The sequence below is a fragment of the Microlunatus soli genome (genome assembly GCF_900105385.1).
Lineage (GTDB): Bacteria > Actinomycetota > Actinomycetes > Propionibacteriales > Propionibacteriaceae > Microlunatus > Microlunatus soli.
This window is the reverse complement of the sequence record NZ_LT629772.1, coordinates 3,208,366-3,669,738: the sequence shown is the minus strand read 5'-3', so window position 1 is coordinate 3,669,738 and position 461,373 is coordinate 3,208,366. Positions and strand designations below refer to the sequence as shown.

The 461,373-nt window shown below is 67.7% G+C and carries 421 protein-coding genes, 1 tRNA gene, 3 pseudogenes and 1 riboswitch (2 of these 426 cut by a window edge); of the genes and pseudogenes, 195 read left to right on the top strand and 230 right to left on the bottom strand.

Annotated features, from left to right (window positions below):
• Positions 1–2,331, bottom strand: the 5' portion of a protein-coding gene (locus BLU38_RS16820; protein WP_172836171.1) for a non-ribosomal peptide synthetase. Its footprint begins 729 nt before the window's first position; only the first 2,331 of its 3,060 coding nucleotides appear in the window; it begins with the start codon at positions 2,329–2,331; its stop codon lies off the left edge, out of view.
• A 183-nt stretch (positions 2,332–2,514) separates the two neighbouring features.
• Here BLU38_RS16820 and BLU38_RS16815 point away from each other — a divergent pair, with 183 nt between their 5' ends.
• From BLU38_RS16815 to BLU38_RS16805, 3 genes are all read left to right on the top strand, one after another.
• Positions 2,515–3,696, top strand: a complete 1,182-nt coding sequence (locus BLU38_RS16815; RefSeq protein WP_172836170.1) for a winged helix DNA-binding domain-containing protein — start codon at positions 2,515–2,517, stop codon at positions 3,694–3,696.
• 127 nt (positions 3,697–3,823) lie between these two features.
• Positions 3,824–5,356 carry an alpha/beta hydrolase gene (locus BLU38_RS16810; RefSeq protein ID WP_091526648.1) on the top strand — a complete coding sequence of 511 codons (1,533 nt, stop codon included), beginning with the start codon at positions 3,824–3,826 and terminating at the stop codon, positions 5,354–5,356.
• Between the two features lie 8 nt (positions 5,357–5,364).
• A complete protein-coding gene (locus BLU38_RS16805; protein ID WP_172836169.1) occupies positions 5,365–6,609 on the top strand; it encodes a cytochrome P450 family protein in 1,245 nt (414 codons plus the stop codon).
• A 61-nt stretch (positions 6,610–6,670) separates the two neighbouring features.
• On the opposite strand, the gene BLU38_RS16800 is transcribed toward BLU38_RS16805, so the two are convergent.
• Genes BLU38_RS16800 through BLU38_RS16790 form a run of 3 tightly spaced genes read right to left on the bottom strand, consistent with a single transcriptional unit; the run spans position 6,671 to position 9,428 of the window.
• On the bottom strand, positions 6,671–7,393 hold the full coding sequence (locus BLU38_RS16800; protein WP_157683520.1) for a tryptophan 2,3-dioxygenase family protein: 723 nt from the start codon (positions 7,391–7,393) through the stop codon (positions 6,671–6,673).
• Positions 7,390–8,634, bottom strand: a complete 1,245-nt coding sequence (locus tag BLU38_RS16795; RefSeq protein ID WP_091526640.1) for a pyridoxal phosphate-dependent aminotransferase — start codon at positions 8,632–8,634, stop codon at positions 7,390–7,392. Before BLU38_RS16795 ends, BLU38_RS16800 begins: the two co-directional genes overlap by 4 nt.
• Before the next feature lie 35 nt (positions 8,635–8,669).
• Complete coding sequence (locus BLU38_RS16790) at positions 8,670–9,428, bottom strand: SDR family NAD(P)-dependent oxidoreductase (RefSeq protein ID WP_091526638.1); 759 nt, start codon at positions 9,426–9,428, stop codon at positions 8,670–8,672.
• A gap of 244 nt (positions 9,429–9,672) precedes the next feature.
• Between BLU38_RS16790 and BLU38_RS16785 the strand changes: the two genes are divergently transcribed.
• The 7 genes from BLU38_RS16785 to BLU38_RS16755 are packed head-to-tail and all read left to right on the top strand — an operon-like array spanning position 9,673 to position 18,176.
• Positions 9,673–11,481, top strand: coding sequence for a non-ribosomal peptide synthetase (locus tag BLU38_RS16785; protein WP_172836168.1), 1,809 nt, complete (start codon positions 9,673–9,675; stop codon positions 11,479–11,481).
• Positions 11,478–12,722: a cytochrome P450 gene (locus BLU38_RS16780; RefSeq protein WP_091526634.1), complete on the top strand. Its 1,245-nt coding sequence runs from the start codon at positions 11,478–11,480 to the stop codon at positions 12,720–12,722. Before BLU38_RS16785 ends, BLU38_RS16780 begins: the two co-directional genes overlap by 4 nt.
• A 9-nt stretch (positions 12,723–12,731) precedes the next feature.
• Complete coding sequence (locus tag BLU38_RS16775) at positions 12,732–13,814, top strand: cysteine synthase family protein (RefSeq protein ID WP_091526632.1); 1,083 nt, start codon at positions 12,732–12,734, stop codon at positions 13,812–13,814.
• Positions 13,804–15,051: an ATP-grasp domain-containing protein gene (locus BLU38_RS16770; RefSeq protein WP_091526630.1), complete on the top strand. Its 1,248-nt coding sequence runs from the start codon at positions 13,804–13,806 to the stop codon at positions 15,049–15,051. The genes BLU38_RS16775 and BLU38_RS16770 overlap by 11 nt, the downstream gene beginning before the upstream one ends.
• 1 nt (position 15,052) lies before the next feature.
• A complete protein-coding gene (locus BLU38_RS16765) occupies positions 15,053–16,561 on the top strand; it encodes a lyase family protein (RefSeq protein ID WP_091526628.1) in 1,509 nt (502 codons plus the stop codon).
• Positions 16,558–17,343: a thioesterase II family protein gene (locus tag BLU38_RS16760; protein WP_091526627.1), complete on the top strand. Its 786-nt coding sequence runs from the start codon at positions 16,558–16,560 to the stop codon at positions 17,341–17,343. Before BLU38_RS16765 ends, BLU38_RS16760 begins: the two co-directional genes overlap by 4 nt.
• 2 nt (positions 17,344–17,345) lie before the next feature.
• Positions 17,346–18,176, top strand: coding sequence for a sugar phosphate isomerase/epimerase family protein (locus BLU38_RS16755; RefSeq protein ID WP_157683519.1), 831 nt, complete (start codon positions 17,346–17,348; stop codon positions 18,174–18,176).
• Positions 18,177–18,275: 99 nt separating this feature from the next.
• Here the strand turns inward: BLU38_RS16755 and BLU38_RS16750 are convergent, their stop codons facing one another.
• The 4 genes from BLU38_RS16750 to BLU38_RS16735 form a co-directional block, all read right to left on the bottom strand.
• On the bottom strand, positions 18,276–19,106 hold the full coding sequence (locus BLU38_RS16750) for an ABC transporter permease (protein ID WP_091526623.1): 831 nt from the start codon (positions 19,104–19,106) through the stop codon (positions 18,276–18,278).
• Positions 19,103–20,125, bottom strand: a complete 1,023-nt coding sequence (locus BLU38_RS16745) for an ATP-binding cassette domain-containing protein (RefSeq protein ID WP_091526622.1) — start codon at positions 20,123–20,125, stop codon at positions 19,103–19,105. The genes BLU38_RS16750 and BLU38_RS16745 overlap by 4 nt, the downstream gene beginning before the upstream one ends.
• Before the next feature lie 90 nt (positions 20,126–20,215).
• The gene (locus BLU38_RS16740; RefSeq protein WP_091526620.1) at positions 20,216–21,391 is read right to left on the bottom strand and encodes a DNA glycosylase AlkZ-like family protein; all 1,176 of its coding nucleotides are present in this window, start codon (positions 21,389–21,391) and stop codon (positions 20,216–20,218) included.
• Positions 21,392–21,396: 5 nt separating this feature from the next.
• The gene (locus BLU38_RS16735) at positions 21,397–22,668 is read right to left on the bottom strand and encodes a sensor histidine kinase (RefSeq protein WP_157683518.1); all 1,272 of its coding nucleotides are present in this window, start codon (positions 22,666–22,668) and stop codon (positions 21,397–21,399) included.
• A 508-nt stretch (positions 22,669–23,176) separates the two neighbouring features.
• Here BLU38_RS16735 and BLU38_RS16730 point away from each other — a divergent pair.
• From BLU38_RS16730 to BLU38_RS16720, 3 genes are all read left to right on the top strand, one after another.
• On the top strand, positions 23,177–23,866 hold the full coding sequence (locus BLU38_RS16730; RefSeq protein WP_231919885.1) for a response regulator transcription factor: 690 nt from the start codon (positions 23,177–23,179) through the stop codon (positions 23,864–23,866).
• Positions 23,867–24,242: 376 nt separating this feature from the next.
• On the top strand, positions 24,243–24,734 hold the full coding sequence (locus BLU38_RS16725) for a winged helix-turn-helix domain-containing protein (RefSeq protein WP_091526615.1): 492 nt from the start codon (positions 24,243–24,245) through the stop codon (positions 24,732–24,734).
• A complete protein-coding gene (locus tag BLU38_RS16720) occupies positions 24,731–26,539 on the top strand; it encodes a non-ribosomal peptide synthetase (protein WP_091526614.1) in 1,809 nt (602 codons plus the stop codon). Before BLU38_RS16725 ends, BLU38_RS16720 begins: the two co-directional genes overlap by 4 nt.
• Here the strand turns inward: BLU38_RS16720 and BLU38_RS16715 are convergent.
• A complete protein-coding gene (locus BLU38_RS16715) occupies positions 26,506–27,738 on the bottom strand; it encodes a cytochrome P450 (RefSeq protein WP_091526612.1) in 1,233 nt (410 codons plus the stop codon). The genes BLU38_RS16720 and BLU38_RS16715 overlap by 34 nt on opposite strands.
• Positions 27,739–27,923: 185 nt before the next feature.
• Between BLU38_RS16715 and BLU38_RS16710 the strand changes: the two genes are divergently transcribed.
• Positions 27,924–28,679, top strand: coding sequence for a thioesterase II family protein (locus BLU38_RS16710; RefSeq protein ID WP_091526610.1), 756 nt, complete (start codon positions 27,924–27,926; stop codon positions 28,677–28,679).
• A gap of 30 nt (positions 28,680–28,709) precedes the next feature.
• Here BLU38_RS16710 and BLU38_RS16705 read toward each other — a convergent pair whose 3' ends face one another.
• Genes BLU38_RS16705 through BLU38_RS16680 form a run of 6 tightly spaced genes read right to left on the bottom strand, consistent with a single transcriptional unit; the run spans position 28,710 to position 36,276 of the window.
• Entirely contained in the window at positions 28,710–29,444 is a 735-nt protein-coding gene (locus BLU38_RS16705) for a class I SAM-dependent methyltransferase (protein WP_091526608.1), read from the bottom strand.
• Positions 29,441–30,730, bottom strand: coding sequence for a thioester reductase domain-containing protein (locus BLU38_RS16700; protein WP_091526606.1), 1,290 nt, complete (start codon positions 30,728–30,730; stop codon positions 29,441–29,443). The genes BLU38_RS16705 and BLU38_RS16700 overlap by 4 nt, the downstream gene beginning before the upstream one ends.
• On the bottom strand, positions 30,724–30,951 hold the full coding sequence (locus tag BLU38_RS16695) for a hypothetical protein (RefSeq protein ID WP_091526604.1): 228 nt from the start codon (positions 30,949–30,951) through the stop codon (positions 30,724–30,726). Before BLU38_RS16695 ends, BLU38_RS16700 begins: the two co-directional genes overlap by 7 nt.
• Positions 30,952–30,974: 23 nt before the next feature.
• Positions 30,975–31,904, bottom strand: coding sequence for a GHMP family kinase ATP-binding protein (locus BLU38_RS16690; RefSeq protein ID WP_091526603.1), 930 nt, complete (start codon positions 31,902–31,904; stop codon positions 30,975–30,977).
• Complete coding sequence (locus BLU38_RS16685) at positions 31,901–35,023, bottom strand: condensation domain-containing protein (protein ID WP_091526600.1); 3,123 nt, start codon at positions 35,021–35,023, stop codon at positions 31,901–31,903. Before BLU38_RS16685 ends, BLU38_RS16690 begins: the two co-directional genes overlap by 4 nt.
• Positions 35,020–36,276 carry a cytochrome P450 gene (locus BLU38_RS16680; RefSeq protein ID WP_091526598.1) on the bottom strand — a complete coding sequence of 419 codons (1,257 nt, stop codon included), beginning with the start codon at positions 36,274–36,276 and terminating at the stop codon, positions 35,020–35,022. The genes BLU38_RS16685 and BLU38_RS16680 overlap by 4 nt, the downstream gene beginning before the upstream one ends.
• 163 nt (positions 36,277–36,439) lie before the next feature.
• Here BLU38_RS16680 and BLU38_RS16675 point away from each other — a divergent pair, with 163 nt between their 5' ends.
• A complete protein-coding gene (locus BLU38_RS16675) occupies positions 36,440–37,210 on the top strand; it encodes a thioesterase II family protein (protein ID WP_197679746.1) in 771 nt (256 codons plus the stop codon).
• A 231-nt stretch (positions 37,211–37,441) separates the two neighbouring features.
• On the opposite strand, the gene BLU38_RS16670 is transcribed toward BLU38_RS16675, so the two are convergent.
• Positions 37,442–39,307, bottom strand: coding sequence for a non-ribosomal peptide synthetase (locus BLU38_RS16670; RefSeq protein WP_091526596.1), 1,866 nt, complete (start codon positions 39,305–39,307; stop codon positions 37,442–37,444).
• An 8-nt stretch (positions 39,308–39,315) separates the two neighbouring features.
• Positions 39,316–39,570 (bottom strand): MbtH family protein, encoded by a 255-nt coding sequence (locus tag BLU38_RS16665; protein ID WP_091526594.1) that lies wholly within the window; start codon positions 39,568–39,570, stop codon positions 39,316–39,318.
• A 256-nt stretch (positions 39,571–39,826) separates the two neighbouring features.
• Between BLU38_RS16665 and BLU38_RS16660 the strand changes: the two genes are divergently transcribed.
• The 7 genes from BLU38_RS16660 to BLU38_RS16625 are packed head-to-tail and all read left to right on the top strand — an operon-like array spanning position 39,827 to position 51,771.
• Positions 39,827–40,906: a threonine aldolase family protein gene (locus BLU38_RS16660; RefSeq protein WP_157683517.1), complete on the top strand. Its 1,080-nt coding sequence runs from the start codon at positions 39,827–39,829 to the stop codon at positions 40,904–40,906.
• On the top strand, positions 40,903–42,291 hold the full coding sequence (locus BLU38_RS16655; RefSeq protein ID WP_091526590.1) for a condensation domain-containing protein: 1,389 nt from the start codon (positions 40,903–40,905) through the stop codon (positions 42,289–42,291). The genes BLU38_RS16660 and BLU38_RS16655 overlap by 4 nt, the downstream gene beginning before the upstream one ends.
• Positions 42,288–45,131 (top strand): phosphopantetheine-binding protein, encoded by a 2,844-nt coding sequence (locus tag BLU38_RS16645; protein ID WP_157683516.1) that lies wholly within the window; start codon positions 42,288–42,290, stop codon positions 45,129–45,131. Before BLU38_RS16655 ends, BLU38_RS16645 begins: the two co-directional genes overlap by 4 nt.
• The gene (locus tag BLU38_RS16640; RefSeq protein ID WP_091526584.1) at positions 45,131–48,223 is read left to right on the top strand and encodes a non-ribosomal peptide synthetase; all 3,093 of its coding nucleotides are present in this window, start codon (positions 45,131–45,133) and stop codon (positions 48,221–48,223) included. Before BLU38_RS16645 ends, BLU38_RS16640 begins: the two co-directional genes overlap by 1 nt.
• Positions 48,207–49,607, top strand: a complete 1,401-nt coding sequence (locus tag BLU38_RS16635; protein ID WP_091526583.1) for a hypothetical protein — start codon at positions 48,207–48,209, stop codon at positions 49,605–49,607. The genes BLU38_RS16640 and BLU38_RS16635 overlap by 17 nt, the downstream gene beginning before the upstream one ends.
• A 28-nt stretch (positions 49,608–49,635) precedes the next feature.
• On the top strand, positions 49,636–50,352 hold the full coding sequence (locus BLU38_RS16630; protein ID WP_091526581.1) for a 4'-phosphopantetheinyl transferase family protein: 717 nt from the start codon (positions 49,636–49,638) through the stop codon (positions 50,350–50,352).
• A 30-nt stretch (positions 50,353–50,382) separates the two neighbouring features.
• On the top strand, positions 50,383–51,771 hold the full coding sequence (locus BLU38_RS16625) for a cation:dicarboxylate symporter family transporter (RefSeq protein WP_091526579.1): 1,389 nt from the start codon (positions 50,383–50,385) through the stop codon (positions 51,769–51,771).
• Positions 51,772–51,810: 39 nt separating this feature from the next.
• Here the strand turns inward: BLU38_RS16625 and BLU38_RS16620 are convergent, their stop codons facing one another.
• On the bottom strand, positions 51,811–51,999 hold the full coding sequence (locus BLU38_RS16620; protein ID WP_091526577.1) for a hypothetical protein: 189 nt from the start codon (positions 51,997–51,999) through the stop codon (positions 51,811–51,813).
• Positions 51,996–52,415: a hypothetical protein gene (locus BLU38_RS16615; RefSeq protein ID WP_157683515.1), complete on the bottom strand. Its 420-nt coding sequence runs from the start codon at positions 52,413–52,415 to the stop codon at positions 51,996–51,998. Before BLU38_RS16615 ends, BLU38_RS16620 begins: the two co-directional genes overlap by 4 nt.
• Between BLU38_RS16615 and BLU38_RS16610 the strand changes: the two genes are divergently transcribed.
• Positions 52,414–53,022, top strand: coding sequence for a TetR/AcrR family transcriptional regulator (locus tag BLU38_RS16610; protein ID WP_091526573.1), 609 nt, complete (start codon positions 52,414–52,416; stop codon positions 53,020–53,022). The two genes, BLU38_RS16615 and BLU38_RS16610, sit on opposite strands and share 2 nt — an antisense overlap.
• Here BLU38_RS16610 and BLU38_RS16605 read toward each other — a convergent pair.
• From BLU38_RS16605 to purL, 6 genes are all read right to left on the bottom strand, one after another.
• A complete protein-coding gene (locus BLU38_RS16605) occupies positions 53,012–54,376 on the bottom strand; it encodes a dipeptidase (protein ID WP_091526571.1) in 1,365 nt (454 codons plus the stop codon). The two genes, BLU38_RS16610 and BLU38_RS16605, sit on opposite strands and share 11 nt — an antisense overlap.
• A gap of 54 nt (positions 54,377–54,430) precedes the next feature.
• The gene (locus BLU38_RS16600; RefSeq protein WP_091526569.1) at positions 54,431–55,099 is read right to left on the bottom strand and encodes a response regulator; all 669 of its coding nucleotides are present in this window, start codon (positions 55,097–55,099) and stop codon (positions 54,431–54,433) included.
• Positions 55,100–55,171: 72 nt separating this feature from the next.
• Positions 55,172–56,377: a sensor histidine kinase gene (locus BLU38_RS16595; protein WP_091526567.1), complete on the bottom strand. Its 1,206-nt coding sequence runs from the start codon at positions 56,375–56,377 to the stop codon at positions 55,172–55,174.
• Between the two features lie 15 nt (positions 56,378–56,392).
• The gene (locus tag BLU38_RS16590) at positions 56,393–56,791 is read right to left on the bottom strand and encodes a hypothetical protein (protein ID WP_091526565.1); all 399 of its coding nucleotides are present in this window, start codon (positions 56,789–56,791) and stop codon (positions 56,393–56,395) included.
• Positions 56,792–57,210: 419 nt separating this feature from the next.
• Entirely contained in the window at positions 57,211–59,139 is a 1,929-nt protein-coding gene (locus BLU38_RS16585; RefSeq protein WP_091526563.1) for an alpha/beta fold hydrolase, read from the bottom strand.
• A gap of 191 nt (positions 59,140–59,330) precedes the next feature.
• Positions 59,331–61,592 (bottom strand): phosphoribosylformylglycinamidine synthase subunit PurL, encoded by a 2,262-nt coding sequence (gene purL / locus BLU38_RS16580; protein WP_231919884.1) that lies wholly within the window; start codon positions 61,590–61,592, stop codon positions 59,331–59,333.
• Positions 61,593–61,759: 167 nt separating this feature from the next.
• Here purL and BLU38_RS16575 point away from each other — a divergent pair, with 167 nt between their 5' ends.
• Positions 61,760–62,347 (top strand): SH3 domain-containing protein, encoded by a 588-nt coding sequence (locus BLU38_RS16575; RefSeq protein WP_091526562.1) that lies wholly within the window; start codon positions 61,760–61,762, stop codon positions 62,345–62,347.
• Here BLU38_RS16575 and BLU38_RS16570 read toward each other — a convergent pair whose 3' ends face one another.
• The 5 genes and pseudogenes from BLU38_RS16570 to BLU38_RS16545 form a co-directional block, all read right to left on the bottom strand.
• A complete protein-coding gene (locus BLU38_RS16570) occupies positions 62,348–64,495 on the bottom strand; it encodes a hypothetical protein (RefSeq protein ID WP_157683514.1) in 2,148 nt (715 codons plus the stop codon). It lies immediately after the preceding gene.
• A 141-nt stretch (positions 64,496–64,636) separates the two neighbouring features.
• Positions 64,637–65,314 carry a phosphoribosylformylglycinamidine synthase subunit PurQ gene (purQ, locus tag BLU38_RS16565; RefSeq protein ID WP_091526559.1) on the bottom strand — a complete coding sequence of 226 codons (678 nt, stop codon included), beginning with the start codon at positions 65,312–65,314 and terminating at the stop codon, positions 64,637–64,639.
• Positions 65,314–66,570 (bottom strand): annotated as a pseudogene (locus BLU38_RS16555) (phosphoribosylaminoimidazolesuccinocarboxamide synthase). The gene purQ and the pseudogene BLU38_RS16555 overlap by 1 nt, the downstream one beginning before the upstream one ends.
• A 43-nt stretch (positions 66,571–66,613) precedes the next feature.
• Positions 66,614–67,459 carry an ABC transporter permease gene (locus BLU38_RS16550; RefSeq protein ID WP_091526555.1) on the bottom strand — a complete coding sequence of 282 codons (846 nt, stop codon included), beginning with the start codon at positions 67,457–67,459 and terminating at the stop codon, positions 66,614–66,616.
• A complete protein-coding gene (locus tag BLU38_RS16545) occupies positions 67,456–68,451 on the bottom strand; it encodes an ABC transporter ATP-binding protein (RefSeq protein WP_091526553.1) in 996 nt (331 codons plus the stop codon). The genes BLU38_RS16550 and BLU38_RS16545 overlap by 4 nt, the downstream gene beginning before the upstream one ends.
• A gap of 271 nt (positions 68,452–68,722) precedes the next feature.
• Here BLU38_RS16545 and BLU38_RS16540 point away from each other — a divergent pair, with 271 nt between their 5' ends.
• A complete protein-coding gene (locus BLU38_RS16540) occupies positions 68,723–68,905 on the top strand; it encodes a PspC domain-containing protein (protein ID WP_091526551.1) in 183 nt (60 codons plus the stop codon).
• 114 nt (positions 68,906–69,019) lie between these two features.
• On the opposite strand, the gene BLU38_RS16535 is transcribed toward BLU38_RS16540, so the two are convergent.
• The 6 genes from BLU38_RS16535 to BLU38_RS30945 form a co-directional block, all read right to left on the bottom strand.
• Positions 69,020–69,997, bottom strand: a complete 978-nt coding sequence (locus BLU38_RS16535; RefSeq protein ID WP_091526549.1) for an ABC transporter ATP-binding protein — start codon at positions 69,995–69,997, stop codon at positions 69,020–69,022.
• Positions 69,998–69,999: 2 nt separating this feature from the next.
• A complete protein-coding gene (locus BLU38_RS16530; RefSeq protein ID WP_231919883.1) occupies positions 70,000–70,827 on the bottom strand; it encodes an ABC transporter permease in 828 nt (275 codons plus the stop codon).
• Positions 70,820–71,614 carry an ABC transporter permease gene (locus BLU38_RS16525; RefSeq protein ID WP_091526546.1) on the bottom strand — a complete coding sequence of 265 codons (795 nt, stop codon included), beginning with the start codon at positions 71,612–71,614 and terminating at the stop codon, positions 70,820–70,822. Before BLU38_RS16525 ends, BLU38_RS16530 begins: the two co-directional genes overlap by 8 nt.
• 172 nt (positions 71,615–71,786) lie before the next feature.
• Positions 71,787–73,220, bottom strand: coding sequence for an adenylosuccinate lyase (purB, locus tag BLU38_RS16520; protein WP_091526544.1), 1,434 nt, complete (start codon positions 73,218–73,220; stop codon positions 71,787–71,789).
• Positions 73,221–73,251: 31 nt separating this feature from the next.
• The gene (gene purD / locus BLU38_RS16515; RefSeq protein WP_091532597.1) at positions 73,252–74,511 is read right to left on the bottom strand and encodes a phosphoribosylamine--glycine ligase; all 1,260 of its coding nucleotides are present in this window, start codon (positions 74,509–74,511) and stop codon (positions 73,252–73,254) included.
• A gap of 36 nt (positions 74,512–74,547) precedes the next feature.
• Positions 74,548–74,874, bottom strand: coding sequence for a hypothetical protein (locus tag BLU38_RS30945; RefSeq protein ID WP_157683513.1), 327 nt, complete (start codon positions 74,872–74,874; stop codon positions 74,548–74,550).
• 268 nt (positions 74,875–75,142) lie between these two features.
• Here BLU38_RS30945 and BLU38_RS30940 point away from each other — a divergent pair, with 268 nt between their 5' ends.
• A complete protein-coding gene (locus tag BLU38_RS30940; RefSeq protein ID WP_157683512.1) occupies positions 75,143–75,304 on the top strand; it encodes a hypothetical protein in 162 nt (53 codons plus the stop codon).
• Between the two features lie 43 nt (positions 75,305–75,347).
• On the opposite strand, the gene BLU38_RS16510 is transcribed toward BLU38_RS30940, so the two are convergent.
• Entirely contained in the window at positions 75,348–76,097 is a 750-nt protein-coding gene (locus tag BLU38_RS16510; protein ID WP_091526543.1) for an SAM-dependent methyltransferase, read from the bottom strand.
• 96 nt (positions 76,098–76,193) lie between these two features.
• Between BLU38_RS16510 and BLU38_RS16505 the strand changes: the two genes are divergently transcribed.
• The gene (locus tag BLU38_RS16505) at positions 76,194–77,228 is read left to right on the top strand and encodes a hypothetical protein (RefSeq protein WP_091526541.1); all 1,035 of its coding nucleotides are present in this window, start codon (positions 76,194–76,196) and stop codon (positions 77,226–77,228) included.
• A gap of 227 nt (positions 77,229–77,455) precedes the next feature.
• Entirely contained in the window at positions 77,456–79,558 is a 2,103-nt protein-coding gene (locus BLU38_RS16500; protein ID WP_231919882.1) for an ABC transporter substrate-binding protein, read from the top strand.
• Between the two features lie 110 nt (positions 79,559–79,668).
• Here the strand turns inward: BLU38_RS16500 and BLU38_RS16495 are convergent, their stop codons facing one another.
• The 5 genes from BLU38_RS16495 to BLU38_RS16475 form a co-directional block, all read right to left on the bottom strand.
• Entirely contained in the window at positions 79,669–80,952 is a 1,284-nt protein-coding gene (locus BLU38_RS16495) for an adenylosuccinate synthase (protein ID WP_091526539.1), read from the bottom strand.
• 171 nt (positions 80,953–81,123) lie between these two features.
• Positions 81,124–83,577: a beta propeller repeat protein gene (locus tag BLU38_RS16490; RefSeq protein ID WP_091526537.1), complete on the bottom strand. Its 2,454-nt coding sequence runs from the start codon at positions 83,575–83,577 to the stop codon at positions 81,124–81,126.
• A gap of 212 nt (positions 83,578–83,789) precedes the next feature.
• Positions 83,790–85,784 carry an ABC transporter permease gene (locus BLU38_RS16485; RefSeq protein WP_091526535.1) on the bottom strand — a complete coding sequence of 665 codons (1,995 nt, stop codon included), beginning with the start codon at positions 85,782–85,784 and terminating at the stop codon, positions 83,790–83,792.
• Positions 85,781–87,223, bottom strand: a complete 1,443-nt coding sequence (locus BLU38_RS16480; RefSeq protein WP_091526533.1) for an extracellular solute-binding protein — start codon at positions 87,221–87,223, stop codon at positions 85,781–85,783. The genes BLU38_RS16485 and BLU38_RS16480 overlap by 4 nt, the downstream gene beginning before the upstream one ends.
• A 104-nt stretch (positions 87,224–87,327) precedes the next feature.
• A complete protein-coding gene (locus tag BLU38_RS16475) occupies positions 87,328–88,482 on the bottom strand; it encodes a mandelate racemase/muconate lactonizing enzyme family protein (protein ID WP_091526532.1) in 1,155 nt (384 codons plus the stop codon).
• A 124-nt stretch (positions 88,483–88,606) separates the two neighbouring features.
• Between BLU38_RS16475 and BLU38_RS16470 the strand changes: the two genes are divergently transcribed.
• Positions 88,607–89,368: a FadR/GntR family transcriptional regulator gene (locus BLU38_RS16470; protein ID WP_197679745.1), complete on the top strand. Its 762-nt coding sequence runs from the start codon at positions 88,607–88,609 to the stop codon at positions 89,366–89,368.
• A gap of 24 nt (positions 89,369–89,392) precedes the next feature.
• Here BLU38_RS16470 and BLU38_RS16465 read toward each other — a convergent pair whose 3' ends face one another.
• On the bottom strand, positions 89,393–89,998 hold the full coding sequence (locus tag BLU38_RS16465; RefSeq protein ID WP_091526530.1) for a TetR/AcrR family transcriptional regulator: 606 nt from the start codon (positions 89,996–89,998) through the stop codon (positions 89,393–89,395).
• An 88-nt stretch (positions 89,999–90,086) separates the two neighbouring features.
• On the opposite strand from BLU38_RS16465, the gene BLU38_RS16460 reads away from it, so the two are divergent.
• On the top strand, positions 90,087–90,707 hold the full coding sequence (locus BLU38_RS16460) for a hypothetical protein (protein WP_091526528.1): 621 nt from the start codon (positions 90,087–90,089) through the stop codon (positions 90,705–90,707).
• Between the two features lie 43 nt (positions 90,708–90,750).
• Here BLU38_RS16460 and BLU38_RS16455 read toward each other — a convergent pair whose 3' ends face one another.
• Together BLU38_RS16455 and BLU38_RS16450 are read right to left on the bottom strand one after the other, a co-directional pair.
• Positions 90,751–91,194 (bottom strand): DUF3151 domain-containing protein, encoded by a 444-nt coding sequence (locus BLU38_RS16455; RefSeq protein ID WP_231919881.1) that lies wholly within the window; start codon positions 91,192–91,194, stop codon positions 90,751–90,753.
• A 64-nt stretch (positions 91,195–91,258) separates the two neighbouring features.
• Entirely contained in the window at positions 91,259–91,897 is a 639-nt protein-coding gene (locus BLU38_RS16450; RefSeq protein ID WP_091532592.1) for a GNAT family N-acetyltransferase, read from the bottom strand.
• A 246-nt stretch (positions 91,898–92,143) separates the two neighbouring features.
• On the opposite strand from BLU38_RS16450, the gene BLU38_RS16445 reads away from it, so the two are divergent.
• Positions 92,144–92,404: a hypothetical protein gene (locus tag BLU38_RS16445; protein ID WP_091526523.1), complete on the top strand. Its 261-nt coding sequence runs from the start codon at positions 92,144–92,146 to the stop codon at positions 92,402–92,404.
• Positions 92,405–92,464: 60 nt separating this feature from the next.
• Here BLU38_RS16445 and BLU38_RS16440 read toward each other — a convergent pair whose 3' ends face one another.
• The 5 genes from BLU38_RS16440 to BLU38_RS16420 all read right to left on the bottom strand — a co-directional run bounded on the left by BLU38_RS16440 (position 92,465) and on the right by BLU38_RS16420 (position 97,709).
• The gene (locus BLU38_RS16440) at positions 92,465–93,463 is read right to left on the bottom strand and encodes a magnesium transporter CorA family protein (protein WP_157683511.1); all 999 of its coding nucleotides are present in this window, start codon (positions 93,461–93,463) and stop codon (positions 92,465–92,467) included.
• Positions 93,464–93,477: 14 nt separating this feature from the next.
• The gene (fbaA, locus tag BLU38_RS16435; protein ID WP_091526520.1) at positions 93,478–94,503 is read right to left on the bottom strand and encodes a class II fructose-bisphosphate aldolase; all 1,026 of its coding nucleotides are present in this window, start codon (positions 94,501–94,503) and stop codon (positions 93,478–93,480) included.
• A 243-nt stretch (positions 94,504–94,746) separates the two neighbouring features.
• Positions 94,747–95,568 carry a peptidoglycan-binding domain-containing protein gene (locus BLU38_RS16430; protein WP_091526518.1) on the bottom strand — a complete coding sequence of 274 codons (822 nt, stop codon included), beginning with the start codon at positions 95,566–95,568 and terminating at the stop codon, positions 94,747–94,749.
• A gap of 46 nt (positions 95,569–95,614) precedes the next feature.
• Entirely contained in the window at positions 95,615–96,640 is a 1,026-nt protein-coding gene (locus BLU38_RS16425; RefSeq protein WP_091526516.1) for a peptidoglycan-binding domain-containing protein, read from the bottom strand.
• Positions 96,641–96,698: 58 nt separating this feature from the next.
• The gene (locus BLU38_RS16420) at positions 96,699–97,709 is read right to left on the bottom strand and encodes a peptidoglycan-binding protein (RefSeq protein ID WP_091526514.1); all 1,011 of its coding nucleotides are present in this window, start codon (positions 97,707–97,709) and stop codon (positions 96,699–96,701) included.
• Between the two features lie 273 nt (positions 97,710–97,982).
• Between BLU38_RS16420 and BLU38_RS31775 the strand changes: the two genes are divergently transcribed.
• The gene (locus BLU38_RS31775) at positions 97,983–98,972 is read left to right on the top strand and encodes a LuxR C-terminal-related transcriptional regulator (protein ID WP_231919880.1); all 990 of its coding nucleotides are present in this window, start codon (positions 97,983–97,985) and stop codon (positions 98,970–98,972) included.
• Between the two features lie 4 nt (positions 98,973–98,976).
• Here the strand turns inward: BLU38_RS31775 and BLU38_RS16410 are convergent, their stop codons facing one another.
• From BLU38_RS16410 to BLU38_RS16400, 3 genes are read right to left on the bottom strand one after another with little or no spacing between them, the layout of a single operon-like run.
• Entirely contained in the window at positions 98,977–99,921 is a 945-nt protein-coding gene (locus BLU38_RS16410; protein WP_091526512.1) for a hypothetical protein, read from the bottom strand.
• Between the two features lie 52 nt (positions 99,922–99,973).
• Positions 99,974–100,513 carry a hypothetical protein gene (locus BLU38_RS16405; RefSeq protein ID WP_157683510.1) on the bottom strand — a complete coding sequence of 180 codons (540 nt, stop codon included), beginning with the start codon at positions 100,511–100,513 and terminating at the stop codon, positions 99,974–99,976.
• Positions 100,514–100,535: 22 nt separating this feature from the next.
• Positions 100,536–100,955 (bottom strand): MarR family winged helix-turn-helix transcriptional regulator, encoded by a 420-nt coding sequence (locus BLU38_RS16400; protein ID WP_197679744.1) that lies wholly within the window; start codon positions 100,953–100,955, stop codon positions 100,536–100,538.
• A gap of 107 nt (positions 100,956–101,062) precedes the next feature.
• Between BLU38_RS16400 and BLU38_RS16395 the strand changes: the two genes are divergently transcribed.
• On the top strand, positions 101,063–101,713 hold the full coding sequence (locus BLU38_RS16395; RefSeq protein ID WP_091526508.1) for an MBL fold metallo-hydrolase: 651 nt from the start codon (positions 101,063–101,065) through the stop codon (positions 101,711–101,713).
• A gap of 19 nt (positions 101,714–101,732) precedes the next feature.
• Here the strand turns inward: BLU38_RS16395 and BLU38_RS16390 are convergent, their stop codons facing one another.
• Positions 101,733–102,782: an SAM-dependent methyltransferase gene (locus tag BLU38_RS16390; protein ID WP_091526505.1), complete on the bottom strand. Its 1,050-nt coding sequence runs from the start codon at positions 102,780–102,782 to the stop codon at positions 101,733–101,735.
• A 189-nt stretch (positions 102,783–102,971) separates the two neighbouring features.
• Between BLU38_RS16390 and BLU38_RS16385 the strand changes: the two genes are divergently transcribed.
• Together BLU38_RS16385 and BLU38_RS16380 are read left to right on the top strand one after the other, a co-directional pair.
• A complete protein-coding gene (locus tag BLU38_RS16385; protein WP_091526503.1) occupies positions 102,972–103,781 on the top strand; it encodes a phytanoyl-CoA dioxygenase family protein in 810 nt (269 codons plus the stop codon).
• Between the two features lie 47 nt (positions 103,782–103,828).
• Positions 103,829–104,749 carry an AraC family transcriptional regulator gene (locus BLU38_RS16380; protein ID WP_091526501.1) on the top strand — a complete coding sequence of 307 codons (921 nt, stop codon included), beginning with the start codon at positions 103,829–103,831 and terminating at the stop codon, positions 104,747–104,749.
• Between the two features lie 54 nt (positions 104,750–104,803).
• Here the strand turns inward: BLU38_RS16380 and BLU38_RS16375 are convergent, their stop codons facing one another.
• Both BLU38_RS16375 and BLU38_RS16370 read right to left on the bottom strand, forming a co-directional pair.
• Positions 104,804–105,457 carry an FMN-binding negative transcriptional regulator gene (locus BLU38_RS16375; RefSeq protein WP_091526499.1) on the bottom strand — a complete coding sequence of 218 codons (654 nt, stop codon included), beginning with the start codon at positions 105,455–105,457 and terminating at the stop codon, positions 104,804–104,806.
• Complete coding sequence (locus tag BLU38_RS16370; protein WP_231919879.1) at positions 105,457–106,242, bottom strand: GntR family transcriptional regulator; 786 nt, start codon at positions 106,240–106,242, stop codon at positions 105,457–105,459. The genes BLU38_RS16375 and BLU38_RS16370 overlap by 1 nt, the downstream gene beginning before the upstream one ends.
• 220 nt (positions 106,243–106,462) lie before the next feature.
• Between BLU38_RS16370 and BLU38_RS16365 the strand changes: the two genes are divergently transcribed.
• Together BLU38_RS16365 and BLU38_RS16360 are read left to right on the top strand one after the other, a co-directional pair.
• Complete coding sequence (locus BLU38_RS16365) at positions 106,463–107,551, top strand: SIS domain-containing protein (protein WP_231919878.1); 1,089 nt, start codon at positions 106,463–106,465, stop codon at positions 107,549–107,551.
• 113 nt (positions 107,552–107,664) lie between these two features.
• Positions 107,665–110,130, top strand: a complete 2,466-nt coding sequence (locus BLU38_RS16360; protein WP_091526497.1) for a PEP/pyruvate-binding domain-containing protein — start codon at positions 107,665–107,667, stop codon at positions 110,128–110,130.
• Between the two features lie 77 nt (positions 110,131–110,207).
• On the opposite strand, the gene BLU38_RS31770 is transcribed toward BLU38_RS16360, so the two are convergent.
• The 6 genes from BLU38_RS31770 to BLU38_RS16335 form a co-directional block, all read right to left on the bottom strand.
• Entirely contained in the window at positions 110,208–111,254 is a 1,047-nt protein-coding gene (locus BLU38_RS31770) for an ATP-binding cassette domain-containing protein (protein WP_231919877.1), read from the bottom strand.
• Positions 111,224–111,931 carry an ATP-binding cassette domain-containing protein gene (locus BLU38_RS31765; RefSeq protein WP_231919876.1) on the bottom strand — a complete coding sequence of 236 codons (708 nt, stop codon included), beginning with the start codon at positions 111,929–111,931 and terminating at the stop codon, positions 111,224–111,226. The genes BLU38_RS31770 and BLU38_RS31765 overlap by 31 nt, the downstream gene beginning before the upstream one ends.
• 2 nt (positions 111,932–111,933) lie before the next feature.
• Positions 111,934–113,613 carry an ABC transporter substrate-binding protein gene (locus BLU38_RS16350; protein ID WP_091526495.1) on the bottom strand — a complete coding sequence of 560 codons (1,680 nt, stop codon included), beginning with the start codon at positions 113,611–113,613 and terminating at the stop codon, positions 111,934–111,936.
• A 56-nt stretch (positions 113,614–113,669) separates the two neighbouring features.
• Entirely contained in the window at positions 113,670–114,719 is a 1,050-nt protein-coding gene (locus tag BLU38_RS16345; protein WP_172836164.1) for an ABC transporter permease, read from the bottom strand.
• Positions 114,716–115,663 carry an ABC transporter permease gene (locus tag BLU38_RS16340; RefSeq protein WP_231919875.1) on the bottom strand — a complete coding sequence of 316 codons (948 nt, stop codon included), beginning with the start codon at positions 115,661–115,663 and terminating at the stop codon, positions 114,716–114,718. Before BLU38_RS16340 ends, BLU38_RS16345 begins: the two co-directional genes overlap by 4 nt.
• A gap of 197 nt (positions 115,664–115,860) precedes the next feature.
• Entirely contained in the window at positions 115,861–117,189 is a 1,329-nt protein-coding gene (locus tag BLU38_RS16335) for an MFS transporter (protein WP_091526493.1), read from the bottom strand.
• 88 nt (positions 117,190–117,277) lie between these two features.
• Here BLU38_RS16335 and BLU38_RS16330 point away from each other — a divergent pair, with 88 nt between their 5' ends.
• A complete protein-coding gene (locus BLU38_RS16330) occupies positions 117,278–118,522 on the top strand; it encodes a MalY/PatB family protein (RefSeq protein ID WP_197679743.1) in 1,245 nt (414 codons plus the stop codon).
• Between the two features lie 87 nt (positions 118,523–118,609).
• Here BLU38_RS16330 and BLU38_RS16325 read toward each other — a convergent pair whose 3' ends face one another.
• Positions 118,610–119,251 carry a TrmH family RNA methyltransferase gene (locus BLU38_RS16325; RefSeq protein ID WP_407939596.1) on the bottom strand — a complete coding sequence of 214 codons (642 nt, stop codon included), beginning with the start codon at positions 119,249–119,251 and terminating at the stop codon, positions 118,610–118,612.
• Between the two features lie 76 nt (positions 119,252–119,327).
• Here BLU38_RS16325 and BLU38_RS16320 point away from each other — a divergent pair, with 76 nt between their 5' ends.
• Entirely contained in the window at positions 119,328–119,975 is a 648-nt protein-coding gene (locus BLU38_RS16320; protein ID WP_091532578.1) for a DedA family protein, read from the top strand.
• A 176-nt stretch (positions 119,976–120,151) separates the two neighbouring features.
• Positions 120,152–121,036 (top strand): endonuclease domain-containing protein, encoded by an 885-nt coding sequence (locus tag BLU38_RS16315; protein ID WP_157683509.1) that lies wholly within the window; start codon positions 120,152–120,154, stop codon positions 121,034–121,036.
• Between the two features lie 95 nt (positions 121,037–121,131).
• Here BLU38_RS16315 and BLU38_RS16310 read toward each other — a convergent pair whose 3' ends face one another.
• Complete coding sequence (locus BLU38_RS16310; RefSeq protein ID WP_197679742.1) at positions 121,132–122,076, bottom strand: aldo/keto reductase; 945 nt, start codon at positions 122,074–122,076, stop codon at positions 121,132–121,134.
• A 360-nt stretch (positions 122,077–122,436) separates the two neighbouring features.
• Between BLU38_RS16310 and BLU38_RS16305 the strand changes: the two genes are divergently transcribed.
• Positions 122,437–122,952, top strand: a complete 516-nt coding sequence (locus tag BLU38_RS16305) for a GyrI-like domain-containing protein (RefSeq protein ID WP_091526487.1) — start codon at positions 122,437–122,439, stop codon at positions 122,950–122,952.
• Here the strand turns inward: BLU38_RS16305 and BLU38_RS16300 are convergent, their stop codons facing one another.
• The 7 genes from BLU38_RS16300 to BLU38_RS16270 all read right to left on the bottom strand — a co-directional run bounded on the left by BLU38_RS16300 (position 122,953) and on the right by BLU38_RS16270 (position 129,775).
• On the bottom strand, positions 122,953–123,849 hold the full coding sequence (locus tag BLU38_RS16300; protein ID WP_091526484.1) for a LemA family protein: 897 nt from the start codon (positions 123,847–123,849) through the stop codon (positions 122,953–122,955).
• Between the two features lie 85 nt (positions 123,850–123,934).
• Complete coding sequence (gene pyrE, locus BLU38_RS16295; RefSeq protein ID WP_091526482.1) at positions 123,935–124,486, bottom strand: orotate phosphoribosyltransferase; 552 nt, start codon at positions 124,484–124,486, stop codon at positions 123,935–123,937.
• A gap of 112 nt (positions 124,487–124,598) precedes the next feature.
• Entirely contained in the window at positions 124,599–125,324 is a 726-nt protein-coding gene (locus BLU38_RS16290) for a class E sortase (protein ID WP_091526481.1), read from the bottom strand.
• 39 nt (positions 125,325–125,363) lie between these two features.
• Positions 125,364–126,101 carry a hypothetical protein gene (locus tag BLU38_RS16285; protein ID WP_091526480.1) on the bottom strand — a complete coding sequence of 246 codons (738 nt, stop codon included), beginning with the start codon at positions 126,099–126,101 and terminating at the stop codon, positions 125,364–125,366.
• A gap of 87 nt (positions 126,102–126,188) precedes the next feature.
• On the bottom strand, positions 126,189–127,496 hold the full coding sequence (locus BLU38_RS16280; RefSeq protein ID WP_091532575.1) for a glycoside hydrolase family 125 protein: 1,308 nt from the start codon (positions 127,494–127,496) through the stop codon (positions 126,189–126,191).
• 20 nt (positions 127,497–127,516) lie between these two features.
• Positions 127,517–128,758 (bottom strand): ROK family transcriptional regulator, encoded by a 1,242-nt coding sequence (locus BLU38_RS16275; protein WP_157683508.1) that lies wholly within the window; start codon positions 128,756–128,758, stop codon positions 127,517–127,519.
• Between the two features lie 276 nt (positions 128,759–129,034).
• Complete coding sequence (locus BLU38_RS16270) at positions 129,035–129,775, bottom strand: spermidine synthase (RefSeq protein ID WP_091532574.1); 741 nt, start codon at positions 129,773–129,775, stop codon at positions 129,035–129,037.
• Between the two features lie 190 nt (positions 129,776–129,965).
• Between BLU38_RS16270 and BLU38_RS16265 the strand changes: the two genes are divergently transcribed.
• Complete coding sequence (locus BLU38_RS16265) at positions 129,966–130,652, top strand: gamma-glutamyl-gamma-aminobutyrate hydrolase family protein (RefSeq protein WP_157683507.1); 687 nt, start codon at positions 129,966–129,968, stop codon at positions 130,650–130,652.
• A gap of 22 nt (positions 130,653–130,674) precedes the next feature.
• Here the strand turns inward: BLU38_RS16265 and BLU38_RS16260 are convergent, their stop codons facing one another.
• The 5 genes from BLU38_RS16260 to BLU38_RS32070 all read right to left on the bottom strand — a co-directional run bounded on the left by BLU38_RS16260 (position 130,675) and on the right by BLU38_RS32070 (position 136,759).
• On the bottom strand, positions 130,675–131,520 hold the full coding sequence (locus BLU38_RS16260; protein WP_091526474.1) for a histidine phosphatase family protein: 846 nt from the start codon (positions 131,518–131,520) through the stop codon (positions 130,675–130,677).
• A gap of 104 nt (positions 131,521–131,624) precedes the next feature.
• Positions 131,625–134,255: an ATP-dependent chaperone ClpB gene (gene clpB / locus BLU38_RS16255; RefSeq protein WP_091526472.1), complete on the bottom strand. Its 2,631-nt coding sequence runs from the start codon at positions 134,253–134,255 to the stop codon at positions 131,625–131,627.
• Positions 134,256–134,404: 149 nt separating this feature from the next.
• Positions 134,405–135,790: a hypothetical protein gene (locus BLU38_RS16250; protein WP_091526469.1), complete on the bottom strand. Its 1,386-nt coding sequence runs from the start codon at positions 135,788–135,790 to the stop codon at positions 134,405–134,407.
• Positions 135,787–136,584 carry an HAD family hydrolase gene (locus BLU38_RS16245; protein ID WP_157683506.1) on the bottom strand — a complete coding sequence of 266 codons (798 nt, stop codon included), beginning with the start codon at positions 136,582–136,584 and terminating at the stop codon, positions 135,787–135,789. The genes BLU38_RS16250 and BLU38_RS16245 overlap by 4 nt, the downstream gene beginning before the upstream one ends.
• Positions 136,585–136,624: 40 nt before the next feature.
• Positions 136,625–136,759 carry a hypothetical protein gene (locus tag BLU38_RS32070; protein ID WP_269458118.1) on the bottom strand — a complete coding sequence of 45 codons (135 nt, stop codon included), beginning with the start codon at positions 136,757–136,759 and terminating at the stop codon, positions 136,625–136,627.
• Positions 136,760–136,804: 45 nt separating this feature from the next.
• Between BLU38_RS32070 and BLU38_RS16240 the strand changes: the two genes are divergently transcribed.
• Positions 136,805–137,311 carry an RICIN domain-containing protein gene (locus tag BLU38_RS16240; RefSeq protein ID WP_157683505.1) on the top strand — a complete coding sequence of 169 codons (507 nt, stop codon included), beginning with the start codon at positions 136,805–136,807 and terminating at the stop codon, positions 137,309–137,311.
• 14 nt (positions 137,312–137,325) lie between these two features.
• On the opposite strand, the gene BLU38_RS16235 is transcribed toward BLU38_RS16240, so the two are convergent.
• Genes BLU38_RS16235 through BLU38_RS16225 form a run of 3 tightly spaced genes read right to left on the bottom strand, consistent with a single transcriptional unit; the run spans position 137,326 to position 140,071 of the window.
• A complete protein-coding gene (locus tag BLU38_RS16235) occupies positions 137,326–138,315 on the bottom strand; it encodes an aldo/keto reductase (protein WP_091526462.1) in 990 nt (329 codons plus the stop codon).
• A gap of 2 nt (positions 138,316–138,317) precedes the next feature.
• Positions 138,318–139,058 carry a carboxymuconolactone decarboxylase family protein gene (locus BLU38_RS16230; protein WP_091526460.1) on the bottom strand — a complete coding sequence of 247 codons (741 nt, stop codon included), beginning with the start codon at positions 139,056–139,058 and terminating at the stop codon, positions 138,318–138,320.
• Positions 139,055–140,071, bottom strand: coding sequence for a zinc-dependent alcohol dehydrogenase family protein (locus BLU38_RS16225; protein WP_091526458.1), 1,017 nt, complete (start codon positions 140,069–140,071; stop codon positions 139,055–139,057). The genes BLU38_RS16230 and BLU38_RS16225 overlap by 4 nt, the downstream gene beginning before the upstream one ends.
• A gap of 198 nt (positions 140,072–140,269) precedes the next feature.
• Between BLU38_RS16225 and BLU38_RS16220 the strand changes: the two genes are divergently transcribed.
• Complete coding sequence (locus BLU38_RS16220) at positions 140,270–141,163, top strand: helix-turn-helix transcriptional regulator (protein WP_091526455.1); 894 nt, start codon at positions 140,270–140,272, stop codon at positions 141,161–141,163.
• A 33-nt stretch (positions 141,164–141,196) separates the two neighbouring features.
• On the opposite strand, the gene BLU38_RS16215 is transcribed toward BLU38_RS16220, so the two are convergent.
• Both BLU38_RS16215 and BLU38_RS16210 read right to left on the bottom strand, forming a co-directional pair.
• Positions 141,197–142,630, bottom strand: coding sequence for a sulfatase family protein (locus tag BLU38_RS16215; protein ID WP_091526453.1), 1,434 nt, complete (start codon positions 142,628–142,630; stop codon positions 141,197–141,199).
• Positions 142,620–144,050: a sugar porter family MFS transporter gene (locus BLU38_RS16210; RefSeq protein ID WP_197679741.1), complete on the bottom strand. Its 1,431-nt coding sequence runs from the start codon at positions 144,048–144,050 to the stop codon at positions 142,620–142,622. Before BLU38_RS16210 ends, BLU38_RS16215 begins: the two co-directional genes overlap by 11 nt.
• A 144-nt stretch (positions 144,051–144,194) precedes the next feature.
• Here BLU38_RS16210 and BLU38_RS16205 point away from each other — a divergent pair, with 144 nt between their 5' ends.
• Positions 144,195–145,166 (top strand): sugar-binding transcriptional regulator, encoded by a 972-nt coding sequence (locus BLU38_RS16205; RefSeq protein ID WP_157683504.1) that lies wholly within the window; start codon positions 144,195–144,197, stop codon positions 145,164–145,166.
• 84 nt (positions 145,167–145,250) lie between these two features.
• Positions 145,251–145,682, top strand: a complete 432-nt coding sequence (locus BLU38_RS16200; protein ID WP_091526447.1) for a hypothetical protein — start codon at positions 145,251–145,253, stop codon at positions 145,680–145,682.
• Positions 145,683–145,770: 88 nt separating this feature from the next.
• On the opposite strand, the gene BLU38_RS16195 is transcribed toward BLU38_RS16200, so the two are convergent.
• Both BLU38_RS16195 and BLU38_RS16190 read right to left on the bottom strand, forming a co-directional pair.
• Positions 145,771–146,448: a FadR/GntR family transcriptional regulator gene (locus tag BLU38_RS16195; protein ID WP_091526444.1), complete on the bottom strand. Its 678-nt coding sequence runs from the start codon at positions 146,446–146,448 to the stop codon at positions 145,771–145,773.
• An 11-nt stretch (positions 146,449–146,459) separates the two neighbouring features.
• Entirely contained in the window at positions 146,460–147,194 is a 735-nt protein-coding gene (locus tag BLU38_RS16190; RefSeq protein ID WP_091526442.1) for an SDR family oxidoreductase, read from the bottom strand.
• 77 nt (positions 147,195–147,271) lie between these two features.
• Here BLU38_RS16190 and BLU38_RS16185 point away from each other — a divergent pair, with 77 nt between their 5' ends.
• From BLU38_RS16185 to BLU38_RS16155, 7 genes are all read left to right on the top strand, one after another.
• Positions 147,272–148,051 carry an SDR family NAD(P)-dependent oxidoreductase gene (locus tag BLU38_RS16185; protein ID WP_231919874.1) on the top strand — a complete coding sequence of 260 codons (780 nt, stop codon included), beginning with the start codon at positions 147,272–147,274 and terminating at the stop codon, positions 148,049–148,051.
• A gap of 411 nt (positions 148,052–148,462) precedes the next feature.
• Positions 148,463–149,215: a GntR family transcriptional regulator gene (locus BLU38_RS16180; RefSeq protein ID WP_091526438.1), complete on the top strand. Its 753-nt coding sequence runs from the start codon at positions 148,463–148,465 to the stop codon at positions 149,213–149,215.
• A 132-nt stretch (positions 149,216–149,347) separates the two neighbouring features.
• Positions 149,348–150,343 (top strand): 4-hydroxythreonine-4-phosphate dehydrogenase PdxA, encoded by a 996-nt coding sequence (locus BLU38_RS16175; protein WP_091526435.1) that lies wholly within the window; start codon positions 149,348–149,350, stop codon positions 150,341–150,343.
• Between the two features lie 65 nt (positions 150,344–150,408).
• On the top strand, positions 150,409–151,755 hold the full coding sequence (locus BLU38_RS16170; protein WP_091526433.1) for an MFS transporter: 1,347 nt from the start codon (positions 150,409–150,411) through the stop codon (positions 151,753–151,755).
• A gap of 1 nt (position 151,756) precedes the next feature.
• Positions 151,757–152,716: an amidohydrolase family protein gene (locus BLU38_RS16165; protein WP_091526431.1), complete on the top strand. Its 960-nt coding sequence runs from the start codon at positions 151,757–151,759 to the stop codon at positions 152,714–152,716.
• A complete protein-coding gene (locus tag BLU38_RS16160; RefSeq protein WP_091526429.1) occupies positions 152,709–153,443 on the top strand; it encodes a cyclase family protein in 735 nt (244 codons plus the stop codon). The genes BLU38_RS16165 and BLU38_RS16160 overlap by 8 nt, the downstream gene beginning before the upstream one ends.
• 2 nt (positions 153,444–153,445) lie before the next feature.
• Positions 153,446–154,747: an MFS transporter gene (locus BLU38_RS16155; protein ID WP_091526427.1), complete on the top strand. Its 1,302-nt coding sequence runs from the start codon at positions 153,446–153,448 to the stop codon at positions 154,745–154,747.
• 105 nt (positions 154,748–154,852) lie between these two features.
• Here the strand turns inward: BLU38_RS16155 and BLU38_RS16150 are convergent, their stop codons facing one another.
• From BLU38_RS16150 to dnaK, 4 genes are read right to left on the bottom strand one after another with little or no spacing between them, the layout of a single operon-like run.
• Positions 154,853–155,293 (bottom strand): heat shock protein transcriptional repressor HspR, encoded by a 441-nt coding sequence (locus tag BLU38_RS16150; RefSeq protein WP_091526425.1) that lies wholly within the window; start codon positions 155,291–155,293, stop codon positions 154,853–154,855.
• Positions 155,293–156,486 (bottom strand): molecular chaperone DnaJ, encoded by a 1,194-nt coding sequence (gene dnaJ, locus BLU38_RS16145; protein ID WP_091526423.1) that lies wholly within the window; start codon positions 156,484–156,486, stop codon positions 155,293–155,295. The genes BLU38_RS16150 and dnaJ overlap by 1 nt, the downstream gene beginning before the upstream one ends.
• 36 nt (positions 156,487–156,522) lie before the next feature.
• Positions 156,523–157,266 carry a nucleotide exchange factor GrpE gene (gene grpE, locus BLU38_RS16140; protein WP_172836162.1) on the bottom strand — a complete coding sequence of 248 codons (744 nt, stop codon included), beginning with the start codon at positions 157,264–157,266 and terminating at the stop codon, positions 156,523–156,525.
• Positions 157,263–159,161, bottom strand: a complete 1,899-nt coding sequence (gene dnaK, locus BLU38_RS16135; RefSeq protein ID WP_091526420.1) for a molecular chaperone DnaK — start codon at positions 159,159–159,161, stop codon at positions 157,263–157,265. Before dnaK ends, grpE begins: the two co-directional genes overlap by 4 nt.
• Positions 159,162–159,479: 318 nt before the next feature.
• Between dnaK and BLU38_RS16130 the strand changes: the two genes are divergently transcribed.
• The 8 genes from BLU38_RS16130 to BLU38_RS16095 all read left to right on the top strand — a co-directional run bounded on the left by BLU38_RS16130 (position 159,480) and on the right by BLU38_RS16095 (position 166,091).
• Positions 159,480–160,070 carry a DoxX family protein gene (locus BLU38_RS16130; protein ID WP_091526418.1) on the top strand — a complete coding sequence of 197 codons (591 nt, stop codon included), beginning with the start codon at positions 159,480–159,482 and terminating at the stop codon, positions 160,068–160,070.
• A 109-nt stretch (positions 160,071–160,179) separates the two neighbouring features.
• The gene (locus BLU38_RS16125; protein WP_172836161.1) at positions 160,180–160,905 is read left to right on the top strand and encodes a response regulator transcription factor; all 726 of its coding nucleotides are present in this window, start codon (positions 160,180–160,182) and stop codon (positions 160,903–160,905) included.
• Positions 160,906–160,924: 19 nt separating this feature from the next.
• Positions 160,925–162,505, top strand: a complete 1,581-nt coding sequence (locus tag BLU38_RS16120; RefSeq protein WP_091532571.1) for a sensor histidine kinase — start codon at positions 160,925–160,927, stop codon at positions 162,503–162,505.
• Positions 162,506–162,611: 106 nt separating this feature from the next.
• Positions 162,612–163,136, top strand: a complete 525-nt coding sequence (locus tag BLU38_RS16115) for an alternate-type signal peptide domain-containing protein (protein WP_091526414.1) — start codon at positions 162,612–162,614, stop codon at positions 163,134–163,136.
• Positions 163,137–163,158: 22 nt separating this feature from the next.
• On the top strand, positions 163,159–163,725 hold the full coding sequence (locus BLU38_RS16110; RefSeq protein WP_197679740.1) for a signal peptidase I: 567 nt from the start codon (positions 163,159–163,161) through the stop codon (positions 163,723–163,725).
• Entirely contained in the window at positions 163,725–164,462 is a 738-nt protein-coding gene (locus tag BLU38_RS16105) for a hypothetical protein (protein WP_091526412.1), read from the top strand. The genes BLU38_RS16110 and BLU38_RS16105 overlap by 1 nt, the downstream gene beginning before the upstream one ends.
• Positions 164,455–165,036, top strand: a complete 582-nt coding sequence (locus BLU38_RS16100) for a TasA family protein (protein ID WP_091526410.1) — start codon at positions 164,455–164,457, stop codon at positions 165,034–165,036. Before BLU38_RS16105 ends, BLU38_RS16100 begins: the two co-directional genes overlap by 8 nt.
• A complete protein-coding gene (locus BLU38_RS16095) occupies positions 165,036–166,091 on the top strand; it encodes a signal peptidase I (RefSeq protein ID WP_091526408.1) in 1,056 nt (351 codons plus the stop codon). The genes BLU38_RS16100 and BLU38_RS16095 overlap by 1 nt, the downstream gene beginning before the upstream one ends.
• A 7-nt stretch (positions 166,092–166,098) precedes the next feature.
• On the opposite strand, the gene BLU38_RS16090 is transcribed toward BLU38_RS16095, so the two are convergent.
• Positions 166,099–167,991: an ABC transporter ATP-binding protein gene (locus BLU38_RS16090; protein ID WP_091526406.1), complete on the bottom strand. Its 1,893-nt coding sequence runs from the start codon at positions 167,989–167,991 to the stop codon at positions 166,099–166,101.
• A gap of 136 nt (positions 167,992–168,127) precedes the next feature.
• A riboswitch (FMN riboswitch) is annotated at positions 168,128–168,257 on the top strand.
• 152 nt (positions 168,258–168,409) lie between these two features.
• On the opposite strand from BLU38_RS16090, the gene ribD reads away from it, so the two are divergent.
• From ribD to ribH, 4 genes are read left to right on the top strand one after another with little or no spacing between them, the layout of a single operon-like run.
• Entirely contained in the window at positions 168,410–169,540 is a 1,131-nt protein-coding gene (gene ribD, locus BLU38_RS16085; RefSeq protein WP_091532567.1) for a bifunctional diaminohydroxyphosphoribosylaminopyrimidine deaminase/5-amino-6-(5-phosphoribosylamino)uracil reductase RibD, read from the top strand.
• Complete coding sequence (locus BLU38_RS16080) at positions 169,540–170,166, top strand: riboflavin synthase (RefSeq protein ID WP_091526404.1); 627 nt, start codon at positions 169,540–169,542, stop codon at positions 170,164–170,166. Before ribD ends, BLU38_RS16080 begins: the two co-directional genes overlap by 1 nt.
• Positions 170,163–171,506 carry a bifunctional 3,4-dihydroxy-2-butanone-4-phosphate synthase/GTP cyclohydrolase II gene (locus BLU38_RS16075; RefSeq protein ID WP_091526402.1) on the top strand — a complete coding sequence of 448 codons (1,344 nt, stop codon included), beginning with the start codon at positions 170,163–170,165 and terminating at the stop codon, positions 171,504–171,506. The genes BLU38_RS16080 and BLU38_RS16075 overlap by 4 nt, the downstream gene beginning before the upstream one ends.
• The gene (gene ribH, locus BLU38_RS16070; RefSeq protein WP_091526400.1) at positions 171,503–171,985 is read left to right on the top strand and encodes a 6,7-dimethyl-8-ribityllumazine synthase; all 483 of its coding nucleotides are present in this window, start codon (positions 171,503–171,505) and stop codon (positions 171,983–171,985) included. Before BLU38_RS16075 ends, ribH begins: the two co-directional genes overlap by 4 nt.
• 36 nt (positions 171,986–172,021) lie before the next feature.
• On the opposite strand, the gene BLU38_RS16065 is transcribed toward ribH, so the two are convergent.
• Positions 172,022–172,423: a type II toxin-antitoxin system VapC family toxin gene (locus tag BLU38_RS16065; RefSeq protein WP_091526398.1), complete on the bottom strand. Its 402-nt coding sequence runs from the start codon at positions 172,421–172,423 to the stop codon at positions 172,022–172,024.
• Positions 172,423–172,683, bottom strand: coding sequence for a type II toxin-antitoxin system Phd/YefM family antitoxin (locus tag BLU38_RS16060; RefSeq protein ID WP_091526396.1), 261 nt, complete (start codon positions 172,681–172,683; stop codon positions 172,423–172,425). The genes BLU38_RS16065 and BLU38_RS16060 overlap by 1 nt, the downstream gene beginning before the upstream one ends.
• A gap of 133 nt (positions 172,684–172,816) precedes the next feature.
• On the opposite strand from BLU38_RS16060, the gene BLU38_RS16055 reads away from it, so the two are divergent.
• Positions 172,817–174,205 (top strand): sensor histidine kinase, encoded by a 1,389-nt coding sequence (locus BLU38_RS16055; RefSeq protein ID WP_197679739.1) that lies wholly within the window; start codon positions 172,817–172,819, stop codon positions 174,203–174,205.
• A 115-nt stretch (positions 174,206–174,320) separates the two neighbouring features.
• A complete protein-coding gene (locus BLU38_RS16050; RefSeq protein WP_091532563.1) occupies positions 174,321–174,968 on the top strand; it encodes a response regulator in 648 nt (215 codons plus the stop codon).
• On the opposite strand, the gene BLU38_RS16045 is transcribed toward BLU38_RS16050, so the two are convergent.
• Positions 174,969–176,738: a bifunctional 3'-5' exonuclease/DNA polymerase gene (locus BLU38_RS16045; protein WP_091526394.1), complete on the bottom strand. Its 1,770-nt coding sequence runs from the start codon at positions 176,736–176,738 to the stop codon at positions 174,969–174,971. It abuts the gene before it with no gap.
• Positions 176,739–176,838: 100 nt separating this feature from the next.
• Between BLU38_RS16045 and BLU38_RS16040 the strand changes: the two genes are divergently transcribed.
• Positions 176,839–177,309 carry an NUDIX domain-containing protein gene (locus tag BLU38_RS16040; RefSeq protein WP_091526392.1) on the top strand — a complete coding sequence of 157 codons (471 nt, stop codon included), beginning with the start codon at positions 176,839–176,841 and terminating at the stop codon, positions 177,307–177,309.
• On the opposite strand, the gene BLU38_RS16035 is transcribed toward BLU38_RS16040, so the two are convergent.
• Together BLU38_RS16035 and BLU38_RS16030 are read right to left on the bottom strand one after the other, a co-directional pair.
• Positions 177,291–178,220, bottom strand: coding sequence for an NADP-dependent oxidoreductase (locus BLU38_RS16035; protein WP_091526390.1), 930 nt, complete (start codon positions 178,218–178,220; stop codon positions 177,291–177,293). The genes BLU38_RS16040 and BLU38_RS16035 overlap by 19 nt on opposite strands.
• A gap of 2 nt (positions 178,221–178,222) precedes the next feature.
• Complete coding sequence (locus BLU38_RS16030) at positions 178,223–180,076, bottom strand: S9 family peptidase (RefSeq protein ID WP_231919871.1); 1,854 nt, start codon at positions 180,074–180,076, stop codon at positions 178,223–178,225.
• 130 nt (positions 180,077–180,206) lie between these two features.
• Here BLU38_RS16030 and BLU38_RS16025 point away from each other — a divergent pair, with 130 nt between their 5' ends.
• Both BLU38_RS16025 and BLU38_RS16020 read left to right on the top strand, forming a co-directional pair.
• Positions 180,207–182,360: an ArnT family glycosyltransferase gene (locus BLU38_RS16025; protein WP_091526388.1), complete on the top strand. Its 2,154-nt coding sequence runs from the start codon at positions 180,207–180,209 to the stop codon at positions 182,358–182,360.
• Between the two features lie 5 nt (positions 182,361–182,365).
• Positions 182,366–183,700, top strand: a complete 1,335-nt coding sequence (locus BLU38_RS16020; RefSeq protein WP_091532560.1) for a bifunctional glycosyltransferase family 2/GtrA family protein — start codon at positions 182,366–182,368, stop codon at positions 183,698–183,700.
• Positions 183,701–183,765: 65 nt separating this feature from the next.
• Here the strand turns inward: BLU38_RS16020 and BLU38_RS16015 are convergent, their stop codons facing one another.
• Positions 183,766–184,698: an ABC transporter substrate-binding protein gene (locus tag BLU38_RS16015; protein ID WP_091526386.1), complete on the bottom strand. Its 933-nt coding sequence runs from the start codon at positions 184,696–184,698 to the stop codon at positions 183,766–183,768.
• Between the two features lie 233 nt (positions 184,699–184,931).
• Here BLU38_RS16015 and BLU38_RS16010 point away from each other — a divergent pair, with 233 nt between their 5' ends.
• The 3 genes from BLU38_RS16010 (at position 184,932) to BLU38_RS16000 (ending at position 186,867) form a co-directional block, all read left to right on the top strand.
• Positions 184,932–185,441: a cysteine dioxygenase gene (locus tag BLU38_RS16010; protein ID WP_091526384.1), complete on the top strand. Its 510-nt coding sequence runs from the start codon at positions 184,932–184,934 to the stop codon at positions 185,439–185,441.
• On the top strand, positions 185,438–185,857 hold the full coding sequence (locus tag BLU38_RS16005; RefSeq protein ID WP_091526381.1) for a rhodanese-like domain-containing protein: 420 nt from the start codon (positions 185,438–185,440) through the stop codon (positions 185,855–185,857). Before BLU38_RS16010 ends, BLU38_RS16005 begins: the two co-directional genes overlap by 4 nt.
• Before the next feature lie 137 nt (positions 185,858–185,994).
• Complete coding sequence (locus BLU38_RS16000; RefSeq protein WP_091526380.1) at positions 185,995–186,867, top strand: Vgb family protein; 873 nt, start codon at positions 185,995–185,997, stop codon at positions 186,865–186,867.
• A 25-nt stretch (positions 186,868–186,892) separates the two neighbouring features.
• Here the strand turns inward: BLU38_RS16000 and BLU38_RS15995 are convergent, their stop codons facing one another.
• The 3 genes from BLU38_RS15995 to BLU38_RS15985 are packed head-to-tail and all read right to left on the bottom strand — an operon-like array spanning position 186,893 to position 189,773.
• Positions 186,893–187,627 carry an ABC transporter permease gene (locus BLU38_RS15995; RefSeq protein ID WP_091526378.1) on the bottom strand — a complete coding sequence of 245 codons (735 nt, stop codon included), beginning with the start codon at positions 187,625–187,627 and terminating at the stop codon, positions 186,893–186,895.
• A complete protein-coding gene (locus BLU38_RS15990; protein ID WP_091526376.1) occupies positions 187,624–188,277 on the bottom strand; it encodes an ABC transporter permease in 654 nt (217 codons plus the stop codon). Before BLU38_RS15990 ends, BLU38_RS15995 begins: the two co-directional genes overlap by 4 nt.
• A complete protein-coding gene (locus BLU38_RS15985; RefSeq protein WP_231919870.1) occupies positions 188,274–189,773 on the bottom strand; it encodes an ABC transporter ATP-binding protein in 1,500 nt (499 codons plus the stop codon). The genes BLU38_RS15990 and BLU38_RS15985 overlap by 4 nt, the downstream gene beginning before the upstream one ends.
• Positions 189,774–189,940: 167 nt before the next feature.
• Here BLU38_RS15985 and BLU38_RS15980 point away from each other — a divergent pair, with 167 nt between their 5' ends.
• Both BLU38_RS15980 and BLU38_RS15975 read left to right on the top strand, forming a co-directional pair.
• Entirely contained in the window at positions 189,941–190,519 is a 579-nt protein-coding gene (locus BLU38_RS15980) for a DUF1203 domain-containing protein (RefSeq protein WP_091526374.1), read from the top strand.
• 170 nt (positions 190,520–190,689) lie between these two features.
• A complete protein-coding gene (locus tag BLU38_RS15975; protein ID WP_157683502.1) occupies positions 190,690–191,160 on the top strand; it encodes a GrpB family protein in 471 nt (156 codons plus the stop codon).
• Positions 191,161–191,220: 60 nt separating this feature from the next.
• Here BLU38_RS15975 and BLU38_RS15970 read toward each other — a convergent pair whose 3' ends face one another.
• The gene (locus BLU38_RS15970) at positions 191,221–192,414 is read right to left on the bottom strand and encodes an MFS transporter (protein WP_197679738.1); all 1,194 of its coding nucleotides are present in this window, start codon (positions 192,412–192,414) and stop codon (positions 191,221–191,223) included.
• Positions 192,415–192,646: 232 nt separating this feature from the next.
• Between BLU38_RS15970 and BLU38_RS15965 the strand changes: the two genes are divergently transcribed.
• Together BLU38_RS15965 and BLU38_RS15960 are read left to right on the top strand one after the other, a co-directional pair.
• Positions 192,647–192,856 (top strand): hypothetical protein, encoded by a 210-nt coding sequence (locus BLU38_RS15965; protein WP_091526370.1) that lies wholly within the window; start codon positions 192,647–192,649, stop codon positions 192,854–192,856.
• 25 nt (positions 192,857–192,881) lie between these two features.
• On the top strand, positions 192,882–193,319 hold the full coding sequence (locus BLU38_RS15960) for a GNAT family N-acetyltransferase (protein WP_091526368.1): 438 nt from the start codon (positions 192,882–192,884) through the stop codon (positions 193,317–193,319).
• Between the two features lie 112 nt (positions 193,320–193,431).
• Here BLU38_RS15960 and BLU38_RS15955 read toward each other — a convergent pair whose 3' ends face one another.
• Positions 193,432–194,928: a S10 family peptidase gene (locus tag BLU38_RS15955; protein ID WP_157683501.1), complete on the bottom strand. Its 1,497-nt coding sequence runs from the start codon at positions 194,926–194,928 to the stop codon at positions 193,432–193,434.
• Positions 194,929–195,004: 76 nt separating this feature from the next.
• Here BLU38_RS15955 and BLU38_RS15950 point away from each other — a divergent pair, with 76 nt between their 5' ends.
• Entirely contained in the window at positions 195,005–195,559 is a 555-nt protein-coding gene (locus BLU38_RS15950; protein WP_157683500.1) for an alpha/beta fold hydrolase, read from the top strand.
• A gap of 76 nt (positions 195,560–195,635) precedes the next feature.
• On the opposite strand, the gene BLU38_RS15945 is transcribed toward BLU38_RS15950, so the two are convergent.
• Complete coding sequence (locus BLU38_RS15945) at positions 195,636–196,574, bottom strand: phosphotransferase family protein (protein WP_157683499.1); 939 nt, start codon at positions 196,572–196,574, stop codon at positions 195,636–195,638.
• A 103-nt stretch (positions 196,575–196,677) separates the two neighbouring features.
• Between BLU38_RS15945 and BLU38_RS15940 the strand changes: the two genes are divergently transcribed.
• Positions 196,678–197,964, top strand: coding sequence for a lactate racemase domain-containing protein (locus BLU38_RS15940; RefSeq protein ID WP_091526362.1), 1,287 nt, complete (start codon positions 196,678–196,680; stop codon positions 197,962–197,964).
• A gap of 14 nt (positions 197,965–197,978) precedes the next feature.
• Here BLU38_RS15940 and BLU38_RS15935 read toward each other — a convergent pair whose 3' ends face one another.
• Entirely contained in the window at positions 197,979–198,320 is a 342-nt protein-coding gene (locus BLU38_RS15935; RefSeq protein WP_091526360.1) for a MerR family transcriptional regulator, read from the bottom strand.
• A 71-nt stretch (positions 198,321–198,391) separates the two neighbouring features.
• On the opposite strand from BLU38_RS15935, the gene BLU38_RS15930 reads away from it, so the two are divergent.
• Positions 198,392–199,492, top strand: a complete 1,101-nt coding sequence (locus tag BLU38_RS15930) for an oxidoreductase (RefSeq protein WP_091526358.1) — start codon at positions 198,392–198,394, stop codon at positions 199,490–199,492.
• A 15-nt stretch (positions 199,493–199,507) separates the two neighbouring features.
• Here BLU38_RS15930 and BLU38_RS15925 read toward each other — a convergent pair whose 3' ends face one another.
• A complete protein-coding gene (locus BLU38_RS15925) occupies positions 199,508–200,491 on the bottom strand; it encodes an aldo/keto reductase (protein ID WP_091526356.1) in 984 nt (327 codons plus the stop codon).
• Positions 200,492–200,557: 66 nt separating this feature from the next.
• Positions 200,558–201,418, bottom strand: coding sequence for an NAD-dependent epimerase/dehydratase family protein (locus BLU38_RS15920; protein ID WP_157683498.1), 861 nt, complete (start codon positions 201,416–201,418; stop codon positions 200,558–200,560).
• 99 nt (positions 201,419–201,517) lie between these two features.
• Here BLU38_RS15920 and BLU38_RS15915 point away from each other — a divergent pair, with 99 nt between their 5' ends.
• The 4 genes from BLU38_RS15915 to BLU38_RS15900 all read left to right on the top strand — a co-directional run bounded on the left by BLU38_RS15915 (position 201,518) and on the right by BLU38_RS15900 (position 205,813).
• Positions 201,518–203,791, top strand: coding sequence for a (Fe-S)-binding protein (locus tag BLU38_RS15915; RefSeq protein WP_091526351.1), 2,274 nt, complete (start codon positions 201,518–201,520; stop codon positions 203,789–203,791).
• 136 nt (positions 203,792–203,927) lie between these two features.
• Positions 203,928–204,611, top strand: a complete 684-nt coding sequence (locus tag BLU38_RS15910) for a hypothetical protein (RefSeq protein ID WP_157683497.1) — start codon at positions 203,928–203,930, stop codon at positions 204,609–204,611.
• Positions 204,608–205,399, top strand: a complete 792-nt coding sequence (locus tag BLU38_RS15905; RefSeq protein ID WP_157683496.1) for a DUF4097 family beta strand repeat-containing protein — start codon at positions 204,608–204,610, stop codon at positions 205,397–205,399. Before BLU38_RS15910 ends, BLU38_RS15905 begins: the two co-directional genes overlap by 4 nt.
• A gap of 150 nt (positions 205,400–205,549) precedes the next feature.
• Positions 205,550–205,813 carry a hypothetical protein gene (locus BLU38_RS15900; protein ID WP_091526345.1) on the top strand — a complete coding sequence of 88 codons (264 nt, stop codon included), beginning with the start codon at positions 205,550–205,552 and terminating at the stop codon, positions 205,811–205,813.
• A 43-nt stretch (positions 205,814–205,856) separates the two neighbouring features.
• Here the strand turns inward: BLU38_RS15900 and dcd are convergent, their stop codons facing one another.
• From dcd to BLU38_RS15865, 7 genes are all read right to left on the bottom strand, one after another.
• Entirely contained in the window at positions 205,857–206,432 is a 576-nt protein-coding gene (gene dcd, locus BLU38_RS15895) for a dCTP deaminase (RefSeq protein ID WP_091526343.1), read from the bottom strand.
• 49 nt (positions 206,433–206,481) lie between these two features.
• Complete coding sequence (locus BLU38_RS15890) at positions 206,482–207,534, bottom strand: RDD family protein (protein WP_172836159.1); 1,053 nt, start codon at positions 207,532–207,534, stop codon at positions 206,482–206,484.
• Between the two features lie 70 nt (positions 207,535–207,604).
• Positions 207,605–209,287 carry an FHA domain-containing protein gene (locus BLU38_RS15885; protein ID WP_091526339.1) on the bottom strand — a complete coding sequence of 561 codons (1,683 nt, stop codon included), beginning with the start codon at positions 209,285–209,287 and terminating at the stop codon, positions 207,605–207,607.
• Between the two features lie 117 nt (positions 209,288–209,404).
• On the bottom strand, positions 209,405–210,397 hold the full coding sequence (locus BLU38_RS15880; protein WP_091526336.1) for an IS481 family transposase: 993 nt from the start codon (positions 210,395–210,397) through the stop codon (positions 209,405–209,407).
• Positions 210,398–210,543: 146 nt separating this feature from the next.
• A complete protein-coding gene (locus BLU38_RS15875) occupies positions 210,544–211,362 on the bottom strand; it encodes a PP2C family protein-serine/threonine phosphatase (RefSeq protein ID WP_157683495.1) in 819 nt (272 codons plus the stop codon).
• A gap of 79 nt (positions 211,363–211,441) precedes the next feature.
• Positions 211,442–212,332 (bottom strand): siderophore-interacting protein, encoded by an 891-nt coding sequence (locus BLU38_RS15870; RefSeq protein ID WP_091526332.1) that lies wholly within the window; start codon positions 212,330–212,332, stop codon positions 211,442–211,444.
• A gap of 268 nt (positions 212,333–212,600) precedes the next feature.
• On the bottom strand, positions 212,601–213,686 hold the full coding sequence (locus tag BLU38_RS15865; protein WP_091526330.1) for a WD40/YVTN/BNR-like repeat-containing protein: 1,086 nt from the start codon (positions 213,684–213,686) through the stop codon (positions 212,601–212,603).
• 152 nt (positions 213,687–213,838) lie between these two features.
• Here BLU38_RS15865 and BLU38_RS15860 point away from each other — a divergent pair, with 152 nt between their 5' ends.
• Positions 213,839–214,270 (top strand): RidA family protein, encoded by a 432-nt coding sequence (locus BLU38_RS15860; protein WP_231919869.1) that lies wholly within the window; start codon positions 213,839–213,841, stop codon positions 214,268–214,270.
• A gap of 71 nt (positions 214,271–214,341) precedes the next feature.
• Here the strand turns inward: BLU38_RS15860 and BLU38_RS15855 are convergent, their stop codons facing one another.
• Complete coding sequence (locus BLU38_RS15855; RefSeq protein ID WP_091526326.1) at positions 214,342–214,692, bottom strand: SHOCT domain-containing protein; 351 nt, start codon at positions 214,690–214,692, stop codon at positions 214,342–214,344.
• A gap of 222 nt (positions 214,693–214,914) precedes the next feature.
• Here BLU38_RS15855 and BLU38_RS15850 point away from each other — a divergent pair, with 222 nt between their 5' ends.
• The 5 genes from BLU38_RS15850 (at position 214,915) to BLU38_RS15830 (ending at position 218,809) form a co-directional block, all read left to right on the top strand.
• On the top strand, positions 214,915–216,198 hold the full coding sequence (locus BLU38_RS15850; RefSeq protein ID WP_091526324.1) for a sensor histidine kinase: 1,284 nt from the start codon (positions 214,915–214,917) through the stop codon (positions 216,196–216,198).
• Entirely contained in the window at positions 216,195–216,851 is a 657-nt protein-coding gene (locus BLU38_RS15845; RefSeq protein WP_091526322.1) for a response regulator, read from the top strand. The genes BLU38_RS15850 and BLU38_RS15845 overlap by 4 nt, the downstream gene beginning before the upstream one ends.
• Before the next feature lie 101 nt (positions 216,852–216,952).
• Positions 216,953–217,720 (top strand): GNAT family N-acetyltransferase, encoded by a 768-nt coding sequence (locus BLU38_RS15840; protein ID WP_091526320.1) that lies wholly within the window; start codon positions 216,953–216,955, stop codon positions 217,718–217,720.
• 49 nt (positions 217,721–217,769) lie between these two features.
• On the top strand, positions 217,770–218,087 hold the full coding sequence (locus BLU38_RS15835) for a hypothetical protein (RefSeq protein WP_091526318.1): 318 nt from the start codon (positions 217,770–217,772) through the stop codon (positions 218,085–218,087).
• Positions 218,088–218,170: 83 nt separating this feature from the next.
• The gene (locus BLU38_RS15830; RefSeq protein ID WP_091526316.1) at positions 218,171–218,809 is read left to right on the top strand and encodes a class I SAM-dependent methyltransferase; all 639 of its coding nucleotides are present in this window, start codon (positions 218,171–218,173) and stop codon (positions 218,807–218,809) included.
• 52 nt (positions 218,810–218,861) lie between these two features.
• On the opposite strand, the gene BLU38_RS15825 is transcribed toward BLU38_RS15830, so the two are convergent.
• Positions 218,862–219,341 carry an HIT family protein gene (locus BLU38_RS15825; protein ID WP_091526314.1) on the bottom strand — a complete coding sequence of 160 codons (480 nt, stop codon included), beginning with the start codon at positions 219,339–219,341 and terminating at the stop codon, positions 218,862–218,864.
• A 109-nt stretch (positions 219,342–219,450) separates the two neighbouring features.
• Here BLU38_RS15825 and pyrH point away from each other — a divergent pair, with 109 nt between their 5' ends.
• Complete coding sequence (pyrH, locus tag BLU38_RS15820) at positions 219,451–220,194, top strand: UMP kinase (protein ID WP_091526312.1); 744 nt, start codon at positions 219,451–219,453, stop codon at positions 220,192–220,194.
• An 18-nt stretch (positions 220,195–220,212) separates the two neighbouring features.
• Here the strand turns inward: pyrH and BLU38_RS15815 are convergent, their stop codons facing one another.
• Positions 220,213–221,157, bottom strand: a complete 945-nt coding sequence (locus BLU38_RS15815; RefSeq protein ID WP_091526310.1) for a helix-turn-helix transcriptional regulator — start codon at positions 221,155–221,157, stop codon at positions 220,213–220,215.
• A gap of 63 nt (positions 221,158–221,220) precedes the next feature.
• On the opposite strand from BLU38_RS15815, the gene BLU38_RS15810 reads away from it, so the two are divergent.
• Positions 221,221–222,192: an SDR family oxidoreductase gene (locus BLU38_RS15810; RefSeq protein ID WP_091526308.1), complete on the top strand. Its 972-nt coding sequence runs from the start codon at positions 221,221–221,223 to the stop codon at positions 222,190–222,192.
• Here BLU38_RS15810 and BLU38_RS15805 read toward each other — a convergent pair.
• The 6 genes from BLU38_RS15805 to BLU38_RS15780 form a co-directional block, all read right to left on the bottom strand.
• Positions 222,183–224,240: an oxidoreductase gene (locus tag BLU38_RS15805; protein WP_197679737.1), complete on the bottom strand. Its 2,058-nt coding sequence runs from the start codon at positions 224,238–224,240 to the stop codon at positions 222,183–222,185. The two genes, BLU38_RS15810 and BLU38_RS15805, sit on opposite strands and share 10 nt — an antisense overlap.
• A gap of 19 nt (positions 224,241–224,259) precedes the next feature.
• Positions 224,260–225,078, bottom strand: coding sequence for a 1-cyclohexenylcarbonyl-CoA reductase (gene chcA / locus BLU38_RS15800; protein WP_091526304.1), 819 nt, complete (start codon positions 225,076–225,078; stop codon positions 224,260–224,262).
• Positions 225,079–225,178: 100 nt separating this feature from the next.
• Entirely contained in the window at positions 225,179–226,387 is a 1,209-nt protein-coding gene (locus tag BLU38_RS15795; protein WP_197679736.1) for an acyl-CoA dehydrogenase family protein, read from the bottom strand.
• 4 nt (positions 226,388–226,391) lie between these two features.
• Complete coding sequence (aroA, locus tag BLU38_RS15790) at positions 226,392–229,379, bottom strand: 3-phosphoshikimate 1-carboxyvinyltransferase (protein ID WP_091526302.1); 2,988 nt, start codon at positions 229,377–229,379, stop codon at positions 226,392–226,394.
• Between the two features lie 192 nt (positions 229,380–229,571).
• Positions 229,572–230,297: a GNAT family N-acetyltransferase gene (locus BLU38_RS15785; RefSeq protein ID WP_091526300.1), complete on the bottom strand. Its 726-nt coding sequence runs from the start codon at positions 230,295–230,297 to the stop codon at positions 229,572–229,574.
• Positions 230,298–230,359: 62 nt separating this feature from the next.
• Positions 230,360–230,433: transfer RNA gene (locus BLU38_RS15780), tRNA-Gly, on the bottom strand.
• A 108-nt stretch (positions 230,434–230,541) separates the two neighbouring features.
• Here BLU38_RS15780 and kynA point away from each other — a divergent pair.
• From kynA to ppgK, 6 genes are all read left to right on the top strand, one after another.
• Complete coding sequence (gene kynA / locus BLU38_RS15775; RefSeq protein WP_091526298.1) at positions 230,542–231,408, top strand: tryptophan 2,3-dioxygenase; 867 nt, start codon at positions 230,542–230,544, stop codon at positions 231,406–231,408.
• Between the two features lie 143 nt (positions 231,409–231,551).
• Positions 231,552–232,208, top strand: a complete 657-nt coding sequence (locus BLU38_RS15770) for a DUF1707 SHOCT-like domain-containing protein (RefSeq protein WP_197679735.1) — start codon at positions 231,552–231,554, stop codon at positions 232,206–232,208.
• A 35-nt stretch (positions 232,209–232,243) separates the two neighbouring features.
• Positions 232,244–232,735, top strand: coding sequence for a PH domain-containing protein (locus tag BLU38_RS15765; RefSeq protein WP_091526296.1), 492 nt, complete (start codon positions 232,244–232,246; stop codon positions 232,733–232,735).
• Positions 232,732–235,059, top strand: coding sequence for a PH domain-containing protein (locus BLU38_RS15760; RefSeq protein ID WP_091526294.1), 2,328 nt, complete (start codon positions 232,732–232,734; stop codon positions 235,057–235,059). The genes BLU38_RS15765 and BLU38_RS15760 overlap by 4 nt, the downstream gene beginning before the upstream one ends.
• A gap of 178 nt (positions 235,060–235,237) precedes the next feature.
• Positions 235,238–235,738 (top strand): hypothetical protein, encoded by a 501-nt coding sequence (locus BLU38_RS31410; protein ID WP_197679734.1) that lies wholly within the window; start codon positions 235,238–235,240, stop codon positions 235,736–235,738.
• A 175-nt stretch (positions 235,739–235,913) separates the two neighbouring features.
• Entirely contained in the window at positions 235,914–236,705 is a 792-nt protein-coding gene (gene ppgK, locus BLU38_RS15750; RefSeq protein WP_091526290.1) for a polyphosphate--glucose phosphotransferase, read from the top strand.
• Positions 236,706–236,717: 12 nt separating this feature from the next.
• Here the strand turns inward: ppgK and argS are convergent, their stop codons facing one another.
• The gene (argS, locus tag BLU38_RS15745) at positions 236,718–238,355 is read right to left on the bottom strand and encodes an arginine--tRNA ligase (protein WP_091526288.1); all 1,638 of its coding nucleotides are present in this window, start codon (positions 238,353–238,355) and stop codon (positions 236,718–236,720) included.
• 50 nt (positions 238,356–238,405) lie between these two features.
• Positions 238,406–238,855 (bottom strand): MarR family winged helix-turn-helix transcriptional regulator, encoded by a 450-nt coding sequence (locus tag BLU38_RS15740; RefSeq protein ID WP_091526287.1) that lies wholly within the window; start codon positions 238,853–238,855, stop codon positions 238,406–238,408.
• A gap of 246 nt (positions 238,856–239,101) precedes the next feature.
• Here BLU38_RS15740 and BLU38_RS15735 point away from each other — a divergent pair, with 246 nt between their 5' ends.
• From BLU38_RS15735 to BLU38_RS32385, 6 genes are all read left to right on the top strand, one after another.
• Entirely contained in the window at positions 239,102–240,295 is a 1,194-nt protein-coding gene (locus BLU38_RS15735) for an MFS transporter (RefSeq protein ID WP_091526285.1), read from the top strand.
• A gap of 176 nt (positions 240,296–240,471) precedes the next feature.
• Positions 240,472–241,296, top strand: coding sequence for an aldo/keto reductase (locus BLU38_RS15730; RefSeq protein WP_091526283.1), 825 nt, complete (start codon positions 240,472–240,474; stop codon positions 241,294–241,296).
• Between the two features lie 103 nt (positions 241,297–241,399).
• On the top strand, positions 241,400–242,377 hold the full coding sequence (locus tag BLU38_RS15725; RefSeq protein ID WP_091526281.1) for a proline racemase family protein: 978 nt from the start codon (positions 241,400–241,402) through the stop codon (positions 242,375–242,377).
• 168 nt (positions 242,378–242,545) lie between these two features.
• Entirely contained in the window at positions 242,546–242,803 is a 258-nt protein-coding gene (locus BLU38_RS15720) for a type II toxin-antitoxin system Phd/YefM family antitoxin (RefSeq protein ID WP_172836158.1), read from the top strand.
• Complete coding sequence (locus BLU38_RS15715) at positions 242,800–243,216, top strand: PIN domain-containing protein (protein WP_331715043.1); 417 nt, start codon at positions 242,800–242,802, stop codon at positions 243,214–243,216. Before BLU38_RS15720 ends, BLU38_RS15715 begins: the two co-directional genes overlap by 4 nt.
• Before the next feature lie 511 nt (positions 243,217–243,727).
• Positions 243,728–244,156 carry an NUDIX hydrolase gene (locus BLU38_RS32385; protein WP_091526279.1) on the top strand — a complete coding sequence of 143 codons (429 nt, stop codon included), beginning with the start codon at positions 243,728–243,730 and terminating at the stop codon, positions 244,154–244,156.
• Here BLU38_RS32385 and BLU38_RS15705 read toward each other — a convergent pair.
• Complete coding sequence (locus BLU38_RS15705; protein ID WP_091526277.1) at positions 244,093–245,025, bottom strand: LLM class flavin-dependent oxidoreductase; 933 nt, start codon at positions 245,023–245,025, stop codon at positions 244,093–244,095. The genes BLU38_RS32385 and BLU38_RS15705 overlap by 64 nt on opposite strands.
• A 127-nt stretch (positions 245,026–245,152) precedes the next feature.
• On the opposite strand from BLU38_RS15705, the gene BLU38_RS15700 reads away from it, so the two are divergent.
• The gene (locus tag BLU38_RS15700; RefSeq protein ID WP_091532541.1) at positions 245,153–245,905 is read left to right on the top strand and encodes a class I SAM-dependent methyltransferase; all 753 of its coding nucleotides are present in this window, start codon (positions 245,153–245,155) and stop codon (positions 245,903–245,905) included.
• Positions 245,906–245,911: 6 nt separating this feature from the next.
• Here the strand turns inward: BLU38_RS15700 and BLU38_RS15695 are convergent, their stop codons facing one another.
• Complete coding sequence (locus tag BLU38_RS15695; RefSeq protein ID WP_231919867.1) at positions 245,912–247,087, bottom strand: uroporphyrinogen-III synthase; 1,176 nt, start codon at positions 247,085–247,087, stop codon at positions 245,912–245,914.
• 65 nt (positions 247,088–247,152) lie between these two features.
• The gene (nirB, locus tag BLU38_RS15690; RefSeq protein ID WP_091526275.1) at positions 247,153–249,789 is read right to left on the bottom strand and encodes a nitrite reductase large subunit NirB; all 2,637 of its coding nucleotides are present in this window, start codon (positions 249,787–249,789) and stop codon (positions 247,153–247,155) included.
• A 293-nt stretch (positions 249,790–250,082) separates the two neighbouring features.
• On the opposite strand from nirB, the gene BLU38_RS15685 reads away from it, so the two are divergent.
• From BLU38_RS15685 to nirD, 4 genes are read left to right on the top strand one after another with little or no spacing between them, the layout of a single operon-like run.
• Positions 250,083–251,492, top strand: a complete 1,410-nt coding sequence (locus tag BLU38_RS15685) for an MFS transporter (RefSeq protein WP_091526272.1) — start codon at positions 250,083–250,085, stop codon at positions 251,490–251,492.
• A complete protein-coding gene (locus tag BLU38_RS15680) occupies positions 251,493–253,622 on the top strand; it encodes a molybdopterin oxidoreductase family protein (RefSeq protein ID WP_231919866.1) in 2,130 nt (709 codons plus the stop codon).
• Positions 253,622–255,169, top strand: a complete 1,548-nt coding sequence (locus tag BLU38_RS15675; RefSeq protein ID WP_091526270.1) for an FAD-dependent oxidoreductase — start codon at positions 253,622–253,624, stop codon at positions 255,167–255,169. The genes BLU38_RS15680 and BLU38_RS15675 overlap by 1 nt, the downstream gene beginning before the upstream one ends.
• A complete protein-coding gene (nirD, locus tag BLU38_RS15670) occupies positions 255,166–255,570 on the top strand; it encodes a nitrite reductase small subunit NirD (RefSeq protein WP_091526268.1) in 405 nt (134 codons plus the stop codon). Before BLU38_RS15675 ends, nirD begins: the two co-directional genes overlap by 4 nt.
• On the opposite strand, the gene BLU38_RS15665 is transcribed toward nirD, so the two are convergent.
• Positions 255,571–256,392: a DNA-formamidopyrimidine glycosylase family protein gene (locus BLU38_RS15665; protein ID WP_091526266.1), complete on the bottom strand. Its 822-nt coding sequence runs from the start codon at positions 256,390–256,392 to the stop codon at positions 255,571–255,573. It lies immediately after the preceding gene.
• An 89-nt stretch (positions 256,393–256,481) separates the two neighbouring features.
• Between BLU38_RS15665 and BLU38_RS15660 the strand changes: the two genes are divergently transcribed.
• Together BLU38_RS15660 and BLU38_RS32065 are read left to right on the top strand one after the other, a co-directional pair.
• A complete protein-coding gene (locus BLU38_RS15660) occupies positions 256,482–257,192 on the top strand; it encodes a SanA/YdcF family protein (protein ID WP_091526264.1) in 711 nt (236 codons plus the stop codon).
• Between the two features lie 105 nt (positions 257,193–257,297).
• Positions 257,298–258,260 (top strand): hypothetical protein, encoded by a 963-nt coding sequence (locus tag BLU38_RS32065; RefSeq protein ID WP_269458116.1) that lies wholly within the window; start codon positions 257,298–257,300, stop codon positions 258,258–258,260.
• A 12-nt stretch (positions 258,261–258,272) separates the two neighbouring features.
• Here the strand turns inward: BLU38_RS32065 and BLU38_RS15650 are convergent, their stop codons facing one another.
• The 3 genes from BLU38_RS15650 to pgi all read right to left on the bottom strand — a co-directional run bounded on the left by BLU38_RS15650 (position 258,273) and on the right by pgi (position 260,961).
• Positions 258,273–258,740, bottom strand: a complete 468-nt coding sequence (locus tag BLU38_RS15650; RefSeq protein ID WP_091526262.1) for a DUF4395 domain-containing protein — start codon at positions 258,738–258,740, stop codon at positions 258,273–258,275.
• A 22-nt stretch (positions 258,741–258,762) separates the two neighbouring features.
• Complete coding sequence (locus tag BLU38_RS15645; protein WP_231919865.1) at positions 258,763–259,218, bottom strand: thioredoxin family protein; 456 nt, start codon at positions 259,216–259,218, stop codon at positions 258,763–258,765.
• A gap of 69 nt (positions 259,219–259,287) precedes the next feature.
• Entirely contained in the window at positions 259,288–260,961 is a 1,674-nt protein-coding gene (gene pgi / locus BLU38_RS15640; RefSeq protein WP_091526260.1) for a glucose-6-phosphate isomerase, read from the bottom strand.
• Between the two features lie 177 nt (positions 260,962–261,138).
• Here pgi and BLU38_RS15635 point away from each other — a divergent pair, with 177 nt between their 5' ends.
• Both BLU38_RS15635 and BLU38_RS15630 read left to right on the top strand, forming a co-directional pair.
• Positions 261,139–261,774 carry a hypothetical protein gene (locus BLU38_RS15635; protein WP_091526258.1) on the top strand — a complete coding sequence of 212 codons (636 nt, stop codon included), beginning with the start codon at positions 261,139–261,141 and terminating at the stop codon, positions 261,772–261,774.
• A gap of 42 nt (positions 261,775–261,816) precedes the next feature.
• Complete coding sequence (locus BLU38_RS15630) at positions 261,817–262,557, top strand: M50 family metallopeptidase (RefSeq protein ID WP_091526256.1); 741 nt, start codon at positions 261,817–261,819, stop codon at positions 262,555–262,557.
• Positions 262,558–262,571: 14 nt separating this feature from the next.
• On the opposite strand, the gene BLU38_RS15625 is transcribed toward BLU38_RS15630, so the two are convergent.
• From BLU38_RS15625 to BLU38_RS15620, 3 genes are all read right to left on the bottom strand, one after another.
• A complete protein-coding gene (locus tag BLU38_RS15625; RefSeq protein WP_091532531.1) occupies positions 262,572–263,828 on the bottom strand; it encodes an RNA polymerase sigma factor in 1,257 nt (418 codons plus the stop codon).
• A 101-nt stretch (positions 263,829–263,929) separates the two neighbouring features.
• A complete protein-coding gene (locus BLU38_RS31230) occupies positions 263,930–264,082 on the bottom strand; it encodes a hypothetical protein (protein ID WP_172836157.1) in 153 nt (50 codons plus the stop codon).
• 198 nt (positions 264,083–264,280) lie between these two features.
• On the bottom strand, positions 264,281–264,748 hold the full coding sequence (locus tag BLU38_RS15620) for a hypothetical protein (protein ID WP_157683494.1): 468 nt from the start codon (positions 264,746–264,748) through the stop codon (positions 264,281–264,283).
• A 202-nt stretch (positions 264,749–264,950) separates the two neighbouring features.
• Here BLU38_RS15620 and BLU38_RS15615 point away from each other — a divergent pair, with 202 nt between their 5' ends.
• Positions 264,951–266,294, top strand: coding sequence for a mercuric reductase (locus BLU38_RS15615; RefSeq protein WP_091526252.1), 1,344 nt, complete (start codon positions 264,951–264,953; stop codon positions 266,292–266,294).
• Here BLU38_RS15615 and BLU38_RS15610 read toward each other — a convergent pair.
• A complete protein-coding gene (locus BLU38_RS15610; protein ID WP_231919864.1) occupies positions 266,257–266,883 on the bottom strand; it encodes a DNA-3-methyladenine glycosylase in 627 nt (208 codons plus the stop codon). The two genes, BLU38_RS15615 and BLU38_RS15610, sit on opposite strands and share 38 nt — an antisense overlap.
• Positions 266,884–267,143: 260 nt before the next feature.
• On the opposite strand from BLU38_RS15610, the gene BLU38_RS15605 reads away from it, so the two are divergent.
• Entirely contained in the window at positions 267,144–268,670 is a 1,527-nt protein-coding gene (locus BLU38_RS15605; RefSeq protein WP_091526248.1) for a glycoside hydrolase family 140 protein, read from the top strand.
• 44 nt (positions 268,671–268,714) lie between these two features.
• Positions 268,715–269,695 (top strand): acetylxylan esterase, encoded by a 981-nt coding sequence (locus BLU38_RS15600; protein ID WP_091526246.1) that lies wholly within the window; start codon positions 268,715–268,717, stop codon positions 269,693–269,695.
• 46 nt (positions 269,696–269,741) lie between these two features.
• Here the strand turns inward: BLU38_RS15600 and BLU38_RS15595 are convergent, their stop codons facing one another.
• Positions 269,742–270,878 (bottom strand): Gfo/Idh/MocA family protein, encoded by a 1,137-nt coding sequence (locus BLU38_RS15595; protein ID WP_091526244.1) that lies wholly within the window; start codon positions 270,876–270,878, stop codon positions 269,742–269,744.
• 234 nt (positions 270,879–271,112) lie between these two features.
• Here BLU38_RS15595 and BLU38_RS15590 point away from each other — a divergent pair, with 234 nt between their 5' ends.
• Entirely contained in the window at positions 271,113–272,012 is a 900-nt protein-coding gene (locus tag BLU38_RS15590) for a VanW family protein (protein ID WP_091526240.1), read from the top strand.
• 9 nt (positions 272,013–272,021) lie between these two features.
• Here BLU38_RS15590 and BLU38_RS15585 read toward each other — a convergent pair whose 3' ends face one another.
• A complete protein-coding gene (locus BLU38_RS15585) occupies positions 272,022–272,750 on the bottom strand; it encodes an SDR family oxidoreductase (protein ID WP_091526239.1) in 729 nt (242 codons plus the stop codon).
• Between the two features lie 159 nt (positions 272,751–272,909).
• Here BLU38_RS15585 and BLU38_RS32380 point away from each other — a divergent pair.
• From BLU38_RS32380 to BLU38_RS15570, 3 genes and pseudogenes are all read left to right on the top strand, one after another.
• Positions 272,910–273,122 (top strand): annotated as a pseudogene (locus BLU38_RS32380) (helix-turn-helix domain-containing protein); the annotation flags it as partial.
• Between the two features lie 14 nt (positions 273,123–273,136).
• A complete protein-coding gene (locus BLU38_RS15575; protein ID WP_231919863.1) occupies positions 273,137–273,739 on the top strand; it encodes an MmyB family transcriptional regulator in 603 nt (200 codons plus the stop codon).
• Between the two features lie 44 nt (positions 273,740–273,783).
• On the top strand, positions 273,784–274,668 hold the full coding sequence (locus BLU38_RS15570) for a hypothetical protein (protein WP_091526232.1): 885 nt from the start codon (positions 273,784–273,786) through the stop codon (positions 274,666–274,668).
• Between the two features lie 22 nt (positions 274,669–274,690).
• On the opposite strand, the gene BLU38_RS15565 is transcribed toward BLU38_RS15570, so the two are convergent.
• Together BLU38_RS15565 and BLU38_RS15560 are read right to left on the bottom strand one after the other, a co-directional pair.
• The gene (locus tag BLU38_RS15565) at positions 274,691–275,488 is read right to left on the bottom strand and encodes an ABC transporter permease (protein ID WP_091526230.1); all 798 of its coding nucleotides are present in this window, start codon (positions 275,486–275,488) and stop codon (positions 274,691–274,693) included.
• Positions 275,485–276,588: an ABC transporter ATP-binding protein gene (locus BLU38_RS15560; RefSeq protein WP_091526228.1), complete on the bottom strand. Its 1,104-nt coding sequence runs from the start codon at positions 276,586–276,588 to the stop codon at positions 275,485–275,487. Before BLU38_RS15560 ends, BLU38_RS15565 begins: the two co-directional genes overlap by 4 nt.
• A 62-nt stretch (positions 276,589–276,650) precedes the next feature.
• Here BLU38_RS15560 and BLU38_RS15555 point away from each other — a divergent pair, with 62 nt between their 5' ends.
• Positions 276,651–277,607 carry a helix-turn-helix transcriptional regulator gene (locus BLU38_RS15555; RefSeq protein ID WP_091526227.1) on the top strand — a complete coding sequence of 319 codons (957 nt, stop codon included), beginning with the start codon at positions 276,651–276,653 and terminating at the stop codon, positions 277,605–277,607.
• Here BLU38_RS15555 and BLU38_RS15550 read toward each other — a convergent pair.
• Positions 277,579–278,976, bottom strand: coding sequence for an MFS transporter (locus tag BLU38_RS15550; RefSeq protein WP_091526223.1), 1,398 nt, complete (start codon positions 278,974–278,976; stop codon positions 277,579–277,581). The genes BLU38_RS15555 and BLU38_RS15550 overlap by 29 nt on opposite strands.
• 117 nt (positions 278,977–279,093) lie before the next feature.
• Here BLU38_RS15550 and BLU38_RS15545 point away from each other — a divergent pair, with 117 nt between their 5' ends.
• Positions 279,094–279,606, top strand: coding sequence for a winged helix-turn-helix transcriptional regulator (locus tag BLU38_RS15545; protein WP_091526221.1), 513 nt, complete (start codon positions 279,094–279,096; stop codon positions 279,604–279,606).
• Positions 279,607–279,627: 21 nt separating this feature from the next.
• Positions 279,628–280,560, top strand: coding sequence for an alpha/beta hydrolase family esterase (locus BLU38_RS15540; RefSeq protein ID WP_091526220.1), 933 nt, complete (start codon positions 279,628–279,630; stop codon positions 280,558–280,560).
• Here the strand turns inward: BLU38_RS15540 and secA2 are convergent.
• On the bottom strand, positions 280,515–282,821 hold the full coding sequence (gene secA2 / locus BLU38_RS15535; protein WP_197679732.1) for an accessory Sec system translocase SecA2: 2,307 nt from the start codon (positions 282,819–282,821) through the stop codon (positions 280,515–280,517). The two genes, BLU38_RS15540 and secA2, sit on opposite strands and share 46 nt — an antisense overlap.
• Positions 282,822–282,920: 99 nt before the next feature.
• Here secA2 and BLU38_RS15530 point away from each other — a divergent pair, with 99 nt between their 5' ends.
• Positions 282,921–283,328 carry a DUF4282 domain-containing protein gene (locus BLU38_RS15530; protein WP_157683492.1) on the top strand — a complete coding sequence of 136 codons (408 nt, stop codon included), beginning with the start codon at positions 282,921–282,923 and terminating at the stop codon, positions 283,326–283,328.
• Between the two features lie 121 nt (positions 283,329–283,449).
• Positions 283,450–284,166 (top strand): pyridoxamine 5'-phosphate oxidase family protein, encoded by a 717-nt coding sequence (locus BLU38_RS15525; protein WP_091526214.1) that lies wholly within the window; start codon positions 283,450–283,452, stop codon positions 284,164–284,166.
• Positions 284,167–284,240: 74 nt separating this feature from the next.
• Here BLU38_RS15525 and BLU38_RS15520 read toward each other — a convergent pair whose 3' ends face one another.
• On the bottom strand, positions 284,241–286,100 hold the full coding sequence (locus BLU38_RS15520; protein ID WP_091526212.1) for an acyl-CoA dehydrogenase: 1,860 nt from the start codon (positions 286,098–286,100) through the stop codon (positions 284,241–284,243).
• Positions 286,101–286,305: 205 nt separating this feature from the next.
• Between BLU38_RS15520 and BLU38_RS15515 the strand changes: the two genes are divergently transcribed.
• Entirely contained in the window at positions 286,306–287,415 is a 1,110-nt protein-coding gene (locus BLU38_RS15515) for a DUF4282 domain-containing protein (RefSeq protein ID WP_157683491.1), read from the top strand.
• Between the two features lie 12 nt (positions 287,416–287,427).
• On the opposite strand, the gene BLU38_RS15510 is transcribed toward BLU38_RS15515, so the two are convergent.
• Positions 287,428–288,969 carry an MFS transporter gene (locus tag BLU38_RS15510; protein WP_157683490.1) on the bottom strand — a complete coding sequence of 514 codons (1,542 nt, stop codon included), beginning with the start codon at positions 288,967–288,969 and terminating at the stop codon, positions 287,428–287,430.
• A 111-nt stretch (positions 288,970–289,080) separates the two neighbouring features.
• On the opposite strand from BLU38_RS15510, the gene BLU38_RS15505 reads away from it, so the two are divergent.
• The 6 genes from BLU38_RS15505 (at position 289,081) to BLU38_RS31750 (ending at position 294,266) form a co-directional block, all read left to right on the top strand.
• The gene (locus BLU38_RS15505) at positions 289,081–289,980 is read left to right on the top strand and encodes a helix-turn-helix transcriptional regulator (RefSeq protein WP_157683489.1); all 900 of its coding nucleotides are present in this window, start codon (positions 289,081–289,083) and stop codon (positions 289,978–289,980) included.
• Between the two features lie 124 nt (positions 289,981–290,104).
• Positions 290,105–290,575 carry a hemerythrin domain-containing protein gene (locus tag BLU38_RS15500; protein ID WP_091526205.1) on the top strand — a complete coding sequence of 157 codons (471 nt, stop codon included), beginning with the start codon at positions 290,105–290,107 and terminating at the stop codon, positions 290,573–290,575.
• A 94-nt stretch (positions 290,576–290,669) separates the two neighbouring features.
• On the top strand, positions 290,670–291,611 hold the full coding sequence (locus tag BLU38_RS15495) for a phosphotransferase (RefSeq protein WP_157683488.1): 942 nt from the start codon (positions 290,670–290,672) through the stop codon (positions 291,609–291,611).
• Positions 291,612–291,864: 253 nt separating this feature from the next.
• Positions 291,865–293,538, top strand: a complete 1,674-nt coding sequence (locus BLU38_RS15490) for a hypothetical protein (protein WP_091526200.1) — start codon at positions 291,865–291,867, stop codon at positions 293,536–293,538.
• A 296-nt stretch (positions 293,539–293,834) separates the two neighbouring features.
• Positions 293,835–294,017 (top strand): hypothetical protein, encoded by a 183-nt coding sequence (locus BLU38_RS31755; RefSeq protein ID WP_231919862.1) that lies wholly within the window; start codon positions 293,835–293,837, stop codon positions 294,015–294,017.
• A 57-nt stretch (positions 294,018–294,074) separates the two neighbouring features.
• Positions 294,075–294,266 (top strand): VOC family protein, encoded by a 192-nt coding sequence (locus BLU38_RS31750; protein ID WP_231919861.1) that lies wholly within the window; start codon positions 294,075–294,077, stop codon positions 294,264–294,266.
• Between the two features lie 30 nt (positions 294,267–294,296).
• Here the strand turns inward: BLU38_RS31750 and BLU38_RS15480 are convergent, their stop codons facing one another.
• Positions 294,297–294,524 (bottom strand): cold-shock protein, encoded by a 228-nt coding sequence (locus tag BLU38_RS15480; RefSeq protein WP_091526198.1) that lies wholly within the window; start codon positions 294,522–294,524, stop codon positions 294,297–294,299.
• Between the two features lie 222 nt (positions 294,525–294,746).
• On the opposite strand from BLU38_RS15480, the gene BLU38_RS15475 reads away from it, so the two are divergent.
• Complete coding sequence (locus tag BLU38_RS15475) at positions 294,747–295,598, top strand: NAD-dependent epimerase/dehydratase family protein (RefSeq protein WP_091526196.1); 852 nt, start codon at positions 294,747–294,749, stop codon at positions 295,596–295,598.
• Between the two features lie 27 nt (positions 295,599–295,625).
• Here BLU38_RS15475 and BLU38_RS15470 read toward each other — a convergent pair whose 3' ends face one another.
• The 4 genes from BLU38_RS15470 to pdhA form a co-directional block, all read right to left on the bottom strand.
• Positions 295,626–296,183, bottom strand: coding sequence for a DUF1707 SHOCT-like domain-containing protein (locus tag BLU38_RS15470; RefSeq protein WP_091526194.1), 558 nt, complete (start codon positions 296,181–296,183; stop codon positions 295,626–295,628).
• Positions 296,184–296,369: 186 nt separating this feature from the next.
• Positions 296,370–297,806 (bottom strand): dihydrolipoamide acetyltransferase family protein, encoded by a 1,437-nt coding sequence (locus tag BLU38_RS15460; protein WP_091526190.1) that lies wholly within the window; start codon positions 297,804–297,806, stop codon positions 296,370–296,372.
• A 20-nt stretch (positions 297,807–297,826) separates the two neighbouring features.
• Positions 297,827–298,801 (bottom strand): alpha-ketoacid dehydrogenase subunit beta, encoded by a 975-nt coding sequence (locus tag BLU38_RS15455; protein WP_091526188.1) that lies wholly within the window; start codon positions 298,799–298,801, stop codon positions 297,827–297,829.
• Positions 298,798–299,916 (bottom strand): pyruvate dehydrogenase (acetyl-transferring) E1 component subunit alpha, encoded by a 1,119-nt coding sequence (gene pdhA, locus BLU38_RS15450; RefSeq protein ID WP_091526186.1) that lies wholly within the window; start codon positions 299,914–299,916, stop codon positions 298,798–298,800. The genes BLU38_RS15455 and pdhA overlap by 4 nt, the downstream gene beginning before the upstream one ends.
• A 381-nt stretch (positions 299,917–300,297) precedes the next feature.
• On the opposite strand from pdhA, the gene BLU38_RS15445 reads away from it, so the two are divergent.
• Together BLU38_RS15445 and BLU38_RS15440 are read left to right on the top strand one after the other, a co-directional pair.
• The gene (locus tag BLU38_RS15445) at positions 300,298–301,152 is read left to right on the top strand and encodes a serine protein kinase RIO (protein WP_091526184.1); all 855 of its coding nucleotides are present in this window, start codon (positions 300,298–300,300) and stop codon (positions 301,150–301,152) included.
• A 136-nt stretch (positions 301,153–301,288) separates the two neighbouring features.
• Positions 301,289–301,507, top strand: a complete 219-nt coding sequence (locus BLU38_RS15440) for a hypothetical protein (RefSeq protein WP_091526182.1) — start codon at positions 301,289–301,291, stop codon at positions 301,505–301,507.
• Here BLU38_RS15440 and BLU38_RS15435 read toward each other — a convergent pair.
• Positions 301,488–302,363: a class I SAM-dependent methyltransferase gene (locus tag BLU38_RS15435; RefSeq protein ID WP_091526180.1), complete on the bottom strand. Its 876-nt coding sequence runs from the start codon at positions 302,361–302,363 to the stop codon at positions 301,488–301,490. The genes BLU38_RS15440 and BLU38_RS15435 overlap by 20 nt on opposite strands.
• Before the next feature lie 37 nt (positions 302,364–302,400).
• Entirely contained in the window at positions 302,401–305,376 is a 2,976-nt protein-coding gene (locus BLU38_RS15430; RefSeq protein WP_172836155.1) for an AfsR/SARP family transcriptional regulator, read from the bottom strand.
• A 122-nt stretch (positions 305,377–305,498) separates the two neighbouring features.
• Here BLU38_RS15430 and BLU38_RS15425 point away from each other — a divergent pair, with 122 nt between their 5' ends.
• From BLU38_RS15425 to BLU38_RS15405, 5 genes are all read left to right on the top strand, one after another.
• Complete coding sequence (locus tag BLU38_RS15425; protein ID WP_231920364.1) at positions 305,499–306,230, top strand: FadR/GntR family transcriptional regulator; 732 nt, start codon at positions 305,499–305,501, stop codon at positions 306,228–306,230.
• Complete coding sequence (locus BLU38_RS15420) at positions 306,230–306,994, top strand: creatininase family protein (RefSeq protein ID WP_091526174.1); 765 nt, start codon at positions 306,230–306,232, stop codon at positions 306,992–306,994. The genes BLU38_RS15425 and BLU38_RS15420 overlap by 1 nt, the downstream gene beginning before the upstream one ends.
• Before the next feature lie 126 nt (positions 306,995–307,120).
• Positions 307,121–308,149 carry an alpha/beta hydrolase family esterase gene (locus tag BLU38_RS15415; protein ID WP_231920363.1) on the top strand — a complete coding sequence of 343 codons (1,029 nt, stop codon included), beginning with the start codon at positions 307,121–307,123 and terminating at the stop codon, positions 308,147–308,149.
• A 13-nt stretch (positions 308,150–308,162) separates the two neighbouring features.
• Positions 308,163–309,722, top strand: a complete 1,560-nt coding sequence (locus BLU38_RS15410; protein ID WP_091532526.1) for an AbgT family transporter — start codon at positions 308,163–308,165, stop codon at positions 309,720–309,722.
• Positions 309,723–309,739: 17 nt separating this feature from the next.
• Positions 309,740–310,009, top strand: coding sequence for a DUF1905 domain-containing protein (locus BLU38_RS15405; RefSeq protein ID WP_091526172.1), 270 nt, complete (start codon positions 309,740–309,742; stop codon positions 310,007–310,009).
• Here BLU38_RS15405 and BLU38_RS15400 read toward each other — a convergent pair.
• From BLU38_RS15400 to BLU38_RS15385, 4 genes are read right to left on the bottom strand one after another with little or no spacing between them, the layout of a single operon-like run.
• Complete coding sequence (locus BLU38_RS15400) at positions 309,928–311,022, bottom strand: LacI family DNA-binding transcriptional regulator (protein WP_197680135.1); 1,095 nt, start codon at positions 311,020–311,022, stop codon at positions 309,928–309,930. The genes BLU38_RS15405 and BLU38_RS15400 overlap by 82 nt on opposite strands.
• The gene (locus BLU38_RS15395; protein ID WP_091526169.1) at positions 311,009–311,884 is read right to left on the bottom strand and encodes a carbohydrate ABC transporter permease; all 876 of its coding nucleotides are present in this window, start codon (positions 311,882–311,884) and stop codon (positions 311,009–311,011) included. The genes BLU38_RS15400 and BLU38_RS15395 overlap by 14 nt, the downstream gene beginning before the upstream one ends.
• Positions 311,881–312,843 (bottom strand): carbohydrate ABC transporter permease, encoded by a 963-nt coding sequence (locus tag BLU38_RS15390; protein WP_091526167.1) that lies wholly within the window; start codon positions 312,841–312,843, stop codon positions 311,881–311,883. The genes BLU38_RS15395 and BLU38_RS15390 overlap by 4 nt, the downstream gene beginning before the upstream one ends.
• Complete coding sequence (locus BLU38_RS15385; RefSeq protein ID WP_091526165.1) at positions 312,843–314,186, bottom strand: ABC transporter substrate-binding protein; 1,344 nt, start codon at positions 314,184–314,186, stop codon at positions 312,843–312,845. The genes BLU38_RS15390 and BLU38_RS15385 overlap by 1 nt, the downstream gene beginning before the upstream one ends.
• Before the next feature lie 940 nt (positions 314,187–315,126).
• Here BLU38_RS15385 and cobA point away from each other — a divergent pair.
• Positions 315,127–315,843 carry a uroporphyrinogen-III C-methyltransferase gene (gene cobA, locus BLU38_RS32375; protein WP_407939706.1) on the top strand — a complete coding sequence of 239 codons (717 nt, stop codon included), beginning with the start codon at positions 315,127–315,129 and terminating at the stop codon, positions 315,841–315,843.
• A 338-nt stretch (positions 315,844–316,181) separates the two neighbouring features.
• Here the strand turns inward: cobA and BLU38_RS15375 are convergent, their stop codons facing one another.
• Positions 316,182–316,583, bottom strand: a complete 402-nt coding sequence (locus BLU38_RS15375; protein WP_091526163.1) for a VOC family protein — start codon at positions 316,581–316,583, stop codon at positions 316,182–316,184.
• 67 nt (positions 316,584–316,650) lie between these two features.
• Positions 316,651–317,205 carry a CGNR zinc finger domain-containing protein gene (locus BLU38_RS15370; protein ID WP_091526161.1) on the bottom strand — a complete coding sequence of 185 codons (555 nt, stop codon included), beginning with the start codon at positions 317,203–317,205 and terminating at the stop codon, positions 316,651–316,653.
• A gap of 117 nt (positions 317,206–317,322) precedes the next feature.
• Between BLU38_RS15370 and BLU38_RS15365 the strand changes: the two genes are divergently transcribed.
• From BLU38_RS15365 to BLU38_RS15355, 3 genes are all read left to right on the top strand, one after another.
• Entirely contained in the window at positions 317,323–318,306 is a 984-nt protein-coding gene (locus BLU38_RS15365; RefSeq protein ID WP_172836154.1) for an EamA family transporter, read from the top strand.
• 10 nt (positions 318,307–318,316) lie between these two features.
• A complete protein-coding gene (locus BLU38_RS15360; protein ID WP_157683486.1) occupies positions 318,317–319,132 on the top strand; it encodes a CPBP family intramembrane glutamic endopeptidase in 816 nt (271 codons plus the stop codon).
• A gap of 110 nt (positions 319,133–319,242) precedes the next feature.
• Positions 319,243–320,226: a type IV toxin-antitoxin system AbiEi family antitoxin domain-containing protein gene (locus tag BLU38_RS15355; RefSeq protein WP_091526154.1), complete on the top strand. Its 984-nt coding sequence runs from the start codon at positions 319,243–319,245 to the stop codon at positions 320,224–320,226.
• Between the two features lie 56 nt (positions 320,227–320,282).
• Here BLU38_RS15355 and BLU38_RS15350 read toward each other — a convergent pair whose 3' ends face one another.
• From BLU38_RS15350 to BLU38_RS15340, 3 genes are all read right to left on the bottom strand, one after another.
• Positions 320,283–322,184: an ABC transporter ATP-binding protein gene (locus BLU38_RS15350; RefSeq protein WP_091526152.1), complete on the bottom strand. Its 1,902-nt coding sequence runs from the start codon at positions 322,182–322,184 to the stop codon at positions 320,283–320,285.
• Positions 322,181–324,124 carry an ABC transporter ATP-binding protein gene (locus BLU38_RS15345; protein WP_091526150.1) on the bottom strand — a complete coding sequence of 648 codons (1,944 nt, stop codon included), beginning with the start codon at positions 324,122–324,124 and terminating at the stop codon, positions 322,181–322,183. The genes BLU38_RS15350 and BLU38_RS15345 overlap by 4 nt, the downstream gene beginning before the upstream one ends.
• Positions 324,125–324,481: 357 nt before the next feature.
• The gene (locus BLU38_RS15340; protein WP_091526148.1) at positions 324,482–325,918 is read right to left on the bottom strand and encodes a sulfatase family protein; all 1,437 of its coding nucleotides are present in this window, start codon (positions 325,916–325,918) and stop codon (positions 324,482–324,484) included.
• Positions 325,919–326,077: 159 nt separating this feature from the next.
• Here BLU38_RS15340 and BLU38_RS15335 point away from each other — a divergent pair, with 159 nt between their 5' ends.
• Positions 326,078–327,169, top strand: a complete 1,092-nt coding sequence (locus BLU38_RS15335; RefSeq protein WP_091526146.1) for an S-(hydroxymethyl)mycothiol dehydrogenase — start codon at positions 326,078–326,080, stop codon at positions 327,167–327,169.
• A complete protein-coding gene (locus BLU38_RS15330; RefSeq protein ID WP_091526144.1) occupies positions 327,169–327,855 on the top strand; it encodes an MBL fold metallo-hydrolase in 687 nt (228 codons plus the stop codon). Before BLU38_RS15335 ends, BLU38_RS15330 begins: the two co-directional genes overlap by 1 nt.
• Positions 327,856–328,219: 364 nt before the next feature.
• On the opposite strand, the gene BLU38_RS15325 is transcribed toward BLU38_RS15330, so the two are convergent.
• On the bottom strand, positions 328,220–329,191 hold the full coding sequence (locus tag BLU38_RS15325; RefSeq protein WP_091526143.1) for an aldo/keto reductase: 972 nt from the start codon (positions 329,189–329,191) through the stop codon (positions 328,220–328,222).
• 151 nt (positions 329,192–329,342) lie between these two features.
• Between BLU38_RS15325 and BLU38_RS15320 the strand changes: the two genes are divergently transcribed.
• From BLU38_RS15320 to BLU38_RS15310, 3 genes are read left to right on the top strand one after another with little or no spacing between them, the layout of a single operon-like run.
• Positions 329,343–329,732: a phage holin family protein gene (locus BLU38_RS15320; protein WP_091526141.1), complete on the top strand. Its 390-nt coding sequence runs from the start codon at positions 329,343–329,345 to the stop codon at positions 329,730–329,732.
• Positions 329,729–330,232 (top strand): low molecular weight protein-tyrosine-phosphatase, encoded by a 504-nt coding sequence (locus BLU38_RS15315; RefSeq protein WP_456238084.1) that lies wholly within the window; start codon positions 329,729–329,731, stop codon positions 330,230–330,232. Before BLU38_RS15320 ends, BLU38_RS15315 begins: the two co-directional genes overlap by 4 nt.
• On the top strand, positions 330,229–331,089 hold the full coding sequence (locus BLU38_RS15310) for a nucleotidyltransferase domain-containing protein (RefSeq protein WP_157683485.1): 861 nt from the start codon (positions 330,229–330,231) through the stop codon (positions 331,087–331,089). Before BLU38_RS15315 ends, BLU38_RS15310 begins: the two co-directional genes overlap by 4 nt.
• 90 nt (positions 331,090–331,179) lie before the next feature.
• On the opposite strand, the gene BLU38_RS15305 is transcribed toward BLU38_RS15310, so the two are convergent.
• The 4 genes from BLU38_RS15305 to BLU38_RS15290 form a co-directional block, all read right to left on the bottom strand.
• A complete protein-coding gene (locus BLU38_RS15305) occupies positions 331,180–332,028 on the bottom strand; it encodes a M56 family metallopeptidase (RefSeq protein WP_091526137.1) in 849 nt (282 codons plus the stop codon).
• Positions 332,025–332,381: a BlaI/MecI/CopY family transcriptional regulator gene (locus BLU38_RS15300; RefSeq protein WP_091526135.1), complete on the bottom strand. Its 357-nt coding sequence runs from the start codon at positions 332,379–332,381 to the stop codon at positions 332,025–332,027. Before BLU38_RS15300 ends, BLU38_RS15305 begins: the two co-directional genes overlap by 4 nt.
• Before the next feature lie 117 nt (positions 332,382–332,498).
• Complete coding sequence (locus tag BLU38_RS15295; protein WP_091526133.1) at positions 332,499–335,375, bottom strand: YhgE/Pip domain-containing protein; 2,877 nt, start codon at positions 335,373–335,375, stop codon at positions 332,499–332,501.
• Entirely contained in the window at positions 335,372–338,122 is a 2,751-nt protein-coding gene (locus tag BLU38_RS15290; RefSeq protein ID WP_091526131.1) for an MMPL family transporter, read from the bottom strand. The genes BLU38_RS15295 and BLU38_RS15290 overlap by 4 nt, the downstream gene beginning before the upstream one ends.
• 220 nt (positions 338,123–338,342) lie before the next feature.
• Here BLU38_RS15290 and BLU38_RS15285 point away from each other — a divergent pair, with 220 nt between their 5' ends.
• The 4 genes from BLU38_RS15285 (at position 338,343) to BLU38_RS15270 (ending at position 343,137) form a co-directional block, all read left to right on the top strand.
• Positions 338,343–339,002 (top strand): TetR/AcrR family transcriptional regulator, encoded by a 660-nt coding sequence (locus BLU38_RS15285; RefSeq protein WP_091526129.1) that lies wholly within the window; start codon positions 338,343–338,345, stop codon positions 339,000–339,002.
• Positions 339,003–339,063: 61 nt separating this feature from the next.
• On the top strand, positions 339,064–339,759 hold the full coding sequence (locus BLU38_RS15280) for a response regulator transcription factor (RefSeq protein WP_091532520.1): 696 nt from the start codon (positions 339,064–339,066) through the stop codon (positions 339,757–339,759).
• A gap of 35 nt (positions 339,760–339,794) precedes the next feature.
• Positions 339,795–341,369 carry a sensor histidine kinase gene (locus tag BLU38_RS15275; protein ID WP_091526127.1) on the top strand — a complete coding sequence of 525 codons (1,575 nt, stop codon included), beginning with the start codon at positions 339,795–339,797 and terminating at the stop codon, positions 341,367–341,369.
• A 46-nt stretch (positions 341,370–341,415) separates the two neighbouring features.
• On the top strand, positions 341,416–343,137 hold the full coding sequence (locus BLU38_RS15270; protein WP_091526124.1) for an outer membrane protein assembly factor BamB family protein: 1,722 nt from the start codon (positions 341,416–341,418) through the stop codon (positions 343,135–343,137).
• Here BLU38_RS15270 and BLU38_RS15265 read toward each other — a convergent pair.
• Positions 343,121–344,041, bottom strand: coding sequence for a DNA-3-methyladenine glycosylase family protein (locus BLU38_RS15265; RefSeq protein ID WP_231920362.1), 921 nt, complete (start codon positions 344,039–344,041; stop codon positions 343,121–343,123). The two genes, BLU38_RS15270 and BLU38_RS15265, sit on opposite strands and share 17 nt — an antisense overlap.
• A 174-nt stretch (positions 344,042–344,215) precedes the next feature.
• Complete coding sequence (locus tag BLU38_RS15260; protein WP_091532518.1) at positions 344,216–345,403, bottom strand: amino acid aminotransferase; 1,188 nt, start codon at positions 345,401–345,403, stop codon at positions 344,216–344,218.
• 225 nt (positions 345,404–345,628) lie between these two features.
• On the opposite strand from BLU38_RS15260, the gene BLU38_RS15255 reads away from it, so the two are divergent.
• The 4 genes from BLU38_RS15255 to BLU38_RS15240 all read left to right on the top strand — a co-directional run bounded on the left by BLU38_RS15255 (position 345,629) and on the right by BLU38_RS15240 (position 348,560).
• Entirely contained in the window at positions 345,629–346,897 is a 1,269-nt protein-coding gene (locus BLU38_RS15255; RefSeq protein ID WP_091526120.1) for an MFS transporter, read from the top strand.
• Between the two features lie 121 nt (positions 346,898–347,018).
• Positions 347,019–347,396: an HIT domain-containing protein gene (locus BLU38_RS15250; protein ID WP_091526118.1), complete on the top strand. Its 378-nt coding sequence runs from the start codon at positions 347,019–347,021 to the stop codon at positions 347,394–347,396.
• A gap of 14 nt (positions 347,397–347,410) precedes the next feature.
• Positions 347,411–348,103: a nucleoside/nucleotide kinase family protein gene (locus BLU38_RS15245; protein WP_091526116.1), complete on the top strand. Its 693-nt coding sequence runs from the start codon at positions 347,411–347,413 to the stop codon at positions 348,101–348,103.
• A gap of 28 nt (positions 348,104–348,131) precedes the next feature.
• On the top strand, positions 348,132–348,560 hold the full coding sequence (locus tag BLU38_RS15240; RefSeq protein WP_091532517.1) for a GNAT family N-acetyltransferase: 429 nt from the start codon (positions 348,132–348,134) through the stop codon (positions 348,558–348,560).
• Between the two features lie 41 nt (positions 348,561–348,601).
• On the opposite strand, the gene BLU38_RS15235 is transcribed toward BLU38_RS15240, so the two are convergent.
• Positions 348,602–350,344: a DUF222 domain-containing protein gene (locus BLU38_RS15235; RefSeq protein ID WP_091526114.1), complete on the bottom strand. Its 1,743-nt coding sequence runs from the start codon at positions 350,342–350,344 to the stop codon at positions 348,602–348,604.
• A 186-nt stretch (positions 350,345–350,530) separates the two neighbouring features.
• On the opposite strand from BLU38_RS15235, the gene BLU38_RS15230 reads away from it, so the two are divergent.
• Entirely contained in the window at positions 350,531–350,926 is a 396-nt protein-coding gene (locus tag BLU38_RS15230) for a hypothetical protein (RefSeq protein ID WP_091526112.1), read from the top strand.
• A 78-nt stretch (positions 350,927–351,004) separates the two neighbouring features.
• On the opposite strand, the gene BLU38_RS15225 is transcribed toward BLU38_RS15230, so the two are convergent.
• The 4 genes from BLU38_RS15225 to BLU38_RS15210 form a co-directional block, all read right to left on the bottom strand.
• Entirely contained in the window at positions 351,005–352,039 is a 1,035-nt protein-coding gene (locus BLU38_RS15225; RefSeq protein ID WP_157683484.1) for a phosphotransferase, read from the bottom strand.
• A gap of 53 nt (positions 352,040–352,092) precedes the next feature.
• Complete coding sequence (locus BLU38_RS15220; protein WP_091526108.1) at positions 352,093–352,677, bottom strand: dihydrofolate reductase family protein; 585 nt, start codon at positions 352,675–352,677, stop codon at positions 352,093–352,095.
• Positions 352,678–352,818: 141 nt separating this feature from the next.
• On the bottom strand, positions 352,819–353,604 hold the full coding sequence (locus tag BLU38_RS15215) for a YaaA family protein (RefSeq protein ID WP_091526106.1): 786 nt from the start codon (positions 353,602–353,604) through the stop codon (positions 352,819–352,821).
• Positions 353,605–353,653: 49 nt separating this feature from the next.
• Positions 353,654–354,358, bottom strand: coding sequence for a DUF3152 domain-containing protein (locus BLU38_RS15210; RefSeq protein ID WP_231920361.1), 705 nt, complete (start codon positions 354,356–354,358; stop codon positions 353,654–353,656).
• 161 nt (positions 354,359–354,519) lie between these two features.
• On the opposite strand from BLU38_RS15210, the gene BLU38_RS15205 reads away from it, so the two are divergent.
• Entirely contained in the window at positions 354,520–356,148 is a 1,629-nt protein-coding gene (locus tag BLU38_RS15205; RefSeq protein ID WP_157683483.1) for a YibE/F family protein, read from the top strand.
• Positions 356,149–356,207: 59 nt separating this feature from the next.
• On the opposite strand, the gene BLU38_RS15200 is transcribed toward BLU38_RS15205, so the two are convergent.
• Together BLU38_RS15200 and BLU38_RS15195 are read right to left on the bottom strand one after the other, a co-directional pair.
• On the bottom strand, positions 356,208–357,029 hold the full coding sequence (locus tag BLU38_RS15200; protein ID WP_091526102.1) for an SDR family NAD(P)-dependent oxidoreductase: 822 nt from the start codon (positions 357,027–357,029) through the stop codon (positions 356,208–356,210).
• Positions 357,026–357,466 carry a nuclear transport factor 2 family protein gene (locus tag BLU38_RS15195; RefSeq protein ID WP_197680132.1) on the bottom strand — a complete coding sequence of 147 codons (441 nt, stop codon included), beginning with the start codon at positions 357,464–357,466 and terminating at the stop codon, positions 357,026–357,028. Before BLU38_RS15195 ends, BLU38_RS15200 begins: the two co-directional genes overlap by 4 nt.
• Positions 357,467–357,612: 146 nt before the next feature.
• Between BLU38_RS15195 and BLU38_RS15190 the strand changes: the two genes are divergently transcribed.
• The gene (locus BLU38_RS15190) at positions 357,613–358,041 is read left to right on the top strand and encodes a MarR family winged helix-turn-helix transcriptional regulator (RefSeq protein ID WP_091526098.1); all 429 of its coding nucleotides are present in this window, start codon (positions 357,613–357,615) and stop codon (positions 358,039–358,041) included.
• A gap of 31 nt (positions 358,042–358,072) precedes the next feature.
• The gene (locus BLU38_RS15185; protein WP_091526096.1) at positions 358,073–359,227 is read left to right on the top strand and encodes a DUF2207 family protein; all 1,155 of its coding nucleotides are present in this window, start codon (positions 358,073–358,075) and stop codon (positions 359,225–359,227) included.
• 7 nt (positions 359,228–359,234) lie between these two features.
• On the opposite strand, the gene BLU38_RS15180 is transcribed toward BLU38_RS15185, so the two are convergent.
• The 4 genes from BLU38_RS15180 to lysS form a co-directional block, all read right to left on the bottom strand.
• A complete protein-coding gene (locus BLU38_RS15180; protein ID WP_091526094.1) occupies positions 359,235–362,633 on the bottom strand; it encodes a phosphodiester glycosidase family protein in 3,399 nt (1,132 codons plus the stop codon).
• 80 nt (positions 362,634–362,713) lie between these two features.
• The gene (locus BLU38_RS15175; protein ID WP_231920360.1) at positions 362,714–363,238 is read right to left on the bottom strand and encodes an NUDIX hydrolase; all 525 of its coding nucleotides are present in this window, start codon (positions 363,236–363,238) and stop codon (positions 362,714–362,716) included.
• 69 nt (positions 363,239–363,307) lie between these two features.
• Positions 363,308–363,739 carry an ankyrin repeat domain-containing protein gene (locus BLU38_RS15170; RefSeq protein ID WP_091526092.1) on the bottom strand — a complete coding sequence of 144 codons (432 nt, stop codon included), beginning with the start codon at positions 363,737–363,739 and terminating at the stop codon, positions 363,308–363,310.
• A gap of 15 nt (positions 363,740–363,754) precedes the next feature.
• Positions 363,755–365,275, bottom strand: a complete 1,521-nt coding sequence (lysS, locus tag BLU38_RS15165; RefSeq protein ID WP_197680131.1) for a lysine--tRNA ligase — start codon at positions 365,273–365,275, stop codon at positions 363,755–363,757.
• 114 nt (positions 365,276–365,389) lie between these two features.
• Between lysS and BLU38_RS15160 the strand changes: the two genes are divergently transcribed.
• Positions 365,390–365,605 carry a DUF5302 domain-containing protein gene (locus BLU38_RS15160; RefSeq protein ID WP_091526090.1) on the top strand — a complete coding sequence of 72 codons (216 nt, stop codon included), beginning with the start codon at positions 365,390–365,392 and terminating at the stop codon, positions 365,603–365,605.
• 23 nt (positions 365,606–365,628) lie between these two features.
• Here BLU38_RS15160 and BLU38_RS15155 read toward each other — a convergent pair whose 3' ends face one another.
• Complete coding sequence (locus BLU38_RS15155) at positions 365,629–366,111, bottom strand: MarR family winged helix-turn-helix transcriptional regulator (protein WP_091526087.1); 483 nt, start codon at positions 366,109–366,111, stop codon at positions 365,629–365,631.
• 80 nt (positions 366,112–366,191) lie between these two features.
• Here BLU38_RS15155 and BLU38_RS15150 point away from each other — a divergent pair, with 80 nt between their 5' ends.
• Positions 366,192–367,427 (top strand): FAD-dependent oxidoreductase, encoded by a 1,236-nt coding sequence (locus BLU38_RS15150; protein ID WP_091526084.1) that lies wholly within the window; start codon positions 366,192–366,194, stop codon positions 367,425–367,427.
• An 11-nt stretch (positions 367,428–367,438) separates the two neighbouring features.
• Positions 367,439–368,302 carry a nucleotidyltransferase domain-containing protein gene (locus BLU38_RS15145; protein ID WP_091526081.1) on the top strand — a complete coding sequence of 288 codons (864 nt, stop codon included), beginning with the start codon at positions 367,439–367,441 and terminating at the stop codon, positions 368,300–368,302.
• A 13-nt stretch (positions 368,303–368,315) separates the two neighbouring features.
• Here the strand turns inward: BLU38_RS15145 and BLU38_RS15140 are convergent, their stop codons facing one another.
• Genes BLU38_RS15140 through BLU38_RS32055 form a run of 3 tightly spaced genes read right to left on the bottom strand, consistent with a single transcriptional unit; the run spans position 368,316 to position 370,967 of the window.
• Complete coding sequence (locus BLU38_RS15140) at positions 368,316–368,990, bottom strand: HAD-IA family hydrolase (RefSeq protein WP_091526079.1); 675 nt, start codon at positions 368,988–368,990, stop codon at positions 368,316–368,318.
• Complete coding sequence (locus BLU38_RS32060; RefSeq protein ID WP_269458182.1) at positions 368,980–369,426, bottom strand: DUF5941 domain-containing protein; 447 nt, start codon at positions 369,424–369,426, stop codon at positions 368,980–368,982. The genes BLU38_RS15140 and BLU38_RS32060 overlap by 11 nt, the downstream gene beginning before the upstream one ends.
• The gene (locus BLU38_RS32055; protein ID WP_091526076.1) at positions 369,357–370,967 is read right to left on the bottom strand and encodes a CDP-alcohol phosphatidyltransferase family protein; all 1,611 of its coding nucleotides are present in this window, start codon (positions 370,965–370,967) and stop codon (positions 369,357–369,359) included. The genes BLU38_RS32060 and BLU38_RS32055 overlap by 70 nt, the downstream gene beginning before the upstream one ends.
• A gap of 1,714 nt (positions 370,968–372,681) precedes the next feature.
• On the opposite strand from BLU38_RS32055, the gene BLU38_RS15125 reads away from it, so the two are divergent.
• The 4 genes from BLU38_RS15125 to BLU38_RS15110 all read left to right on the top strand — a co-directional run bounded on the left by BLU38_RS15125 (position 372,682) and on the right by BLU38_RS15110 (position 377,845).
• Positions 372,682–373,362, top strand: coding sequence for a TetR/AcrR family transcriptional regulator (locus BLU38_RS15125; RefSeq protein ID WP_157683481.1), 681 nt, complete (start codon positions 372,682–372,684; stop codon positions 373,360–373,362).
• Between the two features lie 31 nt (positions 373,363–373,393).
• Complete coding sequence (locus BLU38_RS15120; RefSeq protein WP_091526072.1) at positions 373,394–375,133, top strand: ABC transporter ATP-binding protein; 1,740 nt, start codon at positions 373,394–373,396, stop codon at positions 375,131–375,133.
• Positions 375,130–377,211 (top strand): ABC transporter ATP-binding protein, encoded by a 2,082-nt coding sequence (locus BLU38_RS15115; protein WP_091526070.1) that lies wholly within the window; start codon positions 375,130–375,132, stop codon positions 377,209–377,211. The genes BLU38_RS15120 and BLU38_RS15115 overlap by 4 nt, the downstream gene beginning before the upstream one ends.
• 103 nt (positions 377,212–377,314) lie before the next feature.
• The gene (locus BLU38_RS15110) at positions 377,315–377,845 is read left to right on the top strand and encodes a hypothetical protein (RefSeq protein WP_091526068.1); all 531 of its coding nucleotides are present in this window, start codon (positions 377,315–377,317) and stop codon (positions 377,843–377,845) included.
• A 21-nt stretch (positions 377,846–377,866) separates the two neighbouring features.
• Here the strand turns inward: BLU38_RS15110 and BLU38_RS30930 are convergent, their stop codons facing one another.
• From BLU38_RS30930 to BLU38_RS15080, 4 genes are all read right to left on the bottom strand, one after another.
• Complete coding sequence (locus BLU38_RS30930; RefSeq protein WP_172836152.1) at positions 377,867–378,883, bottom strand: substrate-binding domain-containing protein; 1,017 nt, start codon at positions 378,881–378,883, stop codon at positions 377,867–377,869.
• Positions 378,884–378,932: 49 nt separating this feature from the next.
• Positions 378,933–380,303 (bottom strand): copper amine oxidase, encoded by a 1,371-nt coding sequence (locus BLU38_RS15090; protein WP_091526063.1) that lies wholly within the window; start codon positions 380,301–380,303, stop codon positions 378,933–378,935.
• Positions 380,304–380,415: 112 nt separating this feature from the next.
• Entirely contained in the window at positions 380,416–382,458 is a 2,043-nt protein-coding gene (locus BLU38_RS15085; protein WP_091526061.1) for a choice-of-anchor G family protein, read from the bottom strand.
• A 172-nt stretch (positions 382,459–382,630) separates the two neighbouring features.
• Complete coding sequence (locus BLU38_RS15080; protein ID WP_172836151.1) at positions 382,631–383,293, bottom strand: FadR/GntR family transcriptional regulator; 663 nt, start codon at positions 383,291–383,293, stop codon at positions 382,631–382,633.
• Positions 383,294–383,386: 93 nt separating this feature from the next.
• On the opposite strand from BLU38_RS15080, the gene BLU38_RS15075 reads away from it, so the two are divergent.
• Positions 383,387–384,685: a CynX/NimT family MFS transporter gene (locus BLU38_RS15075; protein WP_091526059.1), complete on the top strand. Its 1,299-nt coding sequence runs from the start codon at positions 383,387–383,389 to the stop codon at positions 384,683–384,685.
• On the opposite strand, the gene BLU38_RS15070 is transcribed toward BLU38_RS15075, so the two are convergent.
• On the bottom strand, positions 384,676–385,824 hold the full coding sequence (locus BLU38_RS15070; RefSeq protein ID WP_197680130.1) for a threonine synthase: 1,149 nt from the start codon (positions 385,822–385,824) through the stop codon (positions 384,676–384,678). The genes BLU38_RS15075 and BLU38_RS15070 overlap by 10 nt on opposite strands.
• A 226-nt stretch (positions 385,825–386,050) precedes the next feature.
• On the opposite strand from BLU38_RS15070, the gene BLU38_RS15065 reads away from it, so the two are divergent.
• From BLU38_RS15065 to BLU38_RS15055, 3 genes are all read left to right on the top strand, one after another.
• Positions 386,051–386,536 (top strand): (d)CMP kinase, encoded by a 486-nt coding sequence (locus BLU38_RS15065; RefSeq protein ID WP_091526057.1) that lies wholly within the window; start codon positions 386,051–386,053, stop codon positions 386,534–386,536.
• A 207-nt stretch (positions 386,537–386,743) separates the two neighbouring features.
• Positions 386,744–387,199, top strand: coding sequence for a TIGR03086 family metal-binding protein (locus BLU38_RS15060; protein WP_091526055.1), 456 nt, complete (start codon positions 386,744–386,746; stop codon positions 387,197–387,199).
• Between the two features lie 353 nt (positions 387,200–387,552).
• The gene (locus tag BLU38_RS15055; RefSeq protein WP_091518609.1) at positions 387,553–388,941 is read left to right on the top strand and encodes an IS30 family transposase; all 1,389 of its coding nucleotides are present in this window, start codon (positions 387,553–387,555) and stop codon (positions 388,939–388,941) included.
• A 46-nt stretch (positions 388,942–388,987) separates the two neighbouring features.
• Here BLU38_RS15055 and BLU38_RS15050 read toward each other — a convergent pair whose 3' ends face one another.
• On the bottom strand, positions 388,988–389,722 hold the full coding sequence (locus tag BLU38_RS15050) for a MerR family transcriptional regulator (protein ID WP_091526053.1): 735 nt from the start codon (positions 389,720–389,722) through the stop codon (positions 388,988–388,990).
• A gap of 81 nt (positions 389,723–389,803) precedes the next feature.
• Between BLU38_RS15050 and BLU38_RS15045 the strand changes: the two genes are divergently transcribed.
• Together BLU38_RS15045 and BLU38_RS15040 are read left to right on the top strand one after the other, a co-directional pair.
• Positions 389,804–390,478, top strand: a complete 675-nt coding sequence (locus BLU38_RS15045; protein ID WP_091526051.1) for a DUF3159 domain-containing protein — start codon at positions 389,804–389,806, stop codon at positions 390,476–390,478.
• Between the two features lie 14 nt (positions 390,479–390,492).
• The gene (locus BLU38_RS15040) at positions 390,493–392,361 is read left to right on the top strand and encodes a S9 family peptidase (protein WP_197680129.1); all 1,869 of its coding nucleotides are present in this window, start codon (positions 390,493–390,495) and stop codon (positions 392,359–392,361) included.
• Between the two features lie 106 nt (positions 392,362–392,467).
• On the opposite strand, the gene BLU38_RS15035 is transcribed toward BLU38_RS15040, so the two are convergent.
• Positions 392,468–393,073 (bottom strand): TetR/AcrR family transcriptional regulator, encoded by a 606-nt coding sequence (locus BLU38_RS15035; protein ID WP_091526047.1) that lies wholly within the window; start codon positions 393,071–393,073, stop codon positions 392,468–392,470.
• A gap of 89 nt (positions 393,074–393,162) precedes the next feature.
• Between BLU38_RS15035 and BLU38_RS15030 the strand changes: the two genes are divergently transcribed.
• Positions 393,163–394,650, top strand: a complete 1,488-nt coding sequence (locus tag BLU38_RS15030; protein ID WP_091532506.1) for an MFS transporter — start codon at positions 393,163–393,165, stop codon at positions 394,648–394,650.
• 86 nt (positions 394,651–394,736) lie between these two features.
• Here BLU38_RS15030 and BLU38_RS15025 read toward each other — a convergent pair whose 3' ends face one another.
• From BLU38_RS15025 to BLU38_RS15015, 3 genes are all read right to left on the bottom strand, one after another.
• Positions 394,737–395,624: an NAD-dependent epimerase/dehydratase family protein gene (locus BLU38_RS15025; RefSeq protein ID WP_091526045.1), complete on the bottom strand. Its 888-nt coding sequence runs from the start codon at positions 395,622–395,624 to the stop codon at positions 394,737–394,739.
• Complete coding sequence (locus BLU38_RS15020) at positions 395,624–397,894, bottom strand: glycoside hydrolase family 3 C-terminal domain-containing protein (RefSeq protein ID WP_091526043.1); 2,271 nt, start codon at positions 397,892–397,894, stop codon at positions 395,624–395,626. The genes BLU38_RS15025 and BLU38_RS15020 overlap by 1 nt, the downstream gene beginning before the upstream one ends.
• A gap of 70 nt (positions 397,895–397,964) precedes the next feature.
• Positions 397,965–398,558 carry an alpha-ketoglutarate-dependent dioxygenase AlkB family protein gene (locus BLU38_RS15015; protein ID WP_091526041.1) on the bottom strand — a complete coding sequence of 198 codons (594 nt, stop codon included), beginning with the start codon at positions 398,556–398,558 and terminating at the stop codon, positions 397,965–397,967.
• Between the two features lie 78 nt (positions 398,559–398,636).
• Here BLU38_RS15015 and BLU38_RS15010 point away from each other — a divergent pair, with 78 nt between their 5' ends.
• Positions 398,637–400,223, top strand: coding sequence for a molybdopterin-dependent oxidoreductase (locus BLU38_RS15010; protein ID WP_231920359.1), 1,587 nt, complete (start codon positions 398,637–398,639; stop codon positions 400,221–400,223).
• On the opposite strand, the gene BLU38_RS15005 is transcribed toward BLU38_RS15010, so the two are convergent.
• Positions 400,204–401,271 (bottom strand): hypothetical protein, encoded by a 1,068-nt coding sequence (locus BLU38_RS15005; protein ID WP_157683479.1) that lies wholly within the window; start codon positions 401,269–401,271, stop codon positions 400,204–400,206. The genes BLU38_RS15010 and BLU38_RS15005 overlap by 20 nt on opposite strands.
• A 4-nt stretch (positions 401,272–401,275) precedes the next feature.
• Positions 401,276–401,773, bottom strand: coding sequence for a MarR family winged helix-turn-helix transcriptional regulator (locus BLU38_RS15000; RefSeq protein ID WP_231920358.1), 498 nt, complete (start codon positions 401,771–401,773; stop codon positions 401,276–401,278).
• Positions 401,774–401,863: 90 nt separating this feature from the next.
• On the opposite strand from BLU38_RS15000, the gene BLU38_RS14995 reads away from it, so the two are divergent.
• Entirely contained in the window at positions 401,864–402,580 is a 717-nt protein-coding gene (locus tag BLU38_RS14995) for a VOC family protein (protein ID WP_091526034.1), read from the top strand.
• A gap of 12 nt (positions 402,581–402,592) precedes the next feature.
• On the opposite strand, the gene BLU38_RS14990 is transcribed toward BLU38_RS14995, so the two are convergent.
• Together BLU38_RS14990 and BLU38_RS14985 are read right to left on the bottom strand one after the other, a co-directional pair.
• The gene (locus BLU38_RS14990; protein ID WP_231920357.1) at positions 402,593–403,525 is read right to left on the bottom strand and encodes a phosphotransferase; all 933 of its coding nucleotides are present in this window, start codon (positions 403,523–403,525) and stop codon (positions 402,593–402,595) included.
• 31 nt (positions 403,526–403,556) lie between these two features.
• Positions 403,557–404,462 carry an aminoglycoside phosphotransferase family protein gene (locus BLU38_RS14985; RefSeq protein ID WP_091532502.1) on the bottom strand — a complete coding sequence of 302 codons (906 nt, stop codon included), beginning with the start codon at positions 404,460–404,462 and terminating at the stop codon, positions 403,557–403,559.
• Positions 404,463–404,535: 73 nt separating this feature from the next.
• On the opposite strand from BLU38_RS14985, the gene BLU38_RS14980 reads away from it, so the two are divergent.
• Positions 404,536–405,051: a pyridoxamine 5'-phosphate oxidase family protein gene (locus BLU38_RS14980; protein WP_091532500.1), complete on the top strand. Its 516-nt coding sequence runs from the start codon at positions 404,536–404,538 to the stop codon at positions 405,049–405,051.
• A 21-nt stretch (positions 405,052–405,072) separates the two neighbouring features.
• Here the strand turns inward: BLU38_RS14980 and BLU38_RS14975 are convergent, their stop codons facing one another.
• The 9 genes from BLU38_RS14975 to paaA are packed head-to-tail and all read right to left on the bottom strand — an operon-like array spanning position 405,073 to position 412,217.
• Complete coding sequence (locus BLU38_RS14975) at positions 405,073–405,861, bottom strand: enoyl-CoA hydratase/isomerase family protein (RefSeq protein ID WP_091526030.1); 789 nt, start codon at positions 405,859–405,861, stop codon at positions 405,073–405,075.
• Between the two features lie 2 nt (positions 405,862–405,863).
• Positions 405,864–406,289: a hydroxyphenylacetyl-CoA thioesterase PaaI gene (paaI, locus tag BLU38_RS14970; protein WP_231920356.1), complete on the bottom strand. Its 426-nt coding sequence runs from the start codon at positions 406,287–406,289 to the stop codon at positions 405,864–405,866.
• Positions 406,283–407,113: a 3-hydroxyacyl-CoA dehydrogenase family protein gene (locus tag BLU38_RS14965; protein ID WP_091526028.1), complete on the bottom strand. Its 831-nt coding sequence runs from the start codon at positions 407,111–407,113 to the stop codon at positions 406,283–406,285. The genes paaI and BLU38_RS14965 overlap by 7 nt, the downstream gene beginning before the upstream one ends.
• Positions 407,114–407,120: 7 nt before the next feature.
• Positions 407,121–408,287 (bottom strand): thiolase family protein, encoded by a 1,167-nt coding sequence (locus tag BLU38_RS14960; protein ID WP_091526026.1) that lies wholly within the window; start codon positions 408,285–408,287, stop codon positions 407,121–407,123.
• A gap of 51 nt (positions 408,288–408,338) precedes the next feature.
• Complete coding sequence (paaE, locus tag BLU38_RS14955) at positions 408,339–409,427, bottom strand: 1,2-phenylacetyl-CoA epoxidase subunit PaaE (protein WP_231920355.1); 1,089 nt, start codon at positions 409,425–409,427, stop codon at positions 408,339–408,341.
• 1 nt (position 409,428) lies between these two features.
• Complete coding sequence (paaD, locus tag BLU38_RS14950) at positions 409,429–409,986, bottom strand: 1,2-phenylacetyl-CoA epoxidase subunit PaaD (protein ID WP_091532497.1); 558 nt, start codon at positions 409,984–409,986, stop codon at positions 409,429–409,431.
• A 5-nt stretch (positions 409,987–409,991) separates the two neighbouring features.
• Positions 409,992–410,933 carry a 1,2-phenylacetyl-CoA epoxidase subunit PaaC gene (gene paaC, locus BLU38_RS14945; RefSeq protein WP_091532495.1) on the bottom strand — a complete coding sequence of 314 codons (942 nt, stop codon included), beginning with the start codon at positions 410,931–410,933 and terminating at the stop codon, positions 409,992–409,994.
• A gap of 10 nt (positions 410,934–410,943) precedes the next feature.
• A complete protein-coding gene (gene paaB, locus BLU38_RS14940; protein WP_091526022.1) occupies positions 410,944–411,255 on the bottom strand; it encodes a 1,2-phenylacetyl-CoA epoxidase subunit PaaB in 312 nt (103 codons plus the stop codon).
• Positions 411,252–412,217: a 1,2-phenylacetyl-CoA epoxidase subunit PaaA gene (gene paaA, locus BLU38_RS14935; RefSeq protein WP_091526020.1), complete on the bottom strand. Its 966-nt coding sequence runs from the start codon at positions 412,215–412,217 to the stop codon at positions 411,252–411,254. Before paaA ends, paaB begins: the two co-directional genes overlap by 4 nt.
• 160 nt (positions 412,218–412,377) lie before the next feature.
• Between paaA and paaZ the strand changes: the two genes are divergently transcribed.
• The 3 genes from paaZ to BLU38_RS14920 are packed head-to-tail and all read left to right on the top strand — an operon-like array spanning position 412,378 to position 415,593.
• Positions 412,378–414,402, top strand: a complete 2,025-nt coding sequence (gene paaZ / locus BLU38_RS14930) for a phenylacetic acid degradation bifunctional protein PaaZ (protein WP_091532493.1) — start codon at positions 412,378–412,380, stop codon at positions 414,400–414,402.
• A 13-nt stretch (positions 414,403–414,415) separates the two neighbouring features.
• Positions 414,416–414,979, top strand: coding sequence for a dihydrofolate reductase family protein (locus tag BLU38_RS14925; RefSeq protein WP_091526017.1), 564 nt, complete (start codon positions 414,416–414,418; stop codon positions 414,977–414,979).
• A gap of 2 nt (positions 414,980–414,981) precedes the next feature.
• Entirely contained in the window at positions 414,982–415,593 is a 612-nt protein-coding gene (locus BLU38_RS14920) for a TetR/AcrR family transcriptional regulator (protein WP_091526015.1), read from the top strand.
• A gap of 29 nt (positions 415,594–415,622) precedes the next feature.
• Here BLU38_RS14920 and paaK read toward each other — a convergent pair whose 3' ends face one another.
• On the bottom strand, positions 415,623–416,942 hold the full coding sequence (gene paaK, locus BLU38_RS14915) for a phenylacetate--CoA ligase PaaK (protein ID WP_091526013.1): 1,320 nt from the start codon (positions 416,940–416,942) through the stop codon (positions 415,623–415,625).
• 171 nt (positions 416,943–417,113) lie between these two features.
• Positions 417,114–417,464 carry a peptidoglycan-binding domain-containing protein gene (locus tag BLU38_RS14910; protein ID WP_091526011.1) on the bottom strand — a complete coding sequence of 117 codons (351 nt, stop codon included), beginning with the start codon at positions 417,462–417,464 and terminating at the stop codon, positions 417,114–417,116.
• A 181-nt stretch (positions 417,465–417,645) separates the two neighbouring features.
• On the opposite strand from BLU38_RS14910, the gene BLU38_RS31405 reads away from it, so the two are divergent.
• Entirely contained in the window at positions 417,646–418,593 is a 948-nt protein-coding gene (locus tag BLU38_RS31405) for a LuxR C-terminal-related transcriptional regulator (protein WP_197680127.1), read from the top strand.
• Here the strand turns inward: BLU38_RS31405 and BLU38_RS14900 are convergent.
• Positions 418,574–419,482, bottom strand: a complete 909-nt coding sequence (locus BLU38_RS14900) for a M56 family metallopeptidase (protein WP_091526009.1) — start codon at positions 419,480–419,482, stop codon at positions 418,574–418,576. The two genes, BLU38_RS31405 and BLU38_RS14900, sit on opposite strands and share 20 nt — an antisense overlap.
• A gap of 13 nt (positions 419,483–419,495) precedes the next feature.
• Entirely contained in the window at positions 419,496–419,864 is a 369-nt protein-coding gene (locus tag BLU38_RS14895) for a BlaI/MecI/CopY family transcriptional regulator (RefSeq protein WP_269458181.1), read from the bottom strand.
• Positions 419,865–419,941: 77 nt separating this feature from the next.
• Here BLU38_RS14895 and BLU38_RS14890 point away from each other — a divergent pair, with 77 nt between their 5' ends.
• The 4 genes from BLU38_RS14890 (at position 419,942) to cydC (ending at position 425,891) form a co-directional block, all read left to right on the top strand.
• Positions 419,942–421,471, top strand: a complete 1,530-nt coding sequence (locus tag BLU38_RS14890) for a cytochrome ubiquinol oxidase subunit I (protein ID WP_091526005.1) — start codon at positions 419,942–419,944, stop codon at positions 421,469–421,471.
• A gap of 18 nt (positions 421,472–421,489) precedes the next feature.
• Positions 421,490–422,509, top strand: coding sequence for a cytochrome d ubiquinol oxidase subunit II (gene cydB / locus BLU38_RS14885; protein ID WP_091526003.1), 1,020 nt, complete (start codon positions 421,490–421,492; stop codon positions 422,507–422,509).
• 107 nt (positions 422,510–422,616) lie between these two features.
• Entirely contained in the window at positions 422,617–424,260 is a 1,644-nt protein-coding gene (gene cydD / locus BLU38_RS14880; RefSeq protein ID WP_407939690.1) for a thiol reductant ABC exporter subunit CydD, read from the top strand.
• Positions 424,257–425,891, top strand: coding sequence for a thiol reductant ABC exporter subunit CydC (cydC, locus tag BLU38_RS14875; RefSeq protein ID WP_157683478.1), 1,635 nt, complete (start codon positions 424,257–424,259; stop codon positions 425,889–425,891). The genes cydD and cydC overlap by 4 nt, the downstream gene beginning before the upstream one ends.
• Before the next feature lie 37 nt (positions 425,892–425,928).
• Here cydC and map read toward each other — a convergent pair whose 3' ends face one another.
• The 5 genes from map to BLU38_RS14850 all read right to left on the bottom strand — a co-directional run bounded on the left by map (position 425,929) and on the right by BLU38_RS14850 (position 431,346).
• On the bottom strand, positions 425,929–426,696 hold the full coding sequence (gene map / locus BLU38_RS14870) for a type I methionyl aminopeptidase (protein WP_091525997.1): 768 nt from the start codon (positions 426,694–426,696) through the stop codon (positions 425,929–425,931).
• Between the two features lie 144 nt (positions 426,697–426,840).
• Entirely contained in the window at positions 426,841–427,617 is a 777-nt protein-coding gene (locus BLU38_RS14865) for a GolD/DthD family dehydrogenase (RefSeq protein ID WP_091525995.1), read from the bottom strand.
• The gene (locus tag BLU38_RS14860; RefSeq protein ID WP_091525993.1) at positions 427,614–428,702 is read right to left on the bottom strand and encodes a substrate-binding domain-containing protein; all 1,089 of its coding nucleotides are present in this window, start codon (positions 428,700–428,702) and stop codon (positions 427,614–427,616) included. Before BLU38_RS14860 ends, BLU38_RS14865 begins: the two co-directional genes overlap by 4 nt.
• Positions 428,703–428,752: 50 nt before the next feature.
• On the bottom strand, positions 428,753–429,796 hold the full coding sequence (locus BLU38_RS14855; RefSeq protein WP_197680126.1) for an ABC transporter permease: 1,044 nt from the start codon (positions 429,794–429,796) through the stop codon (positions 428,753–428,755).
• Positions 429,793–431,346 (bottom strand): sugar ABC transporter ATP-binding protein, encoded by a 1,554-nt coding sequence (locus BLU38_RS14850; RefSeq protein ID WP_091525991.1) that lies wholly within the window; start codon positions 431,344–431,346, stop codon positions 429,793–429,795. Before BLU38_RS14850 ends, BLU38_RS14855 begins: the two co-directional genes overlap by 4 nt.
• A 134-nt stretch (positions 431,347–431,480) precedes the next feature.
• On the opposite strand from BLU38_RS14850, the gene BLU38_RS14845 reads away from it, so the two are divergent.
• A complete protein-coding gene (locus tag BLU38_RS14845) occupies positions 431,481–432,503 on the top strand; it encodes a sugar-binding transcriptional regulator (RefSeq protein WP_091525988.1) in 1,023 nt (340 codons plus the stop codon).
• Here the strand turns inward: BLU38_RS14845 and BLU38_RS14840 are convergent.
• Positions 432,495–433,817, bottom strand: coding sequence for an MFS transporter (locus BLU38_RS14840; protein ID WP_157683477.1), 1,323 nt, complete (start codon positions 433,815–433,817; stop codon positions 432,495–432,497). The genes BLU38_RS14845 and BLU38_RS14840 overlap by 9 nt on opposite strands.
• A gap of 67 nt (positions 433,818–433,884) precedes the next feature.
• Positions 433,885–435,030 carry a M24 family metallopeptidase gene (locus BLU38_RS14835; protein ID WP_197680125.1) on the bottom strand — a complete coding sequence of 382 codons (1,146 nt, stop codon included), beginning with the start codon at positions 435,028–435,030 and terminating at the stop codon, positions 433,885–433,887.
• A 160-nt stretch (positions 435,031–435,190) separates the two neighbouring features.
• Between BLU38_RS14835 and BLU38_RS14830 the strand changes: the two genes are divergently transcribed.
• Complete coding sequence (locus BLU38_RS14830) at positions 435,191–436,186, top strand: LacI family DNA-binding transcriptional regulator (protein ID WP_091525984.1); 996 nt, start codon at positions 435,191–435,193, stop codon at positions 436,184–436,186.
• 46 nt (positions 436,187–436,232) lie between these two features.
• On the opposite strand, the gene BLU38_RS14825 is transcribed toward BLU38_RS14830, so the two are convergent.
• From BLU38_RS14825 to BLU38_RS14800, 6 genes and pseudogenes are all read right to left on the bottom strand, one after another.
• Complete coding sequence (locus BLU38_RS14825) at positions 436,233–437,354, bottom strand: ABC transporter ATP-binding protein (RefSeq protein WP_091525981.1); 1,122 nt, start codon at positions 437,352–437,354, stop codon at positions 436,233–436,235.
• The gene (locus BLU38_RS14820) at positions 437,351–438,502 is read right to left on the bottom strand and encodes an ABC transporter ATP-binding protein (RefSeq protein ID WP_091525979.1); all 1,152 of its coding nucleotides are present in this window, start codon (positions 438,500–438,502) and stop codon (positions 437,351–437,353) included. Before BLU38_RS14820 ends, BLU38_RS14825 begins: the two co-directional genes overlap by 4 nt.
• On the bottom strand, positions 438,502–439,371 hold the full coding sequence (locus BLU38_RS14815) for a carbohydrate ABC transporter permease (RefSeq protein WP_091525976.1): 870 nt from the start codon (positions 439,369–439,371) through the stop codon (positions 438,502–438,504). The genes BLU38_RS14820 and BLU38_RS14815 overlap by 1 nt, the downstream gene beginning before the upstream one ends.
• Before the next feature lies 1 nt (position 439,372).
• Positions 439,373–440,308 carry a carbohydrate ABC transporter permease gene (locus BLU38_RS14810; RefSeq protein WP_231920354.1) on the bottom strand — a complete coding sequence of 312 codons (936 nt, stop codon included), beginning with the start codon at positions 440,306–440,308 and terminating at the stop codon, positions 439,373–439,375.
• A 32-nt stretch (positions 440,309–440,340) separates the two neighbouring features.
• Entirely contained in the window at positions 440,341–441,825 is a 1,485-nt protein-coding gene (locus BLU38_RS14805; protein ID WP_091525972.1) for an ABC transporter substrate-binding protein, read from the bottom strand.
• Positions 441,826–441,979: 154 nt separating this feature from the next.
• Positions 441,980–443,063, bottom strand: a pseudogene (locus BLU38_RS14800) (zinc-binding dehydrogenase).
• 174 nt (positions 443,064–443,237) lie between these two features.
• On the opposite strand from BLU38_RS14800, the gene BLU38_RS14795 reads away from it, so the two are divergent.
• Positions 443,238–444,557 carry an IS256 family transposase gene (locus BLU38_RS14795; RefSeq protein WP_197680124.1) on the top strand — a complete coding sequence of 440 codons (1,320 nt, stop codon included), beginning with the start codon at positions 443,238–443,240 and terminating at the stop codon, positions 444,555–444,557.
• Between the two features lie 146 nt (positions 444,558–444,703).
• On the opposite strand, the gene BLU38_RS14790 is transcribed toward BLU38_RS14795, so the two are convergent.
• The 4 genes from BLU38_RS14790 to BLU38_RS14775 form a co-directional block, all read right to left on the bottom strand.
• The gene (locus BLU38_RS14790) at positions 444,704–445,753 is read right to left on the bottom strand and encodes a branched-chain amino acid aminotransferase (protein ID WP_157683476.1); all 1,050 of its coding nucleotides are present in this window, start codon (positions 445,751–445,753) and stop codon (positions 444,704–444,706) included.
• Positions 445,754–445,824: 71 nt separating this feature from the next.
• Positions 445,825–447,033, bottom strand: coding sequence for a L,D-transpeptidase family protein (locus BLU38_RS14785; RefSeq protein ID WP_157683475.1), 1,209 nt, complete (start codon positions 447,031–447,033; stop codon positions 445,825–445,827).
• 240 nt (positions 447,034–447,273) lie between these two features.
• Positions 447,274–448,599, bottom strand: coding sequence for an MFS transporter (locus tag BLU38_RS14780; protein WP_197680123.1), 1,326 nt, complete (start codon positions 448,597–448,599; stop codon positions 447,274–447,276).
• A 119-nt stretch (positions 448,600–448,718) separates the two neighbouring features.
• Positions 448,719–449,282 (bottom strand): TetR/AcrR family transcriptional regulator, encoded by a 564-nt coding sequence (locus BLU38_RS14775; RefSeq protein WP_091525966.1) that lies wholly within the window; start codon positions 449,280–449,282, stop codon positions 448,719–448,721.
• A gap of 90 nt (positions 449,283–449,372) precedes the next feature.
• Here BLU38_RS14775 and BLU38_RS14770 point away from each other — a divergent pair, with 90 nt between their 5' ends.
• From BLU38_RS14770 to BLU38_RS14750, 5 genes are all read left to right on the top strand, one after another.
• Positions 449,373–450,215, top strand: coding sequence for an alpha/beta fold hydrolase (locus BLU38_RS14770; RefSeq protein ID WP_091525964.1), 843 nt, complete (start codon positions 449,373–449,375; stop codon positions 450,213–450,215).
• A 117-nt stretch (positions 450,216–450,332) separates the two neighbouring features.
• Entirely contained in the window at positions 450,333–450,896 is a 564-nt protein-coding gene (locus BLU38_RS14765; RefSeq protein ID WP_091525962.1) for an LOG family protein, read from the top strand.
• A gap of 3 nt (positions 450,897–450,899) precedes the next feature.
• A complete protein-coding gene (locus tag BLU38_RS14760; RefSeq protein ID WP_091525960.1) occupies positions 450,900–451,697 on the top strand; it encodes a GNAT family N-acetyltransferase in 798 nt (265 codons plus the stop codon).
• A 2-nt stretch (positions 451,698–451,699) separates the two neighbouring features.
• Positions 451,700–452,104: a helix-turn-helix domain-containing protein gene (locus BLU38_RS14755; RefSeq protein ID WP_091525958.1), complete on the top strand. Its 405-nt coding sequence runs from the start codon at positions 451,700–451,702 to the stop codon at positions 452,102–452,104.
• A gap of 48 nt (positions 452,105–452,152) precedes the next feature.
• Positions 452,153–452,569 carry a VOC family protein gene (locus BLU38_RS14750; protein WP_091525956.1) on the top strand — a complete coding sequence of 139 codons (417 nt, stop codon included), beginning with the start codon at positions 452,153–452,155 and terminating at the stop codon, positions 452,567–452,569.
• Between the two features lie 62 nt (positions 452,570–452,631).
• Here the strand turns inward: BLU38_RS14750 and BLU38_RS14745 are convergent, their stop codons facing one another.
• Together BLU38_RS14745 and BLU38_RS14740 are read right to left on the bottom strand one after the other, a co-directional pair.
• The gene (locus tag BLU38_RS14745; protein ID WP_091525954.1) at positions 452,632–453,438 is read right to left on the bottom strand and encodes an SDR family NAD(P)-dependent oxidoreductase; all 807 of its coding nucleotides are present in this window, start codon (positions 453,436–453,438) and stop codon (positions 452,632–452,634) included.
• A gap of 2 nt (positions 453,439–453,440) precedes the next feature.
• Positions 453,441–454,925: an aldehyde dehydrogenase family protein gene (locus tag BLU38_RS14740; protein ID WP_091525952.1), complete on the bottom strand. Its 1,485-nt coding sequence runs from the start codon at positions 454,923–454,925 to the stop codon at positions 453,441–453,443.
• A 106-nt stretch (positions 454,926–455,031) separates the two neighbouring features.
• Between BLU38_RS14740 and BLU38_RS14735 the strand changes: the two genes are divergently transcribed.
• Positions 455,032–456,384 carry an MFS transporter gene (locus BLU38_RS14735; RefSeq protein WP_231920353.1) on the top strand — a complete coding sequence of 451 codons (1,353 nt, stop codon included), beginning with the start codon at positions 455,032–455,034 and terminating at the stop codon, positions 456,382–456,384.
• A 35-nt stretch (positions 456,385–456,419) separates the two neighbouring features.
• Here BLU38_RS14735 and BLU38_RS14730 read toward each other — a convergent pair whose 3' ends face one another.
• The 6 genes from BLU38_RS14730 to BLU38_RS14705 all read right to left on the bottom strand — a co-directional run.
• Entirely contained in the window at positions 456,420–456,974 is a 555-nt protein-coding gene (locus BLU38_RS14730; protein WP_091525950.1) for a dihydrofolate reductase family protein, read from the bottom strand.
• Positions 456,975–457,074: 100 nt separating this feature from the next.
• The gene (locus BLU38_RS14725; RefSeq protein ID WP_091525948.1) at positions 457,075–457,761 is read right to left on the bottom strand and encodes a helix-turn-helix transcriptional regulator; all 687 of its coding nucleotides are present in this window, start codon (positions 457,759–457,761) and stop codon (positions 457,075–457,077) included.
• A 10-nt stretch (positions 457,762–457,771) separates the two neighbouring features.
• On the bottom strand, positions 457,772–458,683 hold the full coding sequence (locus BLU38_RS14720; RefSeq protein WP_231920352.1) for a carbohydrate ABC transporter permease: 912 nt from the start codon (positions 458,681–458,683) through the stop codon (positions 457,772–457,774).
• On the bottom strand, positions 458,680–459,639 hold the full coding sequence (locus BLU38_RS14715) for a carbohydrate ABC transporter permease (RefSeq protein ID WP_091525946.1): 960 nt from the start codon (positions 459,637–459,639) through the stop codon (positions 458,680–458,682). Before BLU38_RS14715 ends, BLU38_RS14720 begins: the two co-directional genes overlap by 4 nt.
• Before the next feature lie 4 nt (positions 459,640–459,643).
• Positions 459,644–460,978, bottom strand: a complete 1,335-nt coding sequence (locus tag BLU38_RS14710; RefSeq protein ID WP_091525943.1) for an ABC transporter substrate-binding protein — start codon at positions 460,976–460,978, stop codon at positions 459,644–459,646.
• 176 nt (positions 460,979–461,154) lie between these two features.
• Positions 461,155–461,373 carry the 3' end of an MFS transporter gene (locus BLU38_RS14705; protein ID WP_091525941.1) on the bottom strand. The gene runs 1,137 nt beyond the window's last position, so only the last 219 of its 1,356 coding nucleotides appear in the window; its start codon lies beyond the right edge, outside the window; its stop codon occupies positions 461,155–461,157.

The following is a 461,373-nucleotide window of genomic DNA, read 5'->3' as shown; positions in this document are numbered from 1 at the left end:
CCGTTGCAGCTTGGAGAGGTCCAGCAGCGAGCTCGGACCGTCCTGCCCGTCGGCGGCGTCGATGCCTGCATAACGGTCCGCAAGCTCTTGCAGCATGATGACGGCGGACTGCCGGTCGCCGATCACATCGTGAAGATTCAGGTGGAGCGACCAGTGGCGGGCATCGGTGGGATCCGCGTTCTCGGTCAGCAGCACCCGGAACAGTGGTCCGGTGCTCAGATCGAACGGCTCGGCCGCCCACTGCTCGACGACGCGGTGCACTTCGTCGCGATCCCGGACGACCTGTTCGTCGAAGTCGAGATCGGCATATTGCTCGACGACCTGGAGGGAGTCCGCTCCGCGCAGGTCGATCCTGGTGCGCAGCGAGTCATGTCGTAACACCACGCTCTCCAGCGCGGCCAACAGGCGTCCGGTGTCTGGCTTCCCGGTCAGATCGGCCGAGGTCACGTAGCCGGGGCTGGTGCTCCCCGGTACCACCTGTTCGGCAACGCACAGCGCCGCTTGGACGAATGAGACCGGAGCGGTCCGCACCTGGTCGCCCTCGTCATCCGATCCGAGCGCCTGCTCCAGGGCCGCGGCCCAAGCCTGCACCGTCGGTTCGGCGAACAGTTCCCACACCGAGAGGTTGGTGCCCCAGGCAACCCGGATCCTGGCAACGATCTCCATCGCCAGCAGTGAATGCCCACCGAGATCGAAGAAGCTGTCGGTCAGCCCGACCCTCGGCTGCTCAAGGACTTCACACCACAGCGCCGCGATGCTGCGTTCGAGTTCCGACTCCGGCTCTGCCGATTCGACCGTACCGGACCGGTCGTCACGCAGTACCAATGCCGAGCGATCGAGTTTGCCGTTCACGGTCAGCGGGATGGCGGCCACCGATTGCAGCCGAGCCGGCACCATCGGCTCAGGAAGCCGCGCCCGCAAGCCCTCCCGGACCTCGGTCACGTCCGCTCCGCCGACGTAGCACCCGAGCAGCTCGGTGCCACCGGGTCCGTCGTCGGTGGTGATCACCGCTGCCTGCTCGACACCGTCCAGCGCAGCCAGCACGGCTTCCACCTCTCCGGGCTCGACCCGATGGCCGCGGATCTTGACCTGGGAGTCCTTCCGGCCAACGAAGATCACGTGCCCGCCGCCGTCGACCTTGATCATGTCGGCACTCAGATAGCAGCGCGAGCCCGGAACGGTCGCGTACGGATCCGGACGGAAACGATCGGCGGTCAGGGCCGCACGCCGGTGGTAGCCGGCCGAGACCAGGCTGCCACCGATACCGAGCTCCGCCCGGACATGCATCGGCTTGATCGAGAGTCGGTCGTCCAGCGGATAGAACCGCGCTCCGGGGATCGGCCGGCCGAGGGGGCGATGCCCGGTGTCGGTGATCTTGTGGAACGACGCATAGACCGTGGTCTCGGTCGGTCCGTAACCGTTGTACAGCTCCGAGGTGCGCCCGATCAGTTCATCGGCGAGGGATTCGCTGAAGGCTTCGCCGCCGGTGAGCACCCTGATCTTGCGACGCCCCTCGGAACCGAGCCCAGCCAGCACCAACATCTGCAGCAGGGATGGTGTTGCATACACCGTGGTCACCTGGTGATCCTCGATGGCAGCCAACAGAGCGTCCGGATCGCGTTGCCGGTCTCCCTCCGGCGGCAGCACCACCCGGGCACCGGCAGCCAGAGTCACGAAAATGTCGGTGACCATCATGTCGAACGCGAGGCTGGCTATCGAGAGCACCGTGTCACCGGTGGTGATCATCGGGTCGGCGGTGGTTCGCGCGATCACCAGATCGGCCAGCTGCTGATGCTGGACCATCACGCCCTTCGGCTGCCCGGTCGAGCCGGAGGTGTAGATCACATAGGCGACGTCGGCCGGGTCCGGCGAGATCGGGTCGGGCTCGTCGACCAGGACGACCTCGGCGGCGACCTCGTCCAACGACGCCTGGTCGCCCGTCCAGGAGGTGATCAGACCGGCCGGCGCGGTGTGATCATGGATCAGCAGCGCGGGTTCGGCATCGTCCAATGTGCTGCGCAGCCGCGGTACCGGGTGCGCCGGCTCCAGCGGGACCACCGCCCGACCGGCGAGCAACGCACCCATCACCAGACCGACGACCTCCGGACTGCGCTCGGCACAGATCGCCACCCATCCTCCGGCCGGGATCCGTTCGTCCAACAGCGTCGCATAGCGTCGACTGCGATCGGCCAGTCGGCCGAAGGTCCACGGCTCACCGGACCAGGACAGCGCGACTCGCTGCGGGTCGTCCTCCGCCTGCTGTAGGAAGCCGGCCGGTAACGGCACACAGGGCGCAATGGTCTCGGTGGCGAACATGTCAAGACTGGTCATGGAAGTCGCTCCCGGCGAACTCGGCGCGGCACGGATGCCCGATGAGTCGACGGTGCCCGTCAGCCGCCAGGACCGGCAAGAGTTCTTTCTCGGCTCTGTGCGCCGAACCGTTGTCTGGTTAAGGTCGACAGCGACCTGCCCGACAGGGCAGCTGACGCTGCTGCCGCCGACCTTGGAGGTCCCGTGACCGCCCGGACGAACATGAGGAGCAACACCAAGATCACAGCGGAGGAGGCGATCGGCTACCGGATGGCGGAGCACCATCTGACATCGCCGGCGCCGGATCTGGACACTGCGGCCGGAGCCGTAGCCGTGCAGAACACCCCACCGGGGACAGCGGCACTGGCCCTCCGCTGTCGGGTGCCGGAACTGACGCCGGACGCGTTCAGCACGGCCTTGGACGCCGACCGGTCGCTGCTGCAGCTGTGGAGTCTGCGGCAGGCGCCGTGCGTGTTCCCGACCCGAGATCTCGCGGTGTTCACCGAACCGCTGGTGCCCGATGACGAGGAGGCCAACCGGTTCGCCGTCGGCGGGCTGATCGCTGAATTCGACAAGCATGATCTCCGCGCCGGCGACATGGTCGCCACCATGCGGGAGGCGATCGAGACCGAATTGGACGGCAAGGAACTGTCCAAACGTGAGCTGGGCAGCGCGTTGGCTCCGCACTTCCCCAAGCAACTCGCTGCGCTGTTCGAGCCCGATCAGTTCAGTTCGTTCACCGCGGTGCTCGCCCGTCCGGTCGCGGTGACCGGCCTCTTCTGTTTCGCACCGCGGCGCGGCAACGAGGCGTCCTTCGTTCGTACGGATCAATGGTTGGCAGCGGCGCCGAAGCCGCAACCGAAGCCGAAGAAGTTGTCGCCCAAACAGGCCAGGATCGAGCTGCTGAACAGATATCTGCGCTGTTACGGGCCATCCACTCCGGAGCGGTTGGCCGAATGGGCGGGGGTTGCGCCCAGCGTCGCCCAGCGGATCTGGGACCAGGGCGACCTCGAGCAGGTCCGGTTCGAGGATCACGATGCCTGGGTGGTGGCCGGAGCCGCCAAGGACTACGTCGATGCCCCGGAACCCCCTGCGGTCCGGGTGATACCGCCGTACGACCCCTACCTCTATCAACGCGACCGAGCCACCATCGCCGACCCTGCTGTGCACAAACAGCTGTGGCGAGCGACGGGGAACCCGGGCGTTGTGTTGGAACGCGGCCGGGTGACCGGCACCTGCCGGCTGGAGAAGAAGGGCAAGAAGTTGACCGCGAAGGTCGCCGCCTTCGGCCGCTTCAGCAAGTCGACGTTGACAGCGATCGAGAAGGACCTGGCGGGCATCGAGCAGTTCAAGGGCTGTTCCTCGCTGTCGATCACCACCGATTGAACCTCCCGCGCTGAACTCACGCGACCGCACTCGGGAGCAGCAGACAGGATCGACACAGAACTGTCGAGCCACCGGCGCAGGTTTCCTAGCGTGGCGGGCGTCGAGACCGCCCAGCAACGGAGGAAACATGCGCTCCATCCGGTCGAAGCATTCGTTGTCGCCGTCGGTGTTCCCGGGAATCCCGGTCGCTGCCGCCATCGCCGCTCTGATCATCCCTGCCCTGTCCGCCACACCTCATGCCGACCAGGCATCGGCAGAACCGAGACCGGCGGCGCCGATCTCCTGGCAGAGTTGCCCTGCGACGGCCGGCACCGCCACCGATGCCGGGTCCACACCGCAATGTGCGAGGCTGCCGGTGCCGTTGGACCATGATCATCCGGAGGGTCGCACGATCGGCCTGGCGCTGGTGAGACATCCGGCAACTGGGGCGAGCCGCGGCACCATTGTGGTGAATGCGGGGACCCAGGCCGGCGGCGGGACCGCCTTCGTGTCGCAGTACGGGCAGCAGCTGTTCGGCCGGTTGAACAAACAGTTCGACATCGTCGGGGTCGACACCCGCGGCACCGGACAGAGCGTTCCGGCGGTTCGCTGCACGACGCACGAACAGGATCGTGCCATCGAAGCACCGATCCCGGCGTTCCAGTCCACGGCCGATCGGCCGACCAGGCTTGCCGAGGCGACCAAGATCACCCAGCGCTGTCAGGAGCGCAGCGGCTCGATCCTGCCGTACCTCAGCACAACCGCTGACGCGCGTGACCTGGATATCGTCCGGACCGCGCTCGGCGAGCAACGGTTGCGCTACATCGGGGTTTCGAACGGGACCTTGTTGGGCCAGGAGTACGCCGACCGGTTCCCCGACCGGGTCGGCGCGATGGTCCTGGACTCGCCGTTGGACATCTCCGAGTACATGAACCACCCGTTGCGATTCGATCGGGACCAGATGGTCGCGTCCGAGCACACACTCCAGACGTTCCTGAGCTGGTGTGCCGACAATCCGCAGTCCTGCAGTTTCGGCGGCGACGACCCGCGACAGGCGTTCGAGCGTCTGGTGATGCGGATGGAGGACAACCGGAAGGCTCATCCCGAGCGCGACGACATCGTCACCGGCGGCAATCTGCTGCAGTACGTGCTCGGCCAGTTGATCTTCCCCAGCGCGTGGCCCGACCTGGCGAAAACCCTTGCTGCGATGGAATCCCAACCGTTGCCGCTCGCTCCGTTGCAACACGGTGAGAACACCGTTCTGGCCGAGTTCCTGTCGCACGCCTGCCTGGACAAGAGGCTTCCGGAGGATCTGCGTGCCTACGACCGGCAGCTACGTGCCGCCTCCAGGGTGTCACCGCACTTCGGCTCGATGTTCGGCTACGGCCAGCTGAAGTGCCGGCAGTGGCCGGCCGAACCGGTCGACCGCAATGACGGACCGTGGACCCATACCGGCACCGGCCGGACACTGGTCGTGATCGGAACCGACGACCCGCTGGCGCCGGCCTCCGGAGCTGTACGGGTCCGCAACCGTGCGCACGCGGCGAGCATTCAGGTAGCGGGCTCGGGTCATATGCAGCTCGGAAAGACGCCGTGTGTGGACAGCGAGGTCGCCGACTTCTTCCTCGGTCGCGCCGTCCCCCGGCGTGCCAGCTGCAGCGTTCCCCTTCCGACGAAATGAGCCCCAGCATGACATTGACGACCGACGCGAAGAACGAGCCGATGACCACCGGGCAACAGCCGCCGGAATCCGCCTCGTTGTTCTCGCTGGACTTCATCCGTGATCCGTACCCGACCTACGCACAACTGCGCGCAAACACGCCGGTGACCAAGGTCCGGTCCCCGCATGGATTCGACATGTGGCTACTGGTCCGGTTCGACGATGTGTCGGCCGCACTCACCGATCGCAGGATGAGCAGGGACCTGCGGAACGCACCGGACGAGGTTCTGGCCTACACCGGCAGCACCGATATCGCCACCAACCAGAACCTGCTCACCCTCGACCCACCGGACCACACCCGGATGCGCAAGCTCGTGCAGTCGGCATTCACCAGCCGACGCGTCCGAGATCTGGAGGAGTCGGTCGCAGAACTGGTGCAGCGGCTGATGGACGCCATGACCGGTCGACCCCAGGTCGATCTCGTTCCGGCGCTCGGATTCGCGTTGCCGCTGACCGTGATCTGCCGACTGCTCGGCATCCCCAACCGGGAGCGACCGGAGTTCCGGCGCTGGATGGACGGGCTGATGATGTCGGGCGGCGGCCAAGCGGCCGCCGATCGGCTGCGGGAGTCCCAGCATCGCCTGGTGGAATACTTCCAGGGTCTCGTCCGCCGGAAGCGCATCGATCCGGGTGACGACCTGCTCTCGGCCATGATCGAAGCGACCGACAATGATCAACAGCTCTCCGCCGACGAACTCGTCGGACTCACGTTCAATCTGCTGGTTGCCGGGCACGAGACGACCGTCGGACTGCTGTCGACATCGATGATGCTGATGATCACCCATCCCGAGCAGCTGGCCGCGGTGCAGTCCGAGCCGGAACGCTGGGGTGACGCGATCGACGAGGTCCTGCGTTTCGAGGGCCCGGCCGGGATCTCGCTGGCGATCACCACCGAGGACGTCGAATATGCCGGTCAACTGATCCCTGCCCAGTCCGTGGTGGCCGCACTCCTGCAGTCGGCCAATCGGGATCCGGGACGTTTCGATCACCCGGACCGCTTCGACGTCGCGCGCGAAGGCCGGAGCCATCTCGGATTCGGTGCCGGGCTGCATCGCTGCATCGGCGCACCGTTGGCGAAGATGGAGGCCAGGATCGCGGTCCCGATGATGTTCGAGCGGTTCCCCGACATCGCCCTCGACACCGATCAATTGCAATGGATGCCCACTCCGTTCTTCCGGCAGCTGCGGACGCTGCCCGTCCGATTGGCAGGCTGACCGACCAAAGCCCTGCCGGTGTCGCTGTCGACCAGCGACCCGGCAGGGCTTCGCTTCGCCTTCAGGCCGGCTGCGAGGACGTCTCCAGGGTCGAACCCGGCCGTTGCACAGCGGACAGTGCCTCGAACAGCTCCGGGAAGGGAAGATCCAACCGGTTGCCGAGGTAACCGGTGCCGGAGGATCCACCGGTTCCGGTGCAGTCGGTGCCCAGCATGCCGGCGACCAACTGCAGGTGGCCGACCTTCCACTGCCAGATGCTGCGCGCCACGTCGACCATCAGTCGGGCGACCTCGCACAGTGCCGGCGGCGCACCGTCGGCACCGCCGGACAGCAGCCCGGTCAACGTCACCCGATGCCGGTCACAGGTGGACTGCAAGGCGATCATCAGCCGGCAGTGATCCCGCCGCAGCCCGAGCGCACTGTCGAGCTGACGAAACTGCCGGGACTGAGCACCGGAGGCGGTGCCGAGCTCGCCACGGAAGTCGGCGAACCGATGCCCCGGCATGGTGCCGAGGACATCGAGGTGCGCACGCAGAAGTCCTCCCACCGCAACCATCCGGCGCAGGAACTCCGCCGTCGTGTCGGGGTCGTCGCCCTCCAGTGCCGAGGCCGCATGCTCCAGGTCCGTCAACAGCTGTCGAACCCACAGCTCGGAGGCCTGATGAGCGACGATGAAGAGGTGTTCTGCGCCGCGCACCGCCGGCGACGCCGCTGCAGCCCGCAGCTGCTGCAACTCGAGCAATTCGGCCAGCCGCAGGTAGCTGGCGTAGGTCAGCGCGGTCACCGGACACCTCCGGCGCGATGCTGGGCGATGATCGCATCGACTCCCGCGGTCAGCTCGGCCCGATCGCCCGCCAGCGAGATCCGGATCAGTTTGCTCGACCGGTCGTCGCCGGGGAGGGCGAATGCTGCCGCCGGGGCAACCGCGACGCCCGCGTCCTCCAGCAGGCGTTCGGCGAACCGGCCGGCATCCAATCCGCTCTCGGTGACGTCGAGCAGCGCGTACCAGCCGCCGGCCGGGACGTTGTTCACCATGCCCGCCGCGCTGAGTCGGCCGGCGACCGCGGCGAGGTTGTCGTGGACGTGAGTGGCATTGGCCTCGACCTCACGGTCGGTGGCCAGTCCTGCCATCGCCCCCCGCTGGGCCGGCGTCGGCGGCGCGATGATGCAGGATTCCTGGACCCTTCGCAGGACATCGGCGCGGGTGCTGTCGGGGGCGGTGACGTAACCGACCCTGCACCCGGTCATGGCATGACTCTTGGAGAAGCTGAAGGTGGAGAACACCCGCCGAGCCGCCGGTTGCCGATCTGCCTCCAACGCCGCGGTGCTGCTGTGTCGGCCACGGTAGACGAAGTCCTGGTAAGCCTCGTCGCTGATCACGGCCCAGTCGTGACGATCGGCCAGTTCCAGGATCCGGGCCAGATCGTCGACCGGGGTGATCGCACCGGTCGGATTGGCCGGAGAGTTCACGATGATCGCCGCCACCCGAGTCGGCCGGTCGCCGTCCGTCCCGCCGCCCGGCGCGGCGATCGATGCCGCTGCCGCGGCGATCCCGTCGGGATCGGGGGTGTAGTCGGCCCGCAGCGGGTAGCCGATCGGCGTGAAGCCGGTCAGGATCGCCTGCTGTCGGTAGATCGGCCAATGCAACTCCGGGATCAGCACAGCGGCACCCGGAGTCACGATGGAGGTGAGCACTGCCCACAGCCCCTGGCAGGACCCTGGCGTGACGAAGACGCGCTCGGGGTCGGTGTCCAGGCCGTGCCCGTTCAGTCGGGCAGCAAGGGCGTCCCGCAGCGTCACGCTGCCTTCGGCACTGGTGTAGGCGCAGTCGCCGGCCCGGACAGCCGCTGCCATCGCCTCCCGGACCGCGGTAGGCATCGGATAGGCCGGTTCGCCGACCTGCAGCTTGATCGCCCGACGCCCGTGTCGGCTCTCCCACTGCTCGGCGCTGCGGAACGCCGCATGCAGGCTGGAAGCCGGCACTGCCGCGGCCGGTGGCCGACGCTCCGAGGTCTCGGTCAACATCACAGATCACCTTTCATCGGATCAGCTTTACGGGGTCAACTGCTGCGTCCGCCATCGACAGTGAGCAGGGCTCCGGTCATCCATCCCGAGCGATCGGGGTCCAGGATCAGGTCTGCCCACCGGGCGACCTCCTCCGGCGTGCCGAACCTGCCCATCGGCGTGCTGGACAGCAGGCCGGCCCGGAGCTCTTCGGTCTGTGGATCGTCCAGCCCGAGATCGTCGTACATCGGGGTGTCCACAGCACCGGGCACCAGGGCATTCACCCGGATCTGCGGTGCCAACTCATGGGCCAACGATCGGGTCAGCGAATTCAACGCCGCCTTCGTGGCGCCGTAGAGTGCACGTCCCGGCATCGCCAGGACGCCACCGATCGAGCTGACATTCAGGACACATCCGGTGGCGCGCCGCAGCGGAGTCAGCAACGCCTGCGTCAGTGCTACCGGGGCGCGCAGATTCACCGCGTACATCGCATCCAACTGGTCCAGCCCTGCGTCCGGCAGCGCTGCGAAGCGGGCAAGCCCCGCACAGTTCACCAGCCCGTCCAGCCGTCCCGGATCGGACCGTACGGCAGCAGCGAGCCGGCTCGGAGTCGCCGGGTCGGTGACATCGGCCGGCATCGGCACCACCGTGGGATGCTGAGCAGCGAGATCGGCCAACGGAGCGCGGCGGCGACCGACGGCGATCACCGTTGCCCCCGACTCGGCCAACCCGGCGGCGATGGCCCGGCCGATCCCGCTTCCCGCACCAGTGACGAGATAGCGTCGCGCGGACTCACTGGAGTATGCGGACTGCATGATCACCAGCAGACCTCGCCGCCGGCCACCGTGGGAGAACTCTTTCCCGAAGCTTCCAGGGCGTCAGGCATCGGACCGCGGCGATCCGCGCCGCCCTTCCGGAATCCTTCGGCCGGCCTTGCCGCCGGACGTCGCACTGGCTGACATTGACTCCACACCGACCGGCGCGATCGGCCAGCGCAACACCCGATCATCACGGTTGTGCCCGGTCACCGATGAGCACGGCAGCACGGGAGGCACAACAATGACCACGGAGCCAACAACCCCGATCCACCAGCAGTTCGCCGATTGGGCAGCCCGCTTCCCGGCCCGGGCAGCCGTCGTCGATGACGATCTGACCGAGATCAGCTACGCCGAGCTCGACGGGAGAGCCGAGGCACTCGCTGCCCGCTTGCGTGCCACCGGGATCGGGCCGGAGGACCGGGTCGCTGTCGAGCTGCCCCGCGGCGCCGCCGCGATCACCGCATTCCTGGCCGTGTTGAAGGCGGGCGGCTGCTATGTGCCGGTCGACCCGAGCTACCCCGATGCACGCAAGGACCTGCTCCGGACCGACGCCGGCTGCCGAGTCCGGATCGGTCCCGGACCGGACGAGCCGGCGGATGCGATCAGCCTCAGGTCGCTGGAGGCCGACGGTGCCGCAGCATCGGTACCCGACCGGCTGCGTGCCGACTGCGAAGCCGACCCGGACAATGCTGCCTACCTGATGTACACGTCGGGATCGACCGGGCGCCCCAAGGGTGTTGTCGTTTCGCATCGCAATATCGATGCGCTGCTGTCCGACCACAGGATCGCTGTCGGCCCCGGGGAGACCGTGGCGCACCTTGCGCCGACCGCATTCGATGCGGCGACCTTCGAGATCTGGGCTGCACTCACCGCCGGGGGTACGGTCGCTGTGCTCCCGGCCCGGTTGTCGGTCGCCGAGCTCGGATCGCGGCTGCGCAGGGTTCGACCGGACTGGCTGTTCCTCACCACCGGTCTGTTCCATCTGGTCGTCGACCAGGATCTGGATGCCCTGTCGGCTGTCGGCACGGTGATCACCGGTGGTGACGTGCTGTCGCCCAAATTGTTCGGCCGTGCTGCCGGCGTGCCACGACGACAGCTGTATGCGGCCTACGGACCGACGGAGACCACGACCTTCGCCTCGCTGTGCCCGACCGAACGCGTCGACCCCGCCGGCAGCGTCCCGATCGGGTCGCCGCTGGACAACGCCGCGATGGAGCTTGCCGAGACCTCCACCGGCACGCCCGGAGACGACGAGAAGGTTGCCGAGATCCTGATCGGCGGCGCCGGTGTCGCCCGCGGTTACCACAATCACCCGCGGCTGACCGCTGAACGGTTCGTCCCCGACCCGAGCGGCGCACCCGGTTCCCGGCGCTACCGCAGCGGCGACCGCGGCACGTTCCAGGACGGCATATTCGGCTTCCGCGGACGAATTGATCGGCAGCTGAAGATTCGCGGTCACCGGATCGAGCTCGCCGAGATCGAGTCGGTCCTCGCCGATCACGCCGATGTCGGCCAGGTCGCGGTCCAGGTGTTCGACCTGGGCAACGTCAAGCGGCTGGGTGCCTTCGTCACCGCCGCTGCCGACGGCACGGTCAACGCCTCAGTGCTCCGCGGCCACCTTCTGGAGCGGCTGCCCGAATACATGCTGCCGTCGGTGTTCACCGTGCTCGATGCGATGCCGCTGGATCCGAACGGCAAACCGGATCGATCGGCATTGCCGTACCCGTGGGCGAGTCGGGCCGCAATGGCCGAACTCGACGAGTACGTTGCGCCGGCCAGCCCGCTGGAGGAGCTGCTGTGCGAAGCCTGGGCAGACACTCTCGGACTGGATCAGGTCGGCACCGCCGACAACTACTACCTGCTCGGTGGCGATTCCTTGCGCAGCGTCGATCTCCTCGGCAAGCTTCGCAAACAGGGCGTCGACGTCGCCGCGCACGAATTCTTCAGTCATCAGACCGTCTCCGAACTGGCTGAGCTGGTCGAGTCCCGCCGCACCGAATCGTCCGACTCGGGCGTTGCGGTCCCACCGCTGCAGGTGAGCGCGGCATGACCGGGACCGCGGTCGAGCTCGACCTGTACTCACCGCAGGTCTTCGGTCAGGGTCCGCCGCACGACCTTTGGGCCGAGCTGCGACGCCACGAACCGGTGAGCCGGAGCCGGGCGGCCAACGGCACCCCGTTCTGGTCGGTCACCCGGCATGCCGATTGCGAGTTCGTACTCAAGAACCCCAAACTGTTCAGTTCCACCTCCGGAACGATCCTCGGTTCGGTCGGCGCCGACGATTCCGCCGGCGGGAGAACGATCACCCTGATGGATCCACCGGACCACGGGCAGTTGCGCAGGCCGGCGATCCGGGTGATCGGTCATTCCATCGTCCGTCGACGGATACAGGAGATGCGGCAGGACATCAGTACGCTGCTGGCCGGCTATCTGGACGGCGAGTCACACGATTTCGCCGAACTCACTCATCTGCTCCCGATGGCGATGAGCGGCCGGCTGCTGGGCATCCCGCCGGAGCACTGGTCGACCGTCGCTACCAACATGGCCGCCAGCATTGCGCCCGACGACCCGACGCACCGCAGGGGGCGGAGCGTCGAGGACACCCTGCGCGAGTCCCACCACGCGCTGTTCGCCTGCTTCCTGGAGGTGATCGAACGGCGACGTGCCGAGCCCGGCGATGATCTGATCTCTGCTCTGCTGACGATGACGGTCAACGGCAGTCGGCTGGAGGATCTGGACGTCATGCTGAACTGCTTCAGCCTGCTGATCGGTGCGAACTCGACGACACCGCACCTGGTCGCACAGATCCTGCAACTACTGACCGACCAGGACCTGGTCCGACGCCTGCTCGCCGGCAGCGGCCGGCCCGGCACGTCCGAAGTCGTCCCACTTGACGTCGACCGCTTCCTCGAGGAGGCAGCTCGCTGGGCAACCCCGACCCACCATCTGGTGCGCCGCTGCAGCAGCCGGATCGAACTGGCCGGCCGGACCATCGAGCCCGGCGACTGGGTCTGTCTGTGGATCGGCTCGGCCAACCGCGACGAACGGGTCTTCGAGGAAGCCGATGCGTTCCGTCCGGATCGCAGCCCGAATCCGCACCTCTCCTTCGGTGCGGGTCCGCACTACTGCATCGGTGCGCCGATCTCCCGCGCAGGACTGCGGATCGTGGTCGACGAACTGCTGACCCGTACGACATCGATCGAGTCGACCGGGGCAGCTTCGATCCTGTTGTCGAACTGGATCCATGGCTACACGGCGCTGCCGCTCCGAGCGATCCGACGGGAGGACTGATCCCAGATCATGATCACCGTCCGAACTCCCCGTGCGGATGCCCTGGATGCCACCCAATTGCCTGACCTGATCCGGTTGCAGTCGGGTGCGACGGCTGCCTGCTTCGCGTTGATGAAACTGCTACCAGCTCGGCACATGATCGATCTGGCAGTGGCCGACGGGGACCTGGTGCCTGGTCGAACCCGAGTCATGGAGACGACGTCGGGGACGTTCGGTCTCGGCCTGGCCATGGTGTGCGCCCTGCGCGGGCTCGATCTGACCCTGGTCACCGATCCCGTCGTCGATGTCCCCTTCCGCAACAAGCTGGAGGCGTTGGGTGCCACCGTCGATGTCGTGAGTAGTCCGGCTGCCCACGGTGGTTACCAGCAGGCCAGGCTGGATCGGCTGACCGAGCTCGCCGCGGCCGAGGACTGCTCCTGGGTGCCGCGTCAATACGACAACGGCAACAATCCCGACGCCTACGCGCCGGTGGCGGAGTTGCTGCTGGAGTCCCTGGGCAAGATCGACTTCCTGGTCGGCTGCGTCGGCTCCGGTGGCTCGATGTGCGGCATCGCCGGCGTACTTCGGTCGGTGCTGCCGGACCTGGTCGCGATCGGGGTCGACACCCACGGGAGTGTTCTGTTCGGCATGCCGGACCGGCCACGACTCCTGCGTGGGCTCGGCAACAGCCTGCTGCCGCCGAACGTCGATCACACGATCTTCGACGAGGTGCACTGGGTGAACGCCGCCGAGGCGTTCGGCGCGACCAGGCAACTCTTCCGTCGGGAGGCGTTGTTCCGCGGCCCGACGAGCGGCGCCGCGCATTTGGTGGCCGACTGGGTGCAGCGCCGACATCCGAATGCCACCGTCGCGGTGGTGATGGCCGATGAGGGGAGCCGCTACCTGGACACGGTCTACAACCTGAGCTGGTTGTCAGAGCAGGGTTGCCTACCGGCCGCCCTCCCGGACTCCCCGATCACCGTCACCGAGCCGGTCGCCGCGCTGGCCGCCGGCAGCTGGAGCAGGTTCGACTGGAACCGGCGCGGCTATCGCGACCTGGTCCCGGACGCGGAGTCCGTCCCGGTCGAGGAGGTGACCGTCGATGCCGCATGAACTCGCCGTCTTCATCGAGAGCAACACCACCGGCAACGGCGCCCGGATGCTCGACGCAGCGGTCGAGCTCGGTCATCGACCGGTGCTGATCGCAGCCGACCCCGGCCGATATCGGTTCGTACCGTCGACTGTCCAGCGGGTTCGCGCCGACACCTCCGATCCGGCCGCACTGGCCGACCTGATCCGTGGGTTGGCCGACGACATCGCCCTGGTCTGCTCCAGCTCCGACCACTTCCAGGCGACAGCAGCCAGGGTCGCCGCGACGCTGGACCTCCGGGGCCCGGATCCGGATGCGATCGCCTGCTGTCAGGACAAGGCACGGCAGCGCGCGGTGCTGGCCGATGCCGGGGTCGCCGTACCCGCGCACCTGGTGGTCGACAACTCCGCCGCGGCTCGCACCGCCGCGCAACGGATCGGCGGTCCGGTTGTCGTGAAGCCGATCGTCGGCACCGGTTCGGTCGGTGTCCGACTGTGCCACGATCCGGCCGCTGCTGCCGAGCATGCCGCTGTCCTGCTCGCGGACCGGACCGACGAACGTGGCAACGTCCGCCCCGCGCAGGTGCTGGTGGAGCAGTTCATCAGTGGCCGAGAATTCTCGGTCGAAGTGCTTCAGGGAGCGGTCCTCGGAGTGACCGAGACCCACCTCGGCGCTCCCCCGTCGTTCGTCGAGATCGGTCATGATCATCCGGCGACCATCACCGCCGAGGAACGAGCCGCCGTCGTCGGCGCGACAGCAGCGGCAGTCTCGTCGCTCGGCCTGGACCGGCAGACGGCACATGTCGAGATTCGGCTTGACGTCTCCCGCCCCTTCATCATCGAAGTGAACCCACGACTGCCCGGCGGGCACATCACCGACCTCGTCCGACTGGGGACCGGGGTCGACATGATCACCGAGTACCTGCGGTCGATGGCCGGCGCAGGTCCGCGGCTTCATCCGAACCGGCATCGGGCAGCGGCGATCCGACATCTGACCTCGTCGATGCTCTCGCTGCGCCCCGCCGGCGTCAGCGGCCACGGCAGCAGCAGCGACGACTGTTTCGTGCTGGCGTCCGGTTACCCAGGCGTGGTCCAGATCGGACAGGATGCGGCGAGTGGCGATGGCTCCAGGACCGAGTTCGGCGACTTCCGGGATCGAGTCGCGCACGTGATCACCGTCGGTGCGGATACTGCGACAGCGGCTGCTCGTGCCGAGGCAGCAGCACTCGCGGTCCAGGGTTGTTCGGCCGGCGGTGGTTGAGATGACTCTCCAGACACCGCCTGCGGAGTCGTCCGCCTCGACCGGTCGCCTCGCCGGCACGCTGCTGCCCGAAGCACAGCGGATCGCCCAGCAACCCGGTGTCGACGCCGCCCTGGGCGGCGACCTCCGGCTCGCCGTCGACGTCGATCGCGCCCATCTGGTGATGCTCTTCGAACAACGGATCGTGCCGCAATCGGCTGCACTCGCGTTGTTGGCGGAGATCGATGAGCTGCAACAGCTGGACTTCGCGCCACTACGGCATCGCCCGGCACCGCGCGGCTGGTACCTGATGTACGAGGGTTACCTGGCCGAGCGGCTCGGCCCGACGGTAGCCGGCTGGTTGCCCACAGGACGATCCCGCAACGACCTGTCCGCGACCCTGGCGCTGCTCAAACTCCGCGAGGTCTTCCGGACCCTGATCACCGCGACGCTGCGACTGCAGCTCACCCTGCTGCGCCGGGCGGGCGCCGAGCTGACCACCGTGCTGCCCGGCTTCACCCACGGGCAGCCGGCACTTCCGATCACCCTCGGCCACTACCTCGCCGGCGTCGCCCACGGCGTCGACGCCGACCTGGAACGGCTGGCCGGGCTGCTGCCGGAGCTCGATCGGTGTCCACTGGGCGCCGGGGCGATGGGCGGCACGACCCTGCCGATCGACCCGGACCGTACCGCGTCGTTGTTGGGCTTCACCGGGAACTGTCCCAATTCGTTGGCAGCGGTCGCGTCCCGGGACGGGATCGCCCGTCTGCTCGCCGACGCGGCCGTCCTCAGCACGCGGCTCAGTCGGGTGGCCACCGACCTCCGGGACTGGACCGGGTGCACACCGCCGCTGCTGCATCTACCGGACAGTTTGGTCGGCTCCAGTTCGATGATGCCGCAGAAGCGGAATGTCTATCTGCTCGAACACATCCAAGGGATGGCTGCTGCTCCCGTCGGCGCGTTCACCACGGTCACCAGCGGCGCCCAGAAGACTGCGTTCAGCAACTCCATCGCCGTACACACCGAGGGCCCGGCTTTCGCCGATCAGGCGATCCGACGCTGTGCCGACGCCGCCACCTTGCTGCGACTGCTGATCCAGCACGCCGAACCGGATCCGGGCGCGATGCGCCGGCGCGCCGAGGACGGCTTCACCAACGCCACGGAGCTGGCCAATCGGCTGGCGCTGGCGGACGGCCGCGGATTCCGGGCGGCCCATCAGGAGGTCGGTCGGGCCGCCCGCGCAGCACTGGAACGGGGCCACGGATTGCTGGCCGAGGTGCAGTTGCCGGCGGGCCTGACCGCCGACGACTTCGATGTCGCCCGCATCGCCGACGCCAGCCGGTACGGCGGTGGACCGGCACCGGCCGAGGTCGCCGGCAGTCTGCACGTCCTGCAGCACCGCTTAGGCCCGGTGCTGACCCGGGTGCGGGAAGCCACCGGTCGCTGGTCGGGGACCTCCGCACGGATCCGCACTGCAGTCGGCCAGACTCGTCTGGCCATCGGGAACAACACAACGGAAGGCTCGCGATGATCACCTCTGCTCTGAACCCGTGGGTGACCCGATCGGCGCCGCGACCGGACGCGACGACGCGCTTGTTCTGCCTCCCGTACGCCGGCGCCGGCGCCGGCGCCTTCCGTGGCTGGGCCGAGGCGCTCGGCAGACTCGCTGACGTCGAGGTGCTGCCGATCCGCCTGCCGGGACGGGAGTCCCGGCTCGCCGAACCGCCGCAGACCGACATCGGCGAGCTGACCGACGCCATCGCCGACTGCATGGATCGGACAACTGTGCTGTTCGGCCACAGTGTCGGGGCACGGATGGCCTTCGAAGTGAGCCGGGAGCTCCGGCGACGAGGCCGGCCGCTGCCCGCAGCATTGTTGGTCTCCGGCTGTCCTGCGCCGCAGCTGCCGGTCGAGTGCCGCGACGACTCCACGCTGGACGACGAAGCTTTCGCCCGTCGCGTGCTGGGGATGGGTGGGATACCCGAGGCGATCTTGGCCGATCCGGAGCTGCGGGACCTGCTGATGCCAGCCATCCGCGCTGACTTCGGCTACGTCGACCACTACCGGTACACCGCCGGCCCACCGTTGCCGATGCCGATCACCGCCTTCTCCGGTGACCGGGATCCCGAGGCCCCACCGCCGGCGGTGCAGCAGTGGTCGGAGCAGAGCAGCGCTGCGTTCCGGCATCACACGCTGCCGGGCAATCACTTCTTCCTGCACAGCTCTGTCGACCCGCTGCAGAGGATGATCAGCACCGCGATTGCCGAGGTGAACCGGAGCCGTTCGTCGAAGCCGACGGCGACCGCAGGATGACGGTGACCGGCTGCCTGTACGCCGGCACACTGCCCGGCGTTGATCTCGGCACCCGGATCGCCGTCGCCGGCGAGAGCGGGTTCGAGTCGGTATCGATCTCACCGCCCGAGGCGGCCGGTTTCCTTGATCACGGTCGCTCCGCCGAGCTGATCGAGTTGCTGGATCGACATCGGATGCGGCTCGGCTGTCTCGACCCGGTGGTCGGCTGGGTCCCGAATGTCCGACCGGCGCACCCGGCGCACGCACCGTTCGCCGCTTTCGGCACCGAGCGATGCCTCGAGCAGGCCGAACGGCTGGACATTCCGCTGCTCAATGTGATCGACGTCGGCTGGCAGCCGCTGCCGGAAGCCGCCCTGGCCGGACTCGCCGGACTGGTCGAACGAGCCGGCCGGAGCGGGGTCGCGGTCGCCGTCGAGTTCCAGGTCTACTCCGCTGTCCCGGACCTGGCGACCGCCGGCCGGTTGTGCAGGGGCAGCGGCGCGGATCTGATGATCGATGCGTGGCACTTCTTCCGCTCCGGCGCGGTGATCGACGATCTCCGGGGCGGGCCCGGAAGGGTGCGGGTTCGAGGAGTTCAACTGAGCGACGGCGCGGCGGTGCCCGGCGCAGATCCGGTGATCGAGAGCACCCAGGCCAGGCTGCTGCCCGGCAGCGGTGGCTTCGACCTGGCCGGGCTGTTGCGGGTGGTCGGCCCCGACCGACCGACCGTCGGCGTCGAGGTCTTCAACCGGGCGCACACCGCGGATCGGTCGCTACCGGTCGCCCGCGCGGCGCAGCACGGTCTGCGAGAGACCATCGCTGCCGCGCAGCCGCAGTGCCCGCCACAAAGATGATCATCGACCGGCGCGACCGGTACGCAGCAGGCACCTCGGTCGATGCGACCCCATGGGTGAGGATCGCACCGACCGAGGTCGGCCGAGGATCGCTACCGGTCACCGTTGGGCACGCGCGAACTTCCAGGTCGCCAGCGGCGCGAACACCACGATCAATCCGATCGACCACCCGAGCAGCTGCAGGATCGACGTACCGGGGTCGCTGCCGGTGAACAAGGCACGCAGGGAGTCGACCGCAACGGTCATCGGGCTGTGATCGGCATAGACGCGCAACCAGCCGGGCATCGAGGTCGACGGAACGAACGCCGAGGAGATGAAGCTGAACGGGAACAGCCAGATCGTCCCCGCCGATTGCGCGGCCTCCGGTGACTTGACCGACATCCCGATGAAGGCGGCCAGCCAGGTCAGCGCGTAGCCGAACAACAGCAACAGGGCGAATCCGGCGACCGCCGGCAGCAGGCCGGTCTCGAAGCGGAACCCGATCAACAGTCCGGCCACCACCATCACGACGATGGCGACCAGGCTTCGCGCGAGTTCGGACACCGTCCGACCGGCGAGCACCGGGGACCGATACATCGGCATCGACCGGAAGCGGTCCATCAGACCGCGCTGCATGTCCTGCGCCACTCCCGACGTCATCCCGGCGACCGAGCCGAACAACACCATCTGTACGAAGATGCCCGGCATCAGGAACTGGGCGTAATCGCCACCGGGAACCTTGATCGCGCCGCCGAACACGAAGTTGAACAGCAGGATGAACATCACCGGTTGGAACAGCGCGTACATGATCAATTCGGGACTGCGGACGATGTGCTTGACGTTGCGCACAGCGATCTGCCAGACGTCGGATGCCCACCATCCGAACCCTCCGGTCCGTCGATCGGTCGCGACCGCGGATTCTGCTCCGCCGATCGCCGTGGTCGTGGTCATGTCGCGTTCTCCTTCCGCTCCTTGCGGGACTGCTTCTTGGCTTTACGGGCAGCTTTGGCAGTTGCCGCGTCCGGCTCGTCGGCTACCTGCGCGGCATGCCCGGTCAGAGCGAGGAACACCTCGTCCAACGTCGGCTGGCGTACGGTGGCGCTGCCGACGGCAACACCGACCTCGGCCAGCGCCGCGGTCAGATCGGACAACGCCGCCTCGGCCGGCCAGGGAGCGCTGACCGTCAGCTGCTGCCGATCGGTCTGCGAAGTCCCCAGCTTGCGCTCCAGCACCATCGCCGCCAGGTCGAGGCCACCGGCGTGATTCACCGTGATCTCGATCCGCCGGCCACCGATCCGTTCCTTCAGCTCGGCAGGAGTCCCGGTCGCGATGTTGGCACCCTGATCGATCACCGACAGCCGATCAGCGAGCTGATCGGCCTCGTCGAGATACTGGGTGGTGAGCACGACCGTGACCCCGCCGGCGACGAGATCGCGAACCATGTCCCACACCTCGAGCCGGCTCCGCGGGTCCAGTCCCGTCGTCGGCTCGTCGAGGAAGATCAACTTGGGCTGACCCATCATCGATGCAGCCAGATCGAGTCGTCTCGCCATTCCGCCGGAATAGGTCTTGACCGCCCGGTCGGCGGCGTCCGCCAGGCCGAATCGCGCCAGCATCTGCTCGGCTCGTTGCTTGGCCTCCTGGCTGCTCAGACGGAACAGCCTGCCGATCATCCGCAGGTTCTCGCGGCCGGTGAGAAGATCGTCGAGTGCGGTGTGCTGACCGACCAACGCGATCATCGACCGGACCGCGTCCGGGGACTCGGCGACGTCGGCACCGAAGACCCTCACCGCGCCGGCGTCCGGGTGCAGCAGTGTGCTCAGCGTCCGGACCGTCGTCGTCTTGCCGGCACCGTTGGGTCCCAGCAGTCCGTGCACGGTTCCGGCCTCGATCTCGAGGTCGAGGCCGCTGACGGCCACGACATCGTTGAACGACTTGGTCAGGTCTGAGACTTCAACCGCCAGTGTCATGTCAACTCCTTCGACATTCGTTGTGCATCCACGTAACTACGAGCTGTCGGACCTGTCCGGTCCTCCTTCGGCTTTCTGTCTGCCCAACCGTCACCGCCGATCCGCCGGCACGAGCTCGACGTCCACCGCAGCTCCCGCTGCCCAACGGGAGAGTGGTTCGGCTGCCTGGTCGATCTCCGGCCGCCGCTCGGCGGGCACCCGCTCGAACGGAGTCACTTCGACCCGGAGTCGGGCACCGTCCGGGCTCCGTCGATGGCGCCAGACGCCAACGACCTCGCCATCGATCAGCAGGGCACCCGGCGGGGACAGCGGACGGAACAGCATCCGCCGGCGGTCAGCAGATTCCAGCAGCAGATGCTTGTCCACACCCTTGAGATACGGATCGTTCGGCGGGATCAATGCCACGCCATGCGGCTCCGGGGACCGGTCGAGCAACCCAACCACCGCCGGCGGCGCCAGCAGACTTCGATTCCCGACCTTGACCCGGATCACGCCGAGGTCTTCCAGCGTCGCGGCCAGGCCCCGCGAGTCGACGCCGAGCCAACCGCCGAGCAGCGGGCGGGAGGTCGGTCCGTTCGCTCGGAGAAAACTGGCAACCAGCTCGCCGCGGGCGCCGGCAACATCGGTACCGCTGCCCGCCGGTGGCGGCAGCAGTACGGTCGGAGCGCGCTGTTCCGGATCCAACGCCAGGCCCGCCCGGCCTCCCGCCAGCCGGAACAACGGATCCGGGACATGCCTGCTGCGGCACCGCCCGCACCACGCAGTCAGCTCGGCGGGTAGCTGCCTGCTGAGCGCGCGACTGAGAGCAGGCTTGCTGGTCGGCTCGGTGACGATCCGCAGCATCGCCTCGGCGACGACGTCCAGGTACGTCTCGGGGCGTCGGTGCGTCGGCAGTTCGGCGGCCCAGCCGCCGAGCAGGACGGCGGCGTCGGCAGCGTCCGCAGGCGCTACGGCGGAACGGACGAGTCCGGCCTCGGACGCTGCATGGACATGGGGCGCACCGCGCAGCGACCAGGTCGCGACCAGGCCGCCCGGTGTGCCGAACGCGTTCTCCACCGAACGCCGCCCGATTCGTGCGGTGCGGGACAGCAACGACAGCTGCGCGGTGCGATACGGAGTGTCCTGGACCCCGATCCGCAGTAGGTCGGCGAGATCACGCCGCGTGCTGTGCGAGGGGTCCGTCGCCAGCCGATGGCGATGCCATCGGTAGCCGACCCAGGCCGCACGGGACACCTGATGCGCCGCGGTCCCTGCCGTGCCGGACATTGTCGTCACCGCGCTTCCGCGCCGCTCGCGGACGACTCGGCGCCGCCCGTTGCGGCCAGAACGACAGGAAGTTCGGCCAACACTTCCCAGAATCCGTCACGTTCGCCGACACTGGACGTCCCCCGCAACATCGCGACCCGTTCTCGCATGCCCTGCAACCCGTAACCCCCGGCGGCCGGCGATCGACCGTCCCGACGCTCCCGATCGCCTGCACGCTCCCGCTCGGGACGATCGGGGCGCCGCGTCTCGTTGCGCACCGTGATCCGGACCCGGTCGTCGGTGATCACCATGCTGAGTTCGCAACCGGCACCGCTCGGGGCATGCTTGATGATGTTGGTCACCGATTCCTGGAAGATCCGCGCACAGGTGGTCAGCACGGTCACCGGAAGTCGGTCGGCCGCTGCGGCGACCTCTGCCCGGCGAACGCGGAAGCCGAGATCGTCGAGCCGCTCGCCCAGCCGCTCCACCAGTTCGCGCACCGACACCCCACCCGGTGGACCGGTCGGCTCCAACCCGGACCCGGTGGATCCGTCATTCGGTCGATCCTCCCGCAACACCTCCAGCAGCACCCGAAGTTCACCCAGCGCCGCCCTGGCTGCATCGTCGATCACGGCCAGGGTCTGCACCAGCTCGTCGGGTCGTCGGGAGCGCCATCGTCCGGTGACCTGCATGGTGATCAAGGTGAGCTGGTGGGCGACCACGTCATGAAGCTCACGCGCCAGCGCCTGCCGTTCATCGCGGCGGATCCGTTCGTTACGCCCCTCCAACTCCTTCAGGCGCCGCCGCTCGGCGCGTTGCCGGACGACGAAGAACCGCAACGCCAAGCCGAGCAGAGCTGCCCCGATCATGGGCAGCATCGCCTCCCACCAGAACTGGTCGTTGGTGCCGCCCACCAATCTGATGTTCATCGGCACCGCCCAGATCAGGTAGCCGCCGATGTGGACCAACCCGACGGCGATCCGGCAGACGGCCAAGGCGATCACGACAACCAGCCAGGCCGCGATGCATGCGATCCACGGACGCTCGGTGAACAACGCCGGCACCAGCGCCGCCCAACTGACAAGGACCGCGCCCGGTGGCCACCAACAGGCCAGCCCGATGGCGCAATAGGCCAGCAGAACCTCCAGAATGATCAACAGCCCCGTCGAGCCTGGATCTCGTTCGCCGGCGAGATAACTGATCTCGCTGACCAGACTCGCGGCCGCGACGACGGATAGCGCGATACTGAGCCAGCGTGGAATTCTGGTCTGTTGCAGTGTGGCGATCAGAGCAGACACTGGGATGTTTTCTCCCGTCTTTCGGGCGGTCGAGACGCCCCGAGACGTCGACAGCTGACGTCGATCAACAGATCTGGAAGATCTGACATAGACTGTAATGATCCCTGATGGTGTAGCTGTCGACCGTTGCCGTACGGCTCGCCGCGTCGGCGGTGACCATGAAGGTCGCGTTCGCCGCGACACCGCAGAGCACGCAGCAGACGCCGGTCCTGATCGGATGAGCCCCACGTACGGGCCGACGCCCGGTGTTGCCCTTGGCAGGTAGTTGAGTTGACAATTGTGCGGCCATGAGATCCCCCTCGATGGATGTGTCGTTGTCGACGCGTTTGACGCTAGAGAATCCGCCGGGGGAAGGTAAGTGGCCGTTTGTCCACTGTTGGCTGCCACGTCGACCAGGGCACCACCAACAGGAAACCGTTGTGTCGTGGGTATTTCGCCTGTCGGACGATCTGGTTGTTTCTCGTCGAATCGCCAGGACGTCGACACCCGCGGCATTATGCTCGGCGACATGCGTACGGTGCTGTTGGTCGACGATCAACCGCTGATGCTGCAGGCATTGACCAACTTCCTGACTGCCGAAGACGGGTTCACCGTCGTCGGCGAAGCCCATGACGGCCGGGAAGCGTACGAGAAAGCACACGAACTGAAGCCGGACCTGATCCTGATGGATCTGAAGATGCCACGACTCAGCGGCATCGAAGCCACCCGGTTGATCACGGCGGAACTGCCCGATATCCACGTCATCGCGTTGACGACGTTCTCGACACTCGACTTCGTCCTGCCCACGCTGCGAGCCGGCGCTGCCGGTTTCCTGGAGAAGGATGCCCGTCCGGAAGAGATCCTGGACGCGCTACGATCCGTCGACGATGACAACCTCGCTTTGTCCCCCTCCGTTGTGCGTCTGCTAGCGACGTACGCGACGAGTGGCGGCGTCGTCCAAGATCACGAGGAGTGGACCGGGAGCGACGACATCGCGCTCGCTCCTCGCGAACGCTCGGTCCTCCAACATCTGGCCAGCGGCCTGAGCAACAAGGAGATCGCGAGTGCCATGTCGGTCTCGCCGGGATCGGTGAAGGCCTATCTCGGGACGGCATGCACCAAGCTCGGGGCTCGTGACAGGCTGCAAGCCGTGGTCCGAGCCTACGAACTCGGGCTGGTGAAACCACGCCTCGGCGGACCGCATCCCGACCCAGCCTGACAATCCCGCGTTCAGCGATCACGCCGTCCCTGACCTGATCAGTTCGGCCGGAGATCGATCGATCCCAGCCGACGGACGGCAGTCGACGCTTTCGTCAGCTGTCCGCTGATCCGAGGTTGGCCAAAGGTCGATACCCAATTGGCGAACGAAGTCTCGCCACTCCGCGACTGTTATCGATCTTCGGTGCGCTCAACGATGAAGCAAGAACGAGATGGGGTCAGACGGCGCAGCGTCAGCCGGGGTCATACGGTCATCCATCGTCGGACAGCGGGGTTTGCACGCCCGACCCTGCTCGAAGGTGACGACTCTCCCGATGCATCGATGTTGATCGCAGCTCGGTCCACGAATCGATCAATCCGCCAAGAGGGGAGCGAGCATGGAAACCCAGGTGAAATTCCTGCGGTGGCCGCACGAGAACGACAAACGCCCGGAGTTCGAAGGGTCGAGGACACCGCGGCTGTGGATCGTCGAGGCGACGAATGAGCCACCGACCTGTACCGACCCACTCGAGGATTGGGTCCGCCCACCGCTGAGCCGAACCGATGTCGAGGCGAGAGTTGCGACTCTCGTCGAGCGCGTCCGGTCCGAGCGGGTGCCGACCATCGGACCCGACAATGTGCTCCATTCCGGCGGCAAACGGCTGCCGTTGTCGGAGTCCGAGACCGCGGTGATGATTCCACTCATCGAAAGCTTCCAATCGGTCGTGCCTCGATCGAAGCTGGCCTGGTATGCGTGGGGCAGCGACACCAGTGAACGACGCAACGCACTGGATCTGCGGATCCTCCGCCTGCGACGACGAATCACCGCACTGAACCTGGAGATCACGACGGTGTGGGGACGCGGATACCTGCTGGAGGCTGCATCATGATCACCTACGGAACCCTCCCCGACCTGTTCGGCAATGCGGTGGCTCAGCATCCGGACCGGATCGCTCTGGTCACCCCGACCGAGCAATTGGACTACGCGACGTTGGCAGATCGGGTGAACCGGGCGGCGCGGAAGTTGATGATGTCCGGAATCGGACCCGAGGACGTCGTCGCGGTGCTGGTCCGCCGGGATTCGGCGTCCTGGTTGACCACCGCACTCGGCATCGTCACTGCCGGAGCCGGCTACCTGTGCCTGGATCCGGACTACCCCGCTGATCGGCTGGCGTTCATGATCGACGACGCCCGACCGAAGATGATCATCGGCGACCGGGACCGGGACGGTCGGTTCGACCTACCGTTCCTGAGCTGGCACGACCTGGACGCCGGCACTGTTCCCGGCCACCCGATCACCGATGCTGATCGCCGGGCGCCGTTGCGGGTCGACAACCTGCTCTACCTGATCTACACCTCCGGCTCGACCGGGACGCCGAAGGGCGTGGCCGTCACACATCGCGGGCTGGTCGGACTGGTGGCCAGCCAAAGCCGCGTCATCGGCACCGGACCGGGCGACGCCGTCCTGCAGTGGGCTTCGCCGAGCTTCGATGCCGCGTTCTGGGACGTCAGCCTTGCGCTGCTGCACGGGGCGACGCTGCACCTGGCGGGATCGGCCGACCTGATGCCCGGCGAACCGCTCGCCGATCTGATCGCCGCTCGGGGCATCAGCCATGCGACGATCCCCCCGGTCGCTCTGAACGCACTGCCGACGGGTGTGGAGCGAACCCGGGTGCGCGGCGTCGGGACCATCATCACCACCGGCGACACCTGCACCGCCGGCCTGGTCCGGCGATGGGCACCCGGCCGCCGGCTGATCAACGGCTACGGGCCGACCGAGACCACGGTCGGTGCATCGCTGAGCACCCCCTTGGCCGTGCGAAACGCCATCGACATCGGTCGACCGTTCGACCGTACCCGGATCGACGTTCTGGACGACCAGCTCCGCGATGTCGGTACCGGCCGTTCGGGCCAGCTCGTGATCGGCGGCCCCGGAGTTGCTCGCGGCTATGTCGGCCGACCCGCCTTGACCGCTGACCGGTTCCGTCCCGATCCGTGCGGTCCGGCCGGTTCGCGTCGCTACCTGTCCGGAGACCTGGGACGGCGGGACGAGGACGGCCGCTACCACTTCGGGGGGCGCCGGGACGGACAGATCAAATTCCGCGGCTTCCGGATCGAACTCGGCGAGATCGAGGCGGTGCTGGCCGAACATCCTGCGGTGACCGGCGCAGTGGTCGTCGTCGGCGCCGGTTCGGACGGACCGGCACTGAACAGCTATCTGACCGTCGATCGGCGGGTGGAAGCCGACCCCGTACGGGAATTCGCCGGACGTCGGCTGCCGGCGCACATGGTGCCGTCGACCTTCACGGTGTTGGACACGTTCCCCCGGTCACCGAACGGCAAGCTGGACCGATCGGCGCTGCCCGAACCCGATCGCCCCGGTCTCGGAACCACGCCGCCGGCCGATGGCGATACCGAGCGCACCGACACCGAACAATATGTGTGCGACCTGTTCGGCGAACTCCTCCGGCATCCGACCGTCGATCCGGACGACGACTTCTTCGATATCGGCGGGCACTCCATCCTGCTCACCCGACTCGTCAGCAGGATCAAGGCCGAGCGGGCACCGGAGCTGTCCTTGCGCACGGCATTCGCGAGCCGAACGGCGCGCCGGCTGGCGATCGCGATCGACCAGTGCAGCGGGCCGGCCGATCCGGCCGATCAGCGGCTGAACCGTACCGGCAACGAGCTGTAGCCGAACAGGAAGTTCGAATAGACCCGTTTCGGTTCACCGGCCAGCTCGATCCGGCTCACCCGGCGCCGCAATTCGCCGAACAGGGCGCGCAACTCGGTACGGGCCAGGAAGGCCCCCAGACAGAAGTGCTGCCCGTGGCCGAAGGCCAGATGGGGATTGGGATGACGCGTCACATCGAACACGTCGGGCTCGGCGAAGACCGTCTCGTCGAAATCTGCGGAGCTGTTCCACAGCGTGATGATCTGGCCCGGTTCGATCACCTCGCTGCCGACCCGGATCGGCCGCACGGCGGTCCGTGCGAAATGCATCGACGGCGTGCTCCAGCGCAGGATCTCTTCGATTCCACGATCCACCGACGGTGCGGCTCGCAGCGTCTGCCACTGCTCCGGATGGTCGGCGAACGCCCGGATCCCGGTGATCGCCGACATCCGGCTCGACTCGTCGCCACCGAGGATCAGGCTGTAGCAGTTCAACGCGAGTTCGTCCTCAGCCAGCGGCACGCCGTCGACCTCGACCTGAGCGAGCGCGCTGACCACATCAAGACCGGGAGAACGACGCCGCCGCTCGCAGAGCTCGGCGAAGTAGTAGAGGATCTCCTGGCGAGCGATCAACGACTCGAACGCCTCGGTGTCGGCCTCATCGGCGGAGAGCGCGGCCTTGTTCCAGGAGAGCAGCTGCGGCCGATCGGCCGCCGGTACATCCATCAGGTCGCAGATCGCCTCGATCGGGAGCCGGTCGGCGATCCGGGTCGCGACGTCGATGCTGTCACCGTCGGCAGCGGTCAGCGCCTCGTCGACCACCGCGACCGTACGGTTCCGGATCCGTTCGGTCAGTTCGGCGAGGGCGCGCGGCGTGAACGAGCGGACCAGCTTCTTGCGGATCGTCCGATGCCGAGCGCCGTCGGTGACGGCCAGCATCTTGCGCGAGGCGGAATCGCCGCCGGACAGCAAGGTGTCCAGCACATTGCCGTTCTCCGAGGTGACGGCGTCGCCCGCTCGGTAGAGGTCGACGACGTCGTCGTAGCGAGTGACGACCCAGAATCCGGTATCACAGAACGCGCCCTTGCCGGCCTGCGACCCGGTGCCGCGCGCCGGGTGCCAGAACACCGGTCGCTCTGCCCGCTGCCGGCGCCAGTGCTCGGACAGATCGCGACGATGGAAGGTGCGGGGCTCGGTCAGGTCGAAGTCGGCAACGAGCACGGAATCCTCCTCAGCTTGGCAATCTCACCCCAGCCTGACCGGATCCGTCGGCTCGGCGGACGGAACTGTGGTCATTCCTTCGTCGGACCCCGGCCCGCGGCACCCGGCGCCGGTCCCGGCCGCGGCACGCAAGACTTCGGCAAGACTCCCCACTCGGTCAGCCGGTGCGGCGGCAGACTCACCCCATGACCGCTCTCCGCCAGACCACCCCGGTCTCCCTGTTGTGCTGCGCACATTCCGGCGGCAGCGCCAGCTTCTATCGACCATTGGCCGCGATCGACGTGGCCGGGCCGGTACCACTACTCGTCAATCCCCTGCAGTACCCCGGACGGGAGGACAGGATCGACGACCCGCTGCCCCGGCAGCTCACCGATCTTGCCGACGAGGTGGCCACAACGGCACTGCGCCACCGCGAACCGGTGGTGCTGTTCGGGCACAGCATGGGCGCGGCCGTCGCCTTCGAGGCAGCAATCGCGTTGACTGCGGCCGGCGTCGCTCCGCGTGCCCTGGTCGTGTCGGGCCGTACGCCGCCGATGTATCCGATCCGCAGCCGGATGCATGCCGAACCCGGTGTTCGGATGTGGCAACGCTTGTCCGCGCTCGGCGGTCTGCACCCGGAGATCCTGCACAACGACGACCTGCGTGAGCTGCTGGATCCGATCGTCCGCGAGGACCTGCGGGTCAGCGAGACCTACTGCTACCGCGGCCGACTTCCGGTGTTGGACTGTCCGGTGCTGGCCGCCAGCGGTCGGGACGACCCGGTCGCGTCGGGTACGGCGATGCAGGACTGGAACCACGTGACATCCGGGCCGGTCCGCCGTCGCGTCTTCGACGGTGACCACTTCTACGTCAAGCCGGCCGGCGAGCAGCTGCTTGCCTGGATCAGCGACGAACTGAGCACCCTCGGGGCGGAACCGTCGACAGCGGCTGATCACGCTTGATCGTTGATCAGGTCCGTCCTGACGATCATTTCACGAGGCCAGCTCGAACACGCTGATCTGTTGCTGGCTACCGCCGGCGAACCGCGACTTGTCCCAGTCGCCGTAGCGTGCCGTCAACCGGAACCCGGCGAGCCGCGCCATCAAGGTCAGTTCGCTCGGCCAGATATAGCGCAGCATCAACGGCATCAACTCGATGCCGTTCTCCGACAGGACGACGGTCTGAGACCGGACGCGTTGCTGAGCCGCGTCGTGGGTGGCGGCCTCCAGCATCACCCGGCGCCGTTCGATCGACGATGTGTTCAGGGTCCGGCCGGCACCGTCGGAGCGGCTCAGCTCCGGAAGATTCGTCTCGACGACGAATCGGCCTCCGACGTCCAGATGCACCGCTGCTCGCTCGAAGGCTGCCAGTTGCTCCTCCTGGGTGACCACACAGAAGAGCGAGTTGAACACCGTATAGATCAGCGAGTACCGCGATTCCAGGGCGAAGTCGGTGAAACTGCCCAGCACCACCGACACATCGCGACCGTCGGGACGGGCGCGGAGCTTGGCCAGCATCCCGGCCGAGTTGTCCAGACCGGTCACGTCGTAGCCCCGTTCGGCGAGCGGGCAGGCAATCCGGCCGGTACCGACACCGAGCTCGAGGATCTTGCCGTCGCCGGCATGCTCGGCCAGGAAGTCGACGGTCGCAGTGGTGTCCGGACGGGCACCGGTGAGCTCGTCGTAATGGGCTGCCGCCCGGTCGTAGTCGGGAGCTGAGGAGGTCATGCTGAGATCCGTTCTGTGTGCTGAGTGCTGACCTGCCCGTCATCGGGTCGACCGCCCGCGGTTCGACCGGGGGTCGGCTGATCAGGGGGCGGAATCTCGCCCCGTTCGGCACCGACCCGGAGCAGGCGGCCGAACACTTCCTCGGTCAGCGGTGCCGGTGCAAGCCCGAGTTCGTCGAGCAGCCGTTCGGTGCGCAACGACCGCAGATGTGCCTGCGCCTCACCGGGGAGTCCGTCGCTGGGAATCACCGATCCGATCGCCTGAACGGAGCGGTCCGCGCCGGATGGAGCGTTGATCAAGGTAGCGCGCCAGCGCGCGAACCCGATGGTGCGCAGCCGGTAGCCCGCCCGGCGGGTCCAGCTGAAGAGATCGGCATAACTGATCGCCGACCGCGGCACCACCTGGTACGGCTGGTAGTCGATCGGCGGTGTGCCGGCCAGCGCCACCACGGCCTCAGCGACATAGTCGACCGTCAGCCAGGTGGTCGGGGCTCGCAGAACCGGTGCCGACCCCAGGTGCAGACACGCGGCCATCAGCAGCCAGGCGTAGTCGTTGGGATTGGAGACACCGGTCCGCGCATGCCCGGCCAGTGCCCCGAGGCGGATCGTGATCACATCCATCCCGCGGTCGGCGGCCTGGACGATCAGCTTCTCGGCGACCCACTTCGACCGCGCGTAGCCGGTCGACATCAGCTCCAACGGCCCGAACGGAGCGGGATCGGCGAGTTCGCTGCCGCCGGCCGTCTCGGTGACTGCGGCGTCGATGGTGGACAGCGTCGAGATGTGACACAACCGCTTCGGGCGCCCCTGCGCCGCCAGTCTGATGATCTCCCTGGTGCCCAGCACATTCGGTCGGCGCAGTCTCCGGTACGGGTAGGCGAGGTGGACCTCGGCGCCGCTGTGGAAGATCAGCGACACATCGTCGGCGAGCCGGGTGTAGTCAGCCGGGGCCAGCCCGAGCCGGTCGGCGGCGAGATCGCCGGCGACGGCTGTCACCCGGTTCGCCCATTCCGGCCGCCAGACTCCGAACCAGGTCAGCCGTTCCTGCAGCCGAGACCTGGCGTCCAGCTCCGACGTCGGACGGACCAGGCAGACGATCGGTTGGTCGGTACTGCGGACCAACTGCTCGACCAACGCTGCTCCCAGGAAACCGGTGGCACCGGTGATCAGGATCGTTCCCGTCCCGGGAGTGCTGGCTCCGCCGGCCGGCTGTACCTCGTCGGGAAGCACGATGTCGGCATCCAGCTCCGGATCGGAGGTCAGAATGTCCGCGGTGTTCATCACCATGATCGGTCCGCCTCATCCCACGCGTCCGGGCCGCCCGGGCTGCCATCCCCGAGGTCGCCGGCTGCATCCGACACACCGCCGGGTGCGGTCTGGTCGGATCCGGTTCGTCCGCCCGGGACCGACCCGACGACGGCCGGTTCGACTTCGGCTGCGGACAGTGCGCGGCTCAGGAGTGCCGTGATGTCCTGTTCGCTGAACAGTGGCAGTAACGAGGTTCGCATCAGTTGCTCCTTCGATAAGCAGGTCAGGAACCGACCTGGTAGTGCCAATGACGGTGGATCCCTGCGGCGTCCAGCAACCGGATCGCCATCGCCTCGCGGAGAACGGTGTCCGGGTCGGTGGGGTCGAAGAGCAGTGACATCACCGTTCCGGTGTGGGCGACCTGAACGCCGATCGCTCCGACGCGTCGCTGGACGTCGACCATCAGGTCGTACAGCGGATTGGGAAGGTGACGCTGATTGATTTCTGCGCTGACGCTGGCAACGCGTGCGAGCAGGGTCGCCGAACGATCGATCAGTGCCCGCCGGAGCAGGCCGCGGAGCGCCCCGAAGGTGCTCAGCTCGAGCCTGCCGTAGACCGGGCTGGGTACTGCCAGGGTGTCGACTCCCGAGACGTCCAGGTCGACGGCCAGCACCTCCAGCCGCGGCACCGCGAGGACGAGGTCCTCGATCACGTGACCGTCGCGACTGGCGAACAACACCACCCGGTCGCCGAACATGATCGCGTCGGAGGCGCCTTCGGCGCGAACGGCCAGCTGAGCCGTCCGGGCGGCGGAGAGGGTGGTGCCGAAGCTGTCTGCCACGGCGCGGATGCTGGCCACCACGTCGGCGGTGGATGACCCGCATCCGCGGCCGGTCGGGATGGTGGTCGATACCTCGAGTACGCCTCCGGCCGTCACGCCGAGGGAACGCAGGCTCTCCCCGGCAGCCCGCCGTGCCTTGCTCCGCCAATGGGGTACGACGACCAGGGCCTCCTCGGCGTGCGCCCGGAAACGAGCGGTCGAGGACTTTCGCGGATACGGCAACGTGACGGTGCCGTGGGTGAGCCGGCCGTCATCATCGAATCGCCCCTGCAGGATCTCGCCGAGGTGAGCGATTCCCACGCCGTGGCCGACCCCGTTCGGGCAGTCGGTAACCGAACGGGAGGTCCGCCGGATCGGCGCCAGGACGGTCATCGTGGATCCAGCAGGTCTTTGCCGGAGCGATCGATCGCCCCGTGGACGAGCTGGGAGTCGTCGTCGATCAGCGCCCGCAGAATCTGCTCCAGATCGTCCAGCAACGCCTCCATCGACGATGCGTTCCACAAGGACGGCCGGTACTTCAGGTCCAGTGCCAGCCCGGCAGCGGATTCGGTCACCGACAGTTCGAGATCCGTACCGGCGGACGGATGCGGCACCACCGTTCCGGGCTCGATGGTGCAGCCGTCGAGCTGCAGCCCGGTATCGGCGGCGAACACATTCAGTACGCAGTATTGGCCCTGCCCACTGCTGATCACGTTCTCCAGCCCGACCGAACCCAGCGCCTCGGCGATCGGCACCGACTGATTGGCATACCCGCCGCGGACCACCGATCGGCTCTGCTGAACGAGCCCTGCCAGCGACAGATCATCGGCGAACGTGTACCGCAGAGCGATCAGATTGACAAAGGTGCCCATCACGCGGGTATCGACGATCTGTCGCCTGTTCTCGACCGGACACATCAGGACGGTCTCAGCACCATCGGCCCGCCGGTTCAGCGTCGCCGCGGTGACCGCACTCAGCACCGCGAACGAGGTCGTCCGATGGTCTCGGGCATAGCCGGCAACGGAGTCCCGGACGTCGGCCGCCAGCCGGCGGCCGACGGTCGCACCGGTGAACTCACTGACCTCCGGCCGCGGACGGTCGGTGCTCAGCGCCGGCGTCGCCATCCGGTCCAGCCGCTCACGCCAGTAGCGGCGTTGTGCGCGTGCCTCCGGTGACGCTCGCCAGGTTGCCTCCCGCAGGATCGCGCTGCGGTAGCCGTGCGGCGGATCGAGGTCGACCGCCGGTCCACCGAGGTGCTGCCGGTAGTAGGCGCTGAGCTCCGGCAGCATCACCTGCGTGACGCACCAGTAGTCCATCACCAGGTGATGACACGACAACAGGATTTCGAAGGCCTGATCATCGGTGTGCACGATGACGGTGCGGATCAACGGTGCGGTCGACACGTCGAAACCGGTTCGACATTCCCGCTCCGCGACCGCGTCGGCGGACTCGGAGCCCGCGACGACCTCTTCGACGGTGACATCGACGGTTTCGGCAACCGACCGCTGCGCGGCCGCCGCTTCGCCGGTTCGATAGCTGGTGCGCAGAATCTCGTGCCGGGCCACCACGTCCTTCAACGCAGCTGTGAAGGCGGCGACGTCGAGCGGGCCGCGGCCGGGGATTCGGAGGGTGAGCGTGTTCACCGCACTGCCCGGCGCAAACTGCTCCATCAGCCAGAACGGCTCTTCGTGCGGCGACACTGCGTCCACCTGTTGCTCCACGCGGCCGGGGCCGTCGCTGGACGATGGGGCCGCGTCGGCCGCCGTTTCATGATCATTCCCATGATCCGGGTCCAGCCGCTCCAGGTCAGCGATCTCCTCCGGGCTCAGTCCGGCGACCTGGGCCAGAACCTCGTCGAACTCCGGGAACTGCCTGTCCAACTCGGCTGCCAGATCTGCGATCACGGGGTTCTCGAACAACAGCAGCAGTGGCACCTCGGTGTCGAACTCCTCCGACAGTCTCTGGATCAGCCGGGCGGCGACCATCGAGTGGCCACCGACGGCGAAGAAGTCGTCTGTCGCGGCCACGGCCGGATCGGAGAGCAGGTCCCGGCAGTGCCCGAGCAGGTGTTCCTCCAGCCGGGTGCCGCGGGCCGAGCCGCCTTCGGTGATCGGATCGGAGTCCTGATCCGGAGCAGCCGCGGTATCGCCGGCGAACCGCGCCACCGAGCCCGGTGGCCGCTGACGCGCCGGCAACTGCACCGCGTCCAGCGGCAGCGCGGGAGCCGACATCGCGGCATCGATGAACACTCCGAGATCACTCAGGAAGCCGGTCACGGTGGAGTGATCGAACAGCGCGCTGTCGTATTCCGCGGTGCCGACGACGTCGGGGCCGTGCCATTCCAGATTGACCAGCAGATCGAAACGGGAACGGTTCCGCGGCACCCGAGCGGATGTCAACCGGCAGCCGTCCAGGACGTCAGGGGCGAACTGCAGCGGAGGGGCGTTGAAGACGATCTGGACCAGCGGCGTACGACTCGGGTCGCGGCCGTCGACCAGCTCGCTGACCACCCGGCTGAAGGGTACGAACTGATCGGTCTCCAACCGCAGTGCTGCATCCCGGGCATCGTCGACGACGTCGGCGAAGGTTGCCGATCCGGCGGCTCGGAGTCGGACCGGTGCGACGCAGGAGAACGGTCCGACGACCTCGGCATATTCCTGCGGCCGGCCACTGCTCCCGACGCCGAGCACCATGTCGGACTGCCCGCCGTAGCGATGGAGCAGCGATCCCATACCGGCCAACAACACCTGGAACGGTGTCACGCGGTGGCTCGCGGCGAAGGCCCGCAACCGCGGGACGATCCCTTCCGGGAACGGGGCCTCGGCGAGCCGACCGGCGGTGCTCTTCACCGCCGGCCGGTCCCGATCTCCCGGTATCTCGGCGCTGACCACGCCGGGTTGACGCAGCTTCTCCAGCACCGCAGGTAGCAGCGCCTCGACCCGTTCGGCGAATTGCGGTGTCTGTGACGCCGCGACGAAGTCGGTGTAGCCGACCGCCGTCGGCTCGATGGACGGTTCGAGGCCGAGCAGACGCTCCCGGTAGCGAGCGCCCAACTCCTCGAACAACAAGCCGATCGAGCCGGCATCCATCACGGCGTGATGGAAGCCGATCACGAAGAGGTGCCGGTTGTCGCCCACCGCGCCGAGACCGATCGCCGTCGGCGGGTCGGCGCTGATGTCGTACCGTCGTTCGACCAGCTGACCGCCCCAGCTCAGCGCGGGCTCGTCGCTGTCGAAGCGGGCATGCTCGAAGCGGCAGCGGTACTGCGGCCGTACCGCTTGATATAGCTCACCGTCGCGAACGGCGAAGACCAGCCGCAGCGCGTCGTGTGCGGCGACAAGATCGTTCCACGCGTTCTCCAGGACCGAGGCATCGAGCGCTCCGTCCAACCAGAACGCCAGGTGTTCGTTGTAGACACAAGAACTCGGATCCATCCGGTCCACGACCCACATCTGCCGTTGCACCGCGGCCGCGGGTGCGAAGTCGAGTTCGCGATCGAGTTCGACGGTCATGACGCCTCCTGCACGAGTTGCCGGGCCGGCCGAGCGATGAGCGGGAGCCGGGTGATGCCGTTGATGAAATTGGAACGCAGGTGCCGGACCTCACCGGTCACCTGTAGCGAATCGAAGTTGGTGAGCAGTTCGTCGAACAGCTCGATCAGAGCGACCCGGGCGGCCGGGCCACCGATGCAGTAATGCGGCCCCGAGCCGAACGCGATGTGCGGATTGGGCCGGCGCCACGGGTCGAAGGTGTACGGGTCGGCGAAGATGTCCTCATCCCGGTTCGCCGAGGCGATCCAAGCGACGATCAGCTCGCCGGCGTCGATGTCGACGCCGTCGATGACGACCGGCTCGGTACTGCGGCGCATCAGATGGTTGGTCGGCGTCGACCAACGCAATCCTTCGTCCAGCAGCGTTTCCAGCACTGGCCGGCCGGCGAACAGATCGCCGCGCAGTCGGTTCCAGATCTCCGGTCGCTCCGCCAGCGCGAGAATGGTGTGGTTCGCGGTGTGCGGGGTCGTCGTGCTCGCCCCCATCACAAAGCTGTAGCAGTTCAGCAAGATGGTCTGGTCGTCCAGCGGCTCCCCGTCGATCCGGAGGTCGATCAACATCGAGATCAGGTCGTCGCTCGGTTTGCGGCGCCGGTCGGCAATCAGTTCGCTGAACATGCCGAAGAGGTTGTGATGTGCCTGCTGCAGAGTGTCTCCGCTGGTGCCCCGGCTGTAGTCGGGATCCTCGGGGGCGACGCCGGCCATCGTCCATCCCGGGATCCACTGCCACAGCTCGGTCGGGATACCGAGCACCTCACCGATCGCCACCATCGGGATGTGCAACATCAGATCGGCGAAATCGACCTCGCCGTCGTAGCACGGCTCGATCAGGTGCCGAATGTGTTCGCGGACCCGAGGAGCGCGCTCCCGGACGACGTGGTTCGACATGGTCCGGATCGTCGGCACCCTGATCTGCCGATGCCGCGGGTTGTCCATCAGGTTGATCGTCCGACCGCCGGCGCTGTCGCCGCCGGCGACCGCGAGGATCGTCCCGTGCTGCGAGCTGTAGCTGTTGACGTTCTTCAGGAACGGACGGATGTCGCGATAGCGGGTGAGCGACCAGAAATGCCCGCCGTCGGGCAAGGTCTGCCGCCAGACCGGCGCCTCATCGCGCAGCGTCTTCCAGGCCGCGTGCTGGGAGTCGTGCTGGAAGCGGTCCAGGTCACACAGGTCGATGGCGTCCAACGGGACGTGTTCGGTGAGATTGGGAATCATGGGTCCTCCACCTCGGCTGATGCGCCGACGCTATGGATGCCTGTCCGATGCCGGCAACGACGGCGACACGACCGTGAAAGACCGGTCGGAGCGAGGTGTCGTTGCTGTCGCAATGCTGTCGACGTCGATGCCCCTGGCACAGCCGGCGCCATAGCGTGCGCGCATGGCACGCTCAGCAACCAGAGACCAACGCAAGTGGCTGCTCAAGCAGCCCGATCCTGAAGCGGAGTCGCTGATCTTCTGCTTCCCCTATGCCGGTGTCGGCGCCTCGTCCTACCGAGGCTGGCCGGCCATGATCGGCACCTCCGCACCGTGCGCGTTACAGCCGCCGGGTCGGGAGAATCGCTTCAACGAACCCCCGTACGAGAGCCACGCAGATTTCGCCGCCGACTGCGGTGCACTGATCGCCGAGCAGGTCGAGGACCGTCCTTTTGCGTTCTTCGCCCATTGCGGCGGCGTGCCGTTCGCATTGGAAACGGTGCTCTGGCTCGCGGCGCACGACCGGCCACTGCCGACCACCCTGATCGCTTCGGCCTGGGGGCCGCCGCACACCGATCTCTACGGGCACCTGAACAAAATCGATCTGGACAACCACGATCTGGTCACCGAGATCCAGCAACTTCAGGCGAGCATGGGCTTCGCCGACATGCCACGGGAACTCGCCGGCATCGGCGCGCGGGTGCTGCACCAGGAACTGGTCGTCCATCGCCCCTGGCGTTATGACCCGCAGCACCGGATCCCGGTCCCCGTGATCTCGCTGGCATGGTCGGAGGACGACACGGTTCCGACTGCGCAGGCACACGACCCGGCTTGGCGGGAGTGCGGCGAGGTCGGGTTCGTCCGACTTCCCGGTGATCACATGGCCTTCGTCGGCTGCCCGCCGGCACTGGCCGACGTGTTGTCGACCGCGGTCGATCACCGCGTGCTGACCTGAGCCTCGGCCTTCGACGACGACAACTCCCCGAGCAGCGCCGACATCGCTCGGGGAGTTTCTATGACGTGAAATTCGGCTACTTCACGGCGGAGGCGTACGGGCAATTGTGGCGAGTTGTGGCGGGCAGTTGTGGCGGGCAGTTGTGGCGGGACGGACGGAATGGGGGTCAGCATTCCGTCCGTCCCGCCAGGACGCCCGGGATCGCCGGGCGTCGGTCCGTCGGCCGCCGGGTCAGGCGGCTGCTTCCGCTCGTCGGATGATGCCGGCGAACTCGCGGCTGGTCGGATGCGTCAACACGTCACGTACCTCTACCTGAGTGCCGAACTCTGCCGTGATCAGTGCGGCGGCTCGGCTTGCCTGGAGCGAGTCGCCACCGAGCAGGAAGAAGTTGTCCTCGGCGCCACAGCTGTCCTGACCGAGTGCCTGTGCCCAGATCTCGGCGATCCTGCGTTCCAACCGGTCGGACGCCGGCACACTGTCCAAAGACGGGACGGGGAGCGCCCGTCGATCGATCTTGTCTCCGCGATTGCGTGGCAGTTCGGGCAGCTCGACGAAGGCGACCGGCACCATGTGGTTCGGGAGTTGTCCGGCCAACTGCTCGCGCAGGTCGGAATGATCCGCCGTGCCGGCGCGGTCGCGGACGATGTAGCCGACCAGCTGGGTCCGGCCGGATCCGTCCTCGACCGCAGCCGCGGCCGCTTCGAGCACCCCCGGGCAGCTGAGGAGACGCTGCTCGACCTCGGCCATCTCCACCCGCATGCCGTTGATCTTGACCTGTTCGTCGCAACGCCCACAGTGTTCCAGGACACCATCCGGCACCCCGTCGGCCAGTCGGTCGGCGATCGGTTCCGGTCGGATCCGGACCAGATCGCCGGTGCGATAGATCCGGCTCCCCGGCGGACCCGCTGGATCGGGAAGAAACTTCTCGGCGGTCTGCCGGGCCGAGAGGTAGCCCAGCGCGAGCTGTTCGCCGCCGACCCACAATTCGCCGATCCCGCTACCGACGACCGGCCGGCCGTCGGCGTCGAGCACCCGGTGCCGGGTCCCCGGCCAGAAACGACCGATCGGCGGCGGGCCGGCTCGGTCTGCAGATCGAGCCGTCAACGAGGTGATGCGATCCGACCACGGCAGGATCGAGGAGGTCACGATGTTGACTTCATTGGCCCCGTACCAGTTGCCGACCTCGAACGGCAGCCCGCGGTCACCCCACTCACGCACCCGATCGCTGCCGGTCAACATCAACCACAGCTCGCCGGGCGGCCAGTCCAGTCGGGCCAGTGCCTCGGCCAGCGCGGCGACCGCGAAGCATTGCGTCACCCGGTTCCGCCGCATCCATCGAGCCAGTTCCTCGGGGGCGCCGAGCAGGTCCTCCGACGGGATCAGCAGCTGTGCCCCGGCGGCGAGGAACGGCCAGACGACGACGCTGGCGGAGACGTTGGTGTGCGCCGGGAACAGCCACGCACCACGTTCGTCGGCATCGATGCGATGCAGTCGGCGCTGCGTTTGTGCCGAATAGCTCCAGGTCCGATGCGGCACCAGCACCAGCTTGGGTACGCCGGTGGTGCCGGAGGTCTGCACCAGGCAGGCCAGATCCTCCGGCCCCAGGTCGGCGTCGTCCGCCTCGTCCGCCTCGTCCGGCGACCGGACGTGATCGGACGGCTGTGGCCTCAGCACCGGACCGTCGAAGAACTCGGTACCCAGACCGTCGGACACCAGAACGGGATCGTCGGACACCAGAACGGCCGGCCGCGCCCGGTCCACGAACCCCGCAAGCCATTCCGCCGGTGCGGATCGGTCGAGCAGCAGCGACGCCGCGCCGATCCTGGCCACCGCCAGCATCGTGACCACCAGACGCGCGCTGCGCGGCAGGTGGACCGCGACGACGTCGCCGCGACCGACGCCGTGGGCTCGCAACTCGGCGGCGAACCGACCGCTCGCCGCACGCAACTGCCGGTAGCTCACGGTGCACTCACTGTCGGTGACGGCGGGCGCGTCAGGAGTTGTGGTGGCCCAGCCGTCGATCAGCGCATGCACCGGGCGGAAACGGGTCGCCTGGTCGGCGTCGGCCTGATGACCGGAGCGCAGCGTCGTCGTCATGTCGGACCTCAGGCTGCGGCGAGTCGCTTGCGGACGCTGAGCGGACGCATGTCGGTCCAGATCGCCTCGATGTGATCAAGACACTGCTCCTTCGAACCCGACGTCCCTTCCCGGTACCAGCCCGCGGGAACCGGCTGATCGCTCAGCCAGATGGAGTACTGCTCCTCGTCGTTGACAACCACCAGATAGGTCCAGTCGTCTGCTGTTTCGTCGTTGGCACCATCGACCGGCGCCGGCACCGGATCGGACTTCTGATCGGACATTACGAGCTTCCTTTCGGTGTGCCCGGCGGCCCGTCGGTCCGAGCCTGATGGGCAAGCGGTCTGGCGCCAAGCTAGGGCGAGCCGATGGTTGCCGTCGTCGGCCACGAAACAAGCCGGAAAGAGCCGGTGCCCCGGCCGCCTCCCGAGGAAACCTTCCTGAAAGAGCTGTCGCCGGTCGGCCGTTCCTCGCCCAAGCTCGATGCTCGAGTACCCCGATGCGGGAAGCCCGCAGCGAAAGACGAGGAGGGACGAGCCGATGGCTGATTTCCGCTCCGACACCGTGACGGTTGCCGACCGTGCCATGCGGACGGCGATGGCCGAGGCGGAAGTCGGGGACGACTTCTACGGCGAGGACCCGACAGTGCATCGGCTCGAACAACGCGCCGCGGAGCTCGTCGGCACCGAGGCATCGGTGCTGGTGACCAACCAGACGCTGGCCAACCTGCTGGCCGGGTCCGCTCTTGCGGTCGGTGATCAGGTGCTGTGTCATGTCGACTCCGATCTGCATCGGTGGGAGGCGCACAGCTTCGCTGCCGTCGCCGGCCAGCAGGTGCTCGGACTGCCCGGCGAGTCCGGGCTCCTCGATCTGGCCGCGCTGCGCAGCGCGCTGGCCGCAACCGACCCGGCGGCGCCACGACCCGGTCTGGTCTGCATCGAGAACAGTCACAGCGCCAGTGGCGGACGAGTCTGGACGATCGACCAGATCGCGGCGGTCGCCGACCTCGCGGATCGACATCACGTCCCGTTGCTGTGCGACGGTGCCCGGCTGTTCAACGCTGCGGTGGCCGCGGGTTATGCCCCGACCGAGGTCGCCCGGCACTGCGACGCGATCACCATCTCGCTCTACAAGGGGCTCGGCGCACCGATGGGTTCGTTGGTCTGTGCCGACGGCCCCACGATCGAGCGGGTCCGGGTCCTGAGGCGCCGCTTCGGCACCACATTCCGGCAGATCGGGCATCTGGCGGCGGCCGGCCTGGTCGCTCTGGACCGGACCGCCGAGTTGGCAGCCGATCACCGATTGGCGGCCGACCTGTACGCCGGCTTGGGTCGGGTCTTCGGCACGCAGGCTGTCGGCCCCGAGCCGACCACCAACATCGTCACGGTGCGACTCGGTCAGCGGGCGCCGGGATTCGTTGCAGAACTGGCGGTTCACGACGTTCTGGTGACCGAGATCGTGCCGGGGACCGTACGGTTCGTCACACACCGCGACATCGACGCCGCCGACGTCGCAGCGGCGGTGCGCGCCGCCGAGGTTGCAGACCGCGGAGGCGACAACCGGCCGTCGGATGCCGGCGGTCTGCACCCGGTCGGTCTTCTGGACGGTGCGCGTCCATGACCGGCGCGACAGCACATCGCGATGACATCGCTGACCGGAGCCCTGCACCGCTGTCCCCGGTGCAGGCCAGGATGTGGTTCCTGCATCAGCTGCGCCCGAACTCACCCGAGTACAACCTGCAGCTCGCCCTCCGGATCCGCGGCCCCCTGCACCGGGGTGCGTTGATCAACGCCATCGGTCTGGTGATCGCCCGGCACGAACCGCTGCGGACACAGTTCCTCACCGACGAGCGCGGCGTCCCGCAGCAGGACACCTTGCCGACCTGGCAGGCGCCGATCCGCACGCACCGTCCCGACAACGCACCGTCCGATGTCGATGCGCTGGCGCGAGCGGTCGTCCAGGACGAGGTGAACAGACCGTTCGACCTGACCGCGGCCCCGCCCCTGCGGGTGCGGCTGGTGCAACTCGGGACGGACGACCACGTCCTGACGCTGACCCTGCACCACATCCTGATCGACGGCTGGTCGATCGGGCTGCTCGCCGAGGAACTCGCCCTCAGTTATCGGGCCCTGACCCGTGGCACCCCGCTGCGACTACCCGAGCTGACGATCGGCTACCGCGACTACGCACGGTGGAGCGACCGACTCGACACCTCCGGGGTAGATTTCTGGCGGCGTGAGCTGGCCGGTGTACAGGAGCTCGAGCTTCCCGCAGATCGGGCCGGCCATGGCGTCGGCGCCGAGTTGATCACGTGCCGCCGGGTGCTGGCTGCGAGCACGGCCGGCGGGCTGGCGGCCACAGCACGGGAATGCGGCAGCAGTCTGTTCGCCGTCGGACTGGCCGGCTATCTGACCCTGCTGCACCGGTACGGCGGGCAACGCGACTTCGCGGTCGGCATGCCCGTGGCGAACAGGACCCAGAGTCGGCTGCAGCCGCTGATCGGGTGCTTCCTGAACACGATCTGCGTCCGAGCCAGAATCGACCCGCGACAACGGGTCAGCGATCTGGTCCGGCAGACCGGGGACGCGCTGGCTCGTTCGCTGGCGTACCAGCACGTGCCGTTCGAGCAGGTCGTCCGCGGCACGGGCGCGCAGCGTGGAAACGATCGCAACCCGCTGTTCTCCGCGTTCTGCTCGGCGCTGGACGCGGCACCTCCGACCTTCGATCTCGACGGCCTGGACACCGAACTCATCGTCGCTGACTACCCGCGCGCACGATTCGACCTGAATGCCACGTTCGCGCTCGCCGCCGACCCCGCCACGATCCAACTGGAATTCAGTGCGGCGCTGTTCGACCTCGACACGGCCGAGCGGATCGCCGACCAGCTGATCCGGATCCTGGATTGGTTCGCGGCGGGAATCGATCAACAGCTGGACGAGGTTCCGATCCTCGGCACGGTGGAGCGCTCCGATCTCCTCGAGATGATCAACGGTGATGCACGATGACACCGTCGGTTGCCCTGTTGCAGGCTGCGTCCCGCCGAGCCGCTGCCAGTCGGCGGACCCGGTACGCACCGCGCCCGGCCACGGCCTCGGTACACCTTCCTCCGAACGCGGAGGCGCAGTGGGAGGCGGGGCGGGTGCACCGCCTCCGGCTACACATCCCGGGCGTGGATCGCCGTCGGTTCCGGCGGGCGCTGCACCACGTCGCGCACGCCGTGGAGGCGTTGCAGTTCGCCGTTCGGGTGACCGACGGGCGATGCGAATTCGTATCTGCACCGGAGCCGGTCGTCGAAGTCGCCGAAGCGGCCGAACTGATGGTCGCCGATGATCAACATCCGGTTCGGTACGCACATCTGACGGCAGGCGATGTTGAGCGGGACGTGGAGCAGATCGAGCTCTCCATCGGAGCGCATCTGATCGACCGATCCTGCTGGGCGGCCATCCTGCGACTGTTGGAGACCGCGTACAACACTGACGGACCGGTCGACGATGCGGAGCGACCTGGGCTTCGCTACGGCGATCACTGCCACCGCCGGAGTGCGCCCGACGCCTCGCCGGCGTCCGGCACCTCGGTCGCCGACCGAGGCTCCGTCGCGAGTACGACGCAGCCACCGTCACCCGGTGATCAGCCGTTGGTGCGCGCCCATGCGGCAAGCCCGTACGGCGTGCTGGTAACCCCGGTGAGCGGTCCGGGCGAGTACAGCGATCCGGCGCCGCAAGCCATCCGTGCCCTGCGCAGCTGCGGTTGGAACTCCGACACCGTTTCCGTCGGCGGCTGGTCGACCGGCGAATCGGGGATGATCGGAGCTTCGGCGGAGTTCCGCGTGACCGGACACCTCGTCGATGATCACGCTCGGGCCGACGATCTTGCGCCGATCGCGGACCGGGCTGACTCGGCTGATCACCGAGCCGCGATCGCCGGACCACGCTGCGACCTGACGGTGAGCACGCTCGACCTCCCGTTGCTGCGGTTCGGCACGGCCGAAGCCGACGTCGTGGTACTGCCGTCCGGTACCGGCATCATCGACATCTGCCTGATGCGCTGCGGAGAGCAGCAGCAGTTGGTCGTCGGTGGACCGGAGACGCTGCTGAGCGGATACAGCCGGCTGCTGGTCGACGAGCTCAGCGGAACCCGGACAGCTGCCGCGGCGACGATCCCGAGCGTCTCGAGACCACCGAACGTGTCGATCGGGGACGTCTGCGATCTCTCGGCGCCGGGGGTCCAAACGGTCGCCCGCGCACTCTCGGCGGAGATCATCGGCACCGCGGTCCGGCGCCGAACCGCCGAACTCCGGGCGGCCGGGGCCGGCCCGGGCATCGCGGTCACCATCGAACTGCCGCCGGGACCGGAACTCGTCGCCAACCTCTTCGCAGCCGTTCACTGCGAAGCCTCTGTGCTGCTGCTGGACCCGGATGATCCGCCCGACTGGCGCGACGCGCTACGCAGCGAGACCGCCGCAGTGCGGGTCGATCAGGCCAATCGCGTGACCCCGCCGGACGCACCCGTCACCGCACAGACCCCTGGGCTCCGGATTGCCTTGTCGGCAACACCGGGTCGGCGGACGATCGCGATCATCGACTGGCATCAACTCGGTATCGCGGCAGCGACCTTGAGCGAGTTGTGGTCGGTGGCGGGCGAACCGATCGTGCTGAACACTCCCGTTGCCGGCGAGGACTTCGTCGTACGGTGCCTGGCCGCCGCAGCAGCCGATGTCGGTGTTCTGATACCGCGGGACGAAGCGGAACTGGTCGACCTCGTCGGCGCCGCCGGTTCGTCCTGTGTCGAACTCCATCCGGGTCAGGCCGCTCGGCTACCCCTCGCGCGGTTCGCACCTCGCGTCTGGTCCGCTCGATCCTGCGTTCATCGCGGTGCGCCATCGACGGCGGCGCGTTCGGTGACCCGCTGGTGGGTCGCCGAGGCACCCGAGTCGGTCTGCGTCGGTGCCGGCGACGAGCTCTACCCACTCACCCCCGGGTTCCGGATCGTCGGCACCGATGACCTGCCCCTGCCTTCCGGCGCTGTCGGCGAGTTGCGAGTCCCCACCGGGACGGGCACCGGTTACTGCCGGGATCCGCGACGGACGGCAGACCGGCTCCGGCCACGTCCCGGCGGTGGACGCGAACTGCGAACCGGCGTGATCGCGGTGCGGACAGACGACGGTTTCCGGGTCGTCGAGCCGGACCACGATCGCACGGTCGTCGAAGGCAGGACGATTCTGCTCGACCCGCTACGAGCCGCTGTCGGCGTCGGTGTCGTCGGTGTGCACGTACCCGATCTGCTCGGTGGCATCGGAACCGGATCCGACGAGGCGGAGCGCTGCTGGGCGGTCGTCCTCGACCCGCCGGCACCGCCGGCGCTGCAGGATCTGCCGGCTCCGCTTCGCAACCCGTGGCTCGTCTGCGACCCGCGAGCTGCCGACCTGCCTCCGGTCGCGGCACGAGCCCTGGTGGCGCAGGCGATCGGCCGGACGGCGACGGGCACACCGTCGGAGCCTGCGACGACGCCGACCGAACGCGCTGTTGCCGAACAGGCACTGCTGCCGGTGCTCGGAATGTCGGTCGGCCGGGACGACAACCTCTTCGCGCTCGGTGTGACGTCCCTGCAACTGGTCCGGATCAGCCTGCAGGTGCGGGAATCGATGGGAGCCGACGTACCGCTGGGGAGGCTGTTCGGTGACCCGACGCTGCGAACGCTGGCCGCGGTGGTCGACGAACACCGCGCAGGCTCGGCATCCGTGACGCCCGATAGCGGCCCGGAGAATCACCGCGCTGATTCCCTGGCCGCCGCGATGGACCTGCTGGACGAGGTGGACAGCACCGCATCGAATGAAGGAGACGACTGATGGAAACAACACTGACCCCAGGCCAGCACGACGCCCTCGTGGACAGCCTGCTGCGGCCGGATGATCCGATCCGGAACGGCGCGGTCCATCGGATCCTGGCAAGCCCGACGTCGACGGCGGCGGTCGACGCTGCCTGGCGCCACGTCGTCGCCGCCAACCCGTACCTGACGACGACCCCGGTCCGGCACGGCTCCTCGACCGTGCCGGAACTCACCCCCACCGGCCCGGTTCCGGAGTTCGTCGTCCATCCCACCGACGGCGGGTCGACGGACACCCCGGCGCGTCCGTCGATCACGCTGACTGATGGCCGGCCGCTGTGCCGACTCCGCGGCATCGGGTCGCCCCGGGTCCGGCGGCTCGTGCTGGAGTACCACGAGGTGCTCCTGGATTCGCATGCTGCGCACGCCCTGCTCGCCGAGGTGATCCGGGTCGCCGACGGCGGCGCAGCCGAGCCACTACCGGCGATCGGAGACTATTTCGGCTGGTACGCCGAACAGGACCAGTCCCGGGTGGACACCTTCTGGCAGCAGCGATTCAGTCTGCTGGACGGCGCGACTCCGCTGCTGGACGAAGCCAGAAGGGAGCCTCGACCGACCGCCCGGCTCCGGCACGGCCTGGCCAGCGAAGCGCAGGATCGACTCCGCGATCTGGCGCACCGGCTCGGGGTGCCGGAGCAGTGGCTCGCGCTCCTCGCCTGGTCAGTGATCGTGTGCCGTTTCCGCGGTGGCGAATCGTCGGCGATCGGTGTGCTCGCCGATGTCCGCCCGGACGGGCTGCCGTCCGTGCTCGGCAACTTCGAACTGGTGCTCCCCCATGTCGTCGAGTTCGATTCCGCTCCGACCGAGGACTGGCTCCGACGGCAGGTCACCGAGATTCGGGAGCTGATCCACCACGGTCACCTGTCGTCGGCTCGCCGCAACGATCTCTCCGGGACCGAACGCGGCACGACGCTGTTCGACTCCGTGGTCGACCTCCGATCCGATCCTCACGGATCACCATCGGGGCAGGGCGGCGCCGCCGTTCCGCTCCGGGTCCGTTCGACCGGCGACAGCCTGTTGCTCGACCACGATCCGACGATGATCACTACAGATCAGGCGGACCGTCTGCTGCGCTGCACCGTCGCCGTCCTGTCCGGGCTCGCCGACGGCCACCACAGCGGTGACATCCGATCCCTCTCACTGCTCGATGACCAACAGGCGGTGGACCTCGGCAGGCACAACGCGACCGCGGCCGACTACCCGACCGACCGGTGTCTGCACCAGCTCGTCGAAGCACAGGTGGACCAGCGGCCCGACGAGGTTGCCCTGGTCTATGAGAACAACACGCTCACCTACCGAGAACTGGACGAACGCGCCAACCGTCTTGCCCACGAACTGATCGCTCGTGGCGTACGCCCGGACAGCATCGTCGGATTGTGCTCCGAACCGTCGCTCGAGCTGTGTGTCGGGATCCTGGCGATCCACAAGGCCGGCGCGGGTTACGCCCCGCTCGACCCCTTCTTCCCCGAGGAACGGCTGAGCTATCTGTTCGGCGACCTGAACTGCTCGGTGGTGTTGTGTCAGCGTTCCCAGCTGGACCGGTTGCCGTCCGGTGGCCGGACCTTGGTGCTGGACGAACCGGAGCAGTGGGCAGCACGTCCGGCACACCGACCGGCGCCGGCGGTCGCACCGGACAATCTGGCCTACGTGATGTACACCTCGGGCTCCACCGGCCGTCCGAAGGGTGTGTTGATCGAACACGGTGGCGCCGTCAACTTCCTGTGGTGGATGCGGCAGCGATTCGAGCTCGGACCGGGTGAGGCAGCACTGCAGTGGACCGCCTACAGCTTCGACGCAGCAGTCTGGGAACTGTTCTGGCCGCTGGTCGTCGGCGGCCGGGCGGTGATCGCGCCGGCCAAGATCCATCTGGATCTGGAGCGCTTCATCGATCTGATCACCGACAACGAGGTGGTCACGCTGCACTTCGTACCGGCGATGTTGCAGACCTTCCTTTCCGCACCAAAGGTCAGCCGCTGTACCACGCTGCGGCACGTCTTCGTCTCCGGCGAACCGGTCCCGGTTTCCCTGATGGACCGGTTCCACGAGTTGCTGTCAGCCGACCTGATCAACCTCTACGGCGTCACCGAGGTGTCGATCGACTCGACCTACTACGTCTGTGAACGGGACGCCGACTTCGCCTTCGTGCGGTCCGGCACCCCGCTGTCCAACACCCAGACCTACGTTCTGGACGAATCCCTCCGGCGGCTGCCCTTCGGCGCTCGTGGCGAGGTCTTCATCGGTGGCGACTCGGTCACCCGTGGATACCTCGGGCGCCGCGGACTCACCGCCGAGCGTTTCGTCCCCGATCCGTTCGGGCCGCCCGGCAGACGGCTGTATCGGACCGGCGATGTCGCGCAACTCCTACCGGACGGCCATCTCCGGTTCCTGGGTCGCAGTGACCACCAGGTGAAGATCCGCGGGATCCGCGTCGAACTGCTCGAGGTGGCCGGCGAACTGAACGACTGTCCCGGAGTACGGGAGTCGCTGGTCGTGGCGTTCGGAGAGGGCAGCGAGCGCGGACTGGCTGCCTACGTGGTCGCCGAGACCGGCACCGAGATCGACCCCGACCAGATCCGCAGATTCATGGGCGGCCGGGTACCGCCGTACATGGTTCCGAATGCGATCATCGCGCTGCCGGAGTTCCCCTTGAACAACAACGGCAAGATCGACCGGAAGGCGCTACCGGCGCCGAATGAGCATCGCAGCTCCGCTCGCCACGACAAAAAGCCGGTCGGACGGGTACAGCTGACCATCGCGGAGATCTGGTGTCGGCTGCTGGAGTTGCCGCAGGTCAGTGTCGATCAGGAGTTCTTCGCGGTGGGTGGAAATTCGCTGCTGGCCACTCAGGTGATCGCCGACGTCCGCCGGGTCTTCGACATCAACCTGCCGCTGCGGGAGTGGTTGGAGGCCAGCACGATCGAGCAGCTGGCCGCCGCTGTCGAGCGGCGGCTGGCCGAAGGCTCGGATCAGGACGTCTCGAACGCAGCGTTGCAGCTGCTGGACGAACTGTCCGCCGACGCCGAACTGGTTGAGTCCGATGTCCGTGCAGGTTGATCAGGAGCAGGAGGTGCTGGACCGGCTCCGTTCACTGCCCCCGGCCAGGCTCCCGGTTGCGCTGGACGCACTGCAGCAACGGGGACTGCTGCCCACCCTCGATGCCGGACCCGCCCGCCGGGCCGGGTCCGCCGAGGACGGCAGGAAGGAAGACCCGCAGGATCGGCTGTCGGTCAAACAGCGAACGCTGCACCGAATCCTCCAGGATGAACGGCAGGCGGCCTTCTACCAGTGCGCGCAGCTGTGGTGGGTGCCGGAGGTCGATGCCGGAAGCCTCGTCGGCGCCTGGAACGCCGTCGCGCCTGGCTATGAGAGCCTGCGCACCGATGTTGATCTTGGTGCTGCCCCGGCGGTGCTGGCCGCGATCGAGGTGGTGCGGCCGGAGCTGCTGTCCGTCCCGGCCGCCGAGCGGGCAGCAGACGAGGGGCGGGCGTGGGTGACTGCCCACTCCGAACGGGCACTGCGGACGCCGCTGCCACGATCTGCGCGGTCGGTCCACGCGACGATCTTCGACGTCGGTCGCGCCGGCAGCTGGCTGCTGGTCCACGGGCGCGATCTGATGCTCGATCAACAAGGTCTGCAACAGGTCCTCGGACCGGCACTCGAGGACTGGCTCGCCGATCGGCCGGCACCGGTTGAGTCCGTAGCGCCGTCGGACATCGCGCGCTGGCAATCCGCCGGGCTGCGGGACGGGCTGCTGGCGCTGAGGATCGCGGCCCGAGCTCTGCGTCTGGCCGACACACCGGCCTGCCCGCTTCCCGTTCGAGGCGACCGATCCGGCCGCCGGGTTGCGGTTCCGATGCCGATCCCGATCGCCGACGTCCAGCAGGCCGCCGCCGACGCCGGGGTATCGATCGCCGCCTGGTCGCTGGCTGCGTGGCAACGCGCCATCGCGACCTGGAGTGGTACCGACGCCTTCGCCATCGGGTGTTGCAGCACGCTTCGGCTGCTCCCGGATCTGGGGGCTTCACTGGGCAACCTGACCAACACGGTGATCATCCCCCCGTCGAACCGACGTCCGGCGGCGGAATCGATCCGGAACGTCCAGCGTGCGTTCAGCACCGCGATCAGTGGCATCGACGAACCGTTCGAAGCGGTCCTGGCCGGCATCCCCGGACCGCTGTCCGGTGCCCGATCGGGCAGCCGGGACCGAACAGTGGAGGACGAGATGATCGGACTCCGTTTCACGTTCACAGAGGACGTCGACGACCATCCGCTGCTGCAGCCCAGACCCGTCCGCAGCGGGTACGCCAAGTCCGTTCTGTCGGCTGACGTCGAACGCCGGGAAGATCGGCTCGTCGCCTTCGTCGACCACCGGTCGACGGTGTCGCCGGTAGCTGCGGACCGATTGGCTGACCTGTTCGGCCGGTCGCTGGCGCCGTGATCCGACGAGGACCGGAGGGCGGCAGCCGATGAGCCTGAGATCGGTCGTACCTGCCGGCGTCCTGGTGGAGGAGTCCCGGCAGGATCTGACCACGACGGTGTTCCCCGCAGAGGAGGCGGGCATTGCCGGCGCCGTACCGAGCCGCCGTGCGGAGTTCGCGACGACGCGACTCTGCGCCCGGCGTGCTCTGGCCCGGCTCGGATTCGTGGCGTCGGCCATCCCCGTTGGACCGTCCCGGCAGCCTCTGCTGCCGCCGGGCATCGTCGGCAGCCTCACCCATTGTGACGGTTACCGGGGTAGCGCGCTGTGCCGTGCGCAGGTCGTGCCCGCGCTCGGCGTGGACGTGGAGCCGTGCCGTCAACTCCCGGCCGATCTGCGGCCGGTCGTTGCCCGGAGCGACGAGTTGACCGGACCGGCCTCGACCGGGCCCGACGACCTCGATCCGGCGTTGCTGTTGTTCAGCATCAAGGAGTCGGTCTACAAAGCATGGAATCCGATCACCGGGCGGTGGCTGGGCTTCCACGATGTCCGGGTCCGGACGAGGTGGCGGGGCAGACGTTCCGGCGACTTCCGAGCCGACGTGTTGATAGCGCGATCGGCCGAACCGGCTGGATTCGACGGCCGGTTCGCCGTTCAGGACGCGCTGCTGTTCACCGCCGCCTGGTCGACCGGAGGCATGGCGACACTCTGCTCGACGCTGTCACACAGCATGTCTCAAACCGGCTATCGTGCCGCTGCGCGATGATGCAGCAGTCCCCGTACGGCAGGAGTAACGATGTCCACAGCCACCGGCGGTTCGAACCCAGCAGCCAAGCGGCGTGATCGCAGCCACTGGCTGTACGTCGCGGTGATCATCGCGGTGATCCTCGGCATCGCGGTCGGGCTGATCTGGCCCGAGTTCGGCAAGTCGCTGGCGCCGCTGGGCACCGGCTTCGTCAACTTGATCAAGATGATGATCAGCCCGATCATCTTCTGCACGATCATCACCGGCATCGGCTCGGTGCGCAAGGCGGCGCAGGTCGGCCGGGTCGGCGGCATCGCGCTGACCTACTTCATCGTGATGTCGCTGGTGGCGCTGGTGATCGGGTTGATCGTCGGCAACGTCCTGCATCCCGGCGACGGCCTTCATCTGACCGACGCGATCCTCGACAAGGGCAAGGCACAGGTGAAGCCGCCGGAGGAGGGCGAGGAAGGCGGACTGACCGGCTTCATCCTCAGTGTCGTGCCCGACACCCTGGTGTCCTCGTTGACCTCGGGCTCGGTGTTGCAGACCCTGTTGGTGGCGTTGCTGGCCGGCTTCGGCGTCCAGGCACTGGGTGAGAAGGGCGAACCGATCACCCGCGGCGTCAGCCACATCCAGCGGTTGATCTTCAAGATCATGGCGATGGTGATGTGGGTCGCGCCGATCGGCGCATTCGGCGCAATGGCCTCCGTGGTCGGCGCAGCCGGCCCGGCCGTGCTCGGCAGCCTGCTGACCCTGATGGTCGGCTTCTACATCACCTGCATCCTGTTCGTCGGCGTGGTGCTCGGCCTGCTGCTCTGGTTCGTGGCCCGGGTGAACATCCTGCTGCTGTTGAAGTATCTGGCCCGTGAGTTCCTGTTGATCGTGTCCACCTCGTCGTCGGAGTCGGCACTCCCCCGCGCGCTGGCCAAGCTGGAGCATCTCGGCGTCGCTCGTCCGACGGTCGGCATCGTCATCCCGACCGGGTATTCCTTCAACCTGGACGGGACAGCGATCTATCTGACGATGGCGTCGCTGTTCGTCGCCGACGCGATGGGCAAGCCGTTCCAGCTCGGTGAACAGATCTCGTTGTTGATCTTCATGATGATCGCCTCCAAGGGCGCAGCCGGGGTCAGCGGTGCCGGGCTCGCAACGTTGGCCGGCGGACTGTCCACCCACCGGCCCGACCTGGTCGGCGGGGTCGGGCTGATCGTCGGCATCGACCGCTTCATGTCCGAGGCCAGGGCGCTGACCAACTTCGCCGGCAATTCCGTCGCGACCGTGGTGATCGGGACCTGGACCCACAGCATCGATCATGATCGGGTCCGCACCGTGCTGGCCGGCGATCTTCCGTTCGACGAGTCGACGATGACCGACGACCATGAACCCGTGACCGGCGAGACGACCGCGGCGGACGAGCAACAGCCGGCCAGCAGTCGGTGATCACACCGTGCTCCGGCGCTGGCACGACGAAGCGCGGGCTCAACCAGATCCGGTCCCGGATCGGCGCCAGATGATCACCATCCCGATCCCGACCACAACGACGGCCAGCAGCACGATGCCCATCTTGAGGAGCTTGTCCAGCAGCAGGTGGTGAACGAGATCGGAGCCGTCCAACGGGACCAGCAGACCGATCAGCAGCGCCGCGATCGAGGTCAGGGAGACGATCATCGGCGATCCACTCGATCGGTGTCGGACGATTCATCCGCCATCTGCTGCTGATCGCGCCGTGCCGTCGCGGCGCGGTCGGCGGCATATCTCATCGCCGCCCGGCCGACACTGCCGACGACCGAGCGCCGGCCGTCCGCAGAACCTCCTTGGAGGTTCGGGTCTGACCGTGTGTCGGTCAGCCCCTTGATGATCGGCAGCGCCGAGTCGACAACCCGATCCCTGGTCTGTTCCCAGCGCCCGCGTCGGCGCAGCCCGACCGCGATCGCGAACAGGATCAGCGCGACGACGACAACCACGGCGGCGATCACGGCGAACCTGATCAACAGCAGATTCAGGACGGTCTCCATCATTCCTCCTTTTATGTCATGTACGTGATATATAAATACCGTATCACGGCCGTGATAGAAAAGGGTCATGCCCAAGATCGTCGACCCGACCGCCCGCCGCGCCGAGGTGGTCGACGCCACCTTCGCCGTGATCGCCGAGAGCGGGTTCGCCGCGGCAACCCTGCAGCAGGTCGCCGATCGGGCCGGGATCAACATCGGCTCGGTCCGGCACTACTTCTCCGGCCACGGCGAGCTGTTGGAGTTTGCGATGGCGTCGATGATCGAACGCGTCTCCGGCCGGCTCCAGTCCCACGTCGATGCGGTGGTCACCGCCGACCAGGCGCAGCGCGCCGAACTGACGGTCAAGCTGCTGGAGGAGCTGCTGCCGCTGGACGACCGCCGACGGCTGGAGGTGGCGGTCTGGCTGGAATTCAGCATCGCCGCCCGGACCAGACCGCAGTTGGCCGAGCTCGCGACGAAGTCGGCGGCGGGCACCCGCCGGCTGATCGGGCACGTGCTGTCCTCGATGCAGCAGCGCGGCGCGCTGCGCGGCGATGCCGATATCACTGTCGAGACGGAACGACTGTGCTCACTGATCGACGGGCTCTCGATGGGTGCCCTGCTGCACCCGCGGACGGTTCCCCGGACCAGGGTCCGGGCCGTCCTGTCAGCACACCTGCGACAACTCAGGCCGTGATCGCGCTGCAGTTCAGCAGCAGCAACGCCTCGCCGACGGCGGCGCGGCCGAAGTCGCCCAGGTGCAACGACTCGTTGCTGCCGTGCGGCCGGGAGTCGGGGTCGCAGACTCCGGTGACCAGGATGGTGGCGTCGGGGTAGGCCTCGGCGAAGTCGGCGATCATCGGGATCGAGCCGCCTTGCCCCATGAAGACCGGTTCGGTGCCCCACGCATCGGTGAACGCCGATCGTGCCGCTTCTGCATACGGTCCGTCGAACGGGACCACCGACGGGTTGCCCGTCTCACCGCCGGTGACGGTGAGCTGCGCACCCCACGGCACATGATCTTCCAGGTGTTTGATCAACTTCTGCTGGGCATCGGCGGCGTCCTGACCGGGCGCCAGCCGCATGCTGATCTTGGCCTTCGCGACCGGCCACAGCGTGTTCGACGCCTTGTCCACCGGTGTCGCGTCGAGACCGACGACGGTGATCGACGGCTTCGCCCAGATCCGTTCTGTGTAAGGGCCTTCGCCGATCAACTGGACGCCGTCCAGGATCGCCGATTCGCGTCGTACACGATCCTCGGGGTAGTCGACATCCGGTGTCGGGGCGGTGTGCAGGCCTTCGACGGCGACGTTGCCCTGCTCGTCGTGCAGGGTCGCCAGCAGCCGGCAGATCGCCGTCAGGGCATCAGGCACCAGACCGCCGAACATGCCGGAGTGCAGGGCGTGATCGATGGTCCGCAGCTCGACGTAGGCCTCGGCGAGCCCGCGCAGGGTGTTGGTGAAGGCCGGGACGCCGACCTCCCAGTTGCCGGAGTCACCGATCACGAAAACGTCGGAGGCCAGCTCGTCGCGATGCTTGTCCAGCAGCGCCCGGAGTGTCGGCGAACCGACCTCCTCCTCGCCCTCGATGAAGAGCGTGACACCGACCGGCGGCTTGCCACCGAAGGCCCGCAGCGCCGCCAGATGCATCGCCAGACCGCCCTTGTCGTCGGCCACCCCGCGGCCGAAGACCCGCTCGCCGACCTGGGTCTGCACGAACGGGTCGCCGGTGTCCCACAACGAGCGGTCGCCCTCGGGCTGGACGTCGTGGTGGGCGTACAGGCAGACCGTCGGCTGGCCGGCGGGGGCCGGGAAGTGAGCGATAACGGCCGGCTTGCCACCGTCGACACTGGAGATCGTGACCTCGGCCGCCCCCAGCGAACGCAACTGCGCGGCGACGAAGTCCGCACTGGCCCGGACCTGATCATCACGTCCCGGGTCGGCACTCACCGACGGGATCGCGACGTGGTCCTTCAGCGTGGCCAGGACGCCGGGCAACTCTCGCTCGACGGCGGCGCGGACATCCTCGGCGGTGGTCGGTACGGCAGTCATGGCGGGAGCTTAACCAGCCCACCGGATCGCGTGGTGGCCGGCCGCACCTCGGGGTCAGGGGCGGGCGACACCGCTCTGATAGGCCAACGCCACCGCCTGCGCCCGATCATGGCTGTCGGTCTTGGCGATCACCCGGGCGACGTGCGTCTTGACCGTGGCCTCACTGAGCACCAGATGCTCGGCGATCTGTCGATTGGTCCTGCCCTGCGCCATCAACGCCAGCACCTCCAACTCGCGCGGCGTCAGCAACTCGGCCAGCCGACCGCCGTCGATCCGTGGCCGCGGCTGGCCGGCGGCCCGTTCCATCACGCCACCGGCGACCCGCGGGTCGAGCCAGGACTGTCCCGCGGCAACCGCCCGGATCGCGCTCGGCAGGTCCTGCGGTGCCGCATGCTTGAGCAGGTAGCCACTGGCACCGGCACGCAGCGCGGGATACAACACCTCGTCATCGGCGAAGGTGGTCAGGATCAGCACCCGGACCGGCGCGGCATGATCCTCGCCGCCGGCGCGGACGATCCGCTCGGTCGCCTCGATCCCGCTCAGCCCGGGCATCTGGACGTCCATCAGGACCACATCGGGATGCTCCCGCAGAGCGAACTCGACGGCACCCGGTCCGTCGGATACCTCGCCGACCACCGCGATGTCGGTCTGCGCCTCGAGCAACATCAACAATCCCGCACGAACCAGATCCTGATCATCTGCGACAACAACGGATATCGCCACCGCCCCGCCTCCCCCTGTCCGAGCGAAGCTTAGCCTCGATCCACCGAGGCGTAGCGGGCATTGACGTCGCGGTCAGGTTTCCGTTCTGTCCATGGACGGTCGGGTGACGGGCAGAGTTGCGGTGATCCGGAACCCGCCGTCGGGCAACGGTCCGGTCTCCAGCTCGCCGCCGACCAACTGGACCCGCTCGGCAAGTCCGATCAATCCGTGCCCGGTGGACAACCGCACGCCGGGCCGAGCGGCGCCCGCCCCGTTCACAACACTGGTCCGCAGTCGGGGCGGCAGCCATTCCAGCTGCACCCGGACCACCACGTCCGCGCCGGCATGGCGGCCGGCGTTGTCCAGCGCCTCCTGGATCACCCGGTAGCAGGTCATCTCAACACTCGGATCGAGATCGCACGGGTCACCGGAGACCACGAGTTCGACGCGCTGCCCGGCTCTGCGGGCCTGCTCGATCAGCTCGGGCAACCGGCTCAACCGCTCCCGGGTGGCGGCGCCGGTCGACTCGACGTAGTCGGCGTCCGAACGCAGCACCTGCAGCAGCCGCTGCAGTTCGCTCATGGCCTGGATGCCGGTCTGTTCGATGGCGTCCAGCGCCGGACGGACCCGCTGCGGCTGCTGCTGCATCACCGCCCTCGCGCCGGCCGCCTGCAGGGTCATCGCGCTCACCGAATGCGAGACGATGTCATGCAGGTCCCGGCTGACGGCGAGGCGTTCCTGCCGGACGGCGGTGCGGATCTCCTCCTCCCGCCGGCGTTCCAGGCCGGCGATCCGGTGCGCGAACCGATAACGCAGCCGCGCTGCGACCCAGACCAGGACGACCATCACCACGTCGAACACCAGCGTCGGAATGACCCAACTCCAGGTGTTGGCCCGCACACCCACCGGAGCGGTGTTGACGATCTCGATCCCGAAGACGACGAAGGTTGCCAACAGGCTCCACACCGCGGGCCGGCGGCCGAGCGTCGAGGACACCGTGAACATCGCCACCAGCAACACCATGAACGGTTGCAGCACCGGGAACGCTATCGGTGTCAGATAGAGCACCCAGATGATCAGGAACGTCCGGATCGGCCACCGCCGCCGGAACAACAGGACAGCACCGGCACTGCAGAACAAGATGATCACCAGCGGCGGCGGCAGCACCGGACCAGGGCGGATGCTACCGCTGGCGGTGAGCCGGGCGGCCAGACTGACCCAGGCGTCGAAGGAGCCGACAGCCAGCGCGATGACGACGTCCAGCAGCATCGCCCGGCGAGTCCGCCAGTGAGCAACCATGATCGTGGGGTCGATCTAACAGGTGCAGGACGACGTGCAGACGACGACGCACCACCACGGATCACCGACGCAGTCATCGTCGTCGTCATCATCGTCATCGGCTGCGATCTCGAGGAACACCAGATCACCGTCGACCGGCAGCAGGGTGATCCCCGGCACGTTGGCGGCGACGATCTGGCTGGTCTCGGCATAGGAGAGCAGTCCCGGCCGGATCCGCTGGACGGCTCGAGATGCGCCGACACCGTCGACCCGGAGCTCGAGCTGGTCGGCCTGGTGCGGCGTCGTCCGCAACAGGGCCGCGGCCTGCCCGTCGAGCTGCACGATGCGAGGCTGGATCAGCAGCCCCGATCCGATCAGTTCGCCGTCCACGCCGTCCTGGCGACGAAGGACGCTGAACTGGTTGCCGATGGTCATGACGCGATCATGCCGCAATCGGCCCTGGCGCGGGCCGCTGCCGGCTCGATTGCTTTGGCAGAACCGGCAGAATCATCCTCTGGCGTTACCTGGCGAATACCACCCCAGGCTGACGACACTGTCGGTGCCGAACGGCAGAATCATTCCTGCCATCGCAGCTGAGCCGTTCGCATCGGCCGGGTTGCGACAGCGCGTATTAGGGGGTCGGACGCAAGCTGGGGGGTTCGCGTCACCACTGACACGCGAGAGCGGTTGGAGCGTTCGCACCGACTCGGGGGACCGGTGCGAACGCTCCGCCGTCTGGCCGGCCTCCGTCGGGGCGACAGCACTGCCCCCATGATCATCTGCAACGGCCATGGGGCCGGCCCCGGGCGGGACCGGCCCCACGGCCGATTCAGGTAACCGTCAGCTGCGGACGATCACAGCACGCCCTGCTCGTGCAGAGCCCGTACGCCGTCGGCGCCGTAGATCTGCTGCACCCGCTGCCGGAGCAGTTGATCGGTGGTCGCCTTGGCCAACAGGTCGTCCCCGGCCGAGCTGGATGTGACGGTGGCTGCCTTGCCGTCGACCGGGATCCACGGCGAGGTGGCGTCCTTGCCGGTGTGCTTGGCCTTCTTGTTCAGCTTGGCCCACGATTCGTAGGTCTGCTTGTCCTCCGGCAACGGCTGCGCCTGGGTCACCTTGATGTTCTTGGGCTGCTTGCCGTCCAGGAAGTAGTTGTAGATCGGTCGGTCGACCGCTTCAGTGCCGTACGGGAAGTGCCCGTGCGATCCCTCGTTGTCGATCGCGATCAGGCTGGTGTTCGGCAGTTCGGTGCCCGCGGTGTAGCCGCCCTCCCAGCCGGTCTGGGAATCCAACTCGCCCTGCACCACGACGGTGTCGGGGAAGGAGTCGGTAGCCACCGGCATCAGGTTGGTGGTCCGCCAGTAGGCGCACACCGGCACATCCAGCAGACCCCAGGAATCACTGAGCGGAGCCTGCTTGGCCTGCTTCTTGTTGTGCTTCGCCCAGTACTTCTCGCCCTGGGTCCACTGGCCGTCGTTGCAGCGGATCATCTCGAACGGGTCCTCGAGGACGCCGGTCTCCAGCGCTGCCGCCTTGCCGGCCGACTGCTGCTCGGACTGCCGATGCTGGCTCTTGGTCTTCGTGTCGGCCAGCGGGGCGAGCTGCTGGCGGGCCTTCTTGATCTGAGCCTTGAGCTTCGGCGACGCCGACTTCTCGCCGCGGGCGAGCAGCTCATCGGTGGCGGCAGCAGGATTGGCTGCCGCCGAACGCTGTGCCACCGCACCGTCCTCGGCTGCCGAGTCGATCAGGAACTTGACCACCTCGGCGGCCAGCGGATAGTCGTCGTTGACGCTGAAGGCGCCGGCACCACCGAGGAAGATCCAGGCGAACAGCACCAGGGTCGGGTCGAGTTTCGCCGTGGCGGCGAAGTAGTCGTTGTAGATCTTCTGCGGATCCTCACCGAGCTTGTAGTCAGCGTCGTGGCGGGCGATCCAGTTCATCATGTGCAGCTCGAACTGGCGGTCGCGGGCGATCGGCTGCAGGTCCCAGGTCGACTGCAGCGTCGGCTCGGTGCTGTCGATCGAGGAGTCCAGCACGAACTTGTCACCGTACGTGGCGCCGAACACCTTCTCATACCAGGCGCCGAGCCAGGTGCCGTAGGAGTAGCCGACATAGCTCAGCTTGGGCGCCCCGAGCAGGAAGCGGATGAAGTCCATGTCGTAGCTGGTCTGCTCGGTGTTGATCGTCTTCACCTCGGCGTTGGCGGAACACGCCTCACCGGCGGCCTTGACCTCGGCGTACGGGTCGGTCGCCTCGGGATCGAACTCGTACTCGCAGGAGGCATGGCTGCTCTGCCCGACACCACGCGGATCGAAACCGACGTAGTTGTAGTACGGATTCATGTCCGGAGTGCGTTCCTGCAACGCCGGCCCCCAGACCAGGCCCTCACCGCCCGGACCGCCCGGATTGGCGAACACGGTGCCCTGGTAGCGGCCGTTGTCGACATCGATGTTCTTGGCCTGGGAGATCCGGATGTCCCAGGTCTTGCCGTTGGCCGGATCATGCCAGTCCTGCGGCACCTTGACGGTGGCACAGGAAACGTTGGGGACATTGAAGCGGTCGTTCAGCGCGGGATCGCCGAAGTCACAGGTCTCCCAGGTCAGTTGCTGGTCGGACAGCTCACCGGCGAGCTTCTGCACGTCGGGAACCTTCGCCGCGGCCGCCGCCTGCTGCGTCGGGGCGAGGACGCCGACAGCGGTGGTCAAGGCCAGCACCGGGGCGATCGTCAGGGCGACGACGCGCCGGGATCGCCGGCGCAGAGATATCAGTGGTGATCGATTCATCGGGACTTGAGTCCTCCTGTGGGGGATGTGTCACTGAGCCTGGATACAGGCTTGCTGTGCGGCCCCAATGAATCATGGTGCACCGACAATTGGCGAGAGTATTGCCGGTCAAAAGGCGCGATTGTCACAACTTCGACACCGAATGGTGATCATTCGTGATCACCATTCGATGCGCCGTGTCGGCCGCAGATTCAGGCGGTGGCCTCCACCGCATCGCGGATCGGCGCCTGCCAGGCCGCGCGCAGTACTTCGATCTCGAGACCGAACTGGCCCTCGACGTCCAGTGCTGTTCCGCCGACGGTGCCGAGTTGCTGCACCGACACCCGATGCTGCTCACACAGCGCCTCGAAGTCGTCGCGATGCCCGGCCGGCAGCGAGACCAGCACCCGACCGGCGCTCTCGGAGAACAGGGCGACGAACGGGTCGAGCTCGTTCGGCAGGGTGACCCGAGCACCGTGATCGTTCCGGAGGATCGCATCCACCAGGGCCTGGGCCAGGCCACCCTCGGAAAGGTCGTGTGCACTGGACAACAGTCCCTGCCGAGCGGCAGCGATCATCACCTCGGCCAACCGGATCTCATGATCAAGATCGACCTGCGGCGGCAGCCCTCCGAGATGATCATGAACGACACCGGCCCAGGCAGAACCGGCCAGCTCGTCCCGGGTGTCACCGAGCAGCAAGATCAGATCGCCGTCGGCTGCGAAGCCCATCGGCGTCCGCCGAGACACATCGTCGATCACGCCGAGCACGCCGACCACCGGCGTCGGCAGGATGGCCTGATCTCCGGTCTGGTTGTAGAAGCTGACGTTGCCGCCGGTGACCGGTGTGCCGAGCTGCTTGCAGCCGTCGACCAGGGCGGCGATCGCCCGCTCGAACTGCCACATCACCGCCGGATCCTCCGGCGAGCCGAAGTTGAGGCAGTCCGAGACCGCGAGCGGCCGGGCGCCGGTGACGGCGACATTGCGATAGGCCTCGGCCAACGCGAGCTGGGCGCCGGCGTACGGGTCCAGGTAGGCGAAGCGACCGTTGCAGTCGGTGGCCAACGCGACCCCGAGATTGGTGTCCTCGTCGATCCGCAGCATGCCGGAGTCCTCCGGCTGCGCCAGCACACTGTTGCCGCGGACGTAGCGATCGTACTGATCGGTGATCCAGGACTTGTCGGCCAGGTTGGCCGAGCCGATGATCCGCAACAAGGTCTCCTGCAGACCGACCGCGGAGCTGGGCCGTTCAAGATCATCGACGCCATCGGCCTGGACGCTGTCCTGCCAGGACGGCCGGGCGTAAGGACGCTCGTAGACCGGACCCTCGTCGGCCACGGTCCGCGGCTCGACGTCGACGATCGTCTCGCCGTGCCAGTCGATGATCAACCGGCCGGTGTCGGTGACCTCGCCGATCTCGGTGGCCAGCACGTCCCACTTCGTGCAGATCTCGAAGAAGCGGTCCAGATGCTGCGGTTCGACGACCGCCATCATCCGTTCCTGCGATTCGCTCATCAGGATCTCTTCGGGGCTCAACGTGTGGTCCCGCAACGGCGCCCGATCCAGGACGACGTGCATGCCGCCGTCGCCGGAACTGGCCAGCTCCGCGGTCGCGCAGCTCAAGCCGGCCGCGCCGAGATCGCTGATCCCGTTGATCACGCCGGCGGCGAAAAGCTCCAGCGTGCACTCGATCAGCAGCTTCTCCTGGAACGGATCGCCGACCTGGACACTGGGCCGCTTCGCCGGACCGTCTGCATCGAAGGTCTCGCTGGCCAGCACCGAGGCGCCGCCGATCCCGTCGCCGCCGGTGGCGGCGCCGTACAAGATCACTTTGTTGCCGGTGCCGGTCGCCCGGCCGAGCTGCAGGTCCTCGTGCTTGAGCACACCGACGCAGAGCGCGTTCACCAGCGGGTTGCCGAGGTAGGACGGGTCGAAGACGACCTCGCCGCCGATGTTCGGCAGTCCGAGGCAGTTGCCGTAGCCGCCGACACCGGCGACCACACCGGGCAGCACCCGATGGGTGTCGGGGGCGTCCAACGGGCCGAACCGCAGCGCATCCATCACGCCGACCGGTCGGGCACCCATCGCGAGGATGTCGCGGACGATGCCGCCGACGCCGGTCGCGGCGCCCTGGTACGGCTCGACATAGGACGGGTGGTTGTGGGATTCGATCTTGAAGGTGACGGCATAGTCGTTGCCGATGTCGATCACGCCGGCGTTCTCGCCGATGCCGGCCAGCAGCTTGCCGACCGGGGTCTCGGCCGGCACCTCACCGAACCGCCGCAGATGCACCTTGGAGGACTTGTAGGAGCAGTGCTCCGACCACATCACCGAGTACATCGCCAGCTCGCTGCCGGTCGGTCGCCGCCCCAGGATCTCCCGGATCCGGGTGTACTCGTCTTCCTTCAGCCCGAGTTCGCGCCACGGCTGGCTCTGCTCGGGGGTCTTCGCCGCCTGCTCAACGGTATCCGCCACGGCCGTAAGGCTAGTGCCTCCGCGGCGATCCACCGATTCCGCCCGCCGATCTGCGGATCCGTCCAACTTTTCGGCCGCATCCTGCATCTCCATGGATAGAACCGTCCGACTCCCCGTGGACGGGAGAGCCGCTCGCAGCACCGCGAGCCGACCGAAGGAGAAATCAGATGAGCGTCACTTCCTGGGCCAAGCGGGCCGCCGGCATCGTAGCCGCAGCCGCACTGGCGACCGGGGCGACCGCCGCCCTGGCCAGCACCCCGGCGCAGGCCGCCGGTGACGGCAAGGTCACCGCCAAGTCCTCGCTCACCGTCCGCTACGCCCCGACCCGGCAGGCGATGAAGGTCAGCACGATCCGGCCCGGCGCGACCGTGCCGTTGGTCTGCAAGATCGCCGGCGCATCGATCGAGGGCAACCGCACCTGGTATCAGCTGCCGGCCGGCGAGGGTGCCCAGTCCTGGATCTCCGGTCGTTACGTCAAGGAACTGCGCGGCTCGAAGATCGCCTGGTGTGGCACGACCAGCAAGCCGGCGGCGATCCGGACGACCGCGAAGCTCACGGTCCGGCACGGACCCAACACCCACGACACGTCGGTCGGCTCGTTGAAGAAGGGCACCCGCACCAAGGCCGTCTGCAAGCTGAAGGCCCAATCGGTCGGCGGCAACACCCTGTGGTACCAGCTGCCCGGATCGAACTGGGTCTCGGCGCGTTACGTCGACAACATCGGCGGTTCGCCGACGTGGTGCGTCGGTAACTGATCAGCTGGACCGACGACGGCCACGGATCGCGGGGTTGCCCGAACGCGACGGATCGCGTGGGCGGGTCGGCGCGGGTCCGGGGCCGTCGTCGGGTTCGAGCGGATCCTGAACATCCTCACCGTGAACGACGCCGGCCCACCCGAGGCGGCGGAAGCGGCCGTACAGCAGGCCGACCGTGGTCACCATGAAGGGGCCGGTGACGGTCAGGAAGACCGAGATGCCGGCGTCGTTCAGCAGGGTCCCGATGATCCCGGTCGCGCAGGCGGTGATCGCCGTCACGTGATAGGTCGAGAACTGCTGCTCGGTGATCGCGTGCCGGAGCCGGCGGAAGATCACGATCCAGATCGCGCCGCCGACGACGATGCCGATGATGCCGAGCGGCGCGATCAGGGTGCTGCCGGACGCGACCGCCTTGCGCAGCACGATCGGCCAGGCATCGCCGCTGATCACCCGCTGGACGAAGTCACCGAGATGACTGCGATGGCCGGCGCCGCGGGTCCAGTCGATCACCGACACCAGACCGACCGCAACGACCGCCGATGCCCCGATGATCAGGAGCCGGGGCCAGGTGATCTTGGCCGGGGAGACGGCCAACGCCAGGAACAACACCGTCGGCGTCAACGAGATCACCCCGCCGAAGTCGGCGCCCATCGACGGCCACCCCTCGCAGGCGACGGCCAGGCCGCCGATGATCAACACCGCGACCATCGGCAGCCATCGTCGACCCGCGCGGGCGAACCGATGCGCGACGTAGCCGGCGACGGTGATCGCCGAGACCGCATAGCTGCCGAAGGTGCTGTTGCCGAAGCCGTACCAGCGGCCACCGGCGACCGGGCGGGAGTTGAGCAGTGAGCCCGGCTGCATCACGCCACCGAGCGCGGCGTCGGTGGTGTAGGTCGCCATCACCAGGCCGGCGGCGACGATCGGCAGCGGCAGCTTCAGCCAGCGGGACAGGCCCAAGGTCGCAGCGGCCAACGCAGCCACCCAGAACACCAGCGTCAGCAGCAGTGCAGGCGTCGGATGCTGCTGGGCCTGCCATCCGAACGACCCGGTCAGCATCAGCGCGGCGGTCAGCGTCGCCAGGGCGGCCAGCGCGGGCCGGATCACCGCCCATCGGCGGCGCACAGCGGCGATCGCGATCGTCACCGCCAGCCCGACGCCGATCAGGCCGCCGACGACGTACCCGACGGGAGCGACGGAGGAGAGGTTGTGCAGCGTCGTCAGGTGTTTGCTGAGGATCGCTGTCGACACCGGTTGCGGTTGCACACCGATCGCGGTGCCGTCCAGCGGCAGCCCCGCGGGCAGCGGCTTGTTGTCGTGGGCGAAACCGACCAAGGTCCGCGTCAGGTCGATCAGGGTGACGATGCCCTCGCGGCGGGTCGACTCCGAGGTCATCAGCCCCGGCAACGTGGTGCCGAGCCGGTAGATGAGCTGCAGGTTCTCGTCGTGGGAGCCAGCAGCCGGACCGATGCCGGTGACGATCAACGTCACGTCTTCCCGGTCGGCCAGCCGGCTGATCACCCGATCGGAGTCCTGACCGGCATCGACCAGGGTGATCGGGCAGTCCGGACGATAGCCGCCGGCCGCGAACTGCTGGGCGGTCCGGTAGCGATCGAGGGTGCCGTCGGGATTGGCGGCTGCCAGCGCGGCACCGGCGCCAACGGCCTGGACACAGCCCTTGCTCTGGGCTGCCAGCGTGCCCAGCCGCGCATCGCCGGCGTTCGCCCCGGCCTTGGCCAGTCGCTGCTGCCAGTCGGGGATCGAGGCGGCCGTCCCGCTGCCGGACACCGCGGGGTCGCACAAGCCGCCGGCGGTGGTCCGTCGACCGGCACCGACGGTCAGCCAGCCGGCAGCGGCGCATTCGCCCTGGATCGCCGGTCGGGTGGAGATCGCACCGGCCTGGACGTCGTCGGTGTGGGCGGAGATGATCTTGTCGTCGGTTGCGGTGGGTTGGTAGCGGCCGGTGACGCCGACCACGACGACGTTGGGGGTGTAGATCTCGGTCTGTGACGTCGGCTCGGACAGCCCACTGACCAGCCGGAGCAGGCCGAAGACCAGCACCAGGCCGACCACCACCAGCGTTGACTTGACGGTCAGTGGCCAGCGACGAGACGTGCCGGACACGTAGTTGCTAGTGGCGCGCGTCATGAATTCGTGGAGGCAGTCGGCGCCTGAAGCGGTGAGCTGCAAGGCGGAGGAGGTGCGCATGCCGGGGCATGTCATCCGACGACAACGCAGCAGATCGCCGCTTCAGGCGTCGAATGGCCAACGAATTTATGACGCGCGTCACTACACGGCCTGCAGCTGCTGCAGCACGCTGCTGAAGAAGCCGACGCCGTCGAGTCCGGGAGCGGTCAGCGGATCGACGTTGTGCTCGGGGTGCGGCATCAGGCCGACCACATTGCCGCGTTCGTTGCTGACCCCGGCGATGTCGCGGTAGGAGCCGTTCGGGTTGCTGCCGGCGTAGCGGAAGACGACCTGACCCTCGCCTTCCAGCCGGTCCAGGGTCTCGGCGTCGGCGACGTAGCGGCCCTCACCGTTCTTCAGCACGATGGTGATCTGTTGACCCTGTTCGTACGCGTTGGTCCAGGCGGTCCGGTCGGACTCCACGGTCAGCGCCTGGTCGACACAGGTGAACACCTGGACGTCGTTGCCGATCAGTGCCCCGGGCAGCAGGTGCGCCTCGCAGAGCACCTGGAAACCGTTGCAGACACCGAGGACGGGCATCCCGGCCTCGGCCTGCTTGATCAGCTCGGTCATGATCGGAGCGAACCGGGAGATCGCACCACAGCGCAGGTAGTCGCCGTAGGAGAAACCACCGGGCAGGATCACCGCGGAGACTCCGTCCAGGGAGTCGCTGGCGTGCCACAGCGACACCGGTTCCGCGCCGCTCAGCCGGATCGCCCGCAGCGCATCATGATCATCAAGCGTGCCGGGGAAGGTGATCACACCGATCCGCGGAGCCATCAGGCAACCCCGGCCGAGGCGGCCTGCTCTTCCACGACGACGTCGAAGGATTCGATCACGGTGTTGGCCAGCAGCGTGTCGGCCGCCTTGCGGATCTCGTCCAGTCGGGCCTCGGTGACCTCACCGTCGACCTCGATCTCGAACCGCTTACCCTGTCGGACCGTCAGTCCGTCGAAGCCGAGCCGTTGCAGGGCCCCGGTCACCGCCTTGCCCTGCGGATCGAGGATCTCGGGCTTGGGCATCACATTCACCACGACACGCGCCATGGCCACGATCCTAGTTGAGCCCGCCCCATTCCCCAGATCAGCCCACCGCCGACCCGTCAGTTCTTCCCCGAAACACGCGGAAAACCCGGGAGGAAGTGCCGGGTCGGCGGGTTGGGGGCGGTTCTGATTCGGTCAGAAGGTGGTTTCGGTCAGGGTTTGGTAGGCGTCCAGGTAGCGCTGCCGGGTGGCTGCGACGATCTCGGCGGGCAGCGGCGGCGGGGCGACATCTGCGCTGCGGTCCCAGCCGGACTCGTTGACCAGCCAGTCCCGCAGGAATTGCTTGTCGTAGGAGTCGATCCGCTCCCCCGGCTGCCAGGTCGACGCGTCGACGAACCGCGAGGAGTCCGGGGTCAGGACCTCGTCGGCGAGCACGATGGTGCCATCGGCACGTCGTCCGAACTCGAATTTGGTGTCGGCCAGGATGATGCCGTGCTCGGTGGCGTAGGTCTCGGCGCGGCCGTAGATCTCCAGGGTCAGGGCGCGGAGCTGTTCGGCGGTCTCCCGACCGACCCGGTCGACCGTCTGATCGAAGTCGATGTTCTCGTCGTGCTCGCCGAGCTGCGCCTTGGACGCGGGGGTGAAGATCGGCTCCGGCAGCCGCGACCCGTTCTGCAGTCCGACCGGCAGCTCGATCCCGCAGACGGTCCGGGTCTGCTGGTACTCCGCCCAGCCCGAACCCATCAGATAGCCGCGGGCGACACACTCGATCTCGATCATCTCGAGCTTCTCGCAGATCACCGCCCGACCGGCGACGGCCTCCGGGACGTCGGTGCTGACGACGTGGTTGTCGACGTCGTCGAACAGCTCGAACCAGAACGACGACATCCGGGTGAGGATCTCGCCCTTGTCGTCGATCGGCGGTTCCAGGACGAAGTCGAAGGCGGAGATCTTGTCGGTGGCGACCATCAGCAGCCGGTCGTCACCCATCGCGTACAGCTCACGGATCTTGCCTGCGTGGAGCAGCGGCAGATCGAGCACTGACTCATACATTGCGCTCAGCCTAGTGTCCATCCCGTCGCGGGCGCGCGTCCGGTCAGTCGACGTCGCGGCGAACTGTGCTGACGTAGCCGATCACGGCCGGCAGCAGCGCCCAGCCGAGCAGCACCAGCAGCCCGGTCCAGGCCGCCGGTCCGTCGGTCGGCACGTGGCCGCGGATCAGGTCCATCGGGCTGATGCCGATCGCCGTGTCGGTCGCACCGCCGGGCAGCAGCCGACCGGGAACGGTCCACTGCTTGACGGTGAAGATCAGCGACAGAGTCGGTTCCAGGACGTAGCAGAAGACGACCGCGATCACCACCGAGGCAATCATCTGGCGGACCAGCAGGCCGAGCCCGTAGCCGATCATGGACCACAAGGCGATGGTGACCACGTTCATCAGCAGTGCCTGCCAGGTGGCGGCGCTGTCGAGAGCCAACGATCCGCCCTGGGACAGGATGAAGATCATCGAAACCACGAAGCTCAGACCCGTTGCCACGATGCCCAAGGCCAGCCCGTAGCCGAAGGTGACCGCCGCCTTGCCGAGCACCAGGTCGCGGCGCCGAGGTACGGCGAGATAGCTGGCGGCCAGCGTCTTGTGCCGGTACTCCGCGCCCATCGCCATCGCACCGGCAATGATCGCCACGATCCGGGACATCTGATTGGCAAACGTGTAGGCAGCAGCGACGAATCGCTGCTGGGTAAAGACTTTCTGCCCCTCTGCGGCGACCGCAAGGCCGATCCCGTTCATGATCAACGCGCCGACGATGCCGGCCGCGGCGACGATGCAGCTGAGCACGATCACCATCCGGGTGCTGGTGATCTTCTGGTACTCCGACCGCAGCAGGCGCTGCAGGTATCCGGGTGTGCCGGCCGGCCGGCTGTCGAGTGTCTCGATGCTCATGGCTGCCCTCCCAGCAGGGCGAAGAATTCCGACTCGAGATCGACCTCCTGCGGCGCCAACTCCAACACCGGCAGACCGGCTTCGAAGATCGCGGCGCCGACCGCGCCCGGATCCGTGGTCTGCACCTGCAGGAAGCCACCCTGCCTGTCATCGACCTGCTGCCAACTCAGCCGCATCCGATCCAGTACGGCGGTCGCCGTCCGCTGGTCCTGCACGCGGAGTCTGATCGATCGTCGCTCGGCGGCCAGGTCCTGCATCGGCGACTGCCGAAGCAACCGGCCGTTGCCGATCACCACGACGTCGTCGACGGTCGCCTCCACCTCGTTCAGGATGTGGGAGGACATCAGGACCACGTTGCCGCGAGCGGCGTAGGACTGCAGGAATCCGCGCAACCAGTGGATGCCCTCCGGGTCGAGCCCGTTGCCCGGCTCGTCCAGGATGAGATAGTCGGGTTCGCCGAGCAGGGCGGTGGCCAGCGCCAGCCGCTGCCGCATCCCCAGCGAGTAACCGCCGACCCGGCGGTCCGCCGCGTCGGCCAGCCCGACAAGGGCGAGCAGTTCGTTGATCCGGCGCGGGGTGGCACCGGCGGTTGCGGCCTGCACCGCCAGGTGGTCGCGGCCGGTCCGACCGGGGTGGAACGCCGGTTCGAGGACGGCACCGACCCGCTGTTGCGGCATCGGCAGGTCGCGGTAGCCGACCCCGCCGAAGGTGGCTCGCCCGCTGGTCGGTTCGGCAAGCCCCAGCAGCACCCGCAGGGTGGTCGACTTGCCGGCGCCGTTCGGCCCGAGGAACCCGGTGACGCGTCCGGGCGCAACGGTGAAACTGAGCGCGTCGACTGCTCGGACCCGGCCGAAGTCCTTGGTCAGGCCGTCGACGACGATCGGCGGTACGGCTGTCGCATCGGTCGGCGCCTGCTCGGAATCGGCGGCGGGTGCTGCGTGGCGTGGCCGTACCGGCGTCGCCTCGGCCTGGGACTCATCGACGGCATTCATCACCGACAGCCTGCCGTGCGGACGGCTCGGACGGCCGTCCAGACGCGGCTTCGAAGGGCTCGCCCGGGGAACAAGGGTCGACGGGACTAGTCCGATGACCCCGATGTCCTACCCAGGGGTGACGACTGCCCCGGGTGCGGCCCCGAACCGTCCCTGACCCCACCCGGGAAGGCCGCCAAAAGGGTCGTCGTCGGGCCGTTGATGCGGCACAGTGGAGTTGTCGCCGCGAACGGCGACACCGAACAGAAAACCAGACGTAAGGAATATCCCGATGGCCTCCCTCGCCCGTCCCCGCAACGACCGCATGATCGCCGGTGTCTGCTCAGCTCTGGGCCGGCGGTTCGGGTTGTCATCCAATGTCGTCCGGCTGATCTTCGTGCTGAGCTGCCTGCTCCCCGGCCCGCAGTTCCTGATCTACATCCTCGGCTGGATCCTGATCCCGAACGAGCACTGATCTCGGTCCGTACGGACTGACCCCGATCGTTCCTCCCCTTCCCGACAACCGGCCCTGCATCCTCGCGGATGCGGGGCCGTGTTGTTGGCCGGCGCCGTTGCACGAGCCCTCGGGTCAGGATCCTCCACCGGCGCGGCTGTAGAGGGTCCGCACGATGTCCTCGATCGCCGGCTCGGCGATGGTCAGGTCGCGGACCTCGGCAACACCGGCGACCTCGGCCAACACCTGCGCCGCGGTGGTCTGATCGGGTGAGAACGAGAGCCGCTGCCGGGCACCACCCAGCTCGATGCCGATATTGGTGGCGCCGTCGACCGTGATCGGGTCGCTGGGCTCGGCAAGATCCACGGTCAGCACCCGCTCCAACGCCACCCGGCGGGACAGCCCGTCCAAGGTGCCGTCGTAGGCGAGCTTGCCCTGGTCGACCACCAGCACCCGTTCACACAGTCGCTCGATGTCACTCATGTCGTGGGTGGTCAGCAACAGTGTGGTGCCCTGTTGGGCCCGTTCGGCGATCAGGAACTGCCGGAGACGTTCCTTGCTGATCATGTCCAGCCCGATCGTCGGCTCGTCCAAGATCAACAGGCGTGGCCGATGCACCAACGCCGCCGCCACCTCACCGCGCATCCGCTCGCCGAGGGAGAGCTGACGGACCGGGGTGTTCAGGAACGGTGCCAGTTCCAGACCGTCGATCAGCTGATCGATCCGTGGTTGGGCGGCTGCCGCGCCGATCCGATGGATCGCCGCCAGGATGGTGAACGACTCGCCCAGCGGCAGGTCCCACCACAGCTGGCTACGCTGCCCGAAGACCACGCCGATCTCCCGGGCCAGGGTCCGGCGTTGCGGCACCGGATCGAAACCGCAGGTCCGGACCCGTCCCGAACTGGGCACCAGGATCCCGGTCAGCATCTTGATCGTGGTGGACTTGCCGGCTCCGTTCGCACCGATGTAGCCGCAGGCCTCCCCCGCGGTGATCGAGGCGGTGATGCCGTCGACGGCATGGACGATCCGGCGTTCGCGGCGCAGTCCGCCGGCCTTGCTGCGGACCACGAACGTACGGCTGAGCTCGTCCAGTTCGATGATCGGGGAGTTCATGATCAGCCTCCAGCTCCGGTGTAGTGGCGGACGCCGTTGCGCCAGACGATCGTGGCCAACAGCCAGGCCCAGACGGCGAACAGCGGTGCGAACCAACCCAGCCAGGACGGCAGCCAGGGCGGCCCGTCCAGGCCGAGGATCAACAGACAGGGCAGGTAGGACGCGACGGTGGCCGGGAACACGAAGGTGAACAGCACCCGCAGCGGAAGCAGCAGCACGCTGCCCGGGACCTGGCCGGCGGTGGCGCCGCCGTACACGAAGGAGTTGGTGAATTCGGCACCGTTGATCAGCCAGAACTGCAGTCCGCCGGCCAGCACGAACAGGGCGCTGTAGATCGCCGCGCCGACGATCGGGGTGATGATCAACAGGTAGATCACGCCCGGGCTGTAGTGCACGTCTCCGGCGAGCAGCACGATGATCACGACGACCAGGCCGAGCGCCGCCCGGCCGACCCTGCGGAGCTGGAAGTCGGAGGTGATCATCTGCGCCAGCACCGGCATCGGCCGGACCAGGAACGCCTCCAGCTTGCCCTCGCGGATGTAGATCGGGATCTGATCGGTCTGGCCGAAGACCAGATCGCCCAGACTGAATCCGAGATTGGCCAGCCCGAACACCAACGCGGCCTGGGAGAACGACATCCCACCGAGGGTCGGAGTGTTGCTCAGCAACACGTAGATCTCGGTGAATTCGAGGATCCCGGTGAAGAACGAATTGACCACGTTGATCCAGAAGCTGGAGCGGTAGCTCATCTGGGCGCGGACCCGGGAGCCGAGCACGATCGCGTACGCCCGGCGCAGCCCGACCGGTGTGCTCATCGTCTGGTCAGCCACCCTGCACCACCAATCGTGCCGAAGCCCGCCACAGCATCACCCGGGTGATCACCACCAGGGCCGCGACCCAGAAGAGCTGGGTGCCGATCACCTGCAGCGCCTCGACACCGAGCACCCGTCCGGACAGCACGTCGATCGGACTCTGCAGCATCGACGGGAACGGCGAGGCGTGGGCGATCGTCTGCAGCCAGCCCGGGAAGATGTGCACCGGGACGTAGAAGCCGCTGAGCAGTGACATCAGCAGCAGGTAGAGATTGGTGTAGCCCTGGACGTCCAGGGTCCAGAAACTGATCAGGTTGACCCCGTAGCGGAGCAGGAAGCTGATCGACACGGCGAGGATCAGGCTGACGATGCCGTACGGCAGCGCGGTCCAGGAGTCCGGCAACACCAGTCCGGTGGTCAACGCTCCGACGATCACCGGGATGATCCCGCGAGCCGGCAACATCAGCGCTGCTCGCCCGAAATCCCTTGCCCAGTAGGAAAGTTGGAGATCCAGTGGTCGGGAGAGCTCGATCGCGATCTCGCCGGTGCGGACCTTCTGCGACACCTCGTGCTGGCTCATCAGCCCGACGCCGGCCAACAGCCCCTGGCCGAGCCAGACATAGGTCGAGGCCTCGGCCTTGTCATAGCCGGCGATCGTGCCGCCGGCCCCGATCAGCGCGGCATAGAAGACACTGAACCGGATGAATCCGAAGATGCTGTTGGTGAAGATCCCCGCGGCCAGAGCGAGCCGATAGGTGCTCTGCCGCCTGAACTCTGCCGAAGCGAGGAGGAAGTAGCGGCGCACAAACGCGAGAACTTACGACGCTGCGTACCGGCCGTCAACAGGTTTGGCGTGTCGCGCTCCGGATTCGGCGTGTCCTGCCACCACCCCAACCGCCGCACCCTTTGCGTACCTTCGCACCACGTACACCCGGTGCGAAGGTACGCAAAGGGTGCGGCGTGGTGCTGCTGTGGCGTCAGAGGATGTCGCCGGGGTGGTAGGCGGCTGCTTCGGGGTGTCGGGCGGCGATGGTCTCGGCCTCGGCGACCAGGGTGCGGATCTGGCTGACCGCGGTGCCGGCGAGTTCGAGCGGGTTGGCCAGTACGGTGTCCAGTTGCTGCCGGTCCAGGCCGAGCCGGGGGTCGGCGGCGAAGCGATCCAGCAGGTCGTTGTCGCGGCGGCCGGTCTCCCGCCTGTCCAGGGCGACGGCGACGGCGTGCTCCTTGATCGCCTCGTGGGCGGTCTCGCGGCCGGTGCCGTTGCGGACCGCGGCCATCAGCACCTTGGTGGTGGTCAGGAACGGCAGGTAGCGCTGCAGCTCGGCGTCGATCACCGCCGGGAACGGCCCGAAGTCACCGAGCACGGAAAGGAACGTCTCGAACAGCCCGTCCAGAGCGAAGAACGCGTCCGGCAGGGCAACCCTGCGAACCACCGAATCGGAGACGTCACCTTCGTTCCACTGATCGCCGGCCAGTTCGCCGAGCATCGACACGTGACCGCGGATGATCACCGCCAGCCCGTTGACCCGTTCACAGGACCGGGTGTTCATCTTGTGCGGCATCGCCGAGGATCCGACCTGCCCCGGCCGGAAGCCCTCGGTGACCAGTTCGTTGCCGGCCATCAGCCGGATGCTGGTGGCGACGTTGGACGGGGCTGCCGCGACCTGGGCCAGCGCGCTGACCACGTCGTAGTCCAGCGATCGCGGATAGACCTGTCCGGTGGAGGTGAAGACCTCACTGAAGCCGAGATGCTCGGCGATCCGTCGTTCCAGTTCGGCGACCTTGGCCTCGTCACCGTTCATCAGGTCGAGCATGTCCTGGCTGGTGCCGACCGGGCCCTTGATCCCCCGCAGCGGGTAGCGGCCCAGCAGGTCGGTGACCCGGGCGTAGCTGACCAACGCCTCGTCGGCTGCGGTGGCGAACCGCTTGCCCAGGGTGGTGACCTGGGCCGCGACGTTGTGCGACCTGCCGGCCATCGCCAGCTCGGCGTGCTCGGCGGCCAGTCTGGTCAGCTGCACCAAGGCGGTGACGATCCGGTCCCGGATGATCCGCAAGGCCGAGGTGATCTGCAGCTGTTCGACGTTCTCGGTCAGATCCCGGCTGGTCATCCCCTTGTGGATGTGTTCGAAGCCGGCGAGTGCGTTGAATTCCTCGATCCGCGCCTTGACGTCGTGCCGGGTGATCCGTTCCCGGTCGGCGATGCTGGCCAGGTCGACGGTGTCGATCACCCTCCGGTAGGCGGCGATCACCTTGTCCGGGTCGTCACCGCCGAAGTCGACGCCGAGGTCGCGCTGCGCGGTCAGTACGGCGATCCACAGCTCCCGCTCCAGGATGATCTTGTTCTCCGGCGACCAGAGCTGCTGCATCTGGGTGGAGGCGTAGCGATTGGCCAGCACGTTCGGAATGCTCATGATCAACTTCTTTCGGAGGGTGCCGGATCGCTCAGAGGGAGCTGGGTGTCGCGACCCGGCCGTCGGCGGCCGATCGGGCGATGTCGGTGCGGTAGAAGGAGCCATCGAGTTTGATCTTGGCGATTTCGGTGTAGGCCTGGTCCCGGGCCGCGGTGAGGTCGTCGGCCATCCCGACCACGGTCAGCACCCGGCCGCCGGAGCTGACCAGTCGGCCGTCGGCGTCGAGCGCGGTGCCGGCATGAATGACCGGTACGGCGACCTGGTCCAGACCGACGATCTGCTTACCCGTGATCGGCTTCTCCGGATACCCCTCCGAGGCCAGCACGACGCCGACCGCGGCGCCCGGCTTCCAGGCCAGCGGCGGCTGGTCGGCCAGCGCACCGGTAGCGGCGGCGTACAGCAGGGTGCCGAGCGGGGTGTCCAGTTTGGTCAACAGGGGTTGGGTTTCGGGGTCGCCGAAGCGGACGTTGAACTCGACGACCCGGACACCGTTCCGGGTCAGCGCCAGCCCGGCGTAGAGCAGTCCGTTGAACGGGGTACCGCGCCGGGCCAGTTCGTCGACGGTCGGCTGCAGCACCGTCTTCAGGACGGTCGGAACAAGATCATCGGGAGCCCACGTCAACGGCGTGTAGGCGCCCATCCCGCCGGTGTTCGGGCCGGCGTCGTCATCGCCGGCCCGCTTGAAGTCCTGAGCGGGTTGCAGCGGGCGGACCTCGGTGCCGTCGCAGATCGCGAACAGGCTGACCTCGGGGCCGTCCAGGAACTCCTCGACGATCACCCGGTCGCAGTGTGCGGCGTGGTCGATCGCGGCCTGCAGATCGTCAGTGACGATCACGCCCTTGCCGGCAGCGAGTCCGTCGTCCTTCACCACATACGGTGCTCCGAACCGTTCCAGCGCCCGCCGGACCTGCTCGGCGTCGGTGCAGGCGACCGCTTCGGCGGTCGGCACGCCGGCGGCGGTCATGATCTCCTTGGCGAAGGCCTTGCTGCCCTCCAGCCGGGCCGCCTCGATGCCGGGGCCGAAGCAGGCGATGCCGGCAGCACGGACGGCGTCGGCGACACCGGCGACCAGCGGCGCTTCGGGGCCGACGACCACCAGGTCGGCGGCCAGTTCGGTGGCCAGCGCTGCCACCGCTGGGCCGTCGTTCTGGTCGACGGGGTGGTTGGTGGCGATCGGCTCGGTTCCGGGGTTGCCGGGCGCGACGTGCAGCGCCGTGACGGCGGGGTCGCGGCTCAGGGCGAGTGCCAGGGCGTGCTCACGTGCCCCGTTGCCGACGACGAGAACGGTCAGGTCTGCTGCTTCTCCCACGGCCATGAAGCCTACCGATCAACTGGTGGTCGGCCCCAATGCGTCCGCTCGGCCGCCGCCAGTGCCGGTGCCGACATCCAGCGGGCTCACCGGACCCGACCGTGTCAGCACCGCGTCGCCGCCCAGCCGTCGATCCATGTGCGCAGGGTGGAAATCCCTGCCAGAGTCATTCCCATGCCGCAGCCTCGCACGATCCCACTGCTCCCCTGCGCCGACATCGACGAGATCGACACCTTCTTCTCTGCCATCGGTTTCCGGGTCACCTACCGACAGTTGCGCCCTTACGCCTGCCTGGCTCTCGCCGGCCACGGCTTCGATCTGCAGTACTACGGTCTCGACGGCCACACCCCCGAGTCCTCTCACAGCTCGTGCCTGGTGATCGTCGACGACACCGGGCCGATATGGGAACAGCTCGCAGCCGACTTGCGCCGCCGGTACGGCCGGCTACCGGTCTCCGGCTTCCCGCGAATCACCCGTCCACGAGCCAGGAAGAACGCCGACGGGCGCAGTGGTTTCAGCCTGGTCGACCCAGCCGGGAACTGGATCCGGTTCTTCCGGGGGAGGCGAGCCCGAGCCGCCGAGTGCAGCAGAGCCGAGCAGCACGACGAGCCGTTTGGGCAATGCGTTGCAGAACGCGGTCGTCCTCGCAGACAGCAAAGGCGACGACGCCCAGGCCGCCAAGATCCTCCGCGGCGCACTGACCCGGGCGGCTCCCGACGATCCGGCACTCACCGAGGCACAGGACTTCCTGAGCGAGCTGGACGAGCGGCTCTGAGGGCGCGGGTGCCGAGCTGCCGGTCGCCGGCCGGTCTCGATCGTCACCCGCCGGGCATCGCAGCCAGGGTCAGACAGGCGAAGCCGAGATAGCCGTGATGTCCGCGCAGCCACTCCGAACGGGACCGGTCCAGTCGTTGCCGCAGTTCGTCAGCATCGGGGTGATCGGGATGCTGCAGCAGCCATTCCTCCTGATTGCGGACCAGCCCGCATTCGTAGTCGTCCCATTCCTGCTGGGTGGTCTCCTGCAGGTCGAGCAGTCGCCAACCGGCTGCGGCCGCGGCGTCGACCACGTCCGGCAGCCAGCAGCTGTCCTGCAGATCGGCGCCTCCCCACATCGTGGCCAGCCGCTCCGGTGGCGGGGTGTGCAGCCAGTAATCGATGCCAAAGAGCAGCCGTCCGCCGTCCGCTGTCAACCGACGCAGCCGGGTCAGTGCTCGTCCCGGATCCTCATCGAGGGCGTGGTGCGCGCCGAGGCACAACACCAGGTCGTACGCTCCGGTGATCGTCTTGGCATCGCCGGCGATCAACCGCACCCGGTCGTCGAGACCGCGGGCGACGGCCGCCGACCGACCACGCTCGACGTCGACCGTCTCGAGATCGATTCCGGTCCCGACCGCGTCGGGGGACGCGGCCAGCACTCGCAGCAGCAGTTCGGCCCAACCGCATCCGACATCCAGGATGTCGGTCGGTTCGCCGGTGGCGAGCTCGGTGACAAGACGGTCCAGCCGTGGCCCGGAGATCGGCGAGTTGACAGTCAGGGCGAGCCCGTTGATCGGGACGGTGTCGGTCATCTGCTCATCCTGGTTCGCAACCGCTCTCGCGGTCGAACCGATATCGCGGTCCAATCCGCTGTCCGTTGACCTCGCCGGATCACTAATGTTCGGCGCATGGCCCGCCCCCTTTCGCCTCGTGCCCTGCAGTTCCGCCGGCCGAATGCGCTGGTCGCCGGCATCGTGCTGCTGGTGATCTGGTTCCTCGTCAGCAGGATCGTCGGATCGGCTGCCCACATCGGCTTCCTGCGCACCCAGCTCTACACCTCCCTGCTGTTGCTGATCGGTTTGATCGCACTCGCGGTCGGGATCGTCGGCGAGGTCCGGGCGCGTCGGTTCAACCGGGCCGACTGGGCGCTGGCCGATTCGCTGGGCGGAGCCTTGAACGAGTTGTGGCGCACCCCGGCACCGGCGGCGTACGAACCGCATCGCCAGCTGGCGCAGGTCCCCCGAGCACGGCTGGTCGAGATCGAACGGCACTTCGACCAGCAGACCGAGGGCGCGATCGCCGGCACGATGTCGCACAAGATGCGGATGTTCGGCACCTCGTTCAGCACCAGCTACGGTCAGGCCGTCGGCGATCGCGGCTTCGCCAGCAGCTCGTTCGGCGGATTCAGCGGCTCGATCAAGGGGCTCAGCACGGTCGACCTGTCGATCAGCACCACCACCCGGGACAACCTGATGGGCGACGCCCTGTTCTCGGTGTTCGAGGCACCGGGTCCGGCCGGGGCCCGCGACACCTGGCGGGTGATCAGCATGTCCCAACCCGGAGTACGGAGCTGGATCAACGACCTGGTGCAGCAGACCGCGCAGCAGTTCGGCGGCACCATGACCCACTCCGGGACGACGGTCAGCACCTGGGCCGGCAACCTGATGGCGCAGTTCCAGCCCGGTGACATCTCCTACGTGACCGACCGGTTGAAGGCCATCGCCAGCCGCCCGTACGAGACCCGTGAGCCGGTCGACATCATCGGAACTCCCACCGGCCGGAACGCGGTGATGGTGACCAGCGTGCGGATCGCCGGCGGTGAGGAACTGCGGCTGATGCCGTCAGCGTTCCCCGGTCTGTTCGGTACGGCGGTCGCCCGGGGTGTCGCCGGCGCCGAGCACGTCCTGTCCGGCGGCAAGCAGCGCGCCGCCATCAAGAGCTGATCCGCGCTGACACCGGTGATCGGCCCTTCACGCTGAAGATCAGGTCCGTCACGCTGGGCCTTCAGACACTTCGGAAACTCCTTGGACACGATTTCGGCAAACGTTTGCAGTAGCCGCGGTGTTGTCATTAGAGTGCGAACCGCCGGTATGTCCAGCGAGTCCGCAGTCCCCACATCGAGGTCCGGGACGGTAGCGCCTCACAACGACGACCAATGGGGGTCGAAATCATGGGTTTCAGTCGACGCACGCTGCTCTACTCCTCGGCCGTGATCGCCAGTACTGCAGCGCTGGCAGCCTGTTCGGGCGGTCAGAGCTCGAGCGAGGGCAGCGGCACCTCGAGCTCTGGTGCCTCCGGCGCCAAGGGCTCGGCCACCAAGCCACTGCCCAAGCCGAAGAAGTTCCAGCAGGCTCCCGGCCTGTCGGGTGATCTGCCGCCGGTCGCCGAGCGGCTGCCGGACAACCCGTACGTGATCCCGCACAAGTGGGTCAAGCCGGGCAAGTACGGCGGCAAGCTCAACATGAACGTGTTCAACAGCAGCGGGGCGACCACCGCCGAATCCGATCGCGAGTTCTTCTACGGCCATTCCGTGCTGCGGTGGCTGAACGACGGACTGGACGTCGGCCCGGGGCTCGCCGAGAGCTGGGAGACCAACGACGACGCCTCGGAGTGGACCTTCCACTTCCGCAAGGGATTGAAGTGGTCCGACGGCGAGCCGTGGTCGACCGAGGACATCCTGTGGTGGTGGAAGGAGTTCGTCCTCAAGCAGAAGATGGCCCAGACACCGCCGGACGAGACCCGTTCCGGCAAGGGCACGCTGGCCAAGTTCGAGGCGGTGGACGATCTCACCCTCAAACTGACCTTCGACACACCGGCACCGCTGACCGCCGACCGGATGGCTGCCTACGCCAACGGCAACATCGGCAAGAACGGCGCCACCTGGATGATGCCGAGCCACTATCTGAAGAAGTTCCATCCCGCCACCGGCAAGAACGTGCCGAAGGACTGGGACACCGTCGGCGGGTTGATGGAATCCAAGGCCGACTGGCACCGCAACCCGGACTGCCCGACCATGATCGGCTACGTCTGCAAGTCCTTCGACACCAACAAGGGTGTCGTGCTGGAACGCAATCCGTACTACTGGGCGGTGATGCCCAACGGTGATCAACTTCCCTACATCGACGAGATCCAGTTCACCGTCGTCACCGACCCCGAGGCCGGCAAACTCCAACTGCAACAGGGATCGGTGGACTACTGCCAGGGATCGTTCAACCAGATCTCGCTGGGCGACGTGCAGGGTCTGCGTGATGCCTCGGAGAAGGCCGACCTTGACATCATCCTGTGGGACACCGGCTCCGGGACCGGCTCGATCTTCTTCTTCAACTACGACTACATCGACGACGACATCCGCAAACTGATCCGGGAGCCGAAGTTCCGGCAGGCCATCTCGTACGCCTTCAACCGCCCGGCGATCCAGAAGTCGGTCTACTTCAACACCGGCGAACAGACCACCGGAACGCACGGCGCGAAGGCAGCTGAGTTCCTGGTCAACGAGACCGGCAAGCAGCTCTACAAACAGTGGCGGGACAAGTACGTCAAGCACGACCCGGCCAAGGCCAAGCAGCTCCTGGACGAGCTCGGGCTGAAGGAAGGCAGCGACGGGATGCGGACGCTGCCGAACGGCAAGAAGCTCGAGCTGCGGATCGACTACTCGGCCGACCAGTCCGCCGAGCACACCGCCAAGGACAACCAGCTGGTGTCCGACCTGAAGGCGGTCGGGTTGAAGATGACCCGCAACCCGGTGCCACCGCAGTCGTTCGACGACGAGTGGAAGACCGGCAAGCTGATGGCGCACAGCAACTGGGAGGTCGCCAACGTCGGGATCTCGCTGATCCAGCCGATGTGGCTGGTGCCGATCGAGCCGTCCCGGTGGGCGCCGCTGGAGGGTCAGTGGTTCACCCAGCTCGGCACCGGCGCCAACGAGAAGGAATCCGACGTCAATCCGTGGAAGCGTCACCCACCGCGGATGGAGCCGGAGGAGGGTGGCCCGGTCGCCAAGCTGTGGGATCTGTACAGCAAGGCCAGGGTCGAAGCGGACAAGACCAAGCAGTACGAGCTGGTCTGGGAGATCGAGAAGCTGCACATGGAGGAGGGCCCGTTCTACATGGGCTGTGTCGCCAACTATCCCTCGGTGATGGTGGTGAAGAAGGGTCTGCGCAACGTGCCGCGGAAGGAGAACCTCGCCACCGGCGGCCTGGTCAACCCGTGGGGTCACCCGACCCCCGCCGTCTACGACCCGGAGTGCTACTACTGGGACAAGCCCCAGAACTGACACACGGCACCCACCGGCTGACGCAACAGGCCCTTCGACGGGCTCCGGACCTTCCGGATGGAGGTCCGTGAGCTTGTCGAAGGGTCGCCTGCGTCAGTGAGCGTCGATGATCAGAGCAGGTCGTTGATCATGACGACCTCGCCGCGACCCGGGCCGACGCCGATGCCGGAGATCGGGGCGCCGACCAGTTCCTCCAGCCGCTTGACGTAGGCCTGAGCGGTGCCCGGCAGGTCACCGAATTTGCGGCAGCCGGAGATGTCCTCGGTCCAGCCGTCGGCATACTCGTAGATCGGTTTGGCGTGGTGGAACTCGGTCTGGCTCATCGGCATCGTGTCGTGCCGGACGCCGTCGACGTCGTAGGCGACACAGATCGGGATCTGCTCCCAGCCGGTCAGCACGTCCAGCTTGGTCAGGAAGATGTCGGTGAACGCGTTGATCTTGTGGGCGTGCTCGACCACCAGCGCGTCGAACCAGCCGCAGCGCCGGTTCCGGCCGGTGGTGGTGCCGAATTCGCCGCCGTCGTTGCGCAGCTTGTCACCGTCGGCGTCCAGCAGCTCGGTCGGCATCGGCCCCTCACCGACCCGGGTGGTGTAGGCCTTGGCGATGCCGATCACCCGGTCGATCCTGGTCGGCCCGACCCCGGCACCGACGCACGCACCGGCGGCCACCGGGTTGGACGAGGTCACATACGGGTAGGTCCCATGATCAACATCGAGGTGGTGGGCCTGCGCCCCCTCGAAGAGCACGACCTTGCCGTTGTCCAGCTCGTCGTTCAGCAGCCGAGCGGTGTCGGCGACATGCGGCTTGATCCGGTCGGCGAAGGACAACAAGTGTTCGGTCACCTCGGCCGGCTCGACGGACCGTCGGTTGTAGACCTTGACCAGCAGATGGTTCTTCTGATCGAGCGCCGCTTCGACCTTCTTGGCCAGGATCGATTCGTCGAACAGGTCCTGGATCCGGATGCCGAGCCGGTTGATCTTGTCCGAGTACGCCGGCCCGATGCCGCGTCCAGTGGTCCCGATCCGGGCCTTGCCGAGGAACCGCTCGGTCACCTTGTCCATGGTCTGGTGATAGCTGGTGATCACGTGCGCGTTGGCCGACACCAGGAGTCCGGAGCAGTCGACGCCGCGGGCCTCCAGGGCATCGATCTCGGAGAACAGGACGGCCAGGTCGACGACCACACCGTTGCCGATCACCGGTCGGCAACCCTCGTTGAGAGTGCCGGACGGCAGCAGATGCAGTGCGAACTTCTCGCCGTTGACCACGATCGTATGGCCGGCGTTGTTGCCGCCCGAATAGCGGACGCAGTAGTCGGTCCGGTCACCGAGCTGGTCGGTCGCCTTGCCCTTGCCTTCGTCCCCCCATTGGGACCCCACCACCACAATGCCCGGCATGTGATCGCCGCCCTAACTACGCAGATGCCTGCGTCTGTTTCCGAAAGCGTGAAGTCCCGCGAGACCAGGTCTCGGGGGACTCTTGCGGCATCACTCTACCGGAGCACGAACCGTGGGCTCATTCCCCACATCAATCACCGCCCGTCCCCGAGCAAGCGTTCCCCGGCGCGGTCATTGCGGCATCGGCACCCGCACGGTGTAGTCGCCGCCGCCGGCCGGTGGCACGTCCCAGCCCCACAGCAGCAGCCCATCGGCGGCGGGCAGCACCTTCTCGATCCGCTGCTCCCCGGCACCGGACGTCCGCCTGCGGGGCAACGGGACCTGCGACCAGCTGAGACCGTCCCGGCTGCGCCACCAGCGGGCGTCGGCCGCACCGTGGACCGTGGCCTTGCCGGTGCCGAGGAACCCGCCCTTGATCGGCAGGATCGACAGGATGGAGCTGCGTTCTGCCGCCTTCTTCCCGACCCGCCAGCGAGCCGTCCGGTCTGAGGCCGGAGCCCGATCGAGATCGAGCCGCCAGGAGACTCGGGCCTGTTCGTCGTCGGGCACCCGGCCGGAGGTCTGCCCGGCCGCGACCACGGAGGTCGGCGACCCGGCTGCGGCCTCGACGCCGACGTCGGAGACCCCCGCCGGGAGCGGCAGGGCCTCCCGCTCGGTCCAGGTCAGGCCGTCGTCGCTGCGCCAGCTGACCGGCACGGCCGTGGCGCCGTCGAAGGTGGCACCGACCGCGACGAACCCGCGGCCGACCGGGACGACCCGGGAGACGACGATGTCGCCGTTCGCCGGACCGTGGAACGTCGCCCACGGGGTCCGATGGTCACGTTCGGAGTCCTCATCGAGACGTGCCCGCACCGTCCCCTTCGCGCGGGTCCAGTGCTCTCCGTCGGAGCTGTGCAACAGCCAGATGTCGTTACGCCCGTTGGCCGAATGCACCGCGCCAATCACCCACCCTCCGGCACCGTGGGTGATCGTCCTCGCTTCCAGGTAGCCGTAGTCGTCGGCGACCGGGGAGACGAATTCGGGGGCGTTCAGCTGCTGCGGCCTGCCGGCTGCGTCGATCGACCAGACGCCGAGCCATGATCCGCGGTTGCGGGTCAGTGTCCCGACCGCGATGGCGGTCCCGTCGGTGTCGGCGGCGACATCGGTGGCCCGTGCCGAGATCACGCCGCCGTGGCCGCGGGCCGGCAACACCTGCGGGCGCCAGCTGAGGCCGTCCCGGCCGGTCCACAGCAGCGGGGTGCGGTTCAGGGTGCCGACGGCGCGGTATCCACCGGCGGTCTTGATCACGGCGTCGACGTCGGGAACCGCTGTACCGCCCAGATCCCCCAGGTCGACCCTACTGACCAGGTCCCCCTCGACCCGAAGGATCATCGGATCGTCGCTGCCGGTCCGGCCGTCGCTGCCGAGCAGGATCGCCGCACCGTCGGCCACCAGGCCGTCGGTCAGCTCCTGCGACCGGGTCCCGGTCAGTGCGTCCGAGCGCAGCCGCCGAAGCGTGCTGGCGGCAGAACCGACGGCGAGCAATCCGTCCGACGGGGATTTCCCGATCGACCCCGCGACCAGCCAGCCATGCCCCGTACCGTCCGTTGTGGGCATCGGCAACAGCACCTGGCCGTAGTCGTCGGCGCTGCTGCCGGTCGCCGTCGGCGAGGCCACCCGGCGCCACCTGGTGCCGTCGGGTCCGCCGGACAGCAGCACCGAGTCCCAGCTGCTGCCGTCCGAGTCCGCGCCGTCACCCAGGGCCAGCAGCAGGTAGCGGCCGTCGGCGAAGATCAGGTCCTGGGAGTAGGCGCGATAACCACCCGCGAGGTCGGCCGGGGTGTTGATCTTGGTCCAGTGTGATCCATTGTCGGTCGACCGAAGGATCAGGATCCGATTGGGCTGCTCGGTGTCGGCGGTGTTCTCGACGTCGCCGGTGATGATCATCTCGTCGTCGCCGATGGTCAGCCCGGTGGCCGAGGGAACCCCGACGACGCCGGACAGCACCCGCGACGCGATAACGTGCCGGGTCCAGGTGATGCCGTCCGGACTGGTCCAGGTGAGCAGCGAGCCGAGCGTCGAGCCGTGCCGGCCCCGGGTGTCGCCGACCATCATGTATCCGGTGCGGGTCGCGACCAGGTCACCGATCGAGTCGGCGCCTCGGAGGATCGACTTGTCCACCGGCGCCCGCTGCCAGCTGCGGCCGTCGGCACTGTGCCAGATGATGAACTCGCCGTCACCGCCGACGCCGAGGGCGACGAATCCCTTGCGGCCATGGGTGACCTGGCCGACCGACTCGTCCGGCCCCGGAGTCCGGCCGGCGGTGTCGATCGCCGCCCGCCGCCAACTGCGGCCGCCGTCGGCACTGCGGAGCAGCAGCGGACGGGTCACGTTGGCCGAGGTGTCCTGCCCGACGGCGACCACGGTCGAACCGTCGGCAGCCAGCTCCGACAGGCTCTGATCGATCTGATCACCGACCGGGACGTCGGTCTGGTCGGCGGGCGCGGCGGGAAAGCTGGTCGCGGCCGGTCCCGTGCTGCGGGTCGCAGGCCGAGGAGGATCGGCCGGTTTGCCGGTGCACGCTGCCGTGATGACCAAGATCAACAGCGTGCCCCAGCACGCGATCCGCCGCAGAGCCGCACCCATCGTGGTCCCTTCGTGAGCAGCCCCCGCCCAGCACGGGGACCGAACTCACGCTAGGCCGTCCGGGCCTCGACGCGGACGAGTTATCCACAGGCTGCCGCTCAGGCGGCTCTGCTCCCACCCTTGACCACCTTCCCGCACCCGTTACGACTTCCCGCACTCTGTGCAGCGGGTGCGGGAAGTTGTAACGGGTGCGGGAATGGTCGGCCGGCGGGTCAGCCCTTCACCGCGCCCGCCGTCAGTCCTTCGGTCAGGAAGCGTTGGCCGAAGGCATACATCAGCACCACCGGCAGGCTGATCAACAGTGAGGCGACCGCGAGTTCGCCCTGCGGCACGACGTCGCCGAAGATCATCGACTGCATCCCGACCGGGAGCGTCTTCAACTCGTCCTTGGTGATCAACACGAACGCGAACAGGAACTCGTTCCAGGCGTTGGTCAGGGTGAACAGCGCTACCGCGAGCAGCCCTGGCTTGGCCAGCGGCAGGACGATCTTGCGGAACGCCTGGAACCGCGAGCAGCCGTCGGTCAGAGCGGCCTCCTCCAGGTCGATCGGGATGGAGCGGAAGTAACCCATCAGCAGCCAGGTCGCGAACGGCAACGTGAAGGTCGGATAGGTCAGGAACAGCGACCACAACGAGTCGGTCAGGTGGACGCCGCTGAGCAACCGGTAGAGCGGGATGAACAGCAGCGCGCCGGGCATCACGTAGGTGAGCAGGATCGTCGTGGTGAAACTGTTCGCGCCACGGAATCGGAGCCGGGCCAGAGCGTAGCCGCCGAGCGAGGCGCAGACCAGGGTCAATGCGGTGGACGAGATCGAGACGATCAGCGTGTTGCGATACCAGATGCCGAACGGCTGATCGGTGAACAGGCCGATGAACTGCTCGGCACTCCAGGGCGTCGGCCACAGGTCACTCATCCTGCTGGTGATCTGCAGGTCGGACTTGAACGCGGTGACGACGATCCAGTAGAGCGGCGCCAGCACGAATCCCATCAGGACGGCCAGCACGACACCGGTCCCGGCACCCTGCAACAGTCGGGATGCTCGGCCACTGCCCCGCGCGGCCAGCCAGGAGATCAGCCACCCGACCACCAACACCAGCAACGCCGGCACGCCGAGCAGCACCGCGGCCCGCCAGAAGAAGGTCGGCCCGGCCAGCGCCAGCACGATCAGTCCGACGATCACGACGGCGATCATGATGCCCCGGCGTTGGGGCGCCGACAAGCGCTCCCGACGCGGCGCGGTTCGTTGATCGCCGGACCGCATCATCCGGACCAGCAGTACGACCAGGACGCCGACCACCGGCAGCAATACCAGAGTCGAGGCGGCACCGGGACCGAACTGCAGCTGTTGGATCGCCTTGGTATAGGCGACCAACACGTACGGTGCCGTCGCGTCACCCGGACCGCCCTGGGTCATCAACCAGACCAAATCGAAGTTGTTGAAGGTCCAGATCGAGGACAACAACGTGGTCACGATGATCACGTACCGAAGACCCGGCAGGGTCACGTGCACGAAGCGGCTCCAGACCGACGCACCGTCGACCATGGCCGCCTCGTACAGACCGGAGTCGATCGCCTTCAAGCCGGCCAGGAAATTCACCGCGAAGAAGGGAATGCCCTTCCACACGTTGACCATGATCACCGAGGGCATCGCCAGGGTCGGATCGGACAGCCAAGCGGCCGGCCAGGTGTTGATCAAGTTGATCGAGGCCAGGAACGGTCCGATCCCGGTCACCGTCAGCACGGTGTTGACACTGCCGAAGATCGGATCCAGCAGCGAGCGCCAGGTGAAGGCGGTGACGATGGTCGGCACCACCCAGGGCAGCAACAGGACGCCGGCGACGATCGCCCGGCCGCGCCGCAGATTGTGCAGCAACAGGGCAGCCACCAGACCCGCGGTCACCTTGAAGATCTCGGAGTAGACGGTGAAGACGAACGAGTTCTTCACCCCGGTGTAGAACAGCCGATCATGGACGAGTGCGGCGAAGTTCGCCAGTCCGACGAAGACGGTCTCGCTGCCATGCCGCTGGGTGGTGCTGAGCACCACCGAGTACACGATCGGGAACAGGATCAGTGCACCGACCAGCACCGCGGTCGGCGCCAGGAAGATCCATGCCAGCCGCCAGTCACCCCCGAGGCGGGCGCGACGTCGTGGCGGCGCCGCGCGGTCGGCAACAGCTGTCGTCGACGAGTCCTGGACCGCCGTCATTGCTTGAGACCCTGTTGTTCGAAGAGCTTGATCAACTGCTGCTGGGCCTGCTGGACCGACTCCTTCACCGAGGTGCCCTGGAGGATCCGCTGCATCATGTCGGTCAGCACGTAGGACTGGTTGGCCGCCTGCCGACCGGCACTCGGCACCGACGGGAAGGTGTAGCCGGTGGTGGTCTTGTGCGGCAGCGGCGCCTCCTGCATCTTCCGCATGACGCTGAAGGCCGGGTCTCCGTCGGTGTAGAAGGGATCGGAGTCCCAGACCTTCTCCCAGGCCGGCAGTACCAAGCCGGTCGAGTCACGGGCGATCCCCAGGAGCGGCGAGCCGTGCATCAGATAGCCGGCAAGCACCTTGGCCAGCTCGACGTTCTTGGCTCCCTTGAAGATCACCAGCGCGTTGCTGGCACCGGCCGACAGCGGCTTCTCCGTCGCCGGTCCGGTGCAGCCGATGAAGGCATGAGTGGCGTCGTACACGGGATTCTTGGTGGCCTTGGAGTCGGCGTACACACTGAACTGGTTGTTGATCACACCGATGATGCCGGCCAGCCAGTTCTCGTTGTTGCTGGAGTCGGTCCAGCTCTCGATCCCCGGCGGCAGCATCTTCTTGTACTTGTCCTTGGTGAAGATTTCGGCCAGGAAGTTGACCGCCTCCACGGTTTCCGGGCTGTCCAGCTCGACCTTGCGCCCGGTGTTGTCGGTCATCGCCCCGCCGTAGGCGTTGATCACCGATTCGATCATGCCGTTGGCGTCGCCGGACCGGTTGACCGTCATCCCCCACCCGAACCGCTTCTTGGAAGGATCGGAGATCTCCAGACAGATGTCGCGAAGCTCTTCGTAGGTGTAGTAGTCCTTGGTCTCGATACCCTTCTCGGCGAACCAGTCCTTGCGGCCGAAGTAGCCTTGCCCGATGAAGTAGTAGGGGATGCCGTACCACTTGCCGTCGAACACGCAGTTGAGCTGTGCCTCCTGCGCCGGTTCGCCGTAGGTCTTCTTCAGCTCGTCGACGATGTCGGTGACATCCTCGAGATCGCCGAGCTCGTGGAACTGGGCCAGGAACCGTCCGTCGTCGACGAAGGCCATGTCGCGAGCGTTGCCGGCCTTGATCGCCGCATCGGTCTTGGCCACCAGGTCACCGGTGTCGCCCTCGATCGTGCTGGAGGTCACCGTGGTCCCGGTCGCCTTGCTGAAGGCCGAGAGTGCATTGGTGAAGGCGGTGTTGGCCGAATCGGCGTACTGCTTCTGGGCCAGCATGCCGAGCTTGGTGCCCTTGTACTTCTTGGCCGCCTCGACGACGGCCGGTTCGACAGCGACGGACGAGGATGCGGCCGGCTTCTTGGTGGTCTGACATCCCACCAGACCGGCCAGTGCCGTTCCCCCACCGATGCCGAGCATCGTGCGACGTGACAGCCCGCCGCGAACGGATGCCGATGTTGCCTTCATGGTTCCTCCTGCTCCGCGCGACCTTCCGCGCCTGGGTACGACTCTGTCCCGTCGGCAGTCCTCGGATCCCGGGGAATGCCCTTATTTCACACACATATCGATCACTACTCGAATACTCCGAAGCCCTCGACGGCGTGCCGTCGTACGTTGTCCAGATCCAGCTCGACACCGATGCCGGGGACCTCGGGAAGGGTGATGTAACCGTCCTTGACGATGGAGGCACTGTCGGTCGGCGGGACCACGTAGCTGTCCCAGACGTCACGCTCCTCCAATGCGTGCCATTCCTGCACGTAGAAGTTCGGTACGGCGCTGCATTGGTGCGCCGCGGCCATCGTGCCCAGCGGGGTGGAGACCAGGTGCGGCGCGAACGGGATGTAGTACATCTCCGCCAGGTTGGCGATCTTCTTGCTCTCCGCCAGACCACCGCATTTGGGGATGTCGGGCTCGATCACATCCACCGCACCGGCGTCCAACAACTCCCGGAATCCCCAACGCAGATAGAGATTCTCGCCTGCGCAGATCGGTGTCTTCGTGCTCTGCCGGACCCGTGCCAGGGCCTGCGGATTTTCCGGCGGCACCGGCTCCTCCAGCCACATCAGGGCGAACGGTTCCAACTCGGCGGCGATCCGGCAGGCGCTGGGGACGTCGTAGCGGGCATGCATGTCGATGGCAAGATCGACGTCCGGGCCGATCGCCTCACGGATCGCGGCCACCCGATCCACCATGTCGCGGATCTCTCGGCCGCCCAACGTGTGGTTGTAGTGGTCGAACTTGGCCGGATGGTGGAGGTTGTCGATGTCGAACTTGATCGCGGTGAAACCCTCTTCGACCATGCGTTGCGCTCGGTCGGCGCAGCCGGAGGCCGAACCGTCCGGGTCGTCGCCGTCGCCACAGTCGGCATACACCCGGATCCGGTCGCGGAACTTGCCGCCGAGCAACCGGTAGACCGGCTGTTCCATCGCCTTGGCCGCCAGATCCCACAGTGCCAGCTCGATGCCGCTCATCGCGATCACGAACACGCCGGACTGGGAGCCGGCGAAGACCCGCCGGCGCAGCTTCTCCCAGCAGCGCTCGACGTTGCGCGGATCCTCGCCGATCAGGAGTTCGCGGACACTGTTGATCACGCCGACGACTCCGCCGGCGCCGGCGTCGGGATTGGCCTCGCCGTAACCGGAAAGTCCTTCGTCGGTGTCGATCCGGACCAGGGTTGCTTCACCGTGGTAGCGCACCACGGCAGTGGTGATGTTGACGATCTTCATCGATCCTCGTTCTCGGATTCAGCTGCTGCGGATGCCCGCGTGGCCGATGTGTGGAGTTGATCACCCCGAGATGCTCCGTGACGTCAGAACCCGTCACGGTCAACTTGTCATATAACCTGATGACATGGTCAGCAAACAGGAGTCGCGTGCCGATGTCAAGGTCCGGACGCTACCGATGCAGGTCGCGGGTCACCTGGTCCGCCAGATCATCGGCTCCGAGTTGGATCCGGACCGAGCGCCCTCGGAGTTGGACATCACCCGAGACTTCGGGGTGTCCCGGGTCGTTGCCCGGGAGACCTTGAAGATCCTGGCGTCGGTGGACATCGTGCGCATCGCGCAGGGCCGCCGGGTCAGCCTGCGGCCGCCCGAGGAGTGGGACTATCTCAGCGTTCAGCTGCTGGAGTGGCTGCCGGCCGAGGAGGTGGCTCAGCTGCTGCGCGAGCTGCAGGAGATGCGGCTGATGTTGGAGCCGGAACTGGCTGCCAAGGCCGCCGAGTCGGCAGATGAGGCCGCACTGCAGTCGATGAGTGAGTTGTTGCGTCGGATGCGGGAGACCGAGGAATCCCCGGAGGAGTACCTGGAGCTGGATATGGCCTTCCACCTGGAGATCTGCAAGGCGTCCCGCAACCGGATCCTGGATCGGATCATGTATTCGGCGCGCTGGCTGCTGGCCACCAGTCGCCGGGCGACGAACGATCAGCCGCACAGCCTGCACAACGCCACGCCCGTACACCAAGGGATCTACGACGCCATCGCGGCCGGCGACTCGGCCGGGGCGCGGGAGGCGATGCGAGCCCACCTGCAGGCCAACATCACGATCCTGACCAAGGCCACATCACGTCGCGGGAGCAGCACCCACCCGAAGCCGGCGAAGAAGGCCCGGTAGCAGCCCGGATCCACCAAGGCGGACTCAGTGTCGCCGACGATCCGGATTGGTTCGTCGCAGTTGATCGAGGTGGAAGTCCAGTACCTCCAACTGAAAGGCAGGAGTTGGGGGCGGCCGGTGTGTGATGCCGTTGAAGCCGAGGCCGTCGATCAGCGAGGCCAGTCGCTCGGTCTCGACCTCGACGTCGGCAATTCCGGCCCTGGTCAGGATCTCGTGGATCAGTCGTCGCGTGCCGTCATGGATCTCCGCCGACAGCTCGGCGTAGGCAGGCGTGAACCGGCCGCGCTCGGCCAAGGTGAACATCACCGTGGTCTCGTACCGGCGGGTCTCATCCAGCGGCAGCAACTCGCACAGCATCTTCCGCGCAGCCTCCGCTGGATCGGCTCCCGCCTCGAGTTCGGCCAGGTCGGCGTACAGCCGAGCCGATATCCGGTCGAGGATCTCCCGAGCGGCGGCCGTCATCAGTTCTTCGTGATTGTCGAAGTAGTTGCGGACCGCGCCGATGTTCAACCCGGCCTCGTCGGCGACCTTGCGCAGCGATGCCTGTTCTACGCCGCCGCGGACCAGCAATCGGAAGACTGCTTCATAGATCTCCTTGCGGCGGCGTCCCACATCGACCTGTCGAGGCATCCACCTTGTTTACCACACACCTGTGATGTTAAAGTTTAGATCACAGGTGTGATGTAACGGCATGCGCCAGTCCCGAGAGAGGTCCGGCATGGATAACGCTCTGCTGCTCGTGGTCGCAATTGCGGCGATCGGGTTCGTGATCATCCGGCGCTTCATGGGCACACCATTGGTAGCCAAGGACGTCTTCCTCGCACCGCTGTTGTTCCTCGGCATCGGCCTCTGGTCGATACGCAAGGTGGCGCACTGGGAGGTGATCGACGCCAGCATGCTCGCGATCGGGCTCGTTGCCGGCCTGATCTTCGGCGGCATTCGTGGGACCACCACGCTCATCTACACCAGGGATGGCCTGCTCCATCAGCGCTACCGACCCTCGACACTGCTCGTCTGGGGGCTCGGGCTGGCAGTCTCGGGCGGGCTCTATGTTATCGGCCACCAGTTCGGCGCCGGCGAGCACTCGCATTCGCCGATGCTGTCGCTCGGCGTCAGCCTGTTGGGCGAGATGGTCACCTGTGGCGTACGAGCGCTGTCGACCGGGAAGCCGTTCTCACCACCCAAGGACGGCAGGGAATACGACGGCTTGGTTCAGACCCTGAACAAGATCAAGGCACCCGAAAGTCCAGGCACACTGACCGAGTCCCCGACCTTCCGTCAGGCCGTCGACACCCTGGTCACCCATCACCGCAGGGACTCCACCGTGGCGCCGAAATGACCGCTGGGCGGTAGCCGAGAGGAAGGCTCGGGTAGCGGAGGGCTCAGTTGGCCAGCTCGCGGTAGCCCGCCTCGGAGGAATCCCGGAGGAACTGCGAGCAACGCTCCTGCTCGTCGGTCTCCCCGATCCGTCCGGCAGCGACCGACAGCGCCCAGAGGGCGCGCAGGAAGCCACGGTTCGGTTCGTGCTCCCACGGCACCGGACCGGACCCGCGCCAGCCCGCCTTGCGCAGCGCATCGAGCCCGCGGTGGTAGCCGGTGCGTGCGTAGGCGTAGGCCTGAATGGTGCCCTCCGCCGTGTCGGCGGCCAGCGCCCGCTCGGCCAGCAGAGCCCAGCCCAGGCTGGTGGCCGGATGACCACCGACGATCCCGATCAGCTGTTCCGGAGTCGCCGAGGCCAGCTCGGCCGCGGCCGGATCCGCCGGCAACTCGGTCTGCGGAGTCCCCGCGTTGTGGGCCAGCAGATTCCGATGGGTCGATTCACTCACGCCCCTATCCTGCCACCCGTCGGTCCGGCCCGGCCCGCGCGCGTCGGGCGTCTGGTGCGGATGCCTATCGGTGTCCGGCGAGTTCTGGACGCAGACCGGCATCGGCCGGCCGGACCTCCCGGTGCACGATCCAACGGTGCTTGCCGATCTGGCGGACCCGGTCGAAGCCATAGTCCTCGTACAGCTCGACACTCATCTCGAACAGGAAGCGACCATGAGCGACCCGGTCGGCCGTCACCTCCGGCAGCGCCTCGACCAGACCGCCTCCGGCCTGCGCGATCAGATCCAGGGACCCTTCGAGTGCGGCCCGTCCGATGCCTTCCCTGCGGTGCTTGGTGTCGGTGTAATAGCAGGTGATCCGCCAGTCCGGCTGCTGCGGCGGCTGCTGGTCATAGGCCCGCCGGCTGTGTTCGATGATCGGCAGCTCGGCCCGGCTGCCGTACTTGGCCCAGCCCTGGACCAGTCCGTCGGCGTCGTAGACCAGGGCGGCATGTGCCTGGCCGGCCCGGACCAGCTCTTCCTTCTTGGCGCGTTTGTCGTAGGTCTGGAAGCGGTAGGTCTCGCCGTTCTCCATCGCGTGGTGCCCCATGCACCAGCAACCACCGAACACACCGTTGTTGCGTTCGACCAACTCCGCGAAAGCGTCCCAGGTCGATTCGTCGAGCGCCCGGACCGTGTACGCGTCGGTTGTGCCCTGCGTCATCAGACAGCTCCTCGCCGTCCCCGCCAGATCCTCGGACTGCTTCAGATCGTCCACGAGTGACGGTAGCGGAGCGGTCGGGGCGCGTCCAGAACAGCCCGATCCCAGATGGGCCGTGCTGCTGGCCCGCGGGTCATCCGTCTTGCCTGACCCCGTTCAATGCGGAGCAGGTCGGCCCGGCAGCCGTTTCTGGTCCGCTGCAACGTTACGATCAGCCGTCCACCCAACAACACGGGACTCGGAGGACGAATGGTGAAGACGGTACGGAAGACGCTCGCGGCAGCCGGGATCGCGGCGGCTCTGGTCGCGGGCTCGTTGGTGTCGGCCCCTGCCGCGCACGCGTCGGCCAACAATGCCACCCCGATCTACTTCACCTCGTACCTCTGGTGCAAGATCAGTAAGAAGTCTCTCGAGGACGAGTACAGCTTCGCCAAGGACGTGACGGTCTCGCAGTGTTTCTACAGCTCCAAGAGGGGTCAGTACTACCGGGTCGTCGCCTACAACCTCTGATCCGCTCAACGGCAGCGCGCGGACACCGCATTCGGGACTCCACCAGCCGAGCGTCAGACTTCAGATCCAGGAGTTGCGGCGGAAGATCACGTACAGGATCGCGGCGGCGACGACCATGATCGCCAGGTAGATGTAGAAGCCGAGCTGGGTGTCGTTCAGCCAGAAGTGCACGTTCATCCCGACGAAACCGGTCACCAGCGTCGGAACGGCGATGATCCCCGCCCAGCCGGTGAGCTTCTTCATCACCTCGTCCATTCGAGCGTTGTCCAGCGACAGGCTGGTGTCGAAGATCGCGGTCAGGCTGTCACCGAGCATCGCCACCCCGCCGTTCACCCGGTTGGCGTGGTCGATGATCATCGACCAGCGGCGGGTGTCGCTGACATCCAGGTCGTCGCCGGCCTCGACCAGATCCTGCAGCACCTCGGCGGTGGGTTCGGTCACCCGGCGCAGGGCGGTCACCGCACGGCGCAGCCGGAAAGCGTCCAGTTTCAGTTCCCGGCTGAGCGGCGCGCCGCCGAACAGCGCGTCGGCCAGTTGATCACTGGCGGTTTCGATCTCAGTGGCGGCGTCGGCCGACGCGCCGACGACGTGGTCGATCACCAGCTCCGCGGCGCGATCGGCGCTGCCGCCGGCGAGCCGGTGACCGGAGCCGGACAGCAGCCGGGCCAGTTCGGAGCCGTACGGTTCGTCGACGAGCATGATCAACACCTGATCGGTGATGATCATCGACAGGTCGTCACCGACGATCTCCCGGCCCTGCAGCCGGATCGCTCGCAGCCGGACCACCCGGGTCCGCTCCAGGTCGACGAACTTGATCCGCTGCTCGGGCGCCAGGATGCCTTCCAGCACGGCATCATCGAGGTCGAGCATCCGACCGAAGCGATGCAGCTCGGCCGATGCGGTGCGCGGCGCGATCGCCCAGGCCGACGCGTTGCCGTTCTGCTGCAACACGTCGGCCAGGTCATCGCCGTGCAGATCATGGGCGATCACCTTGGAGCCGATCCAGACCTGGCTCCGGTCGACCGGCCCGTCGGTCGACCGGTCGACCAGCTGCGCCACGCGCCGCGCCATGATCAGGCGTTCGGCGACGTGCCCGTGCTGCGCAGATCCTCGCAGGCGGTCACGATCCGCTGAGCCATCCCGGCTTCGGCGAGCTTGCCCCAGGCGCGCGGGTCGTAGGCCTTCTTGTTGCCCACCTCACCGTCGATCTTGAGCACACCGTTGTACTGGCTGAACATGTGGTCGGCAGCCGGCCGGGTGAAGGCGTACTGGGTGTCGGTGTCGATGTTCATCTTGATCACGCCGTAGTCGACCGCTGCCCGGATCTCTTCCAGGGTGGAGCCGGAGCCGCCGTGGAAGACCAGGTCGAACGGCTTGTCCTTGCCGATCTTCTTGCCGACCTCGTCCTGGATGTCCTTCAGCACCTCGGGACGCAGCTTGACCGAGCCCGGCTTGTAGACGCCGTGCACGTTACCGAAGGTGAGGGCAGTGATGTAGCGCCCCTTCTCCCCGGCGCCGAGCACCTCGATGGTGCGCAGCCCGTCGGCAACGGTGGTGTAGAGCTTGTCGTTGATCTCGTTGCTGACGCCGTCCTCTTCGCCGCCGACGACGCCGACCTCGATCTCCAGGATGATCTTGGCTGCGGCGCTCAACTCGAGCAGCTCACCGGCGATCGACAGGTTTTCCTCCAGCGGCACCGCCGAGCCGTCCCACATGTGCGACTGGAACAGCGGATTCTGGCCGGCCTTGACCCTGTCGGCGGAGATCTTCAGCAGTGGCCGGACATAGCCGTCCAGCTTGTCCTTGGGGCAGTGGTCGGTGTGCACGGCGATGTTGACCGGGTAGTTCTCGGCAACCGTGTGGGCATACTCCGCGAGCGCGACCGCGCCGGTCACCATGTTCTTCACCGTCGGCCCGGAGGCGTATTCGGCACCACCGGTGGAAACCTGGATGATGCCGTCGGAGCCGGCCTCGGTGAATCCCTGCAGCGCGGCATTCACGGTCTGCGACGAGGTGACGTTGATCGCCGGGTAGGCGAACGAACCGGCCTTGGCCCGGTCGATCATCTCGCCGTAAACCTCGGGTGTTGCAATCGGCATGAAAGGTCCCTTCGGTGCTTTGCTACAACTCGGGCGTCGTCGACCCGAGTCCGACAGTGTTCCTGCGACGGTTCTGGTCGTCCCAGTCTTTCACTTCTTCTGCCCCGGACGCGATCCGGCCGCCCGCCGCGGACACCGGGCCGCCGAGGCGACCTGTCCACCACAGGCTCACCCGGCACCGGAGAACGATCACGCGCCCACCCCGAGGATGGGCGCGTGACCATCGGTGTGATTCCGGGGGTGCTACCCGGTGATGTTGCGGTAGCGGTAGGGCAGGTACCCGTCGCCGGTGTAGTGGCTGGTCGGGTAGGTCTTGACGTTGGCACCCTCGGCGCCGGAGTACAGGGACTGCTGATAGATCACCATCGAACTCTTGTCGGCCGTGGCCCACTTGATGAACATCACCACGTGACCGTACTGATGGCCGTTGACGCCGGCCTGCCGGATCAGGACGTCGCCCAGCTTCAGCTCCGAGGCCGAACCCAGCCGATTGCTCACACTCGGAAGTGATTTCGTGGTCAGCGAGCTGGACAGGTGCCACGACTGGGACACGAAGCCCGAGCAGTCGGTCCGATAGGACTTGCCGTACGCGTCCGGGTAGTACTTCGACATGCTGTACGGGACCCGGGCGTAGATCCAGTTCGCGCCCCGCGCGTAGGCCTCGTTGCGGCCGATCGCGCCGCCGACGGCCGAGTGGTCGGTCGGCACGGTCTCGCCGAGCGACTTCTTGGTCGCCGGCCCGACGACGCCGTCGGCGGTCAGCCCCTGCGACTTCTGCCAGTTGATCACCGCGGTCCTGGTGAGCGGGCCGAAGGAGCCGTCGACGGTCAGGGCGGCGCTCGCCTTGGTCTTCAGCAGATTCTGCAGCCGGACGACGCACCCGTTGACGTACGGCTCCATCTTCGAGTCCATGTTGTAGGGGCAACTCGGGGCGTTCAGGGAGACGCTCGGCGCGGGGGTCGCGGCCTGTGCCGCTGGTGTCTGGCCGGCGATCAGTAGTGCGCCGGCGATCAGGGTGACGCCGACGACGGCGACGGCCCGTTGCAAGGTTCGGATGAGGGACATGATCGTGGTTTCCTTGATCAGCTTCGGTGTCGGAGCGCGAGGTCGTTCAGAGGTGCATCGCGATCAGCGTGTTCCAGACCGCTGTGTCGACAATGGTTCCTGCCGGCAACCGGTAGTTCCTGCGGAAGGACGCAACGGCGTTCTTGGTGGTCTGGGTGTAGCGGCCGTCGGTGTTGACGGTGTAGCCGCTGGCCTTCAGCTGCACCTGGGCCGCCTTGACCGCCCAACTGTTGCCACCGGGCACGCCGATGATCAGCTTCTTCCAGGTGTTCGGGCCCACGACACCGTCGGCGGCCAGCCCGCTCTTCTTCTGAAAGGCCTGGACGGTGGACTTGGTTCCCGGGCCGAACGAGCCGTCGGCGGCCAGTGAGTAGCCGTGCGCCCGGAGCAGCAACTGGATGCCCATCACGCGGTCGTTCTTCTCCCCCGCCTGGACCATCGGCCAGTTGTAGCTGCCGGCCTTGACAGTGCCGTTGCGGATGCCGTCGGCACGGGCCACCAGCGCCTTCGCGGTGCCGGCCGCCTCCTGGTAGCGGGTCGGGAAGGCCGATCCCTGGACCTTCTGGGCGATCGTCCCGGACGGGTAGGAGGGGTGCCGCTGCTGGACCTTGATCGCGCCGGCGTGATCACTGGTCCCGTCGAGGAACTTGTTGGCGGCGTAGACCGGGTCCTGGACCTGGGCCGCCGAGCCCCAGCCCATCGACGGACGCTGCTGGAAGACACCGAGTGAGTCCCGGTCGCCCCAGGGCAGGTTGTTCGCCCGCGACTCGACCCAGGCCGTCTCGAACAGCGCGAGGCGGAGGGTGCCGTTGATCTTGCGAGCGTCGGCGACCCCGTCCAGCCGCTGCAGCACGCCGTCGTCGGCGACCGAGGCGTAGGTCCCGCCGGCGGCGGCGACCTGGGCCTTGGACATCTCGGTCGCCGGCACGTGCTTGGCCGACGAGGAAACCGATGCGGTGGATTTCGGCTCCGGAACCGGATCGGCCGTCGCGGTCCCGGCGGCCGATCCGAGGGCTGCACCGGCGAGCGTGATGCTGATCGCCGCGGTGATGAGACGTGAGTTCTTGATCATGATGAGTGAACCTTCCTGGCGTGGGTCTGGAGATGACAGGCGTCGATCGGGCGGACGGTCAGCCGTAGATCGAGCCGAGCGGCTTCTGCTTGGTGTCGAAGTGCCAGCGCTCGCTGGCGACCGTCCGGTAGAAGCCGTACTTCGGGCCGTTCTTGATCAGCCAGTTGTAGGTGGAGCTGCTGGACACGTTGAAGTCGATCGCCAGGCCGTACTCGTGGATCGACGTACCGGGAATGGCGGTGTTCGGGGAGCACTGCGATGCCGGCTTCTGGTAGATGTCGTAGTAGCTCGTCCCGCAGTTCTGTCGGCGCAGCGAGATCTGGCTCTGGTGGCTGCGGTAGGAACTGTTGGCGTGCAGGGAGATGCCAGCGCTACGGGCCGAGGCGATCATCGACCGGACACTCGGTGCCAGGCAGCTGGCGACCCGGATGTCGGACTGCACAGACGTGGTCTGCGAGGACGGCAGCCCCTTGCGGTTCGTGCTGTCGATCGAGTCCGAGCACTTCTTCCAGCTGCCCGGCGGAGGCGGCGGCGGGGAGAACAGGAACGCCCAGGTCGTCGCGTCGACCCGGCCGGTCTGTGACACCTTGATCTTGGACTGCCAGCTCTTCACCGCCGAGGTCGTCGCCGGACCGAACGAGCCGTCGACGCTGATCTTGTAACCGAGCTTGACCAACAACTGCTGGACCGCCTTGGTCGTGTTCACATTCGGCGATCCGGCGAAGCCGGTGGTCGAGGTCAGCGACGTCATGGTCTTCGGCCCGGCCGAGCCGTCGACGGCCAATCCGTGCTTGGCCTGATAGGACTTGATCGACGCCGTGGTCTTCGGGCCGAACTTGCCGTCGGCCGACGTCGGCACACCCCAGGCATTCAACAGGAACTGGGTCGCCCTGATGTTGGAGTACGGCGATGACGCGGTCACCGACATCGACGGGGCGGTGACCGCGGCGGCGGTGACCTGGTGGTCGGTCCGCACCGGCGCCGCGTTGTCGGCATGGGCGGCCGCGACAGGGGTCAGTGCACAGGCGGCGGCCGCGACGGCCGCAGTCACGAGTCTGCGAAGCTTCATGATCTTGGCTTTCCCTTCGGGTGACTTCGATGAGGTTGGTACGTGATCGTCAGTGGGGTCGAAGTCCTAGCAACGTCCGTTTAAGTCCTAGGACCTCAACCGAGAATCACGCTAAAGGCGTACGACAGGGACCCTGACTACGACTTAGTCGGAAGTTCTGAGGCTGAGAGTCCTAGGTCTAAGCGCCGATGATCTCCCCGCAATAGGCGTACCGTTGTGAGACAGACTCCGACGGCGCCATGACCGGCGGGCTGCAGTCGAAGGGACCCGACCGTGGAAGCAGAACTGACCGACCTGACCGCCGCGCTCCGCGAGGCCGACCGCCGGTTGCGCTCGGTGCCACCCGACGACGTCCACGAGATGTGCGCGGTCGTCCGACGTGCCCTGGCCGCACTGGCTCCGGTCGACACCTTCTACGTCGGCCTCTACCGGGGCGACACCACGCTGGTGATGCCGTACCTCTTCGACGATGGCGTCGACCGGATCGCCGACACCGTCGAATTCGGCGAGGGCCGATTGGCGCACTGGGTCCGGGCCACGGCCAAGCCCTACCGCTACGCCGAGGACGACGGCCGACTGCTGCATGCCGGTGTGCCGCTCGGCACCCAGGGGCAGAGCCAGGACGTCGTCGTGGTCCCGATGTTCGACAGCGACGACCGGACGGTGATCGGTCTGCTCAACGTCCAGTCCAAACAGCCGGACGCCTTCGACGACCAGTTCGTGACCGCGATGGAATGGCTGGCCGGCGCGCTGACAGTCTCACTCGGCGTCGGATCACACCCCGAGCCACGGTCCCGGCTCTACCGGGATCATCCGGAGCTGGACACCGGTCGCGCGAGCAGTCCGCTGGAGATCCTGACCGCGGCGATCGAACGACTGGAAGACGTCAGCGAGATCATCGGCCCGCTCATCGAACGGGCACCGGAGCTGACCAGCGAGCAGCTCGTCGCCGAGCTGCGGCGGATCAGAGCCGAATGCATGAGCGGCGGCGCGGAGCTGGCGGTGATGGTCGCCAAGTCCCCCGACCCGAACCTTGCGGCGGCCGTCGATCGCACCGACCCGCTGACGGCCCGCGAACGGGAGATCGCCGAGCTGATCGCTCAGGACTCGATGAGCAACGCCGCTCTGGCCCGCCATCTGATGATCTCGGAGAAGACGGTCAAGGCCCACGTCGGCAGCATCCTGCGCAAGCTCGGCATCCGCCAGCGGGCCGAACTGCCGTGGGTTCTCGGCTCCCGATCATTGGCCGACCGGGACGTCTGAGCGATCAGGTGCCGCCGACCGCCGACAGGGCCGCGGCGAGCTCGGCGTTGCGGCGGGTGAACTCCCGCCAGCGCATCGGGGTCGCCTCGATCGCCGGACGGCTCTGCTCGAGGGGACATTCCTGCGCAGTCCAGGACGTGATCCGACCGGCCCGCATCCCGAAGTGAACCTCCCGGCCACCGGCCCAGCCGACCAGGTCGTGGTCCTGCGGCTCCAGCAGGCAGACGTTCTGTTCGGCGCAGATCCATTCGATCGCCTCGAGTTCGGCCTGGACGCCGGCCGCCGCCTCGTAGGACTGCACGGCGGCCAGTTGATCACGCCGCGCGATCAGCGTCCGCCGCGCCCGCCGCACCGCTGCCGGTCGCCGCTGCAGAACGGCGGTCAGCGCGCGGACCATGCCGTCGCGATCACCCTGTCCGATCCCCAGTGCCTCGGCCATCCCGCGTTCGGTGCCGGCCGCCGCCGAGGCGTACCGGATCGGGAACAGCCGGTGCAGCCCGTCGACGGCGCAGCGGGTCCGGACACCGCCCAGGTAGGGACCGAACCGGCGGGCCCCGTCGGCCGGGTCCGGAGTGTGCACCACCTCCAGATCGCCGTCCCGCAACCGGAGATACACCTCCACCTCGGCGCCACCGAGCCCGCGATTCCAGGGCGGTTTGCGGGCAGCGATCAGATTGCGTTCCAGCCAGGCGCCCTCGTGCACGGAGGCGCAGACCACCGCTTCGATGCTGGCGATCCGGCGGACCATCGACGCCAGATGGGCACGGTCGCCCAGATCGCCCCAGTAGGAACGCACCCGGTTGCGCAGTTGGGTCGCCCGGCCGATGTAGAGCACCCGGCCGGAGCCGTCGGAGAAGCGGTAGACACCCGGCAACTGCGGCAGCACCGCGATCGCGGCGGCGACGGCATCCGACATCCCGCGACTCGTCCGGTCGCCGACGGCGGTCATGGGCTGGTCATGGGGAGGTCGCGGGAGCCCGGATCGCTCAAATCCGGGTCGATCAGATGTCGAGGGCTTCGAGGTCGACGCCGAACCGGCCGCCGGAGTAGGCACGCACCGTACCGTCCAACGTCGCCGGTCGGATCGCCAACTGCTCCAGTGGCACCGCGACCTCGGCGCCGTCGTTCCTCCGCACCCGCAGCTCCGGGCCGACCGGCCAGCTGCCCTTGGTGGTGCCGAGCGAAGCCAGCTGGTGCCAGCCGACCTGTTGGCCGGCGATCTCGACGCCGCGGCGGTTGACCCGCAGCGCCACACCGGACCCGACACCGGCCGCGGCCCGGCGAGCGGCTCGGAGCGCGATCAACGTCCCGACCAGCCAGCCGATCCCGATCAGCAACACCACCCCGTAGACGGCAAAGGTGGGGCCCGGATTGGCCATCAGCCGATCCCGCTGCCAAACGAAGATGACAATCAGCAGGACGACGCTGAGGCCGAGGCTGATCAGCCTGCTGCGCACCATCCGTTGCCACCGCTGCACCCGGTCCTGAGCGGCCTGGGCGTCATAGGGGACGACGAGTTCTTCACTGTCCTGCTGGCTCACGGTCCCCATTGTCCCGGCGCCGTCAACGGTTCAGGTGATCGGTGAGCCGATTCAGCAGCCGCGTGCATTCCCGCAGCTGTCGCTGCTCGCGAGCGGTCAGCACGTCGTCGATCGCCGTGTGCAGCGAAGCGCTGCGGTGATCACGCTGCTGGCGCAGCGTTCTGCGTCCGGCTGCGGTGATGCGGAGCAGCACCTTGCGGCCGTCCTCGGGATGTGCGGTTGCCGACACCAGCCCGGCGTCGATCAGATCCTTGACCGATTTCGCCACCGACTGGTGACTCACCCTGCGACGCTGCGCCAGGTCGGCGGTGGTCTGTGGCCCGTCGCGATCGAGGTAGCCCAGGACTGCCGCCTCACCGCCGGGCATCGAATCGACCGCACGGACCGCACGCACGAGAGCGCCGATCGCCTGCCGCAGATCCTCGGCCAGTGTGTCGTCCACATCATCAGCCTAACGTCGTGAGCAGCGCGGATGCCGGCTCGGGCAGGAATAGTTATACAGTTTAGTTGTACAGTTTAGTTACCTTGTTGACGACCTGAAAGTGAATCATGCAGCTCACGAAATACGGCCACGCCTGCGTCCGCATCGAGTCCTCGGACGGGGCCTTGGTGATCGATCCGGGAGGGCTGACCGACCCGCACGCACTCGACGATGCCGACGCGGCCCTGATCACCCACGAACACTTCGATCACTTCTCCGAAGGCGCCTTGCGAGAGGCCCTCGGACAGAATCCGCGACTGCAGGTCTGGACCAATGCCGCTGTGGCCGCCGAGCTCTCCGGCTCCGGCGGGCGGGTGCATGTCGTCGGCGACGGAGACGCCTTCGGCGTCGCCGGATTGGACATCACGGTGCACGGCACCTGGCACGCGGCCATTCACCCCGATATGCCGCGCATGATCAACATCGGATTTCTGATCGACGGCACGGTGTTCCATCCGGGCGACGCCCTGACCGTGCCCGACACTGCCGTCGACACGCTGCTGTTGCCGGTACACGGACCGTGGTCGACGACGGGGCAGTTGATCGACTACGTCCGCGCCGTGCACCCTCACCAGGTCATCGCCGTCCACGACGGCGCACTCAACGACGTCGGCACAACGATGGTCGCCGGGCTGTTGGACGCCAGCGGCCCCGGCACCGGCAGCCCGTACCGGAGGCTCGCCCCCGGCGCATCGACATCGATCGGTTCGGCCGGCTGACGCGACGGGCGCGGCGGCTTCACGGGCGCTGCAGGGTCACCAGCCGGCCCACCGGGCTGACGATGATCTCGGGACGGCCGAACCCGGCCGCCTGGGCCTCCTCGGCCAACTCTTTGGCGGACCGGCAGAAGACCGAACGCTGCTGCTCGAAGAACAGCCGATCGAGCGCGGCCCTCGTCGTCTGCTGCTCGGGCGGGAAGAGCTCCTGCATCAGGATCAGCCCACCCGGCTGCAGCGCACGAAAGAGCGCCGCGAGCGTCTCGGCTCGCGCCTCGGCGGCGAAGAACTCGTGGGCCCAGAAGGCGACCGCAAAGGTCTCCACGTCGCTCAGGCTGCGGGCGTCGACGGCCCGGATCTCGACCCGGTCACCGACACCTGCCGCCTCGGCCCGGGATCGGAGCTCGGCGGCGACCTCGGGCACGAACTCGACACCGACGGCGCGCAGGGTGTCGAACATGGTCAGCGTGGTCAGCAGCGCACCACCGACTCCGCTGCCCGCGTCGATCAGCGGTCCGCCGGCGGCCAGCCGCTCGCGATAAGCAGGCACTGCCTGGTAGACGAGGTCGTACAGCTGACGCGACCCGGCAGTCGCGCGCACGCCCCAGTCGCGCGCCAGTGCGAGAGCTTGTTCACCGTCGGGTTCGATGCTGTCGGTGCAGACCGCCCGCCCGGCCCGATCCCGTTCCAGGTCCACCGCGCCCAGCACTGCGGTCAGCTCGACACCCGATGCACCGGCGACCAGCGCGTCGAAGCCGGCGGCGAGCCGATACGGGTCGGATCCCTCCACGACACCGGCCGCGGTGAGCGTCCGCAGAACCGCCTCGACGCGAGCGGCCGGCGCAGTTACCGCCGCTGCCATCTCTGCGGCGGTGGTCTCGCGATGCAGCAGATCCAGCCATCCGGCCCGGTGCGACGCCCGGACGAGCTCGAGGATCTGCTGCCCTTCGGCCCAGCCGCGCACCGTGGCCCGGGCCGTCAACGCGGCCTGCAACCCGTCGATGCTCTGGTCGTACTCGTTGTCCTGGTGGATCCGCTCGCTCTGATTGTTCTGATCTTGATCGTTGGGCATCGGCAGCTCTTCACTCTGAGTTTTGTTGTCGGCCCAAAGTTACGCCGTGACGAGGCGAGGTCCGACCATCCGAAGATGTCCGTTTGGCGAACATCCTCGTCTGCCTGACGGATGCCCTGACGGCTCAGCAACAGTACTGTCGTCATCTGACGTCAGACCGCATATTCACTCCGACGAAGGACCGTGACGATGACCACCCGCACCGCTGACGAGCCGACCAGCACGGCAGCCGAACCGGCCGACCAGGCCCGACTTGATCAGCTCGCCGACGACTACCGACGTAACGGGTTCGTGCTGATCCCGGGGCTGCTGACCGCCGAGGAGGCCGCCTCCTATCGACAGACCAGCCACGATCTGCTGGCCCGGTTGAACCGGCCCGACGACCCGACCTGGGCCTCGGCCTCGGAGGTGTCGATGGGGCAGGCGACCAGCCTGAAACACCTGCATGACGCACAGTTCTACGACGCCGCCTACAGCCGGCTGCTGACCGACCCGCGCTTCACCAAGGTCGCCGCCGCGGTGCTCGGCACGCCGAATGTGCAACTGCACCACACCAAGCTCTTCGTCAAGCCGCCGGAGAACGGTTCGCCGTTCCCGTTGCACCAAGATCATCCGTTCTTCCCGCACACCCACAACCGGGTCGCGGCGGCGATCTTCCACTTCGACGACGCACCGGAGGAGAAGGGCTGCGTACGGGTCATCCCCGGCAGTCACGCCGACGGTCCGCGGGAACACGACCCGACGGGCAGCTTCCACCTGCCCGATGTGCCCTTCGACGACGCGATCCCGCAGCCGGCCAAGGCCGGGGACGTGTTGTTCTTCAGCTGCCTGACCGTGCACGGCTCCGGTGTGAACGTCAGCGACGAGGCCCGGACCACCTGGCTGGTGCAGTTCCGCGACCCGGCCGATCCGCCGCTCACCGATGCCCACAACCATTCCTTGGGACAAGGCATGATGTTGACCGGGATCGATCCGACCGGCCGCCAGGCCGCCCGATAGTCCGGTCCACCGACATCGTGTCACCGATCTCCCACCGCTGATCGACGGTGGGATCCGAAGCGGTCGCCGACGCCGCCCGGCTGGTTGAACTGGCCGGGCGGCTCGACCGTTGCACCGTCGACGGCTTCGGGGTCGACTTCGTCAGTTGGGGCTTCTACCGACCGAATGTCTGGCGCAACTACTGGCACACCCATTCGTTCTACGAGGTGTGTCTGGCCTATGCCGGAGCAGGCACCTTCGACGTCGGTGATCAACACTGGTCGATCGATGCCGGTACGGTCTTCGTCGCCCGGCCGGGCGACCTGCATCAGATCATCGCCGACCCGACGGCACCGCTGGGGATCGCCTTCTGGGGTTTTACTCTGGTCCCCGGTCGTGGTGCGACACCGGCCCGGCCCGGCTGGTGGAGCGGTCTGACCCGGACCGATCGCCCGTATGTCTCCGACCAACTGGGTCGGCTGCCCGCCGTGCTCACCGACCTCACCGCGGAACTGGACCGACCGCGTTCCGGCCAGCAGGCGACCCTGCAGTCCCTCGGCGCCCGGTTGGTGGTCGAGACCGCCCGGTCGTTCGCCGACGAAGATGATCTTGCGATCGAATCCCCGGCGGAGGATCGGCCGTCGGTGCTGGTCTCGGTGATGGAACGCTATCTGCTGGACAACCTTGCGCTGCCGATCTCGGTCCGCGACGTGGCAGCCGAGGTGCATCTGTCGCAGCGGCACGCCGAGCGGCTCTACTCCGCTCAGACCGGTGACACGTTGATGGGAGCGCTGCGTCGGTTCCGGTTGGAGCATGCGGCAGATCTGCTGCTGAACGGCGACCAGAGCGTGACCGAGATCGCCCGCCGGTGCGGCTATCCGCAGCCGCGCCCGTTCATCACCGCCTTCGGCCGACAGTACGGTCAACCGCCACGTTCGTTCCGCCGCAACGGTGGCACCCTGCACCTGCGCGACGACTCGGGCGCCTGACGGCGCAGGCCACTGCACGACGCGGGCGGTCCGGTTCCACCCGGACCGTTCCGGTCAGTGCCCGCGGGCATCCCGTACGGCGCCGGCGCTGTCCAGATCGCCGCGTTCGGTCAGCCCGGTGATCACGCCGTCGGCATCGGCGGCCGGCCGGTTCTGGCTGAGCTTGGCCTTGGCCTCGATCCGGGTGATGATCAACTCCACACCGACGATCGCCCGCAGCTGTCCGTTGACGAACTTCTCCGGGGCGTCGTCGACCCGCCACGGCTCGCCGGCGTCGTCGTGGCCGGCTTCGTGGACGTCACTGAGCCTGTGCACAAGATCATCGAGCCAGGACACCTCGTCGTGCACGACGAGGTTGCCGTACACGTGCGCGGTCAGGTAGTTCCAGGTCGGGACGACGCGGCCGTGCTCGGCCTTGCTGGCATACCAACGCGGCGAGATGTAGGCGTCCGGTCCCTTCAAGATCACCAGGGATTCACCGGCCGGCTCCAGCTGCCAGTGCGGGTTGTTGCGTGCCAGATGCCCTTGCAGGACACCGAATCCGCCACCCGTCCCGTCGGCCGGTTCGGTTCCGGGCAGGTGCAGCCAGGGCAGCAGGGTCGCCTGCAGGCCGTCGGCGGTCGGGGTGATCAGGTCACCGGCGATCGGTGCCGACAACAGGCCGCCGAGTTGATCATCGGTGGCGCCGAAATGGCGTGGGACGTACATCAGTTCTCTCGTGCGCCGCGGGGCGTGATGGCCATGTGGATCCGGTAGCGGTCGGCTCGGTAGGCCGAACTGGCCATCTCGATCACCCGTTCGCCGGCGTAGGTGACCCGTTCCTGGACCAACAGCGGTGCACGCTTGGCGATGCCCAGGATCCGAGCCTGGTTGGCATCGGCCGATTCGGCCCGGACCGTCTGTTCTCCACTGGTGACGACGACGCCGTACTCACTGGCGAAGACGTCATAGAGCGAACCGAGTTCGCGGTTCAGCAGGCCGGGGAACAGTGCCGACGGGTAGTAGCCGACCTCGTAGGCCATCGGGGTGCCGTCGGCGGTGCGCAACCGCTCGACCCGGACCACCGGACGATTGGGTCGGATCCGCAACGCATAGGCGACATCGTCGGAGGCCAGTTCCTCCGCAGCCGACAACACGACGGTCGCCGGTGACAGGCCGCGATCACGCATCTCGCGGGAGAACGAGGTCAGATGCAGCCGGGAGTCGACCTGCGGTCCGGTCACGTAGGTGCCCTTGCCGTGCACCCTTTCCAGGGCACCGGCTTCGACCAGGTCGGCGATCGCCTGTCGGATCGTGACCCGACTGACGCCGAGTCGGGTGACCAGGGCGCGTTCGGACGGGATGGCGTCACCGGGATGCAACTCGGCGTCGATCAGCTGCTCCAGGATCCCGCGGACCTGGGCGCGTTTGGTCGTCGCCGCACCGACCGGGCGGTCGATGCGATAACGCTCGACGAATCCACCCAGCCCGCTCACCTGAACGTCGTCCGGCACTCCACTCCTGCCCTGTCCGATTCCCTGCCGATTTCCCTGCCGATTGCCCTGCCGTGTGATCTGTCGGTCGATCCCGCATCCCGTCGATCACCCGCTCGTGTGTCGATCCGTCGTGGATCGGACGCACGGTCGCCAGCGGCCGGGCCCTGTCGGCGGATGATCGTGTGACCACTACGATAAGGGCGGCAGACCAGCCAATACCAGTATTGCGGAGGGATACGTGGCCGACAACACCGATGCTGAGGCGTCGATGAACGGAACACCGACGATGATGGCCGCCGAGGTTGCCGAGCAGCCCGTCGCCCTGGAAGCAACATTGGAGGCATTGCTGCCGCTGCGCTCGAAGATCGGCCAACTGGCGGCGGGCCGCAAACGGCTGCTGCTGGTGGCCCGCGGATCCAGCGACAACGCGGCGATCTACGGCCGCTACCTGGCTGAGCTGCATGCCGGGATCCCTGCGTCGTTGGCTGCCCCGTCGGTGGCAACGCTGTACGACGCCCGGGTGGACCTGTCCGACACGCTGGCGATCTGCGTCAGCCAGTCGGGTTCGACCGCCGAGATCGTCGACACCATGGCCTGGACCAAGCGTGGCGGCGCCGCCACGGTGGCCATCACCAACGTGGAGGATTCCCCGCTCGCTGCGGCCGCTGACCTGTCGCTGATCACCCAGGCGGGTAGCGAACGGGCGGTGCCGGCGACCAAGAGCTACACCACGCAGGTGGCGGCACTCGCCGTCGCGGTGGACGCGCTGGCCGCCCAGGCCGGAAAGAAGGGCACCCTGGACGACGAGTTCGCCCGGGTCGGCGACCAGGCTCGCGCCATGTTGGAGACGCCGGCCGAGACCCTGGACGCGATGGCCGGTGCGTTGGCCGAGGTCGACGAGGTACTCACCAGCGGACGCGGCATCGCCTTCGGTACGACGCTGGAGACCGCGCTCAAACTGGAGGAGACCTGCCTGCGCCCGGTCCGCGGCCTGTCCTACGCCGACCTCAAGCACGGCCCGATCGCGATCGTCGATCATGAACTGCTGACCGTCCTGGTCGCCGGTCCGGAGGGGCCGACCGTCGCCGGGCTCACCGAACTGGCCGGCACCGTACGGGAGAAGCACAGCCTGGTGCTCGGTGTCGGTGGCGATGAGGATTTCCGTGCGGCCTGCGATCTCGCCGTCCCGGGACCCGACGCCAGCGAATACCTCGCCCCGTTGACCTTGATCATTCCGCCGCAGCTGATCGTCGAACGGCTGGCCCGCAAACTCGGACTCAACCCCGATGCACCGCGCGGGTTGAAGAAGGTCACCCAGACCGACTGATCAGGCCCCCGGATCGCCGGCCGGCTCGGAACCCTGCGGGAGTACAGTGGGCCGCGGAGAGCCGGGAAGCCTGGTCGGCGCATGCGAGAGTCGCATGCTCTGAGGAGGCTGTTGTGCTCACCATCCCGCTGTCGGGAATCACCCCCGACCTGTCCCACCTGGTCGGCGGCAAGGCCGCCGGACTCGGCCGTCTGATCGCCGCCGGGGAACAGGTACCGGACGGCTTCTGCCTGACGACACACGCGTTTCGCCGACACGCGATCCCCCGCGACGAGGTCCTCGCCGCGTACCGGGCGATGGGTTCCGGACCGGTCGCCGTCCGATCCAGCGCGACCGTCGAGGACGGCGCCGACGCCAGCTTCGCCGGCCAGCTGGACACGCTCGTGAACGTGTCCGGCCCGGACGAGTTGATCAACGCCATCGACAGCTGTTGGGCATCCCTGGAGTCCGGCCGTGCGGTGGCCTATCGGTCCGCCGTCGGTCGCGCCGGCGTCGAGGACGACGCGCAGATGGCAGTCGTCGTGCAGCGGATGATCGACCCGGCGGCTGCCGGTGTCACGTTCACCGCCAATCCGATCACCGGGACCAGGACCGAGATGGTGATCGACGCCGTCGCCGGTCTCGGCACCGCCGTCGTGGACGGCTCGACCGACTCCGATCATTTTCTGATCAAGGACGGCGTCCCAGCGACCGGCCACGGCTGCCTGAGCACGGCCCAGCTGGCTTTGCTCCGTCGTAGCGCTCGCCGGATCGAGGCCGCACTCGGCGGCCCACAGGATCTGGAGTGGGCGTTCGACACCGACGGCGAGCTGTGGCTGCTGCAGGCCCGACCGATCACCACCCTGTTCCCGGTGCCGGAGCGGGCCGGCGACGATCTCCGGGTCTTCCTCGAGGTCGGCCATATGCAGGGCATGCTGCGGCCGGTGACCCCGATGGGAATGTCGGTGCTGACCACGGCCTCCGATCACTGGTTCACCGCCTTCGGACTCGGTGAAACCGCCGGCGGGTTGTGGCGTTCGATCGGGGGACGGATGTATATCGACCTCACCGGCATGTTCCACCATCCGCGACTGCGCGATCGGATCCCGGCGATCGCCGACACCTACGGCCCCGGTGTCGGGCGCGCGCTGACCAGATTGCTGGATGATCCACGGCTGGCAGCACGCCCCGGAGCCGGTCCCGATCGGCGGGTGGTGACGGGCATCGTCGCACGGCTGGCACGGTCGGCGGCCGCCGGGATCGGCGCTCTGGCCCGACCCGCCGCCGCGCGCCGGACGGCGTTCGCTGCGTTGCAACGGGTGATCGATCATCGAGAGTCTGATCATCGGGAGTGCGGCGGTGATGATCATCCTTCTGCCTCCGACCACCTGCGGGCGGCCCGGAACGGGCAGGACGATGTGCTGCTCGGCGCCATGATGGAGCTGTTGCCGCCGCTGTATGCCGGTCTGGCCTCGAGCCGGATCGCAGCGGCCCTGCTCGGGCCGATCCCCGAACCGGGCGAGATCGACACCACCCAACGCGGGATGCCGTACAACGTCACCAGCGAGATGGACCTCGAGCTGTGGCGGATCGCGGTGGCTGCCCGGCCCCATCGGGACCTGTTCATCTCCACCTCGCCGGTCGAGCTGGCCAGGATGTACGGCGACCGCGAACTGCCCGACATCGGCCTGGAGGCGTTCCTCGACCGGTACGGCGTCCGTGGTGCGGCCGAGATCGATGTCGGAGTACCGCGGTGGTCGGAGGATCCGTCCCCGGTCTTCGCCGCGTTGGCCGGCTACCTCCGGGTCGAGGACCCCGATCAGGCGCCGGACCGACGCTTCGAGGTTGCAGCGGCCGAGGCCGAGGTTGCGATCGACCGGCTGATCGGGCGGGCGGTCCGGAGCCGGCCGATCCGCGCCGCAGCGGCCGGCTTCCTGCTCCGCCGGTCCCGCGAGCTGGCCGGGCTGCGGGAACTACCGAAGTTCCTCTGGATCCACCCGCTCGCCGACATCCGCCGCCGACTCCTGGCGGCCGGTGCCGAGCTGGCCCGCGACGGGCGACTCAGCACGGGCGAGGACATCATGTTCCTGACCCTGGATGAGGCCGACCGGGCCGCCGCCGGCACCGATCAACGTGAACTGGCCGCAGAACGCCGGGCGGTCCATCAGCGCGAACTCCGCCGGCCGCGGGTGCCCGGGCTGCTGCTGTCGGACGGCACCATGCCCGAAGCACAGCCGGACGAGGAACTGGTTCTCGACGACTCGACCTGGGCCGGAGTTCCGGCCGCGGCCGGTCGGGTGACCGGCACCGTACGGGTACTGCACGATCCGGCGACCGCTCGGCTGGAGCCCGGCGACATCATCGTGGCCGCCACTACCGACCCGGGATGGACGCCGCTGTTCCTCACTGCCGGCGGATTGATCACCGAGACCGGGTCGCCGATGGCACACGGCCCGACGGTGGCCCGCGAATACGGCATCCCGGCGGTGATCTGCATCCCGGACGCCACCAGCAGACTGACCGACGGTCAACTGGTCACCGTGGACGGCAACTCCGGCACCGTCCACCTCGAAGCCGCCGATGCGGCACTCAGCAGCTGATCATGGTCGGTGATGATGGCCGATGATCACGACCGGGGATCACGGGCGGGGATCACGGCCTGGGATCGGACGCATCGTCAGCCGGTCACCTGGAGGTCGTTCCACAACTCGCGTCGACGACGCTGCTCCTCCGGGTCGGCCACCGGGACCGCGGCCAGCAGACGTCGGGTGTAGGCGTCGGCCGGATGCCGCAGCACCCGGTCGGTCGGGCCCGCTTCGACGATCGCACCGTCCTTGAGCACGATCACCCGGCGGGTCAGTTCGGAGACCACGGCCAGGTCATGGCTGATGAAGAGCCAAGCGAAGCCGTACTCGTCCTGCAGACCGCGGAACAGGCCGAGGACCTGATCTTGGACCGAGACGTCGAGGGCACTGGTCGGCTCGTCGGCGATCACCAGGCTCGGCCGTAACGCCAGGGCCCGGGCGATCGCCACCCGTTGCCGCTGGCCGCCGGACAGCTCGTGCGGATAGCGACCGGCCAGCCGGGAGCCGAGCTGGACGGCGTCCAGCAACTCCTCGACGCGACGGCGCCGATCGGCGGCGGTGCTGTCGGTGTGCAACCGGATCGGCTCGCCGATGCTGCGGCCGATCGTGTGCCGCGGGTTGAGGCTGGAGGTCGGGTCCTGGAAGACCATCCCGAGCCGGGTCCGCAACTGCCGCAGTCGACGACCGCGGAGCCCCGAGAGATCTTGCCCGTCGATCCGAACGGCTCCGGTCGCCGGTGCGATCAGGCCGGCCAACGTCCGGCCGATCGTCGACTTGCCCGAGCCCGATTCTCCAACCAGGCCGAGGGTTTCGCCGGGGGCGATCGTCAACGACACGTCCCGTACGGCGTGCAGCCCGGCACCCAGACCGCGGCCGTGGTAGACCACGCTGACCTGATCGAGTTCTGCTGCCGGGTTCGGGAGTTCCTGGCCCGGCTGATCGTGCCCTTCGACAGGCTCAGGGACCTGGTCCTGGCAATCCGACCGTTCGTCGATCCGCAACGCGGCCAGCCGCGGAACGGCGTCCAGCAGCCGCTTGGTGTAGTCGTGCCGCGGACGGGCGTAGAGGTCAGCGGCAGAGGCGGATTCGACGATCTCACCGGCTCGCATCACCGCGACGTCATCGGCGATGTCGGCCACCACCCCATGTCGTGGGTGATCAACAACACCGAGGTACCGAGCCGGGCCGTCAGCTCGCCGATCAGGGCCAGGATCTGGGCCTGCACCGTGACGTCCAGGGCGGTGGTCGGCTCGTCGGCTATCAACGCCAGTGGATCGTTGCCGATCGCCATCGCGATCATCGCCCGCTGCAGCTGACCGCCCGATGCCTCGTGCGGATAGGACCGGGCGATCCGGCGTGGATCTCGGACCTCGACCTGCTCCAACAGGTCGAGCACCCGGCTCCCGGCTGCCGCGGCGGTCAGGCTCCGATCATGGGTCCGGAGCGCTTCGGCGATCTGGTTGCCGATCGTGAACACCGGATTGAGCGCGTTCATCGGCTCCTGGAAGATCGTGCCGACCCGACCTCCCCTGACCTTCCGCAGTGTGTCGTTGTCGATGCCGAGCAACTCCTGGCCGCCGAGCCGGATGCTGCCCGACACCCTGGCCGTTCCGGGCAGCAGGCCGAGCACCGACATCGCGGTCACACTCTTGCCCGACCCGGACTCGCCGACCAGCGCCAGCACCCTGCCCGGGTGCAGGTCGAACCCGATCCCGTGCACCACCTCGCGGGGTCGCGCGGCGGCGCTGTCGGCGGTCGGCGCGAACGAGATCCGCAGATCCAACACCGACAGCGTCGGTTCCGCTGCAGGGGTCATGATCATCCTTGCTTCAGCGTGACCTTCAGATAGTTCGGGTAGGCGGGGAAGGAGCCGATGAAGAAGTTCTGCACCTGCGATCCGCGCAGGAACGAGTTCTTGGCATAACTGATCGGGATCACCGGGGCGTCACCCATGATCTTCTTGTCGATCGCCGCCCACTGCTGTTGGGCCTTGGCCTGGTCGACCTCGCCGGTCGCCTTGTCGATCAACGTGTCGACAGCCGGGTTGTCGTAGCGGGAGGTGTTGTACCCACCGTTGCCGATCTGGCTGGAGTCGTACAGCGGCTGGATGTTGGCGTTCGGGCTCGGGAAGTCCGGCTGCCAGCTGCCCAGGTACATGTCGTAGTCGTCGCCCTTGCCCTGGGTGACCTTCTCCGAGACCGCGTTGGAGTCCAGCGACTGGATCTTGACCTTCACCCCGGCCCGTTCCAGTCCCTGCTCGACGGCCTGGGCCTGAGCACTGGACATCGACGTGTTGGAGGTGACCAGGGTCAGACTCAGATCACTGGCGTGGCCGGCGGCCTTCAACAGCTGCTTGGCCTTGGCCACGTCCCCACTGTCACCGGCCGGGTAGAGATCGTATTCCTGCCGGCCCTCGATGCCGGGTGTGATCAGGGTGTGTGCCGGGGTCCCGGAGATCGCTCCGCCGGAGGCGGCGATGAACGCCTTCCGGTCGATGGCGTACTGCAACGCCCTGCGGACCTTGACGTCCTTCAACGCACCGTGCTGGGTGTTCAGCGCCACGAAGTTGACCGCACCCGGCTGGGAGGTGACCAGTCGGTCCTTCACCTGCGGATTGTTCTGTGCCTGCGCCAGTTGCGCGGCCGGCACGAAGTCCGAGCCGAAGGAGGTCTTCGCATCCCCGCTGTCGCCGATCAACGCCTGCGCCGCCACCGTGTCGTCCTGGCCCAGCTTGTAGATGATCTTGTCCGGCCCGCCGGTGCGGACGGTGTCGGTGGACTGCTGCCACTGCTTGTTGCGGACCAAGATCATCTGAACGCCCTGCCGGTAGGACTCGACCTTGTACGGGCCCGACGATGCGGGCTTCTTGCCGTAGTCGGCGGGCTTGGTGTCCTTGGACTTCTCCACCGGGGCGAAGGCCGGCATCGAGACGATCCACGGCCAGTCGCCGTACGGCACCTTGAGCTTGAAGACGATCGTCTGATCATCCGGGGTCTCGATCGAGTCGAGTTCCTTGCCCGAGTACGGCCCCTTGTAGCTGTCGCCGCCGACCAGCAGGCTCTTGTGATAGCCGAGGCCGCCGGACAGCTCGGGTGCGAACGACCGTTCGACGCCGTACTTGATCGCCGCGCTGGTGATCGGCGTCCCGTCGTCGAACTTCAGCCCGTCCTTCAGCTTGAAGGTCCAGGTCTTGCCGCCGTCGGTGGCCTTGCCGGTGTCGGCGGCCAGGTCGCTGACCACCGTCGCCGGCTTGCCGGGCCCGTTCTGCCAAGCGGTCAGCCGACGATTGACCAGGCCGTTGGAGGTGATCGCCAGGCTCTGGCTGGTCGCCGGATCGAAATCGAGCTCATCGGAGGAGGACAGGATGGTCAGGGTGCCACCCTTGGTCGCTGCTGCGGTCTGCCCGCCGGAGCCCGACGGCTGCTCGGGATTGGCATTACACGCGGCGACCGCCAGTACGGTTGCCGCGGCGGCGATACCGATGGCGATGCGTTTCATTCTGGTGTTCCTCTCGGATGGTTTCTCGACTGGAGTTGCTCACGAATCGATCATGGTCAAGTGACCTTCACCCGCGGGTCGAGCAATCCGTAGGTGACGTCGACGACGAAGTTGGCGACGATGATCAAGAAGGCGGAGAACAGGGTGACCCCGACCAGCACCTGCAGATCCAGATTGCCGACCGCGTCGATCAACAGGGAACCCAGGCCCTGCATGGAAAAGACCTTCTCGGTGATCACCGCACCACCGAGCAGACCGCCGAGGTCGAGGCCGAAGACGGTGCTGACCGGGATCAGCACGTTGCGCAGCGCGTGTCTGCCGATCACCCGGCGCTCGGTGAGACCCTTCGCCCGCGCCGTGCGGATGTAATCCTCGCCCATCACCTCGAGCATCTGCCCTCGGGTCAGCCTGGTGTAGATCGCGGCATTCAGTAACGCCAGTACGATCCACGGCAGTACCAGATGCCACAGCCAGTCGACCGGACTCTGGCTGAACGGCACGTAGCCGCTGACCGGCACCATGTTGAGGATGAAGCCGAAGATGAAGATGCCCAGCAGCCCGACCAGGTAGGACGGGGCGGAGACGCCGGCGATCGAGATCGTCATCAGGCTGCGGTCGATCAGCGTGCCTCGGCGCAGCGCCGACACCACCCCGGTCGAGACACCGAGCAGCAGCCACAGCACCGCGGCGCCGATGGCGATCGAGAAGGTGACCGGGATCCGGTCGGTGATCAGTTGGGTGACCGGTTCGTTGAGCCGGAAGGAGTAGCCGAAGCAGGGCGCGCTGCAGTGGATCGCTGCCGGCCCGGAGCCGAAGGTTCTGCCGGCCACGATGCCGCCGATGAAGAGGCCGAACTGTTGCCACCACGGTTTGTCGTAGCCCATGAAGGCGCGGGCCGTCTCCAACCGGTCCGGCGTGCACGGCCGGCCGCAGGACAACTGTGCCGGATCGGACGGCAACACGTAGAAGATCAGATAGCTGATCACCGCAATGATCAGCAGCACCAGCAGCATGCCACCGAAGCGGCCGGCCAGGAAGCGCAGGTAGTCCAGCACCCGTCGGGTCGACGCGGCGCGTGCTGCGGCGGCGCCAGTGGTCGTACTCATCGTTCCAACCCCTGGGTCCGCGGGTCCAGGACGTCGCGCAGCCCGTCACCGAAGACGTTGAAGCCGAGGGTGACCAGGAACAGTGCGGCGCCGGGGAACACCAGGAACATCGGATCGACCGAGATCCAGTTGATCGCCTCGCCGATCGAGCGGCCCCAGGCCGGAGTCGGCGGCGGCACGCCGACGCCGAGGAAGGACAATGCGGCCTCGGTGCCGATCTTGCCCGGGATCGAGATGGTGGCGAACACGATGATGGTGGCGACCAGATTGGGCAACAGCTGGACCAGCAGGATGTGGCCCGGGCCGGCACCGGAGGCCTCCGCCGCCACCACGTAGTTGCGTTCCTTCAGGCTGAGCGTCTGGCCACGGACCACTCGGGCGATCGACGGCCAGCCGAAGAAGCCGATCACGATGATGATCAACACCGGTTTGGGGAATGCGGCCGGCACCACCGCACCGAGGGTGATCATGAAGATCAGTCCGGGGAACCCGAACACCACATCGGTGACTCGGCTGATGATCCGGTCGGTCCAGCCGCCGAAGTAGCCGGCCACGATGCCGATCGCGACACCGAGGATCAGCGAGACGATCGTCGCCGCGACACCGACCAGTAGCGAGGTACGGGCGCCGTACACGACGATCGAGAACAGGTCACGTCCGGTCAACGGCTCGACCCCGAACCAGTGCTCGGCACTGATGCCACCACCGAAACCGGCCGGTGCGGTGTCCGCGCCCAGCTTGTCCAGGTGATAGGTGTACGGATCCTGCCCGGCGAGCTTGGCCAACAGCGGAGCGAAGATCGCGGCCAGCACGAAGACGACGATGATGATGCCGCCGACCAGCACCGAGGAGTCGGCCAGCAACCGGCGCACCAACGACCGGCGCGCCGGCTCGGTGTCAACGCCCTGGTTGGCCGACTGATCGTCCAGGCCGACTGTCGTCACGTACGCGGATCCTTCCACAGCTAGGTCACGGCGCGATGACGGTGCGCCGAGGGCCGCGGGAGGTCCCGGTGCCACCGGCGGACAACCACCGCGTACCGGACCACTATTCCCCGAGAACCCCGGAAATACTAAAACCCACCACAGGAGTAGGAGAACCGCATCTTGCTCCCCGAACGCGCCACCGGGGCTGGTGCGGGTCAGGAAACGGCAAGCCGACGCTCGGTGGCGACGGCGTAGCCGAGCAGCGGGACGGCCACCAGCACGGCCATGATCGACAGGCCGCCGAAGCCGACCGCGGCGAAGATCGGACCGGAGATCAGCGCAGCGAGCGCGGCGAAGGCGTTCATCGCGGTGTCCACCAGTCCCTGCGAGGACGGACGGATGTCGGCGGGCACCGATTCCGACAGCAGGATCGACCCGGGGACCGTACCGCAGCACCAGCCGAGCCCCAGCAGGAAGAGACTGATCATGGTCCAGGACTCCGCACCGCCGGAGATGACGGCGGTGATCGTGCTGCCGATGAAGATCAACTGACCGAGCATGATCACCCGGATCGGGCCGATCCGATCGCTGGCCCAGCCGACCAGCGGGGACAGCGCGAACATGCCCAGAACGTGAATGCTGATGGTGATTCCGACGATCATCAGGCTGGCGCCGTGGTGGTGCATCTGGACCGGCGTCATCGTCATCAGGCTGACCATCGACAGATGGGCGCCGATGGTGACGAGCAGCGCGAAGCGGGCGGTCCGGAGTCCCCACAGCACCCGCACCACCTGTCCGACCGAGCGTCGCTCGACCGGTCCCCGATGCCGGTCCTCGTGCTCGGTGGCGGTCAGCAGCGGGTCCGGGCGGAGCAACAGCACCATCATCAGCCCGGCCGCGATCAGCATCACCAGGGCGATCACGAACGCGCCGGCCAAGGGCGGCAACCCGAGCGGCCGCGCCACGACCGCTCCGGGATCGCCGAGGTTCGGCCCGAGAACGGCTCCCAGGGTGCCCGACCAGACCACGATCGACAGCGTTCGGCCGCGCCGAGCGGGCAACGCCAGATCGGCGGCGGCGAACCGCGCCTGCAGGCTGGCAGCAGTGCCGGCGCCGAACAGCAGCATGCCGCCGATCAGCAGTCCGACGCTGTCGGTGACCGCCGCCCCGATCAGTGCCACCGCACCGAAGGCCGCCAGGAACCAGCCGCAGCCGAGCGCCACCCGGCGGCCGCCGCGGGCGGCCAGCATCGCCAGCGGGATCCCCACCAGCGCCGCTCCCAGGGTCATCGAGGTCCTGGCCAGGCCAGCCATCGCCTCGCTGTTGGTGACCTCCTCGGCCAGCAACACCCCGACCGACGGGGAGGCTCCCATACCGAGTGTCCCGAGCACCTGGGCGACGATCAGCAACCGCACCGTACGCCGTTGGGTCGCCACGATCTCGGGAGCCTGTTGCCACGGCAGGAAGGTGCCGCTCGCGGCGGCAGTTCCGGCTGCGCTCTCGGCGGCGGTTTCGGCGGGACCCCGCCCGGCCGGATCGTTCACGATGACGGATCACCTGTTCTGTTCGCGAAGTATCGATGGCGGTCCGGGCAGCGTATCGGCTCACTCCCGCGGCCGATACGCTCGGTGGGTGGCTGCGTTGCGGAACACCCAGGACCCCGACCCCCGACCTGACTCGGTCCGACCCGGGATCATCGATCTCCGGCAGCAACTGGACGGCATCACCGCCGAGCAGTTGCGGGCGCTCGGCAGTGTCAAATGGTCCACCGGCGCCCAGCCCGACGGCACCGATACCATCGGCGCGTTCATCGCCGAGATGGACTTCGGCGCAGCACCGGAGATCACGCAGGCCCTGCACCGTTCGGTCGACGACGCCCTGTTCGGCTACCTGCCGCAACGGCTGTCCGACCAACTCGCCCAGGCGTGTGCGGATTGGCAGCGGGAGTCCTACGGCTGGCGACCACAGCCGGACCGGGTGAAGCTGATCCCGGACGTCCTGAAGGGCCTGGAGCTGGCGATCCTGCACTACTCCCGGCCGGGATCACCGGTGATCATGCCGGTACCGGCCTACATGCCGTTCCTGATCTTGCCCGAGCTGCTCGGTCGGGAAATCATCCGAGTGCCGCTGATCAACGACGAGGACGGCTATCGCCTCGACCCCGACGGGCTGGCCGCGGCCTATGCCGCCGGTGGCGACCTGTTGGTGTTGTGCAACCCGTACAACCCGGTGGGCCGGGTGTTCGACCGCGACGAACTGACCGCGATCAGTGCCGTGGTGGACGCCAACGGTGGCCGGGTCTTCGCCGACGAGATCCATGCCCCGTTGGTGTATCGGGGTCGCAGCCATCTCCCGTACGCGTCGATCTCGGAGGTGACCGCCGGACACACGATCACCGCGACGTCGGCCTCGAAGGCCTGGAACCTGCCCGGCCTGAAGTGTGCTCAGTTGATCATCAGTAACGATGCCGACCGGCAGACCTGGGACAGTCTCGGCCCGTTCGTCAGCCACGGGGTGAGCAATCCGGGAGTGATCGCCAACACCGTCGCCTACACCGAGGGCCGCCCCTGGCTGGACGGCGTGATCGACTATCTGGACGGAAACCGTCGGCTGTTGTCCGAGCTGCTGGACCAGGAGCTGCCGATGATCGGCTACACACCGCCGGAGGGCACCTACATCGGCTGGCTGGACTGCCGCGAACTTGATCTTGGTGGCCGCAGTGCGGCCGCCTTCTTCGCCGAGCACGCCGGCGTCGCGCTCACCGACGGCGCCGACTGCGGTACCCCCGGCTTCGCCAGGATGGTCTTCGCCACGCCCCGTCCGATCCTCACCGACGCCGTACGCCGGATGGGTCGAGCCGTCCGTCAAACAACCTGACCCAACCAAGGGGCCTGAGCATGTCGGGGGACCGAGAACCCGTACGACGCCCTGCGACAAGCTCAGGGAACTTCTCGAGGTCCCTGCTCAGTTCCACTGCAGTCCCCAGTGATACATGGCGATCGCCGCGGCGGCGCCGGCGTTGATCGACCTGGTCGAACCGTACTGACTGATCGCGACCAGTTGGGCACAGCGCTGCACCAACTCCGCGGTCAGACCGGGGCCCTCCGAACCGAAGATCAGACAACTGCGACGCGGTAGCTTGGCGGTCTCCAACGGCACCGAACCGGGCAGGTTGTCCACCCCGATCAACTGGTAGTCCTCGGCGGCCAGGGTCTGGGCGAAGTCGTCCTCCGACGGGTGATGCTGGACCCGCAGGTAGCGATCGGTCACCATCGCACCGCGGCGGTTCCAGCGGCGCCGACCGATGATGTGCACCGCCGACACGTTGAAGGCGTTCGCCGTCCGGACGATCGAACCGATGTTGAAGTCGTGCTCCCAGTTCTGGATCGCGATCCGCAGCGGGCGGCGGGTGGCATCCAGATCTTCGACGATCGCGTCGAGTCGCCAGTAGCGGTAGCGGTCGACGACGTTGCGACGATCCCCCGCCGCCAACAGTTCCGGGTCCAGCCGCGGATCGTCCGGCCAGGGTTGCGGATGCGGCCCGACCCCCGGCTCGTCGTCCGGATGGGCGGCACGCGCCAGATCGTCTTCGCTTAGGAAACCCACGGAATCCGACGGTACCCTCGCTGACGTGCTTCCCTCCATCGATGTCCCACTCCAGCAGGTCACCCTGTTGGCACCGATGTTGCTGCCGTCCTGGCTTGACCCCGAACACCTGATCAACGCATTCGGGCCGTGGGCGTTGTGGGGTGTGGCGTTCATCATCTTCGCCGAGTGCGGACTGTTCGCGATCCTGCCCGGTGATTCGCTGCTGTTCACCGTCGGTATGTTCACCGGCGCCGGAGTGATCCACCATCAGCTCTGGTTCGTGATCGTGATCCTCACCATCTGCGCTGTCCTCGGCAATGCCTGTGGCTACCTGATCGGCTATCTGGTCGGGCCGGCGTTGTTCAAGCCGCGCAAGGGTCTGGTCGGCAAGCTGTTCCATCCCAAGCACGTCGAACGCACCCACGACTTCATGGAGAAGTACGGCAACCGGGCACTGATCCTGGCCCGCTTCGTGCCGATCATCCGCACCTTCGTCACCTTCGCCGCCGGCGTCAGCAGGATGAGCTTCCGCAAGTTCATCATCTACACCGCGATCGGCGGGGTCATCTGGGCACCGGGAGTGACGATCCTCGGCTACTTCCTGGGCAACATCTCCTTCATCCGCGAGCACATCGACCTGGTGCTGGTCGCGGTCGTGGTGGTGTCGCTGATCCCGATGGGCCTGGAGTACCTCAACGCCCGCCGCAAGAACAAGCAGCAGCGGCAACGAGTCGCAGGCTGAGCCAGGCGAATCGCGATCTCATGACCCGTGACGCAGCCATCCACCGCTCAGCCGCCGGCGAGGTCGCTCGCTGAGATCGCGTTCTGCCTGGTACGAGTTGTCCACAGCCGAGTTCCGACTTCCAAGCGTCATCCACAGCCCGAACAGGTAGCGTCTGCCGGCCCCAGATTGTCGGTGTGAGACAAACCGCTCTGCAGCGGTCCGTGGCAACCGTCCTGCGCGACAACGGCGGCTTGATCAGCACCCGATCCCATCCCGAATTGCGCGGCAGCGTTCACTGGCTGGCCCAGACCGGGACTCTCCGGCCGATCCTGCCGGGGGTCTATACCGATGCGCCCGCACCGGTCGCGCCCGAGGTCCGGATCGCTGCAGCGGCGTGCTGGCTGCCGGACGGTGTCTTCACCGGCGCGGCCGCGGCTCGCCTGAGTTTTTGGCCGGACATCCGACTGGGCGAGATCTCGATGGCTCATCCGACCGGGCGTCGCGCCCGAAAGGGCTACCGCGTCGAGCGACGGACGATCCCACCGGAATGGGTGGTTCACCGGGACAAGCTGGCCATCACGATCCCGACCCTGACTGCGATCGACCTGGTCCGCGCCACCGGTGACGCCGAGGTGATCGACGTCGCGTTGCGGACCCGCGCTACCGACCTGCGCCGGCTGCGAGCCGTGTTCGCCGCATTGCCGCACCGCCGCGGAAACGATCTCTGCGGCCAGTTGATCGAGGACTCTCGGGATATCCCGTGGTCTCCTCCGGAGCGGGTCCTGCATCGGCTGCTGCGGGCGGCCGGGATCACCGGTTGGGTGGCCAACCAGCAGGCCAGCATCGGAACCGAGACTTACGCCGCGGACCTCCGGTTCGATCGTCTCAAGCTGGCGATCGAGGTCGACGGCTTCGATCCGCACACCCAGCGAGAGGTCTTCGAGAATGATCGACGGCGCGGCAATGCGTTCGCGCTCGACGGCTGGACCGTCCTGCACTTCACACCCCGGCAGATCTACGACGAGCCAGATCGGGTGTTGGCGCAGATCCGGTCCGCGATCACGATGTTGACCCGGTGATCCCGACAGATCGCGATCTCAGCGGAAGTCCGATCGGTCGGCTGAGCGTGGCTGAGCGACCGCGGTCCCGTTGAGATCGCGATTCGGCGGGAATGTCAGGCGGTGATCTTGACCAGCTCGTTGAGATCGTCGTCGGACGGTTGCCACAGGCCGGCCTCGACGTTGGCCCGGATCTGTTCGACCTTGGTCGCGCCGGCGATCACCGAGCCGACGGTCGGCATCGCTGCCAGACCACCGATCGCGACCTGGAGCAGCGTCACCCCGCGGTCGGCCGCGAACTTCTCCAGCGTTTCGATCTTGTCGAAGTCGGCCGCCGCCAGCCGATCCGGATTGCCGGCCAGCCGGGTGCCTTCCGGGGCTCCCTGACCGCGCTTGTACTTGCCGCTCAGCAGCCCGGAGGCCAGCGGGAAATACGGCAGCAGGCCCTGGCCGGTGTGGTCCAGCGCGGGGACCAACTCGGCCTCGATGCCGCGCTTCAGCCAGGAGTACTCGTTCTGGGCGGAGACGAACGGCTCGTAGCCGCCGGTCTGGGCCGTCCAGTCGGCATCGATCACCTGCCAGCCGGCGAAGTTGGACGAACCGACGTACCGGATCTTGCCCTCGGCGATCAGCTCGCTGAGCGCCGCCAGCGTCTCCTCGATCGGAGTGTTCGGATCCGGCTGGTGCATCTGATACAGATCGATCCAGTCGGTGTTCAACCGACGCAGGCTGTTCTCCACTGCGAGCCGGATGTAGCGCCGCGAACCGCGGACGCCCCAATCCGGCCCGTTGGCTCCGTGCATGTCGGCGCCGAACTTGGTGGCGACGATCACCTGATCCCGCTTGCCCTGCAGCGCCTTGCCCAACAAGGTCTCCGAGCCGCCCCTGTTGCCGTACACATCGGCAGTGTCGAACAGCGTGATGCCGGCGTCGATCGCGGCATCCACGACCGGCGGCACGGCCTCGTCGGGCATCCGGCCGCCGAAGTTGTTGCACCCCAGGCCGACCGTGGAAACGGTGAGACCGGAGTTACCGAGCTGCTGATAGGTCATCTCAGACATCAGGGACTCCTGACGGTAGTTGATCATGGTCGACCAAGATCAACGACGCTGTTGCCCGGTCGTGGCTCATCGTGATCGACACTAGTCCGCGCCCGCTGCGGTCGAGGACTCGGTGCCGGGATGCGGACAGCGCGATCAGGTTCGGCTGATGGACGAATGGCCCGAGGAGTGCGCTGGACAATTGGCTCGTCGCGAGCGCCGCGATGTGCGTGCACGGGCACGTCGCGGGAGCGAAGGCGGGCCGGGGCCCGTCGAGCGAGCGCGGCGCCGCCCGTGTGCGTACAGCGTGGCGCGCAGCAGAGCGAATTGTTCAGCGCCCTCCTTGACCCTGACCCAGGGTGAGGGTCGAAGCTTGTCTCCATGTGGAGCGAACCGACGCTGGTGCAGCGTGCCGAACAGCCCTACGTGGCGATCACGGTCCGGGTGCCGATGGACAAGCTGGGCGAGGTCGTACCGCCGCTGAACGGCGCCGTCTTCGAATGGATCGCCGACAACGGTGGACAGCCGAGCGGCCCACCCTTCTGGAAGTACAACGTGATCGACATGGAACGCGAACTGGAGATCGAGGCCGGCGTCGCGGTCCAGCAGCCGATGCCTGGATCCGGTCGGGTGTCGGCGGGTGTGCTGCCCGGTGGCACGTACGCCAGTCTGCTGCACACCGGACATCCGCAGGAATTGGTCGATGCGACCGGCGCGCTGCTGGACTGGGCCGCCGGTCGCGGCCTGGCCTGGGACGTGGTCGACGACCCGGCCGGCGAACGGTGGGCGGCCCGGTTGGAGCTGTATCGGACTGACCCGAGTGTCCAGCCGGACATGGCCAAGTGGGAGACCGAGCTGGCGTTCCGGGTCAAGGACTCCGACGGCAGCGAGGCCTGATCAGCCCTGCTGCGGAGGCTGCTGCTGGCCCGGACCCTGCTCGAACGGTCCCTGCTGCGAGGGCTGCTGCTGGAACGGGCCGGGTTGCCCCTGCTGCTGACCGGGCTGCTGCTGGAACTGACCGGGCTGCTGCTGGAACTGACCGGGCTGCTGCTGGAACTGACCGGGCTGCTGCTGGAACTGACCCTGCTGGGCCGGCTGCTGCTGGGCCGGTTGTTGTTGCGGCTGGAGGTTCGGAGCCGGATTGGACTGCTGCTGCGGCAGCTGCTGCTGCTGACCCTGTTGCTGACCGGGCTGCGGATCTCCGCGGTAGGCGATCTCACCGAAGTTGACGTCCGGCGCGACCCGGGCCTGCGGATCGGTGACCTCGAAGTAGGTCGCCTTCTGGAATTTGAACATGCCGGCGATCAGGTTGGACGGGACGCTCTCCACCCGGGTGTTGTACTGCCGGACGTTGGCGTTGTAGAAGCGCCGGCCGTTGGCGATCCGGTCCTCGGTCTCGGTCAGCTGCCGTTGCAGTTCCAGGAAGTTCTGGTTGCTCTTCAGGTCCGGGTAGGCCTCGACGTTGACCATCAGGCCGTGGACGGCGCCGGTCAGCTGATCCTCGACCTGGGCCCGCTGCTCGCTCGGTGCACCGCTACCGGCCAGCTGCTGGGCCTGGCTGCGCAGCCGGGTGATGTCGTCCAACGTGTTCCGCTCGTGCGCGGCGTAGGCCCGGACGGTCTCGACCAGGTTCGGCAGCAGCTCGTAGCGCCGGTTGAGCTCGACGTCGACCTGGCGCCAGGACTCCTGGATCTTGTTCCGGTCCCGGACGAAGCCGTTGTACGACCCGATCAGCAGCACGGCGATGATCGCCAGCACGATCAGGACGACGATCAAGATGATGATGGCACTCATCGGATATTGCTCCTCGCAGTCGGGCGTGGGTGTCGAGACTAGTGTCGCCAGGGGCCGATCAACGCCGGGCGATCAGCCGGGTCGATCATCCCAGGCCGAGGTCGGCGGCACTGATCGCGTACCGGTAGTCCAGTCCTTCGGCGGCGATCTTCTCCGCGGCACCGGTGTCCCGGTCGACGATCACCGCGACCCCGACCACCTCGGCCCCGGCCTCGCGGAGGGCCTGCACCGCGGTCAGCACCGATCCGCCGGTCGTACTGGTGTCCTCCACCGCGAGCACCCGGCGACCGGAGACCTCGGTGCCCTCGATCAGCCGCTGCAACCCGTGCGCCTTCTGCGCCTTGCGGACCACGAACGCGTCCAGCCGGTCACCGTCGGCGGCCGCCGCATGCAGCATCGCGGTCGCCACCGGATCCGCCCCCAGCGTCAGCCCGCCGACCGCCTCGAAGTCCAGATCCTTGGTCAACTCCCGCAGCACGCGACCGACCAGCGGTGCCGCGGCCCCGTCCAGGGTCACCCGCCGCATGTCGACGTAGTAGTCGGCCTCCCGACCCGAGGAGAGCGTGACTCGCTCGTGCACCACCGCGAGTTCCTTGATCGCCGAGATCAACCCGGCCCGGTCCTGCTCGATCGCCATACCCGAACCCTAGCGGCCCGATTGCGGTCAACCGCACTCGCACGATCGCGATATATCGAGGTTAGGCACGTTCCAGCAGCGCGGGAACGTGCCTAACCTTGATATATCGCTCTTAGCGATGGCCGGATTTCTGGGTGGTCTTGAGGAGGGTGCCGAAGCCTACGGAGCGGTCCGGGGAGTGGAAGAGGTCCTGGCAGGTGGTCAGGGTGATCAGTCGCTCGGTCGGTTCGGTTCCGGGTTTGCCGGGGACCGGGTCGAGCACCCAGCCTTCGGTGTCGTTGACGGTGAGTTTCCGCGGCGAGGTGTCGATCCGGTAGATGTAGATCGCCGAGCGGGTCTCCACGATCACCCGGTCGCCGGTGGTCAGGTCCAGCAGTTTTGCGAACGGTTCGCCGTGGGTGATCCGGTGGCCGGCCACGGCGAAGTTGCCGATCTGGCCCGGGTCGGCGGTCTTGGTGTAATGCCCGATACCGCGGGCCAGCACCTCGTCGTCGGTGCCTTCCAGCACCGGAACCTCGGTGACGCCGATCGCCGGGATGCTCAGCAGCGCGATCGCGTTGCCTCCGATGGTGGTGGCCGGCGTCCGGTCAACCGCGTCGGAGTCCTCGCCGTCGCTGTCGCCGACCTGCCACTGCTGCTTCAGCCGGTCCCGCTCGGACTGGTAGGACCGGTGGGACGCGGCGTTGGTGCCGAACAGCTGATAGCCGACGTAGCCGAAGCACCCCACTCCGAGGACCAGCAGCAGGACGCCGATCACGGTCAGCACCCGAGCGCCGGCGCTCCTCCGCCGCCCCGTGCCGCGGGGCGCGGGATCGGTCCGTCGAGCGGTGTCGGTCACGCCACCATTCTGCCCGCTGACCGGGCCGGTCGCCGAGGGTCAGCGGACGGCTCGGGACGAGGCCCCGTCGACGGCACACCAGCGACTCACCGCCGGGGTCCACAGGATCAAACAGGCGAAGGCGATGTACACCACGCCGGGGATCATCCAGTTGAGGTCACCGGCAAGCAGCACACCGCAGGCGACGATGGCGGCCACCCCCAGTGCACTGATCGCGATCCGGGGCCACTGCGCCCGCCGCAGCAGGAAGAAGGAGAGCACGACCGCCGCCCCCGGAGCACCGAACAGGACGACGGCCAAGCCCTGCAACATGCGCAGGTGGAAGCGTTCGAGCATGTGGTAAAACGCACCCTCGACGCCGCTGTAGCCGAAGCTGTCCCGCGCGACGTAGACGAAGATCCAGACGAAGCCGAGCAACGCCATCCAGCACAGCGATCCGGTCACGATCAAAACCAACGACAGCGTGATCATCGCCGGACGTTGTTCGACCGGACGTTGTTCGACCGGAGCGGGCCGCTGCTGGGCCGCCGGATCCGGGTACGGCGACGGTCCGGTCTGCTGCTGCCCCATCGGCGGTTGCCCACTCGGATAGAGCCCTCCGACCGGGTAGCTCTGCTCGGCGTACGGCTGGTCGGAGGAGCCCTGCTCCGGCGCGTACGGCGGCGCACTCGGGTAACCGCCCCGACCGTTGACCGGCGCTCCGGGCGCGGCGAAGTCGGGGTGTTGTGGCACCCCGGACCGGTCGCGGTCGGGCGGGCCACTGGTCTGGTCGCTCACCCGTCCAGGCTAGACGAGGCTGCTACCGAACGCCGCCGGCCGACAGCGTCGCGCACACCGGCTGCTCTCAGCAAGCAACGACCACGATCAGTCGCTGATGAGTTGATCGAGCCGGTGTCCGGCCAGGTCGAGCACCAACTCGCACATCATCGCGTTCGCCCAGGAGAACCACGGCCGGCTGAACTGGGTCGGGTCGTCGACGTCGAACGACTCGTGCATCTGCCCGGTACCGCCGGTGGTGTCGACCAGCAGCCGGAGCAGCCGGAGCTTCTCGGCCCGATCGGTCGCCGTCAGTCCCTGCACGGCCAGGGCGATCGGCCAGACGTAGCCGGGCCGGGTGTGCGGGCTACCGATCCCCGCCGCCGCACGACCGGAGAAGTAGAACGGGTTGATCTCGCTCAAGATCATCGAACGGGTCGCGAGGTAGGTGGGATCGTCGACCGGGCGGTAGCCGGACAGCGGCAGCGACAGCAGGCTCGGCATGTTGGCGTCGTCCATCAGCAGGTGATGTCCCAGGCCGTCGGTCTCGTAGCAGTAGACCCGACCGAAGTCCGGGTGATCGACGGCGCCGTACTGCTCGATGCCGTCCGTGATCGAGGCCTGCAGCGTTGCCGCCCGATCGGCGATCGCCGCATCCGACAGGATCTCCTTGGCGATGATCGCCAGGTAGCCCAAGGTCACCGCGGCGAACATGTTGCCCGGCACGTTGTAGTTGTAGGTGCAGGCATCGTCGCTGGGCCGGAAGCCGCTCCAGCTCATCCCGGTGCGGCCGACCGGCTCACCGCGTCCGTCGCGGGACAGGGTCTCGGTCGGCAACGGGGAATCACGCTCGAAGAAGTACGCCGACTGCTCATGATCGAGTTCGCGTTCCCACAGATCCAGGATCGTGGTCGCGACCTCGGCGAACCGATCGTCGAGATGATCATGACGACCGGTGATCCGCCACAACGCGTAGCCGAGCTCCAGCGGGAAGCAGAGCGAATCGATCTCGTACTTGCGCTCCCACACCTGCGGCGGCGCGTCGGAACGGTCACCGGCATGCGGGCTGGGCTCGGTGCCACGCTTGAAGGAGTTGGCGTACGGGTCGATCGCGATGAACTCCAACTGCCGCCGGAAGACACCGACCAGGGTCTCGGCCAGCGCCTCGTCACGGCCGCACAGGATCAGGTACGGGCGGACCTGAGCAGCCGAGTCCCGCAGCCACATCGCCGGGATGTCGCCGGTCAGCAGATAGGTGGTGCCGTCCGGCGCCAACTCGGCAACCGCCGGCAGGTTGTCCTTCATGATCGCGGTGAACGTCTCGCTGATCTGCCGATCATCGATAGCCGTCGCCACCTGTGCGGTGACCTCGTTCAGCAGGTCGGGGTCGATCCGGGCAGACGGGTGCGCCTTCATGATCATTTCTCGCTCTCGTCTCAGCTGGCCAGCAGAACGGCCGGGTTGGTGGAGAAGGTGTGGTCCAGGACCAGGGTCGCCGCACCGACGGCACCGACATCGTCGCCGGTCAGGGTGCCGGAAACCTCCAACGGGTGGGTGGATTGCGGCTGGTGCCGTCGTTGCAGGACCGCGACCCGTTCCTCGGTGAAGAAGGGCGCGAAGGTGTTCCAGTGTGGCCCGCCGAACACGACCCGATCAAGATCAAGAAGGAGCGCGATGTCTTCGGCGGCCTTGAGCACACCGCGGACCATACCGTCCATCACCTTCTCCGCGGCGCTGTTCCCTGCCGCCGCCCGGTCGGCGAGCTCGACCAGAGCGGTCTCGACCGCCCGCCGATCGTCCAGATCGACCGCGCGATCGAGACCACCGGTGGCCACGGCCTGATGCACCATCCGCCGCGGTTGACTGCCTTCTCCCAGGCAGCCGCGATAGCCGCACGGGCAGGGCAGCCCGTCGTTGTCGACGATGATGTTGCCGATCTGCCCCGAGTTGTGGGTGCGACCGCGGAAGACCTCGCCGCCGAGCACCAACCCGGCGCCCACTCCGGTGCCGAGATAGAAGAACAGGAAGTCGTCTCCGGCGCCGTGCCACTTCTCCGCTGTCGCGGCGGCCGTGACGTCCTTGTCCAGCAGTACCGGGAGTCCGGTGGCTTCACCGATCGCGTGCCGGATCGGTACCGACTGCCAGCCGGCGAGGTTGGGTGGATCGATGACCACGCCCCGATCGATGTCGATCGGTCCGGGCGCGGCGATCCCGACCCCGACGATCTTGCTCCGGCTGATCTCGGCCTTCTTGATCAACTTCTCGATCTGGGCAGCCGCGCCCGCGGTCAGCTTCGTCGGATCCGGATCGCCCGGGGTGATCTGCCGGACATGCGCCAGGGTCTCCCCGACCAGGTTCAGGATCACGTAGGTGATCACTGCCGGGTCGAGGTGCACACCGATCGCGTACTGGCCGTCGGGGTTCAGGTTGAGCATCGTCCGCGGCTTACCGCGCGCGATCGGTGCCCGGCGGCCCTCGGTGATCAGATCACCGGCGATCAATTGCCGGACGATGTTGGTCACCGCCTGCGCCGACAACCCCGTCGCCGCCGCGAGCTCGACCCGGCTGATCCCGTCCGCGCTGCGCCGCACCGCGTCCAGGATGACGGTCTGGTTGAAGTCGGCGATCAGGCCCTGCCGGGCGGCTCGCCGAGCCGGCACCGCGGCGGTCACTCGCACCTGCCCGACCGCTGCCCTGTCGTTCGCCGCCTGCCCACGTTCACTCTCATCGAAACCTTCCGTCGTGATGTCACACGGTCCGCACCGCCGACCGGGCGGACGCACACCACTGATTACTCAAGCGAGTTTATTAATGGCAGGGGCCATCAGCAAAGTCATTGTGGGCATGTCTCGCCCCTCGAGTGGGAGATTGAGCAAAACCGATGCCCCGTTGACTAGGCCAAACGTTTCGGCTGGCTGGTTCCCGGGGCGACCCGGCCGGATACGCCGGGTCGATCAGCGGAAATGCGTGTCCGGCGGGGCCGGTGAGGACTCGCTGTCGGCGTCGGTGAACGGGGCCGCGCCGGCGATCAGTTGATCCAGCCGGTCGCCGGTCACCACCCGGTAGGGGAACGCGGAGCGGGCCGATCGTCGAGCGAGTTCGTCGATGGGTAGCGGCCGATCCGCGGCCAGCAGCACGATGTTGCCGAACCGGCGGCCCTTCAGCGTCGAGCTCTCCGCGCTCAGGCAGAGTCGGCCGAAGGTCTTCTGCGCGGCGGCGGCCACCCGACGTGCGTACTGCAGGCCCTTGTCGGTGATGTTGATCATCAGCACGCCGTTGTCCACCACCCGCTGCACGTCGGCGAAGAACTCGGCGGTGGTCAGCTCGGGCGGCACCTGCGATCCGGCGAACGCGTCCACGATCACCGCATCGGCGTAGTCGTCGCGGAGCGCCTCGATCCCCTCCCGGCCGGCCACGCCGCGGACCTTGATCCCGCTGCGTTTGGGCAGCGGCACGTGCTCGCGGACGAACTCGGTCAGCTCGGTATCCGGCTCCAGCACGATCTGGGCCGAGTGCGGACGAGTATGGGCGACGTACCGCGGCAACGTCATCAACGCGCCACCGACGTGCACCACCCGGATCCGGTCTCCGGCCGGTGCGATCAGGTCGATGATCTCGGCGAGTCGTTGGACGTAGTCGAACTCCAGCCGGGTGGGGTCGGTGAGATCGACGTAGGACTGATCGGTCCGGCCCATCCGCAACGTGAACGATTCGGGATAGCCGGCATCGGGGATCAGGAACACGCCACCGGCACCACGCCGCAAGATCAACTCGTCCACTGCACACCCCTTTCTCGCCCAGACCCTACCGATCCTGCGACACCGGAAGGCCGGCAGATCGGGCTTCCACTCTGCCCCGATGGGCAGACCGGTAGGGTCCAGGGTCATGGCGCGACCGCTCGTTCTCATCGTCGGGCGTTGGTCCGAACGGATCAACGGCAGCTCTCGCGGGGTGTACGTCCCGCAGAAGATGCTGGATGCGGTGGCGCGCGCCGGTGGCGAGCCGATGATGGCCTGGCCGGACGACAGCGATCGCGCCGAACGATTGGTCGACCTGGCCGACGCTGTCATCCTGCCGGGCGGCAATGATCTTGATCTTCGTCCGTTCGGCGTCCCGGAGGTGCATCCGCGGGAGAAGCATTCGCCGCCGGCCCAGGACGCTGCCGACGTCACGATCAGTCGTGCGGCGCTGGGCCGGGAGCGGCCGATGCTGGCGATCTGTCGCGGCATGCAGGTGCTCAACGTCGTCATGGGCGGCACCATCCACGCCCACTTCGAGGAGACCACCGTCAAACACGACGGCGTCCCGCACGAGGTGGATGTGCGGTCCGGCACGCTCACCGAGTCGATGCTCGGCGGCACCAGGATCAGCGGTTGGAGCAGCCATCATCAGGCCTGCGATCGGTTGGCCGACGGGCTGCGGTTGAGCGCGACCGCTGACGACGGCATCGTCGAGGGGTTCGAGTCCGACGACGGTCGGATCCTCGGCCTGCAATGGCATCCGGAGGTCGACGCCGCCGACGACCCGATCCAGCAGGCCCCCTTCGACTGGCTGGTGCGGCAGGGCCGCTGACCGATGGGCCGGGCGCCCAGAGCTACGAGCACTCCGGGTCGGTGTCTGCGTCCGCCAGCGTGTCACCCAGATAGAGCCGGTACTCGATCCGCTGCCAATCGTCGACCTGCATCCGCCACCCCGTTCGATGATCACCGATCGGTCGTGAGCGCCGCAGCCATTCCAACCGATCACTGATCGCGCCGCTGCCCGGATCACGCCGGGTGTAGTGCACGATCTCGCAGTTGCCGATCCGTTGGCCGTCGTCATCGGTGAGCCGGACGAATTCGTCGTCGTCCAGCCGCTCCAGCACCAGCCGGGTGGCCCAGATGAACTCGCCGTGGGTCACCGCCAGGACCCGTCTGCCGGCCAGCTCGCGGTGCAGGGTGTCGAGAAAGTTGCGGACCCGGTTCTCCGCGACCTGGGCGATCGACTCGCCGCCGGGCGGCACCCAGTAGAGCGGATCGGTCCGCTGCCGCCGAGCGTTCAGTGCATACTCCGGCCGGTCGGTGAATTCCTTCCGTGGGATCGAGCCCACGTCACCCCAGTCCCGTTCCCGCAGGCTGCGGTTGAGATACCAGCGCGGCCGCCGGTCCTCACCCTGTCGATCGTCGGCAGGCCGGCTCAGGGCCAACCACGTCGCGGTCTGCGTGGTCCGGGTGAACGGTGAGGCGTAGTAGCGGTCGAAGCCGTCGAACACCGTCCGGATCCAGGCACCGGCACAGCGGGCCTGCTCCCGACCGTCGGCGGTCAGCTGCCACCGCCGACCCGGCGTGGTGACGAACCGCTCGGTGTAACCGGATTCGTCACCCTGCCGGGCCTGTTCCCGTACGACATTGCCCTCGGCCTCACCGTGCCGGACCAACACCAGATCGTTCGGCATCGCCATGCCTCAGGACACTAGCCCCGGGCGGCCGGACGCACGAAGGGCCCTGAGCTTGTCGAAGGGTTCCCATTCCCGGTCCTTCGACAAGCTCAGGACCTCTGATCCGGTCAGGCGGTGACCGGCTGGTCGCTTCCCACGATCACCAGACCGTCCTTGCCGTCGTCGACGTCGAAGGTGACGGTGTCACCCTCACCGAGTCGCCCGGCGAGCACATCGCGCGCAAGTTGATCTTCGACCGTGGTCTGGATCAACCGGCGCAACGGGCGAGCGCCGTAGACCGGATCGAAGCCGGTCAGGGCGAGCCAGTCCCGGGCCGCATCGGTCACCTCGACGGCGATCCGACGATCGGCCAGGCGGGCGTTCAGCCGGGTGATGTTGATGTCGACGATCTTGGACAGTTCCTCGGTGCCCAGCGCGTCGAACAACACGACCTCGTCCAGCCGGTTCAGGAACTCCGGCTTGAACGAGGCACGGACCACGTTCATCACCGCGTCCCGCTTGGCCTGAGCCTCCATGGTCTGGTCGGCCAGGAACTGCGACCCCAGGTTGGAGGTCAGGATCAAGATCACGTTGCGGAAGTCGACGGTCCGGCCCTGTCCGTCGGTCAGCCGACCGTCGTCCAGCACCTGCAACAGGATGTCGAAGATCTCCGGGTGCGCCTTCTCCACCTCGTCCAGCAACACCACCGCGTACGGCCGGCGCCGGACGGCTTCGGTCAGCTGACCGCCTTCCTCATAGCCGACGTAGCCCGGAGGAGCACCGACCAGCCGCGCCACCGAATGCTTCTCGGCGTACTCGCTCATGTCGATCCTGATCATGGCGTGCTCGTCGTCGAAGAGGAACTCGGCCAGCGACTTGGCCAGCTCCGTCTTGCCGACGCCGGTCGGACCGAGGAACAGGAACGATCCGGTCGGCCGGTTCGGGTCGGAGATCCCGGCTCGGGACCGCCGGACGGCATCGGACACCGCGCGAACGGCCGGCCGTTGGCCGATCAGCCGCTCACCGAGCCGGTCCTCCATCGACAACAGCTTCTCCGACTCGCCCTGCAGCAGCCGGCCGACCGGGATCCCGGTCCAGTTCGACACCACCTCGGCGACGTCGTTCGGACCGACCTCCTCGGAGACCATCGGGCCCGTGCCGGACTCCTCGGCCTCCTTCTCTTCCTCGTCGGCCTTCTCCAATTGCTGTTGCAGTGCAGGGATCTCGCCGTAGAGCAGCTCGCTGGCTCGACCAAGATCGCCTTCGCGCTGAGCTCGTTCGGCCTCACCGCGCAATTCGTCGATCTTCTCCTTCAGATCGCCGACCTGGTTCAGCCCCTCCTTCTCGGCCTGCCAGCGGGTTTCCAACCCACGCAGCGATTCCTCGGCGTCGGCCAGATCCTCGCGCAGTCTGGACAGCCGCTCGGCGCTGCCCGGATCGGTCTCCTTCTGCAGCGCGAACTCCTGCATCCGCATCCGCTCCACCTGACGCCGCAGCTGATCGATCTCCTCCGGCGAGGAGTCGATCTCCATCCGCAGCCGGGAGGCGGCCTCGTCGATCAGGTCGATGGCCTTGTCCGGCAGTTGCCGGGAGGTGATGTAGCGGTTGGACAGACTGGCCGCGGCCACCAGGGCGCCGTCGGTGATCGCCACCTTGTGATGCGCCTCGTAGCGCTCGCGCAGACCACGCAGGATCGCGATCGTGTCCTCGACGCTCGGCTCACCGACGAAGACCTGCTGGAAGCGTCGTTCCAACGCCGGATCCTTCTCGATCCGCTCCCGGTATTCATCCAGCGTGGTCGCGCCGATCATCCGCAGCTCACCGCGGGCCAACATCGGCTTCAGCATGTTGCCGGCATCCATCGCGCCCTCACCGGTGGCACCGGCACCGACGACCGTGTGCAGCTCGTCGATGAAGGTGATCACCTGGCCCTCGGCGTCCTTGATCTCGGTCAGCACGGCCTTCAGCCGCTCCTCGAACTCGCCGCGATACTTCGCGCCCGCGACCATCGAGGCAAGATCGAGAGAGATCAGCCGACGGCCCTTCAGCGAGTCCGGCACGTCACCGGCGACCAGCCGCTGGGCGAGACCTTCGACGACGGCGGTCTTGCCGACGCCCGGCTCACCGATCAGCACCGGGTTGTTCTTCGTCCGGCGGGCAAGCACCTGCACCACTCGGCGGATCTCGGTGTCCCGGCCGATCACCGGGTCCAGCTTGCCGTCCCGGGCCTGCTCGGTCAGGTCGACGCCGTACTGCTCCAGCGCCGAGGACGTGCCCTCGGCCTCTGCGGTGGTGACCCGCTTGGAGCCACGCGACGCATTGAACGCAGCCGTGATCTTCTCCGCATCGACGTCGGCACCGCTGAGAATCCGCTTGGCCGCGGAATCGACGGCGGACAATGCGATCAGCAGATGCTCGGTCGCCACGAAGGAGTCACCGAGCTGTTCGGCGCGCGCCTCACCGTCGGCCAGCACCCGCGCCAGCGAACCGGACAGGCCGGGCTGGGTCACCGAGCTACCCTTCGCCGACGGGAGCTTCGCGATCGCTTCCTGTGCTCCGGCGTTGATCGCGGCGGGATCGGCACCGACGGCAGACAGCAGTGGGCCGACCGTGTTCTCCGGCGTCGACAGCAACGCCGTCAGCAGATGCTCCGGCTCGGCATTGGGGTTGCCGGCGAGCAATGCGCTGCGCAATGCGGCCGAGACGGCGTCCCGGCTCTTCGTGGTGAGTTTCTCCGCTTCCACCCAGCACTCCTTCATTCAGGTCCAACAAACATTGAGTCTACTCCACTCAACCTTGCCTGAGGAGAGTGTATTCCAAGTTGAGTCCACTCGACTCAACTTCCGGGTAGGGTCCGGCTCCTCCCCGATCCGGCGGAGGTTCCCACTGGTCGACCGCGGGCCCCGCGCTATCCGCCGTCGCCGGCCGACGGCTCCTCAGGAACATCGGTCACGGAGTTGTCGCGGTGCGCCGTGCTGCCCGCCGCGAGGGCCTTCCGGGCGATCTGCTGGCCCCGCCAGGCGACATAGACCAACACCACGCCGACCGGGATCAAGGCGACGCCGATCCACCACAACACCTCGTCAGAATCTGTCGGAACCATCAGCGACGGGATGGCGAGCGCCAGGATCGCGATCACGCTCTGGGCACGGACCGAAGCAATGCTCGCGGCAAGGTCGCTGGGCCGTTGGCTCAGCTGTGCTTCGCGCAGCAGGGCTCTCGGCCGCAGGAAGGCGATCGCCGGCCAGATCACGAAGACGGTGATCACCAACCCGGCCAGCAAGGACAGCGCATATCCACCGAGCATCGAGATCAACAGGGTCTTGATCACCGACCCGTCGACGACGTTGATCGCACCGCTCTCCCCGGAGAACCAGTAGTGCCTGATGTAGCTGCCGTGGAACGAATGTTGCTCGACCCGATCGACGAAGACCGGCAGCCGGGTGAGCACGGTCTGCAGCACCGCGAACGGCAGCGAGGTGACCGCCGGCACGATCATCGTCCGGGCCAGCGCGGCGAAGATGTAGCCCAGCTCGGAGTCCGGCCGCCACAGAGTCTGCAGGACGGCCCAGGCCGTGATCGGCAGGCCGGGGAAGATGAACAGGAATCCGAGCACGACCAGATCGCCATCCGGATCGGCGGCCAGCACCCACAGGATCGGCATCGCGACCAGGACGTTCACGATCATCACGATGCGGGTCGACGGCGACAGCAGGCGCCGCCAGAAGCCGTCGGACGGTCGGGTCTTGGGCTCGAAGCCTCGCGGGTTCCGGGTCCTGACGGCCGCCGTCGCCGCAGCGGTCGCGACATCGGCCACCCCGTCGCTGAGCTCGTCCCAGCCGGCTCGCAGCCGGCGCCGGGCGAGGACCGCCACCAGCGTGACGGAACTGGCCAGCACGATGATGATCGCCAGCACCGAACCGACGTAGCCGAGGTCGGTGAGGAACAGGCTCCGGATCCCTTGGGTGAGCCGCGGCACAGCGCTGCCCCTGATCCCGTACTCATCGGCCCCCAGCATCACCAGTCCCAGTGCGAGGAGCCCGGCGACAGCGGGAGCAACCGCCAGCACGACGTCGCGACGACGGGCCCGAGCGCCGGACCGCAGCCAGGACACGGCGCGCGTCAGCAGCAGGCCGGCTGCCAGCAGATGAACGATCAGGGTCGCCCAGAACGGCCAGGACGGTTCGTCGTCGAGGACCGGGGCCGACAGCGGAGCGAGGATCGCCGCGACGCACAGCACCCAGGTCGGGGCGGCGGGCCCGCCGACTCTCCCCTCGGCCGATCGGCTGCTCATTCGGCCACACTGTCACGGGCCGGAGTCACCGCCTCGCGGAGCAACTCAGCGACACCGGCGCCCGACGCCCGGGTGGCGAGGCGGCCGCCTCCGGCTCGAACCACCCGCTGGATCTCCGGTACGGCATTGGCGACCGTTGCTGCGGCGAATCCGTACCGGCCGTCCAGCATCGGCAGGTCATTGATGTTGTCACCGAAGGCCAGCACCTGCGCCGGCGCGACCCCGAAGTGCTCCGCGATCGCCGCCAGCGCGCTTCCCTTGTCCCGGGCTGCGTCGTAGATGTGCAGGTAGCCGCCGTTGCAGTTGATCGCGATCCCGTCATCGCCGGCCCCCTGGTGCACCCAACGGAAGATCGCCAGTGCCTGCTCGGGGTCGGCCATCCGCACTGCCCACAGGCCGCGGCGTGCGACGTCGAGTCCATCGATCAGCTCCCCGGCCCAGCCGCGACGTCGGACCTCATCCTGCACCCGACCGGCGATCTCGGCTGCTCGCGGCTCGAGCAGTTGCCATCGGTGCCGGGTCTCGGTGTTCCACGGTTGCAGCGGACGGCGCTGTCCATCGGTATCGATCAGCTCGATCCAGCGCTCGTCGCCGACCAGGGCGTCGAAGCTGGACAGCAGTCCGAGGCGGGCCAGCAGCTCGGCCTGGAACTCGGTCGATCGTCCGGAGTTGATCACACACCTGACGCCGTGATCATGAACGCGACGGATCTGCTCGGCGCAGTCCGGGACAACGGTGTCGCCGCCGTCCAAGATCGTTCCGTCAAGATCGAATGCCACCAGACGTACGGTCACCAGCTGCTCCTCGGGGTTTCGACACTGCCTGGCCATCCTTTCATTCGGCGGCGGCCTGATCTTGATCGGCGGCCGACGTGGCGGGCAGGGCGACCTGTTCGGCCAGGCCCGAAATCGCGCGCTGCTGGCCCGCGACGTCCGAAGAATCGTTCAGGTCGCGGGCCGGATCGCCCATCAGGGGCGGTTCGCGATCCCCGCGTCACAACGAGAAGGAGCAACCGTGAGTATCTCCGCACGCCATGCCGGGACTGGCATCGCGACGCCGATCCGAGTGTTGGCCGGGGCATCGGCCGCCGCCGTGATCGGAACCGCGGTGACGATCGCCGGGACCGCGACAGCGCACGCCGATGCGATCGAGACCTACACCAACGAGGCCACCGGGCTCCGGATGGACGGCTCCGACGGTGGCGTCCGCACCGCACCGGTGTCCGGAACGAGCAGCCAACGCTGGTCGGTGCACAAGTGGCGGGATGGCACCGTCCAGTTCCGGAACATGCGAACCGACCAGTGCCTGTCGCACATGGGCGACCTGACCTACGCCACCAGCTACCCGTGCTTCGCCGGCAGCGACAGCCGCTCGGTCCAGCAGAGCTGGTACATCAAGCATTGGAACGACGGCACCATCCGCTTCCAGAATCAGAACTCCCAGCAGTGCCTGGACGGCTCCACCGCGGGCAGGATCTTCATGCGTCCGTGCAACAGCTCGGAGGCCCAGAGCTGGTACTGATCGGCTGGTACTGATCAGCGATCGATCATGGCCTGCATCTGCGCCGGATAGCGTTCGCCGTGGATGTCGATCGTCGCCGATGCTTGATCGAGTGCGGCGACGTCGGCCGGTGTCAGGGCAAGATCGGCGGCGGCCAGGTTCTCTTCGAGCCGCTCGACCCGGCGGGTGCCGGGGATCGGCACGATCCAGGGCGCTCTGGCCAGGATCCAGGCCAGGGCGACCTGGGCCGGGCTGGCGTCCTTCGCGGTGGCGATCCGGCGGATCAGGTCGACGACGGCCTGATTCGCCTCCCGTGCGTCGACGCTGAAGCGGGGGATCCGGGTCCGCACGTCGTCGTCGGTGAACTCGGTGCTGGCGTCGACCGTGCCGGTCAGGAATCCCCTGCCCAGTGGGCTGAACGGCACCAGGCCGATGCCGAGCTCGGCCAGCGTCGGCATGATCTCGGCCTCGGGCTCGCGCCACCACAGGGAGTACTCGTTCTGCAGAGCTGCGACCGGCTGCACCGCGTGCGCCCGACGGATCGTCCGCGTCCCGGCCTCGGAGAGCCCGAAGTGTCGCACCTTGCCGGCGTCGATGAGTTCCTTGACCGTGCCCGCCACGTCCTCGATCGGGGTCTCGGGGTCGACCCGATGCTGGTAGAGCAGATCGATCGCCTCGATTCCCAATCTCTGCAAGGATCCGTCGACGGCGCGGCGGATCGAGTCCGGGTGGCTCGACAGGCCGGTCTGCCGACCGTCGGCGTCGAAGGAGAAGCCGAACTTGGTGGCGATCACGACCTGATCCCGGACCGGGCGTAACGCCTCACCCACCAGCTCCTCGTTGACGAACGGGCCGTAGACCTCGGCGGTGTCGAAGAAGGTGACACCCCGATCGACCGCGGCCCGCAGCACAGCGATCATCTGGCTGCGATCGCCCGGGTTGGGGCCGAAACTCTGGCTCATCCCCATACAGCCGAAGCCGAGCGCGGAGACCGTCAGTCCGTCACCGAGGGTACGTTGTTCCATGATCACTTCTCCTTGGTGTGCGGTGCGGGTGTTCCGGCGGGTGCCACATCGTTGATCGCGGCGATCCCGTTCAGCGTGCGCGGGTAGCCGATCAGCGGCAGCAACTGGGTGACGACGTTGATCAACATCGAGCGATCGTTGCCGACGTTCAGATTGCCCTGGACATGGCCGCGGACCTGGGGATCGCAGCCACCCTGCGCGACCAGCAGCGAGAAGGTGATCAACTCCCGGGTGTCCAGCTCGAGGCCGGTCCTAGTGTAGTGATCGCCGAAGCAGTTGGCCGACAGCAGGTGCGGGATGTGCTGCAGGTCGGTGGGCCCGCCGGTCCGGAGGGATTCGAAGCGGTCGGCACCGACGATCTTCCGTTGGACGTCGGCACCGCTCTCCAGTCGATCGGCCGGCGTGGTCGTTGCCTGGCCGGGCAGCGGGAGAGCGATGCCATGCTCGGTCAGGATCTCGTTGGTGGCCAGTAGAAAGTCATAAACCTTGGCCATCCCGAGATACGGCACGGCCTGGTAGACGACCTCCTTGATCTGCACCGGTGCGACGTCGTCGGGCAATGCTGCGGTGAGCAGCTCGCGATAAGCACCGTCGGCCTGGCAGGCGATCAGTGCGGCCAGCTGACACAACAGGCGGGTCCGGCGATCGAGATCGTCATGCTCGGAGACCTCGCCGTCGGCGAACGCATCGAACCAGCCGACCAGTTCGGGGTCGGTGTCGATGAACGGTGTCGTCAGGGTCATGGCTTCAACAGCACCTTGATCGCGTCCCGGTCGTCCATCGCCCGGTAGGCGTCGGCCGCCTGCTCGAGCGGCAGGTGGAGATCGAAGACCTTGCCCGGCTCGATCCGTCCGGTCCAGACCCGCTGCATCAGATCGGGCAGGTACTGCGCGACCGAGGCCGGACCGCCCTTGATCCCGACGTTGGCGAAGAACAGTTCGCGTGCCGGCACCTCGACCCCGTGCGGGACGCCGACACAGCCGACGGTCCCGCCCGGCCGAACCGAGCGGATCGCCTGCAGCATGGACTCGTTCGTGCCGACCGCCTCGCAGACCGCATCGGCGCCGACGCCGTCAGTCAGCTCCTTGACCCGCGCGACACCCTCGGCGCCGCGCTCGGCGACGACGTCGGTGGCGCCGAACTCCCGGGCGACGTGCTGCCGAGAGGCGTGCCGGCTGATGGCGATGATCTTGGTGGCGCCGAGTTCGCGGGCGGCCAGCACCGCGGACAGTCCGACCGCCCCGTCGCCGACGACGGCGACCGTCGAGCCGGCCGTGACGCCGGCCTCGACCGCGGCATGCCAACCCGTGCTCATCACGTCGGACAGCGCGAGCAGGCTCGGGATCATCGTCTCGTCGGGCAGTTCCGGCGTCGCGAACAGGGTGCCGTCGGCCATCGGGATCCGGATGTACTCGGCCTGGCAGCCGTCGAAACCGGACTTGTTGACGCAGGAGAACTGGTAGCCGGCACGGCAGTGCGGGCAGCTGCCGTCGGAGGCGTAGAAGCCGCCGACGACGAACTGTCCCGGTTTGATCCGGTCGACCGCCGCACCGATCTCCTGCACGACGCCGACGTACTCGTGGCCGATCGCGGCCGGCTCGGTGACCGCGTCGACGCCACGGAAGCGCCACAGGTCCGAGCCGCAGACGCAGGCCGCCACCGTACGGATCACGGCGTCGGTCGGCTCGATGATCTTGGGGTCGTCGCGGTCCTCGACCCGGACATCGCCGGGCGCGTGAATGATCACTCCTCGCATCTACTTCCTTCACTCCTCACTCGGTGTGCGTGCCGGATGGCCTGACCGAGACGCTACGTCCACCGCCGCCGACTCTGGGAGGGTCTGTCATTACCCGTTCCGCCAGTCACTGCCACCCGCGGAGCGGAGTGCTGAGACTGGAGATCATGACCACTCCCGAACCCAGGCTCGACGACGACGTCGTCGTACGGTGGTGCCATGGTTGAACTGGATCGTCGCGCCGAGATCCGGGAGTTCCTGCGCACCCGGCGGGAGCGGATCACTCCCGAACAGGCCGGGCTGCCGGCCTACGGCGGCAACCGGCGGGTGAAGGGTCTGCGCCGCGAGGAAGTGGCGCTGCTGGCCGGGGTGTCGGTCGACTACTACGTCCGGATGGAACGCGGCAATCTCGGCGGCGCCAGCGACGGCGTCCTTGACGCGCTTGCTCGCGCGCTGGATCTCGATGAGGCCGAGCGCGACCATCTGTTCACGCTGGCCCGGCAGGGCAGGGCCGGCGGCCGCGGCAGGCGGCGGGCCGCGCCGCCACAGACCGTTCGGCCCGCCGTTCAGCAGATCCTCGATGCGATCACCGAGGCACCGGCCTGGGTCCGCAACGGCCGACACGATCTGATCGCGATGAACCCGCTCGGGCGTGCGCTGTATTCGCCCGTGTTGGCCGATCCCCGGCGACCTGCCAATACGATTCGGTTCACCTATCTCGATCCGGCGGCACGGGACTTCTTCGTCGACTGGGAACAGATCTCGCGAGATGCCGCAGCCATGTTGCGGCTCGAGGCCGGCGACAACCCCAACGACAAGGCGTTGATCGAACTGGTCGGCGAGCTGAGCACCCGCAGCGAGGTCTTCCGCCAGCATTGGGCGTCGCACGACGTGCGGTTCCATCGCTCCGGGATGAAGCGGCTCCGCCATCCGGTCGTCGGCCAGCTCGATCTGGACTACGAATCGATGGCGTTGCCGTCCGAACCGAGCCTGCGGCTCAACGTCTACACCGCGGCGGCGGGGACGCCCGCCGCCGACGGGTTGAAGCTGCTCGCGTCCTGGGCCGTCACCGAGGAGGCCGCCGCGATGACCAGGGACGGCACCGAGCGCTGACCCGGTGGCCGATGCCCGGGTCACTGCACCGGGTCAACGGAAGGCGGCTGTCCGGTCCGCGGTCCGCAAGGCGCTCTCCGCGCGCCAGTCGGCGATCAGCCGCGACATCCGCTCCCGCACCGCGGCGTGGTCCGGGTCGTCCCACAGGTTGTTCTCCTCGTGCGGATCGGTGTCCAGGTCGAACAGTTGACCATCGGCATGATCGACGAACTCGACGTGCTTGTAGCGGTGATCACGGACCATCGTCATCAGCGCGGTCTGCTGCAAAATCATGTCCCGCGCGTGTTCGGAGAACACGTACTCCCGGCCGGACCAGGATTCGCCGCGCAGCGCCGGCAGCAGTGACTCCGCCTCCATCCAGCTCGGCGGGGTGACCCCTGCGAGTTCGAGAATGGTCGGCCCGAGGTCCATCAGTGACGCCAGTCCGTCGCATTGTTGATCAGCGACGATCCCCGGACCGGCGACGATCGCCGGCACCCGCACACTCGGCTCGTACATCGACCACTTCTGGATGTGTCCGTGATCATTGAGGCAGTCACCGTGGTCGGAGGTGAAGATCAGCACCGTGTCCTCCAGCACGCCGCGGCGTTCGAGCGCATCGACGATCTGCCCGACCTGCTCATCGATCATCGACACGTTGGCCAGATAGTGCCGGCGCTGGCGGAGCACCTGATCCTCGGTCGGATGATCAAGATGGACCACCGCATCATGATCGACTTCGAGGTTGTCGCGGCGCAGATCCTGCAATGCGTACGGCTGGCCGGCGCGGTCCTGCTCGGAGTCGTACGGCAGCGGGATCTCGGCATCGGCGAGCCGGTCCAGGTGCTCCTGGGTCGGATCGTACGGCGGATGCGGTCCGGGAAATCCGACCTGTAGGAAGAACGGCTCCTCGCCGGGATAGCTGTCCAGCCAGTGGGTGGCCAGGCCGCCGACGAAGTTGTCGGCGTGCAGATCGTCGGGCGCATCCCAGACGAAGGCGCCGAGCCGCTCGCGATAGTCGGGAACCGCGCGATACTTCGTCGCCCGGTCCGGTTTGACCAGGCCGCGGGCGAAGAACGCCTTGTCCCATTGGTCCATCAGGTACGGCAGCTTCGGATTGCTGCGGTCCTTGTTCTCCACCACATGGCGTTCGTGGAAGCCGACCGACGTCTCGTACGGGAAGGTGTGCATCTTGCCGACATTCACACACCGATAGCCGGCTCCGGCCAGCAACTCGACCCAGGAGTGGTTCCACGGGTCGTTGTTCTTGAGCACGCCTGTCGTGTGCGGGTAGACGCCGGTGAACAGGCTCGCCCTGGACGGTGCGCACGACGGCGCTGTGACGAAGGTGTGGGTGAAGGCCGTGCCGCGCCGGGTGAGTCTGTCGAGATGCGGGGTCACCGCATGGTCGTACCCGAGAGCCGCAATGGTGTCGAAGCGTTGCTGATCGGTGATGACGAAGACGATGTTGGGACGCTTATCGGTCATGGGACTCCTCGGTCGTTGGGTGCTGGCTGGCGGGTGCGTCGCGCTGCCGACCGGCCCGCAGCGAGATCTCGATCTCCTCCAGGCTGCGACCCCGGGTCTCCGGCACGACGACGATCATGATCACAATGGCAACGACCGCCATCGCTGCGAAGAAGACGAACGCGAATCCTGCCCCACCCTGCAGCAGGATCGGGAACAGCAGCGTGACGACGAAGATGGCCGAGAAGTTGGCCATCTCGGCGACGCTGACCGCCGTACCTCTGATGGAGATCGGCAGGATCTCGGTCTCCACCACCCGAGAGACCGGCCCCCAGGTCGAGGAGAATCCTGCCTTGAAGGCGGTGAAGGCGACGATCGCGACGATGCCGGTGACGGCACTGGTCAGACCGGCCGACCAGGTGAACACGGCAGTGATCAACATCGCTGTGCCGGTGATCATCGCGCCGGTCACCAGGATGCGGCGGCGCCGGAACCGGTCGGCGAAGCGCACCGCCCAGACCGTCGCCAGCACCGACACCGAGCCGAACCCGATGGTGCTGATCAGCGATGCGCTGTCGCTGAAGCCGATCGTGGTCAACACGGTCGGGGCGTAGTAGGTGATCGCGTTGATCCCGAGGAACTGCGCCAGCACCGTCATCAGCACCGCAATCAGCAACGGCTTGCGTGCCCACGGCTGCAGCAACGAACGCCAGGCCCCGTGCGATGCCGCCACTCCGGCCTGGATCTCGCGCACCGTGAGGTCGGGATCGACATCGTCGCCGCGGGCGACCAACCCGGCGCGAGCCTCGGCGATCCGGCCGCGGGACACCAACCATCGTGGGCTGTCCGGCAGGACCAGGACGCCGAGCATCAGCAGCACGGCCGGCAGCACCGCGATCCCGATCATCAGCCGCCAGGCGGCAGTGGCCGAGAAGGCGTAGTTGGCAACGTAGGCCAACAGGATTCCGGAGGCGTTCATGAACTGGGTCAGCGAGACGATCCGCCCACGGGAGCGCGCCGGTGCGATCTCGGACAGATAGATCGGGATGTTGACCGACACGAAGCCGATGCCGATGCCGAGCACCGCGCGTCCGGCGATCACGCCGCCGGGCCCGGTCGCCAAGGCGGCCAGCAAGGTGCCGATGACGAAGACGATACCGGCCAGGAAGAGCAGCCGCTTGCGGCCGAGTCGATCGACGATCAACGCGGTCAGCAAGGCACCGACGATCGCTCCGATGGTGAACGAGGACGTGATCAGTCCCTGCTCGCCCGGGCTGACGTGGAAGTCCTTCTTGATGTACAGCAGGGCTCCGGAGACCACGCCGGTGTCGTATCCCCACAGGATCGCGCCGAGCGCTCCGAACAGGTAGATCAACCAGGACGGCACCCGACGGCCGGCCGCCGATCCGTTCGGGCCCTGCGACCTCTTCGATGTTGTCACCGACATGACCTCACTCCATCGTGTTGCACGGATGAGCACCTGGTTTCGCTCACTCGCGCACGCTAGATGGGTGCAACTCTGAGCACAAGCGTTTGCTCAGATGTGAGATCCTTGATCTGTTCCACCACACGACCGGAGGATCCGATGCCTGCTCGTCCCGCACGCTTGGCCGAAGCACAAGCAGAGAACGCCGCCCTGATCCTCGAGGTCGCGCAGGACTACTTTCTGCGCGATCGGTCCAAGGTCGCGATCGCCGAGCGGACCGGACTCAGCCGCTGGCAGATCGCCCGCCTGCTGGAGGAAGCGAAGGCGAAAGGCATCGTGTCCATCGAGGTCGGCGATCCGGGCCGGCTGGACGCCGAGCTCGCCGAGCGACTGGCCGACACACTCGGCATCGACGCCGCCGTTGTCGTCGGCCGCTCCCAACGGCTGCAGATCGCCCCGACCGTCGACACCCTGGCCGTCGCGTTGGCCGAACACCTCACCGATCGGATCCGGCCCGGCGATCGACTGGGCCTGGCCTGGAGCCAGGTGATCGAGGCGATGCCGCGACACCTGCATCGACTGTCACCCTGTGATGTGGTCCAACTGTGTGGCGCGATCACCTATCCGGGCGATCGACTCGGATCGGTCGAAGTGATCCGCGAGGTCGCCCGGACCGCGGAGGGCACGGCGTACCCGATCTACGCCCCGCTCTATGCGCCCGATCCGGCGACCGCCCGGGCGCTCAGCGATCAGCCGGACATCCGCGACGTCCTGGAGCGCGCGCGGCAGGTCGACGTCGCGGTGGTCGGGATCGGCACCTGGACACCGGAAGGCTCCTCGCTCTATCCGGTGTTGCCACCACCGTTGGCCCGGCGCGCGGCCGTCGCCGGAGCCTGTGGCGGCGTCGCCGGTCGAGTCTTCGACGCTGCCGGCCGACCGGTCTCGGACAAGATCGACGCCCGCGTGATCGGCCTCACCGCCGACGAGCTCCGTGCCATCCCGGCGGTGATCGCCACCAGCCACGGCGCCCATCGCGCCGACGCGGTGATCGCGGCGGTACGCGCCGGCTTCGTCCAGACCCTGTTGGTCGACGAGTCGCTGGCGACCGCGATCGTCGACCGGCTCCGGTGAGCACCGGCGGACCGCTTCGCTGACCCGGCCGCCGACGGAGTCATCATCATCGTCCGCGGCCCTCCCGACGGGTATCGTCGACTGGTGCGCCGATTGTTGATCATCGCAAGCCTGTGCTTGAGCCTGCTGGGCTGCTCCATCGGCAATGCCGACGATGAGCTCGTCAGCGCCGGCGAGGTGGAGTCGATCGCCAAGGTCGTGCTTCCTCCGGGCACCGTCCTGCTGAGCGCCGTGGAGGACGGCTTCCAGGACTGGCACCTGACGGCAGCGGCGAGAATGGCGAAGTCCGATCTGCCGGCGTTCCTGACCGACAGCGGGCTCGGCGAACCGACCGCGGGGCTGCGGTCAGTGCACACCAAGGACCGGCGGCACGACAGCGACAGCTGGGATCCGGATGCAGTGACGTCGTTCAGTGGGATCCGAAGTCAACTGCGCGACGACGCCTATCGCTCGGTGCTGATCGACACCAGCAGCGACACCGTTGTCGTGGTCTATCTCACGGCGTTCACCACCTGACACGACCGGACGGACGGGGCGCCGGGTCGGATTGGTCAGGGGTCAGATCGGTCAAGGGGGTCAGATCGGTCAAGGGGGTCGGATCGGTCTAGGGGGTCGGATCGGTCAGCTCGACGATCTCCCGCATCGCGGCTTCCGCGCCTTCGGCGTCGGCATCGGCGATCGCCGCAGCCATCAGCCCGTGCAGGGCGACGTCCCGGCTCGCGGGCCGGGCGATCGCCTGTTCACCTTCGGCGCGATCCCGCAGGGCCTCGTCGATCACCCCGCCGAGCCGGACGAAGAGGGCGTTACCGGACGCCCGGAGCATCGCCCGATGCAGCTGCCGGTCGGCCTCCAGGAACGCCGAGCCGCCGAGGCCGGCAGCGGCTCGTAGCTCGTCGGCAATACTCCGCAGCCGCTCGGCCTCGTCATCGGTACGACGTTCCGCCGCCTGCCGGGCGGCCGCGGGCTCGACCGCCCGGCGCAACTCGAGCAGCTCGAGAAGTTGATCTTCGCGATCGCTGCGTAGCCGCCACCGGATCACCCGCGGGTCCAGGACGTTCCACTGATCACGGGGGCAGACGGTGAGCCCGACCCGACGACCGGCCGTCAACAGGCCGAGCCCGACCAGCACCCGCACGGCCTCTCGAACGATGCTGCGGGAGGCACCCGTACGGCTCTCGATCCGGTCGACGGTGTCGACCGCACCCACCGGTAGTTCCCCGGCGACGACAGCCGAGCCGACCGCTTCCAGGACCCGCTCGTATGCGCTCGGGACGGCATCCATGGCGGGAGGTCTCAGACCTGGGAGACCGGTGAGATCACCAGTTCGTCGACCCGTACGTACGGCGGCGCGTCGAGCACGAACCCGACCGCCCTGCCGATGTCGTCGGCGGTCAGCATCACCTGCTGCGCCTGTGCGTCGGGAACCACCGGGCGCTGCTGCAGGAAGTCGGTGGCGACGTCGCCGGGACAGAAGTGACAGGCACGGATCCCGTGCCGCGCCTCCTGTTTGTTGAGGCTGACCGCGACCGCGGACAGCGCGCTCTTGCTGGCGCTGTACGCGACCCCGGCTCCGGGATTGAACTGCCAGCCGGCATAGGAGGAGATGATCACCACGACGCCGGCACTGTCGCGCAGCTGCGGCAACGCGGCGTCGATCACCCGGGCCACCGCGATCAGGTTGGTGTCCACGATGGCGGCGAAGTCGTCCAACTGCTGATCGGCCCAGGTGCGGCGCGGGTTGTTCAGCCCGGCCGACAGCACCAGCCCGTCGATCGCTCCCCACTCGGCGACCAGCGCATCGTGGACGGTTGCGATCTGCTCCGGGTCGGTGACGTCGAGCGGCAGCACGAGCGCCTGGCCGCCGTCATCGGTGATCGTCCGCGCGACCTCTTCCAGCGCCTCGACCCGCCGCCCACTCAACGCGACCCGCCATCCCGTACGCGCCGCCTGCCGGGCAGCAGCAGCGCCCATCCCACTGCCGGCGCCGGTCACCCAGAGCACCTTGTCGTTTCCTGCGCCCGCTGTCATCGAACTCCCTGCTGTCATCGATCTGCTTGCCCTGCCTCGGACCAGCTCGGATACACTTCTGCGCAATAGTATGACTTTTGATCCACGGTCCGGAAGGCAAGCACATGTTGATCGACCACACCGGCAAGATCGTCGTGGTGTCCGGCGGCGGCCGCGGCATCGGACGCTCGATCGTCGACCGCTTCGTCGCCGAGGGTTCCCGGGTGGTCGCGCTCGACCTCGCCTTCGAAGCCGACGCCGCTGACCATGATCAACTGGTCTGCGATGTCACCGACCCGGAATCGGTTCGGCAGGCCGTGGCCGCGATCGTCGAGCGGCATTCCCGGATCGACGTGTTGATCAACAACGCCGGGATCAACGTCGAGGGCAAGGTCGAGGATCTGGACTGGGCTCGTTTCCGCAGCTGTCTGGATGTCAACGTGGGCGGGGTCTTCCTGCTCAGCCAGGCCGTCATCCCGATCATGAAGTCGCAACACAGCGGCCGCATCATCAACGCCGCCTCGTTCGCCGCGATCGTGCCCAGCATCGGCAGCGCCGCCTACTCCGCCTCGAAGGCAGCGGTCGTCCAGTTCACCCGGGTGCTCGCCGGCGAGCTCGGCCCGTGGAACATCACCGTGAACGCCTACGCCCCGGGCATGGTGCCGACCGCCATGAACGGTTTCGCCGAGATGCCGCAGGCCGCGCAGGACCGGCTGCTGGACACGCTGTCGCTGCGGCGCTGGGAGAGCGCCGACGACGTCGCCGACCTCCTGGTCTTCCTGGCCGGTGATCAAGCCGGCTACATCACCGGCACCCTGGTCGACGTCAGCGGCGGCAAGCTCGCCACCCAGATCCCCAGCCGCGCGTACGGCTCCTGACCGATCCTCGACCGCAACCACCACACCCGCCTCGGATCACCACCCGCCGCGCCGGGTTCCTCGACGCACCCGAGGTAGCGGCCGTGCGTCACCGACGCGATACGGCACCACGTACTGCGCTCCGTCCCGGACGGGACCAGGTGCGAGGGGCGATTCCGCACCACGTACCGCCATCCACCCCGGCCGAGCACTGACCGGCACAGATCACCCCGCGTGTTGCCAGATCGCCCCGGTCCTGGCATTCACCAAGGGATGCATGGCACCTCGTGCTGCCATTTCGCCCGGGGAGGTCGGACGACGGGAGGCTGATGACCTTCGTTTGGCTCGTGGCGATCCCCGGGGGTTGCGGTTCACCGGCTGGATGGCTTAACTTCGTCTCTCGTATACGAAGCACGGAACACGGAGGCATCGATGGCGAGCTCAACCGACCAGACGACCGAACGGTCGCGCCGGCTGACGCTGCCGCCGAGCCTGGCCGAGCTGGCGACCGATCAACTCCGGGACATGATCTTCAGCGGCGAACTGCTGCCGGGCGAGCGGCTGGTCGAGGACCGGCTGGCCGAACGGATGGGTGTCTCCCGACCGCCGCTGCGGGAGGCCCTGAAGAACCTGCAGCACGACGGACTGGTCGAGCGGCTCCCGCGCGGCGGGACGGCGGTCCGATCGCTGAATCACCACGACGTGTACGAGATCTACACGCTGCGTGCCGATCTTGAGCGGCTGGCGCTGCAACTGGCCCTGCCCGATCCCGATCCGGACCGGCTGCAGGTCTGCCGGGACGCGATCGCGGCGATGCGGCGATCGGCCGAGCTCGGCGACCAGGCAGCGATGACCCGGACCGGCCTGCACTTCCACATCTGTCTGGTCGCCCTGGCCGGTCACCGCCGGATCGAGCTGACCTACCGTTCGATGGCGCTGCAGATGCAGCTCTGCATGGTGCTCAACAACGACGCGCGGCGGGGCCTGGAGGATCTGCATCAGCATGTCGACCGACATCAGCAGATCCTCGACGTGGTCGAGTCCGGCGACCTCGACGCGGCCGTGACGGCGCTGCGCAATCACGGTCACGACACGTTCCTCCTCGAACTGGTCGATCGCCTCGACGGAGCGACCGAGGACTCGACCGCCTGGTTCGCCGCGCTCCGCCGACGGCACGCCGGCTGAAACCCCGGCACCGGCTCCTGAGTCGGCCGAAGGACCTGAGCACACCGAAGAACCCGAGCCCGACCCACGTCCCGAGTCTGTCGAAGGACCGGCAATCCCCGCCCCTACAAGCGATATCCCGGATGGAGCCCCATGCCCGACAAGCCCCGCATCGCCCTCACCCTCGGTGACCCGGCCGGTGTCGGACCGGAACTGGCAGCCAAACTTCTGGCCGAGCCTGCTACCGCCGAACTGGCCGACCTCCGCGTCATCGCCAGTGTCGACGAGTTCGCCCGCGCGACCGAACAGGCCCAGGTCGAGGTTCCGGTCACCGCGGCGACCGAGAGCGGTTCGGTGATCTTGATCGATCCGCAGCGGACGGCGCCCCTGCCGACCGGCACCGCGGCGACGAGTGCCGAAGCCGGCCGGTGGGCGTTGGACGGCCTACGGTTCGCCCTCGACCTGGCAACCAGCGGCGAGGTCGACGGGATCTGCTTCACCCCACTCAACAAGACCTCGTTGCATCTGGCCGGGATGACCGAGGAGGACGAGCTGCGCTGGTTCGCCAACACCCTCGGCCACCAGGGGCGCACCTCGGAGTTCAACGTCCTGGACGCGCTCTGGACCGGACGGGTCACCTCACACATCTCGCTGGCCGAGGTGCCGGAGTTGATCACTGCCGACGCCGTCGCCGAGACCGTCGCCCTGCTCGATCGCGCGTTGCGCGACTCCGGCGTCGACCAGCCCCGGATCGCGGTCGCGGCGCTCAATCCGCACGCCGGCGAGAACGGCCACTTCGGTCGGCAGGAGATCGACGAAATCGCCCCCGGCGTGCTCCGGGCTCGCGCGGCCGGAGCCACCGTGGATGGCCCCTTCCCGTCCGACACGGTCTTCCTGAAGGCCAAGGCAGGCCTGTACGACGGCGTGGTCACGATGTATCACGACCAGGGCCAGATCGCGATGAAGCTGATCGGCTTCGACCGCGGCGTCACCGTCCAGGGTGGGCTGCCGGTGCCGATCACCACCCCGGCGCACGGCACCGCCTTCGACATCGTCGGCACCAACAGTGCGGATCTCGGGGCCACCCGCAACGCCTTCGGCCTGGCCGTCAAACTCGCTCGCCAACAGATCGCCCGATCTGCCGCCTGACCAGCCCGGGGCTCACCCGGCACCGCAGCCGCAACACCGCATCATCTCGGACAAGGGAGTCGCTCATGACAGCCGCGCAGCCACAGCAGAACACCGGCGGCCCGTCGATCACCGGTCGTCGCACCTCGGTCCGGATCCGGGTGTTCGCCCTGCTGTTCGCGCTGATCCTGATCAACTTCCTGGACCGGACCGCGCTGACGGTCGCGCTGCCGTACATCGGCGAGGACATCACCATCACACCCGCTGTCAAGGGCTGGATCCTCGGCGCGTTCTTCTGGACCTATCTGATCTTCCAGCTTCCCGGCGGCTGGCTGCTCGACCGCTTCGGTCCGCGCAAGATCATCGGCATCGTCGGCACCGCCTGGGGAATGGTCGCGCTGGTCAGCGGCTTCGCCACCGGTGCGATCTTCCTGCTGCTCACTCGGCTGGGACTGGGAGCCGCAGAGGCGCCGGTCTATCCGGCCGGCGCCAAGATCAACAGCGCCTGGCTGCCGGCCAAGGAACGGGCCCGCGGCGCCACCATCCTGGACGCCGCCTCACCACTCGGCGCAGCCTTCGGCGGCCTGTTGATCACATTTCTGATCGGCGTCTTCGGCAGTTGGCGGTGGGCCTTCTTCAGCACCGGCGCATTGACCATCGTCGCAGCGCTGCTCTGCTACCGGTACCTGCGCGATCAGCCGCATCAGCATCCTCGGGTGAACGATGCCGAGCTGGCCCACATCCGCAGCGATCGGACCACCGGGCCGACCGACGACGGGCCGTTGCCGTCGACGCGCGACTACCTCACCTCGGTGTCGTTCTGGGGAATGATGCTGGGCCGCCTCGGCTGGGCGTTCACCTGGTGGGGCATCATCTCCTGGACCCCGTCCTATCTCGTCGATGCCCTGCACTTCGATCTCGAGGCACTGGGTTGGGGCACTTTCTTCGTGTACGGGATGGGCTTCGTCGGCGAGATCAGCTCCGGCTTCCTGACCGACCATCTGCGCAAGCGGACCGGCCGGCTCAACCTGGTCACCAAGATCATGTTGGTCGGTTCCGGCGCTGCCGGGGCAGTGGCGATCTTCCTGATTCCGCTGGCCAGCAACGGTTATCTCGCTTTGGTGGCCCTCGGTGTCGCGGTGTTCTTCATCCTGTTCGGCGGCATCTACTGGGCCGTCCCGGCCTGGCTGGCTCCGCGCCCGCAGGTCGGCACCGTCGGCGGCGCGATGAACATCGCCTCGGCCGCCGGTGGCGCCCTGGCGCCGGTGGTGATGGGGTACGCGATCGCGGCAAGTTCCGGCAGCTACGCCGGGGCGTTCGGCTTCCTGGCCGGTGCCGCGGTGATCTACCTGATCGGATCGCTGTTGATCAACTTCGAGAAGCCGCTCGCCGGCGCCGCCGGCCGGGTCCGGGTCGGCTCCGAGGAGCTCTGAGATGGCGCGGTACAGCGGGCCGATCGTCGACGCCCATCAGCACTTCTGGCGTCCCGGCAACGGACGGATCCCCTGGCTGCGGCCGGAATCGCGGATCGACTTCCGGTACGGCGACTACTCCGCGATCAAGCGGGACTACCTGCCGCCGGACCTGCTCCGCGACGCCGGCGACCTCCGACTGGTCGGATCGGTCTGGATGGAGACCGAATGGGACCGGGGCGATCCGGTCGGGGAGATCCGCGACCTGCTCGGCACCCGGACCCGCTACGGCCTGCCCGATGCGGCCGTGGCGCACGCTGTGCTGGCCGACCCCGATGTCGACCGGACGCTGGCCGCGTTGCGCGCCGAGACCGATCTGGTCCGGGCGATCCGGAACAAGCCCGGCCAGGCTCCGATTCCGGAACTGGCGACCGCGCGGCCGACGCTGATGTCGGACCCACAATGGCAACGCGGCTATGCCCGACTGGCGGCCCACGGGCTGGGCTTCGAGCTGCAGACGGCCTGGTGGCACCTGGACGAGGCACTCGCACTGACCCGGTCGCATCCGGAGATCCCGATCATGATCAATCACGCCGGACTGCCCGCCGACCGCAGCCCCGAAGCACTGTCCGGCTGGGCAGCAGCATTGCGGCGGATCGCGGCCGCCGATCAGGTCGCGATCAAGATCTCCGGGATCGGCCTGCCGGGCCGTCGATGGACCGTCTCCGACAACCGGTTGATCGTCGACACAGTGGCCGAGATCTTCGGTACACAACGGATCCTGTTCGCCAGCAACTTCCCGGTGGACAGTCTGGTGGCGAGCTATCGGGAGATCTACGACGGCTTCCTGACCATCACCGAGTCCTGGTCACCGGACGAGCAACGAGCCGCGTTCATCGACAACGCGATCCGGCTCTACCGGCTGGATCCCGCCGTCGCCCAGCGCACCAACGAATTCCTCCGGAGGATGATCGATGCCTGAGCAGATCACCAGCCCCGCTTTCCTGCTGCAGAAGGGCACTCCTGCGATCGATCTCTCGATGCCGATCGAGCCGCACTGGCGGTTCGCGCCGACCATCGACTACACCGAGCAGCAGACGGCGGGCTGCGCGTTCCACTCGACCAGGTTCACGATGGGCGCCCATGCCTTCACCCATGTCGACGCACCCTGGCACGTCGACCCGGACGGCATCCCACTGGGACCCGATCACCTCGAACAACTCTGGGGGCCGGCGGTGATCGTCGACGTCTCCGGGCTCGGCGCCGATCAGCCGATCAGCGAAGCAGCACTACGAGCCGCGGCCCCGGAGATCACGCCGGGCGACATCGTGATCATCCGCAGCAGACACGAGGATCGGCACCCGACGACCTCCGCGGAGTACTGGACCCGGGCACCCTGGATGACAGCCGAGGCCGTCCGGTGGCTGGCCACAGCGAAGATCGCTGCCGTCGGTTTCGACTTCCCGCAGGATCGAGGCATCCGGGCGCCGTACGACACGGACTGGCAGCCGGCCGAGCTGGACGACGACTGGCCCTGCCACCGATTGCTGCTGCACAACGGCATCCCGCAGATCGAGTATCTCGCCGGGCTCGGCGCGATCAGCCTCGATCGCTGCCTGTTCTTCGCCGTGCCGCTCCGCTTCGCCCATTCCGACGGCTCGCCGATCCGGGCATTCGCCTTCGACGTACAGCCACAGGCAGGTCGCTGATCATGGACGGCTCGACCACGCCGGCCGGGACCGGGCGGCGCACCGGCCTGGGACGTCGCTGGACCCGGTTGATCCCGGTGATCCTGACCATCTACATCATCGCCTACATCGATCGGGTGAACATCGGATTCGCCCTTCCGTCGTTGACCACGGACCTCCAGCTGACCGGCGGCCAGGCCGGCTTCGCCGCCGGCATCTTCTTCATCGGCTACCTGTTCCTGCAGGTGCCCGGAGGTTGGCTGGCGCAACGCTGGAGTGCCAAGCGGCTGGTGATCATTCTGCTGATCTGCTGGGGCCTGCTGGCAACGGCGACCGGATTCGTCCAGAACTACGGCCAACTGCTGGCGATCCGGTTCGGACTCGGCGTGGTCGAGGGCGCGGTCCAACCGGCGATGATGGTGTTGATCAGCCGATGGTTCCCGGCAGCGGAGCGCGGACGCGCCTTCTCCTTGTTCATCATGCACAACCCGATCGCGGTGATCATCGCCGGTCCGTTGTCGGGTCTGATCCTGACCACCGGCGGTTGGCGGGAGATGTTCTGGATCGAGGGCATCGCCGGACTGCTGATCGGGGTGACCCTCTGGGCATGGATCGCCGCCGACTCCCCCGATTCCGCACGGTGGCTCCCTGCTGTCGAGCGTGCGGAAATCGCCGCACAACGAGCCGCCGATCCACCACCGCCGACGCAATCGAGCGGCGGGCTGGCCCTGCGGACCCCGATCGTCTGGCGGCTGGCCGCCGGCTCGCTGCTGCTGTGGTTGGGCTTCTACGGCCTGCAACTCTGGCTGCCGACGCTGCTCAAGCAGACCTTCACAGGCGACCTGACCATCGGACTGGTCTCGGCACTGCCGCCGATCGCAGCGGCGATCGCGATCTGGTTCAACGGACGGGGCGCCGACAGGGATCGTCGCCATGCGCTCCGCGTGATGGTGCCGTTGGCGCTCGGCGGCATCGTGCTGGCGGCGTCGCCGTTGATCACCGGCGAGCAACCGGTGCTGATCGTGCTGGCGCTCTGTGTCGCAACGGCCTGCCAACTGTCCTTCTTCGGCCCGTTCTGGTCGCTGGCGGCGCAACGCGTCCCGGCTGCCGCGATTGGTGTCGGGTTCGGGATGATCAACGGGATCGGCAACCTGGGTGGCGCTCTGGGCCCCTATCTCGGCGGAGCGCTGAAGGACCGCACCGGGAGTCTGGCGATATCGGCCGTCGCGTTCGGGCTGGCCGTGATCATCGCTGGCGTGATCGTCGGCACGATCGGCAGACCCCGAGCACCTGAGGTGGAGCCGGCATCCGCCGACATCCGCTGAACAGGCCCACCCCCACAACACCTTCGCACCGGTTCCGTACCTTCGCACCGGGTGTACCTGGTGCGAAGCTACGGAACTGGTGCGAAGGGTAGGTAGGCGGTGGGATCAGCGCGGCGGGCCGGGAAGGGCCCGGGGTGCCAGCGCCCAGCCGGGACGGGCCGAGCGGCCGAGGTGCACGTCGCCGCCGGGGTCAGCGGTGAAGACCCGGGACGACGGCGGCGCGGCGCGGCTGGCCGCCAGCAGGTCGGACAGCTCGTTGACCTGCCGACGGAGTTGCTCGATCTCGTTCTCCATGGCCATGATCCGGCGGATGCCTTCGAGGTTGATGCCCTCGTCCTGGCTGAGCCGCTGGATCAGCCGCAGCCGGGCCACGTCACGGCGGGAATAGCGCCGCCCGCGGCCGCGGGTGCGGCGGGGCGACACCAGTCCCATCCGGTCGTAGGTCCGCAGCGTCTGCGGATGCATCCCGGCCAACTGGGCCGCAACCGAGATCACGAACAACGGCGCATCGTTGTCGATCGGCTGCGGCAGCGGTACGCCGACCATCAGCCGGCCCCCGCACCGCTGGCGCTCCGCGCCTTGGCGAAGAGCGCCTGCCGCGGATCGGTCGTCCCGGCCGCCGCGGCGTAGCTGCCGAGCGCCTCCCGAGCCTGTTCACTCAACTGCTCGGGAACGACCACTTCGACCGTGACCAGCAGATCTCCGCGGCTGCCGTCGCGGCGCGCGACGCCCTTACCGCGAACACGCAGCGTCCGGCCGTTCGGCGTACCGGCGGCGATCTTGATCCGGACGGCCGGGCCGTCCAGCGTCGGCACCTCGATCTCGGCACCGAGCGCTGCCTCGTTGAAGGTGACCGGTGCGGTCAGCGTCAGGTTGTCGCCCTTGCGGCCGAACACCGGATGCGGGCGGACGTGCACCACGACATACAGGTCACCGGCCGCGCCGCCGTTCTCGCCGGCGCCGCCCTTGCCCTTCAGCCGGATCCGTTGGGCGTCGGTGACGCCGGCCGGGATCCGGACCTGCATGTTCTTGGTCGACTTGCCTCGTCCGGACCCGTGGCAGACCGGGCACGGATCGTCGACGATCATCCCGCGCCCACGGCAGTCGGTGCAGGGCTCGGTGACGGCGAACACGCCGCCGGAGGTCGAGGTCTGCATCCCGCTGCCCTGACAGGTCGGGCAGACCCGCGGTACGGTGCCGGCCTTCGCGCCGGTTCCGTGGCAAGCAGAGCACGCGGCGTCGGAGACCATCTGGATCGGCACCGTGACACCGTTCACCGATTGCACGAAGTCGATCGTGACCTCGCCCTCGATGTCGGTGCCGCGGCGGGGGCCGCGACCGTTCGACGAGGTCGTCCGTGAGCTGCGGCCGGCTCCGTTGAACAGTCCGCCGAAGAGATCGGAGAAGCTCTCCCCGCCACCGCCGGAGGCATTGCGGAAGAGATCGTCCATCGACCCGGCACCGGCGGTGTTGCCGCCGCGCGGGAATCGGAAGCCACCGCCACCGAACAGCTTGCGCGCGTCGTCGTACTCCTTGCGCTTGGACTGATCGGACAGTACGTCGTTGGCCTCGGAGACCTCCTTGAAGCGCTTCTCCGCCTCGGCGTTACCGGGGTTGGCGTCGGGATGGTTCTCCCGGGCCAACTTCCGATAGGCCTTCTTGATCTCCTCAGGCTTGGCAGAGGAGGAGACGCCCAGGACCTTGTAGTAGTCCTTCTCGAGCCAGTCCTTCGTACTCATCGACGCCTCCCCTCCTGAACCTGTTGTTGATCATGCTCACTGCTGCGAGCCGGCAGCACCTTGATCGCCTGTCTGATCGGCCGCCCCTTGATCGGGTGCGGGCTGATCGCTGACACCGTCCGCCGCGGCCTGCTGGTCGCCGGCCGCCGCTTCGTCCGGCTCGGCGACCGCAACTCGCGCCGGGCGCAGGATCCGATCCCCGATCCGATAACCCGGCTGCAGGATGGTCACGCAGGTCGGACCGGTCAGCCCTTCGCCCTGCGCATGCATCAACGCCTCATGGATCCGGGGATCAAACGGGTCACCGGCCTCACCGAAACTCTCCAAGCCGTACTTCGTGGCGATCTTGGTGACCTCGTCGGCGAAGGCCTTGAAGCCACCGCTGAGCTCCTCGTGTTCACGGGCGGTCTGCAGCCCGTCGAGCACCGGCATCAGTTCGGTGAGCACCTGCTCGACACCGGCCCGGCGGGACAGATCACGGTCCCGGTCGACCCGGCGCTTGTAGTTGACGTATTCGGCCTGGACCCGTTGCAGGTCCGCGGTCCGATCGGCCAGTTGCCCCTTGACCTGCTCGAGCTCGGCCGACGCGGCAGCCTCACCGGGCCCGGCCGCAGCGTCGGCCGGAGTGCCGGTGTCGGCACCCTCGGCCTGCTGCGGCTGAGCATCCGGCTCGGCCGTGGTCGCTTCGGGCTCGCGCAACTCGTAGGTCTGCGGGTCGATCCGACGCTTGTCGCGCACGGTGGGGCGGCCGCTGGTGTCTTCAGGGTCGCCCTGGGTCACTTCGCCTCACCCGCAGTCGACGGGTCGTCGGACTTGTCGGTCTTCTCCTCGTCGACGATCTCGGCGTCGACGACATCGTCGTCGGCAGCCGCCCCGTCGGTGCTGGCACCGTCGGTGGTCGGCTCACCGTCGGCAGCAGCAGCGGACTGCTCCTGCTGGGCGGCGGCGTACATCGCCTGGCCGAGCGTGGCGCTGGTGGTGTTCAGCTTCTCCACGGCAGCCTTGACGGCGTCGTTGTCCTCGCCCTCGAGAGCGGTCTTGACCTCGGCGAGCGCCTCTTCCACCGGCTTCTTGGTCTCGTCGGTGATCTTGTCGGCGTTCTCGCTGAGCAGCTTCTCGGTCCGGAAGACCAGGTTGTCGGCCTCGTTGCGGAGCTCGACGGCCTCACGCCGCTTCTTGTCCTCCTCGGCGTGTGCCTCGGCCTGCTTGACCATGTCGTTGATCTCGTCCTTGCCGAGAGCCGAACCGCCGGAGACGACGATCGAGTTCTCCTTGCCGGTGGCGAGATCCTTGGCGTTGACGTGCACGATGCCGTTGGCGTCGATGTCGAAGGACACCTCGACCTGCGGGACACCGCGTGGTGCCGGCGGCAGCCCGGTCAGCTCGAAGTTGGCCAGCGGCTTGTTGTCCCGGGCGAAGTCACGCTCGCCCTGGAAGACCTGGATCATCACCGACGGCTGGTTGTCGTCGGCGGTGGTGAACACCTCCGAGCGCTTGGTCGGGATGGTGGTGTTCCGCTCGATGATCTTGGTCATCACACCGCCCTTGGTCTCGATGCCGAGGCTCAGCGGGGTGACGTCCAGCAGCAGCACGTCCTTGACCTCGCCCTTCAGCACACCGGCCTGCAGGCTGGCGCCGAGAGCGACGACCTCGTCGGGGTTGACGCCCTTGTTGGGCTCCTTGCCGCCGGTCAGCTCCTTGACAAGATCAACAACGGCCGGCATCCGGGTCGAACCACCGACCAGGATGACGTGGTCGATCTGCCCGACGCTGATCTTGGCGTCCTCGATCACCGCGTTGAACGGTGCCCGGGTGCGGTCGAGCAGGTCGGAGGTCAGCCGCTGGAACTCCGAGCGGGTGAGCTTCTCCTCCAGGTGCAACGGGCCGGACTCACCGAGGGTGATGTAGGGCAGGTTGATCTGGGTCTCGCTGGCCGAGGACAGCTCGATCTTGGCCTTCTCGGCGGCTTCCTGCAGCCGCTGCTTGGCGATCTTGTCCGCAGACAGGTCGGTGCCGTTCTTGTTCTTGAACTGGGTGACCAGCCAGTCGACGATCCGGGAGTCCCAGTCGTCGCCACCGAGCCGGTTGTCGCCCTTGGTGGCCTTCACCTCGAAGACGCCGTCACCGATCTCCAGCAGGGACACGTCGAAGGTGCCACCACCGAGGTCGAAGACCAGGATGGTCTGGTCGGTCTCACCCTTGTCCAGGCCGTAGGCCAGTGCGGCCGCGGTCGGCTCGTTGATGATCCGGTCGACGGTCAGTCCGGCGATCTCGCCGGCTTCCTTGGTGGCCTGCCGCTCGGCATCGGAGAAGTAGGCCGGGACGGTGATCACCGCGTTGGTGACGTCCTCACCCAGGTAGGCCTCGGCGTCCCGCTTCAGCTTCTGCAGGACGAAGGCGCTGATCTGCTGCGGCCGGTAGTCCTTGCCATCGATGTCCACCTTCCAGTCGGTGCCCATGTGGCGCTTGACGGAGCGGATCGTCCGCTCGACGTTGGTGACGGCCTGGCGCTTGGCGACCTCGCCGACCAAGACCTCGCCGCCCTTGGCGAACGCGACCACCGACGGGGTCGTACGGGACCCTTCGGCGTTCGGGATGACGGTGGGCTCTCCACCTTCGAGAACGGCAACGACCGAGTTGGTCGTGCCCAGGTCGATACCGACTGCACGAGCCATAGTTGTGTTTCCTCCGATGTGCTTTGCGATGTCTGTTCGGGATTGCATCTCGTACAACCCGTTCAGCCTTGAGTGTATTCCGCTCAACTTCGTCCTTGAGCAACCTGCACTCAACTATGCCGGACGTCGAGTTCAAGTTCAACACGGGGTTGAGCCCGATTCGCTCAACCCCCGGATCAGGGCCTCCCCTGGTCCCCCACCCGGTGCGGGAAGGGGTACCGGCGCCGACGACGGCACGCTGAGCGTCACTTCCGGGGTCGAGTGCGGTCTGTCGCCTAATGTCAGGGGTACTTCCCCTTCGGTCGTCCAGGAGTTTCGATGGCTCGTTTTCTGCAGGTTGTCCGTGACCTCGCGCTACTGCTCGCCCGGGTCGGTCTCGGCTGGGTGCTGATCATGCACGGCATCCGCCGCTGGCAGGACCAGGGCATCGAGAGCCAGATCGCCTACCTCAAGCAGTTCGCCACACCGTTTGCGACCTATGCCGCCTGGGGTGGCACGCTGCTGGAGATCGTCGGCGGGATCTTCCTGATCGTCGGCGCACTGACGCCGCTCGTGGCTGCGGCGATCGTGGCCGAACAGGTCCTGATCGTGCTCTACACCAGCTGGTACAAGACCTTCTACGTCAACAAGGTCAGCGGCGAGACGGTGACCTGGCAGGGTGGCTACGAGTACAGCGTGGTGATCGCGCTGCTGGCCCTGCTGCTGGTCGTCCACGGCAGCGGTCGGATCGGCATCGACCGACTCTTCCGCCGGCGCAAGCCCGACGAGGACGAGGCCGACGCCCCGACCCCCGCCGCTTCCGGCGACACCGGCCGCACGACCGGGCCGACCGGCGCCAGCAGGTCCGGTGTGGGCAGGTCCGGTGTCGGCAGCTCTGGTGGGAGCAGCTCGGGGGCCGTCGGCCTGTAGCCCGCGCCCGGCCGCACTCACAGCGAACTCATAGTCGACGCCAAGTCGGCACGCAGAGATCCCTGGGATCGTTGCCGGTATGGCGCTAACAGAGGCAGAGGGGTCATCGATGGCACAGGCAGCACCGCTCACCAGACCGGACGGCACCCCGATCCGGGTGCTCGCGGTCGACGACGAACGGAGCCTGACCGAGTTGCTGTCGATGGCCATGCGGTACGAGGGCTGGCAGGTCACCACTGCCGGTTCCGGCACCGAGGCGGTCCGGGCCGCTCGGGCGATCCGACCCGACGTGATCGTGCTGGACATGATGTTGCCCGACTTCGACGGCCTGGAGGTGATGCGTCGGATCCGGACCGAGGACGCCGACGTACCGGTGATCTTCCTGACCGCCAAGGACGCCGTCGAGGACCGGATCGGCGGCCTGACCGCCGGCGGCGACGACTACGTCACCAAGCCGTTCAGCCTGGAGGAGCTGATCGCCCGGTTGCGCGGGCTGCTCCGCCGGACCGGCGCCGGTGCTGCCCGGGACGATTCTTCGCTGGTGGTCGGCGACCTGACCCTGAACGAGGACTCCCACGAGGTGTACCGGGCCGGCGAGGAGATCCACCTGACCGCCACCGAGTTCGAGTTGCTGCGCTATCTGATGCGCAACCCGCGCCGGGTGCTGTCCAAGGCACAGATCCTGGACCGGGTCTGGAACTACGACTTCGGCGGCCAGGCCAATGTGGTGGAGCTCTACATCTCCTACCTGCGCAAGAAGATCGACGCCAATCGATCGCCGATGATCCACACCATGCGCGGTGCCGGCTACGTCCTCCGACCGGCCGCGGACTGACGACTCAACAGGGCACACCGTGACCGAGAACGTCCCGCAGCCGACGGCGTCCGGCGTCCCGGCACCGACCGCCGCCCGTGAGCCCGGCCATGGCGCGTTCGGACGGGGCACCCTCGGCCGGCAGCTGCTGCTCCGCGTGGTCGCGATCGTCGCGGCGATCGCCATCCTGCTCAGCGGGGCCAGCCTGCTCGCCACCCAACAACTCCTGCTGCACAACGTCGACGGACAGTTCGGCGACGTGTTCGGTCGGCTGCGGGGCCCCGGCGCCACCACCGATCGACTGGTCCAGCCGGGCCAGCCGCAGGGCACCCTGTACGCGTTGTACGTCGACGGGGACGCGGTCGAGTCCGGCATGCTGGAGAAGCCCAAGTCCCAGGCGGTCCTGCGACGCACCTCGTTGAACGATCCCGCCATCGACGTGCTGTCCACGATGCAACCCGACGACTCCTATCGGACCGTCCATCTGGACGGGCTGGGCAGCTATCGGGTCACCGCCCGAACCGTCACCGCGCAGGACCCGACCGGCACCAGCGCCGTGCAAGCCACCCTGGTCGTCGGGCTCTCGCTCTCCGACGTCAACTCGGTGCTGAGGAAGATCATCCAGGTCGCGATTCCGCTGTCCCTGTTGGCAATCCTGGCCGCAACGGTTGCGGTCGGCATGGTCGTCCGGCGTAGCCTGCGGCCGCTGAACAGGGTGGCGACGACCGCCCAGCAGGTCTCCCAGCTGCAACTGGACCGCGGCGAGGTGGCGTTGGCGATGCGGGTGCCGCCGGCCGATTCCGATCCGGCCTCGGAGGTCGGCCGGGTCGGCCAGGCGCTGAACCACATGCTCGACAACGTCGACGGCGCCCTCGCCGCTCGGCAGGCCAGCGAGACCAAGCTCAAGCGTTTCATCGCCGACGCCTCCCACGAGCTGCGCAATCCGCTGGCCTCGATCCGCGGCTATGCTGAACTCACCCGACGGGGCCGTGATCAACTTCCCACCGACACCGCCTTCGCACTGGGTCGGGTCGAGTCCGAGGCGACCCGGATGTCCCGCCTGGTTGAGGATCTGCTGCTACTGGCCCGATTGGACTCCGGCCCCGGGATCGAGGTCGGACCGGTCGATCTGACCGAGTTGTTGATCAACGCGGTCAGCGACGCCCGGGTCGCCGGACGTGATCATCAATGGGTTCTTGATCTTGACGGCAGCACGCTGCCCGATCGGCCGGTGGTTGCGACCGGAGATCGCTACCGGCTCCACCAGGCCGTCCTCAACCTGCTGGCCAACGCCCGGACGCACACACCGGCCGGCACCACCGTACGGGTCGGGCTGCGGGTCGACGGCCCGACCGCGGTGATCACCGTTGCTGACGATGGACCGGGCATCGCGCCGCAGATCCAGGGCCAGGTCTTCGAACGCTTCACCCGGGCCGACAGCAGCCGTGCCCGTGCCGGTGACGGCAGCACCGGCAGCACCGGGCTCGGTCTGGCCATCGTCGCCGCCGTGGTCGAGGCGCACCACGGGACGGTCGGCGTCCGGAGTGTTCCCGGCGACACCCGGTTCGTGATCAACCTGCCGCTGGAGGTCCGCGATCTCCCGAGCACCGGTACGGACTGAACCGCGACAATTCTGAAACGGTTGTTCATAACCCTGGCTTTCGTCTCTCTTGATCCTTTATGGTCGGAACCACGCTCGGGGATCCGCACGATGTGGTGAGGGTCAGATGAGGAAGACTGCAAAGGGTGCGATCGCGGCGGCGGCCGCGGCGGTACTGCTGGTAGGTGGAGCCGGCTCGCTCGCCTATTGGACCGACAGCGCAAACGTGGACGGCGGCACGGTGAACTCCGGTCACCTGCAACTGCTGACCGACGACACCAATCCCGGATGTTCGGCCTGGACCCTGGACGGTGGCGATCCGTTCGACCCGGCGACCTCGTTGCTGGTGCCGGGCGACACCGTGACCGAGACCTGCACCTTCACCCTCGACGCCGAGGGCGATCACATGGAGGGCACGGTCGAGGCGTCGGCGGCCAATGTCAGTGGCGATCTGGCCGACGCACTGGAGGTGACGGTCAGCGGGATCACCTTGAACGGGACCGCGGCGACCACCTTCACCGAAGCCAACGACGGGCAGACGTTGGGGGTGAACGTCGCCGTCAACTTCCTGCCTGCCTCGGACAACACCACGATGGACCTGTCGGCCGTGCTGGACAACATCACCGTCACCGCCACCCAGGCCCACCCCTGATCGGTGAACGGGCTGCAACGCCGTGAAGCCGGCACTGGGCTGGGCAGGACGCATCCTGCTCTGGATGATCATCTTCGGTTGCTGCGCGATCCTCGCCCTGGCGGTGCTGATCCCGCGGATCGGCGGGGCGACGCCGTACACGATCATGACCGGCTCGATGCGGCCCTCGTTGCCGCCCGGGACGCTGGCCGTCATCCGGCCGACGCCGGTGACATCGATCGGCGTCGGAACGGTGATCACCTACCAGCTGCGCTCCGGCGACCCGACCGTCGCCACCCATCGGGTGGTCGCGCAAGGCGTGAACAGTCGACACCAGGTGCTGCTGCGGACCAAGGGCGACGCCAACGACACCGTCGACGCCGGCTGGGTGCAGCCGGTGCAGGTCAAAGGCACCCTCTGGTACGCGATCCCCTACCTCGGCTATCCCGCTCGGCTGCTCACCGGGCAGCAACACCGCTATCTGACCTACCTGGCCGCGGTGGTACTGCTCGGCTACGCCGGCTACATGTTCGGCTCGGCCGTTCGGGACCGGCGGCGAGCACGGCGCCAGCAGGAGCCGGCGGCGCGAACAGGACAGGATGTCACCTGATGTCCGGCCACAAGCCCGGCTGGTGGCTGTCCTTGGGTGCCATGATCATCGTCGCCGTCTCTGCTCTGACGCCCGCCTCAGCCGTGTCCCAGGACGAGGTCCAGGTCAGCTCCGACGCGCGGCACTGGCAATCGGATCTCGACCGGCCGCTCTTCGATCCCGACGCCCGCTGGGTTCCGGGCGATGTCGAGACGACCACACTGTGGATCCGCAACGCGGCGACAACAGCAGGGACTCTCCGGGTAGCGGTCGATCCGCTCGATCATGATCAATTCCTGCGGCACGGTCTGCACCTGCGAGCGCGGGCCTCGGGCAGCGACTGGGTCACGCTGGCACCCGACGGTTCGGCCCGTCGGATCACCGGGCGACTGCCCGCCGGCGCGACGACGCAACTCTGGATCACGGCTTCCTTCGACGCCGCCGCGGGCAACGTCAGCCAGGAACGCCGAGCCGACCTCCGGTTGCGGGTCACACTCAGCCAGCTGATCGATGACGGCCACCCACCACCAGCCGGACCGACAACCGGACCACCGACGCAACCACCAACGGCGGCCCCGCCGACCGGTGATCACTCCGGAGCACCGACCGCGTCGGCGGCACCCGGGCCCGGTGATCTGGCCGGCACCGGTCTCGACGCCCGTGCCGCCGTGGTGCTGATCGGCGCCGCCGCGGTCGGTGCCGGCGTCGCCCTCCTGCAGCGCCCACGACGTCGGAGCAGGGAGCACCACGATGACTGAGCGACACCGCTGGCATCGCCCCCGCTGGGTACGCCTCCGGGCCGCCCTCGCCCTCGGCGCGGTCGGCTGTCTCGGCGTTGCCGGGACGTTCGCCTACTGGACCGACTCGGTGCCGGTCAGCGGTACGACGATCACCACCGGAACCCTCGATCTGAAGGTCAACGGATCGGACTCCCTGCCGAGCTACACCTCGTTGTCGATCAGCAACATGGTGCCCGGCAACTCGACGGCAGCGGTGCTGACGGTCCGCAATGCCGGCACCGTCCCGCTCACCTACTACGCGACCTCGACCGCCAGCAGCAACCTCGGCAGTGCGTTGACCACCAAGGTGACCGGCGCCACGTCGACCGACGGCTCGGGCAATGCCAAGACCTGCTCGGGAACGACACTGCCCAACTCCGGCACGGCCTTCGGTGGCAACCTGGTCGGCACCAAATCCGATCAGCGTTCGCTGTCCGCCGGCTCCTCCGAGACCGTCTGCATCCAGGCGACGCTGCCCAGCACGGCGAGCTCGTCGTTGCAGGGTCTGACCAGCAACGTCACCCTCAGCTTCGAAGCCAGCCAGGTGATCTGATGACCGCCACAGCGCCGACCGAGCCGGCCACCCGGCGAGTAGCCGGCCGGACCTTGATCACCATCGGCGACGTCGCGCTCTGGGTGGTCGCCGTTCTCGGTGCCTGCTCGCTGCTGCTCACGCTGGCCGCCGTGCTGTTCGCCGTCCGTCCGCTGATCTTCCGTTCCGGATCGATGGCGCCGACGATCACCGCGGGGAGCCTGGCGCTGGCGCATCGGGTGCCGGCCGACGCGGTCCGGGTCGGCGACATCGTGTCGGTGACCACCGACGACACCCGAGTCACCCATCGTGTGATCAGCACTCGACCCGACGGCGATCGCACCCTGCTGCGACTGCGTGGTGACGCCAACTCGGCGCCGGACCGCGACCCCTATCGGGTCGCAACCGTCGACAAGGTCTGGTTCGCGGTGCCGGCGATGGGTTACGTGATCAGTTGGCTGTCGCGACCCCCCGGCGTCTTCGTGCTCGCCGGCTATGCGGCGGCGATGCTGGCACTGGTCCTCCGTCGCCGCCCCGCCGACGACCGCGACGATGATGATGATCATGACCACCGAGCCGTCGGACGTGACGACGAGGCGTCGGACCGGGCCGACGCCATCGCCGCCGAGGCCGGCGACACTCCTGATCAGCGTCCCGACCGGCCCCGGCGCGCTCGGCGGATCCGAGCCGCGTTCGGATCACTGCTGGTCGGCGGCGCGGCAGCACTGTCCCCGACACCGAGCTGGGCGACCTTCACCGACCGGGTCCCGATCTCGGGCAGCAGCATCGTCGGCTACACCGTGCCGACCACGTCGTTCAGCTGTGGCGCGCTCGGCGTCGCCTCCGTCACCTTCAACTGGACCGCGGTGTCCGGGGCGACCAGTTACACGTTGCACTACGGCAATGCCGGCGCCTCGACGCTGACCACCACCGCGACCAGCTACACCGTCGTCACCCTGATCAACGGCGGAACGGCCTGGGTGACGGTGAATCGCGACTTCGGCTCCGTCACCTGGAGCTCCGTCGCATCGACCAAACGCACCTACACGGTGGCGGTGGTCAGCCTGTGCAGTTGACCGGCGGTCAGGCCACGACGACCGGTTCGTCGTCCGGTGGCCCGCTGGCGAACTGCACCCGGTACAGGTCGGCGTAACGCCCACCGGCCGCCAACAGTTCGGTGTGGGTGCCGCGTTCGACCGCTCGGCCCTCCTCCAACACGATGATCTGATCGGCGGCATGGATCGTGGACAGGCGGTGTGCGATCACCAGTGAGGTCCGGCCCCGCAGGGCGTCGGCCAATGCGGCCTGGACGGCGGCCTCGGACGTCGCGTCGAGGTGGGCGGTGGCCTCGTCCAAGATCACCACCTGCGGCTCGGCCAGCAACAGCCGGGCGATCGTGAGACGCTGCCGCTCACCACCGGACAGCCGGTAGCCGCGCTCTCCGACGATGGTGTCCAGGCCATCGGGAAGATCGTTGATCAGCCGCTCCAGCCGAGCCCTGCGCAGTGCCTGCCACAGTTGATCATCGGATGCCGATTCGTCGGCCAGCAGGAGATTCTCCCGGATGCTGGCGTGGAACAGGTGACCGTCCTGGGTGACCATTCCGACCGTCTGTCGTAGCGATTCCGCGGTCAGATCCCGGACGTCCACTCCGGCCAGTCGGACGGCGCCGCTGTCCACGTCGTACAGCCGCGGCAACAGCTGGGCGGTCGTCGACTTGCCTGCGCCCGACGATCCGACCAGTGCCACCAACTGGCCCGGCTCGATCCGCAGATCCAGACCGTGCAGCACCTCCTCACCACCGCGGGTGTCCAGCGTCGCCACCTCTTCCAGCGACGCCAACGACACCTTGTCCGCCGACGGGTAGCCGAAGTGCACGGCGTCGAACTCGACCGACACCGGCCCGTCGGGGACGGTGACGGCATCGGGCTTCTCGGTGATCAACGGTTTCAGGTCCAGCACCTCGAAGACCCGCTCGAAGCTGACCAGCGCACTCATCACCTCGACCCGGGCACTGGCCAGCGCCGTCAACGGTGCGTACAACTGGGTCAGCAGCAGGGCCAGCGAGACGACCGTGCCCGCGTCGAGGGTTCCCTGCAGGGACAGGAATCCGCCGAGGCCGTAGACCAGGGCAAGGGCCAGCGCCGAGACCAGCGTCAGTGCGGTCACGAAGGTCATCTGCACCATCGCGGTCCGGACCCCGATGTCGCGGACCCGGCCGGCCCGATCGGCAAAGGCCGAGGACTCGCGTTCGGGTCGGGCGAACAGCTTGACCAGCGTCGCGCCGGGGGCGGAGAACCGTTCGGTCATCTGGGTGCTCATCACCGAGTTGTGGTTGGCGCCCTCCCGCTCGAGCCGGGCGAGTCGGCCGCCGAGCCGGCGGGCCGGGATGACGAAGATCGGCAACAGCACCAGTGCCAGCAGGGTGATCGGGATCGACAACGACAGCATCACGACCAGCGTCAGGATCAGCGCCACGATATTGGTGACCACCCCGGACAGTGTCTGGCTGAACGCGCGTTGGGCGCCGATCACATCGTTGTTCAGCCGGCTGACCAGGGCCCCGGTCCGAGTCCGGGTGAAGAACGCGATCGGCATCCGCTGGACGTGATCGAACACCTCACGCCGCAGGTCGAGGATCAACCCCTCGCCGATCCGCGCGGAGAGCCAGCGGGTGACCATCCCGAAGGCGGCCACGCCGACAGCGACCAGCGCGATGATCAGTGCCAGCCGCAACACCTCGGCGAACGGGCGCTGCCCGATGATCGCGTTCACCACCCGGCCGGCCAGCAGCGGCGTGACGACGCCGAGCACGGCGACCGCGACGCTGAGCACCAGGAACCACACCAGGTCGGCCCGATGCGGACGGGCGAAGGCCACGATCCGGCGCAGCGTGCGGCGGGAGAAGGGCCGGCGATCGGACTGGGCGTGCATCGCGTTGTACAGCGAATTCCACGCCGTGACTTCCATGCTCATGACCGGAAATCTAGAAGTTCAAGTGTGGATGAAGTCAACGGCGTTCGCTGTAGGGCGAATCGTTGCCGGTCCGACACCAGGCGAGACGGCGTCAGCCGGGCTTGACAGGCCGTGTCAGACTCGAGACAAGAACAATCTGCGTGCTCTGGGGTCGGTGAAACTCCGAGCCGGCGGTGACAGTCCGCGACCCGTTCACAACCAGTGAGCGGTTGACCAGGTGAAACTCCTGGACCGACGGTGAAAGTCCGGATGGGAAGCGCACGCGGAGATTCGATGTCGACCGACGGCTGATCGAAGGGTCACCGGTACGGTCCGGGCGTCGGCAGCCGCCGGCTGCGGCCACCGGACCCGGAGCCTGATCGCCCGGCGGCGACATCGTCCTCTCACACCCCGGAGCTCGCGCGAGCCGAGGGACATGATGATCGAGGAGCTTCACCCACAACCCGGGCCGGCGACGGTCCGTACTGCCGAGGGCAGTGCGATGCAGCGCGCGCTGGATCTGGCCGCGACCGGCGCGTTCCACCGCCGTGGCGGCAATCCGCGCGTCGGCTGCGTCATCCTGGACGCCACCGGCGCCGTGGTCGGACAGGGACATCACCGTGGCGCCGGCACCCCGCACGCCGAAGTCGCGGCGCTCGCCGTCGCCGGTCCGGCAGCACGCGGTGGCACCGCTGTGGTCACCCTCGAACCGTGCGCCCACCAGGGACGGACCGGGCCCTGCGCCGACGCGCTGATCGAGGCCGGGATCGCCCGGGTGATCTTCGCCCAGCCGGACCCGAATCCGCTCGCCGCAGGCGGTGCCGCCCGGCTCCGCGCCGCCGGCGTGACGGTGATCGGCAACGTCGGCGCCGATCGGGCGATCATGATCAACTCCGACTGGACCTTCGCCCAGCAGCACCGCCGCCCCTGGGTGCGGCTCAAGATCGCCAGCACCCTGGACGGTCGGGTCGCAGCAGCCGACGGCAGCAGCCAGTGGATCACCTCGACCGCTGCCCGTGCCGACGGGCACCTGCTACGAGCCCGGTCCGATGCGGTGCTGGCCGGCACCGGCACCGTTCTCGCCGACAATCCCCGGCTGACCGCTCGCACCGTTCCCGACAGCGCCGATCAGCAGCCCGATCAACCGCTGCGCGTCGTCTTCGGCACCACCGAGATCCCCGCCGACGCGGCGGTGCTGGACGATTCGGCGGAGACCGCCCTGCTGCGGACCCGGTCCGCGCCCGTTGCGCTGCGAACGCTGCGGGAACGCGGCGTCTCCTCGGTGCTGATCGAGGGCGGCCCAGGGGTCGCGGCAACCTTCCTGGAGGCCGGGCTGGTCGACGAGCTGATCAGCTACATCGCGCCGGTGCTGCTCGGCGCCGGACCGGCCGCCGTCGGCGACCTCGGCATCTGGAGGATCGATGACGCGCTACGGGGCGAGATCACCGACATCACCTCGATCGGCACCGGCACGGAACGCTGCGCCCGGATCACCACCCGGCTCCGGACTGCCGCCCCGACGCCCGACCCCCAACACCCGCACAGCCCACACCACGAAGGAGATCACTGATGTTCACCGGCATCATCGAGGACCTCGGCCAGGTCGAAGAGCTGGTCCGACTGACCGACTCGGCCCGGCTTCGGATCCGGACCGCCCTCCCGATCGGCGATGTCGCACTCGGCGCATCGATCGCGGTGAACGGCGTCTGCCTCACCCTCGTCGAGCACCACGAAACCGCAGCGTCGTCGCACAGCTTCACCGCCGACGTGATGGCCGAAACGTTGTCCCGCAGCAGCCTCGGCACTCTCACCCCGGGCGCCCCGGTCAATCTGGAACGCGCGATGCCGGCCGACGGCAGGCTGGACGGGCACATCGTGCAGGGCCACGTCGACGGCACCGGGACGATCATCGAACGGCAGCCCGGCGAACGCTGGGAGGTGGTGACCATCGCCCTGCCCGATGATCTTGCCCGCTACGTCGCCGAGAAGGGATCGATCGCGGTGGACGGCACGTCGCTGACCGTCACCGCCGTCACCGACGACCCCGCCAGCTTCAGCGTCGCCCTGATCCCCGAGACGCTGGCCCGGACCACGCTCGGCGCGGCCACTCCCGGCACCACGGTCAACCTCGAGGTCGACGTGATCGCCAAGTACGTCGAGCGGCTCACGACGGCGAAGATCGGGAGTCGAGCATGATCACCCCACCGAAGGGTCCTGAGCTTGTCGCCGCGACGCCATCTGCAGCTGGGCAGCCAACCTCACCTCGCGGCCCTTCGACAGGCTCGGGGCCCGCGGCCGACGACGCGGCCGTCGAGCGGGTGATCGCCGAGGTGGCCGCCGGACGACCGGTGGTGGTCGTCGATGATCATGATCGGGAGGACGAGGGCGATCTGATCTTCGCCGGCGCACACAGCACGACGGAGTTGATGGCGTTCATGATCAGGCACAGCTCCGGCGTGGTGTGCGTACCGATGCTCGGCGAGGATCTTGATCGGCTCGCGTTGCCCGCGATGGTTGCCGACAACGCCGACCCGAAGGGTACGGCGTACGCGATCAGTGTCGACGCTGCGACCGAGGTCAGCACCGGCATCTCGGCCGCCGACCGGTCCCGGACCGTACGAGCACTCACCGATCCGGGCACCACGACCACAGATCTGACCCGGCCCGGTCATGTCTTCCCGCTGCGGGCACGCCCCCGGGGCGTCCTGGAACGGCGTGGGCACACCGAGGCCGCAGTCGACCTGGCCCGGCTCGCCGGCCAGCCGCCGGTCGGGGTGATCGCCGAACTGGTCAACGACGACGGCACCATGACCCGCGGCCGGCAGCTGACCACCTTCGCCGAGCAGCATCGGTTGACCATGATCAGCATCGAGCAGCTGGCCGGCTACCGGTGGCGGCACGAACGGCTGATCGAGCCGGTGGCCGTCACCAACCTGCCCACCGCATACGGGATCTTCACCGCCCATGCCTATCGCTCGCTGATCACCGGCGCCGAGCACGTCGCACTCGTCGGCGGCACAGTGGATGTGGACACCCCGGTGCTCACCCGGGTGCATTCGGAATGCCTGACCGGCGACGCCTTCGGTTCGTTGCGTTGCGACTGCGGTCCGCAGCTCACCGACGCCCTGGCCACCATCGCCGAGCAGGGTGGGGTGCTGGTCTACCTGCGCGGTCAGGAGGGTCGCGGGATCGGACTGGCACCCAAGCTGCAGGCCTATCAGCTGCAGGAATCCGGTCGGGACACCGTCGACGCCAACCTCGATCTCGGGTTGCCGGCCGACGCGCGCAGCTACGACGACGCCGCCCAGATCCTGCGCGACCTCGGTGTCAGCGCCGTTCGGCTGATCACCAACAACCCCGCCAAACAACGAGGGCTGGAACGCGGCGGCATCGACGTGACCGAGCTGATCGCGACCGGCACCTTCGCCGGACCGGACAACATCAACTACCTGCGGACCAAACGGGACCGGATGGGACACCGGCTGGCCGACCTGGACACCCATCAACCGCACCATCATCGAGGAGCCGCATCATGAGCCGTACCGGAGCACCAACCCCGACCGCTGTCGACGCCGCCGGACTCCGGGTCGCGATCGTCGCCTCGCAGTGGCACGACACCGTGATGGACGGGCTGATCGCCGGCGCCCAGCGCGCGTGCGAGGCCAACAACACCGCGCCGCCGGAGCTGATCCGCGTCCCCGGCTCGTTCGAGCTGCCACTCGGCGCCGCTGCCGCCATCGACCGCGGCTTCGACGCCGTGGTCGCGCTCGGTGTGGTGATCCGCGGCGACACACCGCACTTCGACTACGTCTGCCGGGGCGCTACCGATCAGCTCGCCCGGCTGACGGTCGACACCCGGACTCCGATCGGCTTCGGCCTGCTGACCTGCGACACCGAGGATCAGGCGCTGGCCCGCGCCGGGCTACCCGACTCGAAAGAGGACAAGGGCTTCGAAGCCGCCTCGGCAGCGATCGAGTTGGCATTGTCGATCCGCGCCGTCGGCGCGAAGTCCTGAAGGCCGCGCCCGGGAACGATCGGCACTCGCACGGCTTCAGACGCGGATGATCTCCAGACCGGCGTCGTCGAGCGGAGCGAAGTCGTCGTCCTGGGTGACGACGGGGAGTCCATGGGCGACGGCGGTTGCCGCGATCCAGAGGTCGTTGACGTTGACCCGCCGGTTCTTCTCGGCCAGATAGACGCGCATCCGCGCCCACTCGGCGGCTACCTGGCCATCGATGACGAGTATCTCGATGTCGGCGGTGGACTCGAGAGTCGCCAGCCGTCGAGCGCGGGTGGTGACATCGGTCGTGATCAACACGCCGGCCTGCAGCTCGGCGATCGTCACCGGACAGACAACGCTCTCGTCAGGCAACAGCTCGACCTTCAGCGAGCGACCCGATTCTGCAGCGATGAAAACGCTCGTGTCGAGCAGGCCCCTCGGCGCCCGTGTCATCAACGGATCGGATCGAGATCATCAGTGGTGTCGCCCGCCAATGCCGCCAGGTCCCGACGCAGTCCGGAATCCGCCTGCTTCCGCGTCAGGCGGCCCGCAAGCTCTGCACGATCGATCGGACGGCGGCTGAGTGTGTGCACCGGCCTCAACTCCGCGACGGGACGACCACGGGACGTGATCGTCACGAGCTCGCCGGATTCGACTCGGCGAAGCACATCGGCGGTGTGGTTGCGCAGCTCCCTGGCCGCGATCTCGGTCATGCTACAACCGTAGCACCGGCGTAGCCGATTCCCGACGGTCGACCCGCCTGGGTCAGCGGTGGGGTTATCCCCCGTGCAGACTCGCGGGTCGCCCCGATACCGCAATCCGCCCCGATCGGGGAAGCTTGATGCCATGGTGGCCAAAGAACGCAGCGCGCTGGACGAACTCGGGAAACGGGGCGCCGCGGCAATGAATGCGCTGGACCGGACCTACTCCCAGGGTTCGCCCGAGGAGCAGCCCGGCGACGGCCCGAGCGGTCGGCCGGCGCGACGCGGTGTCGGCCAGGTGATCCGGCGGACCTGCGCCGACTTCGGCTTCCTGGTCGGCAGCTTCTTCATCTCGCTGGCCGCCTTCATCGTCTGCATCCCGCTGTTCGCCGTCGGCGTCGGGACCTCGCCGATCATCGTCGGTCTGGCCGTCCTGACACTCTGCCTCAGCGTTGCCGGTGGATTCGCCCGCTACCACCGTCGGATGCTCGGGCTGGTCGGGATCTCGATCACCCAGACCATCTACCCGCCGAAGACCCGTGGGCTACGCAGCCGGCTGCGTCGGCTCGGGCACGCCCAGTCCTGGCGGGAGTTGCTGCACGTCCTGATCAACTTCATCATCGCCACCGCCTGTTTCCCGATCGGCGCGGTCTGGTTCTTCGCCGGCCCGGGCGGCATCCTGTACGGGCTGTGGAGCGTCTGGCTGCCCGACCAGGGTGACGGCTCCGGCTTGGCCTACCTGCTCGGCTTCCCCGGCCGGATCGCCGACGTCGCGCTGAACACCGCGATCGGTGCACTGTTCCTGATCACCGCCCCCTTCGTGCTGCGCGGCCTGGTGCTGCTGCAGGCCGGCATCGCCCGCGGCCTGCTGGACGACGAGGCGAGCGCGCTGCGCCAGCAGGTCAGCCACCTGGCCACCAGCCGAGCCGCGGCCGGCGAGGCCGAGGCGCACACCCTACGCAAGCTCGAACGCGATCTGCACGACGGTCCGCAACAACGGCTGGTCCGGCTCGGGATGGACATCAGTGCCGCCGAACGCCGGGTCGGGACCAATCCCGACGAAGCCCGGACGATGCTCCGCGAAGCCTTCGAACAGTCCCAGGAAGCGCTGGCCGAGATCCGTACCCTGTCCCGCGGCATCGCGCCGCCGATCCTGTCCGATCAGGGGCTTCGAGCAGCCATCACCGCCCTGGCGGCTCGCTCCGGGGTGCCCACCACCGTCGACGTCGAGGACGTCCCACTCAGCGATGCCGCGCAGAATGCCGCCTACTTCGTCACCGCCGAGGCACTGACCAACATGGCCAAGCACAGCAGGGCCAAGAACTGCGGCGTCGAGTTGCGGCAGGTCGGCGCAATCGTGGTGATGACGATCAGCGACGACGGCGTCGGCGGCGCCTCGCTGGCCAAGGGTCACGGCCTGGCCGGCCTGGCAGAACGTCTCAGCGGGGTCGACGGAACGCTGACCGTGTCCTCTCCCCCCGGCGGTCCGACGCACCTGACCGCCACCATTCCGCTGCAGAGCAGCAACTCATGATCACGATCCCCGATGATCATGCCGACAGCACGGAGCGGCGGCGATGACCAGCACGATCCCGGTGTTGCCGGATGCCGCTGTCGAGATCGACCTCGGATACGACAGACTGTCCGGCATGCGCGTGCTGGTGGCCGACGATTCGGTATTGCTCAGGGAAGGTCTGATCCGGCTGTTGGCCGAGCTGGACTGTGAGGTGGTGGACGCCGTCGGCGACGCTCCGAGTCTGGTGGAGGCAGCGGCCAAGCACCGGCCCGAGGTTGCGGTGGTGGACATCCGGATGCCGCCGTCGAACACCGACGACGGGTTGCGAGCTGCGGTCGAGGCCCGCGCCCAGAATCCGCAACTCGGCGTGCTGATGCTCTCGGCCTACATCGAACTGTCCTACGCCGACGTGCTGCTCTCCGACGGTCGTGGCGGGACCGGCTATCTGCTCAAGGACCGGGTCACGTCCTTGGACACGCTGGGTGATGCGCTGCGGACCATCTCCGAGGGTGGCACCGTGCTCGACCCGGAGGTGGTGGCCCAGTTGTTGGTCGCTCGCCGGGCGGCCGATCCGCTGGCCAACCTGACGCCCAGGGAACGGGAGGTGCTCGCCCTAATGGCCGAGGGGCGCAGCAACTCCGCGATCGCGGAGAAACTGGTGGTCACCGGTGGCGCCGTGGAGAAGCACGTGTCGAACATCTTCGCCAAGATCAACTTGCCCGACATCGGCTCGGACAATCGCCGGGTGCTGGCGGTGCTGGCCTGGTTGAAGGCCCGCTGATCAGGAGACCTGTCCGTAGTTGTCGACGATGTCGAGGTCGAGGGCGAACTCGACACCGCTGTCCCCGAACAGCAACCGTCCGGCTGCGGCGGCCGATTCCTTGATCAGCTCCGCGACGCGATCGGCGCAGCCGGCAGGACTGTGCACGATCACCTCGTCGTGCAGGAAGTAGACCAGGTGTGCCCGATCATGATCAATTCGCGAGTGATCGAGCCGTCCATGATCACCGGGGCCGCTGTCACCGGCAGCCGGATCAAGATCGACAAGCCGCTGACGCAGCCCGGCCATCCAACACAGCGCCCACTCCGCTGCCGTTCCCTGAACGACGAAATTCCGGGTGAACCGGCCCCAGTCGCGGGCCTGTTGCCGGGACCGGCGGACGTCCTCGGCCGACGCGTCACCGCTGCCGGCGAAGTGCTGGAGCTCACGCCAGGATTCCGACGGCAGCGGTGACCGGCGGCCCAGGAAGGTGCTGACGACCTCGCCGCGTTCGCCGGCCCGGGCGGCGTCCTCGACCAGACCGGTGGCCCGCGGGTAGGCACTGATCAACCGCGGCATCAGTTGTCCGCTCTGCCCGGTGGTGGCGCCGTACAGGGCTCCGAGCATGGCGACCTTGGCATGCGGGCGGGTGTCCACCACCCCGGCGTCGACCAGGCCCTGATAGAGGTCGTTGCCGCGGGCCGCGGTCGCCAACCGATCATCGCGGGCCATCGCGGCGAGCACCCGCGGCTCCAGCTGGGAAGCATCGGCGACCACCAGCTTCCAGCCGGGATCGGCCTGCGCCGCCGCGCGCAGTTGCTTGGGCAGTTGCAGTGCTCCACCGCCGCTGGTGGCCCATCGTCCGGTGACCACACCCCCGACAACGTAGTCGGGCCGGAATCGTCCGTCCTTCACCCAGGCGTCGAGCCACAACCACCCGTTGGCCGACAGCAGCCGGGACATCTTCTTGAACCGCAGCAGCGGCTCGATCGCCGGATGGTCGATCTGCTCCAGCTCCCATTTGCGGGTGCTGGTGACGTCGATCCCGGCCCGATGCAGGGCCTGCAGCAGCTCCACCGGCGAGTCCGGATTGAACGCTCCCACCTCCAGCGCCGCGGTCAGCTGGTCGACTGCCTGCTGCATCTTCTGCGGCCGCCCGCCGTAACGCGGTCGGGGCCCGAGCAGCTCGGTGAGTTGCCGATCATGGACGTCGCGGTCCCAGGGCAGTCCGTGGAAGGCCATCTCGGCCGCGATCAGTGCGCCCGCCGACTCCGCCGACAGCAACAGCCGCAGCTTCGCCCGCCGGATCCGCTCGGCCTGATCGACGTGGCCCTGATCGTCGGGGCCGTGATCATTGGGGCCGTGATCATTGGGGCCGTGATCGGAGTCTGCCGGCAACGGATCCACCGCTGCACGCTGCCGACGGTACTCGGCGACCACCTCGGTGAACTCGATCCGGTCCTCGGTGAGTTGATCATCGAGCAGCGTCGGCTCCTGATCCGGCAGCGGGTGCCGTTGGCGCCATTGCTGATCCGCGGCGAGCATTTCGTCGTGGTCGGCAAGGATCGCGTGGCACAACCGCAGGTCATGGCATCGCTCGACCCGGACCCCTGCGGCCAGCAGCTGCGGGTAGAGGTCGCCGGTGTCGGCCCAGACCAACCGGACGCCGGCGCCGAAGGACGTGACCAGATCCTCGACCCGATCCGATCGGTGCAGTTGTTGCGGCTGCAGGTCGTCGCCCAACGCCGCAGCGACCAGACCGCTGCCGTCGTAGCCCACCGCAACATCCACGACAGCACCTTAGGCCTCGGCACCGACGGCAACGCGGCCGATCGTCGGCCGGCTGTCAGGATGTGAGCCCCGACAACCCGTAACGCGAAGGGGCGATCCGATGTATGTCAACGCGCGGGCGATCATCGAACGAATGACGCCGGACGGCGTACAGCTCCTGCTGCAGACCCGCGACAAACCCGGTCAGCGGCGGCAACTGGAGCTGCCTGGTGGCCAGGTGGAACCGTACGAGTCGCTGGTCGACGCGGTCCGTCGCGAGGTCGGCGAGGAGACCGGGCTGGAGATCGTCGAGATCGAGGGGCAGGACCTGCGAGTGATCAGCTCCGGGGAGCAGGCATCGGTGGAATGCGTCCGGCCGTTCGCCGCCTATCAGACCCTGGCCGGCCCGGTGGACTCGATGGGGGTCTACTTCCGGTGTGTGGCGCGCGGGCAGCTCCGATCACAGGCCGGTGAGAGCCGCGACGCCGGATGGTTCGGCCTGGACCGGATCCGTTCCTGGCTCGCCGACGATCCCGAACGGATCAGTTGGGTCGACCGGGCAGGCATCGCGTTCTACGTCGCCGGAGCCTGACGTTCCTGATCATCGACCAGCAGCACGATCTTGCCGCGCCGGTGCCCGTCCTCCCCGGCCTGATGTGCCTGGGCGATCTCGGCCAACGGGAACGTTGCGGCGACCGGGAGCGCGAAGCGTCCCGCCTCGATCAGCTCGCCGATCTCGTCGAGCACGTGTAGTGCGCGGCCGGAGTCACCGCGGCTGAACCGCACGCCGTACTGCTGGGCGCCGGCGAAGTCGGCGATCGTCACGACCCGATCGGGGCCGCCGGCGAGGTCGATCAGCTCGGGAAGGACACCGCTGCCGGCGACATCCAGGGCGGTGTCGACGCCATCGGGCGTCAGCGCACGGACCCGTCCCGACAAACCGGCCCCGTACGCGACCGGTTCGGCACCGAGCGAACGCAGGTAGTCGTGGTTGGCCGGTCCGGCGACGCCGATCACCCGCGCACCGCGCGCAACGGCGAACTGCACCGCGGCACGACCGACACTGCCCGACGCCCCGTTGATCAACAGCGTGCCGCCCGCGCCGACCCCCAACTGGTCGAGTGCCCGGGCGGCGGTCTCGATCGCCGCGGGCAACGCGGCGGCGCCGGCGAAGTCGAGCGAGGCAGGGATCGGCGCGTAGTGGACCAACACCGCCGACTCGGCCTGGGCTCCCTCCTCGGCGGTGAAGCCGAAGACCCGATCACCGATCGTCACGTCGTCGACGCCCTCGCCGAGCTCGTCGACGACGCCGGCCGCCTCATACCCCAACAGCTGCGGGAGATCCGGGTCCATCAGCCCCTGCCGCTTCTTCCAGTCGCTGGCGTTGACGCCGGCGGCACGGACCGCGATCCGGATCTGCCCCGGGCCCGGATGCGGATCGGGAAGCTCGACGATCCGGAGCACCTCGGCGCCGCCGAACCGGTCGAAGCGGGCTGCCAACATGTTCAGAGAATAGACGTCAGGAACGCGATCGCTGCCGGATAGGCGTCCTGCCGATTGGCCCGCTTGGCCAGCCCATGCCCCTCGTCGGCGTAGACCTTGAGCTCGTGCCTGATGCCTCGTTCGGCGAGCGCGGCGACGATCTGCTCGGCCTCGGACAGCGGCACCCGCGGGTCGTTGGCGCCGTGGATGACGAACAACGGCGCCGTCAGCTGATCGAGATAACTGATCGGCGAGGCGTTCACCAAGAACGCGCGGTCGGTGGCGAGCTTGCCGTACTCCCGTTCACGGTAGGCACGGCGATAGGCCGACGTGTTCTCCAGGAAGGTGACCAGCGACGAGATGCCGACGATGTCCACCCCGGCCGCCCATCGGTCGGGTTGCATCGTGACACCGGCCAACACCATGTAGCCGCCATAGGAGCCGCCCCACAGTGCACTGCGTTGTTGATCAAGCCCCAGCTCGGGCAGCCAGTCGTGCAGCGCACCGAGATCGGCCACCGAGTCCAGTCGCTTGTCGACATCGTCCAGGCTGACCCAGCGTTTGCCGTAGCCGTTGGAGCCGCGGACGTTGGGCACCAGCACGGTGAAGCCGACGCTGGTCAACGCCTGCACGACAGGATTGAAGATCCGCGTCGCCTCGGCTTCCGGTCCGCCGTGCACGTGCAGCACCGACGCGCCGGCCAGGTCCGGATCGGCATCGGGCACCGGCGGGTAGACGAAACAGGGGATCTGCTCGCCGTCGGGGGTCGGCACCCGATGCACGGTCGGCGCCGACAGCGGCAGGTCGTCGGGGAGCTGCTCGCGGCCGTCGACCACCGTGGTCAGCTCACCGGATCGGGCGTCGACGGAGAAGATCGATCCCGGGTCGGTCGGCGAACTGACCAACAGCGCGAACCGGGACGCATCCGGTGCCCAGACCGCCGCGGGGACGCCGGGCTCGGGAAGTGTGACCGCGGCGCGGAAGGTGCCGTCGATGTCATGGATGCTGATCTCGTCGGCGCCGTCCCGGTGATGACCGACCGCCATCACGGTCGCGTCCGGCGAGACACTGGCCCGCAGGTCGTGATCGTCCGAACCGAGCAGCGGCTGCCAGATCGCGCCGCCCTGGGAGACCCGATAGATCGCGGTGAACTCCCGATCATGGTTCGAGCTCATGATCAACGACTCGTCGTCGGCCGACCAGGCGACACCGTGATGGGACGCGTGTTCGGCCGGGTCGGTGATCTGTTGGGCTCGTCCGCCGGCGGTGAAGACGATCGTGCTGGCCGGCTGCAGCGCGAGCGTTGTGATCGCCACACTGTGTTGATCATGGGAGACCACCGTCTCGGCGACGTAGCCGCCACCGTCGTAGAGCACGGTCTCCGAACCGGAAGCCAGATCACGGACCACGACGTCCATGTCCACGTTGTTGCGCCGGTTGGTGGAGTAGATCAGCGACGTCGCGGTGACGTCCTGCAAGACATGCATGTAGCGCGGGTCCTGCAGCAGCGGAGTCAGATCATCCAACCCGTACGGTCCCGGTCGTGCCGGGTCGTCCAGGACGATCTCCGACAGTTGCATCAGTTCGTCGCCGCCGGCATCGTGCTGGACGATCACGCGGCGCGGGCTGCTACCCGGGACGTAGCGACCCGAACACCGCGACGGCAGCGCGGTCAGCGCAGTCCGGGTCCCGTCCGCAGCGATCTCGACCAGCTGCATGCTGCCCGATTCGTCGTGGCCGGCCAGGATCCGCCCGTCGGCGTCGATGTCGAACAGCGCCCAACTCCGCAGGTCCAACAACGCCGCAACGCGCTGTCCTGAGCTTGTCGAAGGATCGTGATCTTGGTCGGCCGGCGGATTCGAGGCATCTCGGGTCACGGCACCAACCTACTGCTCCGCCCGACGGGCGCCGTTGTGCACCCCGCGTCCTTCGAAGGCTCCGAGACCCACAGCTGAGCCATAGCGAGGTCGAACGACCGGCACAGCAGGTGCCGCGAAGGTCATTGCCATGACGACGACTTCGCTCGCACAGGGCCCGGCCGTGGCGCCACCCGACGATGATCTTGGCGGCGCCGAGCATGGCCAGGATTCGCCACCGGCGCAGCCATCGGGTCCCGATCCGGCCGCAGCCGTTCCCTGGCTGCGCCGGCTCTCGGTGATCGCCCTGCTGCTGATCACGGCGGTGCTGTACCTGTGGAGCCTCAATGAGTCCGGCTATGCCAACTCCTTCTACTCCGCAGCGGTCCAGGCCGGCTCGGAGAGCTGGAAGGCGTTCTTCTTCGGCTCCCTCGACGCCGGCAACTCGATCACCGTCGACAAACCGCCGGCATCGCTGTGGTTGATGGCGTTGTCGGTACGTCTCTTCGGGCTGAGTTCGTGGAGCATCCTGGTCCCCCAGGCGTTGCTCGGTGTCGCGACGGTGGGCGTGATGTACGCCGTCGTCAAGCGGATCTGTGACAACAAGGGCATCTCCGGGCACACCGCCGGACTGGCGGCCGGACTGGTCACGGCCCTGACACCGTCGGCGGCGTTGATGTTCCGCTTCAACAATCCCGACGCGCTGCTGCTGTTCCTGCTGGTGCTCGCAGGTTACTTCGTTCTTCGGGCCACCGAGCGGGCCGGTGCCGCATGGCTGATCGCGGCCGGTGCCCTGGTTGGGCTGGGTTTCCTGACCAAGATGATGCAGGCCTTCCTGGTGCTGCCGGCGTTCGCCCTGGTGTATCTGATCGCCGCACCCACCTCGGTACGCAAACGCCTGCTTCATCTGCTCGGTGCGCTCGCCTCCGTGATCGTCTCGCTCGGCTGGTGGGTCGCCATCGTCGAGCTCTGGCCGAAGTCGTCGCGGCCCTACATCGACGGCAGCACGGGCAACTCGGTGCTGGAGTTGGTGTTCGGCTACAACGGGCTCGGCCGACTCACCGGTAGCGAGAGCGGTCAGGTCGGCGGCGGTGCGGGCGGCGGACCGCGGATGTCGGATCTGCCGGCCGGGGCGGAGGTGTTCCGGGCCGGCGGCCCCGGTGGCGGTGGCGGATTCGGGGGCGAGACCAGCATCCTGCGGCTCTTCCAGGGTGTCTCCGGCGGCATGATCAGTTGGCTCATCCCGGCGGCCCTGCTGATCCTGGTGGTCGCGTTGATCATGATCGGCCGAGCCCCGCGGACCGACAAGGCCCGCACCGCGCTGCTGCTGTTCGGCGGATCCATGATCACCACCGGCCTGGTGTTCTCGTTCATGGCCGGCATCTACCACGACTACTACACGGTCGCCCTGGCGCCGTGGATCGCCGGCACCGTGATCATCGGCGGCACAGTGCTCTGGCGTCGCCGGCAGCGGCTGCTGGCCAGGATCACCCTGGCCGTCGCGGCCGCGGGCAGTACGGCGTGGGCGTTCGTGCTGCTCGGCCAGTCGGGCGAACAGCCGTACCAGACACTGCGCTGGGTGGTGCTCGGCGCCGGCCTGGTCGCGGCCGCCGGTTTCGTCCTGATCGAGCGGCTGCCGAAGGCGTTGGCGACGATCGTGCTCGGGTTGGCCGGGATCGCGGTACTCACCGGGCCGGCGGCGTACACCGTGGACACCGTCCTCACCCCGCACACCGGTTCGATCGTCACGGCCGGACCGGTCAGCTCGATGGGCGGCGGTCCCGGTGGCGGCACCCGCTTCCAGATGCCCGGTGGCGGCACCCGGGTCCAGGTGCCCGGCGGCGGCACACCACCGGGGATGCCCGGCCAGGCGGGCGGGCAGACCAGTCGACAGGGCGGCGGCCGGCCCGAGGGTGGTGCCGCCGGCGGCATCGGCGGACTGCTGAACGGCGCCCAGGTCAGCGACGCGTTGAAGGCTCTGCTGTCGGAGCACGCCGACGACTTCACCTGGGTGGCGGCAACGGCACGGGCGCAGAACGCCGCCAGCTATCAGTTGGCGACCGAGGACCCGGTGATGGCGATCGGCGGATTCAACGGCACCGCCGCCAGTCCGACCTTGGAACAGTTCAAGACCTACGTCGCCTCCGGCCGGATCCACTACTTCATCGGCAGCGACGGCGAAGGCCGGATGTCCGGCACCAGCGCCACCGACTCGGCCTCACAGATCCAGAGCTGGGTCGAGAAGAACTTCACGGCCAAGACCGTCGATGGCGTCACCGTCTACGACCTCACCGAAAGCAACTGATGATCATGACGGACTCTGTGCAGGATCTCGACCGGACCCCGATCCCCGATTCGGCCCAGCCCGGGAAACCCGACACCGGGCAACGCAACACCGAGCGGCCCGACGCCGGGCACCGAGAGCTCCCGGTCACGACCGCGGTCGAACTGGTGATCCCGGTCTACAACGAGGAAGCCGATCTTGCCGATTCGGTGCTGCGGCTGGACGGCTATCTGCGCGAGCAGTTCCCCTACGACTACCTGATCACTATCGCCGACAACGCCAGCACCGACAACACCATGATCATCGCCGAGCGGCTTGCCGGCACCCTGCCGGCGGTTCGGGTGCTACACCTCGATCAGAAGGGGCGCGGACGGGCGCTGAAGGCGGCGTGGTCGGCGTCCCGGGCGGCAGTCGTCGGCTACATGGACGTCGACCTGTCCACCGATCTGCGCGCCATCCTGCCGCTGGTCGCGCCGCTGGTCAGTAACCACTCCGATGTCGCAATCGGCTCCCGGTTGGCCCGCAGCAGCCGAGTGATCAGAGGTCCCAAACGGGAATTCATCTCCCGCTCCTACAACTTGTTGTTGCGGGGCAGCCTGTCTGCATCGTTCTCCGATGCCCAGTGCGGTTTCAAGGCGCTACGGCGCGACGTCGCCGAGCGACTGTTGCCGTTGATCGAGGACAACAACTGGTTCTTCGACACCGAGCTGCTGGTGATCGCCGAGCGGGTCGGCCTGAGGATCCACGAGGTGCCGGTCGACTGGGTCGACGACCCGGATTCGCGGGTCGACATCGTCGCCACCGCAACCGAGGATCTGCGCGGGATCGCCCGACTGGGCAAAGGTTTCCTGACCGGCAGCATCCCGATCACCCGGGTGCGCGACGAGTTCGTCCAGCGCAGTCGAGCGACGGGCACCGGCGACGGCGGGCCGCGCCCCTGGACCCTCCGTGGTCCGACCGGCGGCCTGCTCGGCCAGTTGATCAGGTTTGCCACCGTCGGTGTCCTCAGCACCCTGGCCTATCTGGTGCTCTACCTTGCACTGCGCGGAGTCATCGATGCTCAGGCGGCCAATCTGATCGCGTTGTTGATCACGGCCGTGGCCAACACGGCGGCCAATCGCCGGATGACGTTCGGTGTCCGTGGCCCGGAGAACATGATCAAGCACCATGCCGGCGGCCTGATCGCCTTCGGCATCGGGCTGGGATTGACCAGCGGCTCATTGTGGTCGTTGCATCACACCGTCAGCACACCGACACGATGGGTCGAGGTCGCCGTCCTGGTCACCGCCAATGCCGTCTCGACCTTGATCAGGTTCCTCGCCCTCCGCGGGATGATGCGGAACAAGCGAGCAGGGTCGTGAGCCTGTCGAAGGATCCCAGAGCCACGGCAGAGTCGAGGTGCCCTTCGACAGGCTCAGGGACCTTGTCAGACGAGGCCCTTGCTGGTCAGCCATTCCTTGGCGACGTCGCCGGGATCGGCGTGGTCGACGTCGACCTTCTTGTTGAGGGCGGCGAGTTCGTCGGTGGTCAACTGCTTGCCGACGGCGTTCATCGCGTCGACCGCCTTGGAGTTCTTCTTGACGTCGGGGCGGACCAGCGGCACGACGTTCTGCGGCAGGATCAGGGTCTGCGGATCCTCCAGCTTGACGAAGCCGTTGTCGGCGATCGCGGCGTCGGTGGTGAAGAAGTCGGCCGCCTGGATCTTGCCGTCCTTCAGATCCTTGACCTTGAGCGCCGGGGCGTCGTAGGCGACGAACTTGCTCACCTTGACCTTGTACATCCCCTGCAACCCGTCCGGACCGTACGGTCGCTCCTGCAACTCGGTCGGTCCGCCGACCTTCAGGTCCGGGACCTTGGTCAGATCGCCGAGCGTCTTGAGTTGATACTTGTCGGCCAGTGCTTTGGTGACGACGTAGACGTCCTGGTCGACGGCTTCCGTGGTGTCCAGCACGTCGAAGCCGCTGTCCTTGGCTGCCTTCGGCAGCTGCTCGTCGACCTCCTCGGGCGTACTGGCCGTCGCCTTCTTGTCCAGGTATTGCAGCAGGTTGCCGGTGTACTCCGGGACGACCGAGATCGACCCGTCCTTCAGGGCACGCAGATACAGCTCGCGAGAACCGATGTCGAGGTGGGTGGAGGCCTTGACCCCCTTGGCGGTCATGGCCTGGGCGTACAGCTCGGCCAGCACCTGATTCTCGGTGAAGTTGGCCGAGCCGACGACGACCTCGCCGCCCGCACCGCCGGCGCTGGGAGCGGCACTGTCGCCGGCCAACGGATCATTGTTGGCGCCACATCCGGCCAACGCGGTAGCGGCCACCACCACCAGCGCTGCCAACGCGGACATCCGGCTGCGAACGGACATATTCGGCCTCCTCGGTCGACTCGGGTCCAGCCTTCCATCAAGCACCGACAGCGCCCATCCGATTCCCGGATCGGCAGCGGAATCGTCGCCGGTTCGTAAGCAAACCACGTGCCGGCTCACCGTCGGGTGCCCGGATTCGGCTCACTGCGAGGCACCGAGTCCGCTGCCGACGGCGACCCGCCCACGATCCGAGACGTCCGGCACGCCGTGGGATTATTTCCTAGTATTCCAGCATGAATAGTGTGACCGATCGGCGCGAGACCGCGCTCAGTGCGGAGGAGCTGACGGCCTGGACCCAGCAGTACGCGGCCGAGGTGCGCGCCGGCCGGCACCCGGTGCATGCCGACTCCCAGCAGCGGTGGCACGTCCGGCTGCATGCCGATGACCGGGCCGACGTCTGGCTGATCAGCTGGACGACAGAGCAGGGCACCGAGCTGCATGACCACGGCGACAGCGCTGGGGCGTTCACCGTGGTGGACGGTGAACTGACCGAATCCCTGTGGACGCCGGACGGGCTGACCGACATCTTCCGCAGCCGGGGTGAGACAGTCGTCTTCGACCGGCGCTATGTTCACGACGTGCGCAACCATGCCGAACGGACCGCGGTCAGCGTTCACGTCTACTCTCCGCCGCTGACGCTGATGCACTACTACGAGGTCGCCGACGGTGAACTGGTCCGTCGCGACTCGCTGTGGACCGACGACCCCGAGGCTGCTGCACCCCGCCGCACCGCCGACCGATGACCTATCGCACCGTCGACGACCTGCTGGCGGCAGCGCGCCACGGGCTGCACCGTCTCGCTCCGGACGCAGCCGCCGAGGAGGTGCGCACCGGCGCGCTGATCGTCGACATCCGCCCGGAGTGGCAGCGCCGGCAGGACGGCGAGATTCCCGGATCGCTGATCGTCGAGCGAAATCACCTGGAGTGGCGATTGCATCCCGAGTCCGACGCCCGGGTCCCGCAGGCAACGTCCGGTCAGCGCTGGATCGTCGTCTGCACCGAGGGCTACAGCTCCTCGCTGGCCGCCGCGTCGTTGCAGTCGATCGGCGTGGATGCCACCGACATCGATGGCGGCATCCACGCCTGGCGCGCCGCCGGGCTGCCGGTCAGCGAAGGCGGCAGCACCGGAGTCGAGGAGTTCGTTCCCGAACACGGGTGAGTCCGCCACACCCGAGCCGCCGAAATGCGCGGGCAACTCGGCTCGATCGGCAGTATCGTCAACGGTCACTCCGCGCTGCCGCCACCGAACACCGCGATCGGCTGCCGTGCGCGGCGACAGAGAGGTGAAGGTGGAGGATGGCCCGAGCAGTCCACGAACATCCGGTGCCCGGCGGCCCGTACGGACTGACCACCGGCCCGGACGGCGCTCTCTGGTTCACCCTGGTCGACGCCGGCCAGATCGGCCGCTACACCCCAGGCACCGAGCCGACGATCCACCAGCTCGACCCGACCTCCGGGCCGACGATCATCACCTCCGGCCCCGACGAAGCACTCTGGTTCACCGAATACCGGGCCCACCGGATCGGCCGGATCGGCCTCGACGGGTCGGCCAGCACCACGACTCCGCCGACCCCGGAGTCCGGCCCGTACGGTCTCGCGGTCGGTCCCGACGACGCGCTCTGGTTCACCGAGATCGCAGCCGATCGGATCGGCCGGCTGACGACCGCCGGTGACTGCACCGAATTCGAGCTCCCGATCAGCGGGGCGTTTCCGTCGATGATCGTCGCCGGTCCCGACCAGGCGATGTGGTTCACGATGAATCAGGCGAACGCGATCGGCAGGATCACCCTCGACGGCACCGTTGCGGTCCACCCGTTGCCGACCGAGAACGCCGCCCCGGTCGGGCTGGCGCTCGGACCGGACGACGCGCTCTGGTTCGTCGAGATCGGCGCCGGACAGATCGGCCGGATCGACACCGGCGGGGTGATCACCGAGTTTGCGTTGCCGGATCGCCGCAGCCGGCCGCACGCCATCACCAGCGGTCCGGACGGGGCGTTGTGGTTCACCGAGTGGGGTGCGAACCGGGTCGGCCGGATCAGCGTGGACGGGAGGATCGAGCTGTCCGATCTACCGACCCCGAACTCCGAGCCGCACGGCATCGCCGTCGGACCGGACGGTGCGATCTGGACGGCGCTGGAGATCGGCGCGCTGGCGCGGGTGATTCCGTGAACCCGATCGGCCCGAACCCGGTCGGTCAGGCGGCTGCGTTCGATGCGTCGGCGTCGGCGTTCGCCGGGTCGGGCGTCGGCGCCGCGGTCAGTGCGGTCGTCTTCGGCGCCTTCAGCCGCAGGTGCCGACTGGTCGCCCGACCGGCGAGTGCGAGCAGGACGTCGATCACGATCGCCAGCAGTGCGACCAGCAGCGCGCCGGCCAGCACCTGCCCGTAGTCGCGAGCCGGGATGCCGTCCAGGATCGTCCGACCGAGTCCGCCGACCTGCGGCACATAGGCAGCGACCGTCGCGGTCGCGATCACCTGCAGGGTCGCACTCCGCAGGCCGGAGATGATCAACGGCATCGCCAGCGGCATCTCGACCCGGGTCAGCACCTGACCGCCGGACATGCCGAGCGCGCTGGCGGCGTGGACGGCCTGTTGATCGGCCTGCATGATGCCGGTCGCAGTGCCGGTCAGCAGCGGTGGCAGCGCCAGCACACCGAGGACGCAGACGACCGGGATCCAGCTGGTCTGGGTCAGCAACACAACCAAGATCAACAGACCGAAGGTCGGGATCGCTCGGAACGAGTTCGCCAGACCGACGAGTAGGAAGCTGCCGCGCCGGGTGTGACCGATCAGCTGTCCGGCAGGGATTCCGATCACTGCGGCGATGGCAACAGCGATCACGCTGTAGAGCAGATGCTCGCCCAGATGGAGGCCGAGCCCGTCCGGTCCGCCCCAGTTGGCGCCGTCCAGCAGATAGCCGAAAACGTTCATGCCGTACGCCCTCCTCGCGCCCAGGGCAAGGTGCCGCGCTGGATCAGGATGATCACCAGGTCAGCGAGCAGGGCGACCAGGATCGACAGCACCAGCCCGACCCATACGGGGGTGAGGAAGCCTTGGTTCAGCCCGCGGCTGAAGAGCGTTCCGAGCGACGGTACGCCGATCAGGATCGAGATGCTGGTCAGGGCGATGTTGGACACCGAAGCAACCCGCAGGCCGGCGAAGATCACCGGCATCGCCAACGGCAGTTCGACCCGGAAGAAGCGTCGTCCGCGCCCGAAGCCGATCGCATCGGCGGACTGCTTGACGTCGGCCGGCACATCCCGCAATCCGTCCACCACACTGCGGGACAGCAGCGCCGTGGTGTAGATGGTCAGCGCGACGATGACGTTGAGCGGATCGAGCACCTTGGTGCCGATCACCAACGGCAGCGCGACGAAGATCGCCAGCGACGGGATCGAGTAGATCGCTCCGAAGATCGCCAGGATGACGTTCGATCCGGCAGCGCCGCTGCGGAAGACCAGGTAGCCGATCGGGATCGACAGGATGAACGACGCCGCCACCGGGATCAGTGCCAGCAGGAGATGTTGGCCGAGCGAGGTGCCGATCAGTCCGACGTTGTCGGCGATCCAGGACCAGTTCATGGCTGCCTGATCTGGGTCGCGTCGCCCTGATCATCGCCGGCGACATCGCGCCGGGGTCGGATCTCGGTCGGCTGTTCCTGTTCCGCCTGTTCCTGTTGCTCCTGTTCCTGTTCCGGCCGTTCCGGCTCGGGTTGTTGCTCGGCCTGCTGCTGCTCGGCGTGCTCCTGCTCCGCCTGTTGCTGTTCGACCTGATCGGCCACGGCTTCCTTCTGCGCGGCAGCCTGCTCGGCAGCCGCCGCCTTGGCGTCGGCTTCGTCGGCCGCCCGGACGGCTTCCTCGACCCGGGCCGCCTCGTCTGCCTCGGCATCGGCCTCGGCAGCGATCCTGGACGCCTCGTTGCGTACGCCTTCGGCCTCCTGTCGGGCCGCCTCGGCTTCGCGTCGGGCCGCGTCGGCCTCGGCCCGTGCGGAGATGGCATCGGCGACCGACGCCTTCAGGTAGCGGACCTGATCAAGGATCTGGCTGGCGGTCACCACGCCGGCGAAACGGCCGTTCGCGGCGACCGCAACGGCCAGCCCGACCGGGGAGTTGAGCGCTGAGTCCAGCGCGACCCGCATGGTGTCGGTCTCCGGCAGGAAGGTCGATCCGAGCATCTGGGTCTGGCCCGGCCGAGTCAGGTCCGCCCAGCCCAGCGGGGTGGCGTCCTCATCGACGACCAACACCGGTTGATCACCATGAGCAGCAGCCGGATCACGGGTCAGCTGAACGTTCTCCAACGGAAGTCCGGAGGCGGCGACGAAGGACAGCCCGCGATAGCCGCGGTCCTTGCCCACGAAGCCGGCCACGAAGTCGTCGACCGGTTCCTCCAGCAACTGCTGCGGGCTGCCGACCTGGGCCAACACCCCGCCCTTGCGCATGATCGCGATCTGGTCACCGAGCTTGATCGCCTCGTCGATGTCGTGGGTGATCATCACGATGGTCTTGCCGATCTTCTTCTGCAGTTGAAGGAATTGCTCGTGCAGGTCGGCTCGGACCACCGGATCGACTGCCGAGAACGGCTCGTCCATCAACATCACGATCGGGTCGGCGGCCAGCGCGCGAGCGACTCCGACCCGCTGCTGCTGGCCACCGGACAGCTGGCTCGGGTAGCGCTGGGCGAGCTTGCGTTCCAGGCCGACCATCTCGAGCAGTTCATAGGCCCGGTTGCGGTTCTTGGTCTTGTCCCAGCCGATCAGGGTCGGCACCGTCTGGATGTTTTCGATCACGGTCCGGTGCGGGAACAGGCCGCCGCTCTGGATCACATACCCCATCTGTCGACGGAGCTGGGTCTTGCGCTTGGACTTCAGTGGTGCGCCGTCCCAGGAGATCGAACCGCTGGTCGGCTCCAGCATCCGGTTGATCATCCGCAGCGTCGTGGTCTTGCCGCAGCCGGACGGCCCGACGATGACGGTGATCTTGTCGGACGGAATCGTCAGACTCAGGTCCTGAACCGCGGTGGTCCCATCGCGATAGCGCTTGGTCACCGACTCGAACTCGATCACGACATCCCCATCCATGCAGCCCATCCCCCGAGCCGGCTGGCTCTGCGGACACGACCCTTCCACTGAACCACTCGACCGTAACGTTCGGCACCCCCAAATCACGGGAGATCGGCGGGCGCGCCACCGACGTGACGTCCGATTGCTGCCAGACACCGCCGATCGCAACGACCAGGATCGGTCGCATGACCAGCACAGCTGCCACTGGCACCGACACGACGACCAGATACCTCGCCCGCGCGATCCCCGCCGCCGCGCTCCGGCAGTTGCGTCGAACCGACGACTCCGGCCGGCCGCTGCGCCCCTTCGTCGCCGGGGCGGCCGACGCCCCGATCGACAGCGTCGGCAGCCCGTTGCGCTGCTGTCTGCGCGGGATCCGGTCCGGCGAGCGGGTTGCGCTGGTCTCCTACGCCCCGCTCCGCCGCTGGGCGGCAGCCACCGGAGCCGATCCGGGCGGCTACGACGAGGCCGGACCGGTCTTCATCCACACCGACGAGTGCGCCGGCCCACGGGACCTGGATGGCTACCCGCATGCCCGGACCGGTGCGCTGCGGGCGATCCGTCGCTACGACGCGAACGGTCACATCGTCGGCGGTCAACTGGTCGAGATCGGAGCGGACCCGACCGCATCGATCGATGAGGCGCTCGATGCCGCGTTCTCCGATCCCGAGGTGGCCCTGGTCCACGTCCGCGCCGTGGAGTACGGCTGCTTCCATTTCGAGGTCCGCCGTCTCGACCGCACGGGCGAACCGGTGAGTCGCTGACCGGCAACACCACCCGGGACCGATCCGCAGCGGCAGAGCTCCGAGTGACCACGATCTCGCCTGGGCAGTCACGTTGGGGAAACTGCTGCTGGATACTCCCAGCACAAGTTTCCCCAACGAGGCGAGCGTGTGGGACTCCCGCAAGACCCTGGGAAGCTACTGTGTCGGCCGTGATCCTGGTGGCACCGCGGCCGGCCGATTGGAATCTTCGGTTCGGCGAGCACACGACCCGGATCTCCACGGCTGCGCCAGACGCGCGGATCGAGCACATCGGCTCGACCGCGATCGGCGGGATCGCCAGCAAGGACGTCGTGGACATCCTGGTCGGCACCGCCCCACCGGCCCACAGCGGCATGGTCGAGACCCTCACCACGAACGGGTACGTCCTGGAAGGGGAACGAGACCGGCACGCGTGGCTCTGCTGGCCCGACGTCGCATGCCGCCAGGTGATCATCCACGTAGTGGATCTCGACGGTCGTGAGTGGCACCGGCGTCTGCTGTTCCGTGACCGGCTCCGGTCGGACCCTGCCCTCGCCGCGCGGTATCAGGCTCTCAAACTAGCCATCGCGGCAGACACCGACAACTGGGGCGAGTACACCGCCCGCAAGGCCGACTTCGTTCGCGAGGCCCTGTCCGGGTGACGAGTCCGAGACCGCCGGTCAGGTGTTGACTCGATCCGGCCGGCTCGACCCCCATCCGCATCAACTCGGCCGCATCACCCCGGCGGCGACGAAGCCGACGGCCAACAGGATGACGATCAGCCAGAGGGCGTTGAGCAGCCCGACCGAACCGGACAGGACGCCGACCGCTGGCGGGCCGGCGAGATTGGCGAGGTAGCCGATCGAGGCGACAACACTGACCCGGGCGGCCGGGTTCGGGCCGCTGTCGGCCGCGGCCGACATCCCCAACGGGAAGCCCATCGACACCCCGACCGACCACAGCACGATGCCGACCAAGATCAACGGCGAGGCGTCGGTGAGGATGAACAACACCACTCCGACAACGCCGAGCGCGGTGGTCGACCGGACGGCAGCGACCCGACCGATCCGGTCCACCAGCGGGCCACCGACGACCCGGGCGGTCGTCTCCCCGATGGCGAAAACGGTGAAGAAGGTCGCGGCGATCGCGTCTGACTTGCCGTGCCCGTCGCGGACGGCCAGGGTCAGCCAGTTGTTGGCCGATCCTTCTCCGAGCTCGACGCCCAACATCACCAGGCCGATCAGCAGCAGCCGCCAGTCGGCCCAACCGCGCAGCCAACTGCGGATCCGGTCAGCGACCGGCGGCTTGCCGCGGTCGGTGTCCTCGTCGAGTCGGACCGGCAACCAGCGACTGGCGACGGTGGCGACGCCGACGATGATCACGGCCTCGCCGAGGAACTGCCAGACGAAGTCGATACCGAGAGCGGCACAGGCCGCGCCCAACCCGGCACCGGCCACCGACCCGGCCGACCAACCGGCATGCATCAGCGGCATCAGGGTCCGGCCGGCGGCTCGTTCGACGGCCGCACCGTCGACATTGATCATCACGTCCAACGAGCCGATGCCGAAGCCGAGCAGCACGAACGCGATCGTGACGATCGGTACGCTGTGCAGCAGGCCCGCGCCGACGCCGATGACGGCAACCCCGGCCGCGATCAGCCACGACACGGATCGGATTGCCGCCCGAGAACCCAACCAGGACAGCAAAGCCGACGACGCGACCAGTCCCGCAATGGAGCCGACCGTGACGCCGGCCAGCACCAGCCCGATACCGGCATTGTCCAGCCCCAACGCGGCTCGCAGGCTCGGCAGTCGCGGCCCCCAGGTCGCCATGGTCAGTCCACCGAGTGCGAACGAGATCAGCACCGCGTTGCGCCAGCCGGCGACACTCGGCTGGGTGGCGGTCTCGTGATTCACCTGCGGAACGCTATCAATGCCACGACGCCGGAGTGCTGAGCCTGCCGGAGGATCGCCTCCAGCTGCCCGTTCGACAAGCTCAGGCACGGTCGACAAGCTCAGGACACGGTCGACCAACTCCAGGGATCTTCACCGGGCGTCGATCCAAGATCATCTTCAGCGAGCCGCGGTGATCGCGCGGATCGTCAGGACAAGATCATCGACGTCGGCGCCGTCTTCACCATACGAACGGGTGCCCGCCGACCAGCAGGCTCACGTCTTCGGGCTGAGCAGCGGACTCGGTCAGGTCGGGATGACCGTCGGTCCGCTGCTGGTCGGGGCCGCCGTCGACATCCTGCCGCTGACGGCGGTGTTGCTGGCCGTGATGATCATCGGGATGCTGGCCGCCGTCAATCTGGCCCTCACCCCCGGCCTCGCACGGCGACCGCCGGACCGGCTGTGATCAACTGGGGGCCATGTCGTCTGCGATGCAGTCTCCCGCGATCCGTCCCGCCGGGTCGGCGGATGCCGATCAGCTCTTCGGACTTGCGACCCAGCTGGCCACCTCCGCGGTCCCGCAGCGGCAAGCGTTCCAGCGATCACTGGAGCAGATCCTGAGCGATCCCGAGCGACACCTACTGGTCGCGGCCGATGGCGATCAGTTGCAGGGATATCTCTACGGGATGGTGCATCCCGCCTTCCACGCCAACGGGCCGATCGGCTGGGTCGAGGAGTTGATCGTCGACGAGACCATCCGTGGCGCCGGCATCGGTCGACAACTGGTCGTGGCGTACGAACACTGGGCGTTCGCCGAGCACGACGCTCGACACATCTCGTTGGCGACCCGGCGGGCCGGCGACTTCTATCGGGCCATCGGATACGAAGAGTCGGCCGTGTACTTCAAACGCCGCCGCCCCGCCGACTGATCCGCGCCCTGCCGCCGGCCCCAGCCCCGCCGCACTGCTTGCGTACCTTCGCACCGCGTGTGCGGGGTGCGACGGTAGGCAAACGGTGCGACGGTGTGGGTCCACGCGGCCGTCAGCGGTTGCTCCGGCGCCGGACGAAGTCGGCCAGCTGCTGACTCTGCTGCAGCCGACTCTCCTCGTGCACGTACATCATGTGGCCGGCCTCGTAGTAGTGGTGCTCCAGGTTGTCCCGCAACGAGGCCGGGATCTGCAAGTGGGCAACGGAATCCTCCGCCGCGTAGTAGGGCGTTGCGCCGTCGTAGTAGCCGTAACCGAAGTGCACGGCAAGATGCGGATTCTGTCGCATCGCGCGGGACAGCTTGTCGATCACATACACCGGAGCATTCTCGAACTCCTTGTAGCTCCACTTCTCGATCACACCCTTGCCGAAGACATGGAACTGGCTGCTGTCCCGCACCCCGAGATCGCTGTACAGGTAGTGCTGGAACGCGGCGGCGTACGGCCCCATGATCGCGTCCATCGACGGGTCGGCGTCCATCGATTCGGCGATCCCGCTGGCCGCCGGACCGGTGAAACGGGAGTCCAGCCGGCCGACCGTCAAACCCTCGCTACGGCGGAGTTCGCCGAAGTAGCGCCAGTGTTCCAACCGCAGGTCGGCGCGATCGACATAGTCTTCCGAGACCCCGGTCAGCCGAGCGATCGTCGCGACCGCTTCGGCCCGTTCGGCCGGGGTCAGCCTGCTGCCGCGGGCCAACACGTACGGATAGTCCCGTGCCGCGTACGCCTCGGCTTCGGCCAGCACGCTCTTCAACGTCCGGCGGCCGTGCTTGCCGTGGTAGTGCGCGGTGGCGGCGTAGAACGGCAGATAGAGGGCATGGGCGCGGTCGCCGCCGCGTTCGAAGTTGCCGGTTCCGAAGTCGAGCACGCTCGAGATCAACATCAGCCCGTTGAGGTACAGACCGTGCTCGCCCTGCAGATGCTCGGCCAACCCGGCGGCGCGGGTGGTGCCGTAGGACTCGCCGGCCAGGAACTTCGGCGATCCCCAACGCCCGTTGGCCGTCACCCACTGGCGGATGATCTCCCCTACCGAGGCGATGTCGGCGGTGAATCCGTGGAAGTCCTGCGCCTTCTCGCCCTCGACCACCCGCGAGCGCCCCGTCGACACCGGGTCGATGAAGACCAGATCGCTGACCGCCAGCAAGGATTGCGGATTGTCGGCGACGTCGTACGGCGGGGGCTGCAGGTTGCCGGCGTCGCCCATGATCACCCGCTTCGGTCCGAGCAGCCCCATGTGCAGCCAGACGCTGGACGAGCCTGGGCCGCCGTTGAATGCGAACGTCACAGGTCGGGTCTGTGGGTCGGTCTCGTCGGCGGTGTAGGCGGTGATGCTGACCTGGGCACGCGGCTTGCGGCCCTGCCAGACGTCATCCTTGATCGTTTCCTCCCACAGCACGACTCGTCCGGTCCGGGCGGTGTAGCGCAGGGTGCGCCTTCCGATCTTCAATTGATGCGTGCTGGACGTCAACTCATCGGAGACCTGCGGTGTCGAGCGTTCCTCGACCGAAGATTCCGGCCGCGCGGCGGAAGCGTCATTGCTGGAGTCAGTCACCCGCACAACCTAATACGATCCCCTTCGACCGGTGCGGTGGGTTGTGCTGATCGGGACAACGGTCGATGATCTTGTCATGGAGAGCCGACGCACCGCCGTCATCCTGCCGGGGCGAAGCTATGGCGCCTACGTGCCGCAACTGTTCTTCCCGATGCTCGCCGCGCAGCGCCGCGGTGCCGAGGTTCGAGCTCTGGACTGGAAGCGTCTCGAGGAACTCGACACCATCAAGCTCGACAAGATCGCCCGCTGGGTGTCGACCCAGGTCGCGCCGGTGTTGAAGGACTGCGACCCCGCGTCGACGGTGGTGATCGGGAAGTCGCTGGGCAGCTATGCGGCCCCGTTGGTGGCGCGCTACGGGCTGCCGGCGATCTGGGTGACGCCGGTGTTGATCAGCCAGGATGTGGTCGACGGCATCAAGGACTGCGCCGCACCACGGTTGATCGTCGGCGGATCGGCCGACCCGGTCTGGGACGCCGACCAAGCGTTTCAGCTGTCCGATCGGGTGGTCGAGATCCCCGATGCCGACCACGGACTGATGGTCGATGACCTGGCGCGATCCGCTGCCGGACTGGGCAAGCTGGCGACGGGCGCCGAGCACTTCCTGGACAGCATCGGCTGGACCACGAGCTGATCTGCTGTCGCCGATGATCACCCGCCGAAGATCGCCTCGGGCATGATCGACTCTGGCATGATCGAGGCGGGCACGATCACCGCACTCCGAGAGCCGATCGCACCTCTGGACGGTTCAGCATGGCGATGCACCACGCGAAGTGGCCGTCGGCACCGTCGGCACCGAAGGCGTTGGCCGTGATGATCGCCCAGGCTGCGCGATAGATCGCCAGCGTCGTCGACGGGTACCGGAACCGGTCGGCGATGTGTTCGTCCAGGATGGCTTCGGAACGGCGAGCGTTCTCGCCGTACATGTCGAAGATCGAGGACGTAACGGCGGCATCGAAGGCCGGGTCGCCCACCACCGTGAGGAATCCGAAATCGAGCACACCGGACAAGCGCGGCGCACCGTCGTGAGCCGACTCGACGATCATCAGATTCGACGGCACCAGGTCGCCGTGGATCAACGCCTGCATCGCAGGTTCGATCGACCGAACGGCCTCGGCCGTCGCGCCGACCAGCCTGCCGACGTCGGGCTGATGCGCCGTCAGCACGTCGGCGTGGGCCCGGTGCCGGCGGGCGATCAGATCGGCGAGTGATGCGCCGAATCCGGCCTCGGGATCAAACGGTTGCTCCCCCGGCAACGGCGGCAGCAGGGCCAGCTCAGCGCGTGGCTGGACGTCGGCCAGAGCCATCAGCGCGTCCATCAGGACATCCGCTTGCGCCTCGGTGACCACGGGGCGCGGGCCACCGGAGCCGAGGGGGACTCCCGGAACCGCCGATTCCACGGTCGCCACACCGTCGGTGGCCATGACGATCTGCTGGACCTGGGGGAAGGCGATCGCGAGGCCTGCCGAGGACAGACCCGAGGTGAACAACCGCAGTCGTTCCAGGTCGGCCGGATCGCGCCGCCGCCAGATCTTGATCACCAGATCCGGACGTTGCTGCACGGCGAAGACCTCGCCCTCCATCCCGGAACCGATCGGATCGCCGGGAATCAGACTCCTGCTGCGGAGTTCGTCGATGATGCCGTTCACCGGCCCAGCGTGACAGCCGCAGGCCGTAGCCCGCGACTCATCAGCCCCGACCGGCCCTGATCCGCGCGCCGTGCCCGGCTGCCCACGCCGTACAGTGAGAGACGTGACGACCACACCGCAGGCAGCATCGATCGGTTCGCTGGACCGGGCGCTCAGCACCGACCAGGTCCGCGATTTCATCACCGAACAGCTGGCCGGGCGGGACTTCGAGGGCCGCGACGTGGTGGTGATCGTCCCGGACAGCACCCGGTCCTGTCCGCTGCAGCTGTTGATGGACACCGTCTACGCCGCCCTCGCATCGCAGGTGTCGCGGCTGCGGGTGCTGGTCGCGCTCGGCACCCATCCGGAGATGTCACAGCAGCAGCTGGAGAAGATGTTCGAGGTCGGCCCCGGTGAGTTGGCCTCCCGTTATCCGCGGGCCGAGATCGCCAATCACGAATGGTGGCGGCCCAGCGAGCTGACCAGCATCGGCACCATCGGAGCGTCCCGGGTCGAGGAGCTGTCGGAGGGGCGACTCAGCCTCGACGTCGATGTCACGGTGAACAAGGCCGTCGTCGAGGCTGACGACGTGCTGATCGTCGGCCCGGTCTTCCCGCACGAGGTGGTCGGCTTCTCCGGCGGCACGAAGTATCTCTTCCCCGGCGTGTCCGGTCAGCAGATGATCGACGCGTCGCACTGGCTCGGTGCCCTGATCAGCAGTGTGGAGATCATCGGCACCCTCGGTGTCACCCCGGTCCGGGCGATGATCAACGAGGCGGCCAGCAAGATCGACTCGAATCTGCTGGCCTGTTGCGTGGTCGTCCAGTCGGGCACCCACGACCTGCACGGGGTCGCCGTCGGTGACGTCACGGCGGCCTGGGAGGCGGCGGCAGCATTGTCGGCCAACACTCACATCCGTTACCTGCAACGGCCCGTACGACGGGTGATCTCGATCATTCCCGATCGGTACGACGAGATCTGGACCGCCGCCAAGGGGATGTACAAGGTCGAGCCGGTGGTCGCCGACGGCGGCGAGGTGATCATCTATGCCCCGCACCTGTCGGTGGTCAGCCATACCCACGGCGCCGAGATCGCCAAGATCGGCTACCACTGCCGGGACTACTTCGCCAAGCAGTGGGATCGGTTCAAAGATCATCCGTGGGGGGTGCTGGCACACTCCACGCATCTGCGCGGTGCCGGCACCTGGACTCCCGAGGGCGGTGAACGGGACCGGGTCACGGTGACCCTGGCGACCGGCATCAGCGAGGACGAGACCCGCGCGCACGCGTTGAACTACACCGACCCGGCAACGCTGGACATCGACGCGGCCCGGCGGGATCCCGACACCCTGGTGGTGGACAACGCCGGCGAGGTGCTGTTCCGCCTCGGCGCGGCACCGACCACCGACTGAGCGCTGTTACCGGTTCAGACCCGGTAGCGGGCGACCACGTCGGACAGCACACCGCGGGTGGTCTGCAGGGCTGCGAGCTGTTCGTCGACCCGCTGCAACTCCTGCTGCAGCCGCTGCTCCAGCCAGGGGGTGCGAATCGACTCGTCGGAGATGCAGGGCAGCACGTCGGCGATCGTGGTGCTGGACAGCCCTGCCTGCAGCAGCGCCTTGATCAGATCGACCCGGTCGACGGCGGAATCCGGGAAATGGCGTTGACCGCTGGCGCTGCGTTCGCTGCGCAGCAGGCCCTGCTCCTCGTAGTAGCGCAGCGACCGAACGCTCGCGCCGGTGGCCGTGGCCAGCTCGCCGATCCGCATCCGACACCTCCGAGAATTCGTCCCCGAAAAGACTTGCCCCTGACGTCAATGTCAGGTTTTAGCGTACTCGTATGACGACGACAACACCACCGGTCGCGGGTCCGCTGACCGGCCTCTTCACGCCGAGGACGATCGCCGGACTGCGGCTGCCGAACGCTTTGGTGATGGCACCGATGACCCGGTCGCATTCGCCGTACGGTGTGCCGACCGCCGAGAACGCCGGCTACTACCGGCGCCGGGCCGCCGGTGGCATCGGCCTGATCGTGACCGAAGGCACCCTCGTCGACCATCCCAGCGCCGGCCACGAGACCGACATCCCTCGGATGAAGCGCGCCGCTGCGGCGGGCTGGGAATCCGTCGTCCGCGGCGTCCATGCCGAAGGCGCAGCGATCTTCTCCCAGCTCTGGCACGTCGGCAGCCGCCGGGACCCGGTGGACGGGCAGTCGGCCTGGACGCCGTCGGGTATCGACGAACACGGGACTCCGAACTCGCACGCAATGACCATGGCCGAGATCGACCGCATCCTGGCCGCGTTCGGCGAGGCCGGCCGGCTCGCGTACGAGATCGGCTTCGACGGTGTCGAGATCCACGCCGCACACGGCTATCTGCTGGACGAGTTCCTCTGGCCGGCGACCAACCGGCGGAGTGACCGGTACGGCGGCAGCCCGGCGAACCGTTCCCGGTTGGTGGCCGAGATCATCGCCGAGATCCGCAGCACCACCTCACCGGACTTCCCGATCGGCGTCCGCTACTCCCAGTTCAAAGAACTTGCCTTCACCGCCCGGCTGGCCGACACTCCGGCGGAGTTGGCGGAGCTGCTGACTCCGCTGGTACGGGCCGGCGCCTCCTTGTTCCACGCCTCGCAGCGGCGCTTCGCCGAGCCGGCGTTCGCTGGTTCGCCGCTCAATCTGGCCGGCTGGACGAAGAAGCTCACCGGGCTCCCCGCGATCACGGTCGGCTCGGTCGGCCTGACCCGGGATGCTCTGCGCGGCGACGCGACAGACCCGCACTCCTTGGCCGCCCTCGCCGACCGACTGGCAGCCGGCGAGTTCGACCTCGCCGCGGTCGGACGGCCGCTGCTCGGCAACCCGGAGTGGGCCGCGGCCGTTCGTACCGGCGATCTTGACTCTGTCGTCGACTACGTCAAGGAACACGAGGACGTCTACCGCTGATCAGTCGGCCACTGTTCAGTCGGCGGCCTGCAGGACGGTGTCGATCTCGGCCAGTTGATCACTGCTCAGCGGTCCGACGGCGAGCACGCCGGCGTTCTCCTCGGCCTGGGCGACGGTGCGGATGCCCGGGATCGGGACGAAGGCTGGGCTGCGTGCCAACAGCCAGCCCAGCGAGCCCTGAGCCAGCGTCCGCCCGTCGGCGGTCAGGATGTCCCGGATCCGTTCCAGCTTGCCGAGTTGATCACCGTGGGATCCGGAGAAGTCCCAGCCGCGCCGGACATCGGAGTCGCTGAACGTGGTGTCGCGATCCATCCGGCCGGTCAGCAGGCCCATCCCCAACGGGCCCCGGACGATGCTGGCCAGCCCGTCCCGTTCGGCGACAGCCAAGGTGTCCTCGTTGCCGCCGAGCACGTTGAAGGCCTGCTGGATCGCCTTGCAGTGCTCGCCTTCAGCGAAGAACGCGGCCCGCTCCGGGTCGTCGGTGCTCCAGCCGTACGCCTTGATCTTGCCCTCGCTCACCAGGTCCTCCAGGGTGTCCCGGACCGCAGCGGCACTGCTCAGATCCTCGCCGCCGAGGTGGAACTGGTAGAGATCGAGGACGTCGGCGTCGAGCCGGCGCAGGCTGGCCTCGCACGCCCGCCGGATGTAGTCGGGGGAGGCGTCGGTGCCCGGCGACTCGCGGCGTTCCTCGTCGTAGGTGTAGCCGAACTTGGTGGCGATCACGACCTCGTCGCGATGACCCTTCAGGGCGCGAGCCAGCACCCGTTCGCTGTGACCGCAGCCGTACACGTCGGCGGTGTCGAAGAAGGTGATGCCGGCGTCCAGCGCGGCCCGGACGGCAGCGATCGACTCGTCGTCGTCCACCTCGCCCCAGCCGATCGGGTCGCCGTTGCGCCAGTGGGGTCCACCGATGGCCCAGCACCCGAACCCGATGGCGCTGACCGGCGAACCCTCGGCACCGAGACTGCGCGGTGCCGTTGCAGGAGATGCAGTGTCCATGGAGGTGAACCTAAGGCCCCACCGTCAGCGGACCGTCAGCAGTTGATCAATATGGACGGGCTTTGATCAGTACGGACAGGTCAGGTCTCGCGCCTCGTCCGGCTGCAGCGCCATCAGCCGTTCCAGAAAGCTGCCGAAATGTCGCGACGGCGCATACCCGGTCTCGGCCCGGCCGGCGTCCGGAGCCACCGTCGGCCGTTGGGAGATGTCCAACCGATAGCGCTGGACGGCCTCGGCAGCGCCGGGGAAGATCGGCTCCAGCGTTCCTGCCGGATCGTGTTCCCAGCCCTGCAACTGATCAGCGGTGAAGACGTTCGGGCGGGTCGCATCCAACACCAGTTCCGCGTCGTCGGTCTGCTGCACGTGATCGATCGCTGCGAGCACGGCGTCGAGCACGTCGTCGCGATCGACGCCGCCGTGCAGTAGTCGGACGCCGTAGCGCTGCGGCCAGTTCTCCGACCAGGGCGTGAAATCGTGCGGCCGGACGGCGACGTAGGACAATCCGTGTCGGGCGTGGTGATAGGCCAGCAGTTCCTCGCCGATCCGCTTGGTGAATCCGTACTTCTCGTAGTGTCCGTGCCAGGACTGCGAGGACAGGAACACGCAACGTCGGATGCCGTTGGCCCGAGCGGCCTGCAAAGCCCAGAACGTGCCGTCGACGTTCAGCCGCCAGAAGTCGGTCTCGGTCTTGGTTCCGCTGTGCACACCGTGCCAGGCGGGCAGATGGACCAGCAGATCGCAGTCCCGGGCCGCTGTCTCCAATCCGGCACCGATCTGCAGGTCCAGCTGATGGAACTCCACCGTGTCGTCCAGACCGGGTGGTGGGACGAGGTCGCTCAGCACCAGCCGATGCCGACCTTGTCCGAGCAGACGGTCGGTGAGACCACGGCCGAGGTTGCCGGCTGCGCCGGTGATCAGGATCCGCACCTGTGTCACCCTACGGAGGAAGCGGTGACCGGTGGATGCGCCATCGGTTACTGGCGAGTAACCTCTGGGCATCGCTGCCGATAGGAAAGACTGAGGATCATGAGGATTCTGGCGATCGTGCTCAGCCTGGCCGCAAGCGTTGTCGGCTTCGGGCTCTTCAGCTACGGGATCACCCGGATCGTCGCCGTGCTGCGGACCGGGCGGTCGCTGGACGGTCGGCGTCGTGACGAGCCGGGCAAGCGCTGGGCACACCTGCTGACCGAGACGATCCTGCACACCCGGATGCTGCAGTGGAAGCCGATCGGGATCGCGCACTGGTTCGTCTTCGTTGCGTTCGCTGCGCTGCTGTTCAGCCTCGCCACGGCGTACGGACAGGTCTTCGACCCGGCATTCGCGCTGCCGATCATCGGCCACTGGGTGGTCTATGAGTGGCTCAGCGAGATCATCGCCTGGCTCAGCTTGCTGGGCATCATCTTCTTGATCATCTACCGGCAGGTCAATCTCCGGCGCGGCCGTAGCTCACGGTTCTTCGGCTCCAACCTCGGCCAGGCCTACTACATCGAGGCGACCGTACTGAGCGTGGTGGTCTGCGTCCTGCTGCTGCGGGCGTGCGAGTTCCAACTGCTCGGCGAGGAGACCTCGGTCTGGCACTTCCCGCTGACCAATTTCCTGCTGCCGGCAGGATTGTCGTACGACGGCCTGGCGATGGCGATCACGATCATCGCGACGATCAAGATCCTGATCTCGATGCTGATGCTGTCGATCTTCGGCCTGACCATCACGATGGGGGTCGGCTGGCACCGATTCGTTGCCTGGTTCAACATCTGGTTCAAGCGGGAGTCCAGCGGCAAGCCCGCCCTCGGCGCACTGCAGCCGATCATGATCAACGGCGCACCGCTGGACTTCGAGCAGCTGGAGGACATCGACGACGACACCCCGCTCGGGGTCGGCAAGGTCGAGGACTTCACCTGGAAGGGCCTGCTGGACTTCACCACCTGCACCGAGTGCGGCCGTTGCCAGAGCCAGTGCCCGGCCTGGAACACCGAGAAGCCGCTGTCACCCAAGTTGTTGATCACCGGACTCCGCGACCACAGCTACGCCAAGGCGCCCTACCTGCAGGCCGCCGAGGAGGCCCGCGGCGGGCTGGCCACCGCGGTCCAGGAGGAAGCTCAGCGGCCGCTGGTCGGCCCGATCCAGGTCGAGGAAGGCTTCGCCGGGATCGTCGACCCGGATGTGCTCTGGTCCTGCACGTCCTGCGGCGCCTGCGTGCAGCAGTGCCCGGTGGACATCGAGCACGTCGATCACATCATGGACATGCGCCGCTACCAGGTGATGATCGACTCGGAGTTCCCGACCGAGCTGAACGGGCTCTTCAAGGGCCTGGAGAAGAAGGGCAACCCGTGGAACATGAGTGCCCGCAAGCGGCTGGAGTGGGCCAAGGAGTTGGAGTTCGAGGTCCCGGTGGTCGGCGAGGACGTCGAGGACCTGACCGGGACCGAGTATCTGTTCTGGGTCGGCTGCGCGGGTGCGTACGAGGACCGGGCGAAGAAGACAACCCAGGCGGTCGCGGAGTTGCTGCACACCGCCGGCGTTTCCTTTGCCGTGTTGGGAAACGGCGAGACCTGCACCGGCGACCCAGCCCGGCGCGCCGGCAACGAGTTCGTCTTCCAGCAGCTGGCGATGGAGAACGCCGAGACCCTGCGCGAGGCGAAGGCACACAAGGTGCTGGTCACCTGCGCACACTGCCTGAACACATTGAAGAACGAGTACCCGCAGGTCGGTGTCGATCTTGAAGTGGTGCATCACACCCAGCTGCTGAACCGGCTGGTCCGGGAGGGCAAGCTGACCCCGGTGGCACCGCCGGCCGGCGAGGTCGCCGGCCGGACGATCACCTACCACGACCCCTGCTACCTGGGCCGACACAACCAGGTGTACGACCCACCGCGGGAGCTGCTCGGCGCGATCCCGGGGACCACCTATGCCGAGATGCCCCGCAACCGCGAACGGTCCTTCTGCTGCGGCGCCGGTGGCGCCCGGATGTGGATGGAGGAGAAGATCGGCACCCGGATCAACCTGAACCGGACCGACGAGGCACTTACTGCACTGAACAGTCAACTGACGATCGCCGACTCCGGCAGCACTGCCGCGACCAACGGCCACGCCCCCGCCGACGCGACTCCCGGCGCCGCAGCCGGCGGGAACGGGGCAATCGCCACCGGCTGCCCGTTCTGCCGGGTGATGCTCAGCGACGGACTCACCGCCCGCCAGTCCGAGGGCAGGGCCGCCGAATCGGTCGAGGTCCTCGACGTCGCCCAGCTGCTGCTGGAGTCGGTGCACCGTTCAAAGGGTCCTGAGCCTGCCGAAGGGTCCTGAGCCTGTCGAACTCGACATAGGACCGAGAGTTCGTACGAGCCCTTCGACAGGCTCAGGGCCCCTTGGGCTCCGCATGGCGCCACTGATGACGCCATAGGCCTTGTGTTTGACACCATGATGGTGCCATGATGGCGTCATGGATATTTCGAACCACGTCGAGACCATGCGTGGCGGCATCATCAATGCCGCCTCGTTGGCCGACGAGAACACCCAGGACGTCGCCCGACGCCTGGGCACTGCGGTCGATTCGTCGGCCCGACTGGCGCTTCTCGAGGCGATCTCCGAGGCCGGCGCCGAGATCAGCGCCGAATTGGCGCCAGGTTCGGTGGAGGTCCGGGTTGTCGAGGGCAACCCCAGCTTCATCGTTCATCTACCCCAGCCGACCGGTGAGCCGACCCTGCTCGTTCCCGAGCAGTCGGAGTCCGAGTCGGACGACGAGCCCGAGGAGATCGACGAGGATCAGCCGATGGTCCGGGTCAGCCTCCGGCTGCCGGCATCGGTCAAGCGCAAGGTCGATGTCGCCGCCGATGACGACGGCATCTCCACCAACGCCTGGCTGGTCAAGACGATCCAGAACGCACTGTCGTCGTCCCGGTTGGACCGCCGGATCGAAGAGCAGGTGACCGGCGCGATCTTCGGCCCCAACGGTCCGTTCGGGGACAACGGGCCGTTCGGCTCCGGAGGCGTCTTCGGCGAGCGCCGGGGACGGGAGCCGCGTCAGCCCCGGACCCCGCGTCCGCCGCGACCCCCTCGACCTCCCCGTCCACCCCGTGGACGCAACGGCGACGACGGCAACCAGGTGAAGGGATGGGTCCGATGAGCGAGATCCAGTTCAACTACGACGACGTGACGTCGGTGCGGGTGGCCGGCCTCGGCAGCGGCGATGTCACGGTCCACGAGTCGGCCGATGGTGACCGCTCGGTCAGCGGCCGGATCTCCGGTGCCCCCAACTACCTCGAACGCCTCCAGATCAACGAGTCCCAGGGCCGACTGAACATCGACTTCCCGCACGATCCGTTCGGTCAGAACGCCGACGCTGCCGTCGAACTGCTGATGCCGGCCGGCATCGACCTGGACGTCACGAGCGGATCGGCGGAGATCGTCGCTACGGTCGCGCTCGGCGCGACCAAGATCAGCAACGGGTCCGGCGGCGTCGATCTCACCGCGGCCACCGAGGCCCGGGTGACGACCGGTTCCGGGGACATCGTGATCGGCGACATCTCCGGAGCACCCGAGCCGCGCTGGCAGGTCTCGGTGATGAACAGCGGTTCCGGCGACATCTCTGTCGGATCGACCACCATGCCGCTCCAGACGAAGACCGCCTCCGGCAACGTGCACGTCCTGCAGATGACCAGCGCCCTGCGCGCCAACACCGCCTCCGGCGACATCGCCGTACCGCAAGCCTCGGGCTCACTCGAGCTGCGCAGCGCCTCCGGCGACATCAGCGTCGGCATTGCCGACGAACTGCCGGCCTGGCTCGACCTGAGCTCGGTCAGCGGCGAGGTCCGCATCGACCTGGACGCCTCCGAACAGCCCGCCGAAGGGGAGCCGTACGTCGCGATCAAGGCCAGCACGGCCAGCGGCGACGTCGCGGTGTACCGCGCCTGACGATCACGGACGCCCGAACATTCTCGTCGTGATCATGATCAACACCACCAGCAGCAGCTGATCACGCCGCGACCCGATTCCTCGGCTCGCGGCGGGGTCAACCGCCAGACCGCGATCCCGTACGCCCTGAATCAGGAACGAGGAATCATCATGATCAACAGCTATGACTACGTCCCGCAGACCATGATCAAGTCGGGACAGGACCCGTTTCTCAACAGCTACAGCGCCACCCAGCGGGTCAATGACCTGTACGAGGAGGCCCATCACGCCAGGCTCGCCAAGCAGTACCGGCTCGCCCACCCCGAACTCTCCCTGCGCTATCGCGCCGCCAGCACCCTGCGCCGGCTCGCCGACCGCATCGCACCGGCGCCGCAGTCGCACAGCGCACGGCCGCACCTGGTGAGGACGCTCTGAGCAACTCCACGGGCCGACCGCCCGAGTTCAGACCTCGCGGGGATCAGACCTTCGTGCGGTGGAAGTTGTTGCCGGAACGGCTCGGGGTCGGGCCGCGTTGGCCCTGGTAGCGCGAGCCGTAGGCGGCGGTGCCGTACGGATGTTCGGCCGGCGAGGACAACCGGAAGAAACAGAACTGCCCGATCTTCATGCCCGGCCAGAGCTTGATCGGCAACGTCGCCACATTGGACAACTCCAACGTCACGTGGCCGGAGAAGCCGGGATCGATGAAGCCGGCCGTGGAGTGGGTCAGCAGACCGAGCCGACCGAGGCTGGACTTCCCTTCCAGCCTGGCCGCGATCGCATCACCCAGGGTGATCACCTCGTAGGTCGAACCGAGGACGAACTCACCCGGGTGCAGGATGAACGGGTCGTCACCGTCCGGTTCGACCGCCCTGGTCAGCTCGGCCTGCTCCTCGGCCGGGTCGATGTGCGGATAGCGGTGGTTCTCGAAGACCCGGAAGATCCGATCCAGCCGGACGTCGATGCTGGCCGGCTGGATCATCTCCGCGGAGTACGGGTCGAGCGCGATCTGGCCGGACTCGATCTCGGCCTTGATGTCGCGATCCGAAAGCAGCATGGAGAGACCTTAGCCTCGTGCCCCGGAAGCGGCGAGTCCGGATGGGCCGTCAGGCCCGGCGGCCGATCCGGACGTGGTGTTTGCCGAAGGAGACCAGGTGCCCGGCATCGGTGATCCGGTACGGCTCGTCGGCGGTCAGCAGTTGATAGCCGCCGTCGGGATCGGTCACCGCTGAGCCGTTGGTCGAGCCACGGTCGGTGACCAGCAGGTCACTGCCGTCGACGGCGATCGCGAGATGGGTTTTGGACACCGTCCGTGCCTCGTCCCGGATCTTGATCAACCGCGCATCGTCCTCGCCGGATCCCGGTTGGGGATTCCTGCCGATCAGCACCAGCCGTCCGATCTCGATCTCCCGGCCGTCCTCGAGGATGATCATCCATGCCGGCTCGGCCGGTACGGCCGCCCGGCTGGGCACCGCTTCCTGCTGCTCCGGCTCCGATTCCGGCTCGGGTCCGCCCGCCGCAGCACCCGCAGCCGCCTCGGGTTCGGGGTCGGCCGCGTAGCGGGCACCGGCCGCCACCGGTTCCTCGGCGTCGTCCTCGACGAGGTCGACCCGCTCGCCGGTGCGGTCCGCCGTGGCTCCCGCTGCTTCAGCGTCGTCAGCGGCGGCCGGCGCGGGCCGCGGCCTGGGCGGTGCGAGCGGTCGCTCCTCGATCACCACCGAGTCGACGGCCCGGTCGTGCCAGCCCTGCCGCCGGGTCTGCACCACCATCAGCGCCGACAGCACGATCAGGCCGACAAAACTGAGCCCGAGCAGCGAAATGATCACCCCGCGGAGCAGGGCTCGACCGACACCGATCGGACGTCCGTCGTGCAGGCCGACGATCTGCAGACCCAGCTGTCGCATTCCCGGACCGGCCGCCTTCGTGCCGACCATCCAGCTCAGCAACACGGCCCAGCCGATGGCGAGCAGCAACATCACCACGGCCAGCACCGTCGGACCGTCGCCGACGGTGATCATCACGCCCAGCAGCACCAACGCGTACGGCACCAGAACGTCGATGGCGAAGGCGGCGAGCCGTCGTGTCAGCGGTGCGAGATAGACACCTTCGGGGAGGCCGACCGCGTGACCACCGACTCGTACCGGCTCTGCCGTACTCAACCGCCCGCCCTCCTGGATCATTCGCGTCACCGGTCCCGGTGTCGCGGTCGCTCTGCTGTTGTCGGCTCGTTCAGCCGTGGTCGACCGCGATCGTGATGCCGTCGCCGAGATCGATCACGCTGCCGAACTCGGCCGGCACCCCGACGCCTGGTCGCAGATCGGTCCGTCGACCGTCCGGCAACACCAGGATCGTCCCATTGGTGGAGTTCAGATCGGTGACGACCAGCCGGCCGTTCTCCGGCGCGATCTGGACGTGGGTGCGGCTGATGTCGTGGCTCGGGCTCGGCACGGTCAACAACCGCGGCAGCTGGTCGCTGCGGACCCGACTGGCCACCGGTGCACGTCCGATCACCACCGGCCGGTCGATGTCGACGGTTCCTCCGCTGGACGGGTGGAGCACGCCGAGCACCGGACGCTGCGCCGGTTCGTCGGTCCGCCCGCGGCCACCGAGCCCCGGCAGACTGTCGCCGATCATCGTGTGCCCGTCGTCTTCCTGATCGTCGTCGGCCCGACCGGCTGCATTCGATCCTGCTGCGACGGGCTCCGGACGATCCCCGCCACCCGATTGCCACGAGCTCGACTGACCCGGGCTCGACTGACCTGGGCTCGACTGGGGTGAATTCGGTGGACCGGATGGAGCGCCGCTGTCGGCCGATCCCGAACCCGGCGCTGCAGAACCTCCAGCCACGGAACCGCCAGTCGCGGCAGCGCCAGTCCCGGCGGCACCAGTCGCGGCAGCACCTGTCCCGGCGGCACCAGCCCCAGAAGCACCGGCAGCGGCGGCCCCTGCAGCACCGGCACCGGCGGCGCCCAGGGCCGCGGCACCCAGCGCAGCTCCGCCCGCTGCACCCGCGGGCGCCCCGTGCGAGGCGTGTTGCGGTCCCCGATCGTCGCGCTCACCGTCACCCGAGGATCCCGGGGCGCTGCCGTCGTCGGTACCCGGTCGTTCGGTGCCGGCCCGGTCAGCGTCGGACGGGGCAGAACCGGACGGGGCCGAACCGGACGGGGCAGAACCGGACGGGGCAGCATCGGGACGTACCGGCGGCTGGTCGACAAGAGTCTCCGCGCGGTCGGCGTCGTCCTCGGCGGCATGCGCCGGGCGACCCGGTTCGGCGTCCTCCACACCACCCGCCGGACCGGCGCCAGTGGGGGCAGCCGGTTCGGCGGCAGCCGGTTCGGCGGGGGCGTCCAACCGATCCAAACCGTCAACGTCACCGACGAACGTTCCCTGGGGCGAGCGGATCTGCATCTCGTCGCCGGCGTCCAGCAGCACGCGGGAGGCGTTCACCGCGCCGATCACCAGCGGCAGTTCGAGCTGTTCGGCGTCGGATTGGTCGCCGGCCTGCACCTCAACCTGTTGCAGGTCGCCGAGCCCGACCTCGGTCCAGGTCTGGACGCCATCGCCGGACGCCACCTGTCGTCCGGTGTCCGGGTCGACCAGCCGGACGGCGCCACGGACCAGCGAACGCATCTGGTCACGCTCCCAGAACAGCGCGGCGAAGTCTGGCATCCCGTCCAGCCGGAAGTCGGTCAGCCGGGTCGCCAGATCGGCCATCGAGCCGGCCGCGAGAACGTCTTCCCAGATGGCGTTGATCAGCTCCGACCACTGCGGGGCGGCAGGCTGCATCACCACCAGCGACGTCGGGCCGGAGAGCACCAGCCAGTCGCCCTGCCGATAGGTCGCCCGCCACCGACTGGTCCAGTGCGGTGCGTTCGCCGCCGGAGCCGTGCCGGTCGATTCCTTCTGTGTCATCGGTCCGCCCCTCGTCCTGTCTCCACCGAACATGCCTGCATCGTCCGGAGGCTTTGATGCGCGTTCCATCGTCCACCACAGTTCCGCTGCGTGTCGGGACGACGTTACAAGACGTTCCTAGGTGTGATGTCCAGGGAGGTTGGTCAGCCGGGTGAGTGGTGGTTTGCCTCCGATGGCGGAGTGGGCTCGGTGGTGATTGTAGAAGTGCAGCCAGCCCGGGAGTGCGGCGCGGCGTTCGGTTTCTGAGGTGTAGAGACGGGCGTAGGCCCAACCATCGGCCAGGGTGCGGTGGAAGCGTTCGATCTTGCCGTTGGTCTGGGGCCGGTACGGCCGAGTCCGTTTGTGGACGATGCCGAGCTCGCCGCACGCATTCCGCCAGGCACGGGAGACATAGGCCGACCCGTTGTCGGACAGCACTCGTTCTACCGTGACCCCGCAGTCGTTGAACCAGTCAACCGCCCGGCGGAGCACACCGATCGCGGTGATCGCCTTTTCGTCGGTGCAGATCTCGGCATAGGCGACGCGGGAATGATCGTCGATGACGGTGTGGAGATAACAGGTGCCCAGCAGTGGGTTGCGGTGCTTGCTCTGGGGCCTGTCTGGCGTGCCGGCACGGTTCTTCAGACCCTGTTGGCGCCCGACGAACCGGTGCCCGCCGCCGTCAGGGATGTTGCCGAACTTGGTCACATCGACATGGATCAACGACCCGGGATGATCATGCTCATAGCGGCGGAGGGGCTCACCGGTGACTCGGTCGATGTGGGAGAGCCGGTTAATCCGACAGCGGACCAGCACCGCGTGCACCGTCGAGGCTGGCATGTTGAGGCGGCCGGCGATCTGGACCGGTCCGAGCCGGTGCCGCCAACGCGCCCGCACGATCTGACGAACCGTGTCCGGGCTGGTCCGGGTCGGACTCTTGTGTGGACGAGAACTACGGTCCGACATCCCCGCGGTCCCCTCCGCCCGGTAGCGATCGGCCCACTTCTTCGCCGTCTTCGGGGCGACCATGAACATCTTGGCCGCCGTCGTATACGTCCAACCGGCATCGACAACGAGTCGGGCCAGCCGCAGACGAGCGCGCGGGGTCAAAGCAGCGTTAGCGTGGGACACGAAGGCCTCCTGGTCAGTGAAGCGGTGAACTAGACAGCTCCACTTCACAACCGGAGGCCTTCACTTGTCCCGCCGACTCACCGAACCAAAGCGGTACAACCTCCCTGGACATCACACCTAGGAGGGCGGCCGTGGAACCTCGAGGATCAGGAGGACTCGGCGGCCGCCGGATGGGGCTGAACGGACGTCAGCTCCTCCGACTGCGGCGTCGCAGTCCGGTCGGCGGTGCCCCTGGCCACGACGTCGATCACGATCACCGACACGTTGTCGGTGGTCTCGGCGGCCAGCGCCGCCTGCAGCAGGTCGGCCGCGGTCCGCTCCGCGCCGGCGTCGCCGGACAGGGCTCGCTGCAGGTCCGGATCCGACACCGCCAACAATCCGTCGGAGCAGATCAGCAGCCGGTCCCCCGGCACCATCGGGATCAACCAGAAGTCGGCCTCGACCTCCTCCTCGGCGCCGATCGCCCGAGTCACCAGGTTTCGGTCCGGATGGGTCGTGGCCTGATCGGCGGTGATCACCTCGGCGTCGACCAATTCCTGGACGTGGCTGTGGTCGACGCTGATCTGGCTCAGCGTCCGGTCCGAGGCCTCCGGCGTCGCGACCCCGAGTCGATAGATCCTGCTGTCGCCGACGTTGAAGACCACCCAGTACGGCTCGTCACCGGACAGCACGCCGACCGCACCGACGGCCGTACTGCTGGCACCGTGTGGGCGGCCGGCATTGTGTTCCCAGACTCGGGTGTGCGCGGCCTGGATCGTTGCGCTGACCCGGTCGGCGTCGATCACCGGCTGCTCGGCGAGCCGTCCGAACTCCTCGACGACGATCGCGCTGGCGACCTCGCCGTCCGCACTTCCCCCGACACCGTCGGCGACGACGAACACCGGCGGCGCGGCCAGGATGCTGTCCTCATTGACGCTTCGGACCGGGCCGCAATCCGTGACGGCCCCGAACTCGAGCAGATGCACGGCAGCAGAGCCTAATGCGCCCGGCACCGTTCCGTGACCACCGACCCTCAATTCGGCCCCACCCGGATCCGGCTGCCGGTCAGCGTCCGGTCAGGGCTGCTGCTTCCTCGGCCTCGACTCCGGCCATGAAGTCACGTTTGCCCGACTGCCAGGCATCCTCGTTCTGCCCGGTCCGCCAATAGCCGGAGATCGAGACCTGCCGGCGATCCACCCCGTTCTCCACGAACAGGTAACGCCGCAGATCCTTGATCATCCCGGCATTGCCGTGCACGAAGGTCTGGAAGCTGCCCTCCGGCAGACCGTGCTCGCGAACGGTCTGCGCCAGCGGTTCGCCGTACGGCCGGGCGTCACGATGCACCCAGACGACCTGCGCCTGATCGCCACCGGGCAACGGCTGCTCATGATCAGGGTCGGCGACCTCCAGGTACGCGATCGCCCGCGACCCCGCCGGCAACCGGTCCAGCGCCGCGGCGATTGCCGGGATCGCCGCCTCGTCACCGACCAGCAGATGGGTGTCGTAGCCGGATTCCGGCGCGTAGGCACCGCCGGGTCCACGGAAGCCGAGCTCTGCGCCCGGCTCGGCCTTCGCTGCCCACGGGCCGGCCAGTCCGGCGTCGCCGTGTACGACGAAATCGATCGCCATCTCCCCGACCGCTCGGTCGAAGGAACGGATCGTGTACGTCCTGGTCACCGGCCACTGCTCCCGCGGCAGCGTCTCCCGCAACGCCTCGGGATCGAACGGCCAGCTGTAGTCGGCTCCCTCCGGCGGGAACAGGATCTTGACGTAGTGATCGGTGAAGGTCAGCTCGGGAAGATCGGCCAGATCGGGACCGGTGAAATAGACCCGGACCATGTCGGGGGTCAACCATTCCTTGCGAACCACGGTCGCACTGCGCACCCTGCGTGGCTTGGCCGCCGGAGCGGCAGCGGGAGACTCAGCGACAGCGGGCTCGGCGGGTTGGGATGACATGCGGCTCCTTGCGAGATGGTATTTAGGTCACCCTAACCCGACACGACAAGCGCGCAACCGGGGCGTCCGGCAGATGGTGCCGACGACAAGAAGTCCGCCGGCCGCGATTCGGTTCGCCATGCCGGCCGACGGGGCCTCGTGATGATCCGTCCTGGTTGACCGCGGCGAGCGCCAAGAACGCAGCAGCACCGATCCCGACCCCGCGTCACGGCTCAGGGTCGCGGCCAGTGGTGCTGCGAAATCGGCGGCGCGGGCGCGCGGCAGCTGTTCAGGCAACCACTGCGCGGACGGAGTAGACATCCGGCAGGTGTGCGGCCAGCTGTTGCCAATGGTCGCCGTCATCGGCGCTGGCGTAGACCGTCCCGTCCCGGGCGCCGAGATAGAGCCCCGCCCGGTCGGCGTTGTCGGCACAGAACGCGTCCCGCATCACAGCCGCGTAGAAGCTGTCCGGCAGTCCGCCGGCCAGCGCTGTCCAGCTGGCGCCGGCGTCGGTCGACCGCCAGACCCGTGCCTTGCCCTCGGGCGGTATCCGGCGGCCGTCAGCGATCAACGGAAACACATAGACGGTGTCCGGATGCTGCGGATGCACCACAATCGGAAAACCGAAGTCACTGGGCAGCCCGTCGGCGATCGGGATCCAGTTCTCGCCGGCGTCGTCGGAACGGTAGACGCCGTGATGGTTCTGCGCGTACATCCGTTCGGGGTGGGCGGGATGCGCGGTGACCTTGTGCACGCACTGCCCGTACTCGGGCCACGGATCGGGCATGAAATAGGCCTTGATGCCGACATTGGCCGGCGACCAGCTCTGTCCGGAGTCGGCGGTCCGGTAGACGCCGCCGGTCGACATCGCCACGGTCAGGTGGGCGGGGTCCTTCGGGTCCGGGACGACGGTGTGGATCGCCTGCCCGCCGTAGCCGGCGTTCCAATGTTCGCGGTGCGGGTGATCCCACAACGCGGTGATCAACTGGAAGGACTCGCCACGATCGGCGGAGCGAAAGAGCGCCGACGGCTGGGTACCGGCGTAGATCACATCCGGCTCGGCCTCGGAGCCGGGTTGGATCTGCCACACCCGCTCGACGCTGGCGCCGATCTCCGGACTGAACCGCACCGCAGCTCCTTGCGTCTCGGTCCAGGTCCGACCGAGGTCGTCTGAGTAGTAGACGCCGGGACCCCAGTGCTCACTGGTGCCGCTGACGAAGATCCGGGGCGCCCCGCCCCGGGTGTCGACACCGATCCCGTAGACGGCTTCCATCAGGAACTCGGGCTCGCCGAAGGTCCAGGACGAGCGCCGTTCGTCGGAGCGGCCGATCCACAGCCCCTTGCGCGTGCCGACCAGCAGAACAGCTTCCGACATGACCCCTCCTCGGGCGCGACGTGATTACAGAGTCGCGCCATCCGGTGGCTGCGTCAAGGTGCCGATCCGCCCTGATCGGCACGAACGAACGATGGGGTCTGGCTACAACAAACCGATCGGCCCGGCGACCAAGATCATCTAGCCTTGGCGGCGTGTCCGGTATCCGAATGACCCGCGGCTCGACACTCTCCGATGTCGCGGAGTACGCCTACTCCTCCAAGATCGACTTCTCCGACGCGGAGCTGATCTTCACCGCGGGCGCCTGCCCACTGGCCCCGAACGGTACGACGGTCGCCGTCGGCGACGTCGCCGGGCAGGCAGCCCAGGTGATGGCCAATCTCGAGCAGGCCCTGGCCGATGCCGGTGCGGCGCTGACCGATGTCATGCAGACGACGGTCTATGTCGCTTCCGCAGACCGCCGTGACCTGGTCGCTGCCTGGACCGTCGTGCGGGACGGCTTCGGCGACCATGCCCCACCGAGCACACTGCTCGGCGTCGCCGCCCTCGGCTACCCCGACCAGCTCGTCGAGGTCACCGCAACAGCGGTCCGGACTAGCGCCGGGCAACCACGACACGCGTCCTGAGCTTGTCGAAGGACCGTCACCAGCCCTTCGACCAGCCCAGGGATCCCCGACCGACGGACCGGCGCCTGCCGTCAGTGCTTGTGCTTCTTGGTGGGCGCCGGGCGCGGATCGACGCCGGGCGTCCAGTTCAACGCCGAAGCACGTTCGAGGAACTCGTCACTGGCGATCTCGCCGTTGGCGAACCGATTCGCCAACGTCTTGCGCGCCTCGAATTCCGGGCTGAACGGGGTGACGCGATTGCCGCCGCCGACCCACGGTGGCGGACCGATCTTCCCGTTGCGGGCAAGGAAGAACAACACTGCTCCGATGAGCAGCAGGGTGAACAGGAACATACCGACTCCCAAGAACGGGGCGAAGAACGGCACTCCGCCGTGAAGATGATCGAAACCTGGGCCTCCGGGGCCCCAGCCGTGTGGATTCATGGCTCAACCGTCCCCGAGAACGACCGGGCGGACATCGTCCGTCAGGCGACATCTGTCGTACGTCGAGCTACGTAGACCGGCTACGCAGCCGAGGTGATGTCTGCGCACCATCCGGCGCAATAGGCTGCAATCGCGGCGTCCGGCGGCAGCACACAGCCGGCCGGCCCACCCGAGCAAACACCGGCACCCGGCCGATCAGCACCCGTCCCGGAAGGAGCAGCGATGACCGCACCGAGCGACCGCTTCCGGGCGTTGCTGCTCGACATCCCGTTGGGACTGCTGATCGGGGCCATCTCGTTGGCCTTCGCACGAGCAGCTGGCCAGTTCGCGGCGGTGCCCACCGACAACGACCGGCGCTGGCCGCGCTGGGGACCACCCGGCGGCGACGGCGGCGACTTCGGACCGCCGGACTTCGGGCCGGCAACCGGCGGGCCGGGGCTGGGTGAGCCGTACACCGGAGCCGCCCTGATCTGGGCTGGCCTGTTGGTGCTTGGGATCGCCATCCGCCGGCTGCGACCGCGCACCGGGTTTGCGATCACGGTCATCGCGGCGACCGGCTACCTCGGCGTCGGACTGCCGATCGGCCCGGTGGTGATCGGACCGGCAGTTGCCCTGGTCGCGATGGCTAATCGGATGAGCCCGCGTCGCTGGGCGCCCTGGGCGACGCTGCTGGCACCGCTGATCTGGGCCGGCTTCGTCTCCCAACCCGACCTCGGTCTCCTCGACCCGTCGCTCTACACCACCCTGATCCTGCTCGGTGCCGCGATGATCATTCCGGCACTGATCGCCACCCTGCGCCGCAGCCGGATCGATGCCGGCCGGCGGACCAGGGAGCTCGACCTGAGACGAGCGGCCTACCAGGAACGGCTACGGATCGCGCGGGACGTCCATGACTTGATCGGCCACAGCCTGTCGGTGATCAACATGCAGGCCGGCGTCGCACTGTACGTGCTGGACAAGGGCCGCGGATCGGACGCTACCGACACCGGCCGGGAGAAGGTCGAGGAATCCTTGCAGGCCATCAGATCGACCAGCAAGAACGCCTTGGACGAGTTGCGCGCAACGCTGGCCGTGTTCCGCGGCGAGACCGGGGAGCTGCGGGCGCCCGTGGGCGGCCTGGCCCGGCTCCCCGAACTGGTCGACGCCTTCGCCGCCGCCGGCCGGACAGTCAAGTTGATCATGGCCGAACCGGTCGATGGTCTTCCCGGGCCGATCGACTCGGCTGCCTATCGGATCGTCCAGGAGGCGTTGACCAACGTCGCCCGGCACACCCAGCACGCGACCGCCACCGTCACCATCGAACGCCGTCCGACGACTCTGACCATCGACGTCACCGATGACGGCCCACCGGCCCGGATTCCCGCCGATCATGACGGCAACGGCCTGCTCGGAATGGTCGAGCGCGCAGAGTCGGTCGGCGGGACCGTACGAGCCGGTCCCGATCCGGGCGGTGGCTTCGCCGTCCATGCAGAGTTCGGTTTGCAGCCCCCGAGGAGTACGCCATGACGATCACCGTCGCACTCGCCGATGATCAACCGCTGGTCCGGATGGGACTCCGGGTGCTGATGGAGGCCGAGGACGATCTGGAGTTGATCGGCGAGGCCGGCAACGGCCACGAGATCGTCGACCTGGTCAAACGACATCATCCCGACGTCGTGTTGATGGATGTCCGGATGCCCCTGGCCGACGGACTGCAGGCATTGGCGAAGATCAAGTCCGGAGCCGACACCGCGGAGACCAAGGTGGTGATGTTGACCACCTTCGAGCTGGACGAGTACGTGTTCGAGGCGTTGTCCAACGGCGCCAGCGGCTTCTTGATCAAGGACAGTGACCCGGTCGACTTCATCCGGGCGATCAGGATCGCCGCTTCCGGTGAGTCGCTGCTCAGTCCGTCGGTGACCCGGCGGGTGATCGCCTCGTTCACCGGCTCCCGGCCGGCCAGCCACAAGCCGCATCCGCTGCTCGGCGAGCTCACCGAGCGCGAACGGGAGGTGCTCGGCCTGGTCGGCGAGGGCTTGAGCAACGACGAGATCGCCGAGCGGCTGGTGGTCAGCCCGGCCACCGCTCGGACCCATGTCAGCCGGACGATGGTCAAGCTCCAGGCCAGGGATCGCGCCCAATTGGTGGTGTTCGCCTACCAGGCCGGACTGGTCGACTGACGGTGCAGGGCCGTCGTGCGGTGGGGCGCGACCGGGCAGCCCGCGTGGCGATGCCGATTCGGCGTGCATGAGGTGCCGACGAGTGCGAGAATCACCGCACCATGGACGAGCAACTCCCGCACGGCCCCTCGCACATCGACCTGCTCGAGGCCGAGATCGCAGTGATCTGGGGACCGGGACGCCGGACCACCGAGGCACCGCCCTCGGTGGTGATCGGCGACGCCGGCGACGGCGTCGTGATCGAGGCCCGCAACGATCTGGATCCCGCGGTGGTCAGAGAGATCCGATCGATGGCTCAGGACCAACAGCCGTCGGTCGTCGTCGGGTTGGTGCAGGGGCTGCTGCGCAAGGCGCTCGGCCCGCTGGAGATCACCGTCGGGCCCGGCTACGACTGCAGCGCACCGGCCGCACAGCCGGAGCCGTCGGTCGGCCGGCTGATCCGTTCCGACGTACCCGATCCGATGCTGGGCCGGCTGCAGGTGCCACCGACCTGGGACGAACCGGAATGGAGCGAACTGCTCGACGGCCGCCACGGCCCCTGGGCGATGGTCGTCGACGAGGACCGGATGCTGTCGCTGTGTCACTCCGCACGGTTGGCAGCAGCCGGAGTCGAGGCCGGCACCTGGACCGCTGTCGACGCCCGCGGGCACGGACTTGCAGCGGCCGCGACGGCGGCCTGGGCCGACGCCTGCCGTGACCTTCCGGGCCACATCTTCTACAGCACCGACGCCAACAACCTGTCCTCCCAACGGGTGGCCGCCCGGCTGAAGCTGCCCTTGCTGGGCCAGCTCTGGAAGCTCCGCCCCGCCGATGAGGGCGACGGACCGGCCGACGGCCGACTGTCGGTGATCTCCCGCTCCTCCCGCTGACCCGAGCCAAGAACTCGACGGTTTCGGTCGCCGCGTACCGTACTGAGGTATGGCATTTCGTCCTGCAGAGAGCGTTCACACCGCCCCGATCGTGGTCACCGGCCTGATCGGCGGCTACCTGGCGGCCCGGGAGACAGGGATCCGACCGCTCGGCGGCGTCCTGCTCGGTCTCGCCGGTGTCTTCGCCGGCCGGAGCTGGCTGGCCAAGAAGGGCCCGGCCACCACCGCGGCGCTGAGCGCGATCTACGTCGGCGGCTTCGGCCTGAGCCATCCACTGGCCAAGAGGATCGGCGCTTGGCCGGCCGTGCTGAGCGTCACCGCCCTGTCGGCCGGTGCGTCCTGGGCGCTGGTCGACCGGGATTCCTGACCGCCCCCGACCTCGGCATCAGTCCTCGGGACGGATGACAAAAGTCTGTCTGTCTGACCACCAACGTCACTACTGTCGTCGTCATGGCACCGGAGCATCTCTCGGAAGCTGACCGACAACAACGCGGCTATTGGGATGACCACGCCGACAGCTACGACCGCAGCATGGGGTTCATCGAACGGCGGGTGCTGCGCGACAGTCGCGGCTGGGCGTGTGGACAGGCCGAGGGCCGCACGCTCGAGGTCGCCATCGGGACCGGGCTGAACCTGCCGTGGTACCCCGCCGGCGTCGACCTGGTCGGTGTCGAGTTGAGCCCGCGGATGCTCCAGGTCGCTCGGCAGCGCGCCACCGCGCTCGGGTTGTCGGTCGACCTCCGCGAGGGCACCGCGGACGCTCTTGATCTTGCCGACAACAGCTTCGACACCGTGATCTGCACCATCGCCCTGTGCGCCATCCCCGATGATCAACGAGCGGTGCAGGAGATGATCAGAGTGCTGCGACCGGGCGGCAAGTTGATCCTGGTCGACCACGTCAGCTCGTCGCACGGAGGGTTGCGCTTCCTGCAACGGACACTCGAGCTGTGGTCGATCCGGCACGCCGGCGAACACTTCACCCGCCGGCCGATCAAGCACCTGTACGCCGCCGGCCTGCACATCGACCACCAGGACCGCTACCTGGCCGGCATCATCGAGCGGGTGGTCGCCAGCAAGCCGAACTGGTAGCCGTACAAGATCATTTTCGTCGGTGAACCGCCGGCCCGACGCCCGCAGACCGTTACGACGCGGACAGCTGGGACGGCGGCAGGTAGGACACGATGTCGTCGCGGAGCTGCTGGTGCTGCGGGCCGAGTGCAGTGGTCGTGTCGGACCACCGCTGCTTCGGATGCAGCCAGACCGGGCCATTGACGAGGTCGGCGGGTTCCCAGTCGTACCGCGGCCAGACATGGGCATGCAGGAACGGGTCGATGTTGCCGAGGATCTCCAGATTCACCCGGCGGAACTGCGGATCGCGGGCCCGGCAGGCCTGCTCGACGGCCTCACCGAGCGCATCCATGTCGGCAAGGAATCGGGTCCGATCGGCGCGCGGCAGGTCGCTCAGCCGCTCGATGCCGGGCCGGTCGACGAGAGCGACGGAGTAACCCGGTAGGAACTGGACGTCGCCGATCACGGCGAAGCTGGCCGTCATCCGCGCCATCACCGCGGGATTCTCACCGCGGCGTGCGCTGCCGATCCGATCTCGTTGCCAATCCTGCACACCGGCAACGTAACGTAGCCCGGGTCGCAGGTCGACGGCCCACGCCGGGCCAGCCGAACCGGCCGCGGTCTCCTATGCTCGACCGAGCCGACCGTCGAAGGAGCGTTCCGTGGACACCAGCGAATCCGACCGACCACCCCGTTTCAGACGGGTCGTGCTCAAGCTCAGTGGTGAAGCGCTCGCCGGTGACAATGGCTGGGGTGTGGACCCGCAGGCACTGGATCAGATGGCCGAGCAGATCCTTCAGGTGCATCGGCTCGGAGTCCAGATCGGCGTCGTCGTCGGCGGCGGCAACTATTTCCGCGGACGGATGGCCGACAGCTGGGGGATCGGCCGCGCCGAGGCCGACAACATCGGCATGCTCGGCACCGTGATGAACGCGCTGATGCTGCGTGGATCCCTGACCGGCAAGGACGACGGCGACATCCGGGTGATGACCGCAGTGCCGATGCAGAGCGTGGCCGAGCCGTTCATCCGGCTGCGGGCGATGAGCCACCTGGAGCGCGGTGCGATCGTGCTGCTGGCCGGCGGCATCGGCCAGCCGTACGTGACAACCGACTATCCATCGGTGCAGCGCGCCCTGGAACTCGATGCGGATGCGTTGTTGGTGGCCAAACGTGGTGTCGACGGCGTCTACGACAAGGATCCCAACGTGCACAGCGACGCCTCCCGCTATCGCCGGCTCACCTACACCGAAGCCATCAGCAAGGGGCTGCGGATCATGGACACCAACGCCTTCGTGCTGGCCGAGGAGCAACGGCTGGTGATGCACGTCTTCGACGTCGCCGGCGACGGACTGATGCGCGACTCCTGCCTCGGCCACGACGTCGGCACCACGATCACGTCCGGCTGACCGGATCCGCCCGTCGCTTCAGGCATTGGCGCGGAGCACCGACGCCGCGTGATCATGGAGCGCCCGGCGCAGGAAGATCGGCCGGACCACCTCGACCCCCGGGACACCGATCAGCATCGCGACCGCGATCGGTGTCTCCTCTACGCCGAGGTGTACCTCGAGTCGATCATGGTCGACCGGCCGAGCCGTCTCCACTGCCGCGATGGTGGCCGGGCCGGGAACGCTGTGTTGTAAGGCGATCGCCGCTCCGCGGGGGATCCGGATCACGGCATCGATCACCCGGATCATTCGGTCGATCTCGGTGCCGGCGTTCTCCCAGTAGCTGCCGAGCTGAAACCCCGCCGGGCGTACCGCCGGCTCGGTGCGCAGTGTCACCGAGCCGATCCGATCGACCCGATAGGTGCGTGGCTGTCGCCGATGAGCCGCAACCAGGTACCAGACGCCGGCCTTGACCACCAGACCCAGCGGATCGACCAGTCGGCGAGCCGAACGCTTCCCGTAGCGGAGGTCGATCCGGACACCGCGCCAGACCGCGTCGGCCAGCTCCGGCAGGGTGGTCGGCGTGGGTGCGTCGTCGAACCAGCGCCGCTGATCGGCCAGGAATCGCTCGCTGATCAGATCGATCTGGGACTGGACCGAGCTGGGCAGACCGGAGCGGACCTTGGACCGGGCCGTCGCCAGCACCGAGGCCAGTCCGAGGTCGGCGCCGGCCTGGCCGAGCAGCAGGGCCTGGGCCTCGTCGCCGGTCATCCCGTCGATCGGCGACCGCCACCCCTCGATCAGCCGGACCCCGCCACCGGGGCCGGCCGCCGTCCAGAGCGGCACTCCGGCGTCCTGCAGCGCAGCAAGATCCCGGTAGATCGTCCGCACCGAGACGCCGAGCTCGGCGGCCAACCGAGGTGCCGTGCTGTGCCCGCGCCGTTGGATCGCCATCAACAGCGCGAGCAGTCGAGAGCTCCGCATGTCGGTCAGCGTATTCTGCAAACGTGACAGGTTCTGTCAGTGACCGGCCGGCAAGGTTGTGCCATGAACAGCACAGCAGCAGACAATCCCGACCGGAAGCCGCTCACCGGCAGGGTCGCCCTGGTGGCCGGGGCGACCCGAGGGGCCGGCCGCGGCATCGCCGTCGCCCTCGGTGCGGCGGGCGCCACGGTCTACTGCACCGGGCGCAGCACCCGCACCGACGGCCCGTCGGAGTTCGGCCGGTCCGAGGTCATCGAGGACACCGCGCAGGCGGTGACCGACGCCGGCGGCATCGGCATCTGGCGGCGGGTCGACCACTCCGACCCCGAGCAGGTCGAGCACCTGGTCGCGTCGATCGATGCCGACCATGGACGACTCGACATCCTGATCAATGACGTCGGCGGCGAACACCTGCATATCGGGCACTGGGATCAGCCCGTCTGGGAGCACGACCTGCAGGCGGGGTTGAAGATTCTGCACGGGATGCTCGAGACCCATCTGATCACCAGCCACTACGCGCTCGGCCTGGTGCAACAGCAGCCCGGCGGATTGTTGGTCGAGCTGACCGACGGTCACAACGCCTACAACGAGAGTCGCTATCGGATCTCGGCGTTCTTCGACCTCGCGAAGACCGGTCTGAATCGGCTGGCCTTCTCCCAGGGGCACGAGCTCGCGGCGCGCGGTGGCACGGCGGTCGCGATCACGCCCGGGTGGCTGCGGTCGGAGGCGATGTTGGATGCCTTCGGGGTGACCGAGGACAACTGGATGCAGGCCTCGGCCGATTCCACGGGTGCCGAGGGCGAGCCGCCGCCCTCGTTCGTGATCTCGGAGTCACCCGCCTTCGTCGGACGAGCGATCGCAGCCCTGGCTGCCGATCCGGATCGGGCGCAGTGGAACCAACGGTCGGTGACCTCGTTCGACCTGGCCGATCATTACGGCGTCGACGACGTCGACGGCTCCCGGCCGGACGCCTGGCGGTTCATGATCGACAGCGAGGGAGCAGCCACACCGCCGGACGTCAGCAACTACCGCTGATTCGGTCCGGCGGTCACCCGGGCGGCCAGCTTGTGGGCGGCCTCGAGGCCCTGGCTGGTCGCCCGGACCGCGTTCAGCCCGGCGGTGTCCGCGGCACCGCCGATCACCTCGTACGGGATGCCGAGCGGGTCGATCAGCTTGATCAGCCGATCGTTCGGCTGTTGGCCGGCGGCGATGATCACGGTGTCGGCTTCGATCAGCTTCGGCCCGTCGTCGGTGTCGATCTGCACACCGTGCTCGGTGACGGATCGGTAGGCCACGCCGGTGATCATGGTTACCCCGTGGTGTCGAATCGCGCCGACGACCGCCCAGCGGGTCGTGATCCCCATCCCGGAGCCGATCTTGCCGGTGCGTCTCATCAGGGTGACCGTGCGGTCGGATTCGGACGTGACAGCCACACCGCCCAGCCCCCATTCGGCACCGAACGCCGCCTGTTCTGCAGCAAGATCATCGGACTCGGCCCCGGCCAGCAGCAGGTGCGCCAGGTCGACAGCGATCCCGCCGCCGCCGATGATCGCGACCCGTCGTCCGATCGCCGTCGGATCGGCAAAGGCCTGCTGGTAGTCGAGCACGCTTGCACCGTCGATCCCCGGCAGGTCGAGGCGTCGGGGCTCGACCCCGGTGGCCAGCACGATCCCGTGGTAGCCGGACAGTTGCTCTGTGGCGCTGATCGGCGACCGCAGCCGGACGTCGACGCCGAGCTCGTCAAGGATCTTGGTGTAGTAGCGGATCGTCTCGCCGAAGTCCCGTTTGCCCGGCACCTGCCTGGCCATCCGGAACTGCCCGCCGAGCTCGTCCTCCGCCTCATGGAGGGTCACCCGATGTCCCAGCGTGGCAAGGGATCGGGCGGCCTCGAGGCCGGCCGGTCCGGCACCGATCACCGCTATCCGGAGTGCCGAGTCGTCCGCCCCTTCGACAGGCTCAGGGGGCTTCTCAGGGAAGTCCAGTTCGCGGCCGGCGCGGGGGTTGACCAGACAGGAGACCTCGGCATCGCCGATCGACCGGTCGATACAGGCCTCGTTGCAGGCGATGCAGGTATTCACCAGGTCGAGTCGCCGGGTCCGGGACGTGGCGACGATCCGCGGGTCGGCCAGGAATGGCCGGGCCATCGAGATGAAGTCGATCGCCGTGTCGTTCAGGATCTGCTCGGCGTGATCGACGTGATTGATCCGGTTCGAGGCGATCACCGGCACGTCGACGCCGGCGTCGTGGACGGCGTCCTTGATCGACTCCGCATACGGCACCCAGACGCCTTGCGGGACCAGGGTCTGGACGGTGGGCACTCTGGCCTCGTGCCAACCGACCCCGACGTTGATCGCGTCGACACCGCCGCGGGCCAGAGCTACGGCGTAGTCGGCGATCTCGGCGGGTGTGCTGGAGTCGGGGACCAGGTCGGCGCCGGAGATCCGGAAGATCACCGGCAAGGAGCAGGCGTCCTTGATCATCCGCAGCAACTGCAGACCGAACGCCTGCCGTCGCCGGGCATCGCCACCCCAGTCATCGTCCCGCTGGTTGGTCACCGGCGACAGGAACTGGTTGACCAGGTAGCCCTCGGAGGCCATCACCTCGACGGCGTCGAAACCGAGCTCGGCCGATACTCGGGCGGCATCGGCGAAGTCCTGCAGGGTCTGCCGGATCCCGTCCTCGGTCAGCTCGGTCGGTGTGCTGCGGGAGAAGCTGCTGTAGACCGGCGATGGCGCGACCGGCGGCAGCCCGAAGGACGTCTCAAAGGCGTACCGTCCGGCGTGGAAGAGTTGCGCGGCGATCTTGCCGCCTTCGGCGTGCACCGCCTCGATCGACGGTCGGAGCGCCTGCTGGCCGGACGGCTCGTTGATCAACGCGTACATCCGTCCGCCGGCACCGACCCGGCTGACGGCCAGCCCGCCGGTGACGATCAGCGAAGCGCCACCCCGGGCCCGCTCCGCATAGAAGGCTGCCAATGCAGCCCCCTGATCGTCGCGCCCCTCCAGGTTGAGGTGCATCGACCCCATGATCAGCCGATGCTCGAGTTCCAGGGTTCCGATCCGGCCCGGCCTCCACACCTTCATGATCAACGCGACCCGATGATCAACGGGTCGGCCGCTCGGGCAGCGTCAGCGGAGCTTCCACGTCGGCGAAGAACGGTGGTGCGACGATGCTCAGTCCGCCGTCCACGATCAACGTCTGCCCGGTGATGTACTCGGCGGCCGGCGAGAGCAGGAAGGCGCAGCTGTCGGCGACTTCCTGGACCGTTCCCGGGCGCTTCTTCGGGATCCGGTCCAGCACGGACTGCATCGGCGCCATCCCCGGCACGTTGTAGAAGAACTCCAGCGAGTCGGAGTCGATCAGCCCGCCGTTCACCGCGTTCACGTTGATCCCGTACGGCGCGAACTCCAGCGCCATGTACCGCACCCAGGCCTCGACCGCGGCCTTCATCGCACCCAACGTCGCGTAGGTCGGGTAGGCGCTGTGACTGCCGTATGAGGTCAGGGTCAGGATCCGGCCGCCGTTGTCCATCAGCTTGATCGCCTGCTGGGCTCCGAGCACGAAGGACCGCATGTTCATCGCGTACGAGCGATCCAGGTGGTGCGGCTTGAGGTCGACGATGTTCTTGAACGCGCTCGCCGCAGCGTTGGCGACGAAATAGTCCAGCCGGCCGTACTCCTCGGCGACGGCATCGAAGAGCGCAGTGGTGCCCTCCTCGGTCTCGACGTCGGCCTGCACCGCGACCGCCCTGCCGCCGGCAGCCTCGACCTCGGTGACCACCTCGGCGGCGAGTTCGGCGTTCTTCTTGTAGTTGACGACGATCGCGCAACCGTCCTTGGCCAGTGTCAGGGCCAATGTGCGACCGATGCCCCGGGATGCCCCGGTGATCAACGCGATCTTGTCCTCGTGCAGCTTGCTCATCTATCCCTCACGGTCAGGGCCCTGAGCTTGTCGAAGCGCTGGGATGCTGACCTTCTCCGAGCTCGGGGCCTTGGATGCGGCTCACGGTCCTTCGACAGGCTCAGGACCCTTTGGATTTCTGTAGTTCACGGAAGACGACCATCTTCTGGATCTCGTTGGTGCCCTCCTCGAAGCGTTGGGCCCGGGCATCACGGTAGACCCGCTCGATGGTGCTGGTTTTCCAGTAGCCGAGGCCTCCGTGGATCTGCAGCGCGTTGTCGGTGACCCGTCCGAGCATGCTGACTGCGGTCATCTTGGCCATCGACGACAGCTGCTGGGCCCGCGGGCTGCCGGCCTCCCACTCCCGGGCCGCATGCAAGATCAGTTGCTTGGCCGCCTCGATGTCGGCCTCGTTCTCGGCGAGCAGGAACTGGATCGCCTGCCGGGAGGTCAGCGGTTGTGAGAAGGTCACCCGCTGTGTTGCGTACTCGTAGGCCAGTTCCTGGGCTCGCTGCGCGAGACCGACACAGCTCATCGCCACCGACACTCGGGACGGCAACAGGAAGCCGCCGAGCGCGACGGCCAGCCCGTCACCTTCGGCGCCGAGCCGGTTGGCCACCGGCACCGGCGCGCGGTCGAAGATCATGTGGGCGTGATCGGTCCCGGTCACCCCCATCGTCTGCGAGGTGTCCAGTACGGTTGCTCCGGTGACGTCGCGCGGCACCATCAGCGCCACCGTTCCCTGGTGTCCGGTGGATCCGGCGAGCCGGGCGGCCAGCAGCCAGTAGTCGCAGCGCACGCCGAACGTGATCAGGTGCTTCTCACCGGAGAGGTAGTAGGTGTCGCCGTCCCGCTCGACGGAACAGGTGATGTCGGCACCGGTGCCGTTGCCGGGCTCGGTGAGCGCAAAGGCGACCTTCTTGTGCCCCGCCACCGACGGCCGGACGAATTCGTCGACCTGGGCCTCGGTCGCAAACGGATCCATCGCCCGCCAGGTTCCGTTGACGACGTGCACGATCATCCGGACCGAGGCGTGGCTGCGGGAGAAGATCTCCATCAGGCCCAGCCATTGCTCGAAGCTCAATCCCCTGCCACCAAGGCGTCGGGGCGCGGCCATCGAGAGGTAGCCGCGTTCGCGCAGCTCGGTCCACAGTTCTTCCGGCACCTCGCCGGTGGCCTCGATCCGATCCGCCCACTCCTCGCCGGGGCCGACCACCCATTCGGTCACCTCGGCGACCAGTTTGTCGTAGCTGCCGGGCTCGACGGCTGACGACGACTCCGGTCCTTCGACAAGCTCAGGACCCTGATCGGCGCGACCCTGTGTGGTCACCGACTCACTTCCCTTCGACACGTTGGGGGCGTACCTGGATCGCCCGCTCCCGGAGGAGGAACTTCTGGATCTTACCGGCGGCGTTCCGGGGCAGGACGTCGATCCGCTCCAACGCCTCCGGCCAGTAGTACTTGGCCACCTGATGATCATCGAGGTAGTTGATCATGTCGGCGAAGGACAGCGAGGCGCCCGGCTTGTTCACCACGAAGGCACACGCCCGCTCACCGAGCCGTTCGTCCGGCATCGCTACCACGGCGACGTCATCGACAGCCGGGTGATCGTAGAGCAGGTTCTCGATCTCGGCGACCGGCACCTTCTCCCCGCCGCGGTTGATCACGTCCTTGACCCGGCCGGTGATCCGGATGAACCCGGAGTCGTCGATCACCCCGAGGTCGCCGGTCTTGTACCAGCCGTCGTCGGTGAACACCTCGGCAGTCAGGTCCGGCCGGTCGAGGTAACCCTCGAAATAGGTCGGCGAGTTGATCTCGAAGTTGCCCTCGGCGCCGGCCGGCAGCACCCGCCCGTCGTCGTCGGTGATCCGCAACTGGATCCCTTCCAGGGCACGGCCATCGGTGCCCCAGACCTTGACCGGCTCATCGGTCGGAGCGCTGAGCGCGCCGAGGCAGGTCTCGGTGGTGCCGAACGCCCCACAGACCGCCGTACCCAATACCCGGGTCGCCCGCTCGGCCAACCCGCGGGGCACGGCGGCGCCCGTGGCGACGAAGATCCGCAGCTTGGGCGGCGCTTCGGCGCCGGCTTCGACGGCCTTGACCAGGTCGGCCAGGAACGGGGTCGCCGCCTGGACGAAGCTTCCGCCGCCGTCGGTCAGTGCCTGCAACGCCCGGCGTGGATCCCAGACCGCCTGGATGATCTGCGGGACACCGAGTTCCATCGCCAGCCACATCCCGTACAGGAAGCCGGTCTGATGGGCCAACGGCGACGGGATGTAGACCGCCTCGTCGGCGTTCAGCCCGAGGTGCCGGATCTCCATCGAGGCGGCTCGGGAGAGGGTACCCGCGGTCATCAGCGAACCCTTCGGCTCGCCGGTGGTGCCGGAGGTGAAGAGCAGCTGCGCGGTCTGCTCCGGGCCGGGCTTGCGGGCTGCGATCCCGGCATGATCGACATCGCCGGCCAGCAGTTCGTTCCAGTCGTGCCAGGCGACCGCCCCGGGCGCCCAGTCGCCGCCGCCGTTGACGTCGCCGGGCAGCACCACGACGTGCTCCAGTGTGTCGGGCGCATCGTCACTGTCGTTCATGATGCCGGCGATCTCACTGGCGTGCTCGCGACCACGGAAGGTGTCGGGGACGAACAACACTCGAGCCTTGGCACGGCGCAGCATGAAGGCGATCTCCCGTTCCCGGAAGATCGGCATCAGCGGGCAGCAGACGGCACCGATCCGCATCGTCGCCAACGCGATGATCACGAACTCGGTCCAGTTGGGAAGCTGCAGCGCCACCGGTTCGCCGGGCTGGACGCCGAGCTCGAGCAATCGGGTGGCGATCACGTCGACCCGACGGTTCAGCTCGGCCCAGGTGATCTTGGTGGTGCCCCGCGGCCGGGCGTCCAGCACCGCGACATCGCCGGGACGTTCGGTGGCCCAGCGGCGCAGCCAGTCCGACAGCGTCGTGCCGCCTGCCAGATCGGGACGAGCCGCTTCGGCCGGTAGCGGCCGCGCGACCCGGGCTTCCGCGCTCGGCTTGCCTCCCTCGACCGACATCGACAGCCCGAAGCCGTTCATCGCCTCCAGGTAGGTCGGATAGGAGATCCGGTAGGCGTTGGGGTAGGTCAGGGTCGAGTTGCCGCGCGCCGCCGACGCAGCCACGGCCAGCGACATCAGCACCCGATGATCGTTGAACGAGGACAGCTTGGCGCCGGTCAGGCCGCCGACGCCGCGGACCCGGAGGATGTCCCCGTCAAGATCAAGATCGCCACCCATCTGATTGAGCTGCAGCATCGCCGAGACCCGGTCCGATTCCTTCAGCCGGACATGGGCGATGTTGGAGAAGGTGGTCTCGCCGTCGGCGAAGGATCCCATCACCGACAGGATCGGCAGCATGTCCGGGATGCCTCGACAGTCGATCTTGGTCGGCTTCAGCCGGATGCCGTCGTGCTGGATCCGGACGCCCCCGTCGGCGAGTTCCATCGGGACGCCCATCTCGCGGGCGATGTCGAGGAAATGCACCTCGGGATGGTCCGCGGCACCGCCGGACAGTTGGTGGATGCCGCGGAGCAGGATGTCGGAGGGATGGATCGTTGCAGCGGCGATCCCGAAGGCTGCCGAACCGATGTCGGGTGGCAGCGCGAGGTCACACGGCACGGCCTGTTGGTCAGGTTCGATCTCGAAGCGCCGCCAGTCCGCGCTGACTCCGACGGTCAGTCCGAACTGCTTCATCATCTCCACGGTCAGCTCGATGTAGGGCTGCTCGTTGAGCTCGCCCTCGACCTCGATGACGGTCTTCCCGGTGGCGAACGGGGCCAGCAGGATCAGACCGGAGATCCATTGCGAGAGCGTCCCGGCGATGGTCACGTGGCCGCCGGTCGGCCGCTTCGCGGCGACGCTGATCGGTGGGCAGTCGTCGGCGGACTCCAGCTGGACGCCCATCTGCTCCAGTGATCGCAGCAGCGGCCCGACCGGTCGCCGTTGGAAGTACTTCTGCCCGGTGACGACGACCGGCGTCTGTGCCAGCGATGCCAGCCCGATCATGAAATAGAGCGTGGTCCCGGAGCTTCCCGCCGAGACGCTGTCCCGGATCGGCCGGTACGGGCCGCCGTGCACGACGAAGGTGTCACCGTCGATGTCGATCTTGGTTCCGAGCCCGCGCAGCAGACCGACGGTGTACTGGACATGCCGGGCATCGGACAGTCCGGTGATCCTGCTGACCCCCGGTGCGAGCGACGCGAGGATCAAGGCACGATGAGCATGGTATTTGGAGTTGGGCACCAGAGCTTCGCCGGTGATCCGGTGATCGGTGCCTGAAACGAGCAGATGCATGAGAGTGACTCCCGTCCTCCTCGTAGGGCCAGGATGGCCGCCTGGCGCTTTTAGCGAACGACCGTACGCTAATCATCTCGAGTGAGATTACGCCTCCGATTCGACGACGTCACGGAGGGGTCGGTCACAGGCGGCCCTGAGCTCGGTCTCCCGCCGTGCACGGGCGGACCGACGAGGAGCGGTGGACGGCGGTCAGGACAGCCGGTGATGCATCCAGACGTTCGGCTCGACGTAGACGACATGATCATGATCGCGATCGACATGGACCGGCGTCAGGGCCCCGGGTACCTCGACCTCACCGGAGGCCGCGAACGGCAGCCCGGTCCATGATCGCCATTGCTCGACGGTGCCGGGAATGATCATCGACAGCGGGCAGATCCTGACGATGTCGGCACCGAGCCGGACGTGCACCCGCAGCCAGGCGTCGGCGGGTAGTCCGTCGGGTCGGCGACGCGCCACATACTCCGCCATCGGTGTCCGCGGCTCGACCGACTTCTGACTCGGTCGGACCGGGCCGACCAGATGGCGATACCCCAGGCCGGAGGCCCGTTCCCTGACGGCCTGCAACAGCTGGGAGCTGAGCCCTCTGCCGTTGTGGGCCGGATCGATCATCGCTTCGATCAGCGAGACGGCCGGTGTCGGCTCGGCGAGCCCGAGAGCACCCTCCATGGCCGCGTCCCAGCCCCGGTCGGGGAGCGCGTCGGCGCCCTGCCACGGAATCGGGACCGCATGCAGTCGGCCGATCGGCGTACCGTTGCTGTCGAGGATCAGGAACTGCAGCTCGGGGAAGTTCCGCAGCAACGGCCCGAAGCAGCGAGCAGCGACCGGCGACTGCTGCATGAAGGCCGGCCAGTTGTTGGGGATCTCGCCGAAACTGCCCGCGAGGTCGGGGCGATCGGTGAGCGAAACGATCTGCATCTGGCCATTATCGAGACCGTCGGCCGACGATCGTGCGGCCCGCCGCGGAAGACCGCTGACACTGGAGCGGGTGACGGGAGTCGAACCCGCCTCTCGACCTTGGGAAGGTCACGTTCTACCGATGAACTACACCCGCACAGCAGCGCTGGCTGCGGCAACGGAGTCTACACAATCGGCGACGCGTCGTGGCAATCGCCGGCACAGTGCGGCCCGGCCCGGCCGGCACGGATCGTAGATTGTGGTCATGGCCAGCTCACGACGGCTCGAGGACGGCATCGAGCGGGACTTCGACCGGCAACTCTCCTACGGTGACTACCTGCATCTGGACGAGATCCTTGGCGCCCAGCACCCCCGCTCGCGTCCGGTGCATCACGACGAGTTGCTGTTCATCATCCAGCACCAGACCAGTGAGCTGTGGCTGAAGCTGATGTTGCACGAGCTGGTCAGCGCGCGGGACGGATTCCGCAGCGACGAGGTGCCGCTGGCGCTGAAGCGGCTGGCCCGGGTCAAACACATCCAGCACACACTGACCGATCAGTGGTCGGTGCTGGCCACCCTGACGCCGAGTGAGTATCTGGAGTTCCGCGACTTCCTGGCGTCCTCGTCGGGTTTTCAGTCCTACCAGTACCGCGCGGTGGAGTTCATCCTCGGCAACAAGGACGCCGAGATGATCGAGGTACACCGGCACGACGACCGCGCTGCCGCGATGTTGACCGCGCTGCTGGACTCACCCACCCTGTACGACGAATTCCTCCGACACCTGGCGCGGCAGGGCTACCCGATCCCGGACGAGGTGCTGGCCCGCGACGTCAGGGCGGCCTACCAGCAGCGCGACGGGCTGCTCGAAGCGTTCAAGATCATCTACTCCGACCCGCAGCAGCATTGGGGCGCCTACGAGACCTGCGAGGAGCTGATCGACATCGAGGACAACTTCCAGCTCTGGCGCTTCCGGCATCTGAAGACCGTCGAACGGACCATCGGCCACAAGGTCGGCACCGGCGGCTCCAGCGGCGTCGACTTCCTGCACAAGGCCCTGGATCTGACCTTCTTCCCCGAGCTGTACGCGGTCCGTACCGTCCTGGATCCGCCGCGTCGGCGCGATCACGCCTGACACGTCCGGTCCTGGAAGGGAGTGCTGCACGGCTGCGCGGAGCCGACGGCTGACCTCAGGGACTGGCCCTATTCAGCCCCGAACCCTGGGCTTCACCGCCGAAAACCGTCGCCATCGCCTGTTCGCCGGATTACCGTGGCACGGTGAGCATCGAGCAACCCGAAGCGTCCGGCCCGGCCCGCCCGGACGCAGCGCCCGCCGGCGGCCTGCGCGCGTCGGACGCCGATCGCGATCAGGTCGCCACCGTGCTGAGCACCGCGTTCGCCGAGGGGCGGCTGACCCGCGAGGAGCACGATGACCGTCTGAACCAGGCGATGGCGGCCAAGACCTTCGCCGAGCTGGTCCCGCTGACCCAGGATCTGGTCTACACCGGAAGCCCGGCCGCGATCGTCGATCAGCCGCAGGATCAGTCCCGGCGGATCGACACCACCGGCGCGACGTCCGAGCCGGAACGGATGCTGGCCGTCTTCGGTGGCAACAGCCGGCAGGGACGCTGGCGGGTCCGCAAACACATTCAGGCCTACGCCCTGTTCGGCGGCCAGGACCTGGACATGCGGGAGGCGATCTTCGAGAGCCCGGTGGTCGAGATCTCCGGCTTCTGGTGCTTCGGCGGGATGGACATCAAGGTGCCGGAGGGCGTCGAGGTGCGCGATCAGACGATGGGGATCTTCGGCGGCTCCGAGGTGAAACATCTCGGCGAGCCGGAGCCCGGTGCCCCGGTGCTGGTGCTCAAGGGCGTCTGCCTGTTCGGTGGCGTCAGCGTCAAGGGCACCGCCAAGTCCAAACGCAAGTGGCACTGACCGCCGCACAGCACAGATCCCGTAGGGTCGGGAGCATGGAGTCGCTGTTCGCCCCACCGGGCCAGGACTGGCAACCGATCTCACCGAAGTACCGTTCGATGCGTCGCCTCTGGTCGACGATCTGGATCGCACTGATCTTCAGCGCGGCCGCGATCTACGTCGGCGCCGGATTCGGCCTGTGGTGGCTGGCCGCGATCATCTGGGTCGTCGCGATCGGGATCGGCATCGCCCGCTGGGTGGTGGTCGGCCGGAACTGGAAGTCCTGGGGGTATCTCGAACGCGAAGATGATCTCTACATCACCCACGGGGTGTTGTTCCGTCGACTGACCACCGTGCCGTACGGCCGGATGCAGGTGGTCGAGGTCCGCACCACCCCGCTGCAGCGCGCCTACGGCCTGGCCACGGTCCAGTTGGTCACCGCCAGCGCCGGCACCGATGCGGTCATTCCCGGACTGCTGCCGGACGAGGCGGCCCGGCTGCGGGACCGGTTGACCCAACTGGGTGAGGCACAGGCATCCGGCCTATGACCGATCAGCCACCCGCCGTCCCGCCGACCGACGATCAGGCGAGTCCTCCGCTGGACAGGCCACCGTTGAAACAGACCGAACGGCCGCATCCGCTGACCCCGTTGATCAGGGGCTGGATCGTCTTCGTGGTGATCTTGTTCGCGATCGGACGGCAGCTGATCCCCGACGAGAGCGGACGCTCCAATATCGGCCAGTTGGTGAAGCTGGGAGTCGGCTGGATCCTGCTCGGCGTCGGCGCCATCGTCGTCCTCGCCGCGGCCGCGGGCTTCCTGTCCTGGTACTTCACCCGCTACGTGATCGACGACGAGGAACTCCGGGTGGAGACCGGCTGGCTGGCCAAGAGGTCCCGCCGGATCGCGTTCCAGCGGGTGCAGTCGGTCGACATCATCCAACCGCTGGCCGCTCGGTTGTTCGGCCTGGTCGAGCTGAGGATCGAGGCCGGGGCCGGAGACAGCCGTACGGTGCTGCGCTATCTCACCCGCAAGCAGGCGACCCAGTTCCGGGACTATCTGCTGGCTCGGGCGCACGGCGATCAGGTGACCGTCGCCGGGTCCTCGCAGCTACCGGAGGCGAGCGCGTTCACCGATCTCAGCGCGGCCGAGCGGACCCTGGTCACGATCAACCCGGGCCTGCTGGTGCTGGGGCTGGTCCTGTCGACGGAGTTCGCGATCTCGGTCGCGGTATTGATCATCGTCGTGGTCGTCAGCAGCATCGCCGGCTCGCCGGTGGTCGGCTTGGCCGGGTTGATCCCGATGTTCCTGACCATCGTCAGTCTGATCGGCCGCCGGGTGACCGCACAGTTCAACTACACGCTGGCCGAGTCCTCACGCGGCCTGCGGATCAGCCGCGGTCTGACCAATCTGACCAGCCAGTCGTTGCCGCTGAACCGGATCCAAGGGGTCAGGATCGTCCAGCCACTGCTCTGGCGGCTGCTCGGGCTGACCCGGGTGGACGTCGACGTGCTCGGCTACGGGGCCAACAGCGAGCAGGGCGAGAACAACACCGACGTCTCCAACATCCTGCTGCCGATCGCCCGCGACGAGCAGGTCCGGACGGCACTCTCCCGGGTACTGCCGCGCGCCGATCTGGAGTCCATCGAGCTGCACCCCTCGCCCAAGCGAGCCCGCGCAATCCGCTGGTTCGACGGCTGGACGCTGCGCTACGGCTGGAACGATGCGGTGATCATCAGCCGGCACGGCTTCTTCGACCGCACCACCGACGTGGTGCCGCATGCCAAGACCCAGTCGGTGCGGATCACCCAGGGTCCGCTGCAGAAGGCATTGCAGTTGGCCAGCGTGCATGTGGACACGCCGAAGGGGCCGGTCAACCTGGTCGCCCTGCATCTGGATCCGCCGGATGCCCGCCGACTGGCACTGGAGCAACTCGATCGCGCGCGCAACGCGCGGCGAGCCGCGCTCCCCGGATCCGGCACCGTGGCCGACGAGGCGGTGCTGCAACGCTTCGGGCTGACCGGGGTGGCTCCGCTGGGGTCCGGCGGCGAGTCGATCGTCTATCCGCTCGGTGATGATCATGTGTTGCGGGTCTACCGCTCCGGCCACGAGTCCGCGACTCGGATGATCGAACAACTGGCACCGGCCTACCGGGCGTTCTCCCAGGTGTCGTTGGGGTTTCGGACCCCGGTGATCGTCGAGTCCGGTCAGGTCGCCGGGCGCACCTACTCCGTCGACCGTCGGATGCCCGGACAATCGCTGGACGGCTGGCTGCCGACGGCCCCTGCCGAGCAGCGCCAACCGGTGCTCGATCAATATCTGCGGGCCGCCGCGGCGATCCAGCGGCTACCGCTGCCTGCCCCGGAGTTCGCACGCCTGTTCGGCGACCGGCTGCGACGCTTCGACTCCCTCGGAGCGCTACTCGAAGATCAACTGCGGACCGCCGCACGGCAGACCGCCGAGACGATCGACCAGGAGTTGCCGGCCGCGGCCGTGGAGCAGGTGATCGGCGAGTTGCACCAGCGACGGGCCCAACCTGCGCTTGTGCATGGCGACTACTTCCCCGGCAATGTGATGGTCGGGGAGCAGAACGGGGCGATGATCGTCACCGGCGTCGCGGACTTCAGTCCGCACACGCTGGCCGCCGATCCGCTGATGGACGTCGCCGGCGCTATCTGGTTGATAGGCCTGGCAGGTCATCCTGGAGCCGATGATGATCAGCGATTCGTCTACGACCGAGCGATCACCCTGTACGGCGGCGAGCAGCCAGCTGACCTGATCCACTGGCTCGACGTGTACCGCCGCTACTACGCCGTCTATTACGCACCCGATCCGGCGATCTTCCCGATCTCGATGCGACACCTGGCGAGCTGATCGACCGGGCAGCTGATCACGTCCGGGAGCATGATCATCTCCGTCGCTCGCCGCGACACCAGGAACCGACAAGCCGATCTTGCCGGATGGAGGGAACCGAGCTCCCTATCCTGACGTCACACCCGCGCCGGACACTCCCGTCCGGATGACTGAGTGCCGAGATCAAGGAGTTTGGACCGTGTCAGGTCAAGCCTTCCGTCCCCCGTTCCGTTTCGCCTCCCTCAGGATGGCCCTGGCCGGCACCGCCGCCGCCGGCCTGCTCACACTGGCCGCCTGCACCGGCTCGACCGGTTCCGGCGAAGACGCCGCACCCGATTCCGGCTCGTCGGCCCCCGCATCGTCGGCACCGGCATCCTCGGCACCTGCTTCTTCGGCACCGGCATCGTCGGCCCCTGCCTCCTCGGACTCCGACGAGGGTGATTCGACAGGCAAGCCGACCAAGGACGAACTCGTCGCCGGGCTGGTGAAGTACTACGCGTCGACCGGCGTCACCGGTGCTGCGGCCGACAAGACGGCCGCCTGCCTGGCCGACAAGATCTACGGCACCATGAGCGCCGACGCCCTGAAGTCCTTGGCCGAGGGCAAGCTCGACGGCTCCGCACTCACCGGCGGCGACGCTCAGGCTTTCGCCAACGCTAGCGGCGCGTGCGTGAAGGAGATGACCGGCGGCGGCAGCTGATCGCCGGTGCGCCAGGAGATCCAGTAACGATCACCCACCGGCCGGTTCGTCGGCCGGCGACCAGCCGGCGCACCGGCCGGCGCACCAAGCAAGCACTGATCTCTTCGGGCTACTGTGGCCGACTGTGCCGTGCCCGTATAGATCAGCGCCTCCCGGGGCCCGCTAATCTGCACCCATGACCGCAAGCACAGCAGCTTCGAAGGACTCGTCCGATCGCCTGGTCCTCGGCATCGACATCGGCGGCTCCGGCATCAAGGGCGCACCTGTCGACCTGGACAAGGGTGCGTTCGCCGCCGAGCGGGTCCGGATCGACACACCGGCCAAGTCGACACCGGAGAATGTCGCCAAGGTCGTCTCCCAGATCGTCGGCGCCTTCGCCGACCAGATCGGTGACGGACCGATCGGGATCACCATCCCCGCAGTGGTAACCCACGGCACCACCCGTTCGGCGGCCAACATCGACAAGTCCTGGATCGACCATCCTGCGGAGAAGACCTTCGAGGACGTGCTCGAGCGTGATGTCGTGCTGGTCAACGACGCCGACGCTGCCGGCATCGCCGAGGTCCAGTACGGCGCCGCCAAGGGCCACGACGGGGTCGTCCTGTTGACCACGCTCGGCACCGGGATCGGCAGTGCGCTGATCATGGACGGCGTGCTGGTGCCGAACACCGAGTTCGGCCACATCGAGATCGACGGGCACGACGCAGAGTCACGCGCCTCGGCCAAGTACAAGGAGGACAAGGACCTCTCCTACAAGGTTTGGGCCAAGAAGCACCTGCAGCGCTATTACGAGGTCCTCGAAGCGTTGACCTGGCCCGACCTGTTCGTGGTCGGCGGCGGCGTGAGCAAGAAGGCCGACAAGTTCCTTCCACTGTTGGAACTGAATGCCGAGATCGTTCCGGCCAAGCTGGAGAACCGGGCCGGCATCATCGGCGCCGCCTACCTCGCCGACAACTGGAAGGGCTGATATCGGCGCGGCCTACATCCGGTCGGGCGCCTGGATGCCCAGCAGGTCCAGGCCGGTGGCCAGCACCCGCTGAGTGGCCACGCAGAGCGCCAGCCGGGACCCGCGGACGTCGCCCTCGGACTTCAGCACCGGACACTGCTCGTAGAAGGTCGAGTACGCAACCGCGACGTCGTGCAGGTAGCCGCAGAGTCGGTGCGGCTGCAGGGTCTCGGCGACCTCGTTCACGATCTCGGCAAGGCGCGGCAGCAGCAGCGCCAGGGTCTGCTCGGCCGGCTCGTCGAGCACGGTGATCTTGTCCGGCACCGGGATCTGGTCGGCCTCGGCCTTGCGCAGCACCTGGTGGGTCCGGGCGTGCGCATACTGCAGGTACGGTCCGGTGTTGCCGGTGGTGGCGACCATCCGGTCGATGTCGAAGACGTAGTCCTTGTTCAGACCGCTGGACAGATCGGCGTACTTGATCGCGGCCATCGCGACAGCGGGCGCGGCCTTCTCCTCGGCGGCGTCCAGCAGATCGACGAGCTTCATCGAACCGCCCTCGCGGGTCCGCAGCCGCTTGCCGCCCTCTCCCAGCACCATCCCGTACCGGACGTGTTCGGCCGACACGTCATCGGGCAGGAAGCCGGCCTTGCGGGCAACGGCGAACACCTGGTCGAAATGGAAGCTCTGCTCGGCGCCGACGACGTAGATGATCCGATCGGCATGCAGTTGGTTGACCCGCCGCCGGATCGCGGCCAGATCGGTTGTGGAGTAGCCGAAACCGCCGTCGGTCTTGCGGACGATCATCGGCGCGTTGAAGCCCTCGACGAAGACACAGAGTGCGCCCTGGTCGATCACCGCGGCACCGCTGGCCTCCAATTCGGCGACCACCTTGGCCAGATCGTCGTTGTAGCTGGACTCACCGGCAAGATCATCATCGGTCAGCTTGACGCCGAGCCGGGCGTAGACCTCGTTGAACGCGACCTTGGAGATCTCGATCAACTTCCGCCAGATGTCCAGCGTCTGTTCGTCGCCGGACTGCAGCAGCACGACCCGCTTCCGTGCCTTGTCTGCGAAGGCCGGATCCTCCTTGAAGTGCGCCGACGCCCGCTTGTAGAGCTCTTCGGCCGACACCAGATCCAGTGACATCGGGTCGACGCCTTCTTCGAGGATCTGCTCCACCAGCTGGCCGAACTGGGTGCCCCAGTCGCCGATGTGGTTCTGCGGGATCACCGTGTGTCCGAGCGCGCTGAGCACCCGATTCAGGCTGTCCCCGATGATCGTCGAACGCAGGTGCCCGACATGCATCTGCTTGGCGACATTGGGCGCGGAGTAGTCGATCACCACGGTCTGCGACTCTGCGGCCGGTTCGATGCCGATCCGCTCGTCGTTCAGCTGCTCGGTGACAGCAGCGGCGAGGGTCTCCGGCTTGAGCCGGAAATTGATGAAGCCGGGCCCGGCCAGCTCCGGGGGCTCACAGATGTCGGAGACGTCCAACTCGTCGACGATCCGCTGGGCGACCTCTCGCGGCGGCTTGCCTTCCTGCTTGGCCAGTCGCAGCGCGACGTTGGACTGGAAGTGGCCGAACTGAGGCTTGGTCGCCGGCCGCAGCTCCGGGTCGATTCCGGTGATCGACTGGAGCCGGGTGCTGAGCGTGGAAGGAAGGGACGTCATGATGCGCCCATTATCTCATCACGGTGATCAGCTGACGAACCGTTACCGGTTCAGCGCCCGGACTCCCGGACGGCACGGACGAACGGGGCCAACTCGGCCTCGTCGGACGCTTCCTGGAGCGCCTCGCGCAGCGCGCGGCTGTTGGTCGGTCTGGCCTGCTTGAGCAACGTCTTCCCCGCTGCGGTGACGTCGGTGTAGATGCCCCGCCGGTCGGTCGGGCAGAGATACCGCTCCAACAGCCCACGGTCCTCCAGTCGGCTGACCAGCCGGGTGGTCGCGCTCTGACTCAGCGCGACCGCGTCGGCGACCTGGGCCATCTGCAGGTGACCGCCGTCGCCGTTGTGCTGGCGACTGAGCACCTCCAGCAGCGAGAACTCCCGGACGCTCAGCTCGTGCTTCTTCTCCAGCTCCCTGCCGACGTGGGCGTCGATTCGATCATGGAGCAGACCCAGGGCTGACCATCGCTGGGCCAAGGTCGTCGACGGTGTCGACTCGGCCATCACTCTCACCGGTTCCTTCCCTACTCCAACAAACACCCGACTCGTCAGAACGGCCGGCTCGCCGTCCGTCGTGATCAGAACAACACCATCCGCCGGCCGCGCCTTCCGTCGTGTGCGGCAGATCACGTCATCCGACGCCATCCAGATTAGCGCGGCCGGAATATACCCGCGCCTGCAACTATTGCAGTGAGTGCGTATCCACCGTGGGACACGTCCGCACACTGTTCACTGTCTGCTAGGAATCCCATGCCTCTCGCATTGCTGGCGCTGGCCATCGGCGCCTTCGGAATCGGCACCACCGAGTTCGTCGCCATCGGCCTGCTCCCCGACGTCGCCGCCACTTTCGGCGTCTCCATCCCGACCGCCGGTTGGATGGTCAGCGGTTATGCCCTCGGCGTCCTGGTCGGCGCCCCACTGATGATGGCCCTGGGCACCCGCATCCCCCGTAAGCAGATGCTGATGCTGCTGATGGGCATCTTCGTCATCGGCAACATCGTCTCCGCGCTGGCACCCGCCTTCGGAGTGCTGGTGGTCGGCCGGCTGATCGCCTCGTTCACCCACGGTGCCTTCTTCGGCATCGGCGCGGTGGTCGCGGCCGAGATGGTCGCCAAGGAGAAGCGGGCCGCTGCGATCGCGTTCATGTTCACCGGCCTGACCGTCGCCAACGTGGTCGGTGTCCCGCTGGGCACCTTCGTCGGCGTGCATGCCGGCTGGCGGGCGACGTTCGGCATCGTCGCCGGTCTCGGCCTGGTCGGCCTGCTCGGCGTCGCCACCTTGGTTCCGCGACTGCCGCGACCGGAGGGCGTCCGGCTGCGCCAGGAGATTCGCGCCCTCGGCAACGTCCAGGTGATCTTGGCGATGCTGATGACGGTGCTCGGTTTCGGCGGGGTCTTCGCCGCCATCACTTACCTGGCACCGATGATGACGACGGTCGCGGGCTTCGCGCCGTCCTCGGTGAGCTGGCTGCTGATCGCGCTCGGGGCCGGGATGGTGATCGGCAATCTGATCGGCGGCCGGTTCGCCGATCGTGCACTGATGCCGATGCTCTACGTCACGCTCGGAGCGCTGACGCTGACGCTGGCCGTGTTCACCGTCACCGCACACTCCCAGGTGCTGGCCGCGGCGACGGTGCTGGTCATCGGTGCGCTCGGTTTCGCGACCGTGCCGCCGCTGCAGAAGCGGGTCCTCGATCAGGCCAAGCTGGCACCGACTCTGGCGTCGGCGATCAACATCGGCGCCTTCAACCTGGGCAACGCGCTCGCCGCCTGGCTGGCCGGACGGACGATCGCCGCAGGCTGGGGCTACACCTCCGCCAACGTCGTCGGCGCCGCGATGGCCGCCGCCGGACTCGGCGTCGCGGTCCTTGCCGGGGTCCTCGAATCCCGTCGGCCGGCCGTGGTCGACGTCGCTCCGGCCCAGATCCAGTCGCCGGTCGGCTGATCAACCAGCACGGGCCGGGATTTGCGCCAGACGAGACGCCTGAGCAGGTCCCGGACAGCACCCGTTACCGTGGGCGCACGGAAATCCGTGAGCCCGGAAACCGTTTGTACGACAGCTTCGCCCCGCGCCGCCCGCCGGAACGGGGTCGGAGCATCAACCCGAGGAGTCAGTTCTCTATGGCACAGGTCCCCACCATCACCCTGAACGACGGGCGCGCCATCCCGCAGCTCGGCATCGGGGTCTGGCAGGTGTCCGATGACGACATCGTCCCGACCGTCAGCAAGGCACTCGAGGTCGGCTACCGGCACGTCGACACGGCGCAGGGCTACCAGAACGAGGAAGGCGTCGGCAAGGCCATCGCCGCCTCTGGCATCGCCCGCGACGACCTCTGGGTCACCACCAAGCTGGCCAACGGCAAGCACGAACGCAGCGACGCCGTCGCCGAGCTGAAGGTCAGCCTGGAAAAGCTCGGTCTGGAATACGTCGACCTCTACCTGATCCACTGGCCGCAGCCGCTGAACGGCGACTACGTCGAGACCTGGAAGGGCATGATCGACGCCCTGGAACAGGGACTGACCAAGTCGATCGGCGTCTCCAACTTCCAGCCCGAGCATCTGGACAAGATCGTCGAGGCGACCGGCAAGATCCCGGCCGTCAACCAGATCGAGGTGCACCCGACCTTCGCCAACCAGGCAGCAGTGGACGGCAGCACCAAGCACGGCATCACCATCGAGTCCTGGAGCCCGCTCGGCCTCGGCTCCGATCTGAAGAACGAGACGCTCGGCGAGATCGCCGCTGCGGCCGGCAAGAGCCCGGCCCAGGTGATCCTGCGCTGGCATCTGCAGAAGGGCTACGTCGTCTTCCCGAAGTCGATCACCCCGTCCCGGATCGAAGAGAACTTCGACATTCTCGACTTCGAGCTGAGTGCCGACGACCTGGCCCGGATCGACGCCCTGGACGAGGACAACCGGACCGGTGGCCACCCGGACAAGATGAACTGATCACCGTCACGTCCCGTACTTCTCGCGCAGCCCCGGTCCGCTCCGGACCGGGGCTGCGTGCTGTCATGGGGCAGGAGTCGGGCACGATTTCGGGAGGGAGCCGATGCCGATCCTTGACGTCGTCGATGCCGAGGCCGGTGGTGATGTCGGTCGGGTGGTCGTCGCCGGATTCGACCCGCCACCGGGCAGATCGGTGGCCGACCAGGCCCGTTATCTGCGCGACGAGGCCGACGGGTTGCGGCGCGCGCTGATTGCGGCGCCGTACGGCGAGCCGTCCCAGAGCATCAACCTGGTGGTTCCCGCGCTGACTCCCGAAGCCGACGTCGGCCTGATCATCACCGGCACCATGGGCTATCCGGGCTTCAGCGGATCGAACGCGATGTGCACCGTGGCAGCGCTGATCGACCGCGGGATCATCGATCCGGCCGACGGCGTTCTGCGGCTGGAAACGCCGGCCGGTATCACCCCGGTGGACGTGCACGTCGCGGGCGCAGCACTGTCGGTGAGCTATCCGGCACCGGTCGCCTACGCCGAACCGGGCCAGCGCATCGCCGAGGTGCCCGGCTGGGGACGCGTCGCCTACACCCTGGCCTACAGCGGCACCTGCTATGTCGTCGTCGATTCCGCCGACGTCGGTCTGCGGCCGACCGCGGCCGCCGTACCGGAGATCCGTCGGTTGTTCGACGCGCTGCTCGACACGATCGGCCCCGAGGTACGCCTCGATCATCCCGACCTGGGTGTGCTTGCCGAACTGCGGTTGGGTCTGTTGGCCGATTCCACCGTTGCGGTGGATCCGACCACACCGGAGACGCCCTGCCCGGTTGCCGTCTACATGGCCGGTGGAGTGATCTGCGAGGGTCCGACCGGCACCGGCACCTCGGCCCTGTTGGCCTGGCTGGCCGGACTCGGCCGGATCGGACCGGGCACCCGACTGCTCACCACCGCGCCGTCGGGCAACAGCTTCACCGGCGAGTACACCGACGACACCATGGTCGGCCCGTATCCCGCGGCCCGAACCCGCGTCACCGGTCGTCCGCGACTGCTGGGCCGGACCACGATCGACCTGCGGACGGACGGCTGAAGCACCAGCAGCGCGGGACTGTGGTGGAACGCCCTGCGGGCCGCAGGCACGCCTGGCAGACATCGGCTGCGGCGCAAACCCACAGGGAATCGCCGGTCGCTCGGTGGAGGACCGCTCATGGCAATCTGGAACCCACTCGTGCGTATCACCGGTGATACATTTGTGGGCATGAGTACCGCAGCACGGCGGGACCACGAGGTTAGCGTGCGCGACCTACGCAACCATGGCGGGCAGGTTCTCGACCGCGTCGTCCGGGGCGAGACACTCACCGTCACGAAGGACGGCACGCCGGTTGCCGAGCTACGCCCGGTGTCTCGGCGCAGCCTTGCACCGACGGAGCTCATCGCACGTGCAAGACGAGCGCCGAAGGTGGACCCCGATCTGCTGCGCCACGACATCGACTCGGTGCTGGACCAGAGCCTGTGAGTCATGAAAAGGGTGTGCTCGACACATCCGCGGTGCTCCGATTGCACGAACTCGAGCCCGGCGACCTACCGATCGACTCCGCGATCACCGCCGTCACGCTCGCGGAGCTTTCCGTCGGACCGCTGCTGGCCCAGGACGATGAGGTGCGCGCTGCTCGTCTTTCCCAGGTGCAGCGCGCCGAGACCGACTATGGAGAGCCGATCCCCTTCGGGGTAGAAGCAGCCCGGGCGTTCGCCCAGGTCGCTGCGGACATCCGCCGATCCGGGCGCAAGCCAGCAGCGCGCGCCTTCGACGCACTGATCGCAGCAACCGCCAAAGCAGCAGGGCTTCCGCTCTACACCTTCAACGCCGCCGACCTCCGCGGAGTAACGGGCCTCGAAATCGTCGCACTGCCACCAGAGCACAACACATAGCCGAACGCGAGCGGTCCCCGACGCGACGGCCATAGGCCCGACCACAATGACCGGGTCGCGCCGCCCGGCGGAGGATCCGCCGCCGGCGGCTGGACTTGTGCTTCCAGGCGTTCCCGCGATGGGCAGATCTCCGGACTTCTGCCTGTACCGATCGGAGGATTCCTGCGACCGGACGATCGACGTTTGGGCGCGACTGGCACGGCCCTATCGGCGAGCAGATACCTCGTTACTCGAGGATCGAGTCCTCAGGCCGCGGATCGACAACTCCAAGCTCGAGTAGCCTGCCGCGACCCCATATTTGCCGGTGGAGGGGACCGGTGAGGCCTGACCGGTCCGAGGATCGACCGCGCCGAGCGCCAAGAACGTGACAGCACTGGGCCCAATCGCCCCGATCGCCCCGGGATGCGGCCACTGGTGATGCGAAATCGGCGCCCGCCCGATCGACCAGCCTCACCACAAGCGGCTCCTCGCCGAAGCACCGACCGTCAGAAGCCGGCAATAGCGTCGACGCGTGCAACACCGCACTGAAGAAGAGGTCGCGGCAGCCGTCCTTGTCCGAGACGGGAAGCTGCTGCTCGGTCACCGTCATCCTCAACGGCGGGCGTATCCGGACGTCTGGGATCTCATCGGAGGTCACATCGAGCCCGGCGAGACCGCGGACGACGCCGTCCGTCGAGAGTGCCGCGAAGAACTCGCGATCACGATCCACCGTGCACGGCCGATCGAGATTCCTTTCCAACCGTCTCAGGTGATCCTGCACGGATTCCTGATCACCACATGGGACGGCGACCCGGTCAACGCAGCGCTCGAAGAACACGACGCGATCGGATGGTTCACCGCCGCCCAACTGCGCGGGTTGCGGCTGGTCGATCACACCTACTCAGCGTGGCTCGCCGAGGTGATCGCGTCAGGGTCGCCAACGCCCCGAGCCGGGCGATGACATCTTGCCGGCCCATCTCGGCTACGTCGACCGGCGGCGGTCGGCGGGCCCTGGGCGATCCGTTCGAGCAGCGAGTCCGCGGTGACCTCGTCGCCCCAGCGACTCTCGATCCACCAGGTCGCGCCCGCCTCCCGGTACGGCTCCAGCCGGGTGTGCACCGCGGACGGGTCGGCGCCGTCGGTGACGCCCTCGACGACGATGTCGAAGTCGTCGATCGTGCGGCGGCGGCTCAGCCAGGCACGGATCTCTGCCACCCGCGGAGCCGCGATGGTCTCCATCGGCGCACCGTCCGGTGCCATGTCGACGGCGATGATGCCGTCCCAGCGGGCCGACCGGGCGAGCGACTGTTCGTGCGGCCATGCGCCGACCGTCCAGATCGGGATCCTGGGCTGTTGCACGGGCCGAGGGCGGAACACCAGATCCGTTGCCTGGTAGTGCTTCCCGCTGTAGTCGAAGCTCTGGCCAGACCAGGCCAGCGCCAGGATGTCCAGGCATTCGTCGAGCTTCTCCCTGCGCAGCTTCCGTTCCGGTCGGTCGGTGTTCACCCGGGCGTAGCCGCCGTCCCAGTCGCCGCCGAAACCGACCGGTACGACGAGCCGGCCGCCGGAGAGATTGTCGACCGTCAACGTCTCCCGGGCGACCTTCCAGGGCCGGCGCCGAGCAAGCGAGAAGACCATCGAGCCGAGCGTGATCCGTTCGGTCTGCACCGACATCGCGCCCAGCGCCACCCACGGATCGAACACCTCCTGCGGCCCGATGCAGATGTCGTCCCAGACGAACACGCCGTCCCAGCCGTACGCTTCGGCCGCGCGCGCCATCGCCACGTAGTCCTGAATGGTCCCCGCCGACGTCACGATCCCGGACTTCATCCCCCAGAACGTACTCCGGTTGCAGGTTGCCCGCACCGACGACCATCACGCTCACGCTCATTCCGGAACACCGCTCGGGGTCGAAATCGGGTCGCACGGAGCGGCGGCGGTGATCGATCATGCTGCGGTGAGATCGTTCGAGGAGTTGATCACCGAGGCCGAGGCGGCCGACGTCGACGGTTGGGGCTTCGGCTGGCTGGCCGGCCGGGCGACCGAGGAACGCCCGCCGTGGGGTTACGCGCGGCTGCTCGCGCAGCGGCTGGCAGCGGCGGATTCTGCGTTGGATCTGGACACCGGGGGCGGTGAGGTGGTCGACGAGGCCGGCACGCTGCCGTCGCGGATGTCGGTCACCGAATCCTGGCCGCCCAACGCCGCACGGGCGCGGAAGCGACTGGAGCCCCGCGGCGTACGGGTGGTCCAGACCGAGTCGGGCGCACCGCTGCCGTTTGCCGACGCGTCCTTCGCGCTGGTGTCCGCTCGACATCCGGTCGCACCGGACTGGCCGGAGATCCGCCGGGTGTTGAAGCCCGGTGGGCACTACTTCGCTCAGCATGTCGGGCCGGCGTCGGCGTTCGAGTTGATCGAGTACTTCCTCGGTCCGCTACCGGAGAACCGCAAGGGGCGTGACCCCGATCGCGAGGCCGAGGCTGCGGAGGCAGCCGGGCTGACAGTGCTGGACCTGCAGACCGCACGGTGTCGGATGGAGTTCTTCGACATCGGTGCGGTGGTCTGGATCCTGCGCAAATGTGTCTGGTGGGTGCCGGACTTCTCGGTGCCGCGTTACCGCGACCAGTTGATCAAGCTCGACGCGTCGCTGCGAGCGGGCACGCCGTTCGTCGCGCATTCGAGTCGACACCTGATCGACGCCGAGCGCCGCTGATCACGATCACCCCAATCGGTAGCCCCGCCGCACGACGGTAGCGACCAGACCGGGGAGATCGAGCGTGCTGCGCAGCCGAGCGATCGCCACCTCCAGTGCGTGATCATCGCCGCCGCCGGGAAGGACCTCGCGCAGCCGGTCTTTGGCCACCACGCTGCCGTCGGCCCGGATCAGCGCGGCCATGATCGCGCTGCCACTGGGCGACAAGGACACCGCCCGGTAACCGACGAGCAGCAAACGGCCCCGCAACTCGACCGGTCCGAGCAGACTGTCGGCCCGCAGTACTCGGTCGGCCAGCTCGTCGCATACCGTACGCACCAGGGCACCGAGCCGGAACCGGTCGGGATGGGCGGGGTCCAGGCCGACCTTACGCAGAGGTGCTGCGGTGACGTTGCCGACCACGACCGGGAGCACGTCGGATCCCAACGCAGCAACGAGTTCGTCCCGCTGCCCGGTGCTTTCGGCGGCCCGCAACAGCGCTTCGGCCGCCGGGGCACTGGTGAAGGTCACGGCGTCGATCTGTCTCGTCAGCACAGCCTCGATCAACCTCTCGACCGGGCGGCTGTCGACCGGGTCGGACCACCGATAAGGAGCGACGGTCAACAGCCGCGCACCGGCCGCGGTCAGCCGATCCAGTTGATCTTGGTCGACATAACCGTGCAGTTGGATCAGAACGGTCCGATCGGCAACGCCGAGTTGCAGCGCGAGATCCACCAGGCTGGCCGTGGTCTCCTCGACACCACTGCCCGCCTCGCTGAGCCCGGCCGCGCGGACCGCGCCACGCGCTTTGGGGCCCCGGACCAGAACGGTCGAACGGTCCAGCACCTCGTGCACCGCGGCACCGAGCCCGGCGGCGTCGGCGGCCTCCAGCCAGCCGTTGAAACCGTACGAGGTGGTGACCAGGGTCAGGTCGGGCTCGGCAGCGATCACCTCCCGGGTCGCCGACAACAGTTGATCATCTTCATCCAGGGTCAAGATCCGCAGCGTCGGCGCATGCAGCACCTCAGCCCCACGGCGGGTGAGGGCGGCGATCAGATCGTCGGACCGGCGATCGGCGGTCACGCCGACGGTGAAACCGGCCAGCGGCTTGTTGGCCGGCATGCTCGACGTCGGACCGGTCGCCCCGGTCCGGGTCCGGGCAGCGTCGCCACCCGGCGGGCTGTCATCCATCGGCTCGGTCACGGTGCAGAAGGTACTCCCTTCCCTCGAACCCGAGCGAGCACCGGTCCCGCCGTGGGGCCGCACGATCATCCCGGCCGACCGACCGGGATGGTCGGCCCACACGCCAACACCGCCTCGTACGGGACCGCCCGGGACTGCTCGTGGGCCAATGGTGGCCGCCACTGTCCGCGTTCGTTCACCCGGGTCAGCGAGGCATCGGCACCGGCCGGCGCGTTGACGAATCCGCGGAATCGTCGCAGCTTCTCCGGATCGGACAGCGTGACGGCCCATTCGTCGGCGTAGTTGTCGACATGGTCGGCCATCGCGGCCTCCAGATCGGCGCAGATGCCCAGAGCATCGTTCAGCACCACGTCGCGCAGATGATCAAGCCCACCGTCCAGGTCGGCGATCCAGGCCGCGGTGCGCTGCAGTCGGTCCGCGGTCCGGACGTAGTACATCACGAACCGGTCGATCACCTTGATCAACATCTCGTCGGAGAGGTCGCCGACCAGCAGTTCGGCGTGCCGCGGGGTGAAGCCGCCGTTGCCGCCGACATAGAGGTTCCATCCCTTGTCGGTGGCAATCACGCCGACGTCCTTGCTGCGCGCCTCCGCACATTCCCGGGCGCAGCCGGAGACGCCCAACTTGATCTTGTGTGGGGACCTCAGCCCGCGATATCGCAGCTCCAACTCGACGGCCATCCCGACCGAGTCCTGCACGCCGTAGCGACACCAGGTGCTGCCGACACAGGATTTCACCGTCCGAACCGCCTTGCCGTAGGCGTGTCCGGACTCCATGCCGGCCTCGACGAGTCGCTGCCAGATGTCGGGCAGTTGATCGAGCCGGGCGCCGAACAGGTCGATCCGCTGACCTCCGGTGATCTTGGTGTAGAGGCCGAAGTCCTCGGCGACCTCGGCGATCACCTTCAGTTTGGCCGGTGTGATCTCACCGCCGGGGATCCGTGGCACCACCGAGTAGGTGCCGTCCCGCTGCATGTTGGCCAGTGCCCGGTCGTTGGTGTCCTGCAGCGTTCCGCGGCCGTCGGCCAGCACGTAGTCACCGCGCTGGGAGGCGAGGATCGACGCCACCATCGGCTTGCAGATGTCGCAGCCACGGTTGATCGGCTTGTCGTCGCTGCGGCTACCGAACCGGTCGACGATCGCGGTGAACGAGGACAGCCCGGCAATCCGGACCGCCTCGAAGAGCTCGGAGCGAGACATCGCGAAGTGTTCGCAGACCGCCTTACCGATCTCGACGCCGGCGGCGGCCAGCTGGGCGTTCATCAGCTTCTGGACCAGCCCGACACAGGAGCCGCACTGGGTGCCGGCGCGGGTGCAGCTCTTCACGCCGGCCAGGTCTGTGCAGCCCTGCTCATGTACCGCTGCCTTGATCGTGCCGGCATCGACGGCGTTGCAGGAGCAGACCTGTGCGTCGTCAGGGAGGGCTGTCGCGCCGGGCAGTTCGGCACCCGCGGCCGCCAGGAAGCTCGCCGGTTCGCTACCGAGCTCGCGGCCGACCATCGGCCGCAACGACGCGTACGCCGCCGCGTCGCCGACCAGGATGCCGCCGAGCAGCGTCCGGCCGTCGTCGCTCATCACCAGCTTCTGGTAGACCCCGCGGGCCGGGTCGGCATAGACCACGTCGAGGCAGTCCGGGGTGCTGCTGAGCGCGTCGCCGAAGACGGCGACGTCGATGCCGGACAGCTTGAGCTTGGTTGAGTCGTCGACGCCGGGGAAGGTCGCCTCCCCGCCGAGCAGCCGATCCGCCACCACCTCGGCCATGGTGTTCGCCGGTGCGACCAGACCGACGCAGCCCCGGTCGGGCAGGCTGGCGACCTCACCGATCGCCCAGATCCGGCGGTCGCTGGTCCGACATGCCCGATCGACGGCGACGCCGCCCCGCGGGCCGATCTCCAACCCCGCCGCACGTGCCAGCTCGTCGCGAGGCCGGATCCCCACGGCGAAGATCACCAGATCCGCCGACAGCCGGAGGCCGTCACTCAGGGTGATCACGAAACCACCGGTCTCGGATCGCTCGATCAGCTCCGGTCGGACATCGCCGTGCACCGGCACGCCGAGGCGATTGATCAACCGGCCGAGCGCCTGACCGCCGCCCTCGTCGAGCTGGCTCGGCATCAGCCACGGCGCCGACTGCACCACCCGGACTCCGAGGCCCTGCTTGACCAGACCACCGGCCGCCTCCAGCCCGAGGAGGCCACCGCCGATGATCAACGCTTCCGGTTTTTCCTTGCCAGCAAGGGAATCCAGATGGTTGCGCATTCGATCGACGTCGGCGATCGTGCGATAGATGTGGACACCGTCGAGGTCTGATCCGGGCACCGGCGGCACCCAGGCCGACGACCCGGTAGCCAGCACCAGGTCGTCGTAGCCGAGCGTCTCGCCGCTCTCGGTGGTGACCGACCGGCGATCGGGGTCGATCGACGTCACCCGTTCGGCTGATCGGAGCTCGACACCGTCGGCCTGCCACAGCTCGGGCGCTCCGAGCTGCAGGTCGCTGTCGGGCTGCCAGCGCTGCGCCAGGTTGACCCGGTCGTACGGCGGCACCGGCTCCTCGCCGATCACAGTCACGGTCCGCCCGGCCAGGCCCCGACTGCTGAGCGCCTCGACCAGCCGGAATGCGGCCGGGCCGCCGCCGACAATGATCGTCCTGCCGGCGCCGGTCAAGGGCGTGCGGCGGTCTTGATCATCAAGCTGTGCGGCCATGTTTCCTCCGGCATCGGTGAGCTGTCAGAAGGCGGATGGCTGATCACCGCCCGGATCCTGACCGTAAGTGGCCGTCGTTTCCCGTCCGATTCACCGGCGTAACGGCGTTGTTGCACCGACCTCACCGGAGGTCGCCGATGCGGTGAGCCGGCCGGAACGGTCTTGTTACGCCGACGTCACGCGGCCCGAAGACCGCGCCCGTAGCGTCATCGCCCAGGGTCGCCGTCAGCGTCGCCAGCCCCCGAGCAGTACGCCCTCTTCCAGCATTGCCGATCTTGATCGGAGCGCCGACGATGAGCCTCACTCGAGAAGACGCCCCCCACGCATCGGGGAATCAACGCAGCTCGACGACCACCCGGCCGTCCAGGCCCCGCGGACGGTGGATCGACGACTGGCGGCCGGAAGACGCGACATTCTGGGAGCAGACCGGCCGGCGGATCGCCCAACGCAACCTGGGTTGGTCGATCTTCACCGAGTTCCTCGGCTTCGTGGTCTGGCAGCTGTGGAGCATCGTGGTGGTGATGCTGCCGAAGGCGGGCTTCACGTTGAGCACGGCCGAGACGTTCTGGTTGATCTCCTTGCCCAGCCTGGTCGGCGCCACGATGCGATTCCCCTACACCTTCATGGTGGGCCGGTTCGGTGGCCGCAACTGGACGATCGTCTCCGCCCTGCTGCTGCTGATCCCGACCACCGGGCTGGCGGTGTGCGTCGGCAATCCGCAGACTCCGTTCCCGGTGCTGCTGGTGATCGCCGGGTTCGCCGGATTCGGTGGTGGCAACTTCGCCAGTTCGATGGCCAACATCACGTTCTTCTACCCGGCCCGGGAGAAGGGCTGGGCGCTCGGTCTGAACGCCGCCGGCGGCAACCTGGGCGCGTCGGTCGCGCAGTTCGTGGTGCCGATCGCGGTGTCGGTCACCGCCGGTGTCGGGCTCAATCTGCCGATCGCCGGCTGGCTGTGGATCCCGTTGATCCTGCTGGCCGCCTTCGGCGCCTGGCGGTTCATGAACAATCTGACCACCGCGCGAAGCGATTTCGCCGGATCGCTGGCGGCGATCAAGGAACCGCACCTGTGGCTGATGGCGCTGCTCTACGTCGGCACCTTCGGTTCGTTCATCGGGTTTGCCGGTGTCTTCCCGAAGTTGATCATCGACACCTTCCCCGCCTACTCCAGCTTCACCGTCGGTTCGGCGGCACTGTCGCTGGCCTTCCTCGGTGCACTGGTCGGCTCGCTCGCCCGCCCGTACGGTGGCCGGCTCGCCGACCGTTTCGGTGGGTCCCGGATCACCGCCGGGGCATTCGTGGCGATGGCCGTCGGCGCGGTCGCGGTGGTGCTGGTGCTGCCGCTGGCGAACTTCGCGATCTTCCTGTCCTGCTTCCTGTTCATCTTCATCGCCACCGGTATCGGCAACGGCGCCACGTATCGGATGATCCCGGCGATCTTCGCCGCCCGAGCTGGCCGCAGCGGCGACGATGATCACCAAGTCAGTCACCAGCGCAAGGCGTCGGCCGCGCTCGGACTGATCGCGGCGATCGGCGCCTACGGCGGCTTCATCATCCCGCAGATCCTCAGCGCCTCGAAGCAGGCGACGGGCGGCTACACCGCCGCCTTCATCGGCTTCGCCGCCGGCTACCTGGTGATGTTGATCATCACGGTCGCGGTCTACGTCCGCGGCACGGCCGGACTCGACGGAGTGCGTGTCTAGATGGCGATCGATCCGGCCGGCTCGATCGCCGGCGAACCGCTCATGGTGGACACCCACTGCCCGTACTGTGCGCTGCAATGCGCCATGACCCTGACCCGTGACGCCGACGGTGAGATCTCCGTCGCCGGTCGGGACTTCCCCACCAACCGTGGTGGGCTGTGCCGCAAGGGCTGGACGTCGCCGGAGCTGCTGCACCGTAACGACCGGCTGACCCGGCCGCTGCTCCGCGACGCCGCAGGGATCCCGCGACCGGTCAGCTGGGATCGCGCCTACCAGGTGATCGTCGACAACATCTGCCGCACCCAGCAGCGGTACGGCAACGACGCGGTCGCTGTCTTCGGCGGCGGTGGGCTGACCAACGAGAAGGCCTATCTGCTCGGCAAGTTCGCCCGGGTCGCACTGCGGACGGCGATGGTCGACTACAACGGCCGGTTCTGCATGTCTTCGGCGGCCGCGGCAGCCAACCGGGCGTTCGGCGTCGACCGCGGATTGCCCTTCCCGGTCAGCGATCTGGACGACGCCAACACGATCATGCTGCTCGGGTCGAACGTCGCCGACACGATGCCGCCGTTCACCCAGCACCTGACCGGCGCCCAGCGGGCCGGCGGTCTGATCGTCGTCGACCCCAGGGTCTCGGCCACCGCCCGGCTGACCGCCGGCGGCTCCGGCGTGCACCTGCAGCCGGCGCCAGGGACCGACCTGGAGCTGCTGCTCGGCATCACCCATGTCGTCCTCACCGAGGGCTTGATCAACAACGACTACCTTGATCGACGCGCCAACGGGCTGGCCGGACTGCGCCGTAGCGTCGCCGACCTCTGGCCGGAACGTGTGCAGTCGATCACCGGCGTTCCGGCCGCGACCATCCGCGAGATCGCCCGGCGCCTGGCCTGGGCGGCTGACAACGGCGGCTGCTATCTGCTCACCGGCCGCGGCGTCGAGCAACACGTCAACGGCACCGACACCGCGACTGCGGCGATCAATCTGGCGCTGCTGCTCGGACTGCCCGGGTCGCCCGACTCCGGATACGGCACGCTCACCGGCCAGGGCAACGGTCAGGGCGGCCGCGAACACGGCCAGAAGTCCGATCAGCTGCCGGGCTACCGCAAGATCACCGATCCGGCTGCGCGACGCCACGTGGCCGCGGTCTGGGGTATCGACCCCGATCGGCTGCCGGGTCCGGGACTGCCGGCCGTGCAACTGCTCGACCGGCTGGGCCGGCCGGACGGCGTCCGGATGCTGATGGTGCACGGCTCCAATCTGGTGATCTCGGCGCCGGATTCGACTGCTCTGGAACGACGCCTGGATGATCTCGACTTCCTGGTGGTCAGCGACTTCTTCCTGTCCGAGACCGCCCGGCACGCCGATCTGATCCTGCCGGTCCTGCAGTGGGCCGAGGAGGACGGCACGATGACCACCCTCGAGGGGCGGGTGGTCCGTCGGCGCGCGGTCAGCCCACCGCCGGGCGAGGCCAAGAGCGAGCTGGAGATCCTGCACGACCTCAGCCGCCGTCTCGGTGCCCCGTCCCCCTTCCCGACCCGGCCGTCGGAGGTGTTCGACGAGCTGGCCCGGGCCAGCGCCGGCGGGGTCGCCGACTACTCCGGGATCGACTACCCGCTACTGGACAGCGGTGCCACCGCTCATTGGCCGTACGTCGACGCCGGCACCCCTCGCCTGTTCGGCGAACGGTTCGGTACCGCCGACGGCCGGGCCGAACTGGTACCGGTCAGACCGACCGAGCCGGTGGACCCAGTCGCCACCGGGACCGGGCTGACGTTGATCACCGGTCGGCTGCTGGAGCACTACCAGTCCGGGGCACAGACCCGCCGGGTCGACACCCTCAACGCCAGCGCCCCGCGGGCGCTGGTGCAGATCCATCCGACGACCGCGGCCGGGTTGGGCATCGGCGACGGCGACGAAGTGCTGGTCGACAGCGCTCGCGGCCGGGCCCGTTGTTGGGCCGAGCTGACCACCGGCATCCGACCGGACACGGTCTTCCTGCCGTTCCACTATCCCGATCGCTCGACGGCCAATCGGCTGACCCCGGCGGTCGCCGACCCGACCTCCGGGATGCCGGAGTTCAAGACGGCTCGGGTGACGGTCTTTCGGGTCGCAGCGATCGGTGCACTGTGATGGCGGCGGTACGCCACCGCCGAGCCCGTCGGCTGGTGATCATCGGCTTCGGGCCGGTCGCCGCCCGGCTGATCGACGACCTCCGTCCGGCCGTCCGGGATCGCAGGCTGCAGATCCTGATCATCGGCGCCGAGAGCGAGCCGGCCTACAACCGGATCATGATCGGCGAGGTGGCTCTCGGTCGGACCGATCCGGAGATGTTGATCATGTCCGACCCTGCCGAGCTGAGGTCCGACGGTGTCGACGTCCGACTCGGTACGGCGGTGATCGACATCGACCGCGGACGCCGGTACGTCACCCTCGGCGACGGCGATCAGTACGCCTACGATCAGCTGGTCTTCGCCACCGGTGCCGCGGCCCGGGCCCCGCGGCTGAACGGGTTGCGCGTCCAACCCGGCGGGACCGACCCGGTGCTGCCCGACGGCGTCGCGGTGCTCCGCGACCTTGCCGATGCGTCGCGGCTGCGCTCGATGACCGGGCCAGGCCGACGGCTGGTCGTGCTGGGCGGCGGTGTGTTGGGGATGGAGCTGGCCCTGACCGCAGCCGAGGAGGGTGCCGCGGTGTTCATGGTGCACACCGGGCGGGTCCCGATGGAACGCAATCTGGACGGCATCGCCGCCGGCCTCGTCGCACGGCATCTGCGACGTCGCCAGGTCACCGTGATCGCCGACGCGCAAGCGGCCGACGTACGACTGGAATCGGGCAGATTCGCCGCCCTCGCGCTGGCCGACGGCCGCCAGGTGGCCGGCGACGCGCTGCTGCTGTGCTGCGGCGCTGCACCGCGGACGACACTGGCCGAACGGATCGGACTGTCGGTCGACAACGGCATCGTCGTCGATCATGAACTCCGGTCGCCGACCGACGACGCGATCTTCGCCATCGGCGATTGCGCTCGGATCCGCTGCGCCGACCCGTCCTGCGATCGATGTGCACCGTACACCGGGCCGAGCGGACTGATCGGCCCCGGCTGGGCGCAGGCCGAGTGGCTGGCCCGCCGCTTGATGGCCGACAAGCCGACCGCGCCGCTGGATGCCGGTTCCGGCAACGCACCGGTGATGATCGTCAAGGCGCCGGGTCTGTCGATCGTCTCCGCCGGCCGGATCGACAGCGATCCGCTGGACGCGCTGCTGGACGACGATGCGAGCACTCCCGGGGTGGCTCAATGGAGCGACCCCGAGCACGGTCGCTACGCGAAGATGATCACGCGCGACGGTGCCCTGGAAGGGCTGATCTGCGTCGGGATGCCGCGAACGGCTGCCGAGTTGACTCTGCTCTACGAACGCCGGGCCGAACTACCCGGCGACCGCTCCGCCCTGCTCCGGCATGACGGCCCGGACCACGCGACCGTCGCCGATCCTGCCGGCCCGGAGGTGACGATCTGTCGCTGCAACGGTGTCACCGCCGGACAGATCGGTGCCGCTGTCGACGAGGGACACGACGACATCGCCGCGATCGGTCGGGCCACCCGCGCCGGCACCGGTTGCGGCACCTGCAAGGACCGCATCTGCGAACTCCTGAACAACCGAGCGAAGGTGGTAATGGCATGACCGCAACCGACCTGTTCATGATCAACAAGACCGCGCGCTGGGTCGACCTGTGTCGCTTCGCCGATCTGGAGCCGGAGTGGGGTGAGGCCGCTCTGGTCGACGGGATCCAGTTGGCGGTTTTCCGGCTCTGGGACGACCGGGTGGTGATCACCGCCAACCTCGATCCGCGGACCGGCGCCGCGGTGATCAGCCGAGGTATCGTCGGCTCCCGCGGGGGCTGCCCGACGATCGCTTCGCCGCTGCACAAGGAGAGTTACAGCCTGCTGACCGGCGACTGCTTCTCCGATCCCGATCTGCATCTGGACATCTTCGACTGCCGCGTCGTCGACGGTCGGGTCGAGGTCGACACCTCCTACGGCGCGGAGTTGGCGGATCGGCCGTATCAGCCGCTGTCCGCTTGATCACCGTCCTTCGACAAGCTCAGTGCCCGGGGTGTGCTGTTCGGCCGGCTGGCAGTGCGGGCACCAGTAGCTCAGCCGTTCCTGGTTGTCGGGACCGAACTCCTCGCTCCTGATCGGCGTGCCGCAGCGTCGGCAGGGGCGACCAGCACGGCCGTAGACCCAGTGCGTCCGACCGGGGCGGCGGTCTCCGGTCGTGCTCTGGTCGAAGCTGCCGCGATTGCTCATCATCAGCTGGTGTGCACGTTCGCAGAGTCGCTCCAGGTCGCCGACCCGGTCGACCGGCATCCGGGGATGGATCCCTTGCAGGAAAAGGACTTCGGCACGATAGATGGTGCCGATGCCGGCCAGGTTGCGCTGATCGAGCAGCGCCTCTCCGACGCTTCGCGCCGACTGCGTCCGGAGCCGTCGGACCGCCTCGCCGATGTCCCAGTCCGCGCCGAGCAGGTCCGGTCCGAGATGTCCGAGGACGGCACTCTCCTGGTCGGTCCTGATCATCTCCAGGACCGGTAGCCGATAGCCGACGGCGGTCGCGCCGGCAACGCCGAGGACGGCCCGGATCTCGTGGCTCGGGCCTGCCCAACGGCGGCCCTCGCGATAGATCCGCCAGGCGCCGTCCATCCGCAGATGGTTGTGCACGGTGTACCCGCCGGACAGTCGGATCAGGAGGTGTTTGCCACGCGGAACGACGGCCAGCACCGCGGCGCCGGTGAGGTCGGTCGTCGCCAGCGCCGGCGTCCGGAACTCCGACCGGGTGAGCGCGCGGCCGGCGAGCGCCAGGTGCAGCCGGCGACAGGTCAGCCAGACGATGTCACCTTCGGGCACCGCGGTCCCCTTCCGGTCACCTGAAAGGACTGTTGGATCCAGTGTCGATGATAGGACTGCCGTCACCGGACGGCACCTACCATGGAGGCATGCCTCGACACCGGGACCACGCCAGGCGTACGTTCTCCGGCTACCTCCCCCGGGTCGGACGGTCAGCTGCGCTGGCGACCGGTGTTGGGGTCACCGCGGTGGCTGTCGCGTCCGGCTACGTCCGGTCGATCGCGCGGGGACATCTCTTCGGTGTCACCGATGTGCCGTATGCGCCGGTCGGTCTGGTGCTCGGCGCCCAGGTGTACGCCGACGGCACACCGTCGTCGTTCCTGCGAGCCCGGCTGGACCTCGGACGGTTCCTGCTCGCTCAGGGCAAGGTCGGGATGCTGCTGGTCTCCGGCGATCATGCCGCGCCGGACTTCGACGAGACCGAGGCGATGCGGCGTTATCTGGTCGATCAGGGCGTTCCCGCGGATCTGATCGTCGTCGATCGGCACGGCTACGACACCTACGACTCCAGCGTCCGAGCTCGCGATGTGTTCGGGGCCACCAAGATCACTGTTATCACCCAGAGCTACCACCTGCCACGCGCGGTCGGCACCGCCCGGGCGGTCGGCCTGGACGCCGCCGGCGTGGGTGACGACTCGGTTCGCGATCGCCGCTTCGCCTGGACCAAGGGCGTGCTGCGCGACCAACTCGCCTGCCTGAAGACGTTGTCCGACCTCAGCACCGAACGACGCCCGGTGCTGGAGAACCCGACCGATGCCGTCCGCCGCGCGCTCGCGGTGTCGCGGGCGATGACCGCCTGACCCCGAATCAACCCCGACTCCACCGGTCCTCCCGGTCGACACCCTTGACGACCTCTGTAATCGTGTAATCATGTAATTGTCGTGTCACACGGAGAGAGGACGGACATGATGAGGAACACAGATTTCCCAGGGGGATTCGGGCCCGGCGCATTCGGACCCGGTGGATTCGGACCGGGTGGATTCGGACCGGGCGGCCGGCGCGGACCGGGCGCGGCCCGCGGACCGGAAGGGCATGGCGGAGGTCGCGGCCGGCACCACGGCTCCGACGACGAGCACGGCGGACATCCGCACGGCCCGTTCGACGGTCCCGAGGCGCTCCGAGCATGGCTGTCGGAGCCCGGCAACCTTCCCGACGCCGTACGGGAGTGGCTGTCCGACCCGGCGAATGTGCCGTGGGGTCCGGGCAGTCGCGGCCGCGGTGGTCGTGGACGCGGTCCGGGCGGCGGGCGCGGTCCGGGAGGCGGCCGGGGTGGTCGGCGCGGCCCGGGAGGCTTCGGGCGGCCCGGTGGCTGGCAACAGGGTGACCTGCCGTCGGTCGACGACGCCGAGTCCTGGTTCACCGGCCGACTGCCGCAGGACTGGTTCTCCCACGTCACAGTGACCGTCGACCGCGAAGAGATCATCGTCACCGGGACACTGGCCGACAGCGACGCCTTGACCGGCGCCGAGGCCGAAGGTCGGATCAGCCGGTTCCGCAGCGACAGCCGGGAAACCCGGATGGAGATCGCCGATGAGGCCCAGAGCCGCTATCGGCGGAAGGTTTCCTGGGCCGCTCGCGCCGGAGACGCCGAGGAGTTGTTCACCAACGTCTCGGTGCCGGTGATGACCAGGCTCCGCCAGCCGGAACGCCGGGTGCTGGACACGCTGGTCGACGCCGGCGTCGCCCGGTCCCGTTCAGAGGCGCTGTCCTGGGCGGTCAAGCTGGTCGGTCAGCACACCGAGACGTGGCTCACCGATCTGCGTTCGGCGATGGCCGAGGTCGACAAGCTCCGGGCCGAGGGGCCGGAGCTGGACGATCCCGAGCAGGACGAGCAGGGGTCGGATCAGGACGGGACCGAGGAGCGCTGACCGAACCGCCGGTCAGGCACGCGACGGCAGCAGTCGGCGACCGAGCAGATAGAGCTCACAGCCGAGGCAGAAGCCGATTACCGCGTTGAGCATCGCGGCCAGGAAGGCGCAGGCGGTGGCGATCGGCCCGACCAGCCCGAGGTCTGCGGTGAAGCCGACGAAACCGACGACGGCGAACACCAGTCCGACGGCCTGGGCGAAACGCGGCGGCCGCGGATCCTCCAACTCCTCCGGGGCGGAGATCCGCGGCCGGACCAGCCGCCGGTAGAGCAGCCCGTACGGTCCGCGGGCCGGGCCGACCAGCACCGTGATGGCGAAGACGACAACCTGGAACAGCAGCACCCACGGGTTCTGCAGCACCAGGGCGACGGCGAGCACGACCGAGGTGATCGCGGCGGCCAGCCGCTGGCCGCGCGGGTCGATCCAGCCCGCCGGGGACGCCGGCGGCGCCTGCGTACTGCTGCCTTCGGTTTGTTCCATGATGATCAGAACCCTAGTACGTCTATCGGGAATCGAGGCTGGGGATGACCGCCAGGAGAGACTGCTTGGTCGGCACCCCGGAGGTGCGAGCGATGATCCGGCCGTCGGCGTCGGCCACCAACACGGTCGGGGTGCGCAGGATCTTGAAGCGACGGGCCAGATCGAGGTGCCGCTCGGCGTCGAGGTCGACGTACCGCACGCCGGCCATCCCTCCGACGGCGTCCCGGATCACCCGCTCGGCCACCCGGCAGGGCGCGCAGAACGAGCTGGAGAACTGGACGACGGTGGCCTCCGGCCCGAGCCGGTCGCCCAGCTCCGCCCCGCTCAGGCGGTCATCGCTCGACGGTCGCGGCCGCTCGGCGACCCGCTCGGGAGCGCGCCGGAACCGACCGTCCACCCGGCGCCGATAGATCACCACAGCCACGGCGACGGCCGAGGCGATCAGCAATGCGATCAGGCCGGTCAACACATCGTTCACCGTAGATCGCCGAACGGCGCCGCAGCGGGCCGCTCACTGGGTGAGACGGGCTCGCCGCGACGACGCCCACTACTGGCGCTGTGACCGGTAGTAGTTGATCAACGACTGGGTCGAGGAATCCTGTTGGGCCAGGGCTTCGGCGTCCCCCTCGACAGCCGGGGTCACCTCGAGGGCGAGCTTCTTGCCCAGCTCGACACCCCACTGGTCGAAGCTGTCGATGCCCCAGACCGCACCCTCGGTGAAGGTGATGTGCTCGTACAGCGCGATCAGCTGGCCGAGCACCGACGGGGTCAGTGCCGGCGCCATGATCGAATTCGTCGGCCGATTGCCGGTGAAGACCCGGGCCGGCACGATCGCCTCCGCGGTCCCCTCGGCACGCACTTCGTCGGCGGTCTTGCCGAAGGCCAGCGCCCTGGTCTGGGCGAAGAAGTTGGCCAGGAACACCTCGTGCACGTCGGTATCGCCGTCCTGCAAGGGGTGGGACGGGTTGGCGATGCCGATGAAGTCGGCCGGGATCAGCCGAGTGCCCTGATGGATCAGCTGGTAGAAGGCGTGCTGACCGTTGGTGCCCGGCTCACCCCAGAACACTTCACCGGTCGAGGTGGTGACCGGCGTCCCGTCGTAGCGGACGCCCTTGCCGTTGGACTCCATCGTCAACTGCTGCAGGTAGGCCGGGAAGCGATGCAGATACTGCGCGTACGGCAGCACGGCGTGGGTCTCGGCGCCGAAGAAGTTGCTGTACCAGACGTTCAGCAGACCGATCAGGGCCGGCACGTTCTGTTCCAGCGGCGTGCGGCGGAAGTGCTCGTCGATGGCATGGAAGCCGGCCAGGAAGTCGGCGAAGTTCTCCGGGCCGATCGCCACCACCAGCGAGGTGCCGATCGCTGAATCGACGGAGTAGCGGCCGCCGACCCAGTCCCAGAAGCCGAACGCGTTGGCCGGGTCGATGCCGAAGTCGGCCACCTTGTCCAGCGCGGTCGAGACGGCGACGAAGTGCTTGGCGACGGCCTCCTTGCGGGAGTCGTCGTCACCGGAGATGGCTCCGGAGGCGGTCAGCCCGTCCAGCAGCCAGGTCCGGGCCAGCCGTGCGTTGGTCAGCGTCTCCAGCGTCCCGAACGTCTTGGAGCTGACGATGAACAGCGTCGTCTCCGGATCAAGATCATGAGTCTTCAGGTAATTGTCGGTCGGATCGATGTTGGAGATGAAGCGCGCCTCCAGGCCGTCCTGTTTGTACGGCAGCAAGGCCTCGTACGCCATCACCGGACCAAGATCAGATCCACCGATCCCGATGTTGACCACGGTCGCGATCGGCTTGCCGGTGACCCCGGTCCACTCTCCGCTGCGGACCTTCTCGGCAAAGGCATAGACCCGCTGCAACACCTCGTGCACCTCGGGGACGACGTTCTCACCGTCCACCTCGACCGTCGCGTCCTGCGGTGCCCGCAGCGCGGTGTGCAGGACCGCGCGATCCTCGGTGACGTTGATGTGTTGGCCACCGAACATCTGCTCGACCCGCTGGGTCAGCCCGACCTGCTCGGCGAGGTCGAGCAACGCCTGCTTGATCTCTTCGGTGATCAGGTTCTTGGACAGATCGACGAACAGGTCCGCTGCGGTGAAGGTGTAGCTCTTCGCGCGCTCCGGATCCTCGGCGAACCAGCTGCGGAGGTCCGGCTCGAGATTCTGCTGCAACTCGGTGAGCTTCGCCCAGGCCGGGGTGCCGGTGGGATCGACCGGAGATGTCATGACTACCGCCCTTGTTGAGTCGGGTAACGGGCTGATGCGTGTTGTTCTGGGGTCAACGGAGTTGTGGGTCGATACCTTCCCACCCCTCGTTCGGCACATTACTGACCACCGATGTCGGACCTCCACGGGGGCCGATCGTCCGCCGGCGAGACACCCGGCTGCTCTATCGTTGCCCCGATGCGCAACTCCGACCTCACCGAGCAGTTGCGGACCATCCGAGCCGGTGGCACCGTCGTCGTGACCGGTCGTCGGGCGCGGGTCGGGTGTGCCGTGATCGGTTGCGCGGCCTTCACCGCGATCGGTGTCACGATGATCACCATCGCACTCACCTCGATCCCGCGGGTCGGCCCGGTGCTGGCACTGCTGTCCAGGCCCTTCATCGGTGGCACTCTGGCCGTGCTGTTCTTCGGAGCGTGGGGGCTGCCGGTCGGCATTCGTGCTCTGCTGCGGCGACGACGGCTGTTGTTGGGGCCCGAGGATTTCACCGAGGAGGTCTGGCAGCACCGGCGCTGGCAGCAGGTCGGCCGGATCCCCTGGACCGACATCGCGGACTTCTTCTCCCGTGAGATCGGCGGTCGCTGGCCGCTTCACGGTCCACGCTTCTGCGGCTATCGGCTCACCCAGGACGCATCGATCGCCGCCGCAGCACTCCGATATCGCCGTCGGCTGCCCCGGCTCGTCGCTCCCGACGAGACAGCCGTCCCGCGCACGATGCTGCTCGGGACCGTCTTCCCCGCCGGACACGTCCTGGAGTTGCTCAGCGCCGTGCATCGTCAGCAGACCCAGCAGGTCGACCCGTCCAAGGGCCACTGACCTGATCGGGTCGGACTTGACCCGATCAGGCAGGGTTGCTGCGTGGAGGTCATCACCGAGATCTGGCGGCGCGCGACGGCCGTGCAGCCGCCACCGACCCCGGAGGTCGTCGGGGCGATCGCGATCCTCGGACTGGTCCTGGTGCTGTATCGCCGCAGCTGGCTGATCACTCGCCTGCTGGTCACCATCACCCACGAGGGCGCCCACGCGCTGGCGGCGCTGCTGGCCGGTCGTCGGCTCTCCGGTATCCGGTTGAACAGCGACACCTCGGGTCTGACCGTGTCCCGGGGAAAGACTCGCGGTCCGGGCATGGTGATCATGCTCGCCGCCGGCTACCTCGGTCCCGCCGCCGCCGGTCTCGGCGCCGCCGCGCTGCTCGCCGCCGGACACAGCGTCGGCCTGCTCTGGCTGTTGGTGTTGCTGCTGTCCCTGATGCTGCTGATGATCAGGAACGCCTACGGTGTCCTGGTCCTGGTGGTCGCCGGTGGTCTGGTGTTCGCGATCAGTTGGCTCCTGGCGCCGGCCTGGCAGTCGGCGGTGGCCTATCTGATCACCTGGCTGCTGCTGATCGCCGCGCCGAAGCCGGTGATCGAACTGATCGCGATGCGCCGTCAGCGACGCGACCGCGGCTCCGATGTTGATCAACTCGCTCGCCTGACCAGGGTGCCCGGTGGGCTCTGGGCCGTACTGTTCCTACTCTGCAATCTCGCCGGGCTCGCCCTCGGTACGGCGGTGCTGCTGCCGTCGCTGATCGCCCTCTTCCGCCCGATGTTCACTCCCTGACGAGAGGTGACTGCTCAGCTCGACGGGCCCGGTGCGCCGAGCTGGTCGCGTCGCCGGATGAGATGGTCCCGCTCGGCAGAGTTGCCGGCGAGCTCGACGGCGCGATCGTAGGCGACCCGCGCATCGGCGATCCGTCCGAGTCGTCGCAGCAGATCGGCCCGCGCGACATGAAAGGCGTGGTAGCCGGCCAACGGTTCGGTGAGTCGATCGACCTCGGCCAGCGCCGGCGACGGGCCGTCGACCTCGGCGATCGCGACCGCCCTGTTCAGCCGCACGATCGGTGACGGTTCGAGTCGGAGCAGTTGGTCGTAGAGCGCGACGATCCGTGACCAGTCGGTGTCCCGGGTCGATGCCGCAGTCGTGTGCACGACGTTGATCGCGGCCAACACCTGGTAGCGTCCGGGAGCCGCTCCGGCGGCGAAGGCTTCGGCCCTGCCACGGATCAGCTCCTGCCCTTCGGCCAGTAGTGTCCGGTCCCAAGCAGCACGATCCTGTTCGTCGAGGGTGACCAACTCGCCGCTGGGCGACAGCCGCGCCGGTCGCCGAGCATCGGTGAGCAGCATCAGCGCCAGCAGCCCCACCACCTCGCCATCGGCCGGCAGCAGCTGATGCAGCAGCCGTCCCAGCCGGATCGCCTCGTCACTCAGATCGACCCGCAGCGGATCGTCCCCGTCGGCGGCCAGGTAGCCCTCGTTGAAGACGAGATAGATCACGGCCAGCACGCCGGACCGACGTCGATCGATGTCGTCGGCCGACGGCATCCGGTACGGGATACCCGCGGACTTGATCTTGGCCTTGGCCCGGGTGATCCGTTGCGCCATCGCGGTCTCGCTGACCAGGAAGGCCCGGGCGATCTGGGAGACGGTGAGACCACCGAGCAGTCGCAGGGTGAGCGCGATCCGAGCCTCCATCGTCAACGCCGGATGGCAGCAGGTGAAGACCAGCCGGAGACGGTCGTCCCGGACCGGCCCGGTCGGCTCGGCAGGCGAGTCGTCGGACAACAACAACGCCGCCTGATGCTTGGCGTGGCGCTGACCCTCGCGCCGGATCCGATCGATCGCCTTGCGGGTCGCGGTGGTGGTCAGCCAGCCGCCGGGATTGGCCGGTACGCCGTCCGTCGGCCACCGCTCCACCGCGGTGACGAAGGCCTCGGACGCGGCTTCCTCGGCGAGGTCGAGATCGCCGAAGCGGCCGGCCAGGGCCGCCACTACACGGGCCCATTCCTCGTCATGGGCGCGACGCAGCACCTCATCGACGTCCCGGTCGGTCATCATCACTGCATCCTCGCCTACAAAGGGATCCACGGCTGCTGGGGGCAGCAAAAGGCTCCCACACCGAAGTGCAGGAGCCTTGGGTTTGCGAGAGCCGCCGGTCAGCGGACCGAGCGGAACAGTCCGTCGCGCTGGGCGACGATGATCAACTCGTCACGCATTGCGGGAGTGGGGGCATTAGCGATCGCGCGATCAAGAGCGCGGCGGCTACGAGCGACCTCACGGCGGCGGATGGCCTTACCGAGGCGGGACATGCGGGTTCCTGCTTTCTTTCGACGTCGGCACCGGCGGACGCGAACGTCGTTCCTGGCTGGGGATCGGTGCCTGATGGTGATGGGTGAGACCTAGGGACCTCACTGTCGAAAGGCTCACCAATCGTAACACGGCCGTTACGACTTCTATTCCTTCACCAGCAGGGATCGCGGACGATGCACTACGCCGGTGTCCCGGGGTCAGTGGTCCGCGTTCTGATCCCGGCGATGACCTCGGCTCAGCACGATGCCGCGGGACTCCAGCACTGCCTCGACCCGGACCCGTTCGATGTCGCGTTCCAGGCCGGCGGTCGGACGATCGAGCTCGTGCGGCACGTCGAGCATCCTGCAGGTGTCCATCAGGACGCCGTCGTAGGCCTGTCGCAGCGCGGACTGCTGGGTCGCCGAACCGTGGCTGTGCGCGATCAATTCGCGCAGCCGTCGCAGGTCGAAGCTGAGTCGCTCGATCGGGATCCCACACTGATTTTTCAGGGCCTTGATGTTGCGACGGTGCTCCAGCCGTTGCTCGACCGGGTGTCGAAGGCGTCCGCCGGTGAGCTCACTGATCGCCCGGTCCAACCGCCGAGCGGCTATGCCGAATCGGACCATGATCAACAACGTCAGGCCGATCACGGTCCCCAAGGCCAGCAGGCCTAATCCAGCAATCACGGGGCCGAGCACACTTTCAGGTTACGTCCGGGTACTGACACCGGACAAAGAACTATTCACATCCGCCGATGGAACTCATTGACATTCCTGCTGGATCGTGGTCAACGCTCACCCGCGTGCAACTCAAGTGGTTCTTGTGACCGGTGATGTCGGGACAGCGCTTCCCGCCCGTTGCTGCGACTCACGACATTAGAGTGACCGCATGGAACGCTTCGACGCGATCGTGATCGGCGCCGGCCAGGCCGGGCCGGGTGTGGCGGGGGAACTCGCCGGCAACGGCCGGAAGGTCGCCCTCATCGAGTACGAACAGGTCGGCGGCACCTGCCTCAATCATGGCTGCCGTCCGACCAAGGCATTGCGGGCCAGCGCGGTGGCCGCGCACAGCGCCCGCCGAGCGGCCGACTTCGGCGTCCGGACCGGTGAGGTGCGGGTCGACTTCCCGGCCGTCATGCAGCGGATGCATACCATGATCGACTCGATGCGGTCCGGGCTGTCGGACTGGCTGGACTCGTTACCGAGCCTGGAAGTGATCCATCAGACCGCGCGACTGATCAGCTCCACCACCGGTGATCATCGGGTCATCGCCGGCGACCGGGAACTCAGCACCCCGGAGGTGTATCTCGATCTCGGCGCGCGGGCGGCGGTTCCGCCGATCCCCGGTCTCGACGAGGTCGACCATCTGACCGAGGTGGAGTTGCTGCAACTGACCGAACTCCCCGCCGAGTTGATCGTGATCGGCGGCAGCTACATCGGCTGCGAGTTCGGCCAGATGTTCGGCCGGTTCGGCTCCCGGGTGACGATCATCGGTTCGATCGCGCCGCGCGAGGATCCGGACGTGTCGTCGGCGATCAAGGACCTGCTGACCGGCGAAGGCGTACGGGTCGTCGAGGCCCGGGCCGAGAAGGTCGCCCGGGACGGCGATCGGATCTCGGTCAGCTGCGACGACGGCAGCATCGTGACCGGCAGCCAGCTGTTGATCGCGGCCGGTCGACGGCCCAACATCGATCTGCTCGGCGAGGACCACGGGCTCGAGATCGACGACCGGGGTTTCATCGCCATCGACTCCCGGTTCGCCACCTCGGTGCCCGGCGTCTGGGCGCTCGGGGACATCAACGGACACGGCGCTTTCACCCACACCGCCTACCAGGACAGCCAGATCCTGCTCGATCCGGAGCGTACGGTCGACGGCCGGATCACCGCGTACGCGATGTTCACCGACCCGCCGCTGGGCAGGGTCGGGATGACGCAAGCCGAGGCCAGGTCGTCGGGGCGGCGGGTGCTGCAGGCCGAGGTGCCGATGTCGAGTGTCAGTCGCGCGGTGTTGGACAGCGAGACGATCGGGTTGATGCGGGTGTTGGTGGACGGCGACACCGAGGAGGTGCTCGGCGCCACCTTCTTCGGGATGCACGGAGATGATCTTGTCCAGCAGCTCGGACTGGCGATGCAGGCCGGGGTGCGCTACCCGCAACTGCGCGATGCGCTGCCGATCCATCCGACGGTGGCGGAATTCATTCCGACGCTGATGTCTTCGCTGACCGAGCTCTGATCACTCCGGGCCGATAGTCGGAGACGTACGGGTCGTCGGCGATCCAGAACCGCCAGGGTTTGTCTACCGCCTTGGTGATCCCTACCCGAGGGCCGGTGTTGATCTTGATCACCGGAGACTCCGAGGCGGTCAGCGTGATGGTCGGCTCCGGACCGGCGGCGAGCAGGTCGGTGCCGTTGTCGGGTCGGGTGATGCCGAGCGCCTGGGTCAGCCGGCCCGGGCCACGAGCAAGATCACGATCACTGATCCTCGGGCCCCGACGATCGCGGGCGATCCCGATGCCGTCGACCACCTCGCCGGACCTCAACAACACACCGCTACCGCGGCCGACCGGCCCGGCCGACACGTTGGCGGCGTGATGCATGCCGTAGCTGAAGTAGACGTACAGGTGTCCGGCCGGGCCGAACATCACCCAGTTGCGGTCGGTCTTTCCGTTGTGGGTATGGGCTGCCGGATCGGTCGGACCGTCGTACGCCTCCACCTCGGCGATCCGGACCGCCACCGGGCCGCGCCGGATCAGGCAGCCCAGCAGGGCCCGGGCTGCCGTCTCGACATCGCCGGACAGATCCCGTTCCCGCGACAATTCCACTGATCCACCCCTCGCCCTGGTCCACGCACCGACCGGCAAACCTCGTTGCCCGTCCCGCGCAGAATAGACGCCGGCCGATGACCGGCTCGGCCGGCCGCCGGGCAACACGCTATGCTGAACACGCATATCCACGCAGGACCGCTTGAATACCCGCTTCGGAGGGCTCCCAGCAGCGCGCCGCACATGTCAACTGGTCCAACATCTGCCGCTGCCGGGCCCGGCGGGCCTCGATCAGAGCAGATCAGAGTCACGGAGGAACCATGTCGGACGAATCTTCATCGACCAGCCCCGCGCCGGGCACCGGGATCTCGCGTCGGCGCGTGCTCGCCGCGAGCGTGGTGACCGGAGTCGGAGCCGCCACCGCCAGCACGACGTCTGCGGCCGCGGACACCGGCGGCGACGCGGCCGCGAACCTGCCCGGGCCGTGGCAGAACGGCAAGCTGCAGGTGTCGGAGAACAGCCGCTATCTGCAGCATCAGAACGGCACCCCGTTCTTCTGGACGGCCGACACCGCCTGGCTGCTGCACAAGCTCAACCGTCAGGAACTGCCGCGCTACTTCGGCAACCGCCAGGACAAGCAGTTCAACGTCGTGCTGCTGCAGGTCATCCCGGCCAGCCCCGATTTCGTCAACTACTACGGCGACAAGGCGTTCATCGGCGGCAACGTCCGCAAGCCCAATCCGCCCTACTGGAAGCACGTCACCGCGATGCTCGACGAGGCGGCCAGGCACGGCATCTATCTGGGGATGGACGCGGTCTGGCGGCAGTTCGTCAAGGGCGGTTACCTGACCGCCGAGGACGCCACCTGGTACGGCCAGTGGTTGGCGGCGCGGTACAAGAGCTACCCCAACATCGTCTGGCTGAACGGCGGCGACGCGATGGGCACCGAGAAGACCGAGGTCTGGCAGAACCTGGCCACGGCGATCCGGGCCGAGGATCCCGATCATCTGATGACGTTCCATCCCAACGGTCGCTTCTCCTCCTCCACCTGGTTCAACAACGAGTCCTGGCTGGACTTCAACATGTTCCAGTCCGGCCACGGCAACTACGACCAGATCTATTCCCGGCTCGGCCCGTCGAATGTCGGCGTCGACCTGGCGACCAACTGGAAGGCCGAGGACAACTGGATGTACGTCCAGGCCGACTACGGCTACTACCCGGCCAAGCCGACGCTGGACGGGGAGCCCAGCTACGAGCACATCCATCAAGGGATCTACGACTTCAACCTGCCGTTCTGGAACGACGCCGACGTCCGGCGCTATGCGTACTGGTCGGTGTTCGGCGGTTCCTGCGGGCACACCTACGGCAACGGTGGTGTGATGCCGATGCATGTGGAGACCGATCCGCCGGTCAACGGCTACGACGTCGCCGAGCTCTGGTACGAGACGATGGATGATCCGGGCGCCGGCCAGCTGCGGCATCTGCAGGATCTGATGCTGTCCCGGCCCTACTTCAAACGGATCCCCGACCCGACCGTGATCGACGGCAACCCCGGTCATCAACACGACCGGGTGTTGACCACCCGCGGTGAGGACTACCTGTTCGCCTACATCCACACCGGACGGGCGTTCTCGCTGAAGCTGGGCCACATCTCCGGCGATCAGGTGACGGCCTGGTGGTACGACCCGCGCACCGGCAAGGCGTCGTCGATCGGCAAGATCACCAACATCGGGACCCACACCTTCGATCCGCCGGGCAAGATCAAGGACGGCAACGACTGGGTGCTGGTCCTGGACGACAGCAGCAAGGGATTCGGCAAACCGGGCGAGTCGGCGTACAAGAACTGACCTGCCCGGCGACGTCCAGGGGCGATGACGCTAGGGTCCGACGGGTGCCTGATCACCGGTTTCCCGATGGCGAGGAATTCACCAGCTATCCGCTGGATGAGCTGCTCACCCCGCTGCCACCGTTGCGGCCGCCCGACGACTTCGCCGAGTTCTGGCGGGAGACCTACGTCGAACTCACCGCACCGGCCGGCGAGGTCCGGATCGAACGCGACTGCTCGGCCGGCGGTCGATCGATCGAGCTGATCAGTTTTCGATCATCGTCCGGTGGCCGGGTGCTCGGCTGGCTGGTCGGGCCCGGCGACCGGCAACCGGTCCGGCGCGGCCTGGTGATCAGCCACGGGTACGGCGGCCGGGAACTGCCCGACCCGCTGCAGGTGGCCGACAACGCGGCCGCGATCTTTCCGGTGGCGCCGTGGCTGCCGATCAATGCCGGTGGGCTGCCCGGGAGCGAGCACGTGCTGATCGGGATCGGCGACCGGTACCGGTATGCGCATCGTTTCAGCGCCGCCGACATCTGGCGGGCGGCGACGATCCTGCTGCAGCGCTATCCCGATGCCGCGGCCTGTCTGGACTACCGGGGCGGCAGCTTCGGCGGCGGGATCGGGGCCCTGGCCCTGCCGTGGGACGACCGGTTCCGGCGCGCGACGCTGCATGTCCCGAGTTTCGGGTATTTCCCGATCCGGCTGTCCCGGCGCTGCACCGGCAGCGGCGAGGCCGTCCGGCAGCATCTGCTCGGGCATCCCGAGCACCGGCCGATGCTGGACTACTTCGACAGCACCCTGGCGGCGGCCGAGATCAGCATCGACGTCCAGGTCAGCGCGGCCCGGACCGATCCGGCGGTCGATCCGCGCGGCCAGTTCGCCGTCTACCACGCGCTGGCCGGCACCAAGCGGCTGGTCGTCTGCACCGCCGGCCACGCCGAGTTCCCCGGTGAGGCGGAGCAGAACCTTGCCGTCGAATCGGCGGCCCGACGATTCCTGGCGGCCGACGACGTCGACGAACTTCCGCCGATCATCGAGCTGTGAGGGCTGATCGCCCGGACCACACCGCAGCACAACAACCGGTACCGGATCAGACGGTTTCCCAGGCGCGGGACTTGGTCGAACGCAGCATCGCGTCGCAGATCTCGGCGGCGCGCAGCCCGTCGGCGAAGGTCGGCAGCCCCTGCGGCGCCTCGCCCGATCCGTTGTGCGCGGCGATCGCGGCGTAACTGTCGGCGACATAGTTCTCGAAGCACTGGGCGTAACCCTGGGCGTGGCCGGCAGGCAGTTGGGACAGCCGGCGCTGCTCGGCCGAGCCGTTGTTCGGATCGCGGACGACGGTGATCGACTCCGCGTCGCCGCCGATCCACAGCTCCTCGGCGTGCTCCTGGTCGAAGACCGCGCTGTGCGCCGCTCCATCGACCTCCAACCACAGCCGGTTCTTGCGGCCCGCGGCCAACTGGCTGATCACCGCCGACCCGGAGGTCCCCTTGTCGGTCTTGAACAGGATCAGCGCGCTGTCCTCGGTCACCACGTCGACCAGCGGACCTTCGCCGGCGGCCGCGCTGAACGAGGCGGCCGTGCCCGAGGGTCGTTGCGGGATCGCGATCGAGGTGTCGGCGACCAGTTCGACGATTCGCTCACCGGTCACCCACTCGGCCAGGTCGCACCAGTGCGAACCGATGTCGCCGAACGCCCGCGACGGACCGCCGGCCTCCGGGTCGACCCGCCAGCCGCTGGCGTTCGGGTCCAACATCCAGTCCTGCAGGTACGACCCGTGGATCAGGTTGGGCGCACCGAACTCCTCGGAACGGACCCGGGCCTGCAGTTCGCGGGCGATCGGGTGGAACCGATAGGCGAACGGAATGGTGTTCACCAGTCCGGTCCGCTCCGCCACGGCCGCCGCCTTCTTGGCGTCGTCCAGGCTGACGCCGAGCGGCTTCTCGCACAGCACGTGCTTGCCCGCCTCCAGCGCCGCGATCGCGTACGGCACGTGGTAGGAGTTCGGCGTACAGATGTGGACGGCGTCGACGTCGGAGCCGATCACCTCGTCGATGTCGGCGTAAGCATGTTCGACACCCCATCGAGAGGCAACCTCTCGGGACCGTTCCGGGCTGGAGGCCAGCACCCCCGCCACCTGTGCGCCGGCGAGCACCGCCGCTCGGCGATGCACCTCGCCGATCATGCCCGCCCCGAGAATCGCCACCTTCTGCACGCCATTGGTCATGGGCCTCAATCTAGTGGAGCCGATTTGCGCAACCTCGAACCACCGTCCGGATCTGCCCGACGTCGGACTCCGGCGCGCCGTCGGAGCAGCGCAAGACTCACGGCGAGGCACCAGCTTGGTCACAGCCACGGCAAGAACGCTGTCGTGACCGGGTCCGGGCCCGATCTGCCAGTAACGTCGTCGCGACGCGTCCAGCCCGGAACGTCGAGGTGGCGTGCTTGGAGAAAGGTTCAGATGAGACCAGAGATCAGTCCGACCCTTGCTCCGAGGACCGACACCGAGGCCGCGTTCGAACTGCCGCCGGCACTGCGTGATCGACGGCCCCGGCTGTCCGAACGTTTCCCGGCGATCTACCCGTTGGCGGTCGAAGGACTCCGGCTCCGGCGGCGGGCGAAGTGGTGGCTGTGGAACATCGACTGGGCCACCGAGCATGATCGGACCGACTTGCCGATCCGGGTCAAGCAGCACAAGTCGCTGCTGCTGCGCACCCTCGGTGAATCGGACATGTGGATGCAGCACAACAAGGTGCACAACCTGCGGATCGTCGCCGACCGCCTGGACGGGATCCTGATCAAGCCCGGCGAGGAGTTCTCGTTCTGCCGGCTGGTCGGGAAAGCGACCCGGCGCAAGGGGTATCTGGACGGCATGCTGCTGGACAACGGCGAGGCCAAGGCCGGGCTCGGCGGCGGCATCTGCCAGATGGCCAACCTGTTGCACTGGATGGTGCTGCACAGCCCGTTGACGGTGACCGAACGTTCCGAGCACTCCTTCGATCCGTTCCCCGACAACGGACGGGTGCTGCCCTGGGGCGTCGGCTGCGCGGTCTACTACAACTACGTCGATCTGCGCTTCCGCAACGACACCTCGACCACCTTCCAGCTGCGGACCAAGGTCGGGCAACGTTATCTGGAAGGCGAGTTGCGGGCGGCGGAGGTGATCCCGCACTCCTACTCGGTCTATGCCCAGCGGGAAGGCTTCAGCCAACACGGCGACGACTGGTTCCGGCACAACGAGATCTGGCGCGACGTGATCGACCGCACCACCGGCAACCGGGTCAGCGCCGAGTTGATCAAGAAGAACTGCGCACTGGTCAAGTACGTCCCCGACCTGGGAGTCGACCAGGAGGATCTGTGATCGCCGGGTTCAGGCGATCAGCGCGCCACCGTCGACCATCAGCACCGCACCGTCGATGAAGTCGTTGATCATCACGTGCAGCACCGTTGCGCTGATGTCGGTCGGCCGTCCGATCCGTCCGACCGGCGTCTGCGCCGCCGCTGCTGCGTAGAACTGCTCCCGTTGTCCGGTCTCCATCCCCGACCACAGCGGGGTGTCGACCACGCCGGCGACCACCACATTGACCCGACGCGGCGCCAGTTCGAGGGCAAGGCTTTGGCCGAGGCCGCCGATGCCAGCGTTGGCGGCCGCGGTGACCGGCATCCCGCTGTAGGCGCGGAATCCGGCGGCTCCGGCGAGCAGCGTCATGGAACCGGTCGCGGTCAGTGACGGCAGTGCATGCCGGACGCACCACAACTGTCCGATGATCTTGGTGTTCAGGCAGCCGTCGATTGCGGACCGGGTAACGTCGGCCGCCGACCCGACCGCCATGTCGCCGGGGCAGACCACCACATGATCTGATTGTTCGGCGGCGGCGAAGAAGGCCCGTACGGAGTCCTCGTCGGTGACGTCGACGACCCCGGTCTTGACCCGATCACCGTGCTCAGCGGCGACCGCAGAGAGCTTCTCCGCCGACCGGCTGCCAACGGTCACGATGCTGCCGGCGCCGACCACGTCATCCACCACCGCCCGGCCGATGCCGGTGCTGCCGCCGATCACGATCACGTGCTGGCCCTGAAGCCGATTTCCTGTAGTCATGGAGATTCCTCACCTTCACCTCCCGACGGTCGATCCGTCGTTGCGTCGACTCTTGTGGAGACGATCGGCAACTGCCAGACGCCGCTGCTGCCGTCGGTCGTGGACCTGTCACCGAGAGCACCACCCAAGAGCAACCGCGGCGACGTAGGCTGATCGGCGATGACCACCCGAGTCGAGCGGGAGGAACTCGCCGCCTTCCTGCGCAGCCGCCGCCGACGTCGCTCACCCAGCGATGCCGGTCTGATCGCTGGACGTCGACGGACGCCGGGACTGCGGCGCGAGGATGTGGCGGCGCTGGCCGGGGTGAGCGTCACCTGGTATGCGTGGCTGGAGCAGGCCCGTGACATCCGACCGTCGGACCAGGTGCTGTCCAGCCTGGCCCGAGAATGGCGCTGGACGATGCCGAGACCGCCCACCTGTTCCGGCTCGCCGGTCAGCGGCCACCGAGCCGCGAGACGCCCCAGCCAGCCTTGCAACCCGGCTATCGGATGCTGCTTGATCAACTCCTGCCGTGCCCGGCGATGATCACCAACCACCGCTTCGATGTGATCGCCTGGAATCGTGCGAGCACCCTGCTGTTCGGAGACTTCGGCCGGTTCGAGGGCGATGAGCGCAACATGCTCTGGTACACCTTCAGCACACCACAGGCCCGCACGTTGGTCGTCGACTGGGAGGCCGATGCCGCGTTCATGGTCGCGTTGTTCCGGACCCAGGCCACCGAGCTGCTGCACACCGCACCATTCGTCTCCCTTGTCGACAGACTCCGTTCGACCTCGGCCGAATTCTCCGCGCTGTGGGAGCGACGTGACCTGGAGCAGTTCCGCCCCGTTGATCAACAGGTGCAGCATCCGCTGCTCGGACGGATCCGGCTGCGCCCCTTGAAGCTGTACGCCGTGGACCAGGATCGGACGGTCGTTGCCTATCTCACCGACCCGAGTGGCGACACTCATCGGCGCCTGGCACGGGCTCTGGACGCTGCGACCGACTGATCGGCCTGTCGCCCGATCGGGGATTCTTCGGCCAGGATGGGGTGATGGACCTCGACGCGATCGCCGCCGAACTGTACAACGGCCCACCCGAGGAGTTCACCGCGCTGCGCAAGCAGCGCGCGACCGAGGCGCGCGCCGCCGGTGACCGCGAGCTCGCCAAACAGGTACTGGCGTTGCGACGTCCGACCCGGTCGGCCTGGATCGTCAATCTGATCGCCGACCAGGCCGCCGATGATCTTGCTGCCCTGCTCGACCTCGGAGCGGCCCTGGCCGAGGCTCAACAGCGCCTTTCCGGCGCCGACCTGCGCCGGTTGTCCAGCCAGCGGCACGCCGCCATCGCGGCGCTGGCCCAACGCGGTGCGCAGTTGGCCGAGGTCCGGGGCCACACCGCCACCGAGGCCACCCGACGGGCGGTCTCGGAGACCCTGCAGGCTGCGTTGTCCGACCCCGGGATCGCCGATCGGGTCCGGGCCGGCCGGTTGCCCCAGGCCCAGGAGTACAGCGGCTTCGGCCCGGAGATGATCTTTGCGGCAGGCGCCGCTCCGGACCTGCCTGCTCCGGCCGCCGCCGCGGGTACCGACGATGATGATCATGACCGCGGCGGCTCCGGCACCGACGACGAGGATGCCGACGCGGCGGAGCACGAGCGACTGATCGAACGACTGAACACCGCCCAGGCAGCGCTGGACCGGATCCGGGTGCAGACCGAACGGGCAACCGAACGGGCGGCCAAGGCCGCCGACACCGCGGCCCAGCGCAGCACCAGGGTCGACGAGCTCCGTGAGCAACTGGATCGCGCCGAACGCGAGGCCGACGCGGCCGCCGCCGATCGGGACACCGCGAACGACGCCGTGGACGATCTCCGCGCGGCCGAGCGGGCCGCCGAGGACGCCGTGTCCGCCGCCCTGGCCGCCCTCGCCGACGGCTGACCCTGCTCCCGGGTCCGCGTGGTCAGATGCTGTGCCGGATCGCGCGGACGCCGACCAGCAGACCGATCGCCGCGACGATCACGGCGGCGATCATGCCTTGCCAGACCGTCGGATCGGCGAACCGGCCGTTGAACAGCGCCCGTTCGGCGTCGACCATGTAGGTCAACGGGTTGAAGCGGCTCAGCAGCTGCATCCAGGTCGGGCCCGATTCCAGCGGCAGCAGCATTCCCGACAGCAGCATCAGCGGGAAGAGCAGCCCCTGCTGGACGGCCCAGAACATCCAGTCCCGTTCCCGGGAGATGATGCCGAGCGAGTAGCTGAACGCCCCCAGACCGAGACCGAAGACCGCCAGCATCACCAGCCCGCTGATCATCCCCGGGATCGACGGCCGGAAGCCGAAGATCGCAGCCAGAGCGGAGATCACGACCGCCTGCAGCACCAGCGGAACCATCTCCTTGCAGGCCCGACCGATCAGCAGCGCCGGTCGGGAGACCGGGGCGACCAGCATCCGTTCGTGCGCGCCGGACTGGATCTCGAACAGCAGATTCGCCCCGGTCATCCCGGTGCCGAACAACGCGATCATCACCACGATGCCGGGCACGAACCACTGGAACGCCTCGCCGATCGGCCGACCGGACATCCCGCTCAGCAACGGGCCGAAGAAGGCCAGGAACATCAGCGGCTGCATCAGCGAGAAGACCAGGCTGAACGGGTCGCGGATCATCGGCTTGAGTTCGCGGACGAAGACCGTCGCGCAGTCGCGGACGAGTCCCGACGGCCGGCCGAACAGTCGTGCGTCGGGAGCGGTGATCGTGGTCATCGTTGTGCTCCTGCCATCTGCGATTCGGTTACGGGGGTCGATGCGGGTCCATTGGTCGATGCGGGGTCGTCGGCGCCCCGGTTGTCCTCCCGCAGGCTGCGGCCGGTCAGGTTCAGGAAGACGTCGTCCAGGGTCGGCCGATCGAGCTCGGCGGCGATCACGGTGTGCCCGGCGGCGTCCAACTCGCGGAGCAGTCGCGGCAGCACCCGATCGCCCTGATCGACCGCGATCACGTACCGCACCCCGTCGGCGGTCGGCGTACCGGTCCCGCTGTCGTCGGTGGCGCCGGCCTCGGCAGCGATCCGGCTGATGATCGCTGCCGCACCGGCCCGAACGTCGGCCGTCGAATCAGAGTCATCCTCGACGGTGACGGTCAGCCGGTCGCCGGCCAGTTCTGTCTTCAACGCTCGGGCGGTGTTGTCGGCGATCACCTTGCCGTGATCGATCACCAGGACCCGTTCGGCGAACTGGTCGGCCTCGTCCAGGTAGTGCGTGGTCAGGATCAACGTCATCCCGTAGCGCTGACGCAGGTTGAGGATGTGCTCCCACAGGTTGGCCCGGGACTGCGGATCCAGGCCGGTCGACGGCTCGTCCAGGAACAGCAGCCCGGGAGCCGGAATCAGTCCGAGCGCGATGTCGACCCGCCGACGTTGACCGCCGGACAGTTTCATCGTCTGCTGGCCGGCGACCTCGCCCAACTCGAGTGCATCAATCGCCTCGTCCACCCGTTGCCGGGCCTCGACCCGTCGCAGACCGTAGATCGCCGCCTGACTCATCAACTCGTCCCGCACCCGTTGATACTGGCTGGCGCCGTTCTTCTGACCGATGTAGCCGATCCGGGCGCGGACGGCGGCCGGTTCGGTAACGATGTCGTAGCCGCAGACCGTCGCGGAGCCGGCGCTCGGAGCCAGCAGTGTGGTCAACATCCGGAGTGAGGTGGACTTCCCGGCACCGTTGGGACCGAGAAAGGCGGTCAGCGAGCCGGCTTCGATGTCGACGGTGAGGTCCTCGACGGCCAGCACCGGTGGTTTTCCGCGACCGCGGCCGGGGAACTCCTTGCGCAGGCCGCGTGCTTCGATGATTGCTTCGGTTGTCGCCATGAACGAGAAGCTAATCCGCTTCGCGGACAGATCCTGTCCGCATACAAGCCTATTTTGGATCCATGACCGATCCGACGGCCCGAGCACTGCGGTTGCTCACCCTGCTGCAGACCCATCGCTTCTGGTCCGGCCCCGATCTGGCCGAGCGACTGGAGGTCTCCGAACGCACCCTGCGGCGTGACGTGGACCGGCTCCGCGAGCTCGGCTATCGGGTGGCCGCGCACCCGGGCGCGTACGGCGGCTATCAACTGGAGAGCGGGGATAATCTGCCACCGTTGTTGATCAACGACGACGAGGCGGTCGCGATCGCGGTCGGACTGCGGACTGCCGCCGTGCAGGGGGTCGGCGACGGCGAGCACACCTCGCTCAGCGCGATGGCCAAGCTGGAGCAGGTGCTGCCCCGCAACCTGCGCCGCCGGGTGTCGGCGTTGCAGCAGTACACGATCCCAGCTGTTCGGGCCGACGCCCAGGTGCAGGCCGACGTGCTCGCGACACTGGCGCTGGGTTGTCGTGATCATGAACGGCTCCGGTTCGGCTACACCTCTGCCCATGGCGTACAGAGTCGACGACTGGTCGAGCCGCATTCGTTGGTGCCCCGCGAACGTCGTTGGTATCTGATCGCCTGGGACGTCGACCGCGACGACTGGCGGACGTTTCGGATCGACCGGCTGGCCGACCTGGCCCCGACCGGTGTCCGGGTCGCACCGCGCGAGCTCTCACCCCAAGCGGCCGCCGAACTGGTCACGGTCAGCGTCGGCAGCGGACCGCAGCGCTTCAACGCCACGGTCCGGATGCGGGCAACGATGGAACAGGTGCTGAGCTACTTCGGCGTCTGGGCATCAGGGTCGTCCGCGGGCCCGGACGGCACCGTGGACTGGCCGATCGGTGGCAGCTCCATCCACGAGATGTTGATGGCGCTGCTCTGGATCCCGCCGGACTACAGCTGGACGCTGATCTGTGACGACGAGGTTGCCGAGTTTGCGCGGCAGTTCAGCGAGCGGCTGGCAGCCGCGGTCTGAGCAGCTCGGCCCGTACGGTCAGGGCAAGCACGGCGACCGCACCGGCGATCAAGATCATCGAAGCGACCAGCACCGCGACCGGCCAGCCGAGGGTGGTCAGCAGCAACGCGCTCAGGGCGATCCCGATTGCCGACCCGAGGTAGCGGGCGGAGTTGTTGACGCCGCTGCCGAGACCACCCCTGCCGGCCGGGGCGCTGGCGACCGTCTCGCGGCCGAGCCCGGCGTTGACGACCCCGACCCCGATACCGGCGATCAGCATGCCGGGCCAGAGACCGGTGACGGATTGCGGTGCCGTCATCAGCAGTTGCCCGAGCCCCGACAGCACCAGACCGGCGACCAGCTGCCGCCCACCGGCGATCCAGGCCGGCAGCCAACGCGAGGCCAGCGAGACCAGCACGCTGGTGATCGCCCAGATGCCGATCATGATCGCCGACAGCAGAACGCTCGAGTCGAGCACGGTGATCATGAAGGTCCCGGACAAGGACAACAGACCGACCGATCCGACGCCGGTGATGAAGGCCGCCAGATGCACCGCGGCAAACCGCGGTTCGGCGAAGAAGCGCGGGTCCAGCATCGGCTCGGCACGCCGCAGCTCGAGCCGGACGAATCCGGCGAACAGGCCGGCCGCGGCAATGATCATGATCCCGGCGACCCAACGCGGCGCCGTACTCCGCAGCTCGATCAGCCCGACCATGATCAACATCGCCGCGGCCAGGAAGATCAGCACGCCGAGGGCGTCCGAGCGACGGCGTTCACCGGTCGATTCGGTGACGGCCGCGGCGCAGAAGGCCGCGAGCGCGACGGCGGCGATCGCGATCAGCGCGTAGGCCAACCACCAGTGCCCGAGTCGGTCGGCCGCCGCAGCTGCGAACGGGCCGGCGGCGATCCCCGCCCCCAGCGCTGCGCCCCAGATACCGCTGGCGGTCGCCCGCTCGGCCGGCTGCCGGAAGCCGACGCCGATCAGCGCCAGGGCGGCGGCGATCGTGCCCGCCGCACCGGCACCCTGCACGATCCGCCCGACCACGAACAGCGCGGAGCGCAGCCCGGCCGGCGCCGCACCGGCCAGCAGGCAGATCACCGTACCGAGGATCAACACCGCCAGGCCGAGCTGGAAGATCCGGCGGCGGCCGTAGCGATCGGCGAGGGTTCCGGCGATGAGCATCGAGACGGTCAACCCGAGGCTCATCGATCCCAGGATCCAGGTCAGGGCGACCGGGCCGGCGGCAAACACCCGGCTGATGGTGCCGACGTCGGACAGCGGAAGCGTGTAGGTCATCAGCGCCAGGAAGGTGCCGACGGATGCAACCGCCAGCAGCGCCCGCCGGGACCGCTGTCCGGACAGCGGTACGGCTTCGGCGAGATCTGCCACGACGTCCTCCTCTGGGATCCTCGAACCACCATTTGGTCCTGTCACAAGACTCAATCGCCGTCGATTGTGTCAGCAAGATGGTTCTATGACAAGACCAAAAGGGGGTACGGTGGAGTCATGGCGTTGGGCAACGACTACGAACTGCAGGACTGCGGGGTGGCCAGGGCTCTGGAGGTCGTGGGTGAGCGGTGGACGATCCTGATCCTGCGCGACTGCCTGCTGGGGGTTCGCCGGTTCAGCGATCTCCAGGCCCACCTGGACATCGCCAAGGGCGTGCTCGCGCAGCGGCTGGCCGGCCTGGTCGAACACGGGCTGCTGGAGAAGCGCAGTGACGGCGGCCATCCGGAGTACCTGCTCACCGAGGCCGGCCTGGCGTTCGCACCGGTGCTCGCGACGCTGGCACATTGGGGCAAGACCTACGCCAATCCCGATGACCTACCGACCCGCCGCTGGCGACACCTCTGCGGAACCGACCTTGATCAACAGGGCCGCTGCCCGCGCTGCGACCTGGTGCCGCCGATCCGCGATGTGTTCAGCGCACCGGATCCGGACCGTCCGACCCGTCGCACCGATCCGGTGGCCCGCCGACTCGACACCGAGCATCGTTTCCTGGACCCGATCCGCCCCTGACCCCTCACACCGAAGGTCGCCATGAGCATTGTCAGCATCACCACCGAGACCCTCGACGTCCGCGGCAGGGCCCGCACCATGATCATCGCCCGGGACAACGACAACACCGGCGCCAGATCTGACGACAGGGCTCCGATCGTTCTGGTCTTCCACGGGTCCAATCAGACCGCACAGAAGTTCCGCGAGTTCACCGCGAATGCCTTCGACCGGCTCGCCGACGAGTCCGGCGCCGTGGTCGGCTACCTCGACGGTTATCGGAAGCACTGGAACGACGCCCGCCGTTCCCAGGACTTCGCGACCCGCCGCGAGGGCTATGACGATGTCGCGTTCGCCGAGGCCGCCGTCGACCTGTTGTCCAGCCACTACCACGGTGACGATCGACGCGTCTTCGCGGTCGGCTACTCCAACGGCGGCCAGTTGGTCATCCGCTTGATCCACGAGATCCCCACGGCGCTGACCGGGGCCGCCCTGATCTCGGCGACCCAGCCCGACCGGGAGAACTTCTGGCCCGACGCCACGGATGCCGCGCCAGTTCCTGTCGTCCTCTTCCACGGCACCAAGGACCCGCTTGTCCCGTACGAGGGCGGGATGGCCAGCCTGTGGGGGTTCCGGCCCCGCGGCCGCGGCCTGTCCGCTCCGGCGACCGCCCGCTACTACGCCGACCGCAACCGGATCACCACGGCGCCGACCACGATGATGATCCCGGGACGGGAACGCGGGATGTACGCCGAACGCACCGACTTCCGCGAGGACGGACACCAACCGGTGACGCTCTACACCGTCCACGGTTCCGGACACACGGTGCCCGGGACGAAGCGGGCCTTCCCGATCGTGGGTCACACCTTCCTCGCCCTGGACACCGTTGCCGAGATTCAGGACTTCTTCGGTCTGCCGGCGACCCCGACGGATCAGTCGGCGCGGACCGCGTGCCGGATGACACCGCCGAGCGCCTGAAGGAAGCGGTCCTCCGGTGAGCCGAAGGCCATGTCGTCGACCATATAGGTCCAGGTCGAGGTGGGCCGCTCCATCCCGGACGCCTCCTCGTCCAGCCCGTCGGCGGTGATCACCGCGTCGTCGAACGCGGCCGCGGCCCGGTCGAGTAGTCCGTCCCGCAGCTCCCGGTAGGCGTTGTCGCAGGCGGCATGGAACGCCATCAACGGAGTCTCCCGACCGAGTGCCCGGAGGTGGATGCCTTCCCGTAGCTCATCGGCGAAGGCGAGATGCTCGCTCCAGACCTTGTCCAGCTCGTGCAGCATCACCTGCCGGGCCGCCTCGTTCAGCACCTCGACGGGGACGTCCTCGGACAGCTCCTTCCAGCGATCTGCCCGGAGTCGGGCGAACTCGGTCGCCGCAAGGTCGTCTTTCAGCACCCGGTCGCGATAGCCGGCGACGTCATTGCGCTGTGATTCCAGTTGCTGGCTGTAATTCCAACTGTTCCGATGGGTGTCCAGCAAGGCGCCTTCGGTGATCCGCTGGGCGTGTTCGACCTCGTCGGCGACGCGGGCCGCGGAGATCTCCCCGGTGTCCTCGTCGACCTCGGTGCTCCGCACCTGGAACGCTGCCGTCGTCGGGTCGTCATCGAGGCTGACGAAGATCACCGAACTGCCCGGGTCGCCCTGCCGGCCGGATCGACCGCGAAGTTGATCATCGAGTCGCCGGGTGTGATAGTGCCCGTGCCCGATCACCAACAGGCCACCGAGCTCGACGACCTGATCATGCTCGTCGGCGTCGGCGCCGAGCTTGATGTCGACACCGCGGCCGGCCATCTGGGTCGAGACCGTCACCGCGCCGATCCGTCCGGCGCGGGCGATGATCTCGGCCTCCTCGGTGTCGTTCTTGGCGTTCAGAACGGCCGGTTCGATGCCGGCCTCGGTCAGCATCGCCGCGATCCGTTCCGATCCTGCGACGCTGTGCGTGCCGACCAGCACGGGCCGTTGTTGATCATGGACCTGCTTGATCAGCGCCACCATCGCGGCATCCCGGGAATCGTCGTCGACGAAGATCCGGTCGGGATCGTCGGTCCGGATGCACGGGGTGTTGTTGGCGATCTCGCCGGTCTCCAGATCGTAGAAGCCCCGGAACTGCTCGGCGGCCGACGTCGCCGTCCCGGTCATCCCGCCGACCAGGTCGTACTTCTTGATCAATGCCTGCACGGTGATGGTGTCCAGGATCTCGCCGCGGTCGGTGACCTCGAGCCCTTCCTTGGCCTCGACCGCGGCATGCAATCCGTCGGGCCAGCGTTGCCGTTGCGCCACCCGGCCCCGGTTGGCGTCGACCAGTTGGACGGCACCGTCGGTGACGATGTAGTCGATGTCGCGCTGCACCAGCGTCTCGGCGTAGAGCGCGACGTTGATCTTGGTCAGCAGCAGCTCGTTGCCCTCGGCGTACAGGTTGTCCACCCCGAGCAGCTTCTCGACCCGGGTCAGTCCGATGTCGGTCAGATTGACCTGCAGGCCGTCGTCGGAGGTCTGGTAGTCCTCGGTCTTGGTCAGCTGGCTGACGATCTCGGCCATACTGCCGCCGTCGTCGCCGACCGGCAGGCTGCCCGCCAGCACCAGCGGCACCTTCGCCTCGTCGATCATCACCGAGTCGGCCTCGTCGATGATCAGGGCGTCGGCGTCGGTCTGGACCCGCTCGTCGACGCTGGTCCGCATCCGGTCCCGCAGCAGATCGAAGCCGATCTCGCTGACCGATCCGTAGCAGATGTCCGCGGCGTAGCCGGCCTTGCGTTGATCATGGTCGATGCCGGCCGTGATCCAGCCGACCTCGACCCCGAGCAGTCGATAGAGCGGAGCCATCCATTCCGCATCCCGACGAGCCAGGTAGTCGTTCACGCTCATCACCCGGACCCGGCGGCCGCGGGCTGTCATCCCCAGGGCGGCGATCGCCCCGGCCAGCGTCTTGCCCTCGCCGGTGGCCATCTGCACCACGGTGCCGTCCAGGATGCCGAGCGCGCCCTGCAACTGGACGTCGAACGGCCGCTCGCCGATCGTCCGGCGAGCCGCCTCGCGGAGCACCGCACAGAATTCGCGCAGCTCGGCCTTGGTGTCCATCGGACCCCAGAGTGCGTCGTAACGGTCCCGCAGCGCGTCGTCGTCGAGCGCTTCGAGCTCGGCCTCCAACTCGCCGGCCGACGCGGCCAGCGACTGCTGCCTGCCCAGATTTGCCGTTCCCGGCTTGCCGATGAACCGGCGGAGCGATGCCTTCAAACCCACGCCGTTGACAGTACATGCACAGCCACACTGCGTTCGCTTGTCACCCCACTCCGGTCCACGTGCTGCCGTTCTGACCCCCGAGTCGGCAGGATGAGCGGCATGTCCCATCCCGGACCTCCTCCGCGAGGCAGAAGCTACGCCCACACCAACCCTGTGAAGGCGGCGTTCGACTTCAGCTTCGCCAGCTACGCAACGCCGGGGCTGGTGAAGATCATCTACATCCTGGCCGTGATCATCGCAGCGATCGGTTGGATCGGCAGCACGATCAGCTATTTCGTGCTGGCGGCCACGACGCACACCGCCGTCAGCAGGCTCGGCGGGCCACCGCAGACCGATACATCGGTCGCCATGTTCATCTCGCCGGTCCTCCTGCTGCTGTTCGGCTGGGTCCCTGGGCTGCTCTGGGTGCTGGTCGTCCGCGTGGTGCTGGAGGCAGCGTTGGCGCTGGTCCGGGCAGCGGAGGATGTCCGCGCGATGCGCGATAAGAATCTGGGCCCGGTGAGCTGACCCGGTTGCTGAATACCTCCGGCACCGGCGGGAGCGTGACCAGACGGTCCGAACGGGGATGGAAGAATCGGCATTTCGGTGACGGACAGCCAGAACGAAGCCAGAACCAAACGACGATTGGATGGCGATGGAGGACGAGCACCTCGACGTCGATCAACGCACCCGGATCGGCCGCCGGCCGGAGCGCCAGGCGACCGATCGGTCAGCGTTGTACGCGATCCTCGACGAAGCCCTGGTGGCGCACCTTGCCGTGGTCCGCGACGGCGAACCGCTGGTCGTGCCGATCGCCTGCGCGCGGGACGGCGACGCGGTGCTGCTGCACGGTTCGACCGGTGCCGGTGCGCTGCGGCTGGCCGCCTCGGGGGCGCCGGTCTCGGTCGCGGTGACCCTGATCGACGGCCTCGTCGTCGCCCGGTCGGCCTTCGACAATTCGATGAACTATCGCAGCGCGGTGATCTTCGGCACGCCGACCGTTCTGCAGGGCGATGACAAGATCGCGGCGCTGGCCACGCTGACCGATCGGCTGCTCCCCGACCGCTCGGCCGAGGTCCGACCGTCGACGGCCAAAGAACTGGCCGCTACCCTGATCCTCCGGCTCCCGCTGGACACCGCGAGCGTCAAGATCCGTGCCGCGACAGCCTCCACCGAGCCCGACGACGGCGAAGACCGTACCGCGTGGGCCGGGGTCATCCCGCTGGCGCTGCAGCCCAGCAGCGCGATCCCGACCTCAGACGTCCCGGACGGGACCGAACTTCCCGCCTCCGTGACGACGTTCATCGCGCGGGCAAGGTCCCAGGCCGTCGCGATCAGAGCGGCCCTGGAACCGCCGGAGCAGTAAGCCTGGCCCAGACTCGCAGCCCAGGCAGCCTCGCGAGCCCAGCCAGAGTCACCTGCCCTTCGGCTCAGGGGCCGTCAGAAGGCGTCCTCGGGGAGATCCATCGCAGCGAGGTCGGTGTTCTCGGCGATGACCCGCTCCGAGGCCAACTTGGGCAGGACGGTCCGGGCGAACCAGCGAGCGGAGGCGACCTTGCCCTCGTAGAACGACTTCTCCGATGCCGACAGCTCACCGTTCAGGGCGTCGAGAGCAACCTCGGCACCACGCAGCAGCAGCCACGCACAGATCACGTCACCCAGACCGAACAACAGCCGAGAGGTGTTCAGCCCGACCTTGTACAGGTTGCGCGGATCACCACCGGGCACCCGCGGATCGGCCGCCATCGCACTGGACGCCATCGCGGTGCCGATCGCCTCGATGTCCTCCAGGCCCTTGGCGAGCAGCTCGCGCTCGTCCTTCAACTGACCGTTGCCGGCCTGCGACTCGAGGAATGCTGTGACCTCACCCTGCAGCTGCCCCAGGGCCTGGCCCTGGTTGCGGATGATCTTGCGGAAGAACAGGTCCTGCCCCTGGATCGCGGTGGTGCCCTCGTACAGGGTGTCGATCTTGGCGTCGCGGACGTACTGCTCCAGCGGGTAGTCGGTGAGGAAGCCGGAACCGCCGAAGGTCTGCAGCGACTCGGTGCCGAGCAATGTCCAGGACTTCTCCGAACCGTAGCCCTTGACGATCGGCAACAGCAGATCGTTCAGCGCCTCGGCCTCGGCATCCGGTTCGCCACCGGCTGCGGCCAGGGCAACCTTGTCCTGGATGCTTGCCGTGTAGAGGACGAGCGCGCGCATCCCTTCCACGTAAGACTTCTGGGTCAACAGTGATCGGCGGACATCGGGGTGATGAGTGATCGTCACGCGCGGCGCGGTCCGGTCCCGGTTGTTGACCAGATCGGCTCCCTGCACCCGGCTCTTGGCGTATTCGAGAGCGTTCAGATATCCCGTGGAGAGGGTGGCGATCGCCTTGGTGCCGACCATCATCCGGGCGTCCTCGATCACCTGGAACATCTGCGCGATGCCGTCGTGCACCTCACCGAGCAAGTAGCCCTTGGCGGGCTGGTCGGCACCGAAGGTGAGCTCGCAGGTATTGGACACCTTGAGGCCCATCTTGTGCTCGACACCGGTGACATAGACACCGTTGCGCTCGCCGAGGTCGCCGGTGTCGACGTCGAACTCGTACTTGGGGACGATGAAGAGGCTGAGCCCCTTGGTGCCCGGTCCGCCGACGCCTTCGACGCCGACCGGACGGGCCAAGACCAGGTGGATGATCTGATCGGAAAGATCATGTTCGGCCGAGGTGATGAAACGCTTGACACCTTCGATGTGCCAGCTGCCGTCCTGCTGCGGAATCGCCCGGGTCCGGCCCGCACCGACGTCGGAGCCGGCGTCCGGCTCGGTCAGCACCATAGTGGCGACCCAGCGTTTGTCGTTCATCAGCTTGCCGATCTTCTGATCGCGTTCGGTGCCGTTGCGGAAGATCATCTCGCCGAACTTGGGACCGGAGGCGTACATGTAGATGGCCGGGTTGGAGCCGAGGATCAGCTCGTTCATCGCCCAGCGCAGCGACGGCGGAGCGGGCTGGCCGTCGACCTCGGCGGGCAAGCCGATCTTGTAGAACTCGGACTCCATCCACGCGTCGAACGACTTCTTGAACGCCGCCGGCAGCGGCGCCGTGTGGGTCTCGGGATCGAAGACCGGGGGTTCGCGGTCGGCGGCGGCGAAGGACTCGGCCAACTTGGTCCTGGCCAGATTGTCGACCTCGTCCAACACGGCCTCGGCGGTCTCGACATCCATGTCCTCATACGGACCGGAGCCCAGGACGGCGCCCCGTCCCAGCACCTCGAACAGGTTGAACTTGATGTCGCGAAGGTTGGACTTGTAATGGGTCATCGCGCCGCACACCTCGGGTCTTCGTCGAGCCTTGAACCGGCCGCGACTGCGCGCCGGCGTTGTTACCGATGAGTAACTTACCTCAAATACTACTTGGCGGTAACCTCCGCGCCAAGAGGCCATCGCCCCGCCGATCACCGATAATCTGCGAGATCGGCGGTCCGAGATCCACCGAATCGGGCTTCGGGTCGGCAGGATGGGAGGCATGACGCATCCCGATCCGCCTCATCCCGACCCGAGAGATCGTTCCTCCGACGAAAACCCGCCGCGTGACAGCCCGGGCCAGGAGAACAACCCCTGGCAGACCGGGCAGCCGTCATCGTCGGCACCCGGAGGACCGTCCGAACCCGATGACGCCACCCAGATCAGGCCGGCCGCTTCCGGCGACTGGCAGGGCGGCCAATGGAACGCACCGCAGGACGATCAGCCCGGCTGGCAGCATCAGTCGGGCCAGCAGGAACCGGCTGGCGACCGGCAGCCAGGCGGCCAGTGGCAGACCGAGCAGTCGCAGGGCGACCCGTATCAGAACCAGCCGCGGGGTCAAGACCAGCAGCAGGGCCAGGGCTACCCAGCCCAGGGTTACCAGAGTCAGGGCTATCAGGGTCAGGGCTACCAGGGTCAGGGCTCCCAAGGTCAGGGACAGTCCCAATGGCAGTCCGGCCAACAGGCGGATCCCTACACCCCGCAGGGCCAGTCCTCCGCCGGCTACCCTCAGGGCCAGTCCTCCGCCGGTTACCCCCAGGGCCAGTCCTCCGCCGGCTACCCCCAAGGTCAGTCCTCCGCCGGCTACCCCCAAGGTCAGTCCTCCGCCGGCTACCCCCAAGGTCAGTCCTCCGCCGGCTACCCCCAGGGCCAGCAGGGGCAGTACGGCGATCAGAACGCGGGCTACGGGCAGCAACCCGGCGCCGAGGCCTACCCCGGCTGGGAGCAGCAGCAGGTGGCGCCGCAGAAGCAGCGGAAGTTCGCCGACGCCAACCCGCTGAAGGCCGCGTTCGACTTCAGCTTCGGCAGCTATGCGACGCCCGGTCTGGTCAAGATCATCTACATCCTGGCCGTGGTGATCGCGGCCGTGTGGTGGATCGGTGGCACCATCAGCACCTTCGTGCTCGGAGCCGCGGCATCGAGCATCGGCAGCATGACCGGCAGTAGCGGCGGGGGCGGAGGCGGCATCGTGCTCGGCATCCTGACCCTGGTGCTGGGCTGGATCCCGGCACTGCTCTGGGTGCTCTTCGTCCGGGTCGTCCTGGAGGCCGCGATGGCGCTGGTCCGGGTCGCCGAGGATGCCCGCGGGATTCGCGAGAAGGTCGACGAGTAGCAGCCACATTTCTCAGGTAGGGCCGTCCATCCGAACCGTGGTGGACGGCCCTTCCTGATCTCGGGGGCTGCGCAACCGACGCAGCCGGAAGGCCAACACGACGAAGCACACTGCCGCGACGGCGTCGGTGATCACCCCGGTCGCAAAGCCGATCAACGCGCCGGAGCTCGCGGCGATCCACCGGTAGACGCCACCCAGGATCGCCACCCCGAGCCCGAAGGCGGTCTGCTGGACCGTGCTGATCAATCCGCCACTCAGCCCTGCCGCGGACACCGGGACCTCGACCATCACGGTCTGCATCATCGGACCGAACATGATCGCCTGCGCCGCCCCGGTGATCATGAACGGGATCTGGATCGCGACCGCGACCGTCAGCCGGTCGGCGTCGGCACCGGCCAGCAGGTAGCCGGTGATCGCCATCGCGACCAGGCCGACGATCTGCGCCAGCGCGCCGACGATCATGATCACGGACCCCAGTGCCGTCATCAGTCGACCGACCAGCATCGAGGCGATCACGTAGGCGATCACGAACGGAATCACCGTCACCCCGGAGAGCATCGCCGACAGCCCCAGGCCACCCTCGCCGGGCGCTGACTGACTCATCAACGCGAACACGTTCATCAGCCCGCCGTAACCGATGAAGAAGACTCCGGCCATGATCAATCCGAGTCGTAGTGCAGGCAGTCGGAGGATGGACGGCGGCGCGAGCGGGATCCGTCCGGACCGCTCGGTCCGTCGTTCATGTCGGTAGAAGATCACCGCCAACACCACCGCACCGCCGATCATGATCATCGACCAGGGTGGCCATGCTGCCGACGGACCGATGGAGAGGGCGTACACCAGAGCGGCGATGGACAACGCCATCATGATCGCGCCGGGCAGATCGGCGGACGACGGCGTCGCCGACCGGGTCTGCGGGACACGTACGGTCGCCAGCAACGCAACGCCCGCCAACAACACGCCGGACCACAACACCGGACGCCAACCGGTCCCACCGAGATCGAGGCCGATCAGCGCTCCGGCCAACACCTGCCCCACGCCGGTGCCGCAGCCGAGCACCGCGGCGTAGGCCGACACCGCCCGGACCCGTGCAGCGCCGGTGGTGGTGGCCTGGATGGTGGACAGCACCTGCGGCATGAACGCACCGGCGGCCAGCCCCTGCACCACCCGGAGCGCGATCAAGGTCTCGATCCCGGTGCTGAACCCCGCGGCCGCAGAGGCAACGGCGAAGGCGACGATGCCGATCCGGAAGACGGTCCGCCGACCGAAGCGATCGCCCAGCCGACCAGCGATGATCAACACCGCGGCGAAACCACAGGCAAAGCCGCCCAGCAGCAACGACAGTTCGGCTCCTGAGGCACCGAGATCGCGACCGATCACCGGCAATGCATCATTGATGCTGCCGAAGGTGTAGGTGGACAGCAGACCGCCGAGCAGCAACCCGGCCAGGCCGGAGGCGGTGAGGTCTGGCTGATCTGAATGTGGTGGCTGGGACGGTTCGCCGTGGCGGCCGGCTTGGGAACGCCGGGACGCATCGAGGTCGGTAGTGCTCACGTTCCCAGCCAACGCGCGGGCGAGTACCCGTACCAGAGCCTCCTCATCCTGGTATCGAGACCACCAGGCTGGCATTGTGAGCGGTGCAGCTGTCCCGGCAGACTGGGAGGCATGGTGGAGGCACGGCAAGCGCTGGGCGCATTCCTGCGCAGCAGGCGGGACCGGCTCAGCCCTGCGGCGGCCGGCATCGTGAGCACCGGCCGACGGCGGGCGCCGGGGCTGCGCCGCGAAGAGGTAGCGCAGCTCGCCGGAGTCGGAGTGACCTGGTACACCTGGCTCGAGCAGGGCCGCGATGTCCACCCGTCGGAGAGTGTCACCCGCGCGATCGGGCGGGCGCTGCAGCTGGACTGCGACGAGACGGCGTACCTGCTGGCGCTGACCGGCTATCCACGCCGCTTGGACCTGCTGGCTCGGGCAGAGATCCTGCCGGGCCATCTCGAACTGCTGGAGCGGATGCTGCCGAATCCGGTCTGCATCCACGACGCCCGCTTCGACTTCTACGCCTACAACCGCAGTTATCGTTTCCTGGTCTCGGACCTGAACGCGATCCCGGAAGCCGACCGCAACTACGCGTCGTTGTTCTTCACCGACGACGGCTGGCGCAGCCGGTTCGGCGACCGGGACACCCTCGGCCAATCGCTGGTCGGTCGGATCAGGTCCCGGATCGCGCATCAGCCCGGCGACCCGTCCTGGCAGGAGTTGATCACCTCGCTCCGCGACCGGTCGACGGAGTTCCGCCGGATCTGGCAGGGCCAGATCGTCACCGACGTGCAGGAAATGATCAAGGTGATCGACAATCCGCTGGTCGGGGAGCTGCGTCTGGAGCTGTCCCGGCTGCCGCTCGGCGAAACGTCCGGCAGCCGGATCGGCATGCTCACCGCCGCCGACCCGCAGACGACCGACCGGCTTGCCGAGCTGGACCGGCTGGTGGGCGACGAGCCCGCCGTGTGGGTTCGGGACGCCGAGGCTGTCGACCCTGCAACAACCGAACGTCTGGACCGGTCGGCCTGATCTGGTGCGACAACTGCGCTAGTCTGAGCGCAGCGTCGCGTGTCGGTGGCAGACCGTGTCAGGCATGGAGGCGCCGAAGCACGAAGGAGGCCGACGATGATCACGTCGCTCCCTTCGCCCTCACGTGACTGAGGGCGAGCACACCAGGTTGATCGCCTGGAGCCAGGAACTGCGCGCGGTCCATCAACGGCTGCGGACGGCGTTGCGGGTCACCCGCGACGCGCTGGAAGCGGGTGAGGCATCCGCCCCGGCCACCCGTGAGTTGTTGATGTTCTGCCACGGTTTCTGTACGGCGCTGACCGGACACCACCAGAGTGAGGACCGCGAACTCTTCCCCGCTGTCGCCGCTGCTCATCCGGAGTTGGCAGGCACCTTGCGGCAGCTGCGCCAAGATCATTCGATGATCGGCTATCTCGTCGCCGCCCTGCAGGATGCCGTCGGACGAAACGCATCCCCGGTAGAGATCGACCGGCATCTCGATGGCGTCGCGGCGATCATGGAGAATCACTTCCGTTACGAGGAGCAGCAATTGCTGACGATCCTCGACACCCTGGGCCTCGATGCCGATCCACACGACGTCCTGGGGCCGCTGTGACTCTGAGCTCCGCCGACCGTCCGGATTGCTCGTGGCACGTCCTTCGATGACGATGTCTGTCACGGACTCGGGCGCGGAGATGGGTCGATCATCGTTGATCGGCAAGGACGGTCGTGTCCGGGCTGATCCAGAGGCGATCGCGCGCATCCGTCAGCAGCTTCGCGCTGAACCTGCGTTGGGTGCCTTGACCGACCTTGCCGTCCTCGAAGCCGAGTGGGGCGCCAGCGGCCTCCACTTCGTCGGCACCTGGAATGCAACCGGCGCCGACGTCATCGTGAAGATCGGAGTGTCGCCCTCGCAACGGTGGTGGACCGAGGCGATCTCCAGGGAAGATCCTGCCCTGGCGCCGATCCTGTTCGCCAGCGGAGGCCGGCTCGGCGACATCGATCTTGGTTGGATGGTGTCCGAACGGCTGCCCGGCGGACTTCATGCGGGCTGGCATGGGCAGGAGTTCACCATGCTGATGGCGGCCGCGGCTCGTTTTCACCGCTTCGCCCGTCGTCACCCGAGCGGTCCTCATTCTGTCACGACAGCTGGTGACGTCGCTTCCTGGATCGACTCCGCGATCACACGCGGCGTTCCCGGTCCGGCGGCCGCGCTGCTCGGGAGCGTCGACCAGGACTGGGAACTTGTCAGTCAGGCCTGTCCGCCGGAGATCTGCCACGGCGACCTCCACATGGCGAATGTCCTCAGTCGCACACCGGCGCCGCAGCTCAGCGACGCACTCTTGATCGACTTCGAACCCTGCCTCATGCCCTGGGTGTTCGAGGCCGCCTACTGTCAGGTCCTGAACTCCGACCCGGCGCGAGTTGGCTGGCGGGAACTTATTCTACTCCTCGACGAGCAACGTGGTGCGCTCGGACTGCCCACGATCAGCAACATCGCCGACCTGCGGCGGGTCGAGACCATCGTTCTCGGCTGGTACGCGCTGCGGATGTGGTCGATCATCGGCCCCGATACCGATCCTGCCTGGCGTTCGCCGCAGATTTGGCGTGCAGCGATTGACGACTACGTCAGTCAAGCCGTGCAGTCTTGACGACAAAGCCTTGGCCACATTGCCGTGACTGAGCGAACGGTGCTGGTTGATGTGGACGACCGGATGGTGCGTGCGCGTACCCATCCCGATAGACCGACGAGTGAGCACTCGTGGTCGAAGATCGCACGGCCCCGGTCTTGTCGAAGGGCCATCAACGCGACCTACAGAATCTCCTTCAATCTGTGGATAACCGTTGCTGGCTTGGAATCCTGACCGGTCAAGACTGTCAGTGGCCACGTCTAGTGTTGATCACATGATCGATGGCAGCGGGCTGATGCACACAGTCCAGAGGGCGGCGGGTCTCGATCCGTCCTGCCTGGCCACCGACCAACTCCTCCACCAAGTAACAGCGATCGACTGGCTCGTCCGCGCCACCACCAACGCCAAACTCTGCCTCGCAGCAGCCTTCGCCGACCGCTTCCCCGCCGACACCATCGCCGCCTACCAGTTGGCGATCCCCGGCGGCGACCGCCCGATCCGACCCGGCGGCGACGGCACACCCGAGCTGACCCGATTCTGCGTCACCGACCTCGCCGCCAGCATGCACAAATCCACCGGCACCGCCGAACGGATCATCGCTGACGCTCTCGACCTGCGCCACCGCCTCCCCTACCTGTGGCACCGACTCTGCAACAACGAAGTCGACGCCCTCGACTGCCAAACCATCGCCCGCCAAACCCGGCACCTGACCCTGGAACAGGCGTTGGAGGTTGATCGGTCGATCGCACCGATGGTCGGGCGCTGGTCCTGGAACAAACTGCTCGCCCAACTCGAAGCCACCATCATCCGGGTCGACGCCGTCAACGTGAAGAAACGCGCCGAACAAGCGGCTCACGATGTGGGCGTCTTCATCAATCAGAGCAACGAGCATGGCATCAAAGGCATCTACATCCTGACCGATTCGCCAGCCGGGATCCGCTTCTATGCCCAGGTGACTCGGATCGCCGACATCCTGGCCCGCCGAGGCCACACCGGTACCAAGAACGAACGCATGGCCGCAGCGATCGACGTGTTGGGCAACCCCCTCGACGCGGTCCGGTTGATCGCCGAGGACACCGAACCCACCCTGTTCGATCCCGACCCTGATCCTGACGACGATTCCCTGTTCCCCAAGCCGACATCGAATGCTGCCGACGCCTGGACGGTGAGTCCCGACGCGTCCGCGTCGCCAGCCGCAGCCTCCGGCACGGATGCCGACCCAGACCAGCCCGCCGAGACCACGCCCGACAACCCAGGCCAGCAGCCGCACGATCACGACTCCGAGGACGAGCCGCCACCCGACCCGCTGGACGACGACCGTGCGACGGCACGGTTCCCCCGCGTTGATCAAGACCGGCGGCTGGCCGAGCTCACGATCCGCGCCATCGGCAAGATCGACCCGGCCAAGTTCCGCCCGAATGCCACCCTCTACGTCCACATCGCCAAGGAAACCCTCGACACCGGACTCGGCGTGACTAGGGTCGAAGACATCGGCCCCATGATCAGCAGCTTGGTCGCCGGCTGGCTCGGAGACTGCAACATCACCCTCAAACCCGTGATCGACCTCAACGTCGATATGACGCCGGTGGATTCCTATGAGATCCCGCAGGCGATGCGGGAACGGATGTTCCTGAAGTACCCCGGGAGTATGTTCCCGTTCTCCGGGTCCGTCGGGCGTCATCTTGATCTTGATCACAACATCCCCTACGTGGAAGGTGTCCCGGCGCAGACCCGGGAGAACAACCTCGCACCCGACGGCCGCCGCGAACACAACGTGATCACCCACGGACTCTGGAAACGGCGACGACCCGAGCCCGGAACGTTCCTGTTCCGGGCGCCGGAAGGCAGAGTGTTCCTGGTCGACGCGACCGGCAGCTACGACCTCGGTCGCGGCAACTACGCCCAACACATCTGGCAATCCGCCGCGCCCACACCACCCACCGCCTGACCCCGGGTCGGATTCCGGTGATCGCTCTTCTGTCCCCGGCGACGAGATCCGAAGCAGCACGAAGATTCCGCCACCAGCGCCCGGGATCACCACCAGAGCAGGATGAACCAGCAGGATCGCACCGGCGGCCGGGGATCACCACCAGAGCAGGATCGCACCGGCGGCCGCGTTCGCGTCCCTTCTCGAGCAGGCGGCACCGGACCACGATCGCGACGCTGAACCCGGGCGAGGGTCCAACCGTTCTGGCATGCCCCAGGCGTTAGTTTGGATCCCACCGCGAGGCGAGGAGACCGAGGATGTCTGGGTATCCCGTGCTGCTGCACACCGCCATCGACGCGAAGGACTGCCGTGGACTGGGCGAGTTCTATCGAGAGCTTCTCGGCCTGCACTACCGCGAGGGTGACGAACCGCCCACCGATGGCAGTCAGGACGACGCCGGCTGGCTGTCCTGGTCGACGACAACGGCGACAGAGTGCTGACCATCCAGGAGAAGAAGGACACCACGCCGCCCACCTGGCCGGCGGAGCGGGGTGCCGATGCAGATGCACATGGACTTCAGGGTCCGTAGCACCGAGGCGCTGGAGCGACACCGAGCACGGGCCGAATCGTTGGGTGCTCAACTGCTCTACGACCGTTCGCAGGATCAGGGTGAACCGCTCTACGTGCTCGCCGATCCGGCGGGACACCCGTTCTGCTTGCTCGTCCAAGAGGAACCGCGCGGTCTCTGATCGGAGGCAAAGCCTGCCCGGAGCCGGGAGCTAATCGATCACGCGAACGTCCACCGCTCGGTAGTCGTAGCCGTCCTGGCCGCCTGGGACGTGTTCGCATCCGAACCGTACGGCTTGTCCGGGCTGAACGGTTCGGTACCCGTCCAGGGCAAGCTCGGAGAAGTGGGCGAAGACGTCGGAGGTGACGTCGGCGGAGCGCAGCACACCCCAGCCTTCTTCGTCGTTCCAGTTGAGAACGGTACCGACCACGGACTTCATGATCGCGCATCGTAGTCCGACGCCCGGTCAGCATTCCTCGCGCGGATTGTGGATTCGCTCCAAGCCCGATGCATGGTGAAGTTGATCAAGCTTTCCCGATCATTGGACCCGGTTGGACCGAGGGCTGGGAAAGTGTCGCCCGGCAGTTGACAGTATCGTCGAAGTCGGCCCGGATACCCCTGTCCAGGCCGGAAACGTACTGATCGACGGAGGCATACAGCTATGCGGGTTGTCGTCACAGGAGGCAACGGCAAGGCGGGGCAATGGGTGGTCCGCGAACTCGCCGCCGCGGGGCACGAGGTGATCAACTTCGATCTCGGGCGGCGTCCGGATCTCGACCTCCCGGGAGAGTTCTGCCGTGTCGAGTTGACCGATGCCGGCCGGGTCTACGACGCGTTGGCGCAGTTCCGGCCGGATGCTGTCGCCCACCTCGCAGCCAACCCTGCTCCCAGCGGCCAGGCGCGGATCGATGTCTTCGACAACAACGTGATCAGCGCTCACAACGTGCTGCAGGCCGCCGGCGACCTCGGCGTACGCCGAGTGGTGTACGCGTCGAGCGAGATGGCAACCGGACTGCTCACCGAGGGCGTCGTTCCGGAGCAGATCCCGTTCGACGAGTCCGAGCGACGGCCGTCACCGAATGCCTATGCGTTGAGCAAGTACATCAGCGAGGTGATCGCCGAGTCGCTGGTGTTGGCGCATCCGGAGTCTGCGTGGGTCGGGCTCCGGATCAACAACGTCATCCCGCCCGACTCCTACGAAAGCTTCCGCGACGAATGGGCCGATCCCCGTCGCAACATGGCGAACTTCTGGAGCTACATCGACGCCCGAGACGTCGGAACCGCTTATCGGGCAGCGATCGAGGGCGACAGCACCGGTCATGAGGTGTGTCTGATCGCTGCCGCGGACACCCGGGCACGACGCGGCCTGCGTGAGCTGATGGCGGAGTACTACGACGGGTACGACGCGTTCGCCACCGACTACACCGACCCGCAATCCGCCTTCGACTGTACGAAGATGCGGACCCTGTTCGGTTGGACCCCGACCTACAGTTGGCGTGATCAGCTGGACTGAACGACGGGAGCCGCTGTTCGTCGGCTGCTACTCGTCGGCACGCCGCAACCGGAGGTGCCGCATCAGCAGATAGGTCCCGCTGGCGCCGCCGAGAGCGGCCGCGGTGCCGCCGAAGCAGGCGGCGACGAACAGGAACGGCTCGACCGCGCCGAGCACCATCAGCATCCCGCCGGCGACGACGAACGAGCCGATCAGGGCGAGGACAGCGAGCACGCTCAGCGCCGGCCAGGCCCGCTGGGTCGGCGGCGGTCGGTGCCCCGACGGCACGGGCTGGGATGCGGTCGGGAGATCGGCGGTCAGCCGGTAGAGATCATCGCGGGTCACCGCCTGGACGGCCATCGTCAGCCGATACTCCAGATCCTCGGCCCCCAATCGGCCGGCAGCGAAGTGGGTAGAGAGCGCGTCGCAGACTGCGGACCGTTCGGCATCCCCGACCCGTTCCGCGGCCGGCGCCCGCGGTACCGGCGCGAACGATGCCGTCGCACCGGAGTAGTCCCCGTGCACGACCGGAACGTTCGGCCGGTGCCGGTACGCACCCGCGGGATGCACGTCGTACGGACTGGTCTGCTGCCCGGGGATCTCCATGACCCGATCGTCACCGATCCGGCGACCGCACCCAAGGTTTCCGCGACGACCGTCGACCGGAGTCCGATCCGTACCGGCGACCTCAAGACCCAGGTCGTACCCGCCGGCTCGATCCACGACGAGGTTGCGCACGTCCCCGGCCCGCGGGAACGTGCGCAACCTTGATATATCGCGCTTAGTGCAGGGCTAGTAGAGGAGGGCGGTGGCGGGGTTGTTGAGCAGGGTGGCCAGGTCGGAGAGGAAGGTCGAGCCTTGCTCGCCGTCGACGATGCGGTGGTCGAAGGAGACGGCCAGGGTGGTCACCCAGCGGGGTTCGATGCGCTCGTCGGCTCCGCTGCCGACCACCCAGGGGCGGCGGTTGATGGCACCGACGGCGAGGATGCCGGACTCCCCCGGGTTGAGGATCGGGGTGCCGGCGTCGACACCGAAGACGCCGACGTTGGTGATCGTGAAGGTGCCGCCGGACATCTCGGCCGGCTGGGTCTTGCCGTCCCGGGCGACCGTGATCAACTGACCCAGTGCCGCGGCCAGCTGGAGCAGGTCGAGCTGGTCGGCAGACTTGATGTTGGGCACCACCAGACCCCGCGGGGTCGCGGCCGCGATGCCGAGATTCACCGCACCGTGCTGGATGATCTCCTGCGCGGACTCGTCCCAGGTCGCGTTCATCGCCCTGGTCCGGCGCAACGCCAGCAGGGCAGCCTTGGCGATGATCAACAACGGCGAGATCCGGACATCGGCGAATTCCTTGCGGGCCTTGAGATCCTCGACCAGTTGCATGGTTGCCGACACATCGCAGGTCACCCATTCGGTGACGTGCGGTGCGGTGAAGGCGGACGTCACCATCGCCTGCGCGGTCGCCTTCCGGACGCCCTTGATCGGGATCCGGGTATCGGTTGTGGGCTGCTGGTGCGCGATCGGTCCTTCGACAGGCTCGGGACCCCGAGCAGGCGCAGGGCTCTGCGCGGCTGCTTCGACGTCGTCGCGGGTGATCACACCACCCGCCCCGGTCCCGGTGATCGTCGCCAGATCGAGGCCGAGATCCTTGGCCAGCTTGCGAACCGGTGGCTTGGCCAGCACCGCTCCCCCGGCCGGGTGCGGCTCGGCGGGTGCTTGACCGGGCGGCGGCAACGGCGCGCCCACCGGCTCGGCCGGCACCGGCTGCAGCGGTGCCGGCTCCTCCGGTCGGTGCGAGACCGGGTGAGCGGTGGTGAAGGCGTCGGCGACGGCCTGGTGCGGTTCGGCCGGCGGAGTCGCCGCCGGTTTGCGGGCCCGGCGCTTGGTCTGCGCGGCGCGGGGGCCGTAGCCGACCAGATTCGCGACCCGTTCACCGCCCTCGTCGCCCTCCGCTGCCGGCGCTGCGGCCGATTCCGTCGGTGTGGCCGGACCGGTCCCGTCGTCGATGGAGATGATCGGCGTGCCGACCTCGACCGTGTCACCTTCGGCGACCATCAACTCGCCGACGGTACCCGCGTACGGGCTGGGCAACTCCACGATCGACTTACTGGTCTCGACCTCGAGCAGGATGTCGTTGATCTTGACCTGGTCGCCGGCCTTGACATGCCAGCTGACGATCTCGGCCTCGACCAGACCCTCGCCCGGATCCGGCAACAGGAACTGCTTCATCGCGTGATCCTCTCCTCGGGTCAGTAGGCCAACGAACGGTCGACGGCGTCCAGCACCCGATCAAGATCGGGAAGGTATTCGTCCTCCAACCGGCTGGCGGGGTACGGCATGTCGAAGCCTCCGACCCGGAGCACCGGAGCTTCCAGGGAGTAGAAACAACGCTCGGTCACGCGCGCCGCGATCTCGGCGCCGAGACCACCACTGGTCGCCGCCTCGTGGACCGCGACGACCCGGCCGGTACGCTGCGCCGACTCGATGATCACCGACATGTCCAGCGGGGACAGCGAACGCAGGTCGATGACTTCCAGGTTGCGATCCTCGTCCTCGGCGGCGGTCGCTGCGTCGACACAGACCTTGACCATCGGACCGTACGCCAACAACGTCAGATCGCTGCCTGGCTTGACGATCGTTGCACTGTGCAGTGGCTGGGGCCGGCCCGCCTCGTCGACCTCGCCCCGTTCGTGGTACCGCCGTTTTGGCTCGAAGAAGATCACCGGATCGTCCGACGCCACGGCCTGCTGGATCATCCAGTAGGCGTCGTTGGCGTTCGACACCGACACCACCTTCAGACCGGCGGTGTGGCAGAAGTAGGACTCCGGCGATTCGCTGTGATGCTCGACCGCGCCGATGCCGCCGCCGAACGGGATCCTGATCACCATCGGCATCCTGATCCGCCCCCGGGACCGGTTGTGCATCTTGGCGACCTGATTGACGATCTGATCGAACGCCGGCATCGTGAAGCCGTCGAACTGCATCTCGCAGACCGGCCGGTAGCCGCGCATCGCCATCCCGACGGCGGTCCCGATGATGCCGGACTCGGCCAGCGGCGAGTCGATCACCCGGGCCTCGCCGAAATCCTTCTGCAGGCCCTCGGTGACCCGGAAGACGCCGCCGAGCTTGCCGATGTCCTCACCGGCCAGGACGACCTTGGGATCGGCTTCCAACGCGCGCCGTAGGCCGGCGTTCAACGCCTTGCCGATGGTGATCCGACTCATCGTGCACCCCCGATGAAGCTGTCGAGATAGCTGGAATAGTCGGCCTTCTGTTCAGCCAGGTAAGGGGTCTGCTCGGCGTAGACGTCGTCGAAGGCATCCAGCAACTCCGGATCCGGCATCGCCAAGCAGCGACCCCGGACGTCGGCAGCAAGATCATTTGCCTCGGCCTCGACCTCGTCGAAAAAGGTCTCGCCGACCGCACCGTTGCGGGTCAGATAGGCACGGACCCGGGCGATCGGATCCTTCAACTGCCAATGCTGGACCTCGTCGTCCAACCGGTATTTGGTCGGATCGTCCGACGTGGTGTGTGCACCCATCCGGTAGGTGTAGGCCTCGATGAAGGTCGGACCGTTGCCGGACCGGGCCCGTTCCATCGCCTTGGTGGTGACGGCGTGCACGGCAAGCACATCGTTGCCGTCCACCCGGACGCCGGGGATGCCGAAGCCGGACGACCTTCTGTACAAGGGAATCCGGGACTGTCGCTCGATCGGCTCGGAGATCGCCCACTGGTTGTTCTGGCAGAAGAACACCACCGGGGCGTTGTAGGAACTGGAGAAGACGAACGCCTCGCTGACGTCGCCCTGGCTGGTGGCACCGTCTCCGAGATAGGCGATCACGGCGGCGTCGCGATCCGGGTCGCCGGTGCCGACGTTGCCGTCACGCTCCATCCCCATCGCGTAGCCGGTGGCGTGCAGTGTCTGGGCACCGATCACCACGGTGTAGAGGTTGAACCGGGTCTTCTCGGTGTCCCAACCGCCCAGGTCGACGCCCCGGAACAGCCGCAGCACATCGACCGGGTCGACGCCCATGGCCAGGGCGACACCGTGCTCGCGATAGCTGGGGAAGACGTGGTCCTGGCCGCCGATCGCCCGGCCGGACCCGACCTGCGCGGCCTCCTGACCCAGACAGGACGCCCACAGCCCCAGCTCACCCTGCCGTTGCAGGGCGGTGGCTTCGGTATCCACCCGGCGGGTCAGCACCATGTCGCGGTAGAAGCCGGCGATCTGCTCGTCGGTGCCGGCGAACTCGTACTCGTCATTGCTGACGCGCATACCCTCCGGCGTCAGCAACTGAATGAAGTCGACCTCCGCGGCCGACCCACTCTCCTCGCTCATCCTCGTGCATCCTCTCGCTCCGTTGCGGGATCACCGCAGCACCCGAAATCTGCCTCGATGTCGAGCACCGGCGTGGCGGGGGTGTGCAACGCCTAATGGCCCGACTCCGGCACCCACCTGATCGCTGAGCGTGGGCCCCGGCCAGGCAGTCGACTCGGCTCAGGGATGTCGACCTCGTCACCCGCCTGTGGCGCCCAACGTACCCCGGTAGGAGTCACGGAGGGAAAACAACTTGCGGGCCCGAGTTCTTTTGCTACAAGGTGGCCGGAACTGCTACAGCTGCGCCGCCCCGCTCGGGCGAGCGCCGGGAAGAAGGAGGTCGCGCCATGACTGCCGCACTGGATCGCGCCCACACCTCGATCCTCTTCCCAGGAGTAGAAGTTGCACCGTCACGATCTGCCCGACGAGCAGTTGCCTCGTCAGGCCCATCCCGACCCCTTTGATTTCACCTTCATCCCGACCGTCGACCTCGACGACGATCAACGCTGGTCCCGCTACGACGAGATCGGTGTCCTGACCGGTCCGGAGCCTGTCCCCGACTGGGTGATCACCGCGTCCGGCGCGATCGAGACCGAGCTGGGCATCCTGAAGACGGGCAAGGAGGCCGATGTCTTCCTGCTCGAACGTGCCACCGACGATGCTGCGACCGTGCTGGCCGCCAAACGTTATCGGGAAGCCGAGCATCGTCAGTTCCATCGTGACGCCGGCTACAGCGACGCCCGCAAGACCCGGAACACCCGCGACCGCCGAGCGATGGCCAAACACACCGCGCACGGCCGTTCGGTGCAGGCCGGGCAGTGGGCGGGCGCGGAGTTCGGCACCCTGTGCGAGCTCTGGGAGGCCGGCCTCCCGGTCCCCTACCCGATCCAGCTGGACGGCACCGAGATCCTGATGGAGTTGATCACCGACCGTGACGGCGAGGTCGCGCCACGGTTGGCCCAGACCCGGCCGGATCATGATCAACTCCGCAACTACTGGGACCAGCTGCACCAGGCGATGGCGGTGCTGGCCGGTCGTCAGCAGGCACACGGCGACCTGTCCCCGTTCAACATCCTGGCCGCCGGCGACCGGCTGGTGATCATCGACGTGCCGCAGGTGGTGGACATCGTCGGCAACTCCAACGGGATGGACTTCCTGGCCCGGGACTGCCGCAACGTCTGCAATTGGTTCGCGACCCGCGGGCTGCCGGTCGATGCCGAGGAGGTGTTGGCGGAGCTGATCTCCTACGCCTGGTGAGCAAGACCACAGCGCACCGAACTGACGTGTAACCGCTTCGCAAGCGATGTGTAACACCAGCAGCAGAGGATGGAATCAGTTGATGCCCTTTCGAGGAAGCAAGGCAAATTTCCCCGACCCTTCGACAGGACCTGCCATGCTCATGCATCATTCCGAACCCAATCAGCTCTATCAGGAGCGGCTGCGCCGAGCCGCCGACGGGCGCCTGGCCCGAGAGTTCCGCCGGCGAACCGGCCGGCCGCAGGACAAGGTAGCGTTCCGGCGATCGGTCGGAGAGCTGCTGATCAACGCCGGTCTGCGGATGTGCGGCGAGTTCCCCGGCGCGGTCGGACCGGTCAGCCGCCGCGCGGCCTGACCGGGTCGGACGGACGGGCTTGCGGTTTGCGACCACGGGTGTAGACGAGTTGGTAGAACCAGCTGCGGAAGCTCGGCTTCATCAACAGCCTCTGGTAGCGGTCCAGGTCCTCCTCCGACAGACCCGCCTTCCGCAGATGGGTCGCGCCCTGACGACTCAGGTTGAGGTGCAGCCGACAGCCGAGGTCGCCGCCCCGGGTGAGGAAGCTGAAGCGGTCGGCGTGGATGTCGGACAGTCCCGCGTCCTGCATCAGCGTGTGGGTGCCACCCGCCCAGGTCAGTGCCTGTCCGGCGGCAGGTGCCACCATCTCGTACGCCATCCGGGCGAACCGCTGGAACGCCTCCTCGTCCGCGGGATCCGGCCGGGCGGCAAGAGTGGGCGGAGCGGCTGAATCGCCCAGCAGCAGCCAGCCGCCGGGCGCGAGTGCATCGACCAACCGGGACAGCACCGCGTCGCGATCGGGTAGGTGGGTGAGCACCATCCGGGCATGGATCAGGTCGTACGGGCCGCCCGGGACGCCGTCGGTGATGTCGTGCTGGAGCACACTGACGCCGGCCATCGGGCTCAGGTAGGCGGTGTCCAGATCGGTCGCCAGCACCGATCCGACGGCCGGGTCCGGACGCTGCGCCAGCCAGCGGGCGATCGACCCGTTGCCGGCCCCGATCTCCAGACAGCGGGCGCGTTCGGGCAGGTCCAGCCGTTCCAGCTGCCCGATCGAGTACGGGTCGAGCACCAGCTCGAGCAACTCCAGATGCTCGGCGCCGAGGTCGGGCTCGTCGTCCCACAGATAGCGCGTCCCGTCACGACGCGTCGGGGTCGGCTCGGCCGGGACATGATTCGTCGACGAGACAGTCATGCCCGTGACGATTCACCGGGCCACTTTCCCCGCACTTTCACCCGGCGAGTCGGTCGCGGATCGCGACGACGGTCGTTGCCCGGGGGTCGTCGACCCGGGCGTAGATCCGTGCTGCTCGGGTGAGTTGGGCGACGGCCTGCGTCGGTTCGCCGCTGCCGGCCAGGATCTCGGCAAGTTCGGCGCGCAGACCGGCCTGGAATCCGTCGAACCCGTGTTCCGCGGCGTAGTCGATCGCGTCGGCGAAAAGCCTCAGCGCGCCTGGCCCGTCGGCCATCGCTCGCGCGGAGCCGTCCAACACCAGCATCGTGTCCTCCACCGTGCCGGTCCGACGGACCATCCGGGTGGCCTCCCGGAACAGTCGACGGCCGTCGGCGTGATCACCGAGTGCCGTCCGGGCCCGCCCCTGGATGACCAGGGCTCGGACAGCGCTGCTGATCGCGTGCCGCGCCCGTGCCTCGGCGACGACCTGCCGGGCCAGTTCATCGGCGCCGACCGGATCGCCGTCGACCAATGCCGTTTCGGCCAGACCGGTCAGCACATCGAGACGGCAGTAGGCCAGATCGTGCTGTTCGCAGAGCGACCGCGCGGCCAGGAAGTGCCGTTCAGCTACTCGTGGCTCTCCGGCGCGGAGTCCGATCACGCCGCGATAGTGCTGAGCCGTCGCGATCGCGATCGGCAGCGCCCGGTCCGACGCCCGGTAGCGCCGGATCGATTCGCAGAACAACGCCTCGGCTCGGGCCAGGTTTCCGCGCGTCAGCGCCACGATCCCCAGATAACCGTGAACGCCGCCGAGCGAGTCGGTGATCCCGTGCTGCTCGTGCAGCCCGCGGATCGCCTCGAACGCCGCTTCGGCGCCGTCGAAGTCTCCCTGGCTGAACCGGCAGCTGCCGATCCCGGACAACGCACGCATCTCCAGGTACCGGTTCCCGACCAGCCGCGCCAGCTCGAGCTCGCGGGTGTGCAGCCGCAACCCGTCGCCGACGAGTCCGCGACCGATCAGTCGCCAGCCGTACGCGGCGGCGATCACCAGCACGCTCTCGGCCTCCGCCGGGTCGGCGTCGTGCGCCGCCGCGAGCACGTTGCCCTGCTCCTGTTCCAGCCAGCGTTCGGCGGCTGCTGGCTGGTCGAAGATCATCGGATCGGCAGGACTCCGCGCCGGTACCGGACGGTTGTAGTCGTCGTCCGGTCGGACCATCGCCACCGCCGTCGCTGCGGCATGGGCGTAGAAGTGCAGCAGCCGGGCCCGGGCCGCGGACCGCGGAGCCTCGTCGATGCCTTCGGCAAGCTCGGCCGCGTAGGCACGCAGCAGATCGTGCTGGCGGTAGCGACCTCTCACCGACCGGTCGATCAGGTGGGCCCGGACCAGGACGTCGAGCCGGCGGCGCACCACCGACCGGGAGGTGCCGCTCAGGGCCGCCAGCGCCGGCACGTCGGCGTCGGCACCGGGTAGCAGTCCCAACTGCGCGAACAGTTCGGCGGCCTGCTCGGGCAGCGACCGGTAGGACCAGGAGAGGATCGCGCGGACATCGGTCGCCGGTCCGTCACCGGCATCCAGAAGATCGAGCCGGTCGTGCTGATCGCCGAGTTCGGCGACCAACTGGGCGATGGTCTGGTCGATCCGGTCGACGGCCTGTTGGGCCGCCACCCGCAGTGCCAGCGGCAGATCCCCGCACAGCTCGGCCAACGCATGGACCGCGTCGGTGTCGCCGCCGGCCCGGTTTCCGATCAGGTCGCCGAGCAGCTGCACCGATGCCGAGCGGGTCAGCGGCCGTACGGCTGTCACGACGGCACCGTCCCGAGCGACCAGCCCCGGTAACGCGTGCCGGCTGGTCACGATCACCGTCGCCGGACCGCTCCCGGGAAGCAGTGGCCGGACCTGGTCGGCCGATCCTGCGTTGTCCAACACGATCAGCACCCGCCGGGAGGACAGCAGACTGCGGAGCAGATTGCTCCGGTCCTGCAGTCCGGCCGGCACCCGTTCCGACGGCACCCCGACCGTCCGCAGGCAACTCTCCAGTGCCTCACCCGGGTCGACCGGCGGATCGTCGCTGAAGCCGCGGAGGTCGACGAACAGCTGACCGTCGGGGTAGGCGTCGGCGTGTCGGTGTGCCCAGGCCAACGCGATCGAGGTCTTGCCGACGCCGCCCATTCCGGTGATCAGCCGCAGCGCCGGGCCGTCAGCGTCGCCGACCGCGGACAGTTCACGAGTACGTCCGGTGAGCTCGACGGCGGGTGGCAGCTGCGCCGGACGGACGGCCGGTGCCGGCTCCGGTCGGTCCTCGACGTCATCGCGCTGTCCGGCGAGCACCGTCGCCTGCTCCTGCTGCAGCTCGCTACCCGGTTCGACGCCGAGCTCCTCCAACAGTGCGGACCGGGTCCGCCGGTAGACCGCCAGCGCATCGGCCGGACGCCCGCAGGAGTGCAGCGCGCGGATCAGCAGCACCGCATACCGCTCGTGCAGCGGTTCCTCGGTGCACCGCAGCCGCAATTCGGGGATCAGTGCCGTCCCGCGGCCACGGCCGAGCTCGGCCTCACACCAGAGGTCGAACACCCATCGTCGACGCTCCGCGCAGCGCGCCGCCTCCGGCAGTGTCGCCAGCTCATCGAAGTCCTCGAAGGCCGCGCCACGCCAGAGATCCAATGCCGTCCGCGCCGTGTCGGCGATCTGAGCCTGGGACAACTCCGGGCGGAGCAGACGATCGGCCAGCCGGTCGAACTCGGTGATGTCGCAGTCGCCGGCCGAGAGCTGCAGTCGATAGCCGGCCGGTTCCAACGTCAGCCGGCCGGGTTTGTCGAGTCGGGCGCGCAGCCGGTGGACGGCGAGCTGGAGCTTGGCCTGCCCACGACCCGATCGATCATCCGGCCACACGGTCTCGATCAGGACGTCGGCCGGAACCGGTCGGTTTGGGTGCACCAGAAGGATGGCCAGCAGCAGCCGCTGGACGCGTCCGTGCAGGCTGAGCTCGACACCGTCCCGACGGATCCGGAACGGTCCGAGAACATCGAACCTCAACACAACGCCTCCCACCCCAAGATCCCATGCCCCTTGCCCGTGCCGACAGTCGCGAAGGGGTTGACACCAAGGTGAGCAAGTGATTTAGTCACTTCACCAGTTCGAGCGTAAGGATGCCGCCGTTGTCGTCGATCACTCCGCCCCCCACGAGCCTCTCGCGAACCGACAGTCTGTCGGGACGGCTGGCCGACGCGATCCTGGACCTGATCCGGACCGACGGGCTGACCACTGGCGACGCGATCCCGTCGGCCCGGACGCTGGCCAGCCGATTCGAGGTCACCACCCCGACGATCCGGGAGGCGCTGCGTCAACTGGAAGCGACCGGCGCTGTCGAACTGCGCCACGGATCCGGCACCTATGTCGGCCCGACGATCGACCGGGCGGTGATGGTCAACCCGCACCGGGCGCCGCTGACCAAGGAGTCGGTGCTGGAGCTGATCGGCGCCCGCGAGCTGATCGAGCCGGACACCGCCGCGGCGGCCGCGCTGGCCCGTACCGATGATCAACTCCGACGACTCGAACTCGCCTCGGGCAACGCCCTCAATCCGCCGGGCGATCGACCGGTGGCCTACCACTTCCACATCGAGTTGGCCGCCGCCACCGGCAACCGGCTGATGCGTGAGCTGATCGAGTCCCTGATCCTGGTCCGCGGCCGTCAACAACGCGCGATCCGCAGGCTCTACGACGAACGCGAACGTGATCATCGCGAACATCTGGAGATCCTCGCCGCGGTTCATGATCGCGATCCCGCGCAGGCACGGCAGCTGACCCGTGATCATCTGGCGCACATCCGCGAGGCGATCAGCAGCGCCGACCTGCAGGCCGACGCGGCCGCAGCGGACGGTGATCGCTGATGGGCTTCCCGGAGCTGGCGACGATGACCACCGTCGAGGCGACCACAGCCGTGGCGGCCGCACCGTTGGTGGTGTTGCCGGTCGGCGCGCAGGAGCAACACGGCCCCGGGATGGCGATGTGCACCGACACCGTCCGGGCCGAGGGCGTGGCCAGCAGGGTGGTCGAGGGACTGGCCGGGCGGGCGGTGCTGGCGCCGGCGCTGCCGTACGGCGTCTCACCGCACCACGTGGCCTTCGCGGGCACCATGAGTCTGACCGCGGCGACCTTCCAGACCATGATCAACGAACTGATCGACAGCCTGTACGACGCCGGCTGGCGCAAGATCCTGATCATCACCGGGCACGGCGGCAACGCACCCGCACTCTCGGTCGTCGCTCAAGATCAACTTCAGCTGCACCCCGAGCTGTGGCTGGCCTGGTCGCCGATCACGGCGCTGGCCAAGCCGGAGATCGCGCAACTCGACGTCACGTCGGTGCACGGCCACTCGGGCCAGGCCGAAACGGCCCAGATGCAGTTCCTCGCACCCGAGCTGGTCCGCGACGCGGAACTGCAGCCGGGTACCACCGAGGTGTCCCAGTTGACCGGCCGCGCTCGGCTGTCCCGCTCCACCCTCGGGCCGAAGCTGGCCGTCGGCTTCGACTCCTACCACCAAGGCGTGCTGGGCGATCCCCGGCAGGTCACCGCCGAGGACGGCAAGTTGATCATCGATGCCGTCGTCGACAAGATCACCCGATTCGCCCAGGAAATGATCATGGGCGACTGAGGCTGCCTGTCCGATCCGGCGCGCTACCTCAGCACACCCACACGACGACCCCACCACGATGGACGCCGCGCGCTTCCGCGCCACCGGCGCCGGCCGCGCTGCGCCCATCACCCAGGAGCATGTCCGATGTCGCACACTCCCAGCCTGACCCGACCCGTCCGCCGATTGCTCGGCCTGATCGGCACCGCCGTCGTGATCACCGCCGTCTCCGCGATGCCGCCGGTGGCCGCAACCCCGACCGATCATGAGAGCCCGGTAACGCGGCATTCCAGCACCGGCTGCGGCCGAGAACCCGGACAACAACCGGGATCAAGTTCCCTGCAGCCGCTGCGGAGCGGCGGACTCGACCGCAGCTACCAGCTGCACGTGCCCGACGACTACTCGCCCGACCGCAGCTATCCGTTGATCATGGTCTTCCACGGTCGCGGCAAGACCGGGGCCCAGACCGAGCAGTTCACCGGCTTCGACCGACAGCCGGCGATCCTGGTCTACCCCAACGGTGTGATCGGCGAGGAGGACAAACAGGCCTGGCAGGGCGCCCCGTATGCCCGACAGGGCGTCGACGACGTCGCGTTCACCGCCGACCTGATGGACCAGGTGGAGTCGGACTATTGCATCGACCTGGATCGGGTCTTTGCCGCCGGCAAGTCCAACGGTGCCGGCTTCACCGCGATCCTGGCCTGCCGGATGGCCGATCGGATCGCGGCCGTCGCCCCGGTCGCCGGAGCGTTCTACATCACCGGCGAGCCGTGCCGTCCGAGCCGACCGATCGCGGTCCTGGAAGTGCACGGGACGGGCGACACCGTGGTGCCCTACGACGGTGACGGCACCAAGGACGAACCCGCGATCCGCACCTGGGTGCACGACTGGGCGGTCCGGGACGGCTGCCGACTTTCGCCTCGTCGGCAGACGATCGGCGACGACGTCAGCTCCTTCAGTTACCGCGGCTGTTCGGTGCCCGACAAGCCCGTCGGTTCGCAGCACCATCCGATCGACACCAGCGCCGACGTGCTGCATCTGGCCGTGACCGACGGCGGCCACACCTGGCCCGGCTCGGACTCCTCCTCCGGCCCCGGCTACGTGACCCAGACCTTTTCCGCCACCGAGGTGAGCTGGCAGTTCTTCGCCGATCACCCGTTGCCGAACCGCCGATGACTCGGGAGTGATCATGACCAACACCAGCGCGCGATTGCCGACCACCGAACCGCAGGACACCGAGCGACTGCCCCGGCTGCTCCGGGCGATGGGCGCTATCGAACGGGTCGGCAACGCCCTGCCGCATCCGTTCTGGCTGTTCTGGATCCTGGCCATCGCGCTGGGCCTCGCGAGCGCGATCCTGTCCTGGACCGATGTCTCGGTGACCTCGCCCGCCGACGGCAAGGTGGTCGAGATCCACAACCTGTTCTCCGGCGCTGGCCTGCAGATGGCGGTCTCGACGGCGATCGACAACTTCGCCGAGTTCCCTCCGATGGCGACCATCGTGGTAGTGATCATGGGTGTCGCGCTGGCCGAGCGGACCGGCTTCCTGCAGGCGGTGATGCGGGTCAGCATCTCCCGGGTACCGACCTCCATGATCGTTTTTGCGGTGGCCTTCGCCGGCACGATGGCGCACGTCGCGTCGGCCGCGGCGTACGTGATCCTGGTGCCGCTCGGCGGGCTCGCCTTTCGGGCCGTCGGTCGATCACCGATCCTCGGCATCGTCGTCGCCTACACCGCGATCGCCTCCGGCTATGACGCCAGCCCGATCCCGACCCCGAACGACGCGATCTTCGCCGGCATCACGACCGCCGCAGCGAAGACGATCGATCCCGAGGCTTACGTGTCGCCGCTGTCGAACTGGTTCTTCAACATCGCCTCGTCGATCGTGCTGGCGACGGTGATCACCGTGGTCACCAAGCTGGTGCTGAGCCGTCGCTCCGACCTCGAACCGGACGCCGACGCCGATCTCGGTGACATCAAGGATCTGCAGATCGACCGCAAGGAACGGCGGGCGCTCCGGATCGCGGGACTGTCCCTGCTGGCCGCGATCGCAGTGCTGGTGATCATCCTGATCCCGCAGTCCTCGCCGTTGCGTGGCGAGCACGGCAGTCTGACCGACTCACCGTTCCTGGACGGCATCGCGATGATCGTCGCCGCCCTGTTCGCGCTGACCGGAATCATCTACGGCGGGATGACCGGGTCCCTGCGTAAGCCCGGCGATGTGCCGAAGATGATGGCCGAGGGCATTCGGCAGATGGCGCCGGTGCTGGTGCTGTTCTTCGCGATCGCCCAGTTCCTGGCGTACTTCGACTGGACCGGCGTCGGGGATCTGGTGTCCGCTGCCTCAGCCCGCGCCCTCGGCGACCTCGGCGCACCGCCGGTGGTGTTGTTCCTCGGCATTCTGCTGGCCCTGACGATCATCAACCTGCTCGTCACCAGCGGATCGGCGATGTGGTCGCTGACCGCCCCGATCCTGGTGCCGATGATGTTGCTGCTGCACGTCCCGGCCGAGACCACCCAGGCGTTGTTCCGGATCGCCGACTCCGGCTCCACGGCGATCACGCCGATGAGCCCGTACTTCGTGATGGCGTTGGGCTTCCTGCAGCGTTACCGGAAGTCCGCAGGGGTCGGGACGCTGGCTTCGTACACGATCCCGTTGGCGATCAGCATGACCGTGACCTGGACAGTGTTGTTCCTGGTGTGGTGGGCGCTGGGCATCCCGCTCGGGCCGGGTGCACCGGTGCGTTGAGGTGAGATGATCGACCGATGCAGACGGTCGACGGAATCGTGGAGAGCGCCGGCGGTGGTGGGCACGCATTGCGGCTGCCGTTCCTGGCCAAGGACGTCTTCGGCCGGGCCCGGGCGACGGTACGGGTGGTCGCCGAGGGCAAGCTGGAATTCACCACCACCCTGGCCAGCTACGGCGGTGTCAGCTGGCTCGGCCTGCGCAAGGATCAGCTGGCCGAGCTCGGGCTCGGGGCCGGTGATCCGATCTCGGTGACGATCGAGGAGTCCGACCGCGGGGCGGCCGGCTGAGTCCGGTCAACCGCGGTCGCCGGTTCTGCGGTGCTGCTGCGGACGATCAGGTCGGTGGCCAGATCGACCCGAGGGGTCCGCTCGGCAAGATCGACATCGAGGATGATCTGGGTTGCCTGCTGCCCCATCTCCTTCAGCGGCTGCCGGACGGTGGTCAGCGGTGGGCCGAGCCAGCCGGCAACGTTCAGATCGTCGTAGCCGACGACGGAGAGATCATCGGGGATGGACAATCCGGCCAGCCGGGCGGCCTCGTACACGCCGAGCGCCATCAGGTCGTTGCAGGCGAAGATCGCGGTCGGTCGATCGAGCCGGTCGAGCAACCGGGTGGCCAGCTGCAGACCGCTGTCCCGTTCGAAATCCCCCTCCACGATCAGCTGCTCGTCGACGGCGATCCCGGCCTCGTCCAACGCCGATCGATAGCCGGCCAACCGGGCGCGCGAGCACATCAGTCGGGACGGGCCACCGATCACTGCGATCCGGCGGTGGCCGAGGGCCAGCAGATGCCGGGTCGCCAGCATCCCGCCGTTCCAGTTGGCCGACCCCACCGCCGGCACCCCAGGTGCCGGATCGCCGGCGGGATCCACCAGGACGTAGGGAATCCCGCGGGCATGCAGCTGCCGTTCCTGCGGTGAACTGATCCCCGACGACACCAGGATCACGCCGAGCGGATTGCGCTGGACGACACCGTCCAGCCACTCCGGCCCGGGCGACGACCGATTGCCGCCCTCGGTGACGACGACGCCGAGGCCTCGGGCCCGTGCCAGCTGCTGCACACCGAGCTGGATCTCCGGTGCCCAGGCGGTGGTGTAGCGGACGAACACCAGCTCGATCAGCGGCGCGGTGTCCCGCAGGCCGCGGCGCTGGTATCCGTGCCGGTGCAGCAGCGCTTCCACCCGGGCCCGGGTCGCGTCGGAGACTCCGGTGCGACCGTTGAGCACCTTCGAGACCGTCGAGGTGGACACCTCGGCGTCGGCCGCGATCCGGGATAGCGTGGAGCGCTCATCGACCGGCAAGAGCACCCCCGATGCCGCCGACGCTGAAGTACTTGTTCAGTGCAGCGAACAAGATCACCGGCGGCAACATCATGATCACCGCGACGGCCATCACCAGGCCCCAGTTGGTGGCGTTCTGCTGGAAGAAGGTCTCCAGGCCGACCGGCAGCGTGTAGTTCAACTCCGAACGCAGGAAGACCACCGCGATCAGGTAGTCGTTCCAGGCCAGCAGGAAGCAGAAGATCGCCGTCGACAGGATGCCCGGCAACGCGTTCCGCAGCACCACCCGGAGGAAACCGCCGAACAGCGAGCAGCCGTCCATCCAGGCCGCCTCCTCCAAGGAGATCGGGATCGAGTCGTAGTAGGCGGCCAACATCCAGGTCGCAACCGAGAGCGTCGAACCGACATAGACGATCGTGACGCCACCGAGGTTGTCGACCAGATTGAGCTTGGAGAACAGGATGAACAGCGGGATCACTGCTGTCACCACCGGCAGCGACTGGACGATGAACAACACCAGCGAGTAGCCCGAGACGAGCCTGTTGCGGACCCGGGACAGCACGTAGCCGGCCGGCGCGGCGACACCGACGGCGACGACCACCGTCACGATCGTGACACCCAGGCTGTTCTCCAGCCAGTAGTCGATGTGGGTCTGACTGAAGACGGTGGCGAAGTTCTCCAAGGTCGGGCCGGTCGCCGAACTGCCCAGACCCGGCCGCAGCGAGAGGTAGCCGACCGCGACGATCGGGATGATCACGATCGCGGTGATCACCAGGATCAGCACGAACCGCCACCACTTGCCGCGTTCGTCCATGGAGCGGGTCCGGGTCGGTGGGACCATCGGCTGTGCGGCCGGCGGAGCTTGCAGCATCGTGTCGGTCATTCGATGTTCACCTTCCGGATCTGGCGGTAGAGCACGACCGAGACGATCACCAGAACCAACGTCATCAGGAACGCGATGGCCACACCGGGTCCGGTCTGGAAATTCTGGAAGACGGTGCGATATGCCATCACCACAAGGGATGTGGTCGCGTTGACCGGACCGCCACCGGTGAGCAGGAAGATCGTCGGGAAGTCGTTCACGCAGAAGATCGTCATCAGGATCCAGCTGATGTAGGTGGATCGGGCGATCAACGGCATCGTGATCGAACGGAACGACTGCCAGCCGGTCGCACCGTCGACCTTGGCGGCCTCGTACACGTTGACATCGACCGAGGCCAGCGCCGAGCTCATCATCATCATCATGAACGGGAAGCTGATCCAGACCTTGAAGATGCAGACGGTGATCTTGGCCAGCGTCGGATCGGCCAGGAACAACACGTTGCCGAAGCCGATCGCCTCAGCCAGCCGTGGCAACGGGCTCTGCGGGGTCGCGACCAGCCAGTTCCAGGACGTCGCCGACACCACCACCGGGACAACCCAAGGCAGCAATAGCAGCACCTTGAACAGACCACCGGCCGGAATCCTGGTCCGCAACAGCATCGCCAGCGCCAGACCGACGGCCCAACTGCCGAAGACACCGGTCACGGTGAAGATCAACGTGAACAGTGCCGAGTTCCAGAACTCCGGTGTGCTCAACACGTCGACGTAGTTGGTCAGCCCGACGAACTTGCCCAGGTTGATCAGGTTGCCGGCGCGGACCGACTGCATGCCGGCGTACAGCAGCGGGTAGAGATTGATCAACAACAACAGGATCAACGATGGCAGCGCGAACAGCAGCAGGGTCAACGCGCCGCGATGATTCTTGCGCCGGGGTGTGGTCGGCAGCGGACGACCGCTACCGCGGACACCGACGCCCCGGCGGGCCTTCTGCAACCCACCGGGGAGAGCCTGTCCCGACATCAGCCCTGTGCCTTGATCGCCTTCGCGGTGGCGTCCTGCAGCTTGGTCAGGGCAGCCTTCGCGGTGGTCTTGCCGCCGAGCACGGACTGGGCGAAGGTGTCCATCGCCGGTGTGCCGTCAACGGTGGTGACGCCGAGGAACAGCGCATCCGAGCCGGGAGCGGCCCAGGTCTTGGAGATCGGCTGCCACTCCTCGATCGCCTTGACCGCATTGGCGTCCTTGCGGAATCCGTCGGTCTTGGTGATCGAGGTCAACGGCGGCAACCCGATGCCGGTGTTCTTGGTCCACAGCGGGGCCATGTTCTTGTAGTAGTAGGTGAGGAACGCCTCCGAACCCTTCTGGCTCGGGGTGTTGGTGTACATCATGATGTTGTTCGGGAAGTAGAGCGCGCCCTTCTTCCCGGCCGGGCTGGTCAGCGGGCTGCCGACCGTCAGGTCCTTGGCGACGGTGCCGCCGACGTTGTTGGCCAGTCCCGCGGTATCGAAGCCCATGCCGTACTTCTTGGCCTTCCACTGGGACTGTGCGTTGTCGCTGGTGTAGGTCGGGCTGGCCGGATCGACGTAACCCTTCTTGACACACTCCAGGACGAACTCGATCGCCTCGATGTTGGCCGGGGTGACCATCTCCGGCTGGTGTCCGGCGTCGAACAGGCCACCGCCGTTGTTGATCATCCAGCTGACCAGGATGTGGCTCCCGGTGAAGGCGCCGGCGCCAGCTGCAGTGCCGTAGCCGTACACGTTGATCTTCTTCAGCGCTGCGCAGGTGTCCAGGAAACCCTGCCAGTCCTTCGGCGGCTCGGCGTCGGCCTTCTTCAGCAGCGCGGTGTTGTACCAGAGCACGCGCATGTCGAGGTTGTACGGGACGGCCGCATACCCCTTCTCCACCTTCATGGTGTCGATCAGCCCGGGCAGGAAGTCGTCGTAGAGACCGTTCTTCTTCCAGGACTCCAGCAGGTCGTCGGCGTAGGCGATCTTGCCCTGCGCTTCGAACTGGAACGCCTGGGTGCCGCCACCGGAGCTGACCGCGGGACCGGTGTTGGAGGCGACCGCGGACGAGAACGTCTGGGTGAAGTTGGCCCACTGGATGATCTGGTAGGTGGCCGCACCGAGTCCGCCTGCGGGCTTGTAATCGGTGGTGATCTTCTTGTCCAGGACGTTGAACTCGGTATTGCCCCAGGGCATGTTCCAGAACTTGATCGGCTTGGCGCCGCCACCGGATCCGCCGGAGCTGCTGGCCGCGCGGTTGCACCCGGTCAGCACGCCGGCGCCGGCCAGGCCGACTCCTGCTGCCGCGCCGAGGAATCCCCGACGGGAGACTGAACGACCCGTGATCGGAGTTGTCATGATCTTCCTTCCGAACCCGCTGCACGAGGGCGGGTCGCTGCTCGACTCTGAACGAAACTTTGCGAACGTCGGTTGCTGCGAGAACCGAATCTGATCGCCAAGGACAAGAATGAGCCTCCTTCGTTGAGTTGTCAACGGGTGGGGTTCGGCGTCCAGCAGTCCGACTCAGGTTGTCGACACCCACCGGCCTCGCTGATCGGTCGCGACATCACCGCCGACTGCTCATATTCCCTCTGACTAGGAGTGTCAGTCTGCTTCTGGTCTGTAGGTGAATCGATTGACGCTGCCCCTCCGCCTTCGTCCGGGACGTCTCCGGGGCCCTCAGAAGCCCGCATTTCGACTCACCTGGAGCCCCGCCAGACATTTCGATCAGACAACGAAATAGTTCGAAATCATAAGCCGCAGGACGAGGGCACGGTGCCCGCGGAGGAGCAACCGTCGGATCACTGGGTCCGACTGAGCGGACAGTGGCCGGGATCGGCGACGTGGTACGGAACAATGTGCAGGGCCCGGCGACCGGTCCGGGCATGTCGACGTGGTGGAGCAGCAGATGGGCGCATGGCGCGGATTCGAGGTCGGTGGTCGGCGAGTCGCCGTGGTCGGGACCACCAGTGCAGGGATCCGAGGCAGTGGTTCCCTCGGCATCATCACCGCACTGCTCGAGGCCGGCGCCGACCTCCTGGTCGCCGCAGCGCAGGTGAGCAGCGCCGTCGTCGACCTGGCCGAACGTCGCCGACTGCGACTGATCACTGCCGGACTGGATCGCAGCGACCTGGACGGCACCGCTCTGGTGGTAGTCGTCGAGCCGGGCACACCGGACGCCGTCCTCGCGTCTCGGTGGGCCGATGATCATGGTGTGCTGCGCTGCGAGCCGGAGGGCAGCAGCACAGGTGCCACCTCCGCGTCGACCTCAACGCCCGGATCGACCGGCGAGGTCTTCCTGGTCGGCGGCGGCCCGGGTGACCCTGGCCTGCTGACGGTCGCCGGACTGCAGGCGATCAAGGAGGCCGATGTGATCGCGGCCGACCGGCTGGCTCCGCTCGCGGCTCTCGAGCAGGCCCGCGACGGCGTCGAGATCATCGATGTCGGCAAGATCCCTCGCGGTCCGGGAGCCGAGCAGCGGTCGATCGAGGACCTCTTGATCGACCGTGCCCGCGCCGGGAACAAGGTCGTCCGATTCAAGGGCGGCGACGGCTTCGTGTTCGGTCGGGGCGGGGAGGAGTGGCAGGCCTGCGCCGCCGCCGGCATCCCGGTAACGGTCATCCCTGGCGTCACATCGGCGACCGCCGCCCCCGCCGCCGCCGGGATCCCGATCACTCATCGCACCCTGTCCCAGGGATTCAGCGCGGTGACCGGCCACGTACCCCCGGGAGATCCCCGCTCGACCATCGACTGGCCGGCCCTCGCCCGCTCCGGCACCACGCTGGTGATCATGATGGGCATGGCCAACCTGGCGGCGATCGCCGAGACCTTGATCATCAACGGCCTGGAGCCGACCACGCCCGCCGCCGTGATCGCCGACGGCACCATGGCCTCGATGCGCGTCCTGCGCGCCGACCTCTCCGCCATCGCCGACGCCGCCACCCGAGAAGGTCTCGGCGCCCCCGCCACCGTCGTCATCGGCCGGGTCGCCGCCTTCGACCCCCACCGCACCTGACCCGAGACGGCCCAGGCCCTTCAACAACCCCTCGGCCCGGCGGGACGGGCAGCACTTCGAGACCGCCTCCCTGGAACTGACGCCGAAGGCGGGCCGCTTGGCCGGCACCGAAGACGGGGCGGCTAGGCGGGCAGTTTCAGCGACACCGAAGGTGGGCGGCCCAGCAGGCCTGCCGTTCGGTGCGGCCGAGAGGGCTCAGGGTGGGTCGGGGCGTTTGAAACTCAGCCCTGCGAGCTTGCGAGCAGGGGTGAGGCTTCGAGGGCGGGAGCCCTCTCGGCCGCACCGAACGGCAGCCACCCACCGAGTCCGCGCCAGCCAGCCAGCCAGCCAGCAGACTCCTACATCTTCCAGACCGTGAGGCAGAACGGATGCCCCGCCGGGTCGAGGAGCACCCGCCAGGTCTCTCCGGGCTGATGATCGGGGAGGGTGGCGCCGAGTTCTACCGCCTTCTTGGCTGCGACGTCGACGTCGTCGACCTTCAGATCGAGGTGGAACTGCTTGTCGCTGTTGTCGTCCGGCCAGGACGGCGCGGTGAAGTTGTCGACCTTGCCGAAGCCGATGGCGGGCCCGTTCGGACCGGTGAGCATGCCGACGTTCTCGTCCTGGTAGGCGATGGTCAGCCCGAGGAAGCGGGAGTAGAAGTCGAGCAACGGAGCCGGGTCGGCGCAGTCGATGGTGAACATCGCGACCGATGCCGCGGCGGCCCCTGCGGTCTGTTGTTCGTCGTGAGTCTGAGTCATGCAGCCAGTCAACCGGGGGATCCGGCAGCGGTCTTGGAATAATCCGACAGCCTCGGCCGGCACGGCCTCAGGACTCGTGGGCGGCTCGGCGGCGGCGCCGATAGGCGGCGACGTGGGCCCGATTGGCGCAGTTGCCCGTCTCACAGAACCGCCGCGACCTGTTCTTGGTCAGGTCGACGAACACCGCCGTACAGTCATCGGCGATGCAGCGCTGCAGTCGATCGAGCCCGTCCGCCCGGATCAGGTCGGTCAGTGCCAGGGCGGCCTCGGAACCGATCCGGCTGGCCACCGGCGCCTCGGAATCGGTGAGATGCAGGTGCCAGTCCTGCTGATCGTGCCGGGTCAGGCAGGGACGGCCGGCATGATCGGCGAAGAGCTCATTGGCGATCGCCGCCAGTTCGGCCGGCTCGGTCGCGTCCCAGGCGGTGGCGATGCGTGACCGGACGGCCCGGACCTCCGCCAGCTCGGCACGAGTGCCCAGCCGCCGACCCGACATCGACCAGGTGGTCAGGAGGTCATCCAGGTCCGCCGGCGTGTTCAGCTGCTCCTCGCCCTCGAGCTCGGTGTTCACCAGGGCCGCCAGCCAGGCCAGTGCCGTGGTGGTGTCATGGGCAAAAAGCACATTGACTCCTGTCAGCTCGTCCCGGTAGTGTCACGTCCAATCTATCCCTTTACCCCTGACATGTTCATCGTCGGTGATCCCGGCGGTCATCGAGGGCGCCCGTACGGAGGTGTGTCTGTGTCGCTCGACCTGCACCCGGCTGCGCACCTCCGCAGAGACGGCATCGTGCTCGCGGTGATCTCGGCGACGGCCTACGGAACGGCCGGGTCGCTGGCGCACCCGCTGCTCGATCTCGGCTGGTCCTCCGCAGCGGTGACGCTGCTCCGACTCGGCGGAGCGGGCCTGGTCCTGCTATTGCCGGCGGTGCTCGCCCTCCGCCGTTGGCACCCGACCGGGCGAGCGGTGCTGCGACTGATCGGCTACGGCGTGACGGCCACCGGCGGCGCGCAACTCTGCTACTTCAACGCCATCCGCTACCTGCCCGTCGGGACCGCCTCACTGTTGGAGTTCACCGCCCCGATCTGGCTGCTCGGCTGGTTCTGGATCCGGGATCGGCGACCGCCGAGCCGTGCACTGTTGATCTCCGCCGCCCTGGCCGTCGTCGGACTGGTCCTGGTCCTGGATCTTGGACACAGCACCTTCGGATCCGGCACCCTGCCCGGACTGGCGTGGGGATTGGGTTCGGCGTTCTGCCTGTGTGCCTACTTCCTGCTCTCCGACGATCATGCCGAGGCAGCGCCACCCGTGCTCACCGCCGGCGCGGGCATGATCATCGGCGCACTGATGGTCGGCGTCATCGGCCTGCTCGGCATCCTCCCGATGACCACCGCGACGGGTTCGGTCCGGCTCGGTGCCGCTCACCTGGCCTGGCCGCTGGCTGCCGCCGCGGTGATCTTGATCCCGACCGTTTTCGCCTACCTGGCGGGCATCCTGGCCGTACGACGACTGAGCTCCGGCCCGGCGTCGTTCGTAGCGCTGGCGGAAGTGATCTTCGCGGCACTGTTCGGTGCGCTGCTGCTCGGGCAGTTGCCGTCGCTGGTGCAGGTCGTCGGGATGCTGCTGGTGATCACCGGAATCGTGATCGCGCAGCGACGATCGGGGGACAACCCCACCGCCGATCAGCGGGTTGATCCCAGCGCGGAGACGCCGATCGCTCACTAGCGTCGTGATCATGACGACGTGCACCTCTACCGCGCCGCTGACGACCCGGGCACCGGTCCGTCGGTTCGGTCAGTTCGGCGCCCTCACGCTGGCGCTCAGTTGGCTGCCGTGGATCGTCCTCGGCGTCGCCGGCATCGACATCGGCAGTGGTCCGGGACAGATCGTCTTCGCGATCGCCGCCGCCGGCCCGTCACTGGCCGCCGGACTGCTCTGGCTCGGTCTGCCTGCGGAGCGGATCCGCGGCAGCGGCCGCCCCACCTGGTACGGCGTACTCGGCGGCCTGCTGCTCGGCCTCGCCGCCCCCGTCCTCACGGCACTGATCCTGAACGCGGGCCATCCAGCCGCGATCCCCGCCAATGCCGCGGCGGTGACTGCCGGCGTCGGCGGCCCGCTCGGTGTCATCGGCTACACCCTGATCGCCGGACCGCTGGCCGAGGAATTCGGCTGGCGCGGCTACGTCCAACCCCGACTGCGACAACGCTTCGGCACGATCACCACCACCCTCGTGCTGGGATTCGGCTGGGCGTGCTGGCACATCCCGCTGTTCTTCCTCCCCGGCACCGGTCAGCACGAGATCGGCCTGTTCACAGTCGGCGGCCTGGCCTTCTTCATCACCGTCATCGCCCTCAGCTACCTGATCCTGCTGGCGACCGAACGGCTCCGCGGTGGTGTCTGGGCCGCCGTGGCCGCGCATGCCACCTTCAACGCCGCCGACGCCCTGCTCCCACCGCACGGCACCACCGGCGCCCTCCTGGAGATGCTGATCATGGTCACGCTCGCCGTCCTCGCAGCCCTGTTCTGGCGGTCCGCTGTGGATTCAGGCTAAGGGGTGAGAATCAGCCGCGAGTATGCGGCTGAATCTCACCCCTTGTCAGGCGGCCGCAGTTATCCACAGGTGTCACGGCATGGGGACTGGTTCGACGGCAGGTTTGAGCGATGTACGCGCGCTATCAGCCGAGTGTCGAGGTCCGTCGCCTCGCCGAACTGCAGGACGGTGTTCTGACCCGGGAGCAGGCGCTGGGACTTGGAGTCAGCCGCCACGTCCTGCAGCGACTGGTCACACAGGGCCGCTGGCAACGACCGCTGCCTGGGGTGCTGCTGACCCATGATCAGGCGGCCAGCTGGAACGCCAACGCCTGGGCAGGAGTGCTGCACGCCGGCGCCGGCGCCCGGCTGGGCGGTTATGCGGCGGCCTATCTCGGCAAGCTTGTCGACGATCCGCCGGCGAAGATCACTGTGCTGTTGCCCCACGACCGAGGTCGGGCGAGCTGCCCACCCTGGCAGTTCGTGCGGGAACGGTCCGGAGTCCGGCAACCCGGAAGCATCGGCTCGCTGCCCCGGACCACGATCGACGACACGGTGTTGGACCTTGCCTCCGACCGGTTCCGCGATGGCCGGCGGCAGACACCCGTGCATTGGGTGACCACCGCAGTACAACGCAATCTCACCACGCCGGCGCGGCTGCGACGCGCGGTCAACGCTCGGGCTCGACTGGTCGGACGACACGAACTCATGGCATTGCTCGCCGACACCGACGCCGGGGCCGAGTCACCTCTGGAGGTGTGCTACCTCAACGACGTGGAACGGGCACACGGGCTCCCGGTCGGAGAGCGGCAGGTCCGGGTCGATCAACGAGGTGTCCGCCGCCGCCGAGACGTCCGGTACCGGAAGTACCGGCTGTTGGTTGAGCTGGACGGGGAGCTCGGGCATGCCGGAACTGCTCGGTTCCGGGACTTCATTCGGGACAACGCGGCCCTGCTCGACGGCGAGGCGACGCTCCGTTACGGCTGGCACGACGTCACTCAGCAGGGTTGTGCTGTCGCACTTCAGGTCGCCGAGATGCTGATCCGTGGCGGTTGGACCGGCACCCCCACCCGCTGTGCCCACTGCCCCACCGGCTCCGTACGGGCTAAGGGGTGAGATTCAGCCGCGAGTATGCGGCTGAATCTCACCCCTTCGGTGTTATCGGACCCGGATCAGGCCAGGGATTCCTCCCAGGCGTCGTAGAGAGCCGCGTAGCGGCCACCCTCGGCGTGCATCAGTTCGGCCGGGCTGCCGTCCTCGAGGATCCGACCGTGTTCGAGCACCAACACCCGGTCGGCGATCTCGACGGTACTCAGCCGGTGCGCGATGATCACCGCGGTCCGGCTGGCCAGGATGGTCTGCAAGGCCTGCTGGACCAGCCGTTCGCTCGGGATGTCCAAGCTCGAGGTGGCCTCGTCCAAGATCAACACCGCCGGGTCGGCAAGGAAGGCGCGGGCGAAGGCGACCAACTGTCGCTGACCGGCGGACAGCCGGCCGCCCCGCTTCTCCACGTCGGTGTCGTAGCCGTGCGGCAGTGCCGTGATGAACTCGTGCGCACCGACCGCCGACGCCGCCGCGACGATCTCGTCCCGACTGGCCTCCGGCTTGCCGAAGGCGATGTTGTCGGCGACCGTGCCGTCGAACATGAAGTTCTCCTGGGTCACCATCACCACGTTGCGACGAAGGTCGACATCGCTGAGCTCACGCAGATCGGTCCCGTCCAGCGTGATCCGGCCACCGGTCGGATCGTAGAACCGCGAGATCATCTTCGCGATCGTGGTCTTGCCCGCACCGGTGGTGCCGACCAGCGCGACGGTCTGTCCCGCCGGGATCGTCAGATCAAGATCAGGAAGGACCGGCCGGTCGTCGACATAGCCGAAGTCGACGTGCTCGAACTCGACGGTGCCCTTGGCCCGATCGATCGGGGTGGGCTCGGTCGGCTCCTCGACTTCGGGGTCCTGTTCCAGCACACCGGACAGCTTCTCCAACGCCGCCGAGGCGGATTGGAAGAGGTTGTAGAACTGACTGATGTCCTGCATCGGGTCGAAGAACATCCGCAGGTAGAGCAGGAACGCGGTCAGCACACCGACCGTCAGATCGCCTTCCAGGGCACGGAATCCGCCGTAGAGCACGACGATGCCGATGGTGACGTTGCCGATCAGTTTGACGCCGGGCATGAAGAGCGCAACCAGCCGGAACGCCTTGGTGTTGATGTCCCGGAAGCCGCGGGCCATGTCCTCGAAGATCTCGGCGTTCCGCGGTTCGCGGCGGTAGGCCTGGACGGCCCGGATGCCGGTCATCGTCTCCACGAACTGCACGATCACCATCGCCGAGAACTCCCGCACCTTGCGGTAGGTCTTGGACGAGTTCACCGAGAACCACCGGACCAACAGCATCAGCAGCGGGAAGCTGAGCAGACAGACGATGCCGAGCTTGGCGTCCATCGTGATCAACATGATGCCGACGCCGACCAGGGTCAGGACTGCCCTGATCAGACTGTCGAAGCCACCGTTCAACATCTCCTGGATGGCTTCCACATCGCTGGTCAGTCGGGAGACCACCCGACCCGAGGTGTAGCGATCATGGAACTTCACGTCGAGCTTCTGGAAGTGCTTGAAGACCCGGCGGCGTACCTCCAGCAGCACGTCCTGACCGACCCGGCCGGAGAGCCGCTGGAAGCCGATCCGGGTGACCGCCTGGAAGACGATCGTCACCAGCATCGCGATCACCACCTGGACCAGCACCGTGGGCGGCCCGTCGTTCATGATCGGCGGCACGCCCTTGTCGATCCCGAGACTGACCAGGTACGGGATCGCCAACCGGGCCGCGTTCTCGATCACCACCAGGACGATCATGAACACCACGGTCAGCTTGTACGGCGCCAGCAGGTCGCCGAGCAGCCGCCGGCTGCGGTGCTTGAGGAAGACGCTGCCCTTGGCGCTGAGCTCGGCGGAGTCCTCGGCACCGACACCGCGCCACTGCTGAATGCTGTCCTCGGCGACCTCGACGTCGGTTTTCTTCCGGCCGCGGCTGTCGTCCTGCTCGTCGCGGGTGGTCTGCACCTGGGTGGTCATCGGCGGGCCTCCTCTTCGAGCACGTCGAACTCCTCGGTCGGGTTGAAGTCCGCGCTGAGCAGCTCGCGATACTCCGGAACGGTCTCCAACAGCTCGGCGTGGGAACCGACGTGGGTGATCGTCCCGCCGGACAGCATCGCCACCCGATCGGCCAGGAGCACTGTCGAGGCCCGGTGGGCGACGACGATGCCGGTGACTCCCTTCAACACCCGCTTCAGTGCGGCCTCGACCAGCGCCTCGGTGTGGATGTCGAGCGCGGACAGGGTGTCGTCCAGGACCAGCACCGACGGCTTGGACAGCACAGCGCGGGCCAGCGCAAGGCGTTGCCGCTGACCGCCGGACAGGCTCATCCCCTGCTCGCCGATCCGGGTGTCCAGCCCCCAGGGCAGGTCGTAGACGAAGTGTGCCTGGGCGACGTCGATCGCTTCGTCGATGTCCTCCTGGCTGGCATCGGGCCGGCCGAGCGTCAGATTTTCCCGGGCCGACATCGAGAACAGCGTCGGGTCCTCGAAGGCGATGGCGACCACGCGCCGCAGTTCCGGCAGCCTGAGTTCGCGGATGTCGACGTCGTCGACGGTGATCCGGCCGGCCGTGACGTCGTAGAGCCGTGGGACGAGCCCGGTCAGGATCGATTTTCCGGCGCCGGTCGCACCGACCAACGCCACCGTCTCGCCGGGTGCCAGGTCCAGGTTGAGGTCGTGCAGCACCGGCTGGTCGGCGTCGGCGAAGGTGAAGCCGACGTTCTCCAGCTTGAGGTGGCCGCGGACCTGGTCGCCGAGCTCGACCGGACCGTCGGTGATGGTGTTCTCGGTGTCGAAGATGTCGGCCAGTCGGTCCGAGGCGGTCATCGCCTCCTGGGCCTGGGAGATCTGCATCCCGAGCATCGAGATCGGCCCGGTCAGCGAGGTCATCAGGGTGGCGAACGCGACCAGGGTCCCGAGCGTCACCTTGTCCTGACCGGCGGCGACCGCGCCGAGTGCCAGCACGATCACCAGCGTCGCGTTCGGGATCACCTCCAGGAAGGTCCAGAAGCTCGACTGCAGCTTGATCTTCTGCAATGAGGTTTTGTACAACTGCACGCTGCGCGCGTCGAACTTGGAGAACATGTACTCCGCGCGACCGAAGGACTTGATCACCCGCAGCCCATGGGCGCCCTCCTCGATGGTGGAGGCGACGTCACCGGTCTCGTCCTGGATCTTGCGGGACAGCCGGACGAACTCGCGGGCGACCCGGCGGCAGAGCAGCACCGTCGGCACGATCGAGATCAGCACGACGACACCGAGCGGCCAGTAGAGGTGGATCAGGATCCCGGTGACGACCAGGATCTGCGCAGAGTTGATGATCAGGAACAGCAGACCGAAACCGAGGAACCGACGGATCGTCGACAGGTCGCTCATCATCCGGGACAGCAACTGGCCGGACTGCCAGCGGTCGTGCACCGCCATCGGCAGCCGTTGCAGTTTGGCGTACAGGTCGACGCGGATGTCGTACTCCACGCCCAGGGTCGCCTTGGCGACGGTCCACCGGCGGCCGAAGACCAGGATCGCCTCGACGATCCCCAGTCCCATCGCGAAGAAGCCGAGGGCCCACAGGCCGGGCCGGTCGGCGTGAGCGATCGGCCCGTCGATCACCTGCCGGGTGACCAGCGGTACGACGATGGTGGCGCCGACGCTCAATCCGCCGAAGACGAACATCGCGATGAACCGCGGCAGGTACGGCAGCATGTAGCTGCGCAGTCGCCACAGTGAGGTGTAGGAGTGGCGCTTGGGTTCGCCGTTCTTGTCGTAACGGACCGGTGGCGGCGGCAGGATCGCCGCCGGCCGGTCAAGTGCGGTGGTGACGGGCCCGGATCCGGCCGGGCCCTGCTGTGTTCGAGTCGGTGTCTGGTCGTCCTTCTGCTGTGACGTCGATGACGTCGGTGCCGATAAATCGGCAGACATGGGGCATACCTCGGGTGGATCGTTGGGCGTCGAGCACGGGCGGGAGTGCTCCTGGATGCTGATGGGACCGACCGACGACTCAGCCCCTGTACGTGCCCACAGATCGAGGCGGCGGATCGGGCCCCGGCTGTGGGGCGGGATCGCCGGACGAGGTACGGACCGGACGGCAGGGGCGGCTGAGCATCGCTTCAGTGTGCAAGCTCAACAATGGTTGAGGTCAACCGGTAACCCACGAGCCTGGCGCGAATTGTGTTCTTCGCGGCCGGAAGGCCACTCTATCCGGTTCTGGGCCCGAAGAGGTGATCGATTAACCCAGAATCTCATCGGGTCGTCCGGATTGCTTCGCGTTGCTAACAGTTACCGCGGCAAAGCTTCTGGCTGCCTCAACATCTCCAGCGAGCGGCGGTGCAGCGGTGACGTGACTGCGCCGTCCAGCAGCGGGTCGCCGGTGTCGGTCATCCAGCGCGTCAGCCGGCCGAGCAGGTCGTCGCGCACCGTGGCGTGTTCGGGGTCGGCGGCCAGATCGGTCAGCTCCAGCGGGTCGGCGGCCAGATCGTAGAGCTCGACGGCGGGATGGGAGCCGAGATTGCCGCGGCCGTCCGGTTCGCCGGGCGCTGCGACCGGGACGCAGCGCCGTACCCAGCCCTGGCTCGGGTCCATGAAGGTCGGGGCGGAACTGAAGTTGACGATCAGCTTGTGCCGATCGGTCCGGATGCTGCGCCGCGGGTCGTAGTAGTCGTGGTAGGTGATCTCGCCGAAGATCTCGCTGCGCTCGTCGAGCGCGTCCCGGTCGCCGTCCAGCAACGGCCGGAAGCTGCGGCCCTGCAGCGGCGGGCCGGCCGATTGTTCGGGTTGTTCGGCGAGCCCGAGGGCATCCAGCAGGGTCGGCACGATGTCCAGGTTGAGCAACACCTCGTCCAGCCGGCCACCGGTCCAGCCGCGGTCCGGCCACCGGATCAGGAACGCGATCTCCATCCCGGGGTCGTACAAGGAGCACTTGGAGCGCGGCAACGCCAGGCCGTGGTCGGTGACGAAGATGGTGATCGTGTTGTCGGTCAGGCCGCGCCGATCGAGCTCGTCCAGCACCTGGCCGACGCAGTCGTCCATGTGGGCGATCGCGCCCTGCAGCTCGGCGATCTCCTCCCGCGCCGAGTCGGTGTCGGCCAGGTAGCGCGGCACCTCGACGCCGAGACTGTCGTCCGGCTCGATGTGGTTGCCGAGGAATCCCATCACCCCCGGCGCGTCGCGGGCACCCGGGGCCCGGTGCGGTGCGCTGAAACCCACTTGCAGATAGAAGGGCCCTGTCGAAGGGTCGGAACCTGTCGAGGAGGCGAGACGGTCCATCGCCTGCTTGGCCCGCTCGACCACCTCCCGGTCACTGCCGCCGGTCTGCACCCGGTCGAAGCCGAGCCGTTCGGCGACCTGCTGGTCGGAGATCCGCGCGCTCTCGTGATGCATCCCGATCAGTTCCGAGCGGTAGCCGGCAGCGCCGAGCCGGTCGGCGAGGTGCCGTTCGTCGGCGTTCAGATCCCAGCCGAAGCCGTCATGGGTCAGCCCGAGGACACCGTTGCTGTGCGGCCAGCGCCCGGTGAACATGCTGGCCCTGGACGGGCTGCACTGGGGCGCACTGCAGAACATCTGCTCGGCGACGACCGACTCCGCGGCGAGTGCATCGAGCCGCGGCGCGGACACCGTACGAGCTCCGTAGCAGCCGAGGTGCCGGCCGAGGTCGTGGCAGTGCAACAACAGGACATGGGGTTGCGCCGTAGAGGGCCGCGGCGTGCTCGACGTCATCGGTGACTATTCTCCTCAGGAACGTGCTCGTAGCGGGTGGAGGTTTCTGTCCTCGAAGGTTCCTTCTACGATGCTCGCATGGACGTCGGTACGACGTGACGTCGGCACCGGTCCTCTCGAGTTGGCCCCCTCGAGTCAGCACAGTTCGAAGGAGAAGGTATGCCGCAACAGGTCCGTGGCGTGATCGCCCGAGCGAAGGGCGCACCGACCGAGCTGGTGACGATCAACATCCCCGATCCCGGACCCGGTGAGGCGGTCGTCGCGATCAAGGCCTGCGGCGTCTGCCACACCGACCTGCACTATCGGGAGGGCGGCATCGGCGACGACTACCCCTACCTGCTGGGACACGAGGCGGCCGGGATCGTCGAGTCGGTCGGCGACGGCGTCACCGACCTCGAGCCCGGCGACTACGTGATCTTGAACTGGCGCGCCGTCTGCGGCAGCTGCCGGGCCTGCAAGCGCGGCCGGCCGTGGTATTGCTTCGCGACCTTCAACGCCGATCAGAAGATGACGCTCGAGGACGGCACCGAGCTGTCCCCGGCGCTGGGCATCGGCGCGTTCGCCGACAAGACGTTGGTCGCCGCCGGGCAATGCACCAAGGTCGATCCGGACGCTCGTCCCGCTGCCGCCGGTCTGCTCGGTTGCGGCATCATGGCCGGGCTCGGCGCGGCGATCAACACCGGCGGCGTGTCCCGCGGCGACTCCGTCGCGGTGATCGGCTGTGGCGGTGTCGGTTCGGCGGCGATCGCCGGTGCGCGGCTGGCCGGCGCGAGCAAGATCATCGCGATCGATGTCGACGACCGCAAGCTCGAGGGCGCCAAACAACTCGGCGCGACCGATGTGATCAATTCCCGCAATGCCGATCCGGTCGAGGCGGTGCAGGGACTGACCGGCGGTTTCGGCGCCGACGTGGTGATCGACGCCGTCGGCCGCCCGGAGACCTGGAAGCAGGCGTTCTACGCTCGTGATCTTGCCGGCACCGTTGTGCTGGTCGGCGTACCGACGCCGGAGATGCAGCTGGAGTTGCCGCTGCTCGACGTCTTCGGTCGGGGCGGATCACTGAAGTCCAGTTGGTACGGCGACTGTCTGCCCGAGCGGGATTTCCCGATGTTGATCGATCTGTACCTGCAGGGCAGGTTGCCGCTGGACAGCTTCGTCAGTGAGGAGATCGGCATCGACGGTGTCGATCAGGCATTCGAGACGATGGCTGCCGGCCAGGTGCTCCGGTCGGTGGTCGTGATGGAGGGCTGATGAGTGATCTCGATCCGGAGTACCAGGACTTCGAGGAGGACGAGGAGCCTGACTTCGGCCCGCACGGTGACGCGGGGATCGACCATGCCGTCGTCAGCGGCACCTTCTCCCTGGACGGCCAGACCTTCGATGTGGAGAACAACATCTGGGTGATCGGCGACGACGCCGAGTGTGTGGTGATCGATGCCCCGCACGATGTCGCCGAGATCTTGAAGGTGATCGACGACCGCCGGGTGATCGCGATCCTGTGCACCCACGGTCATGATGATCATGTGCGATTCGCTCCCGATCTCGGCCGGGCCACCGGCGCCCGGGTGCTGCTGCACGGCGACGATCTCCCGGTGTGGCGGTTGACCCACCGTAAGGATCCTGACGGTGCATTGCGTGACGGCCAACTGATCCCGATCGCCGGCATCGACCTGCGGGTGATCCACACCCCCGGCCACACCCCCGGCGCGGTCTGCTTCTACGCCGAGGAATTCCCCGGCTACGACAACGGCGTGCTGTTCACCGGCGACACCCTCTTCGAGGGCGGTCCCGGCGCCACCGGCCGCAGCTTCTCCGACCATGATCAGATCGTCGAGTCGATCCGCACCCGGCTGCTCACCCTCCCCGACGACACCGAAGTCCTGACCGGCCACGGCCCATCCACCACCATCGGCGCCGAACGAGCCAACGTCAACTAGCAAGAGTCCTGAGCCTGTCGAAGGACCATAGGCCAGACAAGCAGCCCTTCGACAGGCTCAGGACCTCAGGGCAGAGACACGCGCCCATCGACAAGCTCAGGGACCTCGGGGCAGACCGCGTGCGTCCCCCATCGACAAGCGCAACGACCGACACAGCCCCGTTGCGATCTGGCCGCGCACCCAAGGGTGAGCGGCCAGACCGACCTGCCGTTCGGTGTGGTTGAGGGGGCTCTGGGTGGGTCGGGCGTTTGAAACTCAGCTGGTCGAGCTTGCGAGACCAGGTGAGGCTTCGAGGGCGGGAGTCCCCTCAACCACACCGAACGGCCCACGCACCCAGGACCGCGCCAAACAAGGGCGAGCAAACTCAGCGGGGTAGTTCCGCAGCGAGTCGTGGAGCGTACGGGGCTTCGAGGCGGGCGATCTCGTCGTCGGTCAGGGTGATCGACAGCGAGGCGAGGGCGTCGTCGAGGTGCTGGGACTTGCTCATTCCCACGATCGGCGCGGTGACGACCGGGTTGGCGTTGACCCAGGCCAGGGCGACCTGGGCGGCGGGCACCCCACGCGCCTCGGCGATCTCGAGCACCGCGGCGACGATCTCCTTGTCCCCCTCGGAGTAGAGGTTGCGGCCGTACTGGTCGGTCTCCAACCGCTTGGTGGTGGCGTCCCAGGGTCGGGTCAGCCGGCCACGGGCCAGCGGACTCCACGGGATGACGCCGACACCGAGATCGTCACACAGCGGCAGCATCTCCCGTTCCTCCTCACGGGCCAGCAGGTTGTAGTGGTCCTGCATGCTGACGAACGGCGTCCAACCGTTGATCATCGCGGTGTACTGGGCCTTGGAGAACTGCCAGGCATACATCGAGGAGGCGCCGATGTAGCGGGCCTTGCCGGCCTGCACCACGTCGTGCAGAGCCTGCATGGTCTCCTCGATCGGCGTGATCGGATCCCAGCGGTGGATCTGGTAGAGGTCGACGTAGTCGGTGCCGAGCCGGCGCAGCGAGTTGTCGATCTCCTGCATGATCGCCTTGCGGGACAGTCCCTGCCCGTTCGGCCCGTCACTCATCCTGCCGTGCACCTTGGTGGCCAATACGATGTTGTCCCGTTGGCCGAAGTCACGCAGTGCTCGGCCGGTGATCTCCTCACTGGTTCCGGCGGCGTACACGTTGGCGGTGTCGAAGAAGTTGATCCCGGCCTCGATCGCCTGCTTGATCAGCGGTCGCGCCTCGTCCTCGGTCAGGGTCCAGGGCCGGCCCTTGCTGGGGTCTCCCCAGGACATGCAGCCGACACAGATCGGCGAGACCTGCAGACCGGTGTTTCCCAAACGTACGTAGTCCATGATCAACTCCTGTCGCCCGTCACGACCACTCGTCGTTGACGAGTGAACAACCTACGCCTGCTCCGATCACGGGCAGGGGTTGCCCCGTATGTTCCCCTGCACCTCACCGAATCGACTGGTCGGTGCGCGCTCCACGTGGCACGATCGAGGTATGAGATGGCTTCTGCGATTGCTGGCCAATGCCGCTGCCCTGGCGTTGGCGACCTGGCTGTTGAGTGGCATCACGCTGACCGCGACGGACACCGGCAAGAAGGTGCTGGTGATGCTGCTCGTGGCGTTGATCTTCGGCATCGTGAACGCGATCGTGAAGCCGATCTTCAAGCTGGTCTCGCTGCCGATCCTGATCATCACCCTGGGCATCTTCCTGGTCGTGATCAACGCCCTGATGCTGCTATTGACCTCCTGGCTGTCCGGCCTGTTCAATATCGGCTGGCACGTGGACGGATTCTGGACAGCGGTGCTCGGTGGTCTGATCGTGGCGGTGGTGAGTTGGGTGCTGAACGCGTTCGTGCCGGACAAGAACGAGGACCGTCGCCGGTGAGTTCGACCGCTGCCGTGCCCTCCGACCTGTCCGTGGTGTTCGTCTGCTGGGGCAACATCTGCCGGTCGCCGATCGCCGAGCGGGTAGCCGAGCGGGTGGCCGAGGAGGGGGGCTTGACCGGCGTCCGGTTCACCAGCGCGGCCACCAGCACCGAGGAGTTGGGCGAGCCGATGGATCCGCGGGCGGCCGACGTGCTGCGCCGGCACGGCTACCGTTCCACCGACCACGTCGCGCACCAGATCAGTCGCCGCGAGCTCGACGACGCCGACCTGGTGATCGCGATGGAGTCGTTGCACATCGACCGGATGCGGCGGATCGGCGACGTCTCCCGGGTCCGGTTGCTGACCGACTTCGACCCCGACGCCGAGCCCGGCGCCGGCGTACCGGATCCCTGGTACGGCGGCGCCGAAGGTTTCGAGGACACGCTCGCCGCGGTCGAGGCGGCGATGCCGGGAGTGCTGGACCGGGTCGGCGAGCTCGCAGCAAGCCGGACCCGGTGACCGTCCCGGACCGACATCACCCGGACTCCGCGGTCGACGTCATCCCGCGGCTCGACAACGGTCTGGACGCCGCCGGCCGGATCCGCCGCGAGGGCTCCCTGGAACGGATCGGTCCCGAGTTCGGCGACCTGGTCGCGGCCACCGAGCAGGCGATCCGGCAGGCTTGGACACCGGACCGGCTGCACAGCATCTACCTCTACGGCAGCGTGCCCCGCGGCACCGCCGTGCCGGGCCGTTCCGACCTCGATGTCAGCATCGTGCTGGCCGACCATGTCACCGACGACGATCGCGAACGGGCGGCCCGACTGGGTGCGGAACTGGCCACACCCGCGGTGTCGGAGGTCGGCATCACCGTCGACGACCTGCCGTTCCTGCTGTCGGCCGACCAGCGCTACGACATGGCGTTCCACATCTCGTGTCTGTGCACGCCGCTGTGGGGACCCGATCTCGCCGCCGATCTGCCCGACCAGTATCCGACCCGGCAACTGGCCCACGACATCGAACGCGGCTCCGAGCAGGCCTTCGTCCGGCTTCGGACCGGTCTGCTGCAGGGGGCAGATCGTCCGGAGAGGCTGCGGCAGCGGGTCGGCCGTCGGATCGCCCGGCTCGCCTTCGCCGCCGTACTCGCCCGTTGGCCCGGCTGGACCAGCGATCCGTTCACCATGACCGCAGTCCTCGCCGCCTTCTACCCTGACCGGGTCGACGAGATCGAACGCTGCGTCGACCTCGGCTGGGGCAGGCTGTCCGGCCGGCCACCGAGCACCGACGCCGACCACGAGGCCGCTCTTGAGCTGATCGACCGGAGTGCACCGTGGTGGCTGGCCGAGCACGAGCGGGTTACGGCCGCAGCAGTTTGAACGTCCAGGCCCGCGACCAGCCGGCGACCCGTCAGTTGCTCCGCGACACACCGCGAAAATCGGGGAGGAACTGACGGGTCGGCGGGTTGGTCAGGCCGCGAGGGCCAGCCGTTGTTCGATCCGGCGGGCCCGGAGACCGATCGTCGGATCGCCGTCGGCGTTCCCGATCTTGGTCAGCGCGGCGGCCAGATCGGCGCCACCGCAGCGGCGGGCGGCGGCGTCGTCGGCGATCAGTTCGATCAGCAATGCGGTGGCCCGCCGCAGCTCGCGAGCGGCCCGGGCCGAGGGCAGGCAGGCCTGGTTGAGCAGCGCGAGCCGGGACAGCAACTGGTGCGCGCCGCGCAGATGGGCTCGTTCGTGTTCGATCACCGCGCGCAGCTCACGCCGGCTCAGGGCCAGGTCGAGTTCGGCGGAGATGATCACCGCGCCGCGCGAACGGCCGGTCAGCCCGCAGGCGATCGGCTGCCGACTCGCGACGTAGGTGACCGGGGTGCCGGCGACGACCTCGCGCCGGTAGCCGGAGCGGGCGACGACCCGATCGACGTCGGCCCGCAGCCGACGCTGTGAACTGACCAGTGTCGCGGCCCGGGTCGCGACCAGGCCCGCCAGGCCACCGCCGATGGCCAGCGTCGACCAGCCGATCACGCCGCCGGCGATCTGTACGGTCCGGCCGACCCAGGGCTCGGCCGAGAAGCCGAAGGAGTCGGCCAGGATCTGGCCGTCGACACCGATCTGCCAGCCGTACCAGACGCCGATCGCTCCGGAACCGACGCCGGCACCGACGCCGGTCAGGAACGCGGCGTACCACAGCGTGAGGCAGAGCCGCGGGTAATGCACCCGCCAGCTGCCCCGGGTGAGCAGGTAGGGCGCGGCGACCAGACAAACCACCGCGTACGTCGCCAGCGCGACCGCGACGATCAGCCCCGGGGTGCTGATCATCGACCCCGGCCGGCCAGTGCTCGACGCAGCAGCTCCGCGTCCTCGTTGTCCAGGTCGCCGGCAAACCGAAGCAGGACGGCCTCCCGGTCTCCGGTGGCCTGCAGCGAGGTGAGCATCGCCTCCACGGCGTGATCGGATTCCGATCGGGTGGCGCTGAAGGTGATGTTGGTACGGGCATCGGAGCGCGCCACCAGCCCCTTGCGGCCGAGCCGGTCGAGCACGGTCAGCAGCGTCGTGATCGCCGGCGCATCGTCGCCGAAGTCGGCCTGCAGCTGCTTGGCGGTCCGGGGCGCGTCGGCAGCCCACAGCCGATGCATCACATCGGCCTCGAGCTGTCCTCGGTCCCGCGCCATCGTCCCTCCCTGTCTGCTGGCTTCCCAGCCAACCCTAACCCCTCGGTTGCCGCGCACTTTCGGTGTTCCGGCGCGGGCTGCAGCCTGCGCGGGGACACCGAAGGTGCGCGGGAACGGTCAGGGGGTGGCGGGGGCCGCGGATGGTGCCATCCGACGGCGGGCGACGGCGAGGATGCCGGCGGCCGCGCCGATCACCAGCCAGCCGATCAGCACGCCGACCTGGCTTCCGGCCGACGCCCCGGTGACGATCGCGCGGATCCCGTCGAGTGCCGGGGTCAGCGGCAGCCAGGGCCGGATCGTGTCGAAGAAGGCCGGCAACGCATTGGTCAGTGACGCCGCGGCCGACAGCACCACGACGGCCAGCGAGATGAAGCGGCCGACGCCGCCGAACCAGGCGACCAGGGCGTGGTTGAGGGCTGCGAACGCCGCGGCCGCCAGTAGCCCGAAGCCGAGCAGGCCCAGGAAGCGGCCGGCCGACAGGTCGAGCAAGGCGGTCAGCATGATCGACAACACCACGGCCTGGATCGCTCCGATGATCGCCCCCGGGGCAACGCCTTCGAGCGCGAGCCGGGCGGCGGACTTCGACGAACCGAACGCGTCCCGCGGCACCGCGCGGACCACCAGGTAGGTCGCGAGCCCGCCGATCCACAACGCCAGCGCCATCAGCAGGGTGGTGGTGACGACGTTGGAGAAGAGCTCATCGGTCTGGTCGGTGCTGACCGGTGCGCTGGCGACCTTGGACAGCTGGGTGCGGTCGTTCTTGGAGTACGACGGCAGCTGGTCCGCGCCCTTCTGCAGCCCGTCGGCCAGGTCGGCCGTCCCGTCGGACAGGGTCTTGCCGCCGTCGTCGAGCTTCTTCAGCCCGTCCGTCAGCTGCGCCGATCCCTTAGCCGACTGTGCGGTCCCGCTGGCAAGTTGATCACCGGCTTCGGCCAGCTTGCCGGTGCCGTCGGCCAGCTTCTGGGCGCCGGTGTTCAGTTGGGTTGCGCCGGTGGCCAGCTTGCCGGTCCCGTCGGCGAGCTTGCTGGTGCCGGTGTGCAGTCCGCTGATCCCGGTGCCGAGCTGCTTGGCGCCGTCGGCCAGTTTGGTGGCGCCGGTGCTGAGTTGATCACCGCCGGACACCAGTTGATCGGCGTTCTTGCCGGACAGCTGATCGGCGCCCTTCTTGATCTTGGGAGCGTTCTGCCCGAGCTGTTCGGCACCGCTGCTGAGCTTGTCGCCGCCAGTGATCAGCTGCTCGCCGCCTGTGGTCAGCTTGGCGGCGCCCCCGGAGAGCTGATCGGCGCCGCCGCTGATCTTGTCCGATCCCTCGATGATCTTGGTCGAGGACGTGCTCAGCTTGGACGCGCCGGACGTGAGCGGCTTGCCGCCGTCCTTCAGGTCCTTGCCACCGGCGCGCAGCTCCTTCCCGCCCGCGGTCGTCTTGTCAGCGCCGTCGAGGACACCGTCACTGCCGCTGCTGATCTTGTCCGAACCGTCCTGCAGATCGTCGGCGCCGGACCTGATCTTCTGGCCCGGCTCCTTGAGCGCCGAGGTGACACCGTCCGCCGTACCGTTGGCGCCGGCCTTCATCCCGTTCTGGAAGTTCACGCAGTCCTTGCCGGTCAGGCCGGCTTGCGCACAGGCGGCCTGGAGGGACTCCGGGCTGGTGACTCCGTCGGCGACCTGGTCCGGTGTCTGGTTGACACCCTTGACGTAGTCCCTGACTCCACCGGCGTATTGGTCGACGCCACCGGCGTAGTCCTTGACCCCGGTCACGTACGGGGCGACGCCTTCGGTGAGGTAGCTGTCGACACCGTTGCTGTACTTGTTGACGCCGCCGACGTAACCGCTGACGCCGTCGGTGTACTCGCTGATCCCGCCGGTGAACTTCTTCACCCCGGTCGCGTATTGATCAACACCGGAGGCGTACTGATCGACACCGTCGGCATACTGCCCGACACCGCCGAGCAACTGATTGGCGCCGCCGACGTAGGAGCTGACGCCGTCGACGTAGCCGGGCACTCCCCCGGCGAGCTGTTCGACGCCGCCGACGTAGGAGTTGACGCCGTCGGCGTACTGGCCGACGCCGTTGACGTACTTCTGCACCCCGCCGGTGTAGCTGTCGACGCCGTCGGCGGTCTGCTGGACGCCGTCGACGAAGGCGCCGGTGGACTTGTCCAAGGTGGCGACGCCGTTGTCGAGCTTCACCACGCCGGCATCGGTCTGCTTGATCCCGTCGGCCAGGCCGGACGTGCCGTCAGCCAGCTGCGATGCGCCGGAATCGGTCTGGTGCAGCCCCCCGGCCAACTGCTTGGTGCCCGTACCCAGTTGGTCCAGACCGTCGGTGAGCTTGGCCGAGCCGTCGGCGGACTTGCCGATGCCGTCGCTGAGTTGGCTGGAGCCGTCGGACAGCTTGGCGGCACCGTCGGCCGACTTCTTCATCCCGTCGGCGGTCTGGTTGAAGCCGAGATAGAGATTGCCCAGATACTGCTTGGTGAGCTCGGTGTTCATGGTCTGCACGGCGGTACTGGAGATCGCCTGCCCGATCGCGGAGTCGGTGATCCCGGACACCTTCGAGGTGGCGATGTCCAGGGTCGCCTGCTCGGCCTTGTCGCCGTCGTTGTGGGAGTAGGACGTCGCGTTCTTGGAGAAGTCCTTCGGGATCGTCACCACGGCCGCGTACTGTCCCGAGGCCAGCCCGTCGGCGGCGTCGTCGGCATCGGTGATCACCCAGTCGAAGTTGTTCACCGCCTTGTCGTCGCCGTCGGAGCCACCGTCGACCAGACCGCCGGACAGTTGCCGGCCCAATGGCACCAACTGCCCGTTGATCTTGGCACCGTCATCGTTGTTGACGATCGCCGCCTGCACCTTGTGCCAGCGCGAGCTGGAGTCCCAGGTGGCCGCCAGGAATCCGGCGGCGATCAGGATCGGTACCAGGAGCACTCCGACCAAGGACACCCAGGACAACCGACGACTTCCGGTCGTCCGCTCCAGTCCGAACACGGTCTTCATACCCTGACTCCTGACAACTCGTATTCGGGCGCTTCTACCGGCGCCAGCCGGAGCCGTAGGTAGCTCTCCGGCAGATTTCCTTCCACGGCAGCGAGATCGGCCACTGCGAGCACCAACCCACGGCCACCGGTGGCGCAATCGGTGATCAATTCCGACAGTGCCGCGGACGCCGGCCCGGCGGCGATCCGTTCGACGTGGTCGACCATGATCAACGGCGTCCGCCGATCACGCGCGGCGGACAGCGCACCGACCTGATCATCGGTCGTGGCCAGATCGATCAGCCGGCTGCGACGCCGTACGCCGCCGGCCTGCTGCGGCAGCACCAGACCGAGCGACTTGACCGAGCCGGTGCTCGGACGCATCCGTCCCGACAGTGTCCAGAGCAACGCCGAACGGGCCACGTCGCTGCCCTCGACAACCAGCAGCTGCCCGGGCTGCAGAGCGACGTCGGTGCGGTCGAAGATCAACTCGCTGCGTCCTTGGCGTTCGACCCGGACCGTCAGCCCTTCGGCGCTGATCAGTGCCGTGCTGTCCGGCTCCGGCCAGTCCCGCAACGCCACCAGATGCTCCAACTCGGCGCCCTCGACGTCGAACGACGGCAGCCGCTTGTCGATCCAGGCCGGCAGCCGCCAGGCGGTCTTGCCCAACAGGGCAAGCACGGCTGGCACCAGTGTCATTCGGACGATGAAGGCGTCGACGAAGACGCCGGTCGCCAGCCCGACGGCGATCGCCTTGATCGTCGAGTCGCCTTCGGGAATGAAGGCGGCGAACACCGCGAACATGATCACCGCGGCCGCGGTCACCACCCGGGCCGAGCTGATGAAGCCGGTCCGGATCGCCCGCTGCGCGTCGCCGCCGTGCACGTAGTCCTCGCGGATCCGGGAGACCAGGAAGACCTCGTAGTCCATCGCCAGCCCGAACAGGATGCCCATCAGGATGATCGGCAGGAAGCTGAGCACGGGCCCTTGTTTGTCCACGTTGAGCAGGTCGGCCAGGAAGCCGTGCTGGAAGACCAGCGACACGACCCCGAACGATGCTCCGACGCTGAGCAGGTAGCCGACGGCCGCCTTCAGCGGCACTGCGATCGAGCGGAACACCATCATCAGCAGCACCAGTGACAACCCGACGACCAGGATGCCGAACGGCAGCAGCGCCTTGCCGAGCTGATCGGAGACGTCGATCTGGATCGCCGTGGTGCCGGTGACGTTCACCGCGGTGCCGTGTTCGTCCTCGAACCCGGGGGCAAGATCACGGATCCGCTGGACGAGCTGCTTGGTCTGCTCGGAGTCACCGGCCGAGGTCGGCACCACCTGAACGATGCCGGTGTCGGCATTCTGGTTCGGCGTCGCCAGCGGCACCCGGGCCACGCCCGGCAGGTCCTCGATCTCGGACTTCAGGTCGTCCATCACACCGAGCGGATCGTCGGAGGTGACGATGTCGGCGGTCACGATCAACGGCGCGTTCTGTCCCGCACCGTAATACTTGGCGACCAGATCGTAGGTGACCCTGGCCGGTGAACCGGCTGCCGCACTGCCGTTGTCGGGCAGTGCCAGCTCCAGCCCGCGTGCCGGCAGCGCCAGGGCGCCGAGGCCACCGATCACCACCACGACGGTCAGGATCGGGATCTTGGTCGCGATCTTCACCCAGCCGGAGAAGAACCGCTGAGCACCTCGCAGCGCTGACGGGTCCTGTGCCTGTCGGGCGGCCTTCTGCTTGGCCCGGCGGGGCTTGGGTCGGAGCCGTTCACCGGCCAGGCCGAGCATGGCCGGCAGCAGGGTGAGGGCGATCGCGACGGCGACGGCGACGCCGATCGCCGCAGCAATGCCCATCGTGGTCAGGAACGGGATGCCGGCGACCGACAGGCCGGCCAGCGCGATCATCACCGTCAGCCCGGCAAAGACCACCGCCGATCCGGCGGTGGCGACCGAGCGGGCGGTCGACTCCTCGGCGTCCATCCCGTCGGCCAGCTGATCACGGTGCCGGGAGATGATGAAGAGCGCATAGTCGATGCCGACGGCCAGGCCGAGCATCAGGGCCAGCATCGGCGTGGAGGAGTTGATCTTGGCCACTCCGGTGGCAGCCATGATGCCGGCCATGGTGATGATGACACCGAGGATCGCGTTCAGCAGCGGCATTCCGGCGGCGACGAACGATCCGAGGGTGATCAGCAGCACCACCAGGGCGACGACGACGCCGACCACCTCGGTGATGCTCAGCTCGACCGAGTCCATGCTGAAGGCGTCGCCTCCGACCGAGGCCTGCGATCCCGGGACCGCTTGCTGGAGTTGCTCGGTGATCTTGGTCAGCTGTTCGGTGGTTTCTTCGGTGATGTCGGCCCGCTGGCCGTCGAGCTGGACACTGATCAGCGCCGCCTTGCCCCCCTCCGCGATCGCGTCGCCGGCGTTCTTGTCGAACGGCGATGCCGCCGCCGCGACCTGGTCCATCTTCTTGTAGTCGGCGACCGCGTCGTCGATCGCGTCTCGGACCTCGGCATCGCGGACCGACTCACCGTCGGGAGCGACCATGATCACTTGGGCCGAGGCACCGCTGACCTGGGGGAAGGTGTGCTCCAGCTGCGTCAACGCCTGCTGGGAGGAGGTCCCGGGCAGGGTGAACGCGTTGTCGAAGGTCTTGCCGAGACCGAGCGCGCCGAGACCGGCGAGCACCAGGATCGCCAGCCAGACCCCGAGGACGCGGAACCGGTGCCGGAAGGCAGCCCGGCCGAGGCCGTACAGAAATGAGGACATCTGAGCCTTCCGACGCACCCGCTCGTGATCGCAACTGTGCAGGCTCCCCCGTTGGACCCCGCGTCGTTTCGATACAGTACTGTATCCGGATACAGATGTGTATCCAACCGGAACGAGACGTGGCCCACATCTGCCGCTAAGGTCGTGCGACGAACGGGGCGGCGAGCCGGAAAGCCGCCGACTCGAGATGTCCGGCCTCGACACGGGTAGGAATGGGTAGATGACGAAGACGGCCGCCAGCACACCGGCACCGTCCGCTCGTCGTGCCCAGACTCGGGACCGTCTGATGGCCGGAGCGGTCGGTGTGTTCGCCGAACGCGGCATCATCGGCGCCAGCGTCGAGGAGATCTGCGAAGCAGCGGGCTTCACCCGGGGCGCGTTCTACTCGAACTTCACCGACAAGGACGACCTCGTGCTGGCGATGGTTCAGCGCGACGCCGAGGACGCCCGAGAGAAGGTCCGGGAGATCTCGGTGACCTTGGTGGACAACGCCGCCGAGCGCGGGAACCAGCCCGGGATGCTCATCAATCTGGCCTTGAGCACGATGTTCGGCGACGTCGCCAAGGAACCGGCCGAGGTGCTGGCTCGGCACGAGATGGATCTGTACGCCATCCGCCGTCCCGAGCTGCGGGCTCCGTACAGTGCCTACCTGAACCAGCTGTACGACAGCCTCGGTCATCTGGTCGAGCAGGCACTGACCGCGATCGGTATCGAGTTCACCGTCGACTACCGGACCGCGATCTCGATGCTGCACGCCTGCGCGTCCCGGATCGAGCTGACCGCTCTGCTGACCGAATCGGCGGTCGACCCGGGCCCGATGGAGGCGCTGCTCACCGCGATCAGCCGTCCGGTCGGGCAAGATGGGTGCACCGGAAGCTAGGCACAACAGGATCGGCCAACGGAAGCGGATCGGGAGTCAGATGTCGGGTCAGAACGCGGACATGCACGTACTGGTGGTCGACGACGATCAGTCGGTCCGGGAGTCACTGCGCCGTTCGCTGGCTTACAGCGGGTATCAGGTGACCACGGCCGGGGACGGTCTGGAGGCGATGGCCCGGCTCGGCGCGGTCCGCCCGGACGCGGTGATCATGGACGTGATGATGCCGAAGTTGGACGGGCTGGAGACCACTCGGATGCTGCGTTCGGCGGGCAACGACGTGCCGATCCTGGTGCTCACCGCGCGGGACGCGGTCGGCGATCGGGTCGACGGTCTGGATGCCGGCGCCGACGACTATCTGGTCAAGCCGTTCGCACTGGACGAGTTGCTGGCCCGGCTGCGGGCCCTGGTCCGGCGGGCCGGCACGGTCGCCGATTCGGCCGATCCGTCCGCCGACAGCCTGAGCTTCAGCGATCTGGCGCTGAACATCCAGACCCGTGAGGTGGTCCGTGGTGGCCGCGCGATCACCCTGACCCGGACCGAGTTCGCCCTGCTGGAAGCCTTCATGGAGCATCCGCGGCGGGTGCTGGAACGCTCCTGGCTGCTGAACGAGGTCTGGGGCTTCGACTTCCCGACCACCGCCAATTCGCTCGAGGTCTACATCGGCTATCTGCGGCGCAAGACCGAGGCCGAGGACGAGCCGAGGCTGATCCACACCGTCCGCGGGGTCGGCTACGTGCTCCGCGAGACGCCCCCGTGATCCGCAGCGACTTCACCGGCGGGTCGTGATCGGCGATGGCCGACAACGATCCGGGCCGCGAGGAACCGGGCCGGGAGACTGCGGGCCGGGACATCGCGGGCCGGGACGAACCCAGCCGCGACGACTCCACCGGGGACGATCTCGAACGGTGGGGCCCGCCGGAGCCGCGGGTGTTGCGGATCCGGGGTACTCAGCTGGTCATCCCGGGTTCGTTGATCCTGCGGTTCCGGTCCTTCCTGCGCACCTTCTCGCTGCAGACCCGGGTCACCGTGCTGACGGCGGTCGCGGTCGCCCTGGCGGTTGCGGTGACCGGTGCGGCAGCGTACCTGACGACCCGGGTTGCGCTGTATCAGCAACTCGACTCCGGGCTTCTTGATCTTGCCACCACGGTGGCCACCTCGGTCGGCGACGATCCGCAGAACCTGGACGAGACCACCGCGGCCGCGGTCCGCGCTGCCAACGCCAGCGCGGCCCTGATCCGGGCCGACGGGCAGGTCTATCAGCTGCCGCAGGAGCAGATCGCGTTGCAGCCGGGTCCGGAGGAGCTGTCGGTCGCCCGGCTGGGTAGTAGCCGTTCGGTGCGGTCGGCGACCGCGTCCAACGGCGAGCCGTATCGGGTGGTCGCCGTCCCGGTGCCGAATTCGGAACTGGCACTGGTGCTGGGTCGGCCGCTGCGGCCGACCAACCTGGTGCTCAGCTCGCTCTGGCTGGTGTTGGTGATCTTCGGTGCCGCCGGTGTGGTCTGGGCGGCGATCGCCGGATCGGCGGTGGCCAGGTCCGGGCTGCGTCCGGTGCGCCGGCTGACCGCGGCGACCGAGCACGTCGCCGACACCGACGATCTTGATCCGATCCCGGTCACCGGCAACGACGAGCTGTCCCGGCTGGCCGAGTCGTTCAACAAGATGCTGACGTCGCTGGAGCAGTCCCGGGAACGGCAGCGGCGGCTGATCGGTGATGCCGGGCATGAGCTGCGGACGCCGCTGACCAGCCTGCGGACCAACATCGAGCTGCTGCAGGCCGACCAGAAGCAGGGCCATCTGCCGGAGCAGGCGCGGGCCGAGATCCTGGCCGACGTCACCGCGCAGTTGGCCGAATTCACCAGTCTGATCGGCGATCTGGTCCAGCTGGCCCGTGACGATCAGGTCAAACCCGCGCCGGAGCCGATCGACTTCCGCGATGTCGTGAACGCCGCCCTGGAACGCGTACGGCGGCGCGGCCCGGGTCTGAAATTCGACGTCGAGCTGAACCCGTTCTATCTGGTCGGTGAGGCCGACACCCTGGAACGGGCGGTCACCAACCTGCTGGACAACGCGGTCAAGTGGAGCCCGCCGGGCGGCACCGTCCGGGTCCAGCTGGAGGGTGACCGGCTCCGGGTCGCCGATGAGGGTTCGGGCATCGCCGAGCAGGATCTGCCGCACATCTTCGACCGGTTCTATCGCGCCGACACCTCCCGCAACACCCCAGGCACCGGGCTCGGTCTGTCGATCGTCGCGCAGGCCGTCGCCCGGCACGGCGGCACTATCCGGGCCGGCCGGTCGGCACAGGGCGGTGCGGAGTTCACCGTACGGTTGCCCGGCTCGACCGACTTCGAGAGCCTGCGCGTCGACTGACGGCCCGGCGCCCACCGCTGAGCCGGATTTCACCCATAATCGGCGGATGCGCCAGCCGCTCCGGATCTCCGCCGCCACCCTGCAGATCGCCTGCGGGGCGCTCGCCGTGCTGGCCTGCGGCGCCGCGGTGGCCGGGTGGGCGGACGGTTCCGGCGTCGACGTCGACGGCGCGCGCAGCATCTTCTTCGGCATCGTCGCGGTGCTCGGCATCGGGTTGCTGATCGTCTGGAGCAGGGCCCGCAGTCGGCGCCGTTGGCTGGTCGCGCTGATGATCATCACGGGGGCGCTGGCGGCCGCCATGTTGTTGATCACCATCGTGATCATCCGACCGGCCCGGTTCGATGCGCATCGCGGATTGTGGACGACGGCCTGGACCGCAGCGCTGGACGTGCTGCTCTGGGTGATCATCGTCGCGGCCTGTGTCGTCGAACTCCGCGCCCTGGCCGGCCGTGGCGGCGAGGAGTCCGGTGATCGGCCCTGGTGGCACGCGGCGGCTGGCGTGGCCGCCCCGTTGGCGCTCCTCACTGTGCTGGTGATCCTGCTGGTCACGGCTGCGCCCGGCTGGATGGTGCGGGCCAACAGCACGGTCACCGCCGGTGCCGCGGCCGTACCGCAGCAACCGTCGACGTTGTCCGGCCGGACCCGCTGGCAGATCGACCTGGACACCGACCAGCCGCCGCTGCCGACCCGTTCCGGTCTGGCGGTCCCGGTTGCTGCCGATCAAGGCCACAACGCCGGCGTGGTGATGCTCGATCCGACCAGCGGCCGGGTCCGGTGGCGGTACCAGATCCGTGGCCTGTCAGCCGCGCCGTCACTGCAGTCGACCGAGGGTGGCCGGTCGGTCGTCGTCGGCGTGGATGGGCGTGACGCCGCGGATGACATGTCCGATCAGACCTTCACCCTGTCCGCCGACACCGGGCAGCTCCGTGCCTTCTGGCCGTCCGGCGGCGGCGACCCGCAGGGCAGCGATCCACCGGTGTATTTCGATCATGTGGCGCAGGGCACCAATTCCGCGGTTGCCGTCTCCCCGACCACCGGGCGCAGGCTCTGGCGATACCGGCCCGAACGCTGTGCCGACCCACGCGACGTGACCAGCACGCCGACCGTTGTGCTGGTCTATGCCTACCGCTGCGACGACGAGGGCGCCGACCTGATCGGTCTCGACCCGAAGACCGGCGACCGCCGCTGGGCCCAGCAGGTGGCGGACTCCGACCGGCCGGACCAGGTGCTGGTCCGGCCCGGCTACCAACTGGAAGGTGACCCGAAGGCGCTGCAGCGCCGGGACCTGACCACCGGCCGGATCAGCTGGACGACGCCGGCCAGGTCGGACTGCCTGGACGACTCCACCCTGGTCGGCAGCACCCGGACCGCGTTCGCCGCGACCTGCGTCGGCGACACCGACGGTCCGACGACGCTCACCGCGTACGACCTGGAGAGCGGCAGGGAACTCTGGCAGCGGCGCGGAGGTCAGCCCATGCCGTCGATGGTCGCCGTCGATGACGACCGGGTGTTGGCGCTGCAGCGCACCGACCGGACCTGTACGGTCTCGCTGCTGACCCGCTCGGCGGCGACCCCGCTGAAGACCTTCGCCGAGGACTTCCGCAACACCGGCTACAGCTCACCGTTCAAGCCTGGCAGCGTGCACTGCAACGGTTCGCAAGTGCTGCGCGTCGGCGACAGCTACCTGCTGGCGCTGCACCTCGTCCGGGACCCGAAGGCGTCCTCGGTCGCCGACGAGCCTCGCTACCGGTTCATCGGTCTGAGCTGAGCCCCATCGCGTACGGGGTGTGAGTGGGCAGTGTCATCCGCGGCGCCCGCCGCGGCCGGTGCAGCCCCATCATCCCGAGCAGCACCTGGACCCGGTAACGATGTCCGCGGTAGGGCTCAAGGATCTCGGTGCAGGCGTCGTCGTCGAGCACCTCCCCGGTCAACGCCCAGGTGATGTCCTTGCCGACGTGGTAGTCCCCGATGCTCCAGGCGTCGGCGTCGCCGTGGGTCCGCTGCCGCACCTCGGCCGAGGTCCAGGCACCGATCCCGGGCAAACTGCGCAGTCCTCGGTCGGCGTCGGCAGCAGATCGGCCCGCCAGCCGCTCCAGTGCGCTGCCGCGGCGAGCGGCACCGACCAACGCCCGGCTGCGGGTCGACTCCAGACCGAGCTGCAGGAACCGCCAGCTCGGGATCGTCGCCCAGGTCCGCGGATCGGGCGGTAGCCGCATCCCGTACGCCGCCGACCCCTGCTGCCGGGCCGGGCCGGGCGCCGGTTCGCCGTAGCGGGTGACCAGCCGGCGGAACGCGCCGTAGGCCTCGAGCCCGGTCACCTTCTGCTCGATGATCGACGGGGCGAGCGCCTCGAACACCAGCCCGGTGCTGCCGAGCCGGAGGTCGGGCAGCCGCCGCACCGCTTCCTGCAGCACCGAATGCCGGGGCCGGAAGCTGGTCGGATCGTCGTCGGCACCGAACAGCGCGGGCAGTTGGTCCAACGCCCATTCGGCTCCTGCTCCCCAGGCGCGGCCGTGCACTCCGTCGGCGGTCGGCGATACCCGGAGCAGCACCGGCCCTTCCGGCGTCCGGGAAGCCCGCAGCCAGCCGGAGCCGCATCGTTGATGCGTCGGATCATGCGACCCGCGCTGCAACCCGCCGAACACCGAACCGACCATCGGCCGATACGGCAACCGGACGCCCCTCGCCCGAGAGCTCGAACCAGTTGCCGTCACAGTCACCCCACCATCATGCCGCCGAGCACCGACAGCTCCGGCAACCCCACCCAACCCCCGTCGCACCATTTGCGTACCTTCGCACCAGGTGTACGTGGTGCGAAGGTACGCAAACGGTGCGACGGGGTGGTGTCAGTTGCTGACGGCGGCGATCGCGGTGATGACCCGGTCCAGGTTGGTCGGGTTCAGGGCGGCGACGCAGAGCCGGCCGGAGTCCAGACCGTAGACGGCGTGCTCCTCCCGCAACGCGATCATCTGCTCGGCGGTCAGGCCGGAGTAGCTGAACATGCCGTTCTGGGCGGTGATGTGCTCCCAGCCGGTCGCTCCGGCCGCGGTGAGTCCGTCGACGAGCGCCGTCCGCATCTGCTTGATCCGGTCCCGCATCCCGCCGAGTTCGCTCTCCCAGCCCGCCCGCTGGGCCGGATCGGTGAGGACTGCCGCGACGATCGCGGCGCCATGGGTGGGCGGGTTGGAGTAGGTGGTGCGGACGATGATCTTGAGTTGGCTGAGCACCCGACCGGCCTCGTCCGCGTCGGCGCAGACCACGCTGAGCGCCCCGACCCGCTCGCCGTACAGGCTGAAGGTCTTGGAGAAGGAGGTGGTCACCGCACCGTTGATTCCGGCGGCCGCGAAGGCCCGGACCGCTGCCCCGTCGGCCTCCAGTGACGTGGCGAAGCCCTGATAGGCCATGTCCAGGATCGGGAACAGGTCCCGCTCGACGACGACGGCCAGCACCCGTTCCCAGTCGGCCGGCGAGAGGTCGTAGCCGGTCGGGTTGTGGCAGCAGGCGTGCAGTACGACGACGGTGCCGGGTTCGGCGGACTGCAGCGCAGCCACCATCGCGTCGACGTCGACACCGCGCCGGTCGGCGTCGTAGTACGGATACTCGGCGACCTCGAAGCCGGCCCGGGTGAAGATCGCCCGGTGGTTCTCCCAGCTCGGGGCGGAGATCAAGACGCCCGCGTCGGGCCGGGTCTGGTGCAGGAAGTCGGCGATCACCTTCAGCGCGCCGGTGCCGCCGAGCGACTGGACGACGGCGACCCGGTCCCGCTCGACACTGTCGTCGAACACCAGGTCGGCGACGGCGTTGTCGTAGGCGGCCAGTCCGTCGATCGGCAGATAGCCGTACGGCTTGCCGCCGGCCGACAGGTCGGCGTCGGCGGCCCGGACGCACTCCAGCACCGGAACCTTTCCGGACGCGTCCTGGTAGACGCCGACCCCGAGGTTGACCTTGTGCTCGCGTTGGTCGGCGACGAACTGCTCGGTCAGGCCGAGGATCGGATCACGCGGGGCACGCTGGACTGTTGCGAAGATGCTCACGGTGTCCATCGTCTCAGGCCGCGTTCCGAGCACGAACTGACCTCACCGAAATCCGCTGCGGCGGCCCGAATTCCGCTGCGACGGCGACGTCGAGCCGCTACGGTCGGCTGCATGAACATCGCATCCTGAGCCAGGCATCCCCCGTAGTGACCGCGTACGGTCCGGACTCCGTACGCGTGTCGGGCGTGCCGCTACGCCTACCCTCTTCGCCTCAGGAACCGACGGATGTCACTTCTCGGTCGACGCCCGATCCGCGCGTCGCATGCCTACCTCTGGTTCGACGGCAGCTGGTCGTTGCTGCACGCCGTCTCGTTCACCCTGCTATTGGTCTATCAGGTCCAGACCGCTGATCTCACCCCGCTGCAACTGGTGCTGGTCGGCACCGTGATGGAGGCGACCTGCTTCCTGGCGGAGGTGCCGACCGGAATCGTCGCGGACCTCTACTCCCGTCGGCTCTCGATGCTGATCGGAGCGGTCGTGGTCGGCGTCGGCATCGGAGTCCAGGGTGTGTTCCCGGCGTTCGTCCCGATCCTGATCGGGAACGTGATCTGGGCCATCGGCTACACCTTCCTGTCCGGAGCCGGCGAGGCCTGGATCTCCGATGAGGTCGAGCCCGACGGCGTCCAACCGGTGTTCACCCGCGCCGAACAGATCAACCTCGGTGTCGGGGTCGGCGGAACGCTGCTGGCGGGCGCACTCGGACTGCTCGATCTGCGGTTGCCGATGATCATCGCCGGCTGCAGCTACATCGCTCTGGCGTTGATCATGGCGCCGCTGATGCCGGAGACCGGCTTCACCCCGACACCGCGCAACGAACGGGAATCCTTCCGACACCTGCGCCGGCTGATGGTCGAAGGACTGACCGCTGCACGACGCCGTGGCGTGGTCCGCTCGTTCTTGATCATCGCCCTACTCACCGGCATCTCCTCGGAAGTCTTCGATCGGCTGTGGACAGCGCATCTGCTGCAGACCTTCCGACTCCCGTCGCTGGCCGGCGTCAACGAAGCGGCACTCTGGTTCACCGCGTTCGCGCTGGCCGGCCGACTGATCGCCTTGATCTCCAGTCTGGCCGCCAACAGGTTCGCCGCCGAACGGATCAACGCCAGACATCCGGCCGGCGTGATGGCGCTGTTGATCTTGATCCAGCTGGCTGGAGTGATCGGCTTCGCCGTGTCCGGCTCGCTGTGGTTGGCTCTCGGCGCGATGTGGCTGCGTACCGCAGCCCAGACCGTCGCCGCACCGATCCGCTCGGCCTGGTTGGCGCGCAACGTCTCCTCGACGTCACGCGCCACGACGCTGTCCTTCGCCAATCAGGCCGATGCGATCGGCCAGGTGATCGGCGGGCCGCCGCTCGGCGCACTCGCGACCAGGACCTCGATTCCGGTCGCGTTGATCGTCTCCGCGATCCTGTTCGGTCCTGCAGCCGTGGTGTCCGCACGACTGCGGCCGAACGTCGACGAACGGCGCCGGCCCGTCACTCGGCAGCAGAGTTAGAACGAGTCAGCCGGATCATGGCCCGCAGGGTCGGCGAGCACGGCTGATTCGCCGATTTCCGAGCATTCCTCGTATCCCGCACCCGAAGTTCGGTCGCGAGATACTCGCTACGCTGGCGACCATGACGACCGAGGCCGAGAATCCCTCCGCCGATGCGCGAAACTCCGAATACGGCGGCGACGACTTCTACTGTGATGTGGCGATCCCGGACCCGTCCCGGCTGCAGGTCGTGCACGAAGATGATCTTGTTCTGGCGTTCCACCACACCCGGCCGTTCTGGCAGAACCACATCGTGGTCGTCCCGAAGCGACACATCGGCTCGTTGACGACGCTCACCGCGGCGGACGAACCGGACGCCCGCCGGCTGCTGGAGGTCGTCCAGTCCGTCGCCGCAGAGACCGAGCGGGCAACCGGCGCTGCGGCGGTGCTCACCAACCTGGGCGATTATCAGGACTCCAAGCACCTGCACATCCACGTGCACAGCGGTCCCCGGCGCTGACCTGCGGGACCACTATGGGGATCGAGTCCGACCGCGAACCCGTCATCGCCGAACTGCTCGCAGCCTTTCAGCAGGTGCGCCCGGGAGAACGGGCGATGATCGCCCTGGACGGACATGACGGAGTGGGCAAGACGCAGCTGTCGCACGAACTCGTCGACGCCGCGGGTCCGGCTTATCGGCCGATGGTGCCGGTGAGCATCGACGGTTTTCACCATCCGAGGGCGGTACGGAGAGCCGCTGGGCAGGACGCGGAGAGTTATTACCGCAGCTCCTACCGTTATCAGGAGTTTCGTCGGCGGGTGGTGGAGCCGATCCGCGCGGGGCGGCCGATCACGCCGGCGATCTGGGACGTCGCACTCGACCGACCGGTGCCGCACACGTCTGTCGAGGTCCCGCCGGAAGCGATCGTGCTCGTCGACGGGATCTTCCTGCAACGTCCCGAGCTCGCCGACGTGTGGGATGCCACCGTGTGGGTCGACGCACCGTTTGCGGTGACCGTGCCGCGCGGCAACGCGCGGTTTCCCGGTGATCACGATGCCGACCCCGAGGCGCCGAGCAACCAGCGCTACGTCGGAGGCCAACGGCTCTACCTCACCGAGGCCGACCCGGTGTCCCGCAGCACCTGGATGCTGGACAACACCGACCTTCGACGCCCCAGACTGACACGCGTCACGCCGCCCGTCGATCGGACGCCCAACCACTCGTGACACCGAGACGTTACGGAACAGGATGATCATGGCCGACTTCACGATCCGTCGCATCACCGATGTTGCCGATGTCCGGGCGGCAGCCGTGCTCTTCGATCACCCGCCACAGCCGGCGGCGTCCGAGCGGTTCGTCGCCTCTGCGGATCATCATCTGCTGATCGCCTATGTCGGGGAACAGCCGGCCGGGATGGTCACCGGGGTTGAGCTCACCCATCCGGACAAAGGAACCGAGATGTTCCTGTACGAGCTCGGGGTCGATCAGCGCTACCGACGTCGCGGGATCGGGTCGGCCCTGACCCGGGCTCTTTCTGATCTTGCCCGGGAGCACGGTTGCTATGGGATGTGGGTGCTCACCGACGCCGACAACGAAGCTGCGCTCGGCACCTACCGAAGCCTCGGATCCGTTGTCCAGGAGTCGAACGTCGGGTTCACCTGGTCCTTCGCCGAGGAGGAATGAACTGACCGGACCGAGTCAGTCGGGGACTGCGGCGCCGGTCATCATCCGCCGGCACTGCTTGCTCGTCGTGTCGGTCGAGTGTCCGGGTAACCGAGCCGGACGAGCTTGATCGTCTCGGCCAATCGTTCGTCCCCCGCAGGCACGCCGGTCGGATCGTCCACGCTGATGGCAGCCCGCCAGACCGCATCAGCGAATGGTCCTCCACCGAGGTCATGAGTCCCAGCGGGATTGGTGATGAGCACCCGACCGAATCGGGTCCGCCAGACAAAGGTGCCCGCATCGGGCTGCAGCACCGAGATCCGGCCGTGGGTCTTGAACCGATGCTCTCGGCGACTCAACGGTCCGAGCTTGCCCAAGCCGGTCTGGCCCGGCGGGCCACTGGGCGGAGGTCGATACGGGATGGTGTGATCATGATCAAGATGACGACCCGACGACCACGGGAACACACTGCCCGGTGACCGAGCCAGCAACGCCTCCGCCATCATGGCCGGCACTTCGTAGCGGTCCACCGACGGGATCCGGTCGGAGTCGATGATCGTCTGCACACTCACCCGACTGCCGTCCAGCCACTGCCGAACGGTGCTGATCAGGTGCGGCCCGAGCTGCTCCACCCGAGCGATCCGGACTTCGTCGGTCGAGCCGTCAATCGCATCCGGACTGATGTGGATATGCAGGACGGACCGCGGCGCAAGGCGGTTCGGATCGATCCGTCGCGCCAACTCCAGCAGCAGTCGCTCCCGATCGCGCGGCGCCCAGATCCCTGCGGGTTGAGGGTTCGGCGCGGTCCGGGACTGATTGCCGGATTCTGCCGCGGCTGGCTGCCTGGGTGCTCCAGGAGTCGTCGATGCGGCGTCAGGTTGCAGCCCTTCGACAAGCTCAGGACCCTTGTCCGAGTGGGCATGCTCCGGGACGTCGTCCGGATCGGCTTGCTCCCGGACATCACCGGTGGGGTCGTGGCCGAATTCAAGATCATCGAAGAGGTCCGGTTGCTCGTGGTCGGCGATCACCCGTGCCGCGATCAACGGCTTGCCGAGCAGGCCGGCGGCGACCGCGCGCCACTCGTCCTTGCTCTGCGCTGCACGATCAGGCACTCCGGCGGGCAAGGCATCGCGCTGACCGGCGAGGATGTCGGCCAACCGATCGACCGTCGCGTCGAGCGCGATCGCATCCGGGGTGTCCATCGTGGCGTAGATCGTCGTCAGACCCTCTTCGGTCGACCTGCCCATCCGGACCGAGCGCTGCTTGGCCGCTTCCTCGGCGCGCCGCGCGACATTCACATGATCAACACGCAGGATCGCTGCGTCCAGCCTCAGCTCCAGCCGATAGAACGACAACTGGCCCAACGTCGGCGCGATCTCGGCGTCAATCTCCGCAGCCTGCGCCGTTGTCAACGTCCGGGTCCGGAACGCGACCCGGCGGGCCAGCCTGGCTCGAACCGAACCGGACGTGACGCGTCGCCAGATCATCGGGAAGCGGTGCCGCAGATCCAACGCGTCGGCCAGCAGACTCGTTGCCTGATAGACGCTCTCGCCGATCTCGGGGGCCAATTCGGCCGGCGCGAACTCCGCGACATCCGGGGTCCCCTCGCCACCGAACTGCATGGTCCGTTCGCCGGCGACAGCGAGCGGCGTCCGCTGGTGGAAGATGCCGTCCGCAGGATGGTTGTCGGCCCAGATCGCGGCGATCTGGAGCAACCGGCATCCGGCGGCCATCTCGGCGCTGGCGCAGACCGACGCGGCGGCCGCGAGGCCGCCGAGATCGAGCTGCTCCAGATCCTCATCCATGATCAAAACTCTAGAGGGCGGTACTGACATTCTTCGGTCCACGCCGCTCTGTGTACCCAGCGGTGCCGGAGCAGGACAGTAGACTTCCCGATCATGATCAGCCGCCCCGAAAGCGTGTCGATGCTGCACAGCAACATCGCTTCCCCTGCCCACGATCAGGCGGACCGGCTGCCCAGGAGCTGATCGGTGTTCATCAGATTCCAGTCCCCGGTGCCGGGCAAGCGGGGCGTGCACACCGGCGTCTTCGGCCTGATGAACGGCCTCGGCCGCAGTGGACTGCTGACCGACGCCGAGCATCGGATCTGGCGCCGCGGCAACGACTGGTTCAACGCCGCCTACCCCGATCCGAGCGCAGCCGATCCCGACGTCTACAGCGAGACCGTCAACCCGCAGGCCACGGCGTGGTTCAAGGACACCGCCGTCCATCTGCTGGCTCGGGTGCCGCCCTACCTGGAGATCCTGCGCTCCCATCAGGTGCCCTGCCTCCGGGTCGAGTCCGACGATCCGGGCAGCGTGATCTACGAGGACGGGGTGCAGATCGTGGTCAACCCTCGCCCAGCCATGGCCTACCTACCTCGCTGAGCCCGGATCCGTGGACGGGCGCCGTACCGGACTGCACTACCCTCGCTGGGCCGTCCGGCGATCCGACAGAAGGTGCAGTCAACGCTGGTGATCGTTCGTCTGCTCGCTGATGATCCTGCTCTGCAGTTCGGTCCGCATCGCCAGCAGATCCAGGAACTGCTGTGCGCTGTAACTCTCCATCGGATCAAGATCGGTTCGACCGGCCGCCAGCCAGTTGGTGATCACCTCGACGGCTTCGGCTGCTGCGTGTATCGCCAGCAGGTCGGGCAGCAACCTGCACTCGTACGGCGTGAGCGAGCGGACCGCGTGGTAGGCAGTGATCAACATCTCGACTCGATCCGCGTCGATGCGGCGCTTCTGGTCCTTGCCGAAGTTGCTGATGATCGGACCGAGCTCGTAGCACAGACAGGTCTGAGCGCTGTCATCGAAGTCCAACAGGGCAACGATGCTGTCGTCGTCGCCGAGCAGCAGATTGGGCGGACTGATGTCGTTGTGGATCAGGCCGACCGGCAATTCTTCCTGATCATCGCTGAGCGATGCCATTCGGTCATTGAGGTCTCGCAGTGGTGCAATCAACGATCCGAAGACCGGTTGCTCGGCGAGATCGCCGTCGAGGAACGCCTGCACCCGATGCCGCGGATCGCGGACCGGCGATCTTGCGCCCGGCAACTGGTGGCCGGCCTGTTGATCTTGGGCGAGCAGCAGCTGCATCCGACCCGCCAGACCGGCTGCCGCCCGGCCGAGCTCGAGGTCCAGCGACCCGTATCCGCCGGGGCGCTGCACCGGATGCCGGCCGTCGACGAAGTCGAAGAGTGCCGTCGGACGCCCCTCGACCATTTCCCAGCGGCCGGCGAGGGACTCGCCACTCACGGCGATCGGTGCGGGGGTAGGAAATCCGGACCTCGCCAGAACGTCGGCGGCTGCCAACTCGCAATCGAGCTCCTCCGGCTCGACGGTCTGTCGGTATCGGCGCAGCACGACGGCCGACGCACCCGGCCGCTCGATCTTCCAGTTGTCGTTGACTTCTCCGCCGTACAGCCGGGTCACCGTGCCCGCAGCAAGATCAACATCACGACGACGGCAGAATTCGATCAGCTGCTGACTGAGGATCACGATCTCGCAGTCTGGCAAGGACGCCGACCGACTGTCCAGGCGTTATCGACCGGTCAGTGTCGGACCGGATAGCGCAGATGCAGCGCCCGACGACCTTCAACGACGGTCGGGTCGTCGAGCAGGATGTGCCCGCCGACCAGCTCCCCGAAGTAGCGGATGCCGGCACCGAACAGCACCGGCACCTGACTGACACAGAGCTCATCCACCAGGCCGAGATTGAGTGCCTGTTGGATGATGTCGGCGCTGGCGATGGTGACGTCCCGGTCGCCGGCGATCTCCCTCGCCCGCGCGACCGCCGCCTCGACACCGTTCACAAAGGTCGTCCGCGGCCACCGTTCCGCGTTGCTCGGTGGTTGGTGAGTGACCACGACGACCGGAGCCCCCACCGGGTGCACATCGTTCCAGCCGTCGGCGATGTCGAACAGTCGGCGCCCCGAGATCAGGGCGCCGACGTTGTCGGTCAGCTGATGCAGGACCTCCGCTCCGCCCTCGTCGACGGAGAACACGACATCGTCACTCGGATTGTCCACGGTGATGTCACCGGCCTGGTACCAGTCGAACAGCTCGCCGATCTGATCGTCGGGCTCGGCGATGAAGCCGTCCAGGGACATCGTCATGTGGGTCAGGATCTTGCCCATGCCGTCTCCTCCGCTTGCGGCACGTGTCGGATGTCGTGCCTGATGACAACGCGTCGAACATCCTGCAGTGGATTCGACAAGACTGTCGCAGACGACAGCCCCGCGCGAGACGTTTCGGCCTGTCCGGAAGACCGGTGTCGTTCAGGACGGTGCTGCCAGCCGGCCCAGCGAATCGGTGATCACGGTCAGCTCCCAGCCGCCACGGCCCGGTCCGGTCAGCTCACACTGGGCGCTCTCGGCGACGAGGGCGGCCACCCGGGCGGGGGTGCGCGGCGCCCGGGGTGCCTGCAGCAGGATCCTGGCGACCGCTCCGCGGGTGTGCTTGGCGAAGTGCGACACCACGCTGCGTCGACCGGCCTTCTCGGTGACCGCGGTGACCTTGATCAACTTCTCGGTGCGCTCCGGGCGCCAGGCGGCGTACCCGCTGGACCGGCAGTCGACGATCAGTTCGCTGCCCGCCTGCTCGTCGAACACCCCGGCCAGCTGTTCTCGCCAATAGCTCGCCAGCCCGCCGATCCCCGGCAGGGTCGTACCGATCGAGAGTCGATAGGACGGGATCCGGTCAGTGATCTTGATCGGTCCCCACAGCGCACTCTGGACCCTGATCGCCGCCCGAGCCCGGCGCCGGGCCGCCGGATCCAGCGTGCCCAGAGCGAGGGCGTCGTAGAGCACACCGGTGTAGACCTCGGCGGCCGGCCGGGCCGGCTGCTCGAGCAGGGTCCGGTTGCGCTGCAGTTCGTCCAGCTGACCGGCACTCAGGCCGAGGATCTCGGCCGCCTCCGGGAGCGAGCTGCTGGCCACCAACGCATCGGCCACCTTTCGCCGGGCGGCTCCCAGCTCCGGGGTGGACAACGCGTCGACCTCGACCGGCCGGCCGCGGCGCGGTGGGTCGGCTTTACCTTCCGACGGGGGCAGCAGGATCAGCATCGGTGGAACCGCACCTCACACTCTCTGATTCGACCTCAGGGATTCGGCCTCAGCCCTTCGGATTCGGCCACGGGTTGCGGCGGCAGCCGTCGAGACCCTTGGTCTGTTGCATCATGATCGGCGCCCGCTTGCCCTTGCCGGGGCAGGACACGTGCCCGTGACCGAGGCTGTGACCGAATTCATGATTGACGAGGTTGCGACGGTAGCCGATCAGGTCCTTGCCGTAGGACTTGGCACCGTAGGCCCAGCGGTCGGCGTTCAGCACCACCCTGCCGTTGTTGAAGCAGGACACCTTCCTTCGGGTCTGCAGCGGCGCGCACAGCCGGTCGGTGGTGGTCCGGGTGACCAGATAGATGTCGACGTCGGAGTCGGCGGTGGTCGGCACCAGCTTCAACCGCCACTGGCCGGACCGTCCCCAGCTGCGCTTGTCGTTCAGCACGCCGTGGATGAAGCGGGCCGTCTGCTTGGCGTCGTACGGCAGGCCGTGCTGCACTCGTACGGTGTAGGTGATCAGCGCGCCGCGCTTGCCCTTCGGCGCGCCCCACAGCTGGGCCGGGGTGTATTTGCGGGGGCCGTTGGTCGCCACCCGCTGCGGCGCGGTCCGCTTCGTGGACGGTTTCGTCGTCGGTTTGTGGCTCTTGGCCGCCTTGGACGGCTTCGCCGAGGCCTTCTCCGACACCGAAACGCTCCGGCTCGGGCTCGGCGACCCCTCCGGCGATCCGGCCAGCTCATCGGCCCAACCGAGCCGATTCACCGCGAGTCCCGCGGTCAGGACCACTACCAGGACCGCGACCGGGATGGCCAGTAGGCGCCGCGAATTGGACGATTTCGGTATGAAATCGTGCTCTTCTGGGCTCGGGTCTGTACCGTTCCCTTGTTCGCTGGATGGAACCACGTCTAGAAAGATTAGGTCCTGTGACCCACTCGCACGCTACCGACCACCCGACGACGGCCGAAAGCTCGGTGCGCCAGTTGAAGGCGTTGCGGCTGATGATCGTGATCCTGATCCCGATCGCGATCTGGACCGTTGTCGGGCTGATCTGGCTGTGGCCGCACGACGTCAGCGACCACATCCGGGAGGACACCTCGACCTATTCGGCCAAGGGCGTCACCCTCCCGAAGGCCGAGATCACCAAGGTCCAGCGCACCTCCTGCCAGGGTCAGGTCGGCTCGGTGTCAGGCTCCGGCGACCAGAAGTCCTGCGGCAACATCACCGCCAAACTGCTCGAGGGCCCGGAGCAGGGGCGCGAGGTCCAGGTCGTGCTGACCGAAGCCCAGTTCCGCTCCGGGGTCGAGGTGGGCCAGAAGGTCAAACTGGTCCGGGTGCCGGCCGGCACCCAGGGCGGAGCCCAGGCGTCGTACCAGTTCTCCGACTTCGACCGTACGGTGCCGCTGATCGTCCTGGCCGGTGCGTTCGCGCTCGCGGTGATCATCGTCGCCCGATGGCGAGGCTTCGCATCCTTGATCGGGTTGGGTTTCGCGGCGTTCATCCTGATCAAATTCATGTTCCCGGCGATGGTCAGCGGGTCCAATCCGATACTGGTCGGCCTGATCGGCTCGGTGGCGATCATGTTCGTCGTGCTCTACACCGCGCACGGATTCAGTGCCCGGACGACGACCGCCCTGCTCGGGACGTTGTTCGGGCTGCTGGTCACCGCCGGCCTCGGCTGGGCGATGAGTTCCTGGGCACATCTGACCGGGATCTCGGCCGAGGACGACTATCTGCTGGCCGCGTCGGCACCGGACATGGCGCTGACCTCGGTCGTGCTGTGCGGCATCATCGTCGCCGGCCTCGGCGTGTTGAACGACGTGACCATCACGCAGGCCTCCGCGGTCTGGGAGCTCGCCGAATCCGATCCGGACCAGAAGAAGCTGTTCTCCCGGGCGATGCGGATCGGCCGCGATCACATCGCCTCCAGCGTCTACACGATCGCGTTCGCGACCGCGGGCGCCGGGCTGGCGACGCTGCTGCTGATCACGGTCTACAACCGGCCGCTGGGTGAGGTGGCGCAGACCGAGGCGCTCAGCGAGGAGATCGTCCGGACCCTGGTCGGCGCGATCGGGCTGGTGCTGGCGATGCCGCTGACCACGGCCGTCGGCGTCGCGGTGGTGGCTGCAGGCAGGATCGGTCGGAAGCCGGCGGAGCAAGCGGCCGGTGGGTCCGGCTCCGGCGGCGCGGCCAAGCCGGCAGCGGCGAAGAAGACCTCCGGCAAGGGGGCGAAGGTGGCGGCCAGCAAGCGGACCGGCACGAAGGAACCGGCCGAGACCCCGGTGGGCGCCGTGACCGACAGCCAGCGGGTGCGTCCGACCGCCGCCACGACGGCACCCCTCGACGAACGCGAGACCACCCGGCTGCCGCGGATCCGGCGGGACGACGACAGCGCCGCCGGCCAACCTGCGGCCGACGGCACCGGGTCGGACGAAACGACCGAGACGAAGGTGCGTTCCCGACGCTCACGATCCGACGACGAGTCCTTCAACTTCGCCGATCTCCGCGAGGACGACGCGGAGGACGATCAGCCGCGGGGCCGTCGCTGGCGGTGACCACTTGCCGGGCGGACCGTGCTCCGACGGGGCCGGCTCCGTCGCGGGCCGGCACCGATTCAGTCCATCGGCTTGCCCTGGTCGTACATCGTGTGCGGCTTGCTGCCCGCGCTCTGGCCGCCGTCGATCGGGATCACGGTGCCGGTCACGTACGCCGACGCGGAGGAACACAACCAGAGAACGACGTCGCTGACGTCGGCCGGCAGTCCCATCCTGCGCATCGGCACCGATGCTGCCGCGAGCTGCTGGGCCCGTTCACCGGCCGCCTCGATGTGATGGGTCTTGATCGGCCCGGGCGCGACGACGTTGACCCGGATGCCCTGGTCGGCGTAGTCCAGGGCCGCGACCTGGCTGAGTCGGATGATGCCCGCCTTGGCCGCGACGTAGGCGGCCAGGTTGGCGATCGCGGTCAGCCCGGCTCCGGAGGCCATGTTGACGATCGAGCCGCCGCCAGAGGCCAGCAGCGCCGGGATCTGATACTTCATTCCCAGGAACGTGCCCCGAAGGTTGGTGGCGATCTCGGCGTCGAAGATGTCGATGTCCAGGTCGGCCAGCGGGCCGGGGCGGTTGACGCCGGCGGTGGCGTTGTTGAACGCGAAGTCGAGTCGGCCGTACGTCCGGGTCGCGGTCTCGACCAACTCCCGGGAGGAATCGGGATCGGCCACGTCGGTCCGCTGCGCGACCGCTCGGCCGCCGGCCTCGGTGATCTCGCCGACCAGCACGTCCAGCCGCGCGGTGTCGCGGGCACCGAGGACCACCTCGGCCCCCGCGCCGGCGAACGCGCGCGCGGCATCGGCCCCGATGCCGCGGCTGGCGCCGGCGATCAGTGCCACCCGACCCGTCAGGTCCGGCCGTCGACCGTCGGCCGAGGGTGCACTCATGACCGGTCGCCGGTCGGCGGCCCAGCCGGTGCGCCTCCCGGCGGAGCGACCATCTGACTCAGCTGGACGTGTGCGATCAGCCAACCGAAGCGAGCCTGCGGATCGCGGACGAACACGTGGCTGATCCGGAAATCGCCGTTGTTCGGTGTGCCACGGTAGGCGGCCTGCTGGTGCTGCCGTCCGATCGCGATCGCCACGTCACCGAAGGTCCTGATCTCGACCTGGTCCCAGGTCAGTTCGGTGGTCTCCAGATCACCGGTCGCGTAGCGATGCACCCAGGCGTTGCGGTCCAGGATGAAGCCGAGCGGGCCGACGAGCTTCAGCTCCGGATGCGCCATCGCGTCGAGGGTGTCGAGATCCTTGGCGACCTCGGCTTCGGCCCACCGTCGACCGAGGTCGCGCAGCGCAGCCTCGTCGGCTGTTGTCTGTTGTTCCATGATCATCTCCAGGGTTGGCGGCGGCCCGATTGCCGCTCGCGGTGCACGTGATCCACGCTAGGATCGCCGACCGTTAGACATCAAACGGTTTCGGCCCTGGCCGTACCCCGAACCCCGGCGTACGTCGAGCAACGTAGCGTTGAGAGGTGCCCGGACCACCCCGACAGATCCCGATCGGCCTTCGGACGACCCGATCGGCGCGGGTTCTCGAACGCGCCTTCAACGAAGCCATGGCCGCGGCCGGCGGCTCCGCTCCGGTGTGGTCGATCCTGATCGCCTGCAAGTCCCGCGGCGGCTGGAACCAGAACGAGCTCGCCGCCTCGATCGGCATCCGCGGGGCAACGCTGACCCATCACCTGTCGGCGATGGAGGACCAGCAGCTGATCTCCCGGCGCCGCGACCCGGACAATCGCAGGGTGCACATCGTCGAGCTGACCGAGGCCGGTGAACAGTTGTTCCTGCGGCTGCGCGACGTCGCCAGCGACTTCGACCGCCGGCTCCGCCGAGGCATCCCGGCCGCCGACCGCGAGACCTACGAACGCGTCCTGGACACCATGATCAACAACGTTCGATGATCACGACCTCCTCGCCCGGTAATCTGAGGACGTGTCCGACCCTTCCGCGATTGCTGGGTTCCTGCTCATCGGGGCCGGATTGGCCCTCATCGGAATGTTGATCGTCGGCATCGCGCGACTGGCCGCTCACCGGCTCGCACCGTCGATCGTCGTGGAGTACCTACCACCGCGCGGCGGCAGCATCGTCGAGCACGGTCTGGCCGTGCGTGCCGACCGTCGCGTGCTGACCGCCGCGATCATCGACCTGACCGTCCGCGGCAAGGCTCGGCTGCTCACGGTCCGGGGAGGTCGCCGACCCGTCGCGTTCCAGGTGGCGCCCGGGGCCCAGCTCACGGCCGAGGAACACGATCTGATCAGAGCTCTCCAGCCGGAACAGCTGCGGGGACGACGAGAACGCCGATATCTGCGGGCGTTGCGTGCCGTGGGCATCGTCGTCGGGTCCGCCGAGGAGGCCCCTGGGGTGATCTTCTTCCGCGGTCGCGGAGCTTTCCGTTGGCACCGCAGCCGCAACCTGCCGAAATTCCTCGACCGGGCGCGGAGCCGGCTCGCGGCCGACGGATGGACCCGTCCGCGGGCCAACTCGGTGCACCTGGTGCTGTTGTCGCTGCTGTTCCTGGCCGCCCTCGTCACCGGCCTGGTGTTGATCTTGGGCGCGATCATGAACGACGAATGGATCGGAGCCGTTGTGGTGCTGGTCGACATCGCCGTCCTGTTCGGGGTGCTGATGCTCGCACCTCCGCCGCTGCTGCGCTTCACCGACCAGGGTGTGGAATTGCGGCGACAGCTCTCGGGGCTGCGGGCCTACATCGGGATGGCCGAGCAGGATCGGCTCCGGATGCTGCAGTCTCCGCAGGGTGCGCTGCGGACGAGCGCCGGCGGACTCACCCCCGGTGGCGTAGCGCTCGGCCTCCAGTCCCGGCCGACCGCCGGTGATCCCGTCGCCCAGTCCGCGTTGGACCGCTACGTCCTCACCGAACGACTGCTGCCGTACGCGATCTTGTTCGGACAGGAAGGGACCTGGGCCCGCGAGTTCGAGCACCTGGGAGGCGCCGCCGATACTGCGCACAACCTGCGCAGCCTCGGCAGCACCCTGCAGGGCGTCATCGCCGTCCTGCAAGCCCTCGTGATCATCGTCCAGGTGTTGCGTGTGATCGGCGCCGTCGCGTCGCTGTTCGGCCGGGACTGATGCCGTCTCAGGCGACGGTGATCGTGGCGCTGCGGCGGACGCCGTTGACGAGGACCGAGAGGGTCGCTGTGCCGCGCCGCAGGGCGGTGACCTTTCCGCTGTCGGGGTCGAAGGCGATCACCGCCGGTCCGTGCTGATCACCGATCCGCACCTGCCGGCCGGACCACTGGGCGCTGACCGGCCAGCCGACCGGCACCGTACGGTCGGTGTCCTGGGTGATCTCGGCGGTCACCGTCCCGGTCTGTCCGCGCCGCAGGGTTGCCGGTGCCGTCAGGGTCAGCTCGTCGACCCGAGCCTTGGTCTCGATCCGTAGCCAGTCCAATCGGGCACCCGGCCGCGGCGCCCGACCGATCCGGCCCTCGGCCGGGTCGAGCCCGAGCATCGTCCAGCCGGTGAAGCCGCCCTGCGCCGCCGAGCCGCTCGGGCTCTTGCCGGAGTTGCCGTTGGTGGTCCGGGTGACGCCGCCGGCGGCGTCGGTGGAGAAGATGCCGACGTGGCCGTTGACCTGGGCGATCGCCTTGCCGCTCTCGGCGGTGAAGGCCGCCAACTGCCGCGCCAACGCCGCTGCTTCGTAGCGGTCGCCGAGCCGAGAGGCCTTGTCCGGCAGCGGATCGTCGACCGGGTGGTGGTTGAAGACCAGCACCCCGGTGATCGACGGATCGTCGGCGGCCTGCTCCAGTTGGTCACGCAGCATCTGCAACTGTTCGGTGGACCCGCCGGGATGCAGGTTGCCCGAGGAGGAGTCCAGCGTGATGATCTTGGTGCCGGCGAGATCGCGATGCGTGGCCGCCGGGCCGAAGACGTCGGTGAAGTTGTCGATGCTGCCGCCCATGATCTCGTGGTTGCCCGGGACATAGACGTACGGGATGGTGTCGCCGACCTCCTCGGTGAGGATCTTCTTGGCCAGTTGAAGATCGGCGGGCGACCCTTCGTCGACGAAGTCACCGTCGATCACCAGCAGATCCGGCTTCGCGGCGACGATCTCGCGCAGGGTCCGGCGACCGGCCGCGACGATCGGCGAATCGGGATCGCGGGCGACGAACTGGGTGTCGCTCATCACCGCGATCCGTTGCCGACTGTGTTCGGTGGTGCCGTTGGTGATCACGCTGCCATCCTGCGGCCAGGTCTGCTCCGGCTGCTCGGCGTCCAGCGGCACCTGCGCGGTCAGATCGGCAATTGCGACCTTGTCGGTGTAGGAGGCATCGGACCGAGTCTCCATGAATCTGATCTTGGTCAACGAGATCGGGTACGGGGTGCCGGCCGGCACCGGGAACCGAACCTGCTGCCAGCCGTTCCAGGTCATGATCGGGTTGCTGGCGCCCTGCTCGGGATCCAGGTTGGTGACGGTTCCGTCGCCCTTGTTGATCATCAGCCGCGGCCACTCGCCCTTGCCGGTGCTCTTGATCCACAAGGCCAACGCCTGCGGCTGTCCGGGCACCGCGATCGGCTCCGCCGGCACCGCGTAGCCGCCGCGGGTGGCGGTGGTGGTGCTGAAGTCGAAGTCCAGCCCGAGCCCCGGCTTGCCATCCGGACCGTCGGTCGCAGCGACCGACCCGGTGGCCCGGTCGGCGGCGAAGGTCCAGGAGCCGGCGTTGGCGAAGTCGGCCAGCTGCGACTCGTGGTAACCGACAGTGACCGGGACGGTGATCTTGCGTCCGGCCGCGGCGAAGGTGATCGTGGTGGACACCAGGTCGCTGCCCGTCGGTGTCACCAGGAACCCGGACAGGCCGTCCTGGTCGACCGTGATCCCGTCGCCGGCGTCGACGGTGACATCGGAGTTCTCCACCGGCACCCGGTAGCCGTCGCCGTCGACCGCGGTCAGCGTGAGCGAGCCGGTGGCATCAGCGGACGGGATCGAGAGCACCTGACTGGATGACTCCAGCCGTTCGGGGCGGCCGTGCACGGTGAGCGGGACCCGGACCCGGTCGCCGTCGGCGGTGTAGCTGACAGCGGTAGTGCCGGTGGACCGGCCACGGACCACCAGATCGTCGGTGGTCCGATGATGATCAAGGTCGACGGTGCGCAGTTCGGGGCCGGTGACGCCGAACCGGCCGCCCCCGGCGCGGGCGGCCAGATCGCCGTCCACCCGGGAACCGGTGACGGTGCGGGACAGGCCGATCAGCAGCTGGTCCGCGCCGTCGGCGGGCAGCCCGGCGGCCGGTTGCAGGGCCGGCCGCGCGGTCACACCGCCACAGGCTCCGGAGGATGCCGTGGAGCGGAACACCAGGGCGTTGGAGACCTTGCGTTGACCGCCGTCGGACGGCCGGTCGATCAGGGTCGGTTCGGTACCGCCCGCGGGCCGGGCGACGAGGGTGGTGGACCCGCCGCCGTCCAGGTTGAGCGCGTTCCAGGCGCCGAGATCGGCCATCAGCGCGGCAAGTTCCTGGATCGTCATCCCGTGGCTATCGCCCTGCCGGCCGTCGATGCTGACCACCCAGAGCCGGCTGCCGTCCTTGCTGACGCCGACCGCGGTGCGACCGGCGGTCACCTGGTCCTCGTCGGTCGGCTTGCCGTCGGTCAGTAGCCGTTGGCTGCCGCCGACCGCCAGATCGACATCGGCACTGGCCTTGACCGTCAGGTCGACCCGTCGTCCGACGGTCAGGTCGGCGAGCCTCGCTGCTCCGGCGCCGCGGCCGACCAGCACCGAGGTGCCCTGCGGGACCGGTTCGGCGGTACCGATGGTGCTGCGGTCGTCGGAGACGGCGGTGACGGCGCCGTCCTTGATCCGTACCACCCGGACCGGCTCGTCGGCGGGGAACAGCCGAGAGATCGGGTAGCTGCCCCAGACCGAGGTGAACAGGCCGACCGAGTCCGCCGCGAAGGTCGGCGAGTTGACCGATCCGACGTCGGTGCTGCTGTCGCCGACCCGGAACGAGGCACCCGACATCAACTGGCGGATCGCCGCCTTGCCTCCCGCGAGGGTGAGCGATTCGCGCGCTGTCGAACCGGCGGTCCGCAGCCCGGCGCTGGAGATGTCGGTGCCGATCGGCGCGTCGGAGGCGTTCATGTCGTAGTAGTCACCGTTCACCGCGGCCACCACCCTGCTGTCGGCTGTGGCGAAGTCGCCGACCGTCGCATTGGACCCCGAGACGGTGCCGCCGTCGGCCACGTCGAGGGACAGCGAGGGCGTCGACAGGTCCGCCGTCATCACGTGGCCGGTCACCCAGCCACCCGGCTGCAGCCGTTGGAACGAGGTCAGGTCGAGTCCGGGCGCGATCGAGGTCTGCCGCTGCTGGCGATAGACCGAGTCGGCGCGGTCCAGACCGGGCAGCTCCCGGGCGTCGGCAGTCGCCGGGTCGGCCCGGGCTGCCGGCGCCTGCAGCCAACCGGTCCCGAGAACGGTCAGCGCAAGCAGGGCGATGGTGAGCCGGCGAGCCGCCGGCCGTCGAGACGATGGCTGAGTCACCTGCTCACTGTGGCGTGCAGGTCAACAATTGACAAGACCGGATGGCGACCGGTGAGGAAAATCCGTGTGAACGGAGCCGATCACCAACCGTGGCTCATGATCCGCGGCACGTCGCCGCTGCCGTGGAACTCGGCCCGTAGCGCCATCAGCACCGCCAGTTCGTGCGGCACCACCGGTTCGGGCAACTCGTCCAGGGCGAACCAGTCCAGTCCGGCGGACTTCTCCGGCTCCATGGTCCGCGGCTTGCCCTTCCAGCGTTCGGTGCTGAAGAAGAAGTCGACGCGCTCGTCGATACCGTTGTTGCGCCGGTCGGCATCCCGGTTGGTCCGGTGCATCGCGGTGACCGGCTGCAGATTGGATTCCTCCACCTCGACGCCGAGTTCCTCGAATGCCTCTCGGCAGGCCGCCCGGAAGACCGACTCGCCTTGCTCGACGTGGCCGGCAGCGCCCATCGCCCAATGATCATCGCGGTAGCCGGTGTTACTGCGCAGTTGCAGCAGCACCTGATCGTCGCGCCTCAGGATCACGTACGCCGCCGGCACCACCCGGAAACGATCATGCTCCAATTGATCTTGATGTGCTGAACTCAGCTCACCGTTTCGCACCGTTGCGGGTCACGTTCCTTTTCCTGTTGGGATAGTACTTCTGAGCAGTCGGTGGCACCGACGCGATGATCAGTGCGGCTTGGCCGTCCGCAGCGTCTGCAACAGATCGGGCCGATCGAAGAAGGTGGCGGTGTCCCAGGCCGACGGGGTCCCCGCGCGAGGGTCGGCACCGGCGGCGATCAGGACCTCGACGACATCGCCATAGCCCTTGAACACCGCGCCGGCCAACGGCGTCTGGCCACGATCGTTGAGCGCATCGACGGTCGCGCCCCGCTCGATCAGGGTGGACACGGCCGCGGCGTGACCGTGGTACGCCGCCAACATCAGCAGCGTGTTGCCGTGGGCATCGGTCAGGTTGACCGGCATCCCGGCTTCGATGTAGGCGGCCAGCCGTTCGGCCTCGCCGGCCCGGGCCCGGTCGAAGAGCCAGTGCGCCAGCTCAACCGGGTCCGAACCGTCCGGCACCGGTCCGCCCGCTCCCGCTGTGTGCTCGCCGTCCATCGGTCAGCTACCCCGTCAGCCTTCCGGCTTCAGCAGTGGGAACAAGATAGTTTCCCGCAGCCCGACGCCGTAGAACAGGGCCAGCAGCCGATCGATGCCCAGACCGACGCCGCCCATCGGCGGGGCGCCGAACTCCAAGGCAGACAGGAAATCCTCGTCCAGTTGCATCGCTTCCGGATCGCCGTTGGCCGCCTCCAGTGACTGCTGGACGAGCCGTTCCCGTTGGATCACGGGGTCGATCAGTTCGCTGAATCCGGTGCCGCGTTCGACACCGCCGATGATCAGATCCCAGGCCTCGATCAGATCCGGATCACTGCGATGCGGGCGAGCCAGCGGCTGCGCGATCGGCGGATAGTCGCAGACGAAGGTGGGCTGCTGCAGATCGGGCTCGACCAGGTCGCCGAAGAGCTCCATCACCAACTTCTGCTCGCCCCAGGCCGGGTCGACCTCGACCTGGTTGGCCTCGGCGTACTTGATCAAGGTCTGCAGGTCGGTCCGGGGCGTGATCTCCTCGCCCAGCTTGGCCGACAGTCCGGGATAGACCGACAGCCAGGTCCACTCGCCGTCCAGGTCGATCACACCGTCGGCGGTCTCGATCTGTCGCTTGCCGACCGCATCAGCCGCATCGATGATGATCTTGCGGGTCAGCTCCGCCACCGAGGTCTGGTCGCCCCAGGCCTGGTAGAACTCCAGCATCGTGAACTCGGGCGCGTGGGTGTGATCGCTGCCCTCGTTGCGGTAGATCTTGCCCATCTCGTAGACCTGCTCGACGCCGCCGACGACGGCCCGCTTGAGGAACAGTTCGAGCGCGATCCGCAGCGTCATGTCGATGTCGAAGGCGTTCATGTGGGTCCCGAACGGCCGGGCGTGCGCGCCGCCGTGCACCAGTTGCAGCGCCGGCGTCTCGATCTCGACGAAACCGCTGCCGTGCAGGCTCTCTCGGACGCTCCGGGTCACCGCGGCTCGGTTGCGGACCATGTCCCGGGCCGCCTCCCGCACGGTCAGGTCGGCGTAACGCTGCCGGACCCGGGTCTCGTCGGACAGCTCCTTGTGCAGGTTCGGCATCGGCCGCAGCGCCTTGGAGGCCAGTCGCCAGTCGGCGGCCATCACCGAGAGCTCACCCCGACGGGACGAGATCACCCGACCCTCGACGAAGACGTAGTCGCCGAGGTCGACATCGGCCTTCCAGGCGGCGAGTGCGTCCTCGCCGACCTCGGCCAGCGACAGCATCACCTGCAGCCGGGTCACCGACGTGTCCTGGGTCAGACCCTCTTGCAGGGTGGCGAAGCACAGCTTGCCGGTGTTACGGATGAAGACCACCCGGCCGGTGACGCCGACCCGGTCCTGGGTCTCCTCGCCGGTCGTCAGATGGCCCCACTGCTGCCGGACCTGCTGCAGCGAGTGGGTCCGGGGCACCGACACCGGATAGGGCTGGGTGCCGCTCGCCAGCAAACGGGCGCGCTTTTCCTGCCGGATCCTGGTCTGCTCCGACACCTCGGCCTGATCCGCTTCGCTACCGAACTCCTCCTCGCTCACAGCGGGCAAGCCTATGCGATCGCACCGACGGGCACGCACTCCGATATCCGCGTCGGCATCCCGACCCGGGCATATCGCTGGCGTGCTGCCCCGCCGGTGGTCAACAATGGCCCCATGACTTCCGACACCGACAACGCCGCCGGCAACGGGCCAGAGAACGATGGCCGGAACGAATCAGCTCAGGAAGCCACCAAGCGTCGGTTCCGGGAGGCCCTGGAGGCCAAACAGGGCCGCCAGGGCGAGGACCATGTGGATTCCGACCCGCATCCGACCGAACACGGACACGGCCCGGTCAGCGAGAAGAGGGTGTTCCGCCGCAAGACCGGCTGACCCGTCCGGGACCCGGCACAGGTTCAGTCCGACCGGTCGGCGTCCGGTCGCACCCCGTCGACCTGCCCCAGCACGGTCTCGGTGATGTCGGCGAGCGCAGCCACCTGATCGGCGCTGAGCAGATCGAGCAGATGGCGGCGCACCGACCGAACATGCAGCGGAGCGGCCTGCCGGATCGCAGCCCAACCGGCTTCGGTGAGCTCGATCACGGTGGCCCGGCTGTTGGTCGGGAGCTGTCGGCGTAGCACCAGCCCGCGGGCGACCATCCGGTCCAGATGATGACCGAGTCGGCTCTTCGACCAGAGCATCACCTCGGCCAGTTCGACCAGTCGCAGCTGCCGGTCGGCGTCCTCGGAGACGCTGACCAGCACCATGTAGTCGGCCATCGACAGACCGGAGTCGCGGCTCAGGTCCCGGGAGATCCGCAGATCGACCAGCGGGTGCATCAGCATGTAGCCGCGCCACGCGCGCTCTTCGGCGGGGGTGAGCCACGGAGAGTCCGGCATCCCGCCACGCTAAACCGGGTTGACGTGTCAACTCAAGCGGGATCATTCTTGAGTTGACACGTCAACTGGAGTTGGTTCCCATGGTCCACACCGCCCTTCGTCCCCCGGGTGGGCACCCCTCGACCCCCCGACCGACTGCAACGGTCGTCGGCGGCGGGATCGCCGGACTGGCCGCCGCAGCGTCCCTGGCCCGAGCCGGCTGGACCGTGCGGGTGCTGGAGCGGGCCGCGGCGTTCTCCGAGGTCGGCGCGGGGCTCGGCGTGACCAACAGCGGGATGAACGCGCTGGCAGCGCTCGGGCTCGGCGAGCAAGCACGAGCGGCCGGCCATCGCGTCCGGCACGCCGGCTACCAGGATCCCGGTGGACGGTGGCTGGCGCGGTTTCCCGACCGCGCCGAGTTGGCGTCGTTGACGTCCTTCTGGGGAATGCATCGCCGGCGGCTGCACCGTGTCCTGCTCGACGGCACCGATGACCCGCGGATCGATCGCCTCACCGGGGCCGACGTGATCTCGGTCGCGCCGGGCCGACCCGGCAGCGAACCAGCGGTGGTGACGTGGCGCCGCCGATCCCGTACCGAGGCCGCGACGTGCGATCTGGTGGTGGCCGCCGACGGCATCTGGAGCACGATCCGCAGCCAGCTCTTCCCGACCGGTCGGCCGCAGTATGCCGGCGCCAGCAGCTGGCGGGCCGTGATCGAGGACGCCGATACCGACGACCGCTACATCGAGGTGTGGGGGCCGAGGACGTCGTTCGGAGCGCTGCGGATCAGCGACAACGAGACCTATTGGTACGGCGACGTCGTGCAGCCCGAGGGGACGACCGTCGACGACGAGGCCGAAGCCGCCCGTCGCCACTTCGCGACCTGGTCGCCGCGGATCCGTGCGCTGACGACGGCAACCAGCTCCGACCAGCTGATCCGCAACGACATCTACCACCTGCCCGGCGGGCTGCCCTGCTACATCTCGGGCCGCGTCGTCCTGATCGGTGACGCCGCGCACGCGATGGTGCCGAACAGTGGCTACGGTGCGGCCACCGCCCTCGAGGACGGCGTCCAGGTCGGACGGCTGATCGCTGCGCCGGTGGCAGCGGGACAGGACCTCGGCGACGCCATGACCGCGTTCGACCGCACTCGACGGCCACGGTGCCGACGGCTCGCCCGGCAAGGACTGCTGCTCGCCCGGATCGGCGATGCCGTACCCGGCGGCTGGCGGCAGATCGTTCGCAACACGCTGCTGCGAAGGGTCCCGGTCGCCCCGATGATCCGGGTCGGCGCGCGATTCATGAAGACCGAACAACCCGATGTCGACCATCGTTGACAGGAGTCACCATGCCATGGCCCGACCATCTCGCCCAGGCTCTCGCACCGATCGAGGCCGCCGTCCGCGCAGATCGCCGCTTCGTCGGGTTGGCCGCCGGCGGGTCGGTGCTGTCCGGCACCGCCGACGACAACTCCGATCTCGACCTCGTCGTGGTCAGCGAGGACGACGCGTACGACGATGTACTGCGCGACCGGCTGCGGCTCGCCGGCCAGTGGGGAGATCTGCTCGCCGCCTTCACCGGCGAACATGTCGGCGAACCACGGCTGATCATCGCCCTCTATGCCCCACTGGTCCATGTCGACCTGAAGTTCGTCCGGCTCGATGATCTTGAACCGCGGATCGAGGATCCGATGATCATCTGGGACCGTGACGGTCGGCTGGCCACCGGGCTGGCCCGGACGACGGCGACTCCGCTGACCGTGTCTCCGCAGTGGATCGAGGATCGGTTCTGGGTGTGGATCCACTACGCCACGACGAAACTGGACCGAGGCGAACTGTTCGAGGTGCTCGAATTCCTGGCCTTCATCAGGGCCCAGGTGCTGGTGCCGTTGGAGTGTGCGCGGCGTGGCATCGAGCCACGCGGAGTGCGCCGGGTCGAATTCTTCGCACCCGAACTCGCCGAGGAGCTCACCGGCACGCTGGCAACCCACGATCGCGCATCCTGCGGCGCGGCGATCGGCCGTTGTGTGGAGATCTACCGACGGCTACGCGACCAGCTGCCGCCGGTCCGGCAGCGGGATCGTGCGGCGGCCGCGGCCCGTGAACAGCTGCGGGTCGTCGTCGACGCGATGTCGGACGGCGGCGATCGGACCGGCGGGGTCGGTCCGCACCGGTCCGGTCTGAAGAACGCCTACCTGCCGAGGATCATCTGAGGCCGGCGGCCGATCACCGACGGCCGACGCTGATCGTCAGGTCATCGTTGATCAACCAGTCGACGGCGCTCAGGTCCGGTACGACGAGATCGGCCAGCAGTTCGTCCCTGGGTGACGTGGTGACCACCGCAAGCGTCGCGGCACCGGCGGCGTGGGCCGACTGCAAACCCTTCGGGGCGTCCTCGACGACCAGGCAGCTGGTCGGGTCGAAGCCGAGCAGTTCGGCCGCCTTCAGGTACGGGTCCGGTGCCGGCTTACCGCGTTCGACGTCGTCGACGGTCACCAGGACCTTCGGCGCGACCAGCCCGGAAGCCGCCAGCCGAGCAGCGGCCAACGGGGCCGTGCAGGAGGTCGCGATCGCGATCCGGTCCGGCGGCAACTCGGCCAGCGCACCAGTGGCACCGGGCAACGGCACGATGCCTTCGGTGTCGGTGAGTTCCAGCCGGTTGATCAGCTCGAGGCCGGCAGCCTGCCGGTCGGCCGGGAGCACGGCGGCCACCACCCCGGCCGACGGGACACCATGGAAGCCGTTCAGGGCCTCGGCCGGCACGTCCTGCTGTAGGGCCCACGTCGTCCAGGCGCGCAGCACCGCCGGCGTGGAGTCGATCAACGTGCCGTCCATGTCGAAGATGACGGCCTGGAACCGGCGTTCGGCCAGCCCGGCACCACGATCGGAATCAATGGCCATGGTTCTCCTGTCCTGCGGTCGGGGTAGGCCGCCAGCGTCGCACGGTGCCGATCACGGCCTCGGCCAGGGTCTCACCGGCCAGCAGCACCAGCCCCCAGCCGAGCACCGCATCGGGGCGGCCGATCAGACTCGCAACCGCGATCAGCAGTGCCAGCACGACGATCCGGCCGTCGAAGCCGAGCAGTGCGGTGGGCCCCGCCAGGCCGCGCAATCGGATCGAGTAGATCAGCTCGTAACGGCGGTAGGCGATGACGGCCAGGGTGACGAAGAGCAGCACCCCCGGCACCGACCAGGACAGCAGCGAGCCGATCACCGCCGATTCCGCCGCCCAGACCAACGGCAGCGTCAGCCAGGCCAGCCGATGGGTCAGTGGGGACGGAGCGCTCCCCCGGCGAGGACGACGGCGATCAGACCGGCAGCAACACTCAGCGGCCACAGCCGGGCACAGATGCCGAGGATGATCAGCAACCAGCAGCCGATCAGCAACACCGACCCGAGCAGGAACGGGATTCGTAGCCGACCGGACGCCCGAGCCAACCTGCCGAGATCGAGTTGTTGATCAAGCGTGTCGACCGGCGGTGGCGGCGCCGCCCGGAAGGCGCGCAGCAGCCTGCCGCCGAAGGTCCACAGCAATGCGAACGCCGACACCGCGATCGCCGCCACCAACACCCAGATCGGTCGTCCGGTGAGCAGCGCCAAACTCAAGATCAAATAGCGTTCGGCGATCGGGACGTGGGCGATCTTCTTGCCCCAGAAGGCGATCCGCTGCCGGGTCGACGGAACCGGCGGCAAGATCCCTGAGCTTGTCGGAGGCCCTGGATCCGCCGAGCTCCCTGAGCCTGTCGACGGGCCGTTCGCTGCCGTTGCCGCCGCTCGGACCGCCGCCGTCCGATCGCCGTAGGAGTAGTCCTCCAGGTGGCGCCCGGTGACGATCACCATCGCGATCATCGCCAGCAGCCAGCCCGACTCGTGGCCCTCTCGTACGGCGACCGCGCCGACGGCGGCGAAGACCAGGTACTCCTTGATCCGGTCGCCGATCCCGTCCAGCCAGCCGCCGAAGGCGGAGAAGCGCCGGGTGAAGCGGGCGATCTCGCCGTCCATGCAGTCGATCACGAGGGCGACTTGCAGCAACACCGCGGCGACGATCCACAGCGGCCGATTCCCGGTCAGGACCAACAATCCGGAGCCGATACCGACGAGCAGGCTGATCGCGGTGACCAGATTGGGGGTCAGGCCGACCGAGAGCGCCAGCCGGGTGCCGACCCGGGACAGCGGCCGGACCACGGCTGCCGAGTAGGCACCGTCGCCGAGCCGGGACGACGTCCGGAGCCGTTGTTTCCAGGGCGAGCCACCCAACCCGGTCTGTCCCACAGGGCCGCGGGACCAGGTGTAATAGCCCAGCGACTTCCCCATCACCGGCAGCCCGCCATCGACGAGGACCTGCAGCGCGAGATCGAAGAGCCGGCCGGGGTCCTCGCCGGGTTCTTTCGAGATCGACCCTGCCGCCTGTTGCCACAGTGTGGCCGCCCGGGCGCGGTCGTCGGCGTTGACTCTCAGGATGCCGACCACGATCCGGTTCGGCGCGGCACCACCAGACAGCAGACCATCGGCATCGACGCCGGCCGTCGTCGCTCGATCGAGGCCGTGTTCGGGTTGCCGCGGGGCTTCGACGTTGCGGGGGTCGGCCAGCAGCGCAGCGGTCGGGTCGGTCGGCACGTCGAGCAGATCCAAGGTGCCCGGCAGTTCCAACTGCAGTCCGCTGTCGACGACGACCAGCGGCCCGCCTGGCTCCGCGGCAGCCGCCGCCAAGCCGGCCAGGTTGTCCGCCGCCGTCACGGCCGTGGGCCGACAGACCTGCTGGAGGATCTCCGGCCAGCGCCCGCCGACTTCGGTGTTGCCGAGAACGACGCACCCGGCGCCCGCGCTGAAGCCACGGATACCCCGTGCGGCGGCATTCCCGATCAGCGAGTCGGACACCCGCAGATGCTATCCGCTACCGTCGTGCAAACCCTGCCTGGGCGCATTTCACCAAATCGCCGCGCAGCACCCCGTAGATCACGACGTCGACCCACCGTCCATAACGGAGCACGCTCTGCCGCAGGACGCCCTCGCGGACGAAGCCGACGTCTTCCAGGAGTCGGGCATCCGTGGGTTTGCGGGTACACCTCGGCGGTGATGCGTTCAAGATCGAGAGAACGCATATTCGACGCCCAGCGCGGCTGCTCAATGGCGTACCCGCGGCCCACATCTGCTTGTCGCCGATGACGATCGTCTTGCGGCGCCGGAACGTTCAGCTGGAGCCTCCCGCATTGAGCAGCCGCGCGTTCAGCTCAGACAGGGACCGGCCCGCGCCATCGATCGCGTAGCCGCTGGGGCGTTCTCGCTGGAACGTCCCAGCTTGAGGGGACCCGACCGGTGCAGGATCGTTGGCTCGGACAGTCTGGATCGGCAGCAACACGACCCCTGGGACGTTCCACCCGAACGTCTCTATTCACCCGCTCAGATCGGGTCGCGTCAGACTACTCGAGCTTTGAGTTGTCGATCCTCGGTCCTGAGAGTTCGATTCTCGAGTAGCTCGGCTGTGTCGGCGGCAACTGGAGCCCGAACAGACCCAGCCGCGCAAGTTGCCCGAGAAGGTCGCTGTGGTAGGGCCCGTTCGGCAGCAACTTCCTCGGTCAGGTTCCCCGGGGACGCAGGTAGCCCATAGCCGGTTCCGGTATCGGTCGGTCGCTCCGGGAGCGATGGCGCGGGCCGGTCCCGGTCCCAGCTGACCGCGCGGGTGCTCAATCCGGGAACGTTCCCGTTGGAACGTTCCCGGCCCGCAAGCCGATCCCTGACCGGCAGTGGGCAGGTCAGCACCCGCAGATGACGACGCCCGCGCGAGTTGGCCATCAAGCTTCCCTACCGCGCGGTCGAGATGGTGCAGGGGTCGTGGTGAAGTGGATGCCGATACGGCTCTGTGCGAAGAACGCAACAGCACCAGGGCCAACCCGGCCCAACACGAGGGGAGGCAGGCCCACTCGTGCTGCGTTATTGGCACCGCCAGCTCGCACCCTCCTCACGAGACATTTTTGAGGCATTCCCGCGCGAACACACCGAACGGCGACGCAACCGGCCTGCCGGCCCCGCCACGACCACTTCACGCCCGGCTTGCTCCTGAGAGCAGAAATCTGCCGCGCGGTCCGATCAAGCCGGGCGTGATTCTGGTCGCCGTGCCGTAGTGATGGTCACTCGACAGGCCGCCCGCAAACCGTTCCACCAACGGGCCAGTGGCGGCGGCTCCCGCAGGCGGCGCAGCGAGGTGCCCGCAGCACCCGCCCGGCTCCCCCGCCCCGGTGAACGGACGACCTACGGAGGCCCGAACTCGCACAACCTGGATACACGGGTGACCGGGTAGTCCCTCGGCCCAGCGGACTCGGTCGGGGTCGGTTTGTCCGTGTCGCACTCCGCGGCAGATGCTCGCGCAGACGGTGACCTGTCTAGAACATGATGACGGTTCTCCTCACTTTCGAACATGTGAATGGAACCCTCGTAAGCTGCTCTCGCGGGGTCGGGTGCGTGCCCTCGCCGGGAGGCCGGCGATGTCCGGGCCGTGACAGTTGTCATTGATCCGGGCGCAACCCTGAGACATTCTCAACCCTGGCAGTAAATCCCTTGAATGAGTGAGCGCTCACTCACTATCCTGTTCGTCGTGCCCCGTGCGACTGCCCTGCCACCCGAAGAACGCCGTGCCCAGATCCTGGACGCGGCCGATCCGCTGCTGCGTCAGTACGGGCGCAACGTCAGCACCCGCCAGATCGCTCAGGCTGCCGAGGTCGCCGAGGGAACGATCTTCCGGGTCTTCGACAGCAAGGCGGATCTGATCAACCACACCGTGGTGCGCTCACTGAGCGCCGAACGGACGGTCGAACAGTTGCAGCACATCGATACCGACCTGGAGCTGGAGGACAAGCTGGTGCAGATCACGATGGTCTTGCAGCAACGGTTGCGCGAGACCTTCGAACTGCTGCATGCTCTAGGTCCGCCCGCTGACGCGACCGAAGAGGATCGCAAGCAGTTCGGGCAGTACATGACCGAGCAGAACCAGCTGGTCACCGCCGCGGTCGCCCGCCTGATCGACTCGGATCAGGACAAACTTCTTCTCACCTCCGACCAGACCGTCCAACTGCTGGCGACCGTCACCCTGACGGTCTCCCATCCCATGATCGCCCGCACCCAAGGTGTCTCGCATCTCTCCGACGACCCCGAGGCGCTGGTCGACCTGATCCTGCACGGTGCTCTCGTCGACAGCGCTCGGACGACACAGCGTTTCGACCATCGTGCGGCCGACCCGTCCCCCCTCGACTTGTCCGCCTGCCCGGCAACTCCGTAGACCCGCAGCCACTTCCTAGAAGGGACGCTTCGTGCTCATCTCCCTGCTGCGCCGATATCTGGCGCCATACAAGGGATTCCTCGCGTTGGTGGTGCTGTTCCAACTGATCGGCACCCTCGCCAACCTCTACCTGCCCAGCCTGAACGCCAAGATCATCGACGACGGCGTCGCCAAGGCTGACATCGACTTCATCTGGCGGACCGGTGGCATCATGCTGGTGATCAGCCTGGTGCAGGTCGTCTGCACCATCACCGCGGTCTACTTCGGTGCCAAGACCGCGATGGCCTACGGCCGCGACGTCCGGGCCGGCATCTTCGACAAGGTGCTGTCCTTCTCCGCGCGCGAGGTCAACCACTTCGGTGCGCCGTCGCTCATCACCCGCAACACCAACGACGTCCAGCAGGTCCAGATGCTGGTGCTGATGTCCTGCACCATGCTGGTCGCTGCCCCGATCACCATGGTCGGCGGCGTGATCATGGCACTCCGGGAGAACGCCGGGCTGGCCTGGTTGATCCTGGTCTGTGTTCCGGTGCTGGCGATCTCGATCGGGCTGATCGTCTTCCGGCTCGGCCCGCTGTTCCGCAAGATGCAGGAGCGGATCGACAACGTCAACCGGGTGCTGCGGGAACAGATCACCGGCATTCGGGTGGTCCGCGCCTTCGTCCGCGAGCCGTACGAGGTGGATCGCTTCGCCAGCGCCAACAACGATCTGACCGACATCGCGTTGCGGGTCGGCAGACTGTTCGCGTTGATGTTCCCGGTCGTGATGTTGATCATGAATCTGTCGAGTGCGGCGGTGATCTGGTTCGGCGGACACCGGATCGACGCCGGCACCATGCAGATCGGCGAGATGACAGCATTCCTGACCTATCTGATCCAGATCCTGATGTCGGTGATGATGGCGACGTTCCTGTTGATGATCGCCCCGCGGGCCGCCGTGTCGGCAGAGCGGATCAGCGACGTGCTGAACACCGAATCCAGCGTCGTGCTGCCGGCACAGCCGGTGACTTCGACGTCCGGTGAGCACGGCGTGGTCCGGTTCACCGACGCGGAGTTCACCTACCCCGGCGCCGATGCGCCGGTGTTGCAGGACATCACCTTCAGCACCGAGCCGGGCAAGACCACGGCGGTGATCGGTTCGACGGGCGCCGGCAAGACGACCCTGATCTCGTTGATCCCCCGACTGTTCGACCGGACCGGCGGTTCGGTCACGGTCGACGGCGTCGAGGTCAGCGAGATGGACGCCGACCTGTTGTGGAGCAAGGTCGGCCTGGTACCGCAGCGACCGTTCCTGTTCTCCGGGACGGTGGCCAGCAACCTGCGTTACGGCGACCCCGATGCGACCGACGAGGAGTTGTGGCACGCACTGCGGGTCGCGCAGGCCGCGGACTTCGTGGCCGAGATGCCCGGCGGACTGGACGCGCCGATCTCGCAGGGCGGCACCAACGTCTCCGGCGGTCAGCGGCAGCGGCTGTCGATCGCCCGAGCACTGGTGAAGAAGCCGGAGATCTACGTCTTCGACGACTCGTTCTCCGCTCTCGACGTGACCACCGACGCGCGGCTGCGGGCGGCGCTGCATGCCGAGACGGCCGACGCTGCGGTGATCATCGTCGGTCAACGGGTGTCGACGATCGCCGACGCCGATCAGATCATCGTCCTGGAGGACGGCAAGATCGTCGGCATCGGCACCCATGATCAACTTCTGGAGTCCAGTCCGACCTACGCCGAGATCGTGGACTCCCAGCTCAGCGCAGAGGAGGCCTTGGCATGAGCGACCAGACCCGTACCGAGGTCGAGACGACCGAGAACGCACCCGACGACACGGGGTCGAGCAACACTCCGGCCAAGTCCAACGAGCGGCCCGACTACGCCAAGAATGTGCAGCGTGGACCGGGTGGCGGCCAGGTGCACGAGAAGGCGATGAACTTCTGGCCGTCGCTGAAGCGACTTCTGGGCCACCTCGCGCCGGAGCGGATCCGGCTGGTGCTGGTGATCCTGCTGGCGATCGCCGGCATCGTCGCCAGTGTTGTCGGCCCGAAGATCCTCGGCCGCGGCACCGACATCCTGTTCGCCGGCATCCTCGGCAAGCAGATCGGCGGCAGGTTCCCAGCCGGCACCACCAAGGAGCAGGTGATCGAGGCGCTCCGAGCGGCCGGTCAGGGCAAGATCGCCGACCTGATCGCCGGGATGAAGGACTTCGTGCCCGGCCAGGGCATCGACTTCACCCACCTGGCGCAGATCCTCGGGCTCGCGGTCGGACTGTTCGCGTTGTCCTCGGTGCTGTTGGCGATCCAGGGCCGGATCCTGAACGTGGTTGTGCAGCGGTCCATCTACCGGCTCCGTGGAGACGTGGAGTCCAAGATCAACCGGCTGCCGCTGAGCTACTTCGACAAGCAGACCCGCGGTGAGCTGCTCAGCCGGGTGACCAATGACATCGACAACATCTCCCAGTCGCTGCAGCAGACGCTGAGCCAGTTGCTCACCTCGCTGCTGACCGTGATCGGCGTGCTGTTCATGATGTTCTGGATCTCCCCGCTGCTGTCGGTGATCGCGTTGATCACGATCCCGGTGGCGATCGGTGTCACCACCATCATCGGCAAGCAGGCGCAGAAGCGTTTCGTCCAGATGTGGAAGAGCACCGGTGAGGTGAACAGCCATGTCGAGGAGGCCTACACCGGTCACGCGCTGGTCAAGGTCTTCGGTCGCCGCAGGGAGGTCGAGGAGGTCTTCAACGAAAAGAACGGCGAGCTCTACAAGGCCGGCTTCGGCGCCCAGTTCATCTCCGGGATGATGATGCCGATCATGATGTTCGTCGGCAACCTGAACTACGTCATCATCGCCGTCGTCGGTGGCCTTCGGGTCGCGAACGGGCAGATCAGCCTCGGCGACGTGCAGGCGTTCATCCAGTATTCCCGACAGTTCACCCAGCCGCTCACCCAGTTGGCGTCGATGGCGAACCTGCTGCAGTCCGGCGTCGCCTCGGCCGAACGCGTCTTCGAGGTGCTGGACGAGACCGAGCAGACCAAGGAGTCCGACGGCGAGCTCGGGCCGACCCGCGGTCGGATCGCCTTCGAGAACGTCGACTTCAGCTACAGCCCGGACAAGCCGCTGATCGAGGACCTCTCGCTGGTGGCCGAGCCCGGTCAGACGGTCGCGATCGTCGGACCGACCGGTGCCGGCAAGACCACGCTGGTCAACCTGATCATGCGGTTCTACGAGTTGGACGGCGGCCGAATCACCCTGGACGGGACCGACGTCTCCAGCGTTCCGCGGGCCGACCTGCGGTCCAAGATCGGGATGGTGCTCCAGGACACCTGGTTGTTCCACGGCACGATCCGGGACAACATCGGCTACGGCCGACCGGACGCCACCGACGAAGAGATCATCGCCGCCGCGGAGGCGACCTACGTCGATCGGTTCGTGCACTCGTTGCCGGACGGCTACGACACGGTGATCGACGAGGAGGGCAGCAACGTCTCCGCCGGTGAGAAGCAGTTGCTCACGATCGCCCGGGCGTTCCTGGCCGATCCGGCATTGTTGATCTTGGACGAGGCGACCAGCTCGGTGGACACCCGTACCGAATTGCTGGTGCAGCAGGCGATGGCCCGGCTGCGCAGCGACCGGACCAGCTTTGTGATCGCGCACCGGCTGTCGACCATTCGCGATGCCGATGTGATCTTGGTGATGGAGCACGGGTCGATCGTCGAGCAGGGCAATCACGAGACCCTGCTGGAAGCCCGCGGCGCCTACTACGAGCTCTACAACAGCCAGTTCAACGAGGCGCCGGAGGAGTTGGACGACGCCGCGCAGGAGACGCCGGCGATCCCGGGAGCAGTCCCGGCCGGCTGATCATCCGCAGGACTCACGGGCCCTGAGCCTGTCGAAGGGCCGCCACCCAGACCTTCGACAGACTCAGGGCCCTTCTTGCGCAGCCGAGCATTAGCCTCTTCATATGCAGATGCCGCCGTTGGACGATGTTCGAGCCGTGATCGAAGCTCTTGAGGCCAACGGTGCCGTGGCCGCCGTCGGCGGGTCCGGGCTGCTCGCTGCGATCGGGGTGGTTGACACCATCCGCGATTGGGACGTGACGACCGAAGCAGCCGACAAGGTAGTTGTCGACGCGCTGAGCAGTGTCGGTCTGCCGTACCGCGACGCCGCGATGCGCGACGGCGTGTATGCAACACGGCAGCGGTTCCTGGTCGACGCCGGTGATCACGAGATCGACGTACTGGTCGACTTCTCGGCTCACTCGCCCGACGGTGTCGTGCATTTTCCGACGCGGGTGACGCGACGGTGGCACGGTCTGCCGATCGCCGACCCGGAAGTATGGGCCGATGCCTACCGACGAATGGGCAGGCGGGAACGAGCCGAGCTGCTGGATCGCTGGCTGGCAGAGAATGTGCCGGTCTCCGCCGGACACGCCGATGACGAAGTCCGCCAGCACTGGCGAGGTGGCGCGAGGGTGTCCAACCGAGCCACCTGATGGCATTGGTTGTCGCCGGCATCAGACCCGCGACGGACCTCTATCGCCGACGGCGGCCGAGCTCTGTCGGACGACCAGTTCGGGTGTGATCGGCGGCGACGCGCCGGCGGACGGGTCGAGCAGCATCTGCAGCGCCGCCGCGGCGGCCGGTCCGGCCGGGATGGACAGCGTCGTCAGCGGCGGACTCATCAACCGCGCCTCCGGACGGTCGTCCAGGCCGACCACCGAGACATCGGCACCGACCCGCAGGCCACGCGCCGTGATCGCCCGATAGGCGCCGATGGCCAGCACGTCGGAGACGGTGATCACCGCGGTAGCCGGATCGGCCAGGTCCAGCAACGCCTCGGCGAAGACCTCACCGGCCCGTTCGTCCACCTCGCCCCAGCGGATCAGTCCGGTGTCCGGTTCGGCGCCGTGGTCGGCGAAGGCCCGGTGATATCCGTCCAGGCAGCGTTCGCTGGCCTGCAATCCGTACGGGCCGAGCACCAGGCCGATCCGTCGGTGGCCCAGGTCCAGCAGGTGCCGGGTGGCCTGCCGGATACCTGCGGTGTAGTCGATGTCGACCGTCCGATCCGCGGCCACCGCCGGCACGTCACCGTCCAGGATCGCGAACGGCAACCGGTGCGCCACCAGCCGGCTGTGCTGTGCGGCGGTGATCCGACTGGAGACCACCAACAATCCGCGACTGCCCCGGCCCAGCGCCCGGGTCAGGGTCTCGTCGGTCAGCACACCGGGCGCGGTGCCGAGCACGATGCTGAGTCCCTCACCGGTGGCGTGCTGGTCGAGCTCGGCCAGCACGCCGGTCGACCACGGGTCGTGCAGGCTCGGCACCACGACGTCCAGCCAGCCGGCACGTTCTGCACCGCCGTAGCCGTAGGCGTCCAGCAGCGCCTGCACCCGTCGACGGGTGTCCTCGCCGACGCCGGGCCGACCGTTCAGGACCTTGGAGACCGTCGCCTTGGAGACACCGGCCCGGCTGCCGATCGCCGTCAGCGTGACACCACGCTGTGGCGGATCGAACTGCTGAGCGGTCTGCATGGCACCAACCTGTTGTCGCCGGAACCCCCCGAGGACACGAAGATTGTAGTCACGAGTCGCCCGACGGCTTGCCGTTGGCCGACGCGTAGCCGCTCGGTGGCTGCGGGCGCTGAGCCAGCAGGTCACGCGGAGAGAGCGTGAATCCCTGCCAATGCAGGTCCATCGGACTCTGGTCCTCGTCCCGGACCACATGGTGGAATCCGACGGCGACCCAGCTGGTGACATCGGTCAGCTGCTGACGGTCGGAGAGGTAGTCGTCGACGCCCTCGCCGCAACTGGCGTTGTCGTTGTCGGAGGCGAACTTCTCGCAGCTGTCGTCCTGGGTGAAGGCGACGTCGTAGTCGGGTTCGGCCTCGACGCCGTGGTGATCGGCGCCGGCCTGATCGGCCGTCGCGTGGTAGGAGTCGGTGTGGTCGATCTCGATCTGGTAGGAGATCGGATGATCATCGGCGTTCCGGACACCGGGGTTGAGCACCCGCCACCAGCGCCGGTCGGCCTTGTCCCGCTTGGATTCTCGGGCGATGTCGGTGAGCTCGCCGTCGATCTCCAGCGACTGTTTGCCCTGCTTGCCGTTGAACCGGGCGTCGTATTCCTGGACTGCGAGCGGGCCGTGATCGCCGAGCGCCCAATGCACCCGCCAGACGGCGTTGTGCGAGTGACTTGACGCCTTGTCCTGGTGACCGTGGCCGACCGCGTTGCCCTGATGATCATCGTCGGTGTAGTCCTCCGGCGACAGCGTTCCGGTGGCACCGAGTTGCGGCTTGATCACGCCGTCGGCGGTGAAGCTGTACTGGTTGACGTACTCGTACCAGCCGACCTTGGAGATGGTGTTGAGCTGCAACGCCTCGCCCTGGGCCGCGACCACCTTGCCGCCGCCGTTGGCCCGGTAGGCGAGCCCGGTCTGCTCGATCTTCTGGCAGAGCACCGGTCGGCGTTCACCGCCGCCGACCTTGCCGCTGCCGAAGTTGGGGACGAAGATCGCCCTGACATCACCGGTGCATTCGGCCTGGCCGATCGACTGCAGGTTGCGGCCGCCGAAGCCCTGCTTGGTGATGTCCTTCGTGGTCCGGATCCCGGTGTCGTAGGGGACCTCGAGTTGTCCCAGCGACAGCTCGGCGATGATCTTGGTCGACTCGGCGCCCGGTGCCGCGTAGGAGATGTCGGACAGCACCAGTCCCTGGTACGGGTCGATCCCCCAGCACATCGTCCAGCGCGCGCCGTTGCTCAGCTCCCGGGTGATCGGCTGGGTGTCCTCGGCACAGGTGGTGCCGGCTCCGGCGCCCGGTCGGGCGGCTGCCTGCCCGGGGCCCTGGTGTTGTCTGACACTGACGACGGCGATCACCAGCCCCAAGATCACCACGAACGCGATCGCCGCTGCGATCATGGTCCGTCCGGTTCGTGTGTTGTCGCCCTCGGTCACCGTGCATCCCTTTCCGTGACCCCGAGTCGTACGCCATCCGGCCCTCCAGGACGCTGCCTGGAGGGCCGGATGTGCTGTACGTGGTGGGGATCCTATCCCACGACCGCTGCCGTCAGATCAGTCCGGAGACCGTCCCCAGCAGTGATCCCAGCAGACCGTCGCTGCTGCCGTCGACCGACACCTGCGAGTCGGCCGACTGCTGCTGATCAGTGGCTTCGCCGCTGACCTGCACGGTCGCGTTCGCGGTGCTGACGTTGCCGTCGACGTCCTCGACGACGATCTTGACCGGCTCGACGGTTCCGGTGAGATCACCGGCCGGTTCGAAGGTGACCGTCCCGTGCTCGGTGTCGACGGTCCAGGAGCCCTGATCGGTCGACAGTTCGGTGACCTTCTTGCCGTCCGGGCCGACCAGGCCGATGGTGGCCGGATCGATGTCGGCGTCGCTGTCGACGTTGACTCCGAAGGTCACCGGCTGACCCTGAACGGTGGTGACGGTGCCGCCGACGTTCACGTCGGCATTGCCGGTACCGGTCGGCTGCTCGGAATCGGCGTCGTCGCCGGTCACTCCGGTGCTGGCGCAGACGTCGGGCGAGACCCGGACGCCGGAGTTGCCGAAGTTGAGTCGTCCGGTGTCACCGGCCAGCCCCAGGCTGATCGCCGAGATCCCGACACCGGCCAGTGCCGGTTCGCTGCCGGTGCCCGGCGTGCAGGTGATCGCCTGCTGGTGGTTGGCCTGGACCGAGACGAATCCGTTCAGCGCGTCGAAGGCGGGCTTGATCGCGTTCACGATCGAGGTGGTGATACCCAGCTTGATGTCGTTGATCGCCAGATCGAAGATGTGATCGCCGTCATCGCTCAGGATGAAGTCGTACACCGGCTTGAAGATCGGCGCCGCGGTGACGCCGAGGGTGTTGATCACCGTGGTCAGCGAGTTGCCGAGGGTTCCGCCGGTCGGGCCGGAGCTGTTGTCGACCGCCGCCGGGAAGTCGCCGTTCACGGCCTGCCGCAGATTGACCGGCCAGGTCACGTCCAGCACGTCGTCGGGCCCGAAGGTCTTGGTGAACTGGAGATTCACCGTCACCGAGCCGAGCGCACCGTCCACCGAACCGACGATCCGGTTGGTGATGTCACGCATCATGTCGTGCACGGTCTCGGCGATCAGCGGGTAGGTCTTGGAGGTCAACAGCTCGCTGTTCGGGTCCATGTTGTTGATCCCGTTGTGCGCCAGTTGATCAAGGTGCACCTGCAGCTGACCGGTGGAGAAGTCGATGGTGATCAACTTGTTGGTCGAGGTGATCGGCTTGGCCAGCAGGTCGGCGAAGATCTCGTCCTGCATGTCGCTCTCGACGGTGATCTTCGGCTCCGGGACGCCGGGAACGGCGCCCAGCAGGCCGGTGACCGAACCCGGGTCGAGCTTGTCGGAGACGATCGACTCGACCTCGTCGTCCACCGAACCGACCGCACCATAAATGCCGTTCGCGGCGTCCTTGATGGCCGGCGACTGGACCAGCAGGTCCGCCTGACCGATCCGATACTGGCCGGCGCCGCCAACACCATCCGGATCGGAGATGGTGCCGTTCTCGGCGGTGACCTCGGAGCCGAAGGCGCCGAGCTGCAGTTCCAGCTGATCGATGGCTGCGTTGGTGATCGCGTTCTCGCCGGCCTTGTCGGCCAGCTTCAGCAGATCGACGGTGGCCGGAGCGAAGCTGGCGTCATCACCGCTGAGGGTGACCGAGCCGCCCTCGGCGACCAGCCCGGAGACGGCGTGCGCATCGCCCGGGGAGGAGACCTCGCTGGCGCTGCCGATCGCACCGCCCTTACCGAAGTCGACCAGTTCGGACACCGGTACCGAGACACCGCCGCCGAGGTCGATCGTCTTGTCGCCGAGCACGCCGGCATTCAAGGCGTCCTGGTCGGGTCCGGGATTCGACGTGGATGCCGCCGTGCTGCCGGCGCCGGCGAGGGCCTGCTGCAGGGTCGACACGTCGATCACGCTGGCCGCGGCCTGCGCCTCATCGGCCGGGTCGGGCTCGGCGCTGGCTCGGTCGAGGCCGCTGCAGCTCAGGGCGAGTACGGCGGCTGCGCTCACGGCGACCGGACGAAGCCACCGTCGTCGTCGGTCGGAGCGCCGCAACGGCGCGTCTTTGAACAGCATCTGTTCTCACTCCTCAGGAAGGGTTCACGGCATCAGCACAACATCGCTGTCACTCCCCCGAGGCAGTTCGAGAAGCTAATCGGGCCCGGCCGAACCGCGCCAGCAACGGCCCGCGAAACCTGTTTCGCAAGGTGTTTGTCCGGCTCCGGCAGGGCCCGACTGCGAGGTGCCGCTATCGCCGCAACAGCTCGTCGAGGAAGGCGGAGGCCTCGGTTGCGGCCCGGTCGGCATCGCCTGCCTCGATCGCGTCGACCAGACCCCGGTGCCTGATCACCTCGGCGTGCTCGGGCTGTCCCGCGGTCGAGGCGATGCTGGCGGTGATCGTTTCCATCAGGCCGCGATAGAGCTCCGACAACAAGGTGTTGTGGCTGCACCGGACGACCTCGACGTGGAATTCGGCGTCGGTGCGGGCGAAGTCGTCGAGCCGGCCGTGCTCCCAGTCGGCGTCGCGCTGATCGAGCAGCGCATGCAGTCGATCGAGGTCGTCGCCGGTGCGACGCACGGCTGCCGATCGTGCTGCCTCGACCTCCAACGCCCGGCGGACCTGCAGCACCTCTCGGAGTTCCACTCCGCAGAGGCGACCGATCGCTCCGGCGACCTCGCTGGTGGCCCGGACGTAGGTGCCGTCACCCTGGCGGACCTCGAGGATCCCCGAATGCGACAGGGCGCGGACCGCTTCCCGTACGGTGTTGCGGCCGACCCCGAGCTGATCGGCCAACTCCGGCTCGGTGGGGATCCGGGCCCCGATCGCCCACTCACCGGCAACGATCGCGTCCCGGAGTTGATCGATCACCTGGTCGACAAGCCCGGTGCGTCGGGCACTCGCCAAGGGCATCTGCTGCCGCCTCTCGTCATGAACAGGTTGCCAGCTGGACCGGACCTTGAACATCCTTTCGTCCAATCATCCTATGTATGCGATCATAGGGCAATGCCTTCCGAAACCCCCGATCTGCGCGCGCTCGACGACTACGCCGACCGCCTGGAACTCGAGATCGAGGGCAGTGTGGAGGAAGGCGTCGAGGTCGCGGAGACACCGGCAGCCGTCCGAGCCGGCGCCGGTGCGTTGGTGGCGGTCGCGGTCGTCCTGACGGCGATGAACTTGCGGCCGGTGATCACCGGCGTCGGACCGTTGCTCGCCGAGATGCGGGGCGATCTCGGGACCTCAGCACTGTGGGCCGGTGTGCTGACCACGCTGCCCGGATTCTGTTTTGCCGGTGCCGGCTTCGCCGCACCCGCCGTCGCCCGTCGGCTCGGCGTCGGCCGCGCGATCGCGGTGGCACTCGGCGTCCTCACCCTGGGCACATTGATCCGGGTGTTGGACGGGCCCGGCGTGGTGCTCGGCGGCACGCTGGTCGCCACCGCCGGCATCGCGGTGATCAACGTGCTGATCCCGGTGGTGATCCGACAGTCCTTCCCGGCCAGGATCGGCGTGATGACCGGCATCTACACCGCCGCGTTGCAGGGCGGCGGCGCCGCCGGATCGGCACTGACACCGATCCTCGACGGCGCCCTCGGCGGTTGGCGACAGGCCCTCGCCTCCTGGGCGGCGATGTCGGCGATCGCGTTGCTGACCTGGCTGCTGTCCGGTCGCGCCAAGGCCGGTCCCGTGGTCCAGCCGCAGCCGGCTGCCGGGCCGGGATCCGGCGCGACTGCGGGGCGCCGTTCGCTGCTGGGCAGCCCGCTGGCCTGGGTGGTGACGATCTTCTTCGGGCTGCAGTCCTTCATCGCCTACGTGATGATGGGCTGGCTGCCGCAGGTCTTCATCGACTCCGGTGTCGGCAAGGTCCAGGCCGGGCTGCTGATGGGCCTGGTCTCGGTGATCGCGGTCCCGATCAGCCTGGTCATCCCGCCGATGGCGGCCAAGCAGAAGAGCCAGAGCCCGTGGATCGTCGGACTCGGTCTGTCCGGCCTGGCCGGTGTCATCGGTCTGCTGATCGATCCGGGCGCCGTCCCGCTGCTGTGGAGTGCGCTGCTCGGAATCGGGATGAGCGTGTTCTCGCTCGCCCTGACCGTGATCGCACTGCGGGCGCGCAGCGATGCCGAGACCGCCCAACTGTCCGGGATGGCGCAGGGCTTCGGTTACCTGTTGGCTGGCGTCGGCCCGTTCGTCTTCGGCACGCTGCACGGTCTCACCGGCGGGTGGACGGTTCCGCTGGCGTTGCTGCTCGTCGTCTGGAGCGTCCAGATGGTGTTCGGTGCGCTGAGCGGCCGGAATCGCTACGTCTGAACCGAGGCCAGACCGGACTTGAGTCCGGCTCCGCAGAGCGGGACGACGACCTCTTGATCGGCGAGCAGTTGCCAGCCGAGTTGATCTTCGTCGGTCTCGGCGCGTTCGGCGTGCCGGACCGCGGCCCAGCAGGCGCCGGCGGTCGCCTCGACGTACAGCCCGCGAGCCGCCAGGTCCTGTTGCGCAGCAGCCACCTCGGCGTCGGCGACGGTGACGATGTCGCCGCCGCTGCGTTCGATCGCAGCCAGGATCTGCGGTGCCCGGGCGGGGTCGGCGATGGCGATACCTTCGGCGATCGTCTCAGCCGAGGTCGCATAGCCGGCCGGCAATTCGATCAGTCCTTCGCGGTGCGCTCGGGCCAGCGGAGCAACGACCTCGGTCTGCACCGCGACCAACCGCGGCCGCCGGTCGAGCAGGCCATGATCGACAAGTTCCTCGATCGCGAGGGCGACACCGAGCACCAGAGTGCCGTTGCCGACCGGCAGCGCGATCACCTCCGGCAGCCGACCACCGTAGCTCTCCCACAACTCATAGCCGTAGGTCTTCGTCCCGTGCAGGAAGTACGGGTTGTAGACGTGGCTGGCGTAGAACGTCCCCGGCTGATCGGCTCCCCACTGGGCGGCTCGGGCGGTCGTCTCCCGATCGCCGTCGATGATCATCACCTCGGCGCCGTGCGCGCGGACCTGTTCGATCTTCTTCGCCGACGTCGTCGCCGGCACGTAGATCGTGCACGACAACCCGGCCCGGGCGGCATAGGCCGCCACCGCGGTGCCGGCGTTCCCGCTGCTGTCGGCGATCACTCGCTCCGGCCGCAGCCGATTCGCAGCCTCGATCAACATCGCCGCGCCACGGTCCTTGAACGACAACGTCGGCATCAGGAAATCGAGCTTGGCGCTGACCCGTTCGTCCAGAGCGACCATCGGGGTGAACCCCTCGCCCAGACTGATCGACGGGTCGTTCAGCGGCAGCGCCTCTGCATAGCGCCACAGTGACGCCGGCCGGGACGCCAGTTGATCTTGGTCGACCCGGCCGGCCGAGTGGTCGAGGTCCCACGGCGAGCCGCAGTCCGGGCAATGCCAGTTGAGGTCCGCCGCCGGACTGGTCCGGCCGTCCCGCGGGCAGCGATATCCAGCGATCACCTGGCAATTGTCCCATCCGCCGCGTACCGGCGGATCCGGACTCAGCCTCGAGCCGCCGGGTGCATCGCCAAGTTGCCGCCGCGAGCTCCGCCGATCTCGTCACCTCTGATGCCGGTCGCGTCGGTGTACATCGGTGTTTATGGCCTGGGCACGCTCAGTGGGCCGATAGCAGCGCCGGACTAAAGGACTGGATGGCTCCTGACGATTCGGGCTAGCGTCGTTGACCATGATCAATTACGTCCTCGGCGCGCCCGGGTCGGGCAAGAGCCGGATCATCCCGAGACTGCGGGCGCTGCTGCCCGATCGGGTGGTGCTGGACTGGGATGCATTCATGGGGCCGGCCGGCGAACTCGCCGGCGCTCCGATCTCGCAAACTCCGCAGACCTGGGAACCGTACGGGCGACTTGTCCGAGCGATCGCAGATGTGGTTCTGCCTGTGGACGTGGTGCTGCTCGGGGTCTGCACTCCGGCCGAGTTGGCCGATTGGCCGGCTGGTCCGTGGCTGCTGTTGGACTGCTCCGACGAAGTGCGCCGGCAGCGTCTGACTGCGCGTGATGAACCCGACGACATCGAGGAAGTGCTGCGTGATGCTGCCAGCTACCGAGCACTCGCGTTACCGCTGGTCGACACAACCCGACTTTCGCCGGAGGAGGTCGCACAGAAGGTCGCCGACAAGATCACTGAGAACAACCGACTGAACTCAGCGAAATGACCTCATCGAAGAACTGAAATGGCCTCCCGGTTTGGATGGAGGTTTCAACTGGCACACCGATCTGGCGTCCAGATCGATGCCAGTTGCCGGCGTCGGTCGGTGCTGGAGTCCGCCAGGAACTTTCACCGGGTTGGGTAGTCGACCGGCGCGGCGGCCCGAGGTCAGGCGGTGTCGCGAATTGTCCGAGCTGGAGGACATCGTGGCCCGATGACCTATACATCGACTGATCCGCGACGACAGATTTGCGCAGCCCTCGACCAAACCCAGCGTCAGGTCGACGCGGTGCACCCGTCCCAGCTGGCCCTGCCCACGCCATGTGCCGAGTTTGATCTGAAGATGCTGTTGGCCCACCTCGTCGCAGTGCTCCGCAAGCTCACGCTCGTCGGCGACGGCCGCGACATGACTCTGGTCACCGATCCGGCCAACGACGTCGTCGAGGAGTGTGCCGATGTCTTCCGAAGTGCCCGCAGCGAGTTCGATCAGGTCTGGGCGGCGGATGGAAAGCTCGGCGAGGACTTCGCGTTGGTCTGGGGGACGATGACCAGGAATGAGCTGCTGGACGCCTACACCCACGAGTTCACCGTCCACGCGTGGGACCTCGCTCAGGTCACGGGCCGCAGGGTGGAGCTCGATCCGGTGTTGGCGCACGCTGCTTTGGACTGATTCTCCCGCAACATCGCAGAGGACGACCGCGTCGACGGCGGACCGTTCGCGTCAGCCGTTCCGGTAGCCGCTGACGCCGATATCTATACCCGACTCGCGGGCTTTGTCGGGCGACCGGTCTAGAGACACCAGCCGAGATCGTCAGCGAAGTCGTTGATCACTCTGCTCGTCTCGGCGAGCGCGGTCAGTGACCCGCTGGCGGTGGGACTGTTTGAACGTGATCTTGGTGTCTACGACGAACGTCTGTCCCCGAGCCGCTGTTTTCGTGCCACGAGCGGCTGCCACCTCGGGCGAATGGCGCGAGCAGACTCAAGAAATAGATGCAACACCTGATCCAGAGGAAGGTGTTGCATATGGCGGCGAGGTTCATGCCGACCGAGGAGTTCTGGGCTGCGTTGCGATCGGGCGCTTCGATCCTGGTCGCGTCCCGCGCGGTCGGGGTGTCGCCGGTGTGTGGTTATCGATGGCTGGCCGACGCAGGTGGTTGGGCAGGCCTGGGGCTGCCGGCCCCGGGGCATGGCCGTCTGGAGGCTTCGGTATCAGCGCGGTTGCGGCCGCTGTTTTGGGCCGAGCTCCGCAAGGGTGCGGGCGTCCGGGCTGCAGCCGCCGCGGCGGGCGTGTCTGATGTCACCGGCTATCGCTGGTTCCAGCAGGCTGGCGGTGTGCGTCCACCGACGGTGAATCCCGAGGTCGAGGCCCAGATCACGCCCGGCCATGGCATGGTGACCTTCACCGAGCGGTGTCGGGTCGAGGACCTGTTGAACCTTCACTACAAACCGAGCCGGATCGCTGACCTGTTGGGGAGACCGCGGTCCACGATCACCCGTGAGATCGCCCGCGGCACCGACCAGGTCGATGGATCCTATCGGGCCCGCATCGGCCAATCGAAGGTCGAGCAGCGCCGGCACCGGGCCGGCGCCCGGCCCCGGCTGGTGCCTGGCACTCGCTTGTTCGACGAAGTCGTGGAACGGTTGGTTGCCAAACACAGTCCGGAGCAGATCTCGCAGCGGCTGCGGCTGGACTTTCCCGCCGACCCGGAGATGCGTGTGTCCCACGAGACGATCTACCAGGCCCTCTACGTTCGCCCCAAGGGCGAGCTGGCACGAGAGGTCGAGCAACGGTTGGGCGAGGCCAAAGCACTACGCACCGGCCGCGTCCAACGCCGACACCAGGGGCGGCAATTGCGGCCAAAGTTGAAAGACATGTCCTCGATCCACGACCGCCCGGCCGAGGCCGACGATCGGCTGATGCCCGGCCACTGGGAAGGCGACCTGATCATCGGCGCCCACGGCAAGTCCGCAATCGGCACCCTGGTCGAGCGCACCACCCGATTCGTACTGTTGCTACACCTGCCCGACGACCACACCGCCCAGACCGTGGCCAAGGCGATGACGGCCAAGATCACCGAACTACCCGAACAGCTCAAACGGTCCTTGACCTGGGACCAGGGCAGCGAGATGGCCCTCCACACCAAGATCACCGCCGAGACCGGGATTCCGGTCTACTTCTGCGATCCACACTCACCCTGGCAACGTGGCACCAACGAGAACACCAACGGGCTCCTGCGGCAGTACTTCCCCAAAGGCGCCGACCTGTCCTTCTACGGGCCCGGGCTCCTCGACCAGGTCGCCGCCGAACTCAACACCCGACCCCGCAAAACACTGGAGTGGGCCACCCCAGCCGAAGCACTCCAACGACTACTCTCAAACGACGACGACCAATCTGTTGCATCGACAGCTTGAATCCGCCGCGGGGTTGGGCGCAGTGCTGTTACGTTCTTCGCCCTCGTTACTCGACCGAGCGATCATCACGCCTGAGTAGGGCGTTGAGCCGCACGAGTACGTCAAGCTGCGCGGGTCGGTAAAGCTCCTTGAGCGCAATACCGATAGCCGCGCGTGCAAGCGGCCGTTGGCGGCCCGGAGCGAAAACGGGATCAGCCAGTTCTGGATGATCGGCATAGAGCTGGCGGACCACGTCGGCCAGCCTCGTGGCCAGATCGGATCTGCTCGTGGGTGTCGACGATTCGTCAAGGTCTACGAACTCTGAGAGTGCTGCGTTCTCGGGCCTCGTTTCGAGCAGGCTGTTCCACGACGACAGGGTGTCGGCGTGCAGCAGCCGGGATAGCACCGTCATGAAGTCCTTGTCGGCACTTGGGGGTAGGAACACGCTTCGGGCGGCAGATTCCTCCGCGTCAAGCTCTTCTCTGATCCCGGCCCTGATTGTTTCCAGGCGCAGGATCGCACGTTCTGCTTCATCATCCAGGTGACGAAGCTTGTCCCGGTACTCGAGGGAGGCTTTCTCAGTGTCATCGACGAGACGCATCGAGCGAATTTCGCTCAGCGGTGCCCCGAAATCCACGAGCCGCCGAATGCGCAGCAGTTGGGTGAGGTGGCTGACGCCATAGTCCTTGTATCCGTTGGCTCCGCGGGGTGGTTCAGCCAGCACGCCGATCTCGTGATAGTGCCGCACAGTACGCAACGTCGTGCCAGCAAGGTCAGCGATCTGTTGCGTGCTCCATCCCATCAGTGACACTCCTGAATGCACGGTCGACTTGACTATGCCGTAACGGCATGACCTTTCCTCGGTCTCAACACCTTACGACCGATGGAGAAACTGATGAGTTCCACTCTGAAAGACCACCGCGACCACCGCGTGCTCGACCAGCTGGGTGGCCCGCTTGGCCTGATGTATTCCGTCGTGCCGGTGATCGTGTTCGTTGTCGCCGACGTCTTCCTGCCCCTCCCCTTGACGATCGGAGTATCGCTCGCGGCCGGCGTCGCGCTGTTCGTGATTCGTTTGGCGCGCCGAGAGCGGGTCGTCTCTGCGATCGGCAGCCTGGCGGGCGTTGCGGTGGCTGCCGGGATCGTGGCGTGGACGGGTTCCTCCCGTGACTTTTTCGTGCTGGGGATCTGGGGCTCGCTGGCCGGTTTCGTGCTGACGGCGGTGTCCGTGCTGGTGCGACGACCGGTGACTGGCGTCATCTGGAATGCCGTTCACGGCGGACGACATGCCTGGCGTACAGATCGCGGCGTGTTGCGGGCTCACGACCTCGCCACCGGTGCCGTGGCGCTGGTGTTCGGCGCCCGCTTCGTGATTCAACAGTGGCTTTATCTGGAGGAGAACACCGGTGGCCTGGGTATCGCGCATCTCGTGTTGGGCACGCCACTGACCGTTCTCGCCGTGGCCGCCGTGGTGTGGGCCATCCGCCGCAGCGCCGTACGCATGACGACTGCCGCCACTCCCGCCTCGACCAGTGACCTCAAGGGAACAGCCTCATGACCTCATCTGACCTGATGCCGATCAACGATTTGCTGCGCCATCCCGGGCGCACGGGTATCACGATCTCTCCGGACGGCACGCGCATCGCCTTCTTGGCACCCTGGCGTAATCGGCTGAACGTGTGGATCCAGGACCTCGACGGCAACTCAGCACCGCGGTGCGTCACCGCCGACGACACCCGCACGGTGTCTCGCTATCAGTGGACCGCGGACCCGCGATGGCTGCTCTATCAGCAGGATGGCGGCGGCGACGAGAACTGGCACGTGTTCCGCATCGATCTTGAGAACCCGGATGCTCCGGTCGTCGACCTCACCCCTTTCCCTGGTGCCACCGCCCAGCGGGTCGAGCTGCGACCAGGTCGCCCGGGCCGCGCCGTTCTCCAGCTCAATGCTCGTGACCCGGCAGAGTTCGACCTCTACGAGCTCGACATCGAGTCCGGTGCGCTGGCAGTGCTTGCGGAAAGCCCCGGGGCGGGGGCAACATCGATGATCGCCGGAGACACTGTGTTCACACAGACCCTGCATGCCGACGGGACATGGGAGCTGTGGCGGGGCAGCGATCGGATCGCCGCCTTCGACGGTGACGCGTATCCGATCGGTGTGTACCCGTTCGAGGCGACGCCGGACGGCACCGGAATCTGGTTCGGTTCCTACCGCGGCACGGACCAGATGCATCTGGGCCGGCTCGACCTGCGAACGGGAGTCGAGACCGAGGTCGACCGGCACCCCTCCTACGATCTGGACACCCGGGGGCAGGTCTTCACTAGCCTGCCCTCCCCGCTCATCCGCCACCGGCGAACCGGGGAGCTCCTGGGCGTGCGGTATCAAGGAATGCGGATGGTCGTGCACGCGCACGATCCGCACTTCGCCGAGGTCCTCACCGAGCTGCGTTCTCTTTGCGATGGCGATCTCGGCACGATCTCCAGTGATGTGGAAGGGCGTCGCTGGATCGTGTCGTTCCTCCATGATCGCGATCCGCAGACCTGGCTCTACGACCACGAGACAGGAGAGAGCCTGCTGCTGGCACGGACGACAGAGCATCTCGACCCGGACCTGCTGGTGCCGGTGAAAGACATCGTCATCCACGCCCGAGACGGTCGCTCTGTGCCGGCCTACCTCACATTGCCCCGTGGCGCATCGAACTCGGAGCGGCTGCCGATGATCCTGATGCCACACGGCGGCCCTTGGACCCGGGACTGGTGGGGCTTCGACCCGACGGTTCAGCTATGGGCAAATCGCGGGTACGCGGTATTGCAGCCGCAGTTCCGTGGCTCCGCCGGATTCGGGCGAGAACATATGGAGGCGGCGGTCGGCGAGTTCGCCGGGCGGATGCACGACGATCTGATCGACGCCGTGGAGTGGGCGATCAACAGCGGCCACGCCGATCCCGAACGCATCGGACTGTTCGGCGGCTCCTACGGCGGCTACGCCGCATTGGTCGGGATCGCGTTCACTCCGACCACGTTCGCGGCTGCGGTGGAGTACGTCGGCGTGTCGGACCTCGCCGACTTCATCCGCTCGGTGCCCGAGTATGCCAAGACCGGTCTGACGAACAACTGGCTCCGTTATGTGGGCGACCCATCGGACCCAGAGCAGGAAGCTGACATGCTCGCCCGTTCGCCGATCAGCCGGGTGGACGAGATCCGCAGCCCGTTGATGGTCGTCCAAGGGGCCAATGACATCCGTGCCCGGCGGACACATTCGGACTCGATTGTTGGGAAGCTACGACAGCGTGGAGTAGAGGTCGACTACTTGGTGTTCGACGACGAAGGACACTTCATCGTCAACCCAGAGAACCTGCTGACCATGTTCTGTGCAGCGGAACAGTTCTTCGCCACCCACCTCGGTGGTGCCGCCGCGCTGGAGGACAGTGCCGCCGGTTGAGTGCCGTGGAACGCGCCCGCCTCGATCGGTCGACCCGATCGAGGTGGGCGCGAGGCGTCCGGTTGGTCGTGACGTCAAGATCACCATCGCGGCGCCGATGTTGGCTTCAGGTGAGTTTCGCTGCCGCGACATTGCCGAGCGCTGTGAGATAGGCGTCGAGTAGGGGGCGCAGCTTCGAGCCGGGTGTGCGGGCCCATTCCTGCCAGGCGAGGTCCACGGCTGCGACCCCGGCGGCGGCGGCGGCGCGTGCGGTGCGGTCGTTGTCGAGCCGCCCGCGCAGCACGTCGGTAACAGCCGACTGATCGATACTGCGCTGGGAGGCCAACTGGCCCTTGAGTGCGGGCACGTCGGTGATCATGCGGATGCGCGCCCTCAGCGGGTCTCCACGCGTCTCGGCGGTGTCGATCATCGATTGGGTAGCTGTGCGGATGATCGCCCACACGGTCGTGCCGGGCTCGGCCGCATCGGCGACCTCGGCGACACGCTGCGCGAAGGTGCCAGCGCGCGCGGCGGAGCCGTGTGCAGCGGAGACAACCGCATCCTCCTTCGAGGTGAAGTAGCGGAAGAAGGTCGCGCGCGAGACGCCGATGCCACGGGCAATCTCGTCGGTCGTCACCTCGTCGAAGCCGTGCTCGGCACAAAAACTGGCCGCGGCATCCGCTAACTCGGCACGCAGGATCTCGCGGCTGCGATCGCGCACATCGTTAGGCATGACCTAAAGTCTATTAGATGATACGGTTTCTACTGATTGAGACTGTGTCTCACCATGACGATGAACAGATCGGAGCGGGTGAACGACCGATGAACCACACCCAGGTCCCGGGTGCTCCGAGGGCCACAACCGACAGCCACGGCACGCACGAAACCGAAAGCGCCCACCGCAGGCGCCAACACCGCTCGTGGGAGATCCTTGCTGTGCTGGCCTTCGCGGGTCTCGGTGCGTCGTTCATGCAGACCATCCTCATTCCGATCCAGGGCGAGCTGCCGAAGCTGCTGCACACCACGCGTGACAACACCGCATGGGCGATCACCACGACCCTCGTGGCTGCTGCGGTCTGCACGCCCGTCGCCGGACGGCTCGGCGACATGTTCGGCAAACGGCGCGTTGCCATGGCGCTCCTCCTACTGCAGGCGTTGGGCGCAGTTCTCGCCGCCCTCTCAGATGATGTGGTGACCATGATCATCGCGCGGATGCTGCAGGGCATGGCAGCTGGCGTCATCCCGTTGGGTATCTCGATCCTTCGCGACGTGCTGCCGCCGCAGAAGCTCGGCTCGGGTATCGCACTCGTCAGTGCCACCCTTGGCGTCGGCGGCGCGCTCGGCCTACCGCTCAGCGCGGTCGTCGCCGAGAATTTCGATTGGCATGTGCTGTTCTGGGTGGCGGCGGGGATTGCTGCGCTCGCGTTCATCGCCTATGCGGTCGTCGTGCCCCCGAGTAGCCAGCGTACGCGCGGACGCATCGACGTCGTCGGCATCATCGGGCTGGCACTCGGGCTCGTCGGCCTGCTCATCGCCGTCTCGCGTGGTGGTGAATGGGGGTGGGGGGATGCACGAACTCTGACCCTCCTGATCGGCGGCAGCGTCGTCCTGGTGATGTGGGGTGTGATCGAGTTGCATATGAAGGATCCACTCATCGACCTCCGGGTCAGCATGCGTGGACCCGTACTGCTCACCAATCTCGCCTCTGTCGCGTTGGGCTTCGCCCTGTTCGCATCGAATGTGGTGCTCCCGCAGCTACTTGCGCTGCCGCGAGCGACCGGCATTGGTCTGGGGCTGACGCTCACGGTCGCCGCACTCATCCTCGCACCATCAGGCCTGGCGATGATGGCCGTCTCGCCCCTCGCAGGCAGGGTCGAGCGGCGCTGGAGCGCTAAGTCGCTGCTCATCATCGGCGCTGCAGTCCTCGCGCTCGCCTACGGGCTTGCGTTGATCTTCCACGCTGACGCATGGCAGATCCTCGTCGTCAACATCGTGCTCGGCGTAGGAGTCGGCCTCGGCTACGCCGCGATGCCGGCACTCATCATGCAGGCTGTGCCGGCGCACGAGACCGGGGCGGCAAACGGCCTCAACGCACTCATGCGCTCACTCGGCACGACGATTGCCTCAGCCGTCACCGGCGCGATCCTCGCGCACTCCGTCACGACAGTCAACGGCGTGACCGGACCAAGCGAGGGTAGCTTCCTGCTCACGCTGATGCTCGGACTCGGCGCAGCGATCGTCAGCATGATCATCGCGGTATTCATCCCGCACCAACGCGCAGGCCAGGAAAACACGAACGATCGCTCCTGACCCGACAGCCCACCGTTGCGCGTCGACAACGCCGCCGGTGCACCCGTTCGGTGCCGCGCCGCAGGTGCGAATCGGTTGTGCCAGGCTCAGTCCAGCGACCGGGGCGTGACGTCGACCGGGTGCTCGGCGCGGAATCCGAGCAGCGTCCGGGCCCGGGTGAGATCGATCGGCACCTCCCGACCGACGAAGGTCCGGGTCCGCAGGATGCCGGGCGCGTAGCGGTCCAGCACCTGCTCGGTCGGATACGGCAGCAACGTGTCGTCGGCAGTGACGTAGACAGGGACGACGCCGGTGGTCTCGGCGACCAACGCCTTCTCCACCGCCAGCGCGGCGTCGCGGACATCCAGATACGACCAGGCCTCGACAACGGCACCGGACGGATCGTCGGCCAACGATTCCGCACGCCGGGCCACTTGCTCGGCCGGGACCGTGAACGGGAATCGCAGCGCGACCACATCGATACCGGTCCGCCGATGGACGGTGCCCGCGGTGACCTCGTCGACCACCTTGCTCAACGCGTACGGGTCGGTGAGCTGGGACGGCATCGCTTCGTCCACAGGGAAGTACGACGGGCGGGCGGTCGGATCGCTGTTGAACGGCAGCCCGGTGTGGTTGATGCTGCTGGCGATCACGGCCCGCCCGATCCCCCGCTCCGCTGCCTGCCAGAGCACGTTGAAGGTCGACTGCACGTTGGTCCCGAAGACCTTCGGCGCCGGGTTGCCGATCGGGTGCGGGATCGCGGCCAGGTGCACCACCAGTTCGATGCCGTCCAGGGCGTCGGCGACCACCTCGGGATCGGTGGTGTCACCGTACAGGGCCTGCACCATCGGCGGCGACTCATGATCATCCGTGGCAGCCAACGACAGCCCGGTGATCTTGGCACCCAGGGCCGACAATCGGCGGCAGACAGCACTGCCGATGTTGCCTTCGGCGCCGGTGACCAGGATCGATCGGCCGTCCAACGGGTGACTCATCACTCTGCCTCCATCTCGGTGAGGAAACGGTCCAGGTCGGCTGGTCCGAAGCCCGCGAACCCGAAGCCGGCGATGGTCGAGACCGGCATCTGCTCGACCATCTTGATCATGGTCGGCTCCGCGTGTTGCAGGATGGTCGCCACCTTCGGTTGTCGTTGCAGTACCGCACGGGCCGCCGGGTCGGCGAGCCACTCGGCCAGGGTCGCTTCGCGATTGATCGGGACCGCCACGCGTGGCGCCTCGATCGTGATCACCGTACTCGCCGCATGATCACGAGAAGATGAACCGACGGTGATCTCGAAGTCCCCGGACTCGACCAGCCAGCGGTCGAACCTGGTGGACCAGAAGGCGAACGCACGCTCGTCGAGTCGCAGTTCGACGGTGCCGGACTCCCCGGGGTCCAGAGCGATCTTGTCGAAGGCCTTCAGCTCCCGCAGCGGCCGAGGCACCGCGCTCTGCCGGTCACCCACATAGACCTGGACCACTTCGGCGCCCGCCCGGTCGCCGGTGTTGGTGACCGTCACGGCAACCGTGACCGCCAGGTCACCGTCGGCGATGCTGCCCGTGGTCGACACCTCGAGGCCGTCGATGGCGAAGGTGGTGTAGGACAGCCCGTGACCGAACGGGTAGCTGACCGCGAGCTCGGACTTGTCGTAGCCCCGGTAGCCGATGAAGACTCCCTCGCCGTAGCGGACCGTCCCGTCCCCGCCGGGGAAGTTGAGGTAGGACGAGTTGTCCTGCAGTCGGATCGGCAGGGTTTCGGCGAGCTTGCCGCTCGGGTTCGCGACGCCGAAGATCAGGTCCGCGACCGCGCCGCCGGCGGCCTGGCCGGACAGCCAGCATTCCATGATCGTGGCGGCATGGCGTTGCCAGCTCGCCACCTCGACGACGGACCCGCCCGCGATCAGCACCGCGATCCGATCGGTCTGCTCGGCCAGCTGCGCCAGCAGCTCGGTCTGGTTGGCCGGCAGGTCGATGTCGGTCCGGTCGAATCCTTCCGATTCGGCCGCGTCCGGCAAGCCGACGAAGGCCAGCACGACGTCGGCGCTCTGCGCCATCCGGACGGCTTCGTCACGAAGATCCGGATCGACGGTCGGTTCGTCCAGCCGGTAGCCGGGCGCGTAGTCGATGGTGATCGCGTCGCCGGCCAGCGCCCGCAGTTCCTCCAGCGGGATGTCGACCCGGGTCGGGTTGACCTGGGAGGAACCGGCCCCCTGGTAGCGCGGTGTCCGGGCCAGCTCACCGACCACCAGGACCCGGGTGGTTGCGGCGGGATCCAGCGGCAGCAGGTTGCCGTCGTTCTTCAACAGCACAGCCGATTCCCGGGCTGCGACCCGGGCGAACGCGTGCTGCTCGGCCTGGTCGACGGTGTGCTCGTCCTGCCGCGCCGGACGGGACTTGGCAACCAGATCCAGCACCCGCCGTACGGTCCGGTCGAGCAGCTTCTCGTCCAGCGTCCCGGCGCGGACCGCTTCGACGACGGCGACGTCGCTGTGTCCCAGCACCGGCGGCATCTCCAGATCGAGTCCGGCGGCCAGCGAGGCGACCCGATCATGGACCGCACCCCAGTCCGAGACCACCAGCCCGTCGAATCCCCATTCGTCGCGGAGGATCTCGGTGAGCAGCTGATGGTGTTCGGAACCGTAGCTGCCGTTGATCTTGTTGTAGGCGCACATCACGGTCCACGGCCGGGCGGTCTTCACCACCTTTTCGAAGGCCGGCAGGTAGATCTCCCGCAACGTCCGCTGATCGACTTCGGCGTCGACCCGCATCCGGTCGGTCTCCTGGTTGTTCGCCGCGAAGTGCTTCAGCGACGTCCCGATGCCCTGGCTCTGCACGCCCTGGACCAGCGCGGTCGCCAACTCACCGGCAAGATACGGGTCTTCCGACAGGTACTCGAAGTTGCGTCCACACAACGGGGACCGCTTCATGTTGACGCCCGGGCCGAGCAGCACCGACACCTGCCAGCGAAGGCATTCCCGGGCGACGGCCTCGCCGACCTGCCGCAGCAGCGTGCGATTCCAGGAGGAGGCCAGGCCGGCGGCGGTCGGGAAGCAGGTGGCCGGAACGCTGTCGCCGAGTCCGACGTTGTCGGTCTGCTGTTCGAACTGCGCCCGCAGTCCGTGCGGGCCGTCGGAGACCATGATCGACTCGACGCCGAGTCGCTCGATCGGCGCGGTGTGCCAGATGTCCGAGCCAAGGCTCAGCGAGGCCTTCTCCTCCAGGGTGAGCGCGGCCAGCACCGCATCGACATCCAGCTGATCGGACATGGATCCTCCCTGATCCCCGGCGACGGTCCTGCTGGCCCGATGCTAGTGCTCGGCCGACGTGCGTCACCGATCAGGTCGCGAACTGTCGGAAGGTGAGATTCATCCGCTGCCCGACCGGACGCATGGTCTTGGGCACCGCGTGTCGGTAGTCCGACTGTGATTCACCGGACATGATCAACAAGTCACCGGCGCCCAACTCGAGCTCCCAGCGTTCGCCGCTGTCCTGGTGCCGCAGCACGAACCGTCGCCGGTCGCCGAGACTGATCGACGCGATCGTCGGCCGCCGGCCGAGCTCCGGCTCGTCGTCGCTGTGGTAGGAGATCGAGTCGTGACCGTCGCGATAGAGGTTGGCCAGGCAGGAGTTGAAGGTCGCACCGGCTTCGACCTGCACCTGCTGCTGCAGTGCGGTCAGCGCGGCCGGGGTCGGTCGGGGTTCGTTGCGGACACCGGAGTAGACGTACTGCGAGGTCCCCATCCAACAGGTCAGCCGGGGGATCGGGATCGTCCGACCGGCGATGGTGATGTCGTTGCGTTCCCAGTCGATCACCTCCACCAGCTCGGCGAAGATCCGCCGGTGATCTGCGACCCAACCGGGGAGATATCGCACACAGCTCGGCAGCGCCCGGTCCAACGCCGCCCGGCCCCTCTGCTGCCCGCTGGTCATGGGACCACGGTAGGCCGCAACGATTACAGTTCTCTGACGGCCCTTCCCTGGACCGAGACCGGGGAGCAGGATGAATTGGTGACCGCCGTACGCACCCCCACCCTGCCGCCGACCCCGGACGTGGCGCCGGCACCGCATCGCGGGTCGGGCCTGGCCTGGTGGTCCGGGATCGTTGCCGGACTGGTCGGGCTGTCGGTGACCGAGCTGCTGGCCTGGCTGGTGTCACCGCTGGGGTCGCCGTTGTCGGCGGTCGGCGAGTTGGTGATCGACATCGCACCTGCCGGAGTGATCAACTTCGGCAAGGAGGTGCTCGGATTCGCCGACAAACCGATCCTGCTGGCCGTGGTCGGAGTGGTCGCCCTGCTGGTCGCCGGTGCGTCCGGTCGACTGGAGTACGCCCGCCGCAGCGCGGGCTTGATCGGCCCCGTCCTGCTGACGGCGTTCTCCGTGATCGCGATCGGCCGGCAACCCGACGTCACCGGCACTGCCTATGTGCCGGTGGTCATCGGACTGGCCGTCGCCTACCTCGTGCTACGGCCGTTGGTCAATCGCCTTCGGCTGTGGGATTCCCCTGCTGGGCTTGACGATTCGGGTCGACCGGTGGGCCGTCGAGGATTCCTGGTGCTGACCGGGACACTGGCCGCCGGCGCCGTTGTGGTCGGCGCCGCCAGCCGCGGTTTCTCGCACGGCAAGTCGATGGCGTTGCAGGCCCGTTCCAAGATCAAACTTCCGATCCCGCAACGGACCGCGCCGGCCGTCCCGGCCGGTGCCGATCTGCAGGTCCCCGGCATCACCCCGTACGTGACCGCCAACGACGGCTTCTACCGGATCGACACCGCCCTGCAGGTGCCCGTGGTCGATCCGGCGGACTGGTCGCTGACGATCACCGGGATGGTCGACCGGCCGATCACGATCAGCTGGGATCAGCTGCTGTCGCTGCCGCTGTCGGAGTTCTACGTGACGCTGACCTGCGTCTCCAACGAGGTGGGCGGAAACCTGGCCGGTAACGCGCGCTGGCTCGGCTACCCGATCCGGGAACTGCTGGAGCGGGCCGGGGTCAAGGCCGGCGCGGACATGGTGCTGTCCCGCAGCGTCGACGGCTTCACCGCCGGTTCACCGTTGTCGGCGCTGACCGACCCGGACCGGGATGCGATCGTCGCGATCGGGATGAACGGACAGCCGCTGCCTGCCGAGCACGGCTTCCCGGCCCGGCTGGTGGTGCCCGGTCTGTACGGCTACGTGTCGGCGACCAAGTGGGTCACCGAACTCAAGGTCACCAGCTACGCCGCCGACCATGGCTACTGGACCCCGCTCGGGTGGTCGGCCTACGGTCCGATCAAGCTCGCCTCCCGGATCGACACCCCGACCGGGAGCACGCAGGCCGGCCCGGTCGCCGTCGGTGGCGTGGCGTGGGCGCAGCACACCGGAGTCGAACGGGTCGAGTTGCGGATCGACGACGGTCCGTGGCAGCGGGCCAAGCTCGGCGATGCGGTCAGTGACGACACCTGGCGGCAGTGGAGCTATCGCTGGGATGCCGATCCCGGTGCTCATCGGCTGACGGTCCGGGCAACCGATAAGAAGGGGATGACGCAGACCGCGGCGACGGCAGCACCGGCTCCGGACGGCGCGACCGGCTGGCACACGGTCAACGTCCAGGTGCACTGACCGGCTGCCAGCCGAGGTCCGGGCCGTCGGCCGACTCGACGGATCGCCAGTGTTCCGCCGGACCGGCGAGCTGCAGCAGGTCGGCCAGCCACCAGGTCTGGTCGGGATCCCAGCCGGCCAACACGGTGGCATGACCGTCGACCACCGGCAGCGCCCGCAGCGCCGTACTCAGGTAGCCGGCAACCGTCAGGTGGATCGCGTCCCAGTCCGCGGCAACCGCAACGTAGTCGGGGATCAGCCAGCCGCCGTCGCGCCCGGTCGCGCGATACCAGTCGTGCCGCCGGGAGGCGCTGACGTCCAGCGGGTAGCGCCGGACCAGCTCGGTCCACGCCTGCGGACAGTCGATCTCATACACCCGGGGCGATCCGGTGACCGCCAGCGGCCGGACCAGGGCATCGCACTGGCCGAAGCTGTCCTCCTCCCAGACCAGCTTGATCGAGCCGAGCCCGTCCAATGTGCGGGTGCTGGTCGGGATCGGGTTGCGGCCGCTCGGCGATGACCACCAGACCCCGCTGTACGGCGCCGTCGGATCGTCCGGCAACTCCAGCTGATCGCGGTGGTTGCCGATCACCGCCGACCGTCGCCAGTCCCGGACCAAGTCGGCGGCGCCGGCCAGACCGGGCGGTTCCGGCGGATGCGCGTCGTCGTACTTGCTGGTGTGTCGCAGGGTCGAGAGATCGATCGGCGACTGCCACCAGCCGGCCGCCGGCGAGGCCAGGATCGCCTCGCCGATCGGCAGCAGAGCCTCGATCACGGCCGGGTCGGCGGCGACGACGTCCTCGGCCTCCGGCTCCTGCCAGGCCATCGCGAAGTCGACGGCATGCGCCACCGGTCCGATGAACACCAGCGGGTCGGTCCAGCCGCGGACGGCGGCCACGTCCAGCCGGTCGAGCACCCGGCCCAGCTCGTCGACCTTGGTCCGGTCCTCGGGCCGGAAGCCGGCGCCCATCCACGCAGCGGCGACCGACTCGTCGATGACTTCCGCGGTCGCCAGACAGAGACTGCGTCCGCGCGGCGCGGCGACCAGTTCCTGCGCTGTCAAGGACATCAGTTCATTGTGCATCGGGGCGTGCGTCGATGTGCCGATCGGGTGCATCATCACGGAGTTCGGTGATGGCGCGGTGGTAGGCCTCGGTGGCCCGCGCGAAGTAGTCGAACAGGGTCGCGAGCTGCTCCTCGGTGTAGGTCGCGAACAGCTCGCCGACCTCGCGGCGGGCCGGGTCGACAGCGGTGTCGACGTCCTCGGTGCCGGGACCGACCGGTTCCACCATGATCTTGCGCCGGTCCGCCGGATCGATCACCCGTCGGAGGTGACCGGTCTTCTCCAGGCGGTCGATCAGGCGGGTCGTGGCGCCGGTGGTCAGACCGGTACGGCGGGCCAGCGCCCCGGAGGTCATCGAGCCGCCGAGCGCGAGCAGGTTCATCGCGTACAGGTCGGTTGCGCCGAGCCCGACCGCGTTGGCGCTGGCCTGCCCGTGCAACACGACCGCGCTCAGATAACGCCGATAGACGTCGTGGGCGTCTGCGGGCATCCCGTTCGGTCTTGACATGCGCGAAGTACCTTCCCTAATCTAATAGCTGCACGTATGCAACTATTGTCTTGATGCAGCTAACTATACGACAAACCTCCGAGGAGCATCATGTCCACCATCGTCGGCCGCTTCATCCGGCACGAACTTCGCACCGTCGATCCGGCCACCGCAATCGCCTTCTACGAGGGCCTGTTCGGCTGGACCACCGAGCCCTACCCGATGGGCCGGATCATCCGCGCCGGCGCAACCGTGATCGGCGGGATCAGTGAGGTCAAGCCGGGACTCGGCGGCCATTGGACGCCGTACATCGGCGCCGCCGACGTGGACGCCGTCGCCACGGCCGCGGCGCAGGCCGGTGGCATCGTCACCACCGGTGAGCCTGCCGATGTGCCGGGTCTCGGGCGGCTCGCACCGATCTTGGATCGGGACATGTCGATCTTCTGCTCGTTCGCGCCGCTGGAGCCGTCGGAGCCTGCGACGAGCGGCTTCGTGTGGGATCGGCTGCGCACTCCCGATGTTGCCGCGGCTGCCGACTTCTACGCCGGCACGGTCGGCTGGCAGGCCACCGTGGCACCGGACGGTGCAGCGGCCGTCTTCGACGCGACCGACGGCACCCGGGTGGCGGAGGCGCTGGCTGTTGCCGACGGCGAACCCACCGGCTGGCTGCCGTTCGTGGGCGTCGCGGATCTGGAGACCGCCCGCGGCACCGCGACCCGGCTCGGCGGCACCGCGACCGAGTCGGCCGCGATCGCCGGCGTCGGTTCGTACGCCGTCGTCACCGATCCCGAGGGCGCGACGCTCGCCGTGTTCGAGCCTGAGCACTGACTGCCGGACGACTCAGGTGAGCAGCGACTGCAGCTCCGGGAGCCGGTCGAACATGATCGGCAGGCCGCGGACGCCGTCGGCCACGACCTGGTGCGACAGCGCGAGGTCGGGTCCGGTGCCTGCCTCGACACCGGCGAGGCAGCGCAGGATGTTCCACCGGGTGTGGCCGAGCCAGCCGCCGATCAAGAAGACGAACCAGCTCGGCCCGGGTGGTGGCAGCGCGCCACCGGCGGCGACGTAGCCGTCCAGGACGGTTCGGAAGACGGTCGGCTCGATGCTGTCCAGACCGGGTCCCTTCGCCAGGCTCAGCGCGGTCGACCCGAGCTCTCCGGACAGATCGAGCAGTCCGGAGAGCTCCCAGTCCAGCAGCACCGGACGGCCGTCGCGGGCCAGCAGGTTCCACGGCTGGATGTCCTTGTGGGTCAGCACGACCGGACCCGGCCGCACGCAGCCGGCGACCAGGTCGGCGATCGCCAGAAAGGTGTCCAGCCGGGCGGCGAGTTCGGCTGCCCACGGCTGCCCGCTCGCTGCGGCTCGTTCGGCGAGTTCGGGCCAGTCCCGCGGAGTCGGCTCCTCGATGAGCGGGTGCGGCCAGTCGACGTCGAGCGCGTGGATCCGAGCGAGGATCTCGCCGATCTCGAACGCGTACGCCGGCGAGACCGGCGCCACGGGCATCGTCTCGCCGTCGACCCAGCGATGGACGAGGATGTCGTCGTCGGCCAGCACCGGTTCCGGCATCGGGATGCCGGCCGCGAACGCGGCCCGTTCGAACCGGAACACGTCCTGGAGGTGGTAGGTCTCGCGGCGGTCGAGGAGGTTCATTTCCTTCACCGCAAAGGATCCCTGATCGGTGTCGAGCCGATGGAGTCGGTTGGCGAATCCGCCGCTGACCCGGACCATCGGCCGGACCGGGGTGCCGAGCTGCGAGAGATTCGTCCGATGCACGCCGCCCTGCTTCGATGGCGGACTGCCGGAGTCACTCATGGTCGTCCCAGGCCTCGACGATGCGGTCCAGGGTGCGCCGGCCCCACCGACTCATCGTCGGGTTGGACTCGAGGTAGTACCAGACCAGACCCATCGCCTGCTGGAACGCCCATTCCATCCCGCGCCGCCACTGAAGATCACCGGATCCGAGCCCGCGACGGAGGATCTCGCGCTGCGGCGCCGCCAGCAGATGCCAGGCCGCCACCAGATCCAGGGCCGGGTCTGCCGGGCCGAAGCCGCCGCAGTCCAGCACCCCGACAAGACGACCGTTGTCGATGAGCAGATTGGGCGGGATGAGATCGCGATGACACATCGCGTCGGCGTCGACCTCGGGCAGCGCGCGAAGGTCGGCCCAGATCCGCCGCAGCAGTGGCACGTCGAGCAGCTCTTCGCTGTTGTCGAAACACACCTCCAGCCAGTCGTCGTGATTCGGTAGGTGCCCGCCACGACCGATACCGGCGAAGCGCCGACCCCGTGTGTCCAGGGCGCGCATCCCGGCGATCAGTTCGACCAGGTCGTCGGCGAACGCGTCCGACTCCGCAGGGTCCTCGACCGTCGCATCGTGGCCGGACAACCAGGTCTGCACAGCCCATGGCAGCGGATAGTCCGGGCCCGGTTCGCCGATCACCACCGGCTCCGGGATCGGTACGCCGATGGCCGGGGCCAGTTCCAGCGAGGCGTCCGCCTCGGACATCAGGATCGTACGGGTCTGCGCAGGATCGTCGCCGACCAGCGGGAACCGGGCAGCCAGGTCGGTGCCGACGCGGAAGATCGCGTTCACCGTCCCCGGTGTCTCCAGTTGGCTGATCGGCAAACCACGCCACTGCGGAAACTGTGCATCGAGCAGACCCCGGACGATGCCCGGGTCGACATGAAGCTGGTCGGCGTGCATCGTCATGGCCGCCATTCTCACCGCAGCATCCGCGGATCCTCTCCTGATTTTCTGCCCGCTGTGCTGCGATCCTGGGGCGATGCCACTGACCAACCCCTGGCTCGCCGGTCCCGCGCCGGATCGAGAACTCCCACGTGATCGACTCGAGGAACGCATCCTCAACCTGCTCTCCACCCAGAACATGGCCGTGATCGCGACCGTCAACGCCGACGGCTCACCCGCGGCGACACCGGTGCGGTACTACAGCCTCGGCTTCGAGATCTTCTACACCAGTTGGAACGCGTCGCCGAAGTCGCGCAACCTCCGCCGCGATCCTCGCGTCTCCGCGGCTGTCTTCGCTCCCCTGGTCGGACAGGCCAGCAGTCGTGGCGCCCAGCTCTTCGGGACTGCGCGCACGATCGAGCGGGATCATCCCGACGCGGATCGTTACTGGGAGGCGTTCCGGTGGCAGTCCGAATACGCCGAACGCGGCCGTCCACTCGATCAGCCGCCGGCCGATCCGTTGACGATCATCGCCCCGCACCGGATCCTTTACACCGAACACTGGCTTCGTCGGGACGGATTCGCACCCCGGCAGACCTGGCGGCCGGCATGACCGAGCATTGTCTTGCGGTGTTCAGCGGCCGTTGAACGTCGGTTGCTCGCGGGCCAGGAAGGAGCGGACGGCGTTGTGATGATCTTCGGTCTCGCCGCAGCGGTTCTGGGCGGTTGATTCGGCGGCCAACGCCTGGGCGAGGGTGCCGTCCAGGCCGGCGGTGAGCAGGCGTTTGGACTCGGCGTAGGCGACGGTGGGGCCGGCGGCGAGTTGCTCGGCGAGCCGGGCCGCGGTCTCGGTGACGGCCGACGATGCGACGATCTCGCCGGTTATCCCCCAGCCGACGGCCTCGGCGGGGGTGAAGGTGCGGCCGAGCAGTACCAGTTCGCGTGCGCGGGCTTCGCCGACGGATCGCGGCAGGGTGGCCGACAGTCCGGAGTCGCAGGTCAGGCCGACGCCGGAGAAGGCGGTGCCGAGGGTGGCGTCCTCGGCGAAGATCCGTAGATCGCAGGACAGCGCGAAGCCGAGTCCGGCGCCGACGCAGGTCCCGTTGACCGCGGCGATGACCGGCTTGGCCATCCCGGACAGCAGTTCGACGATCGGGCCGTAATGCTCGGCGACCGTGCTGAACACCGAAGCGTGCGCGGACTGCAGCAGCTCGGCGTGCTCGGCCAGGTCCTGCCCGACGCAGAATCCCTTGCCCTCCCCGGTCAGCACCACGCAGCGGATCTCATGATCATCGGCGACAGTTCGGAGTGCGTCCAGCAGCGCGGTCTTCAGCTCCAGGGTCATCGCGTTGCGACGTTCCGGACGATTCAGCGTGACGGTGGCTACGGCTCCGGCACGTTCGATCCGTACGGCATCGGTCATGATCAACTCTCCTCGACGGGGCGTTGCAGCGAACGGCTGCGACCGCGGAACAGGGCGATCACCGTATCGCCACGGGTGACGGTGACGTCGTAGATCCCGGATCGACCACGCCGTACGCGCTCGTGGGCTTCGGCGGTCAGCCGATCACCCAGGTAGGCCGGTTCCAGGAAGTCGATCTCGAATCCGGAGGCGACGGTCACGGTGCCGTGGCTGTTGCAGGCCAGGGCGAAGGTGCTGTCGGCGAGACTGGCGATCAGCCCGCCGTGGCAGACGTCCCAGCCGTTGACCATGTCGGCTCGGACCGCCATGCTGACCCGCGCCGTACCGGGCCCGACGTGTTCGAGCTGCATCCCGAGCGCCGCACTGGCCGCGTCACCGGCCCACATGACGCCGGCGGAGCGGGACGCATCGGCGGAATCGGTCACCACCGGTAGAACCCCTGCCCGGTCTTGCGTCCCAGCTCGCCGCGGGCGACCTTGTCGCGGAGCAGTTGCGGTGGACTGAATCGCTGCCCCAGTTGACGTTCCAGGTGTTCGGCGATCGCCAGCCGGACGTCCAGTCCTACGATGTCGGTGGTCCGCAGCGGGCCGGTCGGATGCCGATAGCCCAGTGTCATGGCGGCGTCGATGTCCTCGGCCGAGGCGACGCCGTCGGCGAGCATCCGGATCGCCTCCAGGGCGAGGGCGACGCCGAGCCTGCTGCTGGCGAAGCCGGGGGAATCGGTGACCGTGATGGCCTGCTTCCCCAGGGCTTCGACCAGCCCCCGGGCGCGGGTCATCAGATCATGATCGGTCCGGCTGCCGACGACGACCTCCACCAATTGGCTGACCGGCACCGGGTTGAAGAAGTGCAGTCCGATCAGTCGGGACGGATCGGTCAGCGCATCGGCGAGTTCGTCGATCGGCAACGCGCTGGTGTTGCTGGCGATCATCGCCGACGGGGTCTGTTCGGCGATCGTCGCCAGCACCGATCGCTTCAGCTCGGCGACCTCCGGAACGGCCTCGATCACCAGCGGCAGCCCGGCCAGATCGGACGGGGCGCTGCTGACCTCGACGGTCCCGCCGGCGGTCACTCCGGCCTTCTCCGCCGAGGTGGCCAAGACCTTCTCGATCCGTTGCCGGGCGGCGATCCCGGCCTGGTCGTCGGCCTCGATGATGACGACGTCGGCGCCGGCGACCGCGAAGGCCTGGGCGATGCCGGCCCCCATCCGACCACCGCCGTAAACACCGATCTTCCGCGGCAGAACGGTCATCGTCGGATCACACCCGCTCCAGCAACAGTGCTGCGCCCTGGCCGACGCCGACACACATCGTGGCCAGTCCACGATCGACGCGTTCGCGCTCCATCCGCCCCAGCAGGGTGACCGTGATCCGGGTACCGGAGCAGCCGAGCGGATGGCCGAGGGCGATCGCGCCGCCGTCCTTGTTGATCACTTCCGGATCCAGACCGAGATCACGGATGCAGGCCAAGGACTGCGAGGCGAACGCCTCGTTCAGCTCGATCGCTCCAAGATCATCTGTGGTCCATCCGGTCCGGGACAGCACCTTCCGGGTGGCCGGTACCGGACCGATTCCCATGATCGCCGGTGGCACGCCGACGCTCGCGCCGGCGACCACCCGTGCCCGCGGCGTCAGCCCGTGTCGTTCGGCGTAGCGGTCACTGATCATGATCACTGCGGCCGCGCCGTCGTTCAGGGCACTCGAGTTGCCGGCCGTGATCACTCCACCGGCAGCGTGGATCGGGCGCAGCGCGGCCAGCCGTTCGGCACTGGTGTCCGGTCGCGGGCCCTCGTCGTCGGTCACCTCACCGACCGGAATGATCTCCGCGGCGAAGCGGCCGTTCTTGATTGCGTCGACGGCCCGCTGGTGCGAGCGCAGCGCAAAGGCGTCCAGCTCCTCGCGGGTCAGCTGCCATTCGGCGGCAACGCGTTCTGCGGTCTGCGGCATCGTCAGCGTGGTGTCGGTGTCGAAGGCAGGGTTGGTGAATCGCCAACCGATCGAGGTGTCGAAGCTGGCACCGGGACGGGACCACGGCTTCGCCGGCTTCTCGGTGACCCAGGGTGCTCTGGTCATCGACTCCACCCCGCCGGCGATCACCAGGTCGGCGTCGCCGGCGATGATCATCTGCCGGGCCACGGTGATCGAGGTCAGTCCCGACGCGCAGAGCCGGTTGACGGTGAAGCCGGGGACGCTGTCCGGCAGTCCGGCCAGCAGACTTGCCATCCGCGCCACGTTGCGGTTGTCCTCACCGGCCTGGTTGGCAGCCCCCAGGATCACCTCGTCGACCTCGGCAGGCTCGATCGCGGTCCGCCGGATCAGGGCGCCGATCACCAACGCGGCAAGGTCGTCGGGCCGGTGGCCGGACAGGGCACCGCCGTAACGGCCGATCGGTGTCCGGACCCCGTCCAGGATGAACGCCTCGGTCATCGTCGTCCCCTTCTCATCGTGTCGGTCCGGTCGTTGTCGGGTCGCGTCGGATCAGGCGTCGAAGTCGACGGTGACGGAATCGCTGAGCGGGTAGGACTGGCAGGTCAGGACGAAACCCTGATCCAGCTCGTCCGGCCCGAGGGCGTAGTTGCGGATCATGTCGACCTCACCGTCGCACAGCTTCGCCCGGCAGGTGCCGCAGACCCCACCCTTGCAGGCGAACGGGAGATCGGCCCGGGTCTGCTGGGCCGAGTCCAGGAGGCTGCGATCGCCGGCCATCGCCGTTGTGGTGCTGCGGCCGTCCAGGACCACGGTGACGGCACTGGTCTGTCCGCGGAGCTGCCGGTCCGGATGTCGCAGCTCCGGCGGTGGCTGGTCGACGTAGAACAACTCGACGTGCACTGCCGAGCCGGGCACACCGAGCTCGGCCAGGACCGTCCGGGCGTCGGTGAGCAGACCGAACGGGCCGCACAGCCAGACGTGATCCATGCCGGCCACCGGCACCAGTTCGGTGAGCAGTCTGCGCAGCCGGTCGGCGTCCAGCCGGCCGGAGAACAGATCGACGTCACGTGGTTCGCGGGACAGCACGTGGATCAGGTCGAACCGGCTCGGATGGCTGTTCTTCAGGTCGGCCAGGTCCTCGGCGAACATCACCGAGGTGCTGGTCCGGTTGCCGTAGAGGAGTGTCACCTCGGCGCCTCGCTCCAGCACCGACGACGCCACCGACAACATCGGCGTGATCCCGGACCCGGCGGCGATGCAGAGGTGCCGCTTGCCGGCGACCCGATCGGCCCGGAGATTGCCGCTGGGCGGCTGGACCTCGATCACGTCACCGGGTCTGACCTGGTGCACCAGCCAGCGGGAGAACAGCCCGTTGGGGATCTCCCGGACACCGATCCGTGGCCGGCTGCCGACCGGAGCACAGATCGAATAGGTCCGGCGTTCGTCCGTCCCGTCGACGATGCGGCGCAGAGTCAAGGACTGACCGGCGGCGAAGTCGTACCGGGCGGCCAACGCCGACGGCACATCGAAGGTGATCGCGACCGCGTCGTCGGTCAGCTGATCGATCTCGGCGACGGTCAGCGGATGGAACGTGGGCCTGCCCGAGTGCCCTTCGACAGGCTCAGGGACCTTGATCACCTCAGAACTCCTTGAAGTGGTCGAACGGTTCACGGCAGACCGAACAGCGGTAGTGCGCCGTGCAGGCGGTGGATCCGAATTCCGACACCGACTCGACAGCATTCGACCCGCACTGCGGGCAGGTCAACGCGCGGCGGGTCGGCCCGAGCCGGAGCGGGATCGGGTCCCTCGCGCTCGTCGGGGCCGGCGACCTCGGGGCCGGTGACGGCGGCGACATGCCGGCCTGACGGAGTGCGGCCCGGCCGTGTTCGGTGATCCAGTCCGAGCTCCACGGTGGGTCGAGGCTGATCTTCACCACGGCGTCGATGAATCCGGCACCGCGGAGCCGGTGGACCAGGTCGTCGGCCATGGTTGCCATGGCCGGGCAGCCTGAGTAGGTCGGCGTGATCGTCACCGTCACCCGTTCGCGGTCGACCTCGACACCGCGCAGGACGCCGAGGTCCTGCAGGGTGAGCATCGGCAGCTCGGGGTCGGTGACCGCCGCAGCGATGCGGCGCGCGCGCTGTACCGAGCGGGGACGCTCGGCCTGCCCCGGCGCGGTGTGGGTAGCACTGGCCATGATCATCACCAGCTGCCCGTCGGATGCGCACGGGCCACACTCTGCATCTCGGTCAGCATCGGACCCAACGCCTCGGTGTGCTGACCGTCACGACCGGACGGCGTCGCCTCCGGCGTGCTGATCGGCTCCTGGGGCCGCTGCAGTGTCGCCGCGGTGAACAGTTGATCAACAACGGTGTCAACCTCGGCTGCCGTTGACGACGGTGCAATCCCGAAGCCGTTTGCGACGGCGGCCGCTTCGACCGGATGATCGGTGAACAGTTCCGCCAGCTGAGGCCGGATCAGCTCGATGGCACCGACGATCCGCCGTCGGGACTCCTCGGTCCCGTCGGCCAGCGTGACGAACCAGCGACCGGCGAAGTCGCGGTGGTAGGCGACCTCCTTGACCCCCTTGGCCGCGATCGCCGCCAGCACCGGATCGCGACTGTCAACCAGTCGCTGCAGCAACGCCAGACGCCAACAGGAGAAGAACATCAGCCGCACGATGGTCGCCGCGAAATCACCCGACGACTGCTCGACCAGCCGAACGTTGCGGAACTGATGACCATCACGGAAGAAGGCCAGTGCGTCCTCGTCCGGCACCGGCGATCCGGCCGGAAGCGCAGGCCGTACCGACGGGTCCGCGGCCGCAGCCCGGGCCAGTAGCAGCCGGGCCTGGCCGAGCAGATCCAGCGCGATGTTGGCCAGCGCGATGTCGATCTCCAGGTCCGGGGCGTTGCTGCACCATTGCGACAACCGGTGTGACAGCACCAACGCATCGTCGCCGAGCATCAGGCAGTAGGCCGCCAATGCGGAGGGTTCGATACCGTCCGGGACTGCGGTGTCGACGCCGGCCAGCGGATCGGTGAAGTCGGTCCCGAAGGCCCAGTGCGTGTCGTTGACCAGCAGCCCGGCATAGGCGTTGTCGTGATCGGCGGGCTGATCATGCTCGGTCGACGGAGAGGTCATGATCATCACCTCACATGTGTGGCACGTTGTCGGGGATCTTGTAGAAGGTCGGGTGTCGGTAGACCTTGTCGCCGCTGGGCGCGAAGAGCGGGTCCTTCTCCTCCGGACTGGACGCGGTGATCGCGTCGGAGCGCACCACCCAGATGCTGACACCCTCGTTGCGTCGGGTGTAGACGTCCCGGGCGTGCCGCAGCGCGAGTTGATCATCGGGGGCATGCAAGGAGCCGACATGGACGTGGTTGAGCCCGCGCTTGCCGCGGACGAACACCTCGTACAGCGGCCATTCGGTAGCATTGGTCTGCTCCGATGCTTGGTCGGTCATCCCGCTCGCTCCCGTACCTTCGCCGCATGCGCGGTCGCCGCTTCCCGGACCCAGGCACCGTCGTCGTAGGCACGCTTGCGGTGCTCGATCCGCTGCTGGTTGCACGGCCCGTTGCCCTTCACCACCGACCAGAACTCCTCCCAGTCCGGCTCGCCGAAGTCGTAGTGATCACGGTCGGCGTTCCAGCGCAGGTCGGGATCGGGGAAGGTGACGCCGAGCGCCTCGGCCTGCGGCACCGACATGTCGACGAACTTCTGCCGCAACGCGTCATTGGTGTCCCGCTTGATCCCCCAGGCCATCGACTGCGCCGTGTTCGGCGAGTCGCCGTCCGGCGGACCGAACATCATCAGCGCCGGCCACCAGAACCGGTTCACCGATTCCTGCACCATGGCCTGCTGCTCGGCGGTGCCACGCATCATCGTCGCCAGCAGTTCGTAGCCCTGCCGTTGATGGAAGGACTCCTCCTTGCAGATCCTGATCATGGCCCGGCCGTACGGTCCGTACGAGGTGCGGCACAGCGGCACCTGATTGCAGATCGCCGCGCCGTCGACCAACCAGCCGATGGTGCCGACATCGGCGTAGCTCGGCGTCGGATAGTTGAAGATCGACGAGTACTTCTGCCTGCCCATGATCAACATCCGGGTCAGGTCGTCGCGGGAGGTGCCGAGGGTCTCGGTCGCCGAGTAGAGGTAGAGCCCGTGACCGGCCTCGTCCTGCACCTTGGCCAGCAGGATCGCCTTGCGGCGCAGCGACGGCGCCCGGGTGATCCAGGCACCCTCGGGCTGCATCCCGATGATCTCCGAATGCGCATGCTGGGCGATCTGCCGAATCAACGTCTTGCGATAGGCCGCCGGCATCCAGTCCCGCGGCTCGATCCGGTCGTTGCGGGCGATGATCGCCTCGAACTCCTCGGTCTGCGCGGGCTCCTCCGACGGCGCTGTGTCGTGCAGCGGCGTCGTCATCGAGCCTCCTGATGCCTCCGGATCCGATCCTCGACAGACCGAACGTTCGGTACTAGCCTGGCACGGGAGTCTGAGCTCCGCAACGGATGTGCCCTTCGACAAGCTCAGGGATCTTGTCGGCGACGGGCTCAGGGACCTGGTGGATCGGGAGGACGGCGTGGTGAGCGCAGTGTTGCAGAGCTACATCGCGGGTCGCTGGGTCAGCGGCGACGGTGAGGGCGAGCCGGTGTTCGACGCCGGCACCGGCGAGGAGGTCACTCGCGTCTCCAGCCATGGACTGGACCTGTCGGCGATGGTCCAGCATGCTCGGCGGGCGGGCCCGGCGATCGTCGAGCTCACTTTCCACCAACGCGCCCTGCTGTTGAAGGAGATTGCCCAGCAACTGACCGCGGCCAAGGACGAACTGTATGAGCTGTCGTTCCGCACCGGCGCCACCCGCCGGGACTCCGCGGTCGACATCGACGGCGGCTTCGGCACCTTGTTCAGCCTCTCCAGCAAGGCGCGGCGCGAGCTGCCGAACGACACCGTCCACCTCGACGGCGGCCTGGAACGTCTGGGCCGCGCGGGTCAGTTCGTCGGGCAGCACGTCTACACCTCCCGGCCCGGTGTCGCGGTCCAGATCAACGCGTTCAACTTCCCCGTCTGGGGGATGCTGGAAAAGCTGGCGCCGGCCTTCCTCGCCGGCCTGCCGAGCATCGTCAAACCCGCGAGCCAGACCGGCTATCTGACCGAGGCCGTGGTGCGCAAGATCATCGACTCCGGCGTGCTGCCGGAAGGGTCGCTGCAACTGCTCAGCGGTGGCGCCGGTGCCTTGCTGGACGAGCTCGGCCCGCAGGACTCGGTCGCCTTCACCGGCTCCGCGCACACCGCCGGTCTGCTGCGCCGACACCCGTCGGTGCTGACCGACGGCGTCCGGCTCGGGGTCGAGGCCGACTCGCTGAACTGTTCGGTGCTCGGCCCCGACGTCGCACCGGACGATCCCGAGTTCGACCTGTTCATCAAGGGCGTCGTCGCCGAGATGACGGTCAAGGCCGGCCAGAAGTGCACGGCGATCCGGCGGGTGATCGTCCCCCGGGAACGTGCCGACGAGATCGTCGAAGCGCTGACCGCACGGCTGACCAAGATCACCGTCGGCGACCCGTCCGATCCCGATGTCCGGATGGGCCCGTTGGCCAGCCTCGGCCAGCGGGTCGAGGTCCGGAAGGCGATCGAGGCACTGCGGAGTTCGGCCGAGATCGTCTACGGCGACCCGGATCGGGTGTCGACGGTCGGCGCCGATGCCGAACGCGGTGCCTTCCTGTCGCCGGTGCTGCTGCGAGCCCGGGACGGCGCGGTCGAGCCGCACGACGTCGAGCCGTTCGGCCCGGTGTCCACGGTGTTGACCTATTCCTCGCTGCCGCAGGCCGTCGAGTTGGCGGCCCGCGGTCGCGGCAGCCTGGTCGGTTCGGTGATCACCAACGATCCGCGGGTCGCTCGCGATGTCACCATCGGGCTGGCTCCGTGGCACGGCCGGATCCTGGTGCTCAACCGGGAGGATGCGGCCGAGTCGACCGGGCACGGCAGCCCGTTGCCGATGCTGGTGCACGGTGGCCCGGGCCGGGCCGGCGGCGGCGAGGAGCTCGGCGGTGTCCGGGCCGTGCTGTCCCACATGCAACGGACCGCGGTCCAGGCCTCGCCGAACATGATGACCGCGATCACCGGTCGCTGGACGACCGGCTCGGATCGCGTCCCGTCCGAGGAGCACCCGTTCCGCAAATCCCTTGCCCGGTTGCGGATCGGCGACACGATCTCCACCGACAGCCGGACCGTCAGCCAGTCCGACATCGATCGGTTCGCCGACTTCACCGGCGACACCTTCTACGCCCACACCGATCCCGAGGCTGCGGCGGCGAACCCGTTCTTCGGCGGGCTGGTCGCACACGGCTACCTGGTGGTCTCGCTGGCCGCCGGACTGTTCGTCGATCCGGCGCCGGGGCCGGTGCTGGCCAACTTCGGCATCGACAACCTGCGCTTCCTGACGCCGGTCAAGCCCGGCGACAGCATCCGGGTCGAGCTGACCGTCAAGCAGCTCACCCCACGGGCCACCGCCGACTACGGCGAAGTCCGGTGGGACGCGGAGGTCCGCAACCAGCGCGACGAGATCGCGGCGTCGTACGATGTGCTGACCCTGGTCGCCAAGGAGTAGAGGACTCACCCGGATGGCACGTTTGATCTATTCCTACATCGCGTCCTTGGACGGTTTCGTCGAGGACGAGAACGGCGGCTTCGGCTGGGCCGCTCCCGACGCCGAGGTGCACGCCTTCGTCAACGACCTCGAGCGGCCGATCGGCAGCTATCTCTACGGCCGCCGGATGTACGAGACGATGGCGGTCTGGGAGACCGACCCCGAGCTGGCCACCGGGTCACCGGAGACGGCCGACTTCGCCAAGATCTGGAAGGCAGCGACCAAGATCGTCTTCTCCCGGAGCCTGGACGCGGTGTGGACCGCCGACACCCGACTGGCCGGCGAGTTCAGCGCGGCCGCCGTCCACCAGCTGAAGGAATCGGCCGATCGCGATCTCTCGGTCGGCGGCGCCGATCTTGCCGCCTCGGCCATCCGGGCCGGTCTGGTCGACGAGATCCACGCGATCCTGGTGCCCGAGGTGGTCGGCGGTGGCAAGCGAGCCCTGCCCAAGCACCGGCTGGGACTCGAACTGCTGGACCACAAGGGATTCGGCAACGGCACCGCCTTCCTGCGCTACGCCGTCCGGCCTCCGGTCTGATCATGACCGTCCGTGCCCGTACGCTGCCGTCCGGTGAACCACGACCGCAGTACAACCTCGACCGGTTGCTGGCAGTGGCGGTCGAGGTCTTCACCGAACGCGGCTATGACGGCACCAGTTTCCAGCACCTGTCACGGGCCTCGGGACTGAGCAAGTCCTCGATCTACCACCACATCGACAGCAAGGAGCAACTGCTCCGGCTGGCTCTGGAGTATGCCCTCGATCCGTTGATGTCGATCATGAAGGACGAGGCTGCGACCACCGGCCGGGCGCTTGATCAATTGACCTACGTGATCCGTCGGGCGATCGAGATCCTGGCCGACCGACTGCCGTACGTCGCTCTGCTGTTGAGTGTGCACGGCAACACCGACACCGAGCGTTGGGCGCTCGAACAGCGACGGACCTTCGACCGGTTCGTCGCCGACATCGTGCGCCGCGCCGTCGACGACGGTGATCTGCGATCCGAACTCGATCCCAAGATCACCGCCCGGCTGATCCTGGGCACGATCAACTCGTTGACCGAGTGGTATCGGCCCAACGAGCACCACTCCCCCGCCGAGCTCGCAGCCCAGATCAGCTCACTGATCCTCGACGGGCTCCGACCCAACCGCTAGTTGCCGCAGGTCGGCGCGGCAGCACCTCGCTACGTTGTGACGCCTCGCGGCGGGCGGTGGTCGACGATGCGGCGCATCTTTCCCATCGACCGTTCGATCGTGCCGGGATCGACGACCTCCACGGCGACGGAGACCCCGATCCGGTTCTTGATCAATCGGCCCAGTTGATCTCGAGCGTCCGGACCTGCGGCATCGGCGACGTCGGCTCGCCGTTCGACCCGTACGGTCATCTCGTCCAGCGTCCCGGTGCGCGCCAGGACGCATTGGAAGTGCGGCGACAACTGCTCCAGGCTCAAGATCAACTCTTCGATCTGGGTCGGGAAGAGGTTGACTCCGCGCAGGATGATCATGTCGTCGGTGCGGCCGGTGATCTTTTCGATCCGCCGCATCGTCCGCGCGGTGCCGGGCAGCAGCCGGGTCAGGTCCCTGGTCCGGTAGCGGATCACCGGCATCGCCTGCTTGGTCAGCGAGGTGATCACCAGTTCGCCCTCTTCGCCGTCGGGCAGCACCTGGTGAGTGACCGGGTCGATGATCTCGGGATAGAAATGATCTTCCCAGATGTGCAGACCGTCCTTGGTCTCGACACATTCGCTGGCCACCCCCGGACCGATCACTTCCGACAGTCCGTAGATGTCGACGGCGTGCAGGTCCAGCCGTTGCTCCAGCTCGGCGCGCATGTCGTCGGTCCACGGCTCGGCACCGAAGATGCCCACCTTCAGCGAGGTCGACCGCGGGTCGATCCCCTGGCGCTCCAGCTCATCGACGATCGCCAGCATGTAGGACGGGGTGACGGTGATGATGTCCGGCCGGAAATCGGTGATCAACTGCACCTGCCGCTCGGTCATCCCACCGGACACCGGGACCACCGTGCAGCCGAGTTTCTCCGCACCACCGTGGATGCCGAGCCCGCCGGTGAACAGCCCGTAACCGTACGCGTTGTGCAAGATGTCGCCGGCGCGACCACCGGCGGCCCGGATGCTGCGAGCGATCACCGTCGCCCAGACCTCCAGGTCGTCGCGGGTGTAGCCGACGACAGTCGGCCGACCGGTGGTGCCCGACGAGGCATGCACCCGGGCCACCTGCTCACGGGGCACCGCGAACATGCCGAACGGGTAGTTGTCCCGCAGGTCGGCCTTGGTCGTCAGCGGCAGCTTCGCAAGATCGTCCAGAGACGTGACGTCATCCGGCACCAGGCCGGCGGCGTCGAAGGCCGCACGATAGTGCAGAACATTCTCGTACGCCTGTGCCACGGTCCATTGCAATCGCTGCAGCTGCAACGATCGCAGTTCATCGACCGACGCGGTCTCGATCGGCTCCAGGTCCCCCGGCTGCGGACTCAGCTGCACCATCGGCGCACTCCTCCTCGAGTAGCCGACGCGAACCCGTCGCTGCCGCGCCGCTGCATCGGCAGCCTACCGAAAAGGAGCCAGTAGCCGGGAGGCGGAAGGGCCCTGATCAAGCCGGTCGGACACCAGTTCGAACGACTACCCTCAGGTCCCTTCGGTCGTGTCACCCCTCGATCAGGAAGACGTGTTGTACCTGTAGAGCTGCGCCCAGGTCCGAGGACCGATGTAACCGTCCACTTCCAGGTGGTCACGGGCTTGGAACGCCCGGACGGTTGCCCGGGTGCGGTACCCGAAGCTCCCATCAACCACCACGTTGCCGCCGGCCTTGTTCAACAGGCACTGAGCCTGTTTGACCGCGGTTCCCTTCGACCCCAGGTGCAGCACCGGCCTCGCGCTCGTGAGTTCGCACCCGCCGATGGGGATGGGCTTTGCGGTGGCCTCCGGCGCAGCGGCCAGTGCGAGGCCGCTACCGAGGACCGATGCTGCCAGGACGGCGCCTGCGATGCGCCGACGAATCGTTGACATGGACCTTCTCCTGTGTGCGTTGACAAATCGGACGACTGTGACGCTAGATCAGTCCTGAGGCGGGCAACAGGTTCGACTTTTGGCCCCCTGGTCGTACCGGATCGGCAGTACCGTGGCCCCTCCTTCGGTTTGACTACTGCCCGGCGATGATCGCCGATGCGGATGAGTCGGAGGGGGAAGTATGGGGTTCTCGGACCGCACGACAGCAGTGCTGCAGGCGGCGGACCGGCGGATCAGCAGTTCGCGACCGGAGTCGCCGACGCAACGATTCGAGGCCTGCCTGCACGCGGTGCAGGCATTGGCGCCGGTCGACAGCTTCTACGGTGGCTGGTTCATCGAACCGGGCGTGCTGTCGGTCGAATACGTGACCGACCGGGGCGTGCCGCACGGCGGCGACGTCATCCCGTTCGGTCCGCGTGGGCTCTCGGCCCACCTGATCAACACCGGCCGGACCTATCTGTGGCGGCACGACGACGGTCATCTGATCCACCTCGGGGTGAAATTCGGCGCGCTCGACGAGGCCAGCCGGGACGCGGTGGTGACTCCGATGTTGGCCGCAAACGGCAGCGTGCTGGGCATCCTCGCTGCACTCAGCTATCGGGCCGGAGCGTTCGATGCGGAGGTCGTCGCCGCGCTGGGGTGGCTGGCCACCGCCGTGGCGATCAGTCAGGACCACCACGCTTCGCTGACCCAGCGGCTCGACCTGGAGGCGATCTACCCCGACAGCCCGCGGGACCAGGCCGCCGAGCAGGTGTTGCTCAGCCTGGCGCAGGATCTGACCCAGCTCGACCATCAGTTGCGGGTGGTCGCGGGTCGCTGTCAGGACGCGACGCTCGACGACGCTCGCGCGGTCGTCCAGCACGCCCAGCGGCAGCTGACCGCGGCCAGCCGGCCCGGCCTGCGTCCGTCCACCCACCACGATCTGCGATTGCTGACCAGCAGGGAGCGCGAGATCGTGGAGCACCTGCTGACACACGGCAGCATGACCAACCGCCAACTCGCCACCCGCCTCGGGATCAGCGAATTCACCGTCAAGGGACACATGACCCGGATCCTGGCCAAGCTCCAGGTCGGCAGCCGGGCGGAACTGCTCCGGCCGGCACCCGAACTCAGTACCAGCCGAAGTTGAGGCCGGTCAGGTGCAGCCAACCGAAGAGGGTCGGCGCGCCGAAGATCACCACCGGCATCGCGATCAATGCCAGCGCCAGCAGGTAGATCGCCACACTCAGCAGCCGGTGCGGTTTGGGTTCGTCGGCCAATCGGGCGACCCGGACGGCGGTGCCGTAGCTGACCCCCATCGCAAAGCCGGGCACCGGCGCCGCCGCCATCGCGACCAGGGCACGGGCCAACGGGATCGGACCGGTCCGACGCCGGGCTGCGTCATCGGCGAGCAGTTCGACCAGCAGCCGGGCTTCCTTCAGCGGCACGTCGCTGCGGACCGCGATCGGGAAGGCGCGGTGCAATGCGGCGAAGGTGTCCAGCACCAGGTCGTGCCGGGCCCGGAGGTGGGCCTCCTCGTGGGCCAGGACGGCGGCGACCTCGTCGGACTTCAACGTCTGCAGGGCTCCCTCGCTGACCACCACCCGGGAGTGCCGGACGGCCGGCAGGCAGTACGCGAGCGGGATGGTCTCACTCATCACCCGCAGACTCGGCAGCTCCGGACGCCGATCGGCCTGCCCGAGCAGATCGACGGCCTGCCGATGCCGGGTCCGCCGCATCCCCGAGATCCGGACCACGGTGATCAGAGACCAGATCAACCGGAGCACGACGACCAGTGTGAACAGCAGGATGATGCCGTAGACCAGCACCTCGGCCACCGACGGGTTGGGGCGGCGGAACAGGCCGAGACTGAGGGCCAGCCCGGCACCGATCACCGACACCAACGCTGCCACCGAGCCTGCCTGCCAGAGCACCACAGCGGCCCGGGGGACCCGATGCAGGAACTGCCAGCGGCCGACCCAGATCGACCCCGGTCCGACCAGAATCACGGCAAGGATGCCGAGTGCGACGCCGATCATGTCTTCGGGAGGTTCAGCTCTTGCTCTCGAGCCGGGAGAGTGCCTCGCGCATCGTGGCCGCCTCCTCCGGGGTGACCCGATCGACGAACGCGACCAGCGCCGCGGTCCGGTCCTGGCCGGTGCCCTCAAGGGCTTCGTGCATCACGTCGGCGGCCATCTCTTCACGGGTCTGCACTGCTGCGTAGAGATAGGCACGCCCGGAGCTCTCACGGTTGACCAGGCCCTTCTTGGCCAGTCGATCCAACACCGTCATCACGGTCGTGTACGCCAGATCACGCTCACGGGTCAGCGCAGCGTGCACATCACGAACCGAACGCGGGGCGGCGGAGCTCCACAGCTCCTCCATCACCCGGCGTTCCAGATCTCCCAGAGAACTCACCACGTAGCCATCCTAGCTCAGGTACTACAAATCAACGTACTACCTTGGCTAGTACGACAGTGCGTAGTAGATTGCTGCACATGGACACGGAGCTGCTGTCCCGGATCCAATTCGGGACCACGACCGTCTATCACTTCTTCTTCGTCCCGGTCACGATCGGACTGGCCGGCCTGGTCGCCGGCATCCAGACAGCCTGGCTACGGACGGGCAACCCGCGCTACCTCCGACTGACCAAGCTGTACGGCAAACTGTTCTTGATCAACTTCGCGGTCGGTGTCGCCACCGGTCTGGTGCAGGAGTTCCAGTTCGGCATGAACTGGAGTCAGTTCTCCCGGTTCGTCGGCGACATCTTCGGCGCTCCGCTGGCCCTGGAGGGTCTGCTCGCGTTCTTCCTCGAGTCGACCTTCCTCGGTCTGTGGATCTTCGGCTGGGACCGGCTGCCGAAGAAGCTGCATCTGGCCTGCATCTGGATCGTCGCGGTCGCCACCCTGTTCAGTGCGTTCTTCATCCTGGCAGCGAACTCGTTCATGCAGAACCCGGTCGGGTACGCCATCCGCGACGGTCGCGCCGAGTTGACCGACTTCGGTGCCCTACTCACCAATCCGGTGCTGCTGACCACCATCCCGCACCAGATCTTCGCCTGCTACCTGGTCGGCGCCGGCATCGTCACCGCGGTCGCTGCCTGGCACCTGGTCCGGATCGCCAAGGGTCCTGAGCCCGTCGAAGGACCACGGCCCAGCCAGCAGGGTCCTGAGCCCGCCGAAGGACCGCAGACCCAATCCGCGAGTCACACTCACAGCCCTTCGACAAGCTCAGGGCCCTCGGAGGAGCGGGCGACCTTCCGATCGGCGCTGCGGATCGGTGCGGTGGCGATGTTGATCGCGGCGGCCGGGACGTTCGTGTCCGGCGACTTCCAGGGCAAGGTGATGACCGACGTCCAGCCGATGAAGATGGCCGCCGCCGAAGCCCTGTACAACACCGAACAACCGGCGTCGTTCTCGATCGTCACCATCGGGACCCTGGACGGCAAGCACGAGGTGTGGGCGCTCAAGGTGCCGCACCTGCTCTCCTTCCTGGCCGAGAACAACTTCTCCGCCGAAGTGCTCGGGATCAACGACCTGCAACGGGACTACCAGGCCAAGTACGGTCCGGGCGACTATGCGCCGGTCATCCCGCTCACCTACTGGAGCTTCCGGGCGATGATGGGACTCGGCATCGTGTCCTTCGGCGCCGCGGTGTTGATCTTGTGGTTCACCCGTAAGGGTCGCGATCCGGCCACCACCGGACTGTTCGGCTTGGTCTGGCGACTCGGCCCGCCGCTGCTGCCGTTCCTGCCGGTGCTGGCCAACTCGTTCGGTTGGATCTTCACCGAGACCGGGCGTCAGCCGTGGCTGGTCTTCGGCCTGCTGCAGACCAGGGCCGGCGTGTCACCCGGGGTCAGCGTCGCCGAAGTGATCGTCTCGCTCACCATCTTCACGATCTTGTACGCCGTACTCGCCGTCATCGAGCTCCGACTGTTCACCCGAACCATCTCCTCCGGCCTGCCCGCCGTCGAGTCCGCACCGGACGACGACGAGGTCGAGGACCAGCCGCTCAGCTACGCCTTCTGACCAAGAACGGATCTGATCATGGAACTGACAACACTCTGGTTCGGTGTCGTGACGTTCTTCTGGCTCGGCTACTTCGTGCTGGAAGGCTTCGACTTCGGGGTCGGGATGTGGCAGACCCTGCTCGGACGTGAGGAACGAGATCGGCGAGCGATCATCAGCACCATCGGCCCGGTCTGGGACGGCAACGAGGTCTGGGTGATCGTGGCCGGCGGTGCGATGTTCGCGGCCTTCCCGGGTTGGTACGCGACCACCTTCAGCGCCTTCTACCTGCCCCTGTTGGCGATCCTGGTCGCGTTGATCATCCGGGTGGTGGCCTTCGAGTACCGCGATCACCACGACGATCCGCGCTGGCGCCGCCGCTGGGACACCTGCATGCTGATCGGCTCCGCACTGCCGGCATTCCTGTGGGGACTGGTGTTCGGCAACATCGTCGCCGGGCTGCCGTTGAACAGCAACGGGGACTACACCGGCTCGCCTTTAGGGTTGCTGAACCCGTTCGCGGTGTTGATCGGTGTCACCACGCTCAGCCTGTTCCTGACCCACGGTGGTGTGTTCCTGGCACTGCGGACGACCGGCGAACTGCGGCTCCGGGCCAAGCGAGCCGCCGGCGTCTCCGGGATGTTCAGCGCCGTCCTCGGCATCGCCGCATTGCTCTGGTTGAACCTGTTGCCGACGACCGGCAATCGTCCGGTGGTGCTGGCACTGTCGGTGATTGCCGTTGTGGCGTTGGTGTTCGCGCTGGTGATGCATCGCGCCGATCGGGACGGCTGGTCCTTCGCCGGCACCGCGCTCACCGTCGCAGCTGTCGTGCTGTCGTTGTTCGCCGCGCTCTTTCCGCGGCTGCTGCCGAGCAGCACCGATCCGCGCTGGACGCTGACGATCACCAACGCCGCGGCCGGTGACTACTCGCTGACGATCATGAGCTGGTCGGCGCTGGTGCTGATCCCGTTGGTGATCGGCTACCAGGCGTGGACCTACTGGGTCTTCCGGAAGCGGGTCGTCGTCGAACCCGCACCGGAGAACGCCGGCGCACGATGACCGGGCGCAAGAACCCTGAGCTTGTCGACAAGGGCCCTGAGCTTGTCGAAGGGTCGGAACATGCGGGCGGCGATCAAGAACACAGTCCTTCGACAAGCTCAGGCCCCTTGGATCCGCGACTGCTGCGGCGGGCGGCAGCGGTTCGTCGGCTGCTGGTCGGGCAGACCGTGATCGGCACGCTGAGCGCGCTCAGCGTGGTGGCGATCGCATACTGCATCGGGTCCGGGGTCGGCACGGCGTTCACAACGCATACAGTGCAACCGTTGCTGAGCGTGACACCCTGGCTGGCCGGCGCCTTCCTGGCCCGCGGGCTGCTGTCCTGGCTGGCGGACCTGGTTGCTGTCCGGGCGGCGATCGCGGTGAAGTCGCAGCTGCGCCGCGAGATCACCCAGGCCTATCTCCGACCGGGCGACCCGCAGCCGGACCACGGCACGGTGACCAGCCTGATCAGCACCGGACTGGACGATCTGGACGGCTACTTCGCCAGATACCTTCCGCAGTTGGTGCTCGCGGTCGCCGCCCCGCTGGTGATCGGGATCGCGGTCGCGGTGCAGGATCTGATCAGCGCGGTGATCATCGCACTCACGCTGCCGCTGATCCCGATCTTCATGATCCTGGTCGGTTGGTCGACCCAGAAGCTGACCGGTCGGCGATGGCGGGTGCAGGCCAGGTTGGCCCATCACTTCGCCGATCTGGTCGCCGGGTTGCCGACGTTGCGGGCCTTCGGCCGCGCACGGGCCCAGGCCGAGGGCCTGCGCCGGTCGGGTGAGGCTCATCGGGTGGAGACGATGGCGACCCTGCGGATCGCGCTGCTGTCGGCTTTGGTGCTCGAGCTCGCGGCCACCTTGTCGGTTGCCGTCGTTGCGGTGGTGATCGGGATCCGGGTGATCGCCGGTGACGTGTCGCTGAGCACCTCGCTGTTCGTCCTGATCCTCGCACCGGAGGCGTACCTGCCGCTGCGGAAGGTGGGCGTGCACTACCACGACGCGGCAGCGGGTGCCGCGGCCGCACGAACCGCACTCGACCTGATCGACCGGGTCCCGGTGGCGAGGGTCGGCACCGCTGCAGTGCCGACCGGGCCGGTCGAACTGGCCGCCTCCGGTCTGACCTTCCGGTATCCGGCTGCCGACCGCGAGACCGTTCGTCCGGTGCTGTCGGGCGTCGATGCGGTGGTCCGCGCCGGCGATCTGACATGTCTGGTCGGGCCCAGCGGCAGCGGCAAGACCACCTTGTTGATGCTCATGATGGGCTGGCTGCGACCGGACTCGGGCCGGGTCCGGATCAACGATGTCGACCTCGACGACCTGGATCTTGAGGAACTGCGCCGACGCATCGCCTGGGTCGGTCAGCAGCCGGGGATGATCCCGGGGACGATCGCCGCCAACGTACAGCTCGGGGCACCGGACGCCGATGCCGAACAGGTCGCGGCGGCGCTGCGGTCGGCCGACGTCGATCTCGATCCTGGGCGGCAGCTCGACGCGGCCGAGGTGGGCCGGCTGTCCGGTGGCGAGCTACGCCGGGTCGCGTTGGCCCGGGCCCTGCTCCGGGTCCGACACGGCGGCGCCGGGCTGATGATCCTGGACGAGCCGACGGCCGGACTGGACGCGGCGACCGAATTGCGGACCATCGAGCTGATCCGCAGTCTCGGGGTGACCGCACTCGTCGTTTCACACCGGCCTGCGGTGATCGCGGCGGCCGATCACCTGATCGAGCTGGGCACCGCTGTCACCCCGGAGCGGGTGGCAGCGTGAGCACCCTGCTGGCGTCTCGACCGACGGCCACCGCCGCACCGGTCGGGGAACCGGACGTCGAGCAGCCCGATGATCATCACTGGTCGCTGCCGCTGGCGCTGCTGCGGCCGATCCTGCTGGGTGTCGTCGCTCAGGCGTGTGCCGTGGGGCTGCTCGTGGTCTCGGCCTGGTTGCTGTCCAAGGCGGCCCTGCATCCGCCGGTGCTGTATCTGATGACGACGGTTGTCGCGGTCCGCGCCCTCGGTATCGGACGTGGCGTGCTGCGCTATCGGGAACGGCTCGCCGGGCACGACGTCGCGCTCCGCCTGCAGGCCCGGCTCCGGATGCGGACCTTCACCCGGCTCGCCGACGGTGCGACGACGCGGCGGCGCGGTGACCTGCTGAGCCGGCTGATCACCGACATCGACGCGGTGCAGGATCTCGTCGTCCGGGTGCTCGTCCCGATCATCTCCGCGGCCCTGGTGATGGTCGCCACCGTCGCCGTGATCACCGTCATCTCGCCGGCAGCCGGAGTGTTGCTGTCGGCGGGATCGGTGCTCTCCGGGGTATTGCTGCCCTGGCTCACGGCCCGGTTGTCGGCGACGGTGTCCCGGACGCGGGCGCCGCTGCGCGCCGGATTGGCCGACGAGATCACCACCATCGCCCACTCCCGGCTCGACCTGGTCGCCTACGGCGCGGCTCCGGCGGCGATCGAACGATTGGCGGCGATCGACGGCCGGCTCGCCGCGGCCGAGCGACGCGCCGCGCAGTTGGCCGGGCTGGCAACGGGAGTGCAATGGCTGGTCACCGGTGCAGTGGTGATCGGCTCGATGGTGGTCGCCGGGGAGGCGGTCGCCCGGGGTGACCTGGCCCCGGTGCTGCTTGCGGTGCTCGCGCTGACTCCGCTGGCCCTGCACGAGGTGGTGGCGGCGCTGCCGGCCGCGACCCAGGCCGGGCAACGCTGCCGATCGGCACTGGTACGGGTCCAGGAGTTGATCATGACCGGATCGTCCGCGGTCCCGGCGGCTGGCTCGGCCGGCGTTGTCCGGCGGGATCCGTCGGCCGCCCCGCTGGTCGAGACCGTCGGGCTGACGGTCGGTTGGTCGGAAGCTGCGCCGCTGGTCCGCGGGATCGATCTCCGGGTCGGTGCCGGAGACCGGGTCGCGTTGGTCGGGCCGAGCGGGGTCGGCAAGTCGACCGTTGCGGCGACCCTGATGGGCGACGCCCCGGTGCTCGCCGGCCGGGCAACCGTGCACGGCCGGATCGGTTATCTGGCTCAGGATGCGCACGTCTTCGACACCACGGTGGCCGAGAACGTCCGGATCGGCCTGCGGGACGCCTCCGACACCGCGGTCCGCTCGGCGCTGAACGAAGTCGGGCTGGAGCACCTCGAGCTGGAACAACTGGTCGGCGAGTTCGGCGCCGCGGTCTCCGGCGGTGAGGCGCGCCGACTGGCCTGCGCCCGGTTGTTGGTCGCCGACTGCTCGGTGCTGATCATGGACGAACCGACCGAGCATCTGGACCGTGCCAGCGCCGACGGCATCATCGAGTTGATCATGACCGTCCGGCCTTCGGCGGCGGTGCTGGTGATCACTCACGACCCGGTCCTGATCGCCCGCTGCGACCGGAGCATCGATCTGCGGCGGAGCTGAGCCCGTCGGTACGGGCCCGGGCGGTCAGTTCCGGCGGTCAGTCCCGGGCGGTCAGGACGATCGGCTCGTCCTCGGTGATCACGATGGTGTGTTCGGCGTGCGCACCCCGGGAGCCGTCGACGCTGCGCAGGGTCCAGCCGTCCGGGTCGGTGAAGATCCGGTCGGTGGTGTGCAGGAACCAGGGCTCGATGGCGAGCACCAGGCCCGGGCGGAGCGGCAGGCCCTTGCCCCGGCGGCCGTTGTTGGGCACGTGCGGGTCGCCGTGCATGGTCCGGCCGACCCCGTGGCCGCCGAACTCCAGATTGACCTTCAGCCGGTTCTGTTTGCCGATGCCGCCGATCGCCGCCGAGATGTCGCCCAGCCGGTTGCCGGACCGGGCCTGAGCGATGCCGGCCTGCAGCGCCTGCTCGGTGATCTCGATCAGTCGCAGGTCGGCGGGCCGCGGCTCGCCCACGATGACGGTGATCGCCGAGTCGGACACCCAGCCGTCCACCGAGGCGGCGAAGTCGAGGCTGACCATGTCGCCGTCGACCAGCGTGTAGTCGTAGGGCAGCCCGTGTAGCACGGCGTCGTTGACCGAGGTGCAGAGCACCTTGCCGAACGGCATCGCCCCGAACGACGGGTGGTAGTCGATGTAGCAGGATTCGGCGCCACGCTTCTTGATCATCTCGTGGGCCAGGGCGTCGAGGTCGAGCAGATTGGTGCCGACCTGGGCATTCTCCGCGAGCGCGGTCAACACCTCGCCGACGAATCGGCCCGCCGGCCGCATCTCCTCGACCTCTTCGGGCGTCCGATACTCAATCACCCCCGCACCCTACCTCCGACACCCACCCACCGCCGCACCACTTGCGTACCTTCGCACCAGGAGTACGCGGTGCGAAGGTACGCAAACGGTGCGGGCGGGGTGGTTCGGCGGCCCGAGGGTGGATGGAGCGGCCGGGTTGGGCGGTCAGCGGATGGTGAAGCCGCCGTCGATGGCCAGGTCTGCGCCGTTGATCATCGCTGCGGCGTCGCTGGCCAGGTAGCCGGCTGCGGCGGCGATCTCGTTCGGCATCGCGAAACGCCCGACCGGGACCTCGGCCTGATGCGCCCGTCCCTTCTCGTTGTCCCAGGCGTCGATGCCGAGCGGGGTCAGCACGACGGTCGGGGAGATGGTGTTGGCAGTGACTCCGTACGGACCCCATTCGAGGGCGAGCACCCGGGTCATCCCGAGCAGCCCGGCCTTCGACGCGCAGTAGGCGACATGCTCGGGCAGCGCCACCGTCGCGGCCTGGGAGGCCAGGCTGATGATCCGGCCGGAACGCTGCTCCAGCATCGTCCGACCGACCCGTTGGGCCATCAGGAAGCTCCCGGTCAGATTGACGTCCAGGGTGCTGTGCCACTGCTCGGGGTCGATGCTGTCGGCCGGTGCGAGCCGGGCGACACCGGCGGAGTTGACCAACACGTCGATCCGGCCGGCAGTGTCGAGCACCGCGTCGACGGCCTGCCCGACCGACTGCTGGTCGGCGACGTCGACCTCGACGGCGAAGGCGGTCCCGCCCAGCCGGTCCGCCACCGCGCGAGCCGCACCGAGGTCCCGATCGAGCACGCCGACGGTCGCGCCGGAAGCGGCATAGAAGTCGGCGATCGCGCTGCCGATCCCGGAGCCGCCGCCGGTGATCACCGCGACCTTGCCGTCCAACCGGACCGCGACCGAGGAGACATCGGTGTCGGCGGCAGTGATCATGAGCCGCTGCCCTTCTCCTGCTGACCGGGGATCCCCTCGTAAGCGATGTTGCCGGTCTTCAGGTTCTTGGCGGTGAGCTCGGAGAGACCGGCGAGGAACGCCTTCCGATCGGTCACCACGTGCTTCATGGCGACGTCGACGTTGTCCTTGGTGATCTTGGGCATGATGTAGGTCGCCTTGGCATTCGAGTCATCGTCCTGCGCCAGTTGGGCGGCCACCGCCAGCCCCGCGGACAGCTCGACCGTCCCGTTCTGCAGCATGGTGCCGATGAAGTCGCCGGACTTGACCGCGTTCAGCCCGTCCTCGATGCCGTCGATGCCGACGATCGGGACGTCCTTGCGTCCGGATTCCTTCAACGCCTGCAGGGCTCCCAGGCCCATGTCGTCGTTCTGCGACACCACACCGTCGATGTCGTCGCCGTGCGCGGAGAGCCAGTTCTTGGTCTTGTTGACAGCCTCGTCGCGCTTCCAGTTGGCGGTGTCCTGGGCCAGCACCTTGATCTTGGGATACTTCTTCAGCACCTGGTCGATGCCCTTCTGCCGGTTGATCTGCCCGGACTGACCGAGTGGACCCTGCAGGACGACGATGTTGCCCTTGCCGCCGAGCTTGTCCGCCATCATCTGCATCTCCTCCGCACCGGCCTTCACGTCGTCGGGCTGGACGTCACCGGAGATGTCGGGATTGTCCAGTTCGGCGTTCACCGCGATGATCGGGATCCCTGCCGACTTGGCGGCCGCCACCTGCGGCTGCAACGAGTTGGCCTGCACCGGCACGATCACGATCGCGTCCACCTTGGCGTTGATCAACTGATCGACCTGGTCGGCCTGGGTGCTGACGTCGAGGTTGGCCGAATTCCAGGCCAGCTCGATGTTGTTGGCCTTTGCGTAGGCCTCCATCCCTTCCTTGCCGGCGGTGATGAACGAGCTCATGTCGTAGACCGAGACGCCGATCTTCAGCGGTGCCTTGGCGCCGCCCTCACCACTCTCCGCCTTGCGGTTGGGGTCGCCGAGGCCGCAGGCAGCCAGGCTCAGCACCAGCACGCCGGCGACGATCGCACTCCAGATCGCCTTCAGTCGCTTGCTCATCGGCAGGTCGCCTCTCTGTTTCGTCGGATGTCGATGCGGAAGTCTCATGATCACGTCCTTCGTTTGGTCGTCCAGACGTCGACGGCGACCGCGAAGACGATCAGCACGCCCTTGATCACGTCCTGCCAGTAGGACGGCACCAGCAGGATGTCCAGCCCGTTGTTCAGGGTCTGGATCAGCAGCAGCCCCAGTGCGGTCCCCCACACCGAGCCACGACCGCCCATCAGGCTGGCGCCGCCGATCACCACGGCAGCGATCGCGTCCAGTTCGTAGCCCTGGCCGAGGTTGGGCGGTCCGGAGATCACCCGGGACGCGAGCATGACGCCGGACAGTCCGGCCAGCACGCCGGAGACGGCGTAGACGCTGAACAGGATCCGGCGGGTGTTGATGCCGGCGATCTCAGCTGCCGACCGGTTGCCGCCGACGGCGTAGACCCGCAGCCCGTACGAGGTCCGACGCATCACGATCGCCAGCACGATGATGCCGATGATCATCACGATCACCGGGATCTGCAGCCCCAGGATCCGGGTGTTGGCGATCGCGCCGAACTCTGCGGGCAGCCCGTTGATCGGTGCGCCGCCGCCGATCGCGTACGCCGCCCCGGAGCCGGCGGTCAACATGCCTAACGTCGCGATGAACGGTGGCACGTTGATCACCGAGACGAAGAAGCCGTTGATCGCTCCGGCCAGCGCGCCGACGACCAGTGCGGTCAGGACGGTCAACCAGACCTGGCCCGGGTTGGCGACCGCGACTGCGGCGGACGCCATCGCCGACACCGCGATCACACTGCCCACCGACAGGTCGATGCCGCCGGTCAGGATGACCAAGGTCTGTCCGAGAGCGATCAGGGCGAACGGGGCGGCCGCGACCAGGATCGACACGGCGTTGTCCAGTGTCGAGAAGCGCAGGCTGCGGTAACTGAAGTAGCAGATCGTCAGCACGACGACGATCAGCATCGCGTTGCGCAGGGCGAGGTTGCCCCACCAGCGCCCGGAGAATCGTCGGGCCCGGCCGGCCTGTGCCGCGATGGCCTCGATCTCGGGCCCGTCGGCCGCGTCGGGGGCGGTGGTTTCCGCCGTCAGGTTCTGACTCACGATGAGCTCTCGACTTTCTGTCGGTCGATGGGTCGGGCCGGATCGGGCTGGTCGGCCTCCAGCCCGGCGGCGAGGGAGAAGATCGTGGCTTGGACGTCCGGTGCGTCCAGGTCGGCGCGGTCCAGCTCGCCGGCGACCGCACCGGCTCTCATCACCAGCGCTCGATGGGCCAGGCCGAGGATCTCCGGCATGTCGGAGGAGGCCATCACGACCGCGACGCCACTGTCGGCGAGGTCGGTGATGATCTTGTAGATCTCGGACCGGGCGCCGACGTCGACGCCACGGGTCGGTTCGTCCAGTAACAGCACCGAGACCGGCCCGGTCAGCCAGCGGGCCAGCACGACCTTCTGCTGATTGCCGCCGGACAGCGTGCCGACCTCCTGGCCCAGCCCGCTGGAACGCAGCCGGACCGAGGCCATCGCCTTGTCGACGGCGCTGCGGCGACTCGCTCCGCGCAGCCAGCCGGCCACGTTGAACTGACCGAGCCGAGGGATCGTCGCGTTGTCCAGCACCGACATGCCCATCACCGCGCCGTTGGCCTTGCGATCCTCGGGGACCATCGCCATCCCGGCGTCGATCGCAGCCGGTGGTCGACCGCGGGGAAGTTGGCGATCGCCGATCCGGATCACGCCGGCAGTGCTGCGGCGGACGCCGAAGATCGCCTCCATCAACTCGGTCCGACCCGCACCGACGAGCCCTGCCAGCCCGAGGATCTCACCCTTGCGGACCGTCAGGTCGACCGGCGCCGACGCCCCGACGACCTGGAGCCCGGATACCTCGAGGGCGACGTCGTCGGTCGGCGACGGCAGGGTGGGGAACAGGGTGCCGAGCTCGCGGCCGATCATCGCTGTGACGATCTCGTCGTCGGTCGTCTCGCCCATCGACTGGTCCAGCACCAACTCGCCGTCGCGGAGCACGACGACCCGATCGGCCAGTGCTCGGATCTCCTCCATCTTGTGGGTGGTGTAGATCATCGCGACACCCTGCTCGCGGAGTCGGCGGACGACGCCGTACAGCCGTTCGACCTCGCGTTCGGCAATCGCCGAGGACGGTTCGTCGAGCAGCAGCACCTTGGCGCCGGTCCGGGTGGCCTTCACGATCTCGACGATCTGCTGCATGCCGACAGGGAGGCTGGCCATCCGTGCGGTGACCGGGATGTCGACGCCGAAGACGTCCATCGCCGCGCGGGCCTGTTTGATCATTCCGCGCCGATCGAGGAAGCCGGCCCGGCGCAGCTCGCGGCCGACGAAGAGGTTCTCGTACACCGTCAGGTCGGGGATCGACGCCAGTTCCTGGGGGACGATCGCCACTCCGCTGCGGTGGGCCTCGGCCATGTTGCCGGCCGTCAGTGCTGTGCCGCCGACCAGCACCGAGCCCGAGTCCGCGCGGTACTGACCGGACGCGATCTTCATCAGAGTTGACTTGCCGGCGCCGTTCTCCCCGGCGAGGGCGGTGACGCTGCCCTGCTCGAGTGCCAGGCTCACACCCTTGAGCACGGGGATACCGCCGAACCCCTTGATGAGCTCCCGACATTCCAGAGCCAAGGTCATTGCGTCTCCTTTGCCGCGCATGCTCATATGAGCATGTCTTGCCAGGTGACCCGCTCGCCTGACCTGCCCGACTTTAGGAAAGTCTCGTCGCGGAAGTCAACAGCTGAGCACTGAATTCCTACTACGATGATCAGATGAGCGATCTGACTCGACCGCGCGAGTTTGCCGCGAGGACCGCGGCCGCGGCGGACTGGGCGTCCCTGGACGGGCGGCTGACGATGGCCGCGATCGCCCGCCGCTACTACCTGGACGGCCGGACCAGGGTCCAGATCGCCGACGAGTTCGGGATCTCCCGTTTCAAGGTGGCGCGGCTGTTGGAAGCCGCGATCGCCCGCGGCGTGGTGACGATCGACATCTCGGTGTCGGACACCGTGGACACCGACCTGTCGCTGCGGGTGCAGGAGAAGTTCGGTCTGGACCGGGCCCTGATCAGCACCCCGGATGATCAAGGACCCGAGGCGGTCCGGCAGGCGCTCGGGCGCACCGCAGCCGAGCTACTGACCGAAATGATCACCGACGACGACGTCCTCGGGTTGGCGTCGGGACGGACCATCGACGCGGTCTCGGAGCATCTGACCCGGCTGGCCGGTTGCGAGGCGCTACAGCTGACCGGGATGAGTGATGATCTTGCCGACAATCCGGTGCACGTGCTCCGCCGGGTCGCCCAGCTGACCGGGGGACCGGCGCATTCGATCTTCGCGCCGCTGACCGTCGGCACCGCCGAGACCGCGGACCGGCTGCGCTCCGACCCGAGCATCCGGTCGGCGTTCAGCCGGTTCGCCGCGGTCACCGTCGCGGTCACCTCGGTGGGCAGCTGGCAGCCGGCCGACTCACGCTTCTACAACGCTCTGTCCGGCGCGGAACGTCAAGCACTGTTGGACAAGGACGTGATCGCCGACGTCGCCGGCGGCCTGCTGGACAGCACCGGTCGGACGATCACCGACTGGGACGACCGAGTGCTCGGCATCGGCGTCGACGGGCTGGCCAAGGTCGACCAGGTGATCATGGTCGGTGGTGGCGAGCGGAAGGCGGGCGCCATCCTCGCCGCCCTCCGCTCCGGTGTCGTGACCACCTTGATCACCGACGACACGGTCGCCATCAAACTCCTCGACGCCACGGCTGCTCCCGGTCGGCCGCCACGTCCCCGGTCAAGCTGACCGGCGGCCTGTCGGTGACGGCGACACGCTGTCGCTGGTCGTCGACACGGTCCGCATCAGGGCCGCCGCCACAAAACTGATCGCTGCGGTGACGGCGATGTAGACCGCGATCGGCCAAACCGATCCGGACGAGTTGAACAGGGCGGCCGCGATCAGTGGTGTCGGCGCCGAGGTGAGGATGCCGGCGAACTGGTAGGGCAGCGACGCCCCGGTGTAGCGGATGTTGGCGGGGAACAGTTCGGCGAACAGACTCGCCTGGACTCCGTAGACACAGGCCTGGGACAGCGCCAGCGTCCCGATGTAGCCGACGATCACCCAGCCGGTCGCCCCGGTGTTGAGCATCGCGAAGAACATGAACCCGTACGCGGCGACGAAGACACAGCCGACGAGGAAGATCCGCCGTTTGCCGAACCTGTCGGCCAGCAGTCCGAAGATCGGCAAGGTGAGGAGCTCCACGGCCGAGGCGATGGTGATCGCGTCCAACATGAGCTGGCGGGACAGGCCGAGATGAGCGGTGGCATAGGACAGCGCGAACACGTTCGCCACGTTGAAGGTGATGTCGGTGGCGAACCGGGTGCCGAGCGCGGTCAGCAGGTTGCGCGGATAGCGGCGCAGGGCGGCCAGCAGCGGAAGCCTCTGACGTTTGTGCCGGGACTGGGTGAAGGCATTGGTTTCCGGTAACCGGGTGCGGATGATCAACGCGATGGCGACCAGTACGGCCGACAGCAGGAACGGGATTCGCCAGCCCCAGGAGTTGAACACGTCTTCGGGGAGCCGACTGACGATCCCCAGCACCCCGGTCGATGCCAGCAGCCCCAGCGGTACGCCGAGTTGCGGCAGCGTGCCGAACAACGCGCGACGGTTCCGCGGCGCATCCTCGACCGCCACCAGGACCGCACCTCCCCACTCGCCGCCGACGCCGAGCCCCTGGACCAGCCGGAGCGCGACGAGGATCACCGGGGCAGCGATCCCGATCGAGGCATAGGTCGGCGTCAAGCCGATCAGCGTGCTCGCGATGCCCATCATCAGAAGCGTGATGAACAAGATCGGCTTACGCCCGATCCGGTCGCCGAGGTGGCCGAACAGAACGGCGCCGACCGGCCGGGCGACATAGCCGGCGGCGAAGGTGCCGAACGCTGCGATGGTGCCGGCCGCCGGCGAGAACTCGGGGAAGAACTGCTGACCGAGAACGAGGGCGGAGACCGTGCCGTAGAGGAAGAAGTCGTACCACTCGATCGCCGTACCGACGACGGATCCGAGAGCGATCTTCGACAGCTGCGATCGGGTGCTGGTTCCGGCTTGCTGTGGACTCACACCAGACTCCTTTGTCTTGGACGTGCGCGGGGCCGGCACGTCGACGGGATGGGTTGTGCGGTGACGGCTACCAGTGGTTGCGCAGCGGGAACTGATCGAAGGCTTCGGCGCCGGACTCGGTGACGCGGACGATCCGCTCGGTCCGCACGCCGCCCTGGCCGGGCACCGTGATGGTGGCCTTCAGGGTGAAGACCATGTCGCCGGCCAGCACCGTCGGGTTGCCGGGCTCGATCCAGGGCTGCTCCTCCTCGGGATCGATGCCGGTGCCATGCCCGGTGCCGTGGCCCTTCGCCTCGCCGGAGTGGTCGGCGTAGCCACGATCGACGAGCACCTGTTGGATCACGGAGTTCAGATCGGCGGCCGACAGTCCGGGGTGGATCGCCGCGAGACCGGCGTCGACCGCCGCTGCCGACGCATCGACGATGTCGCGTTGCCGATCGGTGACCGGACCCAGCGTGAACCCGCGGCCGCCGTCGGCTGCCACTCCGCGGTAACGGGCTCCGATGTCGGTCAGCACCATGTCACCGGCGGCGATCGTGCGGTCGGTCGGCAGCGCGAGATTCCAGCTCGATCGGGGACCCGCCTGCACCATCGACGCGTAGGCGACGCCGTCGCCACCGGCGTTCATCATCGCCGCTTCGGCGATCCGGGCAACGTCCCGTTCGGTGTGCGGCCGACCTGTCGCCATACTGCACCGAACGGCTTCCAGGCCATGATCATTCAATGCCGCCGCGTGCCGCAGCAACGCAAGCTGACGGGGCGTCTTGACAGCTTTCACCATCGACAACAGCGACGTCGGCTGCAGGGTCGCGTGCGGTCGCAGTCGATCCCGCAGCGGCTCAAGCAGCGTGCCGGGGACCAGCTCGGCCCCGGCCAGGCCGATTGCGCCGGTGAGCCGCCATCGAGGCACGTCGTCGACGAGATCGGAGAGCTGCCCGACTGCGTACGGGAAGACCGCACGAGCCCATCCGCGGGCCCCGGCTGCGACATACAGGGTCGGGTCGTCGTCGATCGGGATCAGCAGCAGTCCCTGGGCGTACTCGCCGACGCCGTCGACCGGCCGAAAGTCGGTGAAGACGCCGATGTTGGACGAGCGCCAACAGTCGGCGTAGGCGAGCAGAGCAGTGAAGCCGTGCCTGCCGAGCGCCTGCCGGACCTGCCGGAGCCGAAGATCGGTCTCCTCCCGGCTGATCGCCGACTCGCGGGACGTCACTGTGGGCAGTTGAGATATTGACGATGACACAGTGTCAGACTGTATCAGGCGCTCGCCGGGCCGACACGATTCGTGCCACCGACCCCAGATGAGATCCTTGGGGTGAACGCTCCGGTGGACGGCGGGCAACCGGGCGAGCGGACTCACGAAGGGCGAAGCGTTGGCAGGCAAGCAATTGGACGGCCGCGGCCGGCCCTCGGTCCGCGCCCTCGCTCGCGCTGCAGGAGTATCCCCGTCGACGGCCGCGCGCGCGTTGGCCCACCCCGAGCTCCTCAGCCACGAGACCAGGCAGGCCGTTCTGGCCGCGGCGGAGGGCCTCGGATATCGCCCTGAGCTGCCGACCCGGGTCCCGGGTGTCCTCGGTCTCCTGGTGCCGGACATCCGGAATCCGACTCTCGCCGAATTCGTCAGCGGGGCCGAGTACGAGGCCTCTCGCCGCGGGCACGCCATCCTGCTGATCGACACGAACGAATCGCGCAACAACGAGAGCTCCGAGGCGCGATCGATCATCACGATCGTCGAGGCGATCGTCATCAGTTCCCCGCGGATGGCGGAGTCCGAGCTTCGGGACCTTGCCGGTGATGTTCGGCTGGTGACCGTGCATCGACCGTTGGACGGCCTTCGCGGGGCCTACATCGACACTCGAGATGCGATCGGCAGCGCGGTCACCCACGTGAAGTCGCTCGGGCATCGCGACGTCACCTATGTCGCCGGCCCGGAGGACTCGTGGGCGAGCCGGTCTCGGGCCGGGAAGTTGGCCGATGCGTGTGCCCGAGCCGGGCTGGAGCTGCGCACCACCGGTCCGTACGCCGCCGACTACGACGGCGGACGAGCCGCCGCCGAACAACTCTGGCTCGACGGCGGACACTGCGTCTTCGCCTTCAACGCGCTGATGGCCATGGGACTCATCAATCGCCTCATCGAACGCGGCCTCCGAGTACCCGAAGACGTCAGCGTGGTCGGGTTGGACGACTCCTTCGCCACAACGCTGTTCACTCCTCACCCGACGGCGATCCGATCCGACGAGCGACAGCTCGGCCGGCTCGCCGTCGAACTTGCGGTGGCAGCCGAGGTCGCGCGGGAGATCGAGTCGGTGCCGGCAGCGCTGACGATCCGACAATCCACTGGAGTCGCCCGACCGCCGACCGCCGAGTAGCAGCCGCGGAGGACATCCACTCAGCTGCAGTCAGGGGAGGCAGGAGTCAGCGGATGCGGTCGCCGGAGGTCGGGTCGAAGAGGTAGATCCGGTCGGCCGGGGCGGTGAGGGTGACCTGGTCGCCGGGTGCCAGCCGCTGGACCGCCGGGGTCTGGATCACCGTCCGGGCATCGACCCCGGGGATGTCCACGGTGGCCAGCCCGAATTCCATCAGGTGCTCGTAGAACCGTACGGTGACCGCCAGCCCGTCGCTGCTGCCCGCGTCGCCGGCCGTACCGAGCGCCGCGTCGGCAGGACGGATGCCGACCTTGACGCTGCGTTCCGCGGACTGATCGGTGATCGTGATCGGCAGCGTGCCGCTGCCCAGTCGGACGGTGCCATCGCCGGTGAGGACGCCGTCGATGATGTTGATCTGCGGTTCGCCGACGAAGGTCGCCACGAACAGATTGGCCGGATCGTCGAAGACCTCGTCCGGGGTGCCGAACTGCTGGATCACACCGGCGTTCATCACCGCGAGTCGATCGGCCAGGCTGAGCGCCTCGACCTGATCATGGGTGACGACGATGGTGGTGTAGCCGAACTCGCGTTGCAGCACCTTCAACTCGCGCCGGACCCGGTTGCGGGCCGAGGCGTCCAGATGCGACAGCGGCTCGTCCAACAACAGCACCGGCGGGTTGCGGACCAGCGCCCGGGCCAACGCGACCCGCTGCTTCTGACCACTGGACAGCCCGGCCGGACGAAGATCGAGAAGGTCGGCCATCTCCAGCCGGTCGGCGATCGCCTGCACCCGCTCCGCCGCCTGCGGATCCTTGCGAGCCTTCAAGCCGTAGCCGAGATTCTCCCGGACCGAGAGTGGCGGGTAGAGCGCGTAGGACTCGAATCCGACGCCCACATTGCGTTTGCCCGGCGGCAGCTGGCTGATCTCCCGATCACCGATCATGATCGATCCGCCGGTCACCGTCTCCAGCCCGGCGATCATCCGCAGCGTTGTCGTCTTGCCGCAGCCGGACGGTCCGAGCAGCGCGATCAACTCGCCGGGCTGGACGGCCAGGTCCATCGCCTTCACCGCGTGGAAGCTCTCCCGGCCGCGGCTGGAGTAGACCTTGTCCAGCTTGCTCAAGGTCAGCGGCTGCGCCGTCGCGCCGCCGAGTCCGGTGCCGGTGCTCATCGCTGTCCCCCAGATCGTGATTGTTGATCAACACCCGCGGCACTGCCGAGCCGGGCCGCCTCGTCCACCGCACCGTCGGCGGAGAACACGTGGACGTCGGTGGCCGGCAGTGTCACCGTCACCTCGGCTCCTTCGTCGACGACGCCAGCACCACCGGTCAGCGCGATCAGCCAGGAGCCGCCGATGTCGACGGTCAACTCGATCTGCCGCCCGAGTCGTTCGGCCAGCACCACCCTGCCGGACAGCACCACAGCACCGTCGGGCGTTGCCTCGCCGCTGGACCGGACGGTCACGTCGCAGGGCCGGATCCCCAGTCTGGCAACGGATCCGGTGGTCAGTCCCAGCGACGGGTCGACCGGCACCACGATCTCCGATCCGGCCACCACCAACCGACCGTCGACCAATTCGGCGTCGTAATGGTTGATCTCCGGCTGCCCCAGCGAGCGGGCGACGAAGATGTTGGCCGGCTGCCGCCAGATCTGTTCCGGGGTGCCGAGTTGGATCAGTCGGCCTTCCTTGATCACCGCGATCCGGTCGGCCAGCGCCAGCGCCTCCTGATAGTCGTGGGTGACGTAGACCGTCGTGGTGCTGGTCATCGAACCGAGCTGCTTGAGCTCTACCCGCATCTCGGCCCGCAGCTTGGCGTCCAGGTGGGACAACGGCTCGTCCAGCAGGTACACGTCGGCCGGCCGCACCAGCACCCGACCGAGCGCGGTGCGCTGCCGTTGACCGTTGGACAACTCGCGCGGAAACCTGCCCTGCAGTTGATTGATCCCCAACGCCGTCGTCACCTGATCGATCCGCTGCTGCTGCTCGGCCGCGGTGTAGCGGCCGGTTCGGCCGGACCGCAGCGGCGACGCCAGATTCTCCGCGACCGTCTTCTGCGGATACAACGCATAGGACTCGAACGCCATCGCGACATTGCGGTGGTACGGCTCCACCAAGGTCATATCGACATCGCCGATGTGCACCGAACCATGATCGACATCGACCAGCCCGGCGATCGACTTCAGCGTCGTCGTCTTGCCGGCTCCCGACGGGCCCAGGATCACGAAGAACTCGCCGTCCTCGATGTCCAAGGACAGATCATCGATACCGACGGTCTTGCCGTAGTGCTTGGTCAGCCCGTCCAACTGCAGTCGTGCCATCAGCTCTTCACCGCCCCGAAGGAAAGTCCCTGCACCAGGTATCGCTGGATCGTCAGCGCCAGCACCAACGGCGGCAGTGCCCCGATCACCGCCGCGGCCGCGGTGAGGTTGTAGTAGGCCTGCCCGCCACCGCCGAGGAACTTGGTGATCGCCACGGTCACCGTGCTGGCGTTGGTATCGGACAGGATCAACGGGAACACGTAGTTGTTCCAGGCGAAGATGAACGCCAGCAGCGCGGCCGCAGCGATCCCCGGCCGCACCAACGGCAGGGCGACCATCACGAACGCGCGTTTGCGGGTGTAGCCGTCCAGCAGCGCGGCCTGCTCCAGATCGGCCGGCATGTCCTGGAAATAGGACCGCAGGATCCACACCACCAACGGCATCGTGACCAACTGCAGCACCCAGATCATCCCGACCTTGGTGTCGAACAGACCGGTCTGGTTGTAGATCACGAACAACGGCACGATCACCATCAGCTCCGGGGCGAATCGGAACGACAGCATCTGGAACATCAGGTCGTTGGAGCCCTTGTATTTCCAGCGGCCGGCGGCATACGCGGCCGGGATGCCGATCACCAACGAGACGATCACCGCACCGGCGCAGTTCAGCACGCTGGTCAGGAGCGCTGCCTTGTAGTCGACGCTGGTCAGGTCGGTGCCGCGCTGGCTGAGCACGGTGGCGAAGTTCTCCAGGGTCGGGGTGAACCGGAAGTAGGTGGTGGTCTGTTCTGCCGGCGTCTTCAACGCGAGCAGGATCATCCACAGGATCGGGAACAGCGAGAAGACGAACCAGATCAGGATCGCCAGATCGGCACCGACGGCGGCAGGCGTGAAGCGGCGTTGGCCGGGAAGCAGCTCACGGGCAGCCATCTCAGGACTCCGATCCGGCGGCTCGCGCCTGGGCCTTGCCCAGCGCCTTCACCAGGTAGCGAGCGGTGATGAACACGATGATCCAGAGGATGAACATGTAGGTCGATCCACGGGAGTAGTCGAAGCGGATGATCGAGTCCTCGAAGGCGCCGATCTGCAGCGTCCGGGTAGCGACCCCGGGGCCGCCGGCGGTCAGCACATAGATCGCGTCGAACACCTTCAGGTTGTCCATGAACCGGAAGATCACCGCCACCAGGATGTACGGCCACATCATCGGCAGCATCAGCCGACGGAACATGTAGAACCAGCTCGCGCCGTCGACGGAACTGGCTTCGAACGGTTCCTTCGGCAGTGACCGGATGCCGGCCAGCACCAGAATCGCCACGAACGGGGTGAAGATCCACAGGTCGACCAACACGATCGAGGCGAACGCGTTCTGCTTGCTCAGCCAGTCGAAGGTCGACCCCAGTCCGAGGACATGGTTCAGGATGCCGAACTGCGGGTTGAACATCAGCTTCCAGATCACCCCGGCAATCACCGGCGCGATCATCAGCGGCAAGATCAACACGCGCTCGAAGATCCGCCCGATCAAACTGGATCTGTTCAGCAGCAGGGCGATCGCCACTCCGAGCACCGTCTCCACGGCGGTGGCGACGACGGCGAAGGCCAGGGTCAGGAACACGCTGCCCCAGAAGGTCGGATCGGTCAGCACCGAGCCGAAGTTCCTTAAGCCCACGAACTTCGGGTTGGGGTTCACCGCCGCATAGTTCAGGAAGGAGTAGATCGCGCCCAACACGAACGGGTACAGGATGCCGATGATGATCAACACCGCCGGCACACTCAACAGGTAGGGCCACAGCTTCCGCCGCCAGGCCGGAATCTCCGGCGGCCTGCGGCGCGCTTCGCTCGAGGGTCCTGAGCTTGTCGCCTCGGTCAAGGGTCCTGAGCTTGTCGAAGGATTAGCCATGATCAACTCCCCTCAACCAGGTTGACCTTGGAGGTACTCGCCTTGGCCAGACTGTCCAGCCGGCTGGCCGCCTCGTCGCCGCCGTAGATGTCCTGCAACGCGACCGCCCAGTCCTCGGTGGTCGCGAAGAACTGCTTCTGCGGAGTGAACTGGATCGTCGACTGGTCGATCACCGTCTCGAACGCCTCCAGGTAGCCGGGGAAGTCGCCGAGCTGTTTCTTGAAGTCCGCGTCGAACACCGATTTGCGGACCGGGTCGGCGTACATCCCACCCTTCACCGCCTTGCTCATCGACTGTTTGCCGGTGACCCACTGCATGAAGAGCCAGCCGGCGAGCTTGTGTTCGGACTGGGCGTTCATCGCCCACGTCCAGGTCCACAGGTTGGTCTTGTAGTTGCCGTCCGGGCCGGCCGGGCCGGCGTACCAGCCCAGATGCCCGGCCTCCTTGCTCGCTCCCTTTCGGTTCTTCGGGTAGGTCGCGGAGTCGGCGTCGTAGACCATCATCGCCACCCCGTCACCAAGATCACCGGTGGCCTGCGGATAGTCGTAGCTGGTCCACCCGGTCGGGCCGGCGGTGCGCATCAGATCCACCCATTTGCCGGTGAACGCGGCGGCTTTCGGCGAGTTCATCACCGCCTCGAGCCGATCGCCCTGGACGCGGTAGTCCTTACCGCCCTCCCGGGTGAACTGCGTCATGAAGCCCGGGTGGATGGTCGCCCACGACTTCGATCCGCGGGTGGCGATCCCGTACCGGTTCTCGGAGCGGTTGGTCAGATCATTGGCGAGTTGGATCAGGTTGTCGAACGTGTCGGGGAGCTTGATCCCCTGCTTGTCGAAGTAGGTCTTGTTGTAGGTGATCACGTTGTTCTCAAAACCCCACGGGATCGCCCACTGCCCGCCGGTCCCGAGCGGACTTCCCTGTCGGAAGTCCCAGGAGGTCGCCTTCCGCAGACCCTCGTAGATGTCGTCGAAGTCGTACTCGGCGCTGGTGGCGGAGTCGTTCTCCAGCCAGGGCTTGAGGTCCTCGATCCAGTGCGGGGGCCCGTACTGCCAGATGAAGTAGGCGCCCAGCATGAAGACGTCGTGCTTGCCAGAGCCGCCGGCCAGCTCGGTGTTCAGCTTGGTGAAGTAGGACGACTCTGGGACGAGATCGACGACGACCTCGATCCCGGTCAGCTCGGTGAACTCCTTCAGCAACGGCTGGTACGACTGTTGGTAGGGATGCGGGGTCTGCAACACGTGCAACGTGCTGCCGGCGGCCTTGCGCCAGTCGAAGCTGCCGGTCACCGCGGCCGCGCCGTTGGGTGCGGGTTTCGCGCCACCGATACCGCATCCGGTCAGCGCGGATCCGGTCAGCGCTGCGCCGCCGACCAGCCCGGCTGTCCTGAGGAGTCCGCGCCGGGTGAGCCGCCGGTCACCGGTCGTCTGCTGACCGAGTGGGCTCGCGGATGGTCTCGATCGTGTCGCCACGGGTCGGGGCTGCACCATTCACGCCTCCTTGCGCGTCACACCGCGGGCGCCCCGATTCGCCGACGGCTTGGTCTTCCTTAGCCACACAGACTGCCATCTTCGGTCGCGCGATTGCCGCTCCGACGCGTCAGCACGTCGTCAGGTCTGACCCAACGACGTCCTGACCGTCGCCTCAGGGCAGTAGTGAGACCTTGATCGATTTCGCTCCGTCGGAGACGAGGTCGAGTCCTTCTTGGAACTTGTCCAGCGGGAGTTGGTGGGTGCAGATCTTGTCCATCGGCAGCACACCGGACTCGAGCATCTTGATCGCTGCCGGCCAGGTATGCGGGCCGAGGTGAGCACCGAGAACGTTCAACTCCTTGTCGTCGGAGATGATCGACCAGTCCACCGTCACATCGGAACCGAACACGCTGTACTCCACATAGGTGCCCAGCTTCCGCAACAGATTCAGCCCCTGCGGCACCGCCGACGGATGACCGGTGCCCTCGATGTAGACATCGGCGCCGTACCCATCGGTCAGGTCCTTGATCGCCTGCACCGCATCGGTCTCGGCGATGTTGAACGTCAGATCGGCCCCACACTGTTTGGCCAACTCCAGCTTGTTCGGCGCAACATCCAACGCGATCACCCGCAACGGATTCTTCGCCTTCGCCCCCGCGATCATCCCCAACCCGATCGGGCCCGCCCCGGCCACCACCACCGTGTCGTCGAAAGTGATGTTGGCCCGTTCCACCGCATGCAACGAACACGACAACGGCTCCACGAACGCCGCATGCGCCGGCGGCAGATCCTTGCTGATCTTGTGCACCAACGCCGCAGTCGAATACACCATGTACTCCGCCATCGCCCCCGGGATTGGCCCGCTTGAACCCATGCATGTCATGCGGCCCACACATCCAGTACTGCCCCCGCACGCAGTACCGACACTCCCAACACGGCACGATCTGCTCCGCCGTCACCCGATCACCGATCTCGACCCCCCGAGCCTGCCGGGCCTGCTCATCGCCCTGCACCACAATGCCGACGAACTCATGCCCCGGCACCACCTCGGTCTCGGCCCACGCCGGGCGATTCGCATCACCCCAGAACTTCGCCGCCCCGTGATAACACTTCAAATCACTGGCACAGATCCCGACCGCCTCGACCCTGACCAACAACTCACCCGGCCCCGGCTTCGGCACATCGATCTCTTCCAGGGTGTAATTCTCCGGGCCATGACAGATGACCGCTTTCATCCGCTCCGGGATGTCGACCATGACAATCTCCTCACTCGTCCTGCGCTCACCGTAGGAGGTGCGGCCAGGGTAGCGATAGTCACCCTGGCCCCACGCCCCACACTCCGCACCAGCTGCGTACCTTCGCACCGGGGTCTGTCGATTTAACGGTGTAAGTGGCTCTACCGCCCTGTTGGGCAAGGAGGAGTCATCAAGATGTCGGACACACTGGTGGGTGTGAACCCGCCTTCACCTGAGCCGATCGAGCCGGCTCCTGATCGGCAGCGGGAGTTGTCTGCCGAAGAGATCGCCGTGGTCGAGGGCCTGGTCCGCCAGGCCCGGGACTCCGGTGTGGCGTTGACCGGCCCGGACGGGCTGCTCAAGGCCTTGACCAAGACCGTGATCGAAACGGCCCTGGACGAGGAGATCAACGACCATCTGGGCTATGACAAACACGCCCCGGAGGGCCGTAACCGGGGCAACTCCCGCAACGGGAAACGATCCAAGACGGTCCTGACTGATAACGCCGGCGAAGTCCGGATCGACGTGCCCAGAGATCGGGATGGATCCTTCGAACCTCAGTTGGTGAAGAAGCGGCAGCGTCGGTTGACCGAGGTCGACGAGATCGTGTTGTCGCTGTATGCCAAAGGGTTGACCACCGGTGAGATCTCGGCTCATTTCGCCGACGTCTACGGCGCCTCAGTGTCCAAGGACACGGTGTCGAAGATCACCGATCGGGTGATCGAGGAGATGCAGTCCTGGTGGCAACGACCCCTGGAACGCGTCTACGCCGCGGTGTTCATCGACGCGATCATGGTCAAGATCCGTGACGGGCAGGTCCGCAACCGCCCGATCTATGCCGCGATCGGGGTCGATCTGGACGGTCACAAAGACATCCTCGGCATGTGGGCCGGTGACGGGGACGGTGAGTCAGCCAAGTTCTGGCTGGCCGTGCTCACCGAGTTGAAGAACCGCGGTGTCCGGGACGTGTTCTTCGTCGTCTGCGACGGACTGAAAGGCCTGCCCGACAGTGTCAACGCGGTGTTTCCGTTGGCCACGGTCCAAACTTGCATCATCCATCTGATCCGCAACACGTTCCGGTATGCCTCCCGCAAGTACTGGGACAGGATCAGCATCGATCTGAAACCGATCTACACCGCACCCACACCGGACCAGGCCCGCCGCTGTTATGAGGAGTTCGCCGACAAGTGGGGTCGGGCCTACCCCGCGATCAAGCGGCTCTGGGCCGATGCCTGGGAAGAGTTCATCCCGTTCCTGGACTACGACGTCGAGATCCGCAAAGTCATCTGCAGTACGAACGCGATCGAGTCGTTGAACGCCCGCTACCGACGTGCTGTCCGAGCCCGGGGCCACTTCCCCAACGAGCAAGCCGCGATGAAAACCCTGTATCTGGTCACCCGGAGCCTGGACCCCAAAGGCACCGGTCAGACACGATGGGGCATGCGCTGGAAACCAGCACTGAACGCCTTCGCCATCACCTTCGCCGACCGCATGCCAGCCGCCGAGGACCGCTAATGAAAACGCCACTTACACCGTTCGCCTGACAGTCCCTCGCACCGCGTGTACACGGTGCGAGGGTACGGAAGCGGTGCGGCGGAGGGGTGGCAGGGCGGAGGGGTGGCAGGGCGGAGGGGTGGCAGGGCGGAGGGGTGGCAGGGCGGTCAGTGGGTGATGCGGATGATCCAGTCGGGTTCGGCGTCCAGGTCGCCGTGCACAACGGCGGTGTAGTCGGCGGCCAGGGCGGCGGTGACCGGTCCGGGCTGATGGCCGATCGTGCGGGATTCGCCGGAATCGGTGACGATCGTCCGGATCGGCGCGACGCCGGCTGCGGTTCCGCAGGCGAACACCTCGGTGATCGACGAGTCGGCCGCCATCACGTCGGCCAGTGCAATCGGTTGCTCGCTGATCTTGATACCGCGCCGCTGGGCCAGTTTGATCACCGTCGCCCGGGTGTGACCGGCCAGGATGGTGCCGGTCAGCGGTGGCGTGATCAACTCTGCGTCGGCTCCGGATCCCTTGACCACAAAGCAGTTCATCGCACCGAACTCTTCGATGTAGCGATGGTCGACGGCATCCAGCCAGAGCACCTCATCGCAGCCGCGGGCGATGGCGTCGGACTTCGCTGCCATCGCACCGGCATAGTTTCCGGCGCACTTCACGTCGCCGGTGCCACCGAGTGCGGCCCGGATCTGGCTGCGTTGGGCGAAGGCGTCGATCATCGCCCGTCCGGAGGCGAAGAAGCTGTCGACCGGTGAGGCCATCGCCAGGAACCGGAACTCCGTCGACGATCGCACAGCCAGCGACGTCTCGTCGGCGAACATCACCGGACGCAGGTAGAGCGAGCTGCCCTCATCCGACGGCACCTCGGCGGCGTCGGCCCCGACGAGTCGGGTCACCGCATCGACGAACATCCCGGCCGGCAACGGCGGCATTCCCATCCGGGTCGCGCTGCGATCGAACCGCCGCGCGCAGTCGGCCGCCCGGAAGATCAACACCGTCTGCTCGTCGGCCCGGAACGCCTTCAGGCCTTCGAAGATCGCCTGCCCGTAGTGCACCGCCATCATCGCCGGCGACATGGTCAGGTCCGCGAAGTCCTGCAGGGCGGCCGCCGACCACGCGCCGTCGGCGTACCGTGCGCTGATCAGATGCGTGCTGAACTGCGACCCGAAGCCGAGTCGATTCGTCGACGGTGCCTGCTCTGTCTGGCTCATCTTTCCCAAGCTACGCCTGCTTCTCGCCGTACCCCACCCGGCTGTCGATCATCGATGGTGCCGTCCCGATCTCAGCTGCGGTAGACGATCACCTTGTCGCCGACCTGGGCCTGGCTGAAGAGCGACTTGATGCCCTCCAGATCGCGGACGTTGACGCAGCCGTGTGAGGCGCCGGCGTAGCCGCGAGCTGCGAAGTCGGACGAGTAGTGCACCGCCTGGCCGCCGGAGAAGAACATCGAGTACGGCATCTTGGAGTGATACAGCGTCGACTCCCAGTCCTCGGCCTTCCAACCGACGCTGAACGCACCCTCCCGGGTCGGTGTGGTGTCGGCTCCGAAGCGGACGTCGAAGTGCAGCTGCGGCTTGCCGTCGACCACCCAGGTCAGTTGGCTGGTGGACTTGTTGATGCAGATCGCTCGACCGGTCATGCAGCGGTCGTCAAGCCCTGCGGTGCTGCCACCGTCGGAGGACGAATCGGATCCGGACAGCTCGGCCTTGGTCGGCTGGTCGGTCATCCCGGTCAGCGAGGACCAGGTCTTCTGATCGACATCGCCGGTCGCTTCCAGGCCACGCTTGGCCTGGAATCCCTGTACTGCTTGCGATGTGACACTTCCGTAGTAGCCGGTGACCTTCTCGGAGAACCAGTCCAGCTGGGCCAGCCGCGCCTGGAGCTCCTTGATCTTGTCACTGGTCTGGCCGGCCTTCATGATCGCCTTGCCCGCCGGTTCGGCGTTCTTCAACTCCGTGGCGGTCGGCTCCTCGGTCATCTGAGTCAGCTTGGACCAGGTCGTCTCGTCGACGGTACCGGTGACGGTCAGGTTGCGCTTGTCCTGGAAGCCCTTCACCGCGGCGGTGGTGGTCGGGCCGTAGTGGTCGGTGAGGGAGCCGCTGAACCAGTCGATCTGCTTCAGCCTGGCCTGCACCTCGCGGACCTGCTTGCCGTCGTCACCGGGTGCGAACAGCGTCTTGCCGGCCGGGATCGCCTTGGGCTCTGCTGACTTCTTCGGCGTGCTGCTGGCCTTGGAGGTGGCCCGGGCCGACGGCGTGCTGGACGTCTTCGCCGCCGGCTTGGTGCGCGCGCTCGGCTTGGCACTGGCCTTGGCGGACTGTTTCGCGGTCGCACTGCGGTCCGCCGACGCCGAGGAACTGGGCGACGCCGCCGTCGGCCGGCTGCTGGCGCTGCTGGACGACTTGGCTTGCGGTTCGGCGGCCATGTCGGAGGGTAGCTGCCCACACCCGCTGACCGCGGCAACGGTCAGCAATCCGGCGATGCCGGTCAACCAGCGAGTGCGGATCTGACGGCGGGTACGACTGTTATCTGACCGACGCCCGGTCGGGCGGTCGCGATCTACGGCAGGCCAGGGCTCGGCCACATCGTCTCCTCGGGAAGGGGGAAGGCTGCGGAGGCAACGTCGAGACCACAACATAGTTGATCACCATACGACTTCGCGGCAGCGACACCGAGGGCGAATTTGATGCGTTATGCCCTTGCAATACGCAAAACGTCAGCGCATCCGGGCTCAGGCGGTGCCGCGTTCGCCTTCGATCTCCTCCAGTGTCTTCCCGACGGTGTGCGGCATGAAGAAGAAGCCGATCACCCCGCTGATCGCCAGGAACAGCGTGAGCAGACCGCCGGCCAGGGTGAAACTCGTTTCGGTCAGCGTCGGCAGGAACAGGCTCCAGATGCCGAGGCAGAGCCGGGCCAGGCTGAAGGTGAAGCCCTGCGCCGTACCACGCAGCATGGTCGGGAAGAGTTCCTGGGAGAAGATCTTGTAGACCGCCTCGCCGGCCAACGCCCCGCCGACACCGGCCATGAAGGCGTTGAAGATCACCGTCGGGATGCTGAACGGCAGCACGATGAAGATCCCCCAACCGAGGATCTGCATGATCGCGCCGATCGCCCAGAGCACCTTGCGGCTGCCGAACGAGCGGTCGAACAGCGGCATGAAGATGAGGAGCGTGGCCAGGATGCCGATCACGAAGCCGGCCAGCGAGAGGCCGACGCTGACCGCCTGACCGCCGCCGCCCAGTGTGCTGACCATGTACGGGGTGAAGATCCCGGAGGTACCGGCGGCGATGTTCCAGAACAGGTAGATGCCGGTGGTCCAACCGAGGCCGCGCAGGTTGGCGCCCTGGAACAGCTGCCGGATCCGAGGTCGTACGGCGTTGGCCGCCCGGGCGGTCGTCCAGCGCAGCGACTCGGTCATCCCCCGGCGCAGGAACCAGGTCAGCAACGCCACCGCGGCGAGGTGGAAGAAGACGATCCGGATCCCGATCAGCCCGGTGGAGGACAGCGCCAACGCCAGGATCAGCACGATCGCCGGACCGCAGTTCCAGGCGATCTGGCTGAAACCGAGCAGCTTGCCGCGGGCCTTGGCCGGCGACAGTTCGCCGACCAGGGCCAGCGAGGTCGGGACGTCGGCGCCGACCGTGACACCGACGATGAAGGTGCCGATGAAGAGCATCGCCGGGTTGATCGAGAAGGCGATCAGCAGGATGCCCAGGGCGTAGACCAACAGGTCCCACTGGTAGATCCGCTTGCGGCCCAGGACGTCGCCCAGCCGGCCGCCGATCAGCGCGCCGATCGCGCAGCCGATGGCGTTCGGGCCGATCGCTGCCAGCACACCGACCGCCCCGCTGCTGAGGCCGAGTTCGGCCTTGAACAGTGCCAGCCCGGAGCCGAGTGCGACGATCGAACCGGCGTCCAGGTAGGACGCCATTCCGGCCAGGATGGTCCATTTCCATTGCTGGCGACTGACCCCGCCGGTGTCCGGCTGCCCGGCCGCCGGCCCACCGCCGGCCTCCTGAACGGCAGCGTCGATGTCGATCCGGCCCTGATCACTCATCCGCCTGGCTCCCCTGTACGACAACGATGTCCGGTCCGGGCGTCCACGGTCGGTTGCATATTGATTCGTTTCAACCCGGACTCGGTCACCCTACTCCGGCCAGCCGCCAGGGGCCAAGATCACGCGGCGGCGGCGGCTCCCAGCAGGGTCTCAGCGGCTCTCCTCCCCTGGCCGGCGGCCGCCGGATCATCCAGGATCGCTGCGGTGGTCTGCGCGCCCTCGGCCAGCAGCACGATCTGCGGAGCCAGGTCGGCAGGCAGGTCCGCCTCGCGCACCAGTGCCGCGACGTAGTCGGCGAAGGCGCGCTTCTGCCGCTCGACCGCCGCGGCCGCCTTGGACGAGTTCGGCCCGAGTTCGCCGTACACGTTGATGAAGGCGCAGCCGCGGAAGTCGGACTGGGTGAACCAGTCGGCCAGGAAGTCGAAGATCGCCAGGATCCGGTCCTGCGGTTCGGTGAGCCCCTCGGCCGCGGCGGCGATGCCGTCGTCCCAGATCCGACTGCGATGGGCCAACACCGCCACCACCAGATCGTCCTTGGACGGGAACAGGTTGTACATCCGCTTCAGCGAGACGCCGGCCTCACTCCGTACGGCGTCCATGCCGACCGCCTGCACCCCGCGGGCATAGAACAGCCGATCGGCAGCAGCCACCAGACCGGAGCGCACCGGGTCGTCATCAATCATTCGGGTTTCACCTCTTGCGTTGAGAACGTGCGTTCTCTACTCTAGCAACAAGACCTGAGAACGTCCGTTCTCCATCTGAGAGGAATCATCGTGGCAACCATCACCGTCGGGACGCAGAACAGCACACCGATCGAGCTCTACTACGAGGATCAGGGTGCCGGCCAGCCGGTCGTGCTGGTCCACGGCTACCCGCTGGACGGCCACAGCTGGGAGCTGCAGACCCGGGCACTGCTCGAGGCCGGTTATCGCGTGATCACCTACGACCGGCGCGGATTCGGCCAGTCCAGCAAGGCCAACGACGGCTACGACTACGACACCTTCGCCGCCGACCTGAACACCGTGTTGGAGACCCTCGATCTGAACGACGTCATCCTGGCCGGCTTCTCGATGGGGACCGGCGAACTGGCCCGCTATGTGCACAATCACGGGCATCAGCGGGTCGCCAAGCTCGCCTTCCTGGCTTCGCTGGAACCGTTCCTGGTCCAGCGTGACGACAATCCCGAGGGAGTTCCGCAGGACGTCTTCGACGGCATCGTCGACGCCGCTCGCACCGACCGCTACGCCTGGTTCACCGACTTCTACAAGAACTTCTACAACCTCGATCAGAACCTGGGCAGCCGAATCAGCGAACAGGTCGTGACCGCCAACTGGAACACCGCCACTCGCTCCGCCCCGGTCGCCGCCTATGCCGTGGTGCCGACCTGGATCGAGGACTTCCGGGCCGACGTCGAGGCGGTCAAGGCCAGTGGGAAGCCGGTGTTGATCCTGCACGGCACCGCCGACAACATCCTGCCGATCGACGCCACCGGCCGCCGCTTCCACCAGTTGCTGCCGGACGCGGAGTACGTCGAGATCGCCGACGCGCCACACGGTCTGCTCTGGACCCACGCCGACGAGGTGAACAAGGCCCTGCTGACCTTCGTCAAGGCCTGATCCACCGCACCCGTTGTCAGAGCGTCGTCTGGCTTCTTGCGAAACGGCGTTCTGACAACCTCGGGTGCCGGTTGGGGGCACTCGATCGAGGGCGTCGGTGCTCGGTACCGTTGGCGCGTGCGGATCTGTGTCTTCTGTGGTTCATCACCGGGCCGGGTGCCGGTCTACGCCGATGCTGCTGCCGGGCTGGGTGAACTGTTCGCCTCCCGCGGGATCGGACTGGTGTACGGCGGCGCGACCGTCGGCACCATGGGCGTGATCGCGGACGCGGCATTGGCAGCCGGCGGCGAGGTGTACGGGGTGATCCCCCAGCAACTGGTCGACCGGGAGATCGCCCATCGCGGGCTGACCGAGCTGTACGAGGTCGCCGACATGCACCAGCGGAAGGCCAAGATGGCCGAGCTCGCCGATGCGTTCATCGCGCTGCCCGGTGGTGCCGGGACCCTGGAGGAACTGTTCGAGGTGTGGACCTGGTCCCAGCTCGGGCTGCACGACAAGCCGATCGGGCTGCTCGACGTCGCCGGCTTCTACGCCCGGCTGCTGCCGCTACTGGACCACATGGTCGACGAGGGCTTCCTGAAGCCGCAGTATCGGGAGGCGCTGCAGATCGAGTCCGATCCGCAGCGGCTGCTGGAGTTGCTCGGCGAAGCGCCGACCCCGGCACCCAAGTGGGTCGCCTGAGCTGTGCAACGCCTTGCCTCCCACGCCGACCTGCTCGACCGGTCCGGCGGCGATCCGTGGATCCGCTGGGGCGTCCCGGAGACCGACCCGGACGGCCGTCTGCCGGAGCTGTGGATGCACGGCGACATCGCGATCGTCGAACGGACCGGTGAACGCCGCGGCTTCTGGATCCTGCCGCTGCCGACGGCGGCCGCCGAGGACGTGGCCGAACGGTTCCACGACGCGCTGATCGCGTTGCGGGGCAGCGATCTGCTGGCTCGGGTCGATGCCCGTACGCTCACCGTCGACGCCCGGCACGGCGCCCTGGCGCACCGGGTCTTCGCGCTGCAGCCGGGTGGTGACTGGGAGTGGATGTGGACCACCACCGAGCCGCCCCGACTGGCCGCCGAGGACCGGTTGATCATCCTGGACGACGCAGCGGACGCCGCCGAGATCAACGACTTCTCCGCTGCCCACAACCACCGACTGTGGACCACCGCCGGGACCGGCCATGTCGTGCACTGGTTGGGGATCCGGGATACCTCCGGCGCATTGGTCGCGGTCGGCGGCTCCGAACGCGAGGCCACCGGCGTACCCCATCTGGCCGGCATCGTCACCCACACCGCACACCGCGGGCGGGGTCTCGGCGCCGCGATATCGACCGGCCTGGTGCGTTGGGCGCTGATCGATTCCGACGTCTGCACCCTCGGGATGTACAGCGACAACACCGTGGCCCGATCGGTCTACCACCGGATCGGATTCGACACCGCACACGCCTGGCACTCCCGGCCGCTGGCGAACCCTGCTTCCGCCGGTCGGTGATCATGATCACGGCAAGCGAAGATCAGAACCGGCGGCTGCTCCGGGCCCGGGACGCGATGGACCGGACCTATGCCGAACCGCTCGACATCCCTGCCCTGGCAGCGATCGCGCACATCTCCGCGGCGCATTTCATCCGGACCTTCGCGGCCACCTTCGGTGAGACCCCGCACCGCTATCTGCAACGCAGACGGGTGGAGCGAGCCATGTTCCTGCTGCGCGGCACCGAGCTGTCGGTGACCGAGATCTGCTTCGCCGTCGGCTTCTCCAGCCTCGGCACCTTCAGCCGCACCTTCACCAGGATCGTCGGCGAGACGCCCAGCGATCATCGGCGTCGCGGACCGGTGCCCGACGTGCCGGGCTGCTTCGTGATGTCCTGGACCCGGCCGCACCGCAGCGCGGAGAAGTGAGCAGTTTCGGATAAGCGAACCACGGCAGCGGGCTCTAGATTCTCGGTCATGAACCTGAACTCCGTCAGCCAGTCCCAGATCTTCGTCCTCGACCAGGACGAGGCCCTCGATTTCTACACCACCAAACTCGGCCTCGAGGTCGGCAACGACATCGACCTCGGCTTCATGCGCTGGCTCACGGTGCAGGTGCCCGGCCACCCGGAACGGCAGATCCTGCTGGAGCGTCCGGGCGCGCCGGCGATGGACGAGCAGACCGCAACCCAGGTCCGTGATCTGCTCACCAAGGGCGCGATGGGCGGCTGGCTGATCTTCACCACTGACGACGCGCAGGCCGCCCACGACAACCTGGTCAGCAAAGGAGTGGAGATCACCGACGGCCCGACCAAGCAGAACTACGGCATCGACTTCGGCATCCGCGACCCCTTCGGCAACCGGATCCGCATCGGCCAACTCCCAACCCCCTGACAACCCGCCGACCCGTCAGTTCCTCCCCGACACGCCCGGTGTGTCGGGGAGGAACTGACGGGTCAGCGGGGTGGGGTGTAGCGGCCGTCGACGGCAGTCCAGCCGCCGTCGACCATCAGTTGACTGCCGGTCACGAAGCTCGACGCGTCGGAGGCCAGATAGACCACGGCACCGGCCAGTTCGGACGGTTTCGACCAGCGGCCGAGGGCACTCTTCTCCGCATAGGCCCGATACCAGTCCGGATCGTTGCGGATCTGGGTGGTCAGCGGCGTCTCGACCACCCCGGGTCCGATCACGTTGAACCGCACACCGGACGGGCCGAGCTCGGCGGCAGCGGTCCGCATCAGCTGCAGCAGCCCGGCCTTGGTGGCGGCGTACACACCCTGGCCGGGCTCGACCGCGACCGCTCGGATCGAGGTGAAGCCGATCATCGATCCGCGACCACGCTCGGCCATCCCCGGGGCGAAGGCCCGGATCAGATCGAACGCCGACCGCAGGTTGAGCGACACGACCCGGTCGAACTCCTCGCTCGAGTAGTCCAGCAGCCGCTTGCGGACGTTGGTGGCGGCGGTGAAGACCACGACATCGATCTCGCCGAGCTCGGCGGCCGCCGTCTCGATGGCCTGTTGATCAAGGACGTCCAGCCGGCGGGCGGTCACCGCGGCGCCGCCCGTCGACAGGGTCAGGGAATGCTCGGCGGTCTGCTCGGCCGCGGCCAGATCGCGATCGGCGCAGATCACCTCCGCACCGTGCGCGGCCAAGGCCAGTGCGCTCTCCCGGCCGATGCCGCTGCCGGCCCCGATCACCAGCGCTCGGCGTCGGTCCAGCCGGAACAGGTTGCCGTAATCGGTGTCCTGATCAGCGTTCATGATCAACTTCCTTTCGTCGCCGTCGGTCTGATCACGGCCATCCGGGTCACCGTCAACTCCTCGATCGCGAACCGCGGGCCCTCCCGACCGACGCCGGAGTCCTTCACCCCGCCGTACGGCATCACGTCGGACCGGAACCCGGGCACCTCGTTGATCACCACACCACCGACCTCCAGCCGGTCGATCGCGGCGAACGCCGCCGCCAGCGATTCGGTGTAGACGCTGGCGTGCAGCCCGTAGCGGGTCGCGTTCACCAACTCCAGGCCTGTGTCCAGATCGGGCACGGTGCGGACGACGACCACCGGTCCGAAGATCTCCTCGTCCCAGGCCGGCAGGCCGGACGGCACGTCGAGCAACACGGTCGGCTCGATCACCTCGTTGCTCACCGTCCGGCCGCCACTCACCAACGTGCCGCCGCCGGCAACCGCTTCCTCGATCCAGGCCAGCACCCGCTCGGTGCCGGCCGAGTTGATCAAGGTCGACACCCTGGTCGCAGGGTCCCGGGGGTCGCCGGTGACGACGTCGGAGAGGCGGTCCGAGAGTCGCTGCAGAAACGCGTCCCGGACCGACTCCACGACGATCAGCCGCTGCACACTGATGCAGGCCTGACCGGAGGCGTAGTAGCCGCCGCGGACGACGGCGTCGGCGGCGGCGTCCAGATCGGCATCCGCGGCGACCACCAGGGCAGCGTTGGACCCGAGCTCGAGCAGCACCTTGGTCGGTGCCGCATCCTGAGCGATCCGGTGGCCGACCGCTGCCGAACCGGTGAAGGACACCGCACCGATCCGCCGGTCGGTGGTCAGCGCAGCGCCCACCGCGGCATCACCAGTGATCAGCTGGATGCCCGCCCGCGGTCCGCCGGCCTCGGCCAGGGCCTCCCTGGCCAGATGCACCATCCACAAGGTCGACAGCGGTGTCTGAGGTGCAGGTTTGATGATCACCGGACAACCGGCCGCCAGCCCGGGCGCCAGCTTGTGCGACGCCAACAGCAGCGGATAGTTGAAGCCGGCGATGCCGACCACCACGCCGATCGGTCGCCGGGTCCAGAAGCCGACCAGACCGTCGCCACTGGGCAACAGATCCAACGGGACCGTTTCGCCGTGCAGCCGGGCGACCTCCTCGGCGGCGGTCTGCCAGGTGAGCAACGTCCGATCCACCTCGACCCGGCAGTCCACCCGCGGCTTACCGGTCTCCAGGATCAGCAGATCCTCCAGTTCGGTGCGCCGCTCGGTCAGCTGCCGGTGCGTCTCCTGCAACGCCGACCGCCGGACGTGCGACGGCAACCGCGCCAGCTCGCCGCGGACCGCGAGCGACTCGTCGATCGACCGGCGGGCCAGCGCCACGTCGCCGACCGGCGCGGAGCCGACGGTGGAACCGTCGTAGGGAAACCGGACCGGCTCGGTCGACGGCGTCGACACCCAGTCGTTTCCGATCGGCAGCCCGGACGGGAAATGTCCGGTGAGGAGATCGGGCAGCTCGGCTGACATCGGCTGTGCCTTCCTCGTCGTTGGGTCCGTGACCAGAACTGCCCCAGACGCTACCGTGACCTGGCACGACACCAGACAGCACGTTGAGTCCGGCAGAAAGCAGACGATGATGTCCGCAGCACAGACGCCACCCGTCGACGACGAACTCGGCCGCCGGGTGACCCGCAAGGTCGCCCTCCGACTGGTCCCGTTCATGGGTCTGCTCTATTTCGTCAACTATCTCGATCGCACCAACATCGGCTTCGCCCGGCTCACCATGAGTGACGACCTCAAGCTGACCGCGACGATGTTCGGGCTGGCCTCCGGACTGTTCTTCATCGGCTATCTGATCTTCGAGGTGCCGAGCAACCTGTTGCTGCACCGGATCGGCGCCCGCCGGTGGATCGCCCGGATCCTGGTCTCCTGGGGGATCGTGGCAGCGGCCATGTCGTTCGTGCCCAACGTCGGCTGGCTGTATGCGCTGCGGGTGCTGCTCGGCATCGCCGAGGCAGGCTTCTTCCCGGGAATGATCTTGTTCCTCACCTACTGGTTCCCGCGTCGGGAGCGGGCCCGGGTGACCGGTCTGTTCCTGATCGCCATTCCGCTGTCGTCGGCCCTCGGCTCACCGATCTCCGGCGCCATCCTGGAGTACGCCGACGGCCTGTTCGGGATGGCGGGCTGGCGGCTGACCTTCCTGCTGGAGGGTCTGCCCGCCGTCATCCTGGGCGTGATCTGCTGGTTCTACCTGACCGATCGACCGTCCGAGGCCCGCTGGCTCACCGAGCAGGAGCGCGGCTGGCTGACCGCGGAGATGGCCGCCGAGGCCGATCAGACCAGTCACCAGTACGGCTGGTCGTTGCGCCGCTCGCTGACCAGTCCGCGAGTGCTGGCGTTGTCGTTCGTCTACTTCGGCGTGGTCTACGGGCTGTACGCGTTGGGCTTCTTCCTGCCCGGGATCGTCGAGGGCTTCTCGAAACGGTTCGGAACCTCGTTCTCGCTGTTCCAGACCGGCATGATCACCGGAATCCCTTATCTGGTTGGTGTCGTGGCGATGGTGTTGTGGAGTCGGCATTCCGATGCCAAGAACGAACGGGTCTGGCACACCGCCGGCGCGGCGCTGCTCGGCGCGGTCACCATCCCGGTCGCGCTCTACCTGCAGTCGCCGTTCGCGGTGATGGTCGCGGTGGCCCTGACCGCGATCGGGATCTTCGCCGCACTGCCGGTGTTCTGGCCGCTGCCCAGCGTCTTCCTGACCGGAACCGCGGCGGCCGGCGGGATCGCCTTGATCAACTCGCTGGGCAATCTGGCCGGCTTCGTCGCCCCGTACGTGACCGGTGCGTTGACCGATGCGACCGGTTCGGAGAACGCCGCTCTCTGGCTGGTCGGGGTGATGATGCTCGGCTCGGCGATCACCGTCGTCGCGCTCGGTGCCGCCCCGAAGGGTTCAGTCGGCACGCCACCGCCGACCCGCGCGCGGTAGTCGGGAACCTCGCAGGTGGCAACGGTTCCGGATGATCACCCGGCCGCCGGTGCTGCCGGGGTGTACACGTTGACGACGGCGCCGTTGCCGATCTCGGTCACCCGCGCCAGATCGAGCCGGGTGGTGCCGATGCCCGGCAGCAGTTCGTCCCCCGCGCCGGCGATGAACGGATAGATCCACAGGTGGAGTTCGTCGATCTGCCCGGCCTCGAGAAGTGATCGGCTGAACGGACCGGTGCCGTACTTGAGCAGCGTTCCGTCGCCGTCCTGCTTCAGCTTCGCGACGGCCTCGACGCCGTCGCCGGCGATCGCGTGACCGTTCCAGTCCAGGTCGCCGCTGAGCGACCTGGTGGCGATGTGTTTGGGGAGTGGGTTGATCTTGTCGGCCAGGACGCCGGTCTGGCCCGGCCAGGTCGCGGCGAAGACCTCATACGTCATCCGACCCAACACCAGGGCGGTCGCGGAATCGAGCAGGTCGGCGGCGTAGGCGACATGGCGATCATCGCGGAACTGGCTCTGCGCGGCCCAGAACTGCTCCCCCGATACCCTGCCGTCCAACGAAAGATAGGTGGATTCGACAAGCTTCATCATGGCCGGAGCGTAGGTCGGCGCTGTTCGTCCTGTCTTGTATCCAAACGCCACCTCCGGTGACGCCACTGGAGGCACGCCGTCGGGGCAGAGCACCGTGCGTTCAGAGGTCGAGGAAGACACCGCCGGCGGCGACCTCGGCGGGAGTGTGGCCGATCAGTCGGCCCATCACCCGGGTCAGCTGCGGCTGATCGTAGAAGCCGGTGATCGCCACCGTGTCGATGATCGGTACGCCGCGGCTGAGCAGCGAAGCGGCCTGCCGGGTCCGCTCGATCACCTGCAGCGTGCGCTGTGAGATGCCGACGGCGCGGTGGAAGCGATGCTGCGCCGTCCGAGCCGGGATCCGCACCCGGACGCCGGCCAGGAGTTCCGGCACGGTCGGGTCGCAGGCGATCAGACCGGCCCGCACCAGCCGCTCGACGAAGACGTCCATCGTGTCCGGCGTCGGGATCTCCCACTCCTCGCCGCCCAGCAGGAGCCGTCCGTCGACGTTGGTCGGCAGCACCGTGTCGCGGTGTTCGGTCAATCCCGCCGGTGGTGCGACGGTCAGGTAACTGCCGATGCTCAGGTCGGCGCCGAAGTACTCGGCTCCGGCTGGACAGGACAACCGTACCGCCCGGGTCGCCGGCCCCCGGAGGTGCACGGTGGTGACGCCGTCGACCCGGACGCAGCCGATTCCGGTGATCACCGCCGCGATCGAGCTGAACTCGGTCGCGGCGGTGCACTCGGCGGTCCAGATCCGGGCCAGTGGGCCGACCGGTTCGCCGACGCTGCGGATACTGAGACTCACCGTCGCCCCCTCACCCCTTGAGGCCGGTCTCCGCCACACCCTGCACCAGATAACGCTGCAGGAACAGGAAGACCAGCACAAGAGGTGCGATGGCGACCGCCGCGGCCAGGAACAGTTCGTGCAGGTTGATCGTCTGCGCGGTCATCAGGGTGGACAACCCGACCTGCACGGTCCACATCGACGAATCCTGACCGATCACCAGCGGCCACAGGAAGGCGTTCCAGCTGTTGATGAAGGTGATCACCGCGATCGCGGAGAAGAACGCCAGCGAGTTGGGCACCACGATCGTCCAATAGGCACGGAACCAGCCCAGCCCGTCCACCCGGGCCGATTCCTCCAGTTCCTTGGGGAAGTTCAGGAAGTACTGCCGGAACAGGAACGTGGTGAAGCCGCTGAACAGCGTCGGCACGATGATGCCCTGCAACGTGTTCACCCAGCGGAACTGCGACACGATCAAGAACGTCGGGATGAACGTGACCGCTGCCGGGATCATCAACGTCACCAAAGTGGCGTAGAAGATCTTGTTCGCATGCTTGTACGGGATCCGGGCCAGTCCGTAGCCGGCCAGCGAGCTGAGCAACAGCATCCCGGCGGTCTGCAGCACGGCGACGATCGCGGAGATCTTCAGCCCGCCGAGGATGTTGACCGCCTTGTCGGTGAACAGCTCGGCGAAGTTGCCCCACTGGATCTGCTGAGGGAACAGCGTCCAATCCGGCGAGGTGATCTCCTGGTCGGTGGCCAGTCCGTTGCGCACGATCAGATAGAACGGGATCAGGAACAGCACGGCAGCCACGGTGAGCAACAGATACCGGACGAAGCTGCCGGCGATCTGTGCACCGGTCGGCCGGCGGCGTCGGGTCGGCGGCGGGGTCGACACCGTGTCCGGTTTGCCCGTCGGGGTCGTCTCCGTCTGCGCGCTCACGATGCCTTCCCGAAGCCGAAGATCTTGCCCTGCACCAGAGAAACCAGCACGATCAGCAATGCCAGGATGACCGCCCCGGCGCTGCCGTGGCCGAAGTCCTGGCTACCCATCGCCGTGTAGTACAGGTAGACCAGCGGCGGCCGGGCGAGCGAGGAGTTGCCCATCAGGTTGAAGAATTCGTCGAACGCCTGGAAGGCGTTGATGAACAGCAACAGCAGCACCGCAACCGAGGTGGCTTGCAACTGCGGGAAGGTGATGAACCGGAACTGCTGCCAGCCCCGCTTCGCCCCGTCCACGTCCGCAGCCTCGTAGAGCTCGTTCGGGATCCGCTGCAGGCCGGCAATGAACAAGATCATGTAGAAGCCGATCTGCAGCCACAGCCGGGCGGTGATGATGGCGACCCAGTACAGCGGCGGGCTGGGGGTGGCCAGCCAGGCGATATTGTCCACCCCGAACCAGCCGAGCACGGTGTTGGCCAGACCGAACCGGACCCCGTTGAAGATCGACAGCTTCCACACCATCGACGCCACGACGTAGGAGCACGCGGTCGGAATGAAGAACACCGATCGGAAGAACGCCTTGGCGAATCTGATCTTGTTCAGCAACACCGCCAACCCCAGCGCGGCGGCGAAGGTCACCGGCACGATGAAGACCGCGAAGATGCAGAAGTCGATCAGACTGGACAGGAACGGCCCGGGCTTGAGCAGGTCGATGTAGTTGCTGAGCCCGACCCACTTCGACGGGGTGACCGTGTTCTGTGCGTCGGCGAAACTCAGCCCGAACGACCACAGGATCGGGATGTAGACGAAGATCAACAACCCGATCGCGAAGGGGCCGACGAACAGCCAGAACGCACTCGTCACACCTCTGATCCCGCGGTTCTGCCGCCGACCGGCCTTGCTCCCTGTTCGCGGGTCGTCGACGCTGCTGCTCGACGTTGCCTGCGCTGTCGTCATCGGCTCACCCCAGCAACTTGTCCAAGATCTTTTGGACGGCTTTCTCGGCGGTGGCGATCGAGGCGTCGGGATCCTTGCCCTTGCGGATCACCGCCGTCATCGCATCGCCCCAGGCAGTATTCATCTCCGTGGTCCAGGTGGTGCCGCCGGCGATCGCGTAGTCGTTGAAGATCTTCACCGCCTCCGCCGCCGGTCCGGACTGCAGCTTGCTGGCCTTGGCGGCCAGGCTCTTGCGCGGTGGGACATGGAAGCCGTAGGACAGGTTGTAGTCCTCCTGGTCCTTGGTGTTGTCCACCCACAGCCACTTCACATACTTCTTGGCCAGCTCGACGTTCTTGGACTTCTTGCTGACCATCGCCGCCCAGCCACCCTGTGCGGTCGACGGTTTGCCTACCGAGTCACTGAAGGCCGGGAACGGGACGACTCCGAAGTCGTCACCGATCGCCTTCTGGATGATCGGCATCGCCCACAGACCGGTGTACTGCATGGCACACAGACCCTGGGTGAACGATCCGGAGTCCCAATAGTCGGTCGGTGCGCCGAGCAGGATGGACTTGTCGGTGACCAGTTTGCGGAGCTTCATCATTGCCTTGGCCACGTTGTCGCCGGTGAAGTTGATCTTGTTGTCGTCGGTCAGATAGTTCTGCCCGACCGACCACAGCACCGGTCCGAGCATCGAACCGCCGCCGAAGGCCGGCGTCGCGCCCGCGTCATTGCCGATGAACAGGCCCTTGACGTCCTTGGTGGTCAGCTCCTTGGCCGCCGCCACCAGCTCGTCCAGCGTCGTCGGCGGCTTCACCCCGGCCTTGTCCAGCATCGACTTGCGGTAGTAGATCAACGTACAGTCGTCGACGATCCGGGCGCCGTACATCTTGCCCTCGACGGTGATCGACTTGATGTCGGCCTCTGTGTAGTCGGACTTCACATCGGCCAGGATGTCGTCCAGCGGGACGATCTGATCTGCCTTCACCTGTTGCAGATTCGGCGTTCCCTCGAAGCTGTCCGGACCGTTGTTGGACAGCAGCCCGCTGTTGACCTTGGAGGTGTAGTCGCCGGGCGTCCACTGCACCTTGACGGTGGCGTCGGGGAATTCCTTGGCATAGCGTTCGACGGCTTGCTGGGTGCCGGCCTCGCCGTACTGGTGGTACCAGACGTTCAGCGTGGCCTTCTTGCCGCCGCCGCTGCCGCCTTCGTCTCCGGACAGACCACTGCTGCCGCCGCCACAGGCAGACAGCACCGACGTGCTCCCGATCGCGGCGGCACTGATTCCGAGCGCGCTCAGGAAACGGCGCCGTGAGACGGCGTTTCCGGGCAGCGGTGTCGAAGGGATGGGCCCCATCACAACTCCTTCGTTGCAGTCAATTGAAACGTCCGTCTCCGGACGCCTGACCCCACCGTGACACCGGCATCGAACACCACCACGACGTGGGTCGCTTCCATCAGCGTATGCCGGATGTTACAACGTAGGAACGGAGTTCGCCGGGTAGATAGAATTTGCGCGCGCCGTCGGCGGCATCACGCCGTTCCGACCGTCGCGTCACTGGTCCGCAGCCGAGCGCTGCTCAGCGCTACCGCACTCGCCGCCAGGCAGCTGACGGCGGCTGCCGCCAGGGCAGCGGTTGCATTCACCGCCGTTGCCGCGAGGCCGAAGAACGGATTCATCACCAGCATCGGCGCGGCCTGCACGATTCCGAACAGGGATTGGAATCTCGCGGTCAGCGCCGGGGGTGTCCA

Bases quoted from the DNA above. Each gene is read 5' to 3' on its own strand.
- BLU38_RS16810 (WP_091526648.1), top strand. From the start codon at position 3,824: ATGCGCTCCATCCGGTCGAAGCATTCGTTGTCGCCGTCGGTGTTCCCG.
- BLU38_RS16805 (WP_172836169.1), top strand. From the start codon at position 5,365: ATGACATTGACGACCGACGCGAAGAACGAGCCGATGACCACCGGGCAA.
- BLU38_RS16795 (WP_091526640.1), bottom strand. From the start codon at position 8,634: ATGTTGACCGAGACCTCGGAGCGTCGGCCACCGGCCGCGGCAGTGCCG.
- BLU38_RS16790 (WP_091526638.1), bottom strand. From the start codon at position 9,428: ATGCAGTCCGCATACTCCAGTGAGTCCGCGCGACGCTATCTCGTCACT.
- BLU38_RS16785 (WP_172836168.1), top strand. From the start codon at position 9,673: ATGACCACGGAGCCAACAACCCCGATCCACCAGCAGTTCGCCGATTGG.
- BLU38_RS16780 (WP_091526634.1), top strand. From the start codon at position 11,478: ATGACCGGGACCGCGGTCGAGCTCGACCTGTACTCACCGCAGGTCTTC.
- BLU38_RS16775 (WP_091526632.1), top strand. From the start codon at position 12,732: ATGATCACCGTCCGAACTCCCCGTGCGGATGCCCTGGATGCCACCCAA.
- BLU38_RS16770 (WP_091526630.1), top strand. From the start codon at position 13,804: ATGCCGCATGAACTCGCCGTCTTCATCGAGAGCAACACCACCGGCAAC.
- BLU38_RS16765 (WP_091526628.1), top strand. From the start codon at position 15,053: ATGACTCTCCAGACACCGCCTGCGGAGTCGTCCGCCTCGACCGGTCGC.
- BLU38_RS16760 (WP_091526627.1), top strand. From the start codon at position 16,558: ATGATCACCTCTGCTCTGAACCCGTGGGTGACCCGATCGGCGCCGCGA.
- BLU38_RS16750 (WP_091526623.1), bottom strand. From the start codon at position 19,106: ATGACCACGACCACGGCGATCGGCGGAGCAGAATCCGCGGTCGCGACC.
- BLU38_RS16745 (WP_091526622.1), bottom strand. From the start codon at position 20,125: ATGACACTGGCGGTTGAAGTCTCAGACCTGACCAAGTCGTTCAACGAT.
- BLU38_RS16740 (WP_091526620.1), bottom strand. From the start codon at position 21,391: ATGTCCGGCACGGCAGGGACCGCGGCGCATCAGGTGTCCCGTGCGGCC.
- BLU38_RS16730 (WP_231919885.1), top strand. From the start codon at position 23,177: ATGCGTACGGTGCTGTTGGTCGACGATCAACCGCTGATGCTGCAGGCA.
- BLU38_RS16725 (WP_091526615.1), top strand. From the start codon at position 24,243: ATGGAAACCCAGGTGAAATTCCTGCGGTGGCCGCACGAGAACGACAAA.
- BLU38_RS16720 (WP_091526614.1), top strand. From the start codon at position 24,731: ATGATCACCTACGGAACCCTCCCCGACCTGTTCGGCAATGCGGTGGCT.
- BLU38_RS16710 (WP_091526610.1), top strand. From the start codon at position 27,924: ATGACCGCTCTCCGCCAGACCACCCCGGTCTCCCTGTTGTGCTGCGCA.
- BLU38_RS16705 (WP_091526608.1), bottom strand. From the start codon at position 29,444: ATGACCTCCTCAGCTCCCGACTACGACCGGGCGGCAGCCCATTACGAC.
- BLU38_RS16700 (WP_091526606.1), bottom strand. From the start codon at position 30,730: ATGGTGATGAACACCGCGGACATTCTGACCTCCGATCCGGAGCTGGAT.
- BLU38_RS16695 (WP_091526604.1), bottom strand. From the start codon at position 30,951: ATGCGAACCTCGTTACTGCCACTGTTCAGCGAACAGGACATCACGGCA.
- BLU38_RS16690 (WP_091526603.1), bottom strand. From the start codon at position 31,904: ATGACCGTCCTGGCGCCGATCCGGCGGACCTCCCGTTCGGTTACCGAC.
- BLU38_RS16685 (WP_091526600.1), bottom strand. From the start codon at position 35,023: ATGACCGTCGAACTCGATCGCGAACTCGACTTCGCACCCGCGGCCGCG.
- BLU38_RS16680 (WP_091526598.1), bottom strand. From the start codon at position 36,276: ATGATTCCCAATCTCACCGAACACGTCCCGTTGGACGCCATCGACCTG.
- BLU38_RS16675 (WP_197679746.1), top strand. From the start codon at position 36,440: ATGGCACGCTCAGCAACCAGAGACCAACGCAAGTGGCTGCTCAAGCAG.
- BLU38_RS16670 (WP_091526596.1), bottom strand. From the start codon at position 39,307: ATGACGACGACGCTGCGCTCCGGTCATCAGGCCGACGCCGACCAGGCG.
- BLU38_RS16665 (WP_091526594.1), bottom strand. From the start codon at position 39,570: ATGTCCGATCAGAAGTCCGATCCGGTGCCGGCGCCGGTCGATGGTGCC.
- BLU38_RS16660 (WP_157683517.1), top strand. From the start codon at position 39,827: ATGGCTGATTTCCGCTCCGACACCGTGACGGTTGCCGACCGTGCCATG.
- BLU38_RS16655 (WP_091526590.1), top strand. From the start codon at position 40,903: ATGACCGGCGCGACAGCACATCGCGATGACATCGCTGACCGGAGCCCT.
- BLU38_RS16645 (WP_157683516.1), top strand. From the start codon at position 42,288: ATGACACCGTCGGTTGCCCTGTTGCAGGCTGCGTCCCGCCGAGCCGCT.
- BLU38_RS16640 (WP_091526584.1), top strand. From the start codon at position 45,131: ATGGAAACAACACTGACCCCAGGCCAGCACGACGCCCTCGTGGACAGC.
- BLU38_RS16635 (WP_091526583.1), top strand. From the start codon at position 48,207: ATGTCCGTGCAGGTTGATCAGGAGCAGGAGGTGCTGGACCGGCTCCGT.
- BLU38_RS16630 (WP_091526581.1), top strand. From the start codon at position 49,636: ATGAGCCTGAGATCGGTCGTACCTGCCGGCGTCCTGGTGGAGGAGTCC.
- BLU38_RS16625 (WP_091526579.1), top strand. From the start codon at position 50,383: ATGTCCACAGCCACCGGCGGTTCGAACCCAGCAGCCAAGCGGCGTGAT.
- BLU38_RS16620 (WP_091526577.1), bottom strand. From the start codon at position 51,999: ATGATCGTCTCCCTGACCTCGATCGCGGCGCTGCTGATCGGTCTGCTG.
- BLU38_RS16610 (WP_091526573.1), top strand. From the start codon at position 52,414: ATGCCCAAGATCGTCGACCCGACCGCCCGCCGCGCCGAGGTGGTCGAC.
- BLU38_RS16615 (WP_157683515.1), bottom strand. From the start codon at position 52,415: ATGACCCTTTTCTATCACGGCCGTGATACGGTATTTATATATCACGTA.
- BLU38_RS16605 (WP_091526571.1), bottom strand. From the start codon at position 54,376: ATGACTGCCGTACCGACCACCGCCGAGGATGTCCGCGCCGCCGTCGAG.
- BLU38_RS16595 (WP_091526567.1), bottom strand. From the start codon at position 56,377: ATGGTTGCTCACTGGCGGACTCGCCGGGCGATGCTGCTGGACGTCGTC.
- BLU38_RS16590 (WP_091526565.1), bottom strand. From the start codon at position 56,791: ATGACCATCGGCAACCAGTTCAGCGTCCTTCGTCGCCAGGACGGCGTG.
- BLU38_RS16585 (WP_091526563.1), bottom strand. From the start codon at position 59,139: ATGAATCGATCACCACTGATATCTCTGCGCCGGCGATCCCGGCGCGTC.
- BLU38_RS16575 (WP_091526562.1), top strand. From the start codon at position 61,760: ATGAGCGTCACTTCCTGGGCCAAGCGGGCCGCCGGCATCGTAGCCGCA.
- BLU38_RS16570 (WP_157683514.1), bottom strand. From the start codon at position 64,495: ATGACGCGCGCCACTAGCAACTACGTGTCCGGCACGTCTCGTCGCTGG.
- purQ (WP_091526559.1), bottom strand. From the start codon at position 65,314: ATGGCTCCGCGGATCGGTGTGATCACCTTCCCCGGCACGCTTGATGAT.
- BLU38_RS16550 (WP_091526555.1), bottom strand. From the start codon at position 67,459: ATGAGCATCGAGACACTCGACAGCCGGCCGGCCGGCACACCCGGATAC.
- BLU38_RS16545 (WP_091526553.1), bottom strand. From the start codon at position 68,451: ATGAATGCCGTCGATGAGTCCCAGGCCGAGGCGACGCCGGTACGGCCA.
- BLU38_RS16540 (WP_091526551.1), top strand. From the start codon at position 68,723: ATGGCCTCCCTCGCCCGTCCCCGCAACGACCGCATGATCGCCGGTGTC.
- BLU38_RS16535 (WP_091526549.1), bottom strand. From the start codon at position 69,997: ATGAACTCCCCGATCATCGAACTGGACGAGCTCAGCCGTACGTTCGTG.
- purB (WP_091526544.1), bottom strand. From the start codon at position 73,220: ATGAGCATTCCGAACGTGCTGGCCAATCGCTACGCCTCCACCCAGATG.
- BLU38_RS16510 (WP_091526543.1), bottom strand. From the start codon at position 76,097: ATGACCGACACCGTCCCGATCAACGGGCTCGCCCTGACTGTCAACTCG.
- BLU38_RS16505 (WP_091526541.1), top strand. From the start codon at position 76,194: ATGGCCCGCCCCCTTTCGCCTCGTGCCCTGCAGTTCCGCCGGCCGAAT.
- BLU38_RS16500 (WP_231919882.1), top strand. From the start codon at position 77,456: ATGGGTTTCAGTCGACGCACGCTGCTCTACTCCTCGGCCGTGATCGCC.
- BLU38_RS16495 (WP_091526539.1), bottom strand. From the start codon at position 80,952: ATGCCGGGCATTGTGGTGGTGGGGTCCCAATGGGGGGACGAAGGCAAG.
- BLU38_RS16490 (WP_091526537.1), bottom strand. From the start codon at position 83,577: ATGGGTGCGGCTCTGCGGCGGATCGCGTGCTGGGGCACGCTGTTGATC.
- BLU38_RS16485 (WP_091526535.1), bottom strand. From the start codon at position 85,784: ATGACGGCGGTCCAGGACTCGTCGACGACAGCTGTTGCCGACCGCGCG.
- BLU38_RS16480 (WP_091526533.1), bottom strand. From the start codon at position 87,223: ATGAAGGCAACATCGGCATCCGTTCGCGGCGGGCTGTCACGTCGCACG.
- BLU38_RS16475 (WP_091526532.1), bottom strand. From the start codon at position 88,482: ATGAAGATCGTCAACATCACCACTGCCGTGGTGCGCTACCACGGTGAA.
- BLU38_RS16470 (WP_197679745.1), top strand. From the start codon at position 88,607: ATGGTCAGCAAACAGGAGTCGCGTGCCGATGTCAAGGTCCGGACGCTA.
- BLU38_RS16465 (WP_091526530.1), bottom strand. From the start codon at position 89,998: ATGCCTCGACAGGTCGATGTGGGACGCCGCCGCAAGGAGATCTATGAA.
- BLU38_RS16460 (WP_091526528.1), top strand. From the start codon at position 90,087: ATGGATAACGCTCTGCTGCTCGTGGTCGCAATTGCGGCGATCGGGTTC.
- BLU38_RS16450 (WP_091532592.1), bottom strand. From the start codon at position 91,897: ATGACGCAGGGCACAACCGACGCGTACACGGTCCGGGCGCTCGACGAA.
- BLU38_RS16445 (WP_091526523.1), top strand. From the start codon at position 92,144: ATGGTGAAGACGGTACGGAAGACGCTCGCGGCAGCCGGGATCGCGGCG.
- fbaA (WP_091526520.1), bottom strand. From the start codon at position 94,503: ATGCCGATTGCAACACCCGAGGTTTACGGCGAGATGATCGACCGGGCC.
- BLU38_RS16430 (WP_091526518.1), bottom strand. From the start codon at position 95,568: ATGTCCCTCATCCGAACCTTGCAACGGGCCGTCGCCGTCGTCGGCGTC.
- BLU38_RS16425 (WP_091526516.1), bottom strand. From the start codon at position 96,640: ATGATCAAGAACTCACGTCTCATCACCGCGGCGATCAGCATCACGCTC.
- BLU38_RS16420 (WP_091526514.1), bottom strand. From the start codon at position 97,709: ATGAAGCTTCGCAGACTCGTGACTGCGGCCGTCGCGGCCGCCGCCTGT.
- BLU38_RS16410 (WP_091526512.1), bottom strand. From the start codon at position 99,921: ATGACCGCCGTCGGCGACCGGACGAGTCGCGGGATGTCGGATGCCGTC.
- BLU38_RS16395 (WP_091526508.1), top strand. From the start codon at position 101,063: ATGCAGCTCACGAAATACGGCCACGCCTGCGTCCGCATCGAGTCCTCG.
- BLU38_RS16390 (WP_091526505.1), bottom strand. From the start codon at position 102,782: ATGCCCAACGATCAAGATCAGAACAATCAGAGCGAGCGGATCCACCAG.
- BLU38_RS16385 (WP_091526503.1), top strand. From the start codon at position 102,972: ATGACCACCCGCACCGCTGACGAGCCGACCAGCACGGCAGCCGAACCG.
- BLU38_RS16375 (WP_091526499.1), bottom strand. From the start codon at position 105,457: ATGTACGTCCCACGCCATTTCGGCGCCACCGATGATCAACTCGGCGGC.
- BLU38_RS31765 (WP_231919876.1), bottom strand. From the start codon at position 111,931: ATGACCCCTGCAGCGGAACCGACGCTGTCGGTGTTGGATCTGCGGATC.
- BLU38_RS16350 (WP_091526495.1), bottom strand. From the start codon at position 113,613: ATGAAACGCATCGCCATCGGTATCGCCGCCGCGGCAACCGTACTGGCG.
- BLU38_RS16345 (WP_172836164.1), bottom strand. From the start codon at position 114,719: ATGAGTACGACCACTGGCGCCGCCGCAGCACGCGCCGCGTCGACCCGA.
- BLU38_RS16320 (WP_091532578.1), top strand. From the start codon at position 119,328: ATGTTGCTGCCGTCCTGGCTTGACCCCGAACACCTGATCAACGCATTC.
- BLU38_RS16310 (WP_197679742.1), bottom strand. From the start codon at position 122,076: ATGTCTGAGATGACCTATCAGCAGCTCGGTAACTCCGGTCTCACCGTT.
- BLU38_RS16305 (WP_091526487.1), top strand. From the start codon at position 122,437: ATGTGGAGCGAACCGACGCTGGTGCAGCGTGCCGAACAGCCCTACGTG.
- BLU38_RS16300 (WP_091526484.1), bottom strand. From the start codon at position 123,849: ATGAGTGCCATCATCATCTTGATCGTCGTCCTGATCGTGCTGGCGATC.
- pyrE (WP_091526482.1), bottom strand. From the start codon at position 124,486: ATGGCGATCGAGCAGGACCGGGCCGGGTTGATCTCGGCGATCAAGGAA.
- BLU38_RS16280 (WP_091532575.1), bottom strand. From the start codon at position 127,496: ATGAAGGCGCACCCGTCTGCCCGGATCGACCCCGACCTGCTGAACGAG.
- BLU38_RS16270 (WP_091532574.1), bottom strand. From the start codon at position 129,775: ATGGGCCGGACCGATCAGTCCTACGTCGATCTCACCGACCCCACCCGG.
- BLU38_RS16265 (WP_157683507.1), top strand. From the start codon at position 129,966: ATGGCGCGACCGCTCGTTCTCATCGTCGGGCGTTGGTCCGAACGGATC.
- BLU38_RS16260 (WP_091526474.1), bottom strand. From the start codon at position 131,520: ATGGCGATGCCGAACGATCTGGTGTTGGTCCGGCACGGTGAGGCCGAG.
- clpB (WP_091526472.1), bottom strand. From the start codon at position 134,255: ATGAAGGAGTGCTGGGTGGAAGCGGAGAAACTCACCACGAAGAGCCGG.
- BLU38_RS16250 (WP_091526469.1), bottom strand. From the start codon at position 135,790: ATGAGCAGCCGATCGGCCGAGGGGAGAGTCGGCGGGCCCGCCGCCCCG.
- BLU38_RS32070 (WP_269458118.1), bottom strand. From the start codon at position 136,759: ATGGGCGATCCGGCCCGCGACCTGAACGATTCTTCGGACGTCGCGGGC.
- BLU38_RS16235 (WP_091526462.1), bottom strand. From the start codon at position 138,315: ATGGAACAACGTACCCTCGGTGACGGACTGACGGTCTCCGCGCTCGGC.
- BLU38_RS16230 (WP_091526460.1), bottom strand. From the start codon at position 139,058: ATGACCCTGACGACACCGTTCATCGACACCGACCCCGAACTGGTCGGC.
- BLU38_RS16225 (WP_091526458.1), bottom strand. From the start codon at position 140,071: ATGCGAGGAGTGATCATTCACGCGCCCGGCGATGTCCGGGTCGAGGAC.
- BLU38_RS16220 (WP_091526455.1), top strand. From the start codon at position 140,270: ATGGTTGAACTGGATCGTCGCGCCGAGATCCGGGAGTTCCTGCGCACC.
- BLU38_RS16215 (WP_091526453.1), bottom strand. From the start codon at position 142,630: ATGACCGATAAGCGTCCCAACATCGTCTTCGTCATCACCGATCAGCAA.
- BLU38_RS16205 (WP_157683504.1), top strand. From the start codon at position 144,195: ATGCCTGCTCGTCCCGCACGCTTGGCCGAAGCACAAGCAGAGAACGCC.
- BLU38_RS16195 (WP_091526444.1), bottom strand. From the start codon at position 146,448: ATGGATGCCGTCCCGAGCGCATACGAGCGGGTCCTGGAAGCGGTCGGC.
- BLU38_RS16190 (WP_091526442.1), bottom strand. From the start codon at position 147,194: ATGACAGCGGGCGCAGGAAACGACAAGGTGCTCTGGGTGACCGGCGCC.
- BLU38_RS16180 (WP_091526438.1), top strand. From the start codon at position 148,463: ATGGCGAGCTCAACCGACCAGACGACCGAACGGTCGCGCCGGCTGACG.
- BLU38_RS16175 (WP_091526435.1), top strand. From the start codon at position 149,348: ATGCCCGACAAGCCCCGCATCGCCCTCACCCTCGGTGACCCGGCCGGT.
- BLU38_RS16170 (WP_091526433.1), top strand. From the start codon at position 150,409: ATGACAGCCGCGCAGCCACAGCAGAACACCGGCGGCCCGTCGATCACC.
- BLU38_RS16165 (WP_091526431.1), top strand. From the start codon at position 151,757: ATGGCGCGGTACAGCGGGCCGATCGTCGACGCCCATCAGCACTTCTGG.
- BLU38_RS16160 (WP_091526429.1), top strand. From the start codon at position 152,709: ATGCCTGAGCAGATCACCAGCCCCGCTTTCCTGCTGCAGAAGGGCACT.
- BLU38_RS16155 (WP_091526427.1), top strand. From the start codon at position 153,446: ATGGACGGCTCGACCACGCCGGCCGGGACCGGGCGGCGCACCGGCCTG.
- BLU38_RS16150 (WP_091526425.1), bottom strand. From the start codon at position 155,293: ATGGTCGGCGTACCGCTGCCGCAGCCGATCGACAACGATGCGCCGTTG.
- dnaJ (WP_091526423.1), bottom strand. From the start codon at position 156,486: ATGAGTACGAAGGACTGGCTCGAGAAGGACTACTACAAGGTCCTGGGC.
- dnaK (WP_091526420.1), bottom strand. From the start codon at position 159,161: ATGGCTCGTGCAGTCGGTATCGACCTGGGCACGACCAACTCGGTCGTT.
- BLU38_RS16130 (WP_091526418.1), top strand. From the start codon at position 159,480: ATGGCTCGTTTTCTGCAGGTTGTCCGTGACCTCGCGCTACTGCTCGCC.
- BLU38_RS16125 (WP_172836161.1), top strand. From the start codon at position 160,180: ATGGCACAGGCAGCACCGCTCACCAGACCGGACGGCACCCCGATCCGG.
- BLU38_RS16115 (WP_091526414.1), top strand. From the start codon at position 162,612: ATGAGGAAGACTGCAAAGGGTGCGATCGCGGCGGCGGCCGCGGCGGTA.
- BLU38_RS16105 (WP_091526412.1), top strand. From the start codon at position 163,725: ATGTCCGGCCACAAGCCCGGCTGGTGGCTGTCCTTGGGTGCCATGATC.
- BLU38_RS16100 (WP_091526410.1), top strand. From the start codon at position 164,455: ATGACTGAGCGACACCGCTGGCATCGCCCCCGCTGGGTACGCCTCCGG.
- BLU38_RS16095 (WP_091526408.1), top strand. From the start codon at position 165,036: ATGACCGCCACAGCGCCGACCGAGCCGGCCACCCGGCGAGTAGCCGGC.
- BLU38_RS16090 (WP_091526406.1), bottom strand. From the start codon at position 167,991: ATGAGCATGGAAGTCACGGCGTGGAATTCGCTGTACAACGCGATGCAC.
- ribD (WP_091532567.1), top strand. From the start codon at position 168,410: ATGATCGAGGAGCTTCACCCACAACCCGGGCCGGCGACGGTCCGTACT.
- BLU38_RS16080 (WP_091526404.1), top strand. From the start codon at position 169,540: ATGTTCACCGGCATCATCGAGGACCTCGGCCAGGTCGAAGAGCTGGTC.
- BLU38_RS16075 (WP_091526402.1), top strand. From the start codon at position 170,163: ATGATCACCCCACCGAAGGGTCCTGAGCTTGTCGCCGCGACGCCATCT.
- ribH (WP_091526400.1), top strand. From the start codon at position 171,503: ATGAGCCGTACCGGAGCACCAACCCCGACCGCTGTCGACGCCGCCGGA.
- BLU38_RS16065 (WP_091526398.1), bottom strand. From the start codon at position 172,423: ATGACACGGGCGCCGAGGGGCCTGCTCGACACGAGCGTTTTCATCGCT.
- BLU38_RS16060 (WP_091526396.1), bottom strand. From the start codon at position 172,683: ATGACCGAGATCGCGGCCAGGGAGCTGCGCAACCACACCGCCGATGTG.
- BLU38_RS16055 (WP_197679739.1), top strand. From the start codon at position 172,817: ATGGTGGCCAAAGAACGCAGCGCGCTGGACGAACTCGGGAAACGGGGC.
- BLU38_RS16050 (WP_091532563.1), top strand. From the start codon at position 174,321: ATGCGCGTGCTGGTGGCCGACGATTCGGTATTGCTCAGGGAAGGTCTG.
- BLU38_RS16040 (WP_091526392.1), top strand. From the start codon at position 176,839: ATGTATGTCAACGCGCGGGCGATCATCGAACGAATGACGCCGGACGGC.
- BLU38_RS16035 (WP_091526390.1), bottom strand. From the start codon at position 178,220: ATGTTGGCAGCCCGCTTCGACCGGTTCGGCGGCGCCGAGGTGCTCCGG.
- BLU38_RS16025 (WP_091526388.1), top strand. From the start codon at position 180,207: ATGACGACGACTTCGCTCGCACAGGGCCCGGCCGTGGCGCCACCCGAC.
- BLU38_RS16020 (WP_091532560.1), top strand. From the start codon at position 182,366: ATGACGGACTCTGTGCAGGATCTCGACCGGACCCCGATCCCCGATTCG.
- BLU38_RS16015 (WP_091526386.1), bottom strand. From the start codon at position 184,698: ATGTCCGTTCGCAGCCGGATGTCCGCGTTGGCAGCGCTGGTGGTGGTG.
- BLU38_RS16010 (WP_091526384.1), top strand. From the start codon at position 184,932: ATGAATAGTGTGACCGATCGGCGCGAGACCGCGCTCAGTGCGGAGGAG.
- BLU38_RS16005 (WP_091526381.1), top strand. From the start codon at position 185,438: ATGACCTATCGCACCGTCGACGACCTGCTGGCGGCAGCGCGCCACGGG.
- BLU38_RS16000 (WP_091526380.1), top strand. From the start codon at position 185,995: ATGGCCCGAGCAGTCCACGAACATCCGGTGCCCGGCGGCCCGTACGGA.
- BLU38_RS15995 (WP_091526378.1), bottom strand. From the start codon at position 187,627: ATGAACGTTTTCGGCTATCTGCTGGACGGCGCCAACTGGGGCGGACCG.
- BLU38_RS15990 (WP_091526376.1), bottom strand. From the start codon at position 188,277: ATGAACTGGTCCTGGATCGCCGACAACGTCGGACTGATCGGCACCTCG.
- BLU38_RS15985 (WP_231919870.1), bottom strand. From the start codon at position 189,773: ATGGATGGGGATGTCGTGATCGAGTTCGAGTCGGTGACCAAGCGCTAT.
- BLU38_RS15980 (WP_091526374.1), top strand. From the start codon at position 189,941: ATGACCAGCACAGCTGCCACTGGCACCGACACGACGACCAGATACCTC.
- BLU38_RS15960 (WP_091526368.1), top strand. From the start codon at position 192,882: ATGCAGTCTCCCGCGATCCGTCCCGCCGGGTCGGCGGATGCCGATCAG.
- BLU38_RS15950 (WP_157683500.1), top strand. From the start codon at position 195,005: ATGGAGAGCCGACGCACCGCCGTCATCCTGCCGGGGCGAAGCTATGGC.
- BLU38_RS15935 (WP_091526360.1), bottom strand. From the start codon at position 198,320: ATGCGGATCGGCGAGCTGGCCACGGCCACCGGCGCGAGCGTTCGGTCG.
- BLU38_RS15930 (WP_091526358.1), top strand. From the start codon at position 198,392: ATGACGACGACAACACCACCGGTCGCGGGTCCGCTGACCGGCCTCTTC.
- BLU38_RS15925 (WP_091526356.1), bottom strand. From the start codon at position 200,491: ATGGACACTGCATCTCCTGCAACGGCACCGCGCAGTCTCGGTGCCGAG.
- BLU38_RS15915 (WP_091526351.1), top strand. From the start codon at position 201,518: ATGAGGATTCTGGCGATCGTGCTCAGCCTGGCCGCAAGCGTTGTCGGC.
- BLU38_RS15910 (WP_157683497.1), top strand. From the start codon at position 203,928: ATGGATATTTCGAACCACGTCGAGACCATGCGTGGCGGCATCATCAAT.
- BLU38_RS15905 (WP_157683496.1), top strand. From the start codon at position 204,608: ATGAGCGAGATCCAGTTCAACTACGACGACGTGACGTCGGTGCGGGTG.
- BLU38_RS15900 (WP_091526345.1), top strand. From the start codon at position 205,550: ATGATCAACAGCTATGACTACGTCCCGCAGACCATGATCAAGTCGGGA.
- dcd (WP_091526343.1), bottom strand. From the start codon at position 206,432: ATGCTGCTTTCGGATCGCGACATCAAGGCCGAGATCGAGTCCGGCCAG.
- BLU38_RS15885 (WP_091526339.1), bottom strand. From the start codon at position 209,287: ATGACACAGAAGGAATCGACCGGCACGGCTCCGGCGGCGAACGCACCG.
- BLU38_RS15870 (WP_091526332.1), bottom strand. From the start codon at position 212,332: ATGTCATCCCAACCCGCCGAGCCCGCTGTCGCTGAGTCTCCCGCTGCC.
- BLU38_RS15865 (WP_091526330.1), bottom strand. From the start codon at position 213,686: ATGTCGGAAGCTGTTCTGCTGGTCGGCACGCGCAAGGGGCTGTGGATC.
- BLU38_RS15855 (WP_091526326.1), bottom strand. From the start codon at position 214,692: ATGAATCCACACGGCTGGGGCCCCGGAGGCCCAGGTTTCGATCATCTT.
- BLU38_RS15850 (WP_091526324.1), top strand. From the start codon at position 214,915: ATGACCGCACCGAGCGACCGCTTCCGGGCGTTGCTGCTCGACATCCCG.
- BLU38_RS15845 (WP_091526322.1), top strand. From the start codon at position 216,195: ATGACGATCACCGTCGCACTCGCCGATGATCAACCGCTGGTCCGGATG.
- BLU38_RS15840 (WP_091526320.1), top strand. From the start codon at position 216,953: ATGGACGAGCAACTCCCGCACGGCCCCTCGCACATCGACCTGCTCGAG.
- BLU38_RS15835 (WP_091526318.1), top strand. From the start codon at position 217,770: ATGGCATTTCGTCCTGCAGAGAGCGTTCACACCGCCCCGATCGTGGTC.
- BLU38_RS15830 (WP_091526316.1), top strand. From the start codon at position 218,171: ATGGCACCGGAGCATCTCTCGGAAGCTGACCGACAACAACGCGGCTAT.
- BLU38_RS15815 (WP_091526310.1), bottom strand. From the start codon at position 221,157: ATGCGGAGCTCTCGACTGCTCGCGCTGTTGATGGCGATCCAACGGCGC.
- BLU38_RS15810 (WP_091526308.1), top strand. From the start codon at position 221,221: ATGAACAGCACAGCAGCAGACAATCCCGACCGGAAGCCGCTCACCGGC.
- BLU38_RS15805 (WP_197679737.1), bottom strand. From the start codon at position 224,240: ATGAAGGTGTGGAGGCCGGGCCGGATCGGAACCCTGGAACTCGAGCAT.
- chcA (WP_091526304.1), bottom strand. From the start codon at position 225,078: ATGAGCAAGCTGCACGAGGACAAGATCGCGTTGATCACCGGGGCATCC.
- aroA (WP_091526302.1), bottom strand. From the start codon at position 229,379: ATGCATCTGCTCGTTTCAGGCACCGATCACCGGATCACCGGCGAAGCT.
- BLU38_RS15785 (WP_091526300.1), bottom strand. From the start codon at position 230,297: ATGCAGATCGTTTCGCTCACCGATCGCCCCGACCTCGCGGGCAGTTTC.
- kynA (WP_091526298.1), top strand. From the start codon at position 230,542: ATGGCCAGCTCACGACGGCTCGAGGACGGCATCGAGCGGGACTTCGAC.
- BLU38_RS15765 (WP_091526296.1), top strand. From the start codon at position 232,244: ATGGAGTCGCTGTTCGCCCCACCGGGCCAGGACTGGCAACCGATCTCA.
- BLU38_RS15760 (WP_091526294.1), top strand. From the start codon at position 232,732: ATGACCGATCAGCCACCCGCCGTCCCGCCGACCGACGATCAGGCGAGT.
- ppgK (WP_091526290.1), top strand. From the start codon at position 235,914: ATGACCGCAAGCACAGCAGCTTCGAAGGACTCGTCCGATCGCCTGGTC.
- argS (WP_091526288.1), bottom strand. From the start codon at position 238,355: ATGACGTCCCTTCCTTCCACGCTCAGCACCCGGCTCCAGTCGATCACC.
- BLU38_RS15740 (WP_091526287.1), bottom strand. From the start codon at position 238,855: ATGGCCGAGTCGACACCGTCGACGACCTTGGCCCAGCGATGGTCAGCC.
- BLU38_RS15735 (WP_091526285.1), top strand. From the start codon at position 239,102: ATGCCTCTCGCATTGCTGGCGCTGGCCATCGGCGCCTTCGGAATCGGC.
- BLU38_RS15730 (WP_091526283.1), top strand. From the start codon at position 240,472: ATGGCACAGGTCCCCACCATCACCCTGAACGACGGGCGCGCCATCCCG.
- BLU38_RS15725 (WP_091526281.1), top strand. From the start codon at position 241,400: ATGCCGATCCTTGACGTCGTCGATGCCGAGGCCGGTGGTGATGTCGGT.
- BLU38_RS15720 (WP_172836158.1), top strand. From the start codon at position 242,546: ATGAGTACCGCAGCACGGCGGGACCACGAGGTTAGCGTGCGCGACCTA.
- BLU38_RS15705 (WP_091526277.1), bottom strand. From the start codon at position 245,025: ATGAAGTCCGGGATCGTGACGTCGGCGGGGACCATTCAGGACTACGTG.
- nirB (WP_091526275.1), bottom strand. From the start codon at position 249,789: ATGGCCGCACAGCTTGATGATCAAGACCGCCGCACGCCCTTGACCGGC.
- BLU38_RS15685 (WP_091526272.1), top strand. From the start codon at position 250,083: ATGAGCCTCACTCGAGAAGACGCCCCCCACGCATCGGGGAATCAACGC.
- BLU38_RS15680 (WP_231919866.1), top strand. From the start codon at position 251,493: ATGGCGATCGATCCGGCCGGCTCGATCGCCGGCGAACCGCTCATGGTG.
- BLU38_RS15675 (WP_091526270.1), top strand. From the start codon at position 253,622: ATGGCGGCGGTACGCCACCGCCGAGCCCGTCGGCTGGTGATCATCGGC.
- nirD (WP_091526268.1), top strand. From the start codon at position 255,166: ATGACCGCAACCGACCTGTTCATGATCAACAAGACCGCGCGCTGGGTC.
- BLU38_RS15660 (WP_091526264.1), top strand. From the start codon at position 256,482: ATGCCTCGACACCGGGACCACGCCAGGCGTACGTTCTCCGGCTACCTC.
- BLU38_RS32065 (WP_269458116.1), top strand. From the start codon at position 257,298: ATGATGAGGAACACAGATTTCCCAGGGGGATTCGGGCCCGGCGCATTC.
- BLU38_RS15650 (WP_091526262.1), bottom strand. From the start codon at position 258,740: ATGGAACAAACCGAAGGCAGCAGTACGCAGGCGCCGCCGGCGTCCCCG.
- pgi (WP_091526260.1), bottom strand. From the start codon at position 260,961: ATGACATCTCCGGTCGATCCCACCGGCACCCCGGCCTGGGCGAAGCTC.
- BLU38_RS15635 (WP_091526258.1), top strand. From the start codon at position 261,139: ATGCGCAACTCCGACCTCACCGAGCAGTTGCGGACCATCCGAGCCGGT.
- BLU38_RS15625 (WP_091532531.1), bottom strand. From the start codon at position 263,828: ATGACCGACCGGGACGTCGATGAGGTGCTGCGTCGCGCCCATGACGAG.
- BLU38_RS31230 (WP_172836157.1), bottom strand. From the start codon at position 264,082: ATGTCCCGCCTCGGTAAGGCCATCCGCCGCCGTGAGGTCGCTCGTAGC.
- BLU38_RS15615 (WP_091526252.1), top strand. From the start codon at position 264,951: ATGGAACGCTTCGACGCGATCGTGATCGGCGCCGGCCAGGCCGGGCCG.
- BLU38_RS15605 (WP_091526248.1), top strand. From the start codon at position 267,144: ATGTCGGACGAATCTTCATCGACCAGCCCCGCGCCGGGCACCGGGATC.
- BLU38_RS15595 (WP_091526244.1), bottom strand. From the start codon at position 270,878: ATGACCAATGGCGTGCAGAAGGTGGCGATTCTCGGGGCGGGCATGATC.
- BLU38_RS15590 (WP_091526240.1), top strand. From the start codon at position 271,113: ATGAGACCAGAGATCAGTCCGACCCTTGCTCCGAGGACCGACACCGAG.
- BLU38_RS15585 (WP_091526239.1), bottom strand. From the start codon at position 272,750: ATGACTACAGGAAATCGGCTTCAGGGCCAGCACGTGATCGTGATCGGC.
- BLU38_RS15575 (WP_231919863.1), top strand. From the start codon at position 273,137: ATGGCGCTGGACGATGCCGAGACCGCCCACCTGTTCCGGCTCGCCGGT.
- BLU38_RS15570 (WP_091526232.1), top strand. From the start codon at position 273,784: ATGGACCTCGACGCGATCGCCGCCGAACTGTACAACGGCCCACCCGAG.
- BLU38_RS15565 (WP_091526230.1), bottom strand. From the start codon at position 275,488: ATGACCACGATCACCGCTCCCGACGCACGACTGTTCGGCCGGCCGTCG.
- BLU38_RS15560 (WP_091526228.1), bottom strand. From the start codon at position 276,588: ATGGCGACAACCGAAGCAATCATCGAAGCACGCGGCCTGCGCAAGGAG.
- BLU38_RS15555 (WP_091526227.1), top strand. From the start codon at position 276,651: ATGACCGATCCGACGGCCCGAGCACTGCGGTTGCTCACCCTGCTGCAG.
- BLU38_RS15545 (WP_091526221.1), top strand. From the start codon at position 279,094: ATGGCGTTGGGCAACGACTACGAACTGCAGGACTGCGGGGTGGCCAGG.
- BLU38_RS15540 (WP_091526220.1), top strand. From the start codon at position 279,628: ATGAGCATTGTCAGCATCACCACCGAGACCCTCGACGTCCGCGGCAGG.
- BLU38_RS15530 (WP_157683492.1), top strand. From the start codon at position 282,921: ATGTCCCATCCCGGACCTCCTCCGCGAGGCAGAAGCTACGCCCACACC.
- BLU38_RS15525 (WP_091526214.1), top strand. From the start codon at position 283,450: ATGGCGATGGAGGACGAGCACCTCGACGTCGATCAACGCACCCGGATC.
- BLU38_RS15520 (WP_091526212.1), bottom strand. From the start codon at position 286,100: ATGACCCATTACAAGTCCAACCTTCGCGACATCAAGTTCAACCTGTTC.
- BLU38_RS15515 (WP_157683491.1), top strand. From the start codon at position 286,306: ATGACGCATCCCGATCCGCCTCATCCCGACCCGAGAGATCGTTCCTCC.
- BLU38_RS15505 (WP_157683489.1), top strand. From the start codon at position 289,081: ATGGTGGAGGCACGGCAAGCGCTGGGCGCATTCCTGCGCAGCAGGCGG.
- BLU38_RS15490 (WP_091526200.1), top strand. From the start codon at position 291,865: ATGATCGATGGCAGCGGGCTGATGCACACAGTCCAGAGGGCGGCGGGT.
- BLU38_RS31755 (WP_231919862.1), top strand. From the start codon at position 293,835: ATGTCTGGGTATCCCGTGCTGCTGCACACCGCCATCGACGCGAAGGAC.
- BLU38_RS31750 (WP_231919861.1), top strand. From the start codon at position 294,075: ATGCAGATGCACATGGACTTCAGGGTCCGTAGCACCGAGGCGCTGGAG.
- BLU38_RS15480 (WP_091526198.1), bottom strand. From the start codon at position 294,524: ATGAAGTCCGTGGTCGGTACCGTTCTCAACTGGAACGACGAAGAAGGC.
- BLU38_RS15475 (WP_091526196.1), top strand. From the start codon at position 294,747: ATGCGGGTTGTCGTCACAGGAGGCAACGGCAAGGCGGGGCAATGGGTG.
- BLU38_RS15470 (WP_091526194.1), bottom strand. From the start codon at position 296,183: ATGGAGATCCCCGGGCAGCAGACCAGTCCGTACGACGTGCATCCCGCG.
- BLU38_RS15460 (WP_091526190.1), bottom strand. From the start codon at position 297,806: ATGAAGCAGTTCCTGTTGCCGGATCCGGGCGAGGGTCTGGTCGAGGCC.
- BLU38_RS15455 (WP_091526188.1), bottom strand. From the start codon at position 298,801: ATGAGTCGGATCACCATCGGCAAGGCGTTGAACGCCGGCCTACGGCGC.
- pdhA (WP_091526186.1), bottom strand. From the start codon at position 299,916: ATGAGCGAGGAGAGTGGGTCGGCCGCGGAGGTCGACTTCATTCAGTTG.
- BLU38_RS15440 (WP_091526182.1), top strand. From the start codon at position 301,289: ATGCTCATGCATCATTCCGAACCCAATCAGCTCTATCAGGAGCGGCTG.
- BLU38_RS15435 (WP_091526180.1), bottom strand. From the start codon at position 302,363: ATGACTGTCTCGTCGACGAATCATGTCCCGGCCGAGCCGACCCCGACG.
- BLU38_RS15420 (WP_091526174.1), top strand. From the start codon at position 306,230: ATGGGCTTCCCGGAGCTGGCGACGATGACCACCGTCGAGGCGACCACA.
- BLU38_RS15415 (WP_231920363.1), top strand. From the start codon at position 307,121: ATGTCGCACACTCCCAGCCTGACCCGACCCGTCCGCCGATTGCTCGGC.
- BLU38_RS15410 (WP_091532526.1), top strand. From the start codon at position 308,163: ATGACCAACACCAGCGCGCGATTGCCGACCACCGAACCGCAGGACACC.
- BLU38_RS15405 (WP_091526172.1), top strand. From the start codon at position 309,740: ATGCAGACGGTCGACGGAATCGTGGAGAGCGCCGGCGGTGGTGGGCAC.
- BLU38_RS15395 (WP_091526169.1), bottom strand. From the start codon at position 311,884: ATGACCGACACGATGCTGCAAGCTCCGCCGGCCGCACAGCCGATGGTC.
- BLU38_RS15390 (WP_091526167.1), bottom strand. From the start codon at position 312,843: ATGTCGGGACAGGCTCTCCCCGGTGGGTTGCAGAAGGCCCGCCGGGGC.
- BLU38_RS15385 (WP_091526165.1), bottom strand. From the start codon at position 314,186: ATGACAACTCCGATCACGGGTCGTTCAGTCTCCCGTCGGGGATTCCTC.
- BLU38_RS15375 (WP_091526163.1), bottom strand. From the start codon at position 316,583: ATGACTCAGACTCACGACGAACAACAGACCGCAGGGGCCGCCGCGGCA.
- BLU38_RS15360 (WP_157683486.1), top strand. From the start codon at position 318,317: ATGACGACGTGCACCTCTACCGCGCCGCTGACGACCCGGGCACCGGTC.
- BLU38_RS15355 (WP_091526154.1), top strand. From the start codon at position 319,243: ATGTACGCGCGCTATCAGCCGAGTGTCGAGGTCCGTCGCCTCGCCGAA.
- BLU38_RS15350 (WP_091526152.1), bottom strand. From the start codon at position 322,184: ATGACCACCCAGGTGCAGACCACCCGCGACGAGCAGGACGACAGCCGC.
- BLU38_RS15345 (WP_091526150.1), bottom strand. From the start codon at position 324,124: ATGTCTGCCGATTTATCGGCACCGACGTCATCGACGTCACAGCAGAAG.
- BLU38_RS15340 (WP_091526148.1), bottom strand. From the start codon at position 325,918: ATGACGTCGAGCACGCCGCGGCCCTCTACGGCGCAACCCCATGTCCTG.
- BLU38_RS15335 (WP_091526146.1), top strand. From the start codon at position 326,078: ATGCCGCAACAGGTCCGTGGCGTGATCGCCCGAGCGAAGGGCGCACCG.
- BLU38_RS15330 (WP_091526144.1), top strand. From the start codon at position 327,169: ATGAGTGATCTCGATCCGGAGTACCAGGACTTCGAGGAGGACGAGGAG.
- BLU38_RS15325 (WP_091526143.1), bottom strand. From the start codon at position 329,191: ATGGACTACGTACGTTTGGGAAACACCGGTCTGCAGGTCTCGCCGATC.
- BLU38_RS15320 (WP_091526141.1), top strand. From the start codon at position 329,343: ATGAGATGGCTTCTGCGATTGCTGGCCAATGCCGCTGCCCTGGCGTTG.
- BLU38_RS15305 (WP_091526137.1), bottom strand. From the start codon at position 332,028: ATGATCAGCACCCCGGGGCTGATCGTCGCGGTCGCGCTGGCGACGTAC.
- BLU38_RS15300 (WP_091526135.1), bottom strand. From the start codon at position 332,381: ATGGCGCGGGACCGAGGACAGCTCGAGGCCGATGTGATGCATCGGCTG.
- BLU38_RS15295 (WP_091526133.1), bottom strand. From the start codon at position 335,375: ATGAAGACCGTGTTCGGACTGGAGCGGACGACCGGAAGTCGTCGGTTG.
- BLU38_RS15290 (WP_091526131.1), bottom strand. From the start codon at position 338,122: ATGTCCTCATTTCTGTACGGCCTCGGCCGGGCTGCCTTCCGGCACCGG.
- BLU38_RS15285 (WP_091526129.1), top strand. From the start codon at position 338,343: ATGACGAAGACGGCCGCCAGCACACCGGCACCGTCCGCTCGTCGTGCC.
- BLU38_RS15280 (WP_091532520.1), top strand. From the start codon at position 339,064: ATGCACGTACTGGTGGTCGACGACGATCAGTCGGTCCGGGAGTCACTG.
- BLU38_RS15275 (WP_091526127.1), top strand. From the start codon at position 339,795: ATGGCCGACAACGATCCGGGCCGCGAGGAACCGGGCCGGGAGACTGCG.
- BLU38_RS15270 (WP_091526124.1), top strand. From the start codon at position 341,416: ATGCGCCAGCCGCTCCGGATCTCCGCCGCCACCCTGCAGATCGCCTGC.
- BLU38_RS15255 (WP_091526120.1), top strand. From the start codon at position 345,629: ATGTCACTTCTCGGTCGACGCCCGATCCGCGCGTCGCATGCCTACCTC.
- BLU38_RS15250 (WP_091526118.1), top strand. From the start codon at position 347,019: ATGACGACCGAGGCCGAGAATCCCTCCGCCGATGCGCGAAACTCCGAA.
- BLU38_RS15245 (WP_091526116.1), top strand. From the start codon at position 347,411: ATGGGGATCGAGTCCGACCGCGAACCCGTCATCGCCGAACTGCTCGCA.
- BLU38_RS15240 (WP_091532517.1), top strand. From the start codon at position 348,132: ATGGCCGACTTCACGATCCGTCGCATCACCGATGTTGCCGATGTCCGG.
- BLU38_RS15235 (WP_091526114.1), bottom strand. From the start codon at position 350,344: ATGGATGAGGATCTGGAGCAGCTCGATCTCGGCGGCCTCGCGGCCGCC.
- BLU38_RS15220 (WP_091526108.1), bottom strand. From the start codon at position 352,677: ATGGGCAAGATCCTGACCCACATGACGATGTCCCTGGACGGCTTCATC.
- BLU38_RS15215 (WP_091526106.1), bottom strand. From the start codon at position 353,604: ATGCTGATCCTGCTGCCCCCGTCGGAAGGTAAAGCCGACCCACCGCGC.
- BLU38_RS15200 (WP_091526102.1), bottom strand. From the start codon at position 357,029: ATGAGTGCACCCTCGGCCGACGGTCGACGGCCGGACCTGACGGGTCGG.
- BLU38_RS15195 (WP_197680132.1), bottom strand. From the start codon at position 357,466: ATGGAACAACAGACAACAGCCGACGAGGCTGCGCTGCGCGACCTCGGT.
- BLU38_RS15170 (WP_091526092.1), bottom strand. From the start codon at position 363,739: ATGGACGGCGAGCACACAGCGGGAGCGGGCGGACCGGTGCCGGACGGT.
- BLU38_RS15160 (WP_091526090.1), top strand. From the start codon at position 365,390: ATGACTTCCGACACCGACAACGCCGCCGGCAACGGGCCAGAGAACGAT.
- BLU38_RS15155 (WP_091526087.1), bottom strand. From the start codon at position 366,111: ATGCCGGACTCTCCGTGGCTCACCCCCGCCGAAGAGCGCGCGTGGCGC.
- BLU38_RS15150 (WP_091526084.1), top strand. From the start codon at position 366,192: ATGGTCCACACCGCCCTTCGTCCCCCGGGTGGGCACCCCTCGACCCCC.
- BLU38_RS15145 (WP_091526081.1), top strand. From the start codon at position 367,439: ATGCCATGGCCCGACCATCTCGCCCAGGCTCTCGCACCGATCGAGGCC.
- BLU38_RS15140 (WP_091526079.1), bottom strand. From the start codon at position 368,990: ATGGCCATTGATTCCGATCGTGGTGCCGGGCTGGCCGAACGCCGGTTC.
- BLU38_RS15115 (WP_091526070.1), top strand. From the start codon at position 375,130: ATGAGCGACCAGACCCGTACCGAGGTCGAGACGACCGAGAACGCACCC.
- BLU38_RS15110 (WP_091526068.1), top strand. From the start codon at position 377,315: ATGCAGATGCCGCCGTTGGACGATGTTCGAGCCGTGATCGAAGCTCTT.
- BLU38_RS30930 (WP_172836152.1), bottom strand. From the start codon at position 378,883: ATGCAGACCGCTCAGCAGTTCGATCCGCCACAGCGTGGTGTCACGCTG.
- BLU38_RS15085 (WP_091526061.1), bottom strand. From the start codon at position 382,458: ATGCTGTTCAAAGACGCGCCGTTGCGGCGCTCCGACCGACGACGACGG.
- BLU38_RS15080 (WP_172836151.1), bottom strand. From the start codon at position 383,293: ATGCCCTTGGCGAGTGCCCGACGCACCGGGCTTGTCGACCAGGTGATC.
- BLU38_RS15075 (WP_091526059.1), top strand. From the start codon at position 383,387: ATGCCTTCCGAAACCCCCGATCTGCGCGCGCTCGACGACTACGCCGAC.
- BLU38_RS15065 (WP_091526057.1), top strand. From the start codon at position 386,051: ATGATCAATTACGTCCTCGGCGCGCCCGGGTCGGGCAAGAGCCGGATC.
- BLU38_RS15060 (WP_091526055.1), top strand. From the start codon at position 386,744: ATGACCTATACATCGACTGATCCGCGACGACAGATTTGCGCAGCCCTC.
- BLU38_RS15055 (WP_091518609.1), top strand. From the start codon at position 387,553: ATGGCGGCGAGGTTCATGCCGACCGAGGAGTTCTGGGCTGCGTTGCGA.
- BLU38_RS15050 (WP_091526053.1), bottom strand. From the start codon at position 389,722: ATGGGATGGAGCACGCAACAGATCGCTGACCTTGCTGGCACGACGTTG.
- BLU38_RS15045 (WP_091526051.1), top strand. From the start codon at position 389,804: ATGGAGAAACTGATGAGTTCCACTCTGAAAGACCACCGCGACCACCGC.
- BLU38_RS15040 (WP_197680129.1), top strand. From the start codon at position 390,493: ATGCCGATCAACGATTTGCTGCGCCATCCCGGGCGCACGGGTATCACG.
- BLU38_RS15035 (WP_091526047.1), bottom strand. From the start codon at position 393,073: ATGCCTAACGATGTGCGCGATCGCAGCCGCGAGATCCTGCGTGCCGAG.
- BLU38_RS15030 (WP_091532506.1), top strand. From the start codon at position 393,163: ATGAACCACACCCAGGTCCCGGGTGCTCCGAGGGCCACAACCGACAGC.
- BLU38_RS15025 (WP_091526045.1), bottom strand. From the start codon at position 395,624: ATGAGTCACCCGTTGGACGGCCGATCGATCCTGGTCACCGGCGCCGAA.
- BLU38_RS15020 (WP_091526043.1), bottom strand. From the start codon at position 397,894: ATGTCCGATCAGCTGGATGTCGATGCGGTGCTGGCCGCGCTCACCCTG.
- BLU38_RS15015 (WP_091526041.1), bottom strand. From the start codon at position 398,558: ATGACCAGCGGGCAGCAGAGGGGCCGGGCGGCGTTGGACCGGGCGCTG.
- BLU38_RS15005 (WP_157683479.1), bottom strand. From the start codon at position 401,271: ATGTCCTTGACAGCGCAGGAACTGGTCGCCGCGCCGCGCGGACGCAGT.
- BLU38_RS15000 (WP_231920358.1), bottom strand. From the start codon at position 401,773: ATGTCAAGACCGAACGGGATGCCCGCAGACGCCCACGACGTCTATCGG.
- BLU38_RS14995 (WP_091526034.1), top strand. From the start codon at position 401,864: ATGTCCACCATCGTCGGCCGCTTCATCCGGCACGAACTTCGCACCGTC.
- BLU38_RS14985 (WP_091532502.1), bottom strand. From the start codon at position 404,462: ATGACGATGCACGCCGACCAGCTTCATGTCGACCCGGGCATCGTCCGG.
- BLU38_RS14980 (WP_091532500.1), top strand. From the start codon at position 404,536: ATGCCACTGACCAACCCCTGGCTCGCCGGTCCCGCGCCGGATCGAGAA.
- BLU38_RS14975 (WP_091526030.1), bottom strand. From the start codon at position 405,861: ATGACCGATGCCGTACGGATCGAACGTGCCGGAGCCGTAGCCACCGTC.
- BLU38_RS14965 (WP_091526028.1), bottom strand. From the start codon at position 407,113: ATGACCGTTCTGCCGCGGAAGATCGGTGTTTACGGCGGTGGTCGGATG.
- BLU38_RS14960 (WP_091526026.1), bottom strand. From the start codon at position 408,287: ATGACCGAGGCGTTCATCCTGGACGGGGTCCGGACACCGATCGGCCGT.
- paaD (WP_091532497.1), bottom strand. From the start codon at position 409,986: ATGGCCAGTGCTACCCACACCGCGCCGGGGCAGGCCGAGCGTCCCCGC.
- paaC (WP_091532495.1), bottom strand. From the start codon at position 410,933: ATGACCTCTCCGTCGACCGAGCATGATCAGCCCGCCGATCACGACAAC.
- paaB (WP_091526022.1), bottom strand. From the start codon at position 411,255: ATGACCGACCAAGCATCGGAGCAGACCAATGCTACCGAATGGCCGCTG.
- paaA (WP_091526020.1), bottom strand. From the start codon at position 412,217: ATGACGACGCCGCTGCACGACACAGCGCCGTCGGAGGAGCCCGCGCAG.
- BLU38_RS14925 (WP_091526017.1), top strand. From the start codon at position 414,416: ATGGCACGTTTGATCTATTCCTACATCGCGTCCTTGGACGGTTTCGTC.
- BLU38_RS14920 (WP_091526015.1), top strand. From the start codon at position 414,982: ATGACCGTCCGTGCCCGTACGCTGCCGTCCGGTGAACCACGACCGCAG.
- paaK (WP_091526013.1), bottom strand. From the start codon at position 416,942: ATGGTGCAGCTGAGTCCGCAGCCGGGGGACCTGGAGCCGATCGAGACC.
- BLU38_RS14910 (WP_091526011.1), bottom strand. From the start codon at position 417,464: ATGTCAACGATTCGTCGGCGCATCGCAGGCGCCGTCCTGGCAGCATCG.
- BLU38_RS31405 (WP_197680127.1), top strand. From the start codon at position 417,646: ATGGGGTTCTCGGACCGCACGACAGCAGTGCTGCAGGCGGCGGACCGG.
- BLU38_RS14900 (WP_091526009.1), bottom strand. From the start codon at position 419,482: ATGATCGGCGTCGCACTCGGCATCCTTGCCGTGATTCTGGTCGGACCG.
- BLU38_RS14890 (WP_091526005.1), top strand. From the start codon at position 419,942: ATGGACACGGAGCTGCTGTCCCGGATCCAATTCGGGACCACGACCGTC.
- cydB (WP_091526003.1), top strand. From the start codon at position 421,490: ATGGAACTGACAACACTCTGGTTCGGTGTCGTGACGTTCTTCTGGCTC.
- BLU38_RS14865 (WP_091525995.1), bottom strand. From the start codon at position 427,617: ATGATCACTGCCGCCGACACCGATGTCTCCTCGGTCGCGGTCCGGTTG.
- BLU38_RS14860 (WP_091525993.1), bottom strand. From the start codon at position 428,702: ATGAGCAAGCGACTGAAGGCGATCTGGAGTGCGATCGTCGCCGGCGTG.
- BLU38_RS14850 (WP_091525991.1), bottom strand. From the start codon at position 431,346: ATGACCTTGGCTCTGGAATGTCGGGAGCTCATCAAGGGGTTCGGCGGT.
- BLU38_RS14845 (WP_091525988.1), top strand. From the start codon at position 431,481: ATGAGCGATCTGACTCGACCGCGCGAGTTTGCCGCGAGGACCGCGGCC.
- BLU38_RS14825 (WP_091525981.1), bottom strand. From the start codon at position 437,354: ATGAGCACCGGCACCGGACTCGGCGGCGCGACGGCGCAGCCGCTGACC.
- BLU38_RS14820 (WP_091525979.1), bottom strand. From the start codon at position 438,502: ATGGCACGACTGCAGTTGGACGGGCTGACCAAGCACTACGGCAAGACC.
- BLU38_RS14815 (WP_091525976.1), bottom strand. From the start codon at position 439,371: ATGGCTGCCCGTGAGCTGCTTCCCGGCCAACGCCGCTTCACGCCTGCC.
- BLU38_RS14805 (WP_091525972.1), bottom strand. From the start codon at position 441,825: ATGGTGCAGCCCCGACCCGTGGCGACACGATCGAGACCATCCGCGAGC.
- BLU38_RS14795 (WP_197680124.1), top strand. From the start codon at position 443,238: ATGTCGGACACACTGGTGGGTGTGAACCCGCCTTCACCTGAGCCGATC.
- BLU38_RS14790 (WP_157683476.1), bottom strand. From the start codon at position 445,753: ATGAGCCAGACAGAGCAGGCACCGTCGACGAATCGACTCGGCTTCGGG.
- BLU38_RS14780 (WP_197680123.1), bottom strand. From the start codon at position 448,599: ATGAGTGATCAGGGCCGGATCGACATCGACGCTGCCGTTCAGGAGGCC.
- BLU38_RS14775 (WP_091525966.1), bottom strand. From the start codon at position 449,282: ATGATTGATGACGACCCGGTGCGCTCCGGTCTGGTGGCTGCTGCCGAT.
- BLU38_RS14755 (WP_091525958.1), top strand. From the start codon at position 451,700: ATGATCACGGCAAGCGAAGATCAGAACCGGCGGCTGCTCCGGGCCCGG.
- BLU38_RS14750 (WP_091525956.1), top strand. From the start codon at position 452,153: ATGAACCTGAACTCCGTCAGCCAGTCCCAGATCTTCGTCCTCGACCAG.
- BLU38_RS14745 (WP_091525954.1), bottom strand. From the start codon at position 453,438: ATGAACGCTGATCAGGACACCGATTACGGCAACCTGTTCCGGCTGGAC.
- BLU38_RS14740 (WP_091525952.1), bottom strand. From the start codon at position 454,925: ATGTCAGCCGAGCTGCCCGATCTCCTCACCGGACATTTCCCGTCCGGG.
- BLU38_RS14735 (WP_231920353.1), top strand. From the start codon at position 455,032: ATGATGTCCGCAGCACAGACGCCACCCGTCGACGACGAACTCGGCCGC.
- BLU38_RS14730 (WP_091525950.1), bottom strand. From the start codon at position 456,974: ATGATGAAGCTTGTCGAATCCACCTATCTTTCGTTGGACGGCAGGGTA.
- BLU38_RS14715 (WP_091525946.1), bottom strand. From the start codon at position 459,639: ATGACGACAGCGCAGGCAACGTCGAGCAGCAGCGTCGACGACCCGCGA.
- BLU38_RS14710 (WP_091525943.1), bottom strand. From the start codon at position 460,978: ATGGGGCCCATCCCTTCGACACCGCTGCCCGGAAACGCCGTCTCACGG.